Raw genomic sequence first — 461,373 nt, 5'->3', positions numbered from 1 at the left:
AACACCTGAACTAGCCCAACGTATTGCTGATCGTCTTTACATCTCTCTAGGTGATGCATCTGTTTCTCGCTTTTCTGATGGCGAAGTTGCAGTTCAAATCAATGAGAATGTTCGTGGTAGCGATGTTTTTATCATTCAATCCACTTGTGCACCGACTAACGACAACCTAATGGAACTGGTTGTTATGATTGATGCAATGCGCCGTGCTTCAGCAGGCCGTATCACTGCAGTTATTCCTTACTTCGGCTACGCTCGCCAAGATCGTCGTGTACGTTCTTCTCGTGTGCCAATCACTGCAAAAGTTGTTGCTGATTTCCTATCTAACGTTGGTGTTGACCGCGTTCTGACTATCGACCTACACGCAGAGCAAATTCAAGGCTTCTTCGATGTACCAGTTGATAACATCTTCGGTACACCTGTACTTCTAGAAGACATGCAATCTCGTGGTCTAGAAAACCCTGTTGTGGTTTCTCCTGACCTAGGTGGCGTTGTTCGTGCTCGTGCAACAGCAAAAGCACTAGGTGACATCGACATCGCTATCGTTGATAAGCGTCGTCCACGTGCAAACGTTTCTGAAGTAATGAACCTAATCGGTGACGTTGAAGGTCGTGACTGTGTGATCGTTGATGACATGATCGATACTGGTGGCACACTATGTAAAGCAGCTGAAGCGCTAAAAGAGCGCGGTGCTAAGCGTGTATTCGCTTACGCAACTCACGCTGTATTCTCTGGTAACGCTGCGGACAACATTAAGAACTCTGTTCTTGACCAAGTTATCGTAACTGACTCTATCTCTCTATCTAAAGAGATGGCTGCAACTGGCAAAGTAACCACACTAAGCCTATCTCGCATGCTAGCTGAAGCGATTCGTCGCATCAGCAACGAAGAGTCAATCTCTGCAATGTTCAACTAATCCGAACATTTCAGTTAAACTGATTTCAAAAGCACCCCTCTTTGGGGTGTTTTTTTATTTGTATCGATAGGCAGAAAATCCCTTGGTCGCCCACCGCGAGAATTCTGTGCTATCATACTGCGCTTTTTGAGATTCCAGAGAGATCCTAACCTTGACTCAACCAATCAAACTTCTTGTTGGTCTTGCTAATCCGGGACCAGAATACGCCAAAACTCGTCACAATGCGGGCGCTTGGGTTGTAGAAGAATTAGCTCGCGTTCACAACGTTACCCTAAAGAATGAACCAAAGTTCTTTGGCCTAACAGGACGCATTATGGTCAATGGCCAGGATCTCCGTTTGCTAATCCCAACCACCTTCATGAACCTATCTGGCAAAGCGATCGCAGCACTTGCGAAGTTTTACCAAATTAAGCCAGAAGAGATCATGGTTGCTCACGACGAGCTAGACTTACCGCCAGGTGTCGCTAAGTTTAAGAAAGGTGGCGGTCACGGTGGCCACAATGGCCTGCGTGATACCATTAGCAAACTGGGCAATAACAAAGATTTTTATCGTCTTCGTATCGGCATTGGCCATCCGGGACACAAAGATAAAGTGGCAGGTTTTGTACTAGGCAAAGCTCCAGCGAAAGAGCAAGAGCTACTAGACGCCGCAGCTGACGAATCAGTGCGCTGTCTGGATATCCTAATTAAGGATGGTCTATCAAAAGCACAAAATCGCCTCCACACGTTCAAAGCTGAATAAGGTTACTATCATGGGTTTTAAATGTGGCATCGTTGGTCTACCTAACGTTGGTAAATCAACTCTGTTTAACGCACTAACTAAAGCGGGTATTGAAGCAGCAAACTTCCCGTTCTGTACCATTGAACCAAACACTGGTGTGGTTCCTGTGCCAGATCTACGTCTAGATGCTCTAGCAAAGATCGTTAACCCACAGAAAGTTCTGCCTACCACAATGGAATTCGTAGACATCGCTGGTCTAGTTGCAGGTGCATCTCGTGGTGAAGGTCTAGGTAACAAATTCCTAGCGAACATCCGTGAAACTGACGCAATCGGCCACGTTGTACGTTGTTTTGAAAACGACAACATCGTTCACGTTGCAGGTAAAGTATCTCCAATCGAAGATATTGAAGTTATCAACCTTGAGCTAGCGATGGCTGACCTTGATTCTTGTGAGCGCGCTATCCAGCGTAACGCTAAGAAAGCAAAAGGCGGCGACAAAGACGCGAAATTCGAACTGACGGTTCTAGAAAAACTACTTCCTGTACTAACAGAAGGTGGCATGGCGCGTACTATTGAGCTTGCAAAAGAAGAACTAGCAGCAATTGGCTACCTGAACTTCCTAACGCTAAAACCAACGATGTACATCGCTAACGTGAACGAAGATGGTTTTGAAGACAATGCATACCTAGATGCGGTACGTGAGTTTGCAGCGAAAGAAAACAACGTTGTTGTTCCTGTATGTGCAGCTATCGAATCAGAAATGGCTGAACTAGAAGATGACGAGCGTGAAGAGTTCCTAGCTGACCTTGGTATCGAAGAACCTGGCCTAAACCGCGTTATCCGCGCAGGTTACGAACTACTGAACCTACAAACTTACTTCACGGCTGGCGTGAAAGAAGTTCGTGCATGGACTATCCCTGTAGGAGCAACAGCACCAAAAGCAGCTGCGAAGATCCACACTGACTTCGAAAAAGGCTTCATCCGCGCTGAAGTTGTTGGTTACGACGATTTCATCCAATTCAACGGTGAAAGCGGTGCGAAAGACGCAGGTAAATGGCGTCTAGAAGGTAAAGAATACATCGTGAAAGATGGCGATGTTATACACTTCCGCTTCAACGTATAATTAAGTGAATGAATTCTAAACACTTCATTTACATAAAAAGCCAGCCATAGTGCTGGCTTTTTTTATGCCATTCATAAATGACAAGAAATTAAGTCTCTTACTGCAAGCCATTTTATTTCCAGTTTTAGATCATAAACGCGCCTCTTTGTTTAAAAAGAAAGCGAACGATGGATTTTGCAGGATTTATTGAAAAAAACTGTTGACGGATCTCACTCAACTTCGCATAATGCGCGCCGTTCCCGACGACAAGGCAACTTAGCGGCGAGAACAAGAAAACATGGTTTTGGCTACGTAGCTCAGCTGGTTAGAGCACATCACTCATAATGATGGGGTCACAGGTTCGAATCCCGTCGTAGCCACCATTCCTAACTGTTCTTTTAAAGTGCTGTTAGGAATAGATGCGGAAGTGGCGGAATTGGTAGACGCACCAGATTTAGGTTCTGGCGCCGCAAGGTGTGAGAGTTCAAGTCTCTCCTTCCGCACCATGTTTTAAGTAGTTTTATAACTACTGCCTGCAGGTCTATCGCCAAGCGGTAAGGCAGCGGCTTTTGATGCCGCCATTCCCTGGTTCGAATCCAGGTAGACCTGCCATTATTTAAAGTGAGATTCCTTTGATAAAAAGGGTTGTCACTTAGAGCGTGAAGGTTTATATTGTCTCGCTCAAAAAGATGGCTACGTAGCTCAGCTGGTTAGAGCACATCACTCATAATGATGGGGTCACAGGTTCGAATCCCGTCGTAGCCACCATTATTTCTTTTGAAAGACAAAATTTAGTTATTAGTTTTTACCAATTAACTGATAGCTTATAGAGTTCAAGATGCGGAAGTGGCGGAATTGGTAGACGCACCAGATTTAGGTTCTGGCGCCGCAAGGTGTGAGAGTTCAAGTCTCTCCTTCCGCACCATCTTGAAATACTCTAAACAATATATGCGGAAATGGCGGAATTGGTAGACGCACCAGATTTAGGTTCTGGCGCCGCAAGGTGTGAGAGTTCAAGTCTCTCTTTCCGCACCATATATTGAATAGTCTTTTGACTATTGCCTGCAGGTCTATCGCCAAGCGGTAAGGCAGCGGCTTTTGATGCCGCCATTCCCTGGTTCGAATCCAGGTAGACCTGCCACTATTTTGATTATTGAGTTTACTCAGTAATTATGCGGAAGTGGCGGAATTGGTAGACGCACCAGATTTAGGTTCTGGCGCCGCAAGGTGTGAGAGTTCAAGTCTCTCCTTCCGCACCATATATTGAATAGTCTTTTGACTATTGCCTGCAGGTCTATCGCCAAGCGGTAAGGCAGCGGCTTTTGATGCCGCCATTCCCTGGTTCGAATCCAGGTAGACCTGCCATTATTTTTCCTTGAAATATAGGAACGTTACTGATGTTTTACCAATTACATCAATAACTACAGATCAAGTTGCGGAAGTGGCGGAATTGGTAGACGCACCAGATTTAGGTTCTGGCGCCGCAAGGTGTGAGAGTTCAAGTCTCTCCTTCCGCACCATCTTGATTTAAAGAATATTGTGTTGGCTACGTAGCTCAGCTGGTTAGAGCACATCACTCATAATGATGGGGTCACAGGTTCGAATCCCGTCGTAGCCACCATTTATTTCGTTGTTTAGGTTTTTACCAATTACCTTTATAACGACAGAAAAGTTGCGGAAGTGGCGGAATTGGTAGACGCACCAGATTTAGGTTCTGGCGCCGCAAGGTGTGAGAGTTCAAGTCTCTCCTTCCGCACCATACTTTTCTAACTTGATTAGTCTTTATGACTATCGCCTGCAGGTCTATCGCCAAGCGGTAAGGCAGCGGCTTTTGATGCCGCCATTCCCTGGTTCGAATCCAGGTAGACCTGCCACTATTTTGATTATTGAGTTTACTCAGTAATTATGCGGAAGTGGCGGAATTGGTAGACGCACCAGATTTAGGTTCTGGCGCCGCAAGGTGTGAGAGTTCAAGTCTCTCCTTCCGCACCATTATTAAAAGTCTCTTTAATTAGAGCGCTGTAGGTCTATCGCCAAGCGGTAAGGCAGCGGCTTTTGATGCCGCCATTCCCTGGTTCGAATCCAGGTAGACCTGCCATATTCAACGTTACTGATGTTTTACCAATTACATCAATAACTACAGATCAAGTTGCGGAAGTGGCGGAATTGGTAGACGCACCAGATTTAGGTTCTGGCGCCGCAAGGTGTGAGAGTTCAAGTCTCTCCTTCCGCACCATACTTGATTAAAGAATATAGAATGGCTACGTAGCTCAGCTGGTTAGAGCACATCACTCATAATGATGGGGTCACAGGTTCGAATCCCGTCGTAGCCACCATTAATATAGATTTTAGATGCGGAAGTGGCGGAATTGGTAGACGCACCAGATTTAGGTTCTGGCGCCGCAAGGTGTGAGAGTTCAAGTCTCTCCTTCCGCACCATCTAAAAATAATCTATACTTTGCGGAAATGGCGGAATTGGTAGACGCACCAGATTTAGGTTCTGGCGCCGCAAGGTGTGAGAGTTCAAGTCTCTCTTTCCGCACCATACTTTCCTTTATAGGAAAGCACTTAGTTGAAAGGCTAAGATTAGTAGGGCTATCGCCAAGCGGTAAGGCAGCGGCTTTTGATGCCGCCATTCCCTGGTTCGAATCCAGGTAGCCCTGCCATTACACAACGTTGTTGAGGTTTTACCAATTACCTTGATAACTACAGAATAAGTTGCGGAAGTGGCGGAATTGGTAGACGCACCAGATTTAGGTTCTGGCGCCGCTAAGGTGTGAGAGTTCAAGTCTCTCCTTCCGCACCATTCTTGAAAAACCCAGCATTAATTTGCTGGGTTTTTTCTTTTTCCTGATTCTGGACTCGGTAGATCTCTGATTTATCGAATTAAAAAAGCGAGCTCATGGCTCGCTTTTTTTCTATCTATTGCTTTTCTATCGACTGCTTTCTATGTGCTCAGAAGTCTTTTACATACCTAGCGCATACTTTAATACTTGGGCTTTGATCGGTCCTGAGTTTTCCGCCAGCTTCAATGCTGCATTACGAGCGAACTTCAATGGGCCTAAATCATTACTAAAGCCTTTGTAGAACACATCCATGCCCGTTTGCATTAACAAGTTATCTGGTCGACGAGCGCGCTCATATTTGGCAAGCAATGCATCATTAAGTTGCTCTTGCTGATCGGTAACCGCAAGCAGAACATCAACATCTTTAAAGCCGAGATTCACGCCTTGCCCAGCTAGAGGGTTAATCGTATGAGCAGAATCCCCCACTAACACGCAATTCTTGTTTGAATAACTTTGAGCATGGCGACGAGTGAGTGGGAATGAGCCAAATTGTAGAACTTCAATATCACCCAACTCGGCAGGAAAATGACGTAGGACCTCTTCTCTTAACTGAGGTTTCGTCATCGCGCATAATTGTTTAATGCGTTTTGGCGAGTCATACCAAACCAACGAACCCTGCCCGACTTCTTTACCATCTTCAGTTAATGAGCATAACGGCAAGAATGAGCGTGGACCTGACGGAGTAAATTGCTGCCAAGTGATGTCTTGTTGAGGAAGTTCGGTTTTCACGTTGATCAGCATGCAATGTTGACGGTAATCCCATGCGGTTACGCCAATACCCGCCAATTGACGAACTTTCGAGTTCGCGCCATCGGCACCAATCACCCAACTCGCTTCAAACTGCTCGCCACTTTCTAGCGTTACACGGTTTACCTCGGAAAATTCGATGTCTTTCAATCGCTCTGGGCACATTACCGTTAAGTTGTCGTATTGTGCGAAAGTTTGCCAAAGGCCAAGTTGGATTAGGCGGTTTTCAACAATATATCCTAACTGCTCCAACGAAAGCTCATCAGAGTGAAAACGTGTACGGCACTCAGGATGTTCCCACGTTTCCAAACGACGATAAGGGCACACTCGCATGCTTTCAATCGCAGACCATGCGCCTAATGAATCAAGTAGCCTCACCGACTGATGGGAAATTGCAGATACACGAATATCCAACGCTTGAGAAACCTCAAACGCCTTTGGTTCTGCACCTTCTACTACTACAACGCTTCTGCCTTGCTTGGCAAACCCAACAGCCACGGCGGCCCCGACCATGCCGCCACCGATTACGGCGATGTCATACTTGTTCATTTTTTGCTCTTCATCGTATTGATTAATTGGCGTTTTTTAATTGTACGTTCCATGGCTATTTTTACAAAATTGTTTAACAAAAAACCTTGCTGTATATAGGGCAAAAAACTAGATTTCATCAGGGTTTGCAGAGAATTCGTCAGATCACTAGTCAGGTGCTTTTTAAAGCAGTACAATACGCCGCTTACCGCCGAGATGGCGGCTATAATTTGAGCAATAGCTCTCCGATTTAAGTACAACTGAACGAGCGAAAGTGAGATGAGTAAGAAACTGCTAATTAAAACCTGGGGCTGCCAGATGAACGAATACGATTCATCAAAAATGGCCGACCTGCTTAATGCTGCAAACGGCTACGAGCTGACCGAAGAGCCAGAGGAAGCAGACGTACTTCTACTTAACACCTGTTCGATCCGTGAAAAAGCGCAAGAGAAAGTTTTCCACCAGCTTGGCCGTTGGAAAACACTAAAAGATAAAAAACCTGGCGTAGTTATCGGCGTAGGTGGTTGTGTAGCAACTCAAGAAGGTGACCACATCCGTCAACGTGCTCCATACGTTGACGTAATCTTTGGTCCACAAACTCTTCACCGTCTTCCTGAGATGATTAAACAATCTCAATCGGATGAAGCACCAGTAATGGACATTTCATTCCCAGAAATCGAAAAGTTTGACCGTCTACCAGAGCCTCGTGCTGAAGGTGCAACGGCATTCGTTTCTATCATGGAAGGCTGTTCTAAGTACTGTACTTACTGTGTAGTACCGTACACTCGTGGTGAAGAAGTAAGCCGTCCAATGGATGACGTACTGTTCGAAATCGCACAACTAGCAGATCAAGGCGTACGTGAAGTAAACCTACTGGGTCAAAACGTAAACGCGTACCGTGGTCCTATGCACGACGGTGAAATCTGTTCATTTGCAGAGCTGCTTCGTTTGGTTGCGTCTATCGATGGTATTGATCGTATCCGCTTTACAACAAGCCACCCATTAGAGTTTACTGATGACATCATCGCAGTATACGAAGACACACCAGAACTAGTGAGCTTCCTTCACCTACCAGTACAAAGTGGTAGTGACCGCGTACTGACTATGATGAAACGTCCTCACACTGGGATTGAGTACAAGTCGATCATCCGTAAGCTACGTAAAGCACGTCCTGATATCCAAATCAGTTCAGACTTTATCGTTGGTTTCCCTGGTGAAACAGACAAAGATTTCCAAGACACAATGAAGCTAATCAAAGACGTAGACTTTGACATGAGCTTCAGCTTCATCTTCTCTCCACGTCCAGGTACGCCAGCGGCAGATTACCCTTGTGACCTATCAGAGCAAGTGAAGAAAGAGCGTCTATACGAGCTACAACAAACCGTAAACGCACAAGCAATGCGCTACTCTCGTCTAATGCTAGGCACTGAGCAACGCGTTCTGGTTGAAGGTCCTTCTAAGAAGAACCTAATGGAGCTACGCGCTCGTACAGAAAACAACCGTGTAGTAAACTTTGAAGGTAGCGCAGACCTAATTGGTCAATTCGTTGACGTGAAGATTACGGACGTATTTGCTAACTCACTACGTGGTGAGCTAGTGCGTACAGAAAAAGACATGGACCTTCGTAGTGTGATTTCACCAACTCAAATGATGGCGAAAACACGTCGCGAAGATGAGCTAGGTGTAGCTACTTTTACGCCATAAGCTCGTACAAATAGCCATTGAGAGCCTGGTCGTTATCAGGCTCTCGTTAAGTGGCATAAAATGAGAGGCAACATTGAGCAATAAAATCGTAACGCTAGAAATCAATCTAGAACCTTCAGACAACCGCCGACTAGCAAGCCTGTGCGGTCCATTCGATGACAACATCAAGCATTTAGAACGTCGTCTAGGCGTTGAAATTAACCACCGTAGCGACCTTTTCACCATTGTCGGTAAACCTCATACCGCAGCAGCTGCGCTGGATATCCTGAAAACCCTTTACGTAGACACCGCTCCTGTCCGCGGCGAAACCCCTGATATCGAACCAGAGCAGATCCACCTGGCAATCAAAGAATCGGGTGTACTGGAGCAGAATACCGAATCGAACTTCGAACACGGTAAAGAAGTCTTCGTTAAAACGAAAAAAGGTGTGATCAAGCCTCGTACACCAAATCAGGGTCAATACCTGATGAACATGGTGACGCACGATATCACCTTTGGTATCGGTCCTGCTGGTACTGGTAAAACTTACCTAGCGGTTGCAGCAGCCGTTGACGCACTAGAGCGCCAAGAAATCCGTCGTATTCTATTAACTCGTCCTGCGGTTGAAGCAGGTGAGAAACTGGGCTTCCTACCTGGCGATTTGAGCCAGAAAGTCGACCCATACCTACGCCCTCTGTACGATGCCCTATTTGAAATGCTGGGCTTTGAGCGCGTAGAAAAGCTGATTGAACGTAACGTGATTGAGGTAGCACCTCTTGCTTACATGCGTGGTCGTACTCTAAACGACGCCTTCATCATTCTTGATGAGAGCCAAAACACCACTGTAGAGCAGATGAAGATGTTCCTTACGCGTATCGGCTTCAACTCTCGTGCTGTTATCACCGGTGACGTCACTCAAATTGACTTACCTCGCGGTGCAAAATCGGGGCTTCGTCATGCAATTGAAGTACTGAGCGAAGTCGACGACATCAGCTTTAACTTCTTCCAAGCTGACGACGTAGTGCGCCACCCAGTGGTTGCTCGCATCGTTAACGCTTACGAGAAGTGGGAAGCACAAGACCAGAAAGAACGTAAAGAGTTCGAAAAACGCCGTCGTGAAGAACGTGATGCCAAATTGCTAGAAGCAGCCAAAGCTGAACTGAACGCACAAGTTGCGGCAACTAAGGAATAACCATGGCAATTGAACTTGATTTGCAACTGGCAGTCGAAAATGAAGAAGGCTTACCTTCTGAGCAAAATTTCCAATTGTGGCTAGATAAGACTATCCCTCTTTTCCAACCACAAGCGGAACTGACAATTCGTATTGTCGACGAGCAAGAAAGTCACGAGCTAAACCACGAATACCGTGGTAAAGATAAGCCGACCAATGTGCTGTCTTTCCCATTCGAAGTGCCACCGGGTATGGAAATGGACCTACTAGGCGATTTGATCATCTGTCGCCAAGTTGTTGAAAAAGAGGCAGTAGAGCAGAACAAGCCTCTACTAGCACATTGGGCGCATATGGTTGTACATGGCAGCTTGCATCTGCTAGGTTATGACCATATCGAGGATGATGAAGCTGAAGAGATGGAATCCCTCGAAACAGAAATCATGCAAGGTATGGGTTATGAAGACCCGTATATTGCTGAAAAAGAGTAACTTCGGTTGCTCGACAGGGAAAGGCGAACCACCCAGATAACCATCTCGTGCTCGTCTTTCTATGTGAGCTATCACACATCTGATAGCGTTACTTAATTGAGAAACAATGAACGAAGATAATTCTCCCTCTTCTAATGAAGGCAAGAAAGAAAAGGCAGAAGGTCCGAGTAGAAAGTCCTTCTTTGAACGTCTAGGTCAACTATTTCAAGGCGAACCAAAAGACCGCCAAGAGCTTGTGGATGTAATCCGTGACTCTGAAATCAATGACCTGATTGACCACGACACCCGCGACATGCTTGAAGGTGTTATGGAAATCTCCGAAATGCGCGTGCGTGACATTATGATCCCGCGTTCGCAAATGGTTACTGTTGAGCGCACAGACGATCTTGATACTTTGATCGCACTAATCACTGACGCTCAACACTCTCGCTACCCAGTGATCAGCGAAGATAAAGACCATGTGGAAGGCATTCTACTAGCGAAGGACTTACTCAAATACTTGGGCTCAGGCAGTAACCCATTTGATATCGAAGAAGTAATTCGACCAGCAGTCGTGGTACCGGAAAGTAAACGTGTCGACCGCCTGCTAAAAGAGTTCCGTGAAGAACGTTATCACATGGCGATTGTTGTCGATGAATTCGGCGGTGTTTCTGGTCTCGTAACCATCGAAGATATCCTTGAAGAAATCGTAGGGGATATTGAAGATGAGTTCGATGACGATGAAGAAACCGATATCCGTAAGCTAAGCAAGCACACGTTTGCTGTCAGAGCTCTGACAACCATTGAAGAGTTTAATGAGACATTCGGTACCGACTTCAGCGATGAAGAAGTAGATACCGTTGGCGGCATGGTAATGACTGCTTTTGGTCACCTACCATCGCGCGGCGAAGTAGTTGAAATCGAAGCGTACAGCTTCAAAGTAACTGCAGCCGATAACCGTCGTGTCATTCAACTTCAGGTGACGATTCCAGACGAAGAAAAGCTGGTTGAAGCCACTCAAGAGTAACGCGATACCCTAACATCGGGAATATCAGAAAAATAAAATGATGAATGTACTCTTTCATCGCCTCAAGCGGCCCTTAGTGGCCGCTTTTGTTGGCGCCTCCACTACCCTAGCATTTGCCCCTTACCAGTTATGGCCAATCGCCATACTTAGCCCTGCTATCCTGCTTATTCTTCTTGCAAACCAATCGCCTAAGCGCGCGCTTTGGATCGGTTATGCCTGGGGTCTAGGTCAATTTGCAACGGGTGTAAGCTGGGTTTACGTCAGCATTGCTGGCTTTGGCGGCATGCCGCTGATTGCAAACGTCTTCCTCATGGGCCTATTGATCGCTTACTTGTCGGTTTACACTGGCCTGTTTGCATGGCTCAGCAACAAGTTCTTCCCAGAATTTACCCTAAGCAAAGCGCTGCTTGCTGCCCCTGCATTATGGCTAGTCACCGACTGGTTACGTGGCTGGGTAATGACAGGCTTCCCGTGGCTATGGCTTGGCTACAGCCAAATTGACGCGCCATTCGCTAGCTTTGCGCCTATTGGTGGTGTAGAACTGCTAACCCTGTTCGTCATGATCAGTGCTGGCGCGCTAGCGTATGCTTGGATTCACAAACAGTGGTTGGTGGTCATCATCCCTGCCGTGTTGTTAAGTACTGGCTTTGGTATTCGCCAATACGATTGGGTAACACCGCGCGTAGGAGACTCCACTAAAGTAGCTCTTATCCAAGGCAACGTTGACCAAAAACTAAAATGGCTACCAAGCCAACGCTGGCCAACCATCATGAAATACGCAGACCTCACTCGCGAGAACTGGGACGCTGACATCATTGTATGGCCAGAAGCTGCGATTCCTGCGTTTGAAATCGAAGTACCATCTTTCCTAAGGAACATTGATGCCGCTGCAAAGATGAATAACAGTGCCATCATCACTGGTGTCGTTAACCAAGGTGAAGACGGCCAGTTCTACAACAGCATTTTATCTTTAGGTGTAACTCCATACGGCGACTACAGCTTTGATATGGACAAACGCTACCACAAACATCACTTACTTCCGTTTGGTGAGTTTGTACCGTTTGAGGATGTACTGCGCCCATTGGCACCATTCTTTAACTTACCAATGTCTTCCTTCAGCCGTGGCGATTTCATTCAACCAAACATAGTGGCGAATGGTAAGCATATGGATCCTGCGCTGTGTTACGAGATCATTTTCAGTGAGCAAGTGCGTCAGAACGTCACTGATGATACCGACTTCATCCTAACCCTGTCTAATGACGCGTGGTTTGGTCATTCGATTGGTCCACTGCAACACATGGAAATCGCTCGTATGCGTGCATTGGAGCTTGGTAAACCGCTGATTCGCTCTACCAATAATGGTTTAACCGCCGTAACTGACCATAAAGGTAAGATCATCGAACAAATTCCTCAGTTTGAGACCGCAGTACTACGCGCAGAGCTTGTTCCGACAGATGGGCAAACGCCATATCGAGTCGTGGGAACTTGGCCGCTGTATATTTGGGCTGGATTGAGTTTGATGCTCGCTTGGTGGTTACCAAGAAAGAAAAAATCATAAACAAAAAAAGAGGCTCTTGAGCCTCTTTTTTATTTCGTTTGCTAACGTCCACTATGGCTTAAGAGATTGACGACTAAAGCCCGTATGATTGCACTTAATACATGGAATGATGATGGTTGGATGGTTATACGTGGTTTTATGACCACATTCGTCACAGACTAAAGTACCAAGGCCAATCACCTCGCCCGCTTCATAAAGTCCTTGATGCTCTAGATCATCAAATAACTCTACCCACTCCACTTTAGTTCGGTCGGTAATATCGAGCAGACCTTGCCAGATTGAATCAGCAATCGTGAGGTAGAAAGGTCCGCTCTTTCCTTCTTCATAGCTGTCTGAAAACTCTTTCAAATCCGCTTTGACATATGCCGAGATCAACGAGAGTTCATCTTTGGTCATGTCGTTGGCTGCATCCACCACTTTGCCCGACGTTTCGAACACTTTGTTAACTTCATCCGGACTGTGCTTCAAGGTTTCAATCACATCCTCGAGCATTTCCTCATAACCTGCTTTACGTTTAGGCATAACTGACCTCCATCTTTCTACTGCCAGCACCAATTCAAGGTACATGGGTATAGATTGGCTATTGTTGTGATCCCTAGCTTTAGGTATTCTATGATGATCTATTAAAGTCTGTTCTAACCGAACTCACAAATTCCAAGATAACCGGATACCATCGATGCAAGAACAATACAATCCACAAGACCTTGAACAGAAAGTTCAAAAGCACTGGGATGACAACAAGACCTTTGTTGTAAGTGAAGACCCAAATAAAGAAAAATTCTACTGTCTATCCATGTTCCCATACCCAAGTGGTCGACTGCACATGGGTCACGTGCGTAACTACACCATCGGTGACGTAGTATCTCGTTTCCAACGCCTACAAGGCAAAAACGTAATGCAACCAATTGGTTGGGATGCGTTTGGTCTGCCTGCAGAGAACGCTGCAGTTAAAAACAACACTGCGCCTGCACCATGGACTTACGAAAACATTGAGTACATGAAGAACCAACTTAAGCTTCTAGGCTTTGGTTACGACTGGAACCGTGAATTCGCAACGTGTACTCCTGAGTACTACCGTTGGGAACAAGAGTTCTTCACTAAGCTTTACAACAAAGGCCTAGTGTACAAGAAGACTTCTTCTGTTAACTGGTGTCCAAACGACCAAACTGTTCTTGCAAACGAACAGGTTGAAGACGGCTGCTGCTGGCGTTGTGACACACCTGTAGAGCAAAAAGAAATTCCACAGTGGTTCATCAAGATCACTGAATACGCTCAAGAGCTACTAGACGATCTAGATAACCTAGACGGTTGGCCTGAAATGGTTAAAACCATGCAGCGCAACTGGATCGGTCGCTCTGAAGGTGTTGAGCTTAAGTTTGAAGTTAAGGGTCAACAAGACCTAGAAGTTTACACAACACGTCCAGACACACTAATGGGTGTGACTTACGTGGGTATCGCAGCAGGTCACCCTCTGGCAGCAGTAGCAGCAGAGAACAATCCTGAGCTTGCAGCGTTCATCGACGAGTGTAAGAACAACAAAGTAGCGGAAGCTGAACTTGCGACAATGGAGAAGAAAGGTATGGCGACTGGCCTTACTGCTATTCACCCATTGAACGGCCGTGAAGTACCAGTTTACGTAGCTAACTTCGTACTGATGGACTACGGTACAGGCGCTGTAATGGCAGTACCTGCGCATGACCAACGTGACTTCGAATTCGCAACTAAGTACGGTCTAGACATCGTGCCTGTTATCAAGCCAGTAGATGGCAGCGAGCTAGACATCTCTGAAGCAGCATACACAGAGAAAGGTGTACTGTTCGATTCAGGTGAATTCGACGGCCTAGAGTTCCAAGCGGCGTTCGATGCAATCGCAGCGAAGCTAGAAGCAGAAGGCAAAGGCACTAAGACAGTTAACTTCCGTCTACGTGACTGGGGTGTATCTCGTCAACGTTACTGGGGTGCACCAATCCCAATGGTAACAACTGAAGACGGTGAAGTTCACCCAGTACCAGCTGACCAACTACCAGTAATCCTTCCAGAGGACGTGGTAATGGACGGCGTAACAAGCCCAATCAAAGCAGACAAAGAATGGGCGAAGACAACCTTTAACGGCGAACCTGCTCTACGTGAGACAGATACGTTCGACACGTTCATGGAATCTTCTTGGTACTACGCGCGTTACTGTTCACCACAAGCTGACGACATCCTAGATCCAGAAAAAGCAAACTACTGGCTTCCAGTAGACCAGTACATCGGTGGTATCGAGCACGCTTGTATGCACCTACTGTACTCTCGCTTCTTCCACAAACTACTACGTGATGCAGGCTACGTAACGTCTGACGAACCGTTCAAGCAACTACTATGTCAAGGCATGGTACTAGCAGACGCGTTCTACTTCGAGAACGAGAAAGGCGGTAAAGAGTGGGTTGCACCAACAGATGTTGCTGTTGAGCGTGACGGTAAAGGCCGCATCACTTCTGCGAAAGACACTGAAGGCCGCGATGTTACGCACTCAGGCATGATCAAAATGTCTAAGTCGAAAAACAACGGTATCGACCCTCAAGAGATGGTAGATAAGTACGGTGCAGACACAGTGCGTCTATTCATGATGTTCGCGTCTCCTGCAGACATGACACTTGAATGGCAAGAGTCTGGCGTAGAAGGTGCTAACCGCTTCCTAAAACGTGTTTGGAAACTAGTGAACGAGCACACATCAAAAGGCGCAGCAGAAGCAGTAGATGCAGCAGCACTTTCTGGTGACCAAAAAGCACTTCGTCGTGACGTTCATAAGACTATCGCGAAAGTGACTGACGATATCGCTCGTCGTCAAACGTTCAACACAGCAATCGCTGCGATCATGGAACTGATGAACAAGCTAGCGAAAGCACCTCAAGAATCTGCACAAGATCGTGCAATCCTTGATGAAGCGCTAAAAGCGGTAGTTGCAATGCTTTACCCAATCACTCCGCACATCTCATACGAGCTATGGGCTGCGCTAGGTGAAGCAGACATCGATAACGCTGTATGGCCAACGTTCGACGAGAAAGCACTGGTTGAAGACGAGAAAACTATCGTTGTTCAAGTAAACGGTAAGCTACGTGCGAAACTGACTGTTGCAGCAGACGCAACGAAAGAACAAGTGGAAGAGCTTGGTCTAAACGATGAAAACGTTACTAAGTTCACAGATGGCCTAACTATCCGTAAAGTAATTTACGTACCAGGTAAACTGCTGAACATCGTTGCAAACTAGTCTTTCGCTAAAAACGAAACACAGCTTGCAATAACTCAAAGCAACGCGAACCAATTCGCATGCTAGGAGTCATTAAACAGGGTAGTTCGCTACCCTGTTTATTTACCTCAAACCATTCACGCCGAGTGGTTTAAGGTAAATAACCCCTTCAATTTAGGATGAATACAATCAATGCGCTTTTTCTCTTTGATTAAACTACCAGTGGTATTGGTATTAGCGGGGCTTCTTTCTGCCTGTGGTTTTCACCTTCGTGGCGAGTATTCCGTTCCAGAAGAACTGCACACCATGTCATTTACAAGTTACGACAAATACAGTCCTCTGACACGATACGTGTACGCTCAACTAGAGCTCAATAAAGTAAACCTAGTAATGCCATCTTCTAAAATCCCCAACCTAACTCTTATTTCAGAAAGCATAGGAGAGCGTACACTTTCTCTGTATCAAAACAGCCGCGCGGCAGAAAAAGAACTTACTTATAACGTTGTTTATCGTGTGACAATTCCTGAAGTCGGTGCAAAAACCTTCACAACAACCGTTAACCGTAACTACCTCGATAACCCGCTAACCGCACTGGCAAAATCAGTAGAGCGTGACGTAATTGAAGATGAAATGCGCCAACAAGCAGCATCACAAATGATGCGCCAGTTAGGTCGTATCAAGGCTGAATATAACTCAGATGAAATCGTACTCAAGCCAGAAGTAAATAAGTCATAACTTATGCGGATTTTTGCCGATAAACTGGCCGAGCACCTAGCTAAGCATATCAAGCAAGTTTACCTAATTTTTGGTAATGAACCGCTGTTGATTCAGGAAAGCCGCCAAGCGATTCAGGAAATGGCTCGCCAACAAGGCTTCGAAGAAAGGCATCGTTTTTCAGTTGATACCAGCTTAGATTGGAATCAAGTGTACGACTGTTGCCAAGCGCTAAGCCTATTCTCAAGCCGTCAGTTGATTGAGCTTGAGCTGCCAGAGAGTGGCGTGACCACAACGGTTAGCAAAGAGCTGCAAACTTTGTGTGACATGCTACATGAAGACATCATGCTGGTAATCGTCGGTAGCAAACTGACCAAAGCACAAGAGAACGCGAAATGGTTCAAAGCACTTAGTGCAAAAGGTGACTGGGTCAGCTGCCTAACACCCGATTTACAACGCTTGCCGATGTTTGTGCAAGCACGCTGCCGAACCTTGGGATTAAAAGCGGATAAGCAATCTCTGCAAATGTTGGCCCAGTGGCACGAGGGTAATTTGTTCGCACTATCGCAAAGTTTAGAGAAACTCGCTTTGCTCTATCCAGATGGCGAACTGACGGTTGTGCGACTCGAAGAATCACTTAGTCGCCACAACCACTTTACGACGTTCCACTGGATTGATGCCCTACTTGCAGGTAAAGCCAACCGTGCACAACGCATCCTGCGTCAGCTGGAAGCAGAAGGTATAGAAGCCGTTATTCTGATCCGTAGTGTACAGAAAGAGTTCAACCAACTACTCAACATGCACCGAGATCTTACCCAAATGGGTATGATTCAGGTGTTTGAAAAACATCGAGTGTGGCAAAACAAACGCCCATTTTACAATGCTGCGCTGACTCGTCTGTCAGCCTCCCGAATTTGCGCGCTTTTATCTCTATTGGCACACGCCGAGATAAAAGCCAAAACCCAATATGATGAATCTGTGTGGCCAACTATCCATCAATTGAGCCTAGAAACCTGCTCGCCTGATATTAAGCTGGCAATTTAGCTTTCAAAGCGTGATATAGTGCGCAACCAGTTTTAGCCCAGTTAAGTTAAAACACCCACAGATAGAAACGAAAATACCGAGGAAAACCGAGTGCTTCGCGAAGAACTTAAAGACTTTTTAGCCGATAAAGCCGACGACATGAAAGCGGAACAGATTGTTATTCTAGATGTAGAAGGCAAATCAAGCGTGACAGATTACATGATCATTTGTACTGGTACGTCTAAGCGTCACGTTTCATCTATCGCTGATCACGTCGCATCTGAAGTGAAGAAAGCGGGTCTAGAGCCACTAGGTATGGAAGGCGAAAATGAAGGAGAATGGGTTGTCCTAGACATGGGCGACGCCATGCTTCACGTGATGCAAGAAGAACACCGTGAGCTGTACCAACTAGAAAAACTCTGGGGTTAATCTTTTGAAAATTCAACTAATTGCCGTTGGCACAAAAATGCCCAAATGGGTCGAAGAAGGTTTTCAGGAATACCGCCGTCGCTTCCCACATGATATGCCACTCGAGTTGGTTGAAATCCCCGCAGGCAAACGCGGTAAAAACGCAGATATCGCACGCATTCTACAAAAAGAAGGCGAAGCAATGTTGGCTGCAGTACCAAAAGGTAGCCGCATCGTCACGCTCGATATTCCGGGTAAAAAATGGGATACCCCACAACTAGCAGAACAGCTAGAAGCGTGGAAACTTGATGGCCGCGATGTGTCGATTCTAATCGGTGGCCCAGAGGGTCTAGCACCAGCATGTAAAGCTGCCGCTGATCAAAGCTGGTCACTTTCGGCACTGACATTACCACACCCACTGGTTCGTATCGTAATGGCTGAGAGCTTATATCGAGCGTGGAGCATTACAGCTAACCACCCTTACCACCGCGAATAATAGCGACTTAGCAGTAGAGATAAGCGTTAATGATTCGTAGACGCCGCAGTCAAATTCGAGATTACCAAGCAGAAGCACGCCTGTTCGCCAGTCGTGCTGTTTTTGCATTTCTTGGTATTGTTGTCTTGATGGGCCTGTTAGTTGCTAATATGTACAACATTCAGGTCAACCAATTTCAAGACTATCAAACCCGTTCCAACGATAACCGCATTAAAGTGGTACCTATCGCACCTAACCGCGGCCTTATCTACGACCGCAACGGAGTGCTACTTGCTGAAAACCGTCCCGTTTATAACCTGGAGTTAACCCCAGAAAAGATTAAAAACATTGACGAGACAATCCAAGGGTTACAAACCATTCTGGAAATTACCCCAGAACAAATAGAACGCTTTCAACGTGAGCGTAAGCGTACACGTCGCTTCAAGTCTGTACCACTTTTGACCCAATTAAATGAAAAGCAAGTAGCCGTATTTTCTGTCAATCAATACCGCTTCCCTGGTGTTGAGATCAGTGCGACCTTGAAACGTTACTATCCATATGGCGAAGTTCTGACCCACGTCATTGGTTACGTATCACGAATTAATGACCGCGATATGCAACGCTTAGTTCGTGAAGAGAAAGACGCCAACTACCAAGCAACCCGCGATATCGGCAAGTTAGGTATCGAAAAATATTACGAAGACCTACTGCACGGCACGGCAGGCTACCAAGAGGTAGAAGTCAACAGCCGTGGTCGCGTCATCCGTACACTAAAGTATATCCCTCCAATTCCAGGTAGAGATATCGTCTTGAACCTCGATATCAACCTTCAGTTGTACGTACACCAGTTGTTGGATGCTCGACGTGGTAGTGCAGTAGTGCTTGATCCTCGTGATAACGGCGTACTTGCAATGGTATCGAGCCCAAGTTACGACCCAAATGCATTTGTACATGGTATCTCAGGCAAAGCTTACCGAGCTCTACTGAACGATAAGAATCGTCCTTTGGTGAACCGAACTACGCTCGGCATTTATCCTCCTGCCTCGACCATTAAACCATTCATGGCAGTGGCAGCTCTGGAAGAAGGTGTCGTCACACCTAAAACAACTCGTAATGACCCAGGTTATTGGCGTATTCCAAACTCAGATACTCGCCCTTTCCGTGACTGGCTGCGCTGGGGCCATGGTCGCGTTGACATCATCAAGTCAATTGAAGAATCTGTAGATACTTTCTTCTATCAAATCGCCTACGACATGGGCATTGACCGTATCTCTAACTGGATGATGATGTTTGGCTTTGGTGATTACACAGGCATCGACATTTACGAAGAAAGTAAAGCCAACATGCCAACACGTGATTGGAAGATGGCTCGCCATAAGACTCCTTGGTACAAAGGCGATACAATTCCTGTTGGTATCGGCCAAGGGTATTGGACAGCAACGCCAATGCAGATAGCCAAAGCAACTTCGGTTCTCGTCAATGAAGGCGCTGTAACCGCACCGCACTTACTCAAAGCAACCATCGACAATGGTGGTGATTTTGAACAGCAAAAAACATCTGAGTATGTGACCTACCCTCCTATCCAAAACGTGCCAGATAAATACTGGAATATGGCCAAAGAAGGTATGCGCTTGGTTAACCATGGTACCAAAGGTACAGCTCGCCGCTCGTTCTACAACATGACTTACCAAACAGCCGGTAAATCAGGTACTGCACAAGTATTTGGTCTTGGCGAAAATGAAGAGTACAACGCGGACGAAATTGCAGAACACTTACGAGACCACGCTCTATTTACGGGGTTTGCGCCATTTGACGATCCGAAAGTGGTGGTAACTGTTGTACTAGAAAACGCCGGCGGTGGCTCAAGTAATGGTGCACCGGTGGTGAGAAAGATCTTCGACAGAGTCGTTTTGGACGACAACGTAGCTGCTACAGATGATGACGCAGCGAAGAAAAAGGTATCGCACTAATGAAAATGGATCCTTCTACAGGTAAGAATCGAGCTTTATTTGAGCGTTTTCACATCGACTTACCGTTACTGCTAGGCATTCTGGCATTAATGGGGTTTGGTCTGGTCATTATGTACAGTGCTAGTGGCCAGAGCTTTGCAATGATGGATCGCCAAGCAATGCGCATGGTGTTATCGCTGGCTGTCATGCTCGTGTTGGCCCAAATATCACCCAGAACTTATGAAAGTCTCGCTCCACTAATGTTTGTCGGTGGTGTCATACTACTTCTTGGAGTGCTCTTTTTTGGTGAGGCTTCAAAAGGTGCTCAGCGCTGGCTTAACCTAGGGTTTGTTCGTTTTCAGCCTTCAGAATTGCTGAAGCTTGCCGTGCCATTGATGGTTGCGCGCTATATTGGCCGAAAACCACTCCCACCAACATTGACCACGCTAATTGTTGCGCTTGTCATGGTGTTTATTCCCACCATTCTCATTGCTAAACAACCCGACTTAGGTACTTCCATCCTGATCGCAGCTTCAGGTATCTTTGTAATCTTCCTCGCTGGTATCAGTTGGAAAATCATCACAGGTGCCGCCATAGCGTTAGGAGGCTTCATTCCTATTTTGTGGTTCTTCCTGATGCGTGAATACCAAAAAGTACGTGTCCGTACTTTGTTTAACCCCGAATCAGACCCTCTTGGTGCAGGCTACCATATCATCCAAAGTAAAATCGCCATTGGCTCTGGTGGTATTTCAGGCAAAGGCTGGTTACAAGGCACCCAATCACAACTTGAGTTTCTTCCCGAGCGACACACTGACTTTATCTTTGCAGTAATTGCAGAAGAATGGGGTATGATTGGCTTCCTTTGCCTATTAGCCATCTATCTATTTATCATTGGTCGTGGTCTTTACCTCGCTAGCCAAGCACAAACTGCGTTTGGTCGAATGATGGCAGGCAGCATTGTACTCAGCTTCTTCGTGTATATTTTTGTAAATATTGGCATGGTTAGTGGCATCCTACCTGTGGTAGGCGTACCTTTACCGTTGATCAGTTATGGCGGCACCTCAATGGTGACCTTGATGGCTGGTTTTGGCATTTTAATGTCAATTCATACACACAGAAAAGCATTCTCTAAGGCTACCTAGACATGCAAAACCGTTCTTTATACAGCTTAGTTTTCTCTGCTTTGATTTTGGCAGGCTGCTCAAGCCAAAAAGCACAAGAGGGCCGATACGAACTAGAATCAGATGTCGCTCCTGAAAAACCTTTGTCTGTCGAACATATTGAAGATGCACACCCTAAATATGAACCGTACAGTTTAGGGGGTAATAGTAATTACACCTTACGCGGACAAGACTACAAGATCATCCGTGATGCAAAAGGGTTTAAAGAAAAAGGCAAAGCATCTTGGTACGGTGAAAAGTTCCAAGGACATCTCACTTCAAACGGTGAGATCTACGACATGTATTCGATGACAGCGGCTCATAAAACGTTGCCATTGCCAAGTTTTGTAAAAGTAACAAATACAGACAATGGCAAATCAACGATTGTTCGAGTCAATGACCGAGGACCATTTCACGAAGGACGAATTATCGACTTGAGTTATGCAGCCGCTTTCAAGTTAGATGTCGTAAAAACTGGCACAGCCAATGTTGAAATCGAAGTTCTCAGTTTTGAAAAACCTACGGATGAGAAAGCACTCGCTGCGCACCCAAAGTACGTCATTCAAGTCGCTTCATCTAAATATGCAGATCGCACGCGAACTTTAGGCTCAGATATAAGTCAAAAGCTGGATACTGAAATTTTCCTAGAAAGTACAGACGATTTACATCGACTCTTTGTGGGGCCATTTACTGATTATGCTCTGACACAAAGTATGTTAGAGAAAGTTAAGTTGCTCGGCTATCCATCAGCATTTATTAAAAAACACACAACTGTTAAATGACCCGATTCATGAATTTCTATGCAGAGCCTCTCTTATATAACTGGGGATTCTGTTAAGATGACGACAGTTAACCAAAAAATTTGAATTACCATGAATAAAAATAAGTTTGTGAAATCTATTCTCGTTTCTTCGGTTGCTCTTTCTGCAACCTTTGCTCAATCAGCACTTGCATCACCAATTGTTGTTCCAGACGCGCCACAAATCGCAGCGAAAGGCTACGTATTGATGGATTACCATTCAGGTAAAGTACTGGCAGAAAAAGAGATGAACACTAAGTTATCTCCTGCAAGTCTAACGAAAATGATGACCAGCTACGTAATTGGTCAAGAACTCGCGCGTGGTAATATTTCAGAAGACGATGATGTAACCATCAGCAAAAATGCATGGGCGAAGAACTTCCCTGATTCTTCAAAAATGTTCATCGAAGTGGGTACAACCGTTAAGGTACATGACCTAAACCGCGGCATCATCATCCAATCAGGTAACGATGCTTGTGTTGCGATGGCTGAACATATCGCAGGCTCAGAAGATGCATTCGTTGATTTGATGAATGCATGGGCTGACACGCTAGGGATGACAAACACGCACTTTGCAAACGTTCATGGTTTAGACAACCCTAACCTATACTCTACACCTTACGATATGGCATTACTTGGTAAAGCACTGATTCGTGATGTGCCAGATGAATACCGTATTTACTCGGATAAGAAGTTTACTTACAACGGTATCACACAGTACAACCGTAACGGTCTGCTGTGGGACAAGAGCATGAACGTTGACGGTATCAAAACCGGTCACACCAGCAACGCAGGTTACAGCCTAGTAAGTTCAGCAACTGAAGGGCAAATGCGTTTAGTTGCTGTAGTGATGGGTACTAAAGACGCAAACGCGCGTAAATCGGAAAGCAAAAAGCTACTGAGCTATGGTTTCCGCTTCTTCGAAACAGTGGCACCACATAAAGCGGGTGAAACCTTCGTAGAAGAGAAAGTATGGATGGGCAGCAAAGATACCGTCGCTCTCGGTGTAGATGAAGATACTTATGTTACCCTACCTCGCGGTCAAGCAAAGAACCTAAAAGCAAGCTTCGTACTTGAAAAAGAGCTAGAAGCCCCAATTAATAAAGGGGATGTAGTTGGTAAGCTATACTATCAAATTGATGGTGAAGATATTGCTGAGTACCCACTAATGGCACTGGAAACAGTAGACCAAGGCAGCCTATTTAGCCGCATGTGGGACTACATCGTGTTGTTGTTTAAGAGCTTCTTCTAACCGTCGCTTCTGACCAATAAACGAATCTACAAAGCCGCCAACTAGGGCGGCTTTGTTATCTATACTCAAAGGACCCCAACACGCTTGGGTATGATCTTGAGTTAACCCTAATTTGACTGTACTATTTCGCACCGCAACGAATACCAACTGGAGTTACCGATATGCTAACCATCAACTCTGATGCAAAATTGAAAGACCTGCTTGAGTTCCCTTGTTCATTTACTTACAAGGTAATGGGTCACGCAAAGCCTGAGCTTCCAGAACTTGTTCTTGAAGTGATCCAGCGCCATGCTCCTGGTGACTACAGCCCAACAGTAAAACCAAGCGCTAAGGGTAACTACCACTCGGTGTCTATCAATATCACTGCAACCTCTATCGAACAGGTTGAAACTCTATATAAAGAGCTAGGTGAAATCGAAATTGTGCGCATGGTTCTATAATTTTTTGATAGATTAAATTTTTTTTGAAAGCAGCCTCGGCTGCTTTCTTTTTATTTATCATACAGATAATCTAAACCACCCCATGTATCAGTTAAAAATCTGTTACTCAGCTGTAGAGCATTAGGGTTATCCGGTTTATAATCCAAAAACTTTATTTATTAGCGACAGGAATTTCCATGCAACACCAACTTGTTGTAAAACGACTTGGACGCCAAGATTATGAGCCTGTATGGAAGGCAATGCATGAGTTTACTGATCAACGCACAGACGACACACCTGATGAAGTTTGGTTGGTAGAGCACAATCCAGTATTTACACAAGGTCAAGCAGGTAAAGCCGAGCACCTGATTAACACTGGAGATATTCCTGTTGTACAAAGTGATCGTGGCGGTCAGGTGACTTACCATGGGCCGGGTCAATTGGTTGCTTACTTCTTGATCAATCTACGTCGCAAAAAATTAGGAGTGCGAGATCTCGTTACGCACATTGAGAACCTCGTTATTAACACTCTTAAGGCATACAATATCGATTCAGCTGCGCGACCTGACGCTCCTGGCGTTTATGTCGACGGTAAAAAAATATGTTCTCTCGGACTTCGCATTCGTAAAGGATGCTCATTCCATGGTCTGGCGTTAAATGTGAATATGGACTTAGGTCCGTTTTTACGTATAAACCCATGCGGCCATGAAGGAATGGAGATGGTTCAGGTAAGCCAAGTAGGCGGGCCAGAAGACATCGAAGCCTTGGAAAAACAACTAATACAAGAACTCGTTACTTTGCTTGATTATGAGCAAGTAGATTTCAGCACAGAAGCACCTTCTCAAGGTAACAAAGCATGAGCAAACCAATCCAGATGGAAAAAGGCGTTAAATACCGCGACGCCGATAAGATGGCATTGATTCCAGTAAAGAACATGCCTACAGAGCAGAAAGAAGTGCTACGTAAGCCTGATTGGATGAAGATCAAGCTACCAGCCGACAGCCAACGTATTCAAGACATCAAATCAGCGATGCGCAAGAATGACCTTCATTCTGTATGTGAAGAGGCGTCTTGCCCTAACCTAGCGGAATGTTTTAACCACGGAACGGCCACTTTCATGATCCTAGGCGCGATCTGTACACGCCGTTGTCCTTTCTGTGACGTTGCCCATGGTCGTCCGCTTCCTGTTGAAGCTGAAGAGCCAAAGAAACTAGCGAAAACCATCGCAGACATGAAGCTGAAGTATGTTGTAATCACTTCCGTTGACCGCGATGACTTACGTGATGGTGGTGCAGAGCACTTTGCCAACTGTAACCGTGAAATCCGTGAACTGAACCCACACATCAAGATTGAAACTCTGGTTCCTGACTTCCGTGGCCGCATGGACGTTGCGCTTGATCTAATGAAAGACAACCCGCCAGATGTCTTCAACCACAACCTAGAAACGGCACCTCGTCTGTACCGTAAAGCTCGCCCAGGTGCGAACTACAAATGGTCGTTACAACTGCTACAAAAATTCAAAGAGCAGCACCCAAATGTACCGACTAAATCAGGCCTGATGATGGGTCTTGGTGAAACGAAAGAAGAGATCGTCGAAGTACTGAAAGACCTTCGTGCACATGGCGTAACTATGCTGACTCTTGGTCAGTACCTAGCGCCAAGCCGTCACCACTTGCCAGTAGAGCGTTACGTTCCACCTTCAGAGTTTGACGAGTTAAAAGAGATCGCACTAGAACTTGGCTTCACCCACGCGGCGTGTGGTCCATTCGTTCGCTCTTCTTACCATGCCGATATGCAGGCTCAAGGTATCGAGATTAAATAAGCACTCGCTTGTTTTGAAAAGAAAGGTTGGCTCAGGGCCAACCTTTTTTGTTTCTGCTGAATCTAAACCACTGCCATTCGGATAACGAACCTATATCCTTAAACTAATAGCGCGTCATTCCGAAGAGCCTAGGCGATATCAGGAATCTGCTTTCAACGCGCTCTCTAAGTAATAGTGACAATTAGAGATTCCCTATCCCGCTAGTTCCTCGCTTGTAGGGAATGACGCAGTTGGGCTCTTGAGTAAATCCTAAGTATATTCAGAATCTAATAATCTCTTTCGTTTTCCACTCAAATACTCCCGAGCCTCCACATAACAACCTGGCTCTCAAAACCCAAAGCGCGTCATTCCGAAGAGCCTAGGCGATATCAGGAATCTGCTTTCAACGTACTCTGAGCTGATACTTCCATACGCTAGAAAAACAAAAGGCCCTCAAATGAGGACCTTTAAATTGGGTGAACTTTCGAAATAGATGGGTCGAGTTCTAGGAGAACACACGGAGTTTGCTTCTAGCAAATGAGTATGTTCGCCAACGAAATCGGCGCACTCTATGAAGAAAGTTACGCGTAAACTGGTAGACGCTTACAGATCTCTAGAACTTTCTGTTTCGTCGCTTCGATAACTTCCTCGTTGCCGATGTTATCTAGAACGTCACACATCCAGTTTGCTAGCTCTTTCGCGTCATCTTCAGTGAAGCCACGACGAGTAATTGCTGGTGTACCGACACGGATACCAGACGTTACGAATGGGCTGCGTGGATCGTTTGGTACAGAGTTCTTGTTTACTGTGATGTTTGCTGCACCTAGTGCTGCATCTGCATCTTTACCTGTAATGTCCTTGTCGATTAGGTCAACTAGGAATAGGTGGTTCTCTGTACCGTTAGATACGATCTTGTAACCACGCTCTTGGAATTGGCCAACCATTGCTTTTGCGTTTTTCACTACGCGAGCTTGGTAAGCTTTGAACTCAGGTTCCATTGCCTCTTTGAACGCTACTGCTTTACCAGCGATAACGTGCATTAGAGGGCCACCTTGACCACCAGGGAATACTGCTGAGTTCAGCTTTTTGTACATGTCTTCGCCCGCATTAGACAGGATTAGACCACCACGTGGGCCTGCAAGTGTCTTATGCGTAGTCGTTGTAACTACGTGAGCGTGTGGTACTGGCGTTGGGTATTCACCTGCTGCGATTAGACCAGCAACGTGCGCCATGTCTACGAATAGGTAAGCGTCAACTTTGTCTGCGATTTCACGCATGCGTTTCCAATCAACAATTTGTGAGTAAGCAGAGAAACCACCGATGATCATCTTAGGCTTGTGCTCAAGGGCTAGTTGCTCCATCTCATCGTAGTTGATTTGACCAGCTTCATCGATACCGTAAGGGATAACGTTGTAGTGCTTACCTGAGAAGTTAACTGGTGAACCGTGAGTTAGGTGACCACCGTGTGCTAAGCTCATACCTAGAACTGTGTCGCCTGGGTTTAGAAGCGCCATGTAAACTGCGCTGTTTGCTTGAGAACCTGAGTGAGGCTGTACGTTCGCGTACTCACAGCCGAACAGTTGGCATGCACGATCGATTGCTAGTGCTTCAGCTTTGTCTACGTACTCACAACCGCCGTAGTAACGCTTGCCTGGGTAGCCTTCAGCGTATTTGTTCGTTAGCTGAGAACCTTGTGCTTCCATTACACGTGGACTTGTGTAGTTTTCAGAAGCGATAAGTTCAATGTGTTCTTCCTGGCGAAGAGTCTCTTCCTGGATAGCTGCGAACAGTTCCGCATCGTAATCTGCGATGTTCATATCACGCTTAAGCATCTGTATCTCCTGACTCAGATTGGTACTGAAAGTTGCAAAAAAACTGAATAACGACCTAACGCAAACGTTTACGTCGAGCTAATGGCGCGCATTTTACATAATTTGATCTAGGTCATAAAGAGAAATTTGTAATTTTTCTCATGCAGTTTTTTCATGATGACAAGTAAGAATTATCATGACGATATCGCAATCGTTTGACCATGAACCACTGACTGTCAAATTTGTGCTTTACACCCTGTAAAACAACAATTACATAGGTTTACCGTAAATTTTACCCTCTAGCTACCGAAAAGATCATCTTTTTACTACTATGCATGCCCGATTTATCATCAACGACTGCATATTAGATGGAAAAACACTCAAGAAAAGAAGACTGGATGGCAATTCTTACAGGTACCTTTTTGGTAGCTCAAGGGGTTTTCTTTCTCCAATCCGCTAACCTCTTAACCGGAGGCACAACTGGATTGGCTCTGCTTATTAGCCAATTTACACCTTTTACGTTTGGTGTGCTTTACTTTTTAGCCAACTGTCCTTTTTACTTGCTAGCATGGAAACGCTTTGGCCGTCATTTTGCGATTAATAGTGCAATTTCTGGCGCTTTGGTTTCTATCTTTGCTGATAATCTGTATTTACTGATTTCGCTCGAATCGATTAATGAGATTTACTGCGCCGTAGCTGGTGGGCTATTGATGGGCTTGGGCATGCTGATCCTATTCCGCCACCGCTCAAGTTTGGGTGGTTTCAACGTATTGTGCTTATTCATTCAGGACAAGTTTGGTATCTCGGTAGGCAAATCTCAGATGGCAATTGACGCTTGTATCTTATTTGCCTCTTTCTTCTTCGTCACTCCGTGGGTTATCGGCTTGTCGATTCTTGGCGCATTCGCACTGAACCTAGTGCTTGCTATGAACCACAAACCACACCGCTATTCTGTGAGCTACGGTTCATAACCTTTCTATAATAATTGGAGCGCAATTTATAAGATTTTGCGCTCCAATGCCTATATAATATCTCGCCATTTCCTAATCACTCATGATGGTATGCGCGACTTCCTACAACAAGCCAAACAAACCAACAGTCAGATTGTTATTGGCGAGCTGATCTATAACCCAGAGACTCAAACGCTTCACAAGCAAGCGGTCGTTATCGATCTTGAGCCACGTAGCATCGAGTTATTAGAACTGCTGCTCACCAGTGTTGGCCACCCGCAGTCTGCAGAAACCATCATAGAGACTATTTGGCAAAGTAAGTTTATCTCAAAGAACGTACTTACCAATCGAATCAGTACACTTCGAGCCTTGCTACAAGAGCACTTACCAGAGCACGATGCCGCTAAGCTATTGGTGACCTATCCACGTAAAGGCTACTTCCTCAATCCAGCGAACGTTCAACTATTGCCACCAGCAAAGTCGAGCAAGCGCAAAGCCAAACTCGCCAATGAGGGTAAATCGCCATCTTCACGCAAACTTGGGGTTGTTTATGGCTTATGTGCATTATTCGCGCTGACCAGTATTGGACTGGGTGTGACTCTCTGGCAACAACAAGGCATTTCCACTCAGCAGACGCGTAACCAACTGCTGATCCCGAAAGTCGAGCTTCTCCTAAATCGTGTCGATGCGATAGGCACTGCTGCACGTGAGTATCGTACCGTGGTGAAAGCCATCTTGCTCCAACAGCAAGTCGAATACCCTTATACAGATATTGCCAACCAAGATGCTCCAAGCTACTTTCTCGATCCAATCAACGAGACACCTTATTTCCCCGGTGCACGCAACATGCAGACCAGTGATTATCAGCTCAATATCGAACTCAAAGACAGTCCGACAGAGGGCATGATAAAAGCGCAGATGAACCTGATTTACCCAGCGACAGGAAAGTTAGCGTTTCGAAATCAGTACGTCCTGCGTATCGACCACCTACAATCAGACTTATTCCGTTTGCACAGCGACATTGCTCAGTACTTCAATCTGCCCGAACCTTCAAAAAGCACTTGGCACTTTACAGACACACACGAAAAGATGTTGCTCGACGAGCAGTTTTCCAACTCACCAATTGATCACATGGACGAGTTCACTGCTATCACCATCGCTCGTCATCTTGCGTTGTACGAACAAGATAAAACCGAGCTAGAGGAATACCTCACTCAGGCTCAATCGGAATTTGATGTTCTCCCTGACGAACTGAGTTTGTGGCTTGGTATCTTGCACTACAAGTTAGGTAATCTCGATAAAGCCAAAACGTTACTGACGACGCCAGCTGGCGACTCACGAATTCAAAACGCCTTGGTGTACACCTTCGTTTCTCATATCGCTTACAAGCAGAATAAGCTCGACCAATTCCGCCTCAATTACATGGAGTCTTTGGTGGCTCTGCTGCGCGTCATGCCTTCTGAAGAATTATTCAGTCGCTTGTCACAACCAGAATCAAAAGAGACCTGCTTACAACCTTGGACAAAACTGCGTGTCAGCATTAAAGAGAAAGAAATTGTGATGCGTTGGAAGGCGCTAATCGAAGAATACTGCACGAATATCGACGCTGAAATTACTCCAGATAAAACAAAGACCTAAATATAAAATTAAGCTTTCATTAGACTCTGTTAGCTTTTGTTTTTTGCCCTTTTCCAGCCACAAAACTTAGCATGGCGACATTCAAATAACGGCTCGATTTATCAGCCTTCTAAAATTAGGAATGTAAACTCATGCTTAAAAAAATGACGCTTATCGCAGCAGCTACGATCGCACTTTATGGCTGTGGCGGCGGCTCTTCTTCTGGCTCTTCAAGCGGCAATAAAGGTCCACAAAACAGCTTTGATTACCCGATTTCAAACTCATCTTTTGCACCTGTATCAAGTACAAAATTGCGCTATGACATTGCTTCTGATGAACAGCAAATCGGTACTGTGACGATGGACTTTGAGGCAATGAGCAGTCAGGAGCTTATTGATGCTTTGTCTAACGTTCCACAATCGGCACCTGTGATTCAAATCATCCACGATCTGGTTAACAACGGTATCACTCAATTTTATCTGTCTGAGCAAGTTGAAGAGAATGGCGAAGACGATAAGTCGATCTACTTTACTGGCACCGATGGCGCACTACACGAAATCACCGATGCTTACCTTGTTAACCGTATCTCTATCGCAATGCTTATGGATAGCAGCCCTGTGTTTCGCGTGGAAGGTTCGACGGTTAAGGAGAAAGATCCGAACATTGATATTAGCGTAAACACCATCTCTATTGATTTATCGCTGAATGGTGAACAAGTGGCTAACCTTTTGAATGATTTTGAGGATCACGAATGGGTAGAACAGCTGCCAGATAACGCAGATTGCAAAGCTTGGTGGAGCCAACAAATCACTGAGACAGGTGCGCGCAAAACCTTCACTGTATCTGGCAAATCGATTGAAGCGGCATACCTAACCGAGAAGAACACCTACAACCTAAGATGTGATGGTATGGATTCAATGGAATTTGAAACATCAGCAGAGCGTTGGTTTAACCCTGCACTAGGCTTGATTGAGCAAGTTGAACTGTTGAAAGCTGAACAAACTCAAATCAGTGAAGAGAAAGCAACATTGAGCAAGATCGAGAAAGCATAAGCCGCAATCTTATCTCATAGAAAAAGGCTTTGGGGAGCACTCCAAAGCCTTTTGTTTAGGATCGAAATCCCTAGGGGTACTTTTTATTTGCTTTTATTCTTCAATCAGCAAGATGCGAGTTTCGTAAGGACGCAGTACTTGGTGATTGGAAGCAGTCGTGCTGGTCGCATTTTGATAGTTGGAAAGCAGGTTTTTGGCTTTACTCATATCAAAGCGCTCTGGTAACACACACTCCACCTCTTCGCCGTAGTAGTTGTTAATACACAACAGCGTTTGCTTATCGTTCTGACGAGCATAAGCAAAAATACGTTTGTGCTCTGGCAGCAGGTCCTCGTAACGACCATCAGTGATCACTTGAACCTGTTTACGCAGTTCAATCAAGCGCTTGTAGAAGTAGAACACCGAGTTCAAATCGGCAATCGCGGCTTCCGCATTAATCTCTGAATAGTTCTGAGCCACCTCTAGCCACGGCGTGCCCTCAGTAAAGCCCGCGTGTTTCGCGCTGTTCCATTGCATTGGCGTACGTGAGTTATCACGCGACTTCTGCGCCAAAATCGCCATCATATCGTCGTGAGATACGCCATCGCGATTAACCATGATGTCGTACATGTTCGTACTTTCAACATCGCGATATTGGCTGATTTCGGTGTAGCCTGGGTTGGTCATGCCGATCTCTTCACCTTGATAAACATAAGGCGTGCCTTGCATCATGTGTACCGATGCCGCAAGCATTTTGGCAGATTCAACACGGTATTGTTCGTCGTTACCTAATCGACTCACAACGCGTGGTTGGTCGTGGTTACACCAAAATAGCGCGCCCCACCCTTTGCCATTTAAGCCGGTTTGCCAATGGTTGAAGATCTGTTTCAGTTGGATGAAGTCAAACGGCGCTTTCGTCCACTTATCACCATTTGGGTAATCAACTTTCAGGTGGTGGAAGTTGAACACCATCGACAGCTCTTTGCCATCTTGCGCTGAATACTGCTGACAATGCTCTAGCGTGGTGGACGACATTTCACCCACCGTCACGCTGCCATATTTTTGGAACACGGCTTCACTGATCTCTTGAAGGTATTCGTGCACACGTGGACCATCCGTGTAGAAACGGCGACCATCACCAATATCGTCACTTGGGAAGTCTTGTTGCTTGGAAATCAGGTTGATAACGTCAAGACGGAAACCATCGACGCCTTTGTCTGCCCAGAAGCCTATGACTTCTTTTACTTCCTCACGTACCACTGGATTTTCCCAGTTTAAGTCCGCTTGTTCTTTAGCAAAAAGGTGCAAATAGTACTGACCCGTTTTTTCATCCAACGCCCAAGCATTGCCACCAAACTTAGATTGCCAGTTGTTTGGCTCTGCGCCATCAACAGGATCTTTCCAAATGTAGTAATCACGGTAAGGGCTGTTTTTGTCACCCAGTGCCGATTGGAACCAATGATGCTCTGTCGAAGTATGATTGACCACGATGTCCATGATGATTCGAATACCCAGTTGGTGAGCCTCTGCCAACAGGGTATCGAAATCTTGCATAGTGCCGAAATCTGGGTTGATCGCGTAATAATCGGAAATGTCATAACCGTTGTCGATCATTGGCGATTGATAAACCGGCGTCAGCCAAATCGCATCCACACCAAGGTGTTTTAGATAATCTAGTTTAGAAATGATCCCTTTAATATCGCCCGTGCCTTTACTTCCACTGTCACAAAAGCTTTTTGGGTAAATTTGGTAGATGGTTGCGGTTTTCCACCAGCTCTCATCATGCTTGGTCATTGCCATTTCTAACGCTCACTTACCATTAAACGGAAACTTAAAAATCTTAAAAAAACGAAGAGATAAACGAGGCAGCCAAATCGCTGCCTCAGTTCGAATTACGCGCTAGCGGTTTCTAACTCGCCTTTCATTTGCGCACGCTTATACAACACAAGGGTCAGTGCCACTGGTACAACAATCGCCACCAACATCGCCAGAGCAAATACGCCCCAGAACTGTGGTTGGATAGACAAGATGCCCGGCAAACCGCCCACACCGATACCGTTCGCCATCACACCTGCGCTACCACAGATAGCAGCGGCAATCGCACTACCGATCATCGCGCTCAGCATTGGGAATTTGTATTTCAAGTTGATGCCGTACATCGCTGGCTCAGTCACACCAAGGTAAGCAGAGATAGCCGCAGGCACTGAGATATCACGCTCGCCGTGTTTTTTACTGATGATAATGATGCCAACTACTGCAGATGCTTGAGCAATGTTTGAAAGTGCAATCAGAGGCCAAATTGGCGTGCCGCCTAGCTCTTGCATCAGTTGAAGGTCAACCGCGTTGGTGGTGTGGTGAATACCGGTAATCACCAATGGCGCGTATAGGAAGCCGAAGATGGTTGAACCAATCATCGCGAAGTCACCCGTCATGGCAGCTTTCGCAGCGAAAGCAACGCCGTCACCCAACATACGACCGAATGGACCAATGATAGAATGCGCAAGAATCACAGACACAATGATAGAAACAAATGGTACCACCACTAGGTAAAGGTAAGACGGAATAATGCGTTTTAAGTTAGTTTCAATAAATGCCAGTGCAATACCGGCTAACATCGCTGGAATCACTTGCGCTTGATAGCCCACTTTCTCGATGGCGAATAAGCCAAAGTCCCATACTTCAGGCACTTGCTTACCAATCAGATAGGCGTTCATTAACTGTGGCGAAACCAAAGTGACACCCAATGTGATACCCAGAATCGGAGTACCGCCGAGCTTTTTCACTGTCGACCAACAAACACCAACCGGTAGGAAGAAGAAGATCGCCTCACCAATTAGCCATAAGAAAGAGTGTACCGTAGCCCAAAACTGGCTGATTTCCGTTAACGTTTGGCCATCAAACATCTTGATGTCGCCAATCACGTTACGGAAGCCAAGAATCAAACCACCGGTGATGATCGCTGGTAGCAGTGGTACAAAAATTTCAGCAAGGTGGGAAATACCACGCTCAACGATATTCATGTTTTGACGAGCAGCATTCTTAGATTCATCTTTGCTCGCTTCACTTTTGCCGCTAAGCTCGATCAGAACTTTGTAAACCTCATCAACTTCAGTGCCGATGACGACCTGAAATTGACCTGCGTTGGTAAAGCAGCCCTTCACCATAGGCAGTGCATCTAACTGTTTTGTATCGGCTTTGTCAGTGTCATTCAACACGAAACGCAAGCGAGTTAAACAGTGGCTTACACTGGCAATATTGTCCGATCCCCCGACCAGCTCAATAAGACGCTGTACATCTTGGCGCGCAATCTTACTCATAACTTTGTCCACCCTGTATTGGATACATTCAATTCATCGTTTTATTTTTATAATGGGAACATTCCCACTTGATGATTTTAATAGTGCCATTTCGCATTCAAAAACAAAATGGGAACAGTCCCATTAATTGAGAATGATCACAGTATAATTTTAGAGCAGATCATCGAAAGGTGGATTAATGACGGATAGGCTGCTGGGTAAAGTGCACCACAGACTCATCACCATTTAATTGATTAATCAGCATGTTAGCGGCTTTTTCACCCGCATGAGAGTAGCCAGGATCCACGCTGAAGACATTTGGAAAAAGGAACGAGAGTAGTTCGTTGCCACCCACACCGGTAACCACCACATCTTCACGTCCCACTTCTTGCAGACGTTTAATTACACCGAGAGCGATAGTGTCACTGGCACAAGCGATGGCTTGCGTATCGGATTGAAGGACTTGATCCACTAGCTGATAAGCACTTTCGTGGTTGAGCTTGCCAGTTTGAAAGCAAGGTTCTATGCGATTTTTCTCACACCAAGCTTGGTAAGCATTAAGGCGAGCAAGACCCGTGGTGCGGTCTTCAGGGTCAACACCGATGTAGGCAATTCGAGAAATAAATTGCTGTTCCAGGTGAGAGAGCGCCATATCGATAACGCCTTGGTTATCGTAGTTGATCGAGGAAACCATTTGCGTGTCCATCGCGATCACGACAATGCGATTGCCCCACTCCGCTAACGCCAGTTCATCACACCCAGTGAAACCAAACACGATCACCCCATCGACATTGCGACGTTTAAGCACATCCAAATGCTCATTGGTTTTAGCGCGATCGAATTGGCTCTCCATGATCACCACATCGTACCCTGCTGAGTACAAAGCATTAAGCATGGTGCCAACGGCCCGGTTTTCTGATGGCGAATCCAAACGAGAGATGATCACACCGATCACCTTTTGACTGCCACCACGCATCGACTGCGCCGACTTTGATGGGACGTAGCCTGATTCACGAATGATTTGCTCTACCTTCTCACGCGTTTGCGGTTTTACCTTGGGATCATTGGTAAGCACACGGCTGACCGTCGACTTGCCCACGCCAGCCAGTTTCGCGATATCAAGAATGGTGAGTTTTTTGCTCATAAGTGTTCAGACTAAAAGAAGGAATCAAACAAAAGGGAAGCAGCGGCTTCCCTTATCTCAATCAGTAATGAAGATTACTTGTTTAGGTACGCAGGCACATCGGCAATGCTATCAAGTACAACCGTAGCAATCGCTTCGCCTTGTTCCGTTACTGGCTTACCAGTGCGAACCAAAATCTTAGTGCCAACGCCTGCCGCTTCTGCTGCCATCATATCTTCGGCTTTGTCGCCGATCATCACAGACTTCTCCATGTCGATCTTCAAGAAGTCACGTGCAGAAATGAACATGCCAGGTTTTGGCTTACGGCACTCACAATCTTGCTTGTACTCACCAATGCCATGTTCAGGATGATGTGGGCAGTAGTAGATGCCATCGAACTCAACGCCATTATCAGCGAAGTTCCAGTCCATCCACTGAGTCAGAGATAAGAAACGGTCTTCGCTGAATTTACCACGTGCAATGCCGGATTGATTGGTCACAAGCACCAACAGGTAGCCTTTATCTTTCAGCGCTTTTGTCGCTTCAAAGACACCGTCAATGTACTCAAAATCATGTTCGTCATGAACGTAGCCGTGGTCAACGTTGATCACGCCGTCACGATCGATAAAAACAGCAGGTTTTGCCAAAACGTATTTCTCTATTTACTCGGTTTCATCAGATTATTACATACCTTATAAGCACTCACACTATCTAATTGGCGTGAGTGAGCGACAAAACAGTTGATTTGTCGCCCGAGAATCGGTAAATCTTGAATATCCCTCTTATTTGCTTCTCTCCCTCTAACATTCTCTATTTTACTTTCCCGACAGAACATCTATACATTTAGACGTCTAGACGTCTAGACGTAAAAATATCTATTGACTTAAACCAGCTTAACCCATAGCATCAACTGAGAATTGAGATAGAGTTCAAAATTTACTCCTGTTAAAAGCCGTTTTTAACAGCGAAATTCCCAGTATCTCTGTGCAGGTTGAAACATGATAGAAATAAAAAACGTCAATAAAGTGTTCTACCAAGGCAGTAAGGAAATTCTTGCCCTTAAGGACATTAATCTAGATATCGCAAAGGGCACCATCTTTGGTGTTATCGGCTCATCGGGCGCGGGTAAAAGTACCCTGATCCGTTGTGTGAACATGCTGGAAGCCCCAACTTCGGGTTCCATCATCGTAGATGGCGTTGACCTAACCAAATTAAGCAAAAAGCAATTGGGAGAAACTCGCCGCAACATCGGGATGATCTTCCAACACTTTAACCTGCTGTCGTCTCGCACCGTTTTCGACAATGTCGCACTCCCTCTTGAGCTAGCAGGTAAAGACAAAGCGCAAATCACAACAAAAGTGACTGAGCTTCTTAAGCTCGTTGGTCTTGCAGACAAACATGAAAGCTACCCAGCAAACCTAAGTGGTGGTCAAAAGCAACGTGTGGCAATTGCACGTGCACTGGCATCAGATCCCAGCGTTCTGCTGTGTGACGAAGCAACCAGCGCGCTGGATCCAGCAACGACTCAGTCCATCTTAGAACTACTCAAAGAAATCAACCGCAAGCTCGAAATCACCATTCTTCTGATCACTCACGAAATGGAAGTGGTTAAGAGCATCTGTCACGAAGTGGCGATCATCGGTGATGGTGAACTAGTGGAAAAAGGCACCGTTGGTGAAATCTTCGCGCATCCGAAGACTGCACTGGCACACGAGTTCATTCGCTCTACTTTGGATCTTTCTATCCCAGAAGATTACCAAGCACGCTTACAAACCACGCGCGTAGAAAACAGCTACCCATTGGTTCGCCTAGAGTTTACTGGCGCAACCGTGGATGCCCCTCTGATGACGCAAATCGCACGTAAGTACAACATCGACGTGAGCATCCTAAGCTCTGATCTGGATTACGCTGGCGGCGTGAAGTTCGGCATGATGGTTGCGGAGCTGTTTGGCAACGAAGAAGACGATAACGCAGCGATTGAGTTCTTGCGTGAGCACAACGTGAAAGTAGAGGTACTTGGCTATGTCCTTTAATACGATTTCTGAATGGCTGAGCCTAAACAGCAACCTACTTTTGGGCGCAACATGGGAAACCCTTTACATGGTTGCCGTTGCAGGCATCGTTGGTTTCGCAGTGGGTATTCCACTCGGCGTAATTTTGCATACCACTAAAAAAGGTGGCTTGCTGGAAAACACCAAACTTAATCGTGTGCTTGGCGCCATCGTTAACATCGGTCGCTCGGTTCCTTTCCTAGTACTGATGGTTGCGATTATTCCAGTAACCAAACTGTTGGTTGGCACCTTCATCGGTACAACAGCAGCGATTGTTCCTTTAACTATCGGTGCTATCCCATTTGTGGCGCGTCTCATTGAAGGCGCACTACTAGAAGTACCATCAGGTTTGGTTGAAGCCGCGCAATCTATGGGCGCGACGCCAACACAAATCATCACAAAAGTTCTGCTTCCTGAAGCAATGCCGACTATTGTTAACTCAGTAACCATTACTCTAGTAACGCTAGTGAGCTACTCAGCAATGGCAGGTACGGTAGGCGGCGGTGGTCTTGGTGACGTAGCTATCCGTTATGGCTTCCACCGTTACGATGTAGTGATCATGGCCGTAACTGTCGTGATGCTGATTGTTCTAGTACAAATTATTCAGTCTATCGGTGATGCAATCGTACGCCGCGTAGACCACAGATAAGAATTGAAAATACCAATTATAAGGAGATAAAGATGAAATTTAGCCTTAAGAGTCTTTTGACTGTTGCAACTGCCGCTTCTGCACTGGTTCTTGCTGGTTGTGGGGACAAAGAAGTCGACGTGAACAAAGTAAAAGTTGGCGTAATGGCAGGTGCGGAAGCTCAAGTTGCAGAAGTAGCAGCAAAAGTTGCTAAAGAGAAATACAACCTGGATGTTGAGTTGGTTACCTTTACCGATTACGTAACACCAAACGCAGCACTAGATGATGGCTCAATCGATGCGAACGCATTCCAACACAAGCCATACCTAGATCAGCAAGTAAAAGATCGTGGCTACAAACTAGTAACGGCTGGCAACTCTTTCGTATACCCAATCGCAGGTTACTCTAAGCAAGTAAAATCAGTGGATGAGATCGAAGACGGCGCACGCATCGCGGTACCAAACGATCCAACGAATCTAGGTCGTTCTCTACTGCTTCTTGAGCAACAAGGTCTGATCGAGCTACGTGATGGCGTTGATCTGCTAGCAACGGTACGTGACATCGTAGGTAACCCGAAAAACATCACAATCGTAGAGCTAGATGCAGCACAGCTTCCACGCTCTCTTGATGACGTAGCGGTTTCTATCATCAACACGACTTACGCAAGCTCAATCAACCTAACACCTGAGCGTGACGGTATCTTCGTTGAAGACAAAGAGTCTCCATACGTAAACCTAATCGTTGCTCGTGAAGACAACGTTCAGGCAGCTAACGTACAAAAATTCGTGAAAGCATACCAAACAGATGAAGTTTACGAAGCTGCAAAGGACATCTTCAAAGGTGGCGTAGTTAAAGGTTGGTAATCCCCCCTTTCTACAAGAATTGAATATGCAAAAAAGGGCGCTCATCGAGCGCCCTTTTTGCATCTTTTTTGATTACTGCTTTACCGCTAGAACAGCTGAACTTCGTCTTGCTCAACGTTCTTTTTCACCTGTTCTTCCACTTGAGGATGCTTGAACACATAAGGCGCTAGAAACGCAGTAAAAGGAATAGTCAGCACAATCCCCACACTGCCCGCCAACGCATTCACCACGGCGAGTCCCACCAGCGGCATATTCATAAACTGACTCGCCGGCATGTTAAGCCCCCACACCATCATAATGGTCGTCAATGAACCACCAGCAAACGCCAAAATTAAAGTGTTGGTCATGGTGCCCATGATGTCTCGACCAATATTCATAGACGCTCTAACCAATTGCTTTGGTTTGAGTTTCGGGTCGGTTTGTTGCAGCTCCGCGTACGCCGATGCAATCGAGATTGCCACGTCCATTACGGCACCAAGCGCGGCCACGACAATCGTCACGAACATCAACCAACGAATGCCCATCTTCACCGACGTTAGGTAAATTACGTCTTCGCCTTTGTCGAGATAAATGCCCGACAAGTGTGCCATTTCGCCGAACCACTGCGCCATGACACCCGCGGCAATCACGCCCAATAATGTGCCGCCCATGGCACATAAACTCTTACGGTTATAACCAGAGACGAGAATAAAGCTGACTACGATGATTACCACCATCAATAAGATGCTGACCAACATTGGATTCCAACCAGCAAAAATACTCGGCACCAACACGCCAACGATTAATGCCGCAGTAAAATAGAGCGCGACCATCGAGTTAATGCCCTCTTTCTTACCAAAGCTCAGCAGCAGCGCGCAGAACAGCGCAAGCATCAGGTAAATCGCGTCTGAGCGTTTGTGGTTATACGCCCAATAAACGGTGCCATTGGTAGTTTCGCGGATCATCATGATGAAAGTATCGCCTTCACTGACATAAACATTGTGCTGACGACTGAGTGGATTGGTGACTTCCACCTCCAATCCTTCGCTCTCACCTTCTAGGATTTTTGCCATGAAGACTTGTTTGCCTGTCATCACATCTGGCACCAGCGGATCAGGTGCCACATGGTTCGAGATCGAACGCATGACAGTCGCTTCAACAAACTCTTGTTGCTGACGAGATTTAGGACGGAAATCTTCACTCCACGAAGAAGAAAACTGAAAAATAAGTGTGGATATAAGGATAATCAGTAGGGTGAAACCCCACTTGTTATAGATTCTTTTGATCATGAAGCACTCTTCTACATCACTCACTCCAACAGGCTTTGCCTCTGGTGAGTAAAATTAGGCGCGGTAACCTCTACCGCGCCCACATGCAGGATTAATGAGCTGGGTTACAGCCTGCTACCTTCTCATCAAGGGTTGTCGCGTCTTTGTTAGGGTTAACAAAGTAGCTCGACGAATCATTGATGTTCACAGACTTAACAATCGCTGGGTATTTCGGGTTCTCTAAATCAATCGAGACACAGATTTCCATGTTCTTCAATTGCTCCAAAAGTGCTTTACCCTCACCGTCACGCAGCGTAGTAATCTCTCCGCTTGGTTGGTATTGCGTGAATGCCCAGTTACCAACATTATCGCTGAAATCAGCAACATCAATGCCATGGTTCTTCTCAACATATGCAGTTAGCATATCGCGAATTGCGTAAACTGGCTCATTCACAGAGTCGTAGAACACGTCATCTTTGTCTGCCCAACCAAACTTCTGAATTTGCGAACCAAAGCGGTAGCTGTTCATCGCCACTTTGTAAGTCGCGTTTGGATCAAACTGTTCGCCACCAATGCTAGTAATGCTTACTCGGCTACCTTCATTCGTCACCGCGTTATTTTCATCCAACTCAAGTGATGGCTTGCTTAGATCTACCGTGAACTGGATGTCACCATCGAACTGATCGTAAAGATAAGCTGGCGCGCCTTTCTTGAACGATACGGTAATATCACCCGGTTTATATTGGTTGAAGTAAGAGTAAGACCATTCGATGAAGCGTTTCAGATTCGCACCTGTCATCTCAACACCAAGCAAGGTGTTGTCGTACTTGTACAAGTTAGTCGATTTACCTTTGGTGTAAACTTCATTATCAATTAAGTTAGATTGATCAGAGAACAGTGATGCTGCCGATACAACAGCCCCTTTGCCCTCACCAACAGCAGCTTCGATTTGCTGCATTTGAATCTGGTTAATCACATCCATCAAAGGCGTATCAACCACTTTCGCAAGGTGAATGGTCGAGTACAAACGCTCTGCAGTGTAGTTGTAATCCGTCGCTGTCGCTTCATCTTGGAAGCCCGTTGCGCTTGGCGTGAAGTTACCAGTCACACGACCGAGCTCACGTGTTGCATCTTCAACCGAAATATCATGCACGTATTGGAATTTCGCTTGTATCGCTTGATCTTCTTCCACTTTCTTAGTGCCGATGTTGGTCAATGTCGTGTCCGCCATGGTCCACTTGCCATCAACTTTTTTCAGCTGAATCTCAGCTTTAGCAAGGTAAGCACCCCATTTACCTGGCTCAATAATCTTCACACTTTGCTTACGATTTTCTTGGTTGTATACACCAGATTTAGCTTTATCTTCGATTAGAGAATTATCGCCACCAATTTCTGACGTTGCTTTGCTGATTGGTGTCACCGTGCCATCAGCATTCACTTGCTCGATGTAGTTTGCGTGTTCGTGCCCCGCTAGGATGACATCAAATTTGTCCGCCATTGCTGAAGCAATCTTATAAACACCCACACCACCATCTTCTTGTCGGCCAAGGTGAAGCGCACCAACAATCACATCTGGATTGTATTTAGATACCAATTGGTCAACGGCTTCTTTAGTCGCATCCAATTCGTTCTCGAACTTCAAACCTTTGAAGTGATCCGGCGCAGACGCTTCCCAGTTCGGCACATTCGACGGCGTTAGACCAACGATCGCCACTTTCACTCCTTCCACTTCAAACATTTGGAATGCACGAATGTAGTTCACATCGTTGCTTTCCCATTTGATGTTAGAAGACAGTACCGCGCCATTAAAGTGATTTAAGTTGCGATCGATAAACGAGCGCTCAAAGTTGAATTCATGGTTGCCTGGTACCCAAACGTCAAAGCCAAGCGAGTTCATGCTCTCGACTACTGGATGAGTTGGATCGTCGTTGAATAGCTGTGCAGAGTTACCTTGAACCGTATCACCGATATCAATCAGAATCATATTTGGGTGCGCAGCTTTTTGATCTGCCAGTAAAGTCGCAACACGCGTAACACCAGCATCGTCATCTTCCGCATTCAACGCGTAATCAAAACCAAATAAACGACCATGTAAATCCGACGTCGCAGCAATAGCGATGGTTACTTCATCGGCTTGTGTTGCTTCACCTTTTACCACTACATCAGGCGTGTTAGTTAGCGTTTTACCCTCTGCGACAACTGGACTGTAATCCGACGGTACTTCTACATATTTTGTTTCATCATCGTTACAGCCAGCCATCAAGCCGACTACAGCAATACAGACTAAGCTTCGTTTAAATAAAGTCATCTCAATTCCTTCCAGATTATTTTTATATATATTTTCGGAAGGGGCCCTCTTCCCAAAACCTTAAATAGGATATGGATATTATTTGAAATTTTTGAGAAGCAAACGTTTCAATGCTTACAAAGCATGCATATGTGTTACATTTTTCTTTGAACGTGAACACAGGTCACAAACTAGGGGATGAGAGATATCTTCAGAAAAAATGCTTTCAAAAACAAAGCATTGACAGAGTGAATAATAAGAAAATCTGTTAAGTAACCGTTACACAATTACATTAGATAGAAAAAAGCTGGCATAGGTGCCAGCTTTAAAAAAACTATTTGATGTGGTCCCAAGAGATATTGGAGACAATTCGGCAATCGTCACACTTAAAATAGAAAATGTCGTGCAGCGGTTCGTCGAGTAACCACTCACCACCACATTTTGGACACTTGCGTCCTTTTTCCGCTTCAAGCGACTCACCACCAACTCGGTATTGATAGTAGTAAGTCGGGATCTTGGTGATGTATTCAATCCGACCACGTAAATCCCAACCACGACGGAACAGGACACTGTCCGCGTCGCAAATCTCGTGCAGCGCCGCATGTTCAGCACGGCAACCACCCGCCATTTGGATTTCATCGCACGCTTGCCATTCGGTTTGCCATTTCACTACCGCTTTATGGTCACCATTCAATGTCGCACCATTACGGTAAAGCGGAATTGGCAACAGTGTCTCGCCGCTACGCAGTGGAGAACAAGTATGAACGTACGTGGTGTAGAGCACTTGCCAGCTTGGTGTTTCTTCTTCAGCCGCTTCTTCTGAGTTCAAATCACGACCCAACATACGCATTTTCGGCGCAAGCAACGACGCTTCCGACAAACGATTCATGCACACTTTGACGAAATCAGAATGGTAGCGAGGATGCAAACTGTCTTGCTCTGGGCAAACCACGCGAACATAAAACTCGCCATCACCCATCACGATAGGAAACTCACGACCAAGCACCTGACCGTTGTAGCGCAATGCGTCCATCAGACCATTAATCGCTTTATCAACCGCGCTTACGGTGGTGTTATCAAAACACTCAAACTGCAACTCAACAACGTACATGCTTACACCGCTGCCTCAAGTTTGCTTAGGAACTCTGCTAGCGTCTCCGCCAGTATGTCGCGTTTGTCTGAGCCTAGGCGCTCAAGAATCACATTACCAGTTAGGTTACAGATAGAAATCACATCCAGCTCTGCGTCTGTAGCGGCGATAAATACCGTCGGTTTTAGCTTTAGACGACGCTGAGTGACTAAGTGGCCAAGAATATTCTCTTGCAGACGGGTGAAATCATCGTCACTCCACACCTGCAGCAGCGTCAGTTCGTTACCTTGCCAAGTTGCGTCCATATCAGCACTGTACTGTGAACCGTAGAAGGTTTTGATGTCTTCATGCAGCGTCAGCTCAATTGCGTTCTCAACGTTAGTGAAATCCGCCATTTCTTCACGTGGGAATGCTTTCCACAATACGGCCCCGTCGCGTTTCTCTTCTACACATGGAGAAACAAGATCAGCAAGCTCTTCACTGCGTGGCAGTTCGTTATGCTCGTCTTGCCAAGCTTGTTGATAGCGCAGGCTAAAGTCCTGTAGAGCCTGAGTAACGGTTTGGGTCATGAAGGTCTCCTGGTTAGTTTTTATCAGGTCGCGGTGTCTGCCGGATGGCAATTAATCAGCGGATTCAGTAAAATTCTCGCCATTCTAATCGAAAATGACCACAAAGTATGAGCAAATATTCTGACGCTAAAGAGCTTGCTGGCCTAACTCTGGGTAAAAAGACCGAGTACGCAAATCAATACGACGCAAGCTTGCTGCAACCTGTACCTCGCAGCCTAAACCGTGATGACCTTGAACTTGGCGACAGCCTACCATTTATGGGGCACGACATTTGGACGCTGTACGAGCTATCTTGGCTAAACAGTAAAGGCTTGCCTCAAGTTGCCGTTGGCGAAGTCTACATCCCTGCGACCAGCGCGAACTTAATTGAGTCAAAGTCGTTCAAGTTGTACCTAAACAGCTACAACCAAACGCGTTTTGCTACTTGGGAAGAAGTGACTGAGCGTTTAGCGCAAGATTTATCAGCATGCGCTGGTGAGCAAGTACTTGTGGAAGTAAACCCAGTAACTCACTACACCAACCAGCCTATCGTAACCATGGAAGGCGAGTGCATCGACGGTCAAGATATCGAAATCACCAGCTACGATTTTGACGCCGCACTTCTTGAAGGCGCAGCAGGCGAAGAGCAAGTAGAAGAAACCCTTCACAGCCACCTACTGAAATCAAACTGCCTGATCACCAACCAACCTGACTGGGGCAGCGTAGAAATTCGTTACCAAGGCGCTAAGCTTGATCGTGAGAAATTACTTCGTTACCTCGTTTCATTCCGTGAGCACAACGAGTTCCACGAGCAATGTGTGGAGCGTATTTTCACTGACCTGATGAAGTACTGCCAGCCAACAAAACTAACGGTATTTGCACGTTACACACGTCGTGGTGGTTTGGATATCAACCCTTACCGCTCAACGGAACAAGACAAGCCCGCGCACAATAACCGCATGGCGCGTCAGTAATCTGAGTTGAGAATCAAAAGTGCTTGAGTTCCACACTCAAAAACTAATTGCTTAAATACTCAAAAACGCTCAGCTATCTGTTGGATTGCTGGGCGTTTTTCTCTACTATTGTTTATTCAAAAACACGTAAATTACGACACAGTTCGAGGGAACGAAAAGGATGTTTTGGGACAGTTCGCGTCTATTTAGGCTGATTGGCTTTCTTTGCTTATGGTTAGCACAGCCACTTCACGCGACCATTTTATCTTCCGCTTTGCTTAATGAAGCTCAGCAACTGGCTGAGATTGAACCATCGCAAGCCAAACAAGCCGCCAAAAACTACCTTTTACAACGTGAGTTGACTGACCGAAAAGAAAACGGTAGCCCTTCTGCCATGTCTCGTGAAGAGACCGATCGTAGTATTCGCACTCCCAGTAGCACGATTGAAGCTCATAAAATCATCGCGCAAGCTGAATATGCTATGGGTAACATTAAGGGAGCCATCGACAACCTAAACGAAGCTGAACGACTTGCCACCGAATATCAACTTCCTTACCTAAATCTAGATGTGCAACTGATGCGCAACCAAATGCTTTGGATGAATGATAAAAACTATGCGGTGGCGGAAGATAAACTCGATCAGGTCGAGCAGCAGATCGAACAAGCTAACCCAGTTTTGCAACGGACAGACAGTGTACGATACCGTTTAGTAATGCAGCGTGCATTGCTCGCCTCTCACAGCGGCAACTTTGTCGAAGCGGATCGTTGGTATGCGGAGGCCAAAAGCATGCTGGCTGATAACCGCTCTGACATCACATTAATTGACTACCACACTGCTGTCGGCGAGTTTTACCTCAACTACAAGAAATACAACTTAGCATTATCAGAGCTGCTTTTTGGTTACTGGCAATCGATTGAGAGCGATAACGGTGCTCGCCTTGCAAAAGTTAATCGGCTACTAGCACGCCTATTCCGTGAGAGACGAGTCTATGACAAAGCCATAGAGTACCTCTCGCAAGCTGCTGATTTTTATGATAGCTACCCGAACTCACCTATCTTAGCGGATGTTCTTGAGCAAATGGGGGATGTTTACTTCTATCAAGGCAAGTTCAATCTTGCCCTCGTTCATTACTTCAATGTTCTGGACCATGACAGCACAGCAAAAAATATTGAACGTATCATCAAGATCCGCCTCAGCCTCGCCGCTACTTACCTTCAACTGTACAACTACGCACTAGCAGAACAGTACCTCGATCGCTCTTTAGACTTACTCGAGTACGTAAAGATACCTTATTTGGAAGCAAAAGCGTCATTGCTTAAGTCCGGTCTAGCGTATCACCAAAATGACAGTAAGAGTGTGATCAACAATGCCCAGAAAGCGCTCGTTCTCATTGAGAAAGCGCCGGACGATACTGGCTTCATCAAACAGCAATCATACCGATTATTGGCTCTAGGTTATGAGCAAGCTGGCGAATATCAGCTTTCTTTGCAAGCGTATAAAAAATACACCGGCTTAGTTCGCTTAGAGCAAAAGCAACTTAACCAGATCAGTGAGGATGCCTTCCGCCAGCAAAAAGAATTTGCCGAACAGAGTATCCACTATGTAGGCCAAGCGGATCGCTTGGCTCAAGTAGAAATGGAGCATCGCAAGTTTCAGAAAATATCGTTCGCGTTGTTTATCACTGTTTTGGTGATGTTTTTGTTTATCATGCGTCGTGGCGTAATCATGCAACGCCAATCGAATGAGATAGAAAAACTACGTAACGACCTATTTACCCACTCTCGATCACGCTTACGCAACTTGCGTATGCTCAACGTCAAATTATCGCGCTCACTGCAGAAATCCAGTGAAACGTTCGAGCAATGGCAAATGGGAGAGTTAATCCACGAACCTCTCAACGACCGCTTACGCTTTGTGATGATCGATTTACCATTCCTGCGCAGTATGTACGTTCAGCACGGCTACAAAGCAGGTTTGGAGTTAGAACGCGCATTCGGAGAGTTCTTAGCGGAGCGCATTAACAAACCGACTCGTTTGTACCACTTCTCAGATGCAAACCTGCTATATATCGAGCCAAATGCTGATCGTGATGCTTCCGCAGAAGCCACTTTTGAGAAATTCCAAAGCTGGGTGGATGAGTTTGCCGAGCAGCACAATGTAAATCGAATTATCCGAATGGGCATTAGTGACTACCCATTCTTACCTCGTGCTTATACCGCAATCAACGATGAGGAATTGCTTGATTTGCTGCTATTGGCTACACACATTGCCCGAGAGGTCAGCTTAAAAGACAAAGCAAGTCACTGGGTATTTTTGAAAGCCATTGACAATGCGCCAGCAGCGAGCTTTGCAACTGGTGATATACGTACCGCATGCCAACACGCCATAAACCAAGGGCTAATAAAGATCCACTCTTCGTACCAGAATGAGGACAACCTCAAAAAAATATTAAAAAGTGGGTAATTAAACAGCGGTTGAGCACGATACCTAATGACGCTATAAAGTTTTTTGTTATTATCAATTAATTGTCAGCAGTACATGGACTTAGCCACAGTTTTTTCATGGGAATCTTGGAATCCGATATTCAGTCGCAGCTTCATCAGCTGAGTTGTCAACTTGACCAACTCAGGCTGGCACATCGTGATACTTCGCTCAAATTTAAGCGAGAGCAGCAAGTTCTGAAGCGAGTTGTGGCATCATTGACCTCTGCATGCCAGGGCTCAAGCACGCAAGTCACAAACTACTTGCTTGAAATTCAGCGAGAATTAGAACATCAACAAGACATAACCTCACTGATCCCCCGCCTTGCAGTATTGGAACGAGTACTCAAACAACAGTCTATGGCGATGGAAAAACAAAACGGTTACCTTGATGAGCAGATAAAACACAGTGGTGAAACGCTCCAGCGAATCACAGGTTTGCCTGCGCAACTGAAACGTGAACTGCGGAATCTAATGAGCTTTTCAGAGGTTCACGCAGGCAAAAAAGTGGACCAAGCAGTAAAGCTTCTCAGCATTTACGAACGTGCGCTTAAAATAATCACCTCCAACTCACGCCTTAACTTAGGTGAACTTGAAAACTCACCTGACAAGTCACAACTAGAGTGTCTTGCCTCTGATCTGCAATACACAATTACAGAACTAGACTTTGAAGGCGAATCTGGAGAGCAACTACTCGATATTCGAGCCAAGCTTCTGCTGGGTGTTAACGCAGAGTCACTAATCGAACTCACGTTGAATACGCTAAAACTGGTTGTTGAAGCAACCAAGTTTGAGCGTAAGTCTTCTGAGCAATTCCTCGATCAGTTGAATACTTCTCTCTCTTCCAACTTAAAGACTGCACATCAAAATGTCGATCAGCATCAAACCTATTTTGAGCACCGACAAGACTTAAACTATGAGCTCTCTTCGTTGGTGGATCGCACCCAAACGACGCTCGATCAAGCAGCGGAACTGGAAGCTCTCAAAGCTGATATGTCACCATTGCTAGCTCAAATCGCTTCATTAACTGAAAGGTTAAAAATGACAGAGGAGCGTGAGCAAGCTCTTCAAGAGCGCCTAGGCTACAGTAAAAATCAGCTTGAAGCCGTATTCGAGACTACCCAAGATTATCGTCGTCGATTGGAAGACCAAGCTCAGCGGATGCTGCTAGACCCACTAACCAAGGTGTACAACCGAGCGGCCTTCAATGATCGCTTGGAATTAGAATACCGTCGCTGGATTCGCTCTCAACAAAATTTGCGCGTCGTGCTGTTTGATGTCGATAACTTCAAAGCGGTTAATGATAGCTATGGTTACACAGCAGGTGACAAGGCATTGAAGATCCTTGCTCGCACGATGAGAAAACGCATCTCCGATACCGATACTGTCGGACGCTTTGGTGGAGAAGAATTTATCTTGTTGATCCCTGACCAAAGCGAAGAATACACGCTTGATTTACTCAAGCAGATCCAACGAGATGTGAGCCAACTGCCATTTAAGTTCCGAGAACAGAACATCATGATTACGCTGACCGCCGTCTCAACCAGCTTTAAAGAGTCAGATAGCCCTGAGTACGTTTTAGATCGATTAGGTAGTATGCTAAAAGAGACGAAACAAAGAGGTACCAACCAAGTAAGTTGGAACTAGCCGATTGCTCAAAAAAACACCAAACAGACTGCAATTGCAGTCTGTTTTACTATATAGCCTACAAAATTCAACGAGTTATCACGTTTCTTCATTACCAGTCTGCTAAGCTGTTTAAACAACAAAGTCTGCCAACCGCTGAGTAGAACGACACGTATAAGCTAAGTAGGTGAGTTGGTTTTTTCCCTCAAAGAAAGCAATAGCAAGGAGGCCTTATGATTACCCATATAAGCCCCGCAGGTAGCATGGATTTGCTATCACAACTCGAAGTTGAGCGTCTTAAGAAAACAGCATCAAGTGATCTTTATCAGCTCTATCGCAACTGTACGCTTGCGGTCCTCAACTCGGGAAGCCACACCGACAACTCAAAAGAGCTGTTAGATAAATACCTATCGTTTGATGTGAATGTAGTGCGTCGTGAACGAGGCATCAAGCTTGAGCTTGCTAACCCACCTGAGCACGCGTTCGTTGACGGTGAGATCATCAAAGGTATTCAAGAGCACTTGTTTTCTGTGTTGCGCGACATCGTATACGTGAACATGCACTTGGCGGACAACCAGCGCCTCAACCTGACTAATGCTACTCACATTACCAACCTCGTATTTGGCATCTTGCGTAATGCTGGCGCTCTAACCCCTGGTATCGAGCCAAACCTTGTTGTGTGTTGGGGTGGCCACTCAATCAATCCAACCGAGTACCAATACACTCGCGAAGTGGGTAACGAACTGGGTCTGCGTGAACTGAATATCTGTACGGGCTGCGGTCCTGGCGCGATGGAAGGTCCAATGAAAGGCGCCGCTATTGGTCATGCCAAGCAACGTTACACAGACCAACGCTATCTTGGTTTGACAGAGCCATCAATCATCGCAGCTGAGCCACCAAACCCAATCGTGAATGAACTGGTGATCATGCCAGATATCGAGAAACGTCTCGAAGCCTTTGTTCGCATGGCGCACGGCATCGTTATCTTCCCTGGAGGTCCGGGTACCGCCGAAGAGTTGCTGTACATCTTGGGTATTATGATGCACCCAGAAAATGCCGACCAACCAATGCCTATCGTACTTACAGGTCCGAAAGAGAGCGAAGCCTACTTCCGCTCAATCGATGCCTTTATTGCTGATACCCTTGGCGAAGAAGGTCAGAAACACTACCAAATCGTGATTGATGATCCTGCAGAAGTTGCCCGCATCATGAAACGCTCAATGGACGAAGTGCGTCAACACCGAAAAGAGAAAGGCGACGCGTACAGCTTTAACTGGTCGCTAAAAATTGAGCCAGAGTTCCAACTTCCGTTTGAACCAACTCATGATGCGATGGCAAGCCTAGATCTGCATTTGAACCAACAACCTCAAGTTCTGGCTGCAAGCCTGCGCCAAGCCTTCTCAGGTATTGTTGCTGGTAACGTTAAAGCGGAAGGGATTCGAGAAATCGAACGCAAAGGTCCGTTTACCATCAATGGCGATCCAGTCTTGATGAAAAAGCTCGACAAGCTGTTGAAAGACTTCGTAGAGCAGCACCGCATGAAACTACCAGGTGGTACAGCTTACGAGCCATGTTACCGTATTGCCCATCGAGAAAATGGTGGTCGATAGATAACTCAGCTTTGGTTACACTAGGGGCATTACGCCCCTTTTTTATTGCTAAGTCATTATGTCTATTCATCTTGTTATCATTGATGCCCTAAACCTGATCCGCCGTGTGCACTCTGCACAACCCGATCCAACTGACATAGCAAGAACCATCACCACCACAGGCAGAACGCTGACTCGCATCCTGTCTGAAGCGCAACCGACGCACATCATCGCGGTATTCGATCACCACGAGCAAGACCGAGGTTGGCGCGCGGAAATCCTTCCAAACTACAAACAAAACCGCAAACCTATGCCAGAGCCCCTGATGCAAGGTTTAGACGCAATTCAACAAGCGTGGTGGGAACAAGGTATTGATTCGTTATTATCTGAAGGTGATGAAGCGGATGACTTGGTTGCAACTCTGGCCACCAAAGTCGCCAGTCACGGAGAGAAGGTCACGATAGTCTCGACCGATAAAGGATACTGCCAGTTGCTGTCCCCGACTTTGCAAATCCGTGATTACTTCCAACACCGCTGGCTGGATGAGCCGTTTATCGAAAAAGAGTTTGGCGTAAAACCCTCTCAGCTTGCCGACTACTGGGGCTTAACGGGCATCAGTTCAAGCCAAGTGCCGGGCGTTCCCGGTGTAGGTCCAAAAGCAGCTAAGGAAATTCTCACTCAGTTTGAGGACATTGAAGCGGCATACGCAAGTGAAGAGCTGGTACCGAAATATCGTAAGAAGCTGGATGAGCACATTGAATCTGCACGTCTATGCAAACGAGTAGCGGCGTTGAAATGCGACATCGAGCTCGGCTTTAACCTGCAAGACATTCGCTTTACCGGACCAAATAAAGCCGAGTAAGTACATCTCTTTACGCAGTCAGTTTTGGGTTAGACAATACGTTTATAAAATTTGTTGTGTAACCCTTTACATTCACAGCAATGATATTTACCCCACTATTAACCTACAAGGTACTGATTAGTTTATAAGCTAATTCACAGTCTTAGTAAGTAATTTCATTATTTTCAGATCTCCCTATAACGGAGAAAAATAATGAAAAACATCATCTTAGTATCTTTAGTCACACTACTATCTTTTCCTAGTCTTGCTGAAACTTGTGGTCAACACCTTGATAAAGGCATGCCTTCAACCAACAGCGATCAGTTCCTTTGCCGAGATGGCTATGCAGTTGGGTACAACTACGACACCAAAAACGCAGACTGGGTTGCTTATCACATTACCGCAGAAAGCGTGAATATCACCAACAAGCGCAGTAACTCCTTCAAAGAAGACACTGAAATGCCGGATTACGCGCGCTCTACCCTAGCGGACTACAAAGGCTCAGATTACGACAGAGGACACCTTGCTCCGTCAGCGACAATGGACTTCACCCGAGAGTCAATGAAACAGAGCTTTTTGATGAGCAACATGTCGCCTCAACTTCCGGGGTTTAACCGAGTTGGTTGGCGCGTTCTAGAAGAACATGTTCGTGATCTCGCCAATGAATACAACGAACTTTATGTGGTGACTGGACCGATTTACCAAGGCAACGAAGGAACAATCGGTAATGGCGTGATGATCCCGAGCGCGTTTTACAAAGTCATTCTTGATCCAAGCTTTGATGAAGCCATTGCTTTCATTGTCCCGCATCGTGATGTTTCAAGCTCAGAGTTAGCCAACTTTATTACCACCATTGACGAAGTTGAACGTCAAACTGGATTAGACTTTTTTGCTCAAACGCCAGATAGCATCGAAGACAACATGGAATCAGTAAAATGGGAAGAGATGTGGCCTACCAGCAACTAAGTGACGGTCACGGTTCTTAAACCGCAATAAAAAAGCGCCCTACTGTAGGCGCTTTTTTGATTCTGTTCTACCACATAAAAACTTTAGCTTAGTGTGGTGAGATATTAGACAGACACTGAATGTGAATCGTGATCTCTTCGCGATCATGGTACAAGTGCTTAGCTTGCAGCTTGAACTTCACCTTGTTCTCAATCAGGAACATTTTTAGGTTTTCAAGATCTTGCAGCACTTCATCGTAACGACCTTTCATTGGAAGCTTAAGGTTGAAAATCGCTTCTTTCGCCCAACCTTTTAGCAGCCACTGACCCATTAGATGAGCCACACGTGCTGGCTTCTCAACCATGTCACACACAATCCAAGTTACATTCTTGCGGTCTGGTTCGAACTTAAAGCCATCCACCATGTGGTGCTTAATTTGACCGGTTTCCATTAGACTATCCGCCATCATGCCGTTATCGACACAGTGAACGAACATCGAACGTTTCACCAATTGGTAAGTCCAACCTCCCGGACATGCACCTAGGTCAACACCCCACATGCCAGGAGCCAAACGCTCATCCCACTCCTCACGAGGAATAAAGACGTGGAATGCTTCTTCCAATTTCAGCGTAGAACGGCTTGGCGCGTCCGCAGGGAACTTAAGGCGAGGAATGCCCATAAAGAACTGCGAGTTGTTGCCCGGGTAAGAGTAACCCACGTAACAATGACCCGGCGCGACAAAACAAATGTGCAGCACAGGCTTCTTCGCGTTGTCTTTATTCCACATCAGACCTTTACCACGCATTGCTTGACGCATTGGTACTGTAAACTTACGGCAGAACTTCAATAGCTCTTTCGCTTCGTTAGTGTCTGGGGTTTCAATACGCAGATCGCCACAACGTGGGAATGCTTCGATTTCAGACAGTTCTGCCAAAATAGGGCTGATACGGTCATCGCTTGGTAGCGCTTCAAACTCAGCCGCAACAGCAAACATTTGGCGAGCGAAAATCAGAGCGCTAAAGTCTAAGCCTTTTGCTAGCTTGTCTGCGTCTCCATCTTGGTAACACTCGAAGACAACATAACCTGAGTTTTTCTTCACACGAGGGAAGCCGTACACTTCCAACTGTGTCGCTTTGTCCTGAATTTCACCAGCACACTCTTTCTCAAAGCCAGAACGGCAATAGAGCATTAGTTGTTTCACTTGGAGACCTCTTTGATATTAAACGCAGCAAAAAAGAACAGACACCAGCCGATCATGAACAACAATCCTCCCATCGGAGTGATTGGTCCAAACCATTTAATGCCCGTCAGCGCCAGCGCGTAAAGACTGCCGCTAAAACAAAAGATGCCGATGATAAAGCAAATCGCGGCAATGAAAAAATACTTTTGTGCTTTTTGTCCCAAATTGAGCAACAGCAAAATCGAACAAAATGCGATAGCCAAAGTATGGATGAACTGGTACAAAACGCCGGTTTCAAAGACGCCGAGTAAATAAGGCGATAACTTTGCCTTCAAACCATGCGCAGCAAATGCACCTAGCGCCACTGATGTTAAGCCAGAAATGCCAGTAAAGGAGAGTAACCACTTACTTTTCACCGTACACCTCTTTAACAAATCTCGCTAACTGATCTACCGTCAATGCAATATTACTGGCTTCTGTATAGCCTGAGCTCTTACGAGGCTTAAAGCTATGGTCACCATCTGGCAAAAAGCTCACTTTCACTTGCTCTGACAACGCAAAGCTATCGAACTCTTCGCGCTTACCGAAAGTATCGCGCTCGCCTTGTAGGATTAGAGTTGGCTTTTCAATGCTCGCGAGGTGTTCACCTTTGTATTTCTCTGGCTTACCAGGAGGATGAAAAGGAAAACCTAAACAGGCAATACCCGCCACCAGCTCATTATCTGCTAACAAGCTCGACATGCGTCCGCCCATCGACTTACCACCAATCACGATTGGCTGAGAAGTAAAGTGAGTGATCACTTCTTCATAGGCTTCAAGAAGCTTTGGTGCACGATCAGGCGGACGCTTCTTGCCGTCTTCAGCTCGCTTAACCATGTAAGGGAAATTAAAACGCACCACGCGTATGCCCTGCTCAACTAATCCCTTAGCGACGGCAGTCATAAAATCGTGTTCCATGCCAGCTCCTGCGCCGTGAGCAAAAATAAACAGTGGTCCGTTTTCAGGCCCCTCAGCTATCCAATGACTCATCCAATACTTCCTCTTGTTCTTTTCTCGCGGTTGCCAACATCCAGTCTCTAAACGTTGCGATACGTCCCATATCCGCTTGCTGTTCGTGGCACACCACGTAGAAGGCATTCTTCGACACCAATACTTCGTCAAATGGCGCAATTAAGCGTCCCGCTTCCATTTCAGGTTTGGCTAGTACGTTGTTTCCTAGAGCGACCCCTTGCCCGTGTGCAGCCGCTTGAAGCACCATGGTCGAGTGGCTGAAAATTGGACCATGATTCACATTGATGCCTTCGATATTTTGTTGGCGAGCAAACTGCTTCCAATCTTTACGAGAAGTATCATGTAACAAGGTATGTAATTTAAGGTCACTTAGAGATTCTAATGGTTTGTTACCTAAAAGTAATGAAGGTGAACAAAGTGGGATCAAAAACTCTTGGTAGAGTTTATCAGCACGTAAACCTGGCCAGTTCCCACGACCATAATAGATAGCAACGTCAACATCATCAGTCAGTGAACCTTCATCCATATCGACCGCTTTAATGCGTACATCAATGTCCGGTTCTTGGGCATTAAAATCCGCTAACCGAGGCACCAACCATTGGATAGCAAAACTTGGTGGTAAGCTGATGGTCAGTGCACCTTTTTCGCTACGTTCCAATACCTTATCTGTCGCTTCAGCAATCGAAGTGAAGATATCTTTAATGTCTAGGAAGTAGCTTTGCCCCTCTTCCGTGAGCAACAATGAGCGATTACGACGACGGAAAAGCTTTAAAGATAGGAATTCTTCAAGGGCTTTGATCTGGTGACTTACAGCCGCTTGTGTAACAAATAGCTCTTCAGCTGCACGGGTAAAACTAAGATGGCGAGCAGCCGCTTCAAAAACGCGAAGTGAATTCAACGGAGGCAATCTGCGAGACATTATGGGACCTCAAGTAGGATTAGTTTTTTTTATCTGAAACATTATAAAATGTCCGTTGTCGAACAGCCAGATAAATTCTATATTTCATCCCGCAACGCGAGCCTGAACGGCTTGATTCTTTTTAGAATCAATTGGCTTGCTGTTGCGATGTTGTGTTTGCAAACTCGTATTTCGAGTTAGGTAGATTTCTACCATGATGTTTTGTGTACAACTCCCTGTGACAAAACATATACTTCCTGTATTTATTTTGACCTGTCTGTCAAATTTCTTACACCGCCTTCTTAGGCGGTGTTTTTTTATCTAAATATCTCATCGCCATCTTCTTCAAAAACTGGCAGTAATATCACTCTTTCATCCTCACTTCGGATTAATTATCGTTATATCAGTACAAATTACGAAGCGTGCGATTAAGCTCAATATTATCACTTCATAAAGCCATTTTTTGCGCGTGCTAAAACGAAAAAAGCGCAAACTGATTTCTCAATTTGCGCTTTTGTGATTGTCTGCGTTACAACACGGTTATGGTCGGTAAACCTTCACATTGTTGAAGCCTTGCTCTTGCAAGTAAAGTGCTTGCAGGCGGCTCATCACACCACGGTCACAGTACAGTAGGTATGTCTTAGTTTGGTCTAAATCACCAAACTGCGTACCTAACTTGTAGAATGGGATGTGCTTAACATCAACGCCATCGATTTCTAATGGGTTGTCGTCTTCCTCTTCAGGGCTACGAATATCCAGTACGATTGCGTGCTCTTCTACTGCTTGTACTTGCTCAACTTCTGGAGCAGCTTGTTCTGACTCTTTCGCGATGTCACGGATGTCCATCATGCGAGCTTCTTGAACCACTTTCTCAAGAATGCTGAAATCAAATTTCTCTTCTTCAGCTTCTAGCTTGCCTTTCACCGCTTTCACTGTCGGCTTCTTAGAGATAACACCACAGTATTCTGGCATCGTCTTCGCGAAGTCTTCTGTGCCGATTTCACGCGCTAGGTTGATAATGTCTTCTTTATCCCAGTTGATAAGCGGACGAAGAATCAGTGTGTCTGTTACGTTATCGATGTGGCGTAGGTTCGTCAGTGTTTGGCTAGATACCTGACCTAGCGCTTCACCAGTTACCAATGCTTCGATCTTCATTCTTTGAGCGACCATACCCGCTGCGCGCATAAACATACGCTTCAGGATCACGCCCATTTGGCCATCGTCGACTTTCTCAAGGATTTCAGCAACTACAGGCTCGAAATCAACTGAGATGAAACGTACTTTCGCCGAAGAACCGTATTTGTTCCATAGGTAGTGTGAAACCTGCTTAACGCCGATTTCATGTGCTGGGCCGCCTAGGTTAAAGAAGCAGTAATGTACTTTTGAACCACGTTTAATGTGCAAGTAGCTAGAAACACCAGAATCGAAGCCACCAGAGATCAGGCTTAATACGTCTTCTTGCGTACCTAGTGGGAAACCACCTAGACCTTTATGGCGAGCCAGTACTTGATTTAGCTTGTCGTTGGTCACTTCAACGTTGATGGTTACGTCTGGCTTGCTTAGCTTAACTCGAGCGCTTTCTACCGCTTGGTTAAGACCGCCACCGACATAACGCTCTAGTTCAATAGAAGTAAAATCGTGCTTACCACGGCGCTTAGCGCGCACAACGAAAGTCTTGCCTTCGATCAGTGAACCGCTTAGCTCCAACACTTGCTCGTAGATATCGTGCAAGTCTTTGAATTCGGTTTGTTTTACTTCAAGAATGTGGTGAATACCTGGCGTGTGTGTCAGGATTTCTAAAACTTCAGCGTGAAACTCGTCACTCTCAGAGGTCACTTCAATGTGATCACGACGGTTGAATACCGCGACAGATTCCGTACGGCTCTTAACGATGTTACGAATGTTGCACTCTAAAATCTTTGTGAAGCGCTTACGCACAGATTCACTTTTTACAAAAATTTCTGGATGGGGCTTTACAATAAATTTCATAGTCTAATTCGCAGGTTAGTTTCGCAATCAACAATGAGTGACACTCACCATAACTGTACAACCATATAAAAGTACGTATGGAATTCTCTTATCGGTCAGTTTAAAGAGTATGAGCTCACTTTAAGGGCGCAAGATTATACACCCAAGCGGATTGGAAAAACAAAAAAAGCGAGCTATCAGCTCGCTTTTCTTCAATAGAGAGTGAAGAGCATTAGTTCACAACAGGCACTTCATCACTGTAAAGAGGTTCACCCTGCATGATGCTGATTTCAACACGGCGGTTAAGTGCACGATTGGCATCAGTATCGTTCAGAGCGACTGGCTCTGTATCCGCCATCCCTCTAACGCGTAAGCGTTGATGTGAGAAACCTCTCACCTTTTCCATTTCTTGGGCAACAGACACCGCTCGCTGTGATGATAGATCCCAATTTGAGCGGTACAGCTCAGAGTCCAACCTTTGATTGTCAGTATGTCCTGAAATACGAACAATACCGGGAACATCTTTGACTAGTTCTGCGACTTGTCGTACCAAAGGCCTAAACTTAGGTTGTAGGAATGCGGAACCTTCTGGAAATGCCCCTTTCTCTCGGATACGAATCACAATTTGCTGACCAAGGTTCTCGACTTCAATTGCGCCTTGTTCAATCTCTCGTTCCAGCGCTTTCTTGATGCTTTCCATCAAGGTTTCCATCTCTTGAGATTTCGCTTCTGATTGCTGCTGTTGTTGCTGCATTTCAGCTTCTGAAGATTGATTCGTTTGTGTTGAGGTGTCTGGCGATTGACCACCTGTAAGTTTACCTTGGTCACGCTTAGTTCCACCCGCACGATCCGATTCCCCTTCGTGGAATTCTAGCGTCTGCTGTGTGATGTCCATGGTCTGTTGCATGATGACATCAATTGGCGTTGGCTCAGGGCGACCTGGTCTAAATTCTTGCGCGATAATACTGGTACCTTTGGGAATATCCTTCACCTCAAGTTGGTTCTGAACACCAAAGGCAAACTTCATCGAACCTGCGATCTGCTTGAACTTCAGAACATCCATTTCCGAGAACGAAAGTAGAAGTACGAAGAAACACATTAATAGTGACATCAGGTCAGCGAAGGTACCCATCCACAGCGGGAGACCGGGTGGCGGACAGTCACATTTTTGATCTTCATCCATCACAGCCCCCTAATTACTCGTCAATCTCAAGAACACGTTTACCTTCATTCAGGTAGTTCTTCAGATAACTATCGATGACTCGTGGGTTTTGACCATCTTGAATCGCCAACACTCCGTCCATAATTAGGCGGCGGTTTAATGTCTCTTGATCACGGCGCAGAGAAAGCTTGTCAGCAATTGGGAAGAAAACCATGTTTGATAACACCGCACCGTATAGGGTAGTCAAAAGTGCTACCGCCATCGCAGGGCCAATCGCTTTTGGGTCATCCATGTTCGAAAGCATGGCAACCAGACCAACTAGTGTACCAATCATACCCATCGCAGGAGCAACGTCACCAAACGCACGAAAAACACCAGTACCTTGAGTATGGCGCTCATCGGTTAATGCGATATCTTTCTGTAGTGCCGCCCTTACGACTTCTGCATCATGGCCATCAACCAACAAATCGATGCCTTTTTGCATAAAGCTGTTATCTATTTCCATTTCTTCGAGCGCTAGGAAACCACCTTTACGAGCTGCATCTGCCATTTCAACAATCTTGGCGATTAAATCTTCTGGCTCGTCCGCTTTAAACATGAAGGCTTTACCTGCAATTTTAGCCGCTCCAAAAAATTGCCCCAATGTGAACTTCATCAACACTACGAAAGCAGAACCGCCTACTACGATTAAGATTGAAGTGACGTCGACGAACATGCCGATACTGCCACCCAATACCATCGCCATGATTACGAAGGCAAATCCACCTATCAAACCTATTAGGGTTGCTAAATCCACAAAGCACTCCTCATGCTATCCAACTATGCCACTTGAGCAGATTATTACTTGTATCGACACTTAGAACAGTTTTTTTAGCGGAATCTTGGTTAACACATCACAAAATGATCGTTCATTCCCGATTTATATGATCAAGATTGTCTCATCAGAGTCTACTCAAGCCAATTTTGTGACAATTATATAAGGTTAAATTTGACCAAGTTAGTAGGCTAAGGTAACTTGCGTGCATTCATTAGAGGCTTGATTAAGGCAGATAAAAGATGGCGGTCAAGAAACCAGAAAACATGACCTTTGAAGCAACCATTGAAGAGCTAGATGGCTTGGTTGATCAACTAGAAAATGGCGATCTTGCCTTAGATGATGCCTTACGCAAATTTGAACGAGGCATTGCTCTGGCGCGTGCTGGCCAAACGAAGCTGAGTGACGCCGAACAACGCGTGAGCATTCTTCTTAGCGAAGACGATGAAGCACCACTAAGTGACTTCAACCCTGAGTCAGAATAATAATCAGTAGTGAGCAATGTGATGCAAGAGACATTGACGTCTTATCAACAACGAAATAATCAACAACTCAATCAATGGCTTGAGCAAATGCCTCACCAACAGCAGCCATTGATTCAAGCGATGAAGTACGGCTTACTCCTTGGTGGTAAACGTGTTCGTCCTTTCCTTGTTTATATCACAGGCCAAATGCTGGGCTGCCAACTACAAGACCTCGACACGCCTGCATCGGCAATTGAATGTATTCACGCCTACTCTCTTATCCATGATGATTTGCCAGCGATGGATGATGATGAACTGCGTCGCGGTCAGCCAACTTGTCATATAAAATTTGATGAAGCAACGGCAATTCTTACAGGTGACGCGCTGCAAACCTTAGCTTTTACTATCATTGCAGAAGGCCAGCTGAATCCAAATGCAGAAAGCCAGCGTATAAAAATGGTGCAATCTTTAGCTCAAGCATCCGGCGCAAATGGCATGTGTGTTGGCCAAGCGCTTGATCTTGGAGCAGAGAATCGTCAAGTCACACTCGCTGAGCTAGAAGAGATACACCGGAATAAAACTGGCGCTCTGATTAATTGTGCCGTCAAACTTGGTGCGCTAGCAGCAGGTGAAAAAGGTCTGGAAGTCTTGCCACACTTAGAGCGCTACTCTCAAGCTGTTGGTTTGGCGTTTCAAGTTCAAGACGATATTCTTGATATCATTAGTGATACAGAAACACTAGGGAAACCGCAAGGTTCAGACCAAGAGCTGAACAAAAGCACTTACCCGTCTCTACTGGGTTTAGAGGGAGCAATGGAGAAAGCTCACACTCTGTTACAGGAAGCACTTCAAGCATTAGAAGCAATCCCATACAATACTCAGTTACTCGAAGAGTTCGCCCGATATGTCATCGAGCGCAAGAACTAACACAATAAGCGCGCATTTATATGACTCTTGATATTTCAAAGTACCCAACACTGGCGTTAGCAAATACACCGGAAGAGCTACGACTCCTTCCGAAAGAAACATTGCCAGCTTTGTGCGATGAACTACGCACGTATCTGCTAAATTCAGTGAGTCAGTCTAGCGGACACCTAGCGTCTGGCTTAGGCACAGTAGAGCTAACCGTAGCTCTACATTATGTATACAACACACCTGTTGATCAGTTGATCTGGGACGTAGGCCACCAGGCTTACCCGCATAAGATCCTGACCGGCCGTCGTGACCAAATGCCTACCATCCGTCAAAAAGACGGACTACACCCGTTCCCATGGCGCGAAGAGAGCGAGTACGACACGCTATCTGTTGGCCATTCATCCACTTCTATCAGTGCCGGCCTAGGTATGGCTATCAGCGCTGAAAAAGAAGGAAAGGGCCGCAAAATTGTTAGCGTTATTGGTGATGGTGCAATCACGGCAGGCATGGCATTTGAAGCCATGAACCACGCTGGTGACGTTCACCCCGATATGCTGGTCATTCTGAACGATAACGAAATGTCTATTTCAGAAAACGTAGGCGCATTGAACAACCACCTTGCTAAAGTGCTTTCAGGCAGCTTGTACACCTCTATCCGAGAAGGTGGTAAGAAAGTGTTGTCTGGCGTTCCACCAATTAAAGAGTTGGTTCGTCGCACAGAAGAGCACCTAAAAGGCATGGTTGTTCCTGGCACGTTATTCGAAGAGCTAGGCTTTAACTACATCGGCCCTATTGATGGTCACGATGTAAATGAGCTAGTCAAAACATTGAAAAACATGCGTGAACTGAAAGGACCACAATTTCTGCACATCATGACCAAAAAAGGTAAAGGTTATGAACCTGCAGAAAAAGATCCTATCGGCTACCACGGTGTACCAAAGTTCGACCCATCACATAACAGTTTGCCGAAGAGCAGCGGCGGCAAGCCGACCTTCTCTAAGATCTTTGGTGATTTCCTATGTGATATGGCCGCGCAAGATCCTAAGCTAATGGCGATTACACCAGCGATGCGTGAAGGCTCTGGCATGGTTCGCTTTTCAAAAGAGTACCCAGAGCAATACTTTGACGTAGCAATCGCAGAGCAGCATGCCGTAACACTTGCAACGGGTATGGCAATTGCGGGTGATCATCCGATCGTGGCAATCTACTCGACCTTCCTACAGCGCGGTTATGATCAACTGATTCACGACGTTGCGATCATGGACTTACCAGTGATGTTCGCTATAGACCGTGCTGGTCTGGTTGGTGCAGATGGTCAAACTCACCAAGGTGCGTTCGACCTTAGCTTTATGCGTTGTATCCCGAATATGGTGATCATGGCGCCGAGTGACGAAAACGAATGTCGTCAAATGCTGTACACGGGTCATAAGCACACAGGCCCAAGTGCGGTTCGTTACCCACGCGGTAGCGGCATGGGCACAGACATTGAACAAGAATTTACTGCGCTTGAAATCGGTAAAGGTCGTGTGGTTCGTAAAGGCGAGAAAGTGGCAATTCTAAGCTTCGGCACCTTCCTAGGTAACGCGCTAGAAGCAGCTGAAAACCTAGACGCGACAGTAGCAGACATGCGCTTTGTTAAGCCACTTGATGAAACGTTGATTCGTCAGCTTGCTGCAGAGCACGATGTTCTGGTTACGCTAGAAGAAAATGCGATTGCAGGTGGTGCGGGTGCGGGTGTGATTGAGTTTATGATGCAAGATAAGATCATCAAGCCTGTACTCAACCTTGGCTTGCCAGATCGCTTCGTTCCTCAAGGCACACAAGACGAGCTACATGAAGAGCTTGGCTTAGATGCAAAAGGCATCGAGAAGTCGATCAACGATTACTTAGCCAAATAAGCGAACGTAAGACCCTACAACGAAGCCAAAAAGGGATGCCATGTGGCATCCCTTTTGTTTATCTGTCGATTCTAAACCTTAAGGATAGGTATTACATCCAACCTGCGTATTTCGCCACTAAAAACAGCGCGATACCCGCCATAATACCCGCCACGATATCATCAATCATGATACCTAAGCCGCCGTGAACACGTTTATCCAACCAACCGATTGGCCATGGTTTTACCATGTCAAAGAAGCGGAACAAGATAAAACCTGTCAGTAGCCACTTCCATTCCGTCACAGGAATATTCAGTGCTGGTACTAGGCTCATGGTGATCCAAAAGCCCGCAAACTCATCCCATACAATAGAACCATGGTCATGAACGCCCATGTCATCTGATGTCACTTGGCAAATCTTAATGCCAATCACACAAGAGAATAACACCGCAACCACATAAAGTGAGAAAGGCAGTTGTGCCAAAAGCAGAAACAGCGGAATTGAAGCAAGCGTGCCCATTGTGCCTGGCACTACTGGTGATAAACCGCTACCAAAACCTGTCGCCAAAAGATGCCACGGGTTCTTTAATGAAATCAGAGAGAGAGGGTTGGTCATTTCCTTAAACCTATACTGCAAGTTTGGTTTCAATCTTAGGCTAGAGCCTAGCTCATATCATTTAAAGTGGTCAAAGCCACTCAGATCCCAATCAAGCGGTTGATTGTTATCATGCAGCTCGAAGGTACCTTTTGGTCGAATCTGACCAATACAGGTGACTTTACATCCGATATGAGACAAAGCGCTTTGTAATGAGCCACGGTTTTGCTCTGGCACAGTAAAACACAGTTCGTATTCTTCGCCACTTGATAGAGCATACTGCTGTGCGATGACCTTATCATCTAAAAACTGAACCAGTTCTGAAGAAATTGGCAATTGGGAAACATCTAAGCTCACACCAACATCAGAACGTTTGAGGATGTGTTTGATATCAGAGATTAAACCATCAGAGATATCAATCGCAGCCGAAGCCAACCCAACGAGCGCTTGACCAGCCAAAACACGAGGTGAGCTAAGATAATGCGCTGTCTCTAGTTCCTGCGCAGCAATACGTGAGCGCAGTGAATCATCCAGAATCACATCCAGACCAGCTTTAGCATCTCCAAGGTTGCCCGTAACGTAAACCCAGTCCCCGACTTTCGCCCCAGAGCGAGTCAGTGCTTTCCCTTCTGGTACAAACCCTTGCACGGTGAGCGTCAGGCTCAGTGGACCTTTTGTGGTATCACCACCAATAAGTTGAATACCAAAATAATCCGCCAGCTCAAAAAATGCATCACAAAAAGGAGCGAGCCAAGCTTCATCAGGCTTAGGCATCGTCAATGCAAAGCTCACCCACGCCGGCGTTGCACCCATTGCTGCGAGATCACTAATATTTGATGCCAACGCCTTATGTGCGACCCAAGCAGGGTTCGCATCCGCAAGAAAATGGGTTCCAGCCACTAACGTATCGGTACTAATGGCAATTTGTACGTTATCTGGCGCTTTCACTAACGCACAGTCGTCACCCGCCGCTAGGTGTACGTCTTTGCGTTGGCTTTGACGCCCAACGAAGTACTTGTCGATCAGATTGAATTCACCAGACATTATTCACTTACTTTTTGATGTAAAAGCTATTGATACAAAAAAGGTCAGCAGATGCTGACCTTTTTATTGAAGAAATTGTTATTTCTTACGTACGTGCGGTGCCGCTTTATCTAGCACACCATTCACAAACTTGTGGCTGTCTTCTGCTGCGAATACTTTTGCAAGTTCAATCGCTTCGTTGATTACCACTTTGTAAGGAACATCTTCGCGACGAGTCATCTCGTACATAGCAAGGCGAAGAAGAGCAAGTTCCATCATGTCTAGGTCTTGCATTGGACGTGACACGTATGGACGGATTTTGCTATCTAGCTCAGAGTGGCTAAGTACAACACCGCTTAGTAGTTCACGGAAGTAAGCTACGTCTGTTTCAGGAGCAGCTAGTGCAGGCTCAGATGCATGAAGTTCTTCTTCATCGTATTTGTCGCCAGACAAAAACTGTTCTTCGATCGTGGCAACATTGTCTTTAGTAATCTGCCATGAGTAGATCGCTTGTAGAGCGAATTGACGTGCGTTACGACGTGCGGCTGGTTTCACACTGGCCCCCATTAGGAATCAATTTCAGATAGTACGTTAATCATTTCAAGTGCGCTTAGTGCAGCCTCTGCACCTTTATTACCAGCCTTGGTTCCTGCGCGTTCAATCGCTTGATCGATAGTATCAACAGTCAGTACGCCAAATGCTACTGGAAGGCTGTATTCCAGAGAAACTTGTGCAAGACCCTTGTTACATTCACTACAAACATAGTCAAAGTGTGGTGTGCCACCACGAATTACTGTACCTAGTGATACGATAGCATCGTATTTACCAGTCTTAGCAACACGTTGAGCTACCAAAGGCAGTTCTACGGCACCAGGACAACGAACTACTGTAATGTTGTCTTCGCTTACTTGTCCGTGACGCTTTAGTGTATCGATCGCACCAGATAGTAGGCTTTCGTTAATAAAACTGTTGAAACGAGAAATAACGATAGCAATTTTTGCATTTGGCGCTGGGAAGCCACCCTCGATCACTTTCATAAGCTTTCCTTTAACTCTATTTTTAAGTGAAAATTGTTCATCAAGTGAGAATCGCCGGATTCTAGCACAATTTTGTGAGCAATATCTAATGGAAATTGGATACCAGTCACGAGTTCCTAGCCATAACGATGATAAGTACGCGCAAGACTAGGAACTTGTCGGTCAGTTGTTATTCGCAGACGTACTCAACAACGTTCAGGCCAAAACCACCCAGTGCGTGGTACTTTTTGTTGGTCGAAGAAAGTAGGCGCATATCATGCACACCTAAGTCAGCAAGAATTTGCGAGCCAACACCAACACGACGAGACGTGCCTTGTTTCTTCGCAAGCGTCGGTGCTTCACCTTTGTCTTGCGCTTCGAACATCTTAACGCGATGAATAAGTAGATCGGTTGACTCTTCGTTGCCAAGAACAACCAGCACGCCGCCCTCTTCACCGATACGCTTCATCGCTTTCTCAAGTGTCCAGCTGCGTTCTGCGTTACGGTCACTACGAAGCACATCAGTAAATACATCTTGTAAGTGCACACGAACTAATGGCGCTTCAGAACTAAGGTCACCTTTGCACATTGCATAGTGCACTTGGTTATCAATGGTGTCTTTGTACGTCACAAGCGTGAATTCACCGAACTCGGTTGGTAGTGCACACTCAGCAACGCGCTCAATGGTTGTTTCAGTGTTGTTGCGGTACTCAATAAGATCCGCAATGGTACCAAGTTTCAAACCGTGCTTTTCAGCAAACACTTCAAGATCTGGACGACGAGCCATCGTGCCATCGTCGTTTAAAATCTCGACAATAACTGAAGCAGGTTCAAGACCAGCCAGACGGGCCAAATCGCAACCAGCTTCAGTATGACCAGCGCGAGTTAGAACACCACCATCTTGTGCTGCAAGAGGGAAGATATGACCTGGTTGTACTAAGTCAGCCGCTTTCGCATTTGACGCCACGGCAGCTTGCACAGTGCGAGCACGGTCAGCGGCTGAAATACCAGTTGTTACACCTTCAGCGGCTTCAATAGAAACGGTAAAGTTGGTGGTGTATTGCGCGTTGTTGTCTTGCACCATTGGTGGGAGTCCAAGATTTTCACAACGTGTTTTTGTCATGGTTAGACAGATCAAGCCACGACCATGCGTAGCCATAAAGTTGATGGCTTCCGGCGTAATGTGCTCGGCAGCCATGATCAAATCACCTTCATTCTCGCGGTCTTCATCATCCATCAGGATGACCATTTTGCCCGCGCGGATGTCATCAATAATTTCTTGAGGCGTGCTGATAGGCATATTCTGTTTCCCGTTATTCAAAAATTTATTATTGCAGCAGCAATGCGTTTAACGTTTCGTTTAGTTACGTCTACTGGCTTAGTCAGCAAAGCAGTTTGAAGCCAACCTTTATTAAGTCAATTAACCTGATAACGTTCTGTGATTATGGTCGGTTTCGCTTAGGCAAAACCATTCTGTTGTAAGAATTCCATCGTAATGCGTGATTCTTGCGACTCTTCTTTTTGACCTTGCAGTAAGCGTTCCATGTAGCGAGCCAATACATCCACTTCTAGGTTCACTTTGCGTCCTACTTGGAACTGATCAATCGTGGTTTCTTCACTGGTATGAGGAACAATCGTCAATTTAAAACCATTCTTACGTAGATCGTTGACAGTCAGACTAATGCCATCAACTGTGATAGAGCCTTTTTCTGCCACGTACTTACCGATCTCCGCAGGCATCTCGACCCAAAACTCAATCGCACGACCCACTTGGTTACGCTCGACAATCACACCCACGCCATCAACGTGACCAGACACAATATGCCCACCAAAACGAGTGGTTGGCAGCATGGCTTTTTCTAGGTTCACTTTATCGCCGACTTGGTACGCGGCAAAACCAGTTTTGTTCAGCGTTTCCAAAGACAAGTCAGCGCTGTAGTAGTTGCTGCCAAAGTCAACGACCGTCAAGCACACACCATTAGTCGCGATACTATCGCCTAACTTAACGTCAGACATATCCAACTTGCCTACTTCTACCGTTACGGTAATGTCTTCGCCTTTTGGCGTAATGGCAGTGAGTTTGCCAACTGCTTCTACAATTCCTGTAAACATAATGCTTCTTTCTAGCTTTGGTTGCGTTTGACGGTTGCGGTAATGCGGATATCCACCCCGACCATTCGAACGTCAGTAATAGTTAAATCGATAACTTGTGCCATCTCAGTTAAACCAAGTGCACCAATCAAACCTCGTCCATCGCTGCCCATCAATTTAGGCGCGAGGTAAATAATTAGCTCATCTACAAGGTTAGCTTTGATTAACGAACTCGCGAGCGTAGCTCCCGCTTCTACCCACAAGTGATTGATATGATATTCGCTCGCCACAGCTTTTAATGTCGTGGCTAAGTCAATTTGGCCGTTTTCATCCAGTTCAGGTACCATATCGCCACCTTGGCTGACAATAATACGCTCACCATCAGTATTGAATAGTTTTAGATCATCGTTAAGTTGAGACTGGCGATCCAAAATCACACGAGGTGGCTGACGGACTTCATCTTGTGAATATTGAGTTTGTACGCTGCACGGCAGGTCATCCCAACGTACGTTCAATGACGCATTGTCATCAATCACGGTTTTGCTGGTTGAGAGAATTCCACCACTTAATGCGCGATAACGCTGCACATCTTGGCGAGCCTTTGGGGAGGTGATCCATTGGCTTTGGCCATTATTAAGTGCACTTTGCCCATCGAGGCTGGCTGCCATCTTCAACTGAACATAAGGCATGCCCGTTTGCATGAACTTGATAAACCCTTTGTTCAGATCAATGGCTTCGCTTTCTAGCAAGCCGACTTGAACTTCTACTCCAGCATCACGCAGCATTTGAAAACCGCGCCCGGCGACTTTCGGGTTGGGATCTTCCATCGCACAGATAACGCGAGCGACTTTAGCTTTGATTAGCCCTTCAGCACACGGCGGTGTACGACCAAAATGGGAGCAAGGTTCTAACGTGACGTATGCGGTCGCCCCTTCGGCTTTGTCACCCGCCATACGCATCGCGTGGACTTCGGCATGAGGCTCGCCGGCACGGTGATGATGACCTTCACCAACAATCTCGCCGTCACGGACAATAACGCAGCCTACGTTAGGATTCGGAGCCGTAGTATAAATGCCGCGTTTCGCCAACTTGAGCGCACGCGACATCATTTCAAAATCTTGAGAGGTAAATACTGAAGAAGAGTTTTGTTGAGCCATGATTCAATCAGTCTTCTAGGCGAGCAATTTCTTCGCCAAATTCACGGATGTCTTCAAAGCTGCGGTAAACCGATGCGAAACGGATATAAGCGACTTTATCAAGCTCTTTCAATTGGTCCATAACAAGGTTACCAATCATCTCACTCGGTACTTCTCGTTCGCCAGTAGCACGCAATTGTGACTTAATCATGCTGATAGCAAGCTCGATAGCGTCAGCGCTTACTGGGCGTTTTTCTAAAGCGCGTTGAATACCACCGACCATTTTATCTTCATCAAACGGTTCGCGGTTGCCGTTAGACTTAATTACTTTAGGCATCACCAATTCCGCAGTTTCAAACGTAGTAAAACGCTCGCTACATGCAAGACACTGGCGACGACGGCGCACCTGATGGCCGTCAGCAACTAAGCGGGAATCAATTACTTTTGTATCGTTCTCGGAACAAAAAGGACAATGCATATCACCTCCAAATAGCGTGCGATTGGGGTCGTCCCAAAAGCAAGACTAGTGTAGCGGAATTGCTATGTTAGAGAAAACAAAAAGGGGCATTCCTGCCCCTTTTTCAATCAATATCAGACGGTTTCTGTTAACTGCGTGCTAGGTAGTTTGCTTTACCAACCCATTTGTAGCTGGTTAGCTCTTCCAAACCCATTGGGCCACGTGCGTGCAGTTTCTGAGTGGATACCGCAACTTCTGCACCAAGACCAAACTGAGCACCGTCAGTAAAGCGCGTTGCTGCGTTTACGTAAACCGCTGCAGAGGCGACAGAATTGATGAACAATTCAGAGTTCACCAAGCTATTGGTCATGATCGCATCAGAGTGGCTCGCGTTATGAACGCGCATGTGGTCAATCGCTTCTCTCACATCAGCTACCACTTTTACACCCAACGTGTAGCTTAGCCATTCCGTATCAAAATCACCTTCACCCGCATCACGAATTTGTTTCGCTTGTGTCATTAGCGCTTTTGCTTTTGGTTCTGCAACGAAGGTTACTTTGTCATTCATGCGCTCAACAATCATCGATAAGAATTGCTCTGCCACTTTTTCGTGGACTAGCAAAGTATCTAGCGAGTTACATGCAGATGGGCGTTGAACTTTCGAGTTTTCAACTACGTTCAGAGATTTCTCTAAATCCGCAGATTCATCAACGAAGATATGGCTGATACCAAAACCACCAATGATCACAGGAATTGTGCTGTTCTCTTTACACATTTTGTGCAGACCAGCCCCACCGCGCGGAATGATCATATCAACGTAATCATCAAGCTTAAGCAGTTGAGAAACCAACTCACGGTCTGGCTTTTCAATGTATTGTACAGAAGCTGCTGGCAAGTTCGCTTTCGCCAGTGCTGATTGGATAACTTTCACCAACTCCATGTTAGAGAAGAACGTCTCTTTACCACCACGTAGGATGCTTGCATTGCCTGTTTTTAGACACAGTGCTGCGATATCGATGGTTACGTTCGGACGCGCTTCGTAAATCACACCGACCACACCTAGTGGTACGCGACGACGAGACAGAGACATGCCGTTTTCTAGCACTTTGCTGTCAATTTCGCTGCCCACAGGATCGTTTAAGCTGATCACGTTACGAACGTCATTAGCAATGCCCGTCAAACGCTCTTCGTTAAGTAGAAGACGGTCTAGTAGCGCATCGGTTAGACCCGCTTCACGGCCGAGTTCTATGTCTTTTGCATTTGCAGCCAAAATGGTTGCTGCATTTGCTTCTAGCTCATCAGCGATGATCGCTAGTGCTTGGTTTTTTTGTGCGGTTGACGCTGTCGCCAATTCGAAAGCTGCATCTTTGGCAGCTTTACCCATATTCGTTAAATCCACTTTGCTTCCCTCAATCTATTCTTGAATGACGACAAGATCATCGCGATGAATCACTTCTGAGCCGTAGTCATGACCCAAAATAGAGATGATGTCTTTACTGTGCTTACCGGCAATTTTCGCTAGGTCTTCACTTGAGTAGGCGCTAATACCACGAGCAACCAATTTACCCTGTGCGTTTGTCACACGTGCAACTTCACCACGAGCAAAATCACCACTGACTTTGACCACTCCTTTTGCAAGTAGGCTGCTGCCCTTACCCACAACGGCGTTCACTGCACCATCATCGATAATGATGTCACCCGATGCCGCAGGACCAGCTAAGATCCAACGTTTACGGTTTTCTAGTGCTTCTGAACAAGGTAAGAAACGTGTACCTTGTGGCTCCGAACTCAATGAATCGAAGATAACATTTGGCGCACTACCCGCAGCGATAATGACCTCAATACCTGCACGACGAGCAATATCTGCCGCTTGAAGTTTGGTTGCCATACCGCCTGTACCTAGCGTGGTGCCACTACCACCTGCAATTTTACGCAAAGTATCATCGATGGTTTTCACTTCTTTGATCAGCTCAGCATTCGGATCTTTACGTGGGTCTGCGGTAAACAAGCCCTTTTGGTCAGTCAGGAGCAGTAATTTGTCTGCACCACACAAAATCCCCACCAAAGCAGACAAGTTATCGTTGTCACCAACCTTGATTTCGTTTGTCGCAACTGCGTCGTTTTCGTTCACGATCGGAATAATGTCGTTTACAACCAGAGCATTGATGGTGTCACGTGCGTTTAGGAAACGCTCACGATCATCCAAGTCAGCACGAGTTAACAACATCTGACCAATTTTGATGCCATAAATGCCAAACAAAGACTCCCATGTTTGAATCAAGCGGCTTTGACCAACGGCTGCAAGCAACTGTTTGCTCGCCATCGCGTTGGGCAGTGCGGGGTATCCAAGATGCTCACGGCCTGCTGCAATCGCACCAGACGAAACCATTACTACTGAATGGCCTTGTTTTTTAAGCTCAGCACATTGACGAGCCAGCTCTACCATATGAGCACGGTCTAACGCCAAAGTGCCGCCTGTCAGCACACTTGTACCCAGTTTCACAACGACGGTCTGTGGTTGTGAAACAACTGCATTCTGTTGATTCGTTGTCATGATGTCTTCTGAAATGAAAAACAAATAAAGAGTGGATGTTTTAGCAATCAAATGGGGATTTAACAAGCAGAAAAGGTGCGAAAACGCACCTTTTTGTCTTATCAGGGAAGAAAACAGCCAAATTAGGCGAAATCAAACGATTCGGTGTGATATTCCACTTCCAGTTTGAAATGCTCAGCTACTGTATCAATAAGCTTTTGATGGAAGGTACTTTGTGTCAAGTACACTTCTTCTACTACCTTATTTGGTAATGGTTCTGAGGTCCATTCCCCTTCTTTGTTGTATTTACCAATATGGTATTTTGCCGTAAAGCCACCTTCGATGGACTCCAAGTCCATCCACCAGCCCCAAAATTCACGTTTCTCAGGTGACTTTTTGTCATCTACACAGACAGATAGACAGTCAAAATAGTAGTGCCCTTCTTGTGATTGTGGTTCGCGCAGGTACGGACCTATCGCCTTCAACTTTGACATCAAGCGAAAGTGAGTCGGTCCTTGTGTCGTCTCTGACATAAGAATCTCCGTTTCCATAGTAAGGATATTTAGCTATCCAAGAATGATTATTATTTTTTAATTATCATGAGCTTATTTTTCGCTCACATATATCACTCTTAACTAAATTAGGAGATTTGTCATCTTAATAATTCGTCCTCCAACCACTTTATGGCTAAATCGAGGGATTGCTCATAACCTTTTGTAATTGTCTTGGAACTGATTTTCTTGGCTTGTCCGTACTGGCTAAACAGTGCTACCAACTGGTTATCACTATGAGGTGAAACTGGGTCCCCTTCGAGACTCAATGCTAAAATTGGCACCTTAGTTTTACGGCTACTTAGGAAACCTTGTACCTTGAGTGACCATGCCATCATCTGTCCGGCCATGCTATTGATATCAACAGCACTCTTGCCAAGGCGAGACGCTAATAGGTCGAGGTACATCTTCGGCATTTGCTGCAACTTTTTAGGAGACGTAAACAGATCATGCACTGGTGCACCCAAAGCCACACAAGCTTTAATCTTTTCTTGCTCAACAAACGAAAGACGAATCATGGCATTACCGCCAAAGCGGAAACCAATCAATCCAACCTTGTGGTGATCAACCCAAGGCAGAGAATACAGCTCATTCAAAACCGCTTGATGAAGGCAACTGGAGTTTTCGGTCAGCGGCCAATGTGAACTATGACCGACTGACGGCATATCAATAGTCACCATCGCAATGTCTTTGGGAGCTAAGTGGTTTCTGAACAAGCGCCACATATCCGTTTGCAAGCTGTCCAAACCAGCACTAACCATTACAACTGGTAATTGTTTATCTGTGCGAGGAAGATGCAGGTTCGCGATAATCTTGCGTTTTTGGTAAGGCACTTCGATCTGCTTGATCACGTATTTAGTTTTTTCTGAGCCTTCTGAATACGCTTTGTTCGCCAATACCTGTGCTTGAATGGCTAAGTTATCATTCTTTAAATGTGGGTAGCCTGCAATGCTAAAACACAATGAAGCCGTAAACAGCTCATCAGCCGCTTCCTCCCCCTTCATTTCATTCGCGCGACGTTGATGCTCCATGCCTAACTTAATCCACTCAAACGTCCAGTTACCACCGTGGTAACCCATGACCGTATCAAGCCATTTATCTTCGGTACGAGAATGATTCGATGACGCGATTTTAGAAAGTACCCCTTCCATTTCGATAGGAGATAAGCCCTGCCACGCCCACTGAATACGCCTCAAATGACGATACCAAGCACGATCTTCATGCTCTTCTCGCTCATCAAGAATCTTTTGGCTGGTCGGCATGTATTGAGTAAGTGCAGAGGTTTCTTTCGCTTGTTTGTGTTTGACAAACAAAGTTTCGGAGAGGTTTTTACTGACGTCTTCTGACATAGGAAGAACTCTAGGCTGGTTGCAATAGCGTAATAATAATAAAAAAAATGCCCCTATAAAGGGGCATTTCTCAATATTCTTAGTGCAAACTTATTTTTGCTTGCGATTTACTGGCTCAGCAAACTGGATAGACATATCCCAAGGTTGCTCGATCCAAGTGTCTTGTGCGATGTCTACTACGTAGTCATCAAGTAGCTCTTTACCAGAAGGCTTAGCACATACAGCAATCAGTTTCGCTTTCGGGTACATTTCACGAAGTTTACGCGCTGTATCACCGCTATCTACTAGGTCTTCAATGATTAGGTAACCTTCACCGTCACCTTCTGGTGCTTTAAGCACTGTCATGTCACGTTGATGATCGTGGTCGTAGCTTGAGATACAAATTGTATCTACGTAGCGAATACCTAGCTCACGAGCCAAGATAGCACCAGGTACCAAGCCACCACGGCTTACCGCCCAAATACCTTTCCATTGCTCAGCTGGCATTTGTTTCTCAGCCAGTTCACGGCAGTAAGACTGCATCGCATCCCAAGTGATAATGAATTTTTTACTCATTGTAATAACCTAATAATTTCAAAATATGCATCCCCGTGACCTAGCTGATAGCGCTGAAATGGACTCATCAATCTAGATTTCCCACACCAGAGGAAATGGGGGTTTCAAGCTACGCAAACGATTATTCTACCGAAACCCATGATTAATACCAACGCTGATATCAAAATTCTCCGTCTATTACGCAGAAAAATCGAATTCAGTGAACACTGCAAAATAAAGAAGGGAATGAACTCGAGAAGAAATGCTCCATAAACAAGGAGAAATTCCCCTCCAGTAAAAGCCCACAAACAAAAAGCCAGTGTGAACGTATGCCCACACTGGCTTTTCTTTTAATCGTCAGAGTTAGCCTAGGATGTACTTCGCAATGAAGATAGCGGACATCACCCATACACTCATCGAAACTTCACGACCTTTACCACTGAACAGTTTGATCGCTGCATAAGCGATGAAGCCTAGCGTGATACCTTCTGCGATAGAGAAAGTCAGCGGCATTACCAAACACGTTACGACAACAGGAGCCGCTTCTGTTAGGTCACGCCAGTCGATACCAACAAGGCCAGAAAGCATTAGGATAGCGACATAGAATAATGCGCCTGATGTCGCGTACGCAGGGATCATTCCTGCTAGTGGCGAGAACAATAGAGCCAAGAGGAACAGCACGCCAACAACCACTGCCGTAAGACCTGTACGACCACCAGCAGCCACACCAGAAACACTCTCAATGTATGAAGTCGTGTTTGAAGTACCTAGTAGAGCACCCACTGACGTTGCTGTTGAGTCAGCTAGCAGTGCTTTGTTTAGGCGAGGAATGTTACCGTTTTCGTCCGTCAAACCTGCTTTTTGCGAAACGCCAACTAGCGTGCCTGCCGTATCAAACAAGTCAACGAATAGGAAAGCAAAAACAACTGAGATCATGCCCACTTCGAATAGACCAGAGAAATCGAGCTGCATGAAGGTTGGCGCGATGCTTGGTGGTGTTGACATGATGCCGCCCCACTGAACGTCACCAAAGATAAGACCAAGAATCGTCACACCTAGAATAGCGATCATAACCGCGCCTTTAACACCACGGTGAACCAATGCAATCGTCATGAAGAAGCCAATCGCCGCAAGCACAGACGGTAGTGACGTGATGTTACCCATTGAAACTAGCGTTGCTGGGTTATCTACTACGATACCTGCGTTTTTCAGCGCGATGAAAGCAAGGAAAAGACCGATACCCGCAGAGATGCCAGTGCGGAGAGAAAGTGGAATAGAGTTAATGATCCATTCACGAATCTTGAAAATACTCAGTAAAATAAATAGCAAACCGGACACGAACACTGCTGCTAGCGCCACTTGCCAAGTGTACCCCATGCCCAACACAACTGAATATGTGAAGAACGCGTTTAGACCCATACCAGGGGCCTGAGCGATTGGGTAGTTTGCTACTAAGCCCATGATGAAACAGCCAATAGCCGCCGCAAGACACGTCGCAACAAAAACGGCACCACGATCCATACCGGTATCAGCAAGGATTGCTGGGTTTACAAAGATAATGTAAGCCATGGTTAGGAAGGTCGTAACACCTGCGATGATCTCAGTGCGCACGTTGGTGCCATTTTCACTAAGTTTAAAGAGCCTTTCGAGCATGATCGAATCCTGTAAAGATAAAAAGTAAACGGTTGCGTAATCGATTGGCTCGAATTATAAAGTTATCAAATAACAAATTCCAGATAGAATTTTCACTCTAATAGGATTTTTTTCTTCGGATATGAAACCTATTCGCTAATGCCTCCAAGAGAGAATAGCTTTAGGTCTTATGAAACAAGAACTAAGAAGCTCACGTTCAGTCAATTGCAACGAATGTAAACTGAACAATGTTGTAAACTTTCAAACGCAAAATTATAGTTTCGGGCACTCAATACCCAAATAATTAGTCTGAAAACGAAACAAGTGAGATAAGCAATACCAGAATGGAAGCTTGGTGGCGATAAAATAGCCGAGGATAGGAAAAGCAGATAAAAAAACGCCACTCAATTTGAGTGGCGGTGAATCATGTCAGCACTATGCACTGAAAAAAAATTCCAATTTATAGGGGTGAACAAACTTGTTCGAGTCACATGCGTTGGCTTCAATTAGTAACCAAAGCTTGTTGGGTATACAAAGTTACCGGTGTAAACAGATTTGCTGTTCCAGAACATTGCACTTGGTAAACCTTTCATAAATATCACCTTCTAAATCAATTAATACTGTCAAATTTGGTTGATTTCTCGGTTCCTTGGAGGCGATAAAACGGACTCATCCTTTGAGCATTTCATTCTTCTCTCAGAAGCTGGTTACAAATATACCACCAAGAAATTTAATTACAAGCATAAAAGTGATTAAACTCACACTTTTCATTTAAATTGATCTCCATCAAATAAAAACTGTAAGTTAATTACAGTTTTGTGAATTAAAAATTTAAGATACTTACAATCAAATAAACCTTATTGCATAGGTGTATTTTGCTCTGTTCAGAATCTGTGACAGCTCATAGTGATTTCCTTTCTCCCTCGACTACTCGCCTCTCTCATCTGGTGGTATGCTTGGTGCCAATTCAAAAGCCAAGACCAGTTAGCATTTATTGCTAAACACTCAATATATTTACGGTTTAAATTTGGCAAAGCACATCAAAAGGAGTCTTCCGTGTCTGAATTCCATTCTGAAATCAGTACCTTATCACCTGCTCCACTTTGGCAGTTTTTCGATAAGATTTGTTCAATTCCTCACCCTTCAAAGCATGAAGAAGCTCTAGCGCAATACATCGTAAGCTGGGCGACAGAGCAAGGTTTTGACGTACGCCGCGATCCAACTGGCAACGTGTTCATAAAAAAACCAGCAACGCCAGGCATGGAAAACAAAAAAGGCGTCGTTCTTCAAGCGCACATCGATATGGTGCCGCAAAAGAACGAAGACACTGACCACGACTTCACTAAAGATCCAATCCGACCATACATTGATGGTGAATGGGTAACAGCAAAAGGTACAACACTTGGCGCTGACAACGGTATCGGCATGGCATCTTGCCTTGCGGTTTTAGCCTCTACAGAAATCAAACACGGCCCTATCGAAGTGCTTCTGACAATTGATGAAGAAGCAGGCATGACTGGCGCATTTGGTCTTGAGCAAGGTTGGCTAGAAGGCGACATCCTTCTAAACACGGATTCAGAGCAAGAAGGCGAAGTTTACATGGGTTGTGCTGGCGGTATCGACGGCGCAATGACATTCGACATTACTCGTGATGCCATCCCAGCAGGTTTTGTGACTCGTCAGCTAACGCTGAAAGGCCTAAAAGGTGGTCACTCTGGTTGTGACATCCACACTGGCCGCGGCAACGCGAACAAGCTTGTAGGCCGTTTCCTAGCAGGTCACGCACAAGAGTTGGATCTTCGTCTTGTTGAGTTCCGTGGTGGTAGTCTACGTAATGCGATCCCTCGTGAAGCCTTCGTTACCGTTGCTCTACCAGCAGAGAATCAAGATAAGCTGGCAGAACTGTTCAACTACTACACTGAGTTACTAAAAACTGAGCTTGGTAAAGTTGAAACCGACATCGTGACTTTCAATGAAGAAGTGTCAACAGATGCACAAGTGTTTGCAATTGCAGACCAACAACGTTTCATCGCAGCATTGAACGCTTGTCCAAACGGCGTGATGCGCATGAGTGATGAAGTTGAAGGCGTAGTTGAGACGTCTCTTAACGTTGGCGTTATCACAACTGAAGAGAACAAAGTAACGGTTCTATGCCTAATTCGCTCACTGATCGATTCTGGTCGTAGTCAAGTTGAAGGTATGCTTGAGTCAGTCGCTGAACTTGCGAATGCGCAAATCGAATTCTCTGGAGCTTACCCAGGTTGGAAACCAGATGCGGATTCTGAAATCATGGCTATCTTCCGTGATATGTACGAAGGCATTTACGGTCACAAACCAAACATCATGGTTATTCACGCAGGTCTTGAATGTGGTCTGTTCAAAGAACCTTACCCGAACATGGATATGGTTTCTTTCGGTCCAACCATCAAGTTCCCTCACTCTCCAGATGAGAAAGTGAAGATTGATACCGTTCAACTGTTCTGGGATCAAATGGTCGCACTTCTGGAAGCGATTCCAGAAAAAGCGTAATCCAAGTCAGATACGAAAAAGGGTGCCGAGGCACCCTTTTTTATTGCGAGCTTTTTATTATCAGCGCTTCGCAAATTATGCACGAGTTTGCGCGTAGGCTGCTAGCTCATCCATAGAAGTCTTAGCAACCACTTCACCATCGATGTAGTAAGTAACGAAATCGCCTTCACGAACACCCATTAGCGTCGCTTTTTCACCATTGTTGTAAGTGATGTCCATTTGAACTGTATTTTCGTCAAGCTGCTGCATTTGGCCTTGTTCGATAACACGGTTGTTTGTTAGAGGACCAATCGGCGCTGTCGTTAGAGACTTGTCTAGCTGGTGGTTTACGTCGATGTAAGTATCCATCTTGGTATCAAAGATGTGTGGTTTACCGTTTAGTGGGTTTTTACCAGTCCAGAACTCTAGTGAGTTGAACACGATGTAGTCAGCCGCAATAGCAACACCGTAAACTGGCGCCATTAGCATGTTTAGGCCACCACGAGCGTAACGGTTATCTACTGCTTTTAAGTTAAAGCCCATCACGTAACCCGTTACTGCGTTACTACCTACACAGCCAGAAAGAGAAACTGCAACAGCAGTTAGTGCGCCAATTTTAGCAATCGCCTTTTTCATCAAAACCTCTAGTTAAATGGTATTAGGTCAAAAATTCGGCGGGGATATTAGCGGATAAAAAGGCCCGGTAAAAGTCAGTTTTTTTCAAATAAATTTGATGTATTAAATTTAAAACAATGCCATTTATACCGTGAATATAATGACAAAAAGCAGCATCAAAACCAGTTCATTCGAAACAAAAACAACCTCAAAAGGAATACATTCAAAGTACATCTGGCGCTTTATTACTCACATCAACAAAATGTTTTTTTCGTCACATCAACAAGAATGATTAGTGTGATTTTGAACCAGTTGTTACATTGTTGATAACGTATTTGACAGAGATGGTTTATGGCCAGAAGTAAAAAAAGCAAAGTATTTGAGCTACTCGGGCATCAAGTACAACCAGGGCAGCGATTAGAAACTGAATTTGAAGCAGCGCAGCTTTACACGCACTCACCGCTTTCTATCCCTGTGGAAATTATCCACGGTAAGCAAGAAGGTCCTGTACTCATGGTGAATGCCGCGATCCATGGTGATGAGCTTAATGGCGTAGAGATCGTTCGTCAGATGATCAACCAACTGGATCCTGCAAAGCTGAAAGGTACCGTGATTGCCGTGCCTATCGTGAACGTGTTCGGCTTTATTCATAAATCGCGCTACCTACCAGACCGCCGTGACCTAAACCGTTGCTTCCCAGGCAGTGAAAAAGGTGCATTGGCATCACGTATGGCGCATGGTTTCTTCAATAACATCGCCAAGCGTTGTGACTATATTTTGGATCTTCACACGGGTGCGATTCACCGTACTAACCTGCCACAGATCCGCGCGAACTTGAGCAATCCTGAGACACTGCGTATTGCAAAAGCATTTGCCACACCAGTGATCGTAGACTCAGCTCTACGTGACGGTTCTCTGCGTAGCGAAGCGGAGAAATGCGATATCCCAGTACTGACCTATGAAGCGGGCGAAGCTCTGCGCTTTGACCCACTATCCATCAGCGCAGGTGTACTGGGCGTTCAACGTGTGATGCAAGCAATCGGTATGCTACGTGCGAGCCGTAAGAAACTACCTGAACCAATTATCGCGAAATCCACCAGCTGGGTTCGTGCATCCGGTAACGGTATTTTGCGTACTGTGGTTAACCTAGGAGACAAGGTAGAAGAAGGCGAAACGCTAGCATACATCAGCTCTCCTCTGGGTCACGATGAGCTTGAACTAGTCGCACCGAAAGGTGGTATCGTTATTGGCCAGCAAACACTGCCACTTGTGAATGAAGGCGATGCTATTTTCCATATCGCTTACTTCAAGCAAAACGATGAAGTGGTAGAGCAAGCGGTTGAAAGCTACATTGAAGAGCTGACTGAGTTTGATGTCGACCAAGTAACGACAGGGCAAATCCCGTTAGACACTCAACAGTAACCTCTTAATTTCCATTAAAATAAAAATGCCCCGAGATGAACTCGGGGCATTTTTTAATTCAGATTTGATGGTACAAATCAACCATCTAGTAAGCTGAGATTACTCTTCGTCAGCTTCAACTTCGCGTGCTTTGCGAGCTTCTTCTTTGCGAACTTTTGCCGCTAGTTGCTCTGCTTCACGCTCTTGACGCTGTACCGCTTTACGCTCATTACGAACCACTTGGTTTTGAACAAAACCCGCTAGTTCTTGCTCAGCCCAAGCTTGTGCTTTCTCTTCGCTGTCAAAGCCTGTTTCACGTTTTGATACTACAGTCTTACGAGATGTCACTTGACGAGTGATCTCTGCGCTCCAACCGTTACGTTTTTCAGTTACGCGGATAGCAAATTTTGGATTTTTAGACATTTCTTTCATTTCCTAAGGGATTAATCAGGGATTCGGTCAACTTGATAACTCCATCTAAGCTGAGCTGTTTAACACCATCCCTTGGTAAGCGCGGTATTAGAGCATAAAAGTTACCGAAACGCTGCAAGTTTTTTACAGTAGATAAGGCATGAACGAATTGGGGAACTCTCACGATTCATTGTTAAAAAGAGATTTCCTACTCCTTCCTTCGTCAGTCTAGGAAATGACGCCGCTGTTCTTTCTCGCATCTCGAAGCGAGGCGTTCCATAGGACGAGATCCATTCTCGATTATCTGAAATAAAGAAAGCGCCGGTCTCTCAACCAGCGCTTATCAGTTTCGTTAATGTTGACGAACGACGTCGTAATTAGCCGATGTTCTTACGTGCATTTTGGAACATACGCATCCAAGCACCATTCTCGCCCCAACCTTCTGGAGACCATGAGTTCGCTACTGTACGGAATACACGCTCAGGGTGCGGCATCATGATAGTCACACGGCCATCTTGAGTCGTTAGACCTGTGATTGCGTTTGGCGAACCGTTCGGGTTGTTCGGGTATTGCTGAGTTGGGTTACCGTGGTTATCAACGTAACGAACTGCAACCGTGCCTGACGCTTCAATCGCCGCTAGGTGTTCAGCACCACGTACTTCTACGCGACCTTCACCGTGAGAAACCGCGATTGGCATACGCGAGCCTTCCATACCATCGAAGAATACAGAGTCAGACTTTTGTACTTCAACTAGGCTAAAGCGAGCTTCAAAACGCTCAGATTCGTTACGAACAAAGCGTGGCCACAGGTCTGCTCCTGGGATTAGCTCTTTCAGGTTCGATAGCATCTGACAGCCGTTACACACACCTAGAGAGAACGTATCTTCACGCTTAAAGAAGCCTTCAAACTGGTTGCGAGCTTGTTCATTGAACAGGATAGACTTAGCCCAACCTTCACCGGCGCCTAGAACGTCACCGTAAGAGAAGCCACCACACGCCACTAGGCCTTGGAACTCTTCCAGTACAGCTTGACCCGTTAGGATATCGCTCATGTGAACATCCGTTGCTTCAAAGCCAGCACGGTCAAAGGCTGCAGCCATCTCTACATGAGAGTTAACGCCCTGCTCACGCAGAATTGCCATCTTAGGCTTAGCGCCTTTCGCGATATATGGCGCTGCGATGTCTTCATTTACATCGAAGCTCAGCTTAACGTTTAGGCCTGGGTCAGAGTTGTCTTTCTTCGCTTCATGCTCTTGGTCCGCACATGCTGGGTTATCACGTAGACCTTGCATCTTGTGCGTTGTCTCTGCCCAGATAGTACGTAGTTCAGTACGGCTACGCTCAAGAACTACAGTCTCACCAGAAGTAATCACTAACTCATCAGATGCTTCTACAGAGCCGATTACGTGTGAACATGCTTCAAGACCGTTTGCTGCTAGCGTTGAAAGTACAGCGTCTAGGTCATAGTTCTTAACCTGAAGTACTGCGCCTAGCTCTTCGTTAAATAGTGCTGCTAGAGTATCTTCGCCAAGGTCAGCAATGTCAGTTTTCACACCACAGTGACCCGCGAATGCCATCTCAGCAAGAGTAACGAATAGACCACCGTCACCCTTATCGTGGTAAGCCACTACTTGATCGTTCGCAACTAGAGTTTGAACGCCTTCGTAGAAACCTTTTAGCTGTGCTGCGTTGTCTACGTCTGCAGGCTTATCACCAAGCTGCTTGTAAACCTGTGCTAGTGCCGTTGCACCTAGACGGTTCTGGCCGTTACCTAGATCGATTAGAACAAGGCTAGTATCGCCTTTGTCAGTACGAAGCTGAGGTGTGATTGTCTTACGTACATCTTCAACACGAGCAAACGCAGTGATGATCAGAGACAGCGGAGAGGTTACTTCTTTCTGCTCACCGTTCTCTTCCCACTTGGTCTTCATCGACATTGAGTCTTTACCCACAGGGATAGTAAGGCCAAGTGCTGGACATAGCTCTTCACCCACGGCTTTCACTGCTTCGTAAAGACCTGCGTCTTCACCCGGGTGGCCAGCTGGAGACATCCAGTTCGCAGACAATTTAATGTGTTTGATATCACCGATGTTTGTCGCAGCGATGTTGGTGATTGCTTCACCCACCGCTAAACGAGCCGAAGCACCGAAATCTAGTAGAGCAACGGGGGTACGCTCACCCATTGACATCGCTTCACCATGGTAAGTGTCGTAGCTTGCTGCAGTTACCGCGCAGTTAGCGACAGGAACCTGCCACGGACCAACCATTTGGTCACGCGCTACCAAGCCAGTCACCGTGCGGTCACCGATGGTGATTAGGAATGTTTTTTCTGCAACCGTTGGAAGACGTAGAACGCGATCCACAGCTTCGTTTAGCTCGATACCATCACGGTTAACTGCAGGATTGTTCGCTTTAAGCGTTTTCGCATCACGGTGCATCTTAGGCGTCTTACCAAGAAGAACATCCATTGGCATGTCGATTGGTGTATTGTCGAAGTGTGAATCTTCTAACTTCAGCTCACGCTCTTCTGTTGCGATACCTACTACTGCGTATGGTGCGCGCTCACGCTTACAGATAGCGTCGAATACTTCCATATTCTCTGGCGCAACTGCCATTACGTAGCGTTCTTGAGATTCGTTACACCAGATCTCAAGTGGGCTCATACCTGGTTCATCGTTTGGAACATCGCGTAGTTGGAAGATACCACCACGTTCGCCATCGTCTACAAGCTCTGGAAGTGCGTTAGAGATACCACCTGCGCCCACATCGTGGATAAATGCGATTGGGTTCTGTTCGCCAAGCTGCCAACAACGGTCGATCACTTCCTGACAGCGGCGTTCCATCTCTGGGTTTTCACGCTGTACTGAGGCAAAATCTAGGTCTTCTGCTGATTGACCAGATGCCATTGAAGAAGCAGCACCACCACCAAGGCCGATGTTCATTGCAGGACCACCCAATACGATTAGGCTTGCTCCCACTGGGATCTCTTTCTTCTGTACGTGCTCGTCACGGATGTTACCCATACCACCAGCAATCATGATTGGCTTGTGGTAACCACGAACCTCTTCACCTGCGTGAGAGTTCACTTTTTCTTCGTAAGTACGGAAGTAACCAAGTAGATTTGGACGACCAAATTCGTTGTTGAACGCCGCGCCACCAAGTGGGCCTTCTAGCATGATGTCTAGAGCGTTAACGATGCGACCCGGCTTACCGAAATCTGTTTCCCATGGCTGTTCAAAACCAGGAATACGTAGGTTAGACGTAGTGAAGCCAACAAGACCTGCTTTTGGCTTACCACCAATACCAGTTGCGCCTTCATCGCGGATTTCACCACCAGAACCAGTCGAAGCGCCCGGCCAAGGAGAGATAGCTGTTGGGTGGTTGTGCGTTTCCACCTTCATTAGGATGTGCGCTTTCTCTTGGTTGTAACCGTACTGGCGAGTTTCTGGGTTTGGGAAGAAACGACCAACATCGGAACCCACCATTACCGCTGCGTTATCTTTGTAGGCAGATAGAACATTTTCTGGCGTGGTTTCAAATGTGTTTTTGATCATCTTGAACAGAGACTTCTCTTGCTTCACGCCGTCGATAGTCCAATCTGCATTAAAGATCTTGTGACGACAGTGCTCTGAGTTCGCCTGTGCAAACATCATCAGTTCGATGTCGGTTGGGTTACGGTCTAGCTTGTTTACGAACGCATCGTATAGGTATTCGATCTCATCATCAGCAAGAGCAAGACCTAGGGTAACGTTTGCGTTTTCAAGCGCAGCACGGCCACCGTTTAGTAAGTCAACGTCTGCTACTGGTGCTGGCTCTGCCACTTGGAAAAGTGCCGCTGCTGATTCGAAATCAGTAAAGATAACTTCCATCATGCGATCGTGAAGAATCGCTTTCAGCTCAACAAGTTGAAGCTCAGAAAGATCAGATGATGTTTCAATATAGTAAGCAGTACCGCGTTCTAGGCGAACCACTTTAGCTAGGCCACAATTATTCGCGATGTCGGTAGACTTAGAAGACCAAGGAGAAATCGTACCTGGACGAGGAGTCGCAAGCAGCAGAAGTCCTTCTGGCGCATGCTCTTCAATTGTTGGACCGTAAGTCAGGAGTTTCTCTAGTTTCTCAACTTCTTGATCATCTAGATCTGCTGATAGCTCAGCAAAGTGAGCAAACTCTGCGTAAATACCTGTGACAGGTAAGCCTAGTTCACGACAAAGCTCTAGAAGCTTGTTAACACGAAATTCAGATAGAGCTGGGGAGCCACGAAAAATTCTCATGTGCTTAGGTCTCTTATGCAATTGGTTAAGGTCTATTGACCTGAGGTGATATTGGAATAAATTCAGTGGGTTAGACTGTTTTACTTCGAAGCTATTCCCGAAGGTTTTTCAAACCTATGCCGATGCCACCTCTTCGTTGCGAGCGCATTATATAGCAATTGTTTTTGTGATGTAACACCAAAAGCAACCGTTTGCGTCATTTTTTTTGTCAAATTAGAGTTACAGCCGAAATGTCGATAAAACACACAATGTCGCACTCGATCTGTCTGATTCACTTTGCCCAACTTGCACGCTTTGATATAAAGGCAACTAGAATTTATCGAGACGTACCAAATTAATGCAAATAAGTCAGTTCAACCGATTCAAGCGCAGCGCCCTACTTTTCGCCTCTGTGCTTCTACTTTCTGCCTGCCAGATTGAATCGGAGCCTAAAAGTGAGTTTGAGCTAATCCAAGAACGTGGTGTTCTGCGAGTTGGCACTCTCAACAACCAACTTTCCTATTACATTGGTCCTGATGGCCCTGCTGGCCTGGATTACGAACTGGCGCGCAAGTTTGCTGAACAGTTAGGTGTTAAGTTGGAAATCAAACCTGCTTTCCGACAAGCTGAGTTATTCCCTGCCCTGAAAAAAGGTGATATCGATATCATCGCGACAGGTTTAAACCAAACCTCTCAAGCGGTACAACGCTTCCGCCCTGGACCTGCTTATTACTACGTCAGTCAACAAGTAGTGTATAAGAAAGGTCAACTGCGCCCACGCGATATTGACCAGCTAATCAGCTATCAAGAATCTAAAGATGACAAAGCGGAAGATAAAGAAGCCAATGCTGGTGCAGAAACGCTACAAATCGTTGAACAATCACAATTTGTTCCAACATTAACTACGCTACAAAAAGAGTACCCTGAGCTTCAATTTGAAATTGTTGGTGATGCGGATACTCGCGATCTATTAAAACAAGTATCTACAGGTGAACTCCGATTTACCGTAACTGATTCGGTAGAGTTATCTTTGGCTCAGCGACTTTATCCTGACCTTGCACAAGCCTTTGAGTTAACAGAAGACCAGCCAGTGTCTTGGTTTACACGCCGATCTGAAGATGAAAGCTTGTACGCAATGTTGATCGAGTTCTTTGGCGGCATCAAACAGTCTGGTGAACTAGCAACATTAGAAGAGAAGTACATTGGTCATATTGAAGCGTTTGATTATGTAGATACTCGAGCCTTTATTCGAGCACTGGACAACACCTTGCCCAAATGGGCACCACTGTTCCAGAAATACAGTGAAGAGTTTGATTGGCGCTTAATTGCCGCGTTAGCTTACCAAGAGTCACATTGGAAACCTGCTGCAAAATCACCAACAGGTGTGCGAGGCATGATGATGTTAACGCTGCCGACAGCAAAAAGTGTTGGCGTAACTAACCGCCTTGATCCTGAACAGTCAGTACGTGGTGGTGTTGAGTATCTACGCCGTATCGTGGCCCGCGTACCAGATTCAATCAATGAGCATGAGAAGATTTGGTTTGCATTAGCATCGTATAATGTCGGTTATGGTCACATGATGGATGCTCGAAGATTAACGAAGGCACAAGGTGGCGATCCAAATTCATGGGCAGATGTGAAAGAGCGTCTACCGTTACTGCGTCAGAAGCGTTTCTACAGCCAAACTCGTTACGGTTATGCTCGTGGCGATGAGGCACGTAACTACGTTGAGAGTATTCGTCGTTACTACCAATCGATCATTGGCCACGTGAGCCAAAAACCTGCGATTGATGAAGATACCGACGACCTACAAGTGATACCACCGCTCAATCCAGATTTGCTAATTTCAGGAGCGGTAGAGACACTCGCTGAGCAAGTTTCAGGCGCGGTTGAAGCCACATCAAATACTGAAGGGAGTTCGCCTCAAGGGACAGAGCAAACGCCTGCTCAAAAAGCAGAATAAACCCTTCGAAAATAGCGAGCACTCAGCTCGCTATTTTTTTATTGAGTCAACAGATAAAGTTATCTAGAATCCAGTCTTTCGGGCTTATCTAGCTTGTGATTCTATTTGGTGTCATACCAATAACTGGCTCGCATGAAAGAGATGCTCTTTTAGTCACCTCTCCTCGAACTGATGCCACCTTCCTCTGTAAGCGTGCTTCATCAGAATGTCATCGATTGATAATGAATCAGACGCTTTGCGGTGCGAGTGTCGGAGAGTGTGTTCGTTGCCTGCAAGAGGTTCTGAATATGAGAAAACGCAGAGTGCAGTCAAAACGTTTGAATAAGACAGTGGCTGCAAACCGCCGTAAGCGCAAGCTTACAACAATGAAGAAAAAAGTCAGTGCACGTAACCGTGTATTTGTTCACCTAGTGAACCACTGAAACTTGAAGCAAACATCTACTTCTGAGTAGGTGTTTGCTAAAAACTTCTAGGCGAAAAGAACTCATTCCCTCCCTCTCAACCTACTTTTCTTTATTCTCCTGCTCGTTCTCCAACGCTTTCTGCGCTTCCTTCTTGGCTTTAATTTCTTTACGGCGACGCTTAAAGAAGGCTTGTAGCTGAGAGCGGCATTCATCCTCTAATAATCCGCTTTCCACCGTCGCGTAATGATACGCCGCTTGGCTTGCGAATAAGTTCAATACCGTCCCTGCCGCACCTGCTTTTAAGTCTGGAGCACCATAGACAACACGCTTGACTCGGCTGTGTAATAACGCACCTGCGCACATTGGGCAAGGTTCTAAAGTGACATACAGTGTGGTATCAAGAAGCCTGTAGTTACTCAAGGCTTCGCCGGCTTTGCGCAGTGTCTGGATCTCCGCATGCGCCGTTGCATCATGAGCACAAATAGAACGGTTCCAGCCTTCAGCAATAATCTCTCCATCTTTTACCAGAACAGCGCCCACCGGCACCTCCCCTTCAGCTTCAGCTTGCTCGGCAAGCTCCATCGCACGGCGCATAAATAGTTCGTCTTGAGGGGAAAACTGAGAATCTGACAAAAGGAAGCTCCGGAATTTGGGATAGATCGTGATTGAAAGTGGATTTTAACCTTCAAAGAGGGGAAGTGGAAGCGGGATGATTTTACCTGTTAGGGTACAAATACCGTGATTCAAAGCAGTTTGATTGTCACCTTCAAGAGTGAGGCACAAGCAAACTGAGGCGCTCTTCAGTTGCATTATTAACGAGAGATTCCCGACAACGCTCCTTCGTCGCTTTCGGGAATGACGTTGAATAAATACAGGACTGTCTTCTCGTCATCCTCAAGCGCGAGGTACAAGCAAACTGAGGCGCTCTTCAGTTGCATTATTGACGAGAGATTCCCGACAACGCTCCTGCATCGCTTTCGGGAATGACGTTGAATAAATACAGGACAGTCTTCTCGTCATCCTCAAGAGCGAGGTACGAGCGAGTTGGGGATCTCTTTATTTTGTGTCCCGAAGGGCAAAGTCCGTTCCCGCCTCCCAAAACAAAAAAGCGCCAGTCTCTCGACCAGCGCTTTCGAATTACCAATACCTAAATAGTTGGTGTTGTAGCTAGGCAACAAGCAAGTTCAGCCCTATGAGCATAGAGGCTCTATGTGATTAGGGCGGCCAGCGCTCCGGTGAACTTGCGCAGTTAACAACGCTACAGCGCCAAATATGACGGTATTTACATTGTGTAAGTGTATGGCGCTTGGATACCTAGAGGAATACCAAGCATCCAGTAAACCACTAGGAAGATAGACCAGCCGATTAGCATTGCAATCGAGAATGGCATCATTAGCGATGCTAGTGTACCGATACCTGTCGACTTCACGTAACGTTGACAGTAAACCACTACTAGAGGGAAGAATACCATCAGAGGTGAAATGATGTTCGATACAGAGTCACCTACACGGTAAGCCGCCTGAGATAGCTCAGGAGAGATACCCACTGCCATTAGCATAGGAACTAGGATTGGACCGATAAGAGCCCATTTCGCTGATGCAGAACCGATTAGAAGGTTTACAGAAGCTGTTAGAAGAATCATACCGATGATAGTTGCTTCACCAGGTAGGTTCATTGCTTTCAGACCTTCCGCACCGTAAAGCGCTAGCATCGTACCGATGTTTGATTGCGCAAATGCAGATAGGAACTGTGCACAGAAGAACGACATTACGATGTATGCGCCCATAGTAGACATGGTATCCGCCATCGCTTTGATGATGTCGTTACTTGTCTTGAACGTACCAGAAACTCGACCGTAAACGTAACCTGGAATGATAAACAGGATGAAGATCAACGGAACGATAGACTTCATGATTGGCGCAGAGAACGCAGTGATCTCACCTTCAGGTGAACGCAGTGCAGAGTTTTCTGGAATAAGCGCCACAACGAGAAGAGCGATACCCGCCATCATTGCCCAACCAGCGTAACGGAACGCTTTAGACTCAAGCTCCGTGAAAGAACCTAGATCTGGTGCTTTCTCTGCGTCTTCGTCGATTGGAGTGTTCTTTAGACGTGGCTCGATGATTTTCTCAGTTACGTACCAACCGATAGCAACAATGATTACTGAAGATAGACCAGTAAAGAAGATGTTCGCTAGTGGGTTAACCACGTACTCAGGGTCCAGAACCTGTGCAGCTGTTTGCGTGAAACCAGCCAATAGAGGATCGATACCTGAAGGGATGAAGTTTGCAGAGAAACCACCTGATACACCTGCAAACGCTGCCGCGATACCCGCTAGAGGGTGACGACCAGCCGCGTGGAAGATGATACCACCAAGAGGAATAACTAGAACGTAGCCCGCATCCGCCGCAGTGTGCGATACGATTGCTACAAGAATTAGCATTGGAGTAAGAAGTTTAGCTGGCGTGAAGTTCAGCATCTTCTTAAGACCAGTGGTGATGAAGCCAGAAGAATCGGCAACACCTACACCCAACATCGCTACAAGAACGATACCAAGTGGTGCAAAGCCAGTGAACGTTGTCACCATGTTAGCAAGGAAACTTGCTAGTGCTTCGCCTGTTAGAAGGTTAGTGATTGTGAGAGCTTCGCCAGTTCGAGGGTTTAGAAGGTCGAAAGAAACATTCGACAAAAGTGCAGACGCAGCCCAAGTAATGATTAGTGCCCAGAAGAACAAAATCGCAGGATCAGGAATTTTGTTACCTGCTCGCTCGATAAAGTTCAGGAAGCGATCCATACCGCTCGGCTTCGGTGACGGTGCCTTATTTACAGCTTGGTTACTCATGGTAACTCCATATGAATGATGTTGGTGCCATGGCCTATTTGAATAATTATAACGGCCTATTTTCAACCGAGCATTCTATTAAATAGCAAATCAGAAAGCACAAGGTTCTGGCATTTTTTCCATATTTGGAGACATATTTTGCAAAATTACCATATCAATTAAACATAATAAAAACAGTTACACCCCAGCAAAAACAACAACAACACAACGTTTTGTTAACCGAGAAAGATTAAGATAAAAACCAGACATAACAAGCAATTTAAGCATTCGAAACACTGATAATTCAATGTCAACTCAGTCAAATTCACTATAACGCGAAATCATTGTTTGCAATTCAACACCTTGTGTATCTCCTGCCCTATCAAGCCAAGTTGCCTCAACCTTTACCACTTTTAAATTCGCAATAGGTGCAGGAAGTAGCTCCCATTGAACTGTATATGCGCCATTGGTTGAGTTACCTGCGATGATATCTGCATCAAAATCAGCCACCACAATGTCAGAAGAAGCAGAAGAGGCACCGCGAGTTCGAAACCACTCAAGCTTCTCTTCTGCAAGCTGTAAAGCCTCTAAACTGTTTAGCGCGTATTCTGACTCCTTCTCCATGTATACCTGAAGTTGGGTCAAGCCTAATACCCCTCCGCCTAGCAATAAAGTAGACACAAGTACTTCAATTAGACTAAATCCTTTCTGTTTAGAAGTCATTCCACGATCCCTTAACCCATTTGACATTAATTGGAGTAGAAAACGAGTTAATTACGTCAGAGTTAAATGCAAGCCTTAGTGAGTTATCAAACAAAGCCATTTGCCCGTCAGCATCAAAGATCTGTCCACCTGTTAAGGAAAATGAGCCCCGCTGGAAGTAAGTTGCCAATAATGGCGATATACCTGATGAAGTCCCATACAAAGTATCTATATAAGTATTAAAGTTTGCATTTAAATAAGGCTTGATATCTTTCAAATTGTCCCATTGTTCTTGAGTCGGTGCGTACCCACTATTGAAATGAAATAACATACCTCTGATCGTGCCACTACCGTTAATACCTAACACTCCGTTATGAACTAAAATGAACAAGTTCAGTTTGTCATTTTTACTTTGTAGCTGTTTTAAGCTTGTTAACTGGGTATCAGTTATTTGGCACGAGCCATCGATCCAGATTTTATATGGCTTATTATCCTTTAACTCATTGATAAACTTACTTACACAATCAATATCTTTCCCACCGCCCATGGATACAGTCAGGAAGTTTTGAGCAGGATCATCTCGAACAGACTGCCATTTATCTTTCTCGACTCCAAAGTAGTCTAAGAATGGATCCAACTTTGGGTCTTGTTGAATATCTAACTCAGCGTACTCCCTTTGATAATTCCCATCTGCATCTTGCCAAATACCTGTGTGAACTGAAGTTTCTGTTTGGTAACTGGAACCACAGTTTTTAGATTGATCGAACCCTGCGGAAGGAGGAGGGATCGCACCACCTAGCCCTTTATTGGTTATACCTGACGCAATAAACCTTCGTTTCACAATTGCGCCGACACACTCGTAGTAGCCAGCATTGTTATATCTCCCAGGATCCGGGGGTGCAAGCACAGCGGAGCCATGAGCAATAATGTCTGCTGTAGAACGGATCGCACCAAATCCTCCTCCTCCAACAAACGCCAGTTTTTTTGCAACCCGTGCATAGCCAACTTCTGAAATCAAAATATCTGGTTCATGAAGAGAGCCTTGAAGGATATCAATTGAATAACTAGTACATTGCTGTGCTAAATTTGCAGGAACACCTGATAAGTTGTTATCTACTATATGGGTAAATCCACACTCTAAGCCACCTTCGGCTTGCCAATGCTCCTGCCTTGATACGATTTGGTTATTTGCCTGCTTTATTTGATAAAATAATGACTTGTAACTCCCTAAGGTGACGACTAAAGCTGCAACTAGAAGCATGCTAGTAACCAGTAATGTGGCAGCACCGCTTTGCTTATTCATTCCTGCCAATTCCTTTGTTTGATAGTAAAACTCTGAGAGGTGTTCACATTACTGTCATGAGCAAGTTGAACGGATAGATTTACTGTTAAGAACGCGCTTTTTACTCCATTATGTTCGACCTTTTCATTCGCAACCTGAAAGCTATTTAGATGAATCCAATTCTCATCGAATAAATTATTACAAGGGCCTACTTGGTTCGAAAAATCCTGAGCTTCAACAATATTAATAACTCGGTTCGCTAAGTCTCTTTCACAAATATAAAAAGAAGTATCAAGCTGACCTCGTTGCTCATACACCACATTTTTGTAATATGGGACCCCACCTGAGACTTGGGATAAATAAGCGTAAGCTAATAACGTTTGGTTGGCATTGCTGACTGAAAAGATCGTACTATCAGCCCCGACCAATTTGAGTGAAAGACCATCTGAGCCATCATAGCCAGCCCTCTGAACATCAGACCTCAGCATTTGCAAAACACTCGTCGTATTTTGTAAAAGACCAAGCTCTTGTGCTCTCTTAGTTGCTAATTGCTGCCCCTTTAAAAAAACTGAGGTAACGGTTGCAAGTACAATCAAGCCAAATGCAGAGGATATAAGGAGTTCAACTAACCCCATTCCAAGCTGATTAGATCGTTTCATATTTTCACTCCTCAGCAACCAACATAACCAAAGTACTGCTCTGTTTGGCTATTACTACACATTTTGAAACGAGCGGAACGAGTAAATGAAATAAGTTTGAGTTCTTTATTTGTGTTATTAACCGGATGAAACCTAAAATGCCCAGAGGCTGGCCGACCATGAATACTATCAAAAGAAATTTGTGATGAATTGTAATTTGAAGTGATAAAAATCCCATCATATGGCTTACCAGATAGGGTCAGTAATTTATTTCCTAAATTGGGGTCAATATTATCAGTCAACTCAAGCCACCAATTTCCACTACTATCACTAGCTCCAACCATATAGATATGTATCCATAGACGCTCGCGCCTAAGGACTGCTTCAGATTTGGCCTCCAGAACAAAGCCATGCAGCTCCTTTGCTAAGCGCTGCATTTTGCTAGTCTCTAATAAACCATGTAAGTTTGGCGCAGCAACAGCAGCAACGATACTAAATACCGCTAATGAAATAATTAGTTCCAATAAAGTAAAGCCGCGATGCATTTCCCAAATTCCTATGAAAAGAGCTAAATGTTCAAAACCATTCTTGCAGTGATGCTATCAGCTATTAAAAATAGGAGGAGAAGAGAAAAGGAACTACTCGAAATGATTCGAACAATTATATGTAACAGTTACAAATTTAGATTAAGTGGAATGACATTGATCGAGTTAGTTGTGGTATTGGCTATATTAGGTGTAGTAACCGCTGTCTCATACCCTGCATATGTTAACCACACTTTAAAATCACACCGCACTATTGCCTTAACCGATATCAGCAGAATTCAGTTAGAACTTGAAGCAAACTACAACGGACAATATGATTGGAGCACTCTTATTTCCCAAGGACGCTGCCTAGTATGTAACTCTGATCGAGACCGCTTTACATTCTCTGTAGCTAGCTCGGCAACTGAATCATATATTATCTCAGCAACAGCGAAGCCTGAGAGAGGCCAAAGTAATGATAAGTGTTTCCCTAACAGACAAAATACTATAACACTCACGTCTTCTAACGTAGCATCACCAAGTGCTTGCTGGGAGTAAGCATCATTGACTGAGCTACAAACACAAAAAAGCCTGCATCACTGCAGGCTTTTTATTGGATTCAACGAACCGAGCTATTAGCTAGTTAGATCATCGAAGAACTTCTTCACACCGTTGAAGAAACCTTCCGATTTTGGCTTGTGCTTAGTTGCAGCATCGCCACCACAAGACTCATCAAACTCTTTAAGCAATTCTTTCTGACGAGCGCTCAAGTTAACTGGAGTCTCTACTACAAGCTTAACGATTAGGTCACCAACACCGCCACCACGAACGCCTTTCACCCCTTTACCGCGCATACGGAACATACGTCCTGTTTGCGTTTCTGTTGGTACTTTAAGGTTCACACGACCATCTAGTGTCGGAACTTCAACTTCACCACCTAGAGCAGCCATAGCAAAGCTAACTGGCACTTCACAATACAAGTTGTTGCCTTCACGTTCGAAGATATGGTGCTCTTTCACGTGAACTTGTACGTATAGGTCACCTGCTGGTGCACCCATTTCTCCAGCTTCGCCTTCGCCAGATAGACGAATGCGATCGCCAGTATCAACACCTGCTGGGATCTTAACGTTAAGTGTCTTAGTTTTCTGTTTGCGACCTTGACCATGACATTCGTTACATGGGTCTTTGATGATCTTACCTTTACCATGACAGGTAGGACAGGTTTGCTGCACAGCAAAGAAACCTTGGCGCATTTGAACTTGACCGTGACCATGACAGGTTCCACAAGTCTCAGCTGAAGAACCTTTCTTCGCACCGCTACCGTCACAGGTATCACAATGAACAAGCGTTGGTACTTCGATTTCTTTCGATACGCCACGAACAGCTTCTTCTAGCGACAGTTCCATGTTGTAACGTAGGTCTGCGCCACGTTGTGCACGTTGCTGACCACCGCCACGACGACCACCGCCAAAGATATCGCCAAAAACGTCACCAAAGATGTCGCCGAAATCAGCACCACCGCCACCAAAACCGCCGCCGCCGAAGCCGCCACCGCCTTGTTCAAAAGCAGCATGACCATACTGATCGTACGCCGCTTTCTTTTGAGGGTCAGTGAGAATTTCGTACGCTTCTTTTACTTCTTTAAACTTATCCGCAGCAGATTCATCACCCTGGTTACGGTCTGGGTGGTATTTCATTGCTAGACGCTTGTACGCCTTTTTGATATCGCGCTCAGAGGCATCACGGCTTACGCCTAATACTTCGTAAAAATCACGTTTTGACATGTTCTTCGTCACCAATTAATTACTGCAAACGGCATGATTTACCGCTTGGTGTTTGTATCGTTCTAGGTAAGTGCACTTATTGCAAAATACTTAACTAGAAAGACAGCTTGGACAAACAGACGGGCGTAAGAGTTACCCCAAACGCCCGCACACAAAAGTCTTATCGACTCTAGGCGACCATAAGCCGCCTAGTTAAGAAATATTATTTCTTGTCGTCTTTAACTTCTTCGAACTCAGCATCAACAACATCGTCTTCTTGAGACTGTTGTGCACCAGCGTCAGCACCTTGTGCTTGTTGCGCTTGAGCTTGTTGTTGAGCGATTTCCATTAGCTTTTGAGCTGCAGTCATTAGCGCTTGAACTTTAGCGTCGATCGCTTCTTTGTCATCACCTTTACGTGCAGTTTCTAGCTCAGAGATAGCTGCTTCAATCTTCTCTTTCTCTTCTGCAGGTAGAGCTTCACCAGCTTCTTCTACTTGCTTACGAGTACCGTGAATCATTTGGTCAGCTTGGTTACGTGCAGTTGCTAGCTCTTCGAACTTTTTGTCCGCTTCTTTGTTAGCTTCTGCTTCTTGAACCATTTTCTCGATGTCGTCATCGCTTAGACCACCAGAAGCTTGGATAGTGATCTTCTGCTCTTTACCAGTTTGCTTGTCTTTCGCTGAAACGTGTAGGATACCATCCGCATCTAGGTCGAAAGTAACTTCGATTTGTGGCATACCACGTGGTGCAGCTTGGATACCTTCTAGGTTGAATTGACCTAGAGATTTGTTGAAAGACGCTTGCTTACGCTCACCTTGAAGAACGTGGATAGTTACCGCGCTCTGGTTGTCTTCTGCTGTAGAGAAAACTTGGTTCGCTTTAGTTGGGATAGTCGTGTTTTTCTCAACTAGCTTAGTCATTACGCCGCCCATTGTCTCGATACCTAGAGACAGTGGAGTAACGTCTAGTAGAAGTACGTCTTTAACTTCACCCGCAAGTACACCACCTTGAACTGCAGCACCCATTGCTACTGCTTCATCAGGGTTTACATCGCGGCGAGCTTCTTTACCGAAGAACTCAGCAACCTTCGCTTGAACCATAGGCATACGAGTCTGACCACCAACTAGGATTACGTCAGTGATGTCGTTTACTGATAGGTCAGCGTCAGCTAGAGCAACTTTTAGTGGCTCAAGAGAACGTTGTACTAGGTCTTCAACTAGAGATTCTAGTTTCGCACGAGTCACTTTGATGTTCATGTGCTTAGGACCAGTTGCATCAGCAGTAACGTAAGGTAGGTTTACGTCAGTTTGAGAAGTAGAAGAAAGCTCGATTTTCGCTTTTTCTGCTGCTTCTTTAACACGCTGCATTGCTAGTGGATCGTTCTTAAGGTTGATGCCTTGCTCTTTGTTGAACTCGTCTACTAGGTAGTTGATTAGACGGTTATCAAAGTCTTCACCACCAAGGTGAGTGTCACCGTTAGTTGCTAGAACTTCGAATGTTTTCTCGCCTTCAACTTCATCGATTTCGATGATAGAGATATCGAATGTACCACCACCAAGGTCGTATACCGCGATAGTGCGGTCGCCACCTGACTTGTCTAGACCGTATGCTAGAGCAGCCGCTGTTGGTTCGTTGATGATACGTTTAACTTCTAGACCTGCAATACGACCAGCGTCTTTAGTAGCTTGACGTTGAGCATCGTTAAAGTAAGCAGGAACTGTGATAACTGCGCCAGTTACTTCCTCACCTAGGAAGTCTTCAGCAGTTTTCTTCATTTTCTTAAGTACTTCAGCAGATACTTGAGGAGCCGCCATTTTCTGGCCCTTTGCTTCTACCCATGCATCACCGTTGTCAGCCTTAACGATTTTGTAAGGCATGATTTCGATGTCACGCTGAACTTCTTCGTCTTCAAAACGACGACCAATTAGACGCTTGATTGCAAATAGCGTGTTAGTTGGGTTAGTTACTGCTTGACGTTTCGCTGGTTGACCTACTAGCGTCTCACCGTCAGTGTAAGCAATAACCGATGCAGTAGTACGTTCACCCTCTGCGTTTTCAATTACACGTGGTTTGTCGCCGTCTAGTACAGCAACACATGAGTTAGTAGTACCTAAGTCAATACCAATGATTTTACCCATCAGGCTATCTCCGAATAAATTCTATTTTGTTTTGCTATATCCCCTATGTGGGGACTTAGAATCGGGTTTCAACCCTTGCTCACAAACTAAAGTAATGTTGTTTGCTTCTCTTATGCCCAATAGATAAGGGCTGCAAATGGCTTTTCAAGGGAGAGAGTGAAAAAAAACAAAAAAAAGTTGCGCAAAAGGCGAGAGACGAGCGCAACTCTGCCCCTTTCGACTTTTCAATCTCGATTCTCGTTTCTATAAAAGAAAAAGCGAGGCATATAGCCTCGCTTTTCAACTAAGAGTGTATTGCAAATTATGCGCTTGCTTGTGCAGGCTCTGCGTCTACGACTTCTTCTTTACCAATCTCGCCTTCAGACTTCGCAACAATAGTGTTTACTGCTGTATCACCAACTACGTTAGATGAAGTACAGAACATATCATTGATACGGTCTACAGCTGCAATGATTGCTAAACCTTCTGGTGGAAGACCTAGTTGGTGTAATAGAACACCTACCATCACTACGCCGCCGCCCGGAACACCACCAGCACCGATAGAAAGTAGCAAGATAGTTAGACCAAGAGTAAAGATATCAGCAGTATTGATTGGCTGACCAAACGCGTTTGCGACAAACATAGTTGCTAGTGCGATATAGATAGAAACACCAGACATGTTCATTGTTGCGCCCAGCGGTACACCGAAACCAGCAACCGACTTAGAAACCTTAAGCTTCTCAGTTAGCGTGCGCATTGTTACCGGGATAGTTGCGTTTGAACTTGCAGTTGATAGTGAGAATAGGATCTGCTCTCGAGTTGCACGTAGGAACGCTTTTGGTGAAGTGCCCGTCGCAATACCTACCGCCATTGGGTAGAAGAAGAAAATCCAGAACACTAGCATTGCAACAACAAGTGCTACGTAGCCAGCAACAGACATCAGCGTGTTTGCATCCAGTGTTGCACCTAGTTGAATCATCAGAGCAAATACACCGTAAGGTGCAAGGCTCATTACTAGACCAACCAGCTTCATCATGATTTCGTTCGCCATTTTAAACGTACGAATTGCCGGGCCGCCTCGAGAATCCAAAGCTTGAATAGCAAGACCTGTCAAAATTGCCATAAAGATGATTTGTAACATGTCGCCATTTGCAAACGCTTGTACAGGGTTGCTTGGAACGATGTTTACAACCAACGAGAAAATGTCAGGTGTTTCAGTTGTTGTTAAGTTAACAGTTTCTGAAATCGTGCCTGCCAGATTTGCATCAGCACCCGGTTGGAAAATAAGACCAACGGTGAGTGCCGCAGTAATCGCGATGATGGTGTTGATAATGTATAGAGCAAAGGTTTTACCACCAAGACGACCAAAAGCCGTGATGTCTTTTAGGTCCACGATACCGCATACGATAGATACGTAAACAAGAGGTACTACTAACAGCTTAATCAATGATACGAACATACCACCAGCGCCTTCCGCTGCGCCAAGTAAATAAGTATCAAAGAGAGCAACGCCACTAAAAAGATACTGAATTGCAGTACCGATCAGAAGACCCGCAAACAAGCCGATAAAAATCTTGCTAGAAAGCGATTTATCCATCATAAATCTCCAAAATGTTGTGTTTGCTATTTATACTTTTATAGTTACATCTGCTGGTTTTTACGGCAGACCTCGCGAATAATACACACCACAGTTACAAAATAAAGACTTTCTTTACGAGATTGTTAATAAATAACATTAAAAGTAAATCGCTAGATCTACATTCATATTCAGAATTAAATTTTGATTGCGAGTGATAACAGGAACTTATAGACACACCCATTCCATAAGTAAGCAAGATAAAGAAAGGATATCCCTTATTGGAAAAATTTTTACCAATAAGAAAAAATTTGAAGGGGATCAAATTTCATTTTGCGCACATATTCAGAGAGATGAATATGTTGATGGTAATGTTTGAAACAAAAACGCCCGCTATTGAATGGCGGGCGTTTTAATATATTTATATCAATGATTTAGTTGATTACTTAGCAACCATAACCATTGCAGGACGAACAACTCGACCGTTTAGCTCGTAGCCTTTTTGCATCACAAACATAACTGTGTTTGATTCGTGATCTGGGCTTTCTTGAATAGACATCGCTTGGTGGAATTCAGGGTTGAATGCTTCACCTTCTGGGTTGATCTCTTTCAAACCAAATTTCGATACTGCATCTACAAACGTCTTGTGTGTTAGCTCAACACCTTCAAGAATTGGCTTAACCACTTCGTGCTCTGCATCTGCAGCTTGAATCGCACGCTCAAGGTTATCGATAACTGGAAGTAGTTCTTCAGCGAATTTGTTCAGAGCGTACTTACGAGCTTTATCGATTTCTTGCTCAGTACGACGACGCATGTTTTCTACTTCAGCTTTAGAGCGAAGAACCGCATCTTGCTGATCTTTCACTTTTGTTTCGCTAGACAGTAGTGCTGCTTCTAGTTGAGCAATCTTAGCGTCTTTCTCATCACCAATTTCTTCAAGTTCTGCTTCAGCTTCTTGCGCTGCGGCTTCTACTTTCTCAGCTTCTTCGATGATTTGATCAAGCTCTTCTTCTGTAACTTTGTTTTCTTCGTTGCTCATGATATCTCCAGAATTCAACTTAATGTCCTTAAAGCCACTCACGTTTTGTGGGCTTTAACCACATAAAAATTCGCATATTTAGGTAACTTGCCATTATTATGGGGATGAAGATTCCTGATTCAAGCCTCTTTAATGCGGAAATGCTATGAAAAACCCATGTAACGTGATCGCGATTATCGGAAAACCACGAGATCAGCAGGCAATTCAAACTCATAGAGAGTTATACGAATGGCTGACATCCGAAGGTTACCAAGTATTTATCGATGATCGCCTTGCTGCAATTTTAGACGAAATCCCGCAAAGCCAGTTTGCTAGCCTCGTAGAGCTAGGCAAAAACGCCGATCTCGCTATCGTTGTTGGCGGTGATGGCAACATGCTGGGTGCCGCTCGCATTTTATCTCGTTTCGATGTTGCTGTGATTGGTGTCAACCGAGGTAACTTGGGTTTCCTGACGGATCTAAATCCTGACGATTTCAAAGAAGCATTAAAAGCCGTATTAAAAGGCGAATATATAGAAGAAGAGCGTTTCTTATTGGAAGCAGAGATCCATCGTCATGGTCAAATCAAGAGCCATAACGCGGCATTGAACGAAGCAGTGCTCCACCCAGGACAAGTGGCGCACATGATTGAGTTTGAAGTTTATATTGATGACAGCTTTGCGTTTTCGCTGCGTGCCGATGGTTTAATCGTCTCTACTCCAACAGGCTCTACGGCTTACTCTCTGTCAGGTGGTGGACCTATCTTGTCACCAAGCTTAAACGCGATTTCTCTGGTACCAATGTTCCCTCACACATTGTCTAGCCGCCCATTAGTTGTCGATGGCAAGCGTCGTATTAAACTGGTCGTTTCCCCAGAAAACCGTGGCACTCAGGAAGTAAGTTGTGACGGACAAGTTTCACTACCTGTCTCTCCTGGTGATGAAATACACATCTACCAGAGTCCGAATGTGCTCAAGCTGATCCATCCGAAAGACTACAGCTACTATCACGTATTAAGAAACAAACTTGGGTGGTCGAGCAAACTGTTCTAAACAAAATAAAAAAGGTTGATGTTCTATCAACCTTTTTTATTTTTCAGAGAACAAACTATCAACACCAAAACCATTCATCACAACAATCACTCACCCTACACACGTTACTAAAACAATAGAAAATTTGAAGCTCTGGGCAAAAACCACACGATTTTATAAAAGAAAATAGCTCATATGCCACAGAGTGATATTCTGGCAGTGAATAGAGCAATGGCTCTAACATACAATAATCAAAGAAGGACAAGCTATGAAAAAAACAATAATTCTGTCTGTTCTAAGTACTTTAGCGATCGTTGGCTGCCAATCTGATGAGAACCAAGTGACAAGTATCTCAAACGATAAAGCGCAAGATATCAGTAATACCAAACGAGCGTTAGCTCTAGAACTTAGCCAAAACTACGCAGCATTAGAACCCATGTTGCGCAAGGACATTACAGCACAACAAACCAACATTCCTGTTTCAAAGTTCATTGAACAAAACCCGACTTCTCCAATGAGTAAGCAACTGGTTCAAGCTGACGAGCAAATAAGAAACTGGAAGGGCGTATCTGAATACTCAAGTGAGTTACTTGAAGTACGTTTAGCTAACGATGCCATGTTACCTACTTGGCAAGCGGGTGATATGAGTCCGCTATTTGCTTATGAACCTAGTGGTGATGATGAGCAGTGGCAATACATCGAAGCATTTGATGTATATGGGAACATTCACGAGTTAAATGTCTATGAACTACCTGACGTGCCTGTATTGGTGATTGACAACAACAGTACCGCAGAGCTAAAAGCGGGCCTTCAAGCAATGCAAGCTGAAATGCAAAAGCTTGGTCAAGCAGCCATGATTCAACCTTATGCAGAAGGGAAAGTGCTACAAAGCATGGCACAACCGGAAGCCTCAGACACACAACCAATCCAAACCACCCAACTCAAAAAAATTCGTTTAGCAGATGATCAGGAGCCGTGGATTTCAGGCAAAGCTGAAATTTATGCTTTGGTAACTGGCGTCAACCCAACACGAGATGAACCAACGCTAGACTTAGTTGAGATGCCATATTTGGATTACGACAACAAAGACTACTATCCGAACCAAATCATCATTCACTGGTCTCGTTACCGTTGGGGCGCAGCAGACATTGTTCTGATGGAGCAAGATGACGGAACGGATTACAAACAGTTGGCAAAATTGCTCGTTCAAGTAGCTGAAGAAGTACTAAAAGCAATTCCAGATCCAGAAGTACAGGCATATGCCATCATTCCTCAGATCACCAACAAGATCATTGATGCGATTCCTGATGGGGTTCTGACCAATGATGACGATTTCGTTGATGTTTACTACACCCTGATGCAAGACACATCTTACGTCGACCATCCTGGCGCGGGAGTCAATGCAGTGGTCACATTAGAACCGCTTACCATTAACCCAACTCGTCCGTAACTTGTTCAATTTAAATAGGTCGTTGCATTTTGCGCGGCCTATTTTTCCTCTCTCCATCACAAAAAGCCGCTTCTTTAAGAAAAAATACCGCACCTGACTTTACTGTATAAAGAAACAGTATATACTGTTTTCTTATACAGTATTGTTCAGTTATACAGGTAAATAAAAATGCTGGCTCATCTAAGTGTTAATAATTTTGCGATTGTTAAGTCTTTACAGCTCGAGCTTTCAAAGGGCATGACCACCATTACAGGTGAAACAGGTGCAGGTAAGTCTATTGCAATTGATGCTTTAGGTCTTTGTTTAGGTGGACGTGCCGATGCTGGTATGGTGCGCCAAGGCGAAGATAAAACAGAAGTCAGCGCAGCCTTTTTACTGGATAACAATCTACACGCAACGCGTTGGCTAGAAGATAACGACCTGCTGGATGGCAGTGAATGTATTTTGCGTCGCATCATCACCAAAGAAGGCCGCTCAAGAGCCTTCATCAACGGCAGCCCCGTCCCACTTTCACAACTCAAATCTCTTGGGCAACTGTTGATCAATATCCATGGACAGCACGCACATCATCAATTAATGAAAAGCGAGCACCAAATGGCCATGCTTGACCAATATGCGGGACATTTAAACTTACTAAAGAGTACACGCAGTGCTTACCAGAATTGGCGTCAAGCAGACAATAACCTTAAGCAACTAAAAGAAAACAGCCAGCAAAACCAGGCGCAAAAGCAGTTGCTTGAATACCAAATCAAAGAACTGAATGAGTTATCGCTAGGTGAAGAAGAATTCGCAGAGCTCGAACAAGAGCACAAACGACTATCCAATAGTGGTGAACTCGCCGCTACCTGTCAGCAAGCCATCGAACTTATTTACGAAGGTGAAGAAGTCAATGCGCTTGGTATTTTGCAATCGGCCAATCACTCCCTAATTCAATTAGCTGAACTGGATGAGAAGTTAGCAGAGCTACCAAATATGCTGGCAGAAGCAATGATCCAGCTAGAAGAAACTAAAAACGAACTTCGCAGCTACCTTGATGGTATTGATGTTGATCCGGGCCGCATGGCTTATGTCGAAGAACGTTTTACTAAAGTGATGTCGATGGCTCGTAAGCATCACGTTATGCCTGATGAGTTATACCAACATCACCAAGATCTGCTGGCACAGATCGAAGCATTAGATTGCTCCGATGAACGCTTGGATGAACTCGCTCAAGAAGTCGAACAGAAATACCACAGCTTCTTAACTCAAGCGGAAAAACTGCACAAATCACGCAGTCGTTACGCAAAAGAGCTGAACAAGCTAATCACGCAAAGCATGCACGAATTAAGCATGGAGAAAGCGGTATTCAGCATTGAAGTAAACAACGAGAACACCCATCCGTCGCCATTGGGTATGGACAGCGTATGCTTCTTGGTTTCAACCAACCCAGGTCAACCGCTGCAACCTATTGCAAAAGTCGCATCGGGTGGTGAGCTATCACGTATCTCGCTCGCAATCCAAGTGATCACCGCTCAGAAAGTCGATACACCAAGCTTGATCTTTGACGAAGTGGATGTAGGTATCAGTGGTCCAACAGCAGCGGTTGTCGGCAAGATGCTGCGCAAACTGGGCGAATCAACTCAAGTAATGTGTGTGACCCATTTACCGCAAGTTGCAGGTTGTGGTCACCAGCAAATGTTTGTCGCAAAACACACTAAAGGTGGTCAAACTGAAACACAAATGCGCTCACTAGATGAAGAGCAACGTGTGGCGGAATTAGCTCGCCTACTTGGTGGTAGTCAAATCACAGATTCTACATTGGCAAACGCAAAAGAACTGCTTATCGCGGCTTAAAAGCTCAACAAGGGATGAGAAATGGATATCAGAGCAATCAGCAAAACCAACTTCATGGAACTCGTCCCTATTTTTGTTGAGTTAGAACAATACTACTTCAAGGAACAAGCCGCGTCAGAGCATGAACTGACGAATTACCTAAAGCAGAAAGTCTTCTCTGAACACTCTGGTGTAAACATTATTGCTGCTTACGATAACAGCATCGTATTAGGTTTTGCATCCTATACAACGATGTATCCTGGCCCAAAACTCTCTGGTCAAATGTACTTGAAAGATCTATTCGTATCTTCCAACGCCCGAGGACGTGGTGTAGGCATTGCATTGATGAGGCATCTCACCTCCTTGGCAATTGAGCAAGGGTGCCAAAGGTTGGATTGGACGGCTGAAAGTAACAACCCCATAGCAGGACAGTTTTACCGATCGATTGGTGCTGAGCTAGTCAGTGAAAAAGAATACTACCGCTTCGCAGATGATGCTCTACACGCATTTGCTGCATCAAAATAACTACTCTCGTTCATTATCGCCATGGTGCCTGCGCTTACCCAACCACAGGCTATAAATTTAAATCTGACTTTGGTCATTCCACTAATGCGTATTGAACCGTCATTTGGAGCGCAATATCAGTGAATAAATGCAACTCAACTCAAAAATCGTTGTCAGACTCCCTACCATACGACGCATAGCTTTTTACATCTGCGTCGAGCTTGTTTATTATCAGCGCAGTATTTTGAAGGTTACTAAGAAATTATTATGCAATTAAAGAAGTGGTTAGTTGCCGTACCATTAGCAATGACTTTGCTGACAGGATGTTCGGTATTGGAGAAACTGGTTTATCGCATTGATATCAACCAAGGCAACTATGTAGAACAAAGTGCGGTAGATAAATTGAAGTTTGGGATGACTAAAGCACAGGTTCGCTTCGTTCTTGGGTCACCAATGCTTATTGAAAATGGTTATCCAAACACATGGTATTACATTTATCATCATACGCCTGGACATGGTGACCCTGTACAAAAAGATCTGATCGTTAACTTTAATGATCAAGGAACACTCGCGGATATCAGTGGCGATTTTCCGAAAAGTGACGCCTTTTACGAGCAGATCCAATAATATCTTCTATGAAAAGAAAAACCTCCCAGTTGGGAGGTTTTTCTTTTTAACGATATCAAACTAGTCCGCTGCCTTTCGCAAAGCATTTGGTTTACCACCTGTCACTGGATCCGCGCTACCAGAGACCTTTGCTTGCTCAGCACGTTTACGACGGATCTCTTTCGGGTCTGCCAATAGCGGGCGGTAAATCTCGATTCGATCTTTATCGCGAACCGTCGCATCTAATCGAACATTACGGCTGTAAACACCAACTTTGTTCTTTTTCAAGTCAATCTCAGAGTACAATTCAAGTACACCAGATTGGCGGATGATCTCTTCAACAGTCGCGTGGTTATTCACCACTAAATTGAACACTCGCTGCTCTTGAGGCAATGCATACACCACCTCAACGTGGATCATATCCGACTCAATACTCATAGCACTCGTACACCTGTTTCGCACGTTTCGTGAAAGCGTTAACCATATTGTTGGTTAGTTCATTAAAAATCTTACCGAAAGCCATTTCGATCATCTTGCTGGAGAATTCAAACTCAAGCTTAAGCTCGACCTTACATGCCTGTTCATCCAAGGCAGTAAAAATCCAACCACCTCGCAACGTCTTAAATGGGCCATCAACTAAGTTCATCATGATAGCTTGACCATGAACAAGCTCATTGGACGTCGTGAATGTTTTGCTGATGCCTGCTTTTGCTACATCGACAGAAGCTACCATGCCACCGTCCGAAGACTCAATGACTCTTGAACCTGAACAACCAGGTAGAAACTCAGGATACTTAGAAACATCATTGACCAAGTCGAACATCTGTTCTGCACTAAAAGACACTAAAGCAGAACGGCTGATTTGCTTCATACACACTCCTATCGATACGCGTACATGTTTAAGGCTTGTGCCAATTTTACTTTTATTCCACGATAGCGCAAATAAAAGGATTTCCTAACCCATATCCAACCCGTATAATGAGGCCATTATGGTAAAGAAAAAATCAAAGCAAAAAGCGGGTAGCAACACTATCGCGCTTAATAAAAAAGCTCGCCACGAATACTTCATTGACGATGAAATTGAAGCTGGCTTGGAGCTACAAGGCTGGGAAGTAAAAGCACTTCGCCAAGGTAAAGCCAATATCGCTGAAAGCTACGTTTTCATGCGTGACGGAGAGGCTTTTGTCAGCGGAATGACCATCACTCCTCTTAACCAAGCCTCTACACACGTTGTCGCAAACCCTACACGCGTGCGCAAATTACTGATGAGTCGTCGTGAACTCGACAACCTACTTGGTCGCATTAACCGTGAAGGTATGACGCTAGCAGCTTTATCACTGTACTGGTCTCGCTCTTGGGTGAAAATCAAAATCGGTGTTGCGAAAGGTAAAAAGCTTCACGATAAACGTACCGATCTTAAAGAAAAAGATTGGGCTCGTGAAAAAGCACGCGTAATGAAGAGCTCACTGCGCTAAACTTGACCACTTAAACGCATAGTACTGGACAGCCTAGGCTTTTCTGTTACTATGCGGATATTACCTCTGGGGCTGATTTAGGATTCGACGGGAATTCAGAAGTCTGAGGTGCATGCCGAGGTGCGGTAGGCCTCGTTAATAAACCGCAAAAAAATAGTCGCAAACGACGAAAACTACGCACTAGCAGCTTAATAACCTGCTCAGAGCTCTCTCGCCCTAGCTTCCGCACGTAAGACGGGGACCAACGAGAGATCAAACCCAAACGCGCTAGCCCGGATTCTCCCGCCTGAGAGATGAACGGCGAATTATAATTCAGGATAGTCATTCATTAGCGTGTCGGTTCGCAGGTGGGTGGTGAATTTAAAGATCGACTAAGCATGTAGTACCAATGATGAAAGGTTTTCGGACGCGGGTTCAACTCCCGCCAGCTCCACCAAACGTTTGGAAAGGGCCAACTCGAAAGGGTTGGCCCTTTTTGTATCTGCAATCTGTATCTCCCCTCAACTCATCGCTTTGATTCCTAGCCAAAATCTCTTAGTCTGTGGTTAAGCATTCACCAATGGACATGAGATCATGCTAAAAGGCAGTGAGTACCCTTCTATTCGTGCGCTGCGAACCTTTGTTGCAGTTGCTAACCATCTGAGTTTTTCTAAAGCGGCAGAGAGTTTGTGCGTGACTCAAGGCGCCGTGAGCAAACAAATTGCGACATTAGAGCAACTGGTTGGGCTACCTTTGATTCAGCGTGGTATCAATGGTATTGAGCTCACTGAAGAAGGAAAACGTTACTTACCCAAGGTGACCGAAGCGTTGGAAATCATCCAACATGCGACGGCAAGCTTGATTCAAACCGACACAGAGCAAGAATTATTGGTGGTCGATGTCACGCCTTCTTTCGCCAGTTTGTGGTTGGTACCGAACATTGATGCCTTCCATCAAAACCATCCTGATATCCGCGTTAAAGTGCGTACCAGTGATGGTCCAATAAATCAGTTAGACGTAGACAGCGACATCACCATCCGCTGCCTTCCTCTCTCCAGTCACTACGAACATGGTCGATTGTTGCGTCAAGAAACGCTGCTGCTAACGGGCTCATCAAGTTCTTCAACGTGTAACGACAAACAATCCATTACGGATTTCGCTTTTATTCCTCAAACGACGCGCCCGCAGTTGTGGGAGCAGTTCAAACTAGAACAATCTCTGCAAAGCGCGATTCATTATCACCCTGTCGGTCATGAGCATTTCTATCTTTCCTATGAAGCGGTAAGGCTTGGCAAAGGGCTTGCTCTTCTGCCTGATTTTATGGTGCAACAGCCAATGTCGAGAGATGAGGCCTACCACATCCAGCAACTGAGTATGCTTAGCCATTATGGCTATTACGTATTTGTGCCGAACTACCGTTTAGCGGCGCGAAAAGTCTCGCTGTTCAATGATTGGCTATTTACTCGGCTTGGAGAAGGCGTCGGTTAGATAACGACTCCGCTTCAATTTTTCAATCTGTGGTTGAAGCCAGCACATCAAAAGATATTCGCGTTACACTGAAGGTGTTGCCAACTGTAATGAGGGTTTATGACGTTATCTCCTGCCTTTCTGCGTAAAATCTGGTACTCCCCTTCAGTCAACCTTGGTCTGCGTGCCACCAGCGCGATTGTTCTGTTCATGGGGTTGGGTGTGCTATTCAACCAAATCAATCTCGCCATGACGGCTTTAATGACCATGCCCGCAGCATTGATCAGTGGTTTAGACACTGCCGGCCCTAGGCGCTGGACACGCTTTGCGATTACCGCTTTCACGTGGAGCATTACGCTCGTCATCAGTTATGCCCTGCTGAATATGGGCTTACCACTGTGGCTGACTTACGGCGCGATGGGAGCAATATTGGCGAGTACAGCAGTGAATGGTCCGTTTTGGGGACGTCTTGGCATGTCGAGCTTACTGATCGCGGTCGTGAGCTTATCGCTACATAATTCCAGCGCGGTAATTGGTCTCTATCCTATGTTGGTGTTGGGGCCACTCACTTTTTCGCTGTTCAGTTGGCTTTGGTTTGCTTTATGGAAACATTACGCGCTGCGTGTTTGTCTTTCTGCGATTTACGAGACGCTAGCGGACTATATTCAATATCGCCAAGCTTTCTTGCTTGGAAGCGAAAACGATGCTCCGAAACGACGCATCAAATATCAGTTGATTGAACTGTTCCAACAAGCGCTGCAATCAGAATCTTTTCGCTCTAAACATGAAGATGCCAACTCTCTACGCCAGGCTTTGTTTTTGGCGCTCGATACATTTGAAGTCGTCTTGAGCAGCCATACCAGCAACCCTGACCTGCTCAAGCAATTTCAATCCAGTAAACCGAAGCGAGATCTGCTCTTGGTTTGGAGCCAACACTGTCAGCAAAGATTAAGACACAAAGCCAAGCAGCTTTTGCATAACACGCATGAAGAGATGGAACACTTGAGCTCACTAGAGCAGGAAGCCCATGATTTGATTGAGGCGGTGAAGCTAGAAGACCAACCTCGCTTTCGCTACTGGGCATACGCGGTCAAGCATATTTCTCGTCGTATTGAGCTCAATGAACCCGCTTATGAACGCTCCTTTGAGGTGCAACCATTCGAGCTGTCTTTTCGTTTACCAAGTCGAGGCAACCCGATTTGGCGCCACGTTACTCGCGTTGGCTTGATGTTTGCTCTTGGCGCTGGGATTGCCGAATACTTTGAATTGATTCGCCCGGATTGGGTATTAATTTCCATGTTGATGGTGATTCAGCCGAGTTTCTTGGCCACCCGCAGTAAGACTTGGCAACGCTGTTTAGGTACTGCGCTTGGGGTGCTTTTCGCTACCTCCTTGATTCACCTTGGTGTTCCGACGACTATCATGTTTGTGTTGATCGCAGTCTTATTACCCATCGCAATGCTCAATATTATGCGCCATTACTCGCTGGCAATTGGCTGTATTACCGCACTGTTGATTTTGGTTTATCAGACCATGGCACACCAAGGGCTCGACTTTGCCGCTCCGCGCTTGATCGACAATGTCGTCGGTGGCGCAATTGTCTTGCTCGGTTATGGCTTATTGTGGCCACAATGGCGAGGCAAAGAAATTCACACTCAAGCATTGAAAGCGCTCGATAGTTCAAAAAGCTTATTTGTGTATTGCTATGAGCAGTTACAAGTTGACACAGAGCAACGTGATCATATGGCGCTCACTAAGCAACGTGCCGCTATGCTCACTGCTGAAAGCGACCTTGAGCTGATTTACAACGAGATGCAGCAAGAGCCAAGGCACACTCGCGCCGATCCGCATTATTACGAAGATATGTTGAGCCATTATCGCTTGTTGAGTCACTACCTCTGCTTGCTGATCCCTCTAGTGAGAACGGGCACCCATTATCAAGGCTCACCGCAAGTCGAACGCCTGATTCATGATGCGATGGATGCGTTGATCAGTACGATTCGTGACAATCGCGTGCATGAGCTGCCAGCACTGAGCAATAAAACCGATGCCGATCATCCCTCCTCAACGGCTGGTCAACGATCTGTCGAAGAGATCATCTGGTTAGCATTGATGACGATTAAGCAAATGCACGACTTAGTAAGGCGTAACCTAAAAGACTAAATACGCATCACTATTATCAACGGCGTGTCAGATTTTACTGACTGAGAACAACGTCGATTGACCAAGCTAACTAACAGGAGTATCACTCCAGCTTCGTTCCACTTTTGTTAGAGGAAAGCGTTTGGAACACATAAATGAACTATTGATGGCGATGAAGCCGCTGCTTGAGCAATATGGCTATCTCGCCCTTATCGTCAGCATCTTTCTTGAAGGTATTGGTATTCCGATGCCGGGGCAATCGCTGATGATTGCGGCGTCTATCATCTCATCTGAGCATGTCATGAACCTTAGCCTGGTGATGATAGTCTCTTGGTTGAGTTGCTTTTTGGGCAACACGTGTGGCTACCTGATTGGCTATTACTTTGAAGGTTGGTTAGATAAGAAAGGCTATATTTCTGGTCCCAAAATGCAAAAGCTACAAAGTACAATTCAGAAGTATGGTCCTGCTTGTTTGGTTGTTAGCCGATTCGTGGAAGGGATGAAGCAGTTCATGCCGCTTGCTTGCGGTATTGCTAAGATGCCGCGCAAAGAGTTCTTATTAGGTAACGCGCTTGCAACCACCATTTGGGTTGCCGTGTTCAGTTTGCTCACCAACTTCGCGTTTGAGCATTTGAGCGTCCTTAGCCAGTTCTATACCGATCATCGCTACGTGGTTTGGTCTAGCGCAGCGTTGTTGTTCTCACTGATGATCTTCGCGCTCCTCAAACGAAAAAAAGCATAAATACTCTACACAAGTAAAATTCTACAAAGGCTCACAGTATCAATAAGATATGTTATGTGAGCCTTTTTTCTTGGTCTTTTCGATTAAAAATAACCAGCCATTTAGACGTCTAGACGTTGACAAGTCTTTGGTGTCAGATTAGTCTGCTCGCCTTATTTGTTGATTATGTTGTCGTTCACATGTCTGGTTCTAAAAATTCTAATAAAGCAATCGCACCATCAGCGGTCGCACTTTTACCTTTAGTGCTATTCCTTGCGCTGTTTATTGGCGTGGGCACTTACTTATCCTTGCAAGGCGTCGATTTCGCCTTCTACCAACTACCAGCGCCTATCGCGGTATTGCCTGCTGTGATCCTTGCGCTCATCCTAAGCAAAGACAAACTCAATCGCTCTATCGAACACTTTATGCGTGGCGTTGGTCATCAAGACATCATCGCGATGTGTATGATCTACCTGCTTGCCGGTGCCTTTGCTGCAGTAGCAAAAGCGTCTGGCGGCGTAGATGCGACAGTTAACCTTGGTCTTTCTGCGATTCCAACCAGCATGATCTTGCCGGGTATCTTCCTGATTTCTGCGTTTATCGCGACGGCAATGGGCACCTCAATGGGCACCATCGCTGCAGTTGCGCCTGTTGCTCTGGGTATTGCTCAATCGGCAGGTATGAGCCTTCCATTGACTGCTGGTGTAGTACTTAGCGGCGCAATGTTTGGTGATAACCTTTCGATCATCTCAGACACCACCATTGCGGCAACCCGTTCTCAAGGCTGTGAGATGAAGGACAAGTTCAAAGAGAACATCCGTATCGCACTACCAGCAGCACTGGTGGCGCTTGTGATCTTTGCCTTCAACAGCACAGCAACTCAAGTACCAGAAACTGGTCCTATTGAATGGCTGAAAGTGCTGCCATATGTGACGATTCTTATCCTTGCTGTATCAGGCATGAATGTGTTTGTCGTGCTTACTATTGGTATCGTTTTAGCGGGTGGTGTGAGCTTGTCTTCTATCGATGATTACGGTCTAACCAACTTCGCACAAGACATCTACTCAGGCTTTGGCAACATGCAAGAGATCTTCTTGCTATCTATGCTGATTGGTGGCTTGAGTGAGCTTATGCGTCGCCAAGGTGGTCTAGCGTTCCTGACTAATCTAGTGAGCGGCATCATCCGTACGTTTGGTTCTAACCACTCGAAAGAAGCAAATGGTCGTGCAAGTGAACTAGGAATTGCAGGTCTGGTTTCGATGGTGAATACCTGTACCGCCAACAACACGGTTGCCATCATCGTATCAGGTAGCGTGGCTCGCCAGCTGGCAGAAGAGAACAACGTTTCACCACGTCGCTCTGCAAGTTTGTTAGACATCTTCTCGTGTGTTATCCAAGGCGTATTGCCATACGGTGCGCAAGTTCTGCTGTTGGGCTCGGTATTTAACCTTTCTCCACTAGAAGTCGTCGCGAACTCTTATTACTGTTTCGCGCTTGCAATTGCAGCGATCGTGGCGGTGTTTATCAAGCATCCAGCACGTCAGCCTGTACCTCAGACTGAAAGCTAAAATTAAATTTGAAGAAGGCTCCGATTGGAGCCTTTTTTATGTCCATGACTAAATGGACTCTCGAAAACTTTCCGCATCATGCAAGGGCACATAGAGCAATTTACTGACCTCTTTTAGTCGTTGGACTTGTTCTGCATTGCTTTTTGCAAGTTGACCATCTGGACTCAAATGGTTGTTCTCAAAGCCTATCCGAACATCCAATCCCAGTAACATTGCATGGGTTAAGCAATCTTGCTCTCTCGCGCCAAACGCACACACGGCACACCTGACGTTCTCTTCGATAAAGCGCTCTAAGTGCAGTGTCCGTAAATCCCATGGCGAAGATTGTTGAGCCTCATGATATCGACCAAGTACCACTAACGCGTGTTGGTTTTGCTTCGGTAAAGCGCCTCGCTCTCGTAGGGAGAAATAGCGTTCGATGTCTGCCTGATCATACAAAATGATTTGACTGAGAATGCCCTGAGCAGCGACCCAATCAAAAAAGATAAGACCTTGCTCCTCACTCTGCTCATCAGGAATCAGTTCACGCAAAGCAAAAGAAGCGGCTTCTGGTTTTACCGCTTTGATCAGCGCCATTTGCTGTTGTGGTGAATACATGCCAACAGCCTCAGTCGTGAGTTGAACAATCATCGAATCCCCAACCGCAGCTTTCACCGCGTAGTAGATTTCTAAGTTGTCATCAACCTCTAGAGAATGCCTGCCTTGCACATCTCTCGCGTGCAAATGGATCATCATAGACCCTGCCGTTTGACAGGCTTTCGCCTCGGCAACCATTTCTTCAATATTCATCGGCAATTGAGCATGGTCTTGCTTGGTTTTTCTCGCCCCATTGGGCGCAACAATAATCGCGATTCGAGCTCTTTCAGTTGGGGAATTTATTACCATGTTTGCGACACCTCTCTGAGTGTACGAGAGAGCTTTTCCACCAGCTCGTCAATGTGGCTTCGTTCGATGATAAAAGGCGGGGCGAGGAGAATATGATGCCCATTTACACCATCAATCGTGCCGCCCATTGGGTAGCACATCAGTCCATTTTTCATCGCTTGTTGCTTGATCTTTTTGTCTGCCAAAATTGAATTAGGCAGAGGTATTTTACTTACTTTGTCTGCGACAAGCTCAATGCCAAGAAACAGCCCTTTACCACGAATATCCCCAATATATGGGAAGTCTGAAAGCGCCGATTCGAGCTCTCTTTTTAACATTGCTCCTTGTTGATTGACGGCTTGCAGGAGCTTTTGGGCACCGATGGTTTGAATGGTTGCAACGGCGGCTGCGCATGCGACGGGATGCGCCATAAAAGTATGCCCATGTTGAAAGAATCCACTACCAGACGCGATTGCTTGATAGACTTTGTCATTGGCAACAACGGCACCGATAGGTTGATAACCCGCCCCTAACCCTTTCGCCATACAGACTAAATCTGGGACGGCTTGCTCTTGTTCAAAAGCAAAAAAGCTACCGCTGCGCCCAACGCCACACATCACCTCATCCATGATCAGCAGCACATCATAGCGATCGCAAATCTCTCGTATTCGTTTGAAGTAACCTTGAGTGGCAAGCACTGCGCCCGCTGTTGCGCCAACAATTGGCTCTGCAACAAACGCCATGACGTTATCCGCACCCAGTTCTATAATTTTAGCCTCAAGATCATTGGCAGCTCTCAGTGAATAATCGAGTTCTGACTCATCTTCTCTTTGATAACGATAGGCATAACACGGCGCAATATGATGGCTTGGGTGCAAGATGGGTTTGAAAGGTTCTCTCCGCCATTCATTACCACCAACAGCCAACGCACCAAGCGTATTACCGTGGTAGCTTTGTTGGCGGGCAATAAACTGCTTTTTCTCTGGCTTACCGCATTCCACAAAGTACTGCCTTGCCATCTTTAGTGCCGATTCAACCGCTTCAGAGCCTCCACTGACTAAGTAGACGTGATTGAATTGTGATGGCATTTGCTTGCAAATCAACTCAGCCAACTGCTCACTAGCTTCGCTAGTAAAAAAGCCCGTGTGAGCAAAAGGCACTTTTTCGATCTGGTCGAGCATGGCTTGTTTAACAGCTTGGTGGCTATGCCCAAGGTTTGAAACAGCAGCACCGCCGCAAGCATCGAGGTATTGGTTGCCTTGATTATCGAACAGGTAAACCCCTTCCCCTCTGGCGATAGTGGGCAATTTGGCGTGGCAATGACGGTGAAACACGTAAGACATGAGCGTCCCTTCCTAGTGACTATTTTCTAAGCATAGTCAGTAAGATAAGACTTATACGCAAGGTAAGAAAAGTACACCATCATGAGCATTTGGAATACCGTAACCCAAATACTCAAAAATCATTATAAATAAGTACGTTATAGAAATAAGGCCAGCTTTTAGCAAGGCTGGCCTATGGGTAACCCAAAGCTCTGTTGAAAAGTATAATTACGCGTTCAGCGCTTGTTCTAAATCAGCCAGAATATCATCGATATGTTCAATACCGACAGACAAACGAATCATCTCCGGAGAGACGCCCGCTTGCTTTTGCTCCGCCTCACTCAACTGTCGGTGCGTAGTTGATGCAGGATGACAAGCAAGCGACTTCGCATCACCAATGTTTACCAGTCGCTTGAATATCTTAAGCGCATCGTAAAAACGTACACCCGCTTCGTAACCGTCTTTTAAACCAAACGACAAGATCGCCGACGGCTTACCCTGCATGTATTTCTCAGCCAACGGATAGAACTCGGAATCTGGCAAGCCTGCGTAACTTACCCAACTCACTTTATCGTGCTGGCTTAAGTATTCCGCAACTTTGAGTGCATTTTCAGTGTGTCTCTCCATGCGCAGCGACAGCGTTTCCAACCCCTGCATCAACATAAACGCATTCATCGGTGACAAAGCAGAACCGGTATTACACAATGGGACAGTACGAGCACGACCAATAAATGCTGCCTCTCCAAACGCCTCGGTATAAACCACGCCGTGGTAAGAAGGTTCGGGCTGATTAAATACTGGGAAACGATCTTTGTGTTGCGCCCAAGGAAACTTGCCCGAATCAATGATGATGCCACCCAATGTCGTACCGTGGCCACCCACGTACTTAGTCAGTGAATGCACCACGATATCTACACCAAATTCGATTGGTTTACATAGCACAGGAGTTGCGACCGTATTGTCGACAATCACAGGCACTCCCTGCGCATGAGCCAAGTCAGCAACACGCTCAAGATCGATGATATTGCCAGCCGGATTACCAATGCTTTCACAGTAAACCGCTTTGGTATTCTCATCGATAAGCTCAGCGAGACTTTCAGGTTTGTCATCCTTTGCAAAACGTACCTCAATACCTTGGTTCGGCAACATATGCGCAAACAAAGTGTAAGTGCCACCGTATAGCTGAGGAGTCGAAACGATGTTATCTCCGGCTTGCGCTAACGTGAGAATTGCATAGTTGATTGCTGCACTGCCAGCACTGACAACCAGACCAGCAATACCGCCTTCTAGTGCTGCCATGCGTTTTTCCAACACATCATTGGTTGGGTTCATAATGCGTGTATAAATATTGCCTGGCACCTCCAGATTAAAGAGATCGGCTCCATGTTGAGCGTTATCAAATTCATACGCCACGGTTTGGTAAATCGGTGTTGCTACAGATTTGGTTGTTGGGTCTGTTTCATAGCCAAAATGGATCGAGAGTGTTTCGTCTTTCATGCATCTTCCCTGAACTATTGAGTGAATGGTTATTCTTTTATATTGCCGATTTTTTCAGCAAAGAAATACTGCTCTAGTCACAGGGAGGAAACTAGGTTTTAGAAAGGCCTTGTTGAGGGGTGACTAACGTAAAACAAAAACCGCCTCAATTGAGACGGTTTATAGCTGATTATAAAGTAGTTTTAAGTGCAGCTTTAACCGCCTGATTCAATTTGCTTAAAACCAGTTCAAATACCCAGCGGATAAATGAATAGGTAAACTTAATCGCAATCTGAGCACCTTTACCGGCAAATACCAGCATATGTCCAAGTAAGCCTTTTACACGTTCTGCAAATTCACTTGATAATTCTGAGATCTTAACCATTGAACGTGCAATAGCATCGTAGATAGTTGAAATCGCCGAGCCTAAATTTTGCAGCGCAAATACTGCGGAAGCATACCCCCCATCAAATAACAATGTCAGAATTGCTGCTGAGATTTTGTCTGCCCAAAACTCATTCTGTTTGGTTTCAAGTCGGTTGTTATAATTTAAGACTACCCTTTCAAATGCATTGGCAACCTTTTGAGAATAGATTTCTTCCCAACTCTGAAACTCCGTCAATTGAGCATAACGCTTGATACCATGAGCTGTATGATCTAACCCCTGCTGCCTGCTCGATAAATACTCCGTGCCATTGTAAGGAGCGTGATAGAAAGGCCATACAGGAACTTTAGGTACTGGGTCAGCTCCATTAACACATCTAAAAATACTATCTAGACGTTGAGTTGCATTCATAGAGAAGCTTTTTCCACCTACTCTGGGAGCACCAAATGTATAAAGGTGAACTTTTGCTTTAATTTCAGGAGAAGATTTAAGCCAGTTAGCAGCTAAAGTGGCTAAAGCGCCACCAAGGCTATCGCCCACACAGTGAATATTTATCAATTTATCTGACTTACTGTTTTTTACGAAAGCTCTAATTTCAGGGACCATAGAATTGAAGGTTCCTTGAAATCCATTATGCACTAGCTCTCCAGATTGTGTCCCTCTAGGATTTGCCGTCGCATTAGTCAATCCATCAGCAAGTGTTTTAGTACCTCTAAATGAGAGTACGATATCTCTCTTATAAATTTCACTAACCCCTTCACCTGCAACGACAAAACCTGACGTAGGTCGATAAAAAAAGGTTCATCGCGGCTTTCCGGGGAAAGCCGCTTTTATCTTTAAGAAGAAGTAATCAGTATCTCGATAGCCATATCCCATCCGCTTGATTAACTTTATCTTGTTATTTATCCCTTCAAGCGTACAGGTATTCAGCGGATAGCTTGCTGAAGCAGTGATCCCATGAAGGTATGGACGGAGCTTTCGAGCGAACTCTTTGAGCGGCTTAATTTCACTCTCATTCACTTGTCCCAACCATACCTGCCACAGGTTTTTAGCCTGAAGTTCTGAGCCGCAACGCCACAGTTCTTTTAATTGCGCACCCAGCAAGTAGGTTGTCATCAAGTCCTGATTCATATTCAATATTTCTGTGAGGTAGCTTTCCTGTTGTGTATTTAAATTATCCCTATTTTTCAATAATACCCAGCGCGAACGTTTGACCCATTGCCTTGCTTTTTTATCCTGTTTTAGCTTATTGGCTTGGTCGACTCTGACTCTATCCATCACTTCACGACCGAACTTAGCAACAACGTGGAACAAGTCATAAACGACACGGGCATTTGGGCAATGCTCTTGGACTTCAAGGTCAAAAGCCGTATTCATATCCATTGCTACTGCTTCGATATTTTTTCCGTGCTCGCCTAATTGTTCAAAGAACGGTCGAATATCCTTGCGGCTACGACCTAGCCCTATCCAGATAACCTGATGACTTTTCGCATCTGCAATGACTGTCGCGTAACGGTGCCCTTTAAAAATGGCAAACTCGTCCATGACGAGTTGCCTTAATTCACCCCATTTAACTTGTGGTACTACTTGTTGAAGCCGACGTTTATCTATCTCTTTGATTGTGTGCCAATGAACGCCTGTCACTTGGGCTATATGTTTAATTGGTAGCAGGGGCAACAACTGCTCTATATAGCTTCGTAGGCGGTTAGTGATACGAGCATAAGGTTCCAACCAAGATAGTCGTTCTGTTTTAATGCCACAGTGACTGCACTTGATGCGTCGGGTTTGAACGGACAGTTCAACGGGAGCTCCTAGCAGTGTGGCTTCCTTCACGTTGCGCCATTGATACTCATGTATGGCTTGAGCTTTAAGCCCGCACGGACACCTAGCGATAGAGTTAGGTTTGAGAGTGAGCTTTATTAATGATGGAGTCTGATGAGACTTTACTATATGAAAGCCTTCCCAGAATGAAGATAGGAAAGTATGATTCGACATGAAAACGGTAGTTTGTGTAGGTTTTGTTTGGCGATAAAACTCTATCACTTACTACCGTTTTTGTTTTCAGTTCCCGCTTATCCGCGATGAACCTAAAAAAAGCCTCCAGAAGTTCCTGATATCACGTTGCTAACATCAAACTTAAAGTGGGCCTTTGTGTTTTGCTGTAGAGAAATGCTTTTTCTTTTTAGTCTTGCTTGATAAGCAATAGTTGCAATATCTGATGCAATCGTAGGTGATAATACGCTCATATTATTCCTCTGGCGGTAAGTCATTTGTTTCTTTAATCAACTGGTCATTTGTATACCCCTTTAATCCTTCCCAACGACAAACCGAGACTAAAGGTAGATATATTCGCTCTCCACTTTGAGGCTCTCTCAACTCATAATTGAGTTCCTCATGATTCAGTTCGCAGTTAAGAGCCAACATTAATTCAGATGCAAAAGGAATTGGCTTTGCATGCTTGGTAGCGTTCCACAGATAAACTTCCTTGCCTTCTTTGGTAGTGTATATTTCTTGAGCTACAACGAAGTTCTGCCCGAAAACATCTTCTGGCGCTCTCGAGCGAACCTGAAACTTAGGGAAATAAAACTCCCCTCTTGAGTCAGTTATTGCTTCATCGGAGATTTTCTCTCCATCTTTGTAGCCTTCATAGAATAAGTCTCGATAAACCGTTAACCCAGCTTGTGGCACGCCATCAAGCGTGATAACACCACGAACTTCTGGAGACATTTCCACATCGTATTTTTTAAACGGCCAAAACATTGCACTTGCCCCTATCGAAAAAAGAGCCAAGGCTAATATAAGAGAGATTTTTTTAGCCATAGCCTTTCTCATCCATTGATTATTTTTTGGATAATATGGAAAAAGAGAGCGGAGTGAGAGGAGTTAATAAACGGAATACAATTTGTGGGAAGCAATTCGAAGTATCATGTAATTAAGAAATTTGTTTTTATTAATTCTTAAACACGGCATAAAACAAAAACCGCCTCAATAGAGACGGTTTAGTAGAGTTAGACTTTAAAACCGTCCACGATTTCTTTTAAATTCACGGCGACACGGGCTAACTCGCGGCTGGATGCAGAAGTTTCGTGTGCCCCCGAGACATTTTGGGTCGCTAGATCTTGGATAGTCACAAGGCTGCTGTCTATGCCACCAGAGACCTTTGCCTGCTCTTCTGTCGCTTGGCTAACAGAGGACGTTTGGCGATGAATTTGCTCCATAGTACCAACAACGGCTTCAATCATGGTGCCCGTTTCTTGTACTTGCTCCATCGTTTGTCCTGCCACTAACTTACAGTTATCGATGATGGCCTCGGTTTGCTCTGCTTGTTGATTAACCTTGTGCACCATCTCTTCAATCTGCTCCGTCGACACTTGAGTGCGCTGCGCTAAGTTACGAACTTCTTCTGCTACTACAGCAAAGCCACGTCCACTTTCGCCAGCTCGAGCTGCTTCTATCGCAGCGTTCAGAGCAAGTAAATTGGTTTGGTCAGCGACACCACGAATCACATCAAGTAACGTACTGATTTCGCGAACTTGTTCTGCCAGTTGCACAACATTGCTGTTACCTTCATCAACCTGTTCAACCAATCCAGAAACGGTGTTTACCGTTTGAACGATTCGCTGAAGCTCTTGCTGGCAATCTTGGTTCGCGTCCGCAGCTGATACCGACACCGAACTTGCACTTCCCGCCACTTCAGTGATAGATGTTGTCATTTGATGAATGGCTGTTACAGCTTGCTGAAGTTCGTCATTTTGCACATGTAAGCTTTGTTCTGATTGCTCAGTGACCACACTCAACTCTTCAGACGTAGCGGCAAGTTGAGAGGAAGCGTCACTGATGTCCTTGATCATCACTGTTAAATTACTCGCCGTGGTATTCAACGTCTGTTTTAAGCTTCCCTCTTCGGCTTGAGATATATTCAGTCGCAAGTCACCTTGCGCCAACTGATTCATCAGCTGTTTCATCTCTTCTGGCTCGCCGCCCAAAGGTTTCATTACTGCACGGGTAACAATAAACGCAACGCCAATGCCGCCAATGACAGCCAGAAATAATACAATGCCATTCAGTGTCATCAGTTCCTTGATAGGTTGCTCCGCTTCTGACACATCTATCTCAGACAGCAACGCCCAGCGGTGTCCGTACATATCTATCGGAGAATAGGCTGACACGACCGGATTGCCGTTGTAATCAATAATTGTCTCAACGCCAGATTCACCTGCCAACGCTAGTTTGACTGCGTCACTGTCTACGCCATTGTTTGCTACCGTGCCCGCAAAAGAAGCTTGGATCGTTCGACCTACAGGATCAAGGAATGAGTTAGAACGCATTCTAAAATCGGCACCAACAAGGTACGTTTCTCCAGATTCTCCCATGCCGCTGCGAAGGTTCATCAATTGGTTGATACCATCAATCGACATCTGAGTCGCTACCATCCACTGCTTACCATCGACTTTTAGAGGAACAGCAAGAAAAGCTGCTGGATCACCATTCGATGGGGCATAGGGTGCAAAGTCTACCGCAGCAAATTGCTTGCCTGACCGAACGGCACGGTAAACATCACCAAGACCAGAGTTCGAGTAAGCTCCCGCTACCAAATTAGTTTGATAATCGGCTTCTCGAGCGACGGTATAAATAACATCACCCGCTTCATCAACGATAAAAATGTCGTAGAAATCTAGTTCTCGATTTAAGTCAGTCAATAACCGATGAAAGTCATCGCTAAACAGCTGATGTATATTCGTTGCAACCACGTTAGCCACCGCTGAGGTGTTGTTTTGATAGCGGTCAAACAATTCATCAAGACGCGCTTGTTTGGTATCTCGAAGTGCGACCAAACGCTCTTCATTCAAGGTATTAAGACTATTTGTAGAGGAGTAAACAGAGACAAGCAAAGCGACCAATACTGGTACAATACTCGCGAAAACCACCCAACCTTTGACTTGTGTACTGAACTTCATATACGGCTCCATGTTCAGAAAAATGAATCCTGTCGTACCCTCTGCTCTCACGGAAGGTCAAAAACAGATCAAAGCATTAGCAATCTACACAGATATTTAACACACGCCGGATGGTAGGAGCTTGATTCAGTACAATCAAGGAAGTTACTGATATTTAAGTAGATTAAATGTATCAGGACGTGAACAGGCAACTCTTTTAGTGAACAGGCTCGAGTTATTGCCGAATTTGCTGTATCAACCAGTGTCGGAACCGCTCAGTTGGCTCGCTTTTTGTATTAATAATCAGATAATAACCAGCGTTAGCATCCACTGGTTCAAATGGCGAGACTAAGCGACCGCTTTCAAGCTCCTCTTCCACCAGCGCCATGCGTGCCATTGCAATGCCAACCCCAGCTTCAGCCGCAGACATCGCCATATCAGTACGATTGAAGAAGTGCCCTAAATCCGTTTTGAAATCTAGCCCCATACTTGATGCCCAATACAGCCATTCGTAGTCACGCGGAGCTTTATCCCACGGCATAGCATCGTGCAGTAACGTCGCCCCTCGCCATTGTTCTGGTGACGCTTTAAGAGTTTTTAGCCACCCATGATCCTCAAGGTATTTTGGGCTCATTACTGGCAAAAGTTGCTCATCGAGAATCCGCTCTGCGCTTTTATCTCGATAGGGGTGAGAACCGTAGTCTACCGCAACGTCGTAGTCTTTTAGCTCGCTATTCACCAACGCTCCCTCTGCAAAAATCTGCACTTGGAGATCGGGATTTTCGAGGTGGAAACTTTCAAGGCGTGGAACCAACCATTTAAATGCAAAAGAAGGCGTCAGTTTGAGTCGAATTTCATTGTGGAGCTTTTCAGCTTGTAGCTCTTCAAGCGTTTTTCCTAGCTCTGAGAAGTGAAATTGTGTGGATTGAGATAGCTGCATTCCTTTGGGAGTCAATCGAATTCCTCGCGAATGGCGTTCAAACAAAGTAAAACCAAGCAGCTCTTCTAACTGGATGATTTGCTGACTAATTGCGCCCGTCGTCAGGTACAATGCCTTTGCTGCACTTGTAAAACTGCTGTGTTCTGCCACTTGGCTGAATAACCACAATCCGCTAACGACACTACTTTTCATCCTTGAGCCTATAGTTTTTCTAAACACTGGATGTAATTTATATCGATTGTTAATAAAAGGTAAAGAATACACACTGCGCAACATTGAAAATGTGTGGAGCGCATCAATGGAAGTCATCGTAGTCGGCAGTGGTGTTATCGGTTTAACCTCAGCTTGGTATTTATCTCAGGCTGGCTATCAGGTCACCGTTATCGATCGCCAAGCAAATAGTGCGATGGAAACCAGCTTCGCTAACGCGGGACAAATCTCTTACGGTTATTCTTCACCATGGGCTGCGCCAGGGATACCACTCAAAGCCATAAAGTGGCTCACTGAAGAACATGCACCACTTAAAATAAAGCCATCTCTCAGTCCAGAGCTAATTCGCTGGGCAACGCAAATGGTGTCGAACTGCACCTTATCCCGCTATCAGATCAACAAAGCAAGAATGCTCTCTATCGCCAATCATAGTCGCGCGTGTTTGGAGCAGTTACGCCGTGATCATGCGCTTGAATACCAAGGACGCCAATTGGGCACCCTGCAAGTATTTCGCTCTCAACAGCAGCTCGATGCCATAGAAAAAGACCTTAAGCTGTTAGAGCAAAGCGGTACTCGCTTTCAGTTAATGAATGTCGAGCACTGCATCAAACAAGAACCGGGGTTGGCATTAGTGAAAGAAAAGCTGGTCGGCGGGTTGTATCTACCTGATGACGAAACAGGTGATTGTTTTCAATTCTGCCAGCAGTTAACAGAGCTAGCGAAAGCCCATGGCGTCAGGTTTGAATTCAATACGGAGGTGAGTAATTGGGTTACTGTAGGCAAAAAGATCATGGGTGTCCAAACGGACCGTGGTTTGTTTAAAGCTGACCAGTTTGTGCTTGCTTCGGGCAGTTATTCGACGGCATTGCTCAAGCAGCTTGAAATCGATATTCCGGTCTATCCCGTCAAAGGCTATTCACTGACGGTTCCGATTGAATGTGAGCAATTTGCACCGCGGTCTACCGTCATGGATGAAACCTACAAAGTAGCCATGACACGCTTTGACGATCGCATCCGAGTTGCGGGAACTGCAGAGCTTGCTGGCTTTGATCCTTCGTTACCACAAAAACGCAAAAAGACGATTGAAATGGTGATTCGTGATTTGTTTCCACAAAGTGCCGATTTCACTCAAGCCGAATTTTGGACCGGTTTTCGCCCGATGACCCCAGATGGCACGCCAGTTATTGGGGCGACACCCTACGAGAATTTGTTCACTAATACAGGACATGGAACGCTCGGTTGGACCATGGCTTGCGGATCAGGGCAGATACTTGCAGACGTCATGATGAACACAAATGCCAAAGTCACAAATCACTCAGAATTAAGCTTGAGCCGTTACGCTTAAACAACTGCAAACCATTTCAAACAGTACATTACTCCACAAGTTGAATAACAACCAGAAGATACAACTCCCAGCTCTTGCAGCACATTTTCATGACAATGTGCTGCATATTCAATCAATTCATTGTCAATTCCAATAAAAACCACTCAGATACATAACAAGAACCAATTTTTAACAATATTTAAGCATTCTGTGTTCGCCATCACGCTACAAAGGATTTTTAGTTAAAAAGATTAACAATTGCATTACAAAAAAGGGTAATGTGTTGTACGGAAAACAACCACAACCATAACAAACAGGGAAAATACTCATGCAGTCATTAGTTGATTTTCTGAATGGAATTATCTGGAGTCCGGTACTGATTTATTTGTGCCTTGGCGCTGGTTTGTTCTACTCGATCATGACGCGCTTTGTGCAGATTCGTCACTTCTTTGAAATGTGGCGCTTGCTACTTAATGGTAAGAGTTCAACCAAGGGGATTTCATCATTTCAGGCTTTGGCCGTTTCACTATCTGGCCGTGTAGGTACAGGTAACATTGCCGGTGTTGCAGCCGCTATCGGTTTCGGTGGTCCGGGTGCCGTTTTCTGGATGTGGGTCGTTGCCTTCTTTGGCGCAGCAACTGCATACGCAGAATCAACACTAGCACAAATTTATAAAGAAGAAGACGAAGGCGAATTCCGCGGCGGTCCAGCTTACTACATTGAAAAAGCAATGGGTCAGAAGTGGTACGCATGGATCTTTGCTATCGCAACCATCTTTGCATGTGGTGTTCTACTTCCAGGTGTTCAATCGAACAGTATTGGTAACGCAGTAGAAGCAGCATTTGGCTCAGGTGACATGATTGAAACCGCTATTGGTACCTTCAGTTTCGCTAAAATTTTTACCGGTACGGTTGTCTGTGTCATTCTCGCTTTCATTATCTTTGGTGGTGTGAAACGAATCGCGAACTTCACTCAAATCGTAGTTCCGTTCATGGCTCTGGCGTACATCATCACAGCGTTCGTTATCATCCTGCTTAACATCGGTGAAATCCCACGTATCGTTGGTATGATCCTTGGTGACGCATTTACACCAATGGCTGGTATCGGTGCTGCGATTGGCTGGGGTGTAAAACGTGGTGTTTACTCTAACGAAGCAGGTCAAGGTACTGGTCCTCACGCAGCAGCAGCGGCAAGCGTTGATCACCCAGCACAGCAAGGTCTTGTTCAGTCATTCTCAATCTACATCGATACACTGCTAGTGTGTTCAGCAACGGCGTTTATGATTCTTATCACTGGCGCATACAACGTTCACGGTGCAGTAGAAGGCGCGTTCCTAGTACAGAACCTTCCAGCGGATATCGGTGCAAATGGCCCTGTGTTTACGCAAATGGCGATTGAGAGTGCCCTACCAGGCGTTGGTAAGCCATTCATCGCGATTGCGCTATTCTTCTTCGCTTTCACAACAATTCTGGCGTACTACTACATCGCGGAAACCAACATCGCGTACATCCGTCGCACGGTAAAAGTAAACGGTCTGATGTTCATCTTGAAGGTCATTCTTATCTCAGCGGTATTCTACGGTACAGTTAAGACCGCGAATCTTGCGTGGGCAATGGGTGATGTGGGCGTAGGCCTAATGGCATGGCTGAACATTGTCGGCATTCTGATCATCTTCTTCATGTCGAAGCCTGCACTAAAAGCACTGGCTGACTACGAAGAGCAACAGAAACGTGGTGTGACCGAGTTTACGTTCAACCCAGTAGCGCTTGGTATTAAAGGCGCGACTTACTGGGAAGAGAAGTACAAGCGCAAAACAGGTAAAGCACCAACTGCAGATAGCGATACGTTAGAGACGGTAGAACAGCCATCTACCTAACGCTTCACTTAGCATCCTCCCCTAACGGGTTGGCAGGTATATAAGAAAAAGCAGTGGTCCAAATAATGGGCATTAAAAAAGGGTTAGCCAGTGGCTAACCCTTTTCTTTTGCATTCAACTCAAAGCGATTAAGCTGCGATTTCTTGCGTAGCAATTTGTGGCTTTTGCTTTTCGCCGATAGGAAGCACTGTACGACCGTACTCATTGTTAAGTACTTGAGCCATTGCGAAGTAGATTGCGCTTGCGCCACAGAAGATACCTTCGAAGCCTGCAATAGTACCGATAAGCTCGCTACCAGTGAAGTCACGTGCCGCTAGTAGGAAGAACAGAATAGTAAGAGAACCGAATACGGCTTGCTTCGCTACTGGGTAACATAGAGAACCGATGAACATGAAGCCTGTGAAGATACCCCATAGCAGTAGGTACCAACCCATAAAGTGTGCTGGGCTTGCAGGAAGACCCATGTAAGGCATTACGATTAGGCCAACCAGTGTTAGCCAGAACAGACCGTAAGACGTAAATGCAGTCGTACCGAAAGTATCACCACGTTTGAAGCACATCATGCCAACAAGAACTTGGCTAAGACCACCGTAGAAGATACCCATTGCTAGGATCATTGAGTCAATTGGGAAGAATCCTGCGTTGTGGATGTTAAGCAGAATCGTGGTCATACCGAAACCCATTAGGCCTAGCGGCGCTGGGTTAGCCAGTTTAGTAGACATGTAAGCGTACCTGTTTTCAAAAATGTTGATAAAAATTGCGCGCGAATTTTAATGGACTAAAAAACAAAAGAGAAAAGACGTTATTGGAAACTTAGATTGCACAAATAAGCAATTAAATGAATAAAAAAAGACCCTACTAAAAAGCAGAGTCTTTATAGATAGTTAGACTATTTATTGTTCAATTACTGGCAAGAAATCTCATCCCAGAACCAATTGCTCTGTGTTGGTGTTTCCCATACTCCCGGGCCATTTTTCGCAATAAAACACTTACCTTGATAAGTCACTTTGTCGCCATTGGCAACTTGAGTGACACCCGGTTCCCATGCGATAAAGTCACCCGATACAGGAGGCTCCGTCACCGGTGGTTCGGTTACTGGAGGCTCAGTTACTGGTGGCTCTGTCACAGGCGGCTCTATCGTTGGTGGCTCGGTTGGCGTACCCGAAACTAGCTTCCAAGGGTCACCTTTGGTTGGTTCATTACCTTGTGACCACCATTTCGCTTCATACACTGCACCTTGGTAAGAGACTTGATCACCCGTGTTGTATACCTTGCTTGAATCCCAAGCAGCAACGCCATCCACTGGTGGATCCACCGGATCAACTGGGTCTAATTTGTCGACAATGCGCACTTCTGGCCAGCCAGCATGGGATTGATAGAAGTTGGTAACACATTTCTCATAATCTCCTGCTACCAGTGCCGAATACGCAGTTTGGAACCCTACCAATTCACACTCAAATGAATGGCCACCTGGACGATCTGAGTAGTACTTCCAGTTACCATCCCAGTTGGTGTATAGCACGTCCGTCGCGCCATTTAAATTTAGGCTACCGTAAGGCGTTTGCTGCCAGCAGGTATTGGTCTCATCGGTTTCGATAGGAATTTGATAGTGCGCTGCGAGACCTTCCCAGTAACGAATACGGTTAACTGGCTGACCTTTGTCTTTGTTTTGCTCACCACATTCGATACCACCGTTGATGACGTTAATCGTGGTACCAAAGCCGTAACCAATGCCCGCATCAGTTTCACGTTGCGATGGCACCCAAGTACGATCAATTACGTGCAGCATCGCTGGCTTGGGCGCTTGAGGGGTTAAGAAGAACCAAATTGCAGAAGCTAAGTTCAACCAAGAGTCTGCTACTAAGCCCGGATTTTTCAGCAATACCGATGCATCGCCATCAAACATCACTTCAGAGAACGCGCCGTAGTTAAAGTGGTAAGAAAGCTGTTTTGCACCACGACCGAAATACCCCTGACCAGGTTCACAAGGCCAACGCTTATTTTGCCAATCGTTTTGACCACAGCCTGTGGTGTAGCCTTCTTGACCTTCAGACCACCCCATTTCACGTACGTGAACGAGTGCCTGCTGCCACTCTTCTAGCGCGAGCGGGTTGTCCGATACGTTATCAACCGCTATGTGGCCACCAGTTTCCTGAGCAAAGTGCGCAAATGCTGTCACGATGGATTTCTTACAGATTGCATCTGAATCACGCCCGTCTGTGTACTCACCACAGAATGCAGGGAACTTACCAATCGCGCGCAGGAAACGAGTATATGTGTACTCTGGTGCAGCCATCTGTGTTAAGAAGTCCCACTCTGATTCAGGGAAAACACGCTCAACACGTTGAACGTTTTCTGGGTTACTTGCAGCTCCTGGAACGATCGCTTCAACCACTGTATTTGGACGAGTTTCTAACGCTTGTGCCCAGATGGCGTACATAGGGTCAGAAGTTTTGCTTTGTTCCACAGTCTGAATATCGCCACGAGCAATCACGTAGCCATTTGGATTTTGTGGATCAGGTTGGATATTCATGCTGGCATGAGCTTGTGCCGCGAGCACACAGCTTAATGCAAGAGGCAGATGTTTGAGTGCAAACATGTCTAATCTCCGTATTTAACAATACAATATACAAGGAATAACTAGACACATAGTGGATCATGTAGGAAAAGCGCAGAGTGAAGCCCATTCATTCTGCGACGCAAAGTTTATAAATAAATACTGTTACACAGCGAGTATCACAAAAACTGTTACCTTGACTCAAAACAAAACGGGAACCGTTCCCCCGTTTTATTTCGCTGTTATTAGTTTGCTGTTACCGATTCTAAAGCTTGCAAAGATTGCTGTTTAGAGAGCAATAAGTAAATGGCAAATTGAGCGACAATCGCCACCAGCACAATTACAGGTGATGCCATTACCCCTGCGACAAGAAAGCTTGTTAGAGCGATAGCACCATTAAGTACCGCATAAGGCAACTGGGTTCTAAAGTGCTCATACTGCTCACAACCTGCACCAGTAGAGGACAAGATGGTGGTTTCTGAAATTGGCGAACAGTGATCACCAAATAAACCGCCAGATAACACGGCACCGATGCACACCAACAATGGAGCATCAATCGCGACTGCCGTTGGAATGACCAATGGCATCATGATGGCAAAAGTCCCCCACGAAGACCCTGTGGCAAAAGAGATAATACCAGCCAATAGAAAAACCACGGCAGGCAATAGCCAGTATGGGAAGCCAGCTTGTGCTTGCTCTGCAATGTAGGCCGCTGCACCCAGCTCTTTACCTACTGAGCTTAATGCCCAAGCCAGCACCAAAATCACCGCAACAGACATCATGTTTGACATCCCTTTTAGGTAAACCTGAATGCCATCAGAGAGCTTTCTCACACCATAAAACGCCATCAAACTAATTAGGGTAATTGCAGCAAAGAAATACGCCGACGACAGTGCAGCACGGAATGTTGAGCCTGCTACTTTCTGAAATGGAAAACCGTGAGGAACCAATATTGAACAAAGCACCACAAGCATGACGAGAAGCGGTGCCCAAACAAAACTTGTTTTTGCATTTTTATGCTCAAACACATTCAATGAGTCTTGCACTTTTCCAAAATCAGAACCCTGCTCTGCAAGCTGCTCAGCTTTCGCCATTGGTCCAAAATCCAGTTTGAAGAAAGAGACAATCGGCACAATCGCGATCGCTAAAAAGGCATAAAACTGGTAAGGAATCGCGCCAATAAAGGCATCCCAATCACTGATCCCCACATCCAACGCAGCAAACTCTTTTTGAATCAGGCTCATGATGTAAACGCCCCAACCGATGAAAGGGATCAGGATAGCCACCGGGGATGAAGTTGAATCGATGATAAAGGCAAGCTTCTGGCGAGAGACTTTCAGTTTATCAAAAAGAGGGCGAAAGACAGGGCCAACAATTAACGGTGTACCAAGGTCTGAAAAGAAAATAACAACGCCGCCAAACCAAGCAGAGATCTGTGCTTGGCATTTACTGGCAACCCATTGAGTGACCTTTTTAGCGAACGCCACACCACCGCCAGATTTCTCCATTAAGGCAACAAAGCCACCAATGAAGACCAAGAGAAGGATGACACCCGCGTTGTAGCTGTCTGTTAACTGAGGTAGCAGGTAACTCTTCATCAGTGCACTAAACGAATCGAGCGGACCTTTGTCGACGAATGTGCCTTCAAGCATAGCCACACCACTGACGACGCCGGCAAAAAGACCGACAACAACGTTTCTTGTAGTTAGCGCGAGGACTAACGTAATAATGATGGGGATGAGGGAGGTAACTTCTGCCTGTTCCATAGCAATACCAACTTTAATATTTAAACACTAAAAATGAATATACATTCAACAATGTCGCATGTATATATTTTCTAATAAAAAAGTTGAGACCTGCGTTCACACTTTTCAGGCATAAAAAAACCAGCCCGAAGGCTGGTTTTACTATTTTAATCTTTACGTCAAATACTCCAACTAATTCCCAAAATAGTTGGAGTTGCAACTAGGCGACAAGCCATTTCAGCCCTATGAGCATAGGTTTACTATGTGATTAGGGTGAAATGGAGAAGTCAACAACGTTGCTACTTCAAATATGAAGGGAATATTATTCCCATTCGATTGTCGCTGGTGGCTTACCTGAGATGTCGTAAACCACACGAGAGATACCGTCAACTTCGTTGATAATGCGGTTAGAAACCTTACCTAGGAAGTCGTATGGTAGGTGTGCCCAATGCGCAGTCATAAAGTCGATAGTTTCTACCGCTCGTAGAGAGACAACCCAATCGTACTTACGACCATCGCCCATTACACCTACAGAACGAACTGGTAGGAATACCGTGAACGCTTGAGATACTTTGTTGTATAGGTCTGCAGCGTGTAGTTCTTCAATGAAGATAGCGTCTGCACGACGTAGCAAGTCACAGTACTCTTTCTTGATTTCACCAAGAACACGAACACCTAGACCAGGACCCGGGAATGGGTGGCGGTAAAGCATGTTGTACGGAAGACCAAGCTCTAGACCGATCTTACGAACTTCATCTTTGAACAGCTCACGTAGTGGCTCAACAAGACCCATTTCCATGTCATCTGGAAGACCACCCACGTTGTGGTGTGATTTGATCACGTGCGCTTTACCAGTCTTAGATGCAGCAGACTCGATAACGTCTGGGTAAATCGTACCTTGAGCTAGCCATTTCGCGTTTTTCAGCTTCTTAGACTCTTCATCAAATACGTCTACGAATACGTGACCGATTGTCTTACGCTTCTCTTCTGGATCCGACTTGCCTTCAAGTGCTTTTAGGAAGCGATCTTCAGCGTCAACTTTGATGATGTTCAAACCAAATTGGTCGCCGAACATATCCATTACTTGTTGACCTTCGTTTAGACGAAGAAGACCGTTATCTACGAATACACAAGTTAGCTTGTCGCCGATTGCACGGTGAACTAGCATAGCAACTACCGATGAATCAACACCACCAGATAGACCTAGGATAACTTCGTCGTCACCCACTTGCTCTTTAATACGAGCAACCGCGTCTTCGATGATAGATTCAGAAGTCCATAGACGCTCACAGCCACATACGCCAAGAACGAAGTTCTCTAGCATTTGTAGGCCGCCTTTCGTGTGCGTTACTTCTGGGTGGAACTGAACGCCGTAGTATTTCTTCTCTTCGTTCGCCATCGCAGCGTACGGACATGTGTCTGTCTCGCCAACTTTCACGAAGTCAGCAGGAATTTCTACTACTTTGTCACCGTGGCTCATCCACACGTCTTGAGTTAGCTCAAGATCTTTAAATAGTGCAGATTCACCAGAAACTTTAACTTGTGCGTAACCGAATTCACGTTCTGTAGAACCCGCTACTTTACCACCTAGCTGCTCAGCCATAGTTTGCATGCCGTAACATACACCTAGTACTGGCACACCAGAGTCAAATACGTATTGAGGAGCGCGTGGAGAGTTATCTTCCGTTACGCTTTCTGGACCACCAGATAGGATGATACCGTCTGGATTGAATTCACGAATATCCGCTTCTTCAACGTCCCAGCTCCACAGTTCACAGTAAACACCGATTTCACGTACACGGCGCGCTACTAGCTGAGTGTACTGAGAACCGAAGTCCAAGATCAGAATACGTTGGTCATGAATATTTTTAGTCATTTTGAGCAGTCTTATAAGCTAGGTTATTAAAACGGAGGCGAGTGTACTCGCCTCTTATTAATGCTTCAAGGAAAAAAGCAAACGTTTACGTCGAGTGTATAGGTTTTATTTTTACAACAGTAAAATTAACCGCGACGGTAGTTTGGAGCTTCCTTAGTGATTTGAACGTCGTGTACGTGTGATTCAGCCATGCCCGCACCTGAGATACGAACAAATTCAGCTTTAGTACGCATATCTTCAATCGTTGCAGAGCCAGTAAGACCCATGCTTGAACGTAGACCACCCATTTGTTGGTGTACGATTTCTTTTAGACGACCTTTGTATGCGATACGACCTTCGATACCTTCCGGTACTAGCTTGTCTGCTGCATTGTCAGACTGGAAGTAACGGTCAGATGAACCTTGAGACATCGCGCCAAGAGAACCCATACCACGGTAAGACTTGTAAGAGCGACCGTTGTAAAGAATCACTTCACCCGGAGCTTCTTCTGTACCTGCAAACATTGAACCAACCATCACACATGATGCGCCAGCCACGATTGCTTTACAGATGTCACCAGAGAAGCGGATACCGCCGTCAGCGATAACTGGAATGCCGAATGAGTTCGCCACTTCTGCCGCGTCTGCGATTGCTGTTACTTGAGGAACACCAACACCTGTTACGATACGAGTTGTACAGATTGAACCAGGACCGATACCTACTTTCACTGCGCTAACACCCGCTTCGATAAGTGCTTTAGCACCAGCACCTGTCGCAACGTTACCGCCGATGATGTCTAAATCTGGGTAAGTAGCGCGAGTTTCGCGGATACGGTTTAGTACACCTTCAGAGTGACCGTGTGAAGAGTCGATAAGTAGAACGTCAACGCCCGCTTCAACTAGAGCAGCAACACGCTCTTCGTTACCAGCGCCAGCACCAACGGCTGCGCCAACACGTAGACGACCGCGCTCATCTTTACATGCGTTTGGTTTACGTTCTGCTTTATGGAAGTCTTTCGCAGTGATCATACCGGTTAGTTGGAACTCATCGTTCACAACCAATACTTTCTCAACGCGTGCTTCGTGCATTTTCTCTTGCACTTCTTCACGTGTTGCACCTTCTTTCACTGCTGCAAGGTTTTCTTTTGCTGTCATTACTGAAGACACTTTCTTAGAAAGGTCAGTAACAAAGCGCACATCACGACCAGTGATAATGCCTACAAGCTCGTTGTTCTCTGTGATGACAGGGAAACCAGCGAAGCCGTGTTTTTCAGTCAGTGCAACCACGTCAGCGATAGTCGCTTCAGGGCTAACAGTTACTGGATCAGAAACAACACCAGCTTCAAACTTCTTAACTTTACGAACTTCAGCAGCTTGCTGCTCAATAGACATGTTTTTGTGGATAAAGCCAATGCCACCCTCTTGCGCTAGCGCGATAGCTAGACGAGCTTCAGTAACAGTGTCCATAGACGCTGAAATCATTGGGATGTTTAGGGTGATGTTCTTAGTCAACTGAGTGCGAAGATCAGCTGTGTTTGGGAGAACGGTGGAGTGAGCTGGCACGAGTAGTACGTCATCGAATGTCAGCGCTTCTTTGGCAATTCTTAGCATTTGCAATATCTCACAATTAGAGGAGTAAAAAGACAATCCAATCTCATCGTTTCGCATAATGAGGGTAACCAGTTTTAGGTTGTTGGCTACATTTGGATTAGATATTGCGGAGGGATTATACGGTTAACGCAATCGCTTGACCACAAGTTTTTTAATTTTTTTCTTGCAATTACCCCCTTGATATGTATTATATTGCCGCTAATTTCCATACTCACGTCTACGGAATTAGCTGTGCTCTCCCAGACCAATCAAAACATCTTCACTGTTTCTCGTCTCAATGCCGAAGTGCGTCTGCTGCTCGAAAACGAAATGGGGATCGTCTGGCTTGTCGGAGAGATATCCAACTTTTCAGCTCCCGTCTCTGGTCACTGGTACCTCACTCTTAAAGATTCTCGCGCTCAAGTTAAATGTGCCATGTTCCGTGGTAACAATCGTCGCGTCACTTTCAAACCTGCTAACGGCAATCAAGTATTAGTTAAAGCCCGTCTGTCTCTGTACGAGCCACGTGGTGACTATCAATTGATCATCGAAAGTATGCAGCCAGAAGGCGATGGTCGTCTGCAACAAGAGTTCGAAGCACTTAAGATGAAACTGGCAGCAGAAGGTTTGTTTGCTCAAACCAATAAGCAGCCTTTACCTGAGCACCCAAAACGCGTTGGTGTGATCACCTCTAAAACCGGTGCCGCACTGTACGATATCCTAGATGTATTGAAACGCCGAGATCCTTCCCTACCCGTGGTGGTTTACCCAACTATGGTGCAAGGTGAAGAGGCTGCTATTCAAATTGCGCAGGCAATCGGCCGTGCAAACAGTCGTGATGAATGTGATGTATTGATTGTTGGTCGTGGTGGCGGCTCGTTAGAAGATCTCTGGTGCTTCAACAACGAAATTCTTGCTCGTACCATTGCAGCAAGCCAAATTCCGATCATCAGCGCAGTTGGCCATGAAGTTGACGTAACGATTGCCGACTTTGTTGCGGACATGCGAGCGCCGACGCCATCCGCGGCGGCTGAATTGGTAAGCCGCGATAACAGCCACAAAGATCAAGCTTTGGTGACTCGCCAACATAAGCTAGCCAGTGCAATGCGTTACTACCTAGCGCAACAAAAACAGCAATCGGCTCAACTGATGCACCGTTTAGAGCGCCAGCACCCAAGCTATCAATTGCAGCGTCAGACGCAACAACTTGATGAGTTGGACATGCGCCTACAACGCGCAATGCAACGATTTATCACGACACGCCAACAAGCGGTAGAACGCAAACATCATCGCCTACAACTGAACTCACCAGTAAAACGCTTGGCTGAGCAGAAGTCGAAGCTTGATCGAGTTGAGCAGAAATTGCTGGATGCGATGGACCGTAAGTTACTGACCATGCGCCACCAACTGGCAATCGCGGCAGAGAAGCTAGATACGGTAAGCCCATTGGCAACGCTAAAACGTGGCTACTCGATTACTCAAACTGAGCAAGGTCAGGTTGTTACCCAAGCAAAAGATGTAAAAACGGGCGACGTATTGGTCACCCGCTTATCTGATGGTGAGCTTCGCTCTACCGTTAACTGATTTTTTGAAACTCAAATCGAACACGTGATTTCGATTTGAGTTCATTACAACTGTTGCAAAAGTAGTTTGCCGCGCCGCAAGCCTGTAGTTTCTCCAACTCAGCATCGCAATCTGGGCAAAACCCTACCTTCTTATAATCCGACTCACACTTATTGCAATGGTATTGCCCTGTCCATTCCAACTCTACATCGCAAGTTGGGCAAATATTCGGTTGCATGACTACCCCTAAAAACTTCAATTTACTGACTTACAGTCTAATCATAAGCCAAATTGGTGCTTTGATCTTAATCACGCTCGTTTGGCGCGTTTGGCGCGTTTGTTCTGGTACATTGCCACATCAGCTTGCTGAATAAGCTCTTGTAACACCGAGCGCTCACTAGCAGTACTACAAGAAGCGCCAATGCTGGCTTTGACTTGATATTCTTCTAGATGATAAATCTGATTAAGTTCATCCGCTAAACGAGAAACAAAGTGAAGGTAGGTCTGCTCATCTGGAAAACAACAGAAACCAACAAACTCATCACCACCATACCGCCCTATCACTGAACAAGAACGAAACGCCTGTTTCAGGTGCTCAGCTACCAGCACCAAGACTTGGTCACCAGTCTCATGACCAAAGCGATCATTGATGTACTTAAACTCATCGATATCAACAAAGAAACATCCGACTAATGCATTACGATCACATTTGTGATTAATTTTTCGGTCGACTTCTGTCAACAGAGCGCGACGATTAAAGCAGTGCGTGAGTGGATCGCGGCTAGCGTGAAAGTGAAGTTGCTCTTCTAGACGATACTTCTCTAATGCCACCGCATATAAAGCGGCCAACATTTCGAGCACTTCGAGCTCATAGGGGTGAGGTTCAGAAGGTGCATTGCTGTATACGGCAAATGTTCCCAATACATGGCCGTCCGAAGCAATGATCGGGACAGACCAACATGCACGGAGTCGAGCCTGTTGAGTCAGTTCGAGGAAAGGAGCCCAGTTAGCATGATGATCAATATCGCTAACAACCACGATTTGCTTCAAGAATGCAGCAGCACCACATGAACCAATTTCTGGTCCAATTGGAACTCCTTCAATCGCTTGATTGTAGAAATCAGGTAAGTGTGGGGCAAATTCCAAGTGCAATGTATTGGTATCGGGGTGCAATCGTAGTATGGAAGCTTGCCTCTTCCCAAATAGGTGTTCACTTAACTCAATAACCTCGTGGTTGAGGCTGTCTCGTTCCATTCCTAGTGCAAGCTTACCCAAAAGACGATTGACTGCTCGGTGAGCATCTAACAGTCTATCTTTGTCCATTGTGCTGTATTCATATCGTTATTATGTTTATCAGCCCGAAATATAATAGATCTATAAATATGACGCAGGTAACTAACTCACATTATGTGAATGCGGCACTATAAAAGATCATATGCTGATCATCGGATATTTCCCTTTTGATCAGCGATCACCCCTTAAAAGAATATTTATATAACCACACACCGAAAGCATAAGTTACATATTCTGCATCTCAATTTTAAATAGAACAAACCACCAAGATTCGGATTAAAAAAGCAAATAGACAGAATTTAATAAAAAGATCGAATTTGAAGTTTAACTTATTACATCAGTGTGCATTTCAATTGTCTGTGAGTCTATTTCCGTCAGTGTTACACGAATAGAACCAAAGTCATTCAAATGGCTCGCATGCGTTCCCCCACAAGGGATGACAGCAATTTCACCTTCGCCTAAATCACATTGCCAGTAACGTGAATCAGTAAGGCGTTCACCATGGCAATCGATGGTGATCGCAGCATCTCTTTTTAGCCAATCTTCCAACAGAACATTCACCTGTTGTTCGATGCTTTTCAAGTCAGACAACATATCTGCACTGTTTAAACCTCTTTTACGGAGTGTTTTACCTAAACGATAGGTGTCCAGACATTTATCTGGAGTAACAAAACTGGTTTCTTGTGCGTAGCTGTTGAAGTCGTAATTCCCATGAGGGTCTTTGCGGTCTGCATCTTTTCGCCAGTAGCTCTGTGCCAATATTTTATTAAGTGCAAGGTATGCGATATGCCCTGCACTATGTCCACGACTCAGCGATAGCTGGTACTCTTTGTCGACTTCTAATGACACAACATTACCTACAGTAAGGGCTTCCGTTCGTGGTAATACATGGACAACCACAAATACCCACCCTTCGGTATCGCGTTTTACAGGAATTGCAGTGCCGACATGCAATTCTCCACTTGCAAGCTCTACCGCGCCAACCTGGCAATCCATCACTTCATATCCAGTGCCCATTGCTGTCAGTGTGCCTTTATCTGCAGGATGATCTGGCCAAATATGACTCACAGGATGGAAAGGTGTCACTTCTGTAATCACGTAAGTGACTTCATGTGTAGACTGAACAAGTTGTATTGGCGCTTCCATTTGCCATGTCTGATGACAGAAGCGGGTCTTGGTTGCTGTGATTGTCATGTTTGGAGTTCTTCTAATAAGTTTCTTCGAGTAAAAATCTGCTTATAAAAAAATACCCAAGTCGAAACTTGGGTATTCAGAAAATCTTAGCGATTATTTGTTGCGGTTTTTCACTGCAGACATCATACGCTTGCGCTTACGCTCTTGAGATAGCGTTAGCTTGTTTGTACGGTTCTCGTACGGGTTGTCGCTGTTCTGGAAGTTAATACGGATTGGTGTACCCATGATTTCCAGCGACTTACGGAAGTAGTTCATCAAGTAGCGCTTGTACGAATCTGGTAGATCGCGAACCATGTTACCGTGAACAACCACGATAGGTGGGTTGTAACCACCCGCGTGCGCGTACTTCAGTTTGATTCGACGGCCACGAACCATTGGTGGTTGGTGATCGTCTGTTGCCATCTTCATAATACGAGTCAGTACAGAAGTACCAACACGTGTCGTTGCCGACTTGTACGCTTCTTGAATTGATTCGAACAAGTGGCCAACGCCTGTACCGTGAAGCGCTGAGATAAAGTGAATACGTGCAAAATCAACGAAGCCTAAACGACGGTCGAGCTCTTTCTTCACGTTCTCTTTCACTTCGTTATCTAGACCGTCCCACTTGTTTACCGCTAGTACAATTGAACGGCCTGCGTTCAATGCGAAGCCAAGTAGACTCAAGTCTTGGTCAGAAATGTTTTCACGTGCGTCGATAACCAATAGAACCACGTTTGCGTCTTCTACGGCTTTCAGTGTTTTAACAACAGAGAATTTCTCGACGGTTTCGTTGATACGACCACGACGACGTACACCTGCAGTATCGATCAACACATACTCACGACCATCACGTTCCATTGGAATGTAGATTGAGTCACGAGTGGTGCCTGGCATGTCGTATACCACAACACGCTCTTCGCCAAGAATACGGTTTGTCAGTGTTGATTTACCAACGTTTGGACGACCAATGATTGCCAGTTTGATTGGCTGGTCTTGTAAACGTTTGAACTCTGCTTCTGCGTCTTCTTCGGTGTAATCTTCAATCGCTAGCTCTTCATCTTCGAATTCAGTCAGATCTTCAATCTCACCTTCTTCAGATTCACTTGCCAGCAGATCATCAAAGAATGGCGCTAATGCGCGTTCTAGCAATGCTGTTACACCACGACCATGCGCCGCAGCAATTTGGTACATGTCGTCAACACCAAGCTGCCAGAAATCAGCACAAGCTGCATCTGCATCAATACCATCGATCTTGTTTACTACCAGCATTGCTGGTTTTTCGATTTTGCGCAGGTGCGCGGCAATCGCTTCATCCGATGGCGTTAATCCAGCACGACCATCAACAAGGAATAGTACTACATCAGCTTCATCAATCGCAGCTAGCGATTGTTCTGCCATCTTCGTTTCTACGCCTTCTTCCGTACCATCAATACCACCGGTATCAATAACGATGAATTCATGTTCTTCACCAAGGCGAGCTTGGCCATATTTACGGTCTCGCGTTAGGCCAGGGAAGTCCGCAACCAACGCGTCACGTGTGCGTGTCAATCGGTTAAATAGTGTAGATTTACCTACGTTCGGACGCCCTACTAGAGCAACAACAGGTACCATAACAACCTCTACAATAATCTTTCTTCTGTAGTTATAGGTAACGACTTGCTCAATGCCAAATCAAACAAGCTTTTTACCTATAACCACGTCAGGAATAACGGTTAATAAATAAAAATTTCAAACAACAAAACGGCTCCTAACTGTTACCAGCCAGGAGCCGAATGTGAATTATATCACGATATTATTCGTTAATGCTCAGTTTCTTTACATCGCCATTACGAGTAGTAATGACATAACCGTCAGAAACTGCGACTGGACCAACAGCAAAGCCACTACTGTCTACTTCTTGTTGAGCAACGAACTCACCAGTAGAGCGGTCGATCCAATGTAAATAGCCAAGAGTATCACCTACGACCAAGTAGTTATCGATTACTACTGGTGCGGTAAGTTGTCGATACTCAAGTGATGCATTTTCCCACAGCTCAGTACCACTGCGCGCATCAACAGCAACCACATGATCTTTCTCAGTGATAACGAAGATACGACTACCATCCGTCGCTAAATCATTTGCAGACGAGTAATTACGCTTCCACAAAGGTTTAGCTGAACGTAGATCAATGGCAATTAACTGTCCATTGTAACCAACTGTGAAAAGAGTGCCGCCCAGTACAATCGGTGAAGAGTCTACATCGACAAGACGATCAATTTCCGTTGCCCCTTTAGGGGTTCCGATCGGCTGTTGCCAAATCAATTGACCACGCTCAACAATCGCGGCTGCCAATCGACCATTTGCCGTGCCCCAAAATACCCCACCAGCAACCGCTGTTGGTGTGCTATCGCCACGAAGGGTTAGGTTTGGAACTTCAGCACTGATCGCCCACTTTTGCTCACCCGTTAACTGGTCAAGAGCAAACAAAGTACCACGGCTGGTATTTACAATAATTAAACCAGAATCAGCAACAGGGTTAGCAAGAACTTCACCACCGACTTCAACACGCCATGTTACTTCACCAGTTTCTTGGTCTAAAGCAATGACTTCGCCGTTTTCAGAACCAATGTAAACATGGTCATAAGCGGCAGTTAGGCCACCTGATAGGCGTGCAATCACATCTTGCTCTAAGTCTGTTTGCCACAACGTTTTGCCGGTTTCAGCATCCAGAGCTTTGACCAGACCATCACGGCTTGCTACAAATAACTTGTCGTAAGCAAAAGCAGGAGATAGCTTTGAAAAGTAATGGCCTACGCCATCACCAATTGAAGTACTCCAATTCGTACTTGGCGTAAATTGATTATCAACCTTCGGTAGCGGTGCCATAACGATTGTATCTTCCTCGCCGGCACAGCCAGCAAGAATACCCACTGCCATCGCACTCAATAAGGCATGCTTTAAGACTCTTTTCATCCACTGCGGTCCTTATTTGGCTAGATCGTCCAACTTCATCTGCAAGGTTGGGCTTGCATCTGCAGCTTGTTGAGCTTCGGTATAAGCTGTGTAAGCGGCATCTTGATTTCCTTGACGAAGCGCAATATCACCACGTAACTCGGCAATACGACCAGCCCACGCTGTATCAGTCACTTTGTTCAGTTCTGCATTAGCAGCATCAAAGTTACCTTGTTCAGCTTCAATTCGAGCAATACGGTAGCTAATTAGTGGAGCTAGAGCTGCGTCTTTAGTGTTGCTTTGAGCCCATTTCAGTTGCGTTAATGCAGCTGGTAATTCTTTCGCATCAACTTGAGCTTTAGCAAGCTGCATCGCGGCCAACACTGAGTACTCTTGTACTTTGTTTGAATCAATAAACGCTTGCACGTCTGCTTGAGCATCAACACCTTTCGCTTGTAGCGCGTTCATTGTCGTTGTGTAGCTCAAAGAAGCCGCTTCACTCGCCTGAACAACAGAATCTTGATAGTAACGCCAACCAAATAGGCCACCTAAACCAACCACGGCACCGATGATTACGGCTTTGCCGTTTTCCTTCCACCAGTCTTTAATTGCTTCAACTTGTTGTTCTTCAGTATCGTAAAGTTCCACTTCCTGTCCTCTTAAAACATGTAAATGGCAGCAAGACTGCCATTGTTCCTATTTCGTCGAAAGGCTCCTATCTTGGGAGCCTTACTATTACGAATTAGGATTTAATTTTTAGCTTATTAAAAGACTTAAATCAGTGCTGCGATCTTCTCAGCAACTTCTGCTTGGTTGTAAGTCTCTTGCTCACCACCAACCAAGTCTTTTAGTACTACGGTGTTATCCGCAACTTCGTTTTCGCCCAGAACTAATGCTACTACAGCACCCACTTTATCTGCGCGCTTAAACTGTTTCTTGAAGTTACCGCCACCGAAGTGACTCATCACGCGAACGCCAGGAACAGCTTCACGAAGCTGCTCTGCTAGCTTCATACCCGCCATCATGGTGCCTTCGCCTGCTGTTACTACGTAAACATCTACACTGCGACGAACGTCTGTTAGCTCTAGTGTTTCTAGCATCAGAACAAGACGTTCTAGGCCCATTGCAAAACCAACTGCTGGTGTTTCTTTACCACCTAATTGCTCTACAAGACCATCGTAACGACCACCGCCACATACTGTGCCTTGAGCACCTAGGCTCTCAGTGATCCACTCAAATACCGTGCGGTTGTAGTAATCCAGACCACGAACTAGACGTTCGTTAACTGTGTATTCGATACCTGCAGCGTCTAAAAGTTCACATAGACCTGCGAAGTGAGCTTTAGATTCCTCGCCTAAGTACTCAGAAAGACGAGGTGCATCACCTAAAATAGCCTGAACGTCAGGGTTCTTTGTATCCAGAACACGCAGTGGGTTAGTGTGCATGCGACGCTTACAATCTTCGTCTAGCACATCAATATGTTGCTCAAGGAATGCAACCAGTGCCGTACGGTAGTCTGCGCGATCTTCTTGAGAACCGATAGAGTTAAGCTCAAGACGAACATGTTCATTGATACCCAGTTCACGCCATAGACGTGCTGTCATCATGATAAGCTCAGCATCAACATCTGGACCATTAAGACCAAACACCTCAACACCACACTGGTGGAATTGACGGTAACGACCTTTCTGCGGACGCTCATGGCGGAACATTGGCCCCATGTACCACAGACGCTGTTCGTCACGGTTGATCAAGCTGTTTTGAATACATGAACGTACACAACCCGCAGTACCTTCAGGGCGAAGTGTTAGGCTGTCTCCGTTACGATCATCAAAGGTGTACATTTCTTTTGAAACGACGTCTGTCTCTTCACCAACAGCGCGGCTGAATAGGTTTGTTTCTTCAACGATAGGCATGCGCACTTCGTTGTAGCCGTATGCGCTCACGGTACTTTTCACTGCGTTTTCAAGTTTCTGCCACAGTGGAGATTGAGTTGGAAGGCAGTCGTTCATGCCTCGGATTGCTTGGATTTTCTTTGCCACAATAATTACCGTCGCTTAGTAACCCGAGCACGCTTACATGCTCGAGCTATGAGATTAATCTTCTTGTTTGATATCGATGCGGTTAGCTTGATCTAACACAGACGCTTTCGCACGGATTTTCGCTTCTAGTTGGTTCACTAGATCATCATTGTCGAAACGCTCTTTCTGACGTTTACCGTCTTCGTAGAATGCGCTCTTCTTGTTGCTGCCTGCTAGACCTAAATGTGAAACCTCGGCTTCACCTGGGCCATTTACTACACAGCCGATGATCGACACATCCATAGGTGTGATGATGTCTTCTAAGCGCTCTTCCAATGCATTTACTGTGTTAATCACGTCGAATTCCTGACGTGAACAGCTTGGGCAAGCAATAAAGTTGATGCCGCGAGAGCGAATACGTAGAGATTTAAGAATATCAAAGCCAACTTTGATTTCTTCTACTGGATCTGCAGCCAATGAAATACGCAACGTATCACCGATCCCTTCCGCTAGAAGCATACCTAAGCCAACAGAGGACTTCACAGCACCCGCTCTTGCACCACCTGCTTCGGTGATACCAAGGTGTAGTGGCTGGTCGATCTGTTTTGCCAATAGGCGGTATGAATCCACCGCAAGGAAAACATCAGACGCTTTCACACTCACTTTGAACTGGTCAAAGTTAAGGCGATCAAGGTGGTCCACGTGACGCATCGCCGATTCCACCAATGCTTCTGGCGTCGGCTCACCGTACTTCATCTGCAGATCTTTTTCCAAAGAGCCACCATTGACGCCAATACGGATTGGGATGTTTTTGTCACGGGCACAATCAACAACCGAACGAATACGCTCTTCGTTGCCGATGTTACCTGGGTTAATACGCAAACAGTCGACACCATACTCTGCCACTTTCAGTGCAATACGGTAGTCGAAGTGAATGTCTGCAACGAGCGGCACAGACACTTGCTGTTTGATGAGCTTAAAGGCTTCCGCCGCATCCATGGTAGGAACAGAAACACGTACAATGTCTGCACCCACTTTTTCTAATGCTCGGATTTGTGCGACTGTGGCTTCCACATCAGTCGTGCGAGTGTTTGTCATTGACTGTACAGCAATTGGTGCACCATCACCAATTGGTACATCACCCACATAAATACGCGTCGATTTACGACGAATAATTGGAGATTCGTGTTGCATAATATTTATAACGGTAGAGTGAATCTAGCTACTTTGCCTGAAGTATACCCAGAAAGGTCGACAGGTTCACTTGCAAATGTCATTGTCACGGCTTCTGGCGCACCTAAAATCACTTTAAATGGTGCTTTTCCGGCAAGCTCGACATTTTGACCGGGCTTGTGAGTACCTGAAACTAACGTTTTGCCATTAGCATCTTTAACTTGGATCCAGCAATCAGAGGTAAACGTCATTGTCACTGGTGTCATACCTGCTGGAATTACTGCTGGCTTTTCTTCAACTTCAACAACAGTAGGCTTTGTTACTGGTTGAGCTAACTCTTCAGTAGAACTGGTCTCTTCTTCATTCACAGCATCAACAGGTGATGTATCAGTTGAAACCTCCGAAACCATAACTGGCGCATCATCAACGATTGGAGCTTCATCTGCAGTAGCTTCAACAGCAATAGTTTCCGTTGACACAGTAGGCTCTGTATCGAATGCAGAATCATCAACGATTTCAGTCTCAACCGCAGCTTCATTAACCACTTGAGCTAAACTGTTCTCTTGTTGGTTTTGCCACCACCACACCGCGGAAATGCCTGTAATCACAATAGCAATAGCCCATGTTAGCAACATAATTCGGCTATTGTGTTTCTCTGTTTTGGTTTTTCGAGAGAAGCTCTGCATCTCCTGCTCTTGGTGCTGCGCTTCACCTGTCGTATCTAAAGCAGAAAGCACTAAGTGCTCATCAACAGAAACCAGTTTTGCATAAGAACGTAAGTAGCCACGGATGAATGTCGCGACTTGATGAGAATCAAATTGGTTGTTTTCGATATCTTCGATGACAGATACACGCAATCTTAGGCGATCAGCAATTTGCTTTTGAGTCATGCCTAAAGACTCGCGCTTATTCTTCAGTAAAGTGCCCGCTTCAATAGACAGCGGAGTTTCATTGTTTTTTTCGTGTTCAGTCATAATGGCGGTAATAAATCTGTTAGGTGGCTAACGCAGTATATTTTTCGTTCTTATTCTTAAGCCTTACTTAAAGATAGCTAGCTTGAACGCGTTAACCAAAATTCTTTTTTGAAACGCTCTGAGGCTGGAATCTGAATGTATTAGAAGACGCAGATTTCAAACAACGTTATGAGACAAACTTAGCGTGCTGTCAGAGCGATAGTAATAAAACAACTTCCATGATAAGCGAATGTTCTAGGAAGACAAAAACTCTTTACTATCAAATTAACAGATAGCTCAAGCTTTTGTCCAAAAAATGACACAAGTTCTCTTTTTTGCTTACCTAATTGATCTCTGATAGAAAAAAATAGCCAGAGCATAAGGCTCTGGCTATTTATCAGTTCGTTGCGAGTTAAACCGCTTTCACTTCAATGGTGTCTGCACCACGCGCAGCTTTTAAAGCCGCTGTACGTTTCGTGCGGTCAATAACATCACCGACCAACTGACCACATGCCGCATCGATATCATCACCACGTGTCTTACGTACCGTTACTGTGTGCTCGTATTGCATCAGTGTTTTCTGGAAACGGTCGATGCGCGAGTTGCTTGGTTTCTTGTAAGGAGAACCTGGGTACGGGTTAAACGGAATCAGGTTGATCTTACATGGCGTATCTTTCATCAGTTCCGCCAGTTCACGTGCGTGGTCCATGTCATCGTTCACATGATCAAGTAGCACGTACTCTACCGTTACTTTACCGCGGTTAGCATTTGAAGACGCGATATAACGACGAACAGACGCTAGAAAATCTTGGATATCCCAACGGTCGTTGATCGGCATGATTTCACTACGCAGCTTATCGTTTGGCGCATGAAGAGAGATAGCCAATGCTACGTCAATTTTACCTGTCATCTGATCAAGGCCAGATACCACGCCTGAAGTTGATACGGTTACGCGGCGCTTAGAAAGACCAAAACCAAGATCATCAAGCATGATTTCTAGCGCAGGGATAAGGTTCTTCATGTTAAGAAGAGGTTCGCCCATACCCATCATTACCACGTTAGTGATCGGGCGACGACCGGTTTCTTTTTGCAAACCAATTTCACGCGCGGCACGCCATACCTGACCAATGATTTCAGATACTTTTAGGTTACGGTTGAAGCCTTGTTGAGCAGTTGAGCAGAACTTACATTCCAATGCACAGCCTACCTGAGAAGATACGCACAAAGTCGCACGATCATCTTCAGGGATGTAAACCGTTTCTACGTCTTGGTCACCCACCTTCATCGCCCACTTAATCGTGCCGTCTGAAGAGTGTTGAGCTTCTGCTACTGTTGGTGCTTTGATTTCACACTTGTGTTGCAGTTTTTCACGTAGCTTCTTGTTGATATTCGTCATGTTGTCGAAGTCATCAACACCGAAATGGTAGATCCACTTCATAACTTGATCCGCACGGAACGCTTTTTCGCCTAGCTCTTCCGCGAAAAATTGACGCATGCCCTTGCGATCAAAGTCGAGTAGATTGATTTTTTCAGTGGTCATGTTGCCTCTCAATGACTGAAACAAGAATAAGGGCGCGAATTGTACAGCCTTTATGCAGCTACAACAAGGGCTGTAAGACCCTGAGTTTGCTAAGGCATTAAATTCCAACCGATTAAAATTTAGACAATGCGTGTAATCAATTCTCAATCCATTTCTGATAATAAAAAGCCCCGGAAAATTCCGAGGCTTAACATTCATATTAGAACAAGATTAACGAGGACAAATCTCTGACTCTGGGAAGAAGAATTCGATTTCACGAGCCGCAGAGATAGGACTGTCAGAACCATGCACAGAGTTGTGACGCATACTCAATGCGTAATCTGCACGGATGGTGCCGCATGCAGCTTCTTCTGGGTTTGTTTTGCCCATTAGCTCACGGTAGCGTGCGATTGCATCTTCACCTTCAAGAACCTGAACCATGATTGGGCCAGATGTCATGAATTCTTTCAGTGCAGGGAAAAAAGGCTTGCCTTCATGTTCAGCATAAAAACCGCTCGCCTGCTCTTCAGTCAGGTGAACCATTTTCGCTGCAATGATACGTAAACCCGCTTTTTCGATACGGTGGTAAATCTCACCAATCAGATTGCGTTCTACAGCGTCGGGCTTAACAATTGAAAACGTTCTTTCTAGAGCCATAAAGTTTCCTTTTTGTACTTGTAATAATAGTTTTATATGAGTGACTTACGTCTCTCTTAGTTATACCAGCACAGACACTAAGTCTGCACTGGTAAAAGTCTTATTTTGTGGCTTGTTCGTTCAGGAATCGAGCAAGAGTACGCACACCCATACCTGTTGCGCCAGCAGACCACTTATCTGAAGCTGACTTACGGTACGTACCTGCACAGTCAAAGTGCAACCAACCTTTCTTGTAATCTTCAACGAAGTAAGACAAGAATGCCGCAGCTGTACTTGCGCCTGGTGAGTAATCACCAGAACTGATGTTAGATAGATCAGCAAAGTTTGACGGCAGCATGCCACGGTGGAAATCAGCAAGAGGCAGTGGCCATAGACCTTCTTTCTCTTGGTTCGCCGCCGTTAGCGCTTGATGTGAAAGCTCATCATCAAAGCTCATCAGTGCATGGTAGTCATTACCTAGTGCATTCTTCGCTGCGCCCGTTAGGGTTGCACAGTCGATGATCAGCTCAGGGTTCTGCTCACTTGCGTAGATAAGACCATCAGCAAGCACTAAACGACCTTCTGCGTCAGTGTTCATGATTTCTACAGTCTTACCGTTTTTGTAAGTGATGATGTCGCCAAGCTTAAGTGCACGACCCGAAACCATGTTCTCTGCACAACAAAGGATCAGTTTCACGCGCTTGTTCAGACCACGCAAAATAGCAAGAGCAAGACCGCCAGTAATCGTACCTGAACCGCCCATATCCGCTTTCATTGCCGTCATGAAGTTTGATGGCTTCAAGCTGTAACCGCCTGAATCAAAGGTAATGCCTTTACCTACTAGACACGCAAAGACTGGTGCATTTTCATCGCCAGTTGGGTTGTAATCAAGTTGCAGCATTGCCGATGTGCGCTCAGAGCCGCGACCCACAGCGTAAATACCTTCCCAACCTTCTGAAAGCAGATCTTTATCTTTCACGATACGCGCTGTTACTGTGCCCTGAGGCGCCACAGACTTGATGAATTCTGCAGCCATGGTCGCCAATTGACGAGGGGCCACTTCTTCTGCTGTTTTGTTGATGATATCGCGAGTAAAGTCTGTTGAGGTGATGCGAGCATGTAGCTCAGCTTGGTCTTGCTCAGAAAGCGCAACCCACTCTAGCGTGCCGTGTTTTTTCGGGTTGCGGTAACCTTGGTGAAAAGCCCAAATGCTTTCCAAATCCCAGTTATCACCTGCAAGTAGAATTGAACGAATTCCTTGGCCATCGAGCTGACGCGCTGCACGTTGAACTGCACCAAGATCATGACCTTCACCCAGGTGAATGGTTGTGCCATTCTCAGCGAAAGAAAGCAGTGCTTTGTCGCCCCAATGTGGTGCCGCTGGTTCTTGGCTTAGAAATACAGACATCTGTGTAGACATGGTTTCTCCTTGTCTTATAACGGCGTTGCCTACGCCTCTTCTTTTTTAATAACTACCGGATGTTAGCATTATGTAGGGTAAAAATGTCAACTTGATAAAAAAACGGACCTTAAGGTCCGCTTTTTTTAGTGAGAATTGTTAAGTCTGCTGCGTTTTACCGCCGAATCGAGCATTAATCCGCTTCGTCCATCCAGCATAAGATAACCGCTTCTAGAATCTTTTCGTTACAATGGTTTGGCTCATCGTCAAACTCATCTAACTCCATGATCCATTGATGAAGATCGGTAAAACGTACTGTTTTAGGATCCAAGTCGGGAAACTTATCACAAAGCTCAATCGCGATATCGCGAGAATCTGTCCATTTCATTGCTCGTCTTCCTTTTGCTTCACCCCTTATATTGGGGAGATAGTATTAGTGATCTTCCGACGCGTGGTTTAGCGTGTATTTTGGAATCTCAACAACCAAATCTTCATCCGCTACTTTCGCTTGGCAACCAAGACGAGACTCAGGCTCAAGACCCCATGCTTTATCTAACATGTCATCTTCTAGCTCTTCACTCTCTTCTAGCGAATCAAAACCTTCACGAATGATCACGTGGCAGGTAGTACATGCACACGACTTCTCACATGCGTGTTCAATACCAATGCCATTTTTTAGCGCTACGTCTAGAACGGTGTCACCAGTGTTTGCTTCCAACACTGCACCCTCTGGGCACAAATCTTCGTGTGGTAATACAATAATCTTAGGCATAACTACTTATCTCTTATATATCATTAACTGACTGACCTGACAGTGCAGCTCGAATCGATTTATCCATACGGCGCGACGCAAAATCTTGGCTTGCTTTGTCGGTGTCTTTGATGCCTTGCTCGATAGCGTCAGCATCTTCGCCATTGCGCAGTTCAATCAGCGCTTCAATCACTTTTAATAGTTCTTGTTTCTCTTGGTCTGATAGTAGCTCATCACCATCAGCTTGCAGTGCTGCAATCAAACCTTCAATGACACGATCCGCTTCTACGCGCTGCTCTGCCAATGCACGAGCCTGCATGTCTTCTTTCGCGTAAGTCATCGAGTCACGTAGCATATTTGCTACTTCATCATCGCTTAGACCATAAGAAGGTTTCACTTGGATTTCAGCCTGAACACCCGTGCTCTTTTCCATCGCGGTGACAGACAACAGGCCATCAGCATCCACTTGGTAAGTCACGCGAATATGCGCAGCACCTGCTGCCATTGGTGGAATGCCTTTCAATGAGAAACGAGCCAATGAGCGACAGTCGTCCACCATTTCACGCTCACCTTGTACGGTGTGTACGCTCATGGCTGTTTGGCCATCTTTGAACGTCGTAAATTCTTGTGCGCGAGCCACTGGGATGGTGGTGTTACGTGGAATGATTTTCTCAACCAAGCCGCCCATGGTTTCGATACCAAGGGACAAAGGAATTACGTCCAGAAGCAGCATTTCAGAGTCAGGCTTATTGCCTGCCAAGATGTCTGCTTGGATACCCGCACCGATTGCAACTACTTCATCTGGGTTAATGCTTGTCAGTGGTGTACGGCCGAAGAATTCGCCAACCATTTCACGTACAAGCAATGTGCGTGTTGAACCGCCGACCATGACCGCTTCAAGTACATCTTCCGCATCCACATCCGCATCTTTCAGTGCACGACGGCAAGACATTAGGGTTTTCTTCACTAGCGGACGAATCAGATCTTCGAACTGTTCGCGAGTCACGGAGCCTTTCCAGCCAAATACATCAACATCAACGCTGTCTTGCTCAGAGAAAGCAACCTTAGTTGCTGTTGCAATGTTCAGAAGTGCACGGTTTTTCTCAGCAGAAAGCGGCGCTTCTAGGCCTGCTTGCTCCATTAGGTAATCCGCTAATAGGTGGTCAAAATCATCACCGCCTAGCGCAGAGTCACCGCCTGTTGCCAATACTTCAAAGACGCCTTTCGACAGGCGAAGGATAGAGATATCGAACGTACCGCCACCTAGATCGTAAACCGCAATCACGCCTTCTTGGCCAGAGTCTAGACCGTAAGCGATCGCTGCGGCAGTCGGCTCATTAAGCAGACGTAGCACATGAAGACCCGCCAATTTAGCCGCATCTTTTGTACCTGCACGTTGAGCGTCATCAAAGTAAGCAGGAACGGTAATAACTACGCCAGCCAACTCGCCACCTAGTGTCTCTTCAGCACGTTTGCCTAGTGCTTTAAGAATGTCGGCAGACACTTCAATCGGGTTTTTGTCACCTTGAGCGGTTTGCAGAATAGGCAGACCGTTGTCGCTTTCTTTAAATTGATAAGGCAAAGATGGGTAGCGAGCTTGAATATCTTTTAGTGAACGACCAATCAGACGTTTTACCGAAATGATGGTGTTTTCTGGTTCTTGCTCCGCTTTTGCTTTTGCGTCGTAACCAACTAACGCCGTATCTTGAGCGTAGTTCACCACAGAAGGCAAAATACTGCGGCCTTGGTCGTCTGTCAGTGTTTTTGCGTCACCGCTGCGAACAGATGCAACCAAAGAGTTGGTGGTACCTAAGTCGATACCCGCTGCTAACTTGTGCTCATGAGGTGCCGAGCTTTGTCCCGGTTCTGCGATTTGAAGTAGTGCCATGATGGGTCCTTGTCGCGCTAACTAGCCGAGGAGTTTGTCTTCAACCAGTTCAATTTCATTCTTTAGCTTGGCAATGAATTTGAGTTTACGAACTCGGTCTGCAGCTTCCGCCCAAAGACCTTGGTCTAGTTCTTGTTCTACACTCGCCAAATGCTGTTTGTACATTTTGCTGACCTTAGAGTCGAAATCAAAAAGCGCTGATTCAGGATCAGAGCTGTCAGCAATGTCTTCCAGTTCTTCACGCAGTTCCATTTGCTCCATTAGGAACATAGGATCTTGCATGGTTTGTTGCTCACCACGAATTTCTGTGCCGTTTTCTGCCAGAATGTATTCAGCGCGAGAAATAGGATGCTTAAGTACTTGATACGCATCGTTGATTTGCGCTGCTTTTTGAACTGCCATCAAGCGGTCACGCTCAGAAGCGGTCGCAAAATTGTCTGGGTGGAAGCGTTTTTGTAGTTCTCGGAACTGAGAAGAAAGAAGGCTACCATCCAGCTGAAACTGACTTGGTAGCCCAAATAATTCAAAGTGATTCATTAAGATCGGGTCCTAGTAAAGCCTTCTGGACTCGTTTGCCCAGAAGGACAATCAATTAGACGTTGAAGCTTTCACCACAACCACATTCACTTTTTGCGTTAGGGTTGTTGAATTCAAAACCTTCATTCAACCCTTCCTTAACGTAATCCAACTCAGTACCGTCTAGGTATACTAGGCTTTTCTTATCAATGATGATCTTCACATCCGACAGTTCAAACACTTCATCTTCTTCGTTTAGATCATCCACAAACTCAAGGACGTAAGCCATGCCGGAACAGCCTGTCGTCTTCACTCCAAGACGCAAACCGATACCTTTGCCTCGGTTATCTAGGAATGCTTTTACGCGACTTGCCGCTGATTCTGTCATTGTGATGGCCATACTGCACCTTAGTCTGTCTAAATTACGTTTTGGAATGGGAGCATTTTAAGGACTCCCATTATATACGGAATAATTATTCCTGGTGTTTTTTCTTGTAGTCAGCAACTGCTGCTTTGATTGCATCTTCCGCAAGGATTGAACAGTGAACTTTCACAGGTGGAAGTTCTAGCTCTTCTGCAATCTCAGAGTTTTTAATAGATGCCGCTTCGTCGATAGACTTACCTTTTACCCACTCAGTTACTAGTGAGCTTGAAGCGATTGCACTACCACAACCGTATGTTTTGAATTTCGCGTCTTCAATGATGCCTTCTGGCGTCACTTTGATTTGAAGCTTCATTACGTCACCACAAGCTGGTGCGCCAACCATGCCGCTGCCTACTGATGGATCTTCTTTATCGAACGAACCAACGTTACGTGGGTTCTCGTAGTGATCAATTACTTTTTCGCTGTATGCCATGATAAATTACCTCGAATCCTCTATTCAGTCCGTGAGATTAATGGTGAGCCCATTCAACAGTGCTCAGATCAACCCCTTCCTTGTACATATCCCATAGAGGAGACATGTCGCGTAGCTTAGTCACTGCAACGCGGATTTGTTCAATTGCGTAATCAATTTCTGCTTCAGTCGTGAAACGACCAAATGAGAAACGTACAGAGCTGTGTGCCAACTCGTCATCTAGACCAAGTGCACGAAGAACGTAAGATGGCTCTAGACTCGCTGATGTACAAGCACTACCAGAAGATACTGCTAGGTCTTTCAGTGACATCAGAAGAGATTCGCCTTCTACAAACGCAAAGCTCACGTTTAGGTTGTGTGGAACACGCTGTTCTAGGTCACCGTTCACCGTTACTGCTTCTAGATCTTTAACGCCATCTAGAAGACGGTTACGAAGTGCTAGCGCGTGATCGTAATCTTTTTGCATGTCTTCTTTTGCTACGCGGAACGCTTCACCCATACCCACGATTTGGTGAGTTGGAAGTGTGCCCGAACGGAAGCCACGCTCATGACCGCCACCGTGCATTTGCGCTTCAAGACGGATGCGAGGCTTACGACGTACGTAAAGTGCGCCAATACCTTTAGGACCGTATACTTTGTGCGCAGACAGTGAAATTAGGTCAACTTTCAATTCTTGAACGTCGATTGGCAGTTTACCCGCAGACTGTGCAGCATCCACGTGGAACACAATCTTACGTTCACGACATAGCTCGCCGATCGCTGCGATGTCTTGGATGACACCAATCTCGTTGTTAACGTGCATGATTGAAACCAGAACAGTGTCTTCACGCATTGCCGCTTGAAGTTTGTCTAGATCAATCAGACCGTTTGATTCTGGCTCTAGGTAAGTCACTTCAAAGCCTTCGCGCTCTAGCTGACGACATGGGTCAAGAACCGCTTTGTGCTCTGTTTTACAAGTGATTACGTGTTTACCCTTCTTAGAGTAAAAATGTGCTGCACCTTTAATAGCAAGGTTGTCAGACTCTGTCGCACCAGATGTGAATACGATTTCGCGAGGATCTGCATTTAGAAGGTCAGCAATTTGCTCACGAGCAGTATCTACAGCTTCTTCTGCCTGCCAGCCGTAACGGTGCGAACGCGAAGCTGGGTTGCCAAATGTGCCATCCATTGTCATGTACTGAACCATTTTTTCAGCAACACGTGGATCTACTGGACATGTAGCGGAATAATCAAGATAAATCGGCAGTTTCATTCTCTACTCCAATGTAAAATGCTGACCGCTAAGAGCGGACGTTTACACCGATGGGCGCGGTGGTTGTATTTTTGTTTGATAACCCATGAGTGACCACCAGATCAATGTCCTGACGATCAGAAATTTCTAAAACTTCGTTGTCTGTCATTAGCTCACCGAGCGTAATGTTATTTAAGAAGTCACTAATGCGAGAGCTTAGGTCACGCCACAATGTATGTGTTAAGCAGCGAGTGCCACCTTGGCAATCGCCTTTGCCTTGGCATTTTGTCGCATCGACTGACTCATCAACGGCTGCGATTACAGTACCAATAGCAATACTGTGCGCGTCGGCGCCAAGTCGGTAACCACCGCCAGGACCACGAACGCTGGCAACAAGACCTGCTTTACGTAATTTTGAAAAAAGCTGCTCTAAGTATGAGAGCGAGATCCCTTGGCGCTCTGAGATGTCAGCAAGAGGTACTGGGTTTTGTTGCGAATGCAGTGCCACATCCAGCATGGCTGTCACCGCATATCTTCCTTTAGATGTAAGTTTCATACCACACCGTATCCACATGGTTTGTAATGATTAGGATTTTTCCATACCCGACCAAATTGGTCAAGTATTTGTTTGACTATTTTAGTCAGGTATTCATCCATACACCTAAAAAGGTTATTATTTAATCAGAGCTTCTTTTCAATCGCCGTTAGAACACCGCGTAGAATGTTTAATTCTTGAGCTTCTGGTCGTGCTCGTGAGTACAAACGACGTAGCTTGTTCATCACCTGGCCAGGCTGTTCTTTGCTAATAAATTGGGTCTCAACCATCACCTTTTCAAGGTGTTCAAAGAACATTTCTAGCTCTTTATGGCGTGGATACTCTTCAGGCTCACTCGGCGCATATTGGCTTTGCTCTAAATTGAGGTGCGCAACGCGAACTTCATAGCTCAGCGTCTGTACCGCCATGGCTAGATTGAGCGAGCTGTATTCAGGGTTAGCAGGGATGCAAACATGGTAGTGGCACTTCTGTAACTCATCATTGGTGAGACCTGTTCTCTCACGACCAAAAACTAATGCTACAGCGTGTTTTTGCCCTTCAACAGCAAACTTCTCACCACACTCACGAGGCTCAAGCATCGGCCATTCAAGTGTACGTGAACGAGCACTCGAACCAACCACAAGGCCACAATCAGCAATGGCTTCTTCGAGCGTCTTTACAACCGTGGCATTTTGAGCGATATCGCCGGCACCAGCAGCAAGAGCAAGGGTTTGCTCATCCACTTCACACTGCGGATCAACCAATACAAGTTGGCTTAGCCCCATGACTTTCATTGCTCTTGCAGCGGAGCCAATGTTGCCTGAATGAGAAGTTCCGACGAGTACGATTTTTACTTGATCCAACATCTGTATTTGCTACCTGATTTAAAACCGAAAGATGTTACCATAACTTTCTAACACACCCTAGAGTGAAGCAGGTTTCTATTCGCATTCTCATCAATTGTTTTCGAGCTTTACGACAAAACTAATGCGGTTACTTTTATCTGCGAACAAAAAATAACCACTTCCTTTTTGCTTTCACTCTGGTATACTCGCCGCCGCTTTAAATTGTTCTTTAACATCCGTTGGGAAATTCGTATGCATCCAATGCTAAACATTGCTATTCGCGCTGCGCGAAAGGCAGGCAATCACATTGCTAAATCATTAGAAAACACAGATAAAATTGAATCTACGCTAAAAGGCACTAATGACTTTGTTACTAATGTAGACAAAGAAGCAGAAGCTATCATCATCGATACTATCAAGCACTCTTACCCAGAGCACTGTATCGTTGCTGAAGAAGCCGGTCTTATCGAAGGTAAAGATAAAGACGTACAATGGATCATCGACCCACTGGATGGCACTAATAACTTTGTAAAAGGTTACCCTACTTTCGCAGTATCTATCGCGGTTCGCTTCAAAGGTAAAACTGAAGTGGCTTGTGTATACGATCCAATGCAAAACGAGCTATTCACTGCACAACGCGGTGCTGGCGCTCAGCTAAACAACGCTCGTATCCGTGTTACTCAACTTAAAGACCTACACGGTACGGTTCTAGCGACTGGTTTCCCATTCAAACAGAAGCAACACTCTGAGTCTTACATCAAGATCGTAGGTTCTCTATTCACTGAGTGTGCTGACTTCCGTCGTAGCGGTTGTTCTGCTCTTGACCTATGTTACGTGGCAGCTGGCCGTGTAGATGGTTACTTCGAGCTAGGTCTAAAACCTTGGCAAATGGCTGCAGGTGAGCTTATCGCTCGTGAAGCTGGCGCAATCCTAACTGACTTCGCTGGCGGTACTGACTACATGAAGTCTGGTAACATTGTTGCTTCTAGCGCTCGTGGCGTGAAATCTATCCTTAAGCACGTTCGCGAAAACGGCAACAGCGCGATCCTTAAGTAAGATTCTGAAGTCATACTAAGCCCGTCACGCTGATGACTTTTGAATAGCCCCGCTCATTGAGCGGGGCTTTTTTATATCCTAATTTCGAGATATGACTTAAGCAATTAAATAGCACTACATGTATTTCAGGCATAAAAAAACCGCTGATTGCTCAGCGGTCTTTGTTTTCGATTCTCAATCTGCCTTATGGCATCTCGTCGAACTCTGCACCTTCTTTTTCTACTTGAGGTGGCATCAAGTGCTCTTTCTGGATACCCAGTTTTAGCGCAAGTGCTGATGCTACATAGATAGAAGAGTAAGTACCTACAGTGATACCTAGTAGAAGCGCGGTCGCGAAACCATGAATCATCGCACCACCCTGCATGAATAGTGCAATAACCACGAACAATGTCGTACCAGACGTAATCAATGTACGGCTCAACGTTTGAGTGATTGAAGCATCCATGATGTCTGAAGGTTCACCCTTACGCATCTTACGGAAGTTTTCACGGATCCGGTCGAATACAACGATGGTATCGTTGAGCGAGTAACCAACTACCGTGAGTAGCGCCGCTACGATGGTTAGGTCCACTTCGATTTGCATAAGTGAGAAGACACCCAGCGTGATAATGATATCGTGTGCCAGTGCCATTACCGCACCAGCCGCTAGGCGCCATTCGAATCGCATTGATACGTAGATCAGGATACAGATCAGCGATACAAGAATCGCTAGACCACCCGCTTCCGTTAGCTCATCACCAACGTTTGGACCTACGAATTCAATACGACGCATTTCTACGCTTTCACCTGTACCATCTTTAATAGCACCGATGATTTGGTTGCCCAGCGTTTCACCTGAAACGTCGTCACGTGGACGCAAACGAACCATTACATCACGAGCACTACCAAAGTTTTGTACTGTCGCATCGCCGAAGCCTTTCGAGTCTAGAGCTGCACGAATCTCTTCAAGGTTTGCTGGTTGTTCAAAACCCACCTCGATAAGCGTACCGCCCGTAAAATCTAGGCCCCAGTTCAACCATTTGGTTGATAGCGTGAAGATAGAAGCAGCGATCATAACGATAGAGAATACGAACGCGACTTTCGACCAACGCATAAAGCCGATCGTGTTTTCTGCTTTTAGAATTTGAAACATATTAATTCCCAGCCTTAGATCGACAATTTATCAACGCGTTTGCCACCGTAAATTAGGTTCACGATACAACGTGTACCCACAATAGCGGTGAACATTGAAGTTAAGATACCGATAGAAAGTGTTACTGCGAAACCTTTCACCGCGCCTGTACCCACTGCAAATAGAATGATCGCAGTGATAAGCGTTGTGATGTTCGCATCGGCAATGGTGCTGAATGCGTTTGCGTAACCTTGGTGAATTGCTTGCTGTGGACTGCGTCCATCTCGAAGCTCTTCACGAATACGCTCAAAGATCAGCACGTTCGCATCGACCGCCATACCGACCGTCAATACGATACCGGCAATACCTGGCAACGTCATGGTAGCGCCTGGAATCATCGACATTACACCAATGATAAGAACCAAGTTTGCCATCAACGCGATATTTGCAATCAAACCGAAGCCACGGTAGTAAAGCAGCGTAAACAGCATTACGGCTACCATACCCCAGATACATGCTTGGATACCCATATCGATGTTTTGCTGACCCATTGATGGACCAATGGTACGCTCTTCAACGATAGAGATAGGTGCGATTAGAGCACCAGCACGTAGTAAAAGTGCTAGGTTGTGCGCTTCTGCTGCAGAGTCGATACCAGTGATACGGAAGTTACGACCAAGAGCCGATTGAATCGTTGCTTGGTTGATAACTTCTTCATGCTTATCAAGGATAACTTTGCCTTCCGGCGTACGACGACCACTGTCTTTGTATTCTGCAAACACGGTAGCCATTAGCTTACCGATGTTCTTCTTAGAGAACGCAGACATCTTGTTGCCACCTTCGCTGTCTAGCGAGATGTTAACTTGTGGGCGACCGTATTCATCAACACTTGAGCTTGCATCCGTGATGCTTTGACCGCCAAGAATAACGCGCTTCTTAAGCACAACTGGGCGACCATCACGGTCCATCTTGATTTCGCTACCTGCTGGCGCGCGACCATTTGCCGCCGCTGATAGGTCAGCTTTATCGTCAACTTCGCGGAACTCTAGTGTTGCCGTAGCACCTAGAATTTCCTTCGCACGAGCTGTGTCTTGAACACCAGGTAGTTCAACTACGATGCGGCTAGCACCTTGACGTTGAACCAATGGTTCAGCAACACCCAGTTCGTTAACACGGTTACGAAGAATCGTGATGTTTTGTTCAACTGCGTAGTTACGTATCTCTTGTAAACGTTGCTCGGTAAAGGTGGCAATCAACGCGTAACGACCATTAGAATCAGATTCGACAAAATTCATGTCTGGGTGATTCTTTTCTAGCGTTGCTTTCGCTTCCGCTAGTTGCTCTTCGTTACGTAGCAAGACTTCGACACCATCTTTACCAGAAGGGCGAATCGCGCGATAACGAACCTTAGCTTCACGAAGTTCACTACGGAAAGCTTCTTCTTGCTGCCCAACAAGCTTCTCCATTGCTGCGTCCATATCCACTTCCATCAAGAAATGAACACCACCACGTAGGTCAAGACCTAGTTTCAGTGGCGACGCACCAATTGCTTCCAGCCAATCTGGCGTAGATGGAGCAAGGTTTAGTGCAACAATTTTATCTTTGCCAAGCGCTTCGCTGATAATATCGCGTGCACTGATTTGAGTATCAGTGTCATTGAAACGTACAAGGATTGATCCATTCTCGAGAGCAATGGATTTATGAGAAAGGTGCTCTTTATCAAGAGCTTTAGTGACAGCATCCAGCGTTGACATATCTACAGAGGCGCCACGCGCCCCTGTAACTTGAATAGCCGGATCTTCACCGTAGATATTTGGAAGCGCGTATAACGCCGCGGTGACGATGGCAAAAAATACCATCAAGTACTTCCATAATGGATAACGGTTTAGCACAGCGAGGATCCTTTAGCTGTTTTATAGAGACTTCAGTGTACCTTTTGGTAGCACTGCAGTTACGAAGTCTTTCTTGATTACAACTTCATTGTTTGCATTAAGCTCAATTGAAATGTAGTCGTTGTCTTCAGCAATCTTAGTGATTTTACCCACTAGACCACCGCTTGTTAGAACTTCATCGCCTTTGCCCATTGAAGACATCAGGTTCTTGTGTTCTTTAACACGCTTAGATTGTGGGCGGTAGATCATGAAGTAGAAGATCACCGCGAACATGCCTAGCATGATTAGCATTTCAAAACCGCCGCCTGCTGGTGCGCCTTCTGCTGCTGCGTGAGCTTGAGAAATAAACATTAAAACATCCTCATTATATTTTATTGATAATCCAACAAGTTGGGCTTTCGTAATTTAGATTCAAGTTTGAGATTAAGTAATAGAGATCACCTTCTCAAAAATAACGTACGTTAGCCTACTTTATTAGCAAAAGCCTCTGGCAACATGCCAAAGGCTTTAATTCTTTTAATCTGTTAATTACTGCTCTTTTGCTAGCGGTGGTACTTCACGACCACGACGCTCATAGAATTCAGTAACGAACTCATCGAAACGATCTTCATCAATCGCCTTACGAATGCTTTCCATCAGACGCTGGTAGTAGCGTAGGTTGTGGATAGTGTTCAGGCGAGCACCTAGGATTTCGTTACAACGCTCTAGGTGGTGAAGGTACGATTTGCTGTAGTGCTGACAAGTGTAACAGTCACAGTGCGGATCTAGCGGAGTTGTATCCGTTTTATGTTTCGCATTACGGATCTTGATCACACCACCAGTCACAAATAGGTGACCATTACGCGCGTTACGCGTTGGCATTACACAGTCGAACATGTCGATACCACGACGAACACCTTCAACCAAATCTTCCGGTTTGCCTACGCCCATTAGGTAACGAGGCTTGTCTTCTGGAAGCTGTGGACACGTGTGCTCAAGGATACGGTGCATGTCTTCTTTCGGTTCGCCTACTGCAAGACCACCAACCGCGTAACCATCAAAACCGATTTCCGTCAGGCCTTTGATAGACACATCACGCAGATCTTCGTAAACACCACCTTGAACGATACCAAATAGGTTGTTCGGGTTTTCTAGCTTATCGAAGTGGTCACGTGAGCGTTGTGCCCAACGTAGTGACATTTCCATCGATTTTTTCGCTTCGTTGTGTGTCGCTGGGTATGGCGTACACTCGTCGAAGATCATTACGATGTCAGAACCTAGGTCTTTTTGGATTTCCATCGACTTTTCAGCGTCCATGAAAATCTTGTCGCCGTTTACTGGGCTACGGAAGTGAACACCTTTTTCAGTGATCTTACGCATTTTACCTAGGCTGAATACTTGGAAACCGCCTGAATCAGTAAGAATAGGACCGTGCCAGTTCATGAAATCGTGCAGGTCACCGTGCATTTTCATCACTTCTTGACCAGGACGTAACCATAGGTGGAAAGTGTTGCCTAGCAGGATTTCTGCACCCGTGCCTTTTACTTCTTCCGGAGTCATACCTTTAACGGTACCGTAAGTACCTACTGGCATGAATGCTGGAGTTTGAACAGTGCCACGTTCGAAGGTCAATTGACCACGACGCGCATTGCCGTTTTTCTTTTTAAGATCGAATGATAATTTCACGATGCCTCCGAGTGTCAGAGAAACAGTCTGACTATGTATCTTGGGGTCTCCCCCACTTTAAGGAGCGGTCGCCTTCCGTGCGAGAGACAAAGCAGAAGTTCTGCTCTGTTTCCTAGCGTACTGCTAGCACTCGTAAATCGTTAGTTTTCTAACCCCTCCTAACTTACCCCTTCACAAGAGAAAAGAACTGTTCTGCAGATGCCTTAATTGGCGAGACCGCATCACGTCCCCTTCCCTTTTTAAGGAGAGGGCTAGGGAGGGGTTAAAACATTATGCTGTCTTCTTTTTTATAAACATTGAGTCACCGTACGAGAAGAAACGGTATTTGTTTTCCACCGCATGCTTATAAGCATTCATGGTGTTCTCGTATCCAGCAAACGCACTGACCAACATGATCAACGTTGATTCTGGTAAGTGGAAGTTGGTGATCAAACAATCCACCAACTGGTACTCGTAACCAGGGTAGATAAAGATTTCAGTATCGCCAAAAAATGGAACCAATTCTGTCCCTTTTTTCAGCGCGTCTTGAGCTGCACTTTCTAGTGAACGCACTGATGTTGTACCGACTGCGACGATTCGACCGCCGCGCGCTTTAGTTGCGTTAATCGCATCCACAACATCCTGCGGTACTTCTACGTATTCTGCGTGCATGTGATGATCGCTAATGTCATCCACTTTTACTGGTTGGAACGTACCCGCACCCACGTGCAAAGTAACGTATGCAAACTCAGCGCCTTTCGCTTTGATTTTCGCAAGCAGAACATCATCAAAGTGAAGGCCCGCCGTCGGCGCTGCAACCGCACCTGGCTTTTGGTTATAAACCGTTTGGTAACGCTCTTTATCCGCGTCTTCATCTGGGCGGTCGATGTATGGAGGAAGTGGCATGTGACCAATTTCTTCCAAAATCTCGAGTACCGTCTTATCAGAGTTAAATTTCAGCTCAAACAGCGCGTCATGACGTGCCACCATCTCAGCTGAGTATTCGTCGTTCTCGCCAACAAGGATGGTTGTGCCTGGTTTAGGCGACTTAGAACAGCGAACGTGAGCGAGAATGCTTTTCTCATCGAGCATACGCTCCACCAGCACCTCTAGCTTACCGCCGGAGGCTTTTCGACCAAACATACGCGCAGGAATTACACGAGTATTGTTGAAAACCACTAGGTCACCGGCTTGAACTTGTTCTAACACATCGGTAAACGTGCCATCAATTAGCTCACCAGTATTGCCGTCCATTTGCAGCAGTCGGCTAGCGGTACGCTCTGGCTGAGGGTAACGAGCGATAAGTTCATCTGGAAGGTCGAAATGGAAATCTGATACTTGCATGTTACTTGTCTTATCTATTGGTCAAATCACGTCAAGAACGACGATAAAATTGCGACGAGTTTTTCGCAGCAGACTAGTATATGTTTACATGCTGCAATAGCAAGCAAATCCCCCTAGATTGACTGTAAAAGCTTTCATTAAGAGTGTAATAAAACGTGAAAGATGCAGAAAAGGCACACATAAAAAAAGCAGCGAAGTGCGCTGCTTTTTAAAATGTCCAAATGTATTTATCAGTCGTTGATCGTTTAACTTTTGCGTCGGCGCGCCCACACCAGTGGAACAAGTAAGCCGAATAGCCAAGCGCCTAAGCTACCACCCTCGTCTTCAGAGCCTCTAAAGTTACAGTTGTTAGTAGCAATACCGTCATGGCACTCTTTTTCATCTTCTTCTCTGGCCACAATAATAAAATTCGGCTCAATAATATAACTCGTGGGCGGCGCATCAGCGGTAACGTAAGACTGTATCCAGTCATAATAGTGACTTACTTTGGTAAAAAAGCTAGGTATCGTGACAGAACCACAAGTCGGTAAAATAATCGGGCCCCCACTCACGATACCGATTTGCAAACCAGTCGCATCATCAATTAACGGACCACCACTGTCTCCTTTACAAGCACTATTGCCATACTGCGTCCGATCGTGCGGTTCGAGAACATCAACCTCTGTTGGTAAGGTACAAAGTTTAGTTTGATTATTTCTCGAGTTAATCACACCAGGGTAACTATGCCCAACTTCCAAACGCTCATAGCACTGATCAATTGGTAAAAATGCACTCGTAGTTTTTTGAAGATAAACTGATGGAATTTCAGCTTTTGGTGTCGTGGTTCCCCAACCAAATACGGATACATTTGGGTAGCGCTGATTTGTCGTGTACTCCTGACTCCAATCGAGGTTTAACCTTGCTTCAATCTCGATCATATCATCCATGGAAGCCAGTGTTGCAACAGCGGCATTAGTAACTGGGCGATCAAGGTATAGTAAAGCTATATCACTATCTAGAGCCGTTTGAATTGGCACGACGTTGCCTTTTTTATCCAATTTAGCTTTAGCAATTCGAGTGTAGTTCGGATGAACTACAACATGAGAAACCGTGTAATAATTATCTATAGAGGTACTATTAAGGTCGTAAGCTTTGGCGGTAACCGCAAGATCACCAGGAGTTGTAACATAATATGAACTCTCATCAGTGCCTTGACCCATAACAACACAGTGTGCCGCAGTCAGTACCCATTGCTTATCAACAAGAGTTCCCCCACATATTGGAAACTCCGCCATGTTGCTCGCCCGTATTGTTACGCGATCAGAAGGATTCCTCTCCAACGAACCGAGCACGATAGCCTGAGCAGATTGTACGCCCAATGTCGCAATAGCCATCGCGATGAGTTTTTTGTACCTCAGTGTTTTATACATAATTATCTTCGTTCTAATTAGGTTGCGCGTATCTTCTATCACAGGCTTATCTAGTAAAATCAAGCAAGTAAAAATGTGCGATTCAACTCATTAGATTACATTCTGACCACATACCTTATCAGTGAAAAATGCAAACTGGCTCGCATGGCATTTTTTCAGCAACCAACAGCGATAACTAACAAATGCATCAGTAGTAAAGTAGATGAACTATATTGAAAGTGAGCATTTGCTCTTTAGACATTTATTGAGGTAAGTATGAAGATGTTAACTCTAGCGCTGAGTGCTGCCGTACTCGCGTTTTCATCTGGTGCAATAGCAAGCACCAGCAATGATCGGCTCAAAGTGATACAAGACGCCTGTTACCTAAAACAGGTACCTCGTTTATGCGCCGTCAACCTGCCAGATAAAAGCTACATCGGTCGCTGTGTCGACGCGAAAGCTTATGGTCTTATCTGTATGCATTTCAAGCAACGTTAAGAGTAACCAAAGCTAAGGTTTTAACGCCTTAGCTTTGGTTATTTATGATAGCGCTTACATCCTAGATTCGTCCTAAATGAGTAGCTGGATTTATGGAAAACACCAGTTCATTTTCACCTCTGATTGATCTCTATCTAATCGTTTTATTTTATTAGTGAAAAACGAGTTAGCTCCCAGATATACAGCAAAATATTCTCTATATTTAAGAGAAGGACAATGCCGCTGGAGGTCTCTATGATCAAGGTTGAAGACATGATGACTCGCAACCCTCATACCTTGCTGCGTGAGCACACATTACGTGACGCAAAAAGCATGATGGAAGCGCTTGATATTCGACATATTCCGGTTGTTGATGCCAATAAACACCTAAAAGGCTTGGTGACTCAACGCGATATTCTTGCTGCACAAGAATCCTGCTTGCACCCAGATGAGGCTGAACAATCTTTTACCCTCGACACGCCGCTTTACCAAATGATGCACACCAACATCATGACTGCTGAACCAAGAGCTGGTTTAAAGGAAAGCGCAATCTATATGCAAAAGCATAAAGTCGGCTGTTTGCCAGTGGTCAATAAAGGTCATTTGGTGGGTATCATCACAGATACAGACTTTGTAACCATTGCGATTAACTTGTTAGAACTGCAAGAAGAAACCGAGCCGGAAGAAATCGAAACAGAGTAATAAGCAACGAAACGTTAGTTGCCCAGATTACAGGCAAAAAAAGAGCGGCTCAATCGCCGCTCAAAGATGTCATTACTAACGTAGTAATTGTGGACTCTATGCTGATTAGAATTGGTCTTCTTCAGTAGAACCTGTCAGTGCTGTCACTGATGAGTTGCCACCTTGGATTGTGTTGGTCATTCTATCGAAGTAACCCGTACCAACCTCTTGTTGGTGCGCTACGAACGTGTAGCCTTTTTCTGCCGCTTCAAACTCAGGACGCTGAACCTTCTCAACATAATGACGCATGCCTTCGCCTTGTGCGTAAGCGTGAGCCAGTTCGAACATGTTGAACCACATGTTGTGGATACCTGCTAGCGTGATGAATTGGTACTTGTAGCCCATGTTAGCCAGCTCTTGTTGGAACTTAGCAATGGTTTCTGCGTCTAGGTTCTTCTCCCAGTTGAATGAAGGCGAACAGTTGTATGCCAACAGTTGGTCTGGGTACTCTGCATGAATCGCTTCTGCAAACTTGCGTGCTTCTTCTAGGCATGGCGTTGCTGTCTCACACCAGATTAGATCCGCATATGGCGCGTAAGCTAGACCACGAGAGATAGCTTGGTCGATACCTGCACGTACACGGTAGAAACCTTCTTGAGTACGCTCACCTTCGATGAAGTCTTTATCGTATGGGTCACAGTCAGATGTTAGTAGGTCTGCTGCGTTTGCATCGGTACGTGCGATTACTAGTGTTGTCGTGCCAGCAACGTCCGCTGCTAGGCGAGCTGCGACCAGTTTTTGCACTGCTTCTTGAGTTGGAACCAGTACTTTACCGCCCATGTGACCACACTTCTTCACGGATGCCAGTTGGTCTTCAAAGTGAACACCTGCCGCACCTGCATCGATCATCGATTTCATTAGCTCGTAAGCGTTCAATACACCACCAAAGCCTGCTTCCGCATCCGCAACGATTGGTAGGAAGTAATCAATGCCGCCTTCGTCTTCTGGTGACTTGCCTGCTGACCACTGAATTTGGTCTGCACGACGAAATGAGTTATTGATGCGTTTTACTACCGACGGCACAGAATCTACTGGGTACAGAGATTGGTCTGGGTACATCGTCGAAGCGGTGTTGTTATCCGCCGCTACCTGCCAACCTGATAGGTAAATCGCTTCAATACCTGCTTTTGCTTGCTGTACGGCTTGACCACCCGTCAGTGCACCAAGACAGTTTACGTAGCCTTTCTTTGAACTACCGTTGACCAGTGACCAAAGTTTGTCAGCACCACGTTGTGCGATTGTGTTCGCAGGCACCATAGAACCACGCAGTTCTACCACTTCTTCTGCTGTGTAAGTACGCTTTACATTTTTCCAGCGTGGGTTGGTTGCCCAATCTTTTTCCAGAGCTTCAATTTGTTGGCGGCGAGTTAAGTTAGTCATTGGTCTATCCCTCTTATAATGTGCACTTGTGCATGTGCGTTGAGTTTTCCGTTCTCAGGCAGTACATCCTTATCTGCCTCGAATCCTTCACGTATTGGTTAAATAAACATGTATTAGTTAAATAAATTGAGTGTTCTAAATCTTTGGGTTAATCCAGGTAGTCGTAACCTGGAATGGTTAAAAAGTTGGTCAGTTCATCACTGGTAGTGAGCCTAGCCATCAAGTCTGCCGCTTCTTCAAATCGACCTGCTTGGTAACGCTGCTCGCCAATTTCTTGCTTCACGACTTCAATCTCTTCTTTCAGATACAGTTCGAACAGCTCTTTAGTGACCTTCAATCCGTTGTCGAGCGACTTACCGTGTTGAATCCATTGCCAGATAGAAGCTCGTGAGATTTCTGCTGTTGCTGCGTCTTCCATCAGTCCGTAAATCGGCACACAACCGTTGCCAGAGATCCAAGCTTCGATGTATTGCAGCGCAACGCGGATGTTATGGCGCATGCCCTCTTCTGAACGTTCACCTTCGCACGGTTCAAGCAGCTCTGCGGCGGTGATTGGTGCGTCTTCTAAGCGGCTCACGTCCAATTGGTTGGTGCGCTGCCCCAGTGTGGCACTGAACACTTCCATTGCGGTGTCTGCCAACCCCGGGTGAGCAACCCAAGTGCCGTCATGACCGTTGTTAGCTTCTAGCGATTTATCGTTGTGGATCTTATCCAATACTTTTTGGTTTTCTTGTGGGTCTTTAGCCGGAATAAAGGCTGCCATGCCGCCCATCGCAAATGCGCCACGTTTATGACAAGTACGCACCAATAATCTTGAGTAAGCGTTGAGGAATGGTTTGTCCATCGTCACTACTTGGCGATCCGGAAGTACGCGGTCTGGGTGGTTTTTCAGTGTTTTGATGTAGCTAAAGATGTAATCCCAGCGACCGCAGTTCAAACCAACGATATGCTCTTTCAGAGAGAACAGAATCTCATCCATTTCGAATACGGCTGGTAAGGTTTCAATCAGCACTGTCGCTTTGATGGTGCCAGTATCCAAACCGAAATACTCTTCGGTGAAATGGAACACTTCGCTCCACCACTTCGCTTCATGATGCGATTGCAGTTTCGGAATGTAGAAGTAAGGACCGCTTCCCTTTTTCAATAGCGCTTTGTAGTTGTTGTAGAAGTACAGAGCGAAATCGAATAGCGCACCTGGAATGATCTGACCGTGCCACGTTACGTGTTTTTCTTTTAGATGTAGTCCGCGAACACGGCAGATCAACACCGCTGGGTCTTCTGCCAGCTGATAGTGTTTACCATTGCCAGGGTTGGTGTAGCTGATGGTGCCATTAACAGCGTCGCGCAAGTTAATTTGACCATCCAGAACTTTACTCCACGCAGGAGACATCGAATCTTCGAAGTCTGCCATGAACACTTTTACATTCGCATTCAGTGCGTTAATCACCATCTTGCGATCAGTCGGTCCTGTAATCTCCACTCGGCGATCTTGCAGATCTTGCGGGATTCCAAGGATCTTCCAGCTTCCTTCACGAATGTCTTGTGTCTCTGGTAGAAAGTCTGGCAGTTCACCAGCGTCGATGCGTGCTTGCTTCTCTTCTCGTGCTTCCAGCAACTGTTCAACACGTCCGGCAAATTTTTCACACAGTAGAGTTAAAAAGGTTTGGGCTTCAACAGGGAAAATTGCTTGATGTTCAGGAGCAACGACTCCATTCACCTCAAGCATGCCTTGGGTTTGCTTTAGTTGTTGTGTTTTTTGTTCTGTCTGAGCAAGCATAATCATTCATCCTTAACGTGCTTTATTCATCTTGGGCAGTCCGCCTAAAGCTACATTTGTAAGTTATGAACAACAAATTACATCCTTCGATTTGGTGTTCACTTCGCTTCGTTGTGTCTATACATTGCGCAACCTGAATTGCTTTTTCAATCTAGACATAAGTCTTACAAGCCTTTAATTAAGCTAACCCAACAAAGGTTTAAGCGAAACCCCTTAAGTAAACAAAACGTTAAATTCAAAGTTTTATTCGGTATCAAACAAGTGTTTGATTTTTGAGTTTAATTTGTAAGTTATTACGTAACTAAATTACATTAAATTTACAGGTTATTTTTGAATTCAAACAAGCGTATGAATAGTGAGGCAGGAGAAAAATCCTTGTATTCACAAGGGCTAGGAAGAGGAAATTAAACGCGACTTAAACGCGTTACACAGGCAGTTGTGTAAAATTAACATTGTGAAATTTCACTATTTTATGAAAGCTTCATGAAAGTTCATCTGTAAAATTTTACAAGTCAAAGTTCACGCGCAGAATAAAATGCTAAAAAGCGCACTATTTCTAGTGCGCTTTTTGATATTAGATCGGGAGTAGCAGGCTAATACTAATAGCTAAAGCAGTTCAGAGACGACTTCTGCCAATTGATTGAAAGTGTTTGATCGTGACGAGCTCGGACGCCAAACCAAACCAATATCGCGATATGCTTGCTGACCAGGAGGGTCGATCACCACCAAGTTCTGGTTGTGTAGCAAACCATGATCAATCGCCATTTGCGGGATAAACGTGGTGCCCAGACCATTCGCCACCATCTGCACTAAGGTATGAAGACTGGTTGCGGTGAATGGGTTGATCTTCTCTTTGTCCGTTAGCTTACATGCTGAAACCGCGTGCTCAGTAAGGCAGTGTTCTTTCTCTAATAAGAAGACGGATTCATCTGGCAAGTCTGCATAACGGATCGGCACAGGTACGGAATCCGCTTGATTGGCGCTGATCACCATGCGGAATGGGTCTTGCCCCACCACTCGGCTTTCCATTCCCTCTATTTCTACTGGCAGAGCCAGAATCAACACGTCCAACTCACCGTGGCGAAGTGCTTGCAGCAAGTTGGTCGTCGTATCTTCTCTTAATAGAAGGTTTAATTGTGGGAAGCGGTAGTTCACCTCTTGAACAAGGTCGCACAATAAGAAAGGAGCAATGGTCGGAATACAGCCTACTTTAAGCTGCCCTTCCATATCATCGCCTTGGCATAAACGCCCCAACTCAACAAGATCTTGCCCTTTGGCGAGAAGTTCTCGACCATGCTGCACCACCATCTCACCAGCTTGGGTGAAAACCAATGGGCTTTTTTTATCTTTCTTTTCGTAAAGCGGGCAACCAATCAACTCTTCAAGGTTTTGGATGCCTTTACTTAAAGTAGATTGACTGACAAAACAACGCTCAGCAGCATCACTAAAATGTCGAGTTTCGTGCAGAGTGACCAAATAGTGTAACTGCTTCAAGCTAGGCCATTTATTCATAATTCTATTTGTATCTATTGCTGTTCCAGTGATCGAGATAATAGTTTCGGTGTTATCGCTTTTTTCGATGAACTCAATCTATTTATTTCGCTTTTTTCAATACTACAATCTGTACTATAGTTTGTCTCGCACAAACACGGACCAAACCTAAATAACTGAATGTAGGTTTGGAGCAAACCAAAATTTTTAGGAGCAAAAAAATGGTACTAGTAGGTCGTCAAGCCCCTGACTTTACTGCAGCAGCTGTTCTAGGTAACGGCGAAATCGTTGAAAACTTCAACTTTGCAGAATTCACTAAAGGTAAGAAAGCAGTAGTATTCTTCTACCCACTAGATTTCACTTTCGTTTGCCCATCTGAGCTAATCGCATTCGACAACCGTCTAGCTGATTTCCAAGCTAAAGGTGTTGAAGTAATCGGTGTTTCTATCGATTCTCAGTTCTCTCACAACGCATGGCGTAACACTGCTATCGAAGATGGCGGTATCGGTCAAGTTAAATACCCTCTAGTTGCTGACGTTAAGCACGAAATCTGTAAAGCGTACGATGTAGAGCACCCAGAAGCAGGCGTTGCTTTCCGTGGTTCTTTCCTAATCGACGAAGACGGTCTTGTACGTCACCAAGTAGTTAACGATCTACCCCTAGGTCGTAACATCGACGAAATGCTACGCATGGTTGATGCACTAAACTTCCACCAGAAGCACGGCGAAGTATGTCCTGCACAATGGGAAGAAGGTAAAGCAGGTATGGACGCATCTCCAAAAGGTGTTGCAGCGTTCCTATCTGAGCACGCAGACGACCTAAGCAAGTAATAGACACTGCCGCCCAAGCTCAATGGGTGTGTTGGTTGGATGTATATATAAAGCAAAAGCTATAGCGGAAAAACCGCAAACGCCAATCAGTCTAAGTAAAGTCATAAAAAAGCCCAGAGTTCACTCTGGGCTTTCTTTTTATCCGTGCTTTTGAAAAGCAAAAGAGGCAAGCATAACGCAAAAAGTTTACCTCTATTTCCCTCGGTCTCAGTACAGATTCTCCCCTTTCGTCCTGCTAGTATTTGCTGTAATTACAATAATTCAGGACAACCTCGTGAACACTCAACTTGAAGTCTGTATTGATAACATTGAATCTCTCCACAACGCGATTGCCGGTGGTGCAACCCGCATCGAACTCTGCTCTTCACTTGCTTTGGGTGGCTTAACCCCAAGCTATGGCTTTATGCAGCAAGCCGCTAAACACTCTACTATTCCGGTTTACGCGATGATTCGCCCTCGCCAAGGTGACTTCTTCTACAGTGAGGAAGAAATCGAAATGATGCGTTGGGATATTGAAGCCGCTAAACAAGCAGGCTTGAATGGTGTCGTGCTCGGCGTGCTCACTCAAGACGGCGACGTTCATATGCCGTACGCAACGACACTGTGTGAATTTGCTCAAACGCTTGGCTTAGGCGTGACCTTCCATCGAGCCTTTGACCAGTGTCGCGACGCTGAAAAAGCGTTAGAAGAAGTGATCAGCTTAGGTTGTGAGCGTATTTTAACCTCCGGTCTTGCGCCTTCGGCACCGCAAGGTATCGATGTGCTTAAAACCTTAGTTGAGCAAGCGCAAGGACGCATTGCGATAATGGCGGGCGCCGGAGTGAATGCGGACAATGTTGGCCAGATCGTTGAGCAAGCCAAAGTCACCGAAGTGCATTTATCTGGCAAGACAACTCGCCCTAGTCACATGACCTTTATTGCCGAGCAAAGCAAAATGGGCGCTGCCGATGTGGATGACTTTTCGATTCCTGTCACCAACACCGATGCTATCGCGAACATGGTAACAGCTCTCAATTAAGCGCTTTCAAATCCCGTCTTTAGTTATTGAGTGCTAACATATTGATAACTAAGGACGGGAGGAAACATGGCGAAACTAAAGAAAAAGGAATACGAAGAAGCACTAGAACAGCTGCAAATTGAGTTGGTTAAGCTCCAAGAGTGGGTCAAACACAAAAGGCTTAAAGTCGTGGTACTGTTTGAAGGACGTGACGCCGCTGGCAAAGGTGGCACCATCAAGCGCATCACTGAAAAACTTAACCCTCGAATCTGCCGTATCGCAGCCCTTCCCGCCCCAACAGAAAAAGAAAAAACACAATGGTACTTCCAGCGCTATGTAGCACACCTACCTGCTGCTGGAGAAATCGTGCTGTTTGACCGCAGTTGGTACAACCGTGCCGGCGTAGAGAAAGTCATGGGCTTTTGCACCCCAGACCAATATGAAGAGTTTCTCCGTTCTTGCCCGGAGTTTGAACGCATGCTTCAGCGCTCTGGCATCATCTTAATTAAGTACTGGTTTTCGGTCTCCGATGAAGAGCAAGAAAAGCGCTTTCTAGAACGCATCAACACCCCAATTAAACGCTGGAAGTTCAGCCCAATGGATTTGGAATCACGCAATCGCTGGGCAGAATATTCAGAGGCAAAAGATAAGATGTTTGCCTATACAGATACGAAAAACTGTCCTTGGTGGGTAGTCCCTTCTGATGATAAAAAGAAAGCTCGATTGAACTGTATCAGCCATCTGCTTAGTCAAGTCGAATACGAAGAACTTGAGCATCCAGTTATCGAATTGCCAGAGTTGAATAAAGAAGGTTATGTCCGTGCGCCTATCGACGATCAAACCTTCGTTCCTGATAAATATTAGAGATGTATCATGGCGAAAGACCTGTTTCACACCCTTGACCTGAATCTGCTCAAGACCTTTATGGTTTTGATGCAAGAGCGAAACATGCGTAAAGCATCACAGCGCTTGTTTGTCTCACAGCCCGCCATCAGTCAAGCGCTACAAAAGCTACGCAACCACTTCGATGACGAGCTGTTTGTGAAAGTAAAAACAGGTCTTGAACCAACACCGTTCGCCGAATCTCTCGCCAACGATATTACGCCGCACCTCGATGGTTTAGCTGCCGCAGTTAATCGCTCTCATCAGTTTGATCCTGCCGAAGTGGACAACAAAATTCGAATTGCACTGGCACCAATCACAATGACTTGCCTGCCCGGGTTTCTGTTCGAACAGATGCGTTCTCTTGCCCCTAATGCTCAACTTGAATTGGTTGGTTGGTCAAACAGCACTGTCGATGAAATCTTAAAGGGTGAAACACTGATAGGTGTGAACTACGAATTACTCCTTAGCAATAAAGAGATATACACACCTAAAATACTGGATTTGAAGGGACGTATTTTTGTCCGTGAAGATCACCCTATCACCAAACCTCATGTTGAACCACATGATCTTGGCGGATACCCAATTGCTTCTTTGATTTCCCCTGGGTGGAACGACAAGTTCAGTTACGCGTCTGAGCTTCTTACCGAAATGGGCGTTGAACACAGCATTGGCTTTCGCTCAGAAATGGTCTCTGCAATACTTGATGTCGTTAAACACACTGACATGTATTTACCTCACTCCAATTTACTTCCGGTTGAGCAATTTCCGGGATTAAGAGCCGTTGACGTCACGATTGATGGTCAACCACAAATGAAATCCGTGCATTGTCACATGCATGTTCGAAACCGGAATAACCCACTAGTAAAATGGTTAACAGAGCTTATCCAACAAGGTCTAAAACTACAAGCTAATAAGTTCTGATTATCATCAAGATAACGACAGTTACTTGGTCATAAATAAAACTTCTCAATAAGATAGCCCTGCTTTTAAGGGAAATGACAAAAAGCGATTGCTTACAGTAAGGATGCTGTCACTCGTTTACTTATTGAGAGTTCAGACATGACTAAAAAACTTGTAAAGCTAACCGCTGCTTGCACCCTACTGGCTTCTTTCAGCTCAGTTTCCGCGGTTGTCCCAGATCGTCCAATCCCACAAGTTCCAACTAACCCAATTGAAGAGCTACCAATTGCTCCACCGATTGAGCCTGCACCAGAGCATCCAACGCTTCCTGAGCCAGACAACGGTATTCCAGGTGTACCTGAGCGACCAAAACCACAACTTCCAACTAATCCAATTGAAGAGCAGCCTGTTCACCCAATTGAAGACTCTACCCCACCCAATCGACCTCAACCAGCTTCTCCAGAGCAACCTATTGAGCGCGATACCACCGATGATCGATTGATTCACTTGGAAGGGCTAGCGGCAGAATATGATTACCGCTTAAACCAGCAAGCAGAACAAATGGACGGAGTCCGAGCAAGCTTACACGCTGTCACTAATGCTCGACCTTATGCGACAAATGGTGAACTGGCTATCGGTGCTGGTGTTGGTTTCGCGGGAAGTAAAGAAGCAATAGCAATTGGCGGCGCTTACGGCTTAACGGACCAAGTTAGCCTTTCAGGTACATTCCACTATGAATCATCAGGCAAATATTCATCGTCTGACGTTGCTGGAGGTGTAGGTATCCAGTTTAACTTCAGATGATAAATTAATTTTGCATGTTGCCAAGGAGGGCGATTACAGGAGCAATAAATATGAAAAACACCCTTTTATTAGTGTTCATCTTAGTTTTGCTACCAGGTGTCACTTCAGCGAAGAGCCTACACATATCCCCTGAAATAAAAATGGGCCCATACTGGGGGGCTGGTATTTCAGGGGGAGGCTTGCAACTTGGGGGAACGGATGTCCTCGGATTGGATGCTCTCTATATGAGCTACTCTCACACATCCGCTGAGTTATTATGGGATAAAGACCGATTAAAGACCTACCGAATAGGAGGCCAATATCAACTTTTAGACCATCCGAATAAGCTTGGCTTTCAAATTGAAGCAGGCCTCGTAGAGTATGAAGGGCAACGGGACTATATCTGGTCCGATAAATCAAGAAGCGCCCATGGTTCAGGAGCAAGCATTTCAGGCGCGTGGGTTCTGTTTTTGAACGAACATGTTGGGCTTAGAGTAGGAGGCGACTTCAACTATATTGATAAAAAGAAAACCTTACTAGGCAATAGTTGGAGTGCGACCTTTTCAACAGGCATTGTTATTCATCTTTAGATAAAACGTCATCTAAACTTTGATCGCCGAGATGACGTACATCTTTCCCTTTCACGAAGTAGATAATGTATTCACATATATTCTGGCAACGGTCACCTACACGTTCAATGGCACGAGCCGACCACATCACTTGCAGAATGTGAGGAATATTTTTCGGGTCTTCCATCATATAAGTCATCAACTGGCGAATCACTGCTTCATATTCCGCGTCTAACTTATCGTCAAGCTTATGTACTTCTGCGGCCGCTTCCACATCCATTCGAGCAAAAGCATCGAGTACTTGGTGCAGCATTTGGATCGCCTGACGACATAAAGGCTCTAACGAGACTTGGAATTGGCGCTCTTGCGATGATGGGCTTTCGATCGCTACGTAGGCAATGCGTGTCGCAACATCACCAATGCGTTCAAGATCTGTGATGGTCTTAATGATAGCCATGATCAAGCGTAAATCTTTTGCCGTAGGCTGACGCTTAGCGATGATACGGGTACAAGCGTCGTCAATAGAGACTTCCATCGCGTTCACTTTATGATCATCACGCACAACTTTACGTGCCAGTTCGATGTCTTCCTTATGTAAGGCTTGAATAGCATACGACAGTTGCTGCTCTACTAAGCCACCCATGGTAAGTACATGGGTACGAATCGATTCTAGCTCTACGTTAAATTGTCCTGAGATATGACGTCCAAAGTGCATGGCTTTCTTTTTAATCCTTGAAAGGTCGCGGCTTAACCGTAACGACCGGTGATGTAATCTTCGGTTTGTTTCTTCATTGGAGAGGTGAAGATCGAATCCGCATCCGAGTATTCAATCAACTTACCCATATGAATAAACGCAGTATGGTCGCTTACGCGCGCCGCCTGCTGCATGTTATGGGTAACGATAACCACAGTATATTGAGTCTTGAGCTCATTGATAAGCTCTTCAATAGTTAAAGTTGATATTGGATCCAATGCTGATGTCGGCTCATCTAATAATAGTACTTCTGGCTCAATCGCAACGGCACGTGCAATAACCAAGCGCTGCTGTTGTCCGCCAGAAAGTCCAAATGCGTTCTCATGTAAACGGTCTTTAACTTCATCCCACAATGCCGCAGACCGCAACGAGCGCTCAACCGCATCATCCAAAGTTCGGCGAGTCTTAACGCCCTGCAGACGGAGGCCGTAAACCACATTCTCATAAATTGATTTAGGAAATGGATTAGGGCGTTGGAATACCATACCGACACGGCGACGCAATGTTGCCACGTCAACACTTGGGTTATAGACATTCTTACCGTGCAAACGAACTTTACCCGTCACCTTGCAGCCTTCCACTAAGTCGTTCATACGGTTAATGCAACGTAATAGTGTTGATTTACCACAGCCTGATGGGCCAATGAATGCCGTTACACGCCCTTTCGGAATGCGCATGGAAATATCGTGCAGCGCCTGAGCCTGACCATAGAAAAGATTAAGGTTCTCGATAGAGATAGCCGTTTGTTCATCCGTTAGATTATGAACATCCAACGGCGGCTCATAACCCAATGTATTATCAAAGTTAAACATGCTTAATCTTGTCCTAAAGTTCGGTATTTCTCACGCAGGTTATTACGAATACTGATTGCTGTTAAGTTTAGTCCCACAATCACGGTCACGAGTAAGAAGGAAGTCGCGTAAACCAGCGGACGCGCGGCTTCAATATTTGACGTCTGGAATCCGACATCGTAGATGTGGAAGCCTAGGTGCATGAACTTTCTGTCCAAATGCACGTAAGGGAATTGCCCATCCACTGGCAAGCTAGAAGCCAGCTTCACAACTCCCACTAGCATCAAGGGTGCAACCTCACCCGCAGCACGAGCAATCGCTAGAATCAAACCAGTGATGATCGCAGGGGTTGCCATAGGCAAAACCACACGCCACAGAGTTTCAAACTGCGTTGCGCCTAAGGCTAGCGAACCATGACGAACAGAGCTTGGAATACGGGTTAAACCTTCTTCCGTGGTGACAATCACCACCGGTAACGTCAATACAGCTAACGTCAATGCTGACCACAACAAGCCCGGCGTACCAAAGGTTGGAGCAGGTAATCTTTCAGCGTAAAACAGGTTATCGATCGAGGCACCAATTGTGTAAACAAAGAAGCCCAAACCAAATACACCGTAAACAATCGAAGGAACACCAGCAAGGTTAATAACCGCAATGCGAATGACTCGAGTAAGCGCATTGTTCTTAGCGTACTCATGCAAATAGATCGCTGCCACCACCCCCAATGGCATCACGATGATCGACATAATGATAACCAAGAAAACTGTACCGAAAATCGCTGGGAAAACACCACCTTCAGAATTCGATTCGCGTGGGTCTTCTGAGAGGAACTTCCTAACCTGTTTCCCCCAATGAGCCACCTTTTCAGGCAGTGACATTTGGTTGGGATACCAGTAGTCCAAAATGTCTTCTAACGGAATCGAAACTTGAGTCCCGGTCATGTCTTCGACAATGAGCGCATAATCGGAGAAGCCCAAACGCAATCCATCAAGCTGCATGTCTAGATTGGCTAACTCTGCTTCAATTTCTGCTTTGCGTTGGCTGTTGTTTGCCAAAAACTCTTCGGTGATAGTGTCATTAAGCTCGTGCTTGCGCTTGTCTAAGCGAAGCTGTTCTAGCTTCCAACCCAAGTCTTTTACTTGATCATCCACCAGCATGTCGATTTCGTGATGCAAGGTTTCTGCATCATCAAGCTTCTGATCCAAAAGCGTTTGAATGTTGTTTTCGTAGCGCGTGTTACCATCTTGGAAAGCAACAAACTTACCGAAAAAGTAGCCACCACTGCTGCGCTCAATCACTGCCCATTCGCCCGGCGTCGCCGGCTCATCCAACTGCATTTTCAGTACCGAGATAAAGTCAGCTGGGTACAATTCGCGGTTGGCAATTTTGATGTTCAAACGTGTCGCAAATTCTTCGTCATCCGCGAGTTTATTTGCCGCTTCTTTTGGTAGGTAACTTCTTGGTACGAAACTGCGCTCGTAAACCTGGCCAACCAGAATCGAGTTTTCATGCAGCACTTCGCCCTGCACCGGAGTCAGCGCAGCAACGTTCCATTGATAAAGTGGCGCAGGCCAGAAGTAAGTAAGCCCCTTCCAGCCAATCAATAGCAATAAACCGAGGACAGAAAGCAAACTGATACTCACTGCTCCCCCGGTTAACCAAATCCAAGGTGCGCCAGAACGAATCCAATTTAACACGCTATTACTCGCTCTTCCGTTAACTGATTACAACGCACGATATTTATCTCTTAGTCTTTGACGAACCCATTCTGCCAAGGCGTTCACCGCAAAGGTGAAGACAAACAAAATTAATGCCGATAGGAACAACAATCGGTAATGAGAACTGCCCACTTCCGACTCTGGCAATTCAACCGCAATGGTCGCCGACAAGCTGCGCAAGCCTTCTAGCACGTTCCAATCCATTAATGGCGTATTACCCGTCGCCATTAATACAATCATGGTTTCACCCACAGCACGACCAAGCCCCATCATGATTGCCGAGAAGATACCCGGACTGGCTGTCAGCAGGACCACATAAATCAGGGTTTGCCATGGCGTCGCGCCGAGTGCTAATGAACCATCCGATAAGTGCTTAGGTACAGAGAAAATCGCATCTTCGGCAATGGTGAAAATCGTTGGTATAACCGCAAATCCCATCGCCAAACCAACCACCAACGCGTTACGTTGGTCAAAGCCAATACCATGGTCAGTCAGGAACAAACGCATATCACCGCCAAAGAAGGCTTGCTCAAGCATTGGCGACACCCACACACCCAGCCCGATCAACAACAGAAGCAAAGGCATCAATACTAAGGCATGCCACCCATTAGGAAAGCGGTTACGTATCGGCTGTGGGATCAGTGCCCATAGACCGCCCATCACCATAGTGCTTAGAGGCAGAACGAACAGCATCACCACAACGGTAATCAGATGGTCTTCCACAATCGGCGCGAACCAGAGCCCGGCAAGGAAACCAATAATAACCGTAGGCAAAGCTTCCATTAACTCGATTGATGGCTTCACCACTCGACGCATACGTGGCGACATAAAGTAGGCGGTATAAATTGCGCCTAAAACTGCCAGTGGTACCGAAAACAGCATCGCGAACATCGCCGCTTTAATGGTACCAAACGCAATTGGTACTAAGCTGAATTTCGCTTCAAAATCGTCACTGGCTGAGGTGGATTGCCAAACGAATTCTGGCTCAGGGTAACCTTCATACCAAACCTTTTGCCACAAGGAGGACAGAGAGACTTCGGGGTACGGGTTATCAACGAACGCGACATTCAATTCGCCGTTTTGCCATGTAATCAGATAGCGCTCGTTATTCGACATCCCCGCCATCGCTGGCGCTTGTGTGTAGGCTCGCTTAAACAACACCAATTTCTCACTGGTGGTGTAATGGCTTTGCAACGTACCGTTGGTGTAAAAGCTGTAGAAACCTTTGCGGTGTGAATCGGGAAGTAAATACTTCAGCTCAGACGCCAACTTAAAATCACGAATGTGAGTCAAAGTACGTTTGTCGCCCTGCAACGTATCAAACCATTGCGATACACGACCATCATTATGCGTAACGAGCAGAGAATACGCCCCAGCTAGCAAATCCATCGTTCTCACTGAATGCTTTGTATCACCTTGCGTTAGATCGATCACTTCACGTACCGAGAACTTACTTTCATCTTTCACAAGTACGATTAACTCAGAGCCATTACGCAAGTACAAGTTTTGCCCATCAGGTGTTAACAGTATTTGGTCTGGCGAGTCAAAACCGGAAGAAAAGGTGTAATTAACCGTTATGGGTAGCGCATCTAGTACTTGGGGCTCTTGCCAACGAGCTTTAAGCACTCCGCTCTGAGTCTGCCATACTAGAGTTGGGAATTGTGGGGATGTACTAAAAACAAACTTTGTCACCGGGTCGCTGGCATCTGTCAGCTGCATGTTCATGCTTGAACTAAAAGGTATCACTTCCGGTGGACGAGTGTTTTCGCGCAGCGTCGCGTTAAACTCCGGCTTGAAAATATGTGCTTTACCTTGGCCATCGACTAAACCATACCACCCCAGTCCCGGTGCAGACTGAGAAAACGCCACTGGGTTGTTAGCTATCTGCTGAGTGTAAAGCGCAGGCTTGCTAGAATCATCAAGAGGTAGAAAACGAACTTCACCGGATTGGGTTAAAACCAAACCGATTTGAGAGTAATCATCAACGGAAATTGCGAGTGGCTTCCCGCTTTGGGTTGCACGAGCGGCATAATTGGTTTCGATCTCTGCATCAGAAAACAGAGGGATGATCACCATCGCGAGATAAACAAAGATCAACACAAGAGCAGCAAGGACGCCTACACCACCGGATGTCACTGCAATTCGGACTAAACGATCTTTAATCAATCGTTTCTTATCTTTCTCCTGCAATGAAAACTCGGCTTGTGCCATTGATCTCTCTACCCTTTTTTACTTAGTACTAGAATATGTCGTTAAGATGACAATTATATTACAGATCACATTAAACAACTGAAAAGAATACAACTCTTGTACAGATCTTATTATGAAATAAAACTGTAACGTAAACCTCATAATGTTCAGACTCATCATTTTGTATCTCACTGGTGAGTACGGATCTACTTTATTTTAGGCTAGGTAAGGTTATGAGCTCAGAAAAACTCTATATAGAAAAAGAACTTAGTTGGTTGTCTTTCAACGAGCGAGTACTACAAGAAGCCGCTGATAAAACCGTTCCTCTCATTGAGCGAATTCGCTTTCTTGGAATCTTTTCCAATAACTTGGATGAGTTTTATAAAGTACGCTTTGCAGACGTAAAACGTCGGATCTTAATTAGCCAAGATCGAGGTGATAGTGATAACTCTAAGCACTTGTTAACTAAGATGCAAACCAAAGCTTTGAGGCTAAACGAGCAGTTCGATGAGCTATATAGTGAACTAATTCGGGAGATGGCTAGGCGCCGTATTTTCTTAGTGAACGAAAATCAGCTTGATGACACGCAAAAGCGTTGGATCACCAAGTACTTCCGTAAAGAAGTCATGCCGCATATCACACCACTTTTAATCAAAGATGACATCGATGTTTTGCAATTTCTCAAAGACGAGTACGCATACATTACCGTTGACTTACGTAAAGGCGATCAATCTCAATATGCTTTAATTGAAATCCCAACCGATCACTTACCTCGTTTCGTCATGCTACCTGAAAGAAAGGGTAAGCGACGTAAAACGATCATCCTGCTCGACAACATAATCCGCTATTGTCTCGATGAGCTATTCAAAGGCTTTTTTGAATACGATGAACTCAAAGGTTATGCGATGAAAATGACTCGGGATGCTGAATATGACTTACGCTTTGAAATAGAATATAGCCTGCTTGAGCAAATGTCTGAAGGGGTTAATCAACGCCTCACAGCACTACCCGTTCGGTTTGTTTATGAACGTGATATGCCACAGAAAATGCTGAACTTCTTATGTAATAAACTGGGAATATCTAGCTATGACAACCTCATTCCTGGTGGCCGTTACCATAACTTCAAGGACTTCATTGATTTTCCAAACGTTGGCCGTGACTACTTAGAAAACAAACCGATGCCACCAATGAAGTGTGCCGACTTTGAAGGTTACGCAAACAGCTTTGAAGCAATTAAAACAAAAGACATATTGCTGCACTACCCTTATCACACCTTCGATCATATTTCTGAATTAGTTCGCCAAGCCTCTTTCGACCCAAAAGTCCTCAGTATAAAAATCAATATCTATCGCGTCGCTAAAGACTCACGCTTAATGAACTCGTTGATCGATGCCGTACACAATGGCAAGGGCGTCACGGTTGTTGTGGAGTTACAAGCTCGTTTCGATGAAGAAGCTAACATCGAGTGGTCTAAGATACTGACCGAGGCAGGTGTGCACGTTGTCTTTGGTGCGCCAGGCCTTAAGATCCACTCCAAATTACTCTTAATAAGTCGTCGAGAAGAAGGCGAGATTATTCGTTATGCCCATATTGGCACGGGGAATTTTCATGAAAAGACAGCACGCATCTACACTGATTTTTCCTTACTCACTGCCGATCAGGAGATCACCGACGAGGTACGCAATGTGTTCGGATATATCGAAAACCCGTACCGCCCAGTTAAGTTTAGCCATTTGATTGTTTCTCCACGTAACTCTCGAACACAGCTATATCGTCTAATCGATGGTGAGATTGCGAATGCAAAAGCAGGAAAGAAAGCGATTTTGACCATCAAAGTCAATAACTTGGTTGACAAAAGCATCATCAACAAGCTCTATGGAGCCAGTAATGCGGGGGTAAAAATCAATATGATAATCCGCGGTATGTGTTCACTCGTGCCGGGTATTGAAGGGGTGAGTGAAAACATTCGTATTATCAGTATTGTTGACCGTTTCTTAGAGCACCCTCGCGTGATCATCACCCACAATAGTGGTGATCCACAAGTTTATATCTCGTCAGCTGACTGGATGACTCGCAATATCGACCACCGCATTGAGGTTGCTGTACCAATCCGCGATCCTCGTTTGAAACAAAGAATTATTGATATCACTAACATTCACTTTACCGATACGGTAAAGGCTCGGTTAATCGATAAAGAGATGAGCAATAGCTATGTACCACGAGGTAATCGTAAAAAAGTTCGCTCACAAGTTGCTATCTACGACTATCTTAAACATATAGAAAAGCAAATAAGAAAACAAAAATCAGATGCCTCAAATACTTGAACAAGATGTACGCCATATTGCCGCAATTGACCTCGGGTCGAACAGCTTCCATATGGTAGTGGCGAAAGTTGTGGGAAGTGATCTGCAATTAGTCAGCCGTCATAAACAACGCGTCCGCTTAGCTGCCGGACTCGATTCAGAGTTAAATCTCAGCCATGCCGCGATGGAGCGAGGCCTTGAGTGCCTCGCAATGTTCGCCGAACGCTTACAAGGCTTTGAAGCTTCAAACGTAAGAATTGCAGCCACCCACACCTTAAGGCGCGCTAACAACGCCCACCTCTTTATTAAACGAGCCAAAGAGGTGCTGCCTTTTCCAATTGAGATCATCCCGGGCGAAGAAGAAGCTCGCCTCATCTACCTTGGCGTCGCGCACACTCAAGCAGAATCTAACTCCAAGTTGGTCGTCGACATCGGCGGCGGAAGTACCGAGATGATCATCGGTCAAGAATTCGAACCTGAACTTCTCAACAGTAAGCAAATGGGTTGCGTGAGCTTTACCGAGCAGTTCTTCAATAATGGCAAACTGTCGAGTAAGAACTTCAGCAAAGCGATTCTCGCCGCAGAACAACGCATGGAATCCATTGCCTCAAAATACCGTAAGAAAGGCTGGGATATTGCTCTTGGATCTTCCGGTACTATCAAAGCAATACGCGAAGTCTTGATTGGTTTAGGTTATGAAGATGGGCTTGTCACCAATAAGCGTTTAGGCAAGCTTATCGACACGCTATGCGAGTTTGATTCCATTGATGATATCGAGCTTGTTGGTCTTAGTGACGAGCGTAAGCCAGTCTTTGCCGCAGGTGTAGCCATTTTATCTGCCATCTTCCAATCACTAAAAATCAACCAGATGTTCTTCTCGGATGGTGCGTTACGTGAGGGCTTGCTCTACGAGATGGAAGAGCGCTTCGCTCGGTCTGATATTCGTATGCGCACCACAGAGAACCTAGCTAAACAACATCGCGTTGATATTGAACACGCGGCACGCGTAAAAGGTCATGCAAGGGAGATGTTGAGCAATGTTCGTACTGAACTTGGTATCAAGAAAAAGAGTGAGTTGTTTGATTTACTGGAATGGGCGGCTTTACTGCATGAAGTTGGCTTGAGCATCAGTCTGCGCGGCTTCCATCGTCACTCATTCTACATTCTGCTGCACTCCAACTTACCGGGCTTTAACCGCGAGCAGCAATTGGTATTGGCGACCTTAGCTCGCTTCCAACGTAAATCCCTTAAGCTGAGTGAGCTCCCAGAGTTCAATCTCTACAAAGAGAGTGACATCATCAACTTAATTAAGATTCTGCGTCTAGCTATTGTGGTCAACGGTCAGCGTAACGACGATCCACTGCCAGAGCTGACGCTGTCGATACAAGAAAATAAGTGGGTACTTACCTGCACTGAAGAAGATTGGCTGGAGAATAACAAACTGCTCGATGCCGATTTGCAGGAAGAACAACAACGCTGGGAAAGCGCAGGATGGGTATTGAGCTTCTAACTGCAAATTCAATGAAACAAAAAAGGTCGGCTTACAAACCGACCTTTTTTAGTTCCTTTGCAGCAAAATCGGCAGTAATCGGAACATAACCGTCTTTCGCGACCAGTGCTTGCCCTTGGGCAGAGAACATAAAACGAATGAACTCAGATTCAATTGGGCTTAACGGATAATCAGGATGTTTATTCACGTATACATAGAGGTAGCGCGATAGTGGGTACTTACCTGAGATAATATTTTCACGCACTGGGCTAACGTAATCTGTGCCTGTTTTCGCAATAGGAACTAAACGAACCCCAGCAACTCGATAACCCACACCGGAGTAACCAACACCGCTAATCGTTGATGCCACAGACTGCACCACTGATGCTGATCCCGGCTGTTCATTCACACGAGTTTTGAAATCACCGCCACACAAGGCGTTACTTTTAAAGTAACCGTAGGTACCCGATACCGAGTTACGCCCAAACAACTGCAAGTTACGTTTTGCCCATTCAGCTTTGATGCCTAACTCACGCCAGTTAGTGATGAACTCACTTTCACCGCAGCGCAATGTCGCGGAAAACATCGCGTCCAGCTGATGGAAGTTAAGCCCTTTGATTGGATTATCTTGGTGCACAAAAATACCAATAGCATCAATCGCAACACGAAGAGCCGTTGGCTTGTAACCATGCACCCGCTCAAATGCTTCGATCTCTCGCATACGCATTGAGCGACTCATTGGCCCGAATTGCGCAGTTTGCTCTGTTAACGCCGGTGGCGCAGTAGATGAGCCAGAAGCTTGTACCTGAGCATTAATATTCGGGTAGATAGATTTAAACTCTTCCACCCAAAGCGTGGTCATACCCGCTAACGTATCTGAGCCGACAGACAATAAGTTACCGGCTATGCCAGTTGTCTTTTGATAATTCGGCAGCGGTTCATCTTGTGCAAAGGCCACGCTGGAGAGTACCAGTGTGGCTAGAGTAACTTTCTTGATTACTTTGGATACGACGCTCATTACTTCACCACCAAACGACTTGGCAGAACGAAAGAGAACTTACTGCCAACGCCAACTTCACTGTGGATTTCGAGATGAGAATCATGGTGGCTCAACGCGTGCTTCACGATGGCTAAACCTAGACCGCTGCCTCCCGTATCTCGTGAACGAGCTTTATCCACGCGATAGAAACGTTCGGTCAATCGATGCAAGTGTTGTGGCTCAATACCATCACCGCTGTCTTCTACTTCTAGGCAAGCGCCTTGGGCAGTTTGATACCAACGAACGTTAATATGTGCCCCCGGAGGTGTGTATTTAACCGCGTTATACACCAAGTTAGAAATCGCACTACGCAGTTGGTCATCATCACCGAGCACACGCAGAGTAGAATCAACATCGAACTTCAACTGATGCTGATCATCGCCACTTAAGCTTACGGCCTCCTTCTCTAGCACTTCTAACATGCTAGGTACATTGACCACATCTTCCAGTTCATGCATTGGTGCCGCTTCAATCTTAGAAAGCGTCAGAAGCTGATTAACCAAGCTGTTCATGCGATTGAGCTGCTCTGTCATCACACCATGAGCTTTGGTCCACATTGGTCCAACAATCATGTCTGGCTCTTCCGTCATCTCAAGATAGCCTTGCAGTACCGTCATCGGTGTACGAAGTTCATGAGATACGTTAGCGAAGAAGTTACGACGCATACCTTCAAGCTGTTTAAGTTGGCTTACATCACGCACCACCATCAGGTGTTCTCCTTCGGTGTAAGGCACGATACGCAGCTCTAACATACGTTCGACGTTCAATGGCGAACGCATTTCTAGCGGCTCAGAGAAGTCTTGCTTGTTGATGTACTTAATAAAATCTGGGGTACGAATTAGGTTAGAAATAGGTTGTCCAGAATCTTCCGGCCAGTGGAACCCCAAAAGGTGCTGTGCAAGCTTGTTACACCACACGATATTGCCTTCAGCACGAAAGACCACCACCGCATCCGGCAGTGATTCAGCACCATTGCGGAAACGGCGAATTAAGTTGGTGAGCTCTTTGCGTTTGCGACGCTGACGTTGCTGCAAGCGGTACAAACCGTTAAACAACGATTCCCAGTTGCCACTGCCAGATGGTGGTGTCAGACGTTTTTCATCCCACAACCAAGCCGACAAACGCACCTGATTATGTAAATGCCATACAAGCTGCAAAGCCGTGGCAGCCAAAAGCAACCACGGCATATAACCGAATATCCAACCTATGATCACCCACGGGGTGTAAAAAAAAGCCAGCTCCCAGGCCAGCTTTTTCCAAGTCAATCTTTCAACCACTCATTACTCCATAAATGGTATTGATAAGCTGCTAACGATGTTATGCCTTTGTCGAGAAACGGTAACCTGCACCACGAACGGTTTGAATCAACTTGTCATGGCCCGCCATTTCAAGTGCTTTACGTAGACGACGGATATGCACATCAACGGTACGATCTTCTACATAAACATTAGTACCCCAAACGTTGTTTAGCAGTTGTTCACGGCTGTATACACGCTCTTGATGGGTCATAAAGAAGTGCAACATTTTGAACTCTGTTGGTCCCATATCTACTGCTTCATCATTTGCGGTAACCCGGTGAGAAACAGGATCTAATTTCAGACCTTGAACATCAATCACATCTTCAAGCGCTGTCGGTGTCACGCGGCGAATTACCGCTTTAAGACGAGCAACCAGCTCTTTTGGTGAGAAAGGTTTAGTGATGTAGTCATCAGCGCCGACTTCTAAGCCGCGAACCTTATCTTCTTCTTCACCACGCGCGGTGAGCATCACAACAGGAATGTTACGAGTTAACTCTTCACGCTTCATGTGTTTGATGAAATTGATACCGCTACCGCCTGGTAGCATCCAGTCTAGTAACACTAAATCTGGGAAGGGTTCAGCCAGTTTGGTTACCGCAGTATCGTAATCTTCTGCTTCTACTGCTTGGTAACCTTTCTGTTCAAGCACGAAGCAGAGCATTTCGCGAATCGGAGCTTCGTCTTCAACAACCAGAATCCTTCTAGACATAATTGAATAACCTTATGTGAGTTGAGCTAATGAATTTCAAGGACAAAGCGCCCCTCTATGCATAAGCATTATTACCACCAATTATGACACTTTTGTGACCTTTGAAAACAAATTTTCATATAAGTTTCTTTTGAGATTCATCATGATCTTTTTCAATTCTATTAGGACAACGCCGGCAAAATTCCCTATGATTAGTCTCTTGTCATCAAGCCTAGAGAAGATTTATGTGGTTTAAAAACTGTCTGGTATACCGTGTTAACCGCGAGGTTAACTTCAACGCCGATCAACTGGAAACTCAACTTGCCGAGTTCCGATTCACCCCTTGTGGCAGCCAAGATAAGCAAAAGTTTGGCTGGGTTAGCGCGATGGGTAGAAATGGCGACATGATGACGCACGTTTCTGAAAACCGCATTCTGATTTGCGCTAAGAAAGAAGAGAAGATGCTACCTGCTTCAGTGATCAAAGATTCACTAAACGCAAAAGTAGAAGCGATGGAAGCACAAGAAGGTCGTCCTCTTAAAAAGAAAGAGAAAGACAATCTGAAAGATGACATCGTAATGGATCTGCTGCCTCGTGCATTTAGCCGTAGCAGCCACACTTACGTACTGATCATGCCAAAAGAAGGTTTCATCCTTGTTGATGCAAGCAGCTACAAAAAAGCAGAAGACGTATTAGCACTATTACGTAAGACAATGGGTAGCCTACCTGTTGTACCAGCAATCCCAGAAGTTGCGATCGAAACGACTCTGACTGAGTGGGTAAAAACTGGTGATACACCACAAGGCATCACAATGATGGACGAAGCAGAGCTTAAGTCTGTGCTAGAAGAAGGTGGTGTGATTCGTTGTAAGAAGCAAGAACTGACAACCGATGAAATCCGCAACCACATCGCTGCAGACAAAGTGGTAACTAAGCTAGCACTGAACTGGCAAGATCGTATCGAATTCATCATGGCAGAAGATTCTGGCATCAAACGTCTGAAGTTCTCTGATGAACTAAAAGATCAAAACGATGACATCCCACGCGAAGATCAGGCTGCTCGCTTCGACGCAGACTTCTCTCTAATGTGTGGCGAGTTCAGCGCTTTCCTACCAAATCTATACGAAGCATTGGGCGGTCTGCCAAACCCTAACGCCTAATTTTGTACAAAGATTAATCATAACGCCCTCACTTTTTTTGAGGGCGTTTGTCTATCTAAACCATAATTCTCCTAGTCACAGGTCACATTTTGACGTAAAATTTGCGCCCCATTTCCATGAGGTGGAATTGGCCTGACTTGTGATCAGATACTAAGAGAATTGAGCAATGACAACAGAGAAAGCATTCGTACCAGAGCTACTATCGCCTGCAGGCAGCCTTAAAAACATGCGTTACGCATTCGCCTACGGCGCAGATGCAGTATACGCTGGCCAACCTCGCTACAGCCTTCGCGTACGTAACAACGAGTTCAACCACGAAAACCTACAAATCGGTATCAACGAAGCGCATGCCCTAGGCAAAAAGCTTTACGTGGTATGTAACATCCAACCGCACAACTCTAAGCTTAAGACTTTCATCCGCGACCTTAAGCCAGTGGTAGAAATGGGCCCAGACGCACTTATCATGTCTGATCCAGGTCTTATCATGATGGTTCGCGAAGCGTTCCCAGAAATGCCAATCCACCTGTCTGTACAGGCGAACGCAGTAAACTGGGCAACAGTGAAGTTCTGGGCAGCTAACGGTGTTGAGCGTGTGATCGTTTCTCGTGAGCTTTCTCTAGAAGAAATCGAAGAAATTCGCGAGCACTGTCCTGAAACTGAACTAGAAGTTTTCGTTCACGGTGCTTTATGCATGGCTTACTCTGGTCGCTGCCTACTGTCTGGTTACATCAACAAGCGTGACCCTAACCAAGGTACTTGCACTAACGCATGTCGTTGGGAATATAAAGTCGAAGAAGGCAAAGAAAACGACGCAGGCCAAATTGTTGAAGCATTCGATCCAAACGAAGCTCAAGCAATCGAAGTCGCTGACGAACGCCCTGAAACAACTATCGGTCGCGGCAAACCAACTGACGAAGTGGTATTGCTTTCTGAAAGTCACCGTCCAGAAGAAAAAATGGCGGCATTTGAAGATGAGCATGGTACTTACATCATGAACTCGAAAGACCTACGCGCTATCCAGCACGTAGAACGTCTAACTAAGATGGGTGTTCACTCATTGAAGATCGAAGGCCGTACCAAGTCTTTCTACTACTGTGCTCGTACCGCTCAAGTTTACCGTAAGGCGATTGATGACGCTGTTGCAGGCAAACCATTTGATGAGAGCCTAATGGGTACGCTAGAAAGCCTAGCTCACCGCGGTTACACAGAAGGCTTCCTACGTCGTCACACTCACGACAGCTACCAAAACTACGATTACGGTTACTCTGTGTCTGATGCTCAGCAATTCGTTGGTGAATTCACTGGCAAACGTCGTGGTGACATGGCGGAAGTTGAAGTTAAGAACAAATTCGTCGTCGGTGACAGCCTTGAGCTAATGACGCCAAAAGGCAACGTAATCTTCACGTTAGAAGCGATGGAAAACCGTAAGTCTGAATCAATTGAAGACGCAAAAGGTAATGGCCACTTTGTATTTATCCCAGTACCTGAAGATATGGATCTGGAATACGGTCTGTTGATGCGTAACCTAAATGCAGGTCAGGATACCCGTAACCCAACTGGTAAGTAATCATGGCACTACTTATTACCGATAAGTGCATCAACTGTGACATGTGTGACCCAGAATGCCCTAACGGTGCTATTACTATGGGTGACAGCATTTTCGAGATTGACCCTGCTCTTTGTACAGAGTGCAAAGGTCACTACGAAAAGCCAACATGTCAGTCAGTGTGTCCTATTACAAAATGCATTATTACCGACCCTAATCATGTTGAAACTGAAGAGCAACTGCTTGAAAAGTTCGTGATTATTCAAGGGTTAGCATAAATGAAAGAGGTTCAACTTTGCAGCCAAAGTTGAACCTTTTTTTAACCCGACTTCTCGATAGGGTAAATATTGCAAAACATCTCTTTCTCAAAGTTATACTCCAAACGAGAACGCCAGTCTGAAGTATTTGAAACAGGCACTAAATAAAAATTTTCCCTGCTAGTGTCAGTAACGAATGCCATTCCATACTGCATTAATTCATAATGAACATCACTAACAAACCCAGGGTCCAAACGCTGCCTACCAGTAAGATGATTGATATCATCTCTCGAAATAGAAACACCCGTATCTTCACCGCTAAATCTGTGTCTCAGCCATCCCGCAAATTCTTTTGCACAAATCATCGTCATGGTCTTGTCCTTGATTTACTCTTCGACGGGCAACAAGCCGCTCAGCCCACCTATTAATATTGTCTGCGAAGCCACTTCCATAACCAACTGACAGACACGAAACTAAGCAATCAGAGAGTCGTGCGAATTAGTTCTATTCAAAAACAAAGAAAATGGAATTTACCACCATAAACCACTGTTTCTTAAAAACATTCATACAATGCCATCTAGATAACTTAGGTTGTTTTTTATACTAATATTATTCACTGTAGACAAAAGTGTGATGATTCTCCAGTTTCATAACCGAGATACGGCAGTACCTTACCCACTCATTTCATCGTAATAAGTGGTGCACACTCGGCAGGAGTGAGCTTTCTATTTTTCTTAGCTGGGGAAGGCGTACTTTTTTTATTTGTCGCTTTTGGGGATGGAGATTTAGGCTTCCAACTTGCGAGTTCTGCACCGCAGCCATCTCCCATAGGAGGTGGAGCTTGATTAACACAGTTCAGACTGGAAGCAGGGCAAGCTAACCGAACATGGAAATGGTAATGATGCCCCCACCAAGGACGAACTTTACGTAACCACGCACGCTCACGACTCGCTTCTTGCTTACACAACTGCTCTTTAATCACTGGATGAACAAAGATTCTGGCGACACGCTCACTTTGAGCAGCACTACGAATAATTTCAAAGTGTCGCTTCTCCCAGCGATGTTCTAGGATCTGGTATTTTTTTAGATCCACAACACTCATTGGCTTCGGCAATTGTAGCTCGTTATAAGATAGTGGCTCATCAGCTAAACGAAGCCATATATCAATGTCTAAGCCAGTTTGATGACTAGAATGACCAGAAGAAAAACGTCCACCACGCGCCAAAGACAAATCACCAATGAGCAATGTTGTATTAAGGTCTTGGTTTGCTTTTCTAGCGAGGTCTTCGATAAAACGAATAGCATGTGGATGCCCATAGTAACGCTTCGTTTTACTGCGCAAAACCTGATAGCCAGCACCATCCAAAGGGAGAGGCAAAGCGCCGTCTAAACAACCATTAGCATAACTACCAATAGCAGAAGAAGAATTATTTGTGGGACCAGGAACCTGCTCCCATGGAGTAGCATAAATAAAAGCTGAGAATAATAAACTTAAACAAAAAGAAAGACTCAGCTTCATCGCAATTATTCCTTAATAGTGCTCACCATTATCATAGTAGCCTTTAGGAGAGAGGGCCGAGAAAATTACCGCGACATCGATATCTTCGCCTGCTATACCTCGAACTTGTTGAGTGATCGCTTTAGCAACCTTGTCCTGTGTTTCCTGACCACGGTCGAACCACAGCACCTCAACAAAAGGATAGGCAGTGCTTACTTCACCTTCACTGAAAAAAGTACTGTAAATGTATTCAAACGTGAAGTCCTCGCGAGGGCAATCCATTAATGGTTGTAACTCATCAGTAAGAGGTTTTGATAGTGCTTGAACCGCTTGAGGCTCTACCGCTCTAAATCGAAGATGTGGCATAAACTTGCTTCCTAATTATTAGAATTAAGCGCCGATAATAGCAGGAACTCGAATTCTTATCACCTTAGCGGTAAGAGTATAGGTGTTATTGGAAATATGAAGTTTGAGGCTAAGGCAAAGCTTACAGATGCAAAAAAGACCCAGCATTATTGCTGAAGCCTCAGAAGATGGCAGGGGTGGATTGGATCGGCACTCTGGATATTCAATAGGATTTGCTACCAATAGGACTTGCTACTAAGCTAATGCTCTTTTCTTCAAACGTATAAAAGCCTCAGCATTTCTGCTGAGGCTTTAGAAGATGGCAGGGGTGGAGAGATTCGAACTCCCAACACGCGGATTTGGAATCCGCTGCTCTGCCAATTGGAGCTACACCCCTGTGGTTCGTGTTTAATGAGACGACTCTCGAATAAGTGGCGGAGCGGACGGGACTCGAACCCGCGACCCCCGGCGTGACAGGCCGGTATTCTAACCAACTGAACTACCGCTCCGCACTGGTTAGACATTTAAGTCTAAGTTTTTGTCTTCACTTTTTCATAAAAAGTGAAAATAAAATACAAGCCTGGCGATGTCCTACTCTCACATGGGGAAGCCCCACACTACCATCGGCGCTAATTCGTTTCACTTCTGAGTTCGGAATGGAAGTCAGGTGGGTCCAAATCGCTATGGTCGCCAAGCAAATTCTTTAATTCGGAAAGCTGTTTTTCGTTCTTAACACATTCAATGTTCTTACATTGAGTCCATCAAAACCCCTTGGGTGTTGTATGGTTAAGCCTCACGGGCAATTAGTACAGGTTAGCTCAACGCCTCACAACGCTTACACACCCTGCCTATCAACGTTCTAGTCTCGAACAACCCTTTAGGATACTTAAAGTATCAGGGAAGACTCATCTCAGGGCTCGCTTCCCGCTTAGATGCTTTCAGCGGTTATCGATTCCGAACTTAGCTACCGGGCAATGCGTCTGGCGACACAACCCGAACACCAGAGGTTCGTCCACTCCGGTCCTCTCGTACTAGGAGCAGCCCCCTTCAATCTTCCAACGCCCACGGCAGATAGGGACCGAACTGTCTCACGACGTTCTAAACCCAGCTCGCGTACCACTTTAAATGGCGAACAGCCATACCCTTGGGACCGACTTCAGCCCCAGGATGTGATGAGCCGACATCGAGGTGCCAAACACCGCCGTCGATATGAACTCTTGGGCGGTATCAGCCTGTTATCCCCGGAGTACCTTTTATCCGTTGAGCGATGGCCCTTCCATTCAGAACCACCGGATCACTATGACCTGCTTTCGCACCTGCTCGAATTGTCATTCTCGCAGTCAAGCGGGCTTATGCCATTGCACTAACCTCACGATGTCCAACCGTGATTAGCCCACCTTCGTGCTCCTCCGTTACGCTTTGGGAGGAGACCGCCCCAGTCAAACTACCCACCAGGCACTGTCCGTAACCCCGATAAGGGGTCGACGTTAGAACATCAACACTACAAGGGTGGTATTTCAAGGACGGCTCCACCAACACTGGCGTGCTGGTTTCAAAGCCTCCCACCTATCCTACACATGTAGGGTCAATGTTCAGTGCCAAGCTGTAGTAAAGGTTCACGGGGTCTTTCCGTCTAGCCGCGGGTACACTGCATCTTCACAGCGATTTCAATTTCACTGAGTCTCGGGTGGAGACAGCGTGGCCATCATTACGCCATTCGTGCAGGTCGGAACTTACCCGACAAGGAATTTCGCTACCTTAGGACCGTTATAGTTACGGCCGCCGTTTACCGGGGCTTCGATCAAGAGCTTCGACCGAAGTCTAACCCCATCAATTAACCTTCCGGCACCGGGCAGGCGTCACACCGTATACGTCATCTTACGATTTTGCACAGTGCTGTGTTTTTAATAAACAGTTGCAGCCACCTGGTATCTGCGACTCTCAATAGCTCCATCCGCAAGGGACTTCACCGTCGAGAGCGTACCTTCTCCCGAAGTTACGGTACCATTTTGCCTAGTTCCTTCACCCGAGTTCTCTCAAGCGCCTTGGTATTCTCTACCCGACCACCTGTGTCGGTTTGGGGTACGATTCCTTACAATCTGAAGCTTAGAGGCTTTTCCTGGAAGCATGGCATCAATGACTTCACTACCGTAGTAGCTCGACGTCGTGTCTCAGCCTTAAGAAGAGCCGGATTTACCTAACTCTTCAGCCTACGCACTTGAACCTGGACAACCGTCGCCAGGCCCACCTAGCCTTCTCCGTCCCCCCATCGCAATTGTAAGAAGTACGGGAATATTAACCCGTTTCCCATCGACTACGCCTTTCGGCCTCGCCTTAGGGGTCGACTTACCCTGCCCCGATTAACGTTGGACAGGAACCCTTGGTCTTCCGGCGAGGAGGTTTTTCACCCCCTTTATCGTTACTCATGTCAGCATTCGCACTTCTGATACCTCCAGCAAGCTTTACAACTCACCTTCAACGGCTTACAGAACGCTCCCCTACCCAATGAAGTAAACTTCATTGCCGCAGCTTCGGTTTATAGCTTAGCCCCGTTACATCTTCCGCGCAGGCCGACTCGACTAGTGAGCTATTACGCTTTCTTTAAATGATGGCTGCTTCTAAGCCAACATCCTAGCTGTCTAAGCCTTCCCACATCGTTTCCCACTTAGCTATAATTTGGGACCTTAGCTGGCGGTCTGGGTTGTTTCCCTCTCCACGACGGACGTTAGCACCCGCCGTGTGTCTCCCGGATAGTACTTACTGGTATTCGGAGTTTGCAAAGGGTTGGTAAGTCGGGATGACCCCCTAGCCTTAACAGTGCTCTACCCCCAGTAGTATTCGTCCGAGGCGCTACCTAAATAGCTTTCGGGGAGAACCAGCTATCTCCAGGTTTGATTGGCCTTTCACCCCTAGCCACAAGTCATCCGCTAATTTTTCAACATTAGTCGGTTCGGTCCTCCAGTTGATGTTACTCAACCTTCAACCTGCCCATGGCTAGATCACCTGGTTTCGGGTCTATATCCAGAGACTGAACGCCCAGTTAAGACTCGGTTTCCCTACGGCTCCCCTAGATGGTTAACCTTGCCACTGAATATAAGTCGCTGACCCATTATACAAAAGGTACGCAGTCACACCACGAAGGTGCTCCTACTGCTTGTACGTACACGGTTTCAGGTTCTATTTCACTCCCCTCACAGGGGTTCTTTTCGCCTTTCCCTCACGGTACTGGTTCACTATCGGTCAGTCAGTAGTATTTAGCCTTGGAGGATGGTCCCCCCATATTCAGACAGGATATCACGTGTCCCGCCCTACTCGATTTCACTGAATGTGCGTTGTCAACTACGGGGCTATCACCCTGTATCGCCGGACTTTCCAGACCGTTCGTCTAACGCATATAAAGCTTAAGGGCTAGTCCAATTTCGCTCGCCGCTACTTTCGGAATCTCGGTTGATTTCTTTTCCTCGGGGTACTTAGATGTTTCAGTTCCCCCGGTTCGCCTCCTGTTGCTATGTATTCACAACAGGATACTTGCTTATGCAAGTGGGTTTCCCCATTCGGAAATCCCAGACTCAAATGGTTTTTACTACCTAATCTGGGCTTATCGCAAGTTAATACGTCCTTCATCGCCTCTGACTGCCAAGGCATCCACCGTGTACGCTTAGTCACTTAACCATACAACCCGAAGGAGTTTCGAGTTGATGAACAAGTCACCAAAGTTGTCTGCAATTTTTATACATGATGCAGACTCGATTTTGCCGGACTCAATTTTTCTTCTACCTTACTTTTAAAAAGTAAGACAAAAGCCAAGAACACTTGAATGTGTTTTATTGGTGTTTGTCATAAAGACAAACATTGAGAACTTTACAATCAACAATAAATTGTTGATTTGTCAGCTTTCCAAATTGTTAAAGAGCAGATTTTCTAATGAAAACCATTTTTAAAAACTCTCAAGAGAGAATGTTTAAAGATGGTATCCCGTAGGGGAGTCGAACCCCTGTTACCGCCGTGAAAGGGCGGTGTCCTAGGCCTCTAGACGAACGGGACACTTTAGGTTGTTCTGCGAAAAAGCAGAAGCAATGCAGCTAGTGGTGGAGCTAATCGGGATCGAACCGATGACCTCTTCGCTGCCAGCGAAGCGCTCTCCCAGCTGAGCTATAGCCCCACATAAAACCGCTTCAGCATTTTATGCAGAACCAATTTTTGCTCTGAAATATTAAACCGTATCAATCTGTGTGGACACTCATCGTGAGTAATCATCGTATAAGGAGGTGATCCAGCGCCAGGTTCCCCTAGCGCTACCTTGTTACGACTTCACCCCAGTCATGAACCACAAAGTGGTAAGCGTCCTCCCGAAGGTTAAACTACCTACTTCTTTTGCAGCCCACTCCCATGGTGTGACGGGCGGTGTGTACAAGGCCCGGGAACGTATTCACCGTGGCATTCTGATCCACGATTACTAGCGATTCCGACTTCACGGAGTCGAGTTGCAGACTCCGATCCGGACTACGACGCACTTTTTGGGATTCGCTCACTCTCGCAAGTTGGCTGCCCTCTGTATGCGCCATTGTAGCACGTGTGTAGCCCTACTCGTAAGGGCCATGATGACTTGACGTCGTCCCCACCTTCCTCCGGTTTATCACCGGCAGTCTCCCTGGAGTTCCCGACATTACTCGCTGGCAAACAAGGATAAGGGTTGCGCTCGTTGCGGGACTTAACCCAACATTTCACAACACGAGCTGACGACAGCCATGCAGCACCTGTCTCAGAGTTCCCGAAGGCACCAATCCATCTCTGGAAAGTTCTCTGGATGTCAAGAGTAGGTAAGGTTCTTCGCGTTGCATCGAATTAAACCACATGCTCCACCGCTTGTGCGGGCCCCCGTCAATTCATTTGAGTTTTAATCTTGCGACCGTACTCCCCAGGCGGTCTACTTAACGCGTTAGCTCCGAAAGCCACGGCTCAAGGCCACAACCTCCAAGTAGACATCGTTTACGGCGTGGACTACCAGGGTATCTAATCCTGTTTGCTCCCCACGCTTTCGCATCTGAGTGTCAGTATCTGTCCAGGGGGCCGCCTTCGCCACCGGTATTCCTTCAGATCTCTACGCATTTCACCGCTACACCTGAAATTCTACCCCCCTCTACAGTACTCTAGTCTGCCAGTTTCAAATGCAATTCCGAGGTTGAGCCCCGGGCTTTCACATCTGACTTAACAAACCACCTGCATGCGCTTTACGCCCAGTAATTCCGATTAACGCTCGCACCCTCCGTATTACCGCGGCTGCTGGCACGGAGTTAGCCGGTGCTTCTTCTGTCGCTAACGTCAAATAATGCAGCTATTAACTACACTACCTTCCTCACGACTGAAAGTGCTTTACAACCCGAAGGCCTTCTTCACACACGCGGCATGGCTGCATCAGGCTTGCGCCCATTGTGCAATATTCCCCACTGCTGCCTCCCGTAGGAGTCTGGACCGTGTCTCAGTTCCAGTGTGGCTGATCATCCTCTCAGACCAGCTAGGGATCGTCGCCTTGGTGAGCCATTACCTCACCAACTAGCTAATCCCACCTAGGCATATCCTGACGCGAGAGGCCCGAAGGTCCCCCTCTTTGGCCCGTAGGCATTATGCGGTATTAGCCATCGTTTCCAATGGTTATCCCCCACATCAGGGCAATTTCCTAGGCATTACTCACCCGTCCGCCGCTCGACGCCGTTATCGTTCCCCGAAGGTTCAGATAACTCGTTTCCGCTCGACTTGCATGTGTTAGGCCTGCCGCCAGCGTTCAATCTGAGCCATGATCAAACTCTTCAATTTAAGATTTTGTTCGGCTCAATGAATACTGAACATTACATAAGTAATGTTTGAATTGACTGTGCTGAGTCTTTCGACTCAATGGTCACTTCGTATCATTGAAACCTAATTTGAAACCGAAGTTTCTAATTGGATTATCATCAACGAGTGCCCACACAGATTGATAGGTTCTTATTTTTAAAGAGCACACTCTGAACTTCTCTTCAAAGTGGACGGCCATTTTAGCGAGATAACTTATCGTGTCAAACACTTTTTTAAGTTATTTCTCTGTGAGTTACTTTAGAACTCACTGACCTTGTTATCTCGGCTTCGCTTTGCTTGCTTTCCCGTGACAACGGAGGCGCATTATAGGGAGTTAGTTTAGGAACACAAGCCTATTTTTCAAAAAAACTTATCTTTTTGGTTTGTTCGTATAGAAAACAATCAAAACCCGATAAAAGTGTATTAAAAAGGGGGCTAACGCCCCCTAAAACTTGAACTTGGTCTCACTTTTCAATGCATTGATGCAATTACTGGTGAGCAATGATTTGGTCGTTGTTCACAATCAACTGTACTTTCTTGTCTGGTAAGATTTGGCCTGCCAAGATTGATTTCGCTAATGGGTTCTCAACATTCTGTTGAATAGCACGTTTTAAAGGTCGCGCACCATACACGGGATCGAAACCAACTTGAGCAATCAAATCGAGGGCTTTGTCGGATACCTCTAATTGATAACCTTTTTCTTCTAAGCGTTTCGCTAGACGCTCAAGCTGAATAGATGCAATCGACTTAATGTGCTCTTGACCAAGCGGGTGGAATACTACGCTTTCATCAACACGGTTTAAGAACTCTGGGCGGAAGTGCTTGCTAACCACATCCATTACCTCATTCTTTATACCTTGGTAATCCAACGTAGCAAAGTTCTCTTGGATACGAGCAGAACCCAAGTTTGACGTCATGATGACCACGGTGTTACGGAAATCAACTGTGCGACCTTGGCCGTCAGTTAATCGTCCATCATCTAATACTTGGAGCAGAATATTGAACACATCTGGATGTGCCTTCTCTACTTCGTCTAATAAGATGACAGAATAAGGTTTACGACGAACCGCTTCTGTTAAGTAACCACCTTCTTCATAGCCAACGTAACCCGGAGGCGCACCAACCAACCTCGCCACAGAGTGTTTCTCCATGAACTCAGACATATCAATACGCACCATGGCATCTTCGCTATCAAACATAAAGCTCGCGAGTGTCTTACACAGTTCGGTTTTACCTACACCTGTTGGACCTAAGAATAAGAAGGAACCAATCGGTTTGTTCGGATCCGATAAGCCAGCTCGGCTACGACGAATTGCATTAGATACCACTTCAACTGCTTCTGCCTGACCAATCACACGTTTGTGCAGTACCTCTTCCATGCGGAGCAGTTTCTCTTTTTCTGCTTCAAGCATTTTTGAGACAGGAATACCCGTCTGCTTAGAGAGTACGTCTGCAATCTCGTTGTCGGTCACCTTGTTACGTAGTAGCGTCATCTCTTGCATTTCAGCTTGAGTCGCGAGGTCTAACTGCTTTTCAAGTTCTGGAATCCGACCGTATTGCAACTCAGACATGCGGTTTAGGTCACCAGCGCGTCGTGCAAAGTCCATATCCATGCGGGCTTGCTCTAGCTCACCTTTAATATGTTGCGTACCAGAGAGTGCTGCTTTTTCAGCATTCCACACTTCTTCTAGCTCTGCGTACTCACGCTCTTTTTCATTCAATTCTTCATTAAGCACATCCAAGCGTTTTTCACTAGCTTCATCATGCTCGTTACTTAGTGCTTGCTGCTCAATCTTCAGTTGGATGATTTTACGTTCGAGTTTGTCTAGCGACTCCGGCTTAGAGTCGATCTGTAAACGAATACTAGAAGCGGCTTCATCAATTAGGTCGATCGCTTTATCTGGTAACTGGCGGTCTGAAACATAACGATGCGATAAGCTTGCCGCAGCGACAATAGCAGGGTCAGTGATCTCAACGTGATGGTGAAGCTCATAACGTTCTTTTAAACCACGCAGAATGGCAATCGTATCTTCAACACTCGGCTCATCCACCAGCACTTTTTGGAAACGACGCTCAAGTGCCGCATCTTTCTCTATATATTGTCGGTATTCATCCAACGTGGTTGCGCCCACACAGTGAAGCTCACCACGAGCCAATGCAGGTTTTAACATATTACCCGCATCCATAGAGCCTTCGCCCTTGCCTGCGCCAACCATGGTATGAAGCTCATCGATAAACAGAATGACATTGCCTTCTTCTTTCGCTAGTTCATTCAATACCGATTTCAAACGCTCTTCAAATTCACCACGATATTTTGCACCTGCAACAAGTGCGCCCATATCTAACGAAAGTACGCGGCGACCACGTAGTCCCTCTGGTACTTCATTATTAATGATGCGTTGAGCCAAGCCTTCTACGATAGCGGTTTTACCCACACCTGGTTCACCGATGATCACTGGGTTGTTCTTGGTACGACGCTGCAATACTTGGATGGTACGGCGGATTTCATCATCACGGCCGATAACAGGGTCTAACTTACCCTGCTCTGCGCGTTCAGTTAGGTCTATGGTGAACTTTTCCAATGCTTGGCGCAGTTCTTCCGCGTTCGGGTCATTGACCTTTTGACCACCTCTGATCTTTTCGATCGCTTGGCTGACTTTCTGCTCGGTCAAGCCCATATCTTTTAATAGCTGACCAAGTGGGCCACGATCTTCTAATGCCGCAAGCAAAAAGACTTCGGAAGAGATGTAGGAGTCCTGACGCTTTTGAGCCACTTTGTCGCATAAATTGAAAAGTGTCCCCATAGAGCTAGACAGCTGAACATCACCGCCGATGCCACTTACTTTAGGCAGTCGATCTAACATTTCGCTCAATTTAGAGCGTAGATGACTGACGTCGACATCTAACATCGTGAGAAGTGGACGAATTGGGCTACCGTTCTGATCAAGCAGTGCCACCATTAGGTGCACTGGTTCGATATATTGATGATCGCGCCCTAACGCCAGTGACTGAGCATCAGAGATAGCGATTTGAAACTTACTTGTGAATCTATCAAGACGCATATCTTTCTTCCTAACCTCAACTTAAGAAAATTCTTTTGACAGTTAGAAAGATGGATACGCAAGGGGAGAATTTCAAGGGAGCAAATTAATAAAGATAGCTTTGCAAAAATGGAGATAGGCATCTTCGCACTTTTGCGCTGTACTAGTTAGTCCTCGATCCAAATAAAAGTCGCTTGTCGACCAGTCACACCATCGCGGCGATAGGAATAGAAGTCTTCTTTGTCTTGGAAAGTACACAGGCCAGAATCAAATACCTGAGTGATGCCAAGTTTATTGAGGCGCTGAGTTGCAAGCTTGGACATATCCGCCAACCACTTCCCTTCAACATCACGCGGAGTAAATGCTTGATGAGCTTGTGAGTCGAAATCCACAAAGGCTTGCAGAACATCTTCACCGACTTCAAATGCTTGAGGACCAATTGCAGGACCTAACCACGCCACAACTTCACCAGAAAACAACTCGAGGGCGTTTTCAACGATACCATTTGCTAAGCCACGCCAACCAGCATGAACTGCCGCAACTTGGGTGCCTTGCGTATTGGTTAATAAAACAGGCAAGCAGTCCGCTGTCATAGCAGAACAGACTACATTGCTTGCAGAGGTAAATACACCATCAGCATCAAGCACTCGAGTCGTCGGCGCACTCACTTGAGCGACCACTGTAGAGTGAGTTTGGTTCAACCAGATTGGCGCACTAGGCATATTAGCTTGCTGCGCCAACCAATCACGGTTCTTTTCTACGATGGACGGGTCATCCCCAACATGAGCACCAAGGTTAAGCCCTTGATAAGGTGCACTCGAAAAGCCTCCGACTCTAGTAGAGGCGAAAGCTTTAACGTTTTTTGGTGCGGGCCAGTTAGGGACAATCGTCTTCATATTAGAACTCGTCAGGCAGACCGAACTCTTCTGTATCTTTACGCAGCGCTTCTGTCATCGCAACCATGTCATCAGGAACCGGGGCATGGAACTCTAGCTCCTCACCAGTGATAGGATGTTCAAAACGTAGCATTACCGCGTGCAGCGCTTGACGGTCAAAACCACGGATCATTGTCGTAAGCTCTTCCGATGCTCCAGTAGGAATACGTGCGCGGCCGCCGTATGCAGTATCACCAAGTAGCGGATGCTGTAGGTAAGACATGTGCACACGGATTTGGTGTGTACGGCCTGTTTCTAGGCGAAGACGGATACGCGTGTGTTCACGGAAGTGCTCCGCAACACGGTAGTGTGTTACCGCTGGTTTACCCAAAGGAGCAACCGCCATAAGTGTACGCTTAGTAGAGTGGCGGCCAATCGGCTGATCCACTTTACCGCCCGCTGTCATACGGCCGATTGCAATCGCTTCATACTCACGAGTGATATTGCGTTTTTGCAGTGCACGAACTAAGCGAGTTTGAGCTGGAACAGTTTTCGCGACCACCATCAGACCTGTTGTGTCTTTATCCAAACGGTGCACGATACCTGCACGAGGTACTTCAGCGATGTCTGGGTAATGATGCAGCAATGCGTTTAGCACTGTGCCATCCGGTGTGCCTGCACCAGGGTGTACCACAAAATCACGAGGTTTGTTGATTACGATGATGTCTTCATCTTCGTAGACGATATCTAGCGGGATATCTTGTGCTTCCCAGCGCTCTTCATCTTCCAGCTCGGCTTGCAAGGTAATTTCCTCACCACCCATTACTTTGGTGCGAGGTTTAGTGATAACTTCACCATTCACTTGTACTTTCCCGTCAAGCAACCACTCTTTCAAGCGAGAGCGAGAGAAATCAGCGAACAATTCGGCGATAGCTTGGTCTAAACGTTGACCTAACTGGCTATCTTTTACTGTGTTGGTTAAAACAATCTGCTGAGCCATATCGAACTTTTTTAAAAACTGTGAGACTAATGCTCACGACTGTGGAAAAATAGACTATTACGTCATTGTATCTGTTACTGGAAAGAAAGTAACGGCAGCTTAAGAAATATTTAGATTCAAGGAACAGACTCCTGATATGAAACATCAGACTTTAATAGGCCTTTTAGCGGTATCCCTTCTGTTTGGCTGTGCAAGCAAAGAAGAAATCGTTCCTGATGTGCCACCTTCTGAACTGTATGCAGACGCACAAACGTCTCTTCAAAGTGGTAACTGGCTTTCAGCCATCGAGAAATTAGAAGCATTAGATTCGCGTTACCCGTTTGGTGCCTACTCTGAGCAGGTGCAACTTGACCTTATCTACGCGTACTACAAAAACGACGACCTAGCCCTCGGTCTGGCAACGATTTCTCGCTTTATGCGTTTAAACCCAACGCATGAAAAAATGGACTGGGTATTGTACATGCGTGGTTTGAGCCACATGGCGCAAGACCGTAACTTTATGCATGACCTATTCAACGTAGACCGTAGCGACCGTGACCCAGAGCCGGTGAAGAAAGCATTCGATGATTTCAAAAAACTGCTAGAGCGCTACCCGAACAGCCCTTACGCGGAAGATTCGCAAAAACGTATGGTGGCACTGAAGAACCGTCTAGCAAACTACGACCTTGCAACAGCTGACTTCTATTTGCGCCGTGAAGCTTGGATTGCTGCAATTAACCGCGCACAAGAGCTACAAAAATCGTTCCCAGATACTGAAGCCGCTCGTAAGTCGCTTGAGATTCAACTTGAAGCTTACAAGCAGCTAGATCTAAAAGACGCGGTTGCTAGAACAGAAGAGCTAATCAAGCTTAATCCTGTAAAATAATCCCCAACCGCCACAGCGAAAACTGTGGCGGTTTTGTTTACCCCTCTTAATTTTGCCCCATCCACTAACTTGATGATTTTATAAGCACTACATATGCTTAAGATTCTCCTTCACCATCAGCATGGATGTGAACGTGACACTATCAAAGTTATGGACAGGACTGTTATTCCTAGTCTCCGCTTCGAGTTTCGCGCTCGAGCTCTCCCCTCTCAGACAACCGCCTTACACTGGCGATCTCGACGTCATTAAAGAAAGAAACGTATTACGCGTACTCGTCTCTGCCGATCTTGGCTTCTATTACGTAGAAGGTGGAGAGCCAAAAGGAATAGGTGCAGAACTACTGGCTCATTTCGAAAAAGATCTCCGTAAGCTCAAGCCAAAACTCAATATTCAAATTATCCCGGTTTCTCGTGATGAGCTATTACCTTCTCTTGAGCAAGGCTTAGGAGATTTGGTCGTCGCGAATCTCACCATTACCGAAGCGCGCAAAAAACTGGTCGACTTTAGTGATCCGGCAATTTCAGGGATAGAAGAGTGGGTCATCACAAACAAAGACACCCCATCGATGACCAAGATTGAGCAACTGAGTGGGAAAGAGATTTGGCTCCGGGCGAGTTCAAGCTACTTTGAAAGCATTCAAGCCTTAAACAAAAAACTCAATAAGAAAGGCTTACCGCCAATAGTGGTGCATTTTATCGAAGAAACACTACAAGATTACGAATTGGTTGGGATGCTAAACAATGGTTATGTCAAAGCTATCGTTCTAGATAGCCACAAAGCCAAGCTGTGGATGAGTTTTATGGATGACATACGAGCCCATACTAAAATACCAATCCGTAAAGGAGGGGAAATTGCTTGGGCAATGCGCCACGATAGCCCCGAGTTAATGAAGGTGGTGAATAAGTTTGTTCGTACAGCTAAATCCGGCACCCTACTTGGCAACGTCATCTACGGGAAATACATCGATAATACCAATTGGCTTAACAAGGCTCTGAATCCGAAAAAGATTGCTCAACTAGAAAAGCTCTCTTCACTGTTTTCTAAATATGGAGAGAAATATGATTTCGATTACCTGCTCATCGCCGCAGTGGCGTATCAGGAATCGGGGTTTGACAACAACTTAGTATCAAGCCGTGGTGCAGTCGGCATTATGCAGATTTTACCGAGCACAGCGAGTGATCCTAATGTGAACATTAAGAATGTCCGTAATCTAGAGAACAACGTTCATGCAGGGGTGAAATACTTAGCGTTTCTTCGCCGGTATTACTTCAGTGATAATGCCATCAGTAAAGAGAACAAACTCTACTTAACACTAGCAGCGTACAATGCAGGACCAGGAAATATTGAGAGAATGCGTAAGCGCGCAGCTCAACAAGGCTACGACCCTAACGTATGGTTCAATAATGTTGAAGTCGTAACGCGTAGAAGTTTAGGAGAAACGGGGAGATACGTAACCAATGTGAACCGCTACTACGTCATCTACAAACAGTTAGAAAGCCTCGATCTTGCAAAGACACTCGATAACGTCCGATTAGTTCCAGAGGATCCAGTTTTTATGACACCGCTTCACAGAGTCAACCAAACTCCTTAATCCAAGGACTAAAAACCAAAAACGCCGCTCAATAATTGAGCGGCGTTTTTGAATCTAACTTATTGCGCACTTTAAGAGTGATCTGATTCACATCTTTGTTCTGGTTACTTTTTAACTAACTAGAATTACAGGCCGTATAACTCCCCTAAAAACGGGGGAGTTTTCAGCTCAGTACTCTATCCAATCTAATGATTTAGAACCCGATAACAAGCAATTTTCACATAAATCTCAGCAGTTCTTGAGTGAGATCACATTCGTTTTTCATCTCAAAAAACCAAGTTAAAATGGTGATCTAGATCACATTCTTTTCTCCTCAAAGCGGTAATCTGAACTCAACCCATGAGGGATGAAACAGAGGAAAAACATTTATGACAATGAACATCACTGGTAAAAACATCGAAATCACCTCTGCAATCCGTGCTCATATTGAGAGCAAATTTAAAAAGCTGGAGAAATGGCAAGTAGACATCATCGGATGCCAAGCAACATTCAGTGAGGAACCAAATAAACAGAAGAAATTCGAAGCGGTTATTAAAGTTCCTAAAGGCCAGCTAATCGCCTCAGCGACTCACGAAGATCTTTACGCAGCTATCAATGAAGTGGAGCAAAAACTAGAACGACAACTGAATAAGCTGACCCACAAACCTGAAGCTCGACGTGCGAACAAGCCTGAGCTAGTGGAAGAAGAAGAGTAAACGACCAGATTGAGGAAGTAGCGCCGAAAGGCGCTATTTTTTTGCTTGACGCTCCCCGCCTGCTTGCTTATTGTGTTTAAACACTCACAAATTAAGCACTATTTATGCATTTAACCCAGCTGTTTCTTTTTGACTTCTTTTTCCTTCCATAGTGGAGGGGCTAACTCGTTTGTGAAAGAAAAGTCAAAAACAAACAGAAAGCCTCCCAAATCGGGGGGCTTTTTTATAAGGAAAGAATTGATGACTGACCAACCTATTTCCCTGGATGAAATTCGTTTACGTTTGAATGAGCTAGATGATGAGCTTTTGAGCCTGTTGTCCGAACGCCGCAAGCTCAGCATTGAAGTGGCAAAAAGCAAAGTCCAAACTTCAAAACCTGTTCGTGACGCAGTCCGTGAACAACAACTTCTGGTTAAACTGATCACCAACGGCCGTGATAAATACGAACTCGACGCTCAGTACATCACCAAGCTTTTCCATACCATTATTGAAGATTCTGTCCTTCTTCAACAAAGCTACCTGCAAAACCTTGTTAATCCACAGCAAAGCCGTAAGCCTCTTGCTCGTGTTGCTTTCCTTGGCGCCAAAGGCTCTTACTCTCACCTTGCTAGCCGTGAATACTTCAGTCGCAAGAATACAGAGCTGATTGAGCTCAACTGTGAACACTTCAAAGAAGTGACTCAGACAGTAGAATCTGGCCATGCTGACTACGGCGTTCTGCCAATTGAAAACACCAGCTCTGGCTCTATCAACGAAGTGTACGATCTTCTACAACACACAACGTTATACATCGTTGGTGAACTGACTCAACCGATTGAGCACTGCCTAGTAGCAACCAAAGACATTCGCCTTGAGAATATCAAAACCCTTTACTCACATCCGCAGCCACACCAGCAATGCAGCGAGTTCCTTAGCCGTATGAAAGGTGTGAAACTAGAGTCTTGTGCAAGTACTGCTGATGCGATGCAAAAAGTACAAGAACTTAACCGCGATGACGTAGCTGCAATTGGTAACGCTTCAAGTGGCAAGCTTTATGGCCTACAAGCTATCCAAGGTAACATCGCAAACCAAACCGAAAACCACACTCGCTTTATCGTCGTCGCTCGTAAACCAGTTGAAGTGTCTACGCAAATTCCAGCCAAGACCACGCTGATCATGTCGACTTCGCAAGAGGCAGGCTCTTTGGTAGAAACACTGCTGGTTCTACAACGTTTTGGTATCAACATGACCAAGTTAGAGTCTCGTCCAATCATGGGTAACCCATGGGAAGAAATGTTCTATGTCGACCTTGAATCCCACCTTGGTTCTACGGAGATGCAACAAGTATTAGATGAGCTCACAAAGATCACTAAGCACTTGAAAGTATTGGGCTGTTATCCAAGTGAAAACGTGAAACCGACTCAAGTAAAACTTAGCTAATGGACTACGATAGGTAAAAAGATCATGGCAACCCAAAAAGTCGTTATCGCTTCCTTGAACCCTGCAAAAATCAAAGCGGTAGAGAGTGCATTTCAAAGTGCACTCCCTAAACATAGTTTTGAGTTTGTTGGAGTCAGTGTGCCGAGTGAAGTCGCAGATCAACCGATGTCGAATGAAGAAACTTACCTTGGCGCATTGAACCGAGTTCGTAACGCTAAAGCAGAAATACCAAGTGCAGATTTCTATGTGGGCTTGGAAGCGGGAATTGAAGGGTCAGTTACATTTGCTTGGATGGTGATAGAGTCTGACACACTCCGAGGTGAATCTCGTTCGGCGAGTCTGATGTTGCCACCTGAAGTATTACAAAAACTGGAACACGCCAATGAACTTGGTGATGTAATGGACGAAGTATTTGGTACTGATAACATCAAACAAAAAGGCGGTGCTATTGGTTTACTGACTCAAAACCAACTGACTCGCAGCTCGGTCTATCACCAGGCTTTGATTCTGGCGCTAATTCCATTTACCAATCCAGACCACTTCCCTGCTAACTTGTAGTCACTGTGTAAAGCACGCATTAAAAAGGGCGGAGATTCCGCCCTTTTTGCCGTCTGTACCTCAGAGGGTTCGACTCAAAGATTATTGAGCGCCCTGCTCTAATAATGTCTTAAGTTTGTCTTTGTCGAGATCGGACTTCGACTTTAACTCATTCGAACCACGAGTGATGGTTGCAATGCCTACCCCTAACATTTGACTGATTTGACGTTGAGAAAGCTCACCTTTGAGCAATTCATTCAGAATATTCACTCGTGCAGTGAGCGACTCTCTCTCATCCGGCGTCATTAACATGGTCAACAGCATCTCATGTTGCTGGTTATCCACGCTTGAACGGATCAGTTCAACAATCTGCTGCCAGTCTTTGTACTCAGGTTCGTGTGACATCAAGTTACCTCACTCAATACTTGGTATTGATCTCATTTGGGGTCAAGAACGCACCATCGACACCTAAAAGATCGCGGTAATAGGTTTCAAACATCAAGATGTTTTGCACATAACCGCGAGTTTCTTTAAATGGAATCGCTTCGATAAAGGAATAAGCATCCACTTTACCTTGAGTTCGCTCTCGCCATGTTTTTACTCGGTTAGGCCCTGCATTATAAGCAGCGAGCGCGAAAATACGATTATTATCGTAATCCTCCATCAAACCTTGTAAGTAGTGGCTACCAATTTCGATATTCTTACCCACGTTATACAAGTCTTGTGTACCTTGATACTTGAGCTTGTACTTGCGCGCCGTGTACTTCGCAGTTGCTGGCATAATTTGCATCAAACCTCGGGCACCAACGGGTGAACGCGCTTCTGAATCCAAAGCACTTTCTTGTCGAGCCAGTGACATCATAGTGATCGGGTCGATATTGTGCTTCTCCGCGTAGAAGTTAAACCACCAGCGGTGAGCTATCGGGAAACGCAATGGTATGTTGTCCCACATTTTTGCTTGAATACTTGCTGTGACCGTTAAGTTATGCCAACGCTTAGAAGCAGCATAAGCGGCCAACATCGTTTTTTCTTCTTTACTCACTCGACCAAGCAAATGAGACCACTCACTCTTTGCAGCTGCAATTTTGTCGGTTTCGATAAGCTCTTCAATTCGCGTTAAAGAGCTCTGATATTGTTTGAGTACTCTCTTTTCTAGCTTAATTGTCGAGGACGGATACTTTATCGACTGACCAATAGCATTGGCCGCTGCAACACTGTAAAAGTTACGTTGACCAACTAACTTAGACAGTCTTTGCTTACCTGCGACTTCATCACCCATCGCTATCTCACTGCGTCCTAACCAATATTGCCACCGAAGCGACGACTGCTCTTCATCATTGAGTACTGCGATCCACTTTTGCACGCCCTTCCAATCGCTATTTTGAATCGATAAACGAATACGACTCTCGATCAGAGGTAAACTCTGACTGTTTTTCGTTTTGTCATCGCGCCACTTAGCAAGAGAGTCCGATTCAGTGCGGATCAAGCGAATTGCGATATAGTCAGCCAGTGCTTGCGCCTTTTCAGGAGAGAATTTTTGCCCTTTCACTACCGTCGCGTATGCACTCTGCGCTTTACCAACATCTTTTCGAGCTAACTTTTCTAACGCATATTCAGTTTGCGCTCGATAAAAATCATTGGCAGGTTGCTTCTTAGCAAAATCCGCAACGGTTTCCGGTTTATCAAACAAGACTTTCATCGCTTTCGCTTGCTGCTGCGCTTTCGCTGACTCAGGCAGTTTTTGCAAGTAACTCATCAAACCGCTATTGCGCGCATCGAACGCCAACAACATGCGTTGCAAGATCATGTCATCAGTGCGTTCTCCCGCTTTATCCCAAGCTGAGAATAATGGGTCACATTCATCGGCGATGCTCTTACCTCGTAACCACATATGCTCAGCGCCCTTAAACGCAGCGACTTGTTTGCCTTGTTTTAATTGGGCTACATAAAAAATACACTGATAACGCTCACCGCTCGGCTCCACTTTCTGGAACTCGGTAATGGTTTTCCAATCCTTCTGGCGATATAGGCTATCTAAGTAAGGAGCGCGAATCCGACGCGAAAATGGAAAAGCCTCATGGTCTTTAATAAATTCATCGACCTGCTGTGGAGACTGGTTCGACAATTGCCTCAGAAACACTCGATAATCCACATAAGGTGTCAATGGATAGTCGGCAATTTTAGAACGGATAGACAAGTAACCATCAATGTCATTTTTGTCTAATAAATCCTGAGCTTGCTCATAAACTTGGCGCTGTTTTTCTAGGCTCAGCGCAGCATTTGCTGACACGCTTACCGCACATAAAGCGGCTGCGTAGCATACTCTTTTAGCCAATTCCGATACGTTGAATCTCATGTGCGTCATTTTCCCCAGACGTTTATCGCTTTATTTCTTGCCGCTAGTGGATACAAGGCGCAGCAAGTCATAAATCATATGCATCTATTTACACCGTATTAAGTTCTTATTGTAAAGCGACTTGATGTAATAAATGTTGTACTCGTGAAACTTTAGAACCCTTCAAGACAAATAGATTCCCAACAATCCATTCTTCCTGATGAATCGCGGTACATTGAATTTAAGGTGAACAAGAAAAGTGTATACCCTAACGTTGTGAGTTTCCGGTCAGCAATGAAGAAGAAATCACACGAGCTGTGAATTTCTTGCATTGCGGTAACAAAACTCAAGTAGTTGGTATAAAATAGAGCCTTTGAATGACAGTTAATTTAGGAACGATCGGCAATGGCTGAATACGTATATACCATGTCGCGGGTGAGCAAAATCGTGCCACCTAAGCGTCAAATTCTTAAAGACATCTCTCTAAGCTTCTTCCCAGGTGCAAAAATCGGTGTTCTAGGTCTGAACGGTGCAGGTAAATCAACACTGCTACGAATCATGGCGGGTATCGATACTGATATTGATGGTGAGGCTCGTCCACAACCAGGTCTAAACGTAGGTTACTTACCTCAAGAACCTGTACTAGACGAATCTAAGACCGTTCGTGAAATCGTGGAAGAAGCCGTTTCAGATGTTGCTGACGCGCTTAAGCGTTTGGATGCGGTATATGCAGCATATGCAGAACCAGATGCTGACTTCGACGCTCTTGCAAAAGAACAGGGGGAGCTAGAAGCTCTGATCCAAGCTAAAGATGGTCATAACCTAGACAACGCGCTAGAGCGCGCTGCAGATGCTCTTCGTCTTCCAGAATGGGATCAAAAGATCGCGCACCTTTCAGGTGGTGAGCGTCGCCGTGTGGCAATCTGTCGTCTACTTCTAGAAAAGCCAGACATGCTACTACTAGACGAACCAACCAACCACTTGGATGCTGAGTCTGTTGCATGGCTAGAGCGCTTCCTAGTTGACTACACTGGTACTGTAGTTGCGATTACCCACGACCGTTACTTCCTAGATAACGCAGCGGGTTGGATCCTAGAACTTGACCGTGGTGAAGGTATTCCATGGGAAGGTAACTACACTTCTTGGCTGGAGCAAAAAGATGCTCGTCTACAACAAGAAGCGTCTCAAGAAAAAGCTCGTCAGAAGACCATCGAGAAAGAACTTGAGTGGGTTCGTCAAAACCCTAAAGGTCGTCAGGCGAAATCGAAAGCACGTATGGCGCGCTTTGAAGAGCTACAAAACACGGATCACCAGAAACGTAACGAAACTAACGAACTGTTCATCCCACCAGGTGAGCGTCTAGGTGATAAAGTTATCGAAGTGAACAACCTGACGAAATCATTCGACGGTCGCGTTCTTATTGATGACCTATCATTCAGCATGCCTAAGGGTGCAATCGTAGGTATTATCGGTGCCAACGGTGCTGGTAAATCGACCCTATTCAAGATGCTGAGCGGCACTGAGCAGCCAGACTCAGGTACGATTGAGCTAGGTGAAACAGTGAAATTGGCGTCTGTTGAGCAGTTCCGTGACTCAATGAACGACAAGAACACGGTATTCCAAGAGATTTCTGAAGGCGCTGACATCATCAAGATCAACAACTTCGAAATCCCAGCTCGTGCATACTGTTCACGCTTTAACTTTAAAGGTTCAGACCAACAGAAAGTGATTGGCGAGCTATCTGGTGGTGAGCGTAACCGTGTACACCTTGCGAAGCTGCTTAAAGCAGGTGGTAACGTACTGCTACTCGATGAACCAACCAACGACCTAGATGTTGAAACACTACGTGCACTTGAAGAAGCACTACTAGAGTTCCCAGGCTGTGCAATGGTTATCTCGCACGACCGTTGGTTCCTAGACCGTATCGCGACGCACATCATCGACTACCGCGATGAAGGTCAAGTTAACTTCTATGAAGGTAACTACAACGAGTACATGGAGTGGCTGAAGAAGACCCTTGGTCCTGAAGCAGCTGAACCACACCGCATCAAATACAAGCGCGTATCTAAGTAATTTAGACGCGGTATTGATATGCCAGGTGTTTTCTAAACACCGCCTGTGCTTGTAATTTGTTCAAAGGTCGCTATCATGGCGACCTTTGTTGCATATTTAGCCAGAATCTTGTTTTAAAACCGCAGTTTTTGAACCAAGATCGAATAATTAGTGCGCTTTCTGATAGACTAGTTAGTCATATCGAACAAAAAAGAAAGTGCTATGACGGAACGACGCCGCTTTTCTCGTATTATCTATCGTGTACCTGCTACGCTCACTCAAGGGCCAAACCAACTCGATACCACAATTCAAGATTTGTCTTTGCACGGATTGCTACTCGAAACAAGTTCACCGGCAGAGTTAGATCTTCACTCTCCTGTTGAAATCTGTTTCGTATTTTCTGAGTCTGAACAGAGTGTATGTTTAAATGCTAACATCGTTAGTTTGAATCAGAATGCCATTCGGCTTAAAATTAGCAGCATTGATATTGATAGCATTAGTCAATTACGACGTTTCATAGAATTGAATGTTGGTAGTGATGAACTACTGAACCGAGAGTTAGAGCATCTTTCAGATCTCGGGGCAGAGTAATTCACCACTCAACTCAGTAAAGAGCCATGTCTAAAAAAATAACCATGCAGGTCCCGACTAAAAACGGCGATCAGCTTTTTTATTTGGGCCGCACTTCGGTCCTCGCGTTTTTTGCATCCCTACTCGCCCTTCCTGCGGTCATCGGTGGTGCCTGGTATTTGAATCAGCAGCAAGTTGAAAACCAAGAAAACTTGAGCCAAACCATTGCGAAGCTAGAAAGCGAAAAAGCTCAGATAACAGCGCTGTATGAAGAGCAATTAGATACTAATCATTCGCTATCTCAGTCGCTAACAGATAAAAACAACCAGATTCAACTACTAGGCAAACGAGTCTTTGATGTTGAGTCTGTACTTGGCCTCGCAGATGAAGAATTGATCGGAGAAGAAAGCAATCTCGCTCTAGAAGAGCGTATTGATGCTGCCGCCATTGACTCTGCTGTAAGAGCCACCATGTTCCGCTTGATACCAAACGATAGCCCGATGACCTATCAACGTATCTCATCTTCATACGGCAGTCGTATTAACCCTATTTCTGGTAAACGCCATGTTCACACGGGTATCGATCTCACCTGTAAGCGTGGTGAAGAGATTCTCGCCCCTGCTGATGGGGTTGTGGAAACAGTACGACCAAGTAACAGAGGTTACGGCAACTACCTGACTCTACGTCACTCTTTTGGTTTCTCGAGCTCGTTTGCTCACCTAAGCAGATTTAAAGTGAAGAGCGGTCAATTCGTCAGTAAAGGCGATGTGATTGCAAAATGTGGTAATTCCGGTAACTCAACTGGCCCACACTTACACTATGAAGTGCGCTTTTTGGGTCGTGCGTTGAACCCTCAATACCTGATGGATTGGACACCTGAAAACTTCAACTACGCGTTCGAAAAAGAGAAAAAGGTGAAATGGGGACCATTGGTTCAATTGATTGATAATGTCGTTCGTCTACAAATCAACCTGACTAACTCACCTTACCGTGATACCAGCATTAGCACAGTATCGAGTGAAGACAGCAGTGGTACATCGACCAACTGATCACCTCTCGGCATCCAAATAAAAAAGAGCAGCCTGTGAGCTGCTCTTTTTGCATCTAAAATCAGTGTTTATCCACGATGGATATTATCGTTAGCTTGTTTGAGTAGGTTCTGACTCTCATTCATAAATTGCTGCGAGTACTCGCCAAACCAATCACTCACTTGTTCAAAACTTTCGACAAACTCCGCTTTGTCTTTGCTATCCAAGATGCTTAGCGCTTCACCAAAACGTTGGTGGAATCGCTTAATCATGTCGATGTTCTCTTGCGACGAAAGAATGATGTCACCGTATAGGTTTGGATCTTGGCCAAACAGACGCCCTACCATCGCTAGCTCCAAACGGTAAATCGGCGAGCTCAGCTTTAATAGTTGTTCAATGTTCGGATTCTCTTTACTTAGGTGCATGCCGTAAGCAAAGGAAGTGAAGTGGCGCAGCGCCTGAATCAAAGTCATGCCATGATCGTGCTCTTGCGCATCGATTTGGCACAAGCTTGCGCCCCAAATTCCAAACTGTTGCAATAGCCATTGGTATTGTTCATTACCACGACCGTCACAGTAGACAATCACCTGCTTTGCTAGGCTCGGAACATCTGGGCCAAACATTGGGTGCAAACCAACAACCGGACCTTGGTGAACATTCAACATTGCTTGCAGCGGCTTAGACTTAATAGAAGTCAGGTCACAAAGAATGCAATCTTGTGGCAGGTTACCGAGCTTCTCAATCACACCTTCTGTTAGGTGAATCGGCACTGTAACTACCACCAGCCCCGCATCTTTTAGGATGTCATCGGCCTGATCCCAGTCTTTGCTGCCCAGTACTTTAACTTGGTAACCAGATAGTTTGAACATTCGACCAAACAGACCACCTAATTGACCATTACCACCAATAATGACCACTGAGCGCAGTTCTGGGTTCAAACACTTAAAACCGGAATCTTTCTCGCTGGCATAAGACTCACGCATTGTTCGACGAAGAATGTCTTCAATCAGCTGTGGAGGGATCCCCATTTTTTCAGCTTCAGCTCGTCGTGATGCCAGCATTGCGGCTTCACGATCTGGGGCATAAATTGGCAAACCGTGTTCGCTTTTTACTTCACCCACTTTCTCTACTAGCGCTAAACGCTGAGCGAGTAGCTCTAGCATTTGCTTGTCGACTGCATCAATCTGATCGCGTAATGCGTTAAGTTCAACTGCCATTGATGTTCCTTAAATCCCGTGTTGTTAGCCTTTTAGACGATTCTCTAAGAAAGGCACCAGCTCTTCGTGTGCATGACGTAATAGTGCCTCAGTTGAATCCCAATTGATACATGCGTCGGTGATAGATACGCCGTATTTCATCTCTTCAAGAGCTAGGTCAGAAGATTGGTTACCTTCATTGATATGGCTCTCAATCATCAAGCCAATAATCGACTTATTGCCTTCACGGATTTGGTGAATCACGTCTTCTGCAACCAATGGCTGACGACGGTAATCTTTACGTGAGTTTGCATGGCTACAATCCACCATCAGTGAAGCGTCAAGACCAGACTTCGCCATCTCTTGCTCACACTCGTTAACCGATACTGAATCGTAGTTAGTTTGCTTGCCGCCACGCAGAATCACATGACCATTCGGGTTACCTTGCGTAGTCAGAAGCGCTACTTGACCTTCACGGTTAATACCCATGAAGCGGTGGCTAGAAGAAGCCGCTTGCATCGCGTTAACAGCAGTAGCCAAGCTACCATCCGTACCATTCTTAAAGCCGATAGGCATAGAAAGACCACTTGCCATCTCACGGTGTGTTTGTGACTCAGTAGTACGAGCACCGATTGCTGCCCAGCTAAAGGTATCCGCAAGGTATTGCGGGCTGATTGGGTCAAGGGCTTCTGTTGCTAGCGGAATTTCCATCTCTGCCAATTCAACCAGCAATTCACGACCAACATGCAGACCATGTTCAATGTCGAAGCTGCCGTCTAGGTGTGGGTCATTGATTAGGCCTTTCCAACCAACTGTGGTTCGAGGCTTCTCAAAGTAAACACGCATTACAATATACAGTTGGTCGCTTAGTTGTTCAGAAATAGCTTTTAGACGCTTAGCGTAATCCTTCGCAGCTTCTACGTCATGGATAGAACATGGTCCACATACAACGAGTAGACGATGATCTTTTTTGTGAATGATGTCAGCGATGGTTTGACGAGACTCTTGAATAAAACGACGTGCTTTTTCACTTAGAGGAAGCTTCACTTTTAGCTCCTCTGGCGTAATCAGAACTTGTTCTTCGCTGATGTTGATGTTGCTCAATTCACTTCTTTGCATAACTTTGACCTGTATATTTTTGTTTACACCCAACCAATTCTTTGGTGAGACAACTAAGCTTTACCGACAAGATAACAGGCTAAAAAAGAATTACAACCGTACAAAATAAAAAACATTTAATGTAAATTTAATTTTACATTAAAAGAAAAAGCCGAAATGCAGAGCACTTCGGCTTTAAATGGATGTTTTAGTAAGTTTACGTCTCACCCTGAAGAAACCATTATTCAGGGGTGAGATGGCTAGCCGACCAATCGCTTCATAGCTTCAGACGCATCTTTCCACTCTTGCGAAAGTTTTAGCTCGCTTAGAGAAAAGCTTTGCTTCTTCAACAAGGCATCTGCTCGAGGAACAGAAGTGATTGGTAGATTATCAAGCACCTCAACTTGCGCATCGCGCTTATTGCAAACCAGCAGCATATCGCAGCCAGCGTTTAGTGCTTGTGCGCCACGCTCAGCAGGACCGCCCATGATCGCAGCGCCTTCCATGGTCAAATCATCAGAGAAGATCAAACCTTTAAAGCCAAGTTGCTGGCGCAAGATTTGTTTTAGCCAGTACTCTGAACCACTTGCAGGTTGATCATCATAATTTGGGAAAATCACATGAGCAGGCATCATCGCATCTAAGATGCCAGCATCGATTTGCGCTTTGAAAATAGCCATATCTTGCTCAAAGATATCACTACGCTCGTCGTACGGCGTCTCTAGGTGTGAATCGGCAATCACACCGCCATGGCCCGGGAAGTGCTTACCTGTTGTTGCCATACCGACACTCTTCATGCCCTGCATATAAGCGGTGCTATGACGCAAAATGGTATCCATATCCTCACCAAAAGCTCGGCTGCCGATCGCCTTACACTGATGACCTTTATCCAACACAGGTGCGAAGCTTAGGTCGATGTCATGAGCTATCAACTCTGCGGCCATCAACCAACCACCCATGCGTGCCAATTCTTCACTGTTTTGGTGTTTGGCGTATTCGTCTGCCGCAGGAATCAAAGAGAAACCTTCACGGAAACGCTGAACGCGCCCGCCTTCTTGGTCAACACCAATCAAAATCGGACGTTTCGCCGCTTTGCGGATAGATTGGGTAAGAGCTTGAAGCTGCTCGCTGTCGTGGTAATTACGCGTAAATAAAATCAAACCACCAACCGTTGGATGCTCCAAAATTTCTCTGTCTTCTGCAGTCAGTTCATAGCCTGCAACATCAACCCATAACGGTCCCATTTTTTCTCCTCAAAATCGGCTGAATATCTCGTATTCGATGAGGTTATTCGCTTCAGAATTGCTTTACAATAAGTGAATCGAAGAATTGACGGAATTGGCTGTGAATCTTAACAAACTGTATATCGGTGTGATGTCTGGAACCAGCATGGACGGCGTAGATACCGCTCTGGTTGAAATCGAAGATAACCGTATTCGCTTAATCGCACACGATGACTATCCAATGCCCGCTCATATTAAGCAGACGCTACTGTCGGTTTGCACCGGCCAAGGCACGAACCTTAAAGTCATTGGTGAGCTTGACCACCAGCTTGGGCACCTATTTGCCGATGCGGTTTTACAGTTGTTAGATAAGTCTGGCTACTCTGCTGAGCAAATCCGAGCCATTGGCAATCATGGTCAAACCGTGTTCCACCAGCCAACAGGCGATCTGCCCTTCACGACTCAACTGGGTGATGCCAACATCATTGCAGTCAAAACTGGCATTGATACCGTGGCAGACTTCCGTCGTAAAGACATGGCATTAGGCGGTCAAGGCGCACCACTCGTCCCAGCTTTCCATAAAAACATTTTTGCCATGCAAGATTCCACAACCGTGGTGCTTAACATCGGTGGAATTGCCAATATCTCGGTACTGCATCCTGAGCAAGCGGTGATTGGCTACGATACCGGCCCAGGCAACACGTTGATGGACGCATGGTGTGAACAACACACGGGACAAGCCTTCGACAAAGATGCGCGATTTGCTCTGCAAGGCAACAGCGATGCAGCACTGCTAACTCAACTCTTAGCAGAGCCTTACCTCTCAATGTCGGCGCCTAAGAGCACAGGACGAGAGCTGTTCAATATCGATTGGCTACATCAACAGTTGGCCCACCACAATACCTCCGCACAAGATGTACAACGCACGCTGTGTGAATACTCAGCAAAAACCATTGCAAGCGAAGTGGAAAAATTCACTTATGGTGAGAAACCCCAGCTCTTGGTGTGTGGCGGCGGGGCAAAAAACCCGCTGCTGATGCAACGTTTAGCGGCACTTCTACCGCAGTGGCAAGTCGCAACAACCGATGACAAAGGCGTCAATGGCGACTACATGGAAGCCATGGCGTTTGCTTGGCTCGCTCAGCGACATATCGACGGACAGCCGAGCAACTTACCTGAAGTGACTGGCGCAAGCCGTCTTGCTTCGCTTGGTGTGCTCTACCCTAAAAACTAAATGTGTTGTGCCAGACACAACGACAAGATAAACAAAAATCAGTATTCAAAAGGCTTAAACCACTATGACAAATGACGCGCTTATTGCTGCTCTTGCCCATCTTGTATCAGAGGGGCGCAACCCAGATACGATGGACATCGACTTGTTACCATCTCTGGACATTGTTCAGCGTCTTAACCAGCAAGATAAACTTGTGCCGCTTGCGGTAGAGAAAGTGCTGCCAGAAATCGCACTCGCGGTGGATAAGATCACCGACGCATTTAAAGTCGGCGGTCGTCTGGTTTACATGGGCGCGGGCACCAGTGGCCGCTTAGGCGTGCTTGATGCGTCAGAATGTCCGCCAACCTTTGGTGTATCTGACAAAATGGTGATTGGTTTGATTGCAGGTGGCCCTAAGGCGATTCTCAAAGCCAAAGAAGGCGCGGAAGACTCTCCAGTTCTAGGCGAACAAGATTTGAAAGACATCGAGTTCACCAAACGCGACGTGGTGGTGGGCATTGCCGCTAGTGGACGTACACCTTATGTGATTGGCGGTTTGGAGTACGCCAATGAAATTGGCGCGACAACTTTGGCGCTATCTTGTAATCCAGATTCTCCCATTGCAGACATCGCTAACATCGCGATTTGTCCTGTTGTAGGCCCAGAGGCATTGACTGGTTCAACACGTTTGAAATCGGGTACCGCGCAGAAATTGGTTCTGAATATGCTGACCACAGCAAGCATGATCCGTTTGGGTAAGAGCTACCAAAACCTGATGGTCGATGTGAAGGCGACCAACAACAAGCTCGTCGCGCGTGCCGCACGTATCGTGATGCAAGCGACCGATTGTAGCAAAGAGCAAGCAACCGAAGTACTCAAACAAACGGATTACGAAGTGAAGTTGGCGATCTTAATGATCCTGACCGATCTTGATATCGATTCCGCTCGCGCGCACCTGCATCACCAAGATGGCTTCTTGCGTAAGGCTGTGGAAAGCCACCAGCCCAAATAGCGGTGCTGATGGTAAAATTAAAACAAACAAAAAGGAGACCTCAAGGTCTCCTTTTTGTTCTGGTATCAAGAATTAGTCTTCGTACAACCATTCATCAAATTCTTGGTTAAGCTTGTCATTCGCTTTACGTTTGATGTGTTCGGGATTCGCTATGTTCTTAACGTTATCCACTTTGTTGGTGTACTTGCGCGTGGTTTGGTTTACTTCACGCTTAACCTGATTCTCCACATAAGTGCCATCGGTGATCTCTTTGATATTACGCTTAGTGTGATTGATGGTGTTGGTAATACGATGCTTGTCATGATCGTACTTACGCTTCATCTTTATCGACTCTTTCAATACATTGGTTGCACCAACCGTTAGGGGAAAGAGCGCCAATGCGACCAAAAAGATCTTCTTCATATTTCTATTTCACTTCTGATTGAATCTGATACCACCAGTAAACCAAAGCAATAAAATTCAAATGTCAGAAGATTAACAGGGAGGATTGCCGTCTTGATTATGAAACAGAACTAGTTGCTGTATTCATTCCAACCGCGTTGCCATTCCATACGGAACTTCTGCGCTTGGGGCGTACCTTCACACACACCTTCATAATACTGACCAGACAAGCCCATTTGGTAAGCGAAATCCGGATTGCAGTATTCCGTCACACCTTCTAGATAACCTTGGTCATAGTCACCTTGCTGAGCATTACCGAGTTGATTAAGCTCTTTCACTGTGCGAGAAGTATGCCCTGCAATACCATCTTGATAACCGATCTGATACCAGTCACCAGATTGCGCTAATTCTTCCGTGGTTGCCGCGCACCCAGCGAGTAAAGCCAGCGCCAAGCCTAACGTTGCCTTTTTCATCATTCTTCCTTAACTAGTTGTTTTCCAAACAAGCTTACCACTAAAGCCTGTGCTTTGCCGCTGCTGTGTCGATTTGACCACTGAGTTTCTCCTATGACCACTCACAATATATAACGACCATTGACCACCGAATTCCACCACTCAATGGATACCCCGACCACTAAGCAAACGATAAAACCACTTAATCCTTATATCGACCACTCGCTTCTCTATTCGACCGCTCACCCATAGAGCGAATGCGCTTAACAAAAGAGGCGAATAAGATACATCCTGAGCTTAAAAAATTACCCTACCTAATAAACCAAGGACAATTGCTATGATGTGGTTTCTAACCTGTGTCGCAGCCCTCATCGGCGGATACTTCATCTACGGCGCTTTCGTTGAGAAAGTTTTCGGTATCAATGAGAATCGCCAAACTCCTGCCCATACGAAAACCGACGGTGTTGACTACGTTCCAATGTCAACCAAACGTGTTTACCTTGTTCAACTACTTAACATTGCTGGCGTTGGTCCTATCTTCGGTCCAATCATGGGTGCCCTATACGGCCCAGCGGCAATGTTGTGGATTGTTGTAGGTTGTATCTTCGCAGGTGCGGTACACGATTACTTCTCAGGCATGCTTTCTGTTCGTAACGGCGGTGCATCAGTACCAACGATTACCGGTCGCTATCTAGGTAATGGCGCAAAACACTTTATGAACATCTTTGCCATCGTCCTATTGCTTCTTGTTGGTGTGGTATTCGTCTCAGCGCCAGCAGGCATGATCACTAACCTAATCAACGACCAAACCAGCCTAAGCGTGAGCATGACAACCATGGTTGTGTTGATTTTCGCTTACTACATCATCGCGACAATTGTTCCTGTAGATAAAATCATCGGTCGTTTCTACCCACTGTTCGGCGCACTCCTGATCTTCATGTCTGTTGGTCTTATGACAGCGGTTGCGTTCTCTAGCGAGCACACGGTAATGGGCGACTTCCAAGTGAGCGACATGTTCACTAACTTGAACCCGAACGATATGCCTCTATGGCCAGCGCTATTTATCACTATCGCATGTGGTGCAATCTCTGGCTTCCACGCAACTCAGTCTCCACTAATGGCGCGTTGTATGGAGAACGAGAAGAACGGGCGCTTCGTATTCTACGGCGCAATGATTGGTGAAGGTGTTATCGCACTAATCTGGTGTGCTATCGCTTTGTCTTTCTTCGGTACACTTGATGGTCTAGCAGAAGCTGTGAAGAACGGCGGTCCTGGCAATGTGGTATACAGCGCGTCATTTGGTCTACTAGGTGTATTCGGTGGTGTGATTGCTTTCCTTGGTGTTGTTATCCTACCAATCACATCGGGTGATACAGCGTTCCGCTCTAGCCGCCTGATTCTTGCTGAATACTTCGGTATGGAACAGAAAACACTGCGTAACCGTCTGCTAATGGCTGTACCACTGTTCGTAATCGGTGGCATTCTGACTCAAGTAGACTTCGGCATCATCTGGCGCTACTTCGGCTTCGCAAACCAAACAACAGCAGTAATGATGCTTTGGACTGCGTCGGCTTACCTACTACGCCACAACAAGCTGCACTGGATTACGACAGTACCAGCCGTATTTATGACAACCGTATGTGTGACTTTCATTCTAAACAACAGCACACTAGGTTTTGGTCTGCCGATGCAAATCTCGACTATCGCTGGCGTTCTATTCGCACTAGCGGCGGCGGGTTACGTTATCAAGATTTCTAAAGGCAAAGGTGAGACTGAACTGGCTGATGAAGAGAAACCACAAACAGCCTCAGAAACCGCATAATGAATCCCTTCGCTTGCTAACCGATTCATTATCAATGTCTGGATAAACCAAGAGCCTGCCCAACGTAGGCTCTTTTTGTTTCTCTTCGAAGATTTAATTCACTTACAATAAAAACATCATTTTTAGGTTAGGTTCGCTATGGAACTGGTCATCTCCCTTTTACAACAAATGTGTGTCTACTTAGTGCTGGCTTACATGCTGAGTAAAACGCCGATCATTTTACCTTTGCTGAGTATCTCTTCTCGCCTCAGTCATCGGCTCATTTGTTACGTACTCTTCTCCGGCTTTTGTATTCTAGGAACCTACTTCGGCTTGCACATTAATGATGCCATTGCCAACACCCGTGCTATTGGCGCAGTGATGGGAGGCCTGTTTGGCGGCCCTGTAGTGGGTTTTGCAGTGGGATTAACCGGAGGCATTCACCGCTATACATTAGGGGGCTTTACAGATTTAGCCTGTGCAATCTCTACCACGGCAGAAGGCTTGATTGGCGGCCTGCTGCATGTCTACCTAATTAAGCGAAAAAAAGGCTCGATGCTGTTTAACCCCAGTGTAGTCTTCAGCGTGACCTTTGTAGCGGAGATTGTGCAGATGATCGTCTTACTCGCCGTAGCCAAGCCATTCGACCAAGCCTATGAACTCGTTTCAGCAATTGCGGCTCCGATGATCATTGCCAACTCAGTCGGTGCAGCACTGTTCATGAGCATCCTACAAGATCGTAAAACCATTTTTGAAAAGTACTCAGCAACCTTCTCTCGACGTGCATTGAGCATTGCCGACCGCTCTGTCGGCATTCTTAGCAACGGATTTAATAGTGAGAACGCCGATAAGATTGCCCGTATCATCTATGAAGAAACCAAAGTCGGCGCGGTCGCCATTACCGACCAAGAAAAGATTCTGGCTTTCGTTGGTATCGGGGATGATCACCATAGGCCAAATACTCCAATTTCATCGCAAAGTACACTCGATTCAATGGAGAAGAACGACATCATCTACCTTGATGGCAGTGAACGCCCTTACCAATGCTCATTAGCGAAAGATTGTAAGTTGGGCTCTGCGTTGATCATTCCTTTGCGCGCAGGTAAAGAGGTAGTGGGCACCATTAAACTCTATGAGCCAAAACGCAAACTGTTCTCTACTGCGAACATGTCAATGGCGGAAGGCATCGCTCAGCTTCTATCGAGCCAAATCTTGTATGGCGATTATCAGCAACAACAAACCCTGCTGGCTCAGGCAGAAATCAAACTGCTGCACGCACAGGTGAACCCACACTTCTTGTTTAATGCGCTAAACACCATCAGCGCCATTACTCGTCGAGATCCAGATAAGGCGCGAGAACTGATCCAAAACCTATCGCACTTCTTCCGCAGTAACTTAAAGCAGAACATCAACACCGTGACGCTAAAGGAGGAGTTAGCTCACGTGAATTCCTACTTGTCGATCGAAAAGGCGCGCTTTACCGATCGCTTAGAAATAGAGATTGATATTGAACCAGAACTGCTGGATATCAAGCTACCAAGCTTTACTCTTCAACCGCTCGTTGAGAACGCCATCAAGCATGGTATTTCCAATATGTTAGAAGGCGGCAAAGTGAAGATTTACAGCCAAGCTCATCCTCAAGGTGCGCTGATTACCGTAGAGGACAACGCTGGGAGTTATGAGCCGCCAAAAGAGAATCATTCTGGTTTGGGGATGGAAATTGTCGATAAGCGCTTATCGAATCAATTTGGGCGTGATTCAGCGCTAAAAATTACCTCTCAGCAGCACCAATTTACTAAAATGAGTTTTATCATTCCCCACTCGCGATAAGTACAGTGAAAACGCACAAAGGTAGTCTTGGATGTTAACCGCCCTCGTCATTGATGATGAACAGTTCGCTCGTGAAGAGTTAGCAGAGCTATTGGATGAAACAGGCCAGATTGAGGTGATTGGCGACGCGTCAAACGCCATCATGGGGCTGAAGAAGATCAATGAGCTCAAACCTGATGTGGTGTTTCTCGACATCCAAATGCCACAGGTAACAGGCATAGAGCTGTTGGGCATGTTAGACCCAGAGACCATGCCTTACGTGGTATTTGTGACCGCCTACGATCAATACGCTATCCAAGCTTTTGAAGACAACGCGTTCGACTACTTACTCAAGCCCGTTGACCCATGCCGTTTGACGAAAACCGTCAAGCGCCTGAACAAAGTAATGAGTCAATCCGCGCTCACTCAACAACTATCAGCCATCGCGCCCGAGAGCCTAGACCAGATACCTTGCATTGGACACAACCGCATTGTGATCATGGCAACCGAAACGGTTGAGTGCGCTTACAGCGACATCAGCGGAGTGCATGTACGCTCCACCAGCCAAACCGCCAGCACACAGCTCACGCTAAAAATCTTGGAAGAGAAAACCCCATTGGTGCGTTGCCATCGACAGTATCTGGTCAGCATTAAAGCCATCAGTGAGATTAAGCTACTCGAAAATGGACTGGCGGAAATCATCACCAAAACCGGCTTTGAGATCCCGGTGAGCCGTCGTTACCTAAAAGTGCTCAAAGAGCTGCTAGGTATCAGCCACTAGGGGCTGACTCTGACGGAGTTGTGTAAAAATATCCAATTAAAAAAGGCGACCTTGTGGTCGCCTTTTTAGCATTCGAATTGTCTTAATCGACTTGCTTGATTTGCAGCTCTTTTGGTACTTCGAAGAACATGCTCTCTTCACGACCAAGCACTTCATCCACTGCCTGTGCCCCAACCAACTCTTTGATACGATCTAGGATTTGATTAACCAACTCTTCAGGCGCAGATGCACCAGCAGTCACACCAACCTTGCCTTTACCTTCAAACCATTCAGGCTTAATGTCTTCTGGACAGTCAGTCAGGTAGCCAGGCGTGCCGAGTTTCTCTGCCAGCTCTTTTAGACGCGTTGAGTTCGATGAATTCTTGGAACCCACGACCACCATCACATCTACATCGTTTGCAAGCTCACGCACTGCGTCTTGGCGGTTTTGTGTTGCATAGCAGATATCGTCTTTACGCGGCCCTTGAATCTCTGGGAATACGCGACGTAGCTCTTCAATCACATCTGCGGTTTCATCAACAGACAATGTGGTTTGGCTTACGTAGTGCAGATCAGATGGATCTTTTACGATCGCTTTTAGCTTCTCGACATCGGCTGGCGTTTCCACAAGGTACATGCCGCCCGTCTCGCTAGAGTACTGACCCATTGTGCCTTCCACTTCTGGGTGACCAGCGTGACCAATCAGCACCACTTCCATATTTCGACGGCTCGCGCGCGCTACTTCCATATGTACTTTGGTTACCAACGGACAAGTCGCGTCGAATACGGTTAGGTCGCGAGATTTCGCTTCCTGACGAACCGCTTGTGACACACCATGAGCAGAGAAAATCACAATATTATCGTCCGGCACTTCGTGCAATTCTTCAACGAAGATAGCACCACGCTGCTTTAGACCTTCAACCACAAAGCGGTTGTGTACCACTTCATGTCGAACATAGATTGGTGGCTGATACATCTCTAGCGCACGCTCTACGATGCTAATCGCACGGTCAACACCAGCACAGAAACCACGTGGGTTAGCTAACAGGATTTTCATTTCATTGCTCATGGAAGTTATCTTTTATTTGGGTCGCTATTCTACTGACAAAATTTCGACTTCGAAAGTCACGTCTTGCCCCGCAAGTGGATGGTTGAAGTCCACTGTTACTGAGTCACCAGCAATCTCAGTAATGATGCCTGGGATTTCCATACCATCTGGACCGCTGAACGCCATGATTGTGCCGACTTCAACTTCCGCTTCGCCAACAAACTTAGTGCGATCCATATGGTGGATATGGTCTGGATTCGGCATACCAAAAGCGTCAGCAGCTTTTAGTTCGATGGCCTTTTGTTCACCTACTTGTAAGCCTAGTAGGCATTGCTCAAAGTTCTCACTCAAGCTGCCATCGCCCATCACGAATTTAGCAGGCTTACCCATGTTGTGTGTGCTGTCTGCTACAGAGCCATCTTGCATTTTGATGGTGAAGTGCAGCGTTACTGCTGAATCTTGATTTATTGTTGTCACGTTACTGCTTCCTTGAGGTCATTATTGTTTTTCTTGGTGTATATCCTAAATAGTTGGAGTTGCGGCTAGGCGACAAGATAATTCCTCCCTATGAGCATAGTGCGCTATGTGATTAGGGGGAATTATCGCAGTCAACAACGCTGCAGCTTCAAATATGACGGGTATACTAAAAAGCGTCGCCAGAATCAACCGACGACGCTTAGGGTTATTCGATATATCGCAAAAGATTACTTGTCAGCATCCTTTTTGCGGAAGCCATCAAGAATGATCATTGCTGCACCAATACAGATAGTCGTATCTGCAAGGTTAAATGCTGGCCAGTGGTAATTTCCCCAGAAGAAGTCTAGGTAATCAACAACAAAACCATGAACTACGCGGTCAAACACGTTACCCACTGCACCACCGATAATCAATGCATAGGCGATATTGTTCCACTTTTCTTTCGCAGGGAGCTTGCTCATCCAGTAGGTCAAAAGACCTGTTACAACGAATGCAATACCCGTGAACAACCAGCGCTGCCAACCAGCCTGATCACTCAAGAAGCTGAATGCCGCACCGTAGTTATGAACGTACAGTAGGTTAAAGAATGGCAGCACCTCAATTCGGTTTGCCCATCCGTAGCCCATGTTATCCATCACCACCAATTTGATGCCAATATCTGCAATAAATACCAGAATCGCTAACCACAACCAGCGAACTCCAGATTGCTTTAATGTCAGTGCTTTTTCACTCATTACTTTACCTACAAACAGCCCCAGTAAATACTGGGGCTGTTAATTTTAAAAAAAGTTCAGTCGTTGGAGACAATTACGCGAATTTACGTACTTCACCTTCGCCGTCAACGTTAGACACACAACGACCACAGATCTTCTCGTGACCTTCGATTGTGCCTACGTCTGGCGTGTGGTGCCAACAACGATCACACTTCTCGCCTTGTGCTGCTGCTACTTCAACGAACAAACCTTCGATATCCGTCGCTTGCGCTGCATCAGTCTTCTCACTTAGAGGCTTCACTGTCGCTGCTGAAGTCAATAGCACAAAGCGTAGTTCATCTTCTAGTTTGTTGATTTTCGCTGCTAGAGCGTCATCAGCAAATAGAGTCACTTCAGCTTGAAGCGCACCACCAATAGTTTTCTCTTTACGCGCATCTTCTAGAAGTTTGTTTACCGCACCACGAGCCGCTTGGATTTCAGTCCAGAACTCGTTGTTTAGCTCTTCGCCTTCAGCAAGACCAAACAGTCCATCGAACCACTCACCAGTGAATACGAACTTGTCGCGCTCACCTGGCATTTCGTTCCAGATTTCATCTGCAGTGAACGACATGATTGGTGCCATCCAACGAACTAGCGCTTCTACGATGTAGTAAAGTGCAGTCTGACAGCTACGTTGAGCGTGACCGCCCTGCTTCGCTGTGTACTGACGGTCTTTAATTACGTCTAGGTAGAATGAGCCCATCTCGATAGAACAGAACTGCATTAGACGCTGAGTTACTGTGTGGATGTTGTACTCATCGTACGCTTTGATGATCTCTTCTTGTGCTGCTAGTGCACGACCAACTGCCCAACGGTCTAGTGCCACCATTTCCTCTGCAGGAACGATGTCCGTTGCTGGGTTGAAGCCGCTTAAGTTAGCAAGGAAGAAACGCGCTGTGTTACGGATACGACGGTACGCATCTGCGCTGCGTTTTAGGATTTCATCAGAAACCGCAACTTCACCAGTGTAGTCAGTAGAAGCAACCCATAGACGAAGAATGTCAGCACCTAGCTTGTTGGTTACGTCTTTTGGTGCAACCACGTTACCGATAGATTTCGACATCTTACGACCGTGACCGTCAACCACGAAACCGTGTGTCAGCACTTGTTTGTAAGGTGCTTCGTCTTTCATCGCGATAGATGAAATTAGAGAAGACTGGAACCAACCACGGTGTTGGTCAGAACCTTCTAGGTATAGGTCTGCGCTGTTGCCGTTGTACTCTTCACGAGCATCAACAACAGAGAAGTGAGTAACACCTGAATCGAACCATACGTCTAGCGTATCTAGTACTTTTTCGTACTGGTCTGCTTCGTCGCCTAGTAGTTCTGCTGAATCAACATCCCACCATGCTTGAATGCCTTTCTCTTCAACCAACTGAGCTACCTTCTCGATAAGCTCTAATGTGTTTGGATGAAGTTCTGCTGTTTCTTTGTGAACGAACAGAGCAATTGGCACACCCCAAGTACGTTGACGAGAGATACACCACTCAGGGCGACCTTCGATCATACCTTCGATACGGCTTTGACCCCACTCAGGCATCCACTCAACACTCTTGATTGACTCTAGTGCTTTAGCACGTAGGCCTGCTTGGTCCATTGATACGAACCATTGTGGTGTTGCGCGGAAGATGATTGGAGTCTTATGACGCCAACAATGTGGGTAGCTGTGCTCGTATGCGTGGTGGTGTAGTAGTGCACCTTTTTCTTTCAGTACTTCTACTACTGCATCATTCGCTTTAAATACGTGCTGACCTGCGAATAGCTCAGTATCCGGTAGGTAAACACCGTTTGAGCCAACTGGGTTAGCCACTTCTAGGTTGTACTTGTTACCAACCGCGAAGTCTTCTTGACCGTGACCAGGTGCAGTGTGAACAACACCAGTACCTGAATCAGTCGTAACGTGATCACCAAGGATCGCCGGTACTGTGAAATCGTAGAATGGGTGTTGGAACTGAGAAAGCTCTAGATCCGAACCTTTCGCGAAGCCTAGGTTGTGGAAGTGCTCGATACCCGCACGATCCATTACGTCTTTCGCCAGTTCAGAAGCCACGATGATACGCTCAGCGTTGTCACCTTCTGTTTGGATAAGTACGTACTCTAGATCATCACGTAGACATACTGCGCGGTTTGCTGGCAGTGTCCATGGCGTTGTTGTCCAGATAACGATAGATACGTCACCTTGACCTTCATGACCTTCAGTCAGTTCAAACTTAGATAGCAGTGCCGCTTCGTCTGCCGCTTTAAAGCGAACATCGATAGATGGCGATACTTTATCTTTGTACTCAACTTCTGCTTCAGCAAGAGCTGAGCCACAGTCTGTACACCAGTGAACTGGTTTAAAACCTTTCAGTAGGTGACCTTTGCTTGCGATCTTACCAAGTGCACGGATGATGTTCGCTTCAGTAGCGAAATCCATAGTGCGGTATGGCTTGTCCCATTCACCCATGATACCAAGACGCTTGAAGCTTTCTTTCTGACCTTCAACCTGACCTGCAGCGTACTCACGACATTTCTCGCGGAATTCAGCTGCCGTCACTTTTTGGCCTGGTTTGCCTACTTTCTTTTCTACCATCAGTTCAATTGGCAGACCGTGACAGTCCCAGCCTGGAATGTATGGTGCGTCAAAACCTGAAAGTGTTTTGGATTTAATAATAATGTCTTTAAGAATCTTGTTTAGTGCGTGACCAATGTGAATGTCACCGTTCGCATAAGGAGGGCCATCGTGCAATACGAATGACTTTTTGCCTTTCTTAGCTTTACGGATTTCACCGTAAAGATCTTCTTTGTACCAACGCTCAAGCATTTCTGGCTCACGACTGGCCAGGTTGCCGCGCATTGGAAACCCTGTTTCAGGTAAATTCAGGGTATCTTTATACTCACTCATCGATTCTTAATTCCGTTATATTGGGCGAAAATTAGACATTATGTTGGACGGTGGAATAAACCGCTCAACGCTTAAGCTGACGCAGCCACACCCTTGCTGCTTCAGCATCCAATTCAATTTGTTGTTTAAGTGCTTCAAACGACTCAAACTTTTGCTCATCTCGAAGTTTGTGCAAAAGTTCCACTTCTAGCTGTCTGCCATATAAATTAGCGTGAAAGTCGAATAAGTGTACTTCTAACTGTTGGCGAACACCATTCACTGTTGGCCTTTGACCAATGTTAGCGACACCACCAACTGGCTTATCTCCTAAGCCAAGCGCTTGAACAACATAAACTCCGGAAACCGGAGATACACAGCGTTTCAACGGAATATTTGCGGTAGGGAACCCGATGGTTCGACCTAGCTTTCTTCCGTGTGAAACACGACCGCTGATGCTGTAGTTTCTTCCCAGCATCTCATGTGCGGAATGCAAATCATCACGAGCCAGTGCTTTGCGGATAGCGGTGCTACTCACTCGTAATTGCTGTAGGCAAAAGCTCTGGGTACTCACGACCTCAAAGCCATACTTTTTCCCAGCTTCTTGTAACATTGCGAAGTTGCCAGTCCGACCTTTGCCGAAGCAAAAATCATCACCAATGACCAGAAACTTAACACCCAATCGCTCCACCAACAAGTCACGGATAAACTCTTCCGCAGTTAGGTCGGCAAAATGGCGATTGAAGTTAACACACAGCAAGCGATCAATACTGAGCTTACTCAACTGAACAAACTTATCTCGCAGTCTTGTTAACCTTGCCGGTGCCTTATCTCGGGCAAACAACTCCATCGGCTGAGGTTCAAAGGTCATCACAACTGAAGATAACGAAAGTTTCTCCGCTTGTTCTGACACTTGCTGCAATACTTGTTGATGGCCTCTGTGTACGCCATCGAAATTGCCAATAGTCAGTACGCAACCGTGATGGCGCGACTTGATATTGTGAATACCTCTAATCAGTTCCATTGGATACTGCTTTCTGCCTCTGTTTTACTTTGCACTGTGTGAAACTGACGGATTATATACCAATCCACCTTATTCTGTCCCAGCTTTTAGGTCTTTTAAACGTACGCCGAGTAAAAACACTACGGCAAGGTAAACGCTGGCACCCAGTGCTATCAACATTCCCAGCACGCCACTACGGTGAGCAAAGCTCCAATTTAGCCATACCGACATGTCTTCTAACTGCCACAAAATTGCTGCAACCATGGCAGCCCCCGCAACCATCAAACGTATAATAAAGAAGACCGTTCGTTTGGTTACTTGGTACACACCCGCAATATGTAAACCGCGGTAGAGCAGCGCCATGTTCACAAAGGCAGACAAGGCCGTCGCTATCGCGAGACCGACGTAACCGTAGAAGTATGCGAAGATCGCGTTGAAGACCATGTTGGTCAGCATTGCAATGATGCCGTATTTCACCGGTGTTTTAGTGTCTTGGCGCGAGTAATATCCCGGCGCAAGCACTTTAATCAACATAAAGTTAAGTAAGCCCGATGCATACGCTAATAAAGAGAGAGAAGCTTGGTGTACGTCTTGTGGTGAGAATTCTCCACGCATGAACAAAACCATCAGCATTGGTTTTGCCAACACCATCAGACCAAGCATTGCAGGAATACCTAATAAGGTCACCATACGAATACCCCAGTCCATCGTGTGTGCAAAGCCTTCACTGTGAGCATCTACGTGCTTACGTGATAACGCAGGTAGAATTACGGTCGCAATAGCAATACCAAACAGACCTAATGGGAATTCCAATAAGCGATCTGAGTAGTAAAGCCAACTGATTGAACCCGTTTGTAGGAAACTAGCAATAAAGGTATCAAACAATAAGTTGATTTGGCTTACTGACACACCAAATAAAGCTGGAATCATCAGTGTGCGGATTTTCACTACACCCGGATCACGCCAGCCCCATTTGGGCTTGACCATAACTCCCGCTTTAATAAGGAAAGGAATTTGAAATAAGAACTGAACCAAACCACCCAGAAAAACACCAATGGCAAGACCAATCTCTGGTTGTGACATCTGCGGAGAAATAAACCACGCCGCCAAAATGATCATTACATTGAGGAAGACGGGAGTAAAAGAAGAAACCGCAAACTTACCTAGTGTATTGAGAATGGCTCCCGATAAGGCAACAAAAGTGATGAACCATAAATAAGGAAAGGTAATCTTGAGCATTACGCTGGCAAGTTCAAACTTCTCAGCTGACGGACCACCATGCATCCAGTCCAAGAACCAGCCAAAACCGAATAGAGCGGTAACCACTCCAGAGCCCAGTACACCTATAATAGTGACGATCGAGACAATCACACCAAGCGTACCAGCAGCGCGAGCAATCAATTCTCGCGTTTTATCCATGTCCCCTTGTGCGTGGCTCTCCGTCAACACCGGAACAAAAGCTTGAGAAAAAGCGCCTTCAGCAAATAGGCGGCGTAAAAAGTTAGGAATTTTGTTGGCAAAAAAGAAGACGTCAGCGCTTGCACCGGCCCCCATCAGGTTTGCTACCACTACGTCACGAACTAAACCTAGAACGCGCGAAATTAATGTCATGGCACTGACGATCATGCCTGACTTGAGCAGTCGTTTACTCACTGTAACCTCGGAATATCACCAAAAGATAGCCAACCCTATTCCTTTAAGCCTTTGAAAGCTCCAAATGGGCGTAAAAAATATATCCAGTTATTGTTAGATCTAAGCGGATAATTATTAGCAATGGTCTAAAAATACTGTTAGAATCCCCGCCATCTTAACCGCGATGACCTTTGTTACCAAAATTTGTTTTGGTTTCGATTGGTTTTTGCACAAATCATTTGACATTTAGGCGCAAATGAGGGATAGTCCTCGCCCTTAAATTGTCATAGAAATAAGTTTTTGGGAGTTAGACCCTTGGCAAATAGTAAATCTGCTAAGAAGCGCGCTATCCAAGCTGAGAAACGTCGTCAGCACAATGCTAGCCGTCGCTCAATGATGCGTACTTACATGAAGAAAACTGTTGCTGCTATCGAAGCAGGCGACAAAGAAGCTGCAACTGCTGCATTCGCTGCAGTTACACCTATCCTAGACCGCATGGCGACTAAAGGCCTTGTTCATAAGAACAAAGCAGCACGTCATAAGTCTCGTTTCGCTGCACAAATCAAAGCTCTTTAATAGAAACTTGATTATACAGTGAAGAAAAAACCGGCTAACGCCGGTTTTTTTATATCTAAATTTCAGCAAAGCTCGAATTCAAGATAATAAAAAAGCTGGCAGTGCCAGCTTTTCTGATTCGTGACCTGTCATTACGCAGTTGCTTCTGCACAATAAAGGCCATGAAGTGTTTGAATTAGCGCTTTTACTTCATCGCTCTTCAATGTGTAGTATACCGTTTGCGCTTCTTTTCTTGTCGCAACTAATTCATCACGACGAAGCCAAGCTAAATGCTGAGACAGAGCAGACTGACTTAACTCTAATTTCGCACACAGTTCCCCAACCGATAGCTCTTGATTGTGTAACATGCAAAGAATTTGTAGTCGTCGCTCATTTGCCATCGCCTTGAGCAACACGACGGCTTTAGCGGAGTTTTTCTCCATTTCTTGTAGATTCATGTGTTGGACCTCTAGCTACAACTTACTTTTCCAACTTTGGCCAGTTTGTTGTTTTGTTGTGTTACAAAGATTTTATAATTTCGACTTATAATTTTATCGATAGTAATCTATTTGTTTGAGCAACGAAACGTGTTCATTCAAACATTTGGCTAAAATCTGCATCACACACATTCTTTACTGCAGGGTGTTGTATCATCCGCTCGGCAAAGATGACGTAATACTCTTCCTTTAGATCGTCAACATGCCCAATCAATTGCAAATTTCGATCATCTTCAATCTCAGACATGTACACCGTCGGTGCCAAGAAGATGACATCATCACGGTAACGAGCAAAAGCCTTCATAAGCGCAACATCATCAAACTCACCCAAAACGTCTGGCTGTAAACCTTGACGATCAAACCACTGCAATACTTTTCTTCCCATTGCCGTTCGACTCGCTGGGATGAGTAGTTTTTTCTTCTCTAGGATTTCAGGAAACTTCACATCAGCTATTTCAGACGAAGCGAAAAAGCTCATGCTACTTTCACCTAGTTTTTTGCTGTACAAACCTGGGCTTTGTGTCGAATCCACCGGACAGTCAGAAAGAATCATATCCAGCTTGTGTTGTGATAAACGCTCTAATAGAAGCTCGTGAGTCGACTCGTAGCAACGTAAATGGATGCTGTTGTCCTCAGGAACTGTGGTCATCAGCACTTTACTGACGAGGCGTTTAGAAAGGGCATCGGCAACGCCGACTTCGAACAGGATATTGGAGTGTTGGCTATAGTTAACAATATCGAGCATTTCGTAGCTCAATCCAAACATACGGTCGGCATACTTGAATACTAGCTGCCCTAACTCAGTTGGCTCAACAGTACGACCATTTCGCTTAGTCAACTTCCCCTTCATACGATCTTCAAGGGCTTTAATTTGGCCAGTCACTGTTTGTGGCGTCAAGAACAATGCATCTGCAGCCTTAGTAACTGAACCTTGCTTACATACCATCCAGAAGTAATAAAGGTGGTTATAGTTTAAATGTGACATCGACAGCCCCGCTAAAAAGATGACTTTTTTATATCAAATGTGACAACGACTAACAAGATATTCGGCAAAACTTACAATAATCAATAAAGAGTATGGTTTTTTCGAAGTTATCAGATTCATACTGTCATAAAACTTGAAGCAAAACGCACTTTTTCAATCCTGTACACAATCATCTACAGACAATTTATACAAAATTTAATCATTAAAAATCAACAACTTGAAACTATATGGCTTTTTCTTTTCGACTAATTATCAAAAAGAATAATAAAAATTCCCAATAGAAATCGAACTGTAATATTACTGAAATATTTCATCTCTAACATCGCCCTCAGTTTCAACAACAGACCAAATAAACGAACTGAAAGGTCCACGGAGAAAATTATGATGAACCAAGCTACTTCTACAGCAGCACCAATCTCGAGCACGACTCGCTGGTTACGCTGGGCTAACTTGGCATTCATGTTGTATCTGCTTCTTCTAGCAGTATCTATGGTTGGTAGCGGCTTCAAATGGGCGACTGGCGATCAAGCTAAAGTACTCTTTGAATTTGCGTCTCACCCAGTCGCAGGTCTAATGATCGGTTTGGTGGCTACGGCACTGATCCAGTCTTCAAGTACCGTAACTTCTATTATTGTAGGCTTGGTTGCAGGCGGTCTACCTGTAGAAACCGCTATCCCTATGGTAATGGGTGCAAACATCGGTACAACCGTAACAAACACTCTTGTTTCGCTTGGCCACGTACGTTGTAAAGAAGAATTCAAACGTGCATTCGCTAGTGCAACAATCCACGATTTCTTCAACCTACTTGCTGTACTGATCTTCCTACCATTGGAAATGATGTTCGGCATCCTAGAGAAAATTTCTCACTGGTTGGTATCACCGCTACTAAACACTGGTGATATGAGCATGAAAGGCTTTGACTTCATCAAGCCAATCACTAAACCAGTAGTAAGCGCAATCAAAGAGCCGCTAGCAACGTTTGGCGACACTATGGGTGGCGTAGCGCTAATCGCTCTAGGTATCGCTACTATCTTCGTAGCTATCACTGTTATGGGTAAGCTAATGAAGAGCCTAATGGTTGGTCGTGCACGTGACATCCTTAAGAACGCAATCGGTCGTGGTCCTATCCATGGTATCGTATCGGGCTCTGTAGTAACTGTTCTTGTTCAGTCTTCTTCTACGACAACAAGTCTAATGGTTCCACTAGTTGGCTCAGGTGTTCTAAAAGTACGTGACATCTACCCGTTCACTCTAGGTGCAAACATCGGTACATGTATCACGGCTCTACTAGCAGCAACAGCTGTATCTGGTGAGTTCGCAGTATTCGCACTACAAATTGCACTAGTACACCTAACGTTCAACATTCTGGCGACACTGTTCATCTTCGGTATCCCGTTCCTACGTGAGATTCCAGTGAAATGTGCAGAAGTGATTTCAGAAATGGCTATTAAGAACAAAGCGGTTGTAGCAGGTTACCTACTAGCAGTATTCATCGTGCTACCAGGCTCTATCCTTGCTCTGACAGCATAATAGTAAGATTACCATCGCTTATTTTAGGCTCCACTTCGGTGGGGCCTTTTTTCGTTTTGGGGAAGCGAACTTGTTTTGTCTTTCTAGGAACAACTCCGGTCAACGCCTTTAAAATCCAAACGGCTTTCATTCGATTCCTAAAGCAAGGCGCTCTCAATTTGTTAATCATCCAGAAAGCTGCGGTAAAAGAGATTCCCGACTACACTCCTTTGTCACTTTCGGGAATGTCACCGTTTGAGTTCAGAATGATTAAACGTCATCCTCAAGAGCGAGGTACGAGCTAATTGGGGATCTTTTATTCCCTCTCACGTCTCGGAGCGAAGCGTTCCTTACGACAAAGTCCGCTCCCTAGCCTCGTAGCGAAACTTTCTCAAGCTCTTAATCCCAGAGTAAACTGAGACTACGGTCATTCAATGCTTGAGGGAATGACACCGTTTGACTTCAGAGTGATTGCACGTCATCCCCAAGAGCGAGGCTCGAGCGAGTTGGGGATCTTTTATTTCCTCTCACATCCCTGCACTGACGCCCTCATACCTCAAAGCGTAAGCGTTCCACAGGACGAAGCGTTCCCTCCTATTCCCACCCTTCGGGCATAAAAAAACCGCCCATAAAGGCGGCTTAGAAAGCTCAATATACTCGTTAAACTGAGAACGGGTACTGAATTGGATCGTGATGCTCGTAACCTTCTACCCAGAAATCATCTAGGGTTACCCATGTTTCTAAATCTTCTAGAGATTTGATTTCTGGGTTGATGTGGAAGGTCGCTGCTTTTAGTGGCTCACGCTTCAACTGAATATCACACATTGGTGCAAGCTGATCTTCGTAGATGTGTGCGTTAACAATCTTATGGTAAGCCTGACCAGGTTTCTTACCTGTAATTTGCGCCATGATTGCCAAGAACACATACACTTGAACCATGTTGAAATTCAGACCTAGCGGAACGTCACAAGAGCGCTGCGTGCTGTTTAGGTACAGCGTGTCACCTAACAGTGAGAAGTGGTGGCTGTACATACATGGACGCAAACACCCCATATGGAACTCACCCGGGTTGTAGAAGTTTAGGATTTCACCACGGTCATCAACACCGCGCGTCAAATCATCCACAATCTTACGCAACTGGTCGATATGACCGCCATCTGGCTTCGCCCATGAACGACCTTGAACGCCGTATACGCGTCCCATGTCGTCTTCGCCCTTACGGAATGGGTTGTTCAACCATGCTTCATTTAGGTTTGCGTTCGCATCCCATGTTTTCGTACCTAGCTTACGGAAATCTTCAGCGTTGTCGTAGCCACGGATGTAACCAAGTAGTTCAGCAACCGCTGCTTTCCAAAAGCTCTTACGCGTTGTCACTAATGGGAATTGGTTGTTAGCAACATCGTAGGTCAAGTCTGCGTTGATCACCGTTAGGCAGCGTTTACCTGTACGTTCGTTTTCAACCCAAGTGCCTTGGTCAACGATACGCTGACACAAATCTAAATACTGTTTCACACCAATTCCTTACTTCGTTTCTGCTTGGACTTTGTCTTGGTAAAGACCACGTTTGTACGCCCAAACCATCATAAGAATACCCAGAATGATCATCGGTGAAGATAGGATTTGTCCCATCGAAACGTAACCACCAAATAGACCAAGCTGTGCATCCGGTTCGCGAACAAACTCGACTAGGAAACGGAATGTACCATACCCAGCTAAAAATAGCCCTGATACTGCACCTAAAGGACGAGGCTTTTTGATAAACCAGTTCAAGATGAAGAACAGTACAATGCCCTCTAAGAACATCTCATAAAGCTGAGATGGGTGGCGAGGCAGTGGACCGCCATTCGGGAAGATGATAGCCCATGGCACATCCGTTACACGCCCCCAAAGTTCGCTGTTCATGAAATTACCCATGCGTCCCATACCAAGACCAAATGGTACTAGCGGCGCAACAAAATCAGCGACACCAAAGAAAGTACGGCCGTTTTTACGCGCGTACCAGAACATTGCTGTGATAACACCTAACAGACCACCATGGAACGACATGCCGCCAGTCCAGACTTTAAATAGGTACAACGGATCGGCTAAGAATAAGTCGAAGTTGTAGAAAATTACGTAGCCAACACGACCACCAATGACGACCCCAAGGAACCCCGCAAACAACAAGTCAGAAACTTGCTCACGCGTCCAACCACTACCCGGCTTATCTGCACGACGATTTGCTAGCCATAGTGCGAACATGAAGCCGACTAAGTACATCAAACCATACCAACGAACAGAAACAGGACCAATAGAGATTAAAACCGGATCAATATTGGGAAATTCAAAGTATCCCTGAGACATAAATCATTCTCTTCTTATTACTAGTAAAACAAATATACCCGAGTAACCTAAAGATGCTCGGTTCAGCGGGAATAAATTGGCAATAAACTTACAGCAACATGGTCGCTGCAACAAACATCAAGAATACAGCAAAAATCTTCTTTAAGACTGCCGTAGGAAGGTTAGTCGCCATCTTAGCGCCGACTTTCGTCGTGAGCATCGACGTCATCGCAATCGCAGCTAAAGCTGGCAGATAAACATAGCCAACACTGTAGTCAGGTAACCCTTCTACTTTGTAACCATGTAAGATGAATCCAATCATGCCTGAAATCGCAATCATGCAGCCACACACCGAAGAAGATCCAACGGCTTTGCGCATCTCAATACCATGCTTGTTTAAGAACGGCACAGACAGTGAACCACCACCAATGCCAGCAAGGCTCGATACCACACCAATTCCCGTTCCGTACACCATAGTGACCGGACTGCTCGGCATTGACTTCTCACTTTTCGTCTTAATTGAGCGAAACATCTGAACTGCCAGACACAACACGATCACACCAAATACTTTTGGCAGATAGTGTGTCGGAATCCACTCGGCAATATTGGCTCCAACAAAGCCGCCGACAACCACACCAGGCATCAGCCATTTGACAACGAACATATCGACGTTGCCCAGCTTAAGATGGTTAAGTGCAGAGGAGCCCGATGTGACAATGATGCTTGCCAATGACGTTGCTAACGCCACATGCATGCTCATTTCAGGAGAAATTCCAGCAAGAGGAAGAAGATAAAGTAGCGCAGGTACGACAATTAGCCCACCTCCGATACCAAGAAGCCCCGCCATCACACCAACAAAAGCGCCCAACGCGAGCAATATTATAAATAAAGAGATGGTCACTGTTACCTACTTCTTACCTGCACGAATAAAGCCTGCAAAGCCTTGTTGAATAAAGAAATCATGCATCATTTGATGAATTTCTTGCCCGTAAGAGCATGACATGGCTTTCTCGACGAGTTTTTCTAATTCTTTTTGTTGGCTATGGCGAATCAAATATTTCACCTTCGCTACGTTCGAGGTGTTCATACTCAAACTGTTATAGCCCAAGCCCAACAGGAGCAGTGCACCAAATGGGTCACCAGCTAGCTCACCACAAATGCAAACCGGGACTTGATATTGGTGGCAAACATCATGAATTTGCTTTAACGCTAACAACACCGCTGGATGCATGGATTCATAGACATCTGCAACACGAGAATTGTTCCGGTCCACCGCCAACAAATATTGTGTTAAATCGTTAGTACCAACCGAAACGAAGTCGACGCGGTGCGCAATTGCCGGCAGCAAGTACACCATAGAAGGCACTTCTATCATCACCCCAACCTTCGGAGCTTGAATGCGATCATCAAGTAACACCACCTCACTGTAGGCTTGATTAATCAAGGTAATCGCATCATCGAACTCTTTGATACCAGATATCATTGGCAACAAAATGCTTAAATTACCACTATCAGCACTGGCTCTGAGCATCGCCCGTAGTTGGATCAGAAAAATATCAGGGTGATCTAAAGTAAAGCGAATGCCACGCCAACCTAAAAACGGATTATCTTCATCAATCGGCAGGTACGGTAATGGCTTATCACCACCGATATCCAATGTACGCATTACGACGCGTTGATTTGGGTAGCTATTGAGAATCGCTTGGTACTGATGATACTGCTCATCTTCTGAAGGAAAGTGATGCTGAAGTAAAAAAGCGATTTCGGTTCGATATAAACCAACGCCATCGACACCGGAGTTAATGGCAATATTGCTATCTGCACTTAAACCCGCATTGAGCATCACTTCAATATGATAATCATCTTGGGTAATTGCCGGGAGTGAGAGATCTTTGTTCACCATAGCGAACAATTCAGATTCTTCACTGACTAAACTACGATACTCGCGTAACAACTGTCGATTAGGTTCAAGGTAAATCTCCCCTGAATACCCATCAACAATCCCTTGCTTACCGTTTACCTCTTGGGGATTAACATTTGCTCCCATGATGGCTGGCACGCCCAGTGCGCGAGATAGAATCGCAGCATGAGAGTTTGCCGCGCCCTCAAGAGAAACCACAGCAAGTAAATGCTGCTTTGGTATTGATGCAAGTAACGTCGCCGTTAGCTCATTGGCAACCAAAATCACTGGGCGGTCGATTGAGGCATGTTCTTGTTCACTGTTATGCAGGAAGTACAGCAAGCGCTGCCCTAACTCACGAATGTCTTGTGCGCGCTCACGCAGGTAAACATCTGACATACGAGCAAAACGATTTGAGTAAGTTTCTACCACTTGGCGTAACGCCCAGTCAGCTCGGTCACCTTTCTCGATCTGCTTCTTCAGATCACCACGTAGCATTGGGTCGTTGAGTAAGTGTGTAAAAAGGTCGAAAATCGCCAAAGCATCTTTGTTGATTTCACTGTCGAACTTCTTCCGCATACGACGAAAATCGCTGAGCGCCCTTTCCACTGCAACCGCAAGCAACTCATGTTCACGTTCTTTATCTAACGCTGAGGCAGGAAAAACATCGCTTAAATTGGGCTGAGTATCATCAAACCAGAACTCACCTATCGCAACCCCCGTTGAGGCAGGTAAGCCTTTCATCACTGTGGGTGTTGAGGCTAATTGCCAATGACCAAGGCTTTGAGCATGTGCGATCAACACAGCAAGCTGCGCTGACAAAGTGACCAGAAAAGATTCTTCCATCTCACTAAACAAACGTGGCTCTTTTTGCTGAATCACCAACACGCCAAGTACTTGTTTGCGATGAATAATCGGAGTACCAAGGAAGGAGTGGTATACCTGCTCGCCTAATTGGGGGAAGAATTTGAAGTCAGGGTGAGTGGAGGCTTCGGCTAAATTTAGCGGTTCAGCGCTGCGCTTAACTAAGCCAACTAAACCTTCATTGAAGTTGATATGGATGCTATCACCTTCAAAAATAAGGCCTTGAGTTGCCATCAACTCAAGGCGCTGCATTTCTTGGTTAGCAAGATAGATAGTACAACACTCAGTGCATAGGGCTGCACAAGTCTCTTTTACCAGAATGTCGAGTGCAAGATGGAGATCATCGACTCTGGAGACTTTTTCAACTATTTCCCTTAGCTGACTGAGCATAATAATCCTCTATCTACGTTGCTTTTTTCTTTTCCCTTTCGTCTTTCGCTCTCGAAAAGGCATGGCTAAAGATGCAAACTCTTTCATTGCTCGGCGGTATACGTCTCGCTTGAAAGAAACAACTTGCCTAACTGGATACCAATAACTTACCCAGCGCCAACCATCAAATTCAGGGGATTTTCCACGCTGCATATTGATGTGCGACTCATCGCAATCCAATCGCAGCAGAAACCATTTCTGTTTTTGGCCGATACAAACAGGCTTGGAGTCCCATCGCACCAATCGCTTTGGTAGTTTATATCTTAACCAATGACGACTTGTTGCGATGATCTTAACGTCTTTTTTCGTCAGACCGACTTCTTCATATAACTCCCTGAACATCGCTTGTTCAGGTGTTTCACCTTCGTCAATCCCACCTTGTGGAAATTGCCATGAGTGTTGCCCGTATCGTTTAGCCCAGAATACCTGACCATGGTTATTACAGATCACAATACCAACGTTCAGTCGGTAACCATCGCCATCTATCACCGGCTAACCTCTATGAATAATTTTTTATTACCGTGATTTTTCCACATATCCCCATTACTAGCAAACTTACTGATGTGATATGAGCAAGATTTATTACCTTTGAACCATTTTTGGATATCTTTTGAGCAATCATTACTTTATCAACACAGGATTGAGACATAGCCCACATTTATTCACCTTTTCTGTGAATAACTTTGTGAAGAAAACAAGATCAATAAAGTTTTTTGCTCAAAACCATCACAAACAAGATTATTCACAAAAGAGAAAGGTAACCATAAGATGCTGACTTTTAAAACAAATAAATGAAATTAGCTTAATCAACGATCTAACTTTTATTGATGATCTTTTCACCAAACTCAGATCGGTCAAAGATCGCTCAATTGGCAATTTATCCACATTAGACAGGTAGGACTTCATGATATCTCAATAAAATCAAGTCACACTCATCGCTTAAACCCCTGTTTATTCATCCAGCCCAAGCAAAGATCCTATTGGTCACTTCCTAATCTGTGGATAAGTTATGAATTGATCATTCTTAATCCAGCTCGATGAAATCTTCGACAGAGGATTTTATTCAAATTTGTTAGACTAGGCGTTTTCCAATACCACTTTGTCATTATGAAACCAGAACCACAATCCGAAGCTGAACTGATGGAACGTGCGCAAGAGATTGCGGGATTAAGCTTTGCTGAACTCGCAGAAGAAGCTGGTATGACCGTTCCTGAAAACTTGAAACGCGATAAAGGTTGGGTCGGTCAATTACTAGAATGGCATTTGGGTGCACCCGCAGGTAGTAAGCCGCAACAAGATTTCGCCAAACTAGGAATCGAGTTAAAGAGCATACCGATCAGCTACTCTGGCAAGCCATTAGAAACGACCTTTGTCTCTGTCGCACCATTGACTGGTGTGCAAGGTTTAACATGGGAAACGAGCCACGTGCGCAACAAGCTCTCCCGCGTGCTTTGGGTTCCGGTTGAGGGCGAGCGCGAGATTCCGTTGGCTGAGCGCCGCGTCGGGAGCCCGTTGATTTGGTCACCGGATGAAGAAGAAGAGTTGACCCTGAAAAACGATTGGGAAGAGTTAATGGAGTTGATCGTACTGGGCAAGTTTGATCAAATTTCCGCCAGACACGGCGAAGCGCTTCATCTACGTCCTAAAGCCGCAAATGCCAAAGCACTTACTGAAGCATACAGTTCAAACGGCAAGCCGATAAAAACCCTGCCCCGTGGTTTCTATCTCAGAACACAGTTTACTGAGCAGATACTACTGAAGCATTATATTAACCTTCAATCAGAGTAACTAGGGGCTGTTGGTCTTTTGCGGTTAAATTTTGTTCGGATGGGGACGCCTAGTCAGAATCGTTTTAGGCGCGGCAAGAAGTATGTAGCTTAGTCATTCTAAGTAAATGCTTCTTAACAAAGCATAAAACGATTCTAGCCGAACCCTTCGGGCAGCCTTTGTGGTTCATTTCTACAGCGTTATCGGCTTCTCATGTAGGCTAGCTACACTTCAAAGCCTCTGCCTTGTAGAAATTTCCCACAAAGTGCTGCAAAAATCAGCTCAAAAGATCAACAGACCCTAATGCGTTACCAGTGACAATTCAATATCACAGTATGAGGCTGCGCCATCGCTACCACATTCATCGTACGCGTTGTGCAGTCTCAAGTACGCTTTATCAATCCCTAACCTAAGCAGTTCCTCTTTTACCAAGTCTAACGATCCAAAATGAATCGGATCTTCGCCATCTTTTATCGGCTCGAGTTGGTGTTTGTACTCCACTGCTAATAGATAGTCAGAGACATCAGAACAACCTATCACAAAGACCTTCGGTGTTTTATAAGAGTCCTTGTGGTGGCCATGCAACCACATGTCGAGTTGATGCTTCTGCATAATGCACCTCCTTCACAAGATCCTTTAAGTCTAGTTAGCGTATTGATAAGTTTCGAGTTAACTATAAAGCGAAAACTAAATCATTTGCGACCACGACTAAAAATCCCCTATATTGGAATAACTTATTCAGTCGGTAACTCTTCAAGGATGTGAAATGCAATATACGAAACTACCGCACTCATCACTCGAGATCAGTAAGATCTGCCTTGGCACTATGACGTTTGGTGAGCAAAATACCGAACAAGAAGCGTTTCAGCAGCTCGACTTTGCCCTCGATCATGGGGTGAACTTTATCGATACAGCAGAGATGTATCCCGTTCCACCAAAGGCAGAGACACAAGGACTCACTGAGCAATACATTGGTAATTGGTTAGCGAAAAGTGGCAAGCGAGAGAAAGTGGTATTGGCAACGAAGGTCGCTGGCCCACGTAGCGTCCCGTACATTCGTGAGAACATGAGCCTTAACCGCCGCCATATTCATACCGCCATTGATGACAGCTTAAAGCGCCTGCAAACCGATTATGTAGACCTGTACCAATTGCACTGGCCGCAGCGCCAAACCAACTGCTTTGGTCAACTCAACTACCCCTACCCAGATAAGCAAGAAGAAGTCACGCTGATCGAAACCCTTGAAGCGCTGACCGAACTAGTTAAAGCAGGTAAGGTACGTTACATCGGTGTATCGAATGAAACCCCATGGGGTGTGATGTCACTGCTGCGTTTAGCAGAAAAACACGATCTGCCGAGGATAGTTTCAATCCAAAACCCATATAACTTATTGAACCGTAGCTTTGAAGTTGGCTTGTCTGAAATCAGTCATTACGAAGGCGTTCAACTACTTGCATACTCACCACTGGCGTTTGGCTGCTTGAGCGGTAAATACCTAAACGGAGCGAAACCTGAAGGCGCACGTTGCACGATTTGGGAGCGCTTTGCTCGCTACTTCACCCCGCAAGGCATAAAAGCCACCGAAGCATACGTCAACCTAGCTCGTGACCACGGTTTAGATCCCTCACAAATGGCACTGGCGTTTGTGAACCAGCGCCCGTTTGTTGGCTCGAACATCATTGGCGCAACTAACCTAGAGCAGCTTAAATCAAACATCGACAGTATCGATGTTCATTTAAGTGAAGAGTTACTCAATGACATCCAAGCGATTGGCACTACTTACTCGAACCCGTGCCCATAGCGTTTCATTTCCCAATAGACCAAAAACAAAAGAGGCTGACCACATGGTCAGCCTCTTTTGTTTATATTAAGCCCAAATTGAATCAAATGTACTAAAGAGTTCAATCTGGGCTTTGAATTACGTCGGTATTCGCGATGTTAAGACACGACGAAGGTGACGAACTTGGCGCTCAACTTTGACTGCATCAGGAATGCAAGTTTGAGTTGAACGACCTTCTTTATCTAAACCAATATCCCTGAGCAAGTGTTCATTGGTCCAAGGGATATTGTGAGAGCTACGACGAACCATACTCTGCCATTGCTTTTCTTCACGTTTTAGATCCGCTTTTAGCAACACTGTAGCGAGTTTTAGATAGATAGAGTGACGCATAATTTTTCTCCAAATTACGATAAATGATCGACTGGGAAAAATAGTGCATTCTTTAACAGAAAGATTCTGTTGATACTAAGCCGCTACTTTTCCGCAGCCTAGTGAAAATAGATAGGTTACGGATTAATTATATCTAATGAGCCAGTGGTATCCTTTATGATCGCATCAAAGGTTGAGCGAACAGAAGGCATACGATCAGCGCAAGCAGTAGTGTTAACAACGTAATGTTTCATCTTGCGCCTCCTAGCTAAAAATTAATCCGTGATTGATGTGGTATAACTCTTTGAGTTACGGCTAAATTGTAAGCAACACAGGATATTATTCAAACAATTTTTGTCCTTTCTATTAAAAACAAATCAATAACCTAAATTGGGTTTCATATGGTTTTTCGAATAACATATTCACCTGTGGAATATATAAAGCTTCGAGTTTTATAAATAATTGCATTCAAAGTACAAAAAAGGAGCGACAATACGCTCCTCTTTTCCTTTGACACCTAGTAACTTAAACTACCTGCTCTGATATCAAATTATGTTTGTTTAGCAAACGATACATGGTTGCTCGAGATACACCTAGCTCTTTCGCCGCGTTCGATACTTGCCCTGAATGAGATTCGAGAACCACTAATAACGCATCACGCTCACTCTTTTCGCGAATTGACTTTAAGCTTCTCTTTGCATCATTTCGTTGAGGCAAGTCGAGGTGATGTTCTTCGATAATGACACTGTCCGACATTAACACCGCACGCTTAATCTGGTTCATTAGTTCTCGAACATTACCTGGCCAAAAGTAACGCGTCAGAGATTTAAGTGCATCTTCAGAAAAGCCCTTCGCTTGAGAGTTATACTCTTTAGAAAACTCTTGCAGATAATAACGAGCCAGTAGGCCTATATCGCTAGCACGCTCTTTAAGGCTCGGTACATTGATACGTAGCACATTAATGTAATGGTATAGTTCTTCATTAAAATCACCATCAATCAACGCCTTTTCCACATCTGATGAGTTAGCGGCAAGAACTCGAACATTCACTGTTTTTAAGCCATCTCGGGTCTCAATTGTGCCTTCTTGCAAAAATCGCAACAGGTTCATTTGCTGCTCTTTTGAGATAGTTAAAATGTCGTTGAACAAAACAGTACCGCCATCAGCCTGTTCCATAATACTTGGCTCAGTCACATCTTCATCGCTAGCCCCAAAGACTTCCGCTTGAAAACGCTGTTCATTCAAAGCACGGCAATTTACTGACAAAAATGGTTTGTGTGCTCGAGAAGAGACTTTATGGATAGCACGCGCTACCGCTTCTTTACCAGTACCGCTTTCACCATAGATAAGGATACTCACATCCGTTGGACCAATACGTTTCACTTGATCACGTAGACGCTTCATAGGGATTGATTCCCCCACCAGTCCCATATCTAAGCTGTTACCAAAGCTTGGCCACACTTTCTTCTCTAGCTTGAGCATACCAAGCTGGTGACCAATGGTACTTAGTAACTGCGCATCTGGAATTGGCGCAGTAAAAAAGTCGATACAAAAGTTCACAATGAACTGGCAAATGGTATCGGTACCGAGTTGTGACTCACGAATGAAGGCTAACCAACGAACATGTTTGTGAGAGCTCACTAAGTTTGCTAAGCCGTTAAGGCTAAACTCATCGTGACTTAAATCTACAATACCTATGCAGGGGCCAATGTCCTCAAGGAGCGTATTAGCCTTACGCAGGTCACCCACTTGGTGACACTTCCATCCGACTTGTTCTAATACTGATAACCAAGGTTCGTAAGTACCGCCAACTACTACCAGCGACCCCGGAATGGAATCCATCTTAAACTGCCCAGCCATTCTTTAACCCTTAAATTCTGTTAATAGAAAATTCGCTCCACAAACCAAACTTTGCGAACTGGTAACATTATCGAGACTATCACCCGATTAGTCTGTCTCAATATTAAGACTATGCAACAGATTGCGATTTGGCGAATAATTTCTCTATTAAATTACTCGTCATCAAATTCAAATGGTTGAATAACGTCAAATTTCGAACATAAAAAAACCACCCGAAGGTGGTTTTTTTGATCATCCTGCCAAATTACGCTTGTGGGCGCATTGCTGGGAATAGGATTACGTCACGGATTGTGTGCGTGTTAGTCAGCAGCATAACTAGGCGGTCGATACCGATACCTTGACCTGCTGTTGGTGGTAGGCCGTGCTCTAGTGCAGTAATGTAGTCTGCATCGTAGAACATTGCTTCATCATCACCAGACTCTTTCGCTTCAACCTGTGCTTTGAAACGCGCATCTTGGTCTTCTGCATCGTTAAGCTCAGAGAAGCCGTTTGCTACTTCGCGACCACCAATGAAGAACTCAAAGCGGTCTGTGAAGAATGGGTTGTCATCGCTACGGCGAGCCAGAGGAGATATATCTGCTGGGTAACCAGTGATGAACGTAGGCTGCATTAGCTTAGGTTCTGCAGTTTCACCGAAGATTTCTTCAAGAAGCTGACCACATGTCCAGAAAGATTCTACTTCAACGTGAACAGATTTCGCGATAGAAACCATTAGGTCACGGTTTTGAATGTCTTCTTCTGTTAGCGCTTGGATTTGCGCATGGTCTGGGTTGTAGTGCTTGATTGCTTCGAACATGCTCATACGAGTGTAAGTGCCACCAAACTCAACCGTGTCATCACCGTAAGGCATTGATGTTGAACCTAGAACTTCTAGAGCTACTGAGCTTAGTAGTTCTTCAGTTAGGTCCATCAGATCTTTGTAGTCCGCGTACGCCATGTAGAATTCCATCATTGTGAATTCTGGGTTGTGACGTGGAGAAAGACCTTCGTTACGGAAGTTTCGGTTGATTTCGAATACGCGATCAAAACCGCCAACCACTAGACGTTTCAGGTATAGCTCAGGTGCGATACGCAGGTACATTGGCATGTCTAGTGCGTTGTGGTGTGTGATGAATGGACGCGCACTCGCACCACCAGGGATAACGTGCATCATTGGCGTTTCAACTTCCATGAACTGCTTAGAGATCATGAAGTTACGAATTGCAGACATCACTTTAGAACGTACTACGAACGCTTGACGAGACTCTTCGTTAACGATTAGGTCAACGTAACGTTGACGGTAACGCATCTCTTGGTCAGTTAGGCCGTGGAACTTCTCTGGTAGTGGACGCAGTGCTTTAGTTAGCAACTCGTACTCTTCCATGTTCACGTATAGATCGCCTTTACCAGACTTATGTAGTGCGCCTTTAACACCGATGATGTCACCGATATCTAGACCTTGGTACTGGTCTTTAAGTACTTTTTGTACCGCTTTATCAGCATAAGCTTGGATACGGCCAGAAGTTTCTTGGATTACTAAGAATGGACCACGCTTAGCCATGATACGGCCAGCGATTGCAACTACGTGGTTAAGCTCTTCTAGCTCTTCCTTCGACTTTTCACCGAACTCTTTTTGAAGGTCGCCCGCTAGTGCGTCACGACGGAAGTCGTTTGGGTGGCCATTTGCTTTGCAGCTCTTTCGGATTGCATCCAGTTTAGCGCGGCGCTCAGCAATTAGCTTATTCTCTTCTTGTGTAGAGGCTTCTTGTACAGTTTCGTTTTGAACAGCATCAGTCATTTTCGATGTATCCTGTTTTTGTCGGTGAAAAGCTTTATAGGCCTGATTTCAGGCTAGCTTCAATAAATTTGTCCAGATCGCCATCAAGAACCGCTTGAGTATTACGGTTTTCAACGCCCGTACGGAGGTCTTTAATGCGTGAGTCATCCAATACGTAAGAACGGATCTGGCTACCCCAGCCAATGTCAGACTTAGCGTCTTCATTAGCTTGTTTTTCCGCGTTTTGCTTCTGCAATTCAAGCTCAAATAGCTTTGCTCGAAGCTGTTTCATTGCCTGATCTTTGTTCTTGTGTTGAGAACGGTCATTCTGACACTGAACCACAGTGTTCGTTGGCACGTGCGTAATACGGACCGCAGATTCTGTGGTGTTTACGTGCTGACCACCTGCGCCTGATGCACGGTAAACGTCAATGCGTAGGTCAGATGGGTTAATGTCGATAGCAATATTTTCATCAATCTCTGGGTAGATAAACGCAGAAGCAAATGATGTATGACGACGGCCGCCTGAATCGAATGGCGATTTACGTACTAAGCGGTGAACACCAGTTTCAGTACGTAGCCAACCGTAAGCGTACTCACCAGAGATTCTTACAGTCGCGCCCTTAAGACCAGCAACCTCACCTTCAGATACTTCAATTACCTCAGCTTTAAAGCCTTTTGCTTCAGCCCAGCGTAGGTACATGCGTAGCATCATGTTGGTCCAGTCTTGTGCCTCAGTACCACCTGAGCCTGCTTGCAAGTCAATGTAGCAATCAGAGCTATCGTGGTCGCCAGAGAACATACGACGGAATTCCAGTTGTTCTAGCTTTTCTTCAAGTTCTGCAAGTTCTGGTTCGATTTCATCAAACGTTTCTTGATCTTCTTCTTCAACAGCAAGTTCTAGAAGCCCTTCAACGTCTTCTACACCTTGCTCTAGTTGATCAATAGTTTCAACAACCGCTTCAAGAGATGAACGTTCTTTGCCTAATGCTTGCGCACGTTCTGGCTCGTTCCATACATCCGGTTGTTCTAGTTCTGCGTTGACTTCTTCTAGACGCTCTTTCTTAGCGTCATAGTCAAAGATACCCCCTCAGGACATTCGTGCGCTCAGACACATCCTGAAGACGGTTTTTAATTGGATTGATTTCAAACATGTTTGCTCAACATTTTAGAATAGAATTTAACCGAGAAATTCTACTCAAAAATGTGACGGAGATACAGGAAAATTTCGGTTGGGAAATCAGATTGCAATTAGAGAGAGCACGGTCATAAAATTTTGATGCCACTTAAAGGCGACCGTACTCTATAGTAGGCGAAAAACGAGGATTTACTTGGCTTCGATATAATCAACCATCAACTGAAGTGATTGATTACCTCTAAATTCATTCACATCCAACTTATACGCAAGGCGTACTGTTTTTACTGATGCATCCGGCCAACGACGTAAATCAATATTGAAGGCAATACCGTCGATCATTACGTTGGTTGGGTGGCCTTTATAAAGCGGTTCTAACATCAACTTAAGATGTTTCTCACCCACCAGTTTCTGGTGCAGAACTTTGAACTCACCATCAAAGATAGGTTCAGGAAACGCTTGACCAAACGGACCACCCGCACGAAGTTGCTCAGCGACATGCATCGAAAATTCTTCCGGTTTCAACTCACCATCAGATAGGATCACACCTTTCAACGCCGCTTCATCCAACTCTTTTTTAACCACTTCATCAAACAAACGGCTAAAACGCTCGAAGTCTTGCTCTTTGATGGTTAAGCCCGCCGCCATCGCGTGGCCACCAAATTTGATGATCAAGCCAGGGTTTTGCGTATCGATAAAGTCCAACGCATCACGCATGTGCAGCCCAGGAATTGAACGGCAAGAGCCTTTGATCGTTCCTTCCCCTCCATCCGCGAACGCAATAACGGGACGGTGGTACTTCTCTTTTATTCGCGAAGCAAGAATACCTATCACACCTTGGTGCCAGTCTCTTTGAAACAAGGCTAAGCCATAAGGGAGTTCGGTGTTTTCACCAAACTGAAGACGCTCACAAAAAGCCATCGCTTCCTGCTTCATGCCTTCTTCAATCTCTTTACGGGTTTGGTTGAGGCCATCCAACTCACTCGCCATGCGACGTGCAGCATGGATGTTGTTACACATCAGCAGCTCAACACCAAATGACATATCATCCAAACGACCTGCAGCGTTAATACGTGGACCCAGTGCAAAACCAAAATCCGACGCGACCAAACGACGCGCATCGCGTTTCGCCACTTCTATCAAGGCTTGAATGCCCGGGCGTGCTTTACCTGCACGAATACGCTGTAAGCCTTGGTGCACAAGAATGCGGTTGTTTTCATCCAGTGGCACTACGTCTGCCACAGTACCAAGGGCAACCAAGTCGATCAGCTCCATCAACTTAGGCTCTTGCATGCCTTGCTGCGCAAACCAATTCTGTTTGCGCATGTATACACACAGCGCCATCATCAGATAGAAAGCCACTCCCACCCCTGCCAACGCTTTCGATGGGAAAGCACAGCTGTCTAGGTTTGGGTTCACCATGGCATCGACGTCTGGGAGCACTTGCCCCGGTAAGTGGTGGTCAGTCACCAGCACGGTAATGCCATTTTCTTTTGCGTAACGAACACCTTCAATCGACGACACGCCATTATCAACTGTCATGATCATTTCAGCACCAAGCTCTAAAGCTTGATCCACCACTTCCGGACTCAATCCATAACCATCTTCAAAGCGGTTTGGCACCAAGTAATCGACGTTATTGCTGCCAAGCATACGTAGTGCAAGTACCGACAACGCTGAGCTGGTCGCGCCATCGGCATCAAAATCACCAACAACGATAATCCGCTTTTGCTCATTGATCGCTTGGAAAAGCAGTTCAACCGCTTTATCTATACCACCAAGCTGTTGGTAAGAATGCAAACCACGTGCAGAGGTTTCTAACTGTGCGATATCCGTGATACCACGGTTGAGATAGATACGCTTAAGAATAGAAGGAATGGAATCGGGAAGAAGAGAAAGGTCCGGTTCGGGACGTCGTTGAATTTCTATCATGTTTGAAAAGAGCCAGCGTTGCATGCTGGCTCTGCTCCTTAAAGGATTATTGTTGCTCTAGACGTTTTAGTAATTCTGCCGGTGGAAGGTACCCACCAACTAGCTCGCCGTTTGGCAGGAAGATAGCAGGAGTACCGGAAATACCAAGTTCACGGCCTAGGTTGTAATGTGCCTGGATGGTTTCTTTACACTGTTTAAGATCTTTAACTGGATTGTCAAAAGTGCGTTCTACTTTTGCATTGTGCATAGCCGTTTGAGGATCTTCTGCACACCAGATAGTCGCCATCTGTTCAGCAACAGGACCTGTTGCGCCTTGGCGAGGATACGCCATGTAACGAACAGTAATGCCTAAGTCGTTGTAACCTTGCATCTGGCTGTGTAGACGCACACAGTAGCCACACGTGATGTCAGTAAATACCGTCACCACATACTTCTCATTGTCTGCTTTGTATTCGATCACGCTATCAGAGAACTTTGCAATTTTCTCGGCATTTAACGGCGCTTGACGCTCAGCAATCACGTCTTTGTAGCCACCATTGTTATCGATGGCATAAAGCGTACCAGCAATAAAATGGCTGCCATCATTTGATGCAAACAGCACACCACCATTAGTTTGAATTTCTAATAATCCAGCAACATCCGATGGTTGGATATCAAGAATAGATACACCCAATTTAGAAAACTTGGCTTTAAGTGCAGCCTCATCAAAGTTCTGTTTTGCCGCCGGCGCGACTTGTTGTGCAGGAGTGTCCATTTTTTCCTGACTTTCTTCAGCACCACAAGCGGTAACAAAAAACGGTAAAGTCAGCAGAGTTAGTCGGCGTAATACGCTCATTAAATTCACCTTAAAATAAAATCGTTTCATCCAACGAGACAATACATCATTATGCTCTTGGGTGGTGTTGACTGTGGATTTGCTTCAATCGCTCAGTCGCCACGTGAGTATAAATTTGCGTCGTCGATAAGTCACTATGCCCCAACAGCATCTGTACGACCCTGAGATCTGCGCCATAGTTCAATAAATGCGTCGCAAAAGCATGGCGCAGTACGTGTGGCGACAATTGGTCGGTATCAATACCCGCTATTACAGCGTAGTACTTAATACGGTGCCAAAAGGTCTGACGGGTCATTTGTCTGGCTCGTTTACTAGGAAAAACCACATCAGAGGTAGTCTCCCCCAATAGAGCAGACCGGCCTTGTTGAATAAAAGTTTCAATCCAATCGACCGCATTTTCCCCCATAGGAACAAGGCGTTCCTTACCACCCTTACCAGTGACGCGCACTACGCCTTGGCGCAAGCTGACATTTTCCATGGTCAAACTAACCAACTCTGTCACACGTAAACCTGTCGCGTAAAGAAGTTCGAGCATGGCTTTATCACGCAATTCAACCGGATCATTCGGATCCGGCGCCTCAAGCAGTGCGTCCACTTGCTCTTCGCTGATGTCTTTCGGCAGACGTTGCGGCAGCTTTGGGCTCACTAACAGCGCACTCGGATCATCACCGCGCACTTTCTCGCGATGAATGTATTGAAACAACCGACGAATCGCTGACAACATCCGCGCGCGCGATGTCTGCTTGTAATCTAAATCAACAAGGTAACTTTGGTACTCTTGTAAACCAGACAGGCTGATAAAATCAAGACGGTAGCTATGTTGCTCCATCCACGCGAGCAGTTTCATTAAATCATTTCGGTAGGAAGCCAGCGTGTTCTCCGACAAGCCACGCTCCATCCACATCGCATCTAAGAATTGCTCAACAAGACCAAAATCTTGTTGATTGACAGGCTGTTGTGCCGTCATGAATGCTTCCTTATCTGTTTATATTTACAGTATTGAGAGTAAGACAACTGTCCAGCCAATACCATAAAAAAATCATCTAGCCCGGGATAATCGCTGCAATCTTCCCCGTTTTATGGTTAGAATCTGCCACAACAGCAATACAAAAAACGACGAATATAATGAAAATCGGACTCTTTTACGGCTCAACCACCTGCTACACCGAAATGGCAGCAGAAAAAATTCGCAACATCATTGGTGAAGACCTTGTCGACATTCACAACGTGAAAGAGACACCGCTATCACTGATGGCAGACTACGATTTACTGCTGATTGGTATCTCCACTTGGGACTTCGGTGAAATCCAAGAAGATTGGAGTGCAATCTGGGAAGACATTGCAACGACACCGCTAAAAGGCAAAGTTGTTGCCCTATTTGGCTTGGGTGACCAAGAAGGCTATGGCGAGTGGTACCTTGATGCGATGGGCCTACTGCATGATGAGCTCAAAGCTACAGGCGCGCAGTTCATCGGTTACTGGCCAAACGAAGGTTATGAGTTCGAAGCATCAAAAGCACTAACAGAAGATGGCAGCCAGTTTGTGGGCTTAGCACTGGATGAAGATTCTCAGTACGAACTCAGTGATGAACGCATCGAGAAATGGTGTGAGCAAGTATTGGTGGAGTTTCACGACACACTATAGGCCAGCACTTGCTAAACAACAGACAAACAAAAAGCCCGGCGAATCACTTCACCGGGCTTTTTCTGTTTTGCTAGTCAGCGATTATGCCGCTTCTTCAGTCAACTCAGGTTGTGAAGACTTAGCAATAAAGAACATGCAAACAATCGCTGCAAATGTTGGTAGAACCCAACCCATGCCTACTTCAAATAGTGGCAGCATGTTGAATGCAGATACGTCTAGACCCGCTACTTTCGCTGCATCAATCAATGCAAACAGCAGTGATACTAGCAGTACAGCGCGGTAAGCCACTCGTGGGTTTGGTAGCTTGTTACGCACAAATGTTAGCGCAACCAATGCAACCGCTACTGGGTATAGCGCGAACAGCACAGGAACTGACAATGAGATTAGCTGTGACAGACCAACGTTTGCAATCAGTGCACAAGCGGCGCCGTTAATGATAACCCACTGCTTGTAAGTCAGTTTCGTCTTAGAGCTGAAGAAGTCAGAACATGCAGAGATAAGGCCAATCGCCGTCGTCAAACATGCCAAAAGTACGATGATTGAAAGCACAACCTGACCGTAAGGACCAAATAGCGCCTGAACGTATTGGCTCAGTACTGCACCACCGTTGTCCGCACCTGCTGCGATAGTTGAACTCGTCGCACCTAGGTAGAACAATGAGATGTAAACGAACGCCAGACCTGCAGCGGCAATACAGCCAGCACAGATTAGGTATTTCGTTGTTGCCGCACGCTCAGTGATACCTTTGCTACGAAGTGCATCCACCATTAGCATACCGAACATCAACGATGCGAACGTATCCATGGTGTTGTAACCTTCAAGGAAGCCCTTAGTCAGTGGCTGAGTCAAGTACTCGCCGTGTGCGCCCATCATTTCACCTTGCGGATCAACGAACACCGCAATCGCAAGAACGATAAGACCAAGGAATAGAACTGGCGTTAGTACTTTACCAATCAAGTCAATCAAGCGACCTTGGAACCAAGCGAAGATCATTGCTACCGCGAAGAACAAGATTGAGAATGACGTTAGATGCGCTTGAGAGGCATCTAGGAAGAATGGTTTCACCGCCATCTCGTAGGCTACTAGACCTGTACGAGGTGCTGCAAATGCAGGACCGATGATGATGAAGATCAACGCCGCCATCAGAACTGCTGCTTTTTTAGGAAGATCTTGAGTCAAGTGATCCCAAGAGCCGCCTGCCACAGCAATAGCAACGATAGTAATAAGAGGTAGACCTACCGCTGTTAGCAAGAAACCGAACATTGCTGGCATCAAGTGATCACCCGCTAGCTGACCCGCTAGTGGTGGAAAAATGATGTTGCCGGCACCCAAAAAGAACGCAAATAGCATAAAGCCTACTGCGATAATATCTGTTAGTTTTAACGTCTGCTTCACAGATAACCCTTTTTCTCTAATTGATGAATGTTGTGTATGCATCGACCACTTTTTTGTATACCCAAAGTTAATGAGTACCTGTGGTTCAATCTATAAATTTCCGCCGCATAATGACGAAGTACCCATCATTTGGCAACCTTTAAGAAAAAAACACCATATTAATTTAGTTAAAGGATTAAAAAGCAGTGGATACCACTACCCTAAAATAAAGAGCTAGATATTTATCTCGATCAAATTGAAATACAATTTAATAACCAACGAGATAACAATCTATACAATTAAGAAACAACAGAGAGATTAACTCTAATATTGAGTAATAATAAAACAATCATGAAGAGTGAAAAATTTCAGACTAAGGACTTCAAGTTCAAGCAGTTTTCGATTCACGGCGGTGAAAGTGGCATGCCTGTCAGCACCGATGGTGTCATGCTTGGCGCTTGGGCAAATTGCTCACCACAGAGTAAAATTTTGGACATTGGTACAGGTACAGGCTTGCTGGCATTAATGTGCGCACAGAGATTTCCGGCTGTAGAGATCACCGCTCTTGATATTGAAATATCGGCGATAGAAGCAGCGCAACATAACTTCACTCAATCTCCTTGGTCAGACAGACTTTATATCCAACACGCCGATGTATTGCAGTTTGAACCTACACATCATTTTGAGCACATCATCTGTAATCCGCCCTACTTCAACAGTGGTGAGCAATCGAAGCAAAGTCAACGTGCAACCGCCCGACACACAGATAGTTTGCAGCACGCAGCATTACTTAAACGCTGTCATGAACTGCTGACTGAAGAGGGAACAGCCAGTTTCGTCCTACCAATTATCGAAGGCGAGCGGTTTATTGCTATGGCGCAGCAACAGGGATGGTATCTATCACGTATCTGTCGCGTGCAACCATCACAGAAAAAGCCCGTGCACCGTTTACTGTTTGAATTGGCCAAACAAGCTTGTGATACTCAAGAAACGCACTTGATCATCCACTCGAGCGAGGGCTACAGCGACAACTTTATCCAGCTAACTCGCGAGTTTTACCTTAAGATGTGAAATAACATGTGATCCTTGTCACCAATCACTTTATAATGTGCGACCTTTTTATATTCTATGCTGCTGTGGCGAACCATTAACCAAGCTTTGCTTGTGGAGAACTCATTGTGATCAGAACCTTTGCTGAACTTGATCTAGACCAAAACCTACTTGAAGCCATTGATGAGATGGGCTACGAACGCCCAACTAAAATTCAGGCCGAAGCGATTCCACAAGCGTTAGATGGTCGTGACATTCTAGCGTCAGCACCAACTGGTACGGGTAAAACGGCGGCATTCGTCCTGCCAGCACTGCAATACCTGCAAGATTTCCCTCGTCGTAAACCGGGACCTGCACGTATTCTGATCCTCACGCCAACTCGTGAGTTAGCAATGCAGATTGCCGATCAAGCTCGTGCACTGGCGAAAAACACCAAGCTAAACATCTTCACCATCACTGGTGGTGTTCAATACCAAGAACATGCGGATATTTTGGCTACAACACAAGATATCGTGGTTGCAACACCAGGTCGCCTACGTGAATACATCGATGCAGAACGTTTTGACTGTCGTGCGATTGAATGGCTGGTGCTAGACGAAGCTGACCGCATGCTAGACATGGGCTTTGCTCCAACGGTTGACCGTCTGTCTAACGAATGTCGCTGGCGTAAACAAACACTTCTGTTTTCAGCAACACTAGAAGGCAAAGGCGTAGAAGGTTTCACAGCAGACCTACTGAACGAACCAGCTGAGATCGACGCGAAATCACCACTGCGTGAGCGTAAGAAGATTGCACAGTGGTACCACCGTGCTGATGACGCAGAGCATAAGCTTGCCCTACTAAAACACATCATTACAGAGCAAGCAGAACGCACTATCGTGTTTTTGAAGACTCGTGAGCGTTTAGCAGAGCTTCGTGCACAACTAGAGAGCGCACAGATTCCATGTTCTTGGATTCAAGGTGAAATGCCTCAAGATCGTCGTAACAACGCGATTGCTCGCTTCCGTGAAGGCACAGTTAACGTGCTACTTGCGACAGACGTAGCGGCACGTGGTATCGACCTTCCAGACGTATCACACGTAATTAACTACGATATGCCGCGCACGGCTGACGTATACCTTCACCGTATCGGCCGTACGGCTCGTGCAGGTAAAAAAGGTAATGCGATCTCAATCGTAGAAGCGCACGATCAGCCAATGATGGATCGCGTTGCTCGTTACGTGAAAGAAGACATCAAAGAGCGTTTCGTGAAAGAAATGCGCCCTAAACACAAAAAGCCTGTGTTTAAGAAGAAAAAGAAAAAAGACGACAAGAAGAAAGTAGCGAAAAAGAAAACCGCTAAGAAGAAGTAATCACGTCTGATTAATTCCAAACCTAAAAGAGCCGCAACCGCGGCTCTTTTTGTTTTTCATGTTTACAGATGATGGGCTGGAAGAGTTTTGTCTTCATAGGCATCGGCAAAACCATGATTACGGTCTCGATGTCCCGCTTCATCTTCGCGAATACGCAAAATTACATCTCTTAACATCGCATCGGCAGGCAGCTTGTAGTAATCGATCGCCAGAGTCGGAGCCGGTACATTCTCTACTTCCCCACTATCAATTTTCTCTAGGTACTCGGTGTAGCTGTTGCACGCTTCCTCTTCGAAGTAGCCCACAACACGGTGAGCGATTTTAGAAGACAGTAGATAGATGATGCTATACACGAGAATAAACACACCTTGGCCAAGCAGTACAAGTAAACGCTCAATCAAACTCGGCTTGGCAATGTCGAGGAAAATCATCAGGTGCATACGCTCATTCTCAGCCTCGTCGAGAAGTTCTCGGATCCAACCTTCATCGTCTTTCATTCGACGCAGCGCTTTGAGGTGGTTGAACATGCCCGCCACCATACCGGGCACGGCTGCGATGGTTTCAAGAATCACCGCTCGCTTTGCGTATTTCTTGCCGTAAAAGATGTTCAGAGTGAATTTCAGCAACTTGGTAATACGAAGTGCAACGTACTCCGATAACTTAGAGGCTTTTTTGTGTGTGAGCTTGAAGTCTGACATAGGAGAACTCCTTTATTTTTAAAGTTGCATTTAAAATACAACTTTAACCCTTCTTACTCAACTATTTTTTAAGAACTAAAATTTTTATGTAATAAATGAAATTAAGATCAGTGTTCGATGAAATAAAAAAAGCCGGATAAATATCCGGCTTTTCGTTTGAATTGTTTAGCAGAGCTGAAACTTAACTTCGCTCAATCAGTTTTGCTCTTCGCGTTTAAACACCAAGTCTGTCGGTGTCGACTCTTCTTCAACGAAGTAGTAACCCGCAACATCAAACTTAGTTAAGTCCGCCACGCTATCGATGCGGTTTTCAATAATGTAGCGCGCCATCATGCCGCGCGCTTTCTTCGCGTAGAAGCTGATCACCTTGTATTGTCCATTTTTACAATCTTTAAAGATTGGGGTGATCACTTGTGCATCCAAGTTCTTTGGCTTCACCGCTTTGAAGTATTCGTTCGACGCTAGGTTGATCAGCACGTTGTCGCCCTGAGCTGCAATCGCTTCATTCAGCTTATCGGTAATCACATTACCCCAAAACTGGTAAAGGTTAGTCCCCTTGTCATTCGCCAGCTTGGTACCCATCTCAAGACGGTATGGCTGCATCAAATCAAGCGGCTTCAACAGACCATACAAGCCAGATAGCATACGTAGGTGATCTTGAGCGTAATCAAAATCGGCATCAGAAAGGGTTTCAGCTTCAAGACCTGTGTACACGTCACCTTTAAATGCAAGAATCGCTTGGCGCGCGTTATTAGTGGTGAAGGTTTCGCTCCACTCTTGGAAGCGGCCTACATTTAGGTCTGCGATCTTATCACTTACCTTCATCAATGATGCCACATCGGCAGGTGTTAACTTACGGCATACCTCGATCAGCGCTTTTGAATAGCTAACCAAGTCTGGTTGAGTAAACTTCTCGGTAGCGAGTGGTGACTCGTAATCAAGCGTTTTAGCTGGAGAAACTACGATGAGCATGACTTTAACTTCCCTAATTTTTGTTTCCCATTAGGGTACAAAAAAAGCCATGCATTGTCTGCATGGCTTTTTGAATCGTGTTGATAGCTTTCAACAATGATTAGCTATCGACTTAGTCTTCTTTCTTGGCGTTGTACCAAATGCCGTCTTCTAGTTGCGACTTCAGCTCAGGGAAGTCATTTGCATCAAACGTTGGTACTTTACCTTCGTCTAGCTGACGGTTGTAGTCTTTCGCCAGCTTAATCACAATGCCTGATAACAACAGAATCGCTACTAAGTTCACAATTGCCATCAAACCCATGGATACGTCGGCAAGTGACCAAACCACAGGTAGAGATGCTAGCGCACCGAACATCACCATACCTAACACGATAATACGGAAGATACCTAGGCCCGCTTTGTGGTTGTGCTCTAGGAAAATTAGGTTGGTTTCAGCATATGAATAGTTAGCAATGATCGAAGTAAACGCAAAGAAGAAGATTGCTACCGCAACAAAAATGCTGCCCCAATCACCAACTTGTGAGCTCAATGCACGCTGAGTTAACTCGATACCCGTTACTTCAGTTGCTTGGCCTACGTACTCACCCGACATAAGGATGATAGCGACTGTCGCCGAACAGATAACGATCGTATCCATGAACACGCCGAGCATCTGTACATAACCTTGAGATGCTGGGTGTGGCGGGTAAGGCGTTGCAGATGCAGCCGCGTTTGGCGCAGAACCCATACCTGCTTCGTTCGAGAATAGACCACGTTTGATACCGTTGATCATCGCCTGTGCGATTGCATAACCAAGACCACCTGCAGCGGCTTCTTGTAGGCCAAATGCGCTCTTAAAGATCAGCATTAGCACGTCTGGTAGTTTCTCTAGGTTAGAGAACATGACAAACAGAGCTAGCAATAGATACGCAAGAGCCATAACTGGAACAATCAATTCAGCTACTTTCGCGATACGTTTGATACCACCGAAGATAACCACAGCAGACAGAGCAACAACTGCGATACCTACGTATAGATCATCCCAACCAAATGCTGTGCTCATTGCATTTGCAATTGAGTTTGCTTGAACGGCGTTGAATACCAAACCAAAAGCGATGATCAGGAAAACCGAGAACAATACGCCCATCCAGCGCATGCCCAAGCCTTTTTCCATGTAGTAAGCAGGACCACCGCGGTAGTTGCCATCATCATCTTTGGTTTTGTATAGCTGTGCTAGCGTGCTTTCTGCAAACGACGTCGCCATACCAAGCATTGCAATCAACCACATCCAGAAGATTGCACCAGGGCCACCCGCAGTCAATGCAACTGCAACACCCGCCATGTTACCTGTACCTACACGTGCAGCAAGACTAGTACAAAGCGCTTGGAAAGAAGAAATACCAGCTTTGTCTGCTTTACGGCTGTTCTTCAGAACAGAGAACATGTGGCCGAAGTGACGGAATTGGATGAAACCCAATCGAACAGTGAAGTAGATTCCTACACCTACAAGAAGATAAACCAGAATCGAGCCCCAAAGGAGATCGTTCATCAAATTGATTAAGTCTGTCATGTGTACCTCAAAGTGAGTTGCGCCAGTTTATGCTTCCAAGCCTTCCACTAGATTGCTTGCTAAGTGTCAAAGTCTGCTTAGCTTTTGGAGTAGTGTTTATGCGCAATCTAGAATCGTAAATATCGCTTCATGCTTCCATTTTACGTACTAGCGTAATTTTTGACGGGCGGATAATGCAGCCTCAAACCTCAAAAATCAATATGAAATTAGTTTTTTATACATGTTATTTTTCACTAGAAAATCACTAAAAGTTAACATAAAAGGGAAATTTAAAACCCACAAACAGCAACATACAAGCAACCAACGATTAACAACAAAAGGCAATGCAAACATAATGGTATGGCAGACTGTTAATTTCAAATCAAGCTAGTGATATCAAGGCATTCAATAAAACTTTCTCTGCAATGCCAACCTGACTGGTTATATTTTAGTCGATACAATTTTATGCAACTAATCCGAGGTTTAATTTCTTCGATTAAGTAACGAGAATTAACATCCTCTTCCCTTTCATTTAATCGTTTTCTTGAGATCGATCGCTCATTTTATAAGCACTTACCCCCTAGTCAAAGTGTGATTTTGTGGGGATTTTTAAACGAAACTGTCATGTTACCGACACAAATGCGAAATGAATCATAGTTATCTTCAAAGCTATTGTGGTACTTAAAAAACTCCACAAAGGACTGGCAATAACAGTTTATTTAAAAAGGTAAGGTGGCTTATGGAAGGCTTTCAACTAGACAACATCTTTGATCTGGAAACTACCTCAACAACTAAATCACGCTCAAAACCATTGAAACGTAAATGGCGTGAAATTGAAGCAATGAACGATAGACGCAACTTACTTAAGGAGCTGCGTGAACTCGATGTCTGCAACGACATCACTTTGGATGACATCAAATTATAATTTGCACAAAAGGCACCTCGATGGTGCCTTTTGTCTATTATAGATACTGCAAAAATGGGGGATTTTTATGCTGATTTCACTAGCATAACTCCCATTCTTACCTGTTAAGAATTTCTATCCATTTTCACTCATATTTATAGCGAATCAATTTCCAACAAATTCTCATAAGATAAGAAAATGACAAAACAAACTACTCAAACGCAATCGTTTACCTTGTCATCTTCACGCTTTAGACGAACTCAGCGTCATTATGACGCACTCTTTCGGCGAGCTGTTTGTAGCGATCAGCGATAGTATTGCCAAACACAGGATCATCTTCATTTTCCTGCCATTGGCTTTCGACATTTAGCCAATCTTCAGAAGTAAACAACTCTTCAATCAGTGGTAGAACTTGGCGCTCTTCCATTTCCAAATGGCGTTTCTGACTGGTAATGAAATCCTCGAGTTGCTGGGTAAACATCTCCTGGGGTACTACAGCATCTTGCAGAATCATCTCTACAATGCCAGCAAACTGTTTGGTCTTTTTAGATAACTCTTGATGTTCTAACTCTAGATTTTCAATCGTCTTAAAATGACCATAGTGCTCTAGAAAGTAATGGTAGAGGATATCTTCTTTGGGGTGATGAACCTTTTCAGAGTGATTAGAGAGGTAATCCACGATCTCACTCACCAACGCATAGTTAATAGCGCGTTCTTGCTTAATCTCATTCAATTTATGGCGCAATATTGCCAATAAACGGACCATATAGCCGTGTTCGCGTCGAATTCTCTCGATCATCATAGCGTCTCTCCTTAACACTTACTTTTAATAAGTGTATATGAGAAACCAGAGACCAGCCTCGACGGTGTTCAAAAAAACAGCGAACGTGGTGTCACGATCGCTGTACTGTTATGTCTCGGATAAGATGTCGATACTTACACCGTCATCGGCAAATGCCAATTAATCGCTTCTTTGCCTTGTTGGACAAGGATTTGGTTTGCTTGCGAGAATGGCTTGCTACCAAAGAAACCACGGTGTGCAGATAATGGTGACGGGTGCGGAGCGGTCAATACATGATGCTTATTGCGGTCGATAAAGCGACCTTTTTTCTGCGCATGGGCCCCCCATAACAGGAACACAACACCTTGTTGATGCTGGTTGATGGCCTCAATCACGCGGTCAGTAAAGGTTTCCCAGCCAGTTTTAGAATGCGAGTGCGCTTTACCTTGCTCTACCGTCAAGACGGTATTGAGCAGTAACACCCCCTGCTCTGCCCAACTTTGCAAAAAGCCATGTTGAGGAATTTTGAAACCTTCAATATCTTGCGCTAGCTCTTTATACATGTTCACCAAAGACGGCGGTGTCTTGATACCAGGTAATACAGAGAAGCACAAACCATGTGCTTGGTTTGGACCATGGTAAGGGTCTTGCCCTAGAATCACTACCTTAACGTCATTGAATTCAGTAAAACGGAACGCGTTAAACACGTCTTTGGCTGGCGGATAGATGGCTTTGCCTGCTGCTCGCTCTGCGTCAACAAAATTCATGGTATCGACAAAGTAGCTCTGCTGTTTTTCTTCGCCGATCACATCGTGCCAAGTGGGTAACTGATTCATGGAAAGTTCCTGTCCTAATGTTTCCCTCTATTCTAACGAGCGAAACCCAAACAAACAAAAACTTACCACCAGCACCAAGTTGAGACGACTCCTCAAACGCTGATTCGCAGACAACTGGCATGAACCCGTGCTGGTTTGACTAAACTAAAATAACGAGTAGTAATGACGCTAATTACGCTGCGGCGTTCGAAAATGCCCTTGTCCAGTGATATGGCGATTTGGCGTTGGTAAACGTAATACACGTCGAGAGTGTGTCACTGGGGTAAAGGAAACTGGTCGAGACATAATGTCATCCTCCTAACTTAATCGCCCACATACAACATTGAATTTAGGCGCTTAAAACAAATACGCAATAACGCGATTAGTTTTAATCAAGAAAGAAGGATGCCAACTTTACTATTCCGTTAGAAATTCGCCATTTCTTCAATGTGGAATCGGCGTAAGGTGTCGATTTCTTGCTGCCAGATATCAGGATCAATTGTTTCTAAAATCAGAGGGATACCATCAAATCGAGGATCTTTTGCGATGTACTCAAAACAGCTCCAACCGATCTCGCCTTTACCTAATGAATGATGGCGGTCAACCTTACTAGCGAATTCAACCTTTGAATCATTTAGATGCATTGCTCTTAAATAGTGCATGCCGACAATGCGGTCGAACTCAACAAAGGTGCGCTCACAATCTTCTTTAGTACGTAAATCGTAACCTGCAGTAAACGTGTGGCAAGTATCGAGACATACGCCAACACGCTCTTTGTCTTCCACTTGATCGATGATTTCAGCCAAATGCTCAAACTTCCAACCTAGGTTTGTACCCTGACCAGCCGTGTTCTCAATTACAGCAATCACATTCGGCACCGCTTTGTGCGCAAGATTGATCGACTCAGCGATCGTTGCCAAACAATCTTGCTCGGACACTTTCTTTAAGTGACTGCCTGGGTGGAAGTTCAGCAGCGTTAACCCCAATTGATTACAACGCTCCATCTCATCAATAAATGCAGCGCGGGATTTATTCAGCTTTTCTTCTTCTGGAGCGCCCAAGTTAATCAGATAGGAGTCATGGGGCAGAATGTGCTCCGCGCCAAAGCCAAGCATTTTGCAGTTTGCTTTGAATGCGCTGATGGTTTTCTCTTCGAGTGGCTTAGCGACCCATTGACGTTGATTCTTAGTAAAAAGGGCAAACGCATTTGCACCAATCTCACGAGCACGAAGAGGTGCTTGATCTACTCCGCCCGCCGCCGACACGTGAGCACCAATAAACTTGTTTCCAAACTTGTTTTTCATGTTTGTCATTTAATCACTTTAGACTTTCAGTATGGCTACCTAAATACAGGCAGTTGCGTTAAGCAGGTTAAGTTTCAAACTCATTTTGTAGTAAATTTACAACAAAAATGACTTTTAAATATTTTTTATATTATCAAATAAATTGTAACTAGTATGTTTTCAAACGTTTTATTGATTTAACTCAACAAAATCACCTTCAAAAATTTAAGGTTTTTAGTTGTTTTTTGACCTAAATCAATATTAAAATAATGGATATTGGCTATATAATACCTAGCTCAACAAAAATTCGAAAATTAACACCAATAATCACCACGTTAAGTGGTCTAGGAGATAGTGATGATCCAAGGTATCCAAATTACTAAAGCAGCTAACGACGAACTACTAAACTCTATCTGGCTACTAGATAGCGAGAAGAATGAAGCGCGTTGTGTTGCAGCAGCATCAACTTACGAAGCAGACCAAGTTATCGCAATCAGCGACCTAGGTGAATACGAAAGCCGTGAAGTAGCAATCGAAACTGCTCCTCGCATCGAAGGTGGTCAACACCTAAACGTGAACGTTCTTAAACGTGAAACTCTAGAAGATGCAGTTGCACACCCAGAGAACTACCCACAGCTAACTATCCGTGTTTCTGGTTACGCAGTACGTTTCAACTCGCTAACTCCAGAACAGCAACGTGACGTAATCGCTCGTACTTTTACTGAGTCTCTATAATCAGTAAACTAGCTTGCTAGAATTTAAAAAGCTTGGTCAGCAATGACCAAGCTTTTTTTGTTTCTGGATCCTTCGAGTCCCCTCCGATAGTGGCGAACGCTCCTTTCTAAGGTGCGTTTCTTTGCGAAGGATCCTTTTGAAACGCTTGCGCTAACGAGGTTGGGTCAAGCCTATCTCTTTGTAGTGACGCCCCTTCTGCCCACCAAATCAATTGATGCAGGGTGCGATTCATATAGCTGTCCCACTGCGCCTGCTCCGATTCATCCGCAACCACACCCTGCTCATCAAACACTTCTTGCGCTTTCGGAATATGGATCATTGCCGACACGGGCAAACACCCCAACTCGGACAAGAAGGTCCGCATCGACACTGCAGCCCTTGCGCCACCCCATTGCCCTGCAGAATAGGTCACGATCGCACTTGGCTTATAAGAAAACAGCGAGCTGCCAAAGTGGTTAAGCATGTTTGCCAAGGCAGGACTCATCAAATGGTTGTATTCCGGGCTGACCATCACATACCCATCCGCGTGTTTGATTTTATCTGCCAGCTCGCTTAGATGCTGCGGCACTTTAGAACGGTGATAAGAAAATTCGGGCTTAAATACATCACCAAAGTCGTAATGCAAAGGGTCGATGATTTCGACCGTATGTTGTGAATGCTGACTCACGATGAGTTTTTCACACGCTCTGCTGACTCGCATTCCTAAACGGGCTGGTCGTGGTGGCGTACTGTCTCTCACTGAGCCAAGAAAAATCAAAAAATGCATGCTGCTCTTTCCATCTCATTTAGTTAAGTCGTTTCTCAATCTTAAAGAGAGTTAAAACTTATCGGCAATAAAAAAGGTGAATGATTGCTCATTCACCTCTCGTTATTTGTGTTTTTGATACTGACTGTATTTTTGAAGCTTACTGCACGCGGCGCAGTACTTGTTTCAATGCATCAAAATCTGCGTCGAGATCTTCCGATAACAATTCCATCGCAGCGTGCTTCGCTAATGGAGCAGGAAGGTCGATGTCGGATTGCAGAATGTCATCCACCACTTCTTTGAACTTCGCAGGGTGTGCAGTACATAGGAACAGACCGGTTTCACCGTCTTGCAATTGCTCGTCCAGAACTCGGTAAGCAATCGCTCCGTGCGGCTCGCACAGGTAACCCAGTGCGTATAGGTCTTTCACTGACTGTGCGCTTTGCTCATCTGAAACAGCGCCTTTACCTAGTCTCTCCAAGCCCCACTCTTTCACACGACATAGCTCTTCGATACGAGGCCAGTTGTTTGGTTGGCTAACATCCATCGCATTCGACGTGGTCGCTACTGTTGGTTTCGGCTCCCACTGACCCGTTTCTAGGTAACGTGGCACAGTGTCATTGGCATTCGTTGCAGCAATGAAGCGTTTAATAGGCAGACCCAGCGCTTTTGCTAGTAGACCAGCTGTTAGGTTACCGAAGTTACCGCTTGGTACTGATACCACTAGGTTTTCACGCTCTTGCTTGCTCATTTGCGCGGCTGCTTCAAAGTAGTAACAGATTTGTGCCATCAAACGGCTGATGTTGATTGAGTTTGCAGAGTTCAGGCCGATCTCTTCACGCAGTGCAGAATCATCAAAAGCTTGCTTAACCAGAGCCTGACACGCATCGAAGTCACCATCGATCGCGACGGTGTGGATGTTCTTACCAAGCGTACAGAATAGCTTCTCTTGCAGTGGGCTGATTTTGCCTTTCGGGTAAAGAATCACAACGTTGATGTCTTCCATACCGTAGAAAGCGTGCGCAACGGCTGCGCCAGTATCGCCAGAAGTTGCCGTCAGAATGGTGATCTTGCCACCGTCCGAAACCGCAGCAAGAGATTGCGCCATAAATCGGCCACCAAAGTCTTTAAACGCAAGCGTTGGACCATGGAAAAGCTCCAGAGCGTAAACACCGTCTTTTACTTGGTTGATTGGAGCTGGGAATTGGAATGCAGCGTCAACCAATGCGTTAACTTGCTCTTCCGCCAACTCATCGCCAATCAGTGCTGATAGGATTTTTGTGCTACGAGAGACAAAGTCTTCTGCCAGTAGCGCATCAATATCTTCAAATTTTGGTAATTCCGATGGGAAAAATAGACCTTGGTTACGGCCTAGTCCTTGGCGAACGGCTTGGCCAAAGGAAACTTGTTCATCATTTTCTTTTATATTGTAAAGCTTCATAGCTCACTTCCTGTTACTTTCGAACCCTGTTTATCTAGACGACAAACGTGGACGAATCCTTCTTCGTTTTGTACGTAGTTCTGTTCTAACCAGCGAGCAACTCGCTCAGCGACATCTTTCTCTTTGCAAATACTGAACAGTGTCGGCCCACTGCCAGAAATACCGGTTGCCAATGCACCCGCAGACGCTGCGTATTGACGTGCATTTGCAAAACCTGGAAGCAGTTTCTCACGATACGGTTCTGCGATCACGTCTTTGATCATTTTTGCAGCAAGTTCTGGCTGACCAGAATGACACGCATGAATAAAGCCTGCAAGATGACGACCATGAGCAATGATATCTTGTCGGCGGTATTGAGATGGTAGGATCTCACGTGCTTCTGCTGTTGATACTTTGATACCCGGGTACGCCATCACCCAGTACCAATCGTCAAAGCAAGGCACTTCTTGGCTAATGATACCTAGCTCTTCCAGCATCAATTGCACACCGCCAAGGTAACATGGCGCCACATTATCATAGTGAATACCACCAGAGATCTTGCCTTCCATTTCTCCCATCAGCGCTAGCAACTCTGTCTCGTTAAGCGGCTGACCATGGAATCGGTTTAATGCATCTAATGCAGCAACGATAGAACAAGCACTTGAACCTAAACCAGAGCCGATTGGCATGTTCTTTTCTAGCGTCATTTCAAGTGGCTTTAGCTCAACGCCTTTTTTATCTAGCTCACGAGCAAACACTACCCAACAATCGTAAACGATGTTCTCTTTTGGCTCGGTTGGTAGCTTCTCAACAAAATCACCAGCTGTCTTTAGACTGAACGGCTCAGCCCCAGACTTAACTAATACGCGATCGCCCAATAGAGTGCCATCAACTGGGGACACGGCCGCCCCCAAAACGTCAAAACCAACGCTTACATTGCCAATTGATGCCGGGGCATAAACCACTACATCCATATCACTTGAACTCATTGTTGTTATACCCCTAGTTTCCAACCTAAAGTACGCATCACATCCGAGAATACACCCGCCGCCGTTACCTCAGTACCTGCACCGTAACCACGTAATACCAGTGGAATTGGCTGGTAGTAACGACTGTAAAATGCCAGTGCGTTTTCACCGTCTTTGATCTTAAACATTGGATCATTTTCATCAACAGCAGCAATGCTAACTTTGCATTTGCCATCAATAATCTCACCGACGTAACGCAACACTTTGCCTTCTTCTGCAGCTTTAGCCGACAACTCTTTAAAGTAAGCATCCGCTTCCGGTAGACGCGCCATAAACTCATCTACACTACCTGAATCGTCAAAGCCTGGCGGCAGAGCTTGATCAACCACAACGTCTTCTAGCTCTAGTGACATACCGGCTTCACGCGCAAGAATAAGAAGCTTACGCGCTACGTCCATTCCCGATAGATCATCGCGAGGATCCGGTTCGGTAAAGCCGTTTTGCTTGGCGATGTTTGTCGCTTCACTTAGGCTCATACCTTCATCTAACTTACCAAAAATGTATGACAGAGAACCCGACAGGATACCGCTGAAACGCTCTAGTTCATCACCAGCGGCAATAAGGTTTTGCAGGTTTTCAATCACTGGCAGACCCGCACCTACCGTTGTTTCGTACAGCAATTTACGTCGAGAGCTACGTGCAACACCACGAAGTTGGTGGTAGTAAGCCATGCTTGCTGTGTTTGCTTTTTTGTTCGGAGTAACAACGTGGAAGCCCGCCGCCAAGAAATCCGCGTATTGGTTTGCGATAGCCTCACTTGAGGTACAATCCACCAACACAGGGTTGATAATGTGGTTACGTTGAACCAAAGAAATTAAGCGCGCTAAGCTAAACTCTTCTGTTGATGCCGACATACGGTCTCGCCAATGCTCTAGCGGTAAACCCTCACTATCAAGCAAAAGACCTTTACTGTTTGCTAAACCACACACGCGAATCACAATGCCTTTCTCTGCAAGCTTCGCCTGTTGACGCTCAATCTGGTCCACCAGCTCACCACCAACGCCGCCAATACCAACCACGAATACGTCTAGGAAGTGCTTAGAGTTGAATAGGTTCTCGTGACACGCTTTGATCGCTTCAGAGATTTTATCTTCAGGGATCACCGCAGAGATAGCACGCTCAGATGACCCCTGTGCGATAGCGACAATATTTACGTTCACTTCTGCAAGAGATGAGAAGAAGCGAGATGCAACACCGCGTGATGTACGCATACCGTCACCCACAAGTGTCACAATAGAAACATCATCAATAAAGTCTACAGGCTCAAGTAAGCCATCTTTTAACTCCAGCTCAAATGCATCCGCCAATACTTGTTGTGCTTTTGCTTTGTCTTGCGCTTCGATACAGAAGCTGATGCTGTACTCAGAAGAAGATTGAGTGATCAATACGATAGACACACCTGCTGATGACATTGCGCCGAATACACGACTTGCCATGCCGACCATGCCCTTCATACCCGGGCCAGACACGTTAACCATAGTTAGGTCGTTCAGCGTCGTGATACCTTTGATCGCCAGATTATCTTCGCCAGTATCTTGCCCAATCAGCGTACCCGCGCCTTGTGGGTTAAAGCTGTTTTTGATCAAACATGGAATATGGAACTGTGCGATTGGTGCGATGGTTTTAGGGTGCAGAACGGAAGCACCAAAGTAAGAAAGCTCCATCGCTTCTTGATAGCTAAGTGACTTGAGTAGGCGAGCATCTTCCACTAAGCGTGGGTCACAGTTGTACACGCCATCAACGTCTGTCCAGATTTCACAGCAGTCTGCACGCAGACACGCCGCAAGAACTGCCGCAGAGTAGTCAGAGCCATTACGACCAAGAGTGACTAGCTCACCTTTCTCATTACCTGCGGTAAAACCAGGCATGATGTTTACATGGCCTTGAGGAAGAGGATTCTGACGGAAGTTCTGAGTTGAAACGTCAACGTCGACCATGGCTTCTAGGTGATCGCCTTTTGCGTACAGGTATTCAACTGGGTCGATAAGATGCGCAGGTTGGCCTTTTGCTTCTAATACCGCTTTCATCAACTGAATCGAAATGCGTTCGCCTTTACTGATGATGCGTGCATTGACGTTGTTTGGGCACATGCCAAGAAGATTAATGCCGTGAACAAATTGGCGAAGTTGAGAAAGTGATGTTTTAACTTGGTTATCGAACGCAGCACCATCGATGTTTGGTAACACACCTTGGATATCTGCAAACAGCGCTTTGAAAGAAGCTTCCAGCTCATTGATTTGCAGCTCTGCTTCGCCGTTGCGAAGTGCACCTTCAATTACCGCTACCAGCTTATTGGTTGTTTTGCCCGGTGCAGAAAGTACCACGGCGACTTCTTCTTGTTGTGCGTTGTTGGCGATGATATCCGCCGCTCTCAAAAAGCGATCTGCATCTGCTAATGATGAACCGCCAAACTTTAATACTCGCATCCCTTCCTCCGATGTATCTTTCTAGATCTGTCTAAATTCTGTATTAAAAAAGCATAAAAAAAGGCCTGTATCTTGTTGGATACAGGCCTTCTTTGTGAATTTCTTTCGCTCAGCAGCCTGCCCCAACATTGGTCGTGTTGGTAATAATAATGGTTGTGGTCATTACTACTTGGCTGTGAGATGTCATAAATAAATATTCAACGATAATTATGTGTTTGCTTAACTCTACGTTTACCGAGTTTCTTAACTAGAGTCAACAAAAAACTTGTATATTTTACGTTCGAGATTGAAAAGACGTGCTGATTTAAATTTCAAAAAATACTTTTATTACAAAGATTTGAACAGCTCCGCAAAACAGGTAAAAAACTACCTCTATACTATTAGATCCCAAGTTCTCGATCTTATGAGATCCAATAGTAAGATCCATTTTCTGGGTAACGTTGATCAAAATTCGGCCAATGCCGTACTTTAATTCACGACAGCTTGGCTATGACCAAAGTTCAGAAGATCAAAATATAAGCAAAATTAATGAGCCAGCTTTCATAATATGTGCTTTAATAATTTGAAAGCCGATGGCAATACCAATAATGATTGAAATGACAAGGAGTGGTGATGATGAAAGTCCTATTGTGCCTGCTTGTCCTTGTACTGCCTGCAATATCTCTAGCAAACACATTGCCTCCTCTACCAGGTAAAACGGCACCTTCCCCTCATAAGCTTTTCATTTCTAGTGAAAATTATCAAAATGACAGTTTTGATGTTTGGAATATCGATGGTGGTTACGCATATGAACTGCTTGATTCCGTCGATCTTTACGTAGGTGCTCGCGTTAATAACTCACCGACTCAAAATCAAAGCGGTTTTTTAAGCGGCATAAGCTACCAATATAACGATCGTGTTACGCTGAAAAGTACCGTTCGCTCCTACAAAGCAGAAAGTGCTGACGGCATCAAAGAAGATGACAGTAGCCTTGCTGCCGAAGTTTCGAGTCGCGTTAAGATAACGGACAATCTCGATATTCATGCCACGCTGGACTATCAAGATTGGCAACAAGGCTTTGAAGTGGGATTAGGTTTCCGCTTTTAAAAGTCTAGCGCTTCTTTTGAAATCAATACACCATTCCAATCTGCGTACACGTGATGCTTGGGCTGCACGATCTGATTCTGCATCGTCAGTGTCACATTAACGTCCCCCACCCCACGCTTCTCAGTTTTAAATGGGCAAGTACCTAAAGCTTGAATGCCGATATCCATTTGTGACATCTGAGCGACATCACGGATAGCACCGAAGACAATAATCCCTTCCCAGCCATTTTCGATACCAAGAATGGCCAACTGGTCTCCGAGCAACGCTTTTTGACATGAGCCATGGCCATCAACAATCAGGACTTTTCCGGTACCATCCTCACCTAATACTTCTCGCACTTTAGAATTATCATGATAGCAACGCACTGTGACGATTTCGCCATGAAAAGCGGTTCGTTGACCAAAGTTCTGCAGCGGTAAACTCAATAGCGTTACCTGATCTTCAAACTGGTCACAAATATCTGGTGTTATATCTCTCATATTTCCTCCGTGAATTTTTTACTCAAGAGCGAGAGCATCTTAAGTAAGTATTATCCTTTTATACGAGCTTATCACTGATCTCTCCGAGCACTTGGCGAGTTTCTTCACCTACACAGGAGATTAAATACAGTTCACCATCCACAACGTAATAAATTGCGTTTTGCTTAAAAATTTTAGCAAGAGCTATCGCCTTTTGTGGTTTTATTTCTACAGCATAGCTTTCTTCAAACCATTGAAAACCTTTATCACCGACGGTGACAGGAACATATTTCATCCCTTTCAAGCATTGCTCTAGCTCGTGATTACTTATGCAGTTCTCTTTGTTTGACCGCAATTTACTGTATGGGTTCCAAGCAGTTATGACAGCATACTGATGAGAGCTCCACTCTTGCTCAAACCGAAAGTATGACTCTGAATAAGCATGCCATAACGCTGCGTCTATGTTCGTATTACTTTTTTCTATCATATCTCTTAAACGATTAATAACGGTTACATTTCATCAATTGATGTAAATCAACAAACTGAATGGAATTAACATTTGAGCATTGTTAGCATGCTGTTAACAATATAAAATTCGCTCCATATCTTAGGGTGTTTACGTTTCAGGCCCGTAAAGCTTGGATTTGAAAGGTAAACAAACCCTATAGAATAAAGTCGCCATCGGACACTGGTGAGTTGGCAAGATTCCAAGGAAGGCGGATAACTGAAAGAAGTGTTTTTTTGATCAACTTGTTTTATTATCAAAATCACATTACCTGTATGTTATATTTTTGCCTAGAATTTATTCTATTAGCACAATTTTGTCACAAATTTAGGTACCGCCAATGCAAACCCCGCAGATTCTTATCGTAGAAGATGAGCAAGTAACTCGTAACACTCTTAAGAGTATTTTTGAAGCAGAGGGATACGCTGTTTTCGAAGCCAGCGACGGTGAAGAGATGCACCAAGTGTTGTCTGAAAATTCAATCAACTTGGTAATCATGGATATTAATCTTCCAGGTAAGAACGGCCTACTGCTAGCTCGTGAACTACGTGAGCAAGCAAATATCGCGCTAATGTTCTTAACTGGTCGTGACAATGAAGTAGACAAGATCCTAGGTCTTGAAATCGGCGCTGATGATTACATCACTAAGCCTTTCAACCCACGTGAACTGACTATCCGTGCACGTAACCTACTAAGCCGTTCAATGAGCACTAACGCTGTTCAAGAAGAGAAACGCTCAGTAGAGAAGTACGTGTTCAATGGTTGGGTACTAGACATCAACAGCCGCTCGCTAGTGAGCCCAGCTGGTGAAGGCTACAAGCTACCTCGCTCAGAGTTCCGTGCACTACTTCACTTCTGTGAAAACCCAGGCAAGATCCAAACTCGTGCAGATCTACTGAAGAAAATGACTGGTCGTGAGCTTAAGCCACACGACCGCACAGTAGACGTAACCATCCGTCGCATTCGTAAGCATTTTGAATCAGTATCAGGTACACCTGAAATCATCGCGACTATTCACGGTGAAGGTTACCGTTTCTGTGGCGACCTAGAAGACTAATCGCTACAATACAAACATTAAGGGCTTGCTCCATGAGCAAGCCCTTTTTTTATCTGGTACTTGGTAAGATCAGTATACTTTGTCGATTTTAATGTTTTTCTCAACTAGCCAGCCTGTTTTACCCGCATCATCCAATAGTAACGCTAAATCTATCGGCTTTTCTGTATCCGCTTCAATTTGCCATACAAACGCGACTTCCCACTGATTTTCACTGTGCGTTCTTAGTTCTAGAAGGTCGCCATCAATCACCCACTCTGAATCCCCTTGCTTTAAAATCAGTGATTCCACAGTAAGGTTTGCAGGGAGATCTTTATCGGCTTGCAGATACAACGCACCATGTACGTTTTGTTCTTGAACTTCACCAATAGTCGGCATCATGTTGACCCATAGGTTACTTTTCAGTTCAACATTCACTTGATTCATTGTAATTTGACTGTCTTCTTGCCAACCTACCTGTGGAGCAGAACTGCAACCAGCTAAGAGAGCGACGGCTAACGCTGCTGACGCGATTTTCTTCATGTTATTTCCTCTGTTCCAACCAACTCTTCAGTACTTGAATATCATTTTGATATTCGTTTTTAATCTCTTCAACCCAGTCAGAGATGTTCTCCCACCATGCAGGCATATCTGGTGACTGAGCTTTCTGGGCGACGCTTTGAATGTGTTTGAGACCAATAGAACCTGCAGCACCTTTAATTTTATGCGCTTCAGAGACAATGCCATCTTGGTCTTTTGCCGTCATGTTCGAGTCCAGTACCTCAATATAATCAGGCATCATATCTTCAAACATTTTAATGCTATCGTACACAGGCTTCACGCCCACAATATCTACATAAGACTCTAACATATCCAAATCCAACAAGTGCGTCTCAATCACTGGAGATGGTACAGATACCTCGTCCTCTATCACCTTCTGGTCGACAACTGTTTCTTCTTGCCCGTCAACACGATTAGCGAAGAATTTATCAATAACAGCTTGAAGAGCCTGTACTGCGAGAGGCTTGCTGATTGCATCGTCCATACCATTGTCTAAATACTCTCGACGATCTTTCATTACATTCGCAGTTAGCGCCACCAGCGGAGGTAGATTGTCATAGTGCTCACGGTAGTACTTAGCGACATCAAAACCTGTCATGTCCGGCAATTGGATATCAAGCAATGCCAAGTCGTATTCATCCGGCACAAAGTTCACCAACGCTTCTTCACCTGTCATGGCAACAGTGACTGAGTGGCCTAGGCTTTCAAGTAAAGACTTCGCCACAGTAACGTTAAGTTCAATATCTTCAACCATAAAGATATTAAGGTGCATATTGTCACGTTTCGCGTCGATAATTGGCTCTTCAAGCTCAACCACCGGAACATGAATCGATACAGTGAAAGTACTGCCAAAGCCCTCTTCACTTGCCACTGTGATATCACCATCCATCATATTGATTAACTGCTTCGACACGGCTAATCCGATGCCAGTACCGACAGCATGGAGGTTGTCTTTACCCGATTTAACTTGGTAATACATGGCAAAGATCTTTTCCACCTCATCCTCAGGTATACCAATACCGGTGTCTTCCACCTCAATGATGATGGTTGCATACTCTTCTTCAACGTCCGCACTTACCGTCATTACGACGCCACCTTCTTTGGTGAACTTCATCGCATTGCTAACCAGATTCCAAATAACCTGACGCAGACGGGTAGCATCCACTTCAATCGCCTTCGGCAACGAGCTTAGACGCTCTAAGTCAAAGCGCAGCCCTTTTTGTTCTGCCATTAATGCCGAGATGCTCTCAATTTCCGCGACAAAGTCTTCAAAATTGAGCGGCACAGGTAGCAGCTCCAGTTTACGACGATCGAATTTATCCATATCGATGATGTCGTTGAAAATATTACCTAGGGTAATAGCGCTAACATTGATGGTTTGCATATGCTTCCGCTGCTCTTCAGTTAGCTGACTATCGAGTAGCATGCGGCTCAACCCCACAATTCCGTTTAGCGGAGTTCGAAGTTCATGGCTGATGGTAGAGATAAAGGTGGTTTTGTCTCGGCTAGCTTTTTCTAAAGACTCTTCATGACGCTTACGCTCAGTAATATCACGGCCAAAGCCAACCAATCCGAGGTGGCGACCATCTTTGCTGTAAAACGGCACTTTACGTAATTCAAAGTAGTGCTTGCGACCGTCAGGGTAATCCAGCCATTGCTCGTAAGTTAATGCTTGGTTATCAGCAAACACTTTTTGGTCGGTATCGACGATATGCTCTGCCACTTCTTTGCTGTAGACATCCCACGGGCTCAAGCCGACTAACTGGTGCTCTTTCTTACCAGTTAGCTCTTCCATCGCGCGGTTACAGCCAGAGAAAACTCCGTCAGCATTACGGTAATAAATAAGATCTGGTGAAGCATCGATAAAGGATCGCAAAAGTGCAGTACGCTCAGCTAATTCGAGTTGTGTTCGCTCACGTTGGAAGACTTCATTTTCTAAATCTTGCATTGCTTCTTCACGAGCTTCCTCAGCTTTAATACGCTCTTCGATCTCTTGATTAAGTTTTTCAATATTTTGCTGCAGTTGGAAGTTGAGCTCTTGGTCACGAGAACGCATATCTTTAAGCTTAGAGACTAACTTGGTCAGCCTTTGACGTGACTCTTCAAGTTGGTCCACAACAACGGACAAGAAATAAACCGCCCAAGGTGTAATCAGCAGCCCAAAAAAAACCGACCGTACAATATCGATATCATCAACACTGCCCTTCAATGCGAGCGTAATTCCGACTTGCACCACGACTGCTAAGGCAACCAGCGCCAGTGCTAGCAATATTGAGAAACGGACAATCCCCAGCTTGACCAACAGATCAACGTAATACTGGGCGAGATTTTTCATGGGCTTCATTCACTACTCCAAGGAACAAGCTAGGCAACCGACTTCAACTTGCGTATCAGACAGATTAAGGAAAACGGCATTGTTGTAACTAAAGCGAGTCACAAGAGATATCACAGACTTATGCTACGTTGTTCGCAGTTTAACGTGTTTAATACGGTGATTAAAACCACCCACGCTCAAGTTAGAGTAAGCGGTCACAAAGCGCTACAACGAGCTGGGATGAATGCGGGTGCGGTCACGACCATCGGCTTTTGCTTGGTACAGTGCACTATCTGCCATGGCGACGCCCATTTCTGGCTCATCCCCATGCTGAGGAACATAAGAAACGAAGCCAATACTAACTGTTAAGCTTTGGGCAACCTCTGAACTCATGTGGCCAATGGCCGCTTGGTGAACTTGTTGATGGATGCGCTGCGCAACTTGCTCCGCCCCTTGTGTCGTCGTATTGGGTAAAATAAAAGCGAATTCTTCCCCACCATAACGCGCAACACAGTCCGAAGAACGGTTAACGACAGCTTTAAAAACATTAGCAACCTGTACCAATGCTTCATCTCCTTTTTGGTGCCCATAGCTGTCGTTGAAATCTTTAAAGAAGTCTATGTCACAAAGCATAATGGTCAATGGGAGTTTTTCTCTAACGTGGTGATACCACAATGTATGCAGCTGTTCATCAAATCGACGACGGTTTGCCACTTGGGTCAAACTGTCTAGGAAACTGAGCTTTTCTAATTCAAGGTTGGCTTCTTCTAACTTCTGCTCGGCTAAATATCGCTCAGAAATGTCACGAGCCATAATTAGCACTCCGTTGGTACCAGAAGCTTTATCTTTAAAGGGAGACTTAACCACATCAAACCAAGTGTAATGGCCATCCGATGTGAGAATTTTATCGATATACCTGACGGGTTCCGCATCATTGAGAGCCTGAACATCGCTTGCCTTTAAGCGCAGGTATAGTTCTTCAGGAATGACATCTTGCAGACGCTTTCCAATTAGCTCAGACACATCAGAAATACCAAGAGCATTTACGAATGGCTTATTACAAGCTTGATAAACCAAGTTCTCATTGAAAATACCGATAGGATCAGGACTTGCGTCCAAAATGGTCTGCAAAATGGTATCGCGCTGAGCAAGTGCAACTTCGGTATCTTTACGACGCTCCATCTCGTCTCGCAGGTTTTGCTGCATTTTGTGCCATTCAGTCACATCATGACTGATAGATAATGTGCCAATCAGTTCACCGACTTGTGAAACAAGCGCACTCTGGTTTACTTCTAGGAGGCAACTGCGCCCGTTCACATCAGTAGTCCAGCGCCGTTCCGTTTTTCTAGTCGCCAACGCGTCATGTGGCGTGATACCAGCTTCTTCCCTTCGCCCTTCCCAAAATAGATCAAAAGCGCGATTAGTCGCCAAGTAGTTACCTTGCTGATCCTGCAGACAGACCAGTTCCGAAAGTGAATCCAGAGCAGAACGCGCCATATTCAGCTCAGCTTGCTCTTGTTGGCATTCTACTGATGTAGCCTGATAAGGTTGAGCATACAGAATCCAAACTCGATGTCCGTTGTAAAAGCTCTTTCTCCCAGATAACTCGACTCTGGTGCTTTCACTTTCAGATAAGTGCCAGTCAAACAGTTGCTGACGAAAAGAGCGACTAGCAAAGCTAGACACTATGGTAAGTAAGTCGTTTGTATGAAAAGTAGCAGGATAGAGAAATCCCGCACCTAGTGCACGAATGCCGAGGAATTGCGTGGCGGAGTCATTGGCAAGCAAGATCTGTCCATGCCCAGCATCAATAACAAATACAGAATATGGAGAGTCAGTGATGAGTTGTTTGAGAGTTTGCTGATAGCGATAGTGGATAAGTGCTAAAACAGCCGCACTCACTATAGTGAGCAAAATAACGTATCCATAGTCATTTTGCTCACTCCATAGCCAAGTAAATAACTGATCCATTCTTCTGTTCCATTTCAATAACAGTGAGAAATATATCAGTTATTAATCAATCAATCTGCCTTTAATTCTGGTTTGCTATAGATGAAAGCATCGCCAGTTAAGCTACCTTGTGAGCCTTCTCGATCCAATGCACGACCAATTTCGGTCATCGCTAGCCAGCGGTTCTCGCACCACAATGGTGATAGCAAGGTTGGGCGACGCGCCGCTGAAGATACGCGATGATAAATCACCTCTTTCGGTGTCATACGGATCATTTCACTGGCGATCGCTACATATTCTTCAAGCCCAGGCGCTTCCAGCTTTCCAGCACGCCACGCTTTTGCCATGGTACTGCCTTCAACAATATGCAAACCATGCAACTTGATACCATCAGTACCGACTTCAAGCACTTTACGCAGTGTTTCAGCGTTGTCATCGCGAGTTTCTTTCGGTAAACCAACGATCAGGTGAGTGCACACTTTGATGCCAAGTGCACGAGCACGCTTGGTGATTTCTGCGTAGCACTCAAAATCATGACCTCGGTTGATACGCTTGAGGGTGTCATTGTTGGCAGTTTGAAGACCTAGCTCTAGCCAAATCTCGTAACCTTGGTTCACGTAATCCGACAGCAGATCTAATACCGCATCAGGAACGCAATCGGGACGAGTGCCCACACAAAGGCCGACGATATCAGCAGCCTTAAGTGCTTCTTCATACATGTTTTTGAGAACTTGTACTTCTGCATAGGTACTGGTGTACGCCTGAAAATATGCTAGGTACTTCTTCGCTCGATGGATCTCTCCGGCGCGATCTTTCAATTGATCGTGGATACTTTTGATCTGAACATCTTCGTCAGCAAAAGAGGCAACATTACAAAAAGTACATCCGCCACGACCAATCGTGCCATCTCGGTTTGGGCAGCTAAAGCCACCATGTAAAGTCAGCTTATGGACTTTTTCGCCGTAACGACGTTGAAGGTCTTGACCTAGTGTGTTGACCAATTCATGTAATTGCATAGATTCTCATCAATTGTAAACCGTAATGAATCTCAATACGATTAATGTAAGTAAATTACATCCCTGCAAGAAAAAACAAACAATTCTAGTGAATTCAAACAAACACGCTACGAAGCCAAATCAATAAAACTGCATAAAACCAACCCAAAACCTGCAATGTTGCGTAAATGTTAAACAAAAAGTGCATATTTAAACGAAAAATTTGGGTCACAAAGGCGACTTTTCGTTGCATTCCGAAGTCACAAAATTGTAGGATACTTACACAACCCCGCCGTTTTTGTGACTTTTATTACAATATCAACGACGGGAATTGTCGGTGTTATCCCGCTCCCACCTATATAAGTCACTAAATTGTGGCAATAAATAAAGGGATATCACCAAGGATTGTTTTTCTCGCAAAATTTTTCCTGCGAGATACGGAAAGGAATCAAGACTGGTCAACCTCGGCCAGTGGCGAATCATAAATATAAAGGATAAGACGTGCAGAACGTCCCTAAGACAGCCGAGATCTGTCTGGGATTCTTACGTCGACATTGAACTGGAAGGATGTATCTATGGTAGATAGAGAGCAAAATTCACAGGGTCTGTACACTCCGGAGCTGGAGCATGACGCTTGTGGTATCGGTTTTGTTGCTCACCTTAAAAACCGTAAATCTCATGAAGTAGTGACTCAAGCATTGGATATGCTGGCTCGCATGGAACACCGTGGTGGCCAAGGCTGTGATCCATGCAGCGGTGATGGCGCGGGTATCTTGCTACAAAAACCTCATGAATTCCTATTAGAAGAAGCCGTTAAGCTAGGCATTAAACTGCCTTCGTTTGAAAAGTATGGTGTTGGTGTCGTTCTTTTCCCGAAAGACGAATACAAACGCGAACAATGCCGTGACATTCTAGAACGCAACGCACAGCGTCTAGACCTTGAAGTTATCGGCTACCGTGTTTTGCCAACCGACAACTCAATGATCGGTGCAGACCCACTAAGCACAGAGCCTCAGTTTGAGCATGTGTTTATCTCTGGTGGCCCTGGCATCACACCTGAAGAGCTCGAGCGCAAACTGTACGTGCTTCGTAACTACACAGTGCGAGTTTGCCTAGAAAGCGTTTCGAACATTGGTGACGACTTCTACATTAACTCAATGTCATACAAGACATTGGTGTACAAAGGTCAGTTAACGACAGAGCAAGTACCTCAGTACTTCCTTGATCTACAAAATCCGACCATGGTGACCGCACTGGCACTGGTACACTCTCGTTTCTCTACCAACACCTTCCCGAAATGGCGTCTTGCACAGCCTTTCCGTTACATTGCCCACAACGGTGAAATCAATACAGTTCGCGGTAACTTGAACTGGATGAAAGCCCGTGAAGCAATTCTAGAATCAGACCTGTTTACTCAGGCTGAAATCGACATGCTTCTTCCAATCTGTCAGGAAGGTAGCTCGGATTCATCTAACTTCGATATGGCACTTGAGCTCCTAGTTCTTTCTGGTCGCAGCCTGCCACATGCGTTGATGATGATGATCCCGGAAGCATGGCAAGAAAACAAAAACATGGATCCTAAGCGTCGCGCGTTCTACCAATACCACGCGAACATCATGGAACCATGGGATGGTCCTGCTTCAGTATGTTTTACTGACGGTGTTCAAGTTGGTGCGACACTCGACCGTAACGGTCTGCGCCCTTCTCGCTACACAGTGACCAAAGACAACTTCCTAGTGATGGCATCTGAATCTGGTGTTGTGGATATTGAGCCAGAGAACGTAGAGTTCCGCGGCCGTCTACAACCAGGTCGTATCTTCGTTGCAGACCTAGAGCAAGGTCGCATCATCTCTGATGAAGAAGTGAAATACACCATTGCAACAGCGCAGCCTTACGAGAAGTGGGTAGAAGAAAACCTACTGAGCTTGAAGAAGCTGCCAGATGCGAGCAACCAGTTTAGCCAACCTTCTCCTGAGCGTTTGCTGCATCGTCAGCAAGCTTTCGGTGTGAGCACTGAAGAAGTGAACGAAATCATCGTTCCAATGGCGAATGACGCAAAAGAGCCATTATCAGCAATGGGTGCCGACTGGCCTCTTGCGGTTCTATCTCATCAATCTCAACATCTTTCAAACTACTTCAAGCAGCTGTTTGCACAGGTAACTAACCCACCGATCGACCCGATCCGTGAGCGTATGGTTATGTCGCTGAACACTTACTTGGGTAAAGACCAAAACCTTCTGACTGAAACACCACTTCACTGTCAGAAAGTAGAATTAGAATCACCTGTTCTGGCGAACTCAGAGCTTGAAAAACTGCGTGCGATCGATAACGAGCACCTGCAAGCGAAGACGCTGGATATCGTGTTCCAAGCCAATGAAGATCAAGGCAAGCTTGAGCGAGCACTAAAACGTATCTGCCAATACGCAGAAGACGCGGTTATCGATGGTTACTCAATCATCCTACTAACTGACCGTGCAGTGAACTCAAACCACGCGGCGATCCCAGCAATGCTGGCGGTTGGTGCAGTACACCACCATTTGATCCGTAAAGGTCTGCGTGCGAAGTGTGACATCGTGGTTGAAACCGGTGACGCACGTGAAACGCACCACTTTGCAACGCTACTTGGTTACGGTGCGAATGCAGTTAACCCATACCTAGTGATTGAAACCATCATTGAGCTTCAACGTACTAAGAAGTTGGATCCAGAAGCGAACCCTCGCGATCTGTTCAACAACTATCGTAAAGCGATCAATGGCGGTCTTCTGAAGATCTTCTCGAAGATGGGTATCTCTACGCTACAGTCATACCACGGCGCGCAAATCTTCGAAGCCTTGGGCATCCACAAATCAGTGGTCGACAAATACTTCACAGGTACAGTTTCTCGTATCCAAGGTCTAACCCTTGATGATATCGCCAAAGAAGTGCTGATCCGTCACCGCATCGGTTACCCACAACGCGAAATTCCAATTCAAATGCTGGATGTTGGTGGTGTTTACCAATGGAAACAGCGTGGTGAGAAGCATCTATTCAACCCAGAAACCATTTCTCTACTGCAAGAGTCTACACGCAACAAGAACTACGATCAGTTCAAGCAGTACGCGACAGCAGTAGATAAACAAGGTGACAACGCGGTAACTCTGCGTAGCCAACTTGAGTTTATTAAGAATCCAGCAGGTTCTATCTCTATCGACGAAGTCGAGCCAATTGAAAGCATCGTGAAACGCTTCGCGACGGGTGCAATGTCATTCGGTTCTATTTCTTACGAAGCACACTCCACACTAGCTGTTGCGATGAACCGTCTTGGCGCGAAATCGAACTCTGGTGAAGGTGGTGAAGACCCTATGCGTTTCGAGCGTAAAGAGAACGGCGATTGGGAACGCTCTGCAATCAAGCAGGTGGCTTCTGGTCGTTTCGGCGTAACCTCTTACTACCTAACTAACGCTGAAGAGCTGCAAATCAAAATGGCTCAAGGTGCGAAACCAGGTGAAGGTGGTCAGCTACCAGGCGATAAAGTAGACGACTGGATCGGTGCAACACGTCACTCAACTCCGGGCGTCGGTCTTATCTCGCCACCGCCACACCACGATATCTACTCAATCGAAGATTTGGCTCAGCTGATCTACGACTTGAAGAATGCGAACCGCGCAGGACGTGTAAACGTGAAACTGGTATCGGAAGCTGGCGTAGGTACGATCGCTTCTGGTGTAGCGAAAGCGAAAGCGGACGTTGTACTTATCGCAGGTTTCGACGGTGGTACAGGTGCATCCCCAATGTCTTCAATCCGTCATACCGGTCTTCCTTGGGAACTTGGCTTGGCAGAAACGCACCAAACGCTACTGAAGAACGGTCTACGTAACCGTATCGTGGTTCAAGCGGATGGTCAGATGAAGACACCTCGCGACCTTGCAGTGGCAACACTACTTGGTGCAGAAGAGTGGGGCGTGGCAACCGCAGCATTGGTGGTTGAAGGTTGTATCATGATGCGTAAGTGTCATAAGAACACCTGTCCTGTCGGCATCGCGACTCAAAACAAGACACTTCGTGAGCGCTTTGATGGCCGCGTAGAAGACGTCGTAACCTTCTTCCAATACATGGCACAAGGTCTACGCGAAATTATGGCTGAACTTGGCTTCCGCACTATCGATGAGATGGTCGGTCAAGGTCAGAAGCTGAAGATTCGCCAAGACGTTTCTCACTGGAAATACAAGAACCTAGATCTGTCTCCTGTTCTCCACGTTGAACAGCCACGCGAAGCCGATGGCGTATTTAACCAAGCTCAGCAGAACCACAACCTAGAAGAAGTACTAGACCGCAAGCTGATTCAAGCAGCTATCCCGGCACTCGAGAAAGGCGAAGCGGTAAATGCCGAGTTCCCTATCGTCAACACGGACCGCTCTGCAGGTACCATGTTGTCGAACGAAATCTCGAAAGTGTACAAAGATGCGGGTCTACCTCAACCAATGAACGTGAAGTTCAAAGGTTCTGCGGGTCAGTCATTCGGTGCATTCCTCGCTAAGGGCGTGAAGTTCGAAGTGGAAGGCGACGCGAACGACTACTGGGGTAAAGGCTTATCTGGAGGTACCTTAGTACTTTACCCAGATGCGAAATCAAGCATTGTCGCGGAAGACAACATCGTGGTTGGTAACGTGTGTTTCTACGGTGCCACTTCGGGTGAGTCTTTCATTCGCGGTATGGCTGGTGAACGTTTCTGTGTTCGTAACTCAGGTGCGAAAGTCGTAGTAGAAGGCGTCGGTGACCACGGTTGTGAATACATGACGGGCGGTGCAGCCATTATCCTTGGTTCAACAGGTCGTAACTTTGCCGCAGGTATGAGTGGCGGTGTTGCTTACGTATGGGATAAATCAGGCGACTTTGAGTCGAAACTGAACCCAGAACTGGTTGACCTAGACCCAATCGAGCAAGAAGACAAAGATCTATTACTCGACATGCTAACCAAGCATGTTCAATTCACAGGAAGTGAAGTCGCTCAGTCTTTCCTAGACAACTTTGAAGCAAGCCTAGCCTCTATGGTTAAGGTAATGCCGCGTGACTACAAAGCGGTTCTTCAAAAGCGTAAAGCTGAAGCACAGTCTCAAGGAAACGAAACTCAAGTGGAGGCCGTATAATGGGTAAGCCTACTGGATTTTTAGAGCATGGTCGTGAACTTCCACAGAAGATCGACCCAGCTGAACGTATCAAGAACAACAAAGAGTTCGTTCTGAACGAGGAGTTTGGTAGCAAAATCAATACTCAGGCTTCTCGTTGTATGGATTGTGGTGTGCCGTTTTGTCATAACGGCTGCCCTATCGGTAACATCATCCCAGAGTTTAACGACGCGGTTTATCGTGATAGCTGGGAAGAAGCATGGAACATTCTAAGCTCGACGAATAACTTCCCTGAGTTTACTGGTCGAGTTTGCCCTGCTCCATGTGAAAGTGCTTGTGTACTTGGCATCAACCAAGACCCAATCACCATCTGTAATATCGAGAAAACCATCGTAGAAACGGCGTATCGTGAAGGATACGCCAAACCGAAAACACCTCGTTCTCGCACTGGTAAAACCGTTGCGATCATCGGTTCTGGCCCTGCAGGCCTTGCGGCTGCTGAGCAACTAAACAGCGCTGGTCATACTGTGACGGTATTCGAACGAGACGAGAAAGTAGGCGGTCTGCTACGTTTTGGTATCCCAGATTTCAAACTGGGTATGGACGTGATTGATCGTAAGATCAATTTGATGGCAGAAGCAGGTATTGAATTCAAAGTTAACCAACATGTTGGTGTTAATGTGAATGCCCAGCAGCTACGTCAAGAATTCGATGTGGTTCTACTGACTGGTGGTTCAACAGTTCCTCGTGATTTGCCAGTTCCGGGTCGTGAACTAAAAGGCGTTCACTTCGCAATGGAATTCCTAGGTCAAAACAACCGCCGAGCCAACGACATGGATCTTAAGGGTGAAGAACTTCACGCCGCGGGTAAGCATGTTGTGGTGATCGGTGGTGGTGATACCGGCTCTGACTGTGTGGGTACATCTAACCGTCATGGCGCAGCAAGCATCACTCAGGTTGAAATCATGCCGATTCCACCAGAGAAACGTCCTGCCAATATGCCATGGCCACAGTACCCGATGATCCTACGTACTTCTACGTCTCATGAAGAAGGCGTTGATCGTCACTGGAATATCCTAACCAAAGAGTTCATCGGCAATGACAAAGGTGAAGTTACAGGCCTTCGTTTAGCTGATATCGTTTGGCAAGATGCGAAACCAGGCGAGCGTCCAAGCTTCAAAGAAGTAGAAGGTAGCGAGCGTGTGATTCCATGTGATATGGCATTTCTAGCGATGGGCTTCCTACACCCTGAACCAACAGGCGTACTTGCTCAACTGGATATCGCGCTAGATGATCGCGGTAACGTAGCAACTCAAGGTTTTGCTACTAACCAAGAAGGTGTATTTGCTGCTGGTGATATGCGAACAGGCCAATCTTTGGTGGTTCGTTGTATCAATGAAGGCCGCGAATGTGCCCGTGCTATCGATGATTACCTAATGGGTGGCACGAACCTAGAAGCAAAAGCAGATTCACTGATGCTTTCAGCTTAAAGGGAGTGCGCTCACTTCCTCTTTTCGAGGCATAAATCCAGCCATCAGTACTATCGATGGCTGGTGGTCAGGAAAGAAAACAGTTCCTTCCAATCTTTTTATTTTGACCAGCATTTTGTGCTGGTCTTTTTTATTCCCGCCAGAATCAAATGTTACTTTTTTGTAACAATCACTTTTCTATCTCACTGTTTTCCTTGAACTATTTCAGCCAATTAAATGGTAAATCGCATATTCACGCGATGATTCACTAATAACTTGACCTTTTTTACAATAAGCTATAGCTTGTGAAGTTGGTGAAAATAAAACACACAATTTTTGTTAAGATATTTGACGAATTTTATTGAATAGATATACATAAAACCTAGAAAGTGACGCATAGTTAGTCATCATTATCAACTTGAGCAGTGTTGATATATCTGTCGGGATGACAGATAAGCAAAGGGAGAATTGCAATGGCTCTTTATGATCCAAGTCTTGAGAAAGACAACTGTGGATTTGGCTTGATCGCGCACATGGAAGGCGAGCAAAGTCACAAGCTGGTACGTACAGCAATTTCTGCACTTGATCGAATGACCCACCGTGGTGGTATCGCTGCCGATGGTAAAACCGGTGATGGTTGTGGTCTTCTTCTACAAAAGCCCGATTCCTATTTACGCCTTATCGCTGAAGAAAATGGCTTCAACCTTGGCAAGCAATACGCCGTAGGGATGATTTTCTTCGACCAAGACCCGGTGAAAGCTCAACTCGCCAAAGACATCATCAACAAAGAGCTCGCACAAGAGACTCTGACGGTGGCAGGGTGGCGTGAAGTACCAACCAATTCAGAAGTACTCGGCCCAATCGCCGCCGATTCACTTCCAGACATTCAACAAGTCTTTATCTCTGCTCCGGCAGGTTGGCGCGAGCGTGACATTGAGCGTCGTCTCTACATTGCACGCCGTCGCATCGAGAAACAAATCACCGAAGATCCTGATTTCTACATCTGTAGCTTGTCGACACAAGTTTTGGTGTATAAAGGCTTGTGTATGCCTGCAGACTTACCGCGCTTCTATCTTGATCTTGCTGATCTACGCATGGAATCTGCTATCTGCTTGTTCCACCAGCGTTTTTCTACCAACACTCAACCGCGTTGGCCTCTGGCTCAACCGTTCCGTTACCTTGCACATAATGGTGAGATCAACACTATCGAAGGTAACAGACAGTGGGCGCGAGCGCGTGCTTACAAGTTCTCGTCACCACTACTGCCGGACCTACAAACCGCAGCACCGTTTGTGAACGAGACAGGTTCAGATTCTTCCAGCTTAGATAATATGTTGGATCTATTCCTTTCTGGCGGTATGGATATCTTCCGTGCCATGCGCATGCTTGTGCCACCAGCATGGCAAAACCACCCAGATATGGATCCGGATCTGCGAGCGTTTTACGACTTCAACTCCAAGCACATGGAACCATGGGATGGTCCAGCTGGTATCGTACTGTCCGATGGCCGTTACGCTGCCTGTAACCTAGACCGTAATGGTTTGCGCCCTGCACGTTATGTGATTACTAAAGACAAATTTATCACTCTGGCATCAGAGGTAGGGATTTGGGATTACGCTCCCGATGAAGTTGCCGAGAAAGGCCGTGTTGGTCCGGGTGAACTGCTGGTTGTCGATACTCGTAAAGGGAAGCTTTGGCAATCGAGCGAGATCGATAACGATCTGAAATCTCGCCACCCTTACCGCGAATGGATGGAAAACAACGTTCGCAAACTCACACCTTTTGCTCAGCTACCTGAAGATCAAGTGGGGGAGCGCAGCTTTGATGAAGACTTGCTTAAGACTTATCAAAAGCAATTCGCCATGAGCAATGAAGAAGTCGATCAAGTACTGCGTGTCCTTGGTGATATGGGACAAGAAGCGGTCGGCTCCATGGGTGATGACACCCCGATGGCCGTTCTGTCCTCGAAAGAGCGCTTGGTAACGGATTACTTCCGCCAAAAGTTTGCTCAGGTAACCAACCCGCCAATCGATCCATTGCGTGAAAAACACGTTATGTCACTGGCGACCAGTATTGGTCAGGAGATGAACGTCTTCTGTGAAACCGATGGCCACGCCTACCGAGTGACCTTCGATTCGCCAGTATTACTTTACTCAGACATGCAGCAATTGCTTGAGCTTGGTGACGATCACTACCGTAATACCATTCTCGATATCAACTACGATCCACAACAGAAAGATCTCAAACAAGCCATTGATGATCTGTGTGAACAAGCGGAACAGGTCGTACGTGAAGGCACGGTTCTAGTCGTGCTTTCAGATCGCGCTTTAGTCAAAGGCAAACTGCCAATTCCAGCAGCAATGGCAGTCGGTGCGGTTCAAACTCGCTTGATCGATGCCAACTTACGTTGTGATGCCAACATTGTTGTTGAGACTGCAACAGCTCGTGACCCACACCAATTTGCTGTCTTGCTTGGCTTTGGCGCCACTGCAGTTTACCCATACCTAGCTTATGAAGCGCTAGGTAAGCTGATTGATGATAAAGCGCTAGAAAAAGAATATCGCGATGTGATGCAAAACTACCAATACGGCATCAACAAAGGTCTGTACAAGATCATGTCGAAAATGGGGATTTCTACCATCGCCTCTTACCGTTGCTCGCAATTGTTTGAAGCAGTTGGCTTAAGCCAAGAGGTGGTCGATTTGTGCTTTAAAGGGGTAACAACTCGTATTGAAGGCGCAAACTTCGACGACTTCCAACAAGACTTGTACAACCTTTCTCGTAAAGCTTGGGCGAAACGTAAAGCCATCGAGCATGGTGGATTATTGAAATATGTCCACGGTGGTGAATATCACGCCTACAACCCAGACGTGGTTGGCACACTGCAAACTGCGGTTAAATCAGGCGAAAGTAACGATTATCAGAGCTTTGCTAAGCAGGTAAACCAACGTCCCGTTGCCATGCTGCGTGACTTAATGGCGCTGAAAAAATCAGACTCACCGCTACCTTTAGAGCAAATTGAGCCTAGCACTGAGCTCTTCAAACGCTTTGATTCTGCGGCGATGTCCATTGGTGCACTTAGCCCAGAAGCACACGAAGCACTTGCAACAGCGATGAACCGTCTCGGAGGCTACTCTAACTCAGGTGAAGGTGGTGAAGATCCACGTCGCTTCGGTACAGAGCGTAACTCACGTATCAAGCAGATTGCTTCAGGTCGATTTGGGGTTACGCCTCACTATCTAACCAATGCGGACGTACTGCAGATCAAGGTCGCACAGGGTGCGAAGCCAGGTGAAGGAGGTCAGTTACCGGGACACAAAGTTACAGCAGAAATCGCAAAACTGCGTTATTCGGTACAGGGCGTGACTCTGATCTCCCCTCCTCCACACCACGATATTTATTCGATTGAAGACTTAGCCCAGCTGATCTTCGACCTAAAACAAGTCAATCCAAACGCATTGGTTTCGGTGAAGTTAGTTTCTGAGCCAGGTGTCGGCACCATCGCAACAGGTGTCGCGAAAGCTTACGCTGATCTCATCACCATCTCGGGCTACGACGGTGGTACTGCAGCAAGTCCACTAACCTCAGTGAAATACGCAGGTAGCCCTTGGGAATTGGGACTGGCAGAGACACAACAAGCACTGGTTGCTAATGGTCTACGTCATAAGATTCGTCTACAGGTAGATGGTGGTCTAAAAACGGGTCTAGATGTGGTGAAAGCGGCAATTCTCGGTGCTGAAAGCTTCGGTTTTGGTACTGCGCCAATGGTGGCAATGGGTTGTAAATTCCTACGTATTTGTCACCTCAACAACTGTGCCACAGGGGTTGCAACCCAAGACGAGACATTGCGTAAAGAGTACTTCAAAGGCCTACCGGAAATGGTGATGAACTATTTCATTGGTCTGGCGGACGAAGTGCGCGGATTACTCGCTGAACTTGGTGTTGAAAAACTGACTGACTTGATTGGTCGCACGGATTTGTTGGAAACCGTTGAAGGTCTGACGGCGAAACAAACCAAGCTAGATCTGTCGAATATCCTTGAGGCGCCAGTCTCTCCAGAGGAACACCCTCTTTACTGGACACAGCCAAATACACCATTTGATAAAGCCGAGCTAAACAACAAGATCATCGAAGACGCATTGCAAGCGGTTGAAAAACGTCAATCTGCCAGCTTCTTCTACAACGTGATCAACACCGACCGCTCTGTTGGTGCTCGCCTATCCGGTGAAATCGCTCAGCGCTACGGCAATCAAGGCATGGCGGCAACGCCAATCAAACTACACTTGGATGGCACTGCAGGCCAGTCATTTGGCGTTTGGAACGCGGGTGGCGTAGAGCTTTACCTCACTGGCGATGCAAACGACTACGTAGGTAAAGGCATGGCTGGCGGTAAGGTGGTTATCAAACCTCACCTTGGCACTGCATTTAAGTGTAATGAAGCGACCATCATTGGTAACACCTGTCTGTACGGCGCGACCGGCGGTAAGCTGTTTGCGGCAGGTAAAGCCGGTGAGCGTTTCGGCGTACGTAACTCAGGAACGATTGCCGTCATTGAAGGCGCTGGCGATAACGCTTGTGAGTACATGACCGGTGGTATTGTTGCCATTCTAGGCGCGACTGGCGTGAACTTCGGCGCTGGCATGACTGGCGGTTTTGCTTACGTATTGGATGAGAACCAAGACTTCCAAGGTCGCGTGAACAACGAATCGGTTGAAGCGATATCTCTTTCAGATCTCTACATCCACCAAGAGCACTTGCGTGGTCTGATTGCCGAGCATCTTGAAGAAACCGGCTCCAGCCACGCAGAAGATATCTTGGCGAACTTTGATGAATGGATTCCAAAGTTCTACTTGGTGAAACCACAAGCGGCGGACTTGCGCACGCTACTTGGTCACCAGAGTCGCAGTGCCGCAGAACTGCGCATTCAAGCCCAGTAATCATGGAGGATGTTTGAATCATGAGTCAGAACGTTTATCAATTTATCGATGTTCAACGCGTAGATCCTGCGAAGAAGCCTATCAAAGTTCGTAAGATCGAATTCGTTGAAATCTATGAACCGTTTACCAAGCAACAAGCGACTGCACAGGCAGATCGCTGCTTGGATTGTGGTAACCCATATTGTGAATGGAAGTGCCCTGTCCACAACTACATCCCACAATGGCTAAAGCTTGCCAATGAAGGTCGTATCCTCGAAGCCGTTGAACTTTCGCATCAAACCAACAGCTTGCCTGAAGTTTGTGGTCGAGTTTGTCCGCAAGATCGCCTGTGTGAGGGCTCTTGTACCCTCAATGAGGACTTTGGTGCAGTCACCATAGGTAACGTTGAAAAATACATTACCGACAAAGCCTTCGAAATGGGCTGGAAGCCTGATATGTCTAAGGTGGAATGGACCGATAAAAAGGTTGCCATCATTGGTGCAGGCCCTGCAGGCTTGGCTGCCGCTGATATCCTAGTGCGCAATGGCGTGAAACCTGTCGTATTTGACCGCTATCCTGAAATTGGAGGCCTGCTGACTTTCGGTATCCCTTCATTCAAGCTTGAAAAAGGCGTGATGGAAAATCGTCGTCGCGTCTTCACCGAGATGGGTGTTGAGTTCCAGATGAATGTCGAAGTAGGTAAAGATGTGCAGATGCAAGAGCTACTTGATGAGTATGATGCCGTCTTTTTGGGTGTTGGTACTTACAAGTACATGCGTGCAGGACTAGAAAATGAGGGTGCGCCGGGCGTTTACGATGCTCTGCCATTCTTGATTTCAAATACTTACAAGGTCATGGGCTTGGAGCACGACCAACCTTTTATCGACATGGCGAGACAACGCGTTGTGGTATTGGGTGGTGGTGATACCGCTATGGACTGTGTTCGAACCTCTATCCGCCAAGGCGCGTCAAACGTGGTATGTGCTTACCGTCGTGATGAAGCCAATATGCCCGGCTCTCGCCGTGAGGTGAAAAACGCCAAAGAAGAAGGCGTGAAGTTCATGTTCAATCTTCAGCCACTAGGGATTGAAGTGGATGCGTCTGGCAAAGTCTCGGGGGTCAAAGTGGTTGAAACCGCCCTTGGTGAGCCTGATGAAGCAGGTCGTCGCCGTCCAGAGCCAATAGAAGGCAGCGAGCACGTTCTACCAGCAGACGTCGTGATCATGGCGTTTGGTTTCCAGCCACACAAAATGGACTGGTTAGCTCCGTTTGATGTCGATTTGGATCAATGGGGTCGTATCAAAGCCCCTGCTAAGCAAGAGTTCCAATTCCAGACCAGCAACGAAAAGATCTTCGCGGGTGGCGATGCGGTGCGAGGCTCAGATCTGGTCGTGACTGCAATTGATGAAGGACGAAAAGCGGCAGAAGGCATTCTCGATTACCTCGAAGTTTAATCACAGCTAACATCACAAAAAGGATCCTATTATTGGATCCTTTTTCTTTTGTATCCATATAATTAGAAACAAAATTATAAGAGTAAATACAATGAAAAAAGTCGCTCTCCTTTCCATTACTTTGCTCGGCTTAACTGCTTGTAGCCAAGGAGTCACAACCATGACGGATCGTTCTCAATCACCTTGTGGTGACAAACCAAACTGCGTTTCCACCCAAGACACGCGTGAAAAATATAACCTAACGCCATTCACCCTAGCTGATTCAGCGAACATCGATGCTATTGAGCAAGTGGCACTTGAACTGCCGGGGGCGAAAACAGCGGTGAAAGAAGGTAATTACCTGCGAATCGAGTGCACATCTAAAATCATGCGCTTTGTGGATGATTTAGAACTCAAGCTCGAAGGCGATCAGTTAATTGTTCGCTCAGAATCTCGCGTTGGCTATTCAGACTTTGGTGTGAACCGTAAGCGTGCCGAACAATTACGGGCACTGTTGGCGAATGCTGGATTAATCAAATAACAACCACATATTGGTGCAGAGTGGTATACTCTCGCCAACTTTAATTTTTATCGAAAGAGAGTGTTATGAAAGTTGGTATCATCGGTGCGATGGAACAAGAAGTCACCATCCTGAAAGAAGCAATGACAAACTGCCAAACAGTAAACAAAGCAGGTTGTACGTTTTTCTCTGGTCAGATTAACGACGTTGATGTGGTACTGCTTCAATCTGGCATCGGTAAAGTAGCGGCTGCAGTAGGCACAACTATTCTGCTAGACGAGTACCAACCAGATGTGGTTATCAACACTGGCTCTGCGGGCGGCTTCGATTCAAGCCTAAACCTAGGCGACGTTGTAATCTCAACAGAAGTTCGTCACCATGATGCAGACGTAACTGCATTTGGCTATGAAATGGGTCAAATGGCAGGCCAACCAGCGGCATTCAAAGCGGATGAGAAGTTAATGGACCTTGCTGAAAAAGCACTGGCTCAGATGGAAAACACTCACGCCGTTCGCGGCCTGATCTGTACTGGTGATGCGTTTGTTTGCACAGCAGAACGCCAAGAGTTTATCCGTAAACACTTCCCTTCAGTTATCGCTGTAGAAATGGAAGCATCTGCCATAGCTCAAACTTGCCACCAATTCAACACACCGTTTGTTGTTGTTCGTGCTATCTCTGACGTAGCAGACAAAGAATCACCAATGAGCTTCGAAGAGTTCCTACCGCTAGCAGCGAAAAGCTCTTCAGAAATGGTATGCAAAATGTTGGAACTGACTAAGTAAGTCCCCAGAATTTCATGGAAGAAATATTTCAACAGCTCTATGCCAATGGTGCGCTCCTCGTCATGTGGGGCGCATTACTATTCCACTTATTAATCCCTATTCCACACGCTGCGCATCCAGTGACGCTTTGGCATAAGTTCGCCGAGCAACTAGCAAGCAAAGTCAATAACAACCACAGCTACTCGCAAAGCATCATCTCTGGCGGACTCGCGCTTCTTCTTATGCTTGTGCCTTGCTTGATATTGCTGCTCGCGATGAAGCCTTTAGTTTGGCAAGCTCCGTTATTTGAGTTGGCATTGCTGCTTATTGCTCTCGACTGGCGAAACAACGAATCACTTGCTAAACAACTGGTCACCGCAATGTCGAATGAGAACAAAGCACAGTGCCGAGCACTACTCAAACCTTACCTTAATCGCGATACAGAGAGCTTATCGCTACTAGGCATTGGTAAAGCTGGAGCAGAGACCATCATCATGGGTTACGGACGTAACGTAGTATGTGTGCTGTTTTGGTATGGATTAACTGGTGGAATTGGTGCGCTGATGTATCGCCTAACCGCTGAACTTGCTCGAGCATGGTCCCCAAGTCGCCGTCAATATTCCCCATTTGGTAAGCCTGTAATTCAATTAACAGCGGCGCTAGAAATCATTCCATTGCGCTTATTCGCTATGTTTATTGGTGTGGGTAAAAACGTATCAAGCGTTTCAACCGCTATGCTTCAACAAGCGAAATCTTGGCCGCTTCCAGGGCCAGCTTGGTTGTTGTGCTCAATTGGCAACAAGCTTCAATTGTCGCTAGGTGGTCCTGCTTTATATCAAGGACAGCGAGCTGAACGAGCCAAAATAGGTGGTCGCATTGCGCCATCCGCCATTCACTTGGCTCAAATCCAAACCTTAATCGTTTGGCGTATCTTTGCTTGGATTGTTATCCAAAGCCTAATTCTCGGATTCATTTATCAAGGACTATGATGAAAAAACTTTGCTTTGCCCTCCCTCTTACCTTCTCTGCCGTTTCTTTTGCCAATGAGCCTGTTCAACGTGTCATCAGTCTGGCGCCACACGCAACGGAAATTGCCTATGCAGCAGGCCTTGGAAACAAGTTGATTGCGGTCAGTGAGATGAGTGACTACCCGGAGCAAGCCAAAGATCTAGAAAAAGTATCAAACTACCAAGGCATCAAACTCGAACGCATCATCGCCCTGCAGCCCGACTTAGTTATCGCTTGGCCGGCAGGAAATCCAACCAAAGAACTTGAGAAGCTCAAACAATTTGATATCCCTCTCTACTATTCAACGACTGGGACACTAGAAGATATTGCCCAAAATATTGAGCAGCTCAGCCAGTACAGTGAAAAGCCCGAACTAGGACAAAAGACCGCAGCAAATTTTCGTGCACAGCTAGAAACACTAAAAGAAAAGTACAATACCGAAGATAAAGTCAGCTACTTCTATCAGTTAAGTGAAAAACCGATCATCACCGTTGCTGGCAAGAATTGGCCAAGTGAAGTCTTCACCTTTTGCGGTGGTGAAAATATCTTTGCCAAGGGAAGTGCTCCTTACCCACAAGTCAGCATCGAGCAAGTGATTACTCGCCAGCCTGAAGTCCTATTTACCTCTCGCCATGCTATGAGTGATGATGGTATGTGGGCAGAGTGGAAAAACGACATCCCTGCATTAAAAAATGACCATGTTTGGTCACTCAATTCCGATTGGATCAACCGACCAACCCCGAGAACCTTAAACGCGATCACAGAGGTGTGCGAACACTTTGAAACCGTTCGGCAAAAACGCTAACGTTTCCGTTGGAAATCCCGTACAATTTCCGTCCCATTTCTGTTCCCCCACAATTTGTTTATAAGGTACCAAGTAACATGGACTCCATGCTGCTTTATATGATCGATTTATTCGGTACTGCTGTCTTTGCGGTTTCTGGTGTTTTGCTCGCAGGCCGATTAAAGATGGATCCTTTTGGTGTGATCGTGCTCGGTAGTGTGACAGCTATTGGTGGTGGCACTATTCGTGATATGGCGCTTGGCGCAACCCCGGTATTCTGGATCACTGACACTACCTATCTTTGGGTAATTTTCATTACCTGTTTGCTCACCATGATTCTGGTTCGTCGTCCTAAACGTCTACCTTGGTGGGTGCTTCCCGTATGTGACGCGATTGGTTTGGCAGTATTTGTTGGTATCGGTGTTGAAAAAGCCCTGGCCTACAATGCATCCGGCATGGTAGCGGTGATCATGGGTGTCATTACTGGCTGTGGTGGCGGCATCATTCGCGATGTGTTAGCTCGTGAAGTACCAATGGTTTTAAGAAGCGAAGTCTACGCAACCGCATGTATCATAGGCGGTATTTTCCACACCACGGCATTGAGCATGGGTCATGACCACTCTTTCGCCCTACTCGCTGGCGTCGTTTCGACATTGATTATTCGTCTTGGTGCGATTCGCTGGCACTTATCACTGCCAACCTTTGCCATCAATCGATAATCTTCAGCTAATTAACTAAAAAGAGCCGTCCTAATCGACGGCTCTTTTTGTTTGCCCCACGCCTATCGCTTCTCGCACAAAGCTTGGTTATATTAAGGCTATTATTCCCAACATTCATGGATAGGCATGTTACTAGAAGGCATCGAAACACTCTTGGTATTAAGTAAAGAAAAGACCATGAGTCGTACTGGAAGTCAGCTTTACATCAGTCAATCAGCAGTCAGCAAACGGATTGCGAACCTAGAAAAAAAACTAGGGAAGAAGTTGATAGAGCCAAGTGGTCGCCATATAAAGCTCACTTCAGATGCTATAGCACTAATAAGCACTATCGAGCCTACATTTAATGAGTTGCGTGGTCAGATACATGACCAACAAGAGCTCGAAGATTCGTCATTGATAAAAATGGACTGTTCGGAAACGTTGGTAGCAGGTTACCTCAGTTTGATCATGGAAGAGCGCTTAGCCCAAGATCCATACCTAAGAATTTCAACCAACCATACGCCACGAATCGTAGAAAACGTAAAATCAGGCAAAGCCACTCTTGGATTCTGCGCGGGTTACTTACCTCCTCATCATGGTTTGATGAGTTATCATCTAGCAGATGAGCCTTTCTCTATCATAAGCAGACATGAGCTCACAAAGATGCCAAAAGCAATTCTGACCAATGACTTAAATAATCCAGCCAACACTTATCAGCAGGCCGTGCTCTCTAAACACAATATCCAGCCTTTAATGGAAATGGATTCGTACACGGCAGCAGCACAATTAGCGTTAGGTGGAATGGCGCCAGCTCTAATTCCAAGGTCGATCATTAAAACACTGAATATAGCGGAGGAGTACTGTTACAACTTTGAGGAACTCGCCCCCTTGATTCGTCCAATACACATCTGCCTACGCCACAACGCCTATCGTAATGAACGAGTTAAAACAGTGATAGAAGCCATTGTTGATGTTGTTGCCAAAGAAGTTTCGCCGCCATCAGCATTGACATAGTTATAACTAAAGGTCGAATCCACTTTTGTCCTTTGGTTACCACCACTTTGGCACCAAGTTGAGCACCAATAAAACCACCGACAGCCATAGTTAAACCGATTTCCCACACAGGTAAGCCCGCTAGAATAAAGAACAGCAGAGCCGCAATATTCGAAGTGAAGTTAAGAATCTTAGTTCGAGCCGTTGCATCAACTAACGAGAAGTGACCAAGCGCGACAAAGCAGAGCGCAAATATAGAGCCAGTCCCCGGCCCAAAAAAACCATCGTAAAAACCAACACCACCACCAACACACAGAGCGAACATAGCTTCAGAGAGCTTTGGTTCACCCTCAGCCGCTTTCGAGGTTGAAGAAAGCAAAAAGTAGAGTGAAATCGCGATAAGTAATACTGGAATAAGGCTGGTTAGTATCCCGGCATCAATAAACTGCACAGCTTCTGCACCAATAGCAGACCCAATAAAGGTGCATAGAATCGCTAAGCGCATCTCTTTAAGGCTAACAATACCATTACGCACAAAATACCAACTGGCAGAAAAACTTCCGAATGAGCTTTGTAACTTGTTGGTCGCTAGCGCCTGAGTGGGACTGAGCCCCGCCGCCAATAAAGCAGGCAGAGTCAATAGGCCACCACCACCAGCCATTGCATCGATAAATCCCGCTGCCGATGCAACAAAAAACAATGCAACTAAAATCTCAAAAGTGATTTCCACTTATGCGTCCTTGTAAAAATGTGTAACGAAGAGAAGGCAACGATAGCACCACCACACCAACGCGCAAAAGGAAACTCAAGACATCAACCTATTCCTAATATTCATCAATAAGAAAAGTCCAAGAAATGATACGTTAAATGTATCAATTACATTTCCAATCGAATTCACTCTCAAGAGCATTTCATTTTTTTGATGGGAAAGAAAAACACTGGCCTAATCTGGTAAATTCAATCTCATAGAAAGTGAAAACAATGGATGCTTTAGGGATTCGCCCATCAATAAAAGAGCAACAGTTACGCTCTCGTATAGAACAAACCGTAAATCTAAAACAGCTCTTCAGAGTTATAGACTCTAGGCCTGAAACTTCGGGTGCTGGGGTTATTTATATCGCAGGTGATTCAACAATAATCTCTCTTCGAAAGTTCAATTCCAATTGTCGCGTCAACCCTATCAGTATTATTTTAAAAGAGCCGACATCTTCTATGTCCGCCGATAACTACGCCAAAGAACTTAAGTCTTCGAATAGAGAGTCTAAGTTAGCTTCTGAACTTATTGGAGCAGGCTTAAGCTGTGCTTCAGCAGCTTTAGGTTGGATGGTGGTTGTAGGTAGTGTTGGTGCGATTCCAATTTCGGGAGGCACGAGTGCTGCCGTTACTTATTTGGGATACAGTGCGGCGGCGGCCTCTACAGTCCAATGTATGGTGGGCATAGGCAGGAGTGGAGCTGAAGGTTTTGCTCCTGATAAGCTAGATGAACTGGACTCGCAAGCTTGGTATCAAAATACATCTAAAGCCCTCGATTACATATCTCTGGTAGGTGTTGGGGCATCAGGCACAGCCACAATAAAAGCCATAAGTAATCTACAGAAGAGCTCAGGAAAAAGCTTAAGTGAAGTTTTAAAGGGCTTAAATCGACACGAACGAGCAAGGCTCACTAAAGAAATTTCGAAACAAAACATCCCAAACTTATCTTCAAAAGCCTATAAACAACTAGTACGTTCAGGAAGCGTAAAACGAAGGTTCTCTTCACAAGAGATCAGCAATGCCATCCAACTTCAACTAAAAGATGCCATTGGTGCAACTATCAGTTTCGTGGGTAGTGCAACCTCCGGCAACGTCGGTGCTATTGCAGTGGGTGTGTACGAGGAGTTTTCCATTGAATAGTAGAGAAAAAGAAGTCTTCATTCTGTCCGCTAAAAGCATCGCCACAGCTTTAAGTGCAATAATGCTTTTAACAATGGGGGGAGGATTAAATATTTTCTTTCTGGATCAACTAATCGATATTTCAACCACTTACGGTCCATTCTACTTTTGGGTGGTAATGATGGGTATTGGTGCACTTTTGGTAACGATTCCATTTGGGATGATCATTATTCATGGTTTAAAGTTTCTAAATCCCATCAATATTTTCAATGCCACGATACAGATTTTCATTGCGATATGTTTTGGGGTTTCAGAAGCAAAAATGGGAGACCTATTCTGGGTGATAGCCCTTGCTCTCCCTATTCTTGCTCTTTATTTGATGAATACTCCTTCTTACAAATGCTTCATGACCTTTTACTATGAACTAGCTCAGAGCCGTAGAGAGCACCGAAGACTAATGAAAAATATCAACAAGTAGAACAAGTTGCTTAATTAAACAAAAAAGCCCGCTCAAATGAGCGGGCAATGAGGTTGTCATATAAGCCCTATTTTTCAGGCTTACTGATTTTTATCTATTACGCTTCTAGGCTAGCTTTCACTTTTGCGTGTAGCTCTTGAACCGAAGTTACCGTGCTCTTCGCGTCTGCAGTGTGTGCCATACAAGTTGCGAATGCAGCGTTTAGTGTTGTCGTGTAGTTCACTTTCTCAGCTAGTGCGCCGCGACGCAGAACTTTAGAATCTTCAATCGCTTGACGGCCAGCGGCAGTATTCACGATGTAGGTGTACTCGTTGTTCTTGATACGGTCAAGAATGTGAGGACGACCTTCGTGTACTTTGTTTACTAGACGTGGGTTAATACCCGCTTCGCCAAGAATCACTGCTGTACCGTGTGTTGCATCTAGCTGGTAACCAAGTTTTGTCAACTTAGACGCTAGGTCCACAACACGCTCTTTGTCACCTGCACGAACAGACAGTAGTGCACGACCACCTTCTGGGTAAATGTTGCCACAACCCAATTCTGCTTTCGCGTAAGCTTCTGCAAACGTAGCACCAACACCCATAACCTCACCAGTAGAGCGCATTTCTGGGCCTAACAATGGGTCAACACCAGGGAACTTGTTGAATGGAAGTACAACTTCTTTCACTGAGTAGTAAGGTGGGATGATTTCTTTCGTAAAGCCTTGAGCTTCAAGCGATTGACCCGCCATTACACGCGCAGCAATCTTAGCGATTGGCGCACCCGTTGCTTTAGATACGAACGGTACTGTACGCGCTGCACGAGGGTTCACCTCGATTAGGTATACTTGGTTGTTCTTAACCGCAAACTGCGTGTTCATCAGACCACGAACACCCAACTCGAACGCTAGCTTTTCAACTTGCTCGCGCATTACGTCTTGGATTTCTTGGCTTAGCGTGTATGCAGGAAGAGAACATGCTGAATCACCAGAGTGAACACCTGCTTGCTCGATGTGCTCCATGATACCGCCGATAACCACGCGCTCACCATCACAGATAGCATCGATATCGACTTCAACTGCGTCGTCTAGGAAGCTATCAAGAAGAACTGGAGATTCGTTCGATACGCTTACCGCTTCGTTGAAGTAGCGACGTAGATCTTGCTCGTCGTATACGATTTCCATCGCACGACCACCAAGTACGTAAGAAGGACGTACAACCAGTGGGTAACCGATTTCACGAGATTTCTCTACCGCTTGCTCCATCGTCGTTACTGTCGCGTTTTCTGGCTGTAGAAGACCTAGACGGTCAACTGCAACTTGGAAACGCTCACGGTCTTCTGCACGGTCGATTGCATCTGGGCTAGTACCGATGATTGGCACGCCAGCTGCTTCAAGTGCACGAGCCAGTTTCAGTGGTGTTTGACCACCGTACTGAACGATAACGCCTTTTGGCTTCTCAACGCGAGCGATTGCTAGTACGTCTTCCAGTGTTACTGGTTCGAAGTACAAACGGTCAGACGTGTCGTAGTCTGTTGAAACTGTCTCAGGGTTACAGTTAACCATGATAGTTTCGTAGCCATCTTCACGTAGAGCTAGCGATGCGTGTACACAACAGTAGTCAAATTCGATACCTTGGCCGATACGGTTTGGACCGCCGCCTAGAATCATGATCTTGTCTTTATCTGTTGGGTTCGCTTCACACTCGTCATCGTAAGATGAGTACATGTAAGCTGTATCAGAAGAGAACTCAGCCGCACACGTATCAACGCGCTTGTACACTGGGTGGATGTCGTACTGGTCACGTAGACGACGGATTTCGCTTTCCGCTACACCTAGAATCTTAGATAGACGTGCATCAGCAAAACCTTTACGCTTCAGCTTGTTAAGCTCTTCTTTGTTTAAACCAGCGAAGCCTTTTGCTTTTAGCTCTTGCTCAAGCTTCACGATGTCTTCGATTTGAACTAGGAACCAACGATCGATTTGCGTTAGGTTGAATACGCCATCTACTGACATACCTGCACGGAATGCATCCGCGATGTACCAAATACGCTCTGCGCCTGCTTCTTTCAGCTCATGACGGATTTTCGTCAATGCATCTGGCGCATCTAGGTCAACCATCTCGTCAAAGCCTGTCGCGCCAACTTCTAAGCCGCGAAGTGCTTTTTGTAGTGATTCTTGTTGGTTACGACCAATTGCCATTACCTCACCAACTGACTTCATTTGCGTCGTTAGACGGTCATTAGCACCAGCAAATTTCTCGAAGTTAAAGCGAGGAATCTTAGTTACTACGTAGTCGATTGTTGGTTCGAATGATGCTGGCGTAGCGCCGCCAGTAATGTCGTTCATTAGCTCGTCTAGCGTAAAGCCAACTGCCAGTTTCGCAGCAATCTTAGCGATTGGGAAACCTGTTGCTTTTGAAGCTAGAGCAGAAGAGCGAGATACACGTGGGTTCATCTCGATGATAACCATACGGCCATCTTTCGGGTTGATACCAAACTGTACGTTAGAACCACCAGTTTCAACGCCAATCTCACGCAGTACTGCTAGAGATGCGTTACGCATTAACTGGTATTCTTTGTCTGTTAGTGTTTGCGCTGGTGCAACCGTGATTGAGTCACCCGTGTGGATGCCCATTGGGTCAAAGTTTTCAATCGCACATACGATGATACAGTTGTCCGCTTTGTCGCGAACCACTTCCATTTCGTACTCTTTCCAACCAATAAGAGACTCATCGATAAGAAGCTCGTTAGTTGGCGACAGGTCTAGACCGCGACGACAAATTTCCTCGAACTCTTCTTTGTTGTATGCGATACCGCCACCAGTACCACCCATAGTAAATGATGGACGGATGATACATGGGAAGCCAACCATATCGAGTACAGCGTAAGCTTCTTCCATCGTTTTTGCAGTATCTGCACGTGGACACTCAAGGCCGATAGACTTCATCGCTTTATCGAAACGAGAACGGTCTTCCGCTTTGTCGATTGCGTCAGCAGTCGCACCAATCATCTCAACGCCGAACTCTTCAAGAACACCGTGCTTCTCTAGGTCTAGTGCACAGTTCAATGCAGTCTGACCACCCATTGTTGGCAGTACTGCATCCGGCTTTTCTTTCGCGATGATGTTGCGAACCACTTCCCATTGGATTGGCTCGATGTAAGTTGCATCCGCCATGTCTGGGTCAGTCATGATGGTTGCAGGGTTAGAGTTTACTAGGATAACTCGGTAACCCTCTTCACGCAGTGCTTTACACGCTTGTGCGCCAGAGTAGTCAAACTCACATGCCTGACCGATAACAATCGGACCAGCACCAAGAATAAGAATACTTTGAATGTCAGTACGTTTTGGCATTATCTACTACTCCGAATTAAGCGCTGTGTTTTTTGATTAGTTCGATAAAGTGGTCAAATAGCGGTGCCGCGTCGTGTGGACCTGGGCTCGCTTCAGGGTGACCTTGGAAGCTAAATGCTGGCTTGTCTGTGCGGTGAATACCTTGTAAAGAGCCATCAAATAGCGATACGTGAGTAGCACGTAGATTTTCAGGTAGTGTTGCTTCGTCTGCTGCAAAACCGTGGTTCTGCGACGTAATCATCACAACATTACGCTCCAAATCTTTTACTGGGTGGTTTGCGCCGTGGTGACCAAACTTCATTTTCACTGTTTGTGCACCCGATGCTAGCGCAAGGATTTGGTGGCCTAGACAGATACCAAAGATTGGCAGGCCTTTTTCTAGGAATACTTTTGTCGCTTCAATCGCGTAAGTACATGGTTCTGGGTCACCAGGGCCGTTTGATAGGAAAACGCCATCTGGGTTTAGAGCCAGAACTTCTTCTGCTGAAGTTTCAGCAGGAACAACCGTTAGGCGGCAGCCTCGGTCAACCAACATGCGCAGGATGTTGCGTTTTGCGCCGAAGTCGTAGGCAACAACGTGATATGGCAATTCGCTGTCGTCTTTCGCTTCTGGAAGTCCACCCTCAAGCGTCCACGAACCTTGTTTCCATTGATACGCTTCTTTTGTTGTAACCTCTTTCGCAAGATCCATTCCTTTCAAACCAGGGAATTCTTTTGCTTTCGCTAGTGCCAAAGCTTCGTCTAGATTGTTACCAGCTACGATACAACCGTTTTGAGCACCTTTTTCACGCAGGATACGAGTTAGCTTACGCGTGTCGATGTCTGCAATGCCGACGATGTTTTGCGACTTGAGGTAATCAGAAAGGGATTGTTCATTACGGAAGTTAGAAGCGATAAGAGGGAGATCGCGAATCACAAGGCCTTGTGCGTGGATTGAAGAGGATTCTTCGTCTTCGGAATTGGTTCCGGTATTGCCAATGTGAGGATAAGTAAGAGTAACGATTTGTTGAGAATAGGAAGGATCAGTGAGAATTTCTTGGTACCCCGTCATCGAGGTATTAAAAACAACTTCACCAACGGAAATACCATCTGCTCCAATGGAAACACCGCGGAACACTGTCCCATCTTCTAGGACTAACAGTGCTAATTTACCCAAGACAACCTCCAGAATAAAAATGCATAAAAAATAAATTAAGCTGCAAATCTGCCTTCCTTTACCTTGATTATTTACATAAACAGGTATTTTTGACAAATTGGCGGTATTCTAAAGACGGACTTGGAAACTGTCAACACACATTGAAAAATAAATTATCACTTTCTAGCAAGTAAGGGCATTTCAACAGAAAAAGCCCTAAAAAAGTAAGTTTTACTTACCTACACATCAGCTGCCATGACTTTTTTGTGAATTTTACAAATTTGAACTTATTACAGATCACAAAATTTTCTGAGATTTTTGCGCAAACGTTCATCCAGCAAAATCAACACTTACTTTTGGGCGTTACACCAAGATAAGTAGTTAAACCACCTAAAATACCAACCAAACTGTCGATAACACGCGCATCTCACGTACTCATTTCATTTACATAATTTTCTTCAAACACAAAAAAGCCGGCTTGCGCCGGCGAATAATTATGTACTTAAAGCTCATTCAGCCCGAGGACATCGGTCATGGTATAAAAGCCTGCTGGTTTAGAATGTAACCAAACAGCTGCCTTAACGGCACCATTAGCAAAGGTCATACGGTCGGTCGCTTTGTGTGTGATCTCAACACGCTCACCGATATCAGCAAACATCGCAGTATGCTCACCGACGATATCACCAGCACGAATAGTGGCAAAACCGATCTCATCTTTCGTACGTTCGCCCGTGATACCTTCACGTGCATATACCGCAACGTCACTCAATTTGTTACCCATCGCGCCAGCAATGGCTTCACCCATACCAATCGCGGTACCAGACGGAGCATCAACTTTATGACGGTGATGCGCTTCTACGATTTCTATATCACAGTAATCGCCCATCACTTTGGCTGCTTTTTCAAGAAGCTTAAAGACTAGGTTCACACCTACAGAGTAGTTCGGAGCCATAACAACAGGAATTTGCTTTGCTGCTTCATCAATCAGGTCACGTTCTTCTTCACTAAAGCCCGTAGTACCGATGACAATGCTCTTACCATGTTGTTTACACAGCTCTAGATTCGCTAGCGTGCTCACTGGAGCAGTAAAGTCGATAACAACATCAAAGTTCTCGACTTCTTTTGCTAAATCATCTGTCAGAAAGACATCAAACTTACCCTCACCACACAATTCACCCACATCAACGCCAACTAATGAAGACTCCGGACGTTCAGAGCCTGCTGCAACAGAGGCTTCCGGATTTAAGTGTGAGGCCTTTACTAGGTTGCGACCCATACGGCCAGCTGCTCCTGCGATTGCAATACGAACCATTGCGCTTTCTCTCCTTCTCTGGATAACGAGGCTTGTTCTCGTTCTCTTTCGTTTCGCGGTATCTTTTTAAACTAACAATATCCCGAGTTAACCACAAGATAGTTCGCGGTGAGTTAAGAAAACTCTTTTACTACTCGCTCAAGGATAGGTACATTCGCTTCAGGGAAGGTGTAATCAGGCAATGCTGTAATATCGACCCAACGGCCTTCTTGACCTTCACGACCATAAGGTTGGTTATTGAATTGAGTGACCGTCATGAAATCAAACTTCAGAGACTTATCTGGATAATCGTATTCCAAGTGTTCAAACAAGGCTTGCTCTGTCGCCGTAATACCAATCTCTTCCTCGAGTTCACGAATCATCGCTTGTTCAGCACTTTCACCTTGCTCAACTTTGCCGCCAGGAAACTCCCAAAAGCCGCCTTTGTGTTTGTCATCTGGACGTTTGGTGATGAAGATTTGCGATTTGTCTTGGTTGAAGATGATCGCCGCAACAATGTGAATTCTTTTCATTAAATTCGTTCCTAGATCTATCGATACAAAAAGAGCCGCCTAAGCGACTCTTTATTTATGTTTTCAGACTATATTAGTCGATTTTACCGTGGCACTGTTTGTACTTTTTGCCGCTGCCACATGGACAAGGCTCATTACGTCCCACTTTACGCTCTTCGCGAACCATTGGTTGATGAGAACCTTCTTCAGACTCTTCACCTTCAGACAATGGGTTCTGTGCTGCCGCGTGTTGAGCTTGTGCACGACGAGCCGCTTCTTCAGCTTGCGCGCGACGCTGCTCTTCCATACGTTCAACTTCTTCTTGCTGTTGAACACGAACGCGAGATAGAACAGTAATCACGTCTGTTTTCAGCGCTTCTAGTAGACCTTCAAACAGTTCAAACGACTCACGCTTGTACTCTTGTTTCGGGTTCTTCTGCGCGTAACCACGCAGGTGAATACCTTGACGTAGATGATCCATCGCTGCTAGGTGTTCTTTCCATAGCGTATCTAGCGTTTGAAGCATAACTGACTTCTCGAAGTTACGTAGCACTTGTGCGCCAACCACTTCTTCTTTCGCTTTGTAAACTTCAACCGCTAGGTTAGTGATCTTCTCACGTAGCGCTTCTTCGTATAGCTTGTCGTCTTCTTCAAGCCATTGCTTGATTGGCGCATCTAGATCGAAGTCTGCTTTCAAGCGCTCTTGTAGACCTTCCACATCCCACATATCTTCTAGAGATTGTGGTGGAATGTATTCGTCGATGATCGCCGTAATAACATCTTCACGGTTTTGCTCGATCATGTCGCTAATGTCGTCAACGCTCATTAGCTCATCACGCAATTCGTAAACCACTTTACGTTGATCGTTCGCCACGTCATCGTATTCAAGAAGTTGTTTACGGATATCGAAGTTACGACCTTCCACTTTACGCTGTGCTTTTTCGATTGAACGAGACAGCATCTTAGATTCGATCGCTTCACCTTCTTCCATACCACTTTGGATAAGGCTAGCCATACGATCTGAAGTGAAGATACGCAGCAGTGAATCTTCCATCGATAGGTAGAAACGAGATGAACCCGCATCGCCTTGACGACCAGAACGCCCACGTAGCTGGTTATCGATACGACGAGATTCGTGACGCTCAGTACCGATGATGTGTAGACCACCTGACTCTAGTACTTGATCGTGAACCTGTTTCCACTCAGCTTTGATAGCGTCGATCTGTTCTTTGGTTGGATCTTGTAGTGCTTCTACTTTCGCTTGCCAGCTACCACCCAACACGATATCGGTACCACGACCAGCCATGTTGGTCGCGATGGTTACTGCGCCAGGTTTACCAGCTTCTGCAACGATTTCAGCTTCTTTCTCGTGGAATTTCGCATTCAGTACGTTGTGCTTGATCTTAGCTTTCTTAAGCGCATTAGATAGCAGCTCTGATTTCTCGATTGAAACCGTACCCACTAGAGATGGTTGACCTTTCTCTACACGCTCTTTGATGTCTTCGATGATGGCAGCAAATTTTTCTGCTTCAGTACGGTAAACAACATCTGGCATATCGTCACGAATCATAGGTTTGTTAGTTGGGATAACAACCGTTTCTAGACCGTAAATCGATTGGAATTCGAATGCTTCTGTATCCGCTGTACCTGTCATGCCTGACAGTTTTTCGTATAAACGGAAGTAGTTCTGGAAAGTAATCGAAGCCAGCGTTTGGTTTTCGTTTTGGATCTTAACGCCTTCTTTCGCTTCAACCGCTTGGTGAAGACCTTCAGACCAACGACGACCCGGCATTGTACGACCAGTGTGTTCATCAACGATAACCACTTCGCCGTCTTCGTTAACGATATAATCTACGTTACGTTCGAACAATACGTGTGCACGAAGTGCTGCATTTACGTGGTGCAGCAGGCTGATGTTAGTTGGAGAGTAAAGCGTGTCACCCTCTTCCATCAGGCCGTTTTTCACCATCAGCTCTTCAACGAACTCTTGGCCCGTTTCAGTTAAGTGAACCTGTTTGGATTTCTCATCTACTGTGTAGTGACCATCACCGCGGTATTCTTCAGAATCTTCTTTATCTTGTTTTTGCAGATTTGGAATCAATAGATTAATACGAGTGTATAGCTCAGAGCTATCTTCTGCTGGACCAGAGATAATCAGAGGAGTACGAGCTTCATCGATAAGGATTGAGTCCACCTCATCGACTACAGCAAAGAAACGTGCGCGTTGAACACGGTCTTCGTTGCGGAAAGCCATATTGTCACGTAGGTAGTCAAAACCAAACTCGTTGTTTGTGCCGTACAGGATGTCGGCTTGATAAGCTTCTTTCTTCGCTTGAGGTGGCATGTTTGGCACGTTCACGCCAACAGTCATACCTAGGAATTCAAATAATGGACGGTTAGTCTCAGCATCACGTGTCGCGAGGTAGTCGTTCACTGTGACTACGTGCACACCTTTACCTGGAAGTGCGTTTAGGTAAGCAGGAAGGGTTGCAGTTAAAGTTTTACCTTCACCAGTGCGCATTTCCGCAATTTGACCGCCGTTCAGTACCATACCACCGATAAGCTGAACATCGAAGTGACGCATACCGTACACACGCTTAGATGCTTCACGAACCGTAGCAAATGCTTCTGGAAGCAGCTTATCAAGCGTTTCACCTTGTTCTAGGCGTTCACGAAACTCAACCGTTTTCGCTTTTAGTTCTTCATCTGATAGTGCTTCGAACGTCGGTTCGTAGTTATTTATTTCTTTTACAATTTTTCTAAGGCGGCGCAGTGTTCGGTCGTTGCGACTGCCAATTACTTTTGTCAGTAGCTTAGTTATCATTTTATGTAAATCTCTCGTTTATCAGACCGTTCCCGATCTACTTGAATGCCTTCAGTCTCTACCAGTTTGGAACTAAGAATACTGAGATAAATCATTTATCAAAGATATTGAGTTCAAACGTCCAATTTTCAAGGCTTAAATTTGAAACAATGTGGCATAGTGTAAGGATTTTTCTTCAATCCAACCATAAATAGCCCAATTTGTTTGAAGCACTCGGAAGTTTTTATCCAAACTGATGATGGATTAGCCAATATTCTCATGCAAAATCCCCAAAGCTTTGTGTCTCAAGCAATCAGAAATATCCATCAGAGATATGCAACTATAGATTAAAGCCCATAATGTAAACTATACCTGAGCAGAAAGCTGCTCTAGAATAGCTTTATCTCAACAAAATTAGTTTTTACCTATGCGCGACCACCGTCCTACCTCTACTGAAGATCTCATCGCTGAATCCCGGCTTAGTCAGCTTCAAGAACACGCAGGCGAGATCTTACTACTGAACAGAGCGTTACAAGAGATCTTACCGAAAGGAACGGCTGATCATTGCCGTGTGGCAAACGTGCGAGGCGGCCATTTATTGATCGATGTATCTAGTGCCGCGATCAAAATGAAGATCGATTATGATCGTTTGATGATCTTAAACAAACTAAGAAGTCAAGGACATGCAAAACTGATGAGCGTAGAAGTAAGGATTAATCCATCTCTCTACCGTAATCACTACGAGCAAGAACAAAAGCCAAAGCGGCCACCGTTGACAGAAGCGGCAGCAAACTCGCTGTTGATCATTGCTGACATGGCTCCGCCAAAAATCCAAGAACGCTTAAAACGTCTTGCTGATATGGCAGAAAAGAAAAGCAAAGAATCCTAATCTGCAAATAGTAAAAAGCCAGGCATTGCCTGGCTTTTTTAATTTATTGCGTCTGAGTGTTGGGTATTACGCTAGAACCATATTTGGTTCTGCAAAAGCAACCGGAGAACCCGCTTCTTCTTCGAATGTTGTCCATTCCCATGCTTCTTGATCAGCAAGAACCGCACGCAGAAGTTGGTTGTTCAGGCCATGACCTGACTTGTACGCTCGGAACTCACCGATAATTGCGTGACCACACATGTAAAGATCACCAATTGCGTCCAATACTTTGTGAGTAACAAACTCATTTTCAAAGCGAAGACCTTCTTCATTAAGAATGCGGTAATCATCCAGTACGATTGCGTTGTCAAAGCTACCACCAAGAACTAGGTTCTGGGATTGTAGGTATTCGATATCTCGCATGAAGCCGAACGTACGTGCGCGAGAAATCTCACGAACAAAACCTTGAGATGAGAAATCAAACAAAAGACGTTGCTCGTCTGATTCGATCGCTGGGTGATTAAAGTCGATTTCGAAATCCATACGGAAGCCGTTAAATGGAACAAACTCTGCCCATTTATCACCATCTTCAAAACGAACTGGCTTCTTAATACGGATAAAACGCTTAGGTGCATTTTGTGTTTCAACACCCGCTTGTTGAAGCAGGTAAACAAAAGGACTTGCGCTACCATCCATAATTGGGATTTCAGGAGCATCAACTTCAACAATAATGTTATCGATACCCATACCAGCAAGTGCCGCATTCAAATGCTCAACAGTTGAAATACGTACGCCTTCATCATTCACCAATGCTGTACAAAGCATTGTATCGCGAACCGATTCTGGATCTGCTGGGAAATCTACAGGAGGATTTACGTCTGTACGACGGTAAATAATGCCTGTATTTGCAGCTGCCGGGCGCAGAGTAAGCGTAACTTTACGACCAGAGTGGAGACCCACACCAGTTGTTTTCACTATTTCTTTCAGAGTACGTTGTCTGATCATCTGCTTGCCTCTTAAAAAGTGCTACAAAACACGGCCGATTGTAACGTCGACCGTGAATGCTACCATAATTTTGAGCTGTGTCAAATTTACGGGTTAATAATTAATCAGCCTGACGACGCAAAAATGCCGGAATATCTAAATAACCGCTTTCCTTCTCTTGCTTAGGAGCAGCGCTTTGGCCACCAGCTGCAGGAGAAGAAGAAACTGTGTTTGTCGGCTGAGGAGTTACTTGTGGCTTCTCTTGTACAGGATTTGTCTGCAAAGTTTGTGCCGGTTTCTCTTCAGCTTGTGGTGCTACGCTTTGAGCTTGTGGTTGAGCAGCTTGTGGCGCTGGAGCCACTTTCGCTTTACCACCAGCAACTAGCGTGATATCTGGCTTTTTCTCATTGCCAATACCAGTAGCTACAACAGTTACTCGGATTTCATCTGTCATATCTGGATCTAGTGAAGTACCAATAACCACAGTTGCGTTATCAGAAGCAAAAGCTTTCACTGTGTTACCCACTGTCTCAAACTCGTCAAGACGCATATCCAGACCTGCAGTGATGTTCACAAGAACGCCACGTGCACCTGCTAGATCGATATCTTCTAGAAGTGGGCTAGAAATTGCCATTTCAGCAGCTTCTTCTGCACGATCTTCACCTTTCGCGATACCGCTACCCATCATTGCATGTCCCATCTCAGACATCACAGTGCGTACATCCGCAAAGTCGACGTTGATCATGCCAGGACGAGTGATTAGCTCTGCGATACCTTGAACCGCGTTCTTAAGAACATCGTTAGCACTTGCGAAAGCTTCTAGTAGCGTTACACCACGACCAAGTACTTTAAGTAGCTTTTCGTTTGGAATCGTGATCAAAGAGTCAACGTGCTTAGATAGCTCATCGATACCTTGCTCCGCAAATGCCAAACGCTTTTTGCCTTCAAAGCTGAACGGTTTTGTTACTACCGCAACAGTAAGAATGCCAAGCTCTTTAGCTACTTCAGCAATAACAGGTGCTGCACCAGTACCTGTACCGCCACCCATACCAGCTGCGATAAATACCATATCGGCACCAGTGATGGACTCTTTAATTCTTTCTCTATCTTCGAGAGCTGCGTCACGGCCAACTTGTGGATTCGCACCAGCACCCAGACCTTTAGTGATGTCACCACCAATCTGGATCACATTGCCAACGCTTGTCTTACGAAGTGCTTGCGCATCAGTATTAACGCTGATGAATTCCACACCTTCGATGGATTCACGCACCATGTGTTCAACAGCGTTACCACCGCCGCCACCAACCCCAACGACCTTGATTACTGCATCGTCAGACATTTCCATCATCGGTTCAAACATGTGTTGTCTCCGTTTATCCTGCAACTCAGGTTAAAACTCTTTTTGTATCCAATTACGCAATTTACCGAAGAAGCCAGTAACAGATGAACGTTTCGGTTCATTATACTCGCCATCATCACTGGACTGCATGTCTCTTGCGTAATGAAGTAATCCAACTGCCGTAGAATGATACGGCTCTTTTACATAGTCAGTTAAACCACTAACTTCAAGTGGCTTGCCAACCCTAACTTGATTGCGGAATACGCGTTCCGCACACTCTACCACTCCGTCAATTTGCGCAGCACCACCAGTTAAAACCACACCTGCGGCTAAATGATGTTTGATGCCCTCTTCGCGCAGTTTTGCTTGTACAGAGTCGATAGTTTGGTTAACCAGTCCCATAAGCTCAGAGTAACGAGGTTCAATCACTTCTGACAACGTCTGGCGTTGCAGACTACGAGAAGGTCGACCTCCTACACTTGGGACATTAACCGTGTCATCCTTACTGACCAGTTCACTTAGGGCACAGCCATATTTAACTTTTATCTCTTCAGCATCGCTTACAGGCGTACCAAAAGCAAAAGCAATATCGCTTGTTACAGCATTTCCTGCGTAAGAAAACACTTCAGTGTGACGTAGCGCACCACCAGTCCAGATAGATACATCCATCGTGCCAGCACCAATATCAACCACACAAACCCCGAGCTCTCTTTCATCCTCGGTGATTACTGCGTTACTTGCAGCAAGCCCAGAAAATACAAGTTGCTCTACTTTAAGGCCACAGCGCTCTACTGCCTTAATAATATTGCGTGCCATATCATTATGACATGAGATCAAATGGACACTTACTTCCATTCTTACTCCAGATAAACCAAGCGGGTTTTTAATGCCTTCTTGGTAGTCGATGGTGAACTCCTGTGGAATCACATGAAGGATTCGTTGTTCATCACCGATTTTAATCGATTTTGCAGTATGGATAGCGCGATCCATATCTTCTTGGGATACTTCCTCATCGGAAATAGTTCCCATGCCCTTCTCAATACGGCTCGCAATATGCTTACCCGATAATGAGATAAACACTCGGCTAATTTGGCATTCAGCCATTAGTTCGGCTTGATCAATGGCTCTTTGGACGGATTTAACTACCGACTCCAAATCGTTTACGCCACCTTTATCCATGCCACGTGACGGGCTGCTACCTGCACCAATAATATTTATTTGGCCATCAGGTAAAATTTCACCCACTAGAGCTGACACGGTTGCAGTGCCTATATCAAGACCAACAATAATGTTGTCATCAGCGGCCTTAGTCATCTGTACTCTCTTGTTCTAACTCTTGTTCAGGAAACCAACCGACTGCGGCTCCTGTATCGTACCTTAAGTCGATATAACTGATTCTTTGGGTGTCACTGCCAAGCTGATGATACAACTCAAAAAAACGCTGTATACGCTCGTCAAGAGACTCTTTACCTAATTCTAAACGTATGCCGTTATCGAGGATAATTTGCCAAGCACGACGTTCATTCAATACGAGTGAAGAAATCGCAAGACCAAGTTTTGCAAATTGAGGCTGTAATGTTCGGTAGGTCTCTAAGACTTCCGGCCCACTTGCTGCTGGTCCATATAATTTTACTTTTTCTTCCTTCAGCAGACCTACATCACCATCAAAAACGATCCCACTATTATCTAGTAGTTCGTTGCCATTCCAAATGGCTTCGGGATGATACTCCGTTAAGAATACTTTTACTTTATCTGGCCATTGCTTACGAATTGCGGCATGAGCAACCCAAGGCAAAGCTTCGACACTCTGCTGTAATACATCAATGTCCTGAGACATAAATGTACCGATATGATCGATTCGCCCGAACGCACTTTGCACGTCCTCAGCCGTGACATACTCCAAGTTACCTTGCAGTATTATTTTGGAAAGAGGTAACCTTTGGTCATCCCACATCCAACTGATCGCCGAATACAACACAGAACTAATCAAAGTCACGACGAAAACGAAAAACAGAGCACCTATTAGTTTTTCTTGACGACCACGGAGTAATTCCTTTTGTGGTGGTTCTTCATTCAGTGCCATATTTAACAATGGTATTGTTTCCTGACTGTTGTCCCGTGTTTTACCTTATCTATTACAAGGTGGTAAAAACTCTGACTTTAACCTTGGGATTATACTTAGCTCTTGTAAACTATCAAACATTGATAGTGACAAATCACAACTATCCTGACGCAAAATCGAGATCTGCGTCTTTTTCCACACTATGTGTAAACGAAAGCACTTATCCCTGCTGCATCTTTTCAATGTTTAACTCTAATGTTGCAAGTTGTTTAGCTACTTTACCTACATCTCCCGCACCTTGAGTTAAAACTAAGTCACCTTCTTGAATGACATTAGCAAGCACTGATGGTAGTTGGCTAGTTTCTGGGACAAAAATGGGATCAACCTTGCCACGGCTGCGAATCGTACGGCATAAAGCACGGCCATCCGCCCCAGCAATTGGCTTTTCGCCCGCAGCGTACACATCCAACATGATTAACACATCAACTTGTTCAAGTACGTTTGCAAAGTCATCGTACAAATCACGCGTACGGCTATAGCGGTGCGGCTGGAAAATCATCACCAAACGCTTGTCTTGCCAACCGCTGCGTGCCGCGTTAATTGTTACATCCACTTCTGTTGGATGATGGCCGTAATCATCAACAAGCATTGCATGACCGTTACCAGTATCAAACTCACCTAAGTGATCAAAACGACGGCCTGTACCTTGAGTGCCTGCCATTGCTTTTAGAATCGCTTCATCACTGATGTCATCTTCTGTCGCAACCGCAATCGCCGCTGATGCGTTGAGTGCGTTATGACGTCCTGGAATGTTTAGCGTGATATCAAGGTTTGCACGGCCTTCACGTACTACGGTGAATTTGCCTTGCTGGCCTTCTTGGTGGTAATTCTCGATACGCACATCAGCATCTTCAGAGAAACCGTAAGTGATCACTTGGCGGCTGATACGAGGAATCAATTCACGAATCACAGGATCATCGATACACACAATCGCTTGACCGTAAAACGGTAGGTTGTGAAGGAAATCAATGAAGGTCTGCTTCAAGGTTTCAAAATCACCACCGTACGTATCCATATGGTCAGCTTCGATGTTCGTCACGATGCTCACCATAGGTTGTAGATGCAGGAATGAAGCGTCACTTTCGTCCGCTTCTGCAATCAAAATTCGGCTAGAGCCTAGGCGCGCATTCGTACCCGCGCTCTTAACCAGACCACCGTTCACAAACGTTGGATCAAGGCCTGCTTCAGAATAGATTTGAGTTACCAAAGCTGTGGTCGTCGTTTTACCATGTGTACCCGCGACAGCAATACCATGACGGAATCGCATTAACTCCGCCAGCATTTCTGCGCGACGTACGATAGGGATACGCAACTCACGCGCTGCGATCACTTCTGGGTTTTCTTCATTGATCGCGGTGGATACAACAACAACACTGGCTTTTTCTACATTGCTGGCTTGATGGCCGATAAATACCGTCGCACCTTTTGATACTAGACGCTCGGTCACTGGGTTTTCTGATAGATCAGAACCTGTGATTTGGTAGCCTTCGTTCAACAGCACTTCAGCAATGCCGCTCATGCCCGCACCACCAATACCGATGAAGTGGATGGATTTCACGCGGCGCATCTCTGGCACCATTGCGCGAATCTGAGCTAAGTCTTGTGTATGTTGGATTGTCATCAATTCTATTCTCAATAATTCGTTAACGCTTTTCGGTCAAAGCGACAATGGCCTGTGCGACAACTTTGTCTGCGTTCAGTTTTGCAGCGCTACGCGCTTGTTCAGCCATTGTAAGTAAAGCTTGTCGATCCAATTGTTGGATCTGCTGAGTCAATGCCTCAACAGTTAAATCTGGTTGTTCTATCATTTTTGCAGCGCCGCAATCTACCAGATGGTCCGCATTCAAAGCTTGCTGACGGTCTTTATGCATAAATGGAACAAAGATGGCACCTACACCTGCCGCCGATACTTCAGAAACGGTTAGCGCTCCTGAGCGACAAACCAAAAGGTCAGCCCATTCATACGCTTGTGCTACGTCATCAATGAACTCTGTTACTTCTGCATTAGCCACACCATTGGCTTGGTATGCCGCATTCACTTCTTCAGCAGAACCTTTACCTGCTTGATGACGAATACAGTAATCTTCGCCTAATTTCGCCATTACTTCTGGCAGAGTTTGGTTAAGAATGCGTGCGCCTTGGCTGCCACCCATCACCAAAATACGAATTGGACCTTGTCGCTCTTGCATGCGTGTAACAGGAGCATCGAGCTGGGTCACATCTTCACGAACGGGGTTACCGACTACTTCCGCATTTGGGAAAGCACCGGGGAAAGCTTGGAATACCTTCTTCGCTATTTTTGACAACCATTGGTTAGTGAGGCCTGCCACGGCATTTTGCTCATGCAAAACCACTGGAATACCACTCATCCAAGCAGCAATACCACCAGGACCACTAACGTAACCGCCCATACCAAGCACTGCATCGGGCTGCCAGCGCTTCATATGAGCACGAGCCTGCATGACGGCATTGATGATCTGAAATGGTGCCGCAAGAAGACGCTTAACACCTTGACCTCGTAGACCTTTTACTTTGATAAAGTCAATTTCAATACCATGTTTCGGCACTAAATCGGCTTCCATTCTATCCGCGGTACCCAACCAGCGAATTTCCCAGCCTTGCTCTTGTAGCTGCTTCGCTACTGCAAGACCTGGGAAGACGTGACCGCCAGTACCACCGGCCATCACCATCAAACGTTTATTTTTCTTCATCGACTTGTTGTTCTGATTCTTTCTGGCCGCGCTTCAAGCGGCATTCGTGATCGATTCGCAGCAAGATTGATACTGCTACGGACATGATAATAAGACTCGAGCCACCATAACTTATCAGCGGCAGAGTAAGACCTTTGGTTGGAACAATACCGGCAGCGGCGCCAACGTTAACCAAAGTCTGAAAAGCAAACCAAATACCGATACCAAACGCGAGGTAACCACCAAACATTTCACCTTCTTCGAAAGCACGTTTGCCAATGTAAACTGCTTTAAGTACCAAGCTAAAAATCAGCATAAGGACCAAGACAACACCAACAAAGCCTAGCTCTTCCGCCAATACTGCAAATACGAAGTCGGTATGCGCTTCAGGTAGGTATTCGAGTTTTTGAATTGAGTTCCCCAGACCTTGACCAAACCACTCGCCGCGGCCAAACGCCATCAGCGACTGAGTGAGCTGGTAGCCACTACCAAATGGATCTTCCCAGGGGTCTAAGAAAGAGGTTACACGTCTCATCCGGTAAGGTTCTATAAGAATCAACCCGACAACCGCCCCAATACCAGCAATCATCAATGCTAAGAATTGAGTCAGTTTAGCCCCTGCGATAAATAGCATGCCAAAGAGGGTCACCAACATTACGACGACTGTGCCTAAGTCTGGCTGGCCGAGCAGTAATACCGCTAAGAATGCAAACACCATAATTGGCTTCATAAAGCCACCAAAGAAGGTTTGCCTTACTTCTTCTTGCTTACGTACTAGATAGCCAGACATAAAAATAAACAGCGATAACTTAGCGACTTCCGCTGGCTGTAAGTTAAATAGCCCTAAAGGAATCCATCGCGATGCGCCATTGACCGATTTACCCGCCAGTAACACAATGATGAGTAACGCAAATGAAATACCTAGTAAGTAGTGACTGCGCTTAAACCATTGTTCTAAAGGTATCTGAAGGATCACACATGATGCACCCAACGCAAGCACCAAGAACGTGGCATGTCTAAACATGAAATGGAAAGGCTGATCAGTCAGGCGCGAGCTGATTGGAAATGATGCCGAAGTCACCATCACCAAACCCGTTAACATCAAACCCAGCGCAATCCAAACAAGCTGGCGATCAAATAGCGCCTCTGGAGCAGGATGCTTAAGCCAAGTGCCAATGCTGCGTTTAACGTTACCTAAAACCACGAAGTGTGTAACCTTTAATTATGCGTATTTATTAGCAAGAGCTGCAAATGCATCACCTCTTGCCATAAAGTTATCGAATTGATCAAAGCTAGCACAGGCCGGAGACAGCATCACCATATCACCCGTTTTTAACTGCGAAGATATTTGTTGAATCACATCTTCCATAGTGTCAAAGCGAGTTGCTGATTCATGCAATGGCATAAACTCATCACCATCTGCGCCAAAACAACACAGTTGCAAGTTAAGTGTTGCGAAGATCGGTTTTAGTGGAGTGAAATCCGCACCTTTACCAACACCGCCAACAAGCAAGTACAGTTTACCTGTCGACTCTAGGCCAGAAAGTGCAGCCATAGTGCTCGCGATATTAGTTGCTTTAGAGTCATTCACCCATTTTACGCCCCGATTATCCGCAACCACTTGGCATCTATGTGTCAAACCAGTGTAAGTTTTCAGTGCATTCAAAGCGTTATAATAATCAACGCCCGCAGCTTTCAGCAGCGCAAGTACAACCAATGCGTTAGCAAGGTTATGCTTTCCGACAAGCATCAACTCATCGCTGGCGATAACACGCTGACCATGATCAAGCAGCCAAGTCCGTTGACCATCAGACTCTAGACCGTAGGCTTGATCATCGCAGCCAAACGTGACAATTGGCATATCAACATCAGGAAAAGTTTCTTGATCATCACGGTTCACGATGGCCAGTTCAGCGTTGTCAAAAATGCGCAGCTTAGCTTGTCGGTAGTCCGCCATGCCGTCATACCGATCCATGTGGTCTTCCGAAAGGTTTAGAAACGCCGCCGCTTTAAGCTTCAAGCTCGAGGTAGTTTCTAGTTGGAAGCTCGACAGCTCAAGCACATACAAATCTGCGTCTTGTTCTAGCAAATCAAGAGCAGGAACACCGATATTGCCACCGACACCGACCGTTAAACCTGCAGCTTTCGCCATTACGCCAGTGAGATCGGTAACTGTGCTTTTACCGTTCGAACCAGTAATCGCAATGACAGGCTTATCGACTGTCCAAGCGAAGAGTTCGATATCACCGACAACCAACGTGCCTTTGGCAAGAACCGCTTGGATTTCTGGTGTTGCTAAGGCGATCCCTGGGTTGGTCACAACTAAATCGGCTTCTGCAAGCCACTCGGTATTCCAACCACCACTGTGCAACTGAACTTGCTCAGGTAAACGCTCTGCACCAGGAGGCGTAGCACGCGTATCGATGACTTTAACCGTCAGTTGCGGCTGTGTTTTTGTTAGGTGTTTAACGACAGAGAGCCCGGTAATACCGAGCCCTACAACGACGACCTTATGTATGTTTTGCCAACGTTCCATATTCGATCACAAAATTATAGTCTTTCCAAACAGTAAGCCTGTCCAAAAATTAACGAACTTTAAGTGTTGCTAGCCCAATTAAGACAAGAACAATAGAAATAATCCAGAAGCGTACAATAACACGAGGCTCTGGCCAGCCTTTCAACTCGTAGTGATGATGAATTGGTGCCATTCGGAAGATACGCTGCCCACGCAGTTTGTAAGAACCGACCTGCAAGATTACCGATAATGTTTCCATTACAAACACACCACCCATGATAACCAGAACGAGCTCTTGGCGAACCAGTACTGCAATCGTCCCGAGTGCTCCACCAAGTGCTAGTGAACCGACATCACCCATGAAAACCTGGGCAGGATAAGTGTTAAACCACAAGAAACCTAGGCCAGCTCCAACAATCGCCGTACAGACGACAACCAATTCAGAGGCGTGAGGAAGGTACGGAATATGTAGATACTCTGAGAAATTGATATTACCTGTTGCCCACGCAATCACAGCAAAGCCGGCAGAAACCAAAACCGTAGGTAAGATCGCCAAACCATCTAGACCATCGGTCAAGTTCACGGCATTACTCGTACCAACAATCACGAAATAGGTCAGGATTATGTACATAAATCCTAGCTGAGGCATGATGTCTTTAAAGAATGGCACCACCAGCTGAGTAGCAGCAGTGTCTTTACCGTATGCGTACAGTGCGAACGCGACAACAAACGCGATCAATGACTGCCAAAAATACTTCCAACGAGCGACTAGACCATCGGTGTTCTTACGAACAACTTTTCGATAATCATCAACGAAACCCACAGCCCCATAGCCTAATAACACGGTTAATACCGCCCATACGTAAGGGTTAGATAAGTCAGTCCAAAGAAGAATGGTAATAGAAATTGCAGCCAAAATCATGATACCACCCATTGTTGGAGTACCACGTTTGCTAAAGTGAGATTCTGGACCTTCGTTACGTACGACCTGACCGATTTGCAACAACTGTAGTCGCTTGATCATGATTGGCCCCATCCAAAGAGATAAGCCAAGTGCAGTTAGTACGCTTAAAATCGCTCGGAAAGAAAGGTATTCGAACAATCGAAAGAAAGAAAAGTATGGCTGTAGCAGCTCGGCAAGCCAAATAATCATTAAAAATACTCCTTCAAAGCAGCCGCTATTTTAAACATTCCCGCACTGTTTGCACCTTTAACCAGAACGGTATGGTTGTCAGAACTAGCGAGGGTAAGGTGCTGCTTGATGTAGTCAATCATCGCTTCATGTGTTTCAAAATGAACGCCGGAACAAAGGTCACTAATAACCTTTGCATCACAGCCATACGTCAACACATGTTCAAAATTTTGTGGGGCAGCATGTTCTCCGACTTGACGATGAAGTGCAAGACTTTCGTCTCCCAATTCCGCCATATTGCCCAAAATCAACCAACGTTGGCCTTGAAACGTACCAAGAAGATCAACGGCGGCTTTCATTGCCGGAACACTTGCGTTATAGCTATCATCGATCAATTTAACGTGAGCATTAAGTTGCTCAACTTCAACTCGGCCTTTTACTTTACTTAAGTTCTTCAGACCAGCTTGAATATCCTCGACCTTCGCGCCCATATTAAAAGCAATGATGGAAGCAGCGATGGCATTTGCAACGTTATGCTGACCGATAATACCCAATTCAATTGAGCAGCTCTGCTGCCGAGGTTGATCATGGAGAACAAAGCTCGCTTCTCCTGAGGTATTTAAAACGATATTAGACGCATAATAGTCAGCATTTGAATGATTTTGTGAAAATGTAATGACATGCTTGTCAGACAATACCTCTTTCCACATTACCTCACCCTGACTGTCTAAATTTACGATCGCGACACCGTTTGATGGCAAGCCCTGATAAATCTCACCTTTAGCTTGCTTAACACCATCGATTGACCCGAACCCTTCTAGGTGGGCAGCTGCCACATTATTAACCAACGCAATGTCAGGATTGACGAGTTGAGTAGTATAAGCAATTTCACCAATATGGTTTGCTCCTAACTCAATCACAGCGTAATCATCTGACGGCTGAGAACGAAGCAGTGTTAATGGCACACCGATATCATTATTAAAATTGCCAGCAGTAAACAACACTTGGCCTTTTGACTGAAGAATACTCGCCACCATCTCTTTCACTGTCGTTTTGCCACAACTGCCAGTGATCGCGACGGTTGGGGTTCCACACTGCTTATGAACCCAGGCAGCCACATCACCCAACGCGATCTTACTATCGTCAACAACGACTTGAGGTACATTCACATTAACACGCTTTTGTACCAATAATGCGCCCGCACCGGACTCCACCGCTTGGTGGCAAAAATCGTGAGCATCAAAACGTTCTCCAACCAAAGCAACAAATAAAGCGCCTTGTTCGATAGCTCGAGTGTCGGTCGAAACAGACTCAATAGATAGATCATTGCCAACTAGCTCACCGCCGGTGATGTCCGCAATTTGAGAAAGCATTACTGTGATCATGATGAAAGCCCCAATAGTGTCATGGCTGACTCGCGGTCAGAGTAATGGACGGTTCCAGAATTTAGAATTTGGTAATCCTCATGGCCTTTACCCGCCAGAAGGATAATGTCTTGCGAAGAAGCATGCTCAAGGGCGTAAGACAACGCTTTAAAACGGTCATGCTGCACAATCGCCTCAGCCGGTTTCGTTAGACCAGCCAGCATGTCTTTCATGATCAGCGCTGGATCTTCACTGCGTGGGTTGTCATCAGTAAGCACAACTTTGTCACCCAAACGTTCGGCAATTTCCGCCATCATCGGGCGTTTACCCGCATCGCGATCGCCACCGCAGCCAAAAATTGCCCACAGTTCACCTTGACAATGAACACGCAGAGCTTGTAATGCTTTCTCTAGAGCATCTGGAGTATGCGCGTAATCCACCACCACTTTTGCATTACCACTTGATTGGAATAATTCCATGCGCCCTAAGACTGGCTGCAATTGGCTTGCTGTCGTTAGTAAATCTTGCTTATTAAAACCGAGGCTAAGCAGCGTTGAGAAGGCCAACATCAAGTTCGCCGCATTGAACTCGCCAATAAGCGGCGCATGCAAGGTTCCTTCACCAAACTTGCCATCAAATTCAATCGTAATGCCAGATTCCGCATACTTGATGTGGTTTGCATATACGCTCTGAGAAAATTCTGTGGTTGGTTTAAGTGATACGGCAAGCGCGTTGTTCAATTGCTTCGCCCATGCAGCTCCTACTTTGTCATCGACGTTGATAATCGCGTGAGTGCATTGATGCTGAGTAAACAAAGTGAGCTTCGCGTTTGCATACTCTTCCATCGTGCCATGGTAATCCAAGTGATCACGACTTAGGTTGGTAAATACGCCCACCGCAAAAGATAACGCTTTAACGCGACCTTGAATCAAACCATGAGAAGAAACTTCAAGCGCTGTGTATTGCGCATTTTGCTCCGCTAGAGAAGATAATGTCTTTTGAATTTCGACCGCATTACCGGTGGTGTTTGCAGCTTCTTGTAGGCTATTAAGGAAGCCATTGCCAGTAGTGCCCATGACTGCCGCTTTTGAACCAATTAAATCAATCCATTGTGCAATGAGCTGAGTGATGGTGGTTTTACCGTTTGTGCCGGTGACACCGATCAAATCCATATTTGGGTAAGGATACAAATGACCAGCAATTTCAGATAAGCACTTGTCCAACGCGTCGAGGTATATCACGGGTACGTCATCAACAATCTCAATCATGCCATGCGTTTTTAGGTCACATGCCTGAGCAAGAACCGCATTTGCACCTTGTTCAATTGCTGCTGGGATAAACTTACGTCCATCCACAACGTGACCAATAATGGCAACAAAGGTAGTGCCTGATTGGACTCTACGACTGTCGAGTTCCAATTCAGAGACAATAATCGACGACAGGCTGGAGCAATCAACCCAATTTGAAAGCAGCGTGTCCATACTGATGGCTTTAGTCATATCTGTTCTCCGAGCTACAGCCCAACTCTTAATGCTATCGCAGCAGGTTCACACCTACTGCTGGAATTTATTTTCGTCTGGGGCAACATTAAGGATTTGTAATGCGCCCTTCATGATTTCCGAAAAGACAGGCGATGCGACTGAACCACCATAGTAATCATCACCTTGCGGTTCGTTAACAATCACCACTAATGCAACTCGCGGATCACTCACGGGTGCGAGGCCTGCGGTATACGTAATGTATTCATCACTGTAACCACCAGCGGCGGCCTTACGTGACGTACCTGTCTTTGCTCCAACTCGGTACCCAGGCACCGCAGCTCGACGAGCTGAACCACCTTTCTGAGTTACGGTTTCGAGCATATCCAGAACTTGACGAGCATGTTCTTTACTGACCACCTGGCGAGACATATCTCGATCGTTGCTCTCGATAATATGAATAGGCTCGTACTTACCTAAATTCCCCAATGTCGCATAGGCATGTGCAAGTTGAATTGGAGTTATCGACAAGCCGTAACCAAAGGCAATGGTGGCACGTTCAATTGGAGACCAACGCGTTCTGGTCGGAAATATACCAGTTACCTCACCAACTAGGTTGAGCCCTGATACTTCACCGAGACCAACCGAACTATACAGTCCAAGTAAGGCTTCTACTGGCATCTGCATCGCCAACTTAGTCACACCAATGTTACTCGACTTCTTAAGAATTTCAGTCAGGCTCGCTTTGCCAACTTTCGATACATCTCGGACTCGACTACCACCTAGCTGAAGGATACCGTTCCCGGTATCGACAATGGTATCCTTGTCAGCAACACCGTTTTCAAGCGCTGCAAGAATAACAAATGGTTTGATCGTTGAACCAGGCTCCATGGAATCGGTAATAATGCGATTACGCATCTTATAGCTCTGCCAATCACTGCGGTTGTTTGGGTTGTAAGACGGTGCGTTTACCATGGCTAATACTGCGCCCGTTTTAACATCTAACATAACTGCAGACCCCGATGTCGCCCGATGGTCAGCGACCGCTTGCTTAATTGCGCGGTATGCGATGGCTTGTAGTCTTTGATCGATCGTTAACTGTAGAGGCTTACCTTCTTCCTTTTCCTCTAGAGAAATATTTTCAACAACTCGTCCGTATCGGTCTTTTCGAATTGTTTTTTTGCCAGCTTCGCCTGTAAGCCATTTATCATAACTACGCTCAACCCCTTCTAGGCCGTGTCCGTCGATACCTGTAACGCCCACAAGGTGTGCACTCACTTCCCCTGCTGGATAATAACGACGTGATTCTGACTTAAGCCCAACGCCTGGCAACTTCAACTCACGAATGTAGTTTGCCATCGCTGGGCTCACTTGGCGTTGCAAGTAGATAAAACGGCGCTTTTCGTTCTTTTTGATTTTTTCAATCAAGCCTTGACGATCTAAACCCAGTACGTCCGCTAAGGCGTACCAGCTCTGAACTTGGTCTAGCGCTTTATCTTTGAAAATTGTAGCAGGATCGGCCCAAACGGCTTCAACAGGTACACTGACAGCAAGAGGCTCTCCATTTTGGTCAGAGATGATTCCTCGAGCAGATGGAAGAGACTTAACGCGCACAGAGCGTAAGTCACCTTGTTTGATCAGGTTATCTGGCTCAACAACCTGTATGTATGCAACTCGGCCAACCAGCAGTGCAAAAGCACAAAAAACGAAGAATAGTAAGAGGTGAAATCGCCATCGAATTAAGAACGGGTTATCGACTGCTTGAGGAGAACTCGATTTAGTCAATGTGTCTTTCTTATCGACCTTTGGCTTTGAGGAGGAAGTCTTCCCTTGCTTAGTCTTGGTTTTCTTTCCAATCATTTTAGTGTGATCACCACTTCTTTATCGCCATCAGGACGCTTCATTTCTAACTCTTTTTTAGCTAGGTCTTGAACACGACTGTGCTCTGCGAGCGCGGTTTCCTCTAGCATCAAGTTGCGCCACTCATTATCTAAACGTTCTCGCTCAACTAAAGTGAGATCTTTTTCAGTAATCGCTTGGCGAGCGTGATGAGTAGCAAAAACCACCCCCATTGCAGATGCAAATATCAACAACATCAGCAATAAGGACCATCGACCAACGGTTATCAAATCCATTGCGATCAATTTAGCGAGGTTAGGAGTGGTTTTCGTCATGATTATTACAGTTTTTCTGCAATACGAAGAACTGAACTACGAGAGCGCGGGTTCATCTCAATCTCTTGCTTGGTAGGCTTAATCGCTTTACCAATAGGCTTCATGTTCGCGCTACCAAGTGCGCGAATTTGCTCTTCTGTCATCGGGATCCCATGTGGCACTTCAGGGCCTTTACTTTCTTTGCGGATGAAGCGTTTTACCATGCGGTCTTCCAACGAGTGGAAGCTGATCACTGACAAACGACCTTCTGGTGCCAGAATGCTCGCAGCGCCTTTCAGTGCTGTATCAATTTCTTCTAGTTCACTGTTGATGTAAATACGGAATGCTTGGAAAGCACGAGTCGCTGGGTGCTTTTTCTCTTTGAAACTTTTTGGCGCCGCATCTGAAATCAGCTTGGCTAACTGACCAGTACGAACCATTGGCTCGTTCTCTTCATCTTCACGGTATGCCACGATTGCTTTTGCAATACGACGAGCATGCTTATCTTCACCAAACTCACGAATCACCCAAGTAATATCATCTAAGTCGGCTTCCATGAGCCATTGAGATACGGGAATACCTGATGTTGGGTCCATGCGCATGTCTAGCGGACCATCTTTCATAAAGCTAAAACCACGTTCAGCATCATCGAGTTGCGGGGAAGAAACACCAAGGTCTAGCAATACACCGTCCACTTTACCAACAAGGCCATACTCTTCTGCGTATTTCGCCATACCTGAGAATGGGCCATGAATGATGGTGAAGCGCGGGTCGTCGATTTTTCCCGCTTCAGCGATTGCCTGCGGGTCACGATCGATGCTGTATAGTCGGCCGTTTTCACCTAGTTTCGACAAGATTGTTCTGCTGTGACCACCACGGCCAAATGTTCCATCGATATAGGTACCGTCGGGTTTGATAGCCAAGCCATCAATGGACTCATTTAATAACACAGAGATATGTTGGAATGTTTCGGTCATAGCTTTCTCGTTGAATGATCTTGAAGCGATTTCTAGGGCATGTAGACCTAGTGTACTGATTTCCCACATCATCGCCACTACAAGTCTAAAGTTAGACGTGATTCAGCGCCAAGTTTATTGGTAATGACATAGTTTGCGTCAATAAAATGCAAAAAACCCATCACTACCGAAGTAATGATGGGTCTCGAATAGGTGGAGCCGACACATAAGCCGGGTTCTGTTCCGCTTGCGCGGCGGTAGCCATTCGTCTAGGCCAGCAATCACTCACTGGCTCGAGCAACCTACCCGCCTCCTTACGCGAGCAACGCAATGTGGAGGCCTATTTGGTCTTGCTTCAGGTGGAGTTTACCCTGCTACGAACTATTACTAGTCGTCCGGTGCGCTCTTACCGCACCCTTTCACCCTTACCTGTGCCCTAGGGCCATCGGCGGTCTTCTCTCTGCTGCACTTGTCGTAGGCTTGCGCCCCCCAGGCGTTACCTGGCACCTTGCTCTATGAAGCCCGGACTTTCCTCCCCTTTGTCAGTCTCCCGAAGGACGTCAACGTCAGTCTCCCAAAGGGACTTCGACGTCAGTCTCCCGAAGGACATCAACAAAGCAGCGACTACCCAGTCAGCTCCGAGGGCGGATTGTATAGAGTTATCCCCTAAGAGTCTAGTGAGATCACAGAAATGCTGAAAACGGTCGGTTAAGTGGTCAAAAAGGCAGCGCTCTAAAAGCAGAGTGCTCCCGAAGCGCCAACTTCCATAAGCAAAAGGGGAGCCGCGTTAACGACTCCCCTTATCAATCTTATCTAAACAACTCTGAAAGCTAACGACTCTTGAACGAAACTACTAAAGCCCACTTCTCGGCCCTCGCCTCTCGAAGCGAAGCATTCCTGAAGTGTCAGCGTTCTGAGAGCTTCTAGCCCAGATTCTCTAAACCCCACTTATACAGTGCGTTTTTCTTGAGGCTATAGATCTCTGCGGCAAGTGCTGCGGCTTTCTTCAATGGCAGCTCTTTCGTCAAAATACCCAGCGTACGGGTTGCTTCATCTGGCAAGGTATCTTCGGTTGAATCACGGTGACCGTGGATAAGCAGCACCATCTCACCGCGCTGTTGGTTGTCATCACTCTTGACCCACTCAATCAGTTCACCTAGAGGCATTCCTTGAATGGTTTCAAAGGTTTTCGTTAGCTCACGCGCCAAGACAACTTCTCGTTCAGGACCAAGAACATCTAACATATCTTGTAGAGAGTCTAAAATACGGTGTGGTGACTCATAGAAGATACAAGTGCGTTCCACTGACGCAATTTCCAAGAACTTGTCTTTACGACCTTTGCTTTTCGGTGGTAGAAAGCCTTCAAAGCTGAAACGATCTGATGGTAAACCAGAAGCACTTAACGCAGTGATGACTGCACACGCACCAGGAAGAGGCACAACTCTTACGCCCGCTTGACGACATTTTGTTACCAAATGGTACCCTGGATCGCTAATTAGTGGCGTTCCAGCGTCAGAGACTAAAGCAATAGACTGACCTGAAAGTAGTTTTTCGACCAAGGCTTGCGCTTTTTGCTGCTCATTGTGATCATGCAAAGCAAAAGTTTTAGTTTGGATATTGAAGTGAGACAGTAATTTGCCCGTATGTCGAGTATCCTCTGCGGCAATGATGTCCACATTCGACAGAACTTCGATAGCGCGTTGTGTGATATCCGCTAAATTTCCGATTGGAGTCGGTACGATGTAGAGAGTTGGCCCCTCATTTGGCAACTTATTTTTATCTGTCATTTGTTTAGCATCACTTCAACGATTAATATAGAGACAATTTTGTACAAAATTATAGAGAACTCACGGCAATGATGAACCATAAGAGACTCAGTGTACCACGCTTACTCACTCCTGTTGCACTGGCAATTACGTTGGCAGCTTGTTCCTCTGGTCCAAAGCAACCAGACAGCGTAGACATTACGCTAGAGCCAACCCAGTCAGTTCAAAACTACATGATTCAAGCAGATAGCACTGAAGGTAGCCTACAGAATGATTGGCTTATTATGGCTTCTAAGGCTGCTATCCAGGCAAATGAATTCGATCAAGCTGAGTTACTACTAAAACGTCTTTCACGCCAACAACTTACTGACGTACAACAAGCTGAGTGGCAATTAACACGTGCGACGTTGAAACAGAAACAGGGCAATTACCAGCAGCTATTGCAAGAGTTGAACTTTCAGCCGTGGTGGAAACTACCAACGGAGCAGTGGAAAGATTATTACTCCCTTCGTGCGGATGCCTTCCAAAGCTTGCACAAACCCTTTGATGCAAACCGACAACTGGTTGCTCTTAGTCAGTACTCATCGCCATCTGAGCAAGCCGCTATTTCAAGTCGAATCTGGATGAACTTTGCAAGTTATTCAGAATATGAGCTGACCTCACTGCGCACAGAAGCGAGTGAAGATGTTCTAGATGGCTGGCTTCAGCTAGCAATTTACGCGAAAACACTTGCAGGCAATATACCTCAATTAAAAAACACGCTTGAACGCTGGTTGAGCGAAAACCCATCGCACCCAGCAGCCGTTTATACACCTACGGAAATCAAAAATATTTTGGCGTTAGAGATTGTTAAGCCAAACAATACAGCCTTATTACTTCCGCTTACCGGTAAGTTCGCCCCTCAAGCTCAATTGATTCGAGATGGCTTTATTTTTGCCATGATGAATGATGAGTATCGTGATCCTAACGCTACGCTAACAGTCATTGATACCCATGCGTACAGCGCTGATGAAATCAAGCAAAGACTTATCGATGATCGTATCGACTTCGTTGTAGGACCATTGCAAAAAGAAAACGTGACTTTGCTACAAACAAGCTTGGATGGCACCTCAAATGGCCCACACATTCCAGCCTTGGCACTCAACATCCCAGAAGATGTACAACCTGGTAATGAAATTTGCTACCTAGCACTCTCACCTGAACAAGAAGTTGCACAAGCAGCGAAACACCTATTCAGCCAAGGTTATCAGTTCCCAATGATTCTCGCGCCAAGTGGTTCATTTGGTCAACGTGTTGTTGAAGCCTTTAATGCCGAATGGGCTAAGTACAGTTCAAACAAAGTGGCAACTAGCTACTTTGGTGATAAACGCCAATTGCAAAAAAATATCAACGGAGTTTTTGGTCTACAAGAAAGCCAGCAACGTATCGCTCAAATGCAATCACTGCTACGCACCCCGCTAGAAACTCAACCTCGCAGCCGAAGAGATGTTGATGCGGTATACATTGTTGCACGCAGTTCCGAGTTGACGCTCATCAAGCCATTTATCGAAGTTGCAATCAACCCTGACGCAAAACCGCCGCAGCTATTCTCTAACTCGCGCAGCAATAGTGGTGATACTGTATATGAGGATCTCACGGGGATTATTTACAGTGATATTCCATTGCTAATTGATGCAGACCCAACAGTGAAAGCTGAAATGACAGAGCTTTGGCCAAACCAGTCAAATATGGAAAAACGTCTAGAGGCTCTAGGTATGGATGCTTACAAACTGATGGGCGAATTACCACAAATGAAGGTGGTTCCAGGCTACTCCGTACCGGGCCAAACAGGCACCCTAAGTATTGATAACAACTGTGTCGTACAACGCGAGTTGAGCTGGGCTGAGCGTGGGGCTCTTTAGTAAGCGACAAATTGGTAATCAATACGAAACCCTGGCGAAGCAGTATTTGCAGCGCCAGGGTTTGCGCTTGTTAGATCAAAATTATCTGACTAAAGTCGGCGAAATTGATTTAATCTTCCAACAAGGTGAAACTATCGTCTTTGTTGAGGTCAAATATCGTAAGAATGATAGCTTTGGCTCAGCAGCAGAAATGGTCACCCGCGCAAAAATGCGTAAACTAGTCAAAACAGCCCAAATTTGGCTAAGCCAGCAACAGCGCTCGGCGTACAATATCGATTATCGGTTTGATGTGGTCGCCATTCACGACAGTGGTCGAGACATCAACTGGATACAAAATGCAATCTCTGAAGGATAAACGATGCTAGACAGCATTAAAGACAGTTTTACAGAAAGTATTCAAATTCAAATTGCGGCAGCAGAAGCACTGCCAGACGCCATTACTCATGCAGCTCAAGCCATGGTCTCGAGTTTGCTCAATGGCAATAAAATTCTATGTTGTGGCAACGGTGGCAGCGCGTCGAACTCTCAGCAGTTTGTTTCATGCCTTTTAAACCGATTCGAGACTGAACGCCCTAGCCTACCAGCAATGGCCCTAACAGCAGACAACACGACGTTGACTGCCGTCGCCAACGACTACCACTACCAAGAGATCTTCTCTAAACAGGTGCGTGCTTTTGGTCAGCCTGGCGATATCCTACTAGCGATTTCAACCAGTGGTAATAGCAAGAACATCATCAAAGCAATGGAAGCTGCCGTAACGCGTGATATGACGATCATCGCTCTTACGGGTAAAGATGGCGGTGAGATGGCAGGTCTGCTTGGCGAAAACGACGTAGAAATTCGCATTCCTTCTCATCGAACTGCACGTATTCATGAAGTTCATATGTTAACGTTGCATTGCCTGTGTGATTTAACCGATCAGGTGCTTTTCCCTGAACACGACGAATAACTAGCCGGAGAGTATTACGCTATGATGCGATGTCTTGTCATCTTACTTACGATGTTCAGCCTAAGTGGTTGTGCAGGGTTGTTTATTGCTGGGGCTGCCACAACAGCCAATATAGTAACTGATACCCGTACAACTAAAGAGATATGGCAAGACAACAACATCGAGTTCGAGATTGCAGCTCTAGGAAATAAAGCCCCGTTTAAAGGTCAAGTTCGTGTAGTGGCTAGTTCTTATAACGGAACAGTTGTATTAATGGGCCAAGCACCAACACAAGCGCTAGTGAATGATCTAGAGTCTAAAGCTCGAGACGTAGAAGGCGTCAAGAATGTTCACAACCAAATTAAGTTGAAAAAACCGCTGAGCGTTACAGAAATAAGTAACGACAGTTGGATCACCACAAAGGTTAAATCAGCACTGCTTACAGATAGTGAGCTCAATGGTGTGAAAGTTAAAGTAATCACTGAAGACAGTGAAGTTTTCTTGTTCGGATACGTGACCGCTGAACAAGCGAATAGAGCCACCGATATCGCCAGAAATATCTCTGGTGTAAAGCAGGTAATTAAAGGTTTTCAGTATGGTGAAACGACCTCAGAAACCGAATAGTTGGCAATTAACAAGCAATAAAAAAGCAGCGATAACGCTGCTTTTTTTATTTAATCACTCTTAAGCTTGGTCGGCCTTTCGGACGAGGAGCTTCATCTTCAGTTTGTTCTGAATCAGTAGGAGGCACTTCCGAAGAGTCACTTACCGTGCTAAATGCCGGTGCCTGCTCTTCTTCTACCATCTCCTCACCTTCAATATGAGTGTACGCCTCTTCTGGTTCAAACATTGTACCTGCACCGTTTTCACGCGCATAAATTGCGTGTACAGCGTAAACAGGCACAATAACTGAATGAGGACGACCACTGAATCTTGCGTGAAAGGTAATGGCATCATTACCTAGCTCAAGTTGACCGACAGCACGCGGAGCAATATTCAAGATAATTTGACCATCTTGAATAAACTCAACCGGTACACGTACACCTGGTAGAGTTGCATCAACAACAAGGTGTGGCGTTAGGTCATTGTCTACCAGCCAGTCGTAAAATGCGCGAAGCATATACGGACGGCGAGCAGTCATTTTTGCAATATCCATAACGTGTTATCTAAATCGCTTAGCGAACTAGGCGCATTTCACGTTCAGCTTCAGTCAGAGAAGCAAGGAATGAATCACGTTCAAATACGCGGTTCATGTAAACTTTAATCTCTTTTGAGCCTGGGCCAATTAGATCAATACCTAGTTGTGGTAAACGCCACAATAACGGAGCTAGGTAGCAGTCAATTAGGCTGAATTCTTCGCTCATGAAGTATTCATACTCTGCAAAGATTGGCGCTAGAGTCAGAAGATCGTTACGCAGTTTAATGCGTGCTTTTTCTGATTCCTCTGCGTTGCCCTTCATAACTTTCTCAGCGAGTGAGTACCAGTTACGTTCAATACGGTACATCATCAGACGGCTGTTACCACGAGCAACTGGGTAAACAGGCATTAGAGGTGGATGAGGGAAACGCTCGTCCAAGTACTCCATGATGATTTTCGAATCGTAAAGAGCTAGCTCACGGTCAACAAGAGTTGGCACTGATTTGTATGGGTTTAGCTCAACAAGCTCAGCAGGAAGGTTAGCTTCATCAACAAGCTCTACTTCAACACTTACGCCTTTTTCAGCTAGTACGATGCGAACCTGATGGCTATACAAATCTGATGCACTTGAGAAAAGAGTCATCACAGAACGTTTATTGGCAGCTACAGCCATGGAGCCCTCCAGTACACTTACAAATAAAAATAATGGAGGCTAAGCCTCCATTATCCATCAATTAAAATTGGGAATTAGCACGGTATGATAGCACAATTAATGCACATCACGCCAATACTCTTTCTTGAGCATCACGACAACTATTGTTAGTAGAACTAGGAAGCCCATAACCCACCAACCCATCGCATGACGCTCAAGTTTAACTGGGTCACCTGAGTAAACTAGGAAGTTAACTAGATCACCAACAGCTTTATCGTACTCACCAGAGCTTAATTCACCTGTACCGTCCGTTTCAGTGCCAACGACCACTTGTACTTCCTCACCGTCAACGACTTTCGTGCTGTAAACTGGTGTAGGAATACCTTGAAGCTCTTCAAGAACATGCGGCATACCAACACTTGGGAATACCATGTTGTTCACGCCGAATGGGCGGGATGGATCAACATAGAATGCACGTAGGTAAGTGTATAACCAATCCGCACCACGCACTCGAGCTACTAGAGTTAGATCCGGTGGCGGAGCACCAAACCAGTCCCCTGCTTGCTTCGCAGGCATCGCATTAACCATTAGATCACCAACTTTCGCCTCAGGGTCGAAAATCAGGTTTTCTTTCATTAGGTCAATTGGAATATCCAAGTCCGTTGCTACTCGCTCATAACGCTGGTATTGCGTTGAGTGACAAGCAAAACAGTAGTTCATGAATAGCTTCGCGCCGTTTTGCAGCGAAGCTTTATCCGATAGGTCCACGTTCGCTTTATCTAGCGGAACATTGGCACCCGCTGCCATCGCTAGAGATGGCAACATAGCAAATAGAATTACAATCCACTTCTTCATTTGAATGTCACCCTCTCTGGTAATGGTTTGGTCGCTTCATTTTTGCTGTAGAAGAACAGCAGTACAAAGAACATGAAGTAACACAAGCTAAAGATCTGAGACAGAATCGTGTAAAGCGGCGTTGCCGGTAGTGCACCCAAAATACCCAGAGCAATAAAGGCGATAGTGAACTGAACAATATTCAATAGGTGGATTTTGCTACGGTAACGGTACGAACGTACTTTACAGCGATCCAACCAAGGTAGAACAAACAATACTGCAATTGACGCACCCATTAGGATTACACCCAATAGCTTGTCAGGAACCGCACGCAAGATTGCGTAAAACGGAGTGAAGTACCATACAGGAGCGATATGCTCAGGTGTCTTCAGTGGGTTTGCAGCTTCAAAGTTAGGCGGCTCAAGGAAGTACCCACCCATCTCAGGGTTAAAGAACAACACGTAACAGAAGAAGAACAAGAAACCAGCCACACCAACCAAGTCCTTAACCGTACCGTACGGATGGAAAGGAATCGAATCGATGATGTCGTATTTCTTCGAGTAGTAATCGTGGAACTTAAATTGCGATTGGTAATCGTCGCCCATCGAGCCTTTTGGTAGCTTAGTTTCGATACCGTCAGGGTTGTTTGAGCCAACTTCATGTAGCGCCAATACGTGCAGTACCACCAAAAGAAGCAGAACGATAGGTAATGCAATTACGTGAAGTGCGAAGAAACGGTTCAGCGTTGCACCAGAGATGATGTAGTCACCACGGATCCAAAGCGTCAAATCGTCACCGATAACTGGAATCGCACCGAACAGAGAAATGATAACCTGAGCGCCCCAGTATGACATCTGACCCCATGGTAATAGGTAACCCATGAAAGCTTCCGCCATTAGAACTAAGAAGATCAACATACCGAAGATCCAAAGTAGCTCACGAGGCTTCTGGTATGAACCGTAAATCAAACCACGGAACATGTGCAGGTAAACCACAACGAAAAACGCTGACGCGCCAGTTGAGTGCATGTAACGTAGCAGCCAACCGTACTCCACGTCACGCATGATGTATTCGATAGAAGCAAACGCGCCTTCACCAGAAGGAACGTAGTTCATAGTCAGCCAAATACCCGTCAGGATTTGGTTAACCAATACCAACATTGCCAGAGAACCGAAAAGGTACCAAAAGTTAAAGTTCTTCGGCATTGGGTATTCCGACAAATGCTTTTTATAAGCATTCATCGCTGGAAGTCGTTTTTCAACCCAGTCTAATAGTGCTTGCATTATGCGTCTCCCTCATCAACACCGATAATGAGCTTCGTATCACTCAAATACATGTGCTTAGGAACCACAAGGTTCAGCGGTGCAGGTACACCCTGGAACACTCGACCAGCCATATCAAATTTAGAACCGTGGCACGGACAGAAGAAGCCAGACTTAACGCCTTGAACTTGCTCTGCGAACGTATCCGGTAGATAGGTAGGTGAACAACCTAAGTGAGTACAGAAGCCAACCGCCACGAAATACTCAGGCTTGATCGAACGATGTGCGTTCTGAGCATAAACTGGTTGTTGTTCCATTTCTGATTGTGGGTCACGAAGCTGTCCATCGATGTTCTTAAGGTTATCGACCACTTCTTGAGTACGGCGTACAACCCATACAGGCTTACCTTGCCACTCAACACGGACCATCTGGCCAGCTTCAATTTTGCTGATATCCACTTCCACCGGTGCACCCGCAGCTTTCGCTTTGGCACTCGGATTCCATGATTTGATAAAAGGCACGGCGACGGCAGCTGCCCCTAATCCACCAACAACTGCCGTTGTAGCGGTTAGAAAACGCCTGCGACCGTTATTTAAAGGCGCGTTGCTCATCCAAACATTCTCCCATTTGCTCCCTTTGGATCGTTGTTATTCCGCTTATAAGAGCATGGCTAACTAATAATGAATTTAGTTCTATTTATTGGAGGGAAATGATAAAGAAAACCCTACTTTTTGACAAGATAAAGCTACCTTTTTGTAACAATTGTGAGGCAAATCGCTCACGCCGTCACAAAAGCGGCAGAATTATAAAAAATAGATGTGATTTGTAACAAGAAAGCGAAACGAAGAACGCCTGAATATTCGAGAAAAAGCCTTGTATTCCGGTTATTTTCCGTCGCTTAGACAGGAAGATATTTCAAGAATGTGAAGGTTATCGCCACTTTTGTTACTCAAACTTTGTAGCACGAGTAAGGCGTAAAAACTCATCATTAGAGAGAGTAAATGTTGCGAGGATATTAAGTGAAGGAGTAAAAATGAGTGCGAAAGGAGGAAAATGAATAAATGCCGACTTCTGAAAAACAAAAAGCTCGGCATATAGCCGAGCTTTGGTACACAGTATCCAGAGTAACTCTGGACCAGCATAATTTCCGATAAGAGGAAATTAACGCTTAGAGAACTGTGGACGACGACGTGCTTTACGTAGACCAACTTTCTTACGTTCAACGCAACGAGCGTCACGAGTAACGTAACCAGCTGCACGTAGAGTAGGACGTAGAGACTCATCGTATTCCATAAGAGCGCGAGTGATACCGTGACGGATAGCACCAGCTTGACCAGAAATACCGCCACCTTTAACAGTAACGTATAGGTCTAGCTTCTCAGTTAGTTCAACTAGCTCAAGAGGTTGTTTAACAACCATACGAGAAGTTGGACGACCGAAGTACTCATCAAGGCTACGCTTGTTGATTACGATGTTGCCGCTGCCTGGTTTGATGAAAACACGCGCAGCTGAGCTTTTGCGACGGCCAGTGCCGTAGTATTGATTCTCTGCCATTTTCGAAATCCCCAATTAGATGTCTAGTACTTGTGGTTGTTGAGCAACATGGTTGTGCTCAGCGCCCGCGTAAACTTTAAGCTTACGGTACATAGCACGGCCTAGAGGACCACGTGGAAGCATGCCTTTAACTGCAAGCTCAAGAGCCATCTCAGGTTTACGATCGATCAGCTTTTCAAAAGTGATAGATTTTAGACCACCTGGGAATTCAGAGTGACGGTAGTACACTTTGTTCTTAGCTTTGTTACCAGTTACAGCAACTTTCTCAGCGTTGATAACGATGATGTAATCACCAGTGTCAACGTGAGGAGTGTATTCAGCTTTGTGTTTGCCACGTAGGCGAGATGCAATTTCACTTGCTAGACGACCAAGAGTTTTACCCTCTGCGTCTACAACGTACCAGTCGCGTTTTACAGTTTCTGGTTTAGCAACGAAAGTTTTCATGCTAATAATAACCCGTTAATTAAAATTTAAACTTTAAGGAACACCCAATAGTGCTCCCACACTGTCTAAGAGCCCAGTCATCACCCCTTCGAGTCGTTGGTTCTCTCGACCTTCTATGTCGAAATAACTTCGATAATCAGGTCTGCAGTAACGGTGGGTCGCAGGATTATAGAGAAGAGCGAAGAAAAAATCACCTTTTTTTGCGTTAAATCACGAATTTTTTCTTCACTTTTTTAAGATGAGTTGCTGATTTTTACGCCAGATGCTCTCTAGCGAGGTATTCGTGGCTCTGCATCTCGGTCAATCGAGACAGACAACGTTTAAACTCGAATTCCAACTGCCCTTGCGCATAAAGGGAATCCATCGCCACTTCTGCAGAAATAATCAGTTTGACGTTACGCTCGTAGAACTCGTCCACCAATGCAATAAAGCGTCGCGCGGCATCATCTATCTTACGGTCCATCTGCTTTACATCTGCCAACAATACCGTGTGGTAGATACGAGATAATTCAATATAGTCATTCTGACTGCGGGGCGTTTGGCATAGTTGCTCAAAAGAAGCGTGTAGCACGCCATCACTAGCTTCAATCACCGCCACTTCGCGATGGTTAATTTCAATGCTGCTTACTGCAACTTTTCTTTCGCCAATCAATTGCTGGTAGTAGTGCTTGAGGTTAACGGACGCTTGTTCATCCAGTGGGTAGTGATAAATCTCCGCCTGCTCTAATGTACGCAGGCGATAATCAACACCACTATCTACATTCAACACTTCGCATCTTTCTATAATCATTGCGATTGCTGGCATAAAACGCGCTCGTTGTAAGCCATTTCGATAGAGGTTCTGAGGCTCGATATTCGATGTTGCCACTAATACCATTTGGCGTTTAAACATTTCTTGTAGCAAAGTTGCCAGAATCATTGCATCGGTAATGTCAGACACGAAAAACTCATCAAAGCAAACTATATCCGCTTCTTTCTTAAACAAATCAGCGACTTTAGATAACGGATTCTCCACTTCGCCTAGACGCTTAAGTTCATCATGGACTCGATACATAAATCGATGGAAGTGAACTCTCATCTTCTTCTCTGTTGGAAGGGAGTCATAAAAGGTATCCATTAGATATGTTTTCCCACGCCCAACACCACCCCAAAAATACAATCCTTTGGGAGGTTCTGGAAGTTCAGGCTTCTTACCTAATAGTTTTTGCCATTTAGAAACTTGAGGAACTGGCGCAGCTTGGAAGGCTATAATGTCGTGGTAGAGCTTATCTAAAGCAACAACGGCGTTATGTTGGGCTTCATCACGCTGAAAGCCATTATCTACAATATCTTTTTCGTATCGTTTTAATGGTGTCATAGCAATATGTCGTATCAGAGGAACAGAGAAATAATGTCACGCGACAGTCAGTTTGTATCATTCTGTAGAAGTGCTTGCACTCCATAAACAGGGCTTCTATTTTTCTTTATCGACTGTGCAAGGCATAGTAACATGGACATGCACCGTGTGTAACTAAGTAGTAAAAAACTTGTTAAAACAACTATAAGGAGCAGTTATGCCTTGGATTTATGCCATTGTGGGTTTGCTGGTCGGTACAATTGTAGGCGTAGTCATAAGCAGACTAACCACCCCAGAATATAAGAAGCAAAAATCAGTTCATAAAGAGCTAGAAGCCGCGAAATTCCAATTAGAGCAACAACGCCAAGAGCTTGTCGATCACTTTGCACAGACTGCAGAAATGTTGGATACCTTAGGTAAAGACTACACCAAGCTATACCAACATATGGCGAAGACATCTGCTGAACTTCTTCCTGACCTGCCGGAGCAAGACAACCCGTTTGATAAGAAAACAGCAATGTCGACTGATGTAGCAGAAGAGCAACAAGAAGACGCAAATGAACAGCCTAAAGACTATGCTAATGGCGCAACCGGACTGCTTAAAGATCAAGAAAAGGAAGTCATCGAAGCTCCAGAATTAGTAGCAGCTAAAGCTTCATAAACGTCATGTAAACCCAAGTAATCACACACGAACTGTGATACTTGGGTTTTTTCTTTTCCTAATAATTGTACTTTTTGTCATTTCCTTCCTCTCTAGTTTGAACTTTTTTCCAACATCAATGTTCTAAACTCCATAACAACCTGCCGGCCCCTTTTGACTATCAACACCAATCCCCATAATGGATTTGATGAAGATATTTCTTTTGGCAGACCTGTTAAACAGAGGAGTTATTGGATGAAAAAACCTTTGCTTGCGCTAACCGTTCTATCTTTAAGCTTGAGTTCAATCATCACACCAATTACCGCTACCGCTGCACTTCCATTGAGTGTTGATGGTGAGCAATTACCTAGCCTTGCGCCAATGTTGGAGAAAGTGACTCCGGCAGTCGTCAGTATTGCCGTGGAAGGCAAGCAGGTTCAAACCAGTCGTATACCAGAGCAGTTTCAGTTCTTCTTCGGTCCTGAATTTCCAACAGAGCAAACCAGAGAACGCCCTTTCCGAGGTTTAGGTTCTGGCGTCATCATTGATGCCCAAAAAGGACAGATCGTCACCAACTACCATGTCATTAAAGGGGCAGACGACATAAGAGTACGTCTATATGACGGCCGAGAATACGATGCAAAACTCATTGGCGGTGACGAGATGTCAGATATTGCATTGCTAAAACTTGAGACGGCAAAAAACCTTACCCAGATAAAAATTGCAGACTCAGACAAGCTCCGTGTCGGAGACTTTAGCGTTGCGATTGGCAACCCATTTGGGCTAGGTCAAACCGTCACTTCCGGCATCGTATCAGCTTTGGGACGAAGCGGATTGAATGTCGAAAACTTCGAAAACTTCATTCAAACCGATGCGGCCATCAACAGCGGTAACTCAGGCGGTGCTTTGGTTAACCTTAACGGTGAGCTGATCGGTATCAACACTGCTATTCTTGGTCCAAATGGTGGCAATGTCGGCATTGGCTTTGCTATCCCATCGAATATGATGAAAAACCTTACTGACCAGATTTTAGAGTTTGGCGAAGTGAAACGCGGTATGTTGGGCGTTCAAGGTGGCGAAGTTACTTCTGAACTTGCAGAAGCTCTGGGCTATGAGTCAAGTAAAGGTGCTTTTGTTAGCCAAGTTGTGCCAGACAGTGCCGCAGATAAAGCTGGGCTAAAAGCGGGAGACGTGATTGTTTCCGTCAACGGAAAGTCGATTGATACCTTCTCTGAGTTACGAGCAAAAGTAGCCACCTTAGGGGCCGGGAAAGAGATAACACTTGGCGTTATCCGCGATGGTAAGAAAAAGGACTTCGACGTGACGTTGGGAGAGTCCACCAATATCAAAGCCAAGGCTGAGACCTTACACGATGGCCTTAAAGGCGCAGAATTAGGTAACACCACACCAAGTGATAGCATTCAAGGTGTCAAAGTTACTAACGTAGTTGAAAACTCACCGGCAGCTCAATACCAGCTGCAAAAAGATGACATCATTATTGGTGTAAACCGTCAAAGAGTGAAGAATTTAGCTGAACTGCGCTCAATTACCGAGAAACATAAAGGGGTATTGGCTCTGAACATTCAACGAGGAGATCGTACTATTTACCTCGTTATCCGCTAATCCTTTGAGTAGCGTCTATAAAGGGCAGTATGTTTACATACTGCCCTTTTGTTATTTTTCAATGTAATGCTATTCTTCTTGTCTCTAATTTGAGTTGTTCTACAAAGCATGGAGTGGGTATGCTGAACTTTTTGTTACGTTCTGTTTTTTTAGGTCTCGCGACTGCGGCGGTTGTTCTATTGGCCGTACCTTCTTTGCGTAGCAATATCATCCCAGAGGCTCTTGACGTTCAGCCAAGTAATATTAAGTCACTGGAAGTCTCTTTTAATCAGGCCGTCAGAAAAGCAGCCCCTGCTGTGGTCAATATCTACAGCCGCAAGTATGTGGAAAACGATCGCAGTAAACTTTCGACTCAAGGCTTAGGTTCTGGCGTTATCGTCAGTGAGAAAGGCTACATTATTACTAACTACCATGTCGTCGCTCAAGCCGATCAAATCGTAGTCGCATTACAAGATGGCCGTGCTGCTGCAGCCCAATTGGTTGGAACAGACAAACGTACAGACATTGCAATCTTGCGTGTCGAAGGTTCCAACCTCCCAGTCATACCACTCAACCCAGAATATCAGCCTCAAGTTGGTGATGTCGTCCTAGCAATTGGCAACCCTTACAACTTAGGCCAAACCACTACCTTCGGCATTATTTCAGCAACAGGTCGTTCATCGATCAGTGATGGTCGCCAAGCCTTTATCCAAACCGACGCGGCAATCAACGAGGGTAACTCCGGTGGCGCTTTGGTCAACACTCAGGGAGAACTGGTTGGCATCAATACCGCTTCTTTCCAGCAAGCGACCGATCTTGAAACCTACGGTATCTCCTTTGCAATTCCAGCCCCTCTAGCAAACAAGATCATGCAGAAGATCATCGCAGATGGTCGTGTGATCCGTGGCTATATTGGCATTGATGGACAAGATATTAATGCTGTGACGGCTCGCTTACTGGGGAATGAGCACATCGGCGGTATTGTCGTATTAGGGATCGATCCAGATGGTCCGGCAAGTGCTGCTGGTTTTGAGAAACAAGACATCATCATCAGCATTAACGGCACTAAGGTTCAAGGACGCCAAAGCGTGATGGATATCGTCACTGACCTGCGCCCTGGTACATCCGTTGATGTCGGCATTATCCGCAAGGGTAAAGAAATGAACTTAAAAGTCACCATCGCCGAAGACAAACAAGAAGCATAAAAAATCCCAGCCATTGGCTGGGATTTTTGTTTGTGCGTTATTCGCTAGCGCTCGACTCTTCTGAAACCTCTGAGTTTCCACCCATTTCGATTTCAATTCGAGTAACGCGCTGCAAACCTCGTGGTAGCAAGCTGCCTCGACGTCCGCGTTCACCACGGAAGTTCTCAAGATCAGCAGGTTTCAAGCCTAGTTTACGCTTACCAGCATACAAGGTTAGAGACGCGCCTTGTGGCAGAGCCATCAAGTGAGAAAGCACCTCTTCACGCTCTTTCGCCTTCGCCGCTGGAATGTTGATGATCTTGTTACCCTTACCTTTCGCTAATTGCGGTAGGTCTTTAATTGGGAACAACAACATGCGACCTAGGTTGGTAATCGCGAGAATTTCATCTGAATCCAAATCTGCAATTGTCTTCGGTGTCATCACCTCAGAGTTCGCAGGTAGAGTCACCAATGCTTTACCGCTGCGGTTCTTCGATAGCAAATCTGAGCCTTTACATACAAAGCCGTAACCTGCATCAGAACCCACAAGCCATAATTGCTCTTCTTCACCCATGATCACTTGGCGAATATTGCTGCCCGCAGTGATATTCAAGCGACCAGTAATCGGTTCACCTTGGCTTCGTGCTGACGGTAGTGAATGCGACTCAAGTGAGTAACTTCGACCATCACTGCCAAAGAACACCGCTTGCTGATTACTCTTACCGCGCGCATGCGCTAAGTATTGGTCACCAGACTTGTAGCTCAAGCCTTCTGCATCCACATCGTGACCTTTCGCGTGACGAATCCAACCTTTCTCAGAAAGCACAACCGTGATTGGCTCACTTGGTACTAGGTCGCGTTCAGTCAGCGCTTTTGCTTCTGCACGTTCAACCATTGGAGAACGACGATCATCGCCGTACTTCTCAGCATCTGCTTTGATTTCTTTCTTCAGTAGTGTGTTTAAACGACGTTCAGAACCTAGCAGCTGTTCTAGCTTCTCACGCTCTTTCTCTAGCTCGTCTTGCTCACCACGGATCTTCATCTCTTCTAGTTTGGCTAGGTGACGAAGTTTGGTATCTAGAATTGCATCCGCTTGGATATCGGTAATGCCAAAGCGTTCCATCAGCACAGCTTTTGGATCGTCTTCAGTACGAATGATCTCAATCACTTCATCTAGGTTGAGGTAAGCAACCAACAAACCTTCCAAGATGTGTAGACGAGCCATAACTTTGTCTAGGCGGTGTTGTAGACGGCGACGTACAGTCGTACGACGGAACTCGATCCACTCAGACAGAATTTGTACCAGACCTTTAACTTGAGGACGGTTATCCAAACCAATCATGTTCAAGTTAACACGGTAGCTGCGCTCAAGATCCGTTGAAGCGAACAGGTGGTTCATCAACAGATCGCAATCTACGCGGTTTGACTTTGGAACCACAACGATACGCGTTGGGTTCTCGTGATCCGATTCATCGCGAAGGTCGTCAACCATTGGCAGCTTCTTAGCGCGCATTTGGTTTGCGATTTGCTCAAGCAGTTTCGCACCTGATACTTGGTGTGGCAGAGAAGTGATAACGATATCTGAGCCTTCTTTGTGCCATACCGCGCGCATCTTGATGCTGCCGCGACCGTTACGGTAAATCTTCTCGATATCCGCTTGCGGCGAAATGATTTCTGCTTCTGTCGGGTAGTCTGGGCCTTTAACGAACTGCATCACATCTGGCAGTTCCGCTTTCGGGTTGTCGATCAAATGGATGGTTGCATCCGCCACTTCACGAACGTTGTGAGGCGGAATATCTGTCGCCATACCAACCGCGATACCAGTAACACCGTTTAGCAGGATATGAGGCAGACGTGCTGGCAACATTTGTGGCTCTTTCATCGTGCCATCAAAGTTAGGTTGCCATTCAACTGTACCCTGACCTAATTCGCCTAACAGTACTTCGGCAAACTTAGACAGTTTTGCTTCGGTATAACGCATTGCTGCGAATGATTTCGGGTCATCTGGCGCACCCCAGTTACCTTGACCGTCAACCAATGGGTAACGGTAAGAGAATGGCTGCGCCATCAATACCATCGCTTCGTAACATGCAGAGTCACCGTGCGGGTGGTATTTACCCAACACGTCACCAACGGTACGTGCGGATTTTTTGTATTTTGCTGATGCCGAAAGACCAAGCTCCGACATTGCGTAAATGATGCGTCGTTGAACCGGTTTCAGACCATCGCCAATGTATGGCAATGCGCGGTCCATGATCACGTACATCGAGTAGTTCAGATAAGCGTCTTCGGTGAACTTGCGCATTGGCAACTGTTCAACGCCATCGTAAGTAATTTCTGTAGACATCCGTTAAACCTCTGCCATATCGCCGTTGTTTTGCAGCCAAGAACGACGATCATCTGCTCGTTTCTTACCAAGCAGCATGTCCATCATTTCCATGGTCGCCGCCGAGTCATCGATGGTTAGCTGAACCAAGCGACGCGTATTTGGATCCATGGTCGTTTCGCGCAACTGAAGTGGGTTCATCTCACCCAAACCTTTGAATCGTTGCACGTTGATTTTGGCTTTCTTCTTAGACAAGCGCTCTAATACACCATCTTTTTCGTCATCGTCTAAGGCATAGAATACTTCTTTGCCACAGTCGATACGGTATAGAGGCGGCATCGCCACGTAGATATGACCAGCTTCAACCAGCGCACGGAAGTGACGAGTGAACAGCGCGCATAACAGCGTTGCGATGTGCAAACCGTCCGAGTCCGCATCGGCAAGGATACAGATTTTACCGTAACGAAGGCTGTCTAGGTTGTCGCTGTCTGGGTCAATGCCCAGAGCAACTGAGATATCGTGCACTTCTTGAGATGCAAGCACTTGGTCTGCAGAGACTTCCCACGTGTTTAGGATCTTACCGCGCAGTGGCATTACCGCTTGGAACTCACGATCACGTGCTTGTTTAGCAGAACCGCCCGCCGAGTCACCCTCCACGAAGAAGATTTCGGTGCGGTTGAGGTCTTGCACAGAACAGTCTGTCAGTTTGCCTGGTAGAGCAGGACCTGATGCAACCTTCTTACGCACAACCTTTTTACTAGCACGCATACGGCGGTGGGCATTCGCTATACACACTTCCGCTAACTGCTCAGCCAGTTGTGGCTTTTCGTTCAACCATAGGCTGAATGCATCTTTTACTACACCAGAGACAAAGGCAGCCGTTTGACGAGAAGACAAACGCTCTTTGGTTTGACCGGCAAATTGCGGGTCTTGGATCTTGACTGACAGGACGTAAGAACAGCGGTCGAAAACGTCATCACCAGTTAGCTTCACACCACGAGGTAACAAATTGCGGAATTCACAGAACTCACGCATCGCATCAAGCAAACCTTGGCGTAGACCGTTAACATGTGTACCACCTTGAGCGGTAGGGATAAGGTTCACGTAACTTTCCGTGATCATCTCGCCGCCTTCCGGCTGCCAGATTACCGCCCAGTTTGCCGCTTCAGTTTCTGCTGAGAACTCACCAGTAAATGGTTCTTCAGGTAGAACTGGATAACCTTTCACACCTTCCGCTAGATAGTCTTTAAGACCATCTTCGTAGTGCCATTTGTAGTCTTTGTTGTTTACTTTATCGGTAAACGTAATCTCTAGCCCCGGGCAAAGTACTGCTTTCGCACGTAGGTTGTTCACCAGACGCGTAACAGAGAAGTTTGCGGAATCAAAGTACTTTGCATCTGGCCAGAAATGCACGCTGGTACCACGGTTACGACGACCGCATGTACCTGTGACAGTGAGGTCAGAAACCTTGTCACCATGCTCGAAAGCAATCTCATAAATTTGACCGTCACGACGAACCGTCACTTCAACACGCTTTGATAGCGCGTTTACTACAGAGATACCTACACCATGCAAACCACCAGAGAATTGATAGTTCTTGTTGGAGAATTTACCACCCGCATGAAGCTTACATAGGATCAGCTCAACGCCTGATACCTTTTCTTCTGGGTGTATATCAACAGGCATGCCTCGACCATCATCGATCACTTCTAATGATTGGTCAGCATGTAGGATGACTTGTACTTTTGAGGCATGTCCGGCAAGCGCTTCATCGACACTGTTATCGATAACTTCTTGGCCCAAGTGGTTTGGGCGCGCTGTATCCGTATACATCCCTGGTCGGCGACGTACTGGCTCTAAGCCATTCAGTACTTCAATGGCACCAGCATTATATTGTTCAGTCATATTACGGAATTGTTCTCAAAGTTTACTTGTTTCCCGAGCTTCGCAATGATGCGAACCATATTCGAAAAACGAAAAAGCTACCCCGTCTGCCCCCTTAGCATTGGCAAGGTTATGCATAACAAAGTAGTCAGGGCTTCATACCCTTAAGTTCTTTTTGGCAAAACATAGTCGGAAAGCATGCCAACTATGTCAAGAAACGGTTGGATATAGCAATGAAAACTATGAGCCTATTCCAATCGTCTCGTTAGTATTACAGTTTTAAGAACTCAATGATTTGAGCAGGATAACGCTCAAAGCCGATAAAACTGTGATCACCGCCTTCTTCTACCGTTTGTCTCGCTTGCGCAAACTTTTCTACGGCCTGGCGATAGTCCAATACCTCGTCTTCCGTTTGCTGTAACAACCAAAAAGACTCAGGCGACGCGATGCTTTGTACATCAAGTGCTTTTAGCTCGTCAATATGACAAGCTTCAAGTGTATAGGTTTCGTGCGTATACGGGTTGGTTTGCTCACCAAGGTAATCCACCAGCAATTCATAAGGCTTAACCGCTGGGTTTACAACCACAGCTCGAAAGCCAAATTTTGCATTCAACCAAGTCGACATGTAACCACCTAATGAGCTACCAACGAGACCAATGTTATAGTCGTCTTGATGCTGCTCAACGATATCTAGTAAGTATTGAGCCGCAAGTTGAGGGAAACACGGTAGCTGAGGCACGATAACCTTAATATCCGGTCGCTGCTGTTCACAGAACGCTTTCATTACATTCGCTTTCATGGAAAGCGGCGAGCTGTTAAAGCCATGGATATAAAGCAGCAAAGAAGGTTTGCTCATGATCGCCTCACGTTAAAAAAGTAAGCCCGAACATAAGGTTCGGGCATGATAATGATTAGTAGCCGTTTGAGGTAAAGTCCGGCTGAAATTGGCCATCTGGTAAACGGTTGACCTCCGTCGTAATGTCACCATTACTGTGCAACTCAAGTTCTCGCCAACCTGGTGACTCAGTATCAAGTGCAAAGTCATCGGAATCTGGTTTGAACTGCACGCAAGTTGATGGCGTAGCCATCACACGGATGCCATTATCCAAAACGTTCATATCTTGGTGGACATGGCCGCATAAAATGCCTTTTACGTTCGAAAAACGATTCACAACTTGCCAAAACGCTTCCGCATCTTTCAATGTATGCTGATCTAACCAGGCACTGCCAACCAATAGAGGATGGTGGTGCAAAAGGACCAAAGTATGTCGCTGTGGATTTTCTGCGAGCTTTTCCTCAAGTAGTGTCAGCTGTTGATCGCTTAATCGCCCATGGGGTACACCAACGACCTGAGAATCCAAAAGAATCAACTGCCAGTGCTCACCGAGCATAAGATGCTCAACAGATTGAATTTGAGGAGATGGCAGAACACTGCCCATGTTGGGCTTGTAATCATGATTACCAGGAAGCCAGAAACAATCTTTTTCCAACGGTGCGATACCTTCAGCAAAACGCTGATAAGATTCGGCACTATGATCTTGCGAAATATCACCAGTTGCTAATATGTAGTCAAACTGCACCTGACGATGGAGAATCTCTTGCACCACGGCAGAGAAGCTGTCGGCAGTTCTTACGCTCAGCAAGCTGCCCTCATCTGCAGCAAACAGATGAGTATCCGTGATTTGTAATAGCTTTATACTGTCACTAGATAATTGCAAAATGAAAACCTGATTCGTCCACTATAGTTCTTTGTTGTTTTCCCTTAATGAGCTGACAATCAATTGAAGGCAAGTGGTGTTCTACTAATACCACTTCGTAAACAGAACGTCAGCCATTCACCAAGGAATGTATTGAGCTGATGCTTTTCATCTCTTTGCATCAACTGGTCGTTGGGATAATCATATTTAGCTTTAATGCGAGAAAATTCTCCACCTGAACATACTTCAGCAACTCTCGCATCATGATAAAGCCTGACAGACATCGTCGGTAAAGGAAACACTGGTGTTTCATCACTCTGACATATCTCAACAACTGTGGTGTATTTTGTGATTTCATTCACGGTCAATTGGTAGACCATACTCGCAGCTTGATAGCAGCGAACATCACCAACTTCGGCAGAGGCAGGCAGTAACGCGTTCAGCTTAGCGTAGTTGGTCTCATATGTTCTCATTAGACCCGCTAAGTCGACATGATATCGTCGTTTTTCAGCTACTTGTGCCATTACTCATTCTCCACCGTAGGGGGAACTCCCCATTGTGACGTCAGTTCCTCATGGTTCAATTGCAGCCATTGCAATGCAATGATAGATGCACCATTCTCGAATTTACCGTCTTTCACCCATTGATACGCGGTTTCACGACTAAGGACATGGACTCGAATATCTTCATTCTCATAGTCTAAACCATGAATGCCATGCGCTTTAGTTGCATCCACTTCGCCAATGAATACATCCAGCTTTTCAGAACAACCGCCAGAAGAAGGATAATAAGAGGTTACCGAAGCCACACGTTCGACTTGAATACCCGCTTCTTCTTCCGCTTCTCGACGAATCACCTCTTCAGCAGATTCATCGCGATCAATCATGCCAGCGACAATTTCGTACTGCCATGGGTGTGAATGTTCCAACGCTCCCACTCTGATCTGTTCAATGATCACAACCTGATCAGTCACAGGATCATACGGGAGCATAGCAGCAGCATGACCACGCTCGAACATTTCTCGTTCAACAACGTCACTCCATCCACCAGCAAACAACCTATGCTTAAAACGGTATTTCACCATTTTAAAGAAGCCTTTAAATACGGTTTCTTTTGAGATTATTTCCACATCCTGTGGAGTAAAATCATTCTGTTGCTTGTCACACTGTTGCATTCAACACCTCTTTGAGTGAATCGTGTAGTTTACTCATTGTTCTGAGCTTGCTCAAAGGACATTGCTCAACTTTTTATATAATAGTTATAAATAATTTTAAGCAAACCCCAAAAATTTATTGCACGAGTGGATAATTAAGTGTAAAAAAGTGCAAAGTTTAGAGTAAATATCGTTCAAATTGAGTTAAACTACTGAGAATTAACCAATCTATTGACCGCGGGAATAGAAAATGAAAAAACTGCTTCCACTTTTTATCAGTGCAGCGCTAGGTAGTATGAGTACATCTGCATTGGCAGACTCTCTTGCAGAAATCTACGATTTAGCAAAACAAAATGATCCTCAACTACTAAGTGTTGCAGCACAGCGCGACGCTGCTTTTGAAGCAATCAACTCTAGCCGCAGTGCCCTACTACCTCAAATTAACTTGACCGCAGGATACAACCTAACTCGTGGTGATACTGATCCTGACGCAGGCAGCAGTATCTCAAATGATAAAAATGTTCTATCTGCAGGCGTTGGCTTCTCTCAAGAGCTTTACAACCGAGCGTCTTGGATCACATTAGATACCGCTGAAAAAACCGCGCGTAAATCAGATGCATCTTACGCGGCAACACAACAAGGCTTAATCCTACGTGTCTCTCAAGCATACTTTGAAGTGCTACGAGCACAAGATAACCTAGTTTTTGTTCGCGCAGAAAAAGCAGCCGTTGGCCGTCAGCTAGAACAAACAAAGCAACGCTTTGAAGTAGGTCTATCAGCAATTACTGACGTACACGATGCGCAAGCTCAATACGATGCAGTACTAGCTGATGAAGTGTTGGCAGAAAACTCACTGATCAACAGCTATGAGTCTCTTCGTGAGATCACTGGTCAAGAACATAAAAACCTGAATATTCTTGATACTGCGCGTTTCTCAGCAAGCCCATCGAGCGCCACTGCAGAAGCTTTGCTTGACCAAGCAAAAACTGAAAATTTGAGCCTATTGTCTGCACGTATCTCACAAGATATTGCTCGCGATAACATCTCTCTAGCAAGTTCTGGCCACTTGCCAACGCTATCGCTAGATGGTGGTTACAACTATTCTGACCAAGCAGAAAGTATTAACGACAACACCACTGATGGCTTTAACATCGGCGTTAACCTAGCTGTGCCTCTATACACTGGTGGCAACATTACTTCTAAAACTAAACAAGCTGAATTCGCATACGTTGCAGCAAGTGAAGATTTAGAAAAAGAATACCGCAGCGTAGTAAAAGATGTTCGTGCGCAAAACAACAACATTAACGCTTCAATTGGTGCGTTAAAAGCTTATGAGCAATCTGTTGTTTCTGCGAAATCTGCGCTAGAAGCGACTGAGGCAGGTTTTGATGTAGGTACTCGTACCATCGTAGACGTTCTAGACTCAACTCGTCGTCTATATGATGCCAACAAAAACCTATCTAATGCTCGTTACGATTACATCTTAAGCGTACTTCAATTGCGTCAAGCGGTTGGTACACTAAGCGAGCAAGATGTCCTAGATGTTGATGCAGGCCTGAAGCCAGCAAAATAAGCATCGATATCTAAGTAACACACAAAACGCCAGTTGATTTTTCAACTGGCGTTTTTTTTGTTGGGGTAAGTAACCAAGCCAAGTGCGCTTAAGCTCCCCTCCCCTTTCTAAGGGGAGGGTTAGGGAGGGGGTGCTTCTCGATCTAATTGACGACACTGGTTTTCAATCAGATCGAGCATTAAGCCCCTCTAACTCCCTTGAAAAGGGGGAGGACTGGAATGCGTTTGTGGTTACATTCACTCCTCCAAAAACAACAAAGGTCGCTCGAAAGCGACCTTTAGTAATTAGTTTGTAGTAGCCAGTTTGGCTGTAAAGGTATTACCCCTTACCACCTTTGATTGCGTTAATGATTTCGCTGGTTGAGCAACCATCTTCGAAGTTCAGTACGCGAACTTCACCGCCTGCGGCAATCACTTCTTTACCACCAGCAATCTCTTCTGGTTTGTAGTCACCGCCTTTCACTAGCAAGCTTGGCAACACTTCAGAAATCAAACGCTGAGGCGTGTCTTCACTGAAAGGTACAACCCAATCAACTGCACCTAGACCTGCCAATACTGCCATACGACGGTCTGTCGGATTTACTGGGCGACCAGGGCCTTTTAGGCGCTTAACGGAATCGTCAGTGTTGACCGCAACGATAAGGCGATCGCCAAGCTCAGCAGCATGGTTTAAGTAAGACACATGACCGGCGTGTAGGATGTCGAAACAGCCATTGGTCATCACCACCTTCTCACCTTTCGCGCGTGCTTTCTTCACAGCTTCGATCAGTGCTTGCTCTGAAGTCACACCGTAGTCGGTATCTTGACTACCATGAATCGCTTCCGCCAATTCAATCTCAGATAGGGTTGATGTACCTAGCTTGCCAACCACAACACCTGCTGCTGCATTGGCTAGTGCACATGCCTCTTCAAATGATTTACCCGCCGCTACCGATGCTGCCAATACAGAGATAACCGTATCGCCCGCACCTGTCACGTCGTACACTTCTTTCGCTTGAGTAGGTAAATGGAACGGCTCTTGACCACGACGAATAAGTGTCATGCCATTTTCGCTGCGTGTTACCAATAGTGCTTCAAAGTCGAATTCTTCAACCAGTGCTAGTGCTTTTTCTACTAACTCTTGCTCAGACTTCACTTTACCGACTACGTCTTCAAACTCTTTCATGTTTGGCGTTAGTAGTGTTGCGCCACGGTAACGCTCAAAGTCCGCACCTTTCGGATCGATGAATACAGGAATATTTGCTGCACGTGCTTTTTGGATGTATGCCTGAACGTGCTCCAAAGACCCTTTCGCATAATCAGACATGATCACTGCTTTCACTGCTGGCAATGCGGTTTCCATGCGAGACAACACTGGCTCTGGATCGGTATTTTCAAACTTGTCTTCGAAATCAAGGCGAATCAACTGCTGGCCACGACTCATCACACGTAGCTTCGTAATGGTTGGATATTCAGGCAATGCCACGAAATCGCATTTTACTTTGAGCGAGTTCAGCGTTTCCGTCAGTACTTTCGCTGGCTCATCCATGCCTGTTAGACCAACAATGTGAGCATGACCGCCGAGTGAAGCGATATTCATTGCGACGTTCGCAGCACCACCCGGACGCTCTTCATTGTTTTCTACTTTAACAACAGGTACTGGCGCTTCAGGGGAGATGCGTCCAGTTGGGCCATGCCAGTAACGATCCAACATGACATCGCCGATGATCAGCACACCCGCACTGTTGTAATCAGGTAGAATTGGTTTCATTATTGGTCTCCAAAAATTAAATCGTGGTGAGTTTAACACAGCCTTTTTCTAGGCTGAACCTTGTGCACTACTTCTGCTTAGGCAAACCATTGATTCCATGCTTGCTTCACCCACTCTCGTTCTGCAACAAATTTCTCTTCCGCCACATCGGCATCCAAATTGAGCAAGTTGCGACGATGAATCTCATCGCGCATTGATGTGTATGCGCGCGTCAATTGCATCGCTTGATCTTCTTCCATGACACCTTGCGCTATCAAGGTTTCAAAAATACGTACGTTATCGCACCAGCGAATCAGCTTCGGCTTATTGTGACTGTAGTTGAGCACTAGATATTGAGCGAGAAATTCAATATCGGTAATGCCGCCGTTATCTTGCTTAAGCATAAAGCGACCGGACTTTTTCCCACCCAAGTGGTCACGCATTTTCTCACGCATATCGACCACTTCTTTCTTTAGAGTGTCTTCGTCACGCTGTTTACACAACACATCATGACGCGTGTTGTGGAAGGCGATCGCTAATGGCTCATCACCATAGATCATGCGAGCACGTACTAACGCCTGATGCTCCCATGTCCACGCATCTTGGTGTTGATAATCATCAAACGCATCGGTTGGGCTTACCAACAAACCTGAAGCACCAGACGGACGTAAGCGAGTATCCACTTCGTACAGAATGCCTGATGCAGTGCGGGTTGAGAAAATATGAATGATGCGTTGTGCCAAACGAAGATAGAACTGGCGGCCATCAATCTCTTTCTTACCATCGGTATACACGTTCACAGGACAATCGTGCATAAATACAATATCCAGGTCCGAGTTATAACCCAGCTCCCAACCGCCAACTTTCCCATAACCAATCACAGCGAAGCCTTTACCTTCACGATCTTTTACATGCGTTGGTTCACCATATTTTTCAGACACTTGCAACCAAGCTTGGTTCACTACCGCTTCGACAATCGCTTCAGCCAAGTAGGTTAAGTGATCACTTACTTTCATTACAGGCAACACGCCAGCAATATCGGCAGCCGCAATGCGGAGGATGCAAATTTGCTTAAACTGACGCAGCGCTTCCATCTGCTGTTCCATATCATCTTCAGGGATACGGGCAAGGAAATCTCGCAGTTCAGTTTGGTAACTGTCTAGGGGGATTGGGTTATAAAGATGCTGTGGGTCTATCAGCTCATCAAGCAGTATTGGATAACGCGATAACTGCTCAGAAATCATCGGGCTTGCAGTACAAAGGCGAACCAATTGCACTAACGCTGCCGGATGTTCATCTAACAATTCAAGGTAAGTAGTACGGGTGCAGATGTTATGCAGTAAGTGCAACACTCGCGGTAAGCCAAATTGCGCATCTGGGTGGGCAAATACTGCATCGAAGACTTTTGGCATTAACTTAGTCAACACTTCTCGACCGCGAGGGCCAAGCGTTTTCTTAGCTAAGTCTGCTTTAAACTGCATGATGGTTTTTGCGAGTTCTTCAGAGTTATCCACTTTGATATCCTGCTGCAGAACATTTTCTAACACATCTTGCTTAGTCGCCATATCCCATAACTCATGGAAATGACGAGCGACCGCTTCTGTTTCATCTTCTTCATCGTCACCGATTAAGCTTTCAAATACCTTGTGTACATTTGCCATATGTTGCTGCGTTTGAACAAGCAATTCATCCCAAGATTCAAAACGCATCGCAGTAGCAAGTTTTAGCTGCTCATCTTCACAATCCGGCAAAGTTTGAGTTTGCTTATCGGCCATCGCTTGTAGTAGGTTTTCTAGCTGACGTAGATATTTATAAGCCGCTTCAAGGTTATCGACTTCCGGTTGAGTCAGCTGAGCGAGCTCACCAATGGCATTCAAGGTTTCTAGCAGGCCACGACCACGTAGAGATGGCTCGCGACCACCACGAATCAACTGGAACACTTGAGCGATAAACTCAATCTCACGAATACCACCTGCACCAAGCTTAATGTTGTTACTCAAACCACGACGGCGCACTTCACTGCTGATCATTGATTTCATACGGCGCAGAGATTGGATCGCACTGAAATCGATATAACGGCGGAAAACAAACGGACGCAGCATCTGGCGCAACTCTTGATATTGCGGATACATTTCGCTGCCCATCACGCGCGCTTTAATCATCGCGTAACGTTCCCAATCTCGTCCTTGTTCTTGATAGTAATCCTCTAAAGCTGCATAACTCATTACCAACGGGCCACTTTCACCAAACGGTCGCAAACGCATGTCCACGCGGTAACAGAAGCCATCAAAGGTTTGTTGATCGAGCGCTTTAATGATGCGTTGGCCTAAACGGGTAAAGAACTGCGCATTGGCAATACTGCGGCGCGCGCCTTGCGTCTCACCGTTTTCTGGATAAGTGAAAATCAGATCGATATCGGAAGAGAAATTCAGCTCGCCACCGCCAAGTTTACCCATGCCGATGATCAGCATAGGTTGCGCTTCACCTTCGGCATTGGTTGGCGTGCCCCATTCGTTGCAGCAAATCTTGTATTGCCATTGGTAAGTTTCGAAGATCATCGCTTCGGCCAATTGAGACAAATGACCAAGTGACTCTTCTAGTGTCCAACTATGAGTGAAGTCTTTCCACGCAATATAGACCATTTCGCGATTGCGGAACTGACGCAGCACACGATGGCCAACCATTTCATCTTGGCATTCAGCTAAAAGATCCGCGAGGCGTGCACGATACGCTTGTTGTCGACTGCTTTCTGCCAGCATGGTGGGCAAGTCTTGTGCAAGTTTCTCATCACGGTGAATCGCTTCGGTAACAAACTTGCTAAGGCCTGATACAAAACGAAATTGCTCTGCAATCTCGGTTGGCCATTGTTGAAAATATCCCTCTTGCTCGGCATTTTGAACCGCAGCATCGGCGACAGAAATCAGTGACGAAGGCAGCTGCATTTTTCTTCCTTGTGTGAAAAGCACTGTGGTATCACCCTTTTATACCAGAGTTGGCACAAATAAAAACGCCCACAAAAGGTTTGTGGGCGTTTTATCAAAGCTTGTCAGCCTTTAGACCTGGAAAGATTTAATCTTCTTGTCTAACTCTTCGGCATTGCCTTGCATCATTTCAGAAGTTTCAAGAAGCTCTGTAACCACCACGACGGAAGCTTCTACAAGCTCACGAACGTTGGTTAGGTTCTGGCTCATCTCTTCTGCCACGCTGCTTTGCTGACCCGACGCAGTCGCAATCTGGAAATTCATATCGTTGATTTGCGTGACTTGGCCGACGATACCATCTAGCTCAGAGCCAGCATTCGATACCAGTTCAACACCTTCAGCGGCTTCAACCACACTCTTCTCCATCAGCTCAACCGCTGAAGTAGCGCTCGCTTGAAGCTGAGTGATCATTTCTTGAATTTCTACTGTCGCTTGTTGAGTACGCTGTGCAAGGTTACGAACCTCATCCGCAACGACCGCAAAGCCTCGACCCGCTTCACCAGCACGTGCCGCTTCAATCGCTGCATTTAGTGCTAGTAAGTTAGTTTGCTCTGAAATGCCTTGAATAGTGCCCACGACACTGCCGATCGCATCCACACGCTCTTCGACTTGATTTACCGCACTTGCCGAAGAAGCAATGTCTGAAGACAGTTCGCTCATCTTGGACATAGTGTTTTGTAGGAACTGCTGGCCTGTTATCGCTTGCGTTGATGCTTGTTCCGTGAGGGAAGAAGCCGTTTGAGCGTGATCTGCAACGGTTTGGACCGTCGAAGACATCTCACTCATTGCCGTGGCAAGTTGGTCTATTTCGTTAAACTCTTCTTGTGCCGACTCTTTCGTTTCGGACATGCTCAAAGTCATCACTTCAGTGAGCGTTGCAAGCTCATCGGATGCATTAATCTGCATTTGAATTACGTCGTGTAGTTGGCGACGAGTTTTCTCCAGTTCACGCGCAACGTCACCATATTCATCTTTACAGTCCATCCCGAAAGGTACGGAAAGATCTTTGCTAGCCATGAGTTTAATCGCATCATTCAAATACTGCGTCTGACGCAACATCACGCGTGCTGCTGCTAGAAGTAGTACAACAAATACCGCAATGAGTAATGCAGTTTGCCATGCAACTTGTGTTAAGTAAGCTTCATAATGTTGTTGGGCAACTTGTTCATTCTGTGTTGCCGCGAGTAGTGAATCGTAGAAGGTACTCGCATCCCAAAGTTGTTTCGCCACGATTAAGACGGTACTAAATACCATCAGCATGACCATTTTCGGAACGAGCTTAATATCGGAAATTACCCTTTCCCATGGCTTGAATGCCAGCTTTTCCATTGTCAGTTCTCCACCGAGTCTTATATAGTCTTTATATTTCGCCAACTTATAGTCACAGTTGTGCTATTTATTTCGAGCTTCGTATGAAAAGCAATAATACCAAAGACAGCACTAAACCGATGAGCCTGCTGTCACTGATCCTGTCATTTATGGCGCTATTTGTGATCTCAGGCTTACTATTTTTGCCGATTACACATGAAACCCGTCAAGTTCTTATCGGTCTCGATTTTATAATCTGTAGTATTTTTCTATTACAGCTCACCATAGATTTGATCCGAGCCACAGATCGTTGGTCATATTTCAAACACCACTGGATCGACTTTGTGGCAAGCATCCCAATGATTGAGCCTCTTCGCTTTGCTAGGCTGTTTCATATTTTGCGCGTAATTTTGGTACTTAGATCATCAAAGTTCATTCTTTATCAGCTCAAGAATAACCGCAGAGAGACCACTTTAGCCTCGATTTTATTATTGATGGTGGTTCTGATAACCCTTGGTTCTAGCGCCATGCTGTTTATTGAAGGTAAAAATCCAGACGCCAACATCCAGACAGGCACAGACGCTTTATGGTGGGCATTTGTTACCATCTCAACCGTCGGTTATGGCGATCATTATCCCGTTACAACAGGTGGAAAATTGCTTGCTGTGCTGATCATCATTTGTGGTGTCGGCATTTTCGGTATGATTTCTGGTTTGATTACGTCGATTCTTACCGCGCCAACCAGACAGCAAGACCATCGCTCGAAAAATAAAGAAAAGCTGTTAGAACAGGTATTAGATAGACAGGAACAGATCTTAAATCGACTGCAATCTATAGAAGATGAACTGCATGATCAGAAACAACAGGCAAAAAAATAGGACCTTGCGGTCCTATTTTCGTTGCTATTCTTGCCAGTATGGCTCGACTTCAACACCGATAGCGCGAGTCTGATCCATTGCATGTAAGATTGAACGCTCCTGACGGTGCAACCAGCGTTCTAATTGCTCTTGTTCTTCCCCTTCTAGCATACCGACTAAAGGGAGTAGATGGTTCAGCATTAGCAAATCATCGATGCCATGAACCAAGTCAGCCCAAGGAAGACGGAACGTATTACGCTCTTCTGCATCATATAAGCTCGCAAATCCAATACCTGTATACAAGTTACGCAGTAAACGGTAGCGCTGATCCACATACTCTTGAGCGGATAGCTCACGCTCCGCAGGGAACGCTTCCATCAACTCCGCCCATGTACGATCCAGTTGCTTCACTGAGAAAGGTTGGATATTACTCGACATCTTCTCACGCGCTTTATCATCTAAGAATGGCTGCCAGCCACGCGTTAAGATCCAACGGCTTAAGTCCAATAGCAAACCGGTGTAACGTGCCGAGCTCAGTAGCTCTAACACTTCTTCACGGCTTGGTAACTCACCCAATTGTTGAGTCAGCTCGGATACAAGGAACTTACGCGCGTCCAGTTTACGCAGCACGTTGCCTTTATCATCTAGCAGCTCTTCTAAGTGTGCGTGTTCATCTAGCCACTCAAGCTCTTCTTCTAACCACTTCATTTCTTGGCGCAGAATTGCACTTGCTCGGCGCGGTACCATACTGCCAAAAATAGTGAAGGTTTGGCGGATAAAGCGAATCGCATTGACGATTTCTCGCAGAGATTCGACACAATCACGTTCGGTAAAGATTTGCTCGTGATAATGCCAATGCGATAGTGCATGCTCTAACGAGTTAATCAGGCAGTATTCCACGGTGTCGTTTTTACTGCTGTCGACCAGTGCTAGCGGTTTTACTTCATCACCCGCGTAGCCACTCGCTAATCGGTAACCCTTCGCAGCTTTGCTTAGATTACCAAGGCGCATACCACCCGCTTCGCACAAACTGCGAGCAAGGGTAAATAGTGCGTCTGTCTGGCCAGATTTCAGCTCAAGCTCAACTTCACAGATAGGGTCTTGCTTTTCTTCTCCGTCCGTACCTTGAGCAATCACAGCTCCTTGGTCGAAGGCAACTTCGATTTGGCTGCCATCAGGCATGCCAATCAGCCATTGTTCACGTGTGAAGTTAGTAGAGAATAGAGGCGTCAATTCCGCTTGCAGTGTTGTGACATCTTTACCTGCTGGCCAAATGTCAGAAGGATGAAGCGTGAGGTCTGGCTCATTACTGGTGTGCTCGGCATTGTATTCTGGTCTTTGGTGAAGGCCCGCTACAACGCGTCCTGCTGTTTTTACAGTCTGGACAAAAACATCATCAAAACGGCGAATTCTTAAACCAATGTCGTGCTTTCTTAGCCATTTGTCAGCGGTATCAAAATAGGTGTTACCCAAGTCACGACTACTGTGCTGAAGTACTTTTGTTTCAGAAATTTTAGCTCTTAAAGTTTCTGAAAATTCAGGAGAAACAAAAAACTTCAGTTCTATCTCGGTTTCCATAGCTATACCTTTCAAAGCAGATAGAAACAGGATATTGCCTAATTTCTCACACGGCAAGAAAGAAATATCACCCGAATGATGATCTAAAACAGTTTTAATGAGCGATTTAATGCGTTAACATGCGCGCCTTTATAGCCATCGTTCAACATTTCGCCAAGAAATGGTGTATGTTTTTTTAAGGTTATAGCTATTAGGTTGAATGACCATGCCAGTAAATACAATTATGGGGTTATTTGCAAAGTCCCCAATTAAGCCTTTGCAGCGCCACGTTGTGTGTGTCAACGAATGTTGTTCACACCTAGTTAAGTTCTTTGAAGTCTCTTCAAAGGGTGACTGGGAAAAAGCATCTGAGATCCGTTCTCAAATTTCTCATCTAGAGAAAGAAGCGGACGTGCTGAAACGTGAAATCCGTCTAAAACTGCCTCGCGGTTTGTTCATGCCAGTCGATCGTACTGACATGCTTGAGCTTCTGACTCAACAAGACAAACTTGCGAACTTGGCAAAAGACATTGCTGGCCGTGTATATGGTCGTCAACTTGTCATTCCTGAGGTTCTCCAACCAAACTTCCTCGCATACGTTCAACGTTGTCTTGATGCGGCTGATCAAGCGCAAAAAGTAATCAACGAACTTGATGAACTCCTAGAGACCGGCTTCAAAGGCCGCGAAGTAACGCTCGTTGCTGAAATGATTCATCAGTTGGACGTTATTGAAGATGATACCGATGCAATGCAGATTGAACTTCGTCAACAGCTAATGACGATTGAATCTAGCATGAATCCTATCGATGTCATGTTCTTGTACAAGATTCTTGAATGGGTAGGTGGTATTGCCGACCAAGCGCAGCGCGTAGGTGCTCGTTTGGAAGTCATGCTATCTCGATCTTAAAACATAAGTTAACGACATAACGAAGAGCATTATTAACGCGAGTCAGGTGGACGATGACAATATTCATCGTCTTCTGGTCTGACGCGCGTAAAATTTTGTTCCGCTTGTTATAAAACAACTAGGTATTACGATGGATATCCTTGCGAACTACGGCACTGTCCTGATTATTGTTGCAGCGATTTTTGGTTTCATGATGGCGATTGGTATTGGCGCGAACGACGTTGCTAATGCTATGGGTACATCTGTAGGTTCAAAAGCGCTAACCGTAAAACAAGCCATCATCATTGCGATGATCTTTGAATTTGCGGGTGCATACCTTGCAGGCGGTGAAGTAACCGACACTATCCGTAAAGGTGTTATCGAAACATCTCTATTTGCTAGCCAACCTGATATTCTTGTCTACGGCATGATGTCAGCGCTTCTTGCGGCTGGTACTTGGCTTCTACTTGCTTCTTACATGGGCTGGCCTGTATCAACTACTCACTCAATCATCGGTGCAATCATCGGTTTTGCGTGTGTATCTGTAGGTACAGAAGCGGTTGACTGGGGCAGTGTTCAAGGGATTGTCGGTAGCTGGATCATTACTCCGGTTATCTCAGGCTTCTTTGCTTACGTTATCTTTGTCAGCGCACAGCGTCTGATCTTTGATACTGAGAACCCACTATTCAACGCAAAACGTTTCGTTCCAGTTTACATGTTCATCACTACCATGGTGATTGCACTAGTAACTATCAAGAAAGGTCTGAAGCACGTAGGTCTACACCTAAGCAATGGTGAAGCATGGATGTGGGCTGCAGCGGTTTCTGCACTAGTAATGGTAGGCGGCTACATCTACATTCAGAAGAAATTCGCAAACCGTGAAGAAGACCGCAGCTTTGCTGGCGTTGAAGGCATCTTCAGCGTACTAATGGTTATCACAGCGTGTGCGATGGCATTCGCTCACGGCTCTAACGACGTAGCGAACGCGATCGGCCCACTATCAGCGGTTGTTTCAACTGTTGAACACATGGGTGAAGTAACAGCGAAAAGCACAATCGCATGGTGGATTCTTCCTCTAGGTGGTTTCGGTATCGTGGTTGGTCTTGCAACACTCGGTCACAAAGTAATGGCGACGGTTGGTACAGGTATCACTGAACTAACACCAAGCCGTGGCTTTGCTGCTCAGTTAGCAACAGCATGTACAGTAGTTCTAGCGTCAGGTACTGGCCTACCTATCTCTACCACACAAACACTGGTTGGTGCGGTTCTAGGTGTTGGTTTCGCTCGCGGTATCGCAGCACTTAACCTAGGCGTGGTTCGTAACATCGTGGCATCATGGATTGTTACACTGCCAGCAGGTGCACTATTGGCGGTGGTATTCTTCTACGGTTTGCAAGCGGCATTCTCGTAAGAACCACGAGTCTATAGATTGTTAGCGTATTGTCATTATTGACTCAAACGCACAGAAAGGGAGGCTTTGCCTCCCTTCTTTGTTGCACCAACGTTTGAAACTGCATAATATTCGTCTATTTCCGGCTCCAATAATTCGGTGCCAAAGCTGTATCCAAGAAAATCGTTAAGGGATTTACTGTGAAAAAACTAATCATCACGGTTTTGTTTACTTTGCTAGCAGCGCCAGCGGCACTAGCGGCAGACCGTTATATTTCTGATGACCTATTCACTTTTATGCACTCTGGTCCAAACAACACCTACCGCATTATGGGTAGTGTTAACGCAGGCTCTAAAGTACAACTTCTTCAAACAAATAAAGACACGGGTTACACCCAGGTTCGTGACTCACGCGGCCGTACTGGTTGGGTGCAAAGCAAGTTCGTGACCAACCAAGAGAGCATGGCTATTCGCCTACCTCGTGTTGAAAAAGAGTTGAAAGAAGTAAAAGAACAACTAGCAAACGCACGTCAGAATTCAGATACTGAAAAAGCAGGTCTAGTCACGTCACTAGAAACTCGCAATCAACAGATCTCTGATCTAGAGAAAAAATACTCAGAGATCAGTGACCAACTAACGTCGGCACAAACTGAAAACCGCGAACTTCGTGCAAAACTAGATACACAGAAAGATGACATGCTGCTTAAGTATTTCACTTACGGTGGTGGTGTAGCTGGTATTGGCCTTCTGTTTGGTTTGATTCTGCCTCACGTGATGCCACGTAGAAAGAAATCGCCAGCAGGTTGGGCATAGAACATCCTATTTAGATAAAATAAAAGCCAGTCGACTAGACTGGCTTTTTTCGTTTTAAGTACCAAACTAACCTTGCCACTCATACAGAGCCGGAATACGAATCTGTTCACCTTGGAACTCAACAATGACGGCTTGAGGTTGAATTTCTTTTAGCGTGACTTGCCCATCAACAACATCACCTTGGTGGTACTCTACATTATTGATCTTCACCCAGCGTCGCTGAGTATCACTGGAATACATGTGAGTTTGAAGATTTAGGGCAGGAAGACGTCCACGCCATTGTTGAGCATCTCGCTCTAAGTCATTAACCGCAACATCTTGTGTGATTGCTTGCTGCTGATTATTCGCCAAGGCGTTTTCGACTTTCATTGCCAAATCCGGAGATAGTGAGGACAAATCCAAATCATCAAGTGATAGTCCAAGATCATCTTGACTCTGAATGGTTGGGCTCGTTTGTTCCGTACGCATAGACGAAGCTAATAACTCACTCTCACCTTGTACCACATCATTATCAGCGAGCCCCTCTTCAACAAATGTACCAATGTTCTGTGGCCACTCTGCCGTTGGCCATTCGCGAGGCAATTGCGCTAGTTGTTGTTCTTGGGGGTAACTCAGACTTTCAAATCTTGGACTCACTTGAGTTACATCCGCTATAGTCTGCGGGTCTCGAGTCTCTACCGCATCAGATACCGCAGGTGGTTGCGAAAACAAATCTAAATACCAAGCAGCACCAACGGCAGTAAGGCTAACAGGTAATAAGAAGAGTCCGACATGCTTCATTACTGACATTATGCTCCCTCCTTATTGATAAGTTCTAACACCGGAGCATTAGACTGCACACTCTGTTGTAAGCGATCCAATGTACGTTGACCCGCAATACCATCAACGCCAATCCCTTGCCAACGTTGGAACAATTCAACCCGCTCTTTGAGCTGGCTATTAAAGATATCAGTGCCTAAAGGCTGTTCACTTACAGCCTCAGCTAAAAGCTGGTCTAGTACTTCAATCGCAGGTCCTTGCATATCCATGCGCAGCGTATCTTTCAGCGGAGCTTGCCATAGCTCGATGATATTGCCCTGCCACAATGGCTTGAGCCATGAAACTGGCAAACGAAGGCGTTGAGTGCCATTAAGCACTTCAACTTTGTCATCACCAATCGCATAAAGAATCACATAGCCAACTTGACCTTGGTAGTTCAACTCCAAAATAACCGGACGATTTTGCTGCACCAGTAAAGGCCATGTCGCCATTTTACGCTCACAGCGCATGGTCGATTGAGGTTCAGACAAGCATAAATTATCACGCACTGAAGCACGATAACCCCAAAGCTTGTAAAGCTCATTCACCGCAAGGTTCGACTGTGTCTGCTCTAGCAACGTATCGCGCTGATCATTAGTCAATTGCTCATACACGACAGGCGCGGCGGCGTGAGGGGTGGTCTGTGCGACTTCAGCAACCACAGGGTCCACGCTCGGCTTCAGAGGCACGTTTTGCGTCACTACCCAACCAATACCAATTGCAGCACATACACCGATGGCGGCAGAGCCCCACGCAGGCCATTCAAAACTGCGGCGAATCGGTTTATCTTGCTGATAAATCTCTGCTTGGAACTGCATCACCTCTTCACAAGCTTGATGCACCGTTTGTTTATCCACGCCCACGCTACCTTTGTGGTAACTGATGTTCAGGGACTTATCACAAATCAGGTTTATCAGACGCGGAATACCGTGACTGTATTTTGCAATCAACTTGGTCGAACTGCGATCAAACAACTGTTTATCACCACCAGCAGTATGCAGTCGGAACGTGATGTAGTCTGCGGTTTCCTTTTCATCCAGTGGTAGCAAGTGATAACGACCTGTAATACGCTGCGCAAGCTGACGTAGCTGTGTCGTTTGTAATAAGCGTTGCAACTCTGGCTGACCGACCAAAAGTACTTTAAGTAGTTTTCGAGTATCCGTTTCTAGATTGGTCAACAGACGCAATTGTTCAAGCACATCTGCTGCTAAATGCTGTGCTTCATCAATCACTAGTAGCGTTTGCCAACCAGATTTATGGTTGTGCTTCAAATATTCATAGATAGCTTGATTGAGCTGCTTAAGCGTCGCTTCTTGCGGATAGGCAACGTTGAATTCGTCACAAATAGCCTCTAGTAAGTCTCGACTTGAGAACGTCGGGTTAAGGATTAACCCTGCTTTAGTGTCCTCATTCAGGTTGGCGAGCATGGCTTTTGCAACCGTGGTTTTACCTGTTCCTACCTCACCGGTTAGCATGGCAAAACCACCACCATCTCCTAACCCCGCCTGAAGATGCGTAATGGCCTCTTTGTGACGTTGACTCAAATACAGATAACGCGAGTTTGGAACAATAGAAAATGGCAGTTCAACAAACCCGAAAAAGTCCTTATACATAGGATCTCCAGCTAAAATCCTCCCGTAATTGAATCGGGAAATTCCTTCATAGACCTAAAAGAGACTCGACATCTTCGTTTTAGTTCTTTTAGGAGTAATGCAAATTACCATTGCTTGCTACAATGTCCAACGTCATATCAATAAATTAAGAGGTAATGCGTGCAAGTTTATTTAGTTGGCGGTGCGGTTCGAGATCATCTACTTGGCATTGATAGCTATGACAAAGACTGGGTTGTGGTTGGAGCAACGCCAGAAATCATGCTCAGCCAAGGTTATACAGCAGTAGGTAAAGACTTTCCTGTGTTCTTGCACCCCAAAAGTAAAGAAGAGCACGCCCTTGCGAGAACTGAGAGAAAGTCAGGCTCTGGCTATACTGGCTTTGAGTGTTTCTTTGATCAAAGTGTTACCTTAGAAGATGATCTGATCCGTCGAGACCTCACCATTAATGCCATGGCAATGGATGATAACGGCAAACTTTACGATCCCTACGGAGGCCAGCAAGATCTACAGGCTAAACTGTTACGGCACGTCTCTAACGCATTTAGCGAAGATCCTCTTCGTGTCCTCCGCGTAGCCCGTTTTGCAGCTAAGTTAGCGCACTTAGATTTCAGTGTAGCAGATGAAACTATGCAGCTTATGCGCGAAATGGCCGAATCTGGTGAGCTGAGCACGCTGACACCAGAACGTGTTTGGCAAGAATGGTACAAGTCGCTTTCTACATCACGTCCAGATGTATTCTTATCTGTACTTAAAGAGTGCGGTGCATTAGCAGTCGTATTGCCTGAAATTGATGCACTTTTTGGTGTACCTCAACCTGAAAAATGGCATCCAGAAATCGACACTGGAATCCATACCTTAATGGTGGCAGAACAAGCTGCAAAGCTCAGTAACTCGCTGCCAGTCAGATTTGCAGCGCAAGTACATGATCTGGGTAAAGGTGTGACGCCAGAGAATGAGTGGCCAAGCCATAAAATGCATTGTCACACTGGCTTGAAGCTGATTAAAAAGTTATGTGATCGTGTACGCGTACCGAATGAGTTCCGCGACTTAGCGTTAATGGTGTGTGAGCAGCACTCGAATATCCATCGTGCTGGTGAACTCAAACCACAAACCATCATTAAGATTCTTAACAAATTTGATGTATGGCGTAAGTACGAACGCTTACAAGATATCTTGATTTGCTGCCAAGCCGACCACGCTGGCCGTAAAGGGTTAGAAAACCAGCCTTACCCACAAGCACAGCTGTTTATGCAAGCTTACCAAGCCGCAGCGGCGGTCGATGTACAAGTGATTATCAAAGATGGCTTCAAAGGCCCAGCGATTCGCGATGAACAAGAGAAACGTCGCATTGAAGCGGTCAGGGTAACGCTAGGAAAATAGACCGATAGGTACATAACGAACAAACAAAAACGCCCGCTATAGAAAGCGGGCGTTTTCATTTGGATTGGATTTAAGCCGTTAGCAGAAACGCAAACAGACCGAAACCTAGAATCAAACGGTAAATCACAAATGGAGTCATACCCATACGTGAAATCATTTTCAAGAAGAAGTGGATACAGATGTAGGCACTGATAAATGAAGTCACGATACCTGTCAGCAAGAAACCGATGTGTACTGGTTCACCACTGGTCACCAACTTCATGCCTAGATAACCACCAGCCAAAGTGATGATTGGAATAGACATTAGGAATGAGAAACGCGCCGCTGCTTCACGAGTGAAGCCTAAGTAAAGTGCAGCCGTAATTGTTGCACCAGAGCGTGACGTACCAGGGATCATTGCCAGCGCTTGTGAGATACCAATAAATAGAGCTTTCTTCCAGCCTGTTTGGTACTCATCGGCAACCAACTTGGCATTCTTATCCACCCACCAAAGTAGCAGGCCGAAAATAATCGTAGTGGTCGCAATAACGTAAGCACTGCGAAGGTAAACCTCTATGATGTCTTTCATCAGCAAACCGAACACACACGCCGGGATCGTCGCAATCACGATCATCCATGCTAGTTTTGCTTCTTTACTGCGATCGCCTTTAAAGATCGAGGCAAATAGCGCTTGGAAAAGCGTGATCACTTCTTGTCGGAAATAGATCACCACCGCCATCAACGTACCAACGTGAACGGCAACATCAAATGCCAAGCCTTGGTCTTCCCAACCAAGAATGGCTGATGGCAGGATCAAGTGAGCAGAGCTGGAAATTGGCAAAAACTCTGTCAGACCCTGAATCAGAGCCAAAATAAAGGCTTCAAAGTAACTCATGTAAACAACTCAAAAATTAAAGCGAAAAAGAAACGGGTTTAAGCGAAGATACTGACTTCATGGTCTGCCAAATATCTGCGATTGTTCGTCCATCGCCGGGGATCACTAAATTTGGTTCGAGATCATATAAAGGCTTCGTGACAAAAGGATATTTGTAGATGTCACTGCGCGGCAGCTCGGGCTTTTGCTGCGATATGCTCTCACCGAATAGGACTATATCGAGATCTAAGGTTCGATCCTGATATTTCTGCGCATTTTCCTCACGTCCCCACTTAAATTCAATCTCGCGTAAACGAACACTCAACTCTTCGAGTGACAACTCCGTAACAAAACTAATTACAAAGTTGTAGAAATTTTGACTGCTAAAGCCGATTGGCTCGCATTCATATATCGGCGACACACAAAGATCGAATCCTAACTTTTGCAGCTCTTGATAAGCAACATGCGCATGATGCTCTCTATCTATATTGGAGCCCACGCCGATATACGTTTTTATCATGCGGCGCCTCGCTCAATGACCACACCAACAGCACGAGCTTGAGGAACTGCGCCTGGTTTCGCCAAACGAATTTTTACCCAAGGCACGGAGAAGCGTTGCATAATTAGCTCTGCGACCTCTTCTGCAACACGCTCAACTAACAAAAAGCGACCATTTTCGATGTGATTCAATACCGCTTCACTCACTTGAGAGTAATCTAACGCATCTTGAACATCATCACTTTTGCCCGCCGGTTTGTTGTCGTGTGCCATTTCGATATCGAGAACCAACTTTTGCTTAATCTGCTGCTCCCAATCATATACACCGATAGTGGTGATTACTTCTAACTGTTCAATAAATACTTTATCCAGAGCCATCTTCTGTCCTTTATTGCAGAGGTCGGATACCCGACTGAAGGGTTTTGATCGTAAAATTAGCTATCTGCGAGAACTCTTTATATACAGAACATGGCACAATGCAAGTTCAATCGCAGAGAGTATTTTTGCAATATGTAAATTCGCGGTATGATACCAACAACCGGGGATATGAGCATTAAATTCCAATCCATCAAGGACTTCTATGGACGCACTGGCACTGATAATGACGATGGCAGCCTATTTACTGGGGTCAATCTCTAGTGCGGTGCTGATTTGTCGTCTGCTTAAATTGCCAGACCCAAGGGATGTAGGGTCAAACAACCCCGGAGCCACCAATGTATTAAGGATTGGAGGTAAAGGAGCAGCAGCAGCAGTTTTATTATGTGATATGCTAAAAGGTACCATCCCCGTCTGGAGTGGTTACTTTCTTGGTATCGATCCTATCATTCTTGGCGTAGTCGCTATTGCAGCGTGTCTTGGTCACATGTATCCGATCTTCTTCCATTTTAAAGGTGGAAAAGGCGTCGCAACAGCACTTGGTGCGATAGCCCCGATAGGTTTAGATCTGACAGGACTCGTGATGCTGACTTGGCTCTCAGTAGCCATTCTGTTTCGTTATTCTTCTCTGGCGGCTCTCGTCACGGTATTGGTAACCCCCTTCTATGCTTGGATGTTTAAACCGCAATATACTCTCCCCGTAGCTATGCTCTGTTGCTTAATCGTACTTAAGCACCATCAGAACATTCGTCGCCTCTTGTCAGGAGAAGAACCTAAAATCGGTGAGAAAAAATTAGCAGAAAAAAACTCGGCCTAATGCCGAGTTTTTCGTCTTGAGCCGCTGATAGCTGAACTATGCGTGTACTTTGTTTAAAAAGCTCAATAGCATTTGGTTCACAAAAGCTGGCTGCTCCAGAGAACTAATATGCCCCGCTTCGGGAATCTCCACTAACTCACTGCCCGTAATGCAATCATTCATTAAGTAAGATTCAAAGACCGGACGTGGCTTATCCTCACGACCAACCGCAATCAAAGTTGGCAATGCGAACATTTCAGAATCTTCAATCACATCACGACGGCCAAACACCATACGCCCAACACGAGCCACTTCGACTGCGCGCTCACCTTGCAATGCTGCTAAGCTCTGTTTGAATGAAGCCACCAACTCCGGATTCACTTGCTCGGCATTGTTGGCAAAGAACAGCGGTGTTACGACTTCAACAATCGGAGCTGGCACGGCTTGAACTTGGCTAATAGTATCTAGCATTGCAAAGTACTTTTTGTGCGTCACTTCTGGCTCTAGACCAATGAATGTATCCATCAAAACTAGTGATTTCACGCGCTGCGGTGCTTGAGCAGTAAGCTCAGCCCCCCACATACCGCCCACAGATAAGCCCACAATAGAAAACTGCTCGATCTCTAAATGATCCATCAACGCCAGCATATGTTGAGCGTAATCTACTAAAGATCGTGTCGAAGCAGGCGCGGCGTCCGACTCACCATGCGCCCATAGATCAGGCACGATACAACGATATGATTGGCTCAACACTTCAATCTGTGGAGCCCACATTTGGTTATCCCACAAGTAGCTGTGACCAAACAGCAATACAGGACCTTCGCCCTTATCTAGGTAAGCAAGCTGCTGAGCTTCAATTTCAAACTTATTCATTGTTATATCCATTTATTATTCTTCGGCACAATCCTATCACTGAAACGAAACAAAACTGCTCGCATCAGTTAGGCTCTTACAATCAATTACACAAGGTCTTTCAATTAGCTAGTTAAAAATAAAGGCCTCTGATGAGCAGAGACCTTTATCGTGTTGAATATATTTCAAACCTTCAGTAGAAGTTTGATTACGCGATTGGCGTAAGCTGGTCGATAGGCCAACGCGGACGCGCTTCTACCGACATATCTGCCACTTCACCGTTTTTCAGGCGTTGCATACCTGCGTATGCGATCATCGCGCCATTGTCCGTACAGAACTCAGTGCGTGGGTAGTAAACTTCACCACCAACTTTCTTCGCCAGTTTTTCAAGCTCAGCACGCAGACGACGGTTAGCACTTACACCGCCAGCAATAACAATGCGCTTCATACCCGTTTGCTCAAGTGCGCGCTTACATTTAATTGCCAGCGTAGCACATACCGCTTCTTCGAATGCGTAAGCGATATCAGCGCGAGTTTGTTCATCATCACCGTTTGCAGCAATCGTGTTTGCCGTGAAAGTTTTTAAACCTGAGAAGCTCATGTCCAAACCTGGCACATTCGTCATTGGACGTGGGAATTTAAAGCGACCCGGAGTACCTTTTTCAGCCAACTTAGATAACAGTGGACCACCAGGGTAATCCAAGCCCATTAGCTTCGCAGTCTTATCGAATGCTTCACCCGCCGCATCATCAATAGATTCGCCTAGGATTTTGTACTCGCCGATGCCTTTAACTTCAACCATCATTGAGTGACCACCCGATACCAATACCGCCACAAATGGGAACGGTGGTGGGTTATCTTCTAGCATAGGCGCCAGTAGGTGACCTTCCATATGGTGAACAGGCACCGCAGGCACACCCCAAGCATAAGCAATACTGCGACCGATAGTGGCACCGACAAGCAATGCACCTACCAAACCCGGACCTGCCGTGTATGCAACACCGTCGATGTCTTTGGAAGTCAGATTCGCTTCTTTCAGAGCCTCTTTAATAAGAGGAATGGTTTTCTTAACATGGTCACGTGAAGCCAACTCAGGCACCACGCCGCCGTAATCTGCGTGAAGTTTTACTTGGCTGTAAAGCTTGTGTGATAAAAGACCCTTCTCATCGTCATAAATCGCGATGCCAGTCTCGTCACAAGAGGTTTCAATACCAATAATGCGCATGGTTTTCTCAGTGTGCTTTCTATATAGAGGAAATTTGGGCGTCATATTACCCTGCCTTGGTGCTTCAAACAAATTTTGTACAGACAATAGGCGATAAAACGCTTTACAAAGCTGTGTTGATCGGATTAAAATTCCGCACCATTTTTGATCAAGCTGGTAACTGACCAAACAATTGTGATTTGGTTCATTAAATTCCAGCGTTAACGAATAACCCCTGAGGTGAAAGGCATATGCCAGTAGTTAAAGTACGTGAAAACGAACCGTTCGACGTTGCTCTACGTCGTTTCAAGCGCTCTTGCGAAAAAGCAGGTATCCTTTCTGAAGTGCGTCGTCGTGAGCACTACGAAAAACCAACTACAGTTCGCAAACGCGCTAAAGCAGCAGCTCAAAAGCGTCACGCTAAGAAGCTAGCTCGCGAAAACGCTCGTCGCGTTCGCCTGTACTAATAACTGAGCTCCGGAAAGGAATTTAGTTATGGCTCTGATTGATAAACTCAAAGAAGAGCAAAAATTAGCGATGAAAGCCAAGGATAAATTGCGCCTTGGTACTATTCGTTTAGCTCTATCTGCAATTAAGCAACGTGAAGTTGACGAACAGATTACTCTGGGCGACGACGACATTCTTGCTGTGTTGACCAAGATGGTTAAACAACGTCGCGACTCTGTAACGCAATTTGAAGCAGCAGGTCGTCAAGATCTTGCTGATGCGGAACAAGCTGAAATTACCGTTCTTGAGGACTTTATGCCTCAACCACTGACAGACGAAGAAGTTGCAGCTCTTATTGAGAGCGCAGTTGCTGAATCTGGCGCAGCTGGCATGCAAGACATGGGCAAAGTAATGGGCGTTCTGAAACCGCAAATTCAAGGGCGTGCAGATATGGGTAAAGTAAGCGGTTTAGTTCGCGCTAAATTAGCTTAATACCCCACCAATTGCAGCAAGCCGTGCTATCCTTTGGAACGCACGGCTTGTTTGTATCTGGCAGAATGGAATAACAAAAAGCCGCACACATGCTTTTCTCTGTAACCCATTCACACCAATCATGATTTTCTTTTTTTGTTAGGTTTTATGGCTGGACACATCCCTCGCAGTTTTATTGATGACCTCCTAGCTCGACTCGATATTGTCGATATCATCGACGCGCGCGTGAAACTTAAGAAAAAAGGCAAAAACTACGGCGCTTGCTGCCCTTTCCATAACGAAAAGACACCGTCATTCAGCGTTAGCCAAGAAAAGCAGTTTTATCACTGTTTTGGTTGTGGCGTGCATGGCAATGCCATCGACTTCATTATGGAGTTCGAACGCCTAGACTTTGTCGAAGCCATTGAAGAACTGGCATCTTATCTCGGATTAGATGTACCACGCGAACAACGCAGTGGTGGTGGCGGTCAATTTAACTCAGGACCACAAGCCAGCAGCAGCGAAAAACGTAGTCTCTACGATATCATGGGCAGCATTGCTCAGTTCTATCGTAACCAACTCAAGCAGCCAACAAGTAAAGTGGCGATTGAGTACCTAAAAGACCGCGGTTTGTCGGGTGAAATCGTACAGAAGTTTGGCATCGGCTATGTGGCGGATGAATGGGACTTAGTCCGTAAAAACTTTGGTCAGAACAAAGACAACCAAGACATGCTTGTGACTGGCGGCATGTTGATCGAGAACGACAAAGGTAACCGCTATGACCGCTTCCGTGGTCGTATCATGTTCCCCATTCGTGATCGCCGTGGTCGAGTGATTGGATTTGGCGGTCGCGTACTTGGTGACGGCACACCAAAATATCTGAACTCACCAGAAACGCCTATCTTCCATAAAGGTAAAGAGCTTTATGGTCTTTACGAAGTACTACAAGCATATCGTGAACCACCACGAATTTTGGTGGTTGAAGGTTATATGGATGTTGTCGCGTTGGCGCAATATGGCGTAGATTACTCTGTCGCTTCATTGGGCACGTCAACAACTGGCGATCACATCCAAATGCTGTTCCGTCAGACCAATACCGTAGTGTGTTGCTACGATGGTGACCGCGCAGGTAAAGAAGCTGCATGGCGCGCGCTAGAAAATGCACTTCAATACCTAAAAACGGGTAACACCTTGAAGTTCTTGTTCTTACCTGATGGTGAAGACCCAGATAGCTATGTTCGCAAATATGGCAAACAGGCCTTCGAGCAACAAATTGAGCAAGCAACTCCATTATCAAGCTACTTATTTGATAACTTGATTGAATTGCACCAAATTAACTTGGGCAACAATGAAGGTAAGTCGGCACTACGTGCCTATGCTAGCGCCTTGATCGACAAGATTCCTGATCCATACTTTCAGGAGTTACTCGAAAAATTGCTTGATGAGCGCACGGGTTTTGATAACCGTTTACGCCAACCACGTAAGAAAGCAAGCGAAACTCGACCTCAGCCGCACAAAGAGATCAAACGAACTCCAATGCGTGAGGTAATCGCTCTACTTATTCAGAATCCAAGCTATGCTCAAATGGTACCGGATCTTTCCTCAGTGAGAGATTTATCCATACCAGGCCTAAGTTTATTTGTTGATGTACTTGATAAATGTCAGGCACATCCCCATATCAACACAGGCCAATTATTAGAGCATTGGCGAAATAGCCAAAATGAGACCCTTCTGTCTCGTCTCGCGAGTTGGGATATCCCACTTGATGAGGACAACCAAGAAGAAATATTTTTAGACTCACTGGACAAAATAATTGCCCAGTGCGTAGAAAAGCAAATTGAAAACCTGCAGGCCAAAGCAAGAAGTGTCGGTTTATCAGCCGAAGAGAAAAGGGAGCTGCTAGCACTTATGCTAGATTTAAAAGCGTAACCCTGTTTAATTAGTCAGCAACAATTTAATTTGTTATAGTAAGTGGTTTGCATTTCGCATACTGATTCCTTCACCAGATTACGAAGTTGGATACCGTCTATGGATCAAAATCCGCAGTCACAGCTAAAATTACTTGTTATTAAAGGCAAGGAACAAGGCTATCTGACCTACGCCGAAGTAAATGACCACCTACCTGCTGAAATCGTAGATTCAGAACAGGTAGAAGACATCATTCAGATGATTAACGACATGGGTATCAAGGTAGTAGAAACTGCTCCTGATGCTGATGACCTAGCTCTGAACGATGACAACAACATTACCGATGAAGATGCAGCTGAAGCTGCTGCTGCTGCGCTATCAAGCGTAGAGAGTGAAATCGGCCGAACCACTGACCCAGTGCGCATGTACATGCGTGAAATGGGTACGGTTGAGCTGTTGACTCGCGAAGGCGAAATCGACATCGCAAAACGTATTGAAGAAGGTATTAACCAAGTTCAATCGTCTGTTGCTGAATACCCAGGCACTATCCCATACATCCTTGAGCAGTTTGATAAAGTACAAGCAGAAGAATTACGTCTTACTGACCTAATCTCTGGTTTTGTCGATCCAGATGCTGACGATACGACAGCTCCGACAGCAACGCACATTGGTTCTGAACTAACTGAATCTCAGCTAGAAGATGAAGATGATGAAGACGTTGATGAAGACGAAGATGGTGACGATAGCGATGATGATGCAGAGGAAGATGTAGGTATCGACCCTGAGCTAGCGCTTGAGAAATTCAACCAGCTACGCAGCACATACCAAAACCTTCAACTTGCAATCAACGAACACGGCTACGAAAGCCCGAAAGCGACCGTTGCAAACGAGTTGATGCTAGACGTATTCAAAGAATTCCGTCTGACACCAAAACAGTTTGATCACCTAGTAAACGAACTGCGTACTTCTATGGATCGTGTTCGTACTCAAGAACGCTTGATCATGAAGTCAACGGTTGAATACGGCAAAATGCCGAAGAAATCGTTTATTGCACTGTTTACTGGTAATGAATCTACAGATGCATGGCTAGATGAAGTTTTAGCTTCTGACAAGCCATACGCTGAAAAGATTAAACGTAACGAAGAAGAGATTCGCCGCTCAATCGCTAAACTAAAGATGATTGAGAATGAAACCTCTCTGACAGTACAAAACATCAAAGACATCAGCCGTCGTATGTCTATCGGTGAAGCGAAAGCTCGCCGTGCTAAGAAAGAGATGGTTGAAGCGAACTTACGTCTAGTAATTTCTATCGCTAAGAAATACACCAACCGTGGTCTACAGTTCTTGGATCTTATCCAAGAAGGTAACATTGGTCTGATGAAAGCGGTAGATAAGTTCGAATACCGTCGTGGTTATAAGTTCTCGACTTACGCAACGTGGTGGATCCGTCAGGCAATCACTCGTTCAATCGCAGACCAAGCACGTACAATTCGTATCCCGGTGCACATGATCGAAACGATCAACAAGCTAAACCGTATTTCTCGTCAAATGCTACAAGAGATGGGTCGTGAGCCGCTACCGGAAGAACTGGCAGAGCGTATGCAAATGCCAGAAGATAAGATCCGTAAAGTACTGAAGATCGCTAAAGAGCCTATCTCAATGGAGACACCAATCGGTGACGACGAAGATTCGCATCTAGGTGACTTTATCGAGGATACAACGCTTGAGCTACCAGTAGACTCAGCAACAATGACCAGCTTGAAAGGTGCAACAAAAGACGTTCTTGCAGGCCTAACTCCTCGTGAAGCAAAAGTACTTCGCATGCGTTTTGGTATCGATATGAACACTGACCACACTCTAGAAGAGGTTGGTAAACAGTTCGACGTTACTCGTGAACGTATTCGTCAGATTGAAGCGAAAGCACTACGTAAACTACGTCACCCAAGCCGCTCAGAAACGCTGCGCAGCTTCCTAGACGAGTAATCGCAACGATTAAAAGCAAAAAAGGTGACCGAGTGTCACCTTTTTTATTATCCGTGAAGCTAAGTGAATAAAAACTAAGCGCAATTGCCCTACCTAGTGTCTAGACAGCTTGCAACGCTTCCCCTATAATCGTTGACCTATTAAGGCCCCTTAGCTCAGTGGTTAGAGCAGTCGACTCATAATCGATTGGTCCCCAGTTCAAGTCTGGGAGGGGCCACCATATTCTGAAAGGCTCGTAGAGAAATCTACGAGCCTTTCTCGTTTCTGCCCACAACGCTTTTATAATGAGCGTTCTAACTCAAGCTTACTCGCTTGGTACTGCTGCGCTGCTGAAACCAAATCAGGGCGATTGATGAACTTCCATAAGAAGTAAGGTGGGATAAGAAAAGCGATAAAGTAGAATGATTCATGGAAAAAGACATGAGCAATACTGTCTTGATGTTCGCACCATGCCATCAACGCATATAAATCAAGTAAAACACTCAACACTCCAAACACCACAGAAACAACAATGGCTAAGCCAACAAGCTCTCTGAGGTAATATTTGTATGTCATCGTAGTAATTCCTTCTAGCTAATTAGTGCGCTCAAAATTACGCCTCTAATTCACTCGCTGAATTGACTTTTATCAACTTCATCGACAAACAAATAAGAACTTAGTTTTATAAAAAATCGCTTGCACAAAGCCACAAGAGCCCATCAGTCAAAGTGCAATTAACTAAATATAAAAACCAGCACATAAGCGCTGGTTTTGTGTAAGTGTATAAAACTAGGAAAGGAGCGAAAGGCCTAATCCGAGAGGTAATACTGAACGGTCGAAACAACACGTACTTTCTTGATATAAGGCGTATTGCTATCACGGTCATAGATCGAAAACTGACCTTGCGTTGCACGTTTGATTTTTCCTAGTGAGCTCTCTGAATCTTTGGCAAACTTCTCTGCCACTTCACGAGCGTTCTTGGTCGCTTCTTCAATCATATCTGGCTTGATATCATTCAGCTTAGTAAAGCTATACTCAATGCGATTTGAGTATGGGTCTTGATTTAGCAAAATCCCTTGTTTACCTAGCTGTCCAATCTCAGTTATTGCGCCTCTTACAAGCTCTACTTCATGGCTAAACACCGTCACTGTTTGAGAGGCAATGTAGCGGAACTCCGCTTCTTGCTCACTCCCATACTGTTGTGCTTTCTTGTCAAATACGTTTGGAGAAGAAAATGAAATGTTTCCTTTATCCAGCCCTTTACTCGTTAAGTAGCTAACAACCAACTTAGTTTGTTTATCAATTTCATCAAACATGGTACCGACATCATTACTCGCTACCGTAAATTGGATTGGCCAAATTACGGTATCGGCTGGGTACTCTCTTTCAGATAGACCTTTAACAGTAACAACTCGCTCATATGTTCTGTATTTAACTGCGGTCTGCTGGATAAAATAACCTAGAGTACCCAAACCTATAATTAAGCATAGCCCTAACCATATAGACGCCTTATTAGAAATGCGCTCCATTCATCCTCCTGATTTCATTAAACAAAACGATTTGTCATGTAGATAAGATAACTCGCTAATGGCAAAAAAATAGCGATCGAAAGCTAAATTTGTGTCATATCACTCGAAATGATGATCACAATAACATAAAATCGAACAGCGTTTTATTTTCGAGTTTCATTACTATGTTAAAAACAAAGTTGATGGTGTTGCTCAGTGGCCTACTCGTCTCTGCGTCTTGTCTGAGTGCTGACGAGATTGCCTCTGAAGAGATGAATGAAGAACAAATTGTCGAAAACGCAGCTCTAGACGAGTCAGCGATTGCTTGTACTGAGGAACATTGCGAAGGTAAGGGCTTTGATGGGCGTATTCTGTTAGACAACGAGCCAACCAAGCAGGTATTGAGCTCTCTCGAAAGCCTGGGTGAAACGCTGAACTCGCTGAGTTTTTTAATGTTTGCTGGGGATAAAACCTAACGCAACCGTTGGTAACTCTTGCCTCAATGCCTTTGGTCAATAAAGCTTCATTGGTTTGTCACCAAAGGCTCATGCTTTTGCCTCTTAACTGTCATCTGTAATTTCTACTATCCAATCAGCAACTTGTACGCTGAGGTAAATATGGATAGTTCGACCCCTTTTCGTCTCCCACGTAGAACGCCGTTTGGCATTGGTGAAAACGTTGCTGAATGGGCAACCGGTTTAAGCCAACTTGATAAGTTCTACGCCCAACGCCCCGTTAATTCCGATACCAAAACTTTTCTTCGCTTCACGCTGGATATCTTAGGTATCGACTATCGCATTGCCCATGGTTCACTCGATTCAGTTCCTAAACAAGGTGCTACCGTCATTGTGGCGAACCACCCGCTTGGCTGTGTGGAAGGCGTGATCTTGGCTGAACTGCTATTGATGGTCAGAGACGATATCCAGATCCTAGCCAATCAATACCTTAAAACCGTGCCGGAGTTAGATCAGCTCTTTATTGGTGTTGATGTGTTTGAAGGTAAAGACGCCGTCAAATCGAATATGAAAGCCCTGAGAGCGGCCAATAAACACCTCGCAAATGGCGGCTTATTGCTTGTCTTTCCTGCCGGTGAAGTGTCCCAGTTAGTCGATGCCAAACAGCAACGCTTGGAAGACAAATCGTGGAGCCGAAGCGTAAGCAGCCTGATCCGCAAAAACAAAGCAACAACAGTTCCAGTATTCATCAGTGGTCAAAACTCGAAACGCTTCTATATGGCAGGGAAAATCCATCCTCTTTTGCGTACCCTACTGCTCGGGCGAGAACTGCTGAACAAACAGGCGCAAACTATCAACTTGTCTTTTGGCCAAGCGATCAAATTCAAAGAGCTCAACACGCTTAACGATGATCAAGTGGTGAACTATTTGCGGCTCAACACTTACTTACTCAATCGTGAAACCCAATCGGTGAAACCCTCTTCCTCATCAGAACGGCTCTCTCCAATAGCGGCAGAATTACCCGTAGGCGAATTGCTTGAAGAGCTGAACAACTTACCAAAAGAGTCCAAGCTGCTAACAAGTGGTGAGTTCGATGTCTACTGCACGGAGTCGCAGAATATCCCTTCCCTACTGCATGAAATTGGTCGCCTACGTGAGCTCAATTTTCGACAGGTTGGTGAAGGGACGGGACTAGCAATAGACATTGACCATTTCGATCATGATTACCTGCATCTGTTTGTGTGGGACAGAGAAAACCAATGCTTGGTGGGCGCGTATCGTTTAGGTCTGGTTGAGCAACTGATTGAAAAGCGGGGCGTAGCAGGTCTGTATTCACGAACGTTGTTTAACTATGACCAACGCTTTATCGACCAAATGGGTAAATCCATCGAAATGGGGCGCTCAGTGATTGCGCAGCAATATCAAAAGAGCATGAGCGCGCTGCTGCTGCTGTGGAAAGGCATCGCAACCTTCGTGCATCAAAACCCAGATTACACTCACCTATTTGGCCCGGTAAGCATTAGCAACGACTATAGCGATACTGCACGCCAACTGTTGGCTCAATCAATGACGCTGCACCACTACGACAACAATTGCGCAGAGTACGTCACGCCTTCTAACCCACTTCCTGAGCACCACCGTGACTGGAACACCAGCATGCTCACAGCTCTGGGGGATTTACAGTTACTATCACGCGTAATTGCCAGAATCGATGAAGGAAAAGGTGTGCCCGTGTTACTGCGTCAGTACTTAAGCCTCAATGGCAAACTGGTGTGCTTCAATGTCGACCCTGCATTCAATAATGCTCTAGATGGGTTGATTACGGTGGATTTGCGCGATGTTCAAGAAAAGACGTTGGCAAGGTATATGGGACGCGAACAAACTCATGAATACCTCACCTACCATGCTAATAGCAACCATAAGTAAGGGCAGTGAGTAAGAAGGGAGTTGTGAGTCAATAAAAGCGGTGTGGCGACTCTCTTTTACTTTTCTATCAATTAGATAAGAGCACTTCGTGAAGTACGCCGAAAAGACTATTATAAATACATTCTATCGAAGAGTCGTAATGACATTGATCACACCAATCCCGTCGCAAACTTTCACAAAACACCAAAAACGACTCAGATCACACTTTATATCTAGACCAAACCAACACAAAATGTGACATTGATCGTCACTGTTATTTAATTTGAATTTCAAAAGAAATCAAAAGTGATCAAAGTCACAAAGTATTTTGATTTTAAATTTGTCAGAAGATCGAATTGATCACTAAGATTTTTATTGACAGATTTGAAAGTGGCTTTTTGTTATTAAGTTACAAGTTAATAAGTTGAACTTGGTCACTTAAAAACCGTTTCTCAGCCTAAGAAATGCGGGCGTAGATCACGAAAAACCCGTTGTCAGTTCCAATTGGAAAATGTGTGGTAAATTGATTGGGTACTAAGCAATCAAACAAACGGTTTTGGCGAACCGTTTACTACAACAAGATTCATCAGAACATCGAACGGGGAATTGTTATGATATCACCAGATGCCAAGATCAAGATACAAAATTTTGGTCGTTTTCTGTCAAACATGGTAATGCCAAACATCGGCGCGTTTATCGCGTGGGGCTTTATCACTGCTCTATTTATCCCAACTGGATGGCTACCAAACGAAACGTTAGCTTCTATGGTTGGCCCAATGATTACCTACTTGCTGCCACTACTTATCGGTTACACCGGTGGTAAATTAGTTGGTGGCGATCGTGGTGCGGTAGTCGGTGCAATCACAACAATGGGTGTGATTGTCGGTACAGACATCCCAATGTTTATGGGTGCAATGATGGTCGGCCCAATGGGCGGCTGGGCTATCAAGAAATTCGATAACTACATCGATGGTAAAGTAAAAAGTGGCTTCGAGATGTTGGTTAACAACTTCTCTGCGGGCATCATCGGCATGCTATGTGCGATCCTTGCTTTCATCTTTATTGGTCCATTCGTAAAAATTCTTTCTGGTGGCTTGGCGGCAGGCGTTAACTTCCTAGTTTCTGCTCACCTACTACCACTAACTTCAATCTTCGTTGAACCTGCGAAGATCCTGTTCCTAAACAACGCGATCAACCACGGTATCTTCTCTCCGCTAGGTATCCAACAAGCGTCTGAGACAGGTCAATCGATCTTCTTCCTAATCGAAGCAAACCCAGGTCCTGGTCTAGGTATCCTGTTAGCTTACATGGTGTTTGGTAAAGGTACGGCTCGTCAAACGGCAGGTGGTGCATCAATCATCCACTTCTTCGGCGGTATCCACGAGATTTACTTCCCATACATCCTAATGAACCCTCGCCTAATCCTTGCGGCTATCGCAGGTGGTATGACTGGCGTATTCGTTCTAACTATCTTTAACGCAGGTATCGTTTCTCCAGCATCACCAGGTTCAATCTTTGCAATCTTGTTGATGACTCAGAAAGGCTCAATCGTTGGTGTTCTAGCGTCTATCGCAGCAGCAACAGGCGTGTCATTCGCCGTAGCAGCACTGCTAATGAAGACACAAACGTCAACAGAAGAAGACGGTGATGAAGCAGCACTAGAAAAAGCAACATCACAAATGAAAGACATGAAATCTGCATCTAAAAACGATGCGGTGGTAAACAGCCAAAGCAAAGGTGACGTAGACCTAGCGACAGTACAAAGCATCATTGTCGCTTGCGATGCGGGCATGGGTTCAAGCGCAATGGGTGCAAGCATGCTGCGCAAAAAGGTTCAAGACGCCGGTCTGAACATCCATGTAACCAACCTTGCTATTAACAGCTTACCAGAGAGTGCAGATATCGTGATTACTCATAAAGACTTAACGGATCGTGCACGTAAGCATGCTCCGAACGCACACCACATTTCATTGACGAACTTCCTAGACAGCGAAATGTACAACCAGCTAGTCACCAAACTACTAGCAGCACAAAACCAATCCGCAGCCAATGACGACCAAATGGTAAAAGTGTCGGTAATGGCGGCGAACGACGACAGCTTTGAACCACAGCAACCATCTGTATTCCAAATTCAACGTGAGAACATTCACCTAGGTTTGAAAGCAGCCAACAAAGAAGAAGCCATTCGCTTTGCAGGCAACAAATTGGTTGAACTTGGCTACGCAGAACCAGAATACGTAGACGCGATGTTTGAACGTGAAGCGTTGGTTCCAACTTACCTAGGCGAATCTATCGCAGTACCTCACGGTACCGTAGAAGCGAAAGACCGCGTGAAGAAAACAGGCATTGTAATCTGCCAATACCCTGCGGGTATCCAATTTACTGAAGACGACGATGATGTAGCAAAACTGGTTATCGGCATTGCCGCTAAGAACGATGAGCACATCCAGGTGATTACCACCATTACAAACGCGCTCGATGAGCCGGAGGCAATTGAGAAGCTAACTAGCACCAACGATGTAGAAGAGATTCTGAACATCCTTGGTGGTCAGCAAGCGGCTTAATCACTCCTTTTAATTTGCTCCTGAGCAAACCGAGGTCAGCTGTCACCCCCTATGCGGTTGGCCTCACCCTAGATTCGTTTTAGTCAACATTTCAGACATTGGTAGGTAAGAATTATGAAAAACGCAGTTCATTTTGGCGCAGGTAACATTGGTCGTGGCTTCATCGGAAAACTATTGGCAGATGCAGAAGTCGAGGTCACATTTGCAGACGTTGATGCTCCACTGGTTGATCAACTTAGCCACAAACAAGAATACAAAGTAAAAGTGGTCGGTACGGAATGCCAGATTGACACCGTAACCCACGTCACCGCTGTTAACTCCGCCAGCGAAGATGTCATCGATCGCATTGTAAAAACTGACTTGGTAACCACTGCCGTAGGTCCCAACGTACTGGACATCATTGCAAAAACCATCGCGACCGGCATTGCAAAGCGCTTTGCGGCAGGCAACGAAAAACCGTTGAACATCATCGCGTGCGAAAACATGGTTCGTGGCACGACTCACCTAAAAGGTGAAGTGTACAAACATTTGGATGAATCATTACACGCGAAAGCAGACGAGCTAGTTGGCTTCGTCGACTCCGCAGTGGACCGTATCGTGCCACCAGCAGAAGCCGCGAACGATGACCCACTAGAAGTCACGGTAGAGAGTTTTAGTGAATGGATTGTGGATGAACAGCAATTCAAAGGTGAAATCCCTGATATCGCAGGCATGGAAAGAACCAACAATCTAATGGCGTTTGTCGAGCGTAAGCTGTTCACCCTAAATACGGGTCACTGCATTACCGCTTACTTAGGTTGCTTGAAAGGACATCGCACTATTCGCGAAGCAATTGAAGACCCAAGCATTCACGCAGAAGTAAAACAAGCAATGCAAGAAAGCGGAGAAGTACTGATCAAACGCTACGGTTTTGACCGCGACATGCACAACGCTTACATCGAAAAGATCCTAGGTCGCTTTGCCAACCCATACTTAGTGGATGAGGTTGATCGCGTAGGTCGTCAACCAATTCGTAAATTAGGTGCAAACGATAGATTAGTGAAGCCTTTACTCGGTACAATTGAGTATGGCACTGAAAATAAAACACTTTTGAAAGGCATTGCCGCTGCGTTGAAGTACACTAACGACACTGACCCACAAGCTGTAGAGCTACAAAACTCATTAAAAGAAGTAGGTGTGAAGAAGACGCTAGCGACATACACAGGTCTTGCAGAAAACAGTGCTGAAGTAACTCAAATCGAGACACTTTACAACCAACTTTGATTTACCTAGGGGAGCTTGGCTCCCCTTCTATATCCATCTCCATTGAAGAGTTGGGATAGCTAATAATTAGAAATGTATTCAGTATATGGCAGATAACATCAACGAAACCGAGATCATTGAGCGATTAAACAGCGCACCATCGGTACGAGGCTTTTTCATTGCAGCAGTCGACGTTTTTAACGATTCGATCGACGGGTTAGTGCAACGAATTTTTCGTAAAGATAACTTCGCTGTTCAATCGGTTGTCGGTCCGCTGTTACAAGACTCGGGACCGCTGGGCGATCTGTCTGTTCGTTTGAAGTTATTGTTTGGCTTGGGTGTGCTTCCCGATGATATTTACCACGACATCGAAGACATCATTAAGCTCAAAAACCATCTCAATAGCGACGCTTCTGACTACGAGTTCACTGACCCTAATATTCTAGATCCAATCAAAAAGCTGCATTTGGTGAAGAAGATGGGCATGGTGCAACTGGAAGTCAACGAACCAGATGACGACATCGACCTTGAGTTTTATCAGCTACAACTGCAACGTCAACAACAAATCATTAAGTCAGGGCTCTCGCTTGCGATTGTCGAGATCTGCAATGAACTCGGCAAAGAGAGCCCATTCTAACGCCACATTTTATACCCAAGCTACCTTCAAAAGGATTCGAGGTTGCTTAGGTATAACAAAATAACAATGTCAGCCGCTCTACACCCAAAAACGTAGGAGCCCTACCCAATGTTAAAAGCTGTACTTTTTGATATGGATGGACTGATTTTCGATACCGAATCCATCTACAAGCAAAGTTGGCAATACGCCGCGACCGAGCAAGGCTTAACCATCACCGATGATTTCTACCAACAGTTCATCGGTGTCCAAGATCCTGAATGTGAAAAAATACTCGCCGAGCATTTTCAAGACGCCATCGATATGACACGCTATAAAGCCGTGCGAGATGAGCACTTCCATAATCTAAGAAACCAAGGCATTGCGCTCAAACCCGGATTCGACGCACTGTTTTATGCCATCAAACAACATGGCTTATTAACCGCGATTGTTACCTCTTCTCACCTTCCTGAGGTAAAACACAATTTCTCAGGCAGCGAGTACCTTGCACAGTTCGATTTAGTGATTACCGCAGAAGATGTAGAACGTGGAAAACCAAACCCTGATTGCTATCAGATGGCTTATCGCCACTTAGGTGTGGACGCCAAGCAGTGCTTAGTATTGGAAGATTCGAACAACGGCATCAAAGCCGCACTCGCTGCGAAATGCCAAGCTGTAATGATTCCGGATTTACTTCCACCTCTGCCAGAGCTCGAAGACAAAGTCATCATTAAAGCGTCTCTTGAGGAAGTGATTCCACTAGTAGACCCGTTTGGCTAACTAGGCTAGGACACACTCCAAGTTAGTGTTGGTGACCACTCAATAGCTCTAACTTAAAGTCATACTGAATAACACTAACTTTCCTCATTCTTTCAAAGAGGATTTACTCTTATATTGTCGCTATAAGAAAGCGTGGAATAAAAACTGTATTGTCACCCAACAACTAATCTAATATATAAGCACCTTCCAAAAGATGCAAAAAAGCGGCTCAAACACTGAACCGCTTTTCGAGGGCTTAGAAGTGGTATCTTATGCCACCTTTGATCAAGTCTTGAGACATCTCATCGACGTTAGGGACATCGACTGCATCGAACCTACGTTCATACGCAACACTTGCTGAAAATGAGTCAGTTAGGAAATACTCGGCACCGATTTCAAAGTTAAAATGAAGAGTTGTATTTTTTTCATCAATATCTACTTTATAGTTCGGATCTGACGCCCCGCCATTTAGTTCAAGATCAGTGATTGTGTAACCTAGGCCAGGTTTTGCATACAAACTTAATTGAAATGCTGTATTGTAGCTAACCTTACTTGAAACCCCGAACGAATATATATTCGCTCGGTACAAAGCATATTCATAGCTTGAACCTGAATTGTAGTAGTTTTCGTAATCTAAAAGATCAACATGATCACTACTACCGCTAAATTCTAATGCAAGCCAAGAATTGATCTGACGACCAAGAAAAATACTCACACCGGCGCCAGTATCATCAAGTTTTTTTACTCCGGAACTCACTGTAGCAGCGGAATCAATATTTGAATCAAGATCCAATTTACTTTGGTGAACATCAAATCCGACATACCAACTACTTCCTGCGTTAGCATTAAACGCTGTAAGCAACGCAGCAACAGCTACAAGCGAAAATTTTTTAATCATGTCTTATCCTTTAATTTTAATAATTGAATTGCATATTTATACTTAATAAATAAAAAAATTAAATTTTATAAAGTAATGTGTCAATTAATTAAATGAATTAAAGTTAAGTATTTATTGATTTTCTTATAATTGATATTACTAATATTAAAATCACAAACGAAACACAATAAAAAACAACAACAAATCATATAAATAACAACAAATTAGCCACATTTATAGTGACTTTTATCCAAAATTTAACAGCTATATTTCTACTAAGAGACTTAATTATCAAGAAAGAGCAGGTGTATTTTTTATGAGTAATAGTTAAAACCCTGAAGGGGAGTAAGAAGGTTAACTTGGGCAGTTAAGAAGAAAAACTACTTTTAGATTATAAAGTACTAACTTCTAAAGAAGGCGCTTTTTATACCTCTCTTATTAGTTCGGCGACATCAAGAACATCCTCTTTTTTTAGAAATTTTGAGCCTAAAGGCTTATCTTTCTAAGGTAAGGAAGACGACTGAATCGCTTTTACATCTAACTGCATTACTTCATATTCCATTTGATTACAATAAACATAAACAAATACATCGATTAACTTCTCTAGTTATATTGTTCTTCAAGAACCTAAATCGATACTTTAGAGCTTGCACTATATAGTGTGCCCCTCCCCTACAAGACATGAACACTTGAACGCATCTACTAATGTTGTTTGTACTCTTTAACTTCTGGAAAAATAAAAGGTACATTGACATTTAGCATTAGCAGTTCTATCAGCAATAGCCTAAGTGGGTGATAACCAGCGACTGAAGTAGGTTATTTTGGACCGAGAAAAAAAGCGAAGTCATATGACTTCGCTCTAGGTACTCGCTACTTACATAGCACAACATAAACAAGTGTAATCTTAATCACACCTCGCGTTGCTTATTCTACGGTTACCGCTTTCGCTAGGTTACGAGGTTGGTCTACGTCCGTACCTTTGATCAACGCTACGTAGTAAGACAGTAGCTGCATTGGGATGGTGTAGTAGATCGCCGCCGTAATTTCACTAACGTGTGGCATAGTGATGATCTTCATGGTCTCATCGCCTTCGAAACCTGCATCAGCATCTGCGAATACGTAAAGCAGACCACCACGAGCACGTACTTCTTCAACGTTTGATTTCAGTTTCTCCAGAAGATCATTGCTTGGTGCAACAACCACAACTGGCATATCTGCATCGATCAACGCTAGAGGACCGTGTTTCAGCTCACCCGCTGCGTACGCTTCTGCGTGAATGTAAGAGATCTCTTTCAGTTTTAGAGATGCTTCCATCGCGATTGGGTAGAACTCGCCACGACCTAGGAATAGAGTATGGTGTTTATCTGCAAAGTCTGGTGCTAGTGCTTCGATTTCTTTTTCGAAAGACAGCGCTGCATTGATTTGTTTTGGTAGAGCGTGAAGCGCTTCTACGATCTCTTTTTCTTTCTCTCTGCTGATGCGGTTTTGTTGCTTACCAAGAGCAGTTACCAGCATCAGTAGTGCTGAAAGCTGAGTCGTGAACGCTTTAGTTGATGCCACGCCGATTTCCACGCCTGCACGAGTCATGAATGCGAAGTCAGACTCGCGAACCAAAGAAGAACCCGCTACGTTACAGATGGTCATTGCCGCCATGTAACCTTTCTCTTTTGCTAGACGAAGTGCTGCTAGCGTATCGGCGGTTTCACCAGATTGAGAAAGCGTGATCAATAAGCTGTTTGGACGCGTCACAAACTTGCGGTAACGGAATTCAGAAGCGATTTCTACGTCACAGCTGACACCTGCAATGTCTTCGAACCAGTAACGTGCTGTCATACCGGCGTTGTAAGACGTACCACAAGCTACTATCTGTACGTGTTCCACTTTGCTTAGGATTTCTGCCGCGTTAACACCGATTGCCTCAGTAACAACAGAATCAGCCGTGATACGACCTTCCATTGTGTTGATCAGCGCTGTTGGTTGCTCGTAAATTTCTTTCTGCATGAAGTGACGGTATTGGCCTTTATCGCCTGCGTCGTGTTCCGCGTTTGATTCTGTGATTTCGCGTTCTACGCGCTCTCCTGTTGCATCAAATACAGTTACATCACGACGAGTGATTTCTGCTACGTCACCTTCTTCTAGGTACATGAAACGGCGTGTTACGTTAAGAAGCGCAAGTTGGTCAGAAGCAAGGAAGTTTTCACCCACACCAAAACCAATGACGATTGGGCTGCCTGAGCGTGCTACAACGATGCGTGAAGGATCTTTACGATCCAACGCTACCGTGCCGTATGCGCCATCCAGTTGTTTTGCTGTCTTCTGTACCGCTTCTAGTAGCGTTTCTGAAGTGCGAAGTTCCCACTCAACCATGTGAGCGATAACTTCAGTATCCGTTTGAGATTCAAATACGTAACCACGAGATTGAAGTAGCTCACGCAGCTCTTCGTGGTTTTCGATGATGCCATTGTGTACCACTGCGATGTCACCAGACATGTGTGGGTGTGCGTTCACTTCTGAAGGTTCACCGTGTGTTGCCCAACGAGTGTGCGCAATACCGGTACCACCGATCACTTTCGCTTCGTCTACTGCGTCTGCCAGCTCTTGTACCTTACCTAGACGACGAATACGCGTTAGGTTCGTCTCACCATCAACAATCGCAACGCCCGCAGAGTCGTAACCGCGGTATTCCAAGCGACGTAGGCCTTCAACTAAAATTTCTGCAACATCTCGTTGTGCTACTGCACCTACGATTCCACACATGTGTTTGTCTCCGTTTGTAGTTTTGTTCTTCCCTGACCATGATTTCAAATAGAGGCAGCAAGCAAAGGCCTTTATCCAGAGGGAAGTGAAATATGAAACTGTTTACATTATTAGATTAGGCGCAAATGACTTTAACGCCATGTTGTTCAATCTGTATTTTGTGTTCTGGCTGTAACTCTGCATCAGTAACCAACACATTAATTTGGTCCCAAGCGAGTTCTAAGTTCGGGATCTTGCGTCCTACTTTTTCTGACTCAATCATGACGATGACTTCACGCGACACTTCTGCCATGACTTTGCTTAAGCCAACTAATTCGTTAAACGTGGTGGTACCGCGTTCTAAATCGATACCATCAGCACCAATAAACAACTGGTCAAAGTCGTAAGCTCTTAATACAGATTCGGCTACTTTGCCTTGGAAGGATTCTGAGTGCGTATCCCAAGTACCGCCTGTCATTAACAGAGTTGGTTCGCTCTCTAATTCGTTAAGTGCATTGGCGACGTGCAATGAGTTTGTCATCACGACCAAACCACGTTTTTCATTTAATTGCTGGATCAACGCCGCTGTCGTACTGCCACTATCGATCACAATACGGTTATGATCTCGGATCAGTGATGCGGCCGCTTTTGCCAATCTCAACTTTCGAACCGAAACATTTGAACTCATTTCTTCATGGATAACTTCCGTTGGAATCGCAATTGCACCACCATAACGACGCAATAGTTGTCCATTTTTCTCCAAAGAGGCTAAATCCTTTCTTATCGTGACCTCTGAGGTTTCGAATTTTTGTGCCAGTTCATCAACACTGACTTCCCCCAGCTCATTTACTAGATTAGAAATAGTATGTCTTCTTAGTTGAGTGTTTCGTTTCGACATTTTTTCTTTGACTATAAGTTTCGATTTGAAATTTATTATAGTCAAATCGAAACTTTTAAGTCCATTTATTTCGATCCAAAAAATTAATATTTCTCGATAAAACCTTGTCCTAAGACAATTCTTAAACAGTGATATTGGATTCATTCAGTGGTAGAATTCGCCACCGAAAAGAAAAAAAATTACAGAATTGACGGTTATTTTTTTGCAACTTTCTGCATATAAAGTGGGATCAGTCACAAAAAGGTAACCAAAATTGCCGATCTTTTAGTCATAAAATGACTAAACTTGGTGAAAGACTTTCAGAATCTGAAGTTCCAATAATGTGGCGAAAAATCGATAGATGGCAGGCTCTAAATGTCGTCAAAACGCCTAAACTTCAGAGTAAACAACCGACTTTCAAATTGTAACAATACTTACCGGAGAGTATCTTCCATGAAAAAGACCAAAATCGTATGTACGATTGGCCCTAAAACTGAATCTGTAGAGAAGCTAACTGAACTAGTAAATGCTGGCATGAACGTTATGCGCCTTAACTTCTCTCACGGTGACTACGAAGAACACGGCACTCGTATCGCGAACTTCCGCCAAGTAATGGAAGCTACAGGCAAGCAACTTGCAATCCTTCTAGACACTAAAGGTCCAGAAATCCGTACTATCAAACTAGAAGACGGCAACGACGTTGATCTAGTAGCTGGTCAAGAATTCACTTTCACAACTGACATCTCAGTTGTAGGTAACAAAGACAAAGTTGCAGTAACTTACGCTGGTTTTGCTAACGACCTAAACGTTGGTAACACTATCCTAGTAGACGACGGCCTAATCGAAATGGAAGTGCTTGCAACTTCTGAAACTGAAGTTAAGTGTAAAGTTCTTAACAACGGTGCTCTAGGCGAAAACAAAGGTGTTAACCTTCCTGGCGTTTCTGTAAACCTACCTGCTCTATCTGAAAAAGATAAGAACGACCTTAAATTTGGTTGTGAGCAAGGCGTTGACTTCGTAGCTGCTTCTTTCATCCGTAAAGCTTCTGACGTTCAAGAAATCCGTGAAGTACTTGCTGCAAACGGCGGCGAGAACATCCACATCATCTCTAAGATCGAAAACCAAGAAGGTGTTGATAACTTCGACGAGATCCTAGAGCTTTCTGACGGCATCATGGTTGCTCGTGGCGACCTAGGTGTTGAAATCCCAGCTGAAGAAGTAATCTTCGCTCAGAAGATGATGATCGAGAAGTGTAACCGTGCACGTAAGATGGTTATCACTGCAACTCAAATGCTTGATTCTATGATCAACAACCCACGTCCTACTCGTGCGGAAGCAGGCGACGTAGCTAACGCAGTAATGGACGGTACTGACGCAGTAATGCTTTCTGGTGAAACTGCTAAAGGTAAGTACCCAGTTGAAGCGGTAACTATCATGGCTCAAATCGCGAACCGTACTGATTCAGCTCTAAAAGCTGAGCTAGGTTCTCGTCTAGACAGCCCACGTCTACGCATCACTGAAGCAGTATGTAAAGGCGCAGTAGACACAGCTGAGAAACTAGCTGCTCCACTTATCGTTGTTGCAACGGAAGGTGGTAAGTCTGCACGTTCAGTACGTAAGTACTTCCCAACTGCAAACATCCTAGCACTAACAACTAACACTAAGACTGCTGCACAGCTAGTTCTAACTAAAGGTGTTACTCCAGTAGTTGTTGATTCTATCCAAAGCACGGATGCGTTCTACGTAACAGGTAAAGAGCTTGCTCTAGAATCTGGTCTAGGTAACAAAGGCGACATCGTTGTTATGGTTTCTGGTGCTCTAGTAGCTTCAGGCACAACAAACACAGCTTCTGTACACGTTCTATAAGACTGAAGAATTCAATCATCAGTTAAATAAAAAAGAGGGCTTCGGCCCTCTTTTTTTATATATTTCACTTGCCCTAGTATTCAGTACGCTATATTATCAACCACAACAGAACTACGTACTGTTTAATTGTCGTCACGATAAAAATCTATGAGGTGCATGTGTCTAGCCCAACTCTTACTGATAAAGTCTCGAAAATGATTCGCCAAGACATCCTGACAGGCGAGTTAAAGCCAGGTCAAAAGCTCGTTGTTGCCGAACTAAAAAATAAATACAACGTTGGGGCATCACCAATTCGAGAAGCCTTAGTACAACTATCTTGGACTAAATACGTCAAACTTGAACCACAAAAAGGTTGTTGGGTCGCTCCAGTATGCAAAAAAGAGCTCAACGATCTTTATGAAAGTCTGCGTGTCGTCTCTTCAGTACTATTGAAAAAGGCGATTCTTGCTGGAGATGAAGCTTGGGAACTAGATGTACTAACCTCTTACCATAAACTTTCTCGTGTTAATTTTGACGACACTTTTTGTTGGCAAGAATGGGAAGAGCGACATCATCAGTTTCACGTATCGCTGTTAGAAGGTGCAGATTCACAAAACATGTTTGAGTTCTTCAGTGATTTGATCCACCAGATCAAACGTTACCGTTACTTTGCTATGCAAACTCTTAGTTCGGAGAACGGCGCAATATTTGATATCGATGAACATGAGATGATCATGAAACTCGTGTTAGCAAAAAACAGCGAAGAAGCGATGCAATTACTGGATGATCATTTACTAAAATCGATGCAGCGCATCGAATCTGTACTTGAGATAGCGTAACGCGTACTTCGTAGTAACAATGACTATAAATCGGGCACATGCCCGATTTTTTTTACGCAATATCATCACCACTATAGCAAAAAGAGACACAGTTTCTTCCGCTGCTTTTTGCCTCATAAAGCGCAATATCGGCACACTTGTAGCTTCGTGTACTGTTCGCTGTTAAATCCGTATAACCAAGACTAATAGTCACACTAAGTTCTACGTGTATTTCGACAGCAACTCTCAATCGACTTAATACGATCTCAGCTTCTTTTGCACTGGTATGCGGCATAATGACAGCAAACTCTTCGCCACCGACCCGAGCGACAAAATCGGTATTTCGTACGCCTTGAAGAAGCACTTTCGAAACAAGTTTAATGACTCGGTCGCCTTCGTCATGCCCACGTTCATCGTTTATACGTTTAAAATGATCGATGTCGACCAGTGCTAAGCAAGATGTCGGCGTCTCTGGGTATCGCTCTAACATATTCGCATTATATGTCAGTTGCTCTTCAAACTTACGGCGGTTCCAAAGGCCAGTGAGACCATCTTTTTCACTCAATTTACGCAACTGATCTTCGAGCTGCTTACGTTCAGAGATATCAACAAGTGAAGTAATGTAATAGCGAACCTTACCTGATTTTGCTTTGATCGCTTGCACACGCATAATTGCAGTAAACACATGGTTGAGCTTGGTTCGACAACGCACCTCTCCTTCCCACATATTTTCCTTACCAAGCAGTCCCCAGATTTGCAGAATGTATTCGAAATCTTCTGGCAAAAAGAGCAGCTTCTGAGCATTCCATCCTTCTACCCTCTTGGTGGAATACCCCATCATATTCTCGAATTCTTGGTTGATCATCATGATGCGATGAGAAGTATCTGTAATCATCACAGCCGTCATACCATCCAATGCCGCACGAGCGAGCTTAGATTCGATACTAAAGCGACGATAGTGCAATGCGACGCCGGTAATAGGCAAAGCAAACACGAGCATCAAGCTAAGAACAAATAATGCCTCTTGTACCAAATCATCTATGTCGCGTTCCGCACGCTGTAACAATTTTTCTTGGGATAAATCAATAACAAGGTGTAGATACTCACCGCGCACAAACTCTATTGTGTTGAACACAATCAAATGCTTACCAATGTACTCATAACCTATTTTCTCAGTTCCCATTTGCTGCCATATCTGCGGGTAAAATAACCCAAGGTTAAAGCGCGAGCGGTCTGGAATAATATCGCCATACAGCTTTTCGCTATGCGGACTAGTGACGTAATAACCCGCTTGATTAAGCAGCTCGATATTAAAATCCTTCACTGGAGAGTAGTTTAGGCGAGATGACAAATACTGGACATCGATATTGAGAATAAGGTACCCCTGACGGATTCCATCCATAGCAACGGGCATCATGATCCGGACAGATGGACTATAAGGGTATATTGGCACACCATCAATTTCTTCTAGCTCAATACCCCATGAGCCTATTTGCCCATCTTTTAAATTTTTTGCGTATTGGAAGTAACGACGACCAGAACTGTCTCGCAACTTGTCCGCTGATGTCACTTGTCCTGTTTTGAAGTCATAATTGATACGTACACGCTCTTGCCCCTCAAGGCTTAGAAAGCGAATCTTACGATACCACTTCTGGTTAACGGCAACGGAGCTCCATACCTCTTCCAAAATAGCAAGATTCTTTTGGTTGGGCTGGTGTAAGTAGTCATATAGGCTTTGGCTGTGACCGAGAAGATCACTGATAGAAGAGATTTGATCCTGAACGTTCTCATACTCACGTTCAGAGTAAGCTAGCTGATGTAAGGCTTCTTTTGCCGTATTTTCAATGTTATTTGCCAGCAGATTTTGGTACTTCTGATAGTAATAGACTGAGATGAGCGCGCTAAAAAATAGCGTCGTTGCCAGCAAAGCACTGACCAACTTCCTGACTTTCACGCGTTCTACTACTCTTACTGGTTACTAAAGCAGCAATTATATCACTGTTTACTAATTTCTAAACAAAAAGCCATCGACTAGCGATGGCTTTTCTAAAATGTGTCCATTTACATCACGGTTTGAGGCAACGCTCTCCACGCGCAATACCCACAACACCACTTCGCGCAACTTCCACCACTTCAGTAACTTCTGAAATCGCTTGGATAAAAGCATCCAATTTCTCACTCGTTCCCGCTAACTGAACCGTATACTGAGAAGCGGTGACATCGACGATTTGACCACGGAAGATATCAGCGGTGCGCTTGACTTCAGCCCGAGCAAAACCGCTTGCTTTTACCTTCACCATCATCAGTTCACGCTCGATATGCTCAAACTCTGTCACTTCTTGAACTTTGAGTACATCGATCAGCTTATGAAGCTGCTTTTGAATTTGCTCAAGCTGCATTTCATCGGATGTAGTCGTAATGTTTAAACGCGACAGTGTTTCGTCATCGGTTGGTGATACGTTCAAAGACTCAATGTTGTAACCACGCTGAGAAAACAAACCAACAACACGAGACAAAGCACCAGGTTGGTTTTCCATTAGTAAAGAAATAATGTGTCTCATATTAAGTACGCTCCGTTTTGCTTAGCCACATCTTGTCCATACCCTCGCCTTTGATCTGCATTGGGTAAACGTGTTCGGTTTCATCTACATTGATGTCAACAAACACCAAACGATCTTTCATATCTAACGCTTTTTGTAGACCCGCTTCAAGCTGATCTGGCGTTTCGATACGAATACCGACGTGACCATAAGCTTCTGCAATCGCTGCAAAATCAGGAACAGAACTCATGTATGAATTGGAGTGACGACCTTGGTAAATAATGTCTTGCCACTGTTTTACCATGCCTAAGAATCGGTTGTTCAGGTTGATGATCTTCACAGGGATGTCGTATTGCATTGCCGTCGACAATTCCTGAATGTTCATCTGAATACTGCCATCACCAGTGACCACGACCACTTCTTCTTCTGGCATTGCGAATTTCACGCCCATACCAGCAGGTAGGCCGAAGCCCATCGTGCCAAGGCCACCTGAGTTAATCCAACGGCGTGGCTTATTAAATGGGTAGTAAAGCGCCGCAAACATTTGGTGCTGACCAACATCAGACGCCACGTAAGCATCACCATTGGTCAGCTTGTGTAGGGTTTCAATCACCTGTTGAGGCTTGATACGCTCTGGAGAGGTTTCGTAGGCCAGACACTGACGATCACGCCAAACTTGGATCTCTTCCCACCAGTTAGTGATTGCATCCTGATCGCTGCTGCTACCCTGCTCGTTTAGTAAGCCCACCATGGTTGCTAAAACCTTGTCGGCAGAACCTACGATCGGCAGATCCACTTTTACGTTTTTCGAGATAGAAGAAGGATCGATATCGATATGCATCACTTTCGCGTTAGGACAGTACTTTTCTAAGTTGTTGGTGGTACGATCATCAAAACGCACACCAATACCAAAGATCAGATCCGCTTCATGCATTGCCATATTGGCTTCATAGGTACCATGCATGCCTAGCATACCCAATGAGTTCTTGTGCGTACCAGGGAAAGCACCTAACCCCATCAATGTACTCACTACTGGTAAGTTCAGTTGCTCTGACAACTCTTGGATATATTCAGAAGCGCCAGAAATCACCGCACCACCACCGATATACAATACCGGCTTCTTCGCTTCAACCAACGATTTCAGCGCTTTCTTGATCTGACCTTTATGGCCAGATGTCGTTGGCTTATAAGAGCGCATCGAGATGCTTTCAGGATATTCGTAAGGGAGCTTGATTTGCGGATTCAAAATGTCTTTTGGCAAATCAATCACAACCGGGCCAGGACGACCAGTTGTCGAGATGTAAAACGCCTTTTTGATCGTCTCAGGAATATCTTCCGCTTTTTTCACTAGGAAGCTGTGTTTAACGACTGGGCGAGAAACACCCACGATGTCACACTCTTGGAAGGCATCATTACCGATCAGGTTGTTCGGTACGTTACCAGAGATAACGATCATTGGAATGGAGTCCATATACGCGGTTGCAATACCTGTGATGGTATTGGTCGCGCCTGGACCTGAACATACCAGTACTACACCAGGCTTGCCCGTTGCTCGTGCATAGCCATCTGCCATATGGGTAGCGGCTTGTTCGTGTCTTACTAGTACGTGTTTGATTTGATCGGTTTTGGCGTGCAGTGCGTCGTAGATATCTAATACGGAACCACCTGGGTAACCAAAGATTTGTTCTACGCTCTCTTCAATCAGAGATTGCACAACCATCTCTGCACCTGACAACATTGCTGTCATAATTGCTCTCCTTACCAGTATTCCTCTCCGTAAGGCCAACGGTTTGGTCTGGTTTTACATAGTCTAGGTCTTATTCGTAGCCTAATAGAAATACTTCCACTTTTTCAGCTATGTCTTGCGCCTGTCATAACAAAACGCAAGGTAACACAACAAATGTAACGTTTTATTATCAACGGGTCTAATGAGAGTTGAATCAAATTTTAAACAAGATGCTACAAATCAGAACAAAGATAGGGTTAGACGCTACTAGGAACGGCAAAATCAGAACCAATAGAACAAACAAGCCAAAAATAAAGTGAATGATTTCACTCAAAATAGCGGCGTAGCGTGTTTTTTTCTCTTTATTGAGAGGAAAGAAGTGTGAAAAGCGGTCATAAAAAATCCCCAGCAGCACAATACTAGGCAACTGGGGAATTTTTCATCAATCTGAAATCTAAGTCAGCTTAAGTTACTTTTTATCTGACTTTTCTTTGTACATTTCTTCAATTTCATCTTGGTATTTGTCATTAATGACTTTACGACGAAGTTTTTGTGTTGGGGTCAACTCACCATCATCCATCGAAAACGCTTTTGGTAACAGTTTGAATTTCTTAACTTGTTCAAATTTAGCCAGTTCTTTTTGTAGGTCATTCACTCGCTTCTCAAGCATCTCAACAATCTGGTGATGCTTAATAAGTTCAACACGATCGTGGTAAGCGATATTCAGTTCTTTTGCGTACTCTTCTAATGAGTCATAACAAGGAACAATCAGGGCAGATACGAACTTACGAGTATCAGCAATCACAGCAATTTGTTCGATAAAGTGATCTTTACCGATTGCACCTTCTACAACTTGCGGAGCAATGTATTTGCCGTTGGAGGTCTTCATCAACTCTTTGATACGGTCAGTAATGAACAAGTTACCATTTTCATCAATGTAACCTGCGTCACCTGTTTTTAAGAAACCGTGCTCATCAAACGTTTTTTCGGTTTCTTCCGGCATTTTGTAGTAACCGCGCATCACCATAGGACCACGCACTAAGATCTCGTTATTTTCACCGATCTTAACTTGCGCACCCGGCATTGCCATACCGATAGAGCTTGGGTCAAAACACTGGTCATCCCAACATGAAACCGTTGCAGTGGTCTCAGTCATACCATAACCAAGTTTTACGTTAATACCGATTGCATGGAAGAAGCGACCAATGGTTTCATCAAGCTTTGCACCACCACATGGCATGAAGTTAATACGTCCACCCAACAATGCACGTAGCTTACTTAGAACCAACTTGTCAGCTAAAGCGTATGACTTACGCAGCATGAGTGATGGCTTGCGCTTCTCTTGATGACAAGCAGCCATCTTCGCGCCCATATTCACTGCCCAAGTAAACATAATCTTACGGTGGAATGGAGCACGCGACACTTTTTCGTGGATCGCAGAGAAAATCTTCTCATAGAAGCGAGGAACGGCACTCATTACCGTCGGACGCACTTCGCTCAGCGCATCTCGCACTTGCATGGTGTCTTGTAGGTAGCAGTTAGTGCCACCTTTATAGAGTACGTAAAATGTCCACGCACGCTCAAATACGTGTGATAGTGGCAAGAAGCACAGCGATACGTCATCTTCAGTCAAACTCAAGCGCTCATCGTGGCCTTCAAGCTGAGCAGAGATGTTAGCGTAATCCAACATCACACCCTTTGGCTGCCCCGTTGTACCCGAGGTATAGATCAGCGTCAGCAAGTCTGCTTCTTGCGCCTGCTCTAAACGAGCATTAAGTTCTGGTTGATGACAATTGTCACCTTTTGCAACGAAGTCTCGCCAAGTCATGGCAAATGCATGCTCACCCAACTCAATATCGTCAGACATCGCTACGACTAGCTCAAGCTGCTTACATTCATCGAAAATACTGACGGCAGCATCAAACTGCGGCTGCTCACCAACAAACAGCACTTTTACATCAGCGTTATCAATAATATAAGCCGATTGTGCAGCGGTATTAGTTGGGTAGATAGGAACAGTCACACCACGTAATTGCAACGCCGCGAAATCAGCGATGGTCCATTGCGGCATGTTGTTTGAGAAGATACCGATCTTATCTTGAACGCCCAATCCTTGAGCCAAAAGAGCAAGTGACAAAGCATCTACTTGCTGCCCAAACTGCTCCCAAGTAATACCCTGCCACGCATCACCCACTTTATGTTTGAGTGCAACACGGGTACCACCTTTCGCAATTTGTTCACGAATACGTTTAACGATATGAAAATCTAACTTGGCCATTCTCTACATTACCTTTTGGCTTACAGGCGTAAGCTATTTGAGCGAACAAGTGTAACCTCGACGCCTAAAAACGCAACTGACCATTATCAAACTTATCATTATTAAGAGAGCACTATCACTAATGAGAGCTTAGCATGCCTTTAACTGCTGAAGGTTTAATCAAGTTAAGTCGCTGTTTCAGCTATTAATTGGTAGAAATAAAAAGACCCCGAGAGACTAAGTTCTCTCGGGGCCAAGGAATTGTAAAAATTGATGATTACAAATCCAGTCTGACCAGTTAGTCAGGCTAAAAATCCAGCTTATTTAAGCGCTACCACTTCACCACAAGTGATCATAAGTTGATCACGTAGCCAAATGTGACCTTTATCTTTCTCACTTGATTCATGCCAGCTTAGGTAACCACTGATTTCTTTGTTTTCAAATGGGAAATCTAGGATTTGTAGTTGATCGCTGTTTACTGCGTTCTCAGCCATCCAGCGTGGTGCGATAGTCACAAGCTCAGATTGGCTCACTACGTATAGTAGGTTGCTTAGGCTTGAACCTTCGTATGCTGCTTGGCAATCAAGCTCACGGTATGCTTGCTCAGAGAAGCTACGTTGACCGTGTACGCGTGATAGTTTTGCGTGTTTTTCGTTGATCAGTAGCTCTGCAGAAACACCGCCTTGGATACGAGGGTGAGTCTTAGAAGCAATCACAACCAACTCATCTTTGAAGATCTCAGTACTTGAGAAGCCCTGATCATCGAAGCGCGCATAGTCAATTACAAAGTCGATTTCTTGGTAGCGCATACGCTCAGATAGAAGGCGGTCGAATTCTGCATCCAAATGAAGTTGCACACTCGGTGCCTGCTCATTAATGCTAGCCATAATTTTAGGCGCGAATCGCATATCACACGGGCTGCAAATCGCCAGTTTAAATAGACGAGTCGAAGACTCTGGTTGGAATACTGAGCTTGGTAGTTCGTTACGAATAAGCTGTAGTGCTTGGCGGATTGGGCCAAACAGTTGGCGAGCGCGTTGTGTTGGCTGAATACCACGGCCCTGACGCATAAATAGCTCATCGTTGAACATCACTTTTAGACGTGCAACGGCATTACTAACCGCTGGCTGTGACATACCTAGGTTATGCGCTGCGCGGGTAATATTCTGTTCTTGCATCACTGCATCAAAAACCGTTAATAGGTTCAAATCTACCCCACGTAGGGTACTTTCCATACGGTAGCTTGCAATTGCGCTCATCGCGTCTTTTTTGTCTAACATTGAGTGCGCCTCTTGTGTAATCGTCAATTTGGTTCAGTGAATTCTTATTAAATATGGACTCAAGTTTACGCACCACTGGCACTCATTGAGTTCTCACATATTTAACGAATAGAAAACCGAGTTATTATTATATTTATCGTCCGGATAATTCCGGCTCGACCCGTACTATCAACTAATCAATCATGGTTTATCAACTAGATTGATATTTAATCACTATATTTTAGCCTTTTTATTATTTAATCATTAAAAATCAACCAGTTGATAAAAATATAAAAAACCATAAAAAAGATAAAATGAGGAAGTAAAGCAATCTATTGAGGAGAGTTATGGCTATCGAATGGCCGAAGAATACAAATTGACGACAGCTATTAATTCGACAAACTTTCACAAACTGGGGGTTATGGTTCCGATGCAAATCTCAACAGTTAAGCCAGATCATAACCAATTTGTTCAACCTAGATATATATGCAAGGCAGGAGTAATTCTCATCCACTGAGAGAAGGTGGAGAAAAGGGACACTTTTTCAGCTGAATAAGATGAATGATAGAAAGCGTAAATATATATACTCAAGTCACTTCAAGATACAGGATTCAAAGCGTTGTCACTGTTTCCCTGTTTAGTGAAAATAAGCAAGAAAAACAACGAAGCGGAATAGCTCGCTCTTTCCAAGTTGTTTGGCGATGCGACTTAGTTATCAAAGAACGAGCTTCAAATTAATGCCTCGCCTTCAAACCAAATCATTCTCACTAAACCAAGCATCTCGAGGTTACTTGAGTATAAGTCTAGAAGCGCACGGGCAAACGCTCACTGATAAGTCATATTGACTGATTGTATTAATCAAATAGCTATAGAGACACTTCTGCATAACTGGGGAAATCCACTTTATCCCATAACTGTTTTGCAAGAGATTCAGGTGAGTCCCATACGCCCTGAACAACCCATTCGGCAATCGCACTGGCTACATCCGGATAATGAATACTTTCAGCTTGTTCCTCACATAGCCATTGCCTCACCGTCCCAACATCTAGAGCGTCCATAGAATATGCCAGGCCTAACGCTTCCAATGTTGCAACATTGCTTTGTTGCTCGAACTGCCCGGATAAAGGTTTGAGTAATAGCTTCTTTCCTAAAGAGAGCGCCTCTGATGGCAACTCAAAACCACCATTCGCAATCACTCCAATACAACTTTGGAGGTGATGTTGAAAGTGAGTGTGACTCAGCGGCCTCAATTCAACATTCTCAATACGTTCACTTTCAATTACATCAGGGTGATAACAGATGAACGCTTGTTGATTGAAGTGGAATAACAAATCGCAAATGTCTTCTATTGACTCAAATGGCAAGTACACTAAAACAAAATCTTGACTATCAGCTGTATAGTCAAGCGTATGAACGATAGGCGGCAAGATGGGCTGCTCAAAATGATACCAATGTAATCCAAGCAGATACTGTGATGGAGCAAAATGCTTAATCATCGACTTATCAAGCCAGTTAGCACCCTTTGAAGGTACTGGGTAGCGGAATGCATTCTGATGGCTAATGCCAATGCAAGGTGTATTTTGCTTGCGTGCCGCCCATGCCGAAACAGGTTCAAAGTCATTGATAACCAAATCATAGGGCGATAAATCAAGCTGATTCACCTCTTTGAAGAACTGAATAAAGTTGGAGTTCAATGCCGTTTTAACGTAATTAACTGACCCCTTTTCAGTAATAAAAGAAAAGCCTCGGCGAGTTTGATAATCTCCAAATGACTCCATCGAAAAGTACTTCTCTGGAGCGCGGCCAGAAAACAAAAAATCAACCTGCACATCGTGAACCTTAAATGCTTCACTCATGGCTCTTGCACGTGCGATATGACCATTTCCCGTCCCTTGAACACCATATAGTATTTTCATGAACTAGCCTCCTACGATAGCAATAGCAAGCGAACCACACATGCTACCTAGCAGTGCTCCAATAATGATATCGGTAAAGAAGTGAACACCGAGCAATATACGCGATATCCCTATCAAGCTAGCCCAAGCAACAGCAAACATACCTAACTCTGGGTAGAAATGGTGGATAAGCGTAGCCATCAAAAATCCAGCGGCGGTATGACCTGAAGGTAAGCTATAACGATCTGAAGGGGTGATAAAAGCAGGCAGTAAAGCACTTAACTCTTCAGGGCGACGTCGCTTAAAACTATTTTTCAACATCCAGTAAATGGGTAACTCGATGGCAAATGCGGTCAATCCAGCAAATAAGAACCAATGACCATGTTGCTTATCAAGAAACCAAGCCAATAGGCCTAACACTATGTAGAGATGCCCATCACCACTGTGGGAGACACCTTTACTAATATTCGCGACTTGCTGATTGAAGCGGTGTTGCAAACACACACTGGAAAATGCCAAATCAAACTTGGCAATGCTTGCGATTGGCTGGGTAATTGTCTCTAAAGCTCGCATGTAACTGTCCTTTACTTTGACAACGACTTTGTATGAAAAAGTAGGCGTTGAAGGTGACAACTACATGACGAGAAGTTGGACAATTAATGACAAAAGCCCCTTTATCATCAGTGTAAAGAGGCTAAAGCGATAAAATAATGAGAGGGATTAGTAAGTTCTATGAATATCTTGGGAAGAGATAGGATCTGCAATAAACCACAGTTTTCGATCTTTGCGGCACGCCTTAATAGCACCAGATGATTGTTCTCCTTCTTTAGTAAGTTCATAGTTTAAGAATCTGCAAGTGTAGTTACCAAAGAAGCCTTTCAACGGCAAATCAATCTCGGAATTAGCTTGAGTGTGGTAGTTTACAGACAATAAAGGGTTAGGTTGAGTAGATAAAATATCTCTTTGAACGACGTTGCTTCGCACGTAATCACGATGAACGTAACCTCTTATCACTCCTTTTTGCTCTACCAACAACCATGGTTTACCTACAACTTTGGCTAGTGCATTAAAAACCTCACCTTTTTGAAGTTCACCAAGTTTATCAGCATGTTTGCCCGGCTCAGATCTTAAATTCAGTACAGTTTTAGAGCGGTAGGAAACCCCCAAAAACTCTAGATTCTGATAGCCCCTCACTTCCTCTTCAGTGTACTTACTAATAGATTTAGATTTATATTCAACTGGTTGAACGTGAATTTTCCACCAAGCATAAGTGGACGGGTCTTTACCTTTCCAGTTACTTTTAGAATCAGACTCTAATGCTTCTAGTATCTGATTTAAAAAATAATCTCGCCCCTGCTGACTTAAGTACAGGTCCATCTGTTCGGTCATTATCATGACACTCTCAGAGTGGCTCGCCGCTTTTTCTTTTGATATTTGATCGGATTGTATCTTCGGTTGAAAATGCAGCATCTGACACCCTGCTAAAAGCAATGCACTCAAAACTAACATTGAGTGACCAAGTTGTTTTCTTAAGCCCATGGCACCTTCCTTCGCCTAATTCTATCTGCCTGGTAACGCCCCTACTATAAAATGCAAGGATTGAATTATCTCAATAAAATCTGACGTTTGTGTGCTAAGTCGCAAACGATATATCTATATAAGAACTTGAATTCCCATTCGGCTGACATCCATCATTTAAGGTAATCATGGAAAAGCTATATGTAACAAAGTTTAAAGGATATGAAACTAATACGGCGCTCCCATAGCCTTTATCCGAATAGCAAAGCCCATGTCAGATAAGCTAAACCTCATCCAATATGAATAAAAAATCAACTTTAGGGTTGACGTGTTCCATTGAGTGCGGTACTAATTTGTTAACTTAATTTTGTGGAATGCTTAACAACTATGTCAGCACGTTTTTCTATCCTGCTTAGCCTCCTCCTGATCGTGACCAATTCGCGCGGGTAGGCTGTGGAAGAAAAATAACCACACCAATTTCTAAGAAGCCCGCATGCAAATGCGGGTTTTTTTATATCTAAATACCGGAAGTAAACGATTAAATTGCACGAAAAGTGCAGAAATCATGAAGGAAGCAAACATGAACGATCAGGTCATTATATTCGACACCACGTTGCGTGATGGCGAACAAGCGTTGTCAGCAAGCTTGACGGTTAAAGAAAAACTGCAGATTGCCTATGCGCTGGAAAGGCTAGGCGTTGATGTTATTGAAGCGGGTTTTCCTGTTTCTTCTCCGGGTGATTTCGAGTCCGTACAAACCATCGCAAAACACATTAAAAACAGCCGAGTTTGTGCCCTTTCGCGTGCCGTTGCGAAAGACATTGATGCTGCCGCTGAAGCGCTAAAAGTCGCAGACGCATTCCGAATCCACACTTTCATCTCGACTTCGACTGTTCACGTTCAAGACAAACTGCGCCGCAGCTACGACGATGTTGTAGAAATGGGCGTGAAAGCCGTAAAACACGCACGTAACTACACCGATGACGTTGAGTTTTCTTGTGAAGATGCTGGTCGCACCCCTATCGACAATCTATGTCGTATGGTTGAAGCGGCTATTGATGCTGGCGCAAGCACCATCAATATCCCAGATACCGTTGGCTACACAGTACCAAGTGAATTTGGCGGCATCATTGAGACGCTATTCAACCGTGTACCAAACATCGACAAAGCGATCATCTCTGTTCACTGCCACGATGATTTGGGTATGTCTGTTGCCAACTCTATCGCTGCCGTTCAAGCGGGCGCTCGTCAGGTAGAGGGCACTATCAACGGTATCGGTGAGCGTGCGGGTAACTGTTCTCTTGAAGAAATCGCGATGATCCTAAAAACGCGCCAAGAATTCATGGGCGTGCATACCGGTCTAAAACACGACGAAATCCATCGTACCAGCAAGTTGGTCAGCCAGCTTTGTAACATGCCAATCCAGAGCAACAAGGCGATCGTTGGTGCCAACGCATTTAGCCATTCTTCAGGGATCCACCAAGATGGCATGCTAAAGAACAAAAACACTTACGAGATCATGACGCCTGAGTCAATTGGCCTTAAGAACCAAGCATTGAACCTAACCAGTCGCAGTGGCCGTGCTGCGGTTAAGAGCCACATGGACGCGATGGGCTACAAAGAAGAAGAGTACAACCTAGATGCGCTGTACGAAGACTTCTTGAAGCTTGCTGACCGCAAAGGTCAGGTGTTCGACTACGATCTAGAAGCACTAATGCACTTCTCGAACTTGCGCGAAGAAGACGACTTCTACAAGTTGAACTACCTAAGCGTGCAATCTGGCAGCGTAATGGCAACCACCAGCGTCAAAATGCAATGTGGCGATGAAGAAATGTGTGAAGCTGCCGTCGGTAATGGCCCAGTTGATGCGCTATACCAATGTATCTACCGCGTGACCGGTTACGAGATCGTCCTAGACAAGTTCGACCTAACCGCAAAAGGCGAAGGTGAAGACGGTCTTGGTCAAGCAGACATCATCGCTAACTACAAAGGCCGTAAGTACCACGGTACAGGCGTTTCTACCGATATTGTAGAAGCATCTGGCCAAGCGCTATTACACGTCATCAACAGCATTCATCGTGCCGACAAGATTGAAGAGATGAAGCAAAAGAGAATTGCGACGGTTTAATCATTAATTCAAGGAGCTTGAGTCCCACAACGCAGGCTCCAACCAAATTCGTTTTAGACAAGCTCAAAAAAATTAGAAAATTTAAAGGATTAACATGACAGACAAATCATACAAAATTGCCGTTTTACCAGGCGACGGCATCGGCCCAGAAGTAATGGCGCAAGCACATAAAGTGTTGGATGCAATCGAAAAGAAGCACGGCATTGCGTTTGAGCGTGACGAGCACGATGTAGGTGGTATCGCTATCGATAATCACGGCTGTCCACTTCCAGAAAGCACAGTAAAAGCGTGTGAAGAGTCTGATGCAGTCCTATTCGGCTCTGTTGGCGGTCCTAAGTGGGAACACTTGCCACCAAATGACCAACCTGAACGCGGTGCCCTACTACCACTGCGCAAGCACTTCCAACTGTTCTGTAATCTACGCCCAGCACAAATTCACTCAGGTCTTGAAGCTTTCTCACCACTACGCGCAGACATCTCAGGTCGCGGCTTTGACATCGTGGTTGTCCGTGAACTAACAGGCGGTATCTACTTCGGCCAACCAAAAGGTCGTGAAGGTGAAGGTCCAACAGAAAAAGCGTTCGACACTGAGGTGTATCACCGCTTTGAGATCGAACGTATTGCAAAAATCGCTTTTGAGTCTGCTCGTCTACGTCGCAAGAAAGTGTGCTCTATCGACAAAGCGAACGTTCTACAAAGCTCTATCCTATGGCGTGAAGTAGTCGAAGAAATCGCAAAAGACTACCCAGATGTTGAGCTGTCACACATGTACATTGATAACGCAACTATGCAGCTTATCAAAGACCCAGCACAATTCGACGTAATGCTATGTTCAAACATCTTCGGCGACATCATTTCTGATGAGTGCGCGATGATCACTGGCTCTATGGGCATGCTGCCTTCAGCGAGCCTAAACGAAAGCAAATTTGGTCTGTACGAGCCAGCAGGCGGCAGTGCACCAGATATCGCAGGTAAGAACATCGCTAACCCAGTGGCGCAAATCCTATCAGCGGCACTGATGTTGCGTTACAGCCTAGGTGAAGAAACGGCGGCACAAGACATTGAGGCGGCAGTTTCAAAAGCACTATCAGCGGGTGAGCTAACAGGCGACCTTGCCGGTGACAACCCAGCACTTTCGACGTCTGAGATGGGCGATAAGATCGCTGAGTACATCTTAAACTCATAATACAGAACAGATTCATAATAAATACTAAATCCTCTATCCACCAATGGCTTACCTCTAAGTCATTGGTGCTAAAACAAAGCGACAAGGATAACGAGGAAAGGAAGCAAACAATGGGCAAAACATTATACGAAAAAGTCTACGACGCACACGTTGCCGTCGCAGCAGAAGGGGAAAACCCAATCTTGTACATCGACCGTCACTTGGTACATGAAGTGACGTCTCCGCAAGCATTTGACGGCTTGCGTGAAAAAGGTCGTAAAGTGCGCCAGGTCAGCAAAACTTTTGCCACCATGGACCACAATGTTTCTACTACAACCAAAGACATCAACGCATCCGGTGAGATGGCACGTATCCAGATGGAAACGCTATCGAAAAACTGTGAAGAATTTGGCGTTACGCTTTACGACATCAACCACAAATACCAAGGTATTGTCCACGTCATGGGCCCTGAGCTTGGTATTACCCTACCGGGCATGACCATTGTTTGTGGTGACTCGCACACGGCTACACATGGTGCATTCGGCTCTCTGGCTTTTGGTATTGGTACATCTGAAGTTGAGCACGTATTAGCAACTCAAACGCTAAAACAAGCGCGCGCTAAAACGATGAAGATCGAAGTGAAAGGCAAAGTGGCGCCGGGCATCACGGCGAAAGACATCGTGCTAGCGATCATCGGTGAGACCACAGCTGCTGGCGGTACAGGCTACGTGGTTGAATTCTGTGGTGAAGCGATCACCGACCTTTCAATGGAAGGCCGCATGACCGTATGTAACATGGCGATTGAGCTAGGTGCGAAAGCCGGTTTGATTGCACCAGATGAAACCACATTCGAATACATTAAAGGCCGTAAATTCTCACCTCAAGGTGCGGACTTTGATGCAGCGGTAGAATACTGGAAGACATTAAAAACTGACGATGATGCTCAGTTTGATGCGGTCGTGACGCTAAACGCAGCAGACATCAAACCACAAGTCACTTGGGGTACTAACCCCGGCCAAGTGATCGCGGTAGACCAACCAATCCCAGCACCAGAAAGCTTTGCCGATCCAGTAGAAAAAGCCTCGGCAGAAAAAGCGTTGGCGTACATGGGTCTAGAAGCAGGCAAATCATTGTCTGATTACAACGTCGATAAGGTCTTCGTTGGTTCTTGTACTAACTCACGTATCGAAGACATGCGCGCAGCCGCTGAAGTAGCGAAAGGTCGCAAAGTCGCATCTCACGTTCAAGCGCTAATCGTTCCTGGCTCTGAGCAAGTGAAAGCGCAAGCAGAAGCGGAAGGCTTGGACGTTATCTTTAAAGAAGCGGGCTTTGAGTGGCGCCTACCAGGTTGTTCAATGTGCCTAGCAATGAACAACGACCGTTTGGGTCCACATGAACGTTGTGCGTCTACTTCAAACCGTAACTTTGAAGGCCGCCAAGGTCGTGATGGCCGTACCCACCTAGTGAGCCCTGCGATGGCAGCGGCGGCAGCAATTGCTGGTCACTTTGTAGATATCCGTGAACTAGACTAAGGAGCAAACAAATGTCAGGGTTTAAACAACACACAGGCTTAGTTGTTCCTCTAGATGCAGCGAACGTTGATACTGATGCCATCATTCCAAAACAGTTCCTGCAAAAGGTCTCTCGCCTAGGGTTTGGTAAACACCTATTCCATGACTGGCGCTTCCTGGACGATGCTGGCGAACAACCAAACCCAGAGTTCGTGATGAATGCTCCTCGCTACCAAGGCGCTTCTATCTTGCTAGCGCGTGAAAACTTCGGTTGTGGTTCTTCTCGTGAGCACGCTCCGTGGGCACTAGCGGATTACGGCATCAAAGCGATGATCGCACCAAGCTTTGCCGATATTTTTTACGGTAACTCGATCAACAACCAAATGGTGCCAGTTCGTTTGACTGAGCAAGAAGTGGATGAAATCTTCCAGTTTGTTGAGGCGAATGAAGGCGCAGAAATCGAGGTCAACCTAGAAGCCAATGTCGTTCGTGCTAACGGCAAAGAGTACAGCTTTGAAATCGACTCATTCCGTCGTCACTGCCTGCTAAACGGTTTGGACAATATCGGTCTTACCCTTCAACACGAAGACAAGATTGCCGAGTACGAGGCGAATATCCCAAGCTTCTTGAGCTAATTCAAATCGTAATTGAAGCAAATACAAGGTTGGCATTGGCCAGCCTTTTTTCTTTATATTCATTGTGTCAGGAAAGAAATCCCATCGTAGACAGGTCTACACTATCAACAAGGTTTAACCCAAAGGTCTCTCTATGAAGCGTCTGTTATTGCTATTGTGTGCTCTGGTTTCTTTCTCAACATTTGCCGCACCTAAATCGGATTTATGGCCGTATTGGAAACAATCAAATCAAGCCAATCAAAGTCAAATCTCTCATCAAGATTGGCAGCAATTACTCGATGCTTATTTAGTTGAACAAGGAGAGAATACCTTGTTTCGTTACAGCAAAGTCACAGCTTCCGACAAAGCGAAGTTGAAGCAGTACATCCAACGATTGGCGAAACTTGACCCTCTACAATACAACCAAGCAGAGCAATACGCCTATTGGGTGAACCTTTACAACGCCATCACGATTGATCTGATTTTGGATAACTATCCCGTCAAATCGATAACCAAGCTGGGTGGCTTGTTTAGCTTTGGACCTTGGGGAGATGATGTGGTCGTGGTCAACGGTAAGGAGCTGACTTTAAACGATATTGAGCATCGAATTTTGCGCCCGATTTGGAATGACCCAAGAACCCATTACGCGGTTAACTGTGCCAGCTTAGGTTGCCCAAACCTACAAACTCAAGCATTCACTGCTGAAAACACACAAGCTCTACTGGATAGTGCCGCCAAAACATTTATCAACAGCAGCAAAGGCGTATCCATCCAAGGAAACACGGCACAGCTTTCTTCCATTTATGATTGGTTTGCCGAAGATTTTGGTGGTGAGAAGCAAGTATTTAATCACATTGCTCAATATGCTCCGCAATACCAAGGCTTTTCTGGAAAAGTAAAATACGAATACGATTGGAATTTAAATCAAGCCAATTGATGTGGACTGGTAGGTCTATACGCTTTTGGATCATGCTAACCCGAAAGCTCGAAACCATCACCAAACCAAAGACCAGACAGAAACTAAAAAAGGGCACTAGGTGCCCTTTTTATTGAGATTTGATAAGAATACGCACTTATTTAAAGCCTTTGACCTTTTTAATCAGATCGTAAGCATTCTGAATTTCCTGCGACTTTTCTTTCGCTACGTTCATCATTTCTGGTGGTAGACCTTTTGCCATCAACTTGTCTGGGTGATGCTCATTCATCAGTTTACGGTAAGCGCGCTTAACGGTTTTACCGTCTGAATCTGAAGACACATCCAGAATTTTATAAGCATCAGCCAATTGATCCGCTTGCGAAGCTTGTTGCCAACCTGAACCTGATGACTGGTACTGGCCTTGATGTTGTCCTTGGAATCCACCCTGACTTTGGAAACGGAACGCCGCTTCTTGCATGTGCAGACGACGCTCTAATTGCTCCGAAGAAAACCCGAGGCCACGTGCAATTTTATGTAGTACATTTCGCTCACTTGGATGAATCGAACCGTCAGCAAATGCTGCCGAGATCTGCAGCTCTAAGAAGAACTGCAATAAATCGAAACGACCGCCTGAAGATATCTTTACACGTACCAACACATCATCTAGAGGGAAGTCACTTTCTTTCCCTTCACGAAACGCGTCTTGTGCTGCGCGGCGCTGGTCGCCATGAAGACTCATGCGGTCCATCATCGCTGATGCTAATTGAATCTCTTCTTTAGTCACTTGACCTTTGGCTTTTGCTAGGTGGCCCATTACCGCAAACGCCGCTTTGAAGAACTCTTCTTGCCGCTGTGCTTGGCTAGGCCCTTTACCGAAACCACCTGTAGAAAATCCAGCTTGGCTTAAACGGCGCGCTTTATCGAATTGATGACCGATAAATAGGCCAAACAATAAACCGAATGGTCCTCCAAGCAACAAGCCAAAAAAGGCTCCTAATATTTTGCCAAAAATATGCATTATGTGTTCTCTATCAATGAATTTTTATCGACGACGACGGTCTTATAGTGCTGGACGCGATGATTTCCTTTATGATAAGGGAATTGTTTTTATTTCGGCCAGGCCATTTCGCCTATTTATCTTTGTGACTTATGTATTTGGCAATTATGCCATAACTATATGAGCTCTGAGATACGCGCCGCTATAGTTAGATTCATTTGGCTATGTAGCGAAGGGATAACGACCCCAATAGCCATCGAGCAGCAGTGACACAGGACAGTTCAATTCCATGCAACATTTCTCCCGCACGTTTTTAGCGGCTTCTATCAGCACCGCTCTGTTTGTACCCACAACTCACGCTGAAGCTAATATGCATGATAGTGTGCAGGAAATGCCCACCACAGATCAATGCTTGGTCCAAACCGACAATGAAGATACGCAAAGCATTCCTGTCAAAGTGGAAGCCGATAACCTCCAAGCCATAAATGGTGATAAAGCAATTTATTCTGGCAATGTTAAAGTCACTCAGGGCCGTAAGCGTATCACAGCTGACAATGTCACTTTACATCAGCAAGACAATGTCGTCGTAGCTGAAGGCAACGTAACGTTCAATGATGGCGAAGTAAAAGCGAATTCCACACGCGCTACCAACGACATAGATCAAAACACTTTTTCGCTAGAGAACACTGACTACAAGTTTTTATGTGAATCAAAGCGTGGTAGAGCAGCCTACATATCTAGAACTGGTCAATCTTTGTATGAAATAGAAGATGGCTCTATGACAGCCTGTCCTGAAGGTGATAACTCTTGGCGCCTCGTTGCATCAGGTATTGATATTGACCAAGATGAGGAAATGGCAACGCTTTATAATCCTCGCTTTGAGATACTAAACATACCAGTGATGTATTCACCATATCTTACTCTTCCAATTGGTGACACACGCAAAACTGGTTTCTTGTTTCCATCGATCTCCTATGGTTCAAGTGATGGCTTAGAAGTAGAAGTACCATTCTACTGGAATATAGCCCCAAACTATGACATGACGATCACTGCTCTCTACATGCAGGAACGTGGAACAAAGCTAGACACAGACTTCCGCTACCTAACGGATGGATGGGGAGGCGGCTCTTTAAAAGCAGAGTATCTTGCGGATGATGCTAAGAAAAAGTCAGAAAGTTCTCGTTGGGGTTACCAATTTAGACATGATGGAATAATTAACGAGCACTGGTTAGTCAAAGCAGACTACTCAGAAGTAAGTGATATCGATTTTTTCCAAGACTTAGACTCAGACATTGGTAATCGTGAAGATGGCCAATTGCTTCATGAAGGGTTCGTCCAATACCGAGAGGAAAACTGGGATGTTAGCCTTACTGTTCGTGATTTTCAGATTCTATTAGAAAACGGTAATAAACCTTATCGCCTTCTTCCTCAGCTAGAAGCTAATTACTACGCACCTCTTTGGAGGTCATACCTAAACTTCGATATTATCGGGCAAGTGAGCCAGTTCGATACTGAGGATAATGCAAAACCTGATGCTACACGAGTGCACATTGAGCCGGGCTTAACGATTCCTCTCTCGACTACATGGGCATCATGGACAACTGAAGCTCGAGTACTTTCAACCTATTACTCACAGAAGTTAGATAGCTTAACCGACGCGAATCTAAAACAAACTTTGGACGAGAGTGTAAGTCGATTGATTCCTGAGTTTCGTTCCCACGCTCGCATTTATTTAGAGCGCGACACAAGTTGGTTAAAAGGCTACACCCAGAGTTTGGAACCCCAAATTCAGTACCTATATGTACCTGATGAAGATCAAAGCAACATATATAACTACGATACAACCCTGCTACAAACCGACTACTACGGACTGTTCCGTAGCCGTAAATACAGTGGCATAGACAAAATTGCCTCAGCTAACCAGTTAAGCTATGGTGCCAGTACTCGTTTCTTTGATGATGACTATAAAGAGCGTCTAAACATATCTTTTGGCCAAATTTACTATTTTGACAAGAAGACCAAGCTAAGCAATAACCCTAGCTTACCAGACGAAACATCTAACTATTCATCATGGGCTGTTGAAGCTGACTTTAACTACGATGACTACCTTTTTTACCATGGTGGCATCCAGTACGACATTGATCTAAGCGCAATGCAACTTGCTAATAGCACCTTGGAGTACCAGTTCCAAGGTGGTTTTGTACAGGCTAACTACCGTTACGTTACAAGAGATTACATTGAAGATACCATCGAACTACCCGACTTAGATCGAATCACCAAAGATGGTATTTCTCAAGCAGGTCTGATCGCCTCATATGAGATAAATAGAAACTGGTCAGCTAGTGGTCAGTACTACTACGATCTAAATGAGAAAATCGACTTAGAGTGGTTAGCAAGCTTGAGATATACCTCTGATTGTTGGTATGTGGGCCTAACATACACAAATCAGTTATTGGGTTGGAACAACGCAATCATTGGTGCAGACGGTGCAGATCCGGAGTATGACAACAACATCAGTGTCAACTTCGGTATTCAAGGCTTCTCAACGACGCAGCAAGGTGTAACCGCATTTAATGAACTTTCTCAAGCCGACAACGCGATCAAATACGGCCGACCATTCTATCTGAACAATTAATCAAATTAAGCGTCATATATATCGATGACGCTCAATTTTAACAACGGAATATTTAATGAAAATTTGGAAATCCATCTTATTCACCACCCTACTATCTTGTGGTGTTGTAGCTGCACCTGTTGAGCTAGATAAGGTTGCCGTAATTGTAAACGATGGTGTGATACTACAAAGTGACATCAACACCGCGATGAAAACACTTCAAGCCAATGCCAGACAGAGCGGGCAAAGCTTACCTTCTGCAAGTGTACTGAAGGAACAAGTCGTTGAAAAACTCATCATGGATACATTGCAAGAGCAAGAAGCAGAACGTATTGGTGTCCGCATTGACGACAACCGCCTAAACCAAGCCATTGCGGAAATTGCGCGTAACAACAACCAAACGATTGAGCAGCTAACGACTTCAATCCAGCAAGACGGCTTAAGCTACGCGGAGTTCCGAGAGCAAATTCGTAAAGAAATTGCTGCATCCGAAGCTCGTAACGCGCTAGTCCGTCGCAGAATTAATATCCTTCCAGCAGAGGTAGATGGTCTTGCTGAGCAACTTGCACAAGAAACCAACGCGACGGTTCAATACAAAATTGGCCATATCCAGCTACGATTCTCCGATGACAAGCAAAAGTCAGAAGTTGAAGCGCAAGCAAAAGAACTGGTCAAAGAGTTGAACAAGGGTGCCGACTTTGCAGAAATGGCATACGCGTATTCTAAAGGCCCTAAAGCGTTGCAAGGTGGTGATTGGGGTTGGATGCGTAAAGAAGAAATGCCAACCATCTTTGCTGACCAAATCAAAATGCAAAATAAGGGCAGCATCATCGGTCCATTCCGCAGCGGCATTGGTTTCCACATCCTAAAAATTGAGGATGTAAAAGGTCTTGAGACTGTTGCAGTCACCGAAGTAAATGCTCGCCACATTCTTATTAAACCAACGGTTATTCTCAGTGACGATGGTGCGAAAAAACAGCTAAACGAGTTCATTCGTCGTATTAAAGCTGGTGAAGCAACGTTTGCTCAACTGGCAACACAATACAGCCAAGATCCTGGTTCAGCAGCACAAGATGGTGAGCTGGGCTACCAAACTCCGGATCTTTATGTGCCAGAGTTCAAACATCAAGTTGAGACATTACCAGTCGGCTCAATCAGTGAACCGTTCAAAACAGTACATGGCTGGCATATTGTTGAAGTGCTAGACCGCCGTCAAGTAGACCGCACTGACTCAGCGATGAAGAACAAAGCTTACCGTATTCTATTTAATCGCAAGTTTAATGAAGAAGTAGGCGCATGGATGCAAGAGCTTCGAGCGAGTGCATTCGTTGAAATCGTGGATGACAATGATGAAAACTAACTCGATTCGTAGAATCGTCGTCACCGCAGGTGAGCCTGCGGGGATTGGCCCTGATTTGGTGCTGGCCCTATCTAAGGAAGACTGGGCACACCAAATTGTCGTTTGTGCAGACAAAAATGTATTGGCAAAAAGAGCCAATCAGCTCGGCATAGACGTTCAACTGTTTGATTACAATCCAGAAGAAGCACCCAAAGCGCAACAAGCTGGCACTTTAATTGTAGACCACATCGAAATCGCAGAGACTGCGGTAGCCGGTCAACTTAATGAAGCCAACGGCCACTACGTGTTAAAAACGTTAGAAAGAGCCGCTTTGGGCTGTATGAATGATGAATTTGATGCTATTGTCACCGGCCCTGTACATAAGGGGGTGATTAATCGCTCAGGCGTTGCGTTCAGCGGTCATACAGAATTCTTCGCCGAGAAGTCCAACACACCGTTGGTCGTGATGATGCTGGCAACTGAAGGTCTGAGAGTGGCACTTGTTACTACACATATTCCTTTAGCTTATGTTTCAAAAGCCGTCACGGAAGAGCGATTAGAGAAAATCATCGATATTCTTCATAAAGATCTTGTAGAAAAATTTGCCATCTCTCAACCAAACATCTATGTTTGCGGGTTAAATCCACATGCGGGAGAAGATGGCTGTTTGGGTCGCGAAGAGATCGAAACCATCACTCCGACATTGGAAAAGATTCAAAAAGAAAAAGGAATCAATCTGATCGGCCCTTTGCCGGCAGACACCATTTTCAATGAAAAGTATTTAAACGATGCTGATGCTGTTTTAGGCATGTACCACGATCAAGTGTTGCCTGTATTAAAATACAAAGGCTTTGGTCGTTCAGTAAACATTACGCTTGGTCTACCATTTATTAGAACGTCGGTGGATCACGGTACTGCATTAGAACTGGCAGGGACAGGTCAAGCGGATACAGGGAGCTTCCGAACAGCGCTCACGCATGCGATAGAATTGGTAGAGAAGAAACAATGAGAAATGATGTCCATTTAGGACACAAAGCGCGTAAACGTTTTGGTCAAAACTTCCTGAACGACCCATACATTATTGATGGCATCGTATCAGCAATTAACCCAAGACCAGGTCAGAACCTTGTTGAGATCGGCCCAGGTCTTGGTGCAATTACTGAACCTGTCGGCCGTGAAGTCGATAAGTTCACCGTAATCGAGTTAGACCGCGATCTAGCAGAGCGTCTACGCAACCATCCAGAATTGGCTGACAAGCTGACCATTCACGAAGGCGATGCGATGCGCTTCGACTTCACTCAATTAGTGAAGCCAAACAACAAGCTACGTATCTTCGGTAACTTGCCATACAACATCTCTACACCATTGATGTTCCACCTATTTGAATTTCATAAAGACATTCAAGACATGCACTTTATGCTTCAAAAAGAAGTGGTAAACCGTTTGGCAGCAGGCCCTGGTAGCAAGGCTTACGGCCGTCTAACGGTAATGGCTCAATACTACTGTAAAGTTGTGCCCGTACTAGAAGTACCGCCGACTGCATTTGTTCCGCCACCGAAGGTAGATTCAGCAGTGGTTCGCTTGGTTCCTTACGAAGTCCTTCCTCATCCAGCAAAAGATTTGCGTTTGTTGGAGCGTGTATGTCGCGAAGGCTTCAACCAACGCCGTAAGACAGTACGTAACTGCTACAAATCACTGTTGAGCACAGAAGTATTGGAAGAGTTGGGCGTAAACCCAAGCATGCGCCCAGAGAACCTGACGCTACAGCAGTTTGTTGCCATGGCAAACTGGCTTGCGGATAACCCGCAGCACCAATAACTCAAACGATGAGCCAAACCCTTTGCGGTTTGGCTTATTATTATTGAGATAGTCGTTTACGAGGAGTGCACATGGACGTCATTCAACCTTGCATCAAGATTCAAGTTCATACCAAATACATTGAAGAACAGTCCAACCCTGAACTACAACGCTACGTTTTTGCTTACGTCATTACGATAAAAAACCTCAGCCAACAAACCGTACAATTAATCAGCCGCCGCTGGTTGATTACCGATTCCAATGGTAAGCAAATGACCGTAGAAGGCGAAGGTGTTGTCGGTCAGCAACCTTTTATTCCCGGTAGCGACGAATACACCTACAGCAGTGGCACCGCACTTGAAACGCCCGTTGGTGTAATGCAAGGGCATTACATACTTCTGGACGAAAAAGGGCAGGAATTTATCACCGAAATTGATCCATTCCGCTTGGCTGTTCCCAATGTTTTAAATTAATCAGGAGAGTCAGTGGCTACCTATATTGTTGGTGATATTCAAGGCTGTTTCGATGAGTTGTTACAACTGTTAGAGCAGGTCAACTTCTCAGCCAACCACGATCAACTGTGGTTAGCAGGCGACCTTGTCGCTCGCGGACCTAAATCTTTAGAAACACTACGCTTTGTTAAATCTCTCGGAGATAACGCAAAAGTCGTACTGGGTAATCATGACTTGCACCTAATGGCCGTCTCTCAAGGGCTAAAAAAAGTCAAAGATAAGGATAAAACCGCGCCTATCTTCTCAGCGCCAGACAAAGATGAACTGCTAACTTGGCTATCACAACAACCACTATTGGCAGAACACGATGACTTTGTCATGTGTCATGCGGGCATCTCTCCACAATGGGACTTGGTGACCGCTAGAAGCTGCGCTCGTGAAGTGGAAGCAATGATTCAAAGTGCGCAATTGCCTTGGCTGCTAGAAAATATGTACAGCAACCAACCTGACCTATGGGATGAATCCCTATCAGGGCTCGACCGTTACCGCTACACCATCAACGCCTTTACTCGTATGCGTTTTTGCTTTCCAGATGGCCGCTTGGATATGGATTGTAAACTGCCACCACAAGAAGTGTCAGAAGATGAACTTGTGCCATGGTTTAAACTGCCACAACGAGTCCCTCTAGAAAAAGCAATTCTATTTGGGCACTGGGCAGCCCTTCAAGGTCATATCGATGAAAGCATTATCGGACTTGATACGGGCTGCGTTTGGGGTGGCTCACTAACCATGATTCGTTGGGAAGACAAGCAAGTCTTCACTCAACAAGCTCTCAGTTAACGGCTCTGATTGCCGGACTAGAAAACAAAAAGCACCGCATTTGCGGTGCTTTTCTAATTCTATCCGATTACTTTTCTAGGACAGTAAAACGCATGTTGTAAGCGTTTTTCTCATCCGCTTGGTACGCTTCAGAGTATGTTTCTTTGAACTCACTTCCCCAATCTGGGAACTGAGTATCTCCATCAATTTCGGCTTCAATATGAGTGACATACAGCTTGTTAGCCATTGGTAAACAAGCAGAATAAATCGCCCCGCCACCAATGATCATCACTTCGTCTACCTCGCCAACAACGTCAAGCGCATTCTCAATCGACGTAACAGTCGTTACCCCTTCGATTGTAAGCGATGCATCACGGCTGATGACAATGTTCAAACGACCAGGTAATGGACGCCCAATCGATTCATAAGTTTTGCGTCCCATCACTACTGGTTTACCCATGGTGCAACGCTTAAACCATGCAAAATCGGCAGGAAGATGCCAAGGCATTTGGTTATCTTTACCGATAATACGATTGTCTGCCATCGCGGCAATCATGCTGATGATCATATTGGGTCCTTAAACTATTGGTCGACGGCGATAGAATAGCAGCCCCGGAACTGCCAAGCCAACCGCTAAGCCTGCAATAATAAACATCGCTTTAAGAAAGTTTTCCATGCACGTCGCAATAAGTTCAGGTGAGTAACCCAAGTGGTTTATCTCTACCATGGCAATCATCGCTTTATAAGCAAATACCCCAGGAACCATAGGGATTAAGGCTGCAACAGTGAATACTTTAGGATGAGCAAGAAAACGATGCGACCAATGAACACCAATCATGCCAACCAGAGTAGCGGCAAAAAAAGTAGCCCACTCAATCGGTAAGCCAAAATGCATCATCAAATATCGACTGCCATGGCCAATAGCACCACCCACTGCACAATAGACTAAAGCTCTCTGTGGCACATTGAACACCATAGCAAAGCCGACAGCTGGAATCGCTGCAAAAAACATGTCATTTAAAAGACCTAAAGCCAGTTCAAACACACTCATTAGCTCATCCACCCCCAAATGCCAGTCACCTCCATTGCCGCCACAATACCAAGGCAGGTTGCTAAAGTAAGCAAGCTCGCCATAGTGAATCGCGCGATCCCCATGTTGATGTGGCCTTTCAACATATCAGCAACCGAGTTAATGAGTGGGAAACCCGGAACTAGCATCAGTACTGATGACGCCATAGCGACCGTGGGCAGATTTCCGATATCCAAGATAACCGCTTGAGCAGAAACAAGAGTGGTAACAAAAGCCGTTGCAGCAAAGTTAAGTAATGGGTTGAAGTGACGATGACCTATCTCTTGACGTACAGTCATACCAACTGCTGAGGCTATAAACGTCATAGCGAACACCCCCCAATCCCCTCCGGCAAGGCGACTAAAGGCAGCGCACGATAGGCCAATCATAAATACCACCAACCATCTGTTATAACGTTCAGGGCTAATATGATTGAGCTTTTTTTGCGCCATATTGAAATCCAGCAGTCCACGCTCCATTAGGATACAGATACGCTGAATTTGGGTTATCACACGCATATTGATGCCGCGATCAGCACAGCTCCGCGCAGTGGTGATGCAGTGATCTTCCATAACAGTGGTCACAACAAGTGCATTAGCAGAGAGTGCTACAGCAACTTCAGATACTCCACATGCAAGACCGATACGACGCATGATGTCACTCACCAAAGTGCTTTCTGCACCATGGGCCAATAACATCTGTCCAGACTGAGCGACTAACCTAGATATCGCTCTCTGCTTTGATGACATAGAGACTTCCTAATTCCTTTTATAAAAGCGTGTAGACGCAAACAGTGCCGCCTACTAAATATGTGATTAAGCACAATTTGATATTGTGCCGCAAATCACATCGGCTAAACATGATTTAGATACAAAAAAAGCCGCAATACACATTGCGGCTTAATGAATTAGCTAGCGATTAGTCGCGGACGTAAACAACGTGACCGTCGTCTTCTTCGTCGTCCCAGTCATCCCAATCGTCGTCGTCATCTTCAGTGATCACGTCTTTACCAGCCATTGCGTCTTTATGGTAGTCATCCCACATGAAGTTAACTTTATCTTCTTCAGCCACTTCTTCCTCTTCACGAGGTAGGTTTTCCATAAAGTCTGCTAGCTTGTAGCAAAGCTCTTTTGTACCGTTACGGTTGATCGCCGAGATCTTGAAGTACTCGTCTTCCCAACCTAGCGCATCCAAGATCTCTTGGATCTTTTCATTCGCTTCTTCTTCCGGCATCAGATCCGTTTTGTTGAAAACGAGCCAACGAGGTTTGCCTGCTAGTTTTTCACTGTACTGCTCTAGCTCATCAATGATGGTTAGGGCATTTTGAATTGGATCTGACTGATCGATAGGCATGATATCAATCATGTGCAATAACACTCGGCAACGCTCTAGGTGCTTAAGGAAGCGAATGCCTAGACCTGCACCGTCTGCTGCACCTTCGATAAGACCTGGAATATCAGCAACCACAAAGCTCTTCTCAGGAACCACACTCACAACACCCAAGCTTGGGATTAGCGTAGTAAATGGGTAATCTGCTACTTTTGGTTTTGCTGCGGATACTGCGCGGATAAAGGTTGATTTACCTGCGTTAGGCAGACCTAGCATACCAACGTCAGCCAATAGCAATAGCTCTAGACGGATTTCACGGATTTCACCTTTAGTACCCAACGTTCTCTGACGAGGAGCGCGGTTTACTGAAGATTTGAAACGCGTGTTACCAAGACCGTGCCAGCCGCCTTTAGCGACCATCACTTTCTTACCGTGTTCTGCTACTTCTGCAACGATTTCGTTAGTGTGGATATCAACTGCGCGAGTACCAACTGGCACGCGAAGCGTGATGTCTTTACCACGTTTACCAGTACAGTTACCGCCGCGACCGTTTTCACCGCGTTCTGCTTCGTAAAAGCGTTGGAAACGGTAATCGATCAGGGTATTTAGGTTTTCATCGGCTTGGATGTATACATCACCACCATCACCACCGTCGCCACCATCTGGGCCACCTTTGGTGATGAATTTTTCACGCCAGAAACTTACAACGCCGCTACCGCCGTCACCAGCCTGAACTTTTACTACCGCTTCATCTACGAACTTCATCTTTTACTCCGACTACTTCGTGCGTGGATTAAATCTGACTTGTCATCAAACAATTTTAGCAGATGACAGATCTAAGCTCCCAGATACCCAGCGCTCAGGGCTAAAACGAGAAACTTCGATATGTCGACTGCTACAAATAAAAAACCCCGCCGAATCGGCAGGGCTTTTGAATTCAGCTGTAAAGCTTTAATAATTAACCTAAAAGGTAAAATTACTCAGCTTCGATGCTTACAAACTTGCGGTTCTTAGGACCTTTAACCTCGAACTTCACCTTACCTTCAGTAAGAGCGAATAGAGTGTGGTCTTTACCGATACCTACGTTGTTACCAGCGTGGAACTTAGTACCACGTTGACGAACGATGATGTTACCTGCAAGAACAGATTCACCACCGAAACGCTTAACACCTAGACGTTTGCTTTCTGAATCGCGGCCGTTACGAGTAGAACCACCAGCTTTTTTGTGTGCCATTGTTAAACTCTCCTAATAGATTAAGCGTTGATACCAGTGATCTTCACTTCAGTGAACCACTGACGGTGACCCTGTTGCTTACGAGAGTGCTTACGACGACGGAACTTAACGATTTTAACTTTATCGCCACGACCGTGTTGTACAACTTCAGCAACAACTTTGCCGCCCTCTACAAGAGGAGCACCAACTTTGATGTCTTCGCCGTTAGCAACAAGAAGAACTTTATCAAATTCTACAGTTGCACCAGTTTCAACGTCTAATTTCTCTAAACGAAGAGTTTGACCTTCGCTTACACGGTGTTGTTTACCACCAGATTGGAAAACAGCGTACATATTTTACTCCGCTTTTTCCGCACAGCCTTTTCATGAGGGTGTGCGCTAAACTAATCATCAATAGGGCGCAGATTCTACAGAAGAGATGCTCCTATGACAAGCCATATTTTGAAAAAATTGGCGAAAAGCTAATCGCCAAAGAAAAGTGCGGCAATCATGCCCTTTAGTAATGTATTAATCAACGTTTTTTAGTGTATTATTCGACAATTATATAAATCGAATAAGCCTTGCAGGGTCTAACTTCAGCCGGATATACGATGGATTTTAAAACTATCCAAGCGCTTACTGCCGATGACATGGCAAAAGTGAATGAAACAATTCAAGCCCAACTAAATTCTGATGTCTCTTTAATCAACCAACTCGGTTTCTATATCGTGAGTGGTGGGGGCAAACGCCTGAGACCACTTCTGGCAATATTGTCAGCACGTGCTCTTGGTTACCAAGGTAACGGTCATACTATGGCTGCGGCGTTTATCGAGTTCATCCATACAGCAACTTTGTTGCACGATGATGTAGTTGATGAATCTGACATGCGTCGTGGTAAAGCGACAGCGAACGCTGCGTTTGGTAACGCGGCGAGCGTGTTAGTTGGGGACTTTATTTATACTCGCTCATTCCAAATGATGACTGAGCTAGGATCAATGAAGATCCTTAAGCTAATGAGTGATGCTGTTAATGTGATCGCAGAAGGTGAGGTTCAGCAGTTGATGAACTGTAATGATCCTGACACGACTGAAGAAAGCTACATGCAGGTCATCTACTCGAAAACAGCACGTCTGTTTGAATCAGCAACACAAATTGGTGCGATTCTTAATGATGCTCCAGAAGAAGTAGAAGTGGCGTTACAAAACTACGGCAAATACCTTGGCACCGCATTCCAACTCATCGATGACGTGATGGACTATACGTCAGACGGTGAGGATATGGGCAAGAATGTTGGTGACGATTTAGCTGAAGGCAAACCAACACTACCTCTATTGCATGCGATGCGTAACAGTACACCAGATAATGCGCAGATGATCCGTGAAGCAATTGAAAAAGCGAACGGTATGGACAGGTTAGAAGAAATTCTTGCCGTCATGCAAGCTGCAGGCTCTCTCGAATACACCACGCAAAGAGCGCTGGATGAAGCAGATAAAGCCATTGCTGAGCTCGCAATCCTGCCAGAGTCTGAATATAAGCAAGCACTCATCACACTAGCCCATATGGCTGTAAAACGTACTAGCTAATAAAGTAGACCCAAAAGTAAAAAGGAAGAGCCATGCTCTTCCTTTTTGTTATCTATTGTTTTTAAACGTTGAGCATCATTCTAGTAATACTGGTCACTACTACCATGGAGTTGAGGGTTATCTTCTATTTCATCGAAGCTAACCGCTAATTGCTCTTCAGAGCCTTGCTTAGCCAACAGTACCGTTTCCGCTTCTTGGTCAACCACCAAAATGGTCCCTACTCCCTGCTGACACTCTACAACCATACCTTTACGGATTCGACTTGCTTCCATCATCTTCTCCTTCACAACGCTACTTGGTTCTGACTCTGATACGTAAGCCAACAAAAAAAGGATCAAAAAAGCCGATCTTAAGATCGGCTTTGTCATTATATGATGCTCTTTATATAGAGAGAGGCTTACTTAGCAAACTCAACACCAATGTTGATATCACCATTTAGCGTTTCTAGCATGCCATCAAGTGCTGACTTTTCGTAGTCACTTAGAGCACCGTAGCTTAGCACTTCTTCGACACCATCTTTACCTAGCTTCACAGGTTGTGCAAAGTAAGGAGCGTGCTCACTACCACCTTCTACGTATGCACACTCAACCACACCTTCTTCACCTTGAAGTGCACGTACTAGTGCTAGACCAAAGCGACACGCTGCTTGACCCATAGATAGAGTCGCACTACCGCCACCCGCTTTCGCTTCTACAACTTCTGTACCTGCGTTCTGGATACGCTTCGTTAGCGCTTCCACTTCTTCAGCAGTAAACTCAACACCTTCAACTTGAGAAAGTAGAGGAAGAATGGTTACGCCAGAGTGGCCACCAATAACAGGCACACGAATGTCACCCGGATCTTTGTCTTTTAGTTCAGCGACGAATGTTTCTGAACGGATAACATCTAGCGTTGTAACACCAAATAGTTTGCGCTTGTCGTAAACGCCTGCTTTTTTCAACACTTCAGCTGCGATTGGCACTGTGGTATTCACTGGGTTAGTGATGATACCTACACATGCTGTCGGGCATACTACCGCGATCTTCTCTGCTAGCGACTTAACGATGCCAGCATTTACGTTAAATAGATCTGCGCGATCCATACCAGGTTTACGAGCAACACCAGCTGAGATAAGTACTACGTCCGCACCTTCAAGTGCAGGTGTTGGGTCCTCACCAGCGTAACCTTTGATAGAAACCGGAGTTGGGATGTGGCTAAGATCGGCTGCCACACCAGGAGTTACTGGAGCAATATCGTATAGGGCTAAGTCAGAACCTGCAGGAAGGCGGTTCTTAAGTAGAAGGGCCAGAGCTTGACCGATGCCACCAGCGGCACCAATAACGGCTACTTTCATGTAGTTCTCCTTGAGAGTATTTCTCTTATAAACGTATTCGTAGGGTATTTTGTAACCAGCTAAAATAAAGCTATCGGAATCACAACTTGATTACAATCAATTAACGTCATCTTTGCGACCTCGCGCAACTCACTGTTATCGTGCTACAAATGAGGCCTCGATTATTCTGTTATTCGACTGAAATGACAAGAAATTCAATGTCATTTTTCACCTAGTTTTTGGAACAATACGAAACACTATTCTCTTTGGGGTTTACAGTGATGGAATTAACATATTAGTTGGAGCTTTTGGCTTTAGATGAATATCTATGCGAAAATATGCACATTGCTGATACTTAGATGAAGAGAATCAAAAAACACTATGCGCAATTCAGAAAAACAAGACAATTTAGTTCGCGCTTTTAAAGCACTATTAAAAGAAGAAAGCTTTGGCTCACAAGGTGAGATTGTTGATGCACTAAAACAGCAAGGTTTCGAAAGTATTAACCAATCTAAAGTCTCTCGCATGCTAACCAAGTTTGGTGCGGTTCGTACACGTAATGCGAAAATGGAGATGGTTTACTGCCTTCCTGCTGAGCTAGGCGTCCCAACAGTAAGTAGCTCTCTGCGTGAATTGGTGTTAGACATCGACCACAACGCAGCTTTAGTTGTTATCCATACTGGTCCAGGCGCAGCTCAACTTATCGCTCGTCTACTTGACTCACTTGGTAAGTCCGAGGGCATCTTAGGTGTGGTTGCTGGTGATGACACCATTTTTATCACACCAACAATGGCAGTAACGACGGAACAGTTGTTCAACTCCGTATGTGAGTTATTCGAGTACGCTGGTTAATGCTAACTACTTATGGGCTATGAAAATAGTTGAGTTTTTGTAGCCCATAATTTATGTAAAATGTTTGCTAATTAGGCTAATTTTCATCCACAAAAAACGTGACGCACATCACGCTATTAATTATTTTCACCAACCCCACCAGAAAACACTTAAGTAGCTGTAATAAAAGAACTATTACTCTCTATTTTCTTTTACTCCCATGACTACCCATTAGATTTTTTCGCTATAAGTTTTAACAATCGGATAATTTTCTGCCAAATTTTTGTTATTATTCGCTCGCTTTTTCAAACATTAGGATTGAAAAAGATGCCGTTTCCAGACAGGAAACTTCAGAAGTAGCTTATGGTTACTTTTGGGTAGATAAAAAATAAAGGAAGGGAAATTCATGGCATTTACCAAACTTATTAAAGTAGGCGCTATCGCTGCAGCTGTAATGGGCGCAGGCGCTGTTAACGCTCAAGAATTCATCACAATCGGCACAGGTTCTGTAACTGGTGTTTACTACCCTACCGGTGGTGCAATTTGTAAATTGGTAAACAAGGGTCGTAAAGACCACAACGTTCGTTGTTCTGTAGAGTCTACTGGCGGTTCTATTTACAACGTGAACACAATTCGTGCCGGTGAGCTGGATTTTGGTATCGTGCAATCGGATTGGCAGTACCACGGCTACAACGGTACAAGCAAGTTTGCAGATCAAGGCCCATACAAGAAGCTACGCGCGATGTTCTCTCTTCACACAGAACCTTTTAACATCATTGCACGCGCAGACTCTGGTATTGAAAGTGTCCAAGACCTGAAAGGTAAACGTGTAAACATCGGTAACCCTGGTTCTGGTGACCGCGCGACAATGGGCGTAGTAATGGATGCTATGGGCTGGACAAACGACAGCTTCAAACTGGCATCTGAGCTAAAAGGCTCTGAGCGTTCACAAGCGCTATGTGACAACAAGATCGATGCGTTTATCTACATGGTTGGTCACCCGAACGGTTCAATCAAAGAAGCAACAACATCTTGTGATGCTAAGCTAGTATCTGCAACGGGTCCACAGATCGAAAAGATCGTAGCAGACAACCCATACTACGCATACAGTACAGTTCCAGCTGGCATGTACCGCGGTACAGACAAAGACGTAAATAGCTTCGGTGTTGCGGCAACGATGGTAACAACAACAGATGTATCAGATGATGTTGCATACAACGTAGCAAAAGCTGTGTTCGAAAACTTCGACACATTCAAACGTCTACACCCAGCATTCGCAAACCTGAAAAAAGAAGACATGGTGAAAGCTGGTCTTTCTATCCCTCTTCACCCAGGTGCAGAAAAATACTACAAAGAAATTGGTTTGATTAAATAACCAATTCGCCATAAATCAAGCAGAGAGGGATGGCTCTCTGCTTGAAAGCAGGTGGTAGTTCTAATCGCCTGTTCAATTCAATTATCCGGTTCTATTTCCTAGAATCGCGTTCAATTACTCAAGAAAAATTAAAGCTGGCTTTATTTAATCCAGAGCTTTGCCGTTCTACTGGAAACAGCCAGACACCAATAAGAAGCAAGTTTTGCCCTATTCACTACACTGAAAGAGGCGAAATAAGGTTCTCGAAAAGTAAATCTAAGACAGGACCATCAATAATAAGGGAAAAGTACATGTCGACGAACAACACTCCGTCACAAGATGTGCAAGAAATGGTGGCTCAAGCCGATACTGGAGCGCGCAGCCCATCTGGGCTACAAGGCCGAATCTTATGGTTCGTTCCGCTGTGCTGGTCACTATTTCAATTATGGTATGCATCTCCACTACCATTTATTTTTAATTTTGGCGTACTGAATGACACTGAAGCCCGTGCGATCCACCTTACATTTGCTACTTTTTTAGCATTTACTGCTTATCCTGCAATGAAGAATTCTCCGCGAGATCATATCCCATTAATCGACTGGGTATTGGCGTTAGCGGGCAGTTTTTCAGCAGCTTATATCTTTATTTTCTATACCGAACTGGCTGGCCGTTCAGGCGCTCCAACCACCATGGATATCGTGGTTGCCGTTACAGGTATGGTTTTACTACTTGAAGCAACACGACGCGCATTAGGTCCACCACTGATGGTCGTGGCTGCCGTGTTCCTGACTTATACCTTCGCGGGCCCATACATGCCCGACGTAATTGCCCACAAAGGTGCGAGCTTAAACAAAGCGATGTCGCACCTATGGCTAACAACAGAAGGTGTATTTGGCGTTGCGCTTGGTGTATCAACATCTTTCGTGTTCTTATTTGTACTTTTCGGTGCCATGCTAGAACGTGCTGGTGCGGGCGCTTACTTCATCAAGGTTGCTTTCTCACTGCTTGGTCACATGAAAGGCGGTCCTGCGAAAGCGGCGGTTGTAGCATCCGGTCTATCCGGTCTCGTTTCAGGTTCATCCATCGCTAACGTGGTAACCACAGGTACATTCACCATCCCGCTAATGAAGCGTGTTGGCTTTCCTGGTACCAAAGCGGGCGCAGTAGAAGTAGCTGCTTCAACCAATGGCCAGCTGACGCCGCCTATCATGGGCGCTGCAGCCTTCCTAATGGTTGAATATGTTGGTATCTCTTACGTTGAAGTAATCAAAGCAGCCCTACTTCCTGCACTTATTTCCTACATTGCTCTGATTTACATCGTTCACCTTGAAGCATGTAAAGCAGGCATGACCGGCCTCCCTCGTCGCCACAACCCAACCATGCTACAAAGCCTATTATCATTTACCGGCACTATCCTTGGCTTGTGCGTCATCAGCGCCTTGGTTTACTACGGTGTGGGTTGGACTAAAGACGTCTTCGGCGATGCAGCAACACCTATCGTTACTGTAGCTTTACTGATTGCTTATGTCAGTCTTGTGAAGATTTCAGCGAATCACGTTAAAGATGGCGCGATTGAAATTGATGCTGAGCTAACCGAAGTACCAGATCCGGGCCCAACGATTAAATCTGGTCTGCACTACCTATTGCCTATCGTCGTATTGGTTTGGTGTTTGACGGTTGAGCGTTTTTCGCCAGGCCTATCAGCATTCTGGGCCACGGTATTTATGATCTTCATCTTGCTGACACAGCGTCCGTTGATTGCAGTGTTGTCCAAAGAGGGTGATCTTGTCGAACAAACGAAAGACGGTTTTGTCGATCTAGCTGAAAGCTTAGTCTCTGGCGCGCGCAATATGATTGGTATCGGTGTTGCGACCGCAGCTGCGGGTACCGTTGTTGGTGTAGTAACACTAACTGGTATTGGCCTTGTAATGACGGACTTTGTTGAGTTCATCTCCGGCGGTAGCATCATACTGATGTTGCTATTTACTGCAGTGATCAGCTTGATCTTGGGTATGGGTCTACCAACCACAGCAAACTACATCGTGGTATCAACACTGATGGCGCCAGTTATCGTCACTTTAGGTGCAGCACACGGCTTGATCATCCCACTGATTGCGGTGCACTTATTCGTGTTCTACTTCGGTATTCTTGCCGATGATACGCCGCCAGTAGGTTTGGCAGCCTTCGCCGCAGCAGCTATTGCAAAATCAGACCCAATTCGTACTGGTATTCAAGGCTTTACCTACGATATTCGAACCGCAATTCTGCCATTCATGTTCGTTTTCAACACGCAACTGTTATTAATGGGGATCGATACATGGTGGCATTTGGCGTTAACCGTGATCTCTTCGATCATTGCGATGTTGATCTTCTCAGCAGCAACACAAGGTTGGTGGTTCACACGTAACAAGTGGTGGGAAACCGTTCTCCTATTAGTGCTCACTTTCTCTTTCTTTAGACCAGGTTTCTGGTGGGACATGCTTTATCCCGCGAAAGTTCTTTCCCCTGGCGTTGAGATAGCTCAAATAACAGAAGGGCTAAATGTAGGAGAATCCATAGAGTTACGTGTCGCTGGTGAAAACCTTGAAGGTGACTACGTTGAAAAAACGGTACGTCTTCCGTTCGAAGATAAAGCAGCAACCGCTGAAGAACGTATTTCTTCAATGGGCCTAATGCTGACCGAGAACGACGGCAAAATGATCGTAGACATGGTTGAGTTTGGCAGCCCGGCAGAGTCAGCCGGAGTCGACTTCGACTGGGAGATCAAATGGATTGTTCAAGACGCAGATCGTCCAATGAAAGAATGGGTATTTGTGCCTTGCTTAATGATCTTGCTGGTACTTGCCCTGAACCAAAAACGTCGTGCTCGTAAGGAACAGTTGAGCGCATAACCGATTTGGCCCCGAGGATAAGGGGCCTCAATGAGAGACATTGAATGTACAAACAAATTCTTGTTCCGGTTGATCTAAATGACCAAGGCTTTTCTGACCGCGCTGTTGAGTTAGCGGTATGGCAGGCAAAGCAAGCCAATGCTGAAGTTCACTTGTTAACTGTTTTGCCTGGTATTCATATGTCGATGGTCGCAACTTACTTCCCGAAAGATGCGGCGGCGAAAATGAAGCAAGACGTAAAACAGCAACTCAAAGCCTTTGCAGACCAACATATTGATGACGAGGTGATCTACAAAGTCCACGTTGCAGAAGGCAAGGCGTATGCAACCATCCTTGATTACGCAGAACGTTTAGGTGCTGACCTTATCATTATGCCAAGCCATAAACGCTCAAAGATCAACAAAGTGATGCTGGGCTCTGTGGCAAGTAAAGTGGTAGAGAACTCACCAATCAATGTAATGGTAGTGAAACCTCAAGGTTAACGCGCTCATTCAAACTCATAAAACAAAAAAGGTTGATGCTTGCATCAACCTTTTATTTTTACAATGTAGAAGACTTACCCCGCCGCTTTGACAAAGGCTTTCAATGCTTCACTGCTATGTTGAGCGTTAAGCTCACCAATCGCACCAGCAGCTTCAACCTGACCACCAGCTACAAATGCAAAATGACTAGCAATCGCTCTGGCGTCACTTAAATGGTGCGTCACCATCAAAACGGTAATACCACGCTCAGCAGCAAGCTGTTTAACCAGTGTCAGCATCTCTTCTCTCAATACTGGGTCAAGTGCAGAAAAAGGTTCATCGAGTAACCACATTGGATGCGGCTGAACAAAACAACGCGCAAGTGCCACACGCTGACGCTGACCACCAGAAAGATGTTCAGGTAAACGGTCCAGATACTCAGCAACCCCGACTTGCTTCGCCGCTTGCTCAACAAGCAGTTTTTGGTCTACCGTGAGCTTTAAACCCGGATGTAAGCCCAAACCAATATTGTCCCTTACTGGCAGGTGAGCAAACAGGTTATGCTCTTGGAACAGCATTGAAAACGGACGCTGATACGGCTCTTTACTCACGATAGATGTGCCATCAACCAAAATATCGCCTAGGTCAGGGTTAATGAATCCAGCGACTAAAGCGAGCAACGTTGATTTACCTGCACCACTCGGTCCCATCAGCGACACGATTTGTCCGTGCTTAATCTCTAAATCAAAGCGAAATAGCTCACGTTGATAGGTGTACTGAACATCATCCAACACTAACATTATGCTTTCCCCTTTGTTTTTAATACTTTTTCAATCACAGCAAAGCAGCCTACGCTGAGTAATAGCAAGGTAACCGACACGACCGCTGCTGCATCCATTTGATAACTGCCGAGCAGTTGGAATAGATACAGCGGTAAGGTTCTAAACTCTTGCCCACCGAACAAAGCAATCGCACTTAAGTCGCCAATTGCAAACATAAAGCTGATAGCAAAAGCATGTGCAAATGGCTTGCGCAGTGCTTGCCACTCCACGACTTTAAAACGTTGCCAACCACGCATACCCAAACTGGCGCACACGTACTGGTACTGCTGTTCAATATGTAACATGGGTTGAGACAAGGTTTTAATCACATATGGCAATGCCATTAAGCCATTGACCAAAATAACCACAAAAAACGCCAAGCTGAAAACATCGGTAAACGATCGCAGTAACAGGAACAATCCGGTACTGATCACCAATCCCGGCGTTACTAAGATAATGGTTCCGATAAGCTCAATTTGATCGGCGCGAGTGTTTTTACACTGCAATCGCCAACGTCGGCTGGTCAGTAAAATCGATACGCCTGCTGCAACGGCAAGAGAGCTCGCCAGTGCCGCAACTTTGAGTGAATTAAGCAGTGCAGACCAAAAACGCTCATCGGTCAATACCGACCAAACTTGTTGGTTTATACCACTGAACACCACCATCACAAGTGGCGGAATTACTAGTAAAAAGGCACCTATGATCCAAAAGCTATCCCAAGCTTTTGCCCCCCCATGATCCTTCGTTAAATATTGCTGTACCGATGTGCTACCAGCGCTTACTGAGACTGGCTTCGTCAACTTCTGCACGCCAATCGCTAACAAGCCACATAGTAGCATTTGCCACAGTGCCAAAAGCGCCCCAGCCTGCAGATCAAAATCGAACTTAATCGCCTGATAAATGGCGAGTTCAATGGTGGTCGACTTCGGTCCTCCACCCAGCGCCATCACGGTGGCAAAACTGGTAAAGCAAAGCATAAACACCAAGCCGCTTACGTGTGGTAATTGCTGCCTTAGGCGTGGCCATTCCACCCAACGAAACTTGTCCCAATGACTCATTCCAAGGTGTGCACACAGTTTATGTTGCTCTGCGGGGATCGACTCTAATGCCTGCAAAAGGAGTCGCGCCGCATAAGGCATGTTGAAGAACACATGCGCAAGTAAAATACCGTTCAGGCCATAGATGGAAAACGGCAGCTCCGAATCGATGCTTTTCAGCCATTGTGCTAATAAGCCACTGTTACCGTAAATCGCCAATAAGCCAAATACACCAACTAACACCGGCAGAACTAAGGTAGACGCAAACAACTTTAGTAGTAGAGACTTCCCAAAGAACTCACGTCGAGAAAGTGCGTGAGCAACAGGAATAGCAAAGCCAACACTCAATAGTGTAGAAAGGAAAGCTTGGTAGAAGCTGAACTTGGTGACGTGTTGATAGTATGGGTCTCCCCACACCATAGACACATCAAGTGAAGGCGCTTGGACAATCAAAGCGCCGAGGGCAGAAATAACAAAGGTCGCGATAATCATCGCGACCCCTAACCCTATTTTCGGAACAGAATTCAAAAGTAGAACCTATGTTAGAACGTCAATGCGCTTTGCCACTCGCGAATCCAAGTCTTGCGCATTTTCGCTACTTCGTCTGCACTAAAGCTCAGTGGTTTGCTAGGTACGCTCAGAGTTTCAAAACCTTTTGGCAACTCAACGTCAGTCACTGGGTACATCCAGTTACCAGTTGGCATCGCAGATTGGAAATCATCACTCAAAATAAAGTTCATGAACTCATCTGCTAGCTCAGCATTCTTTGAGCCTTTAACCTTAGCCGCCACTTCCACTTGCATGTAGTGCCCTTCGGCAAAATTTGCGCTTGCGTATTTCGCGTCATCTTCTGCAATCAAATGGTACGCGGGAGAGGTCGTGTAAGACAGCACGAGATCAGACTCACCGTTCAAAAACATCGAGTAAGCTTCTGACCAACCTTTAGTAACTGTAACTGTTTTCGTTGCCAGTTGCTTCCACGCTTGAGCCGCATCATCGCCGTAGATGGACTTCATCCACAACATCAAGCCTTGACCCGGCGTCGAAGTACGAGGGTCTTGGTAAATCACTTTCAGATCATCACGCTCTTCCACCAGCTCTTTCATGCTTTTTGGAGGATTCGCCAACTTCTCCTTGTTGTATACAAACGCAAAGTAGCCGTAGTCATATGGTACGAAGGTCTTGTCTTTCCAACCACTAGGCAAAGTCGTTTTCGATGTATCGACATTATGTTCAGCCAGTAGCCCGGTCTTTTTCGCTTCCGCCATCAGGTTGTTATCCAAACCTAACACGATATCCGCTTTACTATTGTTTCCCTCTAAACGAAGGCGGTTAAGAATAGAAACACCGTCGTCCAGCGCAACGAAGTTAACATCGCACCCGCATTTGGCTTCGAACGCTTTTTCGACTTTAGGACCAGGTCCCCAATCAGCAGCGAAAGAGTCGTACGTGTAGACAGTTAGAGGGTTTTCAGCGGCAAACGCTGAAGTAGAAGTGATGGCTGCAAGGGCAATCAGACTAAGAGTGGTTTTCACTGCTCGCTCTCCATTTGCATTAGTAAAAATGAGTTGAGCGGCACAGGGTTGAGACGGTATTTAGGACTTCCAATATCCAGACTCAATTCCTACGCCAGCATTATCTGGTTCAGGTAATACGGGTCCCTGTTTGCTCAACAACGTTAAGCGATTAGGTCTCAGCGCCCAATAGTATTGATAAGATCAATGCCAAGTGGGTTTGCTCCCCGATGAGTTGGATGGATTGTAAAGGTCTTTTATTGATTACACAATCAACGTTGGTCATAACCCCAACGTGGCACTAAACCTTGCTCAATGCCAAGGTGATCAAGAATTCTCGCCACCATGAAATCAACCAAGTCTTCGATAGTTTTAGGTTGATGATAGAAGCCCGGCGCTGCAGGCATAATGGTGACACCCATTTGCGAAAGCTTGTGCATGTTTTCAAGATGCAACGTCGAGAATGGCGTTTCACGCACTACAAGCAGCAACTGTCCGCGCTCTTTCATTACCACATCAGCAGCACGCTCAATCAAGTTATCCGACATGCCGTGTGCAATGGCCGCGACACTCCCTGCAGAACATGGACACACCACCATTTGCTTAGGTGCCGCAGAGCCCGAAGCCACAGGCGAGAACCAATCATCTTTGCCACAAACGGTGATGTTATCTGGATTGCAATTAAGGTGTTCAACCAGCGCCTTTTGCGCCGCTTCAGGGCCACTTGGCAGTTTCAGGTCATGTTCGGTCGCCATTACCACGCGGGCAGCCGAAGAGATCAACACGTAGACGTGGTAATCCGCTGCCACTAAACATTCAAGAAGACGAAGTCCATATGGGGCACCAGAGGCACCCGTTAGTGCTAATGTGATGGCTTTTTTAGGGGTTACTTTTTGCTGCATAAATGTCATTAAGCTTTTTGTTTCAGTTGTTCTAGAAGCTTGCCGTGGATACCACCAAAGCCACCATTACTCATCACGAGAATTTGGTCGCCCGGTTGCGCTCGTTCGACGATTTTTGCGACAAAAGTTTCCATCTCTGCATCAACAAACGCAGGCTGTTTACACTGGTCTGCAATCTCTTGTACCGACCAATCAATGCTATCTGGTTGGAAGAGGAACACTTCATCGGCACTGTGTAGAGAAGCCGCTAAAGTATTCTTGTGCACTCCACGTTTCATGGTCGCAGAACGAGGTTCTAAAACGGCAAGGATACGTTTTTCACCAACCTTGTTACGTAAACCGCCCAATGTCAGTTCAATCGCCGTTGGATGATGAGCAAAATCATCATAAACCGTCACGCCTTGCTCTTCGCCTTTTAGCTCCAAGCGACGTTTGGTATTAATAAAGCGACCAAGAGCCTGACAAGCCAGTTCTGGTGCAACACCAACATGACGCGCAGCAGCGATAGCCATCAAAGCGTTATCCACGTTGTGATCACCAACAAGGTCCCAATCCACAATGCCCACTTTCTCACCTTGCAGTGACACTTCAAATTTTGAGCCATCAACAACCAGTTTGTGTGCTTGCCAATCACCATCGACCCCTGAGAACTGCTTTTCTGTCCAACAACCGCGCTCGATCACGTCTTGTAGCGACTGATCTTGCTTTGGTGCAAGGATCAAACCGTTGCCTGGAACAGTGCGCACCAAGTGGTGGAATTGACGCTTGATCGCTTCTAGATCATCGAAGATGTCCGCATGATCGAACTCAAGGTTATTCATGATCAACGTGCGTGGATGGTAATGAACAAACTTAGATCGTTTATCGAAAAAAGCACTGTCGTATTCGTCCGCTTCGACGACGAAGAACATGCTTTCACCCAAACGAGCGGATACACCGAAGTTACCCAGCACACCACCAACAAGGAATCCCGGTTGGTAGCCACAATCTTCTAGGATCCAAGCCAACATACTTGAAGTGGTGGTTTTACCATGGGTACCCGATACCGCCAGAACCCAGCGATCGTGTAATAGAAACTCTTGTAACCACTGTGGGCCAGAGGTGTAACGCATATTGGTATTCAGCACATGCTCAACACATGGGTTACCACGGCTCATCGCGTTACCAATCACCACGAGGTCAGGTTGTGGGTCAAGTTGAGAAAGGTCAAAGCCTTCAATAATTTCAATACCTTGAGACTCCAACAGGGTACTCATTGGTGGATAAACGTTGGCATCCGAACCCGTCACTTTATGACCTAGCTGACGCGCTAAAATTGCCGCACCGCCCATAAACGTGCCGCAGATACCCAAGATATGAATGTGCATAAACTTAACCTTGTAATGCGTTCTTTAATCCTTTCATTATCGTGATAACCACCAGAAAAGCGAGAGCCTTTCGCTGTGTTCTTGCAGTCTCTTTCACAAATCTGACAGGGCTTAGGGCTGACTGACCAAGCATTAACCAAGAGATTCGCTTCTTATGCAATAAGACAAATAATTTGCGATCTCAGTCGGTTACTTCATTACCATTAATAAGATCTACGTCATAAACTTACATCTAACGCAATCGTTTAACATCCATAAAGAGATGACCCCATTGCGTGACACCCCCAACGAAATGAAAAATGTAAGGATAAACCATGTCAGGACTGCGCACCCTAGGCGAATTCATTGTTGAGAAACAAGCGGATTTCCCCCACGCTAGCGGTGATCTTTCATCTCTATTAGCTTCTATTCGTTTAGCTGCAAAAATCGTAAACCGCGAAATCAATGCGGCAGGTCTTGGTGATATCACTGGCGCTGTAGGTACAGAGAACGTACAAGGCGAAGATCAGCAAAAACTTGATGTATACGCGAACGACAAGTTCAAAGCAGCGCTCGAAGCACGCGACCAAGTGTGTGGCGTTGCCAGTGAAGAAGAAGATGAAGCGGTTGCGTTCAATAAAGAACTTAACCAAAACGCAAAGTACGTTGTACTAATGGACCCACTCGATGGCTCATCAAACATCGATGTGAACGTATCAGTCGGTACGATTTTCTCTATTTACCGTCGAGTTTCTCCTATTGGTACCCCACCAACAGAAGAAGACTTCCTACAGCCTGGTCACAAACAAGTGGCGGCGGGCTACGTGATTTACGGCTCATCTACTATGTTGGTTTACACCACGGGTAATGGCGTAAACGGCTTCACTTACGACCCATCGATTGGCAGCTTCTGTCTATCTCATGAAAACATGATGATCCCAGAAGACGGCAAGATCTACTCGATCAACGAAGGTAACTACATCCGCTTCCCGCAGGGCGTGAAGAAGTACATCAAGTACTGTCAGGAGAATGTGCCTGAAGATGGTCGCCCATACACATCTCGCTACATCGGCTCATTGGTTGCAGACTTCCATCGTAACCTGCTGAAAGGCGGCATCTACTTGTACCCAAGCACGCAAAGCCACCCTCAAGGCAAACTGCGTCTGTTGTACGAATGCAACCCAATGGCATTCTTGATTGAGCAAGCTGGCGGTTTGGCGTCTGACGGTGTAAACCGCATTATGGATTTGAAACCTACTGAACTGCACCAGCGCGTGCCTTTCTTTGTGGGTTCAAAGAACATGGTCAACAAAGTCGAAGAGTTTCTTGAGCTGAATCGCGAAGAAGACTAATTTCAGACCTTTGTCCAACGCGGCGGGTGTTTACCTGCCGCGTTTTTGTCGTTAAAGTGAACTGCGTAAATATTAGCCAGATTAAGCCTCTAAACGCTTAATCCTCAATGAAAAGGAATATTCAAATGAGCTTAAACAACGTACCAGCAGGTAAATCACTGCCTGACGATATCTATGTCGTTATCGAAATCCCTGCTAACGCGGATCCAATCAAATACGAAGTAGATAAAGACACTGGTGCTGTATTTGTCGACCGTTTCATGTCTGCGCCAATGTTCTACCCATGTAACTATGGTTATGTGAACGATACTCTTTCTCTAGACGGTGACCCAGTGGACGTACTGGTCCCGACCCCTTACCCATTAATGCCAGGTTCTGTGATTCGCTGCCGTCCAGTCGGTGTACTGAAAATGACAGATGAATCAGGTGAAGATGCGAAAGTCTTCGCTGTCCCGCACTCTAAAATCTCAAAAGAGTACGAAGGCATTCAAGATGTTGAAGATATTCCAGAGCTACTCAAAGCTCAAATCACACAGTTTTTTGAACGTTACAAAGAGCTTGAAGCAGGCAAGTGGGTGAAAGTCGACGGTTGGGCTGATGTAGAAGCTGCGAAAGCTGAGATTTTAGAATCTTATGAACGCGCTCAAGGCCAAAAATAGCCTCTAATAAAGAGACAAAGAGCCGCGCTAATTAACTGCGGCTCTTTGTTCTAAGCTGTACTAGGGGCGATTAAATCAGTAACGTTTACTACCCTTGAGGGTTCTGCCCAACTCATATTCTCGACGAAACCTATCGTCAATCTCATCGCAAATACCTCGGTAATAACGCCTGCTTTCACCTAATGAGAAAGCGTCTTGAGCACAATAGTTAGCACGACCTGTTTCATAGCCGTTGCTATACGCCATGTAAAGCTCATCATCTTTGTTAAGCTCTTGCATAGACAGCTTAGTATCACCCGCTTCCGCGCGCTGCATACCGTATTGATTCCATTGCATGCTGTCAGTACCGCTTGGCGGTGTGCTATTAGAACAACCAACAAGCAGCAGTAGTATGATTGGAGATAGATATTTCATCGCAGACCTCCCAAGTCTTTGTTGTATATATCGTCAATGCATACGTTGCTGGTTCAAGTATAGTTCACACTCGCTGGCACCAATCTCCTGAAGCAATCTCTTCGGAAAGTTGTTCTGTATCTTGATAAAGATAGATCCAAGCTTGGCCAAACGGTGTTGCAATGCTCTCTCGTCGGTACTCCACTGGCACATCTTCAAGCAGGTCTAAAGCTTCTAACGTTTGTTCATCAATAAGGTAGACCTCTCCAAACACCCTCTTTTCACCGCGAGACAATGCCGGATAAGGCCCTAGATCGAACAGCGCAAACTGGGCATCAGTCTCATGATGCCCCAAAAACTGTGCTGACTTCAGGTAGTGATGGTTTGACTCTCCTTGACGAAGAGTGCCATAGACAAATACGAGATGCTGCATAACTGCTCCTTGTTATCGAATGCACCTAATCAAACTCGAATTGGTAAAGAATATCGACAGCACTATCTAATCCAGACACCGCCTCGATGTACAAATCCTTCATTAAACGGTAGCGAACGGTGAACTCACCTAACGAATTGAAAATACCAACGCCATATTTCACTTGAAGGCCTGGTAAAATATAGCCACTGACCGTTACTTGAGAGTCATCACCTGAACCTGCCGTGTCCAACTGCAAGTCTTGCACACCGAATGCTTCGCCAATCTCACCAACAACTTTGCCGCTTTTTGCTAAGCTTAGACCGATTAACGTAGTAGTCATCGCATTACCGCCAGATTCCGCATCAATATCTTGACCACGTAATAAGTAAGATAATGCATTTGCTTGTGGCATCGCAGGATCAGAGAAGATTTCTACCGAAGGATCACTCGCGGGTCCCGTCACTCGAACACCTGCAGTGACATCATCTTGAGTATTATCTGGGTTACGAATTGCCTTAATAGAAACATAAGGCTGATCTGCAGGACCATTCATCATGATCTTGCCTTCTTCAATCACCAAATCTTGGCCGAATGAACGGTAAGAGCCATCAATGATGTTTACTTCACCGACAATAAACGGACCTTTATCTTTTTGCGTCACGTTCAAGTTACCTTGCAGCTCACCTTTTAGACCAAAGGCTGACAGCTGAAACTCGTCACCAATTTTAATATTAATATCAGTTTCAACATTAAATGGTAATGCAGGGGTTTCATCAACTGGCTGCATGTCTTTGTTCAAGATAACCGTGTCTCTCGACACACTGACCGCACTTGGTGGCAGCTCATCAATCAAAATGCGCCCCCAAGGTAAGTTAACATTCCCCTCTACTTTGGCTAAAGTTGGCGTGACATCAATGGTCATATCTGGCTCAACTTTAATTTGCACCATTGGTGGCATATCAACTTTCAACTCTTTGGCAAATACTCGGGCTTTGGTGTGCCAGTTTTCTAAGTCGCTCCAATCTGCATCACCATTAATTTCAAGCTTGCCATCAGGTGTAATAATACCCGCATCTAAATCCGCTTGATGACCTTTGAAGTTAATCGCAACTTGCCCAGAGTTAATATCGATTGGCGTGACTTCACCTTGCAACTTCATCTGGTCAATCAAGAACTGACCATTCACTTTCGGATGCATCACATCACCAGACAGAGCCAGGTCGGTGTTCATGTTCGCTTTAAATAGGCTGTACTCACCGATCAGTGGTGCCAAGAAGTCTAAATGGAACGTTGATAGTGATACCTTACCATCGATAGTTGGCTTCTCTGACGAGACATCATTTAACGACACCTTCCCAGATAAATCGCCGTTATCTGTAACGTCAAATAACCACTCGGCATCCAGTTTGTCTTGGGCTAACTTAGCTTTAAGGCTGACACTGTCCCAACCGACCTTAATTGGCTGTTCTAGTGTTTGTTCTACCTGACCTTGCGGCACATCCACATTCACCGTGACTTCCGGTTTCATGTCTGGAGACCATTTTGCAAAAGCGTTGGCGTTCACTGAACCTTGCAGTTTGGTTTCGGCTGGTAAGAACTGTTTGATTTGGTCGAAATCAAAGTTAGTGATGGCTAACTTCGCTTCACCGCTCTTACCGACACTGATATCTTCACTCAAACACACACTTGATTTTGACTGTAGCCAACAGTGTGCTTGTACATCCGCAATCTGCTTATCAATATTGACTTTAACGGCCGTCGATTTCTGTAGTGCCCAAGGGCCTTGTGGCGTACTTAACGTGAGTCGGCGTAATGCACCATCCCAGATCATTTCTGGTTTCTGCTTGAAAGTGCCTTCGATTTCTAAACTACTTGAAACGATGTCTGAAACCACGTCTAGCGTCAGTTGGTGCAGTTTCTCATCGCCACTTAACTCCAAATCAGCACTATCGATTTTAATGTCATCGTAGGTAATGCTCTTCGCAACCAGACTAACATCGGCTTTTGGTGCAGGCAGAGGCGTCACATCCCCTTTTAGAGTGATGGTTTCTACCTTTGCCTGCTGTTGCCAATTCACTTGGTTAAGCGCGAGATCTAAGCTAATGTCTGGCTGCTTTAAACTGCCACGCAGTGCAACTGTACCATTCATCTTACCACCAAGATCAGGAACACTTTTTGCGAAATCGGGGAAGTTAACCTCAACATCCATCAAGATCTGTTTGTCGATCTTACCTTTTGCGCGCAAAGAGTTTGGACCATGAGATAAAGCCAAGCCTTGCGTATTAAGCCGAATGTCTTCGCCCTTTCCTGTCTTATCTGATGCCTCTAGTTGGCCTTCGATATTCAGTGGGTAACCACGCAAAATACCGTCGATGTCCAGCGTAGGTAGGCTGACTTGCCAACCACCTTGCTCAGTTAGAGAGCCAGAAGTTGATAGGCTACCACTGATGTCACCTTCCGCTTCTTTCCATTGCAAACCAGGCTGAATGTTCTTCAAATTCAGATCTGCTTGCCAGTTAATTGGTGCTGACCAGTTAGCCATCACCTTACCAGCTAACTCACCGCCTAACGTTTTGACAACGAGACTGTCCAAATCGATCTGTTCCAGAGTACCTTTACCGTCTAACACCACGTCCACATCAGGAATATCTTTACCCGAAGCCTTAGTTTCTAGCGCAACGGTATAGCCCTTTAGTGAGCCCTTGGCTGCGAGGCTAGGAACAGAAACTTGGTAATCACTCTTACCACTTAATGGCCATTGCGCGGCAACATCTTTCAGCTTGATATCAAATGGCAACTCAGGTTTGAGCGGTTGAACTTGGCCTTCAATCTTGGCTTTCACCAAGTCAGATAACGTCGCCTGCAATGATAAATCGCCAACCGAACCAGATGCAGACAGCGATAGTTTCTGACCTTTTACATCCGCTTGTTTAACCAGAGCGTCAATCTGCGCTTGAATTGGATAATCGGCTGATAATGTTACTTGAGTACTTAATTGGCCTTCCACTTCTGGCATATCAAGTTCTAGCGTTTTGACATCGACTTTGTCACCACCTGCTGTTGCTTCTAGCCCTAGATGGTGAACGACAACTGGAGTGTCGCCAGCTAATTTAAAATCATGAATATCCAGACGCTTTGCTTCAATGGTAAGCGGAATCCATACCTCAGGCAGTACAATCCCTTCAGGTTTAGCTTCTGCTGTAACTTGGGTTTTCGCGTCTTTTTGTTGATCTTCCGTAGAGTCTGGCGTCGCTTTAGCTTGCTTCTCTGCTTGCTTAGTCTTTGGCTCCGTATCTTTTGGTTGCGCTGGTTTCTCTTCTGTCGCACCTTCACTTGGTGCAAGTGCCACATTGATAGCTTTCAATGCAGTTGGAGCAATGACCAATCGGTCACCTTGCATCGACAATGCAGTCGAGAAATCTTGCCAATCAATCTTGTTACCCAAGATGTTCAGGTTGATGTCGTTAAAGCTAACGTTGTTAACAAAAATAGGAACGGGAGTACTGATTGAACGAAGCGGTGGTGTTTCTTCTTCTTGCTCTTCGTTTGAAGGCGGCAGCTCTGGCATCTGGAAGTTTACACCTTGCAGTGACAACTCATCCACACACACTTTAGGATCGAAGAAGCAACGGAAATTAATCGCTAGCGTTAAGCTTTCCACCTTAGCATCAACATGGAGAGACTCATCCACAAAGCTGACGTTATGCAGCGCAAAACGTGGGAATAGCGAACCTTGAATTTGCTCGACTTTAAGCTGCGGTAACGCTTTCTCTGTCCCCCAAAGAGCCAACTTTAGACCTGGATGGGTAAACAAAATTGTGCCGACGAAAATCGCCAGCAACACAATAAGAGTCAGTAGGCCGATTGAGAACCATTTCGTCCACTTCAGAGTTGTTTTGATCATAATTCAGGCCCCAAAGAGAAGTGGATGCGGAAGTCATTCTTAGGCACAGCATCTAGGCCCCATGCGAAGTCAAAACTCACAGGACCAACAGGAGAAGCCCAACGGATACCAACACCGGCACCTGCTTTCCAATCAGGGGTCTTATTGAATGCATCACCGTAATCGCAAAAGGCAGCTAACCACCAATTGCCATAGACACGATATTGATATTCCAACGTGCTGGTCGCAATGTACTTAGCACCCGTCAAAGCGCCACTCTCATCAACTGGTGAAATCGACTCATAGCCATAACCACGAATATTGTTATCACCACCAGCGAAGAAACGCAGCGATGGCGACAGTTTTTCAAGTTCATCGGTAATATTTGCCCCGCCCTCTAGGCGTAACAAACCACGATGATTTTCTCCAATACCGCGAATCCACGATGTACGCCCTAGTAGTCGCAACACTCGAGTGTTAGACAACACCGCGGGATCACCGTACTCGATAGTCACGCTTTGTTTATCTCCCCACATTGGCATATTTCCGCCACGAGTTCGGGTTCTTGAAAAAGACGCCCCAGGAAGGACAAACTGTACACCGTCTTCTTGCAAGCCTTGAGAGTAGTTTTCATACAAGTGACGTACGTACAGAGTCTTATGCCAACCACCATCGGTAATCCAATGGCGCTCCACTGCCAGGTTTGATTCCAAACTCTCCGTATCACGGTTATCAAGACGCTTTAAACCGAACTGAAGTTGGTAGTACTCGTGCAATACATCATCAAGTGGGATTTTATAACCTGCGGTGACAGTTTGCTCTGGCTTAGACAGGGAAAGTGCAGTGTCGAAACTATGGCCTCGTGCACTCACCCACGGTTTTTTCCACTTTAATGTCCCGCGGACACCAGTATCGGTTGAATAACCAATACCCGTTTCAATTTGGTTTTTCGCAGCAGGAGCGAGGGACACTTTAATCGGTAAATCTCGTCCATCGTCAAGCTTAGTTAAATCGGGTTCAACAAACACAGATGAGAACCAATCAGTATTGGACAAGTTTTGATTGTATTGACCGACTTCTGAAACTAAATAGGGTTCCCCCTCCTTAAACGGGCGAAGTGACGCCACACGCTCTTCCCAGATTTGGCTACCCGTAATTTCCACTGAACCAAAGTAGTAGCGGATACCACTGTTGTAATGTAAGCGTACATTCGCCTCATTAAGCTCTGGAATAACTTCAAGCTTACTAAGCTCAAAATCACCATTAAAATAACCACGTTGCAGCGCCAAATTACGAATGCTTGATTTCAGAGAATCATACTCTCCTTGGTTTAGGATACGGCCCACTTTGAGCGGTGACTTATTGAGCAGCTTAGTAAACTCTTCATCTTGATTCGCTTCACCTGATATCACCACGTCCATGACTTTGATTCTGACAGGTTCACCCGGTTGGACGTTAACGATCAACTCATCATTATCTTTCGTAATAGTGTATGAAATTTTCGCATGATAATAGCCGAGCGCATTGAGTGCTTCGGTGATACTTTGTTCTAATCGCGCCTGAAAACGCAAAGACGTAGAGTAATCATCTTCAGGAATGGAAGACAAATAAGCGTTCACATTATCTTCTAGCGCGCCATCAATCCCCTTTATCGTAAGGGATACATCGGCGTAAGTGCTATGAGAAAAGGCAAGTAGGCTGACAATGATCGGAGTAGCTTTTCTTATCATGCTTTTTAGCTGGACGAGGTTAAATAAACGTAAACAATAATAACGCCAAATAAAGGCTAAGTCTGTAATATTAATAGGTTTAACACGGTCTATGTCATCACAACATCATATTCAGACTGAATAGAGTCTTTCGCAAAATTAAGACATGTATTAAAGGATAGATACCATGCTCAACAAACAGACAATGATCAGTATAGAAGATACGCTGCCCGGTAGAGAGGCACCAATGCAGATCGAGGACACGCATTTTGTAAATCAATCGAGCTTAACAGCGCAGCCAAAAGCCAACCAGCAACAGTTATTACTCGGCCTGGGGTGTTTTTGGGGAGCTGAACGTCTTTTTTGGCAACTCGATGGCGTACTCTCAACATCGGTCGGTTACGCTGGCGGTTATACGCCAAACCCAACTTACGAAGAAGTGTGCACCGGCAAAACTGGCCATACCGAAGTAGTACGCGTGGTATTTGATGAACGCGTGATTTCTTTAGAGCAATTGCTGGCGGTATTTTGGGAAAAACACGACCCGACTCAAGGAATGCGCCAGGGTAACGACTTAGGAACTCAGTACCGCTCTGCCATTTATACTTACTCGCAAGAACAACAGAATGCAGCTGAAAAATCAAAAACTCAATATCAACAAGCATTACAAGAAGAGCAGCGCTCGACCATTACGACCGAAATTCAGCCAGCTGGACCATACTACTTTGCAGAAACATACCACCAGCAATACCTAGCGAAAAACCCAAACGGTTACTGCGGCTTAGGTGGCACAGGAGTCTGTTTCCCACCGAGTCTCGAAGAATAGCGACAACAAAAAAGAGCGACTAAAGTCGCTCTTTTACAATTCTTGATTTTAAATTGGGAGAGAGAGAATCGCTTGATTTACTTCTCTAAAAATTGAAAGATGTTGCGGATTTTTGACGTCTGGCAGTAACACTTTTCCATTATCAAAACGAAACTCGCCCACACCGACTATTGAGAACTGACCTTTAAACAAAGTCTTAACGAAACGCGCCACCTGACGTGGACGGTACACAGCAAACTCACGTAGCATAACTCACCTCAACATCCTTTTGAGAAAACACCAATTGCTCTTTCCTGGCAATCTTTATGCGCAATTTGCGACTGAGTTCATTCTAACAAAAATCCTCACTATCGCAACTATTTTGCATATCGTACGTTAAATAATTGTTATAAATGGTTCTACATTTTTATTCACTGTAAGTATATACTTGGAAAGTCTCGCAACCCATACGGAACATAACAATATGAAAACTAAGACTCTCCTCCCGATTTTTTTTGCTCTTGCGCCAAGCTTAGCACTTGCTCACAACCTCTCAATGGGGGAAAGCGTCCCTACCGTTAAGGTTGATGCTTACGGAGAGATCGTAATGCAAGGTGAAGGGGTAGCCTACCAACCTTGGGCAACACAACAAATGCTAGGTAAAGTCCGTGTCATTCATGCAATCGCAGGACGCAGCAGTTCAAAAGCAATGAACGCGCCGCTAATGACCGCGCTAACTGAAGCGAAATTCCCAGAAGATGCTTACCAAACGACAACCATCATCAACCAAGATGATGCGGTTTGGGGTACCGGATCATTTGTAAAATCATCAGCACAAGACAGCAAACAAGAATTCCCTTGGTCATCAATGGTACTTGATGAAAATGGCGTGGTGGCAAACACTTGGGCTTTGCAAGAAGAGAGTTCTGCAATCGTAGTGCAAGACAAGCAAGGTAAGATCTTGTTCGTCAAAGAAGGCGCTCTAACCTCTGATGAAATCAACCAAGTACTTGCTTTGATCCAAGAAAACATCTAATGCACCTCAGCTCCTTGCAGACAATAAGCAAGGAGCACCTCCCCTCCATGAACGTAAGCTATTATTTCACATAAGATAATTTCTCTAGTCGCAACAAAAGAGTGAACTTTTAGCGAGAATGGGTGTTATATTATAACACCAGGTATCGTTTCAGGTTTTAAGATGTCTCCTCGCTGGCAAGTAACCACACATCATTGGCGTCGCACTGTTGTATTACTCAGTGTTGCGTTACTGCTTGCATGGAACTTTGCCACCATCGCACATCAACTTGATCTCATTCCAGAGCACCATAGCCATCATCATTGCCAGATGTTTGCTGGCTCACATCATGGCTTGGCTAAGGCTCAACCAGAACTTCTCCCCCCAACTTACCAGCGTTCGACGTATTCTGACTGTATCGAAACACAGTTTAACGTCAGTGATGTACGCTACACTGCACGTGCACCGCCTATATTTGCCTAAACTTAAGAAGCCCCCATACTAGAAATTAAACGGGTTGCTAACCCTATGATTTAAAAAGCAACCAAACAATACATTACGCAAATTAGGAAAAGATAATGCCTTCTAAACACGCTCTAGCTCTTGTTATCGGACTATCACTAACAGCAACTGCAAACGCAGAGGAATACCGTCAACACGAAGCGCATGTGCACGGTCACGTAGAATTCAATATTGCTCAAGATGGTAAAGACCTACTGATTGAAATCACTTCTCCAGGCGCAGACGTTGTTGGCTTTGAGCACGCACCAGAAAATGCAGAGCAAGAGCAAGCACTTAAACAAGCGATTGCTGCGCTAAAAGATACAGGCAAGCTATTTGCTATCAACAAACAAGCGAAATGTGTGATTGAAGATGTTCACGTATCTCACACACTTAGCCAAGACTCTCATGAAGGTCATGATCACCACGACCATGAAGGCCACGATCATGATAAACATGACCACGATGGGCATGAGCACGACAAACATGATCATGAAAAGCATAGCGAGCATGAGCATGAGGAACACGCACATGATGACCATCACGATCATGAAGGCCATGAGCATCACGACGAGCACGAGGGTCACGATCATGAACACGGCGGCCACGGTGAGTTTACGGCTGAATATCGCTACCACTGTGATTCAGTTGCTGACCTAAACAGCATTGATACCACTTGGTTCAAACTGTTCCCGGCAACAGAAACAATCAGCGTTAACTTGTTCACTGACACAACTCAGTCTGCGACCAACCTAAGCAAAGACAACACTAAGATCGCAATTAAATAACTTATATGGCGTGTAAGTAATCACTTACACGCCATTGCTTTGGTGATTTATTATGACTGAAACCACGTCAAACGTTGTTGAGCTGCATAATGCCCAGTTTGTCTGGCCCGGCTCAGAAAACGCAACCATCCATATCCCACAGTTACACATTGCTCAAGGCGAGCATGTATTTATCAAAGGCCCGAGCGGCTGTGGTAAATCAACTCTTCTTGCTCTGTTAACAGGCATCAATACACTCACATCCGGTGCACTGTCGGTATTAAATACTGATATTGCTAGCCTAAGGGCAAGTCAAAGAGACAAATTTCGTGCCGATCACATTGGCTATATCTTCCAACAATTCAATTTGTTGCCTTATCTAAATGTGATAGAGAACGTCCTAATTCCATGTCAGTTCAGTAAAGTTCGCCGCGACCGTGTTGCTCTCAATGCTTCAATAGCATCACTGGAAGAACAAGCAACAACACTACTAGAGCGTTTACGTTTACCAAAAGAACTGCATGACAAACCCGTTTCGGAGCTGAGTATTGGCCAACAGCAACGTGTCGCTGCGGCACGAGCACTAATCGGTCAACCTGAACTGGTGATTGCCGATGAGCCAACATCCGCACTGGACCATGACAACCGCAAAGCATTTATTGAACTACTAATGGAGCAAGCCAACCTTGCCAATGCCACGCTGGTTTTTGTCAGCCATGACCCAACTCTAGAATCTTTGTTCGACAGAACACTTAATCTGCCTGACATCAATCAAGCGAAGACCCTAGGAGGCGAATCATGAGTGCCGTTGTAAAGCACGCTTGGAAAAGCCTGATGAACCGCAAAGCGACGGCCATTCTCACCATCATGACCGTCGCAATTTCGGTTGTCCTTTTATTGGGAGTTGAACGTATTCGAACCCAAGCAAAAGACAGCTTCGCTAACACCATTTCTGGCACAGACTTAATTGTCGGAGGCCGCTCGGGGCAAGTGAATTTGCTGCTGTACTCAGTATTCAGAATCGGCAATGCCACCAACAATATTGACTGGAAGAGTTACCAAGAGTTTGCTCACCACCGCGCTGTAGACTGGGCAATTCCAATCTCGTTGGGTGATTCGCACAAAGGCTTCCGAGTTATGGGGACCAACCACAGTTATTTCGAGCATTACAAGTACGGAAGTAAGCAACCACTAACCTTCTCTGAAGGCAAAGAATTCAATGGCTTATTTGAAACAGTTCTCGGTTCTGACGTTGCGAAGCAGCTCGACTATAACATCGGCAGCGAAATCATCATTGCCCATGGCATCAGTGATGTTGGTTTTAGTCGTCACGATAATTTGCCATTTAAAGTCGTCGGTATTCTGGAGCCTACAGGTACGCCCGTTGATAAAACCGTACATGTATCGCTCGAAGCGATTGAAGCAATTCACGTTGGTTGGGAAAGTGGAGCACGCTTAGGACCAACACCAAAAGCAGAAGACCTCAAAAGCAGAGACTTCCAACCTAAGCAGATCACTGCCATGTTGGTCGGCTTGAAGTCACGCATTCAAACTTTTGCTCTACAAAGACAAATCAATACTTATCCAAAAGAGCCACTTAGCGCCATCATGCCAGGTGTCGCTTTGCATGAATTATGGGGCATGATGTCGGTTGCAGAGCAAGCGCTGATGGCGGTCTCTGGCTTTGTGGTCGTTGCGGGCTTGCTTGGGATGCTGAGTAGCCTACTGACAAGCTTACAAGAGCGCCGCCGTGAAATGGCAATACTACGTGCTATGGGCGCAAGGCCAAGACATGTCTTTTCACTACTGATCAGTGAAGCAAGTTTGCTGACTTTTGCAGGCATCATTACTGGTGTAGCTGGTTTGTATTCCATACTTGCCCTATTGCAACCGATAATCCAACAAAGCTATGGTATACATCTTACATTAACGGCGCTCTCTCCTTATGAGTGGATGCTACTTGGCTTGGTACAATGTGCCGGTATTGTGATTGGCTTCATCCCTGCATTCCGCGCTTACCGACAATCGCTCAGTGATGGGATGACAATAAGGATCTAGTAAAAATGTGGAAAAAAATACTCGCTAGCTGCTTGCTAGTGATTTCGTTTACTGCGCCAGTCATGGCCAGTGATGAAGCTCTGACACTTGATTGGATAGATCTTGTACCAGAAGCTGAACGGAAAATGTTTGATAGTGTGGGTATGCCAGCCTCCGATCACAGTGGTGGTGCGGCTCAACAGTCAAAGATTGGCAATGTTCGTTCGGAACTGAACGGTAGTGAGGTGAAGATTCCTGGCTTCGTGATCCCTTTAGAAGGCGATGCGAATACAGTGACAGAATTCCTACTGGTACCGTACTTTGGCGCTTGTATCCACGTTCCGCCGCCACCGCCAAACCAGATCATTTATGTAAAATTCCCGAAAGGCGCTCCAGTACAGGAGCTATGGGATGTCATTTATGTGGTGGGGACCTTAAAAACCGAGACCATCAGCCACGAATTGGCAGAAACCGGTTATGTCATTGAAGGCACAGCGATCGAAGCCTACGATGACATGTAGCTTGTTTACTTAATTGAATAGATACACCAAGGCGTCGATTCGGCGCCTTTTTTATGTCTGCAAGTTACACTATGTAGCGAGATAAATACGCTAAAACGCCAACATACAAAACCAAAAGTAGCACTATCGACAGGTGTTTTTTCAGTTTACTTGCATCTGAATATTTCATCACCCCCTCCAAAATAACGATAACAATTTTAACAAGTCATTATCATTTTGAATAGCCTTTATTCTGTAAATACCGGACATGCCTCTCTGGTCGCACAACATTTATCGGTGTAAATTGACAAAGGCATAAAACGCAAGTTCTTGGTAGGGCATCAGCATATGGCAGAATCCATCAAACAACCCGTCGTCATCGAGCACGATGCGAGTTCCTCAACTCATCAAGCACACGATAAAAAATCAAGCTACATCAAAGACAGTGCAAGTCGAGTTCAAACAATTGCACAGACCTATGGCTTAGATGCGTTATTACAAAGCGATCCACCGGCCAAGTCTGCAATAGAACGAGCCCAACTACGAGAACAAAGACGACAAGAGCAAAGACAAAAGAATCTAGAACAGATATTAAAGCTTGCTCATACATCGTGTCGGGATGAGACCGCAGGGGATCCAGACCAAGATTGGTTATATCGCTTCTTTGATATGGCACAAGATATACATAACAGCTCAATGCAAAAACTCTGGGCTCAAGTATTAAAACGTGAGGTAACCAACCCAGGCTCAACATCAATGAAAGCGCTCAAAGTGCTGAAGGACATGACACCTAAAGAAGCACAAATTCTCCAACGAGCATCTTCATTAGCCTGTAGCTTTGGGGGAGATAACAGTCGTAAACTTCTTATTGGATATAAAGCGCATGGTGGCATATTCAGTTTTGGTAAACGAGATACGACCAACAGTCTGAATATGGGGAGCTTCCAGCTTCCTTATTCGAGTTTGCTAGTGTTGATTGAATTGGGGCTACTGCACAGCACCGAATTAGAGTCTGGAGAGATTGGCATTGAAACGCCGTTAATGCTCACGTATCAAGGCAAGAACTTGTCACTACAGGTGAACACAAAAGGTGTGCGCCTGCTGTACTACCGCTTTACTCCAACAGGCAATGAGTTGTGTAAGCTACTTGGCAACAAAACTAACAGTCAGTACTACGATCAGATGTTAGCGCTTTTAAATCATAAATTTAGTGTTCATAGCGAAGCGAAACCTACGGTAAATCACACTGTTTAGTACAGCAAAAAGAGCTTTTGGTCACCTATGATCCAAAAGCTCTTTGAACTGCACAACAACTTTTTGGCCACCTATGATCCAAATGCTTTTTTATCGGATCACGCCGCGTTGTTTAAGGTCGATTAAACACAACTCCACCAGCTCTTCGACACTCTTTTCGCCCGCAGGCAAGTCAATTTCTGGGTTTGCTGGTGCTTGGTATTCTGAGTCAATACCGGTGAAATTAGGAATTTCACCTGCGCGTGCTTTTTTGTACAAGCCTTTTGGATCGCGACCTTCACATACTTCTAGAGACGCATTGACGAACACTTCAATAAACTCACCCTCAGGCAGTAGATCACGCACCAATTGACGCTCAGCGCGGTGAGGAGAAATAAACGCTGACAAAACAATCAACCCCGCATCTGCCATCAGTTTTGCTAACTCACCAATACGGCGAATGTTCTCGCGACGGTCTTGCTCAGAAAAGCCTAAATCGCTGCACAAGCCATGACGCACATTGTCGCCATCGAGCAAATAAGTGTGATAACCCAATTCAGCTAAGCGATTTTCCAATGCACCCGCCACCGTTGATTTACCCGCACCCGATAGCCCAGTAAACCAAAGTACCGCAGGCTTCTGCTTTTTTAATCCAGCACGAAACTGTTTATCAACCGAGTGCTGATGCCAAACGATGTTTTCATCTTTTACCGGAGTTTCGGCAGTCATAACGTATCCTTGTAAATTTAAAGATTAAAACGGAAAGAAGACCGGAATCAGCGTCAGTACTAACACTGAATACACGATGGAAATCGGCACGCCAATTCGCACATAATCGGTCAATTTGTAATTCCCTACGCTGTACACCAACAGGTTGGTTTGGTATCCGTAAGGAGAAATAAAGCTGGCACTGGCGCCAAACAGCACCGCCATTATGAAAGGCATTGGGTCAACGCCATAACCTACCGCCATACTGTAGCCAATAGGGAAAGACAGCGCCGCCGCTGCATTGTTGGTCACGAGCTCAGTTAACACCAAAGTCATGATGTAAGTGGCGACTAAAGCGCCAAACACGCCCCAGCCATTAAAGGCTTCGATAAACATATTGCCCATACGCACCGACAAGCCGGATGAAATCATCAATTGCGCAATAGATAACGCTGAACCCACAATCACCACGATATCAATTGGGAAGCGACGACGAAGTTCGGAAAGCTGAATCACGCCAAAGGCAAGTAGCGCAATCAAATACGCCGCCAGACCTTTGATAATAGGTACGAGTTCCAGCAGTGCACAGCCAATCACGGCAGCAAAGCCAAACAACACCAAGGCAGATTTGTTGGCATCCAAGCGTGCACTCGAATCCAGATCGTTCACCAACACAAACTCTTTTCGATGCGCGCGGCGTTCCGTCTCAAAGCGCTTACCGGGAACCAAAACTAACGTATCACCCGCAGCTAAGGTAATGTTGCCTAAGCCACCTTCAAGACGCTCATGGCCACGACGAATTGCTACGACAACGGCATCGAAGCGATCACGGAAGCGACTCTCTTTAAGTGTTTTATGGCAGAAAGTCGCCGATGAACTCACCACCACTTCCATAAAATTCTGACCATTGAGGTGTTGATGGCCAAACAACGTTAAACCAGGGATTTCCTGTAGCGTCGCCACGCTCTCTACATCGCCACAAAACAGCAGTCGGTCTTTGGCATTGAGGACAAAGTCAGGTCCGACCGACGGAACACTGACACCATCGCGTATCACTTCAGCCAAGAATAGTTTTCTCAGTGCGCGTAAGTTGTTTTCCGTGATAGTACGTCCAACCAATGGCGATCCCGGTTCAACTCGAGATTCTAAGAAGTAAGGTAAATCTTCTTGGCTTTGGTCATCATAGTTTGGCAATAAATAACTCAGCGGAATAAGAATAAGTACTCCGCCCACCAGCACCGCCAAACCAACCATAGTCGGAGTAAAGAAGTTCAGGCTTGGTAAGCCCGCATCCTCAACAAAGCTGTTGATGATTAAATTGGTCGAGGTACCAATTAGCGTCAGCGTGCCACCAAAAATCGCCGCATAAGAAAGGGGAATTAAAAGCTTAGAAGGCGCGTGCTGTTGGTTACGTTTTATCGCACCAATTAATGACACCACCACCGCTGTATTGTTAGTGAAAGAAGAAAGCAAAGCAGTAGAAAAGCCTAGTTTGGCAATAACACTACCAAGATTACCTTCAGAAATACTGCGACTGACCCAACTAATTAATAACGTTTTTTCTAATGCGCTTGATGCAAGAATTAATAGCACTAAAGTCAGAAGTGAAGAGTTAGTAAAGTTTGCCGCAATGGTATTGAGCTCTAACATACCAGCCATAAAAGCAATAAAGGCAGCGCCAGCAAACACATAACTTGGTTTAAGTTTGGTTACGAGTAAACAAGTGATAATGCCAAGCAAAATCGCTAATACAAATCCTTGTTCCCACATAGCCAATCCTTACCAATAAACCCAATACGGGCACAACAACTCGTGCAAACTTAGCTGCACGAAGTGACAAACGAGTAACCAGACAAAAAAGCAAAGCAAGCGAAAAAGAACGCCAGAATGCTCGGTTTCTTGGGCTTCCGGAGCATCCTGGATTCGGGGGAAATCAGCCTGACGGGTTTCGCAACCCCATCAGGCTTGATGAACCAAATTACTTCTTCAGTAACAGGCTTAGGTCTTTAGCTTCCCAGTGTGGGAAGTGCTTACGAACGAGAGCATTGAGTTCAAGCTCGAACGCAGAAACATCCGCAAGACCACGCTCAACAGCAGCCAAGCTTTCTTTCACCATGCCCGCACCAACTGTCACATTGGTTAGACGATCGATGATGATGAAGCCGCCGGTATCAGCACAATCTTGGTAGTTATCCAACGCGACAGATTCGTTCAGCGACCACTCACACAAGCCAATGCCGTTAAGCGGCAACTCCGCTGCGCCGTGAGTCGAAAGGTTGTTGATGTCGTACTGGTGACGAATCGCTTCAACGTGACCCACCGTCTTCTTACCAGCAATCTTAATGTCATAATCACGACCCGGTTGCAGCGGTTGCTCTGTCATCCACACAACGTCAGCCAACAAGTGGTTGGTTGATTCTACTTGCGCATTTTCCAGTACCAATAAATCACCACGACTGATGTCGATTTCGTCATTCAGAGTCAAGGTCACAGCCAGACCTGCTTGTGCTTCCTGTACATCACCATCAAAAGTCACGATACGTGCTACGGTTGAGGTTTTACCTGATGGCAGCGCCTTAATCGCATCACCTACTTTCACTGAGCCTGATGAAATCGTGCCCGAAAAACCACGGAAATCGAGGTTAGGACGGTTTACATACTGAACAGGGAAACGGAAGTCGCCTTCGCCTTTCTCGTGGTCAACGTCAACAGTCTCAAGTAGCTCAAGCAGAGATGGACCTTCGAACCAGCTTAGGTTCTGTCCTTTCTCTACTACGTTGTCGCCTTCTAGCGCTGACAACGGAATGATTTGGATATCCGTCTCACCCGCTAGGTTCTCTGAGAACTGTAAGTATTCATCGCGGATCTCTTCAAAACGTTCTTGTGAATAATCCACCAAGTCCATTTTGTTGATCGCTACAACGAAATGTTTCAAACCCAGTAGGTTAGAAATGAATGAGTGACGACGCGTTTGGTCCAACACACCTTTGCGTGCATCAACCAGAATCACAGCCAAATCACAGGTCGATGCGCCTGTTGCCATGTTACGCGTGTACTGCTCATGCCCTGGTGTATCAGCAATGATGAACTTACGCTTCTGCGTCGAGAAGTAACGGTAAGCCACATCAATGGTGATGCCCTGCTCGCGCTCTGCTTGTAGACCATCTACCAGCAATGCCAAATCTGGCTTTTCACCCGTGGTGCCTACGCGTTGGCTATCCGAGTGAACTGCCGCTAGCTGATCTTCATAAATTTGTTTTGAGTCGTGGAGTAAGCGACCGATTAGGGTACTTTTACCGTCATCTACCGAGCCACAAGTCAGGAATCTAAGTAACGACTTGTACTGGTGTTGTTTTAAATAGCCTTCAATACCAAGCTCGGCTAATTGAGCTTCAACTACACTGTTCATTATCTTTCCTTAGATCCTTTAGAAGTAACCTTGACGTTTCTTAAGTTCCATCGATCCTGACTGATCATGGTCGATCGCACGACCTTGGCGCTCACTTGAAGTTGCCACCAGCATTTCTTCGATGATGCCTGTTAGCGTGTTTGCTTCAGACTCAATCGCGCCAGTCAGCGGGTAACACCCCAAAGTACGGAAACGTACACTCTTCTCTTCAATCACTTCACCTGGTTCTAGCTCCATGCGGTCATCGTCTACCATGATCAGCATGCCATCGCGCTCCACAACCGGTCGCTTGTCTGCAAGGTACAGAGGCACGATCTCGATGTTTTCTAGGTAGATGTATTGCCAGATATCCAGCTCAGTCCAGTTTGAAAGTGGGAACACGCGAATGCTCTCCCCCTTGTTTACTTGACCGTTGTATGTTTTCCAAAGCTCCGGACGTTGGTTTTTCGGATCCCAGGTATGGTTCTTATCACGGAATGAGTACACGCGTTCTTTTGCACGAGACTTCTCTTCATCACGGCGTGCACCACCGAATGCTGCATCAAAACCGTACTTGTTCAGAGCTTGCTTCAAACCTTGAGTCTTCATGATGTCAGTATGCTTTGAAGAGCCGTGCACAAATGGGCTACAACCCATTGCTAGACCTTCTGGGTTCTTATGAACCAAAAGCTCAAAGCCGTATTTCTCAGCGGTACGATCACGAAACTCTATCATCTCGCGGAATTTCCAATCCGTATCTACGTGCAGTAGTGGGAATGGAATTTTGCCTGGGTAGAAGGCTTTACGCGCAAGATGCAACATGACTGATGAATCTTTACCAATCGAATACATCATGACTGGGTTATCGAACTCAGCAGCAACTTCACGGATGATATGAATACTCTCCGCTTCGAGCTGTTTAAGGTGAGTTAAACGTTGTTGGTCCATGTTTTGTCTTTCCTTTTTAAGCTTGAAGGCTCATTAGTCCCTAATTTTTTGTCTGAAATTATATGGAGCTGGCAATAGCACTTTTGTTGAATTCAGTACTAGACAAAAACCAGTCCAACTTTTGAGATAGACGCACAACTTCGCCGACAACAATCAAAGACGGAGCTTGAGCTTCTTTAGATAATTCAGATAGTTGAGAAAGTTCTCCGGTGAAAACTTTTTGCTGGATTTGCGTACCGCGCTCGATGATGGCGATAGGGGTTGAGGCTGCCCTACCATGTTTGATGAGCTGATTCTGAATATAGTGTGATTTCATGAGCCCCATGTAGATCACTAAAGTCTGATTCCCACGAGCTAGTGTCGACCAGTCCATGTCGTCACTTTCTTCTTTCAGATGACCGGTGACAAACAGTGCTGATTGCGCGTAATCACGATGCGTCAGCGGAATTCCGGCATAAGCGGTCGCACCTGCAGCGGCAGTAATGCCCGGAACGACTTGGAAACGCACGCCGGCGTCTGCCAAGACTTCCAACTCTTCACCACCACGGCCAAACACAAATGGATCGCCACCTTTAATGCGTACCACTTTGTAGCCTTGCTTAGCAAAATCCACCAGCAGTTGGTTGGTCTTCTCTTGCGGCACACTGTGGTGACCCGCACGTTTACCAACGCATACCAAAATGGTTTCGCTTGGGATTAACGCCATGATCTCGTCAGACACTAGATAGTCGTATAGCACAACGTCAGCTTGTTGCAGGCAGTTAAGCGCTTTAAGCGTTAATAGCTCTGGGTCGCCCGGACCTGCACCGACAAGGGCAACTTCACCCGGTTGAAGAGATTGTTTGCTGAAACGGGGAAGATCAGCAGCTTGGTTATTCGAAACCAGCCGAGGCTTATTGATTGGGAGAGTCGTTACTGAATCGTTCACTGCCATGTGCTTGCTCATCATCCATTGATATCGGTATGAGCAGCATTATGGCTGGCTGGCTATATTACCTGAAATTCTAAAATTTCATTTTTTATTCAAAAAACTGCTAAGAAGCTTTGGTTTGGTCTCATTCTAATTTGCACAAAAAGCAAACACACTAGAATATTGTTAGGCTATTTCTTATCTAATTATCACAATTTTCTCTCCAGCAATCGTTTCGTCACATAAAAGTTTGTTACAGTACGCCACACTTCCCTATCCCATTAAATTGGAGCACTTCATGAAAATGGCTGTTAATCCTCTATCCGTCGCAGTTTTGGGTGGCATGTTAGCACTTGCTAGCCCAGCAATGGCGGACACCATCAAGTTACGTATTATCGAAACCACCGACATTCACACCAATGTGATGGATTACGACTACTACAAAGACCAACCTTCGCAACAAATTGGTTTTAGCCGTGCAGCAACACTGGTAAAGCAAGCTAGTGAAGAAGCCGTGAACAGTGTTTTGGTCGACAATGGCGACTTGATTCAAGGCAGCCCAATGGGCGATTACATGGCAGCGAAAGGGATTAACGCTGGCGAAATCCACCCGGTATACAAAGCGATGAACCAGTTGGATTACGATGTGGGTAACATAGGTAACCACGAATTCAACTATGGTCTTGAGTTCCTGAAAAACTCTATCGACGGTGCAAACTTCCCTTATGTTAGTGCTAACGTTTTCGACAAGAAGACAGGTGAGCACTACTTCAAACCTTATCTCATTAAAACGCACACGTTCAAAGACACTGATGGTCAAAGCCACGAAATCAAAGTGGGTTACATCGGCTTCGTACCACCGCAAATCATGGTATGGGATAAGAAGAATCTAGAAGGAAAAGTCTTCGCTGAAGACATCACTGAGACAGCGAAAAAGCTGGTTCCTCAGATGAAGAAAGAAGGCGCAGACGTGATTGTGGCGATCCCACACTCAGGCATTTCGACTGACCCATACAAACTAGGCGCTGAAAACTCGGTTTACTATCTCACAGAAGTGGAAGGCATTGATGCGATTGCATTTGGTCACTCTCACGCCGTGTTCCCAGGTAAAGACTTTGCCAAGCTGCAGGGTGTCGACAACGCAAAAGGCACAATTAATGGCGTAACCGCAGTCATGCCAGGTCGCTGGGGTAGCCACGTTGGCGTAATGGACTTGATGCTGAAAGAAAAAGATGGCAAGTGGCAAGTGGTTGAAGGTCAATCTGAAGCGCGCCCTATCTTCGATAAAGCTAACAAGAAATCTTTGGCAGAAGCCGATAAAGGCATCGTGGATGCACTTGTTGATGACCATAAAGGCACACGTGAATTCGTCAACCAGCCAATCGGTAAAGCAAATGATGTGATGTACAGCTTCCTAGCGCTTGTACAAGATGATCCAACGATTCAAATCGTAAACCTAGCGCAGAAAGATTACGTGGAACGCTTTATCCAAGGCGACCCAGATCTTGCAGATATTCCTGTATTGAGCGCAGCGGCACCATTTAAAGTCGGCGGACGTAAAGACGATCCAAATGGTTTTACAGAAGTAGAGTCAGGTCAGCTGACTTTCCGTAATGCCGCAGACCTTTACCTCTACCCGAACACGCTAGTAGCAATGAAGGTTAAAGGCAAAGAAGTTCACGAATGGCTAGAGTGTAGCGCAGGTCAATTCAATCACATTGATGTTAACAGCAATAAACCTCAGTCTTTGATCAACTGGGATAGCTTCCGTACTTACAACTTCGATGTGATGGATGGTGTGAACTACCAAATCGATGTTACTCAACCGCCGAAGTACGATGCGGATTGTAAAGTGATCAACCCAGATTCACAGCGTATCGTGAACCTGACTTACAACGGTAAGCCAGTTGATCCAAAACAAGACTTCATCATCGCAACTAACAACTACCGTGCTTATAGCGCAACCTTCCCAGGCACTGGTCCGGATTTCATCGCGTTTGATTCTCCAGACGAGAACCGCTCAGTAGTTGCCGCTTACATATCTCGCATCAGCAAAGAGCAAGGTGAAGTAACACCAAGCGCAGATAACAACTGGTCTTTCGCACCAATCAAATCGGACAAAAAACTTGATGTTCGTTTTGAAACCTCACCAAGTGATAAAGCCGCGCAGTTCATCAAAGAGAAAGGGCAATACCCGATGAAACGTGTCGCAACTGACGAAGTTGGTTTTGCGATTTACCAAATCGACCTGAATAAATAAGGCAAGTTTGACAGTGATTTCAAGCGGCTCTCATGAGCCGCTTTTTTGTTATCAGTAAAAACCGTTAGAATGAGGAAAACCGTTTCTGAGTTATCACATGCACAGCGATCTTTTTTCAGACTTAATCCACCATGGCTTCCTTGAAGATGAAGCGAATCAGCTTATTGAACATGGGCAACAGCTTGAACTGCCAACGCGCCATATTCTCAATCACCAAGGTGAGTTCAGCTCGCACATCTACTTTGTTTTGGAAGGGTTGTGCCATGCCAGTTATCTGACCGACAAAGGTAAGGAGTTCAGTAAAGAGTTCTACTGGGAAAAGGATTGGGTGATTGGCTTTGAAGGGCTTATCAAGAATCAGCCATCGCCGTACTTATTAGAAACGCTGACACCTTGTCATCTGTTTTGCTTACCAATTGAAGTGCTACATCAATGGCGTGCAGAAAAACACCCTATCTATCTCAAGCTGCTTGAATCTCAATTAATGTATAAAGAGAACAAAGAACGCTTTATGTTGCTCTACTCACCAGAAGAGCGCTACCAACTGTTTTGTCAGCATTATCCAGACTTAGAACAGCGCATTACCGATAGCCAGATTGCCGCTTACTTGGGGATTACCGCGATCAGTCTTAGCCGAATTAAGTCACGCTTAAAGAAAGGTAATGAATAAGGTCAGATAGGCTGGAAAAAACAAAGGCGCTCAATGTCGAGCGCCTTTGCATTAAATCAAGTTCTGCTTACTTCAGAATACGAGCACGGAATTGACGACCCTTCATCTTACCGTTGCTGATGGTTTGCAGTGCTTTCTTCGCCACAGATTTCTCTACCGCAACATAAGAACGCATCGCCATTAGTTGGATCTTACCCACTTGTGCACCCGTGATACCATTTTTACCAGTCAAACAGCCAAGGATATCACCCGCACGTACTTTCTGTTTCTTACCGCCATCAATGTTAATCGTCACCATCTTCGCTTGGTATGGCTGCTGAGTTGATTTCGCTGGCAGTGTTGCTGGTACCACATCCATATCTAGGTACTCTTCAATGCGAGCCACACGTAGGCCATCTTTCTCACCAAAGAAGCTGAACGCCAAACCTTTGCTGCCCGCACGACCAGTACGACCAATACGGTGAACGTGTACTTCTGGGTCACGAGACAATTCAAAGTTAAATACCGCATCAAGATTGTCGACATCCAAACCACGCGCCGCTACGTCTGTTGCAACAAGGATAGAGACACTCTTGTTAGCAAACTGGACCAGAGCTTGGTCGCGCTCACGCTGTTCTAGATCGCCATGAAGATCCACCACACTGAAGCCTTTGTGATGCAGTTCATCAGCCACATTCTGTACTTCTTTCTTGGTATTACAGAACACCACCGCTGACTCTGGCTGGTGCGTCAGTAGTAGGTTCGCCAGAGCTTCATCGCGTGCTTCTGAACCTTCAACGTTGTAAAAGTACTGTGCGATGCTCGACGTATCGTGTGTCGATTCTACTTTGATCATCTCTGGCGATTGCATAATACGTTGAGCAATCTGTTCGATCTTCTCAGGGAAAGTCGCACTGAATAGCAGTGTTTGACGTTGTTTAGGCGCAGCATCAATGATCGCATCAAGGGCGTCTTGGAAGCCCATTTCCAGCATGCGGTCTGCTTCATCTAGTACCAGCGTGTTTAGCTCTTCTAGGTTAATGCGACCTTTCTCTAGATGATCAAGGATACGACCTGGCGTACCCACCAGAATATGCGCGCCATGCTCTAGTGAACCGATTTGCGGTCCCATTGGCATGCCGCCACACAATGTCAGTACTTTAATGTTGTGAATACCACGACCTAACGTACGGATCTCTTTCGCCACCTGATCAGCCAGTTCACGCGTTGGGCACAACACCAAAGATTGTACACGGAAACGCTTCACGTTTAGGTTGGACAATACGCCAAGACCAAACGCCGCCGTTTTACCTGAGCCTGTTTTGCCCTGACCAATCACATCACGCTGATTCAAAATCGCAGGTAAGCTCAACGCTTGAATTGGCGTCATATGGGTGTAGTTCAATGATTCAAGCGTCTCTAGTAGCGCTGGATTAAGCCCTACTTGGTCAAAAGTTTGTTTGCTCACAGGGAAATATCCTCAGGTGGGATGAAAAAGAGGGCACATTATCGCCAGATTTGTCACGAAGACCAGTGAAAATTAACCATTGTTAATGAGTAATAGCAGAAAACGACGTAAAGTCAGCTGCATTCGCTCATTAATGGATATTGAACATGATCAACTGGACTGCCCTACCTTTCTCTCAACTGACGACGACACAACTCTACGAGATGCTGCGCCTGCGCGTAGATGTCTTTGTGGTGGAGCAAACCTGTCCTTATCCAGAGCTGGACGGCAAAGATACACTGGAAGGCGTTTTTCACCTATTGGGTTACAAAGGTGATGAACTGGTTGCCTGTGCTCGCCTATTGCCTGCTGGTACCACATACGACAATGTCAGTATTGGTCGTGTAGTAACCAAGCAAAGCGCTCGTGGTGGCGGCCTTGGACATGAACTGCTTGAGCAAGCCTTACAACATTGCCAACAGCTTTGGGCAGGTCAAACGATAGATATCGGCGCACAGGAACACCTGATGGCTTTCTATGCGAGTCATGGTTTTGAAGTCATTTCCGGAAGCTACCTTGAAGATGGCATCCCGCATGTCGATATGCGCCGAGTGAGCTAAATGTCACCCCACCACCTGGCGTTATTCTTACTGGTTATCGGCAACTTGGCGGCATCACTCTCCGATGTCGCCGTCAAACTGATTGAAGGTGGCATTAGCCCTTTCCAATATATATTTGTGCGCCAGTTGGCTTCACTGCTGCTCATCCTACCTTTCTATCTCAG

Annotated in this window: 393 protein-coding genes, 26 tRNA genes, 3 rRNA genes, 2 other RNA genes, 1 pseudogene and 2 other annotated features (2 of these 427 running past the window's edge); of the genes and pseudogenes, 183 read left to right on the top strand and 242 right to left on the bottom strand. The window is 45.5% G+C overall.

Annotated elements, in window-relative coordinates; translation table 11 throughout:
• The 24 genes from J4N37_RS03500 to J4N37_RS03385 all read left to right on the top strand — a co-directional run.
• Positions 1-913: the 3' portion of a ribose-phosphate pyrophosphokinase gene (locus J4N37_RS03500; RefSeq protein ID WP_010446481.1), read on the top strand. Its footprint begins 32 nt before the window's first position; the window shows 913 of its 945 coding nt (coding positions 33-945); its start codon lies off the left edge, out of view; its stop codon occupies positions 911-913.
• A 151-nt stretch (positions 914-1,064) separates the two neighbouring features.
• Positions 1,065-1,655, top strand: coding sequence for an aminoacyl-tRNA hydrolase (pth, locus tag J4N37_RS03495; RefSeq protein ID WP_005438598.1), 591 nt, complete (start codon positions 1,065-1,067; stop codon positions 1,653-1,655).
• Between the two features lie 10 nt (positions 1,656-1,665).
• Entirely contained in the window at positions 1,666-2,757 is a 1,092-nt protein-coding gene (ychF, locus tag J4N37_RS03490) for a redox-regulated ATPase YchF (protein WP_038885382.1), read from the top strand.
• A 285-nt stretch (positions 2,758-3,042) separates the two neighbouring features.
• Positions 3,043-3,119 (top strand) — tRNA-Met (locus tag J4N37_RS03485).
• 38 nt (positions 3,120-3,157) lie between these two features.
• A tRNA-Leu gene (locus J4N37_RS03480) sits at positions 3,158-3,242 on the top strand.
• Positions 3,243-3,273: 31 nt separating this feature from the next.
• Positions 3,274-3,348: transfer RNA gene (locus J4N37_RS03475), tRNA-Gln, on the top strand.
• A 79-nt stretch (positions 3,349-3,427) separates the two neighbouring features.
• Positions 3,428-3,504: transfer RNA gene (locus J4N37_RS03470), tRNA-Met, on the top strand.
• A 72-nt stretch (positions 3,505-3,576) separates the two neighbouring features.
• Positions 3,577-3,661: transfer RNA gene (locus J4N37_RS03465), tRNA-Leu, on the top strand.
• A 25-nt stretch (positions 3,662-3,686) separates the two neighbouring features.
• A tRNA-Leu gene (locus J4N37_RS03460) sits at positions 3,687-3,771 on the top strand.
• Positions 3,772-3,802: 31 nt separating this feature from the next.
• Positions 3,803-3,877: transfer RNA gene (locus J4N37_RS03455), tRNA-Gln, on the top strand.
• Positions 3,878-3,910: 33 nt separating this feature from the next.
• Positions 3,911-3,995: transfer RNA gene (locus tag J4N37_RS03450), tRNA-Leu, on the top strand.
• Positions 3,996-4,026: 31 nt separating this feature from the next.
• Positions 4,027-4,101: transfer RNA gene (locus J4N37_RS03445), tRNA-Gln, on the top strand.
• A gap of 70 nt (positions 4,102-4,171) precedes the next feature.
• Positions 4,172-4,256 (top strand) — tRNA-Leu (locus J4N37_RS03440).
• A gap of 24 nt (positions 4,257-4,280) precedes the next feature.
• Positions 4,281-4,357 (top strand) — tRNA-Met (locus J4N37_RS03435).
• 53 nt (positions 4,358-4,410) lie between these two features.
• Positions 4,411-4,495 (top strand) — tRNA-Leu (locus J4N37_RS03430).
• A 40-nt stretch (positions 4,496-4,535) separates the two neighbouring features.
• Positions 4,536-4,610, top strand: a tRNA-Gln gene (locus tag J4N37_RS03425).
• Between the two features lie 33 nt (positions 4,611-4,643).
• Positions 4,644-4,728: transfer RNA gene (locus J4N37_RS03420), tRNA-Leu, on the top strand.
• A 31-nt stretch (positions 4,729-4,759) separates the two neighbouring features.
• Positions 4,760-4,834 (top strand) — tRNA-Gln (locus J4N37_RS03415).
• Between the two features lie 53 nt (positions 4,835-4,887).
• Positions 4,888-4,972 (top strand) — tRNA-Leu (locus J4N37_RS03410).
• Between the two features lie 23 nt (positions 4,973-4,995).
• A tRNA-Met gene (locus J4N37_RS03405) sits at positions 4,996-5,072 on the top strand.
• A gap of 18 nt (positions 5,073-5,090) precedes the next feature.
• Positions 5,091-5,175 (top strand) — tRNA-Leu (locus J4N37_RS03400).
• 21 nt (positions 5,176-5,196) lie between these two features.
• Positions 5,197-5,281 (top strand) — tRNA-Leu (locus J4N37_RS03395).
• Positions 5,282-5,327: 46 nt separating this feature from the next.
• Positions 5,328-5,402 (top strand) — tRNA-Gln (locus J4N37_RS03390).
• A gap of 54 nt (positions 5,403-5,456) precedes the next feature.
• Positions 5,457-5,542 (top strand) — tRNA-Leu (locus tag J4N37_RS03385).
• 160 nt (positions 5,543-5,702) lie between these two features.
• Here J4N37_RS03385 and J4N37_RS03380 read toward each other — a convergent pair.
• Entirely contained in the window at positions 5,703-6,878 is a 1,176-nt protein-coding gene (locus J4N37_RS03380; RefSeq protein WP_252041681.1) for a 2-octaprenyl-3-methyl-6-methoxy-1,4-benzoquinol hydroxylase, read from the bottom strand.
• Positions 6,879-7,136: 258 nt separating this feature from the next.
• Here J4N37_RS03380 and miaB point away from each other — a divergent pair, with 258 nt between their 5' ends.
• The 5 genes from miaB (at position 7,137) to lnt (ending at position 12,763) form a co-directional block, all read left to right on the top strand.
• On the top strand, positions 7,137-8,561 hold the full coding sequence (miaB, locus tag J4N37_RS03375) for a tRNA (N6-isopentenyl adenosine(37)-C2)-methylthiotransferase MiaB (RefSeq protein ID WP_005438595.1): 1,425 nt from the start codon (positions 7,137-7,139) through the stop codon (positions 8,559-8,561).
• 73 nt (positions 8,562-8,634) lie between these two features.
• Complete coding sequence (locus J4N37_RS03370; protein WP_010446465.1) at positions 8,635-9,732, top strand: PhoH family protein; 1,098 nt, start codon at positions 8,635-8,637, stop codon at positions 9,730-9,732.
• Between the two features lie 2 nt (positions 9,733-9,734).
• Complete coding sequence (ybeY, locus tag J4N37_RS03365; protein ID WP_252041680.1) at positions 9,735-10,199, top strand: rRNA maturation RNase YbeY; 465 nt, start codon at positions 9,735-9,737, stop codon at positions 10,197-10,199.
• Positions 10,200-10,305: 106 nt separating this feature from the next.
• Positions 10,306-11,205: a CNNM family magnesium/cobalt transport protein CorC gene (gene corC, locus J4N37_RS03360; protein WP_010446451.1), complete on the top strand. Its 900-nt coding sequence runs from the start codon at positions 10,306-10,308 to the stop codon at positions 11,203-11,205.
• 37 nt (positions 11,206-11,242) lie between these two features.
• Positions 11,243-12,763: an apolipoprotein N-acyltransferase gene (lnt, locus tag J4N37_RS03355; RefSeq protein WP_252041679.1), complete on the top strand. Its 1,521-nt coding sequence runs from the start codon at positions 11,243-11,245 to the stop codon at positions 12,761-12,763.
• A 51-nt stretch (positions 12,764-12,814) separates the two neighbouring features.
• Here lnt and J4N37_RS03350 read toward each other — a convergent pair whose 3' ends face one another.
• Positions 12,815-13,285 (bottom strand): zinc ribbon-containing protein, encoded by a 471-nt coding sequence (locus J4N37_RS03350; RefSeq protein WP_010446446.1) that lies wholly within the window; start codon positions 13,283-13,285, stop codon positions 12,815-12,817.
• Positions 13,286-13,439: 154 nt separating this feature from the next.
• On the opposite strand from J4N37_RS03350, the gene leuS reads away from it, so the two are divergent.
• The 12 genes from leuS (at position 13,440) to lipA (ending at position 26,013) form a co-directional block, all read left to right on the top strand.
• Positions 13,440-16,013: a leucine--tRNA ligase gene (leuS, locus tag J4N37_RS03345; RefSeq protein ID WP_038886052.1), complete on the top strand. Its 2,574-nt coding sequence runs from the start codon at positions 13,440-13,442 to the stop codon at positions 16,011-16,013.
• A 171-nt stretch (positions 16,014-16,184) separates the two neighbouring features.
• The gene (locus tag J4N37_RS03340) at positions 16,185-16,727 is read left to right on the top strand and encodes an LPS-assembly lipoprotein LptE (protein ID WP_010446442.1); all 543 of its coding nucleotides are present in this window, start codon (positions 16,185-16,187) and stop codon (positions 16,725-16,727) included.
• Positions 16,728-16,730: 3 nt separating this feature from the next.
• Positions 16,731-17,750, top strand: coding sequence for a DNA polymerase III subunit delta (gene holA, locus J4N37_RS03335; RefSeq protein ID WP_252041677.1), 1,020 nt, complete (start codon positions 16,731-16,733; stop codon positions 17,748-17,750).
• A 90-nt stretch (positions 17,751-17,840) separates the two neighbouring features.
• Entirely contained in the window at positions 17,841-18,158 is a 318-nt protein-coding gene (gene rsfS / locus J4N37_RS03330) for a ribosome silencing factor (RefSeq protein ID WP_029560931.1), read from the top strand.
• Between the two features lie 4 nt (positions 18,159-18,162).
• The gene (gene rlmH / locus J4N37_RS03325) at positions 18,163-18,633 is read left to right on the top strand and encodes a 23S rRNA (pseudouridine(1915)-N(3))-methyltransferase RlmH (protein ID WP_010446437.1); all 471 of its coding nucleotides are present in this window, start codon (positions 18,163-18,165) and stop codon (positions 18,631-18,633) included.
• Positions 18,634-18,662: 29 nt separating this feature from the next.
• Positions 18,663-20,582, top strand: a complete 1,920-nt coding sequence (gene mrdA, locus J4N37_RS03320; protein WP_071235980.1) for a penicillin-binding protein 2 — start codon at positions 18,663-18,665, stop codon at positions 20,580-20,582.
• The gene (gene rodA / locus J4N37_RS03315; protein WP_038886046.1) at positions 20,582-21,703 is read left to right on the top strand and encodes a rod shape-determining protein RodA; all 1,122 of its coding nucleotides are present in this window, start codon (positions 20,582-20,584) and stop codon (positions 21,701-21,703) included. The genes mrdA and rodA overlap by 1 nt, the downstream gene beginning before the upstream one ends.
• 2 nt (positions 21,704-21,705) lie before the next feature.
• On the top strand, positions 21,706-22,503 hold the full coding sequence (locus J4N37_RS03310) for a septal ring lytic transglycosylase RlpA family protein (RefSeq protein ID WP_010446430.1): 798 nt from the start codon (positions 21,706-21,708) through the stop codon (positions 22,501-22,503).
• A 90-nt stretch (positions 22,504-22,593) separates the two neighbouring features.
• Positions 22,594-23,772, top strand: coding sequence for a serine hydrolase (locus tag J4N37_RS03305; protein WP_010446428.1), 1,179 nt, complete (start codon positions 22,594-22,596; stop codon positions 23,770-23,772).
• Positions 23,773-23,933: 161 nt separating this feature from the next.
• Positions 23,934-24,212 carry a DUF493 family protein YbeD gene (ybeD, locus tag J4N37_RS03300; RefSeq protein ID WP_010446426.1) on the top strand — a complete coding sequence of 93 codons (279 nt, stop codon included), beginning with the start codon at positions 23,934-23,936 and terminating at the stop codon, positions 24,210-24,212.
• A gap of 176 nt (positions 24,213-24,388) precedes the next feature.
• Complete coding sequence (lipB, locus tag J4N37_RS03295; RefSeq protein ID WP_252041676.1) at positions 24,389-25,051, top strand: lipoyl(octanoyl) transferase LipB; 663 nt, start codon at positions 24,389-24,391, stop codon at positions 25,049-25,051.
• Entirely contained in the window at positions 25,048-26,013 is a 966-nt protein-coding gene (lipA, locus tag J4N37_RS03290; RefSeq protein WP_010446422.1) for a lipoyl synthase, read from the top strand. Before lipB ends, lipA begins: the two co-directional genes overlap by 4 nt.
• A gap of 560 nt (positions 26,014-26,573) precedes the next feature.
• On the opposite strand, the gene glyA is transcribed toward lipA, so the two are convergent.
• Positions 26,574-27,824, bottom strand: coding sequence for a serine hydroxymethyltransferase (glyA, locus tag J4N37_RS03285; RefSeq protein ID WP_038886041.1), 1,251 nt, complete (start codon positions 27,822-27,824; stop codon positions 26,574-26,576).
• Positions 27,825-28,171: 347 nt separating this feature from the next.
• On the opposite strand from glyA, the gene J4N37_RS03280 reads away from it, so the two are divergent.
• From J4N37_RS03280 to J4N37_RS03270, 3 genes are all read left to right on the top strand, one after another.
• A complete protein-coding gene (locus J4N37_RS03280) occupies positions 28,172-28,774 on the top strand; it encodes a YitT family protein (RefSeq protein WP_005530699.1) in 603 nt (200 codons plus the stop codon).
• Between the two features lie 90 nt (positions 28,775-28,864).
• Entirely contained in the window at positions 28,865-30,391 is a 1,527-nt protein-coding gene (locus J4N37_RS03275; protein ID WP_252041675.1) for a winged helix-turn-helix domain-containing protein, read from the top strand.
• Positions 30,392-30,522: 131 nt separating this feature from the next.
• Positions 30,523-31,422, top strand: coding sequence for a hypothetical protein (locus J4N37_RS03270; RefSeq protein ID WP_078607771.1), 900 nt, complete (start codon positions 30,523-30,525; stop codon positions 31,420-31,422).
• 93 nt (positions 31,423-31,515) lie between these two features.
• Here the strand turns inward: J4N37_RS03270 and treC are convergent, their stop codons facing one another.
• The 4 genes from treC to gmhB form a co-directional block, all read right to left on the bottom strand.
• The gene (treC, locus tag J4N37_RS03265; protein ID WP_252041674.1) at positions 31,516-33,201 is read right to left on the bottom strand and encodes an alpha,alpha-phosphotrehalase; all 1,686 of its coding nucleotides are present in this window, start codon (positions 33,199-33,201) and stop codon (positions 31,516-31,518) included.
• A gap of 92 nt (positions 33,202-33,293) precedes the next feature.
• Positions 33,294-34,718, bottom strand: a complete 1,425-nt coding sequence (gene treB / locus J4N37_RS03260; protein WP_010446414.1) for a PTS trehalose transporter subunit IIBC — start codon at positions 34,716-34,718, stop codon at positions 33,294-33,296.
• A 175-nt stretch (positions 34,719-34,893) separates the two neighbouring features.
• Positions 34,894-35,841 carry a trehalose operon repressor TreR gene (gene treR, locus J4N37_RS03255; RefSeq protein ID WP_252041673.1) on the bottom strand — a complete coding sequence of 316 codons (948 nt, stop codon included), beginning with the start codon at positions 35,839-35,841 and terminating at the stop codon, positions 34,894-34,896.
• A gap of 74 nt (positions 35,842-35,915) precedes the next feature.
• On the bottom strand, positions 35,916-36,467 hold the full coding sequence (gene gmhB / locus J4N37_RS03250) for a D-glycero-beta-D-manno-heptose 1,7-bisphosphate 7-phosphatase (RefSeq protein ID WP_005381961.1): 552 nt from the start codon (positions 36,465-36,467) through the stop codon (positions 35,916-35,918).
• 351 nt (positions 36,468-36,818) lie between these two features.
• Between gmhB and metN the strand changes: the two genes are divergently transcribed.
• Genes metN through J4N37_RS03235 form a run of 3 tightly spaced genes read left to right on the top strand, consistent with a single transcriptional unit; the run spans position 36,819 to position 39,362 of the window.
• Positions 36,819-37,853 (top strand): methionine ABC transporter ATP-binding protein MetN, encoded by a 1,035-nt coding sequence (gene metN / locus J4N37_RS03245; RefSeq protein WP_138943505.1) that lies wholly within the window; start codon positions 36,819-36,821, stop codon positions 37,851-37,853.
• On the top strand, positions 37,843-38,520 hold the full coding sequence (locus tag J4N37_RS03240) for a methionine ABC transporter permease (RefSeq protein WP_005432672.1): 678 nt from the start codon (positions 37,843-37,845) through the stop codon (positions 38,518-38,520). The genes metN and J4N37_RS03240 overlap by 11 nt, the downstream gene beginning before the upstream one ends.
• 32 nt (positions 38,521-38,552) lie before the next feature.
• A complete protein-coding gene (locus J4N37_RS03235) occupies positions 38,553-39,362 on the top strand; it encodes a MetQ/NlpA family lipoprotein (protein WP_252041672.1) in 810 nt (269 codons plus the stop codon).
• Between the two features lie 86 nt (positions 39,363-39,448).
• Here J4N37_RS03235 and J4N37_RS03230 read toward each other — a convergent pair whose 3' ends face one another.
• The 4 genes from J4N37_RS03230 to syd all read right to left on the bottom strand — a co-directional run bounded on the left by J4N37_RS03230 (position 39,449) and on the right by syd (position 44,555).
• Positions 39,449-40,630, bottom strand: coding sequence for a YibE/F family protein (locus J4N37_RS03230; protein ID WP_252041670.1), 1,182 nt, complete (start codon positions 40,628-40,630; stop codon positions 39,449-39,451).
• A 91-nt stretch (positions 40,631-40,721) separates the two neighbouring features.
• Entirely contained in the window at positions 40,722-42,917 is a 2,196-nt protein-coding gene (locus J4N37_RS03225) for a bifunctional metallophosphatase/5'-nucleotidase (protein ID WP_252041669.1), read from the bottom strand.
• 313 nt (positions 42,918-43,230) lie between these two features.
• Positions 43,231-44,007 carry a Zn-ribbon-containing protein gene (locus tag J4N37_RS03220; protein ID WP_005432677.1) on the bottom strand — a complete coding sequence of 259 codons (777 nt, stop codon included), beginning with the start codon at positions 44,005-44,007 and terminating at the stop codon, positions 43,231-43,233.
• A gap of 2 nt (positions 44,008-44,009) precedes the next feature.
• Positions 44,010-44,555 (bottom strand): SecY-interacting protein, encoded by a 546-nt coding sequence (syd, locus tag J4N37_RS03215; protein ID WP_010446384.1) that lies wholly within the window; start codon positions 44,553-44,555, stop codon positions 44,010-44,012.
• A 107-nt stretch (positions 44,556-44,662) separates the two neighbouring features.
• Between syd and queF the strand changes: the two genes are divergently transcribed.
• The 6 genes from queF (at position 44,663) to J4N37_RS03185 (ending at position 52,990) form a co-directional block, all read left to right on the top strand.
• Positions 44,663-45,508: an NADPH-dependent 7-cyano-7-deazaguanine reductase QueF gene (gene queF, locus J4N37_RS03210; RefSeq protein WP_045387376.1), complete on the top strand. Its 846-nt coding sequence runs from the start codon at positions 44,663-44,665 to the stop codon at positions 45,506-45,508.
• A gap of 160 nt (positions 45,509-45,668) precedes the next feature.
• A complete protein-coding gene (locus J4N37_RS03205) occupies positions 45,669-47,951 on the top strand; it encodes a tetratricopeptide repeat protein (protein ID WP_252041668.1) in 2,283 nt (760 codons plus the stop codon).
• A 98-nt stretch (positions 47,952-48,049) separates the two neighbouring features.
• Complete coding sequence (locus J4N37_RS03200; protein ID WP_038886024.1) at positions 48,050-49,615, top strand: GGDEF domain-containing protein; 1,566 nt, start codon at positions 48,050-48,052, stop codon at positions 49,613-49,615.
• 212 nt (positions 49,616-49,827) lie between these two features.
• Complete coding sequence (gene ppnN, locus J4N37_RS03195; protein ID WP_045387369.1) at positions 49,828-51,204, top strand: nucleotide 5'-monophosphate nucleosidase PpnN; 1,377 nt, start codon at positions 49,828-49,830, stop codon at positions 51,202-51,204.
• Between the two features lie 58 nt (positions 51,205-51,262).
• On the top strand, positions 51,263-52,045 hold the full coding sequence (xni, locus tag J4N37_RS03190; RefSeq protein WP_171357929.1) for a flap endonuclease Xni: 783 nt from the start codon (positions 51,263-51,265) through the stop codon (positions 52,043-52,045).
• A gap of 192 nt (positions 52,046-52,237) precedes the next feature.
• Positions 52,238-52,990 (top strand): DNA/RNA non-specific endonuclease, encoded by a 753-nt coding sequence (locus tag J4N37_RS03185; protein ID WP_252041667.1) that lies wholly within the window; start codon positions 52,238-52,240, stop codon positions 52,988-52,990.
• Between the two features lie 88 nt (positions 52,991-53,078).
• On the opposite strand, the gene rlmM is transcribed toward J4N37_RS03185, so the two are convergent.
• The 7 genes from rlmM to pomA all read right to left on the bottom strand — a co-directional run bounded on the left by rlmM (position 53,079) and on the right by pomA (position 59,984).
• Positions 53,079-54,170: a 23S rRNA (cytidine(2498)-2'-O)-methyltransferase RlmM gene (gene rlmM / locus J4N37_RS03180; RefSeq protein ID WP_017188443.1), complete on the bottom strand. Its 1,092-nt coding sequence runs from the start codon at positions 54,168-54,170 to the stop codon at positions 53,079-53,081.
• Positions 54,167-54,565, bottom strand: coding sequence for a DUF423 domain-containing protein (locus tag J4N37_RS03175; RefSeq protein WP_045387362.1), 399 nt, complete (start codon positions 54,563-54,565; stop codon positions 54,167-54,169). The genes rlmM and J4N37_RS03175 overlap by 4 nt, the downstream gene beginning before the upstream one ends.
• Complete coding sequence (locus J4N37_RS03170) at positions 54,555-55,178, bottom strand: alpha/beta family hydrolase (RefSeq protein ID WP_045387361.1); 624 nt, start codon at positions 55,176-55,178, stop codon at positions 54,555-54,557. Before J4N37_RS03170 ends, J4N37_RS03175 begins: the two co-directional genes overlap by 11 nt.
• Positions 55,159-56,079 (bottom strand): transcriptional regulator GcvA, encoded by a 921-nt coding sequence (locus J4N37_RS03165; RefSeq protein WP_010446367.1) that lies wholly within the window; start codon positions 56,077-56,079, stop codon positions 55,159-55,161. The genes J4N37_RS03170 and J4N37_RS03165 overlap by 20 nt, the downstream gene beginning before the upstream one ends.
• Before the next feature lie 519 nt (positions 56,080-56,598).
• Complete coding sequence (gene thiI / locus J4N37_RS03160; protein WP_045387359.1) at positions 56,599-58,047, bottom strand: tRNA uracil 4-sulfurtransferase ThiI; 1,449 nt, start codon at positions 58,045-58,047, stop codon at positions 56,599-56,601.
• Positions 58,048-58,258: 211 nt separating this feature from the next.
• Positions 58,259-59,209, bottom strand: coding sequence for a flagellar motor protein MotB (locus tag J4N37_RS03155; protein WP_252041666.1), 951 nt, complete (start codon positions 59,207-59,209; stop codon positions 58,259-58,261).
• A 13-nt stretch (positions 59,210-59,222) separates the two neighbouring features.
• Positions 59,223-59,984: a flagellar motor protein PomA gene (gene pomA / locus J4N37_RS03150; protein WP_010446362.1), complete on the bottom strand. Its 762-nt coding sequence runs from the start codon at positions 59,982-59,984 to the stop codon at positions 59,223-59,225.
• A gap of 260 nt (positions 59,985-60,244) precedes the next feature.
• Between pomA and xseB the strand changes: the two genes are divergently transcribed.
• Genes xseB through dxs form a run of 3 tightly spaced genes read left to right on the top strand, consistent with a single transcriptional unit; the run spans position 60,245 to position 63,279 of the window.
• Positions 60,245-60,487 (top strand): exodeoxyribonuclease VII small subunit, encoded by a 243-nt coding sequence (gene xseB / locus J4N37_RS03145; RefSeq protein ID WP_038886016.1) that lies wholly within the window; start codon positions 60,245-60,247, stop codon positions 60,485-60,487.
• A 21-nt stretch (positions 60,488-60,508) separates the two neighbouring features.
• The gene (ispA, locus tag J4N37_RS03140; protein WP_045387357.1) at positions 60,509-61,393 is read left to right on the top strand and encodes a (2E,6E)-farnesyl diphosphate synthase; all 885 of its coding nucleotides are present in this window, start codon (positions 60,509-60,511) and stop codon (positions 61,391-61,393) included.
• 20 nt (positions 61,394-61,413) lie between these two features.
• Positions 61,414-63,279 (top strand): 1-deoxy-D-xylulose-5-phosphate synthase, encoded by a 1,866-nt coding sequence (gene dxs, locus J4N37_RS03135; RefSeq protein ID WP_038886015.1) that lies wholly within the window; start codon positions 61,414-61,416, stop codon positions 63,277-63,279.
• Positions 63,280-63,370: 91 nt separating this feature from the next.
• Here the strand turns inward: dxs and pgpA are convergent, their stop codons facing one another.
• From pgpA to vcdP, 15 genes are all read right to left on the bottom strand, one after another.
• The gene (gene pgpA, locus J4N37_RS03130; protein ID WP_252041664.1) at positions 63,371-63,874 is read right to left on the bottom strand and encodes a phosphatidylglycerophosphatase A; all 504 of its coding nucleotides are present in this window, start codon (positions 63,872-63,874) and stop codon (positions 63,371-63,373) included.
• A gap of 57 nt (positions 63,875-63,931) precedes the next feature.
• Positions 63,932-64,897 (bottom strand): thiamine-phosphate kinase, encoded by a 966-nt coding sequence (thiL, locus tag J4N37_RS03125; RefSeq protein WP_005447592.1) that lies wholly within the window; start codon positions 64,895-64,897, stop codon positions 63,932-63,934.
• Positions 64,898-64,975: 78 nt separating this feature from the next.
• Positions 64,976-65,443: a transcription antitermination factor NusB gene (nusB, locus tag J4N37_RS03120; RefSeq protein ID WP_005440182.1), complete on the bottom strand. Its 468-nt coding sequence runs from the start codon at positions 65,441-65,443 to the stop codon at positions 64,976-64,978.
• Positions 65,443-65,913, bottom strand: a complete 471-nt coding sequence (ribH, locus tag J4N37_RS03115; RefSeq protein ID WP_005440184.1) for a 6,7-dimethyl-8-ribityllumazine synthase — start codon at positions 65,911-65,913, stop codon at positions 65,443-65,445. Before ribH ends, nusB begins: the two co-directional genes overlap by 1 nt.
• 169 nt (positions 65,914-66,082) lie before the next feature.
• The gene (gene ribBA / locus J4N37_RS03110) at positions 66,083-67,192 is read right to left on the bottom strand and encodes a bifunctional 3,4-dihydroxy-2-butanone-4-phosphate synthase/GTP cyclohydrolase II (RefSeq protein ID WP_010446326.1); all 1,110 of its coding nucleotides are present in this window, start codon (positions 67,190-67,192) and stop codon (positions 66,083-66,085) included.
• A 158-nt stretch (positions 67,193-67,350) separates the two neighbouring features.
• Positions 67,351-68,004: a riboflavin synthase gene (locus tag J4N37_RS03105; protein WP_045387347.1), complete on the bottom strand. Its 654-nt coding sequence runs from the start codon at positions 68,002-68,004 to the stop codon at positions 67,351-67,353.
• Between the two features lie 11 nt (positions 68,005-68,015).
• Complete coding sequence (ribD, locus tag J4N37_RS03100) at positions 68,016-69,140, bottom strand: bifunctional diaminohydroxyphosphoribosylaminopyrimidine deaminase/5-amino-6-(5-phosphoribosylamino)uracil reductase RibD (protein ID WP_252041663.1); 1,125 nt, start codon at positions 69,138-69,140, stop codon at positions 68,016-68,018.
• A 7-nt stretch (positions 69,141-69,147) separates the two neighbouring features.
• A complete protein-coding gene (nrdR, locus tag J4N37_RS03095) occupies positions 69,148-69,597 on the bottom strand; it encodes a transcriptional regulator NrdR (protein ID WP_010446320.1) in 450 nt (149 codons plus the stop codon).
• 127 nt (positions 69,598-69,724) lie between these two features.
• A complete protein-coding gene (locus J4N37_RS03090; protein ID WP_252041662.1) occupies positions 69,725-70,975 on the bottom strand; it encodes a glutamate-5-semialdehyde dehydrogenase in 1,251 nt (416 codons plus the stop codon).
• Positions 70,976-70,990: 15 nt separating this feature from the next.
• On the bottom strand, positions 70,991-72,130 hold the full coding sequence (proB, locus tag J4N37_RS03085) for a glutamate 5-kinase (RefSeq protein ID WP_045387337.1): 1,140 nt from the start codon (positions 72,128-72,130) through the stop codon (positions 70,991-70,993).
• A 122-nt stretch (positions 72,131-72,252) separates the two neighbouring features.
• The gene (gene crl, locus J4N37_RS03080; RefSeq protein WP_005447601.1) at positions 72,253-72,642 is read right to left on the bottom strand and encodes a sigma factor-binding protein Crl; all 390 of its coding nucleotides are present in this window, start codon (positions 72,640-72,642) and stop codon (positions 72,253-72,255) included.
• A 119-nt stretch (positions 72,643-72,761) separates the two neighbouring features.
• Positions 72,762-74,009 (bottom strand): esterase FrsA, encoded by a 1,248-nt coding sequence (frsA, locus tag J4N37_RS03075; RefSeq protein WP_045387333.1) that lies wholly within the window; start codon positions 74,007-74,009, stop codon positions 72,762-72,764.
• A 90-nt stretch (positions 74,010-74,099) separates the two neighbouring features.
• Positions 74,100-74,564, bottom strand: coding sequence for a xanthine phosphoribosyltransferase (gpt, locus tag J4N37_RS03070; RefSeq protein WP_045387330.1), 465 nt, complete (start codon positions 74,562-74,564; stop codon positions 74,100-74,102).
• 342 nt (positions 74,565-74,906) lie between these two features.
• The gene (locus tag J4N37_RS03065) at positions 74,907-76,196 is read right to left on the bottom strand and encodes an NCS2 family permease (RefSeq protein ID WP_038886921.1); all 1,290 of its coding nucleotides are present in this window, start codon (positions 76,194-76,196) and stop codon (positions 74,907-74,909) included.
• Between the two features lie 485 nt (positions 76,197-76,681).
• Positions 76,682-76,747 carry a small protein VcdP gene (gene vcdP, locus J4N37_RS25245; protein WP_479729366.1) on the bottom strand — a complete coding sequence of 22 codons (66 nt, stop codon included), beginning with the start codon at positions 76,745-76,747 and terminating at the stop codon, positions 76,682-76,684.
• Positions 76,748-77,231: 484 nt separating this feature from the next.
• On the opposite strand from vcdP, the gene J4N37_RS03060 reads away from it, so the two are divergent.
• Positions 77,232-78,704 carry an aminoacyl-histidine dipeptidase gene (locus J4N37_RS03060; RefSeq protein ID WP_038886296.1) on the top strand — a complete coding sequence of 491 codons (1,473 nt, stop codon included), beginning with the start codon at positions 77,232-77,234 and terminating at the stop codon, positions 78,702-78,704.
• A 75-nt stretch (positions 78,705-78,779) separates the two neighbouring features.
• On the opposite strand, the gene J4N37_RS03055 is transcribed toward J4N37_RS03060, so the two are convergent.
• Positions 78,780-79,319 (bottom strand): DUF3332 domain-containing protein, encoded by a 540-nt coding sequence (locus tag J4N37_RS03055; RefSeq protein ID WP_010446291.1) that lies wholly within the window; start codon positions 79,317-79,319, stop codon positions 78,780-78,782.
• Between the two features lie 330 nt (positions 79,320-79,649).
• On the opposite strand from J4N37_RS03055, the gene J4N37_RS03050 reads away from it, so the two are divergent.
• Positions 79,650-80,720 carry a succinylglutamate desuccinylase/aspartoacylase family protein gene (locus J4N37_RS03050; RefSeq protein WP_010446288.1) on the top strand — a complete coding sequence of 357 codons (1,071 nt, stop codon included), beginning with the start codon at positions 79,650-79,652 and terminating at the stop codon, positions 80,718-80,720.
• 99 nt (positions 80,721-80,819) lie between these two features.
• Here J4N37_RS03050 and J4N37_RS03045 read toward each other — a convergent pair whose 3' ends face one another.
• Both J4N37_RS03045 and purL read right to left on the bottom strand, forming a co-directional pair.
• On the bottom strand, positions 80,820-81,122 hold the full coding sequence (locus tag J4N37_RS03045; protein ID WP_010446286.1) for a DUF3622 domain-containing protein: 303 nt from the start codon (positions 81,120-81,122) through the stop codon (positions 80,820-80,822).
• 365 nt (positions 81,123-81,487) lie between these two features.
• A complete protein-coding gene (gene purL, locus J4N37_RS03040; protein ID WP_252041661.1) occupies positions 81,488-85,384 on the bottom strand; it encodes a phosphoribosylformylglycinamidine synthase in 3,897 nt (1,298 codons plus the stop codon).
• 337 nt (positions 85,385-85,721) lie between these two features.
• On the opposite strand from purL, the gene mltF reads away from it, so the two are divergent.
• Together mltF and J4N37_RS25125 are read left to right on the top strand one after the other, a co-directional pair.
• The gene (gene mltF, locus J4N37_RS03035) at positions 85,722-87,326 is read left to right on the top strand and encodes a membrane-bound lytic murein transglycosylase MltF (RefSeq protein WP_045387324.1); all 1,605 of its coding nucleotides are present in this window, start codon (positions 85,722-85,724) and stop codon (positions 87,324-87,326) included.
• Between the two features lie 287 nt (positions 87,327-87,613).
• Complete coding sequence (locus tag J4N37_RS25125; protein ID WP_010446281.1) at positions 87,614-87,748, top strand: hypothetical protein; 135 nt, start codon at positions 87,614-87,616, stop codon at positions 87,746-87,748.
• 81 nt (positions 87,749-87,829) lie between these two features.
• On the opposite strand, the gene tadA is transcribed toward J4N37_RS25125, so the two are convergent.
• From tadA to J4N37_RS03005, 6 genes are all read right to left on the bottom strand, one after another.
• A complete protein-coding gene (gene tadA / locus J4N37_RS03030; RefSeq protein ID WP_045387322.1) occupies positions 87,830-88,324 on the bottom strand; it encodes a tRNA adenosine(34) deaminase TadA in 495 nt (164 codons plus the stop codon).
• A gap of 688 nt (positions 88,325-89,012) precedes the next feature.
• On the bottom strand, positions 89,013-90,572 hold the full coding sequence (locus tag J4N37_RS03025) for an AbgT family transporter (protein WP_010446276.1): 1,560 nt from the start codon (positions 90,570-90,572) through the stop codon (positions 89,013-89,015).
• Between the two features lie 294 nt (positions 90,573-90,866).
• On the bottom strand, positions 90,867-91,274 hold the full coding sequence (locus J4N37_RS03020) for a type IV pilus modification PilV family protein (protein ID WP_010446274.1): 408 nt from the start codon (positions 91,272-91,274) through the stop codon (positions 90,867-90,869).
• Positions 91,264-92,556 carry a hypothetical protein gene (locus J4N37_RS03015; protein ID WP_010446272.1) on the bottom strand — a complete coding sequence of 431 codons (1,293 nt, stop codon included), beginning with the start codon at positions 92,554-92,556 and terminating at the stop codon, positions 91,264-91,266. Before J4N37_RS03015 ends, J4N37_RS03020 begins: the two co-directional genes overlap by 11 nt.
• Positions 92,553-93,194, bottom strand: coding sequence for a PilW family protein (locus J4N37_RS03010; RefSeq protein ID WP_010446270.1), 642 nt, complete (start codon positions 93,192-93,194; stop codon positions 92,553-92,555). Before J4N37_RS03010 ends, J4N37_RS03015 begins: the two co-directional genes overlap by 4 nt.
• An 11-nt stretch (positions 93,195-93,205) precedes the next feature.
• Positions 93,206-93,718, bottom strand: coding sequence for a GspH/FimT family pseudopilin (locus J4N37_RS03005; protein ID WP_010446268.1), 513 nt, complete (start codon positions 93,716-93,718; stop codon positions 93,206-93,208).
• A gap of 102 nt (positions 93,719-93,820) precedes the next feature.
• On the opposite strand from J4N37_RS03005, the gene J4N37_RS03000 reads away from it, so the two are divergent.
• Entirely contained in the window at positions 93,821-94,255 is a 435-nt protein-coding gene (locus J4N37_RS03000) for a type IV pilin protein (RefSeq protein WP_029560929.1), read from the top strand.
• A 77-nt stretch (positions 94,256-94,332) separates the two neighbouring features.
• On the opposite strand, the gene dnaJ is transcribed toward J4N37_RS03000, so the two are convergent.
• The 4 genes from dnaJ to grpE all read right to left on the bottom strand — a co-directional run bounded on the left by dnaJ (position 94,333) and on the right by grpE (position 100,194).
• The gene (dnaJ, locus tag J4N37_RS02995) at positions 94,333-95,481 is read right to left on the bottom strand and encodes a molecular chaperone DnaJ (RefSeq protein WP_005447647.1); all 1,149 of its coding nucleotides are present in this window, start codon (positions 95,479-95,481) and stop codon (positions 94,333-94,335) included.
• Between the two features lie 202 nt (positions 95,482-95,683).
• Positions 95,684-97,600: a molecular chaperone DnaK gene (gene dnaK / locus J4N37_RS02990; protein WP_005447648.1), complete on the bottom strand. Its 1,917-nt coding sequence runs from the start codon at positions 97,598-97,600 to the stop codon at positions 95,684-95,686.
• A 301-nt stretch (positions 97,601-97,901) separates the two neighbouring features.
• The gene (locus J4N37_RS02985) at positions 97,902-99,176 is read right to left on the bottom strand and encodes a dicarboxylate/amino acid:cation symporter (RefSeq protein ID WP_005447650.1); all 1,275 of its coding nucleotides are present in this window, start codon (positions 99,174-99,176) and stop codon (positions 97,902-97,904) included.
• Positions 99,177-99,597: 421 nt separating this feature from the next.
• Positions 99,598-100,194: a nucleotide exchange factor GrpE gene (gene grpE, locus J4N37_RS02980; protein ID WP_005447652.1), complete on the bottom strand. Its 597-nt coding sequence runs from the start codon at positions 100,192-100,194 to the stop codon at positions 99,598-99,600.
• 145 nt (positions 100,195-100,339) lie between these two features.
• Here grpE and nadK point away from each other — a divergent pair, with 145 nt between their 5' ends.
• The 5 genes from nadK (at position 100,340) to bamE (ending at position 105,596) form a co-directional block, all read left to right on the top strand.
• On the top strand, positions 100,340-101,224 hold the full coding sequence (nadK, locus tag J4N37_RS02975) for an NAD(+) kinase (protein ID WP_005447653.1): 885 nt from the start codon (positions 100,340-100,342) through the stop codon (positions 101,222-101,224).
• Positions 101,225-101,471: 247 nt separating this feature from the next.
• A complete protein-coding gene (locus J4N37_RS02970) occupies positions 101,472-102,653 on the top strand; it encodes a DUF3103 domain-containing protein (RefSeq protein ID WP_182027018.1) in 1,182 nt (393 codons plus the stop codon).
• Between the two features lie 168 nt (positions 102,654-102,821).
• Positions 102,822-104,486, top strand: coding sequence for a DNA repair protein RecN (gene recN / locus J4N37_RS02965; RefSeq protein ID WP_252041660.1), 1,665 nt, complete (start codon positions 102,822-102,824; stop codon positions 104,484-104,486).
• 21 nt (positions 104,487-104,507) lie between these two features.
• Positions 104,508-104,990: a GNAT family N-acetyltransferase gene (locus tag J4N37_RS02960; protein WP_252041658.1), complete on the top strand. Its 483-nt coding sequence runs from the start codon at positions 104,508-104,510 to the stop codon at positions 104,988-104,990.
• A gap of 246 nt (positions 104,991-105,236) precedes the next feature.
• On the top strand, positions 105,237-105,596 hold the full coding sequence (bamE, locus tag J4N37_RS02955) for an outer membrane protein assembly factor BamE (RefSeq protein ID WP_005391468.1): 360 nt from the start codon (positions 105,237-105,239) through the stop codon (positions 105,594-105,596).
• Positions 105,597-105,656: 60 nt separating this feature from the next.
• Here the strand turns inward: bamE and J4N37_RS02950 are convergent, their stop codons facing one another.
• Positions 105,657-106,013: an RnfH family protein gene (locus J4N37_RS02950; protein ID WP_010446234.1), complete on the bottom strand. Its 357-nt coding sequence runs from the start codon at positions 106,011-106,013 to the stop codon at positions 105,657-105,659.
• Entirely contained in the window at positions 106,003-106,446 is a 444-nt protein-coding gene (locus J4N37_RS02945; RefSeq protein ID WP_010446232.1) for an SRPBCC family protein, read from the bottom strand. The genes J4N37_RS02950 and J4N37_RS02945 overlap by 11 nt, the downstream gene beginning before the upstream one ends.
• Before the next feature lie 118 nt (positions 106,447-106,564).
• Between J4N37_RS02945 and smpB the strand changes: the two genes are divergently transcribed.
• The 6 genes from smpB to J4N37_RS02915 all read left to right on the top strand — a co-directional run bounded on the left by smpB (position 106,565) and on the right by J4N37_RS02915 (position 112,927).
• On the top strand, positions 106,565-107,050 hold the full coding sequence (smpB, locus tag J4N37_RS02940) for an SsrA-binding protein SmpB (protein ID WP_005440253.1): 486 nt from the start codon (positions 106,565-106,567) through the stop codon (positions 107,048-107,050).
• A gap of 68 nt (positions 107,051-107,118) precedes the next feature.
• Positions 107,119-107,486, top strand: a transfer-messenger RNA (tmRNA) gene (ssrA, locus tag J4N37_RS02935).
• 137 nt (positions 107,487-107,623) lie between these two features.
• The gene (locus J4N37_RS02930) at positions 107,624-108,517 is read left to right on the top strand and encodes a LysR family transcriptional regulator (RefSeq protein ID WP_252041657.1); all 894 of its coding nucleotides are present in this window, start codon (positions 107,624-107,626) and stop codon (positions 108,515-108,517) included.
• Between the two features lie 99 nt (positions 108,518-108,616).
• A complete protein-coding gene (locus tag J4N37_RS02925) occupies positions 108,617-110,659 on the top strand; it encodes an FUSC family protein (protein WP_252041656.1) in 2,043 nt (680 codons plus the stop codon).
• Between the two features lie 145 nt (positions 110,660-110,804).
• A complete protein-coding gene (locus tag J4N37_RS02920; protein ID WP_039984988.1) occupies positions 110,805-111,380 on the top strand; it encodes a DedA family protein in 576 nt (191 codons plus the stop codon).
• A 179-nt stretch (positions 111,381-111,559) separates the two neighbouring features.
• On the top strand, positions 111,560-112,927 hold the full coding sequence (locus J4N37_RS02915; RefSeq protein WP_045415715.1) for a Na+/H+ antiporter NhaC family protein: 1,368 nt from the start codon (positions 111,560-111,562) through the stop codon (positions 112,925-112,927).
• Positions 112,928-112,975: 48 nt separating this feature from the next.
• Here the strand turns inward: J4N37_RS02915 and J4N37_RS02910 are convergent, their stop codons facing one another.
• The 9 genes and pseudogenes from J4N37_RS02910 to J4N37_RS02870 form a co-directional block, all read right to left on the bottom strand.
• Positions 112,976-113,812 carry a beta-keto acid cleavage family enzyme gene (locus J4N37_RS02910; RefSeq protein ID WP_252041655.1) on the bottom strand — a complete coding sequence of 279 codons (837 nt, stop codon included), beginning with the start codon at positions 113,810-113,812 and terminating at the stop codon, positions 112,976-112,978.
• Entirely contained in the window at positions 113,806-115,134 is a 1,329-nt protein-coding gene (locus J4N37_RS02905) for an aspartate aminotransferase family protein (protein WP_252041654.1), read from the bottom strand. Before J4N37_RS02905 ends, J4N37_RS02910 begins: the two co-directional genes overlap by 7 nt.
• Positions 115,135-115,341: 207 nt before the next feature.
• Complete coding sequence (locus tag J4N37_RS02900; RefSeq protein WP_252041652.1) at positions 115,342-116,610, bottom strand: O-acetylhomoserine aminocarboxypropyltransferase/cysteine synthase family protein; 1,269 nt, start codon at positions 116,608-116,610, stop codon at positions 115,342-115,344.
• Between the two features lie 169 nt (positions 116,611-116,779).
• Positions 116,780-117,772: pseudogene (locus J4N37_RS02895) on the bottom strand (lipase family protein); the annotation flags it as partial.
• Between the two features lie 3 nt (positions 117,773-117,775).
• The gene (locus J4N37_RS02890) at positions 117,776-118,969 is read right to left on the bottom strand and encodes an ISL3 family transposase (protein ID WP_252041651.1); all 1,194 of its coding nucleotides are present in this window, start codon (positions 118,967-118,969) and stop codon (positions 117,776-117,778) included.
• Positions 118,970-119,061: 92 nt separating this feature from the next.
• A complete protein-coding gene (locus tag J4N37_RS02885) occupies positions 119,062-119,220 on the bottom strand; it encodes a hypothetical protein (protein ID WP_252041650.1) in 159 nt (52 codons plus the stop codon).
• A gap of 1 nt (position 119,221) precedes the next feature.
• The gene (locus J4N37_RS02880) at positions 119,222-119,794 is read right to left on the bottom strand and encodes a DUF6795 domain-containing protein (RefSeq protein ID WP_252041649.1); all 573 of its coding nucleotides are present in this window, start codon (positions 119,792-119,794) and stop codon (positions 119,222-119,224) included.
• Positions 119,795-119,982: 188 nt separating this feature from the next.
• Positions 119,983-121,932, bottom strand: a complete 1,950-nt coding sequence (locus tag J4N37_RS02875; RefSeq protein ID WP_252041648.1) for a methyl-accepting chemotaxis protein — start codon at positions 121,930-121,932, stop codon at positions 119,983-119,985.
• 214 nt (positions 121,933-122,146) lie between these two features.
• Positions 122,147-123,043 (bottom strand): LysR substrate-binding domain-containing protein, encoded by an 897-nt coding sequence (locus J4N37_RS02870; protein ID WP_252041646.1) that lies wholly within the window; start codon positions 123,041-123,043, stop codon positions 122,147-122,149.
• 106 nt (positions 123,044-123,149) lie between these two features.
• Here J4N37_RS02870 and J4N37_RS02865 point away from each other — a divergent pair, with 106 nt between their 5' ends.
• Positions 123,150-124,406 (top strand): D-amino acid dehydrogenase, encoded by a 1,257-nt coding sequence (locus J4N37_RS02865; protein WP_252041645.1) that lies wholly within the window; start codon positions 123,150-123,152, stop codon positions 124,404-124,406.
• 307 nt (positions 124,407-124,713) lie between these two features.
• Positions 124,714-126,261 (top strand): alanine/glycine:cation symporter family protein, encoded by a 1,548-nt coding sequence (locus tag J4N37_RS02860; RefSeq protein ID WP_252041644.1) that lies wholly within the window; start codon positions 124,714-124,716, stop codon positions 126,259-126,261.
• Positions 126,262-126,389: 128 nt separating this feature from the next.
• Here the strand turns inward: J4N37_RS02860 and J4N37_RS02855 are convergent, their stop codons facing one another.
• From J4N37_RS02855 to guaB, 5 genes are all read right to left on the bottom strand, one after another.
• Positions 126,390-126,983: an acetate uptake transporter gene (locus J4N37_RS02855; protein WP_252041643.1), complete on the bottom strand. Its 594-nt coding sequence runs from the start codon at positions 126,981-126,983 to the stop codon at positions 126,390-126,392.
• 182 nt (positions 126,984-127,165) lie between these two features.
• Entirely contained in the window at positions 127,166-128,860 is a 1,695-nt protein-coding gene (locus J4N37_RS02850) for a chitinase (protein ID WP_252041642.1), read from the bottom strand.
• A 203-nt stretch (positions 128,861-129,063) separates the two neighbouring features.
• Positions 129,064-130,584: a Na+/H+ antiporter NhaC family protein gene (locus J4N37_RS02845; protein ID WP_252041640.1), complete on the bottom strand. Its 1,521-nt coding sequence runs from the start codon at positions 130,582-130,584 to the stop codon at positions 129,064-129,066.
• 301 nt (positions 130,585-130,885) lie between these two features.
• Positions 130,886-132,439, bottom strand: a complete 1,554-nt coding sequence (gene guaA, locus J4N37_RS02840) for a glutamine-hydrolyzing GMP synthase (protein ID WP_005424749.1) — start codon at positions 132,437-132,439, stop codon at positions 130,886-130,888.
• Positions 132,440-132,564: 125 nt separating this feature from the next.
• Positions 132,565-134,028 (bottom strand): IMP dehydrogenase, encoded by a 1,464-nt coding sequence (guaB, locus tag J4N37_RS02835; protein ID WP_252041639.1) that lies wholly within the window; start codon positions 134,026-134,028, stop codon positions 132,565-132,567.
• Positions 134,029-134,259: 231 nt separating this feature from the next.
• On the opposite strand from guaB, the gene xseA reads away from it, so the two are divergent.
• Positions 134,260-135,591 carry an exodeoxyribonuclease VII large subunit gene (xseA, locus tag J4N37_RS02830; protein WP_132699753.1) on the top strand — a complete coding sequence of 444 codons (1,332 nt, stop codon included), beginning with the start codon at positions 134,260-134,262 and terminating at the stop codon, positions 135,589-135,591.
• Here the strand turns inward: xseA and J4N37_RS02825 are convergent.
• The 21 genes from J4N37_RS02825 to trmJ form a co-directional block, all read right to left on the bottom strand.
• A complete protein-coding gene (locus J4N37_RS02825; RefSeq protein WP_088881282.1) occupies positions 135,584-135,808 on the bottom strand; it encodes a zinc ribbon domain-containing protein in 225 nt (74 codons plus the stop codon). The two genes, xseA and J4N37_RS02825, sit on opposite strands and share 8 nt — an antisense overlap.
• 71 nt (positions 135,809-135,879) lie before the next feature.
• Positions 135,880-136,893, bottom strand: a complete 1,014-nt coding sequence (locus tag J4N37_RS02820; RefSeq protein ID WP_252041638.1) for a GGDEF domain-containing protein — start codon at positions 136,891-136,893, stop codon at positions 135,880-135,882.
• Positions 136,894-137,187: 294 nt separating this feature from the next.
• The gene (locus J4N37_RS02815; protein ID WP_010446184.1) at positions 137,188-138,057 is read right to left on the bottom strand and encodes an alanyl-tRNA editing protein; all 870 of its coding nucleotides are present in this window, start codon (positions 138,055-138,057) and stop codon (positions 137,188-137,190) included.
• A gap of 93 nt (positions 138,058-138,150) precedes the next feature.
• Positions 138,151-139,647, bottom strand: a complete 1,497-nt coding sequence (gene der / locus J4N37_RS02810; protein WP_010446182.1) for a ribosome biogenesis GTPase Der — start codon at positions 139,645-139,647, stop codon at positions 138,151-138,153.
• 181 nt (positions 139,648-139,828) lie between these two features.
• Positions 139,829-140,989 (bottom strand): outer membrane protein assembly factor BamB, encoded by a 1,161-nt coding sequence (bamB, locus tag J4N37_RS02805; RefSeq protein ID WP_252041637.1) that lies wholly within the window; start codon positions 140,987-140,989, stop codon positions 139,829-139,831.
• 12 nt (positions 140,990-141,001) lie between these two features.
• Positions 141,002-141,616, bottom strand: coding sequence for a YfgM family protein (locus tag J4N37_RS02800; RefSeq protein WP_010446178.1), 615 nt, complete (start codon positions 141,614-141,616; stop codon positions 141,002-141,004).
• Positions 141,617-141,741: 125 nt separating this feature from the next.
• Positions 141,742-143,010, bottom strand: coding sequence for a histidine--tRNA ligase (hisS, locus tag J4N37_RS02795; protein ID WP_010446176.1), 1,269 nt, complete (start codon positions 143,008-143,010; stop codon positions 141,742-141,744).
• A 54-nt stretch (positions 143,011-143,064) separates the two neighbouring features.
• Positions 143,065-144,183: a flavodoxin-dependent (E)-4-hydroxy-3-methylbut-2-enyl-diphosphate synthase gene (ispG, locus tag J4N37_RS02790; protein WP_005424674.1), complete on the bottom strand. Its 1,119-nt coding sequence runs from the start codon at positions 144,181-144,183 to the stop codon at positions 143,065-143,067.
• 5 nt (positions 144,184-144,188) lie between these two features.
• Positions 144,189-145,136 (bottom strand): cytoskeleton protein RodZ, encoded by a 948-nt coding sequence (gene rodZ, locus J4N37_RS02785; protein ID WP_045393164.1) that lies wholly within the window; start codon positions 145,134-145,136, stop codon positions 144,189-144,191.
• Between the two features lie 391 nt (positions 145,137-145,527).
• On the bottom strand, positions 145,528-146,655 hold the full coding sequence (rlmN, locus tag J4N37_RS02780) for a dual-specificity RNA methyltransferase RlmN (protein ID WP_010446167.1): 1,128 nt from the start codon (positions 146,653-146,655) through the stop codon (positions 145,528-145,530).
• A gap of 210 nt (positions 146,656-146,865) precedes the next feature.
• On the bottom strand, positions 146,866-147,291 hold the full coding sequence (gene ndk / locus J4N37_RS02775) for a nucleoside-diphosphate kinase (RefSeq protein WP_010446164.1): 426 nt from the start codon (positions 147,289-147,291) through the stop codon (positions 146,866-146,868).
• A 100-nt stretch (positions 147,292-147,391) separates the two neighbouring features.
• Positions 147,392-148,690 carry an aminopeptidase PepB gene (pepB, locus tag J4N37_RS02770; RefSeq protein WP_010446162.1) on the bottom strand — a complete coding sequence of 433 codons (1,299 nt, stop codon included), beginning with the start codon at positions 148,688-148,690 and terminating at the stop codon, positions 147,392-147,394.
• A gap of 172 nt (positions 148,691-148,862) precedes the next feature.
• Entirely contained in the window at positions 148,863-149,057 is a 195-nt protein-coding gene (iscX, locus tag J4N37_RS02765) for a Fe-S cluster assembly protein IscX (protein ID WP_005424887.1), read from the bottom strand.
• A gap of 45 nt (positions 149,058-149,102) precedes the next feature.
• Positions 149,103-149,441 carry an ISC system 2Fe-2S type ferredoxin gene (gene fdx / locus J4N37_RS02760; RefSeq protein WP_005424889.1) on the bottom strand — a complete coding sequence of 113 codons (339 nt, stop codon included), beginning with the start codon at positions 149,439-149,441 and terminating at the stop codon, positions 149,103-149,105.
• Between the two features lie 13 nt (positions 149,442-149,454).
• Positions 149,455-151,308: a Fe-S protein assembly chaperone HscA gene (hscA, locus tag J4N37_RS02755; protein ID WP_252041635.1), complete on the bottom strand. Its 1,854-nt coding sequence runs from the start codon at positions 151,306-151,308 to the stop codon at positions 149,455-149,457.
• 21 nt (positions 151,309-151,329) lie between these two features.
• Positions 151,330-151,845, bottom strand: a complete 516-nt coding sequence (hscB, locus tag J4N37_RS02750) for a co-chaperone HscB (protein ID WP_005424897.1) — start codon at positions 151,843-151,845, stop codon at positions 151,330-151,332.
• A 55-nt stretch (positions 151,846-151,900) separates the two neighbouring features.
• A complete protein-coding gene (gene iscA, locus J4N37_RS02745) occupies positions 151,901-152,224 on the bottom strand; it encodes an iron-sulfur cluster assembly protein IscA (RefSeq protein ID WP_005424893.1) in 324 nt (107 codons plus the stop codon).
• A gap of 73 nt (positions 152,225-152,297) precedes the next feature.
• Complete coding sequence (gene iscU / locus J4N37_RS02740) at positions 152,298-152,681, bottom strand: Fe-S cluster assembly scaffold IscU (protein WP_005424883.1); 384 nt, start codon at positions 152,679-152,681, stop codon at positions 152,298-152,300.
• 37 nt (positions 152,682-152,718) lie between these two features.
• Entirely contained in the window at positions 152,719-153,933 is a 1,215-nt protein-coding gene (locus J4N37_RS02735) for an IscS subfamily cysteine desulfurase (protein WP_088881286.1), read from the bottom strand.
• A gap of 28 nt (positions 153,934-153,961) precedes the next feature.
• Complete coding sequence (gene iscR, locus J4N37_RS02730; protein WP_010446153.1) at positions 153,962-154,468, bottom strand: Fe-S cluster assembly transcriptional regulator IscR; 507 nt, start codon at positions 154,466-154,468, stop codon at positions 153,962-153,964.
• Positions 154,469-154,593: 125 nt separating this feature from the next.
• Positions 154,594-155,313 (bottom strand): tRNA (cytosine(32)/uridine(32)-2'-O)-methyltransferase TrmJ, encoded by a 720-nt coding sequence (gene trmJ, locus J4N37_RS02725; protein ID WP_252041634.1) that lies wholly within the window; start codon positions 155,311-155,313, stop codon positions 154,594-154,596.
• Positions 155,314-155,544: 231 nt separating this feature from the next.
• Between trmJ and suhB the strand changes: the two genes are divergently transcribed.
• Positions 155,545-156,348, top strand: coding sequence for an inositol-1-monophosphatase (gene suhB / locus J4N37_RS02720; protein WP_010446149.1), 804 nt, complete (start codon positions 155,545-155,547; stop codon positions 156,346-156,348).
• Positions 156,349-156,532: 184 nt separating this feature from the next.
• On the opposite strand, the gene secF is transcribed toward suhB, so the two are convergent.
• The 6 genes from secF to J4N37_RS02690 all read right to left on the bottom strand — a co-directional run bounded on the left by secF (position 156,533) and on the right by J4N37_RS02690 (position 163,748).
• A complete protein-coding gene (secF, locus tag J4N37_RS02715) occupies positions 156,533-157,480 on the bottom strand; it encodes a protein translocase subunit SecF (RefSeq protein ID WP_010446147.1) in 948 nt (315 codons plus the stop codon).
• A gap of 14 nt (positions 157,481-157,494) precedes the next feature.
• Positions 157,495-159,351 (bottom strand): protein translocase subunit SecD, encoded by a 1,857-nt coding sequence (secD, locus tag J4N37_RS02710; protein WP_286036621.1) that lies wholly within the window; start codon positions 159,349-159,351, stop codon positions 157,495-157,497.
• Between the two features lie 21 nt (positions 159,352-159,372).
• Complete coding sequence (yajC, locus tag J4N37_RS02705; protein ID WP_010446143.1) at positions 159,373-159,702, bottom strand: preprotein translocase subunit YajC; 330 nt, start codon at positions 159,700-159,702, stop codon at positions 159,373-159,375.
• A 177-nt stretch (positions 159,703-159,879) separates the two neighbouring features.
• Positions 159,880-161,016 carry a tRNA guanosine(34) transglycosylase Tgt gene (gene tgt / locus J4N37_RS02700; protein ID WP_005424899.1) on the bottom strand — a complete coding sequence of 379 codons (1,137 nt, stop codon included), beginning with the start codon at positions 161,014-161,016 and terminating at the stop codon, positions 159,880-159,882.
• A 270-nt stretch (positions 161,017-161,286) separates the two neighbouring features.
• On the bottom strand, positions 161,287-162,339 hold the full coding sequence (queA, locus tag J4N37_RS02695; protein ID WP_045393637.1) for a tRNA preQ1(34) S-adenosylmethionine ribosyltransferase-isomerase QueA: 1,053 nt from the start codon (positions 162,337-162,339) through the stop codon (positions 161,287-161,289).
• A 245-nt stretch (positions 162,340-162,584) separates the two neighbouring features.
• Positions 162,585-163,748, bottom strand: coding sequence for a trypsin-like serine protease (locus J4N37_RS02690; RefSeq protein ID WP_045393634.1), 1,164 nt, complete (start codon positions 163,746-163,748; stop codon positions 162,585-162,587).
• A gap of 255 nt (positions 163,749-164,003) precedes the next feature.
• Between J4N37_RS02690 and J4N37_RS02685 the strand changes: the two genes are divergently transcribed.
• Positions 164,004-164,225: a hypothetical protein gene (locus J4N37_RS02685; protein ID WP_252041633.1), complete on the top strand. Its 222-nt coding sequence runs from the start codon at positions 164,004-164,006 to the stop codon at positions 164,223-164,225.
• Positions 164,226-164,459: 234 nt separating this feature from the next.
• Positions 164,460-164,906 (top strand): CBS domain-containing protein, encoded by a 447-nt coding sequence (locus J4N37_RS02680; protein ID WP_331419721.1) that lies wholly within the window; start codon positions 164,460-164,462, stop codon positions 164,904-164,906.
• 105 nt (positions 164,907-165,011) lie between these two features.
• Here J4N37_RS02680 and aceA read toward each other — a convergent pair whose 3' ends face one another.
• The 3 genes from aceA to J4N37_RS02665 all read right to left on the bottom strand — a co-directional run bounded on the left by aceA (position 165,012) and on the right by J4N37_RS02665 (position 169,614).
• Complete coding sequence (aceA, locus tag J4N37_RS02675) at positions 165,012-166,325, bottom strand: isocitrate lyase (protein ID WP_005440333.1); 1,314 nt, start codon at positions 166,323-166,325, stop codon at positions 165,012-165,014.
• A 148-nt stretch (positions 166,326-166,473) separates the two neighbouring features.
• Entirely contained in the window at positions 166,474-168,102 is a 1,629-nt protein-coding gene (gene aceB, locus J4N37_RS02670) for a malate synthase A (RefSeq protein WP_252041631.1), read from the bottom strand.
• A gap of 606 nt (positions 168,103-168,708) precedes the next feature.
• A complete protein-coding gene (locus J4N37_RS02665; RefSeq protein ID WP_005440336.1) occupies positions 168,709-169,614 on the bottom strand; it encodes a hydrogen peroxide-inducible genes activator in 906 nt (301 codons plus the stop codon).
• Between the two features lie 200 nt (positions 169,615-169,814).
• Between J4N37_RS02665 and J4N37_RS02660 the strand changes: the two genes are divergently transcribed.
• From J4N37_RS02660 to J4N37_RS02635, 6 genes are all read left to right on the top strand, one after another.
• Entirely contained in the window at positions 169,815-170,423 is a 609-nt protein-coding gene (locus J4N37_RS02660) for a peroxiredoxin C (protein WP_005424820.1), read from the top strand.
• 274 nt (positions 170,424-170,697) lie between these two features.
• Entirely contained in the window at positions 170,698-171,441 is a 744-nt protein-coding gene (locus tag J4N37_RS02655; RefSeq protein WP_252041630.1) for a copper homeostasis protein CutC, read from the top strand.
• Positions 171,442-171,507: 66 nt separating this feature from the next.
• The gene (gene ppk2 / locus J4N37_RS02650) at positions 171,508-172,284 is read left to right on the top strand and encodes a polyphosphate kinase 2 (RefSeq protein ID WP_252041628.1); all 777 of its coding nucleotides are present in this window, start codon (positions 171,508-171,510) and stop codon (positions 172,282-172,284) included.
• Positions 172,285-172,293: 9 nt separating this feature from the next.
• On the top strand, positions 172,294-173,226 hold the full coding sequence (locus tag J4N37_RS02645) for a LysR family transcriptional regulator (protein ID WP_252041627.1): 933 nt from the start codon (positions 172,294-172,296) through the stop codon (positions 173,224-173,226).
• Positions 173,227-173,364: 138 nt separating this feature from the next.
• The gene (locus tag J4N37_RS02640; RefSeq protein ID WP_010446117.1) at positions 173,365-174,009 is read left to right on the top strand and encodes a YadA C-terminal domain-containing protein; all 645 of its coding nucleotides are present in this window, start codon (positions 173,365-173,367) and stop codon (positions 174,007-174,009) included.
• Positions 174,010-174,059: 50 nt separating this feature from the next.
• Complete coding sequence (locus tag J4N37_RS02635; protein ID WP_252041626.1) at positions 174,060-174,578, top strand: hypothetical protein; 519 nt, start codon at positions 174,060-174,062, stop codon at positions 174,576-174,578.
• On the opposite strand, the gene phoU is transcribed toward J4N37_RS02635, so the two are convergent.
• From phoU to J4N37_RS02615, 4 genes are read right to left on the bottom strand one after another with little or no spacing between them, the layout of a single operon-like run.
• Positions 174,565-175,272: a phosphate signaling complex protein PhoU gene (phoU, locus tag J4N37_RS02630; RefSeq protein WP_045393605.1), complete on the bottom strand. Its 708-nt coding sequence runs from the start codon at positions 175,270-175,272 to the stop codon at positions 174,565-174,567. The genes J4N37_RS02635 and phoU overlap by 14 nt on opposite strands.
• A gap of 32 nt (positions 175,273-175,304) precedes the next feature.
• Positions 175,305-176,123: a phosphate ABC transporter ATP-binding protein PstB gene (gene pstB, locus J4N37_RS02625; RefSeq protein ID WP_010446113.1), complete on the bottom strand. Its 819-nt coding sequence runs from the start codon at positions 176,121-176,123 to the stop codon at positions 175,305-175,307.
• Between the two features lie 2 nt (positions 176,124-176,125).
• Entirely contained in the window at positions 176,126-177,799 is a 1,674-nt protein-coding gene (pstA, locus tag J4N37_RS02620; protein WP_252041625.1) for a phosphate ABC transporter permease PstA, read from the bottom strand.
• A gap of 27 nt (positions 177,800-177,826) precedes the next feature.
• Entirely contained in the window at positions 177,827-180,031 is a 2,205-nt protein-coding gene (locus tag J4N37_RS02615; RefSeq protein ID WP_252041624.1) for an ABC transporter permease subunit, read from the bottom strand.
• Between the two features lie 212 nt (positions 180,032-180,243).
• On the opposite strand from J4N37_RS02615, the gene ppk1 reads away from it, so the two are divergent.
• Both ppk1 and ppx read left to right on the top strand, forming a co-directional pair.
• Positions 180,244-182,334, top strand: coding sequence for a polyphosphate kinase 1 (gene ppk1, locus J4N37_RS02610; RefSeq protein WP_252041622.1), 2,091 nt, complete (start codon positions 180,244-180,246; stop codon positions 182,332-182,334).
• Positions 182,318-183,823: an exopolyphosphatase gene (gene ppx / locus J4N37_RS02605; RefSeq protein ID WP_252041621.1), complete on the top strand. Its 1,506-nt coding sequence runs from the start codon at positions 182,318-182,320 to the stop codon at positions 183,821-183,823. Before ppk1 ends, ppx begins: the two co-directional genes overlap by 17 nt.
• Before the next feature lie 31 nt (positions 183,824-183,854).
• Here the strand turns inward: ppx and J4N37_RS02600 are convergent, their stop codons facing one another.
• Genes J4N37_RS02600 through phoB form a run of 3 tightly spaced genes read right to left on the bottom strand, consistent with a single transcriptional unit; the run spans position 183,855 to position 186,848 of the window.
• Positions 183,855-184,820: a PstS family phosphate ABC transporter substrate-binding protein gene (locus tag J4N37_RS02600; RefSeq protein ID WP_010446102.1), complete on the bottom strand. Its 966-nt coding sequence runs from the start codon at positions 184,818-184,820 to the stop codon at positions 183,855-183,857.
• Positions 184,820-186,118: a phosphate regulon sensor histidine kinase PhoR gene (gene phoR, locus J4N37_RS02595; RefSeq protein ID WP_252041620.1), complete on the bottom strand. Its 1,299-nt coding sequence runs from the start codon at positions 186,116-186,118 to the stop codon at positions 184,820-184,822. Before phoR ends, J4N37_RS02600 begins: the two co-directional genes overlap by 1 nt.
• Before the next feature lie 40 nt (positions 186,119-186,158).
• On the bottom strand, positions 186,159-186,848 hold the full coding sequence (phoB, locus tag J4N37_RS02590) for a phosphate regulon transcriptional regulator PhoB (protein ID WP_010446098.1): 690 nt from the start codon (positions 186,846-186,848) through the stop codon (positions 186,159-186,161).
• A gap of 224 nt (positions 186,849-187,072) precedes the next feature.
• On the opposite strand from phoB, the gene rdgC reads away from it, so the two are divergent.
• From rdgC to J4N37_RS02575, 3 genes are all read left to right on the top strand, one after another.
• Entirely contained in the window at positions 187,073-187,987 is a 915-nt protein-coding gene (gene rdgC, locus J4N37_RS02585; protein ID WP_005445276.1) for a recombination-associated protein RdgC, read from the top strand.
• Between the two features lie 166 nt (positions 187,988-188,153).
• Positions 188,154-189,554 (top strand): prephenate-dependent tRNA uridine(34) hydroxylase TrhP, encoded by a 1,401-nt coding sequence (trhP, locus tag J4N37_RS02580; RefSeq protein WP_252041619.1) that lies wholly within the window; start codon positions 188,154-188,156, stop codon positions 189,552-189,554.
• Between the two features lie 2 nt (positions 189,555-189,556).
• Positions 189,557-189,811: a YfhL family 4Fe-4S dicluster ferredoxin gene (locus J4N37_RS02575; protein WP_005445273.1), complete on the top strand. Its 255-nt coding sequence runs from the start codon at positions 189,557-189,559 to the stop codon at positions 189,809-189,811.
• A 41-nt stretch (positions 189,812-189,852) separates the two neighbouring features.
• Here the strand turns inward: J4N37_RS02575 and J4N37_RS02570 are convergent, their stop codons facing one another.
• The 13 genes from J4N37_RS02570 to rluD form a co-directional block, all read right to left on the bottom strand.
• Positions 189,853-190,161, bottom strand: a complete 309-nt coding sequence (locus J4N37_RS02570; protein ID WP_010446088.1) for a hypothetical protein — start codon at positions 190,159-190,161, stop codon at positions 189,853-189,855.
• Between the two features lie 308 nt (positions 190,162-190,469).
• Complete coding sequence (gene mepA / locus J4N37_RS02565; RefSeq protein ID WP_252041618.1) at positions 190,470-191,309, bottom strand: penicillin-insensitive murein endopeptidase; 840 nt, start codon at positions 191,307-191,309, stop codon at positions 190,470-190,472.
• Positions 191,310-191,321: 12 nt separating this feature from the next.
• Positions 191,322-191,654, bottom strand: a complete 333-nt coding sequence (locus J4N37_RS02560; protein ID WP_038885648.1) for a DUF1904 domain-containing protein — start codon at positions 191,652-191,654, stop codon at positions 191,322-191,324.
• Positions 191,655-191,953: 299 nt separating this feature from the next.
• A tRNA-Trp gene (locus J4N37_RS02555) sits at positions 191,954-192,030 on the bottom strand.
• Positions 192,031-192,065: 35 nt separating this feature from the next.
• A tRNA-Asp gene (locus tag J4N37_RS02550) sits at positions 192,066-192,142 on the bottom strand.
• A 69-nt stretch (positions 192,143-192,211) separates the two neighbouring features.
• Positions 192,212-192,328: ribosomal RNA gene (gene rrf / locus J4N37_RS02545) — 5S ribosomal RNA — on the bottom strand.
• An 87-nt stretch (positions 192,329-192,415) separates the two neighbouring features.
• Positions 192,416-195,305, bottom strand: a 23S ribosomal RNA gene (locus J4N37_RS02540).
• A gap of 296 nt (positions 195,306-195,601) precedes the next feature.
• A tRNA-Glu gene (locus J4N37_RS02535) sits at positions 195,602-195,677 on the bottom strand.
• Between the two features lie 42 nt (positions 195,678-195,719).
• A tRNA-Ala gene (locus J4N37_RS02530) sits at positions 195,720-195,795 on the bottom strand.
• Between the two features lie 99 nt (positions 195,796-195,894).
• A 16S ribosomal RNA gene (locus J4N37_RS02525) occupies positions 195,895-197,447 on the bottom strand.
• Together the 16S, 23S and 5S rRNA genes with 4 tRNA genes alongside form the textbook arrangement of a ribosomal RNA operon.
• 506 nt (positions 197,448-197,953) lie before the next feature.
• Positions 197,954-200,527 carry an ATP-dependent chaperone ClpB gene (clpB, locus tag J4N37_RS02520; protein ID WP_252041616.1) on the bottom strand — a complete coding sequence of 858 codons (2,574 nt, stop codon included), beginning with the start codon at positions 200,525-200,527 and terminating at the stop codon, positions 197,954-197,956.
• 146 nt (positions 200,528-200,673) lie between these two features.
• On the bottom strand, positions 200,674-201,402 hold the full coding sequence (gene pgeF / locus J4N37_RS02515) for a peptidoglycan editing factor PgeF (protein WP_252041615.1): 729 nt from the start codon (positions 201,400-201,402) through the stop codon (positions 200,674-200,676).
• A 1-nt stretch (position 201,403) separates the two neighbouring features.
• On the bottom strand, positions 201,404-202,381 hold the full coding sequence (rluD, locus tag J4N37_RS02510; protein ID WP_252041614.1) for a 23S rRNA pseudouridine(1911/1915/1917) synthase RluD: 978 nt from the start codon (positions 202,379-202,381) through the stop codon (positions 201,404-201,406).
• A 136-nt stretch (positions 202,382-202,517) separates the two neighbouring features.
• On the opposite strand from rluD, the gene J4N37_RS02505 reads away from it, so the two are divergent.
• The 5 genes from J4N37_RS02505 to yjjX all read left to right on the top strand — a co-directional run bounded on the left by J4N37_RS02505 (position 202,518) and on the right by yjjX (position 207,509).
• On the top strand, positions 202,518-203,246 hold the full coding sequence (locus tag J4N37_RS02505) for an outer membrane protein assembly factor BamD (RefSeq protein ID WP_010446061.1): 729 nt from the start codon (positions 202,518-202,520) through the stop codon (positions 203,244-203,246).
• A gap of 121 nt (positions 203,247-203,367) precedes the next feature.
• Positions 203,368-204,837: an MltF family protein gene (locus J4N37_RS02500; protein ID WP_252041613.1), complete on the top strand. Its 1,470-nt coding sequence runs from the start codon at positions 203,368-203,370 to the stop codon at positions 204,835-204,837.
• Between the two features lie 368 nt (positions 204,838-205,205).
• A complete protein-coding gene (hpf, locus tag J4N37_RS02495; RefSeq protein ID WP_005447957.1) occupies positions 205,206-205,532 on the top strand; it encodes a ribosome hibernation-promoting factor, HPF/YfiA family in 327 nt (108 codons plus the stop codon).
• Positions 205,533-205,639: 107 nt separating this feature from the next.
• Positions 205,640-205,760: a sequence feature (Phe leader region), on the top strand.
• Positions 205,761-205,772: 12 nt separating this feature from the next.
• Positions 205,773-206,951: a prephenate dehydratase gene (gene pheA / locus J4N37_RS02490; protein WP_010446050.1), complete on the top strand. Its 1,179-nt coding sequence runs from the start codon at positions 205,773-205,775 to the stop codon at positions 206,949-206,951.
• A gap of 24 nt (positions 206,952-206,975) precedes the next feature.
• On the top strand, positions 206,976-207,509 hold the full coding sequence (gene yjjX / locus J4N37_RS02485) for an inosine/xanthosine triphosphatase (protein ID WP_252041612.1): 534 nt from the start codon (positions 206,976-206,978) through the stop codon (positions 207,507-207,509).
• An 81-nt stretch (positions 207,510-207,590) separates the two neighbouring features.
• Here the strand turns inward: yjjX and trpR are convergent, their stop codons facing one another.
• Positions 207,591-207,893 (bottom strand): trp operon repressor, encoded by a 303-nt coding sequence (gene trpR, locus J4N37_RS02480; RefSeq protein WP_010446046.1) that lies wholly within the window; start codon positions 207,891-207,893, stop codon positions 207,591-207,593.
• Between the two features lie 13 nt (positions 207,894-207,906).
• Entirely contained in the window at positions 207,907-209,853 is a 1,947-nt protein-coding gene (gene sltY / locus J4N37_RS02475) for a murein transglycosylase (protein WP_252041611.1), read from the bottom strand.
• A gap of 375 nt (positions 209,854-210,228) precedes the next feature.
• Between sltY and ettA the strand changes: the two genes are divergently transcribed.
• From ettA to J4N37_RS02460, 3 genes are all read left to right on the top strand, one after another.
• Positions 210,229-211,896: an energy-dependent translational throttle protein EttA gene (gene ettA, locus J4N37_RS02470; RefSeq protein ID WP_010446043.1), complete on the top strand. Its 1,668-nt coding sequence runs from the start codon at positions 210,229-210,231 to the stop codon at positions 211,894-211,896.
• Positions 211,897-212,097: 201 nt separating this feature from the next.
• Positions 212,098-212,466: a PilZ domain-containing protein gene (locus J4N37_RS02465; RefSeq protein ID WP_010446041.1), complete on the top strand. Its 369-nt coding sequence runs from the start codon at positions 212,098-212,100 to the stop codon at positions 212,464-212,466.
• Positions 212,467-212,492: 26 nt separating this feature from the next.
• Complete coding sequence (locus J4N37_RS02460; protein ID WP_029560922.1) at positions 212,493-213,494, top strand: M23 family metallopeptidase; 1,002 nt, start codon at positions 212,493-212,495, stop codon at positions 213,492-213,494.
• Between the two features lie 68 nt (positions 213,495-213,562).
• Here J4N37_RS02460 and tyrA read toward each other — a convergent pair whose 3' ends face one another.
• From tyrA to nagZ, 3 genes are all read right to left on the bottom strand, one after another.
• On the bottom strand, positions 213,563-214,690 hold the full coding sequence (tyrA, locus tag J4N37_RS02455) for a bifunctional chorismate mutase/prephenate dehydrogenase (protein ID WP_252041610.1): 1,128 nt from the start codon (positions 214,688-214,690) through the stop codon (positions 213,563-213,565).
• A 24-nt stretch (positions 214,691-214,714) separates the two neighbouring features.
• Positions 214,715-215,788, bottom strand: coding sequence for a 3-deoxy-7-phosphoheptulonate synthase (locus J4N37_RS02450; RefSeq protein ID WP_252041609.1), 1,074 nt, complete (start codon positions 215,786-215,788; stop codon positions 214,715-214,717).
• A 239-nt stretch (positions 215,789-216,027) separates the two neighbouring features.
• Complete coding sequence (gene nagZ, locus J4N37_RS02445) at positions 216,028-217,011, bottom strand: beta-N-acetylhexosaminidase (protein ID WP_252041608.1); 984 nt, start codon at positions 217,009-217,011, stop codon at positions 216,028-216,030.
• A gap of 100 nt (positions 217,012-217,111) precedes the next feature.
• Between nagZ and J4N37_RS02440 the strand changes: the two genes are divergently transcribed.
• Together J4N37_RS02440 and murQ are read left to right on the top strand one after the other, a co-directional pair.
• Positions 217,112-218,224 (top strand): anhydro-N-acetylmuramic acid kinase, encoded by a 1,113-nt coding sequence (locus J4N37_RS02440; protein WP_252041607.1) that lies wholly within the window; start codon positions 217,112-217,114, stop codon positions 218,222-218,224.
• A gap of 64 nt (positions 218,225-218,288) precedes the next feature.
• Positions 218,289-219,215 carry an N-acetylmuramic acid 6-phosphate etherase gene (gene murQ / locus J4N37_RS02435; RefSeq protein ID WP_252041606.1) on the top strand — a complete coding sequence of 309 codons (927 nt, stop codon included), beginning with the start codon at positions 218,289-218,291 and terminating at the stop codon, positions 219,213-219,215.
• Positions 219,216-219,287: 72 nt separating this feature from the next.
• On the opposite strand, the gene J4N37_RS02430 is transcribed toward murQ, so the two are convergent.
• Positions 219,288-219,617: a hypothetical protein gene (locus J4N37_RS02430; RefSeq protein ID WP_010446029.1), complete on the bottom strand. Its 330-nt coding sequence runs from the start codon at positions 219,615-219,617 to the stop codon at positions 219,288-219,290.
• 110 nt (positions 219,618-219,727) lie between these two features.
• Positions 219,728-220,069 (bottom strand): DUF2799 domain-containing protein, encoded by a 342-nt coding sequence (locus tag J4N37_RS02425; protein WP_010446028.1) that lies wholly within the window; start codon positions 220,067-220,069, stop codon positions 219,728-219,730.
• A 316-nt stretch (positions 220,070-220,385) separates the two neighbouring features.
• On the opposite strand from J4N37_RS02425, the gene J4N37_RS02420 reads away from it, so the two are divergent.
• The 3 genes from J4N37_RS02420 to btsR all read left to right on the top strand — a co-directional run bounded on the left by J4N37_RS02420 (position 220,386) and on the right by btsR (position 224,439).
• Positions 220,386-221,870, top strand: coding sequence for a carbon starvation CstA family protein (locus J4N37_RS02420; RefSeq protein WP_010446027.1), 1,485 nt, complete (start codon positions 220,386-220,388; stop codon positions 221,868-221,870).
• A gap of 138 nt (positions 221,871-222,008) precedes the next feature.
• Positions 222,009-223,679: a sensor histidine kinase gene (locus J4N37_RS02415; RefSeq protein WP_088881309.1), complete on the top strand. Its 1,671-nt coding sequence runs from the start codon at positions 222,009-222,011 to the stop codon at positions 223,677-223,679.
• A gap of 31 nt (positions 223,680-223,710) precedes the next feature.
• Complete coding sequence (gene btsR / locus J4N37_RS02410) at positions 223,711-224,439, top strand: two-component system response regulator BtsR (RefSeq protein WP_038884907.1); 729 nt, start codon at positions 223,711-223,713, stop codon at positions 224,437-224,439.
• Positions 224,440-224,521: 82 nt separating this feature from the next.
• Here btsR and ispH read toward each other — a convergent pair whose 3' ends face one another.
• From ispH to murJ, 6 genes are all read right to left on the bottom strand, one after another.
• Positions 224,522-225,487, bottom strand: coding sequence for a 4-hydroxy-3-methylbut-2-enyl diphosphate reductase (gene ispH, locus J4N37_RS02405; RefSeq protein WP_252041605.1), 966 nt, complete (start codon positions 225,485-225,487; stop codon positions 224,522-224,524).
• A gap of 24 nt (positions 225,488-225,511) precedes the next feature.
• On the bottom strand, positions 225,512-225,943 hold the full coding sequence (gene fkpB, locus J4N37_RS02400; RefSeq protein ID WP_005447933.1) for an FKBP-type peptidyl-prolyl cis-trans isomerase: 432 nt from the start codon (positions 225,941-225,943) through the stop codon (positions 225,512-225,514).
• Positions 225,944-226,170: 227 nt separating this feature from the next.
• Complete coding sequence (lspA, locus tag J4N37_RS02395) at positions 226,171-226,677, bottom strand: signal peptidase II (RefSeq protein ID WP_005440576.1); 507 nt, start codon at positions 226,675-226,677, stop codon at positions 226,171-226,173.
• Positions 226,678-226,750: 73 nt separating this feature from the next.
• Positions 226,751-229,579, bottom strand: coding sequence for an isoleucine--tRNA ligase (gene ileS, locus J4N37_RS02390; RefSeq protein WP_252041604.1), 2,829 nt, complete (start codon positions 229,577-229,579; stop codon positions 226,751-226,753).
• Positions 229,580-229,643: 64 nt separating this feature from the next.
• Positions 229,644-230,579, bottom strand: coding sequence for a bifunctional riboflavin kinase/FAD synthetase (gene ribF / locus J4N37_RS02385; protein WP_010446007.1), 936 nt, complete (start codon positions 230,577-230,579; stop codon positions 229,644-229,646).
• A gap of 69 nt (positions 230,580-230,648) precedes the next feature.
• Positions 230,649-232,211, bottom strand: a complete 1,563-nt coding sequence (gene murJ / locus J4N37_RS02380; protein WP_010446005.1) for a murein biosynthesis integral membrane protein MurJ — start codon at positions 232,209-232,211, stop codon at positions 230,649-230,651.
• Positions 232,212-232,505: 294 nt separating this feature from the next.
• On the opposite strand from murJ, the gene rpsT reads away from it, so the two are divergent.
• Positions 232,506-232,766: a 30S ribosomal protein S20 gene (rpsT, locus tag J4N37_RS02375; protein ID WP_005440571.1), complete on the top strand. Its 261-nt coding sequence runs from the start codon at positions 232,506-232,508 to the stop codon at positions 232,764-232,766.
• A 131-nt stretch (positions 232,767-232,897) separates the two neighbouring features.
• Here the strand turns inward: rpsT and J4N37_RS02370 are convergent, their stop codons facing one another.
• Together J4N37_RS02370 and nhaR are read right to left on the bottom strand one after the other, a co-directional pair.
• Positions 232,898-233,203 (bottom strand): ArsR/SmtB family transcription factor, encoded by a 306-nt coding sequence (locus tag J4N37_RS02370; RefSeq protein ID WP_005447923.1) that lies wholly within the window; start codon positions 233,201-233,203, stop codon positions 232,898-232,900.
• 133 nt (positions 233,204-233,336) lie between these two features.
• Positions 233,337-234,227: a transcriptional activator NhaR gene (nhaR, locus tag J4N37_RS02365; protein ID WP_009707695.1), complete on the bottom strand. Its 891-nt coding sequence runs from the start codon at positions 234,225-234,227 to the stop codon at positions 233,337-233,339.
• Positions 234,228-234,608: 381 nt separating this feature from the next.
• Here nhaR and J4N37_RS02360 point away from each other — a divergent pair, with 381 nt between their 5' ends.
• Entirely contained in the window at positions 234,609-235,757 is a 1,149-nt protein-coding gene (locus J4N37_RS02360; RefSeq protein WP_252041603.1) for a Na/Pi symporter, read from the top strand.
• 639 nt (positions 235,758-236,396) lie between these two features.
• Here the strand turns inward: J4N37_RS02360 and J4N37_RS02355 are convergent.
• From J4N37_RS02355 to rppH, 5 genes are all read right to left on the bottom strand, one after another.
• A complete protein-coding gene (locus tag J4N37_RS02355; RefSeq protein WP_252041602.1) occupies positions 236,397-237,248 on the bottom strand; it encodes a thymidylate synthase in 852 nt (283 codons plus the stop codon).
• A gap of 9 nt (positions 237,249-237,257) precedes the next feature.
• Positions 237,258-238,079, bottom strand: a complete 822-nt coding sequence (gene lgt, locus J4N37_RS02350; RefSeq protein WP_010445993.1) for a prolipoprotein diacylglyceryl transferase — start codon at positions 238,077-238,079, stop codon at positions 237,258-237,260.
• Between the two features lie 88 nt (positions 238,080-238,167).
• Positions 238,168-238,959 carry a sulfite exporter TauE/SafE family protein gene (locus J4N37_RS02345; protein ID WP_010445991.1) on the bottom strand — a complete coding sequence of 264 codons (792 nt, stop codon included), beginning with the start codon at positions 238,957-238,959 and terminating at the stop codon, positions 238,168-238,170.
• A gap of 6 nt (positions 238,960-238,965) precedes the next feature.
• Positions 238,966-241,212, bottom strand: coding sequence for a phosphoenolpyruvate--protein phosphotransferase (ptsP, locus tag J4N37_RS02340; protein WP_038884912.1), 2,247 nt, complete (start codon positions 241,210-241,212; stop codon positions 238,966-238,968).
• A gap of 9 nt (positions 241,213-241,221) precedes the next feature.
• Positions 241,222-241,740, bottom strand: coding sequence for an RNA pyrophosphohydrolase (gene rppH / locus J4N37_RS02335; RefSeq protein WP_010445987.1), 519 nt, complete (start codon positions 241,738-241,740; stop codon positions 241,222-241,224).
• 618 nt (positions 241,741-242,358) lie between these two features.
• Here rppH and mutH point away from each other — a divergent pair.
• The gene (gene mutH, locus J4N37_RS02330; RefSeq protein ID WP_010445985.1) at positions 242,359-243,039 is read left to right on the top strand and encodes a DNA mismatch repair endonuclease MutH; all 681 of its coding nucleotides are present in this window, start codon (positions 242,359-242,361) and stop codon (positions 243,037-243,039) included.
• A 279-nt stretch (positions 243,040-243,318) separates the two neighbouring features.
• On the opposite strand, the gene J4N37_RS02325 is transcribed toward mutH, so the two are convergent.
• Positions 243,319-243,630: a DUF6482 family protein gene (locus tag J4N37_RS02325; RefSeq protein WP_010445983.1), complete on the bottom strand. Its 312-nt coding sequence runs from the start codon at positions 243,628-243,630 to the stop codon at positions 243,319-243,321.
• Positions 243,631-243,784: 154 nt separating this feature from the next.
• On the opposite strand from J4N37_RS02325, the gene J4N37_RS02320 reads away from it, so the two are divergent.
• Positions 243,785-244,819: an NADP(H)-dependent aldo-keto reductase gene (locus J4N37_RS02320; RefSeq protein ID WP_071234974.1), complete on the top strand. Its 1,035-nt coding sequence runs from the start codon at positions 243,785-243,787 to the stop codon at positions 244,817-244,819.
• Positions 244,820-244,936: 117 nt separating this feature from the next.
• Here J4N37_RS02320 and J4N37_RS02315 read toward each other — a convergent pair whose 3' ends face one another.
• The 7 genes from J4N37_RS02315 to xerD form a co-directional block, all read right to left on the bottom strand.
• The gene (locus J4N37_RS02315) at positions 244,937-245,188 is read right to left on the bottom strand and encodes a hypothetical protein (protein WP_010445979.1); all 252 of its coding nucleotides are present in this window, start codon (positions 245,186-245,188) and stop codon (positions 244,937-244,939) included.
• 504 nt (positions 245,189-245,692) lie between these two features.
• The gene (gene vpsR / locus J4N37_RS02310) at positions 245,693-247,027 is read right to left on the bottom strand and encodes a cyclic-di-GMP-binding transcriptional regulator VpsR (protein ID WP_010445977.1); all 1,335 of its coding nucleotides are present in this window, start codon (positions 247,025-247,027) and stop codon (positions 245,693-245,695) included.
• 244 nt (positions 247,028-247,271) lie between these two features.
• Positions 247,272-248,804, bottom strand: a complete 1,533-nt coding sequence (gene lysS, locus J4N37_RS02305; protein ID WP_010445975.1) for a lysine--tRNA ligase — start codon at positions 248,802-248,804, stop codon at positions 247,272-247,274.
• A 34-nt stretch (positions 248,805-248,838) separates the two neighbouring features.
• A protein-coding gene (gene prfB / locus J4N37_RS02300) for a peptide chain release factor 2 (protein ID WP_100085109.1) occupies positions 248,839-249,937 on the bottom strand; the annotation gives its coding sequence in 2 pieces (ribosomal slippage) (positions 248,839-249,861 and positions 249,863-249,937; 1,098 coding nt in all).
• Positions 249,938-250,110: 173 nt separating this feature from the next.
• A complete protein-coding gene (gene recJ, locus J4N37_RS02295; protein WP_010445971.1) occupies positions 250,111-251,850 on the bottom strand; it encodes a single-stranded-DNA-specific exonuclease RecJ in 1,740 nt (579 codons plus the stop codon).
• A gap of 46 nt (positions 251,851-251,896) precedes the next feature.
• On the bottom strand, positions 251,897-252,685 hold the full coding sequence (dsbC, locus tag J4N37_RS02290; protein ID WP_045386601.1) for a bifunctional protein-disulfide isomerase/oxidoreductase DsbC: 789 nt from the start codon (positions 252,683-252,685) through the stop codon (positions 251,897-251,899).
• 49 nt (positions 252,686-252,734) lie between these two features.
• Positions 252,735-253,652: a site-specific tyrosine recombinase XerD gene (gene xerD / locus J4N37_RS02285; protein ID WP_010445967.1), complete on the bottom strand. Its 918-nt coding sequence runs from the start codon at positions 253,650-253,652 to the stop codon at positions 252,735-252,737.
• A 158-nt stretch (positions 253,653-253,810) separates the two neighbouring features.
• Between xerD and fldB the strand changes: the two genes are divergently transcribed.
• Positions 253,811-254,329: a flavodoxin FldB gene (fldB, locus tag J4N37_RS02280; RefSeq protein ID WP_005447890.1), complete on the top strand. Its 519-nt coding sequence runs from the start codon at positions 253,811-253,813 to the stop codon at positions 254,327-254,329.
• Between the two features lie 81 nt (positions 254,330-254,410).
• Here the strand turns inward: fldB and brnQ are convergent, their stop codons facing one another.
• Positions 254,411-255,724, bottom strand: coding sequence for a branched-chain amino acid transport system II carrier protein (gene brnQ, locus J4N37_RS02275; protein ID WP_010445961.1), 1,314 nt, complete (start codon positions 255,722-255,724; stop codon positions 254,411-254,413).
• 330 nt (positions 255,725-256,054) lie between these two features.
• Between brnQ and J4N37_RS02270 the strand changes: the two genes are divergently transcribed.
• Both J4N37_RS02270 and srmB read left to right on the top strand, forming a co-directional pair.
• Entirely contained in the window at positions 256,055-256,774 is a 720-nt protein-coding gene (locus J4N37_RS02270; protein WP_252041601.1) for a tRNA1(Val) (adenine(37)-N6)-methyltransferase, read from the top strand.
• Positions 256,775-256,881: 107 nt separating this feature from the next.
• Positions 256,882-258,105 carry an ATP-dependent RNA helicase SrmB gene (gene srmB / locus J4N37_RS02265; protein ID WP_252041600.1) on the top strand — a complete coding sequence of 408 codons (1,224 nt, stop codon included), beginning with the start codon at positions 256,882-256,884 and terminating at the stop codon, positions 258,103-258,105.
• Between the two features lie 62 nt (positions 258,106-258,167).
• Here the strand turns inward: srmB and J4N37_RS02260 are convergent, their stop codons facing one another.
• From J4N37_RS02260 to J4N37_RS02250, 3 genes are all read right to left on the bottom strand, one after another.
• A complete protein-coding gene (locus J4N37_RS02260; protein ID WP_252041599.1) occupies positions 258,168-258,803 on the bottom strand; it encodes an alternative oxidase in 636 nt (211 codons plus the stop codon).
• Positions 258,804-258,998: 195 nt separating this feature from the next.
• Entirely contained in the window at positions 258,999-259,775 is a 777-nt protein-coding gene (gene yaaA / locus J4N37_RS02255) for a peroxide stress protein YaaA (protein WP_252041598.1), read from the bottom strand.
• A 112-nt stretch (positions 259,776-259,887) separates the two neighbouring features.
• Complete coding sequence (locus tag J4N37_RS02250) at positions 259,888-261,324, bottom strand: alanine/glycine:cation symporter family protein (protein WP_010445952.1); 1,437 nt, start codon at positions 261,322-261,324, stop codon at positions 259,888-259,890.
• A 718-nt stretch (positions 261,325-262,042) separates the two neighbouring features.
• Between J4N37_RS02250 and J4N37_RS02245 the strand changes: the two genes are divergently transcribed.
• Entirely contained in the window at positions 262,043-262,228 is a 186-nt protein-coding gene (locus J4N37_RS02245; RefSeq protein ID WP_010445950.1) for a DUF3545 family protein, read from the top strand.
• A gap of 229 nt (positions 262,229-262,457) precedes the next feature.
• Here J4N37_RS02245 and J4N37_RS02240 read toward each other — a convergent pair whose 3' ends face one another.
• From J4N37_RS02240 to nfo, 3 genes are all read right to left on the bottom strand, one after another.
• Complete coding sequence (locus J4N37_RS02240; protein ID WP_010445948.1) at positions 262,458-263,009, bottom strand: hemerythrin domain-containing protein; 552 nt, start codon at positions 263,007-263,009, stop codon at positions 262,458-262,460.
• A gap of 134 nt (positions 263,010-263,143) precedes the next feature.
• A complete protein-coding gene (gene ung, locus J4N37_RS02235) occupies positions 263,144-263,824 on the bottom strand; it encodes a uracil-DNA glycosylase (RefSeq protein ID WP_071234969.1) in 681 nt (226 codons plus the stop codon).
• 404 nt (positions 263,825-264,228) lie between these two features.
• Entirely contained in the window at positions 264,229-265,116 is an 888-nt protein-coding gene (nfo, locus tag J4N37_RS02230) for a deoxyribonuclease IV (RefSeq protein WP_045386592.1), read from the bottom strand.
• Between the two features lie 327 nt (positions 265,117-265,443).
• Here nfo and grcA point away from each other — a divergent pair, with 327 nt between their 5' ends.
• The gene (gene grcA, locus J4N37_RS02225) at positions 265,444-265,821 is read left to right on the top strand and encodes an autonomous glycyl radical cofactor GrcA (RefSeq protein ID WP_005434930.1); all 378 of its coding nucleotides are present in this window, start codon (positions 265,444-265,446) and stop codon (positions 265,819-265,821) included.
• Positions 265,822-265,927: 106 nt separating this feature from the next.
• Here the strand turns inward: grcA and J4N37_RS02220 are convergent, their stop codons facing one another.
• The 4 genes from J4N37_RS02220 to thrA form a co-directional block, all read right to left on the bottom strand.
• The gene (locus tag J4N37_RS02220) at positions 265,928-266,587 is read right to left on the bottom strand and encodes an NADPH-dependent FMN reductase (protein ID WP_038885683.1); all 660 of its coding nucleotides are present in this window, start codon (positions 266,585-266,587) and stop codon (positions 265,928-265,930) included.
• A 139-nt stretch (positions 266,588-266,726) separates the two neighbouring features.
• On the bottom strand, positions 266,727-268,007 hold the full coding sequence (thrC, locus tag J4N37_RS02215) for a threonine synthase (RefSeq protein WP_252041596.1): 1,281 nt from the start codon (positions 268,005-268,007) through the stop codon (positions 266,727-266,729).
• On the bottom strand, positions 268,004-268,960 hold the full coding sequence (gene thrB, locus J4N37_RS02210) for a homoserine kinase (RefSeq protein WP_010445935.1): 957 nt from the start codon (positions 268,958-268,960) through the stop codon (positions 268,004-268,006). Before thrB ends, thrC begins: the two co-directional genes overlap by 4 nt.
• Before the next feature lie 20 nt (positions 268,961-268,980).
• Positions 268,981-271,440 (bottom strand): bifunctional aspartate kinase/homoserine dehydrogenase I, encoded by a 2,460-nt coding sequence (gene thrA, locus J4N37_RS02205; protein WP_252041595.1) that lies wholly within the window; start codon positions 271,438-271,440, stop codon positions 268,981-268,983.
• A 54-nt stretch (positions 271,441-271,494) separates the two neighbouring features.
• Positions 271,495-271,611 (bottom strand) — a sequence feature (Thr leader region).
• A gap of 444 nt (positions 271,612-272,055) precedes the next feature.
• Here thrA and J4N37_RS02200 point away from each other — a divergent pair.
• Complete coding sequence (locus J4N37_RS02200; protein ID WP_010445930.1) at positions 272,056-272,526, top strand: hypothetical protein; 471 nt, start codon at positions 272,056-272,058, stop codon at positions 272,524-272,526.
• Here the strand turns inward: J4N37_RS02200 and J4N37_RS02195 are convergent.
• Both J4N37_RS02195 and J4N37_RS02190 read right to left on the bottom strand, forming a co-directional pair.
• The gene (locus J4N37_RS02195) at positions 272,523-273,005 is read right to left on the bottom strand and encodes a putative 4-hydroxy-4-methyl-2-oxoglutarate aldolase (protein WP_045386584.1); all 483 of its coding nucleotides are present in this window, start codon (positions 273,003-273,005) and stop codon (positions 272,523-272,525) included. The two genes, J4N37_RS02200 and J4N37_RS02195, sit on opposite strands and share 4 nt — an antisense overlap.
• Positions 273,006-273,063: 58 nt before the next feature.
• Positions 273,064-273,471 carry a DUF3293 domain-containing protein gene (locus tag J4N37_RS02190; RefSeq protein WP_010445926.1) on the bottom strand — a complete coding sequence of 136 codons (408 nt, stop codon included), beginning with the start codon at positions 273,469-273,471 and terminating at the stop codon, positions 273,064-273,066.
• A gap of 358 nt (positions 273,472-273,829) precedes the next feature.
• Here J4N37_RS02190 and arcA point away from each other — a divergent pair, with 358 nt between their 5' ends.
• Entirely contained in the window at positions 273,830-274,546 is a 717-nt protein-coding gene (gene arcA, locus J4N37_RS02185; RefSeq protein ID WP_010445924.1) for a two-component system response regulator ArcA, read from the top strand.
• Between the two features lie 69 nt (positions 274,547-274,615).
• Here the strand turns inward: arcA and J4N37_RS02180 are convergent, their stop codons facing one another.
• From J4N37_RS02180 to mnmL, 4 genes are all read right to left on the bottom strand, one after another.
• Positions 274,616-275,065, bottom strand: a complete 450-nt coding sequence (locus J4N37_RS02180; protein WP_010445922.1) for a lipoprotein — start codon at positions 275,063-275,065, stop codon at positions 274,616-274,618.
• Between the two features lies 1 nt (position 275,066).
• Positions 275,067-277,427, bottom strand: coding sequence for an aerobic respiration two-component sensor histidine kinase ArcB (gene arcB / locus J4N37_RS02175; RefSeq protein WP_252041594.1), 2,361 nt, complete (start codon positions 277,425-277,427; stop codon positions 275,067-275,069).
• Between the two features lie 195 nt (positions 277,428-277,622).
• The gene (locus tag J4N37_RS02170; RefSeq protein ID WP_038885690.1) at positions 277,623-279,368 is read right to left on the bottom strand and encodes a sensor domain-containing diguanylate cyclase; all 1,746 of its coding nucleotides are present in this window, start codon (positions 279,366-279,368) and stop codon (positions 277,623-277,625) included.
• A 50-nt stretch (positions 279,369-279,418) separates the two neighbouring features.
• Entirely contained in the window at positions 279,419-280,363 is a 945-nt protein-coding gene (mnmL, locus tag J4N37_RS02165; protein WP_252041593.1) for a tRNA modification radical SAM protein MnmL/YtqA, read from the bottom strand.
• A gap of 554 nt (positions 280,364-280,917) precedes the next feature.
• Here mnmL and gltB (J4N37_RS02160) point away from each other — a divergent pair.
• The 10 genes from gltB (J4N37_RS02160) to J4N37_RS02115 all read left to right on the top strand — a co-directional run bounded on the left by gltB (J4N37_RS02160) (position 280,918) and on the right by J4N37_RS02115 (position 298,050).
• A complete protein-coding gene (gltB, locus tag J4N37_RS02160) occupies positions 280,918-285,468 on the top strand; it encodes a glutamate synthase large subunit (RefSeq protein WP_252041592.1) in 4,551 nt (1,516 codons plus the stop codon).
• Positions 285,468-286,937 (top strand): glutamate synthase subunit beta, encoded by a 1,470-nt coding sequence (locus J4N37_RS02155; RefSeq protein WP_252041591.1) that lies wholly within the window; start codon positions 285,468-285,470, stop codon positions 286,935-286,937. The genes gltB (J4N37_RS02160) and J4N37_RS02155 overlap by 1 nt, the downstream gene beginning before the upstream one ends.
• A gap of 452 nt (positions 286,938-287,389) precedes the next feature.
• Complete coding sequence (gene gltB / locus J4N37_RS02150; protein ID WP_252041589.1) at positions 287,390-291,853, top strand: glutamate synthase large subunit; 4,464 nt, start codon at positions 287,390-287,392, stop codon at positions 291,851-291,853.
• Positions 291,854-291,873: 20 nt separating this feature from the next.
• The gene (locus J4N37_RS02145; protein ID WP_252041588.1) at positions 291,874-293,286 is read left to right on the top strand and encodes a glutamate synthase small subunit GltD family protein; all 1,413 of its coding nucleotides are present in this window, start codon (positions 291,874-291,876) and stop codon (positions 293,284-293,286) included.
• 91 nt (positions 293,287-293,377) lie between these two features.
• Positions 293,378-293,806 carry a DUF1499 domain-containing protein gene (locus J4N37_RS02140; protein WP_252041587.1) on the top strand — a complete coding sequence of 143 codons (429 nt, stop codon included), beginning with the start codon at positions 293,378-293,380 and terminating at the stop codon, positions 293,804-293,806.
• A gap of 65 nt (positions 293,807-293,871) precedes the next feature.
• Entirely contained in the window at positions 293,872-294,567 is a 696-nt protein-coding gene (gene mtnN, locus J4N37_RS02135) for a 5'-methylthioadenosine/S-adenosylhomocysteine nucleosidase (RefSeq protein ID WP_047480602.1), read from the top strand.
• 14 nt (positions 294,568-294,581) lie between these two features.
• Positions 294,582-295,535: a cobalamin biosynthesis family protein gene (locus J4N37_RS02130; protein WP_252041586.1), complete on the top strand. Its 954-nt coding sequence runs from the start codon at positions 294,582-294,584 to the stop codon at positions 295,533-295,535.
• Positions 295,535-296,359 (top strand): vitamin B12 ABC transporter substrate-binding protein BtuF, encoded by an 825-nt coding sequence (gene btuF / locus J4N37_RS02125; protein ID WP_252042097.1) that lies wholly within the window; start codon positions 295,535-295,537, stop codon positions 296,357-296,359. The genes J4N37_RS02130 and btuF overlap by 1 nt, the downstream gene beginning before the upstream one ends.
• Before the next feature lie 77 nt (positions 296,360-296,436).
• Positions 296,437-297,057, top strand: a complete 621-nt coding sequence (locus J4N37_RS02120; RefSeq protein ID WP_017190089.1) for a TRIC cation channel family protein — start codon at positions 296,437-296,439, stop codon at positions 297,055-297,057.
• A 126-nt stretch (positions 297,058-297,183) separates the two neighbouring features.
• Positions 297,184-298,050, top strand: coding sequence for a LysR family transcriptional regulator (locus J4N37_RS02115; protein WP_071234956.1), 867 nt, complete (start codon positions 297,184-297,186; stop codon positions 298,048-298,050).
• On the opposite strand, the gene J4N37_RS02110 is transcribed toward J4N37_RS02115, so the two are convergent.
• Entirely contained in the window at positions 297,980-298,759 is a 780-nt protein-coding gene (locus tag J4N37_RS02110) for a TSUP family transporter (protein WP_038884196.1), read from the bottom strand. The genes J4N37_RS02115 and J4N37_RS02110 overlap by 71 nt on opposite strands.
• Positions 298,760-299,010: 251 nt before the next feature.
• Between J4N37_RS02110 and ssp4 the strand changes: the two genes are divergently transcribed.
• Positions 299,011-299,922, top strand: a complete 912-nt coding sequence (gene ssp4 / locus J4N37_RS02105; protein ID WP_252041585.1) for an Ssp4 family T6SS effector — start codon at positions 299,011-299,013, stop codon at positions 299,920-299,922.
• On the top strand, positions 299,915-300,379 hold the full coding sequence (locus tag J4N37_RS02100) for a hypothetical protein (protein ID WP_071234953.1): 465 nt from the start codon (positions 299,915-299,917) through the stop codon (positions 300,377-300,379). The genes ssp4 and J4N37_RS02100 overlap by 8 nt, the downstream gene beginning before the upstream one ends.
• A gap of 97 nt (positions 300,380-300,476) precedes the next feature.
• Here the strand turns inward: J4N37_RS02100 and carB are convergent, their stop codons facing one another.
• From carB to secA, 5 genes are all read right to left on the bottom strand, one after another.
• Positions 300,477-303,710 carry a carbamoyl-phosphate synthase large subunit gene (carB, locus tag J4N37_RS02095; protein ID WP_005436162.1) on the bottom strand — a complete coding sequence of 1,078 codons (3,234 nt, stop codon included), beginning with the start codon at positions 303,708-303,710 and terminating at the stop codon, positions 300,477-300,479.
• 16 nt (positions 303,711-303,726) lie between these two features.
• Positions 303,727-304,866 carry a glutamine-hydrolyzing carbamoyl-phosphate synthase small subunit gene (gene carA, locus J4N37_RS02090; RefSeq protein WP_010445883.1) on the bottom strand — a complete coding sequence of 380 codons (1,140 nt, stop codon included), beginning with the start codon at positions 304,864-304,866 and terminating at the stop codon, positions 303,727-303,729.
• Positions 304,867-305,347: 481 nt separating this feature from the next.
• Positions 305,348-306,157 (bottom strand): 4-hydroxy-tetrahydrodipicolinate reductase, encoded by an 810-nt coding sequence (gene dapB / locus J4N37_RS02085; RefSeq protein ID WP_252041583.1) that lies wholly within the window; start codon positions 306,155-306,157, stop codon positions 305,348-305,350.
• Between the two features lie 113 nt (positions 306,158-306,270).
• Positions 306,271-306,669 (bottom strand): 8-oxo-dGTP diphosphatase MutT, encoded by a 399-nt coding sequence (gene mutT, locus J4N37_RS02080; protein ID WP_252041582.1) that lies wholly within the window; start codon positions 306,667-306,669, stop codon positions 306,271-306,273.
• 73 nt (positions 306,670-306,742) lie between these two features.
• Complete coding sequence (secA, locus tag J4N37_RS02075) at positions 306,743-309,472, bottom strand: preprotein translocase subunit SecA (protein ID WP_010445878.1); 2,730 nt, start codon at positions 309,470-309,472, stop codon at positions 306,743-306,745.
• Between the two features lie 406 nt (positions 309,473-309,878).
• Between secA and J4N37_RS02070 the strand changes: the two genes are divergently transcribed.
• On the top strand, positions 309,879-310,340 hold the full coding sequence (locus tag J4N37_RS02070; RefSeq protein ID WP_010445876.1) for a DUF721 domain-containing protein: 462 nt from the start codon (positions 309,879-309,881) through the stop codon (positions 310,338-310,340).
• A 66-nt stretch (positions 310,341-310,406) separates the two neighbouring features.
• On the opposite strand, the gene lpxC is transcribed toward J4N37_RS02070, so the two are convergent.
• The 16 genes from lpxC to rsmI form a co-directional block, all read right to left on the bottom strand.
• On the bottom strand, positions 310,407-311,324 hold the full coding sequence (lpxC, locus tag J4N37_RS02065) for a UDP-3-O-acyl-N-acetylglucosamine deacetylase (RefSeq protein WP_010445874.1): 918 nt from the start codon (positions 311,322-311,324) through the stop codon (positions 310,407-310,409).
• Between the two features lie 100 nt (positions 311,325-311,424).
• Positions 311,425-312,663 carry a cell division protein FtsZ gene (ftsZ, locus tag J4N37_RS02060; RefSeq protein WP_010445872.1) on the bottom strand — a complete coding sequence of 413 codons (1,239 nt, stop codon included), beginning with the start codon at positions 312,661-312,663 and terminating at the stop codon, positions 311,425-311,427.
• A gap of 30 nt (positions 312,664-312,693) precedes the next feature.
• The gene (ftsA, locus tag J4N37_RS02055) at positions 312,694-313,956 is read right to left on the bottom strand and encodes a cell division protein FtsA (protein ID WP_010445869.1); all 1,263 of its coding nucleotides are present in this window, start codon (positions 313,954-313,956) and stop codon (positions 312,694-312,696) included.
• Positions 313,949-314,734 carry a cell division protein FtsQ/DivIB gene (locus J4N37_RS02050; RefSeq protein ID WP_029560917.1) on the bottom strand — a complete coding sequence of 262 codons (786 nt, stop codon included), beginning with the start codon at positions 314,732-314,734 and terminating at the stop codon, positions 313,949-313,951. Before J4N37_RS02050 ends, ftsA begins: the two co-directional genes overlap by 8 nt.
• A 190-nt stretch (positions 314,735-314,924) precedes the next feature.
• Positions 314,925-316,385 carry a UDP-N-acetylmuramate--L-alanine ligase gene (murC, locus tag J4N37_RS02045; protein WP_038884188.1) on the bottom strand — a complete coding sequence of 487 codons (1,461 nt, stop codon included), beginning with the start codon at positions 316,383-316,385 and terminating at the stop codon, positions 314,925-314,927.
• Between the two features lie 22 nt (positions 316,386-316,407).
• On the bottom strand, positions 316,408-317,475 hold the full coding sequence (murG, locus tag J4N37_RS02040; protein ID WP_252041580.1) for an undecaprenyldiphospho-muramoylpentapeptide beta-N-acetylglucosaminyltransferase: 1,068 nt from the start codon (positions 317,473-317,475) through the stop codon (positions 316,408-316,410).
• Entirely contained in the window at positions 317,462-318,658 is a 1,197-nt protein-coding gene (gene ftsW / locus J4N37_RS02035; protein ID WP_252041578.1) for a cell division protein FtsW, read from the bottom strand. The genes murG and ftsW overlap by 14 nt, the downstream gene beginning before the upstream one ends.
• 18 nt (positions 318,659-318,676) lie before the next feature.
• Positions 318,677-319,990, bottom strand: a complete 1,314-nt coding sequence (murD, locus tag J4N37_RS02030; RefSeq protein ID WP_252041576.1) for a UDP-N-acetylmuramoyl-L-alanine--D-glutamate ligase — start codon at positions 319,988-319,990, stop codon at positions 318,677-318,679.
• Positions 319,991-320,039: 49 nt separating this feature from the next.
• Positions 320,040-321,122 carry a phospho-N-acetylmuramoyl-pentapeptide-transferase gene (gene mraY, locus J4N37_RS02025; protein WP_252041574.1) on the bottom strand — a complete coding sequence of 361 codons (1,083 nt, stop codon included), beginning with the start codon at positions 321,120-321,122 and terminating at the stop codon, positions 320,040-320,042.
• Complete coding sequence (locus J4N37_RS02020; protein WP_252041572.1) at positions 321,122-322,486, bottom strand: UDP-N-acetylmuramoyl-tripeptide--D-alanyl-D-alanine ligase; 1,365 nt, start codon at positions 322,484-322,486, stop codon at positions 321,122-321,124. Before J4N37_RS02020 ends, mraY begins: the two co-directional genes overlap by 1 nt.
• Positions 322,483-323,964 (bottom strand): UDP-N-acetylmuramoyl-L-alanyl-D-glutamate--2,6-diaminopimelate ligase, encoded by a 1,482-nt coding sequence (murE, locus tag J4N37_RS02015; protein ID WP_252041570.1) that lies wholly within the window; start codon positions 323,962-323,964, stop codon positions 322,483-322,485. The genes J4N37_RS02020 and murE overlap by 4 nt, the downstream gene beginning before the upstream one ends.
• Positions 323,965-324,018: 54 nt before the next feature.
• A complete protein-coding gene (locus J4N37_RS02010) occupies positions 324,019-325,803 on the bottom strand; it encodes a penicillin-binding transpeptidase domain-containing protein (protein ID WP_010445851.1) in 1,785 nt (594 codons plus the stop codon).
• Positions 325,800-326,117: a cell division protein FtsL gene (gene ftsL / locus J4N37_RS02005; RefSeq protein WP_010445849.1), complete on the bottom strand. Its 318-nt coding sequence runs from the start codon at positions 326,115-326,117 to the stop codon at positions 325,800-325,802. The genes J4N37_RS02010 and ftsL overlap by 4 nt, the downstream gene beginning before the upstream one ends.
• A 5-nt stretch (positions 326,118-326,122) precedes the next feature.
• Entirely contained in the window at positions 326,123-327,073 is a 951-nt protein-coding gene (gene rsmH, locus J4N37_RS02000) for a 16S rRNA (cytosine(1402)-N(4))-methyltransferase RsmH (RefSeq protein ID WP_010445846.1), read from the bottom strand.
• A gap of 190 nt (positions 327,074-327,263) precedes the next feature.
• An RNA gene (rnpB, locus tag J4N37_RS01995) (RNase P RNA component class A) lies at positions 327,264-327,692 on the bottom strand.
• 283 nt (positions 327,693-327,975) lie between these two features.
• A complete protein-coding gene (rsmI, locus tag J4N37_RS01990; protein ID WP_010445844.1) occupies positions 327,976-328,839 on the bottom strand; it encodes a 16S rRNA (cytidine(1402)-2'-O)-methyltransferase in 864 nt (287 codons plus the stop codon).
• 68 nt (positions 328,840-328,907) lie between these two features.
• Here rsmI and J4N37_RS01985 point away from each other — a divergent pair, with 68 nt between their 5' ends.
• The 4 genes from J4N37_RS01985 to J4N37_RS01970 are packed head-to-tail and all read left to right on the top strand — an operon-like array spanning position 328,908 to position 332,271.
• Positions 328,908-330,719, top strand: a complete 1,812-nt coding sequence (locus tag J4N37_RS01985; protein WP_010445842.1) for a penicillin-binding protein activator — start codon at positions 328,908-328,910, stop codon at positions 330,717-330,719.
• Complete coding sequence (locus tag J4N37_RS01980) at positions 330,706-331,074, top strand: YraN family protein (protein WP_252041568.1); 369 nt, start codon at positions 330,706-330,708, stop codon at positions 331,072-331,074. Before J4N37_RS01985 ends, J4N37_RS01980 begins: the two co-directional genes overlap by 14 nt.
• A gap of 3 nt (positions 331,075-331,077) precedes the next feature.
• The gene (locus tag J4N37_RS01975) at positions 331,078-331,668 is read left to right on the top strand and encodes a phosphoheptose isomerase (RefSeq protein ID WP_252041567.1); all 591 of its coding nucleotides are present in this window, start codon (positions 331,078-331,080) and stop codon (positions 331,666-331,668) included.
• Between the two features lie 21 nt (positions 331,669-331,689).
• Positions 331,690-332,271 carry a BON domain-containing protein gene (locus tag J4N37_RS01970; protein WP_045386532.1) on the top strand — a complete coding sequence of 194 codons (582 nt, stop codon included), beginning with the start codon at positions 331,690-331,692 and terminating at the stop codon, positions 332,269-332,271.
• A 46-nt stretch (positions 332,272-332,317) separates the two neighbouring features.
• On the opposite strand, the gene sspB is transcribed toward J4N37_RS01970, so the two are convergent.
• From sspB to zapE, 8 genes are all read right to left on the bottom strand, one after another.
• Positions 332,318-332,803 carry a ClpXP protease specificity-enhancing factor gene (gene sspB / locus J4N37_RS01965; protein WP_045386530.1) on the bottom strand — a complete coding sequence of 162 codons (486 nt, stop codon included), beginning with the start codon at positions 332,801-332,803 and terminating at the stop codon, positions 332,318-332,320.
• Positions 332,804-332,822: 19 nt separating this feature from the next.
• Entirely contained in the window at positions 332,823-333,458 is a 636-nt protein-coding gene (sspA, locus tag J4N37_RS01960; protein ID WP_010445837.1) for a stringent starvation protein SspA, read from the bottom strand.
• 96 nt (positions 333,459-333,554) lie between these two features.
• Complete coding sequence (locus tag J4N37_RS01955) at positions 333,555-334,292, bottom strand: cytochrome c1 (protein ID WP_252041566.1); 738 nt, start codon at positions 334,290-334,292, stop codon at positions 333,555-333,557.
• Complete coding sequence (locus J4N37_RS01950; RefSeq protein WP_010445835.1) at positions 334,289-335,554, bottom strand: cytochrome b; 1,266 nt, start codon at positions 335,552-335,554, stop codon at positions 334,289-334,291. Before J4N37_RS01950 ends, J4N37_RS01955 begins: the two co-directional genes overlap by 4 nt.
• Complete coding sequence (gene petA / locus J4N37_RS01945) at positions 335,554-336,144, bottom strand: ubiquinol-cytochrome c reductase iron-sulfur subunit (protein WP_010445834.1); 591 nt, start codon at positions 336,142-336,144, stop codon at positions 335,554-335,556. The genes J4N37_RS01950 and petA overlap by 1 nt, the downstream gene beginning before the upstream one ends.
• Before the next feature lie 550 nt (positions 336,145-336,694).
• Positions 336,695-337,087 (bottom strand): 30S ribosomal protein S9, encoded by a 393-nt coding sequence (gene rpsI, locus J4N37_RS01940; RefSeq protein ID WP_005436094.1) that lies wholly within the window; start codon positions 337,085-337,087, stop codon positions 336,695-336,697.
• 15 nt (positions 337,088-337,102) lie between these two features.
• Entirely contained in the window at positions 337,103-337,531 is a 429-nt protein-coding gene (gene rplM / locus J4N37_RS01935) for a 50S ribosomal protein L13 (RefSeq protein ID WP_005372872.1), read from the bottom strand.
• A gap of 253 nt (positions 337,532-337,784) precedes the next feature.
• Positions 337,785-338,888 (bottom strand): cell division protein ZapE, encoded by a 1,104-nt coding sequence (zapE, locus tag J4N37_RS01930; RefSeq protein ID WP_045386526.1) that lies wholly within the window; start codon positions 338,886-338,888, stop codon positions 337,785-337,787.
• A 196-nt stretch (positions 338,889-339,084) separates the two neighbouring features.
• Here zapE and zapG point away from each other — a divergent pair, with 196 nt between their 5' ends.
• From zapG to degS, 3 genes are all read left to right on the top strand, one after another.
• A complete protein-coding gene (zapG, locus tag J4N37_RS01925) occupies positions 339,085-339,528 on the top strand; it encodes a Z-ring associated protein ZapG (protein ID WP_252041565.1) in 444 nt (147 codons plus the stop codon).
• Positions 339,529-339,762: 234 nt separating this feature from the next.
• Positions 339,763-341,130, top strand: a complete 1,368-nt coding sequence (locus J4N37_RS01920; RefSeq protein WP_045386521.1) for a Do family serine endopeptidase — start codon at positions 339,763-339,765, stop codon at positions 341,128-341,130.
• Between the two features lie 119 nt (positions 341,131-341,249).
• On the top strand, positions 341,250-342,314 hold the full coding sequence (gene degS, locus J4N37_RS01915; protein WP_010445823.1) for an outer membrane-stress sensor serine endopeptidase DegS: 1,065 nt from the start codon (positions 341,250-341,252) through the stop codon (positions 342,312-342,314).
• A 37-nt stretch (positions 342,315-342,351) separates the two neighbouring features.
• Here degS and parC read toward each other — a convergent pair whose 3' ends face one another.
• The 6 genes from parC to nudF form a co-directional block, all read right to left on the bottom strand.
• Positions 342,352-344,640, bottom strand: a complete 2,289-nt coding sequence (parC, locus tag J4N37_RS01910; RefSeq protein ID WP_252041564.1) for a DNA topoisomerase IV subunit A — start codon at positions 344,638-344,640, stop codon at positions 342,352-342,354.
• A 3-nt stretch (positions 344,641-344,643) separates the two neighbouring features.
• Positions 344,644-346,524 carry a DNA topoisomerase IV subunit B gene (gene parE / locus J4N37_RS01905; RefSeq protein ID WP_005447744.1) on the bottom strand — a complete coding sequence of 627 codons (1,881 nt, stop codon included), beginning with the start codon at positions 346,522-346,524 and terminating at the stop codon, positions 344,644-344,646.
• A gap of 250 nt (positions 346,525-346,774) precedes the next feature.
• Positions 346,775-347,359, bottom strand: coding sequence for an esterase YqiA (yqiA, locus tag J4N37_RS01900; protein WP_045386516.1), 585 nt, complete (start codon positions 347,357-347,359; stop codon positions 346,775-346,777).
• Between the two features lie 55 nt (positions 347,360-347,414).
• Positions 347,415-348,221 (bottom strand): 3',5'-cyclic-AMP phosphodiesterase, encoded by an 807-nt coding sequence (gene cpdA / locus J4N37_RS01895; protein WP_038884174.1) that lies wholly within the window; start codon positions 348,219-348,221, stop codon positions 347,415-347,417.
• Between the two features lie 59 nt (positions 348,222-348,280).
• Positions 348,281-348,724 carry a DUF1249 family protein gene (locus tag J4N37_RS01890; protein WP_010445813.1) on the bottom strand — a complete coding sequence of 148 codons (444 nt, stop codon included), beginning with the start codon at positions 348,722-348,724 and terminating at the stop codon, positions 348,281-348,283.
• Complete coding sequence (gene nudF, locus J4N37_RS01885) at positions 348,724-349,374, bottom strand: ADP-ribose diphosphatase (RefSeq protein ID WP_171305148.1); 651 nt, start codon at positions 349,372-349,374, stop codon at positions 348,724-348,726. Before nudF ends, J4N37_RS01890 begins: the two co-directional genes overlap by 1 nt.
• 229 nt (positions 349,375-349,603) lie before the next feature.
• Between nudF and tolC the strand changes: the two genes are divergently transcribed.
• Positions 349,604-350,926: an outer membrane channel protein TolC gene (tolC, locus tag J4N37_RS01880; RefSeq protein WP_171358082.1), complete on the top strand. Its 1,323-nt coding sequence runs from the start codon at positions 349,604-349,606 to the stop codon at positions 350,924-350,926.
• A 318-nt stretch (positions 350,927-351,244) separates the two neighbouring features.
• Here the strand turns inward: tolC and hldE are convergent, their stop codons facing one another.
• The 3 genes from hldE to J4N37_RS01865 all read right to left on the bottom strand — a co-directional run bounded on the left by hldE (position 351,245) and on the right by J4N37_RS01865 (position 356,964).
• Entirely contained in the window at positions 351,245-352,675 is a 1,431-nt protein-coding gene (gene hldE / locus J4N37_RS01875; protein ID WP_252041563.1) for a bifunctional D-glycero-beta-D-manno-heptose-7-phosphate kinase/D-glycero-beta-D-manno-heptose 1-phosphate adenylyltransferase HldE, read from the bottom strand.
• 77 nt (positions 352,676-352,752) lie between these two features.
• Positions 352,753-355,596, bottom strand: coding sequence for a bifunctional [glutamate--ammonia ligase]-adenylyl-L-tyrosine phosphorylase/[glutamate--ammonia-ligase] adenylyltransferase (glnE, locus tag J4N37_RS01870; RefSeq protein WP_252041561.1), 2,844 nt, complete (start codon positions 355,594-355,596; stop codon positions 352,753-352,755).
• 111 nt (positions 355,597-355,707) lie between these two features.
• Positions 355,708-356,964 carry a methyl-accepting chemotaxis protein gene (locus J4N37_RS01865; RefSeq protein ID WP_252041560.1) on the bottom strand — a complete coding sequence of 419 codons (1,257 nt, stop codon included), beginning with the start codon at positions 356,962-356,964 and terminating at the stop codon, positions 355,708-355,710.
• Between the two features lie 83 nt (positions 356,965-357,047).
• On the opposite strand from J4N37_RS01865, the gene J4N37_RS01860 reads away from it, so the two are divergent.
• The gene (locus J4N37_RS01860; protein WP_010445803.1) at positions 357,048-357,821 is read left to right on the top strand and encodes an ion transporter; all 774 of its coding nucleotides are present in this window, start codon (positions 357,048-357,050) and stop codon (positions 357,819-357,821) included.
• A 24-nt stretch (positions 357,822-357,845) separates the two neighbouring features.
• Here the strand turns inward: J4N37_RS01860 and J4N37_RS01855 are convergent, their stop codons facing one another.
• Positions 357,846-359,378 (bottom strand): CYTH and CHAD domain-containing protein, encoded by a 1,533-nt coding sequence (locus tag J4N37_RS01855; RefSeq protein WP_010445802.1) that lies wholly within the window; start codon positions 359,376-359,378, stop codon positions 357,846-357,848.
• Positions 359,379-359,583: 205 nt separating this feature from the next.
• On the opposite strand from J4N37_RS01855, the gene J4N37_RS01850 reads away from it, so the two are divergent.
• From J4N37_RS01850 to J4N37_RS01840, 3 genes are all read left to right on the top strand, one after another.
• Positions 359,584-360,264: a TIGR00153 family protein gene (locus J4N37_RS01850; protein WP_010445801.1), complete on the top strand. Its 681-nt coding sequence runs from the start codon at positions 359,584-359,586 to the stop codon at positions 360,262-360,264.
• 130 nt (positions 360,265-360,394) lie between these two features.
• On the top strand, positions 360,395-361,654 hold the full coding sequence (locus J4N37_RS01845; RefSeq protein ID WP_045386495.1) for an inorganic phosphate transporter: 1,260 nt from the start codon (positions 360,395-360,397) through the stop codon (positions 361,652-361,654).
• Between the two features lie 179 nt (positions 361,655-361,833).
• Positions 361,834-362,445, top strand: a complete 612-nt coding sequence (locus J4N37_RS01840; protein WP_010445800.1) for a TIGR04211 family SH3 domain-containing protein — start codon at positions 361,834-361,836, stop codon at positions 362,443-362,445.
• Positions 362,446-362,511: 66 nt separating this feature from the next.
• On the opposite strand, the gene J4N37_RS01835 is transcribed toward J4N37_RS01840, so the two are convergent.
• Both J4N37_RS01835 and J4N37_RS01830 read right to left on the bottom strand, forming a co-directional pair.
• Entirely contained in the window at positions 362,512-363,234 is a 723-nt protein-coding gene (locus tag J4N37_RS01835) for a general secretion pathway protein GspB (protein ID WP_038885786.1), read from the bottom strand.
• Positions 363,234-364,856: an ExeA family protein gene (locus J4N37_RS01830; RefSeq protein ID WP_252041559.1), complete on the bottom strand. Its 1,623-nt coding sequence runs from the start codon at positions 364,854-364,856 to the stop codon at positions 363,234-363,236. The genes J4N37_RS01835 and J4N37_RS01830 overlap by 1 nt, the downstream gene beginning before the upstream one ends.
• A 159-nt stretch (positions 364,857-365,015) precedes the next feature.
• Between J4N37_RS01830 and J4N37_RS01825 the strand changes: the two genes are divergently transcribed.
• Complete coding sequence (locus J4N37_RS01825; RefSeq protein ID WP_252041558.1) at positions 365,016-366,236, top strand: multifunctional CCA addition/repair protein; 1,221 nt, start codon at positions 365,016-365,018, stop codon at positions 366,234-366,236.
• A gap of 70 nt (positions 366,237-366,306) precedes the next feature.
• Here the strand turns inward: J4N37_RS01825 and J4N37_RS01820 are convergent, their stop codons facing one another.
• The 3 genes from J4N37_RS01820 to folB are packed head-to-tail and all read right to left on the bottom strand — an operon-like array spanning position 366,307 to position 367,965.
• Positions 366,307-367,110, bottom strand: coding sequence for an undecaprenyl-diphosphate phosphatase (locus J4N37_RS01820; RefSeq protein ID WP_038885790.1), 804 nt, complete (start codon positions 367,108-367,110; stop codon positions 366,307-366,309).
• A 16-nt stretch (positions 367,111-367,126) separates the two neighbouring features.
• Complete coding sequence (gene folK, locus J4N37_RS01815) at positions 367,127-367,609, bottom strand: 2-amino-4-hydroxy-6-hydroxymethyldihydropteridine diphosphokinase (RefSeq protein ID WP_038885791.1); 483 nt, start codon at positions 367,607-367,609, stop codon at positions 367,127-367,129.
• Positions 367,606-367,965: a bifunctional dihydroneopterin aldolase/7,8-dihydroneopterin epimerase gene (gene folB, locus J4N37_RS01810; RefSeq protein ID WP_045386484.1), complete on the bottom strand. Its 360-nt coding sequence runs from the start codon at positions 367,963-367,965 to the stop codon at positions 367,606-367,608. The genes folK and folB overlap by 4 nt, the downstream gene beginning before the upstream one ends.
• 202 nt (positions 367,966-368,167) lie before the next feature.
• Here folB and plsY point away from each other — a divergent pair, with 202 nt between their 5' ends.
• Entirely contained in the window at positions 368,168-368,779 is a 612-nt protein-coding gene (gene plsY / locus J4N37_RS01805; RefSeq protein ID WP_010445793.1) for a glycerol-3-phosphate 1-O-acyltransferase PlsY, read from the top strand.
• Positions 368,780-368,815: 36 nt separating this feature from the next.
• Here the strand turns inward: plsY and J4N37_RS01800 are convergent, their stop codons facing one another.
• Complete coding sequence (locus tag J4N37_RS01800; protein WP_252041556.1) at positions 368,816-369,631, bottom strand: alpha/beta fold hydrolase; 816 nt, start codon at positions 369,629-369,631, stop codon at positions 368,816-368,818.
• 187 nt (positions 369,632-369,818) lie between these two features.
• Positions 369,819-370,835, bottom strand: coding sequence for a tRNA (adenosine(37)-N6)-threonylcarbamoyltransferase complex transferase subunit TsaD (gene tsaD, locus J4N37_RS01795; protein ID WP_005450422.1), 1,017 nt, complete (start codon positions 370,833-370,835; stop codon positions 369,819-369,821).
• Between the two features lie 230 nt (positions 370,836-371,065).
• Between tsaD and rpsU the strand changes: the two genes are divergently transcribed.
• The 5 genes from rpsU to J4N37_RS01770 all read left to right on the top strand — a co-directional run bounded on the left by rpsU (position 371,066) and on the right by J4N37_RS01770 (position 375,843).
• Complete coding sequence (gene rpsU / locus J4N37_RS01790; protein ID WP_001145625.1) at positions 371,066-371,281, top strand: 30S ribosomal protein S21; 216 nt, start codon at positions 371,066-371,068, stop codon at positions 371,279-371,281.
• Positions 371,282-371,309: 28 nt separating this feature from the next.
• Complete coding sequence (locus tag J4N37_RS01785; RefSeq protein ID WP_005450424.1) at positions 371,310-371,753, top strand: GatB/YqeY domain-containing protein; 444 nt, start codon at positions 371,310-371,312, stop codon at positions 371,751-371,753.
• Between the two features lie 147 nt (positions 371,754-371,900).
• Positions 371,901-373,661, top strand: coding sequence for a DNA primase (gene dnaG / locus J4N37_RS01780; protein ID WP_252041555.1), 1,761 nt, complete (start codon positions 371,901-371,903; stop codon positions 373,659-373,661).
• A gap of 99 nt (positions 373,662-373,760) precedes the next feature.
• Entirely contained in the window at positions 373,761-375,623 is a 1,863-nt protein-coding gene (gene rpoD / locus J4N37_RS01775; protein WP_010445683.1) for an RNA polymerase sigma factor RpoD, read from the top strand.
• Between the two features lie 144 nt (positions 375,624-375,767).
• A tRNA-Ile gene (locus tag J4N37_RS01770) sits at positions 375,768-375,843 on the top strand.
• Positions 375,844-375,902: 59 nt separating this feature from the next.
• Here the strand turns inward: J4N37_RS01770 and J4N37_RS01765 are convergent.
• On the bottom strand, positions 375,903-376,178 hold the full coding sequence (locus J4N37_RS01765) for a D-fructose-6-phosphate amidotransferase (RefSeq protein ID WP_088881351.1): 276 nt from the start codon (positions 376,176-376,178) through the stop codon (positions 375,903-375,905).
• A gap of 233 nt (positions 376,179-376,411) precedes the next feature.
• Complete coding sequence (locus J4N37_RS01760) at positions 376,412-377,131, bottom strand: SIMPL domain-containing protein (protein WP_038885799.1); 720 nt, start codon at positions 377,129-377,131, stop codon at positions 376,412-376,414.
• Positions 377,132-377,295: 164 nt separating this feature from the next.
• Between J4N37_RS01760 and J4N37_RS01755 the strand changes: the two genes are divergently transcribed.
• From J4N37_RS01755 to J4N37_RS01730, 6 genes are all read left to right on the top strand, one after another.
• The gene (locus J4N37_RS01755; RefSeq protein WP_171356718.1) at positions 377,296-377,586 is read left to right on the top strand and encodes a hypothetical protein; all 291 of its coding nucleotides are present in this window, start codon (positions 377,296-377,298) and stop codon (positions 377,584-377,586) included.
• A 141-nt stretch (positions 377,587-377,727) separates the two neighbouring features.
• Positions 377,728-379,491, top strand: a complete 1,764-nt coding sequence (locus J4N37_RS01750; RefSeq protein WP_252041554.1) for a bifunctional lysophospholipid acyltransferase family protein/GNAT family N-acetyltransferase — start codon at positions 377,728-377,730, stop codon at positions 379,489-379,491.
• Between the two features lie 590 nt (positions 379,492-380,081).
• Positions 380,082-382,034 (top strand): PTS mannitol transporter subunit IICBA, encoded by a 1,953-nt coding sequence (locus J4N37_RS01745; RefSeq protein ID WP_252041553.1) that lies wholly within the window; start codon positions 380,082-380,084, stop codon positions 382,032-382,034.
• A gap of 114 nt (positions 382,035-382,148) precedes the next feature.
• Positions 382,149-383,297: a mannitol-1-phosphate 5-dehydrogenase gene (locus J4N37_RS01740; RefSeq protein WP_252041552.1), complete on the top strand. Its 1,149-nt coding sequence runs from the start codon at positions 382,149-382,151 to the stop codon at positions 383,295-383,297.
• 85 nt (positions 383,298-383,382) lie between these two features.
• Positions 383,383-383,913 (top strand): MltR family transcriptional regulator, encoded by a 531-nt coding sequence (locus J4N37_RS01735; RefSeq protein WP_005437418.1) that lies wholly within the window; start codon positions 383,383-383,385, stop codon positions 383,911-383,913.
• Between the two features lie 108 nt (positions 383,914-384,021).
• Entirely contained in the window at positions 384,022-384,669 is a 648-nt protein-coding gene (locus J4N37_RS01730) for an HAD family hydrolase (protein WP_252041550.1), read from the top strand.
• A gap of 235 nt (positions 384,670-384,904) precedes the next feature.
• Here J4N37_RS01730 and J4N37_RS01725 read toward each other — a convergent pair whose 3' ends face one another.
• The 3 genes from J4N37_RS01725 to J4N37_RS01715 all read right to left on the bottom strand — a co-directional run bounded on the left by J4N37_RS01725 (position 384,905) and on the right by J4N37_RS01715 (position 389,159).
• Positions 384,905-385,546: an outer membrane beta-barrel protein gene (locus J4N37_RS01725; protein ID WP_171356723.1), complete on the bottom strand. Its 642-nt coding sequence runs from the start codon at positions 385,544-385,546 to the stop codon at positions 384,905-384,907.
• Between the two features lie 903 nt (positions 385,547-386,449).
• Positions 386,450-388,282: a glutamine--fructose-6-phosphate transaminase (isomerizing) gene (gene glmS / locus J4N37_RS01720; RefSeq protein WP_045386459.1), complete on the bottom strand. Its 1,833-nt coding sequence runs from the start codon at positions 388,280-388,282 to the stop codon at positions 386,450-386,452.
• Between the two features lie 115 nt (positions 388,283-388,397).
• Complete coding sequence (locus tag J4N37_RS01715; RefSeq protein ID WP_045386457.1) at positions 388,398-389,159, bottom strand: DeoR/GlpR family DNA-binding transcription regulator; 762 nt, start codon at positions 389,157-389,159, stop codon at positions 388,398-388,400.
• Positions 389,160-389,591: 432 nt separating this feature from the next.
• Between J4N37_RS01715 and pykF the strand changes: the two genes are divergently transcribed.
• A complete protein-coding gene (gene pykF / locus J4N37_RS01710; protein WP_010445663.1) occupies positions 389,592-391,004 on the top strand; it encodes a pyruvate kinase PykF in 1,413 nt (470 codons plus the stop codon).
• Positions 391,005-391,198: 194 nt separating this feature from the next.
• Positions 391,199-391,822: a GntR family transcriptional regulator gene (locus tag J4N37_RS01705; RefSeq protein ID WP_252042096.1), complete on the top strand. Its 624-nt coding sequence runs from the start codon at positions 391,199-391,201 to the stop codon at positions 391,820-391,822.
• A gap of 52 nt (positions 391,823-391,874) precedes the next feature.
• Here the strand turns inward: J4N37_RS01705 and J4N37_RS01700 are convergent, their stop codons facing one another.
• The 8 genes from J4N37_RS01700 to J4N37_RS01665 all read right to left on the bottom strand — a co-directional run bounded on the left by J4N37_RS01700 (position 391,875) and on the right by J4N37_RS01665 (position 403,017).
• The gene (locus J4N37_RS01700; RefSeq protein WP_252041549.1) at positions 391,875-393,755 is read right to left on the bottom strand and encodes a sensor domain-containing diguanylate cyclase; all 1,881 of its coding nucleotides are present in this window, start codon (positions 393,753-393,755) and stop codon (positions 391,875-391,877) included.
• A 112-nt stretch (positions 393,756-393,867) separates the two neighbouring features.
• A complete protein-coding gene (gene ilvN, locus J4N37_RS01695; protein WP_005430438.1) occupies positions 393,868-394,362 on the bottom strand; it encodes an acetolactate synthase small subunit in 495 nt (164 codons plus the stop codon).
• A 1-nt stretch (position 394,363) separates the two neighbouring features.
• Positions 394,364-396,088 (bottom strand): acetolactate synthase 3 large subunit, encoded by a 1,725-nt coding sequence (locus tag J4N37_RS01690; protein WP_252041548.1) that lies wholly within the window; start codon positions 396,086-396,088, stop codon positions 394,364-394,366.
• Positions 396,089-396,536: 448 nt separating this feature from the next.
• Positions 396,537-398,345, bottom strand: coding sequence for an AMP-dependent synthetase/ligase (locus J4N37_RS01685; protein WP_038885807.1), 1,809 nt, complete (start codon positions 398,343-398,345; stop codon positions 396,537-396,539).
• 299 nt (positions 398,346-398,644) lie between these two features.
• Positions 398,645-399,604 carry a LysR family transcriptional regulator CalR gene (calR, locus tag J4N37_RS01680; protein WP_010445651.1) on the bottom strand — a complete coding sequence of 320 codons (960 nt, stop codon included), beginning with the start codon at positions 399,602-399,604 and terminating at the stop codon, positions 398,645-398,647.
• An 845-nt stretch (positions 399,605-400,449) separates the two neighbouring features.
• Complete coding sequence (locus J4N37_RS01675) at positions 400,450-401,499, bottom strand: MJ1255/VC2487 family glycosyltransferase (RefSeq protein ID WP_143691884.1); 1,050 nt, start codon at positions 401,497-401,499, stop codon at positions 400,450-400,452.
• Between the two features lie 3 nt (positions 401,500-401,502).
• Positions 401,503-402,051 (bottom strand): phosphatase PAP2 family protein, encoded by a 549-nt coding sequence (locus tag J4N37_RS01670; protein ID WP_252041546.1) that lies wholly within the window; start codon positions 402,049-402,051, stop codon positions 401,503-401,505.
• Positions 402,052-402,198: 147 nt separating this feature from the next.
• On the bottom strand, positions 402,199-403,017 hold the full coding sequence (locus J4N37_RS01665; RefSeq protein ID WP_010445641.1) for an SH3 domain-containing protein: 819 nt from the start codon (positions 403,015-403,017) through the stop codon (positions 402,199-402,201).
• A 559-nt stretch (positions 403,018-403,576) separates the two neighbouring features.
• Here J4N37_RS01665 and leuA point away from each other — a divergent pair.
• The 5 genes from leuA (at position 403,577) to J4N37_RS01640 (ending at position 409,351) form a co-directional block, all read left to right on the top strand.
• Positions 403,577-405,124 carry a 2-isopropylmalate synthase gene (gene leuA / locus J4N37_RS01660; RefSeq protein WP_010445640.1) on the top strand — a complete coding sequence of 516 codons (1,548 nt, stop codon included), beginning with the start codon at positions 403,577-403,579 and terminating at the stop codon, positions 405,122-405,124.
• A 94-nt stretch (positions 405,125-405,218) separates the two neighbouring features.
• A complete protein-coding gene (gene leuB / locus J4N37_RS01655) occupies positions 405,219-406,310 on the top strand; it encodes a 3-isopropylmalate dehydrogenase (protein ID WP_010445638.1) in 1,092 nt (363 codons plus the stop codon).
• 110 nt (positions 406,311-406,420) lie between these two features.
• A complete protein-coding gene (gene leuC, locus J4N37_RS01650) occupies positions 406,421-407,821 on the top strand; it encodes a 3-isopropylmalate dehydratase large subunit (protein WP_039841408.1) in 1,401 nt (466 codons plus the stop codon).
• An 11-nt stretch (positions 407,822-407,832) separates the two neighbouring features.
• Positions 407,833-408,435: a 3-isopropylmalate dehydratase small subunit gene (gene leuD / locus J4N37_RS01645; RefSeq protein ID WP_252041545.1), complete on the top strand. Its 603-nt coding sequence runs from the start codon at positions 407,833-407,835 to the stop codon at positions 408,433-408,435.
• A gap of 133 nt (positions 408,436-408,568) precedes the next feature.
• A complete protein-coding gene (locus J4N37_RS01640; protein WP_252041544.1) occupies positions 408,569-409,351 on the top strand; it encodes a DUF547 domain-containing protein in 783 nt (260 codons plus the stop codon).
• Positions 409,352-409,487: 136 nt separating this feature from the next.
• Here J4N37_RS01640 and djlA read toward each other — a convergent pair whose 3' ends face one another.
• A complete protein-coding gene (djlA, locus tag J4N37_RS01635; RefSeq protein WP_038885329.1) occupies positions 409,488-410,348 on the bottom strand; it encodes a co-chaperone DjlA in 861 nt (286 codons plus the stop codon).
• A 268-nt stretch (positions 410,349-410,616) separates the two neighbouring features.
• Here djlA and lptD point away from each other — a divergent pair, with 268 nt between their 5' ends.
• The 6 genes from lptD (at position 410,617) to apaH (ending at position 417,369) form a co-directional block, all read left to right on the top strand.
• On the top strand, positions 410,617-412,962 hold the full coding sequence (lptD, locus tag J4N37_RS01630; protein ID WP_252041543.1) for an LPS assembly protein LptD: 2,346 nt from the start codon (positions 410,617-410,619) through the stop codon (positions 412,960-412,962).
• A 55-nt stretch (positions 412,963-413,017) separates the two neighbouring features.
• Positions 413,018-414,301, top strand: coding sequence for a peptidylprolyl isomerase SurA (gene surA / locus J4N37_RS01625; RefSeq protein WP_088881367.1), 1,284 nt, complete (start codon positions 413,018-413,020; stop codon positions 414,299-414,301).
• Complete coding sequence (gene pdxA, locus J4N37_RS01620; RefSeq protein WP_252042095.1) at positions 414,291-415,289, top strand: 4-hydroxythreonine-4-phosphate dehydrogenase PdxA; 999 nt, start codon at positions 414,291-414,293, stop codon at positions 415,287-415,289. Before surA ends, pdxA begins: the two co-directional genes overlap by 11 nt.
• Positions 415,286-416,098 (top strand): 16S rRNA (adenine(1518)-N(6)/adenine(1519)-N(6))-dimethyltransferase RsmA, encoded by an 813-nt coding sequence (gene rsmA / locus J4N37_RS01615; RefSeq protein WP_010445616.1) that lies wholly within the window; start codon positions 415,286-415,288, stop codon positions 416,096-416,098. Before pdxA ends, rsmA begins: the two co-directional genes overlap by 4 nt.
• 71 nt (positions 416,099-416,169) lie before the next feature.
• Positions 416,170-416,550, top strand: a complete 381-nt coding sequence (gene apaG, locus J4N37_RS01610; protein ID WP_010445614.1) for a Co2+/Mg2+ efflux facilitator ApaG/CorD — start codon at positions 416,170-416,172, stop codon at positions 416,548-416,550.
• Positions 416,551-416,562: 12 nt separating this feature from the next.
• Positions 416,563-417,369, top strand: coding sequence for a bis(5'-nucleosyl)-tetraphosphatase (symmetrical) ApaH (apaH, locus tag J4N37_RS01605; RefSeq protein ID WP_252041541.1), 807 nt, complete (start codon positions 416,563-416,565; stop codon positions 417,367-417,369).
• A 67-nt stretch (positions 417,370-417,436) separates the two neighbouring features.
• Here the strand turns inward: apaH and folA are convergent, their stop codons facing one another.
• The 6 genes from folA to rplU form a co-directional block, all read right to left on the bottom strand.
• Entirely contained in the window at positions 417,437-417,916 is a 480-nt protein-coding gene (folA, locus tag J4N37_RS01600) for a type 3 dihydrofolate reductase (RefSeq protein WP_138941763.1), read from the bottom strand.
• 9 nt (positions 417,917-417,925) lie between these two features.
• The gene (locus J4N37_RS01595) at positions 417,926-418,399 is read right to left on the bottom strand and encodes a threonine/serine exporter family protein (RefSeq protein ID WP_029560911.1); all 474 of its coding nucleotides are present in this window, start codon (positions 418,397-418,399) and stop codon (positions 417,926-417,928) included.
• A complete protein-coding gene (locus tag J4N37_RS01590) occupies positions 418,399-419,166 on the bottom strand; it encodes a threonine/serine exporter family protein (protein ID WP_252041540.1) in 768 nt (255 codons plus the stop codon). Before J4N37_RS01590 ends, J4N37_RS01595 begins: the two co-directional genes overlap by 1 nt.
• A 169-nt stretch (positions 419,167-419,335) precedes the next feature.
• Positions 419,336-420,511: an Obg family GTPase CgtA gene (cgtA, locus tag J4N37_RS01585; RefSeq protein WP_010445604.1), complete on the bottom strand. Its 1,176-nt coding sequence runs from the start codon at positions 420,509-420,511 to the stop codon at positions 419,336-419,338.
• Between the two features lie 211 nt (positions 420,512-420,722).
• The gene (rpmA, locus tag J4N37_RS01580) at positions 420,723-420,980 is read right to left on the bottom strand and encodes a 50S ribosomal protein L27 (protein ID WP_005383095.1); all 258 of its coding nucleotides are present in this window, start codon (positions 420,978-420,980) and stop codon (positions 420,723-420,725) included.
• A 20-nt stretch (positions 420,981-421,000) separates the two neighbouring features.
• Positions 421,001-421,312 (bottom strand): 50S ribosomal protein L21, encoded by a 312-nt coding sequence (gene rplU / locus J4N37_RS01575; RefSeq protein WP_000271393.1) that lies wholly within the window; start codon positions 421,310-421,312, stop codon positions 421,001-421,003.
• A 257-nt stretch (positions 421,313-421,569) separates the two neighbouring features.
• Here rplU and ispB point away from each other — a divergent pair, with 257 nt between their 5' ends.
• Positions 421,570-422,541, top strand: coding sequence for an octaprenyl diphosphate synthase (ispB, locus tag J4N37_RS01570; protein ID WP_010445457.1), 972 nt, complete (start codon positions 421,570-421,572; stop codon positions 422,539-422,541).
• An 80-nt stretch (positions 422,542-422,621) separates the two neighbouring features.
• Here ispB and J4N37_RS01565 read toward each other — a convergent pair whose 3' ends face one another.
• The gene (locus J4N37_RS01565; protein ID WP_010445455.1) at positions 422,622-422,813 is read right to left on the bottom strand and encodes a hypothetical protein; all 192 of its coding nucleotides are present in this window, start codon (positions 422,811-422,813) and stop codon (positions 422,622-422,624) included.
• Between the two features lie 125 nt (positions 422,814-422,938).
• Positions 422,939-423,874: a malate dehydrogenase gene (gene mdh, locus J4N37_RS01560; protein WP_038885336.1), complete on the bottom strand. Its 936-nt coding sequence runs from the start codon at positions 423,872-423,874 to the stop codon at positions 422,939-422,941.
• Positions 423,875-424,234: 360 nt separating this feature from the next.
• Between mdh and argR the strand changes: the two genes are divergently transcribed.
• From argR to J4N37_RS01540, 4 genes are all read left to right on the top strand, one after another.
• On the top strand, positions 424,235-424,705 hold the full coding sequence (gene argR / locus J4N37_RS01555) for a transcriptional regulator ArgR (protein ID WP_045386424.1): 471 nt from the start codon (positions 424,235-424,237) through the stop codon (positions 424,703-424,705).
• Between the two features lie 385 nt (positions 424,706-425,090).
• The gene (locus tag J4N37_RS01550) at positions 425,091-426,059 is read left to right on the top strand and encodes a TAXI family TRAP transporter solute-binding subunit (protein WP_010445448.1); all 969 of its coding nucleotides are present in this window, start codon (positions 425,091-425,093) and stop codon (positions 426,057-426,059) included.
• Positions 426,060-426,349: 290 nt separating this feature from the next.
• Positions 426,350-428,929 (top strand): TRAP transporter permease, encoded by a 2,580-nt coding sequence (locus tag J4N37_RS01545; protein ID WP_045386422.1) that lies wholly within the window; start codon positions 426,350-426,352, stop codon positions 428,927-428,929.
• 44 nt (positions 428,930-428,973) lie between these two features.
• Positions 428,974-429,411, top strand: coding sequence for a universal stress protein (locus J4N37_RS01540; protein ID WP_005430588.1), 438 nt, complete (start codon positions 428,974-428,976; stop codon positions 429,409-429,411).
• A 74-nt stretch (positions 429,412-429,485) separates the two neighbouring features.
• Here the strand turns inward: J4N37_RS01540 and thiQ are convergent, their stop codons facing one another.
• From thiQ to mpl, 5 genes are all read right to left on the bottom strand, one after another.
• The gene (thiQ, locus tag J4N37_RS01535; protein ID WP_045386419.1) at positions 429,486-430,190 is read right to left on the bottom strand and encodes a thiamine ABC transporter ATP-binding protein; all 705 of its coding nucleotides are present in this window, start codon (positions 430,188-430,190) and stop codon (positions 429,486-429,488) included.
• Positions 430,190-431,776 (bottom strand): thiamine/thiamine pyrophosphate ABC transporter permease ThiP, encoded by a 1,587-nt coding sequence (gene thiP / locus J4N37_RS01530; RefSeq protein WP_082038706.1) that lies wholly within the window; start codon positions 431,774-431,776, stop codon positions 430,190-430,192. The genes thiQ and thiP overlap by 1 nt, the downstream gene beginning before the upstream one ends.
• A gap of 14 nt (positions 431,777-431,790) precedes the next feature.
• Positions 431,791-432,783: a thiamine ABC transporter substrate binding subunit gene (gene thiB / locus J4N37_RS01525; protein WP_045386414.1), complete on the bottom strand. Its 993-nt coding sequence runs from the start codon at positions 432,781-432,783 to the stop codon at positions 431,791-431,793.
• A gap of 251 nt (positions 432,784-433,034) precedes the next feature.
• The gene (locus J4N37_RS01520; RefSeq protein ID WP_038885341.1) at positions 433,035-433,673 is read right to left on the bottom strand and encodes a flavin prenyltransferase UbiX; all 639 of its coding nucleotides are present in this window, start codon (positions 433,671-433,673) and stop codon (positions 433,035-433,037) included.
• The gene (gene mpl, locus J4N37_RS01515; RefSeq protein ID WP_252041539.1) at positions 433,673-435,031 is read right to left on the bottom strand and encodes a UDP-N-acetylmuramate:L-alanyl-gamma-D-glutamyl-meso-diaminopimelate ligase; all 1,359 of its coding nucleotides are present in this window, start codon (positions 435,029-435,031) and stop codon (positions 433,673-433,675) included. The genes J4N37_RS01520 and mpl overlap by 1 nt, the downstream gene beginning before the upstream one ends.
• Positions 435,032-435,345: 314 nt before the next feature.
• On the opposite strand from mpl, the gene fbp reads away from it, so the two are divergent.
• Positions 435,346-436,362, top strand: a complete 1,017-nt coding sequence (gene fbp / locus J4N37_RS01510; RefSeq protein WP_005430527.1) for a class 1 fructose-bisphosphatase — start codon at positions 435,346-435,348, stop codon at positions 436,360-436,362.
• Between the two features lie 125 nt (positions 436,363-436,487).
• Positions 436,488-437,021, top strand: coding sequence for an inorganic diphosphatase (gene ppa, locus J4N37_RS01505; protein WP_010445428.1), 534 nt, complete (start codon positions 436,488-436,490; stop codon positions 437,019-437,021).
• Positions 437,022-437,096: 75 nt separating this feature from the next.
• On the opposite strand, the gene J4N37_RS01500 is transcribed toward ppa, so the two are convergent.
• From J4N37_RS01500 to tamA, 4 genes are all read right to left on the bottom strand, one after another.
• On the bottom strand, positions 437,097-437,435 hold the full coding sequence (locus tag J4N37_RS01500) for a DUF2799 domain-containing protein (protein WP_010445425.1): 339 nt from the start codon (positions 437,433-437,435) through the stop codon (positions 437,097-437,099).
• Positions 437,436-437,499: 64 nt separating this feature from the next.
• Positions 437,500-437,847, bottom strand: a complete 348-nt coding sequence (locus tag J4N37_RS01495; protein ID WP_010445423.1) for a gamma-glutamylcyclotransferase family protein — start codon at positions 437,845-437,847, stop codon at positions 437,500-437,502.
• 25 nt (positions 437,848-437,872) lie between these two features.
• Positions 437,873-441,733: an autotransporter assembly complex protein TamB gene (gene tamB / locus J4N37_RS01490; RefSeq protein WP_252041538.1), complete on the bottom strand. Its 3,861-nt coding sequence runs from the start codon at positions 441,731-441,733 to the stop codon at positions 437,873-437,875.
• Entirely contained in the window at positions 441,730-443,442 is a 1,713-nt protein-coding gene (gene tamA, locus J4N37_RS01485; RefSeq protein ID WP_252041537.1) for an autotransporter assembly complex protein TamA, read from the bottom strand. The genes tamB and tamA overlap by 4 nt, the downstream gene beginning before the upstream one ends.
• A gap of 166 nt (positions 443,443-443,608) precedes the next feature.
• Here tamA and msrA point away from each other — a divergent pair, with 166 nt between their 5' ends.
• Complete coding sequence (msrA, locus tag J4N37_RS01480) at positions 443,609-444,247, top strand: peptide-methionine (S)-S-oxide reductase MsrA (RefSeq protein ID WP_252041536.1); 639 nt, start codon at positions 443,609-443,611, stop codon at positions 444,245-444,247.
• 48 nt (positions 444,248-444,295) lie between these two features.
• Here the strand turns inward: msrA and J4N37_RS01475 are convergent, their stop codons facing one another.
• Positions 444,296-444,496: a DUF1107 domain-containing protein gene (locus tag J4N37_RS01475; RefSeq protein ID WP_010445417.1), complete on the bottom strand. Its 201-nt coding sequence runs from the start codon at positions 444,494-444,496 to the stop codon at positions 444,296-444,298.
• Between the two features lie 214 nt (positions 444,497-444,710).
• On the opposite strand from J4N37_RS01475, the gene J4N37_RS01470 reads away from it, so the two are divergent.
• The 7 genes from J4N37_RS01470 to J4N37_RS01440 all read left to right on the top strand — a co-directional run bounded on the left by J4N37_RS01470 (position 444,711) and on the right by J4N37_RS01440 (position 450,300).
• Positions 444,711-445,262, top strand: a complete 552-nt coding sequence (locus J4N37_RS01470; RefSeq protein WP_010445415.1) for a YtfJ family protein — start codon at positions 444,711-444,713, stop codon at positions 445,260-445,262.
• Between the two features lie 162 nt (positions 445,263-445,424).
• Entirely contained in the window at positions 445,425-445,724 is a 300-nt protein-coding gene (locus J4N37_RS01465; RefSeq protein ID WP_010445413.1) for a DUF2607 family protein, read from the top strand.
• 95 nt (positions 445,725-445,819) lie between these two features.
• Entirely contained in the window at positions 445,820-446,530 is a 711-nt protein-coding gene (zrgA, locus tag J4N37_RS01460) for a zinc uptake protein ZrgA (protein ID WP_252041535.1), read from the top strand.
• Positions 446,531-446,582: 52 nt separating this feature from the next.
• Positions 446,583-447,311: an ABC transporter ATP-binding protein gene (locus J4N37_RS01455; protein WP_252041534.1), complete on the top strand. Its 729-nt coding sequence runs from the start codon at positions 446,583-446,585 to the stop codon at positions 447,309-447,311.
• Positions 447,308-448,567 (top strand): ABC transporter permease, encoded by a 1,260-nt coding sequence (locus tag J4N37_RS01450; RefSeq protein WP_252041533.1) that lies wholly within the window; start codon positions 447,308-447,310, stop codon positions 448,565-448,567. Before J4N37_RS01455 ends, J4N37_RS01450 begins: the two co-directional genes overlap by 4 nt.
• Before the next feature lie 5 nt (positions 448,568-448,572).
• Positions 448,573-449,067, top strand: a complete 495-nt coding sequence (locus J4N37_RS01445) for a DUF3299 domain-containing protein (protein WP_010445406.1) — start codon at positions 448,573-448,575, stop codon at positions 449,065-449,067.
• A 327-nt stretch (positions 449,068-449,394) separates the two neighbouring features.
• The gene (locus J4N37_RS01440) at positions 449,395-450,300 is read left to right on the top strand and encodes a TIGR03899 family protein (protein WP_010445404.1); all 906 of its coding nucleotides are present in this window, start codon (positions 449,395-449,397) and stop codon (positions 450,298-450,300) included.
• A 90-nt stretch (positions 450,301-450,390) separates the two neighbouring features.
• On the opposite strand, the gene cysC is transcribed toward J4N37_RS01440, so the two are convergent.
• The 5 genes from cysC to cobA form a co-directional block, all read right to left on the bottom strand.
• On the bottom strand, positions 450,391-451,008 hold the full coding sequence (gene cysC / locus J4N37_RS01435) for an adenylyl-sulfate kinase (RefSeq protein ID WP_005450533.1): 618 nt from the start codon (positions 451,006-451,008) through the stop codon (positions 450,391-450,393).
• Between the two features lie 24 nt (positions 451,009-451,032).
• A complete protein-coding gene (locus J4N37_RS01430; protein ID WP_252041532.1) occupies positions 451,033-452,757 on the bottom strand; it encodes an SLC13 family permease in 1,725 nt (574 codons plus the stop codon).
• Between the two features lie 208 nt (positions 452,758-452,965).
• A complete protein-coding gene (cysN, locus tag J4N37_RS01425) occupies positions 452,966-454,396 on the bottom strand; it encodes a sulfate adenylyltransferase subunit CysN (RefSeq protein ID WP_252041531.1) in 1,431 nt (476 codons plus the stop codon).
• Between the two features lie 18 nt (positions 454,397-454,414).
• Positions 454,415-455,323, bottom strand: coding sequence for a sulfate adenylyltransferase subunit CysD (cysD, locus tag J4N37_RS01420; protein ID WP_005450539.1), 909 nt, complete (start codon positions 455,321-455,323; stop codon positions 454,415-454,417).
• Positions 455,324-455,381: 58 nt separating this feature from the next.
• Positions 455,382-456,257 carry a uroporphyrinogen-III C-methyltransferase gene (gene cobA, locus J4N37_RS01415; RefSeq protein WP_045402724.1) on the bottom strand — a complete coding sequence of 292 codons (876 nt, stop codon included), beginning with the start codon at positions 456,255-456,257 and terminating at the stop codon, positions 455,382-455,384.
• Between the two features lie 274 nt (positions 456,258-456,531).
• On the opposite strand from cobA, the gene cpdB reads away from it, so the two are divergent.
• Positions 456,532-458,493, top strand: coding sequence for a 2',3'-cyclic-nucleotide 2'-phosphodiesterase (cpdB, locus tag J4N37_RS01410; protein ID WP_252041530.1), 1,962 nt, complete (start codon positions 456,532-456,534; stop codon positions 458,491-458,493).
• A gap of 97 nt (positions 458,494-458,590) precedes the next feature.
• Entirely contained in the window at positions 458,591-459,163 is a 573-nt protein-coding gene (locus J4N37_RS01405) for a Crp/Fnr family transcriptional regulator (RefSeq protein WP_138940806.1), read from the top strand.
• Positions 459,164-459,230: 67 nt separating this feature from the next.
• On the opposite strand, the gene dbpA is transcribed toward J4N37_RS01405, so the two are convergent.
• Entirely contained in the window at positions 459,231-460,610 is a 1,380-nt protein-coding gene (gene dbpA, locus J4N37_RS01400) for an ATP-dependent RNA helicase DbpA (RefSeq protein ID WP_005430562.1), read from the bottom strand.
• Positions 460,611-460,756: 146 nt separating this feature from the next.
• On the opposite strand from dbpA, the gene J4N37_RS01395 reads away from it, so the two are divergent.
• Positions 460,757-461,209 carry a GNAT family N-acetyltransferase gene (locus J4N37_RS01395; protein WP_143691836.1) on the top strand — a complete coding sequence of 151 codons (453 nt, stop codon included), beginning with the start codon at positions 460,757-460,759 and terminating at the stop codon, positions 461,207-461,209.
• Positions 461,210-461,373, top strand: partial view of a DMT family transporter gene (locus J4N37_RS01390; RefSeq protein ID WP_071234897.1) — the 5' portion only. It continues 697 nt past the right edge of the window; the window shows 164 of its 861 coding nt (coding positions 1-164); it begins with the start codon at positions 461,210-461,212; its stop codon lies off the right edge, out of view.

The sequence above is a fragment of the Vibrio sp. SCSIO 43153 genome (assembly GCF_023716625.1).
Classification (GTDB): Bacteria; Pseudomonadota; Gammaproteobacteria; order Enterobacterales; family Vibrionaceae; genus Vibrio; species Vibrio rotiferianus.
This window is presented reverse-complemented; position numbering and strand designations above follow the sequence as displayed.

Bases quoted from the DNA above. Each gene is read 5' to 3' on its own strand.
- ychF (WP_038885382.1), top strand. From the start codon at position 1,666: ATGGGTTTTAAATGTGGCATCGTTGGTCTACCTAACGTTGGTAAATCA.
- J4N37_RS03380 (WP_252041681.1), bottom strand. From the start codon at position 6,878: ATGAACAAGTATGACATCGCCGTAATCGGTGGCGGCATGGTCGGGGCC.
- miaB (WP_005438595.1), top strand. From the start codon at position 7,137: ATGAGTAAGAAACTGCTAATTAAAACCTGGGGCTGCCAGATGAACGAA.
- ybeY (WP_252041680.1), top strand. From the start codon at position 9,735: ATGGCAATTGAACTTGATTTGCAACTGGCAGTCGAAAATGAAGAAGGC.
- corC (WP_010446451.1), top strand. From the start codon at position 10,306: ATGAACGAAGATAATTCTCCCTCTTCTAATGAAGGCAAGAAAGAAAAG.
- lnt (WP_252041679.1), top strand. From the start codon at position 11,243: ATGATGAATGTACTCTTTCATCGCCTCAAGCGGCCCTTAGTGGCCGCT.
- J4N37_RS03350 (WP_010446446.1), bottom strand. From the start codon at position 13,285: ATGCCTAAACGTAAAGCAGGTTATGAGGAAATGCTCGAGGATGTGATT.
- leuS (WP_038886052.1), top strand. From the start codon at position 13,440: ATGCAAGAACAATACAATCCACAAGACCTTGAACAGAAAGTTCAAAAG.
- J4N37_RS03340 (WP_010446442.1), top strand. From the start codon at position 16,185: ATGCGCTTTTTCTCTTTGATTAAACTACCAGTGGTATTGGTATTAGCG.
- holA (WP_252041677.1), top strand. From the start codon at position 16,731: ATGCGGATTTTTGCCGATAAACTGGCCGAGCACCTAGCTAAGCATATC.
- mrdA (WP_071235980.1), top strand. From the start codon at position 18,663: ATGATTCGTAGACGCCGCAGTCAAATTCGAGATTACCAAGCAGAAGCA.
- rodA (WP_038886046.1), top strand. From the start codon at position 20,582: ATGAAAATGGATCCTTCTACAGGTAAGAATCGAGCTTTATTTGAGCGT.
- J4N37_RS03310 (WP_010446430.1), top strand. From the start codon at position 21,706: ATGCAAAACCGTTCTTTATACAGCTTAGTTTTCTCTGCTTTGATTTTG.
- J4N37_RS03305 (WP_010446428.1), top strand. From the start codon at position 22,594: ATGAATAAAAATAAGTTTGTGAAATCTATTCTCGTTTCTTCGGTTGCT.
- ybeD (WP_010446426.1), top strand. From the start codon at position 23,934: ATGCTAACCATCAACTCTGATGCAAAATTGAAAGACCTGCTTGAGTTC.
- lipB (WP_252041676.1), top strand. From the start codon at position 24,389: ATGCAACACCAACTTGTTGTAAAACGACTTGGACGCCAAGATTATGAG.
- lipA (WP_010446422.1), top strand. From the start codon at position 25,048: ATGAGCAAACCAATCCAGATGGAAAAAGGCGTTAAATACCGCGACGCC.
- glyA (WP_038886041.1), bottom strand. From the start codon at position 27,824: ATGCTTAAGCGTGATATGAACATCGCAGATTACGATGCGGAACTGTTC.
- J4N37_RS03280 (WP_005530699.1), top strand. From the start codon at position 28,172: ATGGAAAAACACTCAAGAAAAGAAGACTGGATGGCAATTCTTACAGGT.
- J4N37_RS03275 (WP_252041675.1), top strand. From the start codon at position 28,865: ATGCGCGACTTCCTACAACAAGCCAAACAAACCAACAGTCAGATTGTT.
- J4N37_RS03270 (WP_078607771.1), top strand. From the start codon at position 30,523: ATGCTTAAAAAAATGACGCTTATCGCAGCAGCTACGATCGCACTTTAT.
- treC (WP_252041674.1), bottom strand. From the start codon at position 33,201: ATGGCAATGACCAAGCATGATGAGAGCTGGTGGAAAACCGCAACCATC.
- treB (WP_010446414.1), bottom strand. From the start codon at position 34,718: ATGAGTAAGATTGCGCGCCAAGATGTACAGCGTCTTATTGAGCTGGTC.
- treR (WP_252041673.1), bottom strand. From the start codon at position 35,841: ATGAGCAAAAAACTCACCATTCTTGATATCGCGAAACTGGCTGGCGTG.
- metN (WP_138943505.1), top strand. From the start codon at position 36,819: ATGATAGAAATAAAAAACGTCAATAAAGTGTTCTACCAAGGCAGTAAG.
- J4N37_RS03240 (WP_005432672.1), top strand. From the start codon at position 37,843: ATGTCCTTTAATACGATTTCTGAATGGCTGAGCCTAAACAGCAACCTA.
- J4N37_RS03235 (WP_252041672.1), top strand. From the start codon at position 38,553: ATGAAATTTAGCCTTAAGAGTCTTTTGACTGTTGCAACTGCCGCTTCT.
- J4N37_RS03230 (WP_252041670.1), bottom strand. From the start codon at position 40,630: ATGATCAAAAGAATCTATAACAAGTGGGGTTTCACCCTACTGATTATC.
- J4N37_RS03225 (WP_252041669.1), bottom strand. From the start codon at position 42,917: ATGACTTTATTTAAACGAAGCTTAGTCTGTATTGCTGTAGTCGGCTTG.
- J4N37_RS03220 (WP_005432677.1), bottom strand. From the start codon at position 44,007: ATGTACGTTGTTGAGTTGCAGTTTGAGTGTTTTGATAACACCACCGTA.
- syd (WP_010446384.1), bottom strand. From the start codon at position 44,555: ATGACCCAAACCGTTACTCAGGCTCTACAGGACTTTAGCCTGCGCTAT.
- queF (WP_045387376.1), top strand. From the start codon at position 44,663: ATGAGCAAATATTCTGACGCTAAAGAGCTTGCTGGCCTAACTCTGGGT.
- J4N37_RS03205 (WP_252041668.1), top strand. From the start codon at position 45,669: ATGTTTTGGGACAGTTCGCGTCTATTTAGGCTGATTGGCTTTCTTTGC.
- J4N37_RS03200 (WP_038886024.1), top strand. From the start codon at position 48,050: ATGGGAATCTTGGAATCCGATATTCAGTCGCAGCTTCATCAGCTGAGT.
- ppnN (WP_045387369.1), top strand. From the start codon at position 49,828: ATGATTACCCATATAAGCCCCGCAGGTAGCATGGATTTGCTATCACAA.
- xni (WP_171357929.1), top strand. From the start codon at position 51,263: ATGTCTATTCATCTTGTTATCATTGATGCCCTAAACCTGATCCGCCGT.
- J4N37_RS03185 (WP_252041667.1), top strand. From the start codon at position 52,238: ATGAAAAACATCATCTTAGTATCTTTAGTCACACTACTATCTTTTCCT.
- J4N37_RS03170 (WP_045387361.1), bottom strand. From the start codon at position 55,178: ATGAGTCATTGGATAGCTGAGGGGCCTGAAAACGGACCACTGTTTATT.
- J4N37_RS03165 (WP_010446367.1), bottom strand. From the start codon at position 56,079: ATGTCTCGCAGATTGCCTCCGTTGAATTCACTTCGCGTTTTTGAAGCG.
- thiI (WP_045387359.1), bottom strand. From the start codon at position 58,047: ATGAAATTTATTGTAAAGCCCCATCCAGAAATTTTTGTAAAAAGTGAA.
- J4N37_RS03155 (WP_252041666.1), bottom strand. From the start codon at position 59,209: ATGGATGAAGATCAAAAATGTGACTGTCCGCCACCCGGTCTCCCGCTG.
- xseB (WP_038886016.1), top strand. From the start codon at position 60,245: ATGGCGGTCAAGAAACCAGAAAACATGACCTTTGAAGCAACCATTGAA.
- ispA (WP_045387357.1), top strand. From the start codon at position 60,509: ATGCAAGAGACATTGACGTCTTATCAACAACGAAATAATCAACAACTC.
- dxs (WP_038886015.1), top strand. From the start codon at position 61,414: ATGACTCTTGATATTTCAAAGTACCCAACACTGGCGTTAGCAAATACA.
- pgpA (WP_252041664.1), bottom strand. From the start codon at position 63,874: ATGACCAACCCTCTCTCTCTGATTTCATTAAAGAACCCGTGGCATCTT.
- thiL (WP_005447592.1), bottom strand. From the start codon at position 64,897: ATGTCTGGTGAATTCAATCTGATCGACAAGTACTTCGTTGGGCGTCAA.
- nusB (WP_005440182.1), bottom strand. From the start codon at position 65,443: ATGGGGGCCAGTGTGAAACCAGCCGCACGTCGTAACGCACGTCAATTC.
- ribH (WP_005440184.1), bottom strand. From the start codon at position 65,913: ATGAAAGTGATCGAGGGTGGCTTCCCAGCGCCAAATGCAAAAATTGCT.
- ribBA (WP_010446326.1), bottom strand. From the start codon at position 67,192: ATGCCTATCAGCACGCCTCAAGAAATTATTGATGACATCCGCGCGGGC.
- J4N37_RS03105 (WP_045387347.1), bottom strand. From the start codon at position 68,004: ATGTTTACAGGAATTGTAGAAGCAGTTGGCAAACTCACTGCCATTACG.
- ribD (WP_252041663.1), bottom strand. From the start codon at position 69,140: ATGGCTCAACAAAACTCTTCTTCAGTATTTACCTCTCAAGATTTTGAA.
- nrdR (WP_010446320.1), bottom strand. From the start codon at position 69,597: ATGCATTGTCCTTTTTGTTCCGAGAACGATACAAAAGTAATTGATTCC.
- proB (WP_045387337.1), bottom strand. From the start codon at position 72,130: ATGACAACGAATCAACAGAATGCAGTTGTTTCACAACCACAGACCGTC.
- crl (WP_005447601.1), bottom strand. From the start codon at position 72,642: ATGTCAGAGACGACACAAGGACCGACTCACTTTCGCTTGATGTCAAAG.
- frsA (WP_045387333.1), bottom strand. From the start codon at position 74,009: ATGTCAGAAGACGTCAGTAAAAACCTCTCCGAAACTTTGTTTGTCAAA.
- gpt (WP_045387330.1), bottom strand. From the start codon at position 74,564: ATGAGTAAAAAATTCATTATCACTTGGGATGCGATGCAGTCTTACTGC.
- J4N37_RS03065 (WP_038886921.1), bottom strand. From the start codon at position 76,196: ATGCTCGAAAGGCTCTTTAAACTTAGTGAAAATGGCACCAACGTGCGC.
- J4N37_RS03055 (WP_010446291.1), bottom strand. From the start codon at position 79,319: ATGAAAAAGGCGATTGCTAAAATTGGCGCACTAACTGCTGTTGCAGTT.
- J4N37_RS03050 (WP_010446288.1), top strand. From the start codon at position 79,650: ATGGCCAGAAGTAAAAAAAGCAAAGTATTTGAGCTACTCGGGCATCAA.
- J4N37_RS03045 (WP_010446286.1), bottom strand. From the start codon at position 81,122: ATGTCTAAAAATCCAAAATTTGCTATCCGCGTAACTGAAAAACGTAAC.
- purL (WP_252041661.1), bottom strand. From the start codon at position 85,384: ATGAGAATTTTTCGTGGCTCCCCAGCTCTATCTGAATTTCGTGTTAAC.
- mltF (WP_045387324.1), top strand. From the start codon at position 85,722: ATGCAAATAAGTCAGTTCAACCGATTCAAGCGCAGCGCCCTACTTTTC.
- J4N37_RS25125 (WP_010446281.1), top strand. From the start codon at position 87,614: ATGAGAAAACGCAGAGTGCAGTCAAAACGTTTGAATAAGACAGTGGCT.
- tadA (WP_045387322.1), bottom strand. From the start codon at position 88,324: ATGCGCCGTGCGATGGAGCTTGCCGAGCAAGCTGAAGCTGAAGGGGAG.
- J4N37_RS03025 (WP_010446276.1), bottom strand. From the start codon at position 90,572: ATGAGTAACCAAGCTGTAAATAAGGCACCGTCACCGAAGCCGAGCGGT.
- J4N37_RS03020 (WP_010446274.1), bottom strand. From the start codon at position 91,274: ATGACTTCTAAACAGAAAGGATTTAGTCTAATTGAAGTACTTGTGTCT.
- J4N37_RS03015 (WP_010446272.1), bottom strand. From the start codon at position 92,556: ATGAATAAGCAAAGCGGTGCTGCCACATTACTGGTTACTAGCATGCTT.
- J4N37_RS03010 (WP_010446270.1), bottom strand. From the start codon at position 93,194: ATGAAACGATCTAATCAGCTTGGAATGGGGTTAGTTGAACTCCTTATA.
- J4N37_RS03005 (WP_010446268.1), bottom strand. From the start codon at position 93,718: ATGCATCGCGGCTTTACTTTATTGGAACTAATTATTTCATTAGCGGTA.
- J4N37_RS03000 (WP_029560929.1), top strand. From the start codon at position 93,821: ATGATTCGAACAATTATATGTAACAGTTACAAATTTAGATTAAGTGGA.
- dnaJ (WP_005447647.1), bottom strand. From the start codon at position 95,481: ATGTCAAAACGTGATTTTTACGAAGTATTAGGCGTAAGCCGTGATGCC.
- dnaK (WP_005447648.1), bottom strand. From the start codon at position 97,600: ATGGGTAAAATCATTGGTATTGACTTAGGTACTACTAACTCATGTGTT.
- J4N37_RS02985 (WP_005447650.1), bottom strand. From the start codon at position 99,176: ATGGATAAATCGCTTTCTAGCAAGATTTTTATCGGCTTGTTTGCGGGT.
- grpE (WP_005447652.1), bottom strand. From the start codon at position 100,194: ATGAGCAACGAAGAAAACAAAGTTACAGAAGAAGAGCTTGATCAAATC.
- nadK (WP_005447653.1), top strand. From the start codon at position 100,340: ATGAAAAACCCATGTAACGTGATCGCGATTATCGGAAAACCACGAGAT.
- J4N37_RS02970 (WP_182027018.1), top strand. From the start codon at position 101,472: ATGAAAAAAACAATAATTCTGTCTGTTCTAAGTACTTTAGCGATCGTT.
- recN (WP_252041660.1), top strand. From the start codon at position 102,822: ATGCTGGCTCATCTAAGTGTTAATAATTTTGCGATTGTTAAGTCTTTA.
- J4N37_RS02960 (WP_252041658.1), top strand. From the start codon at position 104,508: ATGGATATCAGAGCAATCAGCAAAACCAACTTCATGGAACTCGTCCCT.
- bamE (WP_005391468.1), top strand. From the start codon at position 105,237: ATGCAATTAAAGAAGTGGTTAGTTGCCGTACCATTAGCAATGACTTTG.
- J4N37_RS02950 (WP_010446234.1), bottom strand. From the start codon at position 106,013: ATGAGTATTGAGTCGGATATGATCCACGTTGAGGTGGTGTATGCATTG.
- J4N37_RS02945 (WP_010446232.1), bottom strand. From the start codon at position 106,446: ATGAAGCAAATCAGCCGTTCTGCTTTAGTGTCTTTTAGTGCAGAACAG.
- smpB (WP_005440253.1), top strand. From the start codon at position 106,565: ATGGTAAAGAAAAAATCAAAGCAAAAAGCGGGTAGCAACACTATCGCG.
- J4N37_RS02930 (WP_252041657.1), top strand. From the start codon at position 107,624: ATGCTAAAAGGCAGTGAGTACCCTTCTATTCGTGCGCTGCGAACCTTT.
- J4N37_RS02925 (WP_252041656.1), top strand. From the start codon at position 108,617: ATGACGTTATCTCCTGCCTTTCTGCGTAAAATCTGGTACTCCCCTTCA.
- J4N37_RS02920 (WP_039984988.1), top strand. From the start codon at position 110,805: ATGGCGATGAAGCCGCTGCTTGAGCAATATGGCTATCTCGCCCTTATC.
- J4N37_RS02915 (WP_045415715.1), top strand. From the start codon at position 111,560: ATGTCTGGTTCTAAAAATTCTAATAAAGCAATCGCACCATCAGCGGTC.
- J4N37_RS02910 (WP_252041655.1), bottom strand. From the start codon at position 113,812: ATGGTAATAAATTCCCCAACTGAAAGAGCTCGAATCGCGATTATTGTT.
- J4N37_RS02905 (WP_252041654.1), bottom strand. From the start codon at position 115,134: ATGTCTTACGTGTTTCACCGTCATTGCCACGCCAAATTGCCCACTATC.
- J4N37_RS02900 (WP_252041652.1), bottom strand. From the start codon at position 116,610: ATGAAAGACGAAACACTCTCGATCCATTTTGGCTATGAAACAGACCCA.
- J4N37_RS02890 (WP_252041651.1), bottom strand. From the start codon at position 118,969: ATGTCGAATCATACTTTCCTATCTTCATTCTGGGAAGGCTTTCATATA.
- J4N37_RS02885 (WP_252041650.1), bottom strand. From the start codon at position 119,220: ATGAGCGTATTATCACCTACGATTGCATCAGATATTGCAACTATTGCT.
- J4N37_RS02880 (WP_252041649.1), bottom strand. From the start codon at position 119,794: ATGGCTAAAAAAATCTCTCTTATATTAGCCTTGGCTCTTTTTTCGATA.
- J4N37_RS02875 (WP_252041648.1), bottom strand. From the start codon at position 121,932: ATGAAGTTCAGTACACAAGTCAAAGGTTGGGTGGTTTTCGCGAGTATT.
- J4N37_RS02870 (WP_252041646.1), bottom strand. From the start codon at position 123,043: ATGAAAAGTAGTGTCGTTAGCGGATTGTGGTTATTCAGCCAAGTGGCA.
- J4N37_RS02865 (WP_252041645.1), top strand. From the start codon at position 123,150: ATGGAAGTCATCGTAGTCGGCAGTGGTGTTATCGGTTTAACCTCAGCT.
- J4N37_RS02860 (WP_252041644.1), top strand. From the start codon at position 124,714: ATGCAGTCATTAGTTGATTTTCTGAATGGAATTATCTGGAGTCCGGTA.
- J4N37_RS02855 (WP_252041643.1), bottom strand. From the start codon at position 126,983: ATGTCTACTAAACTGGCTAACCCAGCGCCGCTAGGCCTAATGGGTTTC.
- J4N37_RS02850 (WP_252041642.1), bottom strand. From the start codon at position 128,860: ATGTTTGCACTCAAACATCTGCCTCTTGCATTAAGCTGTGTGCTCGCG.
- J4N37_RS02845 (WP_252041640.1), bottom strand. From the start codon at position 130,584: ATGGAACAGGCAGAAGTTACCTCCCTCATCCCCATCATTATTACGTTA.
- guaA (WP_005424749.1), bottom strand. From the start codon at position 132,439: ATGACTAAAAATATTCATGACCAACGTATTCTGATCTTGGACTTCGGT.
- guaB (WP_252041639.1), bottom strand. From the start codon at position 134,028: ATGCTAAGAATTGCCAAAGAAGCGCTGACATTCGATGACGTACTACTC.
- J4N37_RS02825 (WP_088881282.1), bottom strand. From the start codon at position 135,808: ATGCAACCGAATATTTGCCCAACTTGCGATGTAGAGTTGGAATGGACA.
- J4N37_RS02820 (WP_252041638.1), bottom strand. From the start codon at position 136,893: ATGGACAAAGATAGACTGTTAGATGCTCACCGAGCAGTCAATCGTCTT.
- J4N37_RS02815 (WP_010446184.1), bottom strand. From the start codon at position 138,057: ATGACAATCACAGCAACCAAGACCCGCTTCTGTCATCAGACATGGCAA.
- der (WP_010446182.1), bottom strand. From the start codon at position 139,647: ATGGTACCTGTTGTTGCTCTAGTAGGGCGTCCGAACGTAGGTAAATCT.
- bamB (WP_252041637.1), bottom strand. From the start codon at position 140,989: ATGAAAAGAGTCTTAAAGCATGCCTTATTGAGTGCGATGGCAGTGGGT.
- ispG (WP_005424674.1), bottom strand. From the start codon at position 144,183: ATGCAACACGAATCTCCAATTATTCGTCGTAAATCGACGCGTATTTAT.
- rodZ (WP_045393164.1), bottom strand. From the start codon at position 145,136: ATGACTGAACACGAAAAAAACAATGAAACTCCGCTGTCTATTGAAGCG.
- rlmN (WP_010446167.1), bottom strand. From the start codon at position 146,655: ATGACCACTGAAAAAATCAATCTACTCGACTTTGATCGCAAGGGCATG.
- ndk (WP_010446164.1), bottom strand. From the start codon at position 147,291: ATGGCTCTAGAAAGAACGTTTTCAATTGTTAAGCCCGACGCTGTAGAA.
- pepB (WP_010446162.1), bottom strand. From the start codon at position 148,690: ATGTCTACACAGATGTCTGTATTTCTAAGCCAAGAACCAGCGGCACCA.
- iscX (WP_005424887.1), bottom strand. From the start codon at position 149,057: ATGAAATGGACAGATTCTCGCGATATCGCGATTGAGCTTTGTGATAAG.
- fdx (WP_005424889.1), bottom strand. From the start codon at position 149,441: ATGCCTAAGATTATTGTATTACCACACGAAGATTTGTGCCCAGAGGGT.
- hscA (WP_252041635.1), bottom strand. From the start codon at position 151,308: ATGGCACTACTTCAAATCGCAGAACCGGGACAAAGCTCGGCACCTCAT.
- hscB (WP_005424897.1), bottom strand. From the start codon at position 151,845: ATGAATCACTTTGAATTATTTGGGCTACCAAGTCAGTTTCAGCTGGAT.
- iscA (WP_005424893.1), bottom strand. From the start codon at position 152,224: ATGGCCATCACAATGACAGAATCAGCGGCAAGTCGCGTAAAAGCATTC.
- iscU (WP_005424883.1), bottom strand. From the start codon at position 152,681: ATGGCATACAGCGAAAAAGTAATTGATCACTACGAGAACCCACGTAAC.
- J4N37_RS02735 (WP_088881286.1), bottom strand. From the start codon at position 153,933: ATGAAACTGCCGATTTATCTTGATTATTCCGCTACATGTCCAGTAGAT.
- iscR (WP_010446153.1), bottom strand. From the start codon at position 154,468: ATGAAACTTACATCTAAAGGAAGATATGCGGTGACAGCCATGCTGGAT.
- trmJ (WP_252041634.1), bottom strand. From the start codon at position 155,313: ATGTTGGATCAAGTAAAAATCGTACTCGTCGGAACTTCTCATTCAGGC.
- suhB (WP_010446149.1), top strand. From the start codon at position 155,545: ATGCATCCAATGCTAAACATTGCTATTCGCGCTGCGCGAAAGGCAGGC.
- secF (WP_010446147.1), bottom strand. From the start codon at position 157,480: ATGTTTCAAATTCTAAAAGCAGAAAACACGATCGGCTTTATGCGTTGG.
- yajC (WP_010446143.1), bottom strand. From the start codon at position 159,702: ATGTTTATTTCTCAAGCTCACGCAGCAGCAGAAGGCGCACCAGCAGGC.
- queA (WP_045393637.1), bottom strand. From the start codon at position 162,339: ATGCAAGTATCAGATTTCCATTTCGACCTTCCAGATGAACTTATCGCT.
- J4N37_RS02690 (WP_045393634.1), bottom strand. From the start codon at position 163,748: ATGTATAAAACACTGAGGTACAAAAAACTCATCGCGATGGCTATTGCG.
- J4N37_RS02685 (WP_252041633.1), top strand. From the start codon at position 164,004: ATGAAGATGTTAACTCTAGCGCTGAGTGCTGCCGTACTCGCGTTTTCA.
- J4N37_RS02680 (WP_331419721.1), top strand. From the start codon at position 164,460: ATGATCAAGGTTGAAGACATGATGACTCGCAACCCTCATACCTTGCTG.
- aceA (WP_005440333.1), bottom strand. From the start codon at position 166,325: ATGACTAACTTAACTCGCCGCCAACAAATTGAAGCTCTGGAAAAAGAT.
- aceB (WP_252041631.1), bottom strand. From the start codon at position 168,102: ATGCTTGCTCAGACAGAACAAAAAACACAACAACTAAAGCAAACCCAA.
- J4N37_RS02665 (WP_005440336.1), bottom strand. From the start codon at position 169,614: ATGAATAAATGGCCTAGCTTGAAGCAGTTACACTATTTGGTCACTCTG.
- J4N37_RS02660 (WP_005424820.1), top strand. From the start codon at position 169,815: ATGGTACTAGTAGGTCGTCAAGCCCCTGACTTTACTGCAGCAGCTGTT.
- ppk2 (WP_252041628.1), top strand. From the start codon at position 171,508: ATGGCGAAACTAAAGAAAAAGGAATACGAAGAAGCACTAGAACAGCTG.
- J4N37_RS02645 (WP_252041627.1), top strand. From the start codon at position 172,294: ATGGCGAAAGACCTGTTTCACACCCTTGACCTGAATCTGCTCAAGACC.
- J4N37_RS02640 (WP_010446117.1), top strand. From the start codon at position 173,365: ATGACTAAAAAACTTGTAAAGCTAACCGCTGCTTGCACCCTACTGGCT.
- J4N37_RS02635 (WP_252041626.1), top strand. From the start codon at position 174,060: ATGAAAAACACCCTTTTATTAGTGTTCATCTTAGTTTTGCTACCAGGT.
- phoU (WP_045393605.1), bottom strand. From the start codon at position 175,272: ATGCACTTTGGACGTCATATCTCAGGACAATTTAACGTAGAGCTAGAA.
- pstB (WP_010446113.1), bottom strand. From the start codon at position 176,123: ATGTTTAACTTTGATAATACATTGGGTTATGAGCCGCCGTTGGATGTT.
- J4N37_RS02615 (WP_252041624.1), bottom strand. From the start codon at position 180,031: ATGGCACAAGCCGAGTTTTCATTGCAGGAGAAAGATAAGAAACGATTG.
- ppk1 (WP_252041622.1), top strand. From the start codon at position 180,244: ATGAGCTCAGAAAAACTCTATATAGAAAAAGAACTTAGTTGGTTGTCT.
- ppx (WP_252041621.1), top strand. From the start codon at position 182,318: ATGCCTCAAATACTTGAACAAGATGTACGCCATATTGCCGCAATTGAC.
- J4N37_RS02600 (WP_010446102.1), bottom strand. From the start codon at position 184,820: ATGAGCGTCGTATCCAAAGTAATCAAGAAAGTTACTCTAGCCACACTG.
- phoB (WP_010446098.1), bottom strand. From the start codon at position 186,848: ATGTCTAGAAGGATTCTGGTTGTTGAAGACGAAGCTCCGATTCGCGAA.
- rdgC (WP_005445276.1), top strand. From the start codon at position 187,073: ATGTGGTTTAAAAACTGTCTGGTATACCGTGTTAACCGCGAGGTTAAC.
- trhP (WP_252041619.1), top strand. From the start codon at position 188,154: ATGACAACAGAGAAAGCATTCGTACCAGAGCTACTATCGCCTGCAGGC.
- J4N37_RS02575 (WP_005445273.1), top strand. From the start codon at position 189,557: ATGGCACTACTTATTACCGATAAGTGCATCAACTGTGACATGTGTGAC.
- J4N37_RS02570 (WP_010446088.1), bottom strand. From the start codon at position 190,161: ATGACGATGATTTGTGCAAAAGAATTTGCGGGATGGCTGAGACACAGA.
- mepA (WP_252041618.1), bottom strand. From the start codon at position 191,309: ATGAAGCTGAGTCTTTCTTTTTGTTTAAGTTTATTATTCTCAGCTTTT.
- J4N37_RS02560 (WP_038885648.1), bottom strand. From the start codon at position 191,654: ATGCCACATCTTCGATTTAGAGCGGTAGAGCCTCAAGCGGTTCAAGCA.
- clpB (WP_252041616.1), bottom strand. From the start codon at position 200,527: ATGCGTCTTGATAGATTCACAAGTAAGTTTCAAATCGCTATCTCTGAT.
- pgeF (WP_252041615.1), bottom strand. From the start codon at position 201,402: ATGAAGACGATTGTCCCTAACTGGCCCGCACCAAAAAACGTTAAAGCT.
- rluD (WP_252041614.1), bottom strand. From the start codon at position 202,381: ATGGCTCAGCAGATTGTTTTAACCAACACAGTAAAAGATAGCCAGTTA.
- J4N37_RS02505 (WP_010446061.1), top strand. From the start codon at position 202,518: ATGAAACATCAGACTTTAATAGGCCTTTTAGCGGTATCCCTTCTGTTT.
- J4N37_RS02500 (WP_252041613.1), top strand. From the start codon at position 203,368: ATGGATGTGAACGTGACACTATCAAAGTTATGGACAGGACTGTTATTC.
- hpf (WP_005447957.1), top strand. From the start codon at position 205,206: ATGACAATGAACATCACTGGTAAAAACATCGAAATCACCTCTGCAATC.
- pheA (WP_010446050.1), top strand. From the start codon at position 205,773: ATGACTGACCAACCTATTTCCCTGGATGAAATTCGTTTACGTTTGAAT.
- yjjX (WP_252041612.1), top strand. From the start codon at position 206,976: ATGGCAACCCAAAAAGTCGTTATCGCTTCCTTGAACCCTGCAAAAATC.
- trpR (WP_010446046.1), bottom strand. From the start codon at position 207,893: ATGTCACACGAACCTGAGTACAAAGACTGGCAGCAGATTGTTGAACTG.
- sltY (WP_252041611.1), bottom strand. From the start codon at position 209,853: ATGACGCACATGAGATTCAACGTATCGGAATTGGCTAAAAGAGTATGC.
- ettA (WP_010446043.1), top strand. From the start codon at position 210,229: ATGGCTGAATACGTATATACCATGTCGCGGGTGAGCAAAATCGTGCCA.
- J4N37_RS02465 (WP_010446041.1), top strand. From the start codon at position 212,098: ATGACGGAACGACGCCGCTTTTCTCGTATTATCTATCGTGTACCTGCT.
- J4N37_RS02460 (WP_029560922.1), top strand. From the start codon at position 212,493: ATGTCTAAAAAAATAACCATGCAGGTCCCGACTAAAAACGGCGATCAG.
- tyrA (WP_252041610.1), bottom strand. From the start codon at position 214,690: ATGGCAGTTGAACTTAACGCATTACGCGATCAGATTGATGCAGTCGAC.
- J4N37_RS02450 (WP_252041609.1), bottom strand. From the start codon at position 215,788: ATGCAAAGAAGTGAATTGAGCAACATCAACATCAGCGAAGAACAAGTT.
- nagZ (WP_252041608.1), bottom strand. From the start codon at position 217,011: ATGGGACCGTTATGGGTTGATGTTGCAGGCTATGAACTGACTGCAGAA.
- murQ (WP_252041606.1), top strand. From the start codon at position 218,289: ATGACAAATGACGCGCTTATTGCTGCTCTTGCCCATCTTGTATCAGAG.
- J4N37_RS02430 (WP_010446029.1), bottom strand. From the start codon at position 219,617: ATGAAGAAGATCTTTTTGGTCGCATTGGCGCTCTTTCCCCTAACGGTT.
- J4N37_RS02425 (WP_010446028.1), bottom strand. From the start codon at position 220,069: ATGAAAAAGGCAACGTTAGGCTTGGCGCTGGCTTTACTCGCTGGGTGC.
- J4N37_RS02420 (WP_010446027.1), top strand. From the start codon at position 220,386: ATGATGTGGTTTCTAACCTGTGTCGCAGCCCTCATCGGCGGATACTTC.
- J4N37_RS02415 (WP_088881309.1), top strand. From the start codon at position 222,009: ATGGAACTGGTCATCTCCCTTTTACAACAAATGTGTGTCTACTTAGTG.
- btsR (WP_038884907.1), top strand. From the start codon at position 223,711: ATGTTAACCGCCCTCGTCATTGATGATGAACAGTTCGCTCGTGAAGAG.
- ispH (WP_252041605.1), bottom strand. From the start codon at position 225,487: ATGAGCAATGAAATGAAAATCCTGTTAGCTAACCCACGTGGTTTCTGT.
- lspA (WP_005440576.1), bottom strand. From the start codon at position 226,677: ATGAGTGAAAAAGCACTGACATTAAAGCAATCTGGAGTTCGCTGGTTG.
- ileS (WP_252041604.1), bottom strand. From the start codon at position 229,579: ATGAGTGAGTATAAAGATACCCTGAATTTACCTGAAACAGGGTTTCCA.
- ribF (WP_010446007.1), bottom strand. From the start codon at position 230,579: ATGGAACTGATTAGAGGTATTCACAATATCAAGTCGCGCCATCACGGT.
- J4N37_RS02370 (WP_005447923.1), bottom strand. From the start codon at position 233,203: ATGAATCTACAAGAAATGGAGAAAAACTCCGCTAAAGCCGTCGTGTTG.
- nhaR (WP_009707695.1), bottom strand. From the start codon at position 234,227: ATGTCACATTTAAACTATAACCACCTTTATTACTTCTGGATGGTATGT.
- J4N37_RS02360 (WP_252041603.1), top strand. From the start codon at position 234,609: ATGATGAACCAAGCTACTTCTACAGCAGCACCAATCTCGAGCACGACT.
- lgt (WP_010445993.1), bottom strand. From the start codon at position 238,079: ATGTCTCAGGGATACTTTGAATTTCCCAATATTGATCCGGTTTTAATC.
- ptsP (WP_038884912.1), bottom strand. From the start codon at position 241,212: ATGCTCAGTCAGCTAAGGGAAATAGTTGAAAAAGTCTCCAGAGTCGAT.
- mutH (WP_010445985.1), top strand. From the start codon at position 242,359: ATGAAACCAGAACCACAATCCGAAGCTGAACTGATGGAACGTGCGCAA.
- J4N37_RS02325 (WP_010445983.1), bottom strand. From the start codon at position 243,630: ATGCAGAAGCATCAACTCGACATGTGGTTGCATGGCCACCACAAGGAC.
- J4N37_RS02320 (WP_071234974.1), top strand. From the start codon at position 243,785: ATGCAATATACGAAACTACCGCACTCATCACTCGAGATCAGTAAGATC.
- J4N37_RS02315 (WP_010445979.1), bottom strand. From the start codon at position 245,188: ATGCGTCACTCTATCTATCTAAAACTCGCTACAGTGTTGCTAAAAGCG.
- vpsR (WP_010445977.1), bottom strand. From the start codon at position 247,027: ATGGCTGGGCAGTTTAAGATGGATTCCATTCCGGGGTCGCTGGTAGTA.
- lysS (WP_010445975.1), bottom strand. From the start codon at position 248,804: ATGACTGATGCTGTTCAAAACGAAACTGTACAAGAAGCCTCTACACAA.
- recJ (WP_010445971.1), bottom strand. From the start codon at position 251,850: ATGATAGAAATTCAACGACGTCCCGAACCGGACCTTTCTCTTCTTCCC.
- dsbC (WP_045386601.1), bottom strand. From the start codon at position 252,685: ATGAGCGTATTACGCCGACTAACTCTGCTGACTTTACCGTTTTTTGTT.
- xerD (WP_010445967.1), bottom strand. From the start codon at position 253,652: ATGACGGCACAACAGCCTGTCAATCAACAAGATTTTGGTCTTGTTGAG.
- fldB (WP_005447890.1), top strand. From the start codon at position 253,811: ATGAAAATCGGACTCTTTTACGGCTCAACCACCTGCTACACCGAAATG.
- J4N37_RS02270 (WP_252041601.1), top strand. From the start codon at position 256,055: ATGAAGAGTGAAAAATTTCAGACTAAGGACTTCAAGTTCAAGCAGTTT.
- J4N37_RS02260 (WP_252041599.1), bottom strand. From the start codon at position 258,803: ATGTCAGACTTCAAGCTCACACACAAAAAAGCCTCTAAGTTATCGGAG.
- yaaA (WP_252041598.1), bottom strand. From the start codon at position 259,775: ATGCTCATCGTAGTTTCTCCAGCTAAAACGCTTGATTACGAGTCACCA.
- J4N37_RS02250 (WP_010445952.1), bottom strand. From the start codon at position 261,324: ATGACAGACTTAATCAATTTGATGAACGATCTCCTTTGGGGCTCGATT.
- J4N37_RS02245 (WP_010445950.1), top strand. From the start codon at position 262,043: ATGGAAGGCTTTCAACTAGACAACATCTTTGATCTGGAAACTACCTCA.
- J4N37_RS02240 (WP_010445948.1), bottom strand. From the start codon at position 263,009: ATGATGATCGAGAGAATTCGACGCGAACACGGCTATATGGTCCGTTTA.
- ung (WP_071234969.1), bottom strand. From the start codon at position 263,824: ATGAATCAGTTACCCACTTGGCACGATGTGATCGGCGAAGAAAAACAG.
- nfo (WP_045386592.1), bottom strand. From the start codon at position 265,116: ATGACAAACATGAAAAACAAGTTTGGAAACAAGTTTATTGGTGCTCAC.
- grcA (WP_005434930.1), top strand. From the start codon at position 265,444: ATGATCCAAGGTATCCAAATTACTAAAGCAGCTAACGACGAACTACTA.
- J4N37_RS02220 (WP_038885683.1), bottom strand. From the start codon at position 266,587: ATGCATTTTTTGATTTTTCTTGGCTCAGTGAGAGACAGTACGCCACCA.
- thrC (WP_252041596.1), bottom strand. From the start codon at position 268,007: ATGAAGCTTTACAATATAAAAGAAAATGATGAACAAGTTTCCTTTGGC.
- thrB (WP_010445935.1), bottom strand. From the start codon at position 268,960: ATGGATGTAGTGGTTTATGCCCCGGCATCAATTGGCAATGTAAGCGTT.
- thrA (WP_252041595.1), bottom strand. From the start codon at position 271,440: ATGCGAGTATTAAAGTTTGGCGGTTCATCATTAGCAGATGCAGATCGC.
- J4N37_RS02200 (WP_010445930.1), top strand. From the start codon at position 272,056: ATGAAAGTCCTATTGTGCCTGCTTGTCCTTGTACTGCCTGCAATATCT.
- J4N37_RS02195 (WP_045386584.1), bottom strand. From the start codon at position 273,005: ATGAGAGATATAACACCAGATATTTGTGACCAGTTTGAAGATCAGGTA.
- J4N37_RS02190 (WP_010445926.1), bottom strand. From the start codon at position 273,471: ATGATAGAAAAAAGTAATACGAACATAGACGCAGCGTTATGGCATGCT.
- arcA (WP_010445924.1), top strand. From the start codon at position 273,830: ATGCAAACCCCGCAGATTCTTATCGTAGAAGATGAGCAAGTAACTCGT.
- J4N37_RS02180 (WP_010445922.1), bottom strand. From the start codon at position 275,065: ATGAAGAAAATCGCGTCAGCAGCGTTAGCCGTCGCTCTCTTAGCTGGT.
- arcB (WP_252041594.1), bottom strand. From the start codon at position 277,427: ATGAAGCCCATGAAAAATCTCGCCCAGTATTACGTTGATCTGTTGGTC.
- J4N37_RS02170 (WP_038885690.1), bottom strand. From the start codon at position 279,368: ATGGATCAGTTATTTACTTGGCTATGGAGTGAGCAAAATGACTATGGA.
- mnmL (WP_252041593.1), bottom strand. From the start codon at position 280,363: ATGCAATTACATGAATTGGTCAACACACTAGGTCAAGACCTTCAACGT.
- gltB (WP_252041592.1), top strand. From the start codon at position 280,918: ATGGTAGATAGAGAGCAAAATTCACAGGGTCTGTACACTCCGGAGCTG.
- J4N37_RS02155 (WP_252041591.1), top strand. From the start codon at position 285,468: ATGGGTAAGCCTACTGGATTTTTAGAGCATGGTCGTGAACTTCCACAG.
- gltB (WP_252041589.1), top strand. From the start codon at position 287,390: ATGGCTCTTTATGATCCAAGTCTTGAGAAAGACAACTGTGGATTTGGC.
- J4N37_RS02145 (WP_252041588.1), top strand. From the start codon at position 291,874: ATGAGTCAGAACGTTTATCAATTTATCGATGTTCAACGCGTAGATCCT.
- J4N37_RS02140 (WP_252041587.1), top strand. From the start codon at position 293,378: ATGAAAAAAGTCGCTCTCCTTTCCATTACTTTGCTCGGCTTAACTGCT.
- mtnN (WP_047480602.1), top strand. From the start codon at position 293,872: ATGAAAGTTGGTATCATCGGTGCGATGGAACAAGAAGTCACCATCCTG.
- J4N37_RS02130 (WP_252041586.1), top strand. From the start codon at position 294,582: ATGGAAGAAATATTTCAACAGCTCTATGCCAATGGTGCGCTCCTCGTC.
- btuF (WP_252042097.1), top strand. From the start codon at position 295,535: ATGAAAAAACTTTGCTTTGCCCTCCCTCTTACCTTCTCTGCCGTTTCT.
- J4N37_RS02120 (WP_017190089.1), top strand. From the start codon at position 296,437: ATGGACTCCATGCTGCTTTATATGATCGATTTATTCGGTACTGCTGTC.
- J4N37_RS02115 (WP_071234956.1), top strand. From the start codon at position 297,184: ATGTTACTAGAAGGCATCGAAACACTCTTGGTATTAAGTAAAGAAAAG.
- ssp4 (WP_252041585.1), top strand. From the start codon at position 299,011: ATGGATGCTTTAGGGATTCGCCCATCAATAAAAGAGCAACAGTTACGC.
- carB (WP_005436162.1), bottom strand. From the start codon at position 303,710: ATGCCAAAACGTACTGACATTCAAAGTATTCTTATTCTTGGTGCTGGT.
- dapB (WP_252041583.1), bottom strand. From the start codon at position 306,157: ATGGTTCGTATTGCAATCGCAGGAGCAGCTGGCCGTATGGGTCGCAAC.
- mutT (WP_252041582.1), bottom strand. From the start codon at position 306,669: ATGAAAAGAATTCACATTGTTGCGGCGATCATCTTCAACCAAGACAAA.
- secA (WP_010445878.1), bottom strand. From the start codon at position 309,472: ATGATAACTAAGCTACTGACAAAAGTAATTGGCAGTCGCAACGACCGA.
- J4N37_RS02070 (WP_010445876.1), top strand. From the start codon at position 309,879: ATGCGCGACCACCGTCCTACCTCTACTGAAGATCTCATCGCTGAATCC.
- lpxC (WP_010445874.1), bottom strand. From the start codon at position 311,324: ATGATCAGACAACGTACTCTGAAAGAAATAGTGAAAACAACTGGTGTG.
- ftsZ (WP_010445872.1), bottom strand. From the start codon at position 312,663: ATGTTTGAACCGATGATGGAAATGTCTGACGATGCAGTAATCAAGGTC.
- ftsA (WP_010445869.1), bottom strand. From the start codon at position 313,956: ATGACTAAGGCCGCTGATGACAACATTATTGTTGGTCTTGATATAGGC.
- murC (WP_038884188.1), bottom strand. From the start codon at position 316,385: ATGACAATCCAACATACACAAGACTTAGCTCAGATTCGCGCAATGGTG.
- murG (WP_252041580.1), bottom strand. From the start codon at position 317,475: ATGAAGAAAAATAAACGTTTGATGGTGATGGCCGGTGGTACTGGCGGT.
- murD (WP_252041576.1), bottom strand. From the start codon at position 319,990: ATGGAACGTTGGCAAAACATACATAAGGTCGTCGTTGTAGGGCTCGGT.
- mraY (WP_252041574.1), bottom strand. From the start codon at position 321,122: ATGATTATTTGGCTTGCCGAGCTGCTACAGCCATACTTTTCTTTCTTT.
- J4N37_RS02020 (WP_252041572.1), bottom strand. From the start codon at position 322,486: ATGATCACAGTAATGCTTTCTCAAATTGCGGACATCACCGGCGGTGAG.
- murE (WP_252041570.1), bottom strand. From the start codon at position 323,964: ATGACTAAAGCCATCAGTATGGACACGCTGCTTTCAAATTGGGTTGAT.
- J4N37_RS02010 (WP_010445851.1), bottom strand. From the start codon at position 325,803: ATGATTGGAAAGAAAACCAAGACTAAGCAAGGGAAGACTTCCTCCTCA.
- ftsL (WP_010445849.1), bottom strand. From the start codon at position 326,117: ATGACGAAAACCACTCCTAACCTCGCTAAATTGATCGCAATGGATTTG.
- rsmH (WP_010445846.1), bottom strand. From the start codon at position 327,073: ATGACCGAAACATTCCAACATATCTCTGTGTTATTAAATGAGTCCATT.
- rsmI (WP_010445844.1), bottom strand. From the start codon at position 328,839: ATGACAGATAAAAATAAGTTGCCAAATGAGGGGCCAACTCTCTACATC.
- J4N37_RS01985 (WP_010445842.1), top strand. From the start codon at position 328,908: ATGATGAACCATAAGAGACTCAGTGTACCACGCTTACTCACTCCTGTT.
- J4N37_RS01975 (WP_252041567.1), top strand. From the start codon at position 331,078: ATGCTAGACAGCATTAAAGACAGTTTTACAGAAAGTATTCAAATTCAA.
- J4N37_RS01970 (WP_045386532.1), top strand. From the start codon at position 331,690: ATGATGCGATGTCTTGTCATCTTACTTACGATGTTCAGCCTAAGTGGT.
- sspB (WP_045386530.1), bottom strand. From the start codon at position 332,803: ATGGATATTGCAAAAATGACTGCTCGCCGTCCGTATATGCTTCGCGCA.
- sspA (WP_010445837.1), bottom strand. From the start codon at position 333,458: ATGGCTGTAGCTGCCAATAAACGTTCTGTGATGACTCTTTTCTCAAGT.
- J4N37_RS01955 (WP_252041566.1), bottom strand. From the start codon at position 334,292: ATGAAGAAGTGGATTGTAATTCTATTTGCTATGTTGCCATCTCTAGCG.
- J4N37_RS01950 (WP_010445835.1), bottom strand. From the start codon at position 335,554: ATGCAAGCACTATTAGACTGGGTTGAAAAACGACTTCCAGCGATGAAT.
- petA (WP_010445834.1), bottom strand. From the start codon at position 336,144: ATGAGCAACGCGCCTTTAAATAACGGTCGCAGGCGTTTTCTAACCGCT.
- rpsI (WP_005436094.1), bottom strand. From the start codon at position 337,087: ATGGCAGAGAATCAATACTACGGCACTGGCCGTCGCAAAAGCTCAGCT.
- rplM (WP_005372872.1), bottom strand. From the start codon at position 337,531: ATGAAAACTTTCGTTGCTAAACCAGAAACTGTAAAACGCGACTGGTAC.
- zapE (WP_045386526.1), bottom strand. From the start codon at position 338,888: ATGACACCATTAAAACGATACGAAAAAGATATTGTAGATAATGGCTTT.
- zapG (WP_252041565.1), top strand. From the start codon at position 339,085: ATGCCTTGGATTTATGCCATTGTGGGTTTGCTGGTCGGTACAATTGTA.
- J4N37_RS01920 (WP_045386521.1), top strand. From the start codon at position 339,763: ATGAAAAAACCTTTGCTTGCGCTAACCGTTCTATCTTTAAGCTTGAGT.
- degS (WP_010445823.1), top strand. From the start codon at position 341,250: ATGCTGAACTTTTTGTTACGTTCTGTTTTTTTAGGTCTCGCGACTGCG.
- parC (WP_252041564.1), bottom strand. From the start codon at position 344,640: ATGTCTACAGAAATTACTTACGATGGCGTTGAACAGTTGCCAATGCGC.
- parE (WP_005447744.1), bottom strand. From the start codon at position 346,524: ATGACTGAACAATATAATGCTGGTGCCATTGAAGTACTGAATGGCTTA.
- yqiA (WP_045386516.1), bottom strand. From the start codon at position 347,359: ATGAGCAAACCTTCTTTGCTGCTTTATATCCATGGCTTTAACAGCTCG.
- J4N37_RS01890 (WP_010445813.1), bottom strand. From the start codon at position 348,724: ATGGCACAAGTAGCTGAAAAACGACGATATCATGTCGACTTAGCGGGT.
- nudF (WP_171305148.1), bottom strand. From the start codon at position 349,374: ATGCAACAGTGTGACAAGCAACAGAATGATTTTACTCCACAGGATGTG.
- tolC (WP_171358082.1), top strand. From the start codon at position 349,604: ATGAAAAAACTGCTTCCACTTTTTATCAGTGCAGCGCTAGGTAGTATG.
- hldE (WP_252041563.1), bottom strand. From the start codon at position 352,675: ATGAAACCAATTCTACCTGATTACAACAGTGCGGGTGTGCTGATCATC.
- glnE (WP_252041561.1), bottom strand. From the start codon at position 355,596: ATGCAGCTGCCTTCGTCACTGATTTCTGTCGCCGATGCTGCGGTTCAA.
- J4N37_RS01865 (WP_252041560.1), bottom strand. From the start codon at position 356,964: ATGGAAAAGCTGGCATTCAAGCCATGGGAAAGGGTAATTTCCGATATT.
- J4N37_RS01860 (WP_010445803.1), top strand. From the start codon at position 357,048: ATGAAAAGCAATAATACCAAAGACAGCACTAAACCGATGAGCCTGCTG.
- J4N37_RS01855 (WP_010445802.1), bottom strand. From the start codon at position 359,378: ATGGAAACCGAGATAGAACTGAAGTTTTTTGTTTCTCCTGAATTTTCA.
- J4N37_RS01850 (WP_010445801.1), top strand. From the start codon at position 359,584: ATGCCAGTAAATACAATTATGGGGTTATTTGCAAAGTCCCCAATTAAG.
- J4N37_RS01845 (WP_045386495.1), top strand. From the start codon at position 360,395: ATGGATATCCTTGCGAACTACGGCACTGTCCTGATTATTGTTGCAGCG.
- J4N37_RS01835 (WP_038885786.1), bottom strand. From the start codon at position 363,234: ATGTCAGTAATGAAGCATGTCGGACTCTTCTTATTACCTGTTAGCCTT.
- J4N37_RS01830 (WP_252041559.1), bottom strand. From the start codon at position 364,856: ATGTATAAGGACTTTTTCGGGTTTGTTGAACTGCCATTTTCTATTGTT.
- J4N37_RS01820 (WP_038885790.1), bottom strand. From the start codon at position 367,110: ATGAGTTACTTTGAAGCCTTTATTTTGGCTCTGATTCAGGGTCTGACA.
- folK (WP_038885791.1), bottom strand. From the start codon at position 367,609: ATGATAAAAACGTATATCGGCGTGGGCTCCAATATAGATAGAGAGCAT.
- folB (WP_045386484.1), bottom strand. From the start codon at position 367,965: ATGGCTCTGGATAAAGTATTTATTGAACAGTTAGAAGTAATCACCACT.
- plsY (WP_010445793.1), top strand. From the start codon at position 368,168: ATGGACGCACTGGCACTGATAATGACGATGGCAGCCTATTTACTGGGG.
- J4N37_RS01800 (WP_252041556.1), bottom strand. From the start codon at position 369,631: ATGAATAAGTTTGAAATTGAAGCTCAGCAGCTTGCTTACCTAGATAAG.
- tsaD (WP_005450422.1), bottom strand. From the start codon at position 370,835: ATGCGCATTATTGGTATTGAAACCTCTTGTGACGAGACTGGCATCGCG.
- rpsU (WP_001145625.1), top strand. From the start codon at position 371,066: ATGCCAGTAGTTAAAGTACGTGAAAACGAACCGTTCGACGTTGCTCTA.
- J4N37_RS01785 (WP_005450424.1), top strand. From the start codon at position 371,310: ATGGCTCTGATTGATAAACTCAAAGAAGAGCAAAAATTAGCGATGAAA.
- dnaG (WP_252041555.1), top strand. From the start codon at position 371,901: ATGGCTGGACACATCCCTCGCAGTTTTATTGATGACCTCCTAGCTCGA.
- rpoD (WP_010445683.1), top strand. From the start codon at position 373,761: ATGGATCAAAATCCGCAGTCACAGCTAAAATTACTTGTTATTAAAGGC.
- J4N37_RS01765 (WP_088881351.1), bottom strand. From the start codon at position 376,178: ATGACATACAAATATTACCTCAGAGAGCTTGTTGGCTTAGCCATTGTT.
- J4N37_RS01760 (WP_038885799.1), bottom strand. From the start codon at position 377,131: ATGGAGCGCATTTCTAATAAGGCGTCTATATGGTTAGGGCTATGCTTA.
- J4N37_RS01755 (WP_171356718.1), top strand. From the start codon at position 377,296: ATGTTAAAAACAAAGTTGATGGTGTTGCTCAGTGGCCTACTCGTCTCT.
- J4N37_RS01750 (WP_252041554.1), top strand. From the start codon at position 377,728: ATGGATAGTTCGACCCCTTTTCGTCTCCCACGTAGAACGCCGTTTGGC.
- J4N37_RS01745 (WP_252041553.1), top strand. From the start codon at position 380,082: ATGATATCACCAGATGCCAAGATCAAGATACAAAATTTTGGTCGTTTT.
- J4N37_RS01740 (WP_252041552.1), top strand. From the start codon at position 382,149: ATGAAAAACGCAGTTCATTTTGGCGCAGGTAACATTGGTCGTGGCTTC.
- J4N37_RS01735 (WP_005437418.1), top strand. From the start codon at position 383,383: ATGGCAGATAACATCAACGAAACCGAGATCATTGAGCGATTAAACAGC.
- J4N37_RS01730 (WP_252041550.1), top strand. From the start codon at position 384,022: ATGTTAAAAGCTGTACTTTTTGATATGGATGGACTGATTTTCGATACC.
- J4N37_RS01725 (WP_171356723.1), bottom strand. From the start codon at position 385,546: ATGATTAAAAAATTTTCGCTTGTAGCTGTTGCTGCGTTGCTTACAGCG.
- glmS (WP_045386459.1), bottom strand. From the start codon at position 388,282: ATGTGTGGAATCGTAGGTGCAGTAGCACAACGAGATGTTGCAGAAATT.
- J4N37_RS01715 (WP_045386457.1), bottom strand. From the start codon at position 389,159: ATGTCGAAACGAAACACTCAACTAAGAAGACATACTATTTCTAATCTA.
- pykF (WP_010445663.1), top strand. From the start codon at position 389,592: ATGAAAAAGACCAAAATCGTATGTACGATTGGCCCTAAAACTGAATCT.
- J4N37_RS01705 (WP_252042096.1), top strand. From the start codon at position 391,199: ATGATTCGCCAAGACATCCTGACAGGCGAGTTAAAGCCAGGTCAAAAG.
- ilvN (WP_005430438.1), bottom strand. From the start codon at position 394,362: ATGAGACACATTATTTCTTTACTAATGGAAAACCAACCTGGTGCTTTG.
- J4N37_RS01690 (WP_252041548.1), bottom strand. From the start codon at position 396,088: ATGACAGCAATGTTGTCAGGTGCAGAGATGGTTGTGCAATCTCTGATT.
- J4N37_RS01685 (WP_038885807.1), bottom strand. From the start codon at position 398,345: ATGGCCAAGTTAGATTTTCATATCGTTAAACGTATTCGTGAACAAATT.
- calR (WP_010445651.1), bottom strand. From the start codon at position 399,604: ATGTTAGACAAAAAAGACGCGATGAGCGCAATTGCAAGCTACCGTATG.
- J4N37_RS01675 (WP_143691884.1), bottom strand. From the start codon at position 401,499: ATGAAAATACTATATGGTGTTCAAGGGACGGGAAATGGTCATATCGCA.
- J4N37_RS01670 (WP_252041546.1), bottom strand. From the start codon at position 402,051: ATGCGAGCTTTAGAGACAATTACCCAGCCAATCGCAAGCATTGCCAAG.
- J4N37_RS01665 (WP_010445641.1), bottom strand. From the start codon at position 403,017: ATGGGCTTAAGAAAACAACTTGGTCACTCAATGTTAGTTTTGAGTGCA.
- leuA (WP_010445640.1), top strand. From the start codon at position 403,577: ATGAACGATCAGGTCATTATATTCGACACCACGTTGCGTGATGGCGAA.
- leuB (WP_010445638.1), top strand. From the start codon at position 405,219: ATGACAGACAAATCATACAAAATTGCCGTTTTACCAGGCGACGGCATC.
- leuC (WP_039841408.1), top strand. From the start codon at position 406,421: ATGGGCAAAACATTATACGAAAAAGTCTACGACGCACACGTTGCCGTC.
- leuD (WP_252041545.1), top strand. From the start codon at position 407,833: ATGTCAGGGTTTAAACAACACACAGGCTTAGTTGTTCCTCTAGATGCA.
- J4N37_RS01640 (WP_252041544.1), top strand. From the start codon at position 408,569: ATGAAGCGTCTGTTATTGCTATTGTGTGCTCTGGTTTCTTTCTCAACA.
- djlA (WP_038885329.1), bottom strand. From the start codon at position 410,348: ATGCATATTTTTGGCAAAATATTAGGAGCCTTTTTTGGCTTGTTGCTT.
- lptD (WP_252041543.1), top strand. From the start codon at position 410,617: ATGCAACATTTCTCCCGCACGTTTTTAGCGGCTTCTATCAGCACCGCT.
- surA (WP_088881367.1), top strand. From the start codon at position 413,018: ATGAAAATTTGGAAATCCATCTTATTCACCACCCTACTATCTTGTGGT.
- pdxA (WP_252042095.1), top strand. From the start codon at position 414,291: ATGAAAACTAACTCGATTCGTAGAATCGTCGTCACCGCAGGTGAGCCT.
- rsmA (WP_010445616.1), top strand. From the start codon at position 415,286: ATGAGAAATGATGTCCATTTAGGACACAAAGCGCGTAAACGTTTTGGT.
- apaG (WP_010445614.1), top strand. From the start codon at position 416,170: ATGGACGTCATTCAACCTTGCATCAAGATTCAAGTTCATACCAAATAC.
- folA (WP_138941763.1), bottom strand. From the start codon at position 417,916: ATGATCATCAGCATGATTGCCGCGATGGCAGACAATCGTATTATCGGT.
- J4N37_RS01595 (WP_029560911.1), bottom strand. From the start codon at position 418,399: ATGAGTGTGTTTGAACTGGCTTTAGGTCTTTTAAATGACATGTTTTTT.
- J4N37_RS01590 (WP_252041540.1), bottom strand. From the start codon at position 419,166: ATGTCATCAAAGCAGAGAGCGATATCTAGGTTAGTCGCTCAGTCTGGA.
- cgtA (WP_010445604.1), bottom strand. From the start codon at position 420,511: ATGAAGTTCGTAGATGAAGCGGTAGTAAAAGTTCAGGCTGGTGACGGC.
- rpmA (WP_005383095.1), bottom strand. From the start codon at position 420,980: ATGGCACACAAAAAAGCTGGTGGTTCTACTCGTAACGGCCGCGATTCA.
- rplU (WP_000271393.1), bottom strand. From the start codon at position 421,312: ATGTACGCTGTTTTCCAATCTGGTGGTAAACAACACCGTGTAAGCGAA.
- ispB (WP_010445457.1), top strand. From the start codon at position 421,570: ATGGATTTTAAAACTATCCAAGCGCTTACTGCCGATGACATGGCAAAA.
- J4N37_RS01565 (WP_010445455.1), bottom strand. From the start codon at position 422,813: ATGGAAGCAAGTCGAATCCGTAAAGGTATGGTTGTAGAGTGTCAGCAG.
- mdh (WP_038885336.1), bottom strand. From the start codon at position 423,874: ATGAAAGTAGCCGTTATTGGTGCCGCTGGTGGCATCGGTCAAGCTCTG.
- argR (WP_045386424.1), top strand. From the start codon at position 424,235: ATGCGCAATTCAGAAAAACAAGACAATTTAGTTCGCGCTTTTAAAGCA.
- J4N37_RS01550 (WP_010445448.1), top strand. From the start codon at position 425,091: ATGGCATTTACCAAACTTATTAAAGTAGGCGCTATCGCTGCAGCTGTA.
- J4N37_RS01545 (WP_045386422.1), top strand. From the start codon at position 426,350: ATGTCGACGAACAACACTCCGTCACAAGATGTGCAAGAAATGGTGGCT.
- J4N37_RS01540 (WP_005430588.1), top strand. From the start codon at position 428,974: ATGTACAAACAAATTCTTGTTCCGGTTGATCTAAATGACCAAGGCTTT.
- thiQ (WP_045386419.1), bottom strand. From the start codon at position 430,190: ATGTTAGTGTTGGATGATGTTCAGTACACCTATCAACGTGAGCTATTT.
- J4N37_RS01520 (WP_038885341.1), bottom strand. From the start codon at position 433,673: ATGACATTTATGCAGCAAAAAGTAACCCCTAAAAAAGCCATCACATTA.
- mpl (WP_252041539.1), bottom strand. From the start codon at position 435,031: ATGCACATTCATATCTTGGGTATCTGCGGCACGTTTATGGGCGGTGCG.
- fbp (WP_005430527.1), top strand. From the start codon at position 435,346: ATGTCAGGACTGCGCACCCTAGGCGAATTCATTGTTGAGAAACAAGCG.
- ppa (WP_010445428.1), top strand. From the start codon at position 436,488: ATGAGCTTAAACAACGTACCAGCAGGTAAATCACTGCCTGACGATATC.
- J4N37_RS01500 (WP_010445425.1), bottom strand. From the start codon at position 437,435: ATGAAATATCTATCTCCAATCATACTACTGCTGCTTGTTGGTTGTTCT.
- J4N37_RS01495 (WP_010445423.1), bottom strand. From the start codon at position 437,847: ATGCAGCATCTCGTATTTGTCTATGGCACTCTTCGTCAAGGAGAGTCA.
- tamB (WP_252041538.1), bottom strand. From the start codon at position 441,733: ATGATCAAAACAACTCTGAAGTGGACGAAATGGTTCTCAATCGGCCTA.
- tamA (WP_252041537.1), bottom strand. From the start codon at position 443,442: ATGATAAGAAAAGCTACTCCGATCATTGTCAGCCTACTTGCCTTTTCT.
- msrA (WP_252041536.1), top strand. From the start codon at position 443,609: ATGCTCAACAAACAGACAATGATCAGTATAGAAGATACGCTGCCCGGT.
- J4N37_RS01475 (WP_010445417.1), bottom strand. From the start codon at position 444,496: ATGCTACGTGAGTTTGCTGTGTACCGTCCACGTCAGGTGGCGCGTTTC.
- J4N37_RS01470 (WP_010445415.1), top strand. From the start codon at position 444,711: ATGAAAACTAAGACTCTCCTCCCGATTTTTTTTGCTCTTGCGCCAAGC.
- J4N37_RS01465 (WP_010445413.1), top strand. From the start codon at position 445,425: ATGTCTCCTCGCTGGCAAGTAACCACACATCATTGGCGTCGCACTGTT.
- zrgA (WP_252041535.1), top strand. From the start codon at position 445,820: ATGCCTTCTAAACACGCTCTAGCTCTTGTTATCGGACTATCACTAACA.
- J4N37_RS01455 (WP_252041534.1), top strand. From the start codon at position 446,583: ATGACTGAAACCACGTCAAACGTTGTTGAGCTGCATAATGCCCAGTTT.
- J4N37_RS01450 (WP_252041533.1), top strand. From the start codon at position 447,308: ATGAGTGCCGTTGTAAAGCACGCTTGGAAAAGCCTGATGAACCGCAAA.
- J4N37_RS01445 (WP_010445406.1), top strand. From the start codon at position 448,573: ATGTGGAAAAAAATACTCGCTAGCTGCTTGCTAGTGATTTCGTTTACT.
- J4N37_RS01440 (WP_010445404.1), top strand. From the start codon at position 449,395: ATGGCAGAATCCATCAAACAACCCGTCGTCATCGAGCACGATGCGAGT.
- cysC (WP_005450533.1), bottom strand. From the start codon at position 451,008: ATGACTGCCGAAACTCCGGTAAAAGATGAAAACATCGTTTGGCATCAG.
- J4N37_RS01430 (WP_252041532.1), bottom strand. From the start codon at position 452,757: ATGTGGGAACAAGGATTTGTATTAGCGATTTTGCTTGGCATTATCACT.
- cysN (WP_252041531.1), bottom strand. From the start codon at position 454,396: ATGAACAGTGTAGTTGAAGCTCAATTAGCCGAGCTTGGTATTGAAGGC.
- cysD (WP_005450539.1), bottom strand. From the start codon at position 455,323: ATGGACCAACAACGTTTAACTCACCTTAAACAGCTCGAAGCGGAGAGT.
- cobA (WP_045402724.1), bottom strand. From the start codon at position 456,257: ATGGCAGTGAACGATTCAGTAACGACTCTCCCAATCAATAAGCCTCGG.
- cpdB (WP_252041530.1), top strand. From the start codon at position 456,532: ATGAAAATGGCTGTTAATCCTCTATCCGTCGCAGTTTTGGGTGGCATG.
- J4N37_RS01405 (WP_138940806.1), top strand. From the start codon at position 458,591: ATGCACAGCGATCTTTTTTCAGACTTAATCCACCATGGCTTCCTTGAA.
- J4N37_RS01395 (WP_143691836.1), top strand. From the start codon at position 460,757: ATGATCAACTGGACTGCCCTACCTTTCTCTCAACTGACGACGACACAA.